402 protein-coding genes, 6 tRNA genes and 1 riboswitch (2 of these 409 running past the window's edge) are annotated in these 461373 nt (G+C 33.0%); of the genes, 206 read left to right on the forward strand and 202 right to left on the reverse strand.

Features of this window, described 5'->3' with window-relative positions; genetic code table 11:
- From C8C88_RS04600 to C8C88_RS04620, 5 genes are all read right to left on the reverse strand, one after another.
- Window positions 1-857 carry the 5' portion of a glycosyltransferase family 39 protein gene (locus tag C8C88_RS04600; RefSeq protein ID WP_121336989.1) on the reverse strand. Its footprint begins 676 nt before the window's first position, so the window shows 857 of its 1533 coding nt (coding positions 1-857); it begins with the start codon at window positions 855-857; its stop codon lies beyond the left edge, outside the window.
- Window positions 857-1234, reverse strand: coding sequence for a GtrA family protein (locus tag C8C88_RS04605; RefSeq protein WP_121336990.1), 378 nt, complete (start codon window positions 1232-1234; stop codon window positions 857-859). Before C8C88_RS04605 ends, C8C88_RS04600 begins: the two co-directional genes overlap by 1 nt.
- Window positions 1235-1945, reverse strand: coding sequence for a phosphatase PAP2 family protein (locus C8C88_RS04610; protein WP_121336991.1), 711 nt, complete (start codon window positions 1943-1945; stop codon window positions 1235-1237).
- A 243-nt stretch (window positions 1946-2188) separates the two neighbouring features.
- The gene (locus C8C88_RS04615) at window positions 2189-3733 is read right to left on the reverse strand and encodes a ribonuclease E/G (protein ID WP_121336992.1); all 1545 of its coding nucleotides are present in this window, start codon (window positions 3731-3733) and stop codon (window positions 2189-2191) included.
- 397 nt (window positions 3734-4130) lie between these two features.
- On the reverse strand, window positions 4131-4421 hold the full coding sequence (locus tag C8C88_RS04620) for an HU family DNA-binding protein (RefSeq protein WP_039112429.1): 291 nt from the start codon (window positions 4419-4421) through the stop codon (window positions 4131-4133).
- 132 nt (window positions 4422-4553) lie between these two features.
- Here C8C88_RS04620 and mutY point away from each other — a divergent pair, with 132 nt between their 5' ends.
- The 4 genes from mutY to gldD are packed head-to-tail and all read left to right on the forward strand — an operon-like array spanning window position 4554 to window position 7982.
- Window positions 4554-5603: an A/G-specific adenine glycosylase gene (gene mutY, locus C8C88_RS04625; RefSeq protein WP_121336993.1), complete on the forward strand. Its 1050-nt coding sequence runs from the start codon at window positions 4554-4556 to the stop codon at window positions 5601-5603.
- A gap of 50 nt (window positions 5604-5653) precedes the next feature.
- Window positions 5654-6094: a single-stranded DNA-binding protein gene (locus C8C88_RS04630; protein WP_121336994.1), complete on the forward strand. Its 441-nt coding sequence runs from the start codon at window positions 5654-5656 to the stop codon at window positions 6092-6094.
- A 22-nt stretch (window positions 6095-6116) separates the two neighbouring features.
- Entirely contained in the window at window positions 6117-7412 is a 1296-nt protein-coding gene (locus tag C8C88_RS04635; protein WP_121336995.1) for a gliding motility-associated protein GldE, read from the forward strand.
- A gap of 6 nt (window positions 7413-7418) precedes the next feature.
- Complete coding sequence (gldD, locus tag C8C88_RS04640; RefSeq protein WP_121336996.1) at window positions 7419-7982, forward strand: gliding motility lipoprotein GldD; 564 nt, start codon at window positions 7419-7421, stop codon at window positions 7980-7982.
- A 171-nt stretch (window positions 7983-8153) separates the two neighbouring features.
- On the opposite strand, the gene C8C88_RS04645 is transcribed toward gldD, so the two are convergent.
- On the reverse strand, window positions 8154-8531 hold the full coding sequence (locus tag C8C88_RS04645) for a heavy-metal-associated domain-containing protein (protein WP_121336997.1): 378 nt from the start codon (window positions 8529-8531) through the stop codon (window positions 8154-8156).
- A 105-nt stretch (window positions 8532-8636) separates the two neighbouring features.
- Between C8C88_RS04645 and C8C88_RS04650 the strand changes: the two genes are divergently transcribed.
- On the forward strand, window positions 8637-9503 hold the full coding sequence (locus C8C88_RS04650) for a DMT family transporter (protein ID WP_121336998.1): 867 nt from the start codon (window positions 8637-8639) through the stop codon (window positions 9501-9503).
- A 67-nt stretch (window positions 9504-9570) separates the two neighbouring features.
- Here C8C88_RS04650 and C8C88_RS04655 read toward each other — a convergent pair whose 3' ends face one another.
- Window positions 9571-11619 (reverse strand): pitrilysin family protein, encoded by a 2049-nt coding sequence (locus C8C88_RS04655; protein WP_233549311.1) that lies wholly within the window; start codon window positions 11617-11619, stop codon window positions 9571-9573.
- 15 nt (window positions 11620-11634) lie between these two features.
- Complete coding sequence (locus tag C8C88_RS04660) at window positions 11635-12960, reverse strand: pitrilysin family protein (RefSeq protein WP_121336999.1); 1326 nt, start codon at window positions 12958-12960, stop codon at window positions 11635-11637.
- Window positions 12961-13228: 268 nt separating this feature from the next.
- On the opposite strand from C8C88_RS04660, the gene rplU reads away from it, so the two are divergent.
- From rplU to C8C88_RS04675, 3 genes are all read left to right on the forward strand, one after another.
- Window positions 13229-13657: a 50S ribosomal protein L21 gene (gene rplU, locus C8C88_RS04665; protein WP_121337000.1), complete on the forward strand. Its 429-nt coding sequence runs from the start codon at window positions 13229-13231 to the stop codon at window positions 13655-13657.
- 24 nt (window positions 13658-13681) lie between these two features.
- Window positions 13682-13948: a 50S ribosomal protein L27 gene (gene rpmA, locus C8C88_RS04670; protein WP_026709571.1), complete on the forward strand. Its 267-nt coding sequence runs from the start codon at window positions 13682-13684 to the stop codon at window positions 13946-13948.
- A gap of 231 nt (window positions 13949-14179) precedes the next feature.
- A complete protein-coding gene (locus C8C88_RS04675) occupies window positions 14180-14569 on the forward strand; it encodes a group 1 truncated hemoglobin (protein WP_121337001.1) in 390 nt (129 codons plus the stop codon).
- A 100-nt stretch (window positions 14570-14669) separates the two neighbouring features.
- On the opposite strand, the gene ahcY is transcribed toward C8C88_RS04675, so the two are convergent.
- Window positions 14670-15986 (reverse strand): adenosylhomocysteinase, encoded by a 1317-nt coding sequence (ahcY, locus tag C8C88_RS04680; RefSeq protein ID WP_121337002.1) that lies wholly within the window; start codon window positions 15984-15986, stop codon window positions 14670-14672.
- A 265-nt stretch (window positions 15987-16251) separates the two neighbouring features.
- On the opposite strand from ahcY, the gene C8C88_RS04685 reads away from it, so the two are divergent.
- From C8C88_RS04685 to C8C88_RS04710, 6 genes are all read left to right on the forward strand, one after another.
- Window positions 16252-16887, forward strand: a complete 636-nt coding sequence (locus C8C88_RS04685; RefSeq protein ID WP_121337003.1) for a 4'-phosphopantetheinyl transferase superfamily protein — start codon at window positions 16252-16254, stop codon at window positions 16885-16887.
- Window positions 16888-16966: 79 nt separating this feature from the next.
- Entirely contained in the window at window positions 16967-17683 is a 717-nt protein-coding gene (locus C8C88_RS04690) for a geranylgeranylglyceryl/heptaprenylglyceryl phosphate synthase (RefSeq protein ID WP_121337004.1), read from the forward strand.
- A gap of 14 nt (window positions 17684-17697) precedes the next feature.
- The gene (pnuC, locus tag C8C88_RS04695) at window positions 17698-18333 is read left to right on the forward strand and encodes a nicotinamide riboside transporter PnuC (RefSeq protein WP_121337005.1); all 636 of its coding nucleotides are present in this window, start codon (window positions 17698-17700) and stop codon (window positions 18331-18333) included.
- Entirely contained in the window at window positions 18282-20408 is a 2127-nt protein-coding gene (locus tag C8C88_RS04700; RefSeq protein WP_121337006.1) for a DUF4301 family protein, read from the forward strand. Before pnuC ends, C8C88_RS04700 begins: the two co-directional genes overlap by 52 nt.
- Before the next feature lie 17 nt (window positions 20409-20425).
- Entirely contained in the window at window positions 20426-20827 is a 402-nt protein-coding gene (gene arfB, locus C8C88_RS04705) for an alternative ribosome rescue aminoacyl-tRNA hydrolase ArfB (RefSeq protein WP_121337007.1), read from the forward strand.
- Between the two features lie 49 nt (window positions 20828-20876).
- Window positions 20877-20970: riboswitch (TPP riboswitch) on the forward strand.
- 90 nt (window positions 20971-21060) lie between these two features.
- Window positions 21061-23217: a TonB-dependent receptor gene (locus tag C8C88_RS04710; protein WP_121337008.1), complete on the forward strand. Its 2157-nt coding sequence runs from the start codon at window positions 21061-21063 to the stop codon at window positions 23215-23217.
- 59 nt (window positions 23218-23276) lie between these two features.
- Here the strand turns inward: C8C88_RS04710 and C8C88_RS04715 are convergent, their stop codons facing one another.
- Entirely contained in the window at window positions 23277-23693 is a 417-nt protein-coding gene (locus tag C8C88_RS04715; protein ID WP_121337009.1) for a hypothetical protein, read from the reverse strand.
- Window positions 23694-23857: 164 nt separating this feature from the next.
- On the opposite strand from C8C88_RS04715, the gene greA reads away from it, so the two are divergent.
- Genes greA through C8C88_RS04730 form a run of 3 tightly spaced genes read left to right on the forward strand, consistent with a single transcriptional unit; the run spans window position 23858 to window position 25975 of the window.
- The gene (gene greA / locus C8C88_RS04720) at window positions 23858-24334 is read left to right on the forward strand and encodes a transcription elongation factor GreA (RefSeq protein WP_121337010.1); all 477 of its coding nucleotides are present in this window, start codon (window positions 23858-23860) and stop codon (window positions 24332-24334) included.
- A gap of 20 nt (window positions 24335-24354) precedes the next feature.
- Window positions 24355-24744 carry an HIT family protein gene (locus tag C8C88_RS04725; protein WP_121337011.1) on the forward strand — a complete coding sequence of 130 codons (390 nt, stop codon included), beginning with the start codon at window positions 24355-24357 and terminating at the stop codon, window positions 24742-24744.
- Window positions 24745-24802: 58 nt separating this feature from the next.
- The gene (locus C8C88_RS04730; RefSeq protein WP_121337012.1) at window positions 24803-25975 is read left to right on the forward strand and encodes a transglutaminase domain-containing protein; all 1173 of its coding nucleotides are present in this window, start codon (window positions 24803-24805) and stop codon (window positions 25973-25975) included.
- On the opposite strand, the gene C8C88_RS04735 is transcribed toward C8C88_RS04730, so the two are convergent.
- Window positions 25967-27121: a PAS domain-containing sensor histidine kinase gene (locus tag C8C88_RS04735; protein WP_121337013.1), complete on the reverse strand. Its 1155-nt coding sequence runs from the start codon at window positions 27119-27121 to the stop codon at window positions 25967-25969. The genes C8C88_RS04730 and C8C88_RS04735 overlap by 9 nt on opposite strands.
- Window positions 27122-27453: 332 nt before the next feature.
- Here C8C88_RS04735 and C8C88_RS04740 point away from each other — a divergent pair, with 332 nt between their 5' ends.
- From C8C88_RS04740 to C8C88_RS04750, 3 genes are all read left to right on the forward strand, one after another.
- Window positions 27454-27831, forward strand: a complete 378-nt coding sequence (locus C8C88_RS04740; RefSeq protein WP_121337014.1) for a DUF3127 domain-containing protein — start codon at window positions 27454-27456, stop codon at window positions 27829-27831.
- 204 nt (window positions 27832-28035) lie between these two features.
- On the forward strand, window positions 28036-28506 hold the full coding sequence (locus tag C8C88_RS04745) for an RDD family protein (RefSeq protein ID WP_121337015.1): 471 nt from the start codon (window positions 28036-28038) through the stop codon (window positions 28504-28506).
- 144 nt (window positions 28507-28650) lie between these two features.
- The gene (locus C8C88_RS04750) at window positions 28651-29997 is read left to right on the forward strand and encodes a deoxyguanosinetriphosphate triphosphohydrolase (protein WP_121337016.1); all 1347 of its coding nucleotides are present in this window, start codon (window positions 28651-28653) and stop codon (window positions 29995-29997) included.
- A 70-nt stretch (window positions 29998-30067) separates the two neighbouring features.
- Here the strand turns inward: C8C88_RS04750 and tyrS are convergent, their stop codons facing one another.
- Window positions 30068-31360: a tyrosine--tRNA ligase gene (tyrS, locus tag C8C88_RS04755; RefSeq protein WP_121337017.1), complete on the reverse strand. Its 1293-nt coding sequence runs from the start codon at window positions 31358-31360 to the stop codon at window positions 30068-30070.
- A 155-nt stretch (window positions 31361-31515) separates the two neighbouring features.
- On the opposite strand from tyrS, the gene C8C88_RS04760 reads away from it, so the two are divergent.
- Window positions 31516-32505, forward strand: coding sequence for an NAD-dependent epimerase/dehydratase family protein (locus tag C8C88_RS04760; protein ID WP_121337018.1), 990 nt, complete (start codon window positions 31516-31518; stop codon window positions 32503-32505).
- 109 nt (window positions 32506-32614) lie between these two features.
- Here the strand turns inward: C8C88_RS04760 and C8C88_RS04765 are convergent.
- A tRNA-Gln gene (locus C8C88_RS04765) sits at window positions 32615-32685 on the reverse strand.
- A gap of 235 nt (window positions 32686-32920) precedes the next feature.
- On the opposite strand from C8C88_RS04765, the gene C8C88_RS04775 reads away from it, so the two are divergent.
- Both C8C88_RS04775 and C8C88_RS04780 read left to right on the forward strand, forming a co-directional pair.
- Complete coding sequence (locus tag C8C88_RS04775; protein WP_121337020.1) at window positions 32921-36202, forward strand: DUF2723 domain-containing protein; 3282 nt, start codon at window positions 32921-32923, stop codon at window positions 36200-36202.
- Window positions 36203-36287: 85 nt separating this feature from the next.
- The gene (locus tag C8C88_RS04780; protein WP_121338568.1) at window positions 36288-36941 is read left to right on the forward strand and encodes a polysaccharide deacetylase family protein; all 654 of its coding nucleotides are present in this window, start codon (window positions 36288-36290) and stop codon (window positions 36939-36941) included.
- Between the two features lie 23 nt (window positions 36942-36964).
- Here C8C88_RS04780 and C8C88_RS04785 read toward each other — a convergent pair whose 3' ends face one another.
- Genes C8C88_RS04785 through C8C88_RS04795 form a run of 3 tightly spaced genes read right to left on the reverse strand, consistent with a single transcriptional unit; the run spans window position 36965 to window position 39520 of the window.
- Entirely contained in the window at window positions 36965-37432 is a 468-nt protein-coding gene (locus C8C88_RS04785; RefSeq protein ID WP_121337021.1) for a DUF4296 domain-containing protein, read from the reverse strand.
- A gap of 9 nt (window positions 37433-37441) precedes the next feature.
- Window positions 37442-38782, reverse strand: a complete 1341-nt coding sequence (locus C8C88_RS04790; RefSeq protein WP_121337022.1) for a dihydroorotase — start codon at window positions 38780-38782, stop codon at window positions 37442-37444.
- Window positions 38783-38794: 12 nt separating this feature from the next.
- Window positions 38795-39520, reverse strand: a complete 726-nt coding sequence (locus C8C88_RS04795; RefSeq protein ID WP_121338569.1) for a polyprenol monophosphomannose synthase — start codon at window positions 39518-39520, stop codon at window positions 38795-38797.
- Window positions 39521-39707: 187 nt separating this feature from the next.
- On the opposite strand from C8C88_RS04795, the gene C8C88_RS04800 reads away from it, so the two are divergent.
- Both C8C88_RS04800 and C8C88_RS04805 read left to right on the forward strand, forming a co-directional pair.
- The gene (locus tag C8C88_RS04800; RefSeq protein WP_121337023.1) at window positions 39708-40379 is read left to right on the forward strand and encodes a DUF4271 domain-containing protein; all 672 of its coding nucleotides are present in this window, start codon (window positions 39708-39710) and stop codon (window positions 40377-40379) included.
- A gap of 12 nt (window positions 40380-40391) precedes the next feature.
- On the forward strand, window positions 40392-41141 hold the full coding sequence (locus C8C88_RS04805; RefSeq protein ID WP_121337024.1) for a uroporphyrinogen-III synthase: 750 nt from the start codon (window positions 40392-40394) through the stop codon (window positions 41139-41141).
- 185 nt (window positions 41142-41326) lie between these two features.
- On the opposite strand, the gene C8C88_RS04810 is transcribed toward C8C88_RS04805, so the two are convergent.
- On the reverse strand, window positions 41327-42013 hold the full coding sequence (locus tag C8C88_RS04810; RefSeq protein ID WP_121337025.1) for a zinc metallopeptidase: 687 nt from the start codon (window positions 42011-42013) through the stop codon (window positions 41327-41329).
- Window positions 42014-42237: 224 nt separating this feature from the next.
- Window positions 42238-45135 (reverse strand): leucine--tRNA ligase, encoded by a 2898-nt coding sequence (leuS, locus tag C8C88_RS04815; RefSeq protein ID WP_121337026.1) that lies wholly within the window; start codon window positions 45133-45135, stop codon window positions 42238-42240.
- Window positions 45136-45350: 215 nt separating this feature from the next.
- Between leuS and C8C88_RS04820 the strand changes: the two genes are divergently transcribed.
- The 4 genes from C8C88_RS04820 to truB all read left to right on the forward strand — a co-directional run bounded on the left by C8C88_RS04820 (window position 45351) and on the right by truB (window position 48038).
- Entirely contained in the window at window positions 45351-46226 is an 876-nt protein-coding gene (locus C8C88_RS04820) for an ABC transporter permease (protein WP_121337027.1), read from the forward strand.
- 73 nt (window positions 46227-46299) lie between these two features.
- Window positions 46300-46542 carry a DUF3098 domain-containing protein gene (locus C8C88_RS04825; protein WP_121337028.1) on the forward strand — a complete coding sequence of 81 codons (243 nt, stop codon included), beginning with the start codon at window positions 46300-46302 and terminating at the stop codon, window positions 46540-46542.
- Window positions 46543-47343: an undecaprenyl-diphosphate phosphatase gene (locus C8C88_RS04830; protein ID WP_121337029.1), complete on the forward strand. Its 801-nt coding sequence runs from the start codon at window positions 46543-46545 to the stop codon at window positions 47341-47343. It begins immediately after the preceding gene.
- Window positions 47343-48038 (forward strand): tRNA pseudouridine(55) synthase TruB, encoded by a 696-nt coding sequence (truB, locus tag C8C88_RS04835; RefSeq protein WP_121337030.1) that lies wholly within the window; start codon window positions 47343-47345, stop codon window positions 48036-48038. The genes C8C88_RS04830 and truB overlap by 1 nt, the downstream gene beginning before the upstream one ends.
- Here the strand turns inward: truB and C8C88_RS04840 are convergent.
- Window positions 48028-48630 carry a thioredoxin family protein gene (locus tag C8C88_RS04840; protein WP_121337031.1) on the reverse strand — a complete coding sequence of 201 codons (603 nt, stop codon included), beginning with the start codon at window positions 48628-48630 and terminating at the stop codon, window positions 48028-48030. The two genes, truB and C8C88_RS04840, sit on opposite strands and share 11 nt — an antisense overlap.
- 211 nt (window positions 48631-48841) lie before the next feature.
- Here C8C88_RS04840 and pyrH point away from each other — a divergent pair, with 211 nt between their 5' ends.
- From pyrH to C8C88_RS04855, 3 genes are all read left to right on the forward strand, one after another.
- A complete protein-coding gene (pyrH, locus tag C8C88_RS04845) occupies window positions 48842-49549 on the forward strand; it encodes a UMP kinase (protein ID WP_121337032.1) in 708 nt (235 codons plus the stop codon).
- A 63-nt stretch (window positions 49550-49612) separates the two neighbouring features.
- Complete coding sequence (gene frr, locus C8C88_RS04850; RefSeq protein WP_121337033.1) at window positions 49613-50176, forward strand: ribosome recycling factor; 564 nt, start codon at window positions 49613-49615, stop codon at window positions 50174-50176.
- 115 nt (window positions 50177-50291) lie between these two features.
- On the forward strand, window positions 50292-52778 hold the full coding sequence (locus C8C88_RS04855) for a DUF5686 family protein (protein WP_121337034.1): 2487 nt from the start codon (window positions 50292-50294) through the stop codon (window positions 52776-52778).
- On the opposite strand, the gene C8C88_RS04860 is transcribed toward C8C88_RS04855, so the two are convergent.
- Window positions 52779-55049, reverse strand: a complete 2271-nt coding sequence (locus tag C8C88_RS04860) for a cation:proton antiporter (protein ID WP_121337035.1) — start codon at window positions 55047-55049, stop codon at window positions 52779-52781. It lies immediately after the preceding gene.
- Window positions 55050-55247: 198 nt separating this feature from the next.
- On the opposite strand from C8C88_RS04860, the gene C8C88_RS04865 reads away from it, so the two are divergent.
- From C8C88_RS04865 to rpoN, 3 genes are all read left to right on the forward strand, one after another.
- Window positions 55248-57662, forward strand: a complete 2415-nt coding sequence (locus tag C8C88_RS04865; protein WP_121337036.1) for an RND family transporter — start codon at window positions 55248-55250, stop codon at window positions 57660-57662.
- A 206-nt stretch (window positions 57663-57868) separates the two neighbouring features.
- Window positions 57869-59302 (forward strand): asparagine--tRNA ligase, encoded by a 1434-nt coding sequence (gene asnS, locus C8C88_RS04870; protein ID WP_121337037.1) that lies wholly within the window; start codon window positions 57869-57871, stop codon window positions 59300-59302.
- A gap of 78 nt (window positions 59303-59380) precedes the next feature.
- Window positions 59381-60847 carry an RNA polymerase factor sigma-54 gene (gene rpoN / locus C8C88_RS04875; RefSeq protein ID WP_121337038.1) on the forward strand — a complete coding sequence of 489 codons (1467 nt, stop codon included), beginning with the start codon at window positions 59381-59383 and terminating at the stop codon, window positions 60845-60847.
- 56 nt (window positions 60848-60903) lie between these two features.
- On the opposite strand, the gene C8C88_RS04880 is transcribed toward rpoN, so the two are convergent.
- On the reverse strand, window positions 60904-61512 hold the full coding sequence (locus tag C8C88_RS04880; RefSeq protein ID WP_121337039.1) for a thymidine kinase: 609 nt from the start codon (window positions 61510-61512) through the stop codon (window positions 60904-60906).
- 197 nt (window positions 61513-61709) lie between these two features.
- Here C8C88_RS04880 and C8C88_RS04885 point away from each other — a divergent pair, with 197 nt between their 5' ends.
- The 5 genes from C8C88_RS04885 (at window position 61710) to C8C88_RS04905 (ending at window position 66830) form a co-directional block, all read left to right on the forward strand.
- Window positions 61710-62606, forward strand: coding sequence for a hypothetical protein (locus C8C88_RS04885; RefSeq protein WP_121337040.1), 897 nt, complete (start codon window positions 61710-61712; stop codon window positions 62604-62606).
- 82 nt (window positions 62607-62688) lie between these two features.
- Window positions 62689-63402: a 16S rRNA (cytidine(1402)-2'-O)-methyltransferase gene (gene rsmI, locus C8C88_RS04890; protein ID WP_121337041.1), complete on the forward strand. Its 714-nt coding sequence runs from the start codon at window positions 62689-62691 to the stop codon at window positions 63400-63402.
- 8 nt (window positions 63403-63410) lie between these two features.
- Window positions 63411-63755 (forward strand): HopJ type III effector protein, encoded by a 345-nt coding sequence (locus tag C8C88_RS04895; RefSeq protein ID WP_121337042.1) that lies wholly within the window; start codon window positions 63411-63413, stop codon window positions 63753-63755.
- A gap of 108 nt (window positions 63756-63863) precedes the next feature.
- Entirely contained in the window at window positions 63864-65552 is a 1689-nt protein-coding gene (gene recJ, locus C8C88_RS04900; protein ID WP_121337043.1) for a single-stranded-DNA-specific exonuclease RecJ, read from the forward strand.
- A 9-nt stretch (window positions 65553-65561) separates the two neighbouring features.
- Window positions 65562-66830, forward strand: a complete 1269-nt coding sequence (locus C8C88_RS04905; protein ID WP_121337044.1) for an MFS transporter — start codon at window positions 65562-65564, stop codon at window positions 66828-66830.
- On the opposite strand, the gene C8C88_RS04910 is transcribed toward C8C88_RS04905, so the two are convergent.
- From C8C88_RS04910 to C8C88_RS04920, 4 genes are read right to left on the reverse strand one after another with little or no spacing between them, the layout of a single operon-like run.
- The gene (locus tag C8C88_RS04910; protein WP_121337045.1) at window positions 66831-67583 is read right to left on the reverse strand and encodes a UDP-2,3-diacylglucosamine diphosphatase; all 753 of its coding nucleotides are present in this window, start codon (window positions 67581-67583) and stop codon (window positions 66831-66833) included.
- A gap of 23 nt (window positions 67584-67606) precedes the next feature.
- On the reverse strand, window positions 67607-68059 hold the full coding sequence (locus tag C8C88_RS04915) for a 6-carboxytetrahydropterin synthase (protein WP_121337046.1): 453 nt from the start codon (window positions 68057-68059) through the stop codon (window positions 67607-67609).
- 34 nt (window positions 68060-68093) lie between these two features.
- Window positions 68094-68267 carry a hypothetical protein gene (locus C8C88_RS12920; protein ID WP_199711393.1) on the reverse strand — a complete coding sequence of 58 codons (174 nt, stop codon included), beginning with the start codon at window positions 68265-68267 and terminating at the stop codon, window positions 68094-68096.
- A gap of 7 nt (window positions 68268-68274) precedes the next feature.
- Window positions 68275-69042 (reverse strand): enoyl-CoA hydratase/isomerase family protein, encoded by a 768-nt coding sequence (locus C8C88_RS04920; protein ID WP_121337047.1) that lies wholly within the window; start codon window positions 69040-69042, stop codon window positions 68275-68277.
- Window positions 69043-69165: 123 nt separating this feature from the next.
- On the opposite strand from C8C88_RS04920, the gene C8C88_RS04925 reads away from it, so the two are divergent.
- Together C8C88_RS04925 and C8C88_RS04930 are read left to right on the forward strand one after the other, a co-directional pair.
- Window positions 69166-69242: transfer RNA gene (locus C8C88_RS04925), tRNA-Ala, on the forward strand.
- Window positions 69243-69612: 370 nt separating this feature from the next.
- Window positions 69613-69942 carry a carboxymuconolactone decarboxylase family protein gene (locus C8C88_RS04930; RefSeq protein WP_121337048.1) on the forward strand — a complete coding sequence of 110 codons (330 nt, stop codon included), beginning with the start codon at window positions 69613-69615 and terminating at the stop codon, window positions 69940-69942.
- 138 nt (window positions 69943-70080) lie between these two features.
- Here the strand turns inward: C8C88_RS04930 and C8C88_RS04935 are convergent, their stop codons facing one another.
- Window positions 70081-70956, reverse strand: a complete 876-nt coding sequence (locus C8C88_RS04935; protein WP_121338570.1) for an MBL fold metallo-hydrolase — start codon at window positions 70954-70956, stop codon at window positions 70081-70083.
- A 31-nt stretch (window positions 70957-70987) separates the two neighbouring features.
- On the opposite strand from C8C88_RS04935, the gene C8C88_RS04940 reads away from it, so the two are divergent.
- The gene (locus tag C8C88_RS04940) at window positions 70988-72058 is read left to right on the forward strand and encodes a helix-turn-helix domain-containing protein (protein ID WP_370453783.1); all 1071 of its coding nucleotides are present in this window, start codon (window positions 70988-70990) and stop codon (window positions 72056-72058) included.
- Window positions 72059-72104: 46 nt separating this feature from the next.
- On the opposite strand, the gene mtgA is transcribed toward C8C88_RS04940, so the two are convergent.
- The gene (mtgA, locus tag C8C88_RS04945; protein WP_121337049.1) at window positions 72105-72842 is read right to left on the reverse strand and encodes a monofunctional biosynthetic peptidoglycan transglycosylase; all 738 of its coding nucleotides are present in this window, start codon (window positions 72840-72842) and stop codon (window positions 72105-72107) included.
- Window positions 72842-73954 (reverse strand): FAD-binding oxidoreductase, encoded by a 1113-nt coding sequence (locus tag C8C88_RS04950; RefSeq protein ID WP_121337050.1) that lies wholly within the window; start codon window positions 73952-73954, stop codon window positions 72842-72844. The genes mtgA and C8C88_RS04950 overlap by 1 nt, the downstream gene beginning before the upstream one ends.
- A 191-nt stretch (window positions 73955-74145) precedes the next feature.
- Here C8C88_RS04950 and C8C88_RS04960 point away from each other — a divergent pair, with 191 nt between their 5' ends.
- Entirely contained in the window at window positions 74146-76047 is a 1902-nt protein-coding gene (locus C8C88_RS04960) for a S9 family peptidase (RefSeq protein ID WP_121337052.1), read from the forward strand.
- 54 nt (window positions 76048-76101) lie between these two features.
- On the opposite strand, the gene accC is transcribed toward C8C88_RS04960, so the two are convergent.
- The 6 genes from accC to pdxA form a co-directional block, all read right to left on the reverse strand.
- Window positions 76102-77448 carry an acetyl-CoA carboxylase biotin carboxylase subunit gene (gene accC, locus C8C88_RS04965; RefSeq protein ID WP_121338572.1) on the reverse strand — a complete coding sequence of 449 codons (1347 nt, stop codon included), beginning with the start codon at window positions 77446-77448 and terminating at the stop codon, window positions 76102-76104.
- Window positions 77449-77534: 86 nt separating this feature from the next.
- On the reverse strand, window positions 77535-78017 hold the full coding sequence (accB, locus tag C8C88_RS04970) for an acetyl-CoA carboxylase biotin carboxyl carrier protein (RefSeq protein WP_121337053.1): 483 nt from the start codon (window positions 78015-78017) through the stop codon (window positions 77535-77537).
- Window positions 78018-78039: 22 nt separating this feature from the next.
- Entirely contained in the window at window positions 78040-79038 is a 999-nt protein-coding gene (locus C8C88_RS04975) for a beta-ketoacyl-ACP synthase III (RefSeq protein ID WP_121337054.1), read from the reverse strand.
- 172 nt (window positions 79039-79210) lie between these two features.
- Entirely contained in the window at window positions 79211-79405 is a 195-nt protein-coding gene (gene rpmF, locus C8C88_RS04980) for a 50S ribosomal protein L32 (protein WP_007137315.1), read from the reverse strand.
- 9 nt (window positions 79406-79414) lie between these two features.
- On the reverse strand, window positions 79415-79957 hold the full coding sequence (locus C8C88_RS04985) for a DUF177 domain-containing protein (RefSeq protein WP_121337055.1): 543 nt from the start codon (window positions 79955-79957) through the stop codon (window positions 79415-79417).
- A gap of 84 nt (window positions 79958-80041) precedes the next feature.
- Entirely contained in the window at window positions 80042-81091 is a 1050-nt protein-coding gene (pdxA, locus tag C8C88_RS04990; RefSeq protein WP_121337056.1) for a 4-hydroxythreonine-4-phosphate dehydrogenase PdxA, read from the reverse strand.
- A gap of 58 nt (window positions 81092-81149) precedes the next feature.
- On the opposite strand from pdxA, the gene C8C88_RS04995 reads away from it, so the two are divergent.
- Complete coding sequence (locus C8C88_RS04995) at window positions 81150-81737, forward strand: riboflavin synthase (protein ID WP_121338573.1); 588 nt, start codon at window positions 81150-81152, stop codon at window positions 81735-81737.
- A 111-nt stretch (window positions 81738-81848) separates the two neighbouring features.
- Window positions 81849-81995, forward strand: coding sequence for a hypothetical protein (locus C8C88_RS12880; protein WP_158588985.1), 147 nt, complete (start codon window positions 81849-81851; stop codon window positions 81993-81995).
- Window positions 81996-82180: 185 nt separating this feature from the next.
- Here the strand turns inward: C8C88_RS12880 and C8C88_RS05000 are convergent, their stop codons facing one another.
- The 4 genes from C8C88_RS05000 to mce form a co-directional block, all read right to left on the reverse strand.
- Window positions 82181-83065 (reverse strand): alpha/beta hydrolase fold domain-containing protein, encoded by an 885-nt coding sequence (locus C8C88_RS05000; RefSeq protein ID WP_121337057.1) that lies wholly within the window; start codon window positions 83063-83065, stop codon window positions 82181-82183.
- A 104-nt stretch (window positions 83066-83169) separates the two neighbouring features.
- Window positions 83170-84123, reverse strand: coding sequence for a sugar phosphate isomerase/epimerase (locus tag C8C88_RS05005; protein ID WP_121337058.1), 954 nt, complete (start codon window positions 84121-84123; stop codon window positions 83170-83172).
- A 108-nt stretch (window positions 84124-84231) separates the two neighbouring features.
- Window positions 84232-84305 (reverse strand) — tRNA-Ile (locus C8C88_RS05010).
- Between the two features lie 141 nt (window positions 84306-84446).
- Window positions 84447-84851: a methylmalonyl-CoA epimerase gene (mce, locus tag C8C88_RS05015; RefSeq protein WP_121337059.1), complete on the reverse strand. Its 405-nt coding sequence runs from the start codon at window positions 84849-84851 to the stop codon at window positions 84447-84449.
- A 218-nt stretch (window positions 84852-85069) separates the two neighbouring features.
- On the opposite strand from mce, the gene C8C88_RS05020 reads away from it, so the two are divergent.
- Window positions 85070-86731, forward strand: a complete 1662-nt coding sequence (locus tag C8C88_RS05020) for an Ig-like domain-containing protein (RefSeq protein WP_121337060.1) — start codon at window positions 85070-85072, stop codon at window positions 86729-86731.
- Window positions 86732-86738: 7 nt separating this feature from the next.
- Here the strand turns inward: C8C88_RS05020 and C8C88_RS05025 are convergent, their stop codons facing one another.
- The 4 genes from C8C88_RS05025 to C8C88_RS05040 all read right to left on the reverse strand — a co-directional run bounded on the left by C8C88_RS05025 (window position 86739) and on the right by C8C88_RS05040 (window position 91070).
- Entirely contained in the window at window positions 86739-87509 is a 771-nt protein-coding gene (locus C8C88_RS05025) for an amidohydrolase (RefSeq protein ID WP_121337061.1), read from the reverse strand.
- A 104-nt stretch (window positions 87510-87613) separates the two neighbouring features.
- Window positions 87614-88375, reverse strand: a complete 762-nt coding sequence (locus C8C88_RS05030; RefSeq protein WP_121337062.1) for a succinate dehydrogenase/fumarate reductase iron-sulfur subunit — start codon at window positions 88373-88375, stop codon at window positions 87614-87616.
- A 7-nt stretch (window positions 88376-88382) separates the two neighbouring features.
- Entirely contained in the window at window positions 88383-90392 is a 2010-nt protein-coding gene (locus tag C8C88_RS05035; RefSeq protein WP_121337063.1) for a fumarate reductase/succinate dehydrogenase flavoprotein subunit, read from the reverse strand.
- Between the two features lie 12 nt (window positions 90393-90404).
- A complete protein-coding gene (locus C8C88_RS05040; RefSeq protein WP_121337064.1) occupies window positions 90405-91070 on the reverse strand; it encodes a succinate dehydrogenase cytochrome b subunit in 666 nt (221 codons plus the stop codon).
- Window positions 91071-91440: 370 nt separating this feature from the next.
- Here C8C88_RS05040 and C8C88_RS05045 point away from each other — a divergent pair, with 370 nt between their 5' ends.
- From C8C88_RS05045 to C8C88_RS05055, 3 genes are all read left to right on the forward strand, one after another.
- Entirely contained in the window at window positions 91441-92802 is a 1362-nt protein-coding gene (locus C8C88_RS05045; RefSeq protein WP_121337065.1) for a hydroxymethylglutaryl-CoA synthase family protein, read from the forward strand.
- Between the two features lie 150 nt (window positions 92803-92952).
- Entirely contained in the window at window positions 92953-94245 is a 1293-nt protein-coding gene (locus C8C88_RS05050; protein WP_121337066.1) for an aminopeptidase P family protein, read from the forward strand.
- A gap of 149 nt (window positions 94246-94394) precedes the next feature.
- On the forward strand, window positions 94395-95177 hold the full coding sequence (locus C8C88_RS05055; RefSeq protein WP_121337067.1) for an alpha/beta fold hydrolase: 783 nt from the start codon (window positions 94395-94397) through the stop codon (window positions 95175-95177).
- Here C8C88_RS05055 and C8C88_RS05060 read toward each other — a convergent pair.
- From C8C88_RS05060 to C8C88_RS05075, 4 genes are all read right to left on the reverse strand, one after another.
- Window positions 95174-97951: a PD-(D/E)XK nuclease family protein gene (locus C8C88_RS05060; RefSeq protein ID WP_121337068.1), complete on the reverse strand. Its 2778-nt coding sequence runs from the start codon at window positions 97949-97951 to the stop codon at window positions 95174-95176. The genes C8C88_RS05055 and C8C88_RS05060 overlap by 4 nt on opposite strands.
- Window positions 97952-98013: 62 nt before the next feature.
- Entirely contained in the window at window positions 98014-99447 is a 1434-nt protein-coding gene (locus C8C88_RS05065; RefSeq protein WP_121337069.1) for an OmpA family protein, read from the reverse strand.
- A 111-nt stretch (window positions 99448-99558) separates the two neighbouring features.
- Window positions 99559-100752, reverse strand: coding sequence for a glycine C-acetyltransferase (gene kbl, locus C8C88_RS05070; RefSeq protein ID WP_121337070.1), 1194 nt, complete (start codon window positions 100750-100752; stop codon window positions 99559-99561).
- A 45-nt stretch (window positions 100753-100797) separates the two neighbouring features.
- Entirely contained in the window at window positions 100798-104427 is a 3630-nt protein-coding gene (locus C8C88_RS05075) for a UvrD-helicase domain-containing protein (RefSeq protein WP_121337071.1), read from the reverse strand.
- Window positions 104428-104709: 282 nt separating this feature from the next.
- Here C8C88_RS05075 and rbfA point away from each other — a divergent pair, with 282 nt between their 5' ends.
- Both rbfA and C8C88_RS05085 read left to right on the forward strand, forming a co-directional pair.
- Window positions 104710-105102, forward strand: coding sequence for a 30S ribosome-binding factor RbfA (gene rbfA, locus C8C88_RS05080; protein ID WP_121337072.1), 393 nt, complete (start codon window positions 104710-104712; stop codon window positions 105100-105102).
- A gap of 2 nt (window positions 105103-105104) precedes the next feature.
- On the forward strand, window positions 105105-106304 hold the full coding sequence (locus tag C8C88_RS05085; RefSeq protein ID WP_121337073.1) for an FtsX-like permease family protein: 1200 nt from the start codon (window positions 105105-105107) through the stop codon (window positions 106302-106304).
- Window positions 106305-106355: 51 nt separating this feature from the next.
- Here the strand turns inward: C8C88_RS05085 and dusB are convergent, their stop codons facing one another.
- Window positions 106356-107348 (reverse strand): tRNA dihydrouridine synthase DusB, encoded by a 993-nt coding sequence (gene dusB / locus C8C88_RS05090; protein WP_121337074.1) that lies wholly within the window; start codon window positions 107346-107348, stop codon window positions 106356-106358.
- Window positions 107349-107646: 298 nt separating this feature from the next.
- Between dusB and lepA the strand changes: the two genes are divergently transcribed.
- Window positions 107647-109443, forward strand: coding sequence for a translation elongation factor 4 (gene lepA, locus C8C88_RS05095; RefSeq protein WP_121337075.1), 1797 nt, complete (start codon window positions 107647-107649; stop codon window positions 109441-109443).
- Window positions 109444-109522: 79 nt separating this feature from the next.
- Here the strand turns inward: lepA and C8C88_RS05100 are convergent, their stop codons facing one another.
- Window positions 109523-110455 carry a 1-phosphofructokinase family hexose kinase gene (locus tag C8C88_RS05100; RefSeq protein WP_121337076.1) on the reverse strand — a complete coding sequence of 311 codons (933 nt, stop codon included), beginning with the start codon at window positions 110453-110455 and terminating at the stop codon, window positions 109523-109525.
- A 138-nt stretch (window positions 110456-110593) separates the two neighbouring features.
- Here C8C88_RS05100 and thiL point away from each other — a divergent pair, with 138 nt between their 5' ends.
- Window positions 110594-111640, forward strand: a complete 1047-nt coding sequence (thiL, locus tag C8C88_RS05105) for a thiamine-phosphate kinase (protein ID WP_121337077.1) — start codon at window positions 110594-110596, stop codon at window positions 111638-111640.
- Window positions 111641-111703: 63 nt separating this feature from the next.
- On the opposite strand, the gene C8C88_RS05110 is transcribed toward thiL, so the two are convergent.
- From C8C88_RS05110 to C8C88_RS05130, 5 genes are all read right to left on the reverse strand, one after another.
- Window positions 111704-112399, reverse strand: coding sequence for a response regulator (locus C8C88_RS05110; RefSeq protein WP_121337078.1), 696 nt, complete (start codon window positions 112397-112399; stop codon window positions 111704-111706).
- Between the two features lie 5 nt (window positions 112400-112404).
- Complete coding sequence (locus C8C88_RS05115) at window positions 112405-114450, reverse strand: tetratricopeptide repeat-containing sensor histidine kinase (RefSeq protein ID WP_233549312.1); 2046 nt, start codon at window positions 114448-114450, stop codon at window positions 112405-112407.
- 112 nt (window positions 114451-114562) lie between these two features.
- Window positions 114563-114844 (reverse strand): 3-oxoacyl-ACP reductase, encoded by a 282-nt coding sequence (locus tag C8C88_RS05120; RefSeq protein ID WP_121337079.1) that lies wholly within the window; start codon window positions 114842-114844, stop codon window positions 114563-114565.
- A 177-nt stretch (window positions 114845-115021) separates the two neighbouring features.
- A complete protein-coding gene (locus C8C88_RS05125; protein ID WP_121337080.1) occupies window positions 115022-115834 on the reverse strand; it encodes a LytTR family DNA-binding domain-containing protein in 813 nt (270 codons plus the stop codon).
- 435 nt (window positions 115835-116269) lie between these two features.
- Entirely contained in the window at window positions 116270-117811 is a 1542-nt protein-coding gene (locus tag C8C88_RS05130) for a glycine--tRNA ligase (RefSeq protein ID WP_121337081.1), read from the reverse strand.
- A 97-nt stretch (window positions 117812-117908) separates the two neighbouring features.
- On the opposite strand from C8C88_RS05130, the gene C8C88_RS05135 reads away from it, so the two are divergent.
- Window positions 117909-118592, forward strand: coding sequence for a ComF family protein (locus C8C88_RS05135; RefSeq protein ID WP_121337082.1), 684 nt, complete (start codon window positions 117909-117911; stop codon window positions 118590-118592).
- A gap of 128 nt (window positions 118593-118720) precedes the next feature.
- A complete protein-coding gene (locus tag C8C88_RS05140) occupies window positions 118721-119329 on the forward strand; it encodes a superoxide dismutase (protein ID WP_121337083.1) in 609 nt (202 codons plus the stop codon).
- A 241-nt stretch (window positions 119330-119570) separates the two neighbouring features.
- On the opposite strand, the gene C8C88_RS05145 is transcribed toward C8C88_RS05140, so the two are convergent.
- The 4 genes from C8C88_RS05145 to purN form a co-directional block, all read right to left on the reverse strand.
- The gene (locus C8C88_RS05145; RefSeq protein ID WP_121337084.1) at window positions 119571-121469 is read right to left on the reverse strand and encodes an amidophosphoribosyltransferase; all 1899 of its coding nucleotides are present in this window, start codon (window positions 121467-121469) and stop codon (window positions 119571-119573) included.
- Window positions 121470-121594: 125 nt separating this feature from the next.
- Window positions 121595-122518, reverse strand: coding sequence for a PfkB family carbohydrate kinase (locus C8C88_RS05150; RefSeq protein ID WP_121337085.1), 924 nt, complete (start codon window positions 122516-122518; stop codon window positions 121595-121597).
- A 105-nt stretch (window positions 122519-122623) separates the two neighbouring features.
- The gene (gene rnhA, locus C8C88_RS05155) at window positions 122624-123103 is read right to left on the reverse strand and encodes a ribonuclease HI (protein WP_121337086.1); all 480 of its coding nucleotides are present in this window, start codon (window positions 123101-123103) and stop codon (window positions 122624-122626) included.
- 11 nt (window positions 123104-123114) lie between these two features.
- Window positions 123115-123684: a phosphoribosylglycinamide formyltransferase gene (purN, locus tag C8C88_RS05160; RefSeq protein ID WP_121337087.1), complete on the reverse strand. Its 570-nt coding sequence runs from the start codon at window positions 123682-123684 to the stop codon at window positions 123115-123117.
- Window positions 123685-123859: 175 nt separating this feature from the next.
- Here purN and C8C88_RS05165 point away from each other — a divergent pair, with 175 nt between their 5' ends.
- The 6 genes from C8C88_RS05165 (at window position 123860) to C8C88_RS05190 (ending at window position 129216) form a co-directional block, all read left to right on the forward strand.
- A complete protein-coding gene (locus C8C88_RS05165; RefSeq protein ID WP_007137004.1) occupies window positions 123860-124096 on the forward strand; it encodes an acyl carrier protein in 237 nt (78 codons plus the stop codon).
- 182 nt (window positions 124097-124278) lie between these two features.
- Window positions 124279-125532 carry a beta-ketoacyl-ACP synthase II gene (gene fabF / locus C8C88_RS05170; RefSeq protein WP_121337088.1) on the forward strand — a complete coding sequence of 418 codons (1254 nt, stop codon included), beginning with the start codon at window positions 124279-124281 and terminating at the stop codon, window positions 125530-125532.
- A gap of 7 nt (window positions 125533-125539) precedes the next feature.
- Window positions 125540-126280 carry a ribonuclease III gene (rnc, locus tag C8C88_RS05175; RefSeq protein ID WP_121337089.1) on the forward strand — a complete coding sequence of 247 codons (741 nt, stop codon included), beginning with the start codon at window positions 125540-125542 and terminating at the stop codon, window positions 126278-126280.
- A gap of 113 nt (window positions 126281-126393) precedes the next feature.
- Window positions 126394-126879, forward strand: coding sequence for an IPExxxVDY family protein (locus C8C88_RS05180; RefSeq protein WP_121337090.1), 486 nt, complete (start codon window positions 126394-126396; stop codon window positions 126877-126879).
- 5 nt (window positions 126880-126884) lie between these two features.
- Window positions 126885-128315 (forward strand): pyruvate kinase, encoded by a 1431-nt coding sequence (gene pyk / locus C8C88_RS05185; RefSeq protein WP_121337091.1) that lies wholly within the window; start codon window positions 126885-126887, stop codon window positions 128313-128315.
- A 139-nt stretch (window positions 128316-128454) separates the two neighbouring features.
- On the forward strand, window positions 128455-129216 hold the full coding sequence (locus C8C88_RS05190) for a Bax inhibitor-1/YccA family protein (RefSeq protein ID WP_121337092.1): 762 nt from the start codon (window positions 128455-128457) through the stop codon (window positions 129214-129216).
- A gap of 72 nt (window positions 129217-129288) precedes the next feature.
- Here C8C88_RS05190 and dinB read toward each other — a convergent pair whose 3' ends face one another.
- Window positions 129289-130371 carry a DNA polymerase IV gene (gene dinB / locus C8C88_RS05195; RefSeq protein ID WP_121337093.1) on the reverse strand — a complete coding sequence of 361 codons (1083 nt, stop codon included), beginning with the start codon at window positions 130369-130371 and terminating at the stop codon, window positions 129289-129291.
- A 69-nt stretch (window positions 130372-130440) separates the two neighbouring features.
- Here dinB and C8C88_RS05200 point away from each other — a divergent pair, with 69 nt between their 5' ends.
- A complete protein-coding gene (locus tag C8C88_RS05200; protein ID WP_121337094.1) occupies window positions 130441-130908 on the forward strand; it encodes a CYTH domain-containing protein in 468 nt (155 codons plus the stop codon).
- A 1-nt stretch (window position 130909) separates the two neighbouring features.
- On the opposite strand, the gene C8C88_RS05205 is transcribed toward C8C88_RS05200, so the two are convergent.
- The 8 genes from C8C88_RS05205 to uvrC all read right to left on the reverse strand — a co-directional run bounded on the left by C8C88_RS05205 (window position 130910) and on the right by uvrC (window position 143610).
- Window positions 130910-131392, reverse strand: a complete 483-nt coding sequence (locus C8C88_RS05205; RefSeq protein ID WP_121337095.1) for a septal ring lytic transglycosylase RlpA family protein — start codon at window positions 131390-131392, stop codon at window positions 130910-130912.
- 78 nt (window positions 131393-131470) lie between these two features.
- Window positions 131471-131893 carry a hypothetical protein gene (locus tag C8C88_RS05210; RefSeq protein WP_121337096.1) on the reverse strand — a complete coding sequence of 141 codons (423 nt, stop codon included), beginning with the start codon at window positions 131891-131893 and terminating at the stop codon, window positions 131471-131473.
- 101 nt (window positions 131894-131994) lie between these two features.
- Entirely contained in the window at window positions 131995-134772 is a 2778-nt protein-coding gene (locus tag C8C88_RS05215) for a TonB-dependent receptor (protein ID WP_121337097.1), read from the reverse strand.
- 370 nt (window positions 134773-135142) lie between these two features.
- Entirely contained in the window at window positions 135143-136786 is a 1644-nt protein-coding gene (gene pgi / locus C8C88_RS05220; RefSeq protein WP_121337098.1) for a glucose-6-phosphate isomerase, read from the reverse strand.
- A gap of 134 nt (window positions 136787-136920) precedes the next feature.
- Window positions 136921-138141 (reverse strand): peptidoglycan DD-metalloendopeptidase family protein, encoded by a 1221-nt coding sequence (locus C8C88_RS05225; RefSeq protein ID WP_121337099.1) that lies wholly within the window; start codon window positions 138139-138141, stop codon window positions 136921-136923.
- A 109-nt stretch (window positions 138142-138250) separates the two neighbouring features.
- Window positions 138251-139021: a DUF3108 domain-containing protein gene (locus C8C88_RS05230; RefSeq protein ID WP_121337100.1), complete on the reverse strand. Its 771-nt coding sequence runs from the start codon at window positions 139019-139021 to the stop codon at window positions 138251-138253.
- A 417-nt stretch (window positions 139022-139438) separates the two neighbouring features.
- Window positions 139439-141808 carry a patatin-like phospholipase family protein gene (locus C8C88_RS05235; RefSeq protein WP_233549313.1) on the reverse strand — a complete coding sequence of 790 codons (2370 nt, stop codon included), beginning with the start codon at window positions 141806-141808 and terminating at the stop codon, window positions 139439-139441.
- An 8-nt stretch (window positions 141809-141816) separates the two neighbouring features.
- Window positions 141817-143610, reverse strand: a complete 1794-nt coding sequence (uvrC, locus tag C8C88_RS05240; RefSeq protein WP_121338576.1) for an excinuclease ABC subunit UvrC — start codon at window positions 143608-143610, stop codon at window positions 141817-141819.
- Window positions 143611-143726: 116 nt separating this feature from the next.
- Here uvrC and C8C88_RS05245 point away from each other — a divergent pair, with 116 nt between their 5' ends.
- From C8C88_RS05245 to C8C88_RS05260, 4 genes are all read left to right on the forward strand, one after another.
- Window positions 143727-144752 (forward strand): succinylglutamate desuccinylase/aspartoacylase family protein, encoded by a 1026-nt coding sequence (locus tag C8C88_RS05245; protein WP_121337101.1) that lies wholly within the window; start codon window positions 143727-143729, stop codon window positions 144750-144752.
- Window positions 144753-144830: 78 nt separating this feature from the next.
- Window positions 144831-146093 carry a pyridoxal-dependent decarboxylase gene (locus tag C8C88_RS05250; RefSeq protein ID WP_121337102.1) on the forward strand — a complete coding sequence of 421 codons (1263 nt, stop codon included), beginning with the start codon at window positions 144831-144833 and terminating at the stop codon, window positions 146091-146093.
- A complete protein-coding gene (locus C8C88_RS05255) occupies window positions 146062-146625 on the forward strand; it encodes a 5-formyltetrahydrofolate cyclo-ligase (RefSeq protein ID WP_121337103.1) in 564 nt (187 codons plus the stop codon). Before C8C88_RS05250 ends, C8C88_RS05255 begins: the two co-directional genes overlap by 32 nt.
- A 181-nt stretch (window positions 146626-146806) precedes the next feature.
- Window positions 146807-148798, forward strand: coding sequence for a transglycosylase domain-containing protein (locus C8C88_RS05260; protein ID WP_121337104.1), 1992 nt, complete (start codon window positions 146807-146809; stop codon window positions 148796-148798).
- Window positions 148799-148841: 43 nt separating this feature from the next.
- On the opposite strand, the gene C8C88_RS05265 is transcribed toward C8C88_RS05260, so the two are convergent.
- The 3 genes from C8C88_RS05265 to C8C88_RS05275 form a co-directional block, all read right to left on the reverse strand.
- Window positions 148842-149879 carry an NADP(H)-dependent aldo-keto reductase gene (locus tag C8C88_RS05265; RefSeq protein ID WP_121337105.1) on the reverse strand — a complete coding sequence of 346 codons (1038 nt, stop codon included), beginning with the start codon at window positions 149877-149879 and terminating at the stop codon, window positions 148842-148844.
- A 277-nt stretch (window positions 149880-150156) separates the two neighbouring features.
- On the reverse strand, window positions 150157-151098 hold the full coding sequence (locus C8C88_RS05270) for an OmpA family protein (protein ID WP_121337106.1): 942 nt from the start codon (window positions 151096-151098) through the stop codon (window positions 150157-150159).
- A gap of 157 nt (window positions 151099-151255) precedes the next feature.
- Window positions 151256-152020 (reverse strand): exodeoxyribonuclease III, encoded by a 765-nt coding sequence (locus tag C8C88_RS05275; protein WP_121337107.1) that lies wholly within the window; start codon window positions 152018-152020, stop codon window positions 151256-151258.
- Window positions 152021-152224: 204 nt separating this feature from the next.
- Between C8C88_RS05275 and C8C88_RS05280 the strand changes: the two genes are divergently transcribed.
- Window positions 152225-154027, forward strand: coding sequence for a lysophospholipid acyltransferase family protein (locus C8C88_RS05280; protein WP_121338577.1), 1803 nt, complete (start codon window positions 152225-152227; stop codon window positions 154025-154027).
- A gap of 36 nt (window positions 154028-154063) precedes the next feature.
- Here the strand turns inward: C8C88_RS05280 and C8C88_RS05285 are convergent, their stop codons facing one another.
- Both C8C88_RS05285 and C8C88_RS05290 read right to left on the reverse strand, forming a co-directional pair.
- Entirely contained in the window at window positions 154064-154345 is a 282-nt protein-coding gene (locus C8C88_RS05285; protein ID WP_121337108.1) for a TM2 domain-containing protein, read from the reverse strand.
- A gap of 92 nt (window positions 154346-154437) precedes the next feature.
- On the reverse strand, window positions 154438-155382 hold the full coding sequence (locus C8C88_RS05290) for a 2-hydroxyacid dehydrogenase (protein WP_121338578.1): 945 nt from the start codon (window positions 155380-155382) through the stop codon (window positions 154438-154440).
- Between the two features lie 126 nt (window positions 155383-155508).
- Here C8C88_RS05290 and nhaA point away from each other — a divergent pair, with 126 nt between their 5' ends.
- Window positions 155509-156648: a Na+/H+ antiporter NhaA gene (nhaA, locus tag C8C88_RS05295; protein WP_121337109.1), complete on the forward strand. Its 1140-nt coding sequence runs from the start codon at window positions 155509-155511 to the stop codon at window positions 156646-156648.
- Window positions 156649-156708: 60 nt separating this feature from the next.
- Here nhaA and C8C88_RS05300 read toward each other — a convergent pair whose 3' ends face one another.
- The 9 genes from C8C88_RS05300 to C8C88_RS12925 all read right to left on the reverse strand — a co-directional run bounded on the left by C8C88_RS05300 (window position 156709) and on the right by C8C88_RS12925 (window position 164812).
- Window positions 156709-157092, reverse strand: coding sequence for a Dabb family protein (locus C8C88_RS05300; protein ID WP_121337110.1), 384 nt, complete (start codon window positions 157090-157092; stop codon window positions 156709-156711).
- A 194-nt stretch (window positions 157093-157286) separates the two neighbouring features.
- Window positions 157287-158063 carry a pyrroline-5-carboxylate reductase gene (proC, locus tag C8C88_RS05305; protein ID WP_121337111.1) on the reverse strand — a complete coding sequence of 259 codons (777 nt, stop codon included), beginning with the start codon at window positions 158061-158063 and terminating at the stop codon, window positions 157287-157289.
- Between the two features lie 10 nt (window positions 158064-158073).
- Complete coding sequence (mgtE, locus tag C8C88_RS05310) at window positions 158074-159423, reverse strand: magnesium transporter (protein ID WP_121337112.1); 1350 nt, start codon at window positions 159421-159423, stop codon at window positions 158074-158076.
- Window positions 159413-160192, reverse strand: a complete 780-nt coding sequence (gene rsmA / locus C8C88_RS05315; RefSeq protein ID WP_121337113.1) for a 16S rRNA (adenine(1518)-N(6)/adenine(1519)-N(6))-dimethyltransferase RsmA — start codon at window positions 160190-160192, stop codon at window positions 159413-159415. Before rsmA ends, mgtE begins: the two co-directional genes overlap by 11 nt.
- A gap of 81 nt (window positions 160193-160273) precedes the next feature.
- Window positions 160274-160585 (reverse strand): DUF4286 family protein, encoded by a 312-nt coding sequence (locus C8C88_RS05320; RefSeq protein WP_121337114.1) that lies wholly within the window; start codon window positions 160583-160585, stop codon window positions 160274-160276.
- 53 nt (window positions 160586-160638) lie between these two features.
- Window positions 160639-162417: a tetratricopeptide repeat protein gene (locus C8C88_RS05325; RefSeq protein WP_121337115.1), complete on the reverse strand. Its 1779-nt coding sequence runs from the start codon at window positions 162415-162417 to the stop codon at window positions 160639-160641.
- 121 nt (window positions 162418-162538) lie between these two features.
- Complete coding sequence (serS, locus tag C8C88_RS05330) at window positions 162539-163810, reverse strand: serine--tRNA ligase (RefSeq protein WP_121337116.1); 1272 nt, start codon at window positions 163808-163810, stop codon at window positions 162539-162541.
- Window positions 163811-164035: 225 nt separating this feature from the next.
- Window positions 164036-164575, reverse strand: coding sequence for a DUF4375 domain-containing protein (locus C8C88_RS05335; protein ID WP_121337117.1), 540 nt, complete (start codon window positions 164573-164575; stop codon window positions 164036-164038).
- Window positions 164576-164641: 66 nt separating this feature from the next.
- Window positions 164642-164812: a hypothetical protein gene (locus C8C88_RS12925; protein WP_199711394.1), complete on the reverse strand. Its 171-nt coding sequence runs from the start codon at window positions 164810-164812 to the stop codon at window positions 164642-164644.
- 271 nt (window positions 164813-165083) lie between these two features.
- Here C8C88_RS12925 and C8C88_RS05340 point away from each other — a divergent pair, with 271 nt between their 5' ends.
- From C8C88_RS05340 to C8C88_RS05355, 4 genes are all read left to right on the forward strand, one after another.
- A complete protein-coding gene (locus C8C88_RS05340) occupies window positions 165084-165587 on the forward strand; it encodes an outer membrane beta-barrel protein (RefSeq protein WP_121337118.1) in 504 nt (167 codons plus the stop codon).
- Window positions 165588-165798: 211 nt separating this feature from the next.
- Window positions 165799-167859 carry a methionine--tRNA ligase gene (metG, locus tag C8C88_RS05345; protein WP_121337119.1) on the forward strand — a complete coding sequence of 687 codons (2061 nt, stop codon included), beginning with the start codon at window positions 165799-165801 and terminating at the stop codon, window positions 167857-167859.
- A gap of 466 nt (window positions 167860-168325) precedes the next feature.
- Entirely contained in the window at window positions 168326-169012 is a 687-nt protein-coding gene (locus C8C88_RS05350; protein WP_121337120.1) for an HAD family hydrolase, read from the forward strand.
- Window positions 169012-169641: a chloramphenicol acetyltransferase gene (locus tag C8C88_RS05355; RefSeq protein ID WP_121337121.1), complete on the forward strand. Its 630-nt coding sequence runs from the start codon at window positions 169012-169014 to the stop codon at window positions 169639-169641. Before C8C88_RS05350 ends, C8C88_RS05355 begins: the two co-directional genes overlap by 1 nt.
- A gap of 53 nt (window positions 169642-169694) precedes the next feature.
- On the opposite strand, the gene C8C88_RS05360 is transcribed toward C8C88_RS05355, so the two are convergent.
- Window positions 169695-170027: a single-stranded DNA-binding protein gene (locus C8C88_RS05360; RefSeq protein ID WP_121337122.1), complete on the reverse strand. Its 333-nt coding sequence runs from the start codon at window positions 170025-170027 to the stop codon at window positions 169695-169697.
- Between the two features lie 209 nt (window positions 170028-170236).
- Here C8C88_RS05360 and C8C88_RS05365 point away from each other — a divergent pair, with 209 nt between their 5' ends.
- From C8C88_RS05365 to C8C88_RS05400, 8 genes are all read left to right on the forward strand, one after another.
- Window positions 170237-170584: a hypothetical protein gene (locus tag C8C88_RS05365; protein ID WP_121338579.1), complete on the forward strand. Its 348-nt coding sequence runs from the start codon at window positions 170237-170239 to the stop codon at window positions 170582-170584.
- Between the two features lie 24 nt (window positions 170585-170608).
- Window positions 170609-173002: a M28 family peptidase gene (locus C8C88_RS05370; RefSeq protein ID WP_121337123.1), complete on the forward strand. Its 2394-nt coding sequence runs from the start codon at window positions 170609-170611 to the stop codon at window positions 173000-173002.
- Between the two features lie 11 nt (window positions 173003-173013).
- On the forward strand, window positions 173014-173817 hold the full coding sequence (locus C8C88_RS05375; protein WP_121337124.1) for an NAD(P)H-binding protein: 804 nt from the start codon (window positions 173014-173016) through the stop codon (window positions 173815-173817).
- A 1-nt stretch (window position 173818) separates the two neighbouring features.
- Complete coding sequence (locus C8C88_RS05380) at window positions 173819-174760, forward strand: DMT family transporter (RefSeq protein WP_121338580.1); 942 nt, start codon at window positions 173819-173821, stop codon at window positions 174758-174760.
- Between the two features lie 118 nt (window positions 174761-174878).
- Window positions 174879-175544: an SCO family protein gene (locus C8C88_RS05385; RefSeq protein ID WP_121337125.1), complete on the forward strand. Its 666-nt coding sequence runs from the start codon at window positions 174879-174881 to the stop codon at window positions 175542-175544.
- Window positions 175545-175700: 156 nt separating this feature from the next.
- The gene (locus C8C88_RS05390; RefSeq protein WP_121337126.1) at window positions 175701-175937 is read left to right on the forward strand and encodes a FeoA family protein; all 237 of its coding nucleotides are present in this window, start codon (window positions 175701-175703) and stop codon (window positions 175935-175937) included.
- Window positions 175937-178039, forward strand: a complete 2103-nt coding sequence (gene feoB, locus C8C88_RS05395; RefSeq protein WP_121337127.1) for a ferrous iron transport protein B — start codon at window positions 175937-175939, stop codon at window positions 178037-178039. Before C8C88_RS05390 ends, feoB begins: the two co-directional genes overlap by 1 nt.
- Before the next feature lie 6 nt (window positions 178040-178045).
- Window positions 178046-178171: a FeoB-associated Cys-rich membrane protein gene (locus C8C88_RS05400; protein WP_121337128.1), complete on the forward strand. Its 126-nt coding sequence runs from the start codon at window positions 178046-178048 to the stop codon at window positions 178169-178171.
- Here the strand turns inward: C8C88_RS05400 and C8C88_RS05405 are convergent.
- Both C8C88_RS05405 and C8C88_RS05410 read right to left on the reverse strand, forming a co-directional pair.
- Entirely contained in the window at window positions 178168-178821 is a 654-nt protein-coding gene (locus tag C8C88_RS05405; RefSeq protein WP_121337129.1) for a metal-dependent transcriptional regulator, read from the reverse strand. The genes C8C88_RS05400 and C8C88_RS05405 overlap by 4 nt on opposite strands.
- Window positions 178822-178974: 153 nt before the next feature.
- Window positions 178975-180846, reverse strand: a complete 1872-nt coding sequence (locus tag C8C88_RS05410; protein WP_121337130.1) for an Nramp family divalent metal transporter — start codon at window positions 180844-180846, stop codon at window positions 178975-178977.
- 98 nt (window positions 180847-180944) lie between these two features.
- On the opposite strand from C8C88_RS05410, the gene C8C88_RS05415 reads away from it, so the two are divergent.
- From C8C88_RS05415 to C8C88_RS05465, 11 genes are all read left to right on the forward strand, one after another.
- Entirely contained in the window at window positions 180945-181700 is a 756-nt protein-coding gene (locus C8C88_RS05415; protein ID WP_121337131.1) for a transporter, read from the forward strand.
- Window positions 181701-181752: 52 nt separating this feature from the next.
- Window positions 181753-182904, forward strand: a complete 1152-nt coding sequence (locus tag C8C88_RS05420) for a lycopene cyclase family protein (RefSeq protein WP_121337132.1) — start codon at window positions 181753-181755, stop codon at window positions 182902-182904.
- 101 nt (window positions 182905-183005) lie between these two features.
- A complete protein-coding gene (locus tag C8C88_RS05425; protein WP_121337133.1) occupies window positions 183006-183416 on the forward strand; it encodes a BrxA/BrxB family bacilliredoxin in 411 nt (136 codons plus the stop codon).
- A 175-nt stretch (window positions 183417-183591) separates the two neighbouring features.
- Entirely contained in the window at window positions 183592-184950 is a 1359-nt protein-coding gene (locus tag C8C88_RS05430) for a rhodanese-related sulfurtransferase (RefSeq protein ID WP_121337134.1), read from the forward strand.
- Between the two features lie 6 nt (window positions 184951-184956).
- A complete protein-coding gene (locus C8C88_RS05435) occupies window positions 184957-186198 on the forward strand; it encodes a peptidase U32 family protein (protein ID WP_121337135.1) in 1242 nt (413 codons plus the stop codon).
- Window positions 186198-186428, forward strand: a complete 231-nt coding sequence (locus tag C8C88_RS05440) for a ferredoxin (RefSeq protein ID WP_121337136.1) — start codon at window positions 186198-186200, stop codon at window positions 186426-186428. Before C8C88_RS05435 ends, C8C88_RS05440 begins: the two co-directional genes overlap by 1 nt.
- A gap of 186 nt (window positions 186429-186614) precedes the next feature.
- Entirely contained in the window at window positions 186615-187916 is a 1302-nt protein-coding gene (locus tag C8C88_RS05445) for a regulatory iron-sulfur-containing complex subunit RicT (protein ID WP_121337137.1), read from the forward strand.
- Window positions 187900-188379: a gliding motility lipoprotein GldH gene (locus C8C88_RS05450; RefSeq protein ID WP_121337138.1), complete on the forward strand. Its 480-nt coding sequence runs from the start codon at window positions 187900-187902 to the stop codon at window positions 188377-188379. The genes C8C88_RS05445 and C8C88_RS05450 overlap by 17 nt, the downstream gene beginning before the upstream one ends.
- 9 nt (window positions 188380-188388) lie before the next feature.
- Window positions 188389-190704, forward strand: a complete 2316-nt coding sequence (locus C8C88_RS05455) for a penicillin-binding protein 1A (protein ID WP_121337139.1) — start codon at window positions 188389-188391, stop codon at window positions 190702-190704.
- A 135-nt stretch (window positions 190705-190839) separates the two neighbouring features.
- Window positions 190840-191541: a CoA transferase subunit A gene (locus C8C88_RS05460; RefSeq protein ID WP_121337140.1), complete on the forward strand. Its 702-nt coding sequence runs from the start codon at window positions 190840-190842 to the stop codon at window positions 191539-191541.
- Between the two features lie 169 nt (window positions 191542-191710).
- The gene (locus C8C88_RS05465) at window positions 191711-192370 is read left to right on the forward strand and encodes a CoA transferase subunit B (RefSeq protein ID WP_121338581.1); all 660 of its coding nucleotides are present in this window, start codon (window positions 191711-191713) and stop codon (window positions 192368-192370) included.
- Window positions 192371-192490: 120 nt separating this feature from the next.
- Here the strand turns inward: C8C88_RS05465 and C8C88_RS05470 are convergent, their stop codons facing one another.
- The 11 genes from C8C88_RS05470 to hemA all read right to left on the reverse strand — a co-directional run bounded on the left by C8C88_RS05470 (window position 192491) and on the right by hemA (window position 203557).
- Window positions 192491-194092 (reverse strand): fumarate hydratase, encoded by a 1602-nt coding sequence (locus C8C88_RS05470; protein ID WP_121337141.1) that lies wholly within the window; start codon window positions 194090-194092, stop codon window positions 192491-192493.
- Between the two features lie 137 nt (window positions 194093-194229).
- A complete protein-coding gene (locus C8C88_RS05475; protein ID WP_121337142.1) occupies window positions 194230-195669 on the reverse strand; it encodes a nucleoside recognition domain-containing protein in 1440 nt (479 codons plus the stop codon).
- 161 nt (window positions 195670-195830) lie between these two features.
- On the reverse strand, window positions 195831-196544 hold the full coding sequence (locus tag C8C88_RS05480; protein WP_121337143.1) for a 3'-5' exonuclease: 714 nt from the start codon (window positions 196542-196544) through the stop codon (window positions 195831-195833).
- Window positions 196545-196628: 84 nt separating this feature from the next.
- Window positions 196629-197099, reverse strand: a complete 471-nt coding sequence (locus C8C88_RS05485; RefSeq protein WP_121337144.1) for a methylated-DNA--[protein]-cysteine S-methyltransferase — start codon at window positions 197097-197099, stop codon at window positions 196629-196631.
- 160 nt (window positions 197100-197259) lie between these two features.
- Window positions 197260-198252, reverse strand: a complete 993-nt coding sequence (gene hemB / locus C8C88_RS05490) for a porphobilinogen synthase (RefSeq protein WP_121337145.1) — start codon at window positions 198250-198252, stop codon at window positions 197260-197262.
- A gap of 80 nt (window positions 198253-198332) precedes the next feature.
- Window positions 198333-199235, reverse strand: coding sequence for an oxygen-dependent coproporphyrinogen oxidase (hemF, locus tag C8C88_RS05495; RefSeq protein ID WP_121337146.1), 903 nt, complete (start codon window positions 199233-199235; stop codon window positions 198333-198335).
- Window positions 199235-199615 carry a hypothetical protein gene (locus C8C88_RS05500; RefSeq protein WP_121337147.1) on the reverse strand — a complete coding sequence of 127 codons (381 nt, stop codon included), beginning with the start codon at window positions 199613-199615 and terminating at the stop codon, window positions 199235-199237. Before C8C88_RS05500 ends, hemF begins: the two co-directional genes overlap by 1 nt.
- A gap of 12 nt (window positions 199616-199627) precedes the next feature.
- Window positions 199628-200653: a uroporphyrinogen decarboxylase gene (gene hemE, locus C8C88_RS05505; RefSeq protein ID WP_121337148.1), complete on the reverse strand. Its 1026-nt coding sequence runs from the start codon at window positions 200651-200653 to the stop codon at window positions 199628-199630.
- A 59-nt stretch (window positions 200654-200712) separates the two neighbouring features.
- Window positions 200713-201378: a uroporphyrinogen-III synthase gene (locus C8C88_RS05510; RefSeq protein ID WP_121337149.1), complete on the reverse strand. Its 666-nt coding sequence runs from the start codon at window positions 201376-201378 to the stop codon at window positions 200713-200715.
- Window positions 201378-202301, reverse strand: coding sequence for a hydroxymethylbilane synthase (gene hemC, locus C8C88_RS05515; RefSeq protein WP_199711395.1), 924 nt, complete (start codon window positions 202299-202301; stop codon window positions 201378-201380). The genes C8C88_RS05510 and hemC overlap by 1 nt, the downstream gene beginning before the upstream one ends.
- Window positions 202301-203557 (reverse strand): glutamyl-tRNA reductase, encoded by a 1257-nt coding sequence (gene hemA / locus C8C88_RS05520; protein WP_121337151.1) that lies wholly within the window; start codon window positions 203555-203557, stop codon window positions 202301-202303. Before hemA ends, hemC begins: the two co-directional genes overlap by 1 nt.
- A gap of 229 nt (window positions 203558-203786) precedes the next feature.
- Here hemA and C8C88_RS05525 point away from each other — a divergent pair, with 229 nt between their 5' ends.
- The 7 genes from C8C88_RS05525 to C8C88_RS05555 all read left to right on the forward strand — a co-directional run bounded on the left by C8C88_RS05525 (window position 203787) and on the right by C8C88_RS05555 (window position 210392).
- The gene (locus C8C88_RS05525; RefSeq protein ID WP_121337152.1) at window positions 203787-204659 is read left to right on the forward strand and encodes an AraC family transcriptional regulator; all 873 of its coding nucleotides are present in this window, start codon (window positions 203787-203789) and stop codon (window positions 204657-204659) included.
- Window positions 204660-204757: 98 nt separating this feature from the next.
- Complete coding sequence (hemH, locus tag C8C88_RS05530) at window positions 204758-205789, forward strand: ferrochelatase (RefSeq protein WP_121337153.1); 1032 nt, start codon at window positions 204758-204760, stop codon at window positions 205787-205789.
- Between the two features lies 1 nt (window position 205790).
- Window positions 205791-207146 carry an MATE family efflux transporter gene (locus C8C88_RS05535; RefSeq protein WP_121337154.1) on the forward strand — a complete coding sequence of 452 codons (1356 nt, stop codon included), beginning with the start codon at window positions 205791-205793 and terminating at the stop codon, window positions 207144-207146.
- Entirely contained in the window at window positions 207133-207687 is a 555-nt protein-coding gene (locus tag C8C88_RS05540; protein ID WP_121337155.1) for a CopD family protein, read from the forward strand. Before C8C88_RS05535 ends, C8C88_RS05540 begins: the two co-directional genes overlap by 14 nt.
- Before the next feature lie 59 nt (window positions 207688-207746).
- The gene (locus C8C88_RS05545) at window positions 207747-209162 is read left to right on the forward strand and encodes a PAS domain-containing sensor histidine kinase (protein ID WP_121337156.1); all 1416 of its coding nucleotides are present in this window, start codon (window positions 207747-207749) and stop codon (window positions 209160-209162) included.
- A 9-nt stretch (window positions 209163-209171) separates the two neighbouring features.
- Window positions 209172-209954 carry an enoyl-CoA hydratase/isomerase family protein gene (locus C8C88_RS05550; protein ID WP_121337157.1) on the forward strand — a complete coding sequence of 261 codons (783 nt, stop codon included), beginning with the start codon at window positions 209172-209174 and terminating at the stop codon, window positions 209952-209954.
- 42 nt (window positions 209955-209996) lie between these two features.
- Window positions 209997-210392, forward strand: coding sequence for a hypothetical protein (locus tag C8C88_RS05555; RefSeq protein WP_121337158.1), 396 nt, complete (start codon window positions 209997-209999; stop codon window positions 210390-210392).
- A 138-nt stretch (window positions 210393-210530) separates the two neighbouring features.
- On the opposite strand, the gene C8C88_RS05560 is transcribed toward C8C88_RS05555, so the two are convergent.
- The 3 genes from C8C88_RS05560 to C8C88_RS05570 form a co-directional block, all read right to left on the reverse strand.
- Entirely contained in the window at window positions 210531-211184 is a 654-nt protein-coding gene (locus C8C88_RS05560; protein ID WP_121338582.1) for an HD domain-containing protein, read from the reverse strand.
- Window positions 211185-211264: 80 nt separating this feature from the next.
- Window positions 211265-212251, reverse strand: coding sequence for an acyl-ACP desaturase (locus C8C88_RS05565; RefSeq protein WP_121337159.1), 987 nt, complete (start codon window positions 212249-212251; stop codon window positions 211265-211267).
- A gap of 12 nt (window positions 212252-212263) precedes the next feature.
- On the reverse strand, window positions 212264-212998 hold the full coding sequence (locus C8C88_RS05570; protein WP_121337160.1) for a 1-acyl-sn-glycerol-3-phosphate acyltransferase: 735 nt from the start codon (window positions 212996-212998) through the stop codon (window positions 212264-212266).
- Window positions 212999-213122: 124 nt separating this feature from the next.
- Between C8C88_RS05570 and rnpA the strand changes: the two genes are divergently transcribed.
- The 3 genes from rnpA (at window position 213123) to C8C88_RS05585 (ending at window position 216082) form a co-directional block, all read left to right on the forward strand.
- Window positions 213123-213536 (forward strand): ribonuclease P protein component, encoded by a 414-nt coding sequence (gene rnpA / locus C8C88_RS05575; protein WP_121337161.1) that lies wholly within the window; start codon window positions 213123-213125, stop codon window positions 213534-213536.
- A 102-nt stretch (window positions 213537-213638) separates the two neighbouring features.
- Window positions 213639-215276 (forward strand): S41 family peptidase, encoded by a 1638-nt coding sequence (locus C8C88_RS05580; RefSeq protein ID WP_121337162.1) that lies wholly within the window; start codon window positions 213639-213641, stop codon window positions 215274-215276.
- A complete protein-coding gene (locus C8C88_RS05585; protein WP_121337163.1) occupies window positions 215276-216082 on the forward strand; it encodes an OmpA family protein in 807 nt (268 codons plus the stop codon). The genes C8C88_RS05580 and C8C88_RS05585 overlap by 1 nt, the downstream gene beginning before the upstream one ends.
- Here the strand turns inward: C8C88_RS05585 and C8C88_RS05590 are convergent, their stop codons facing one another.
- The 10 genes from C8C88_RS05590 to C8C88_RS05635 all read right to left on the reverse strand — a co-directional run bounded on the left by C8C88_RS05590 (window position 216083) and on the right by C8C88_RS05635 (window position 238598).
- Window positions 216083-216529 (reverse strand): GNAT family N-acetyltransferase, encoded by a 447-nt coding sequence (locus C8C88_RS05590; protein WP_121337164.1) that lies wholly within the window; start codon window positions 216527-216529, stop codon window positions 216083-216085.
- A gap of 17 nt (window positions 216530-216546) precedes the next feature.
- On the reverse strand, window positions 216547-217521 hold the full coding sequence (locus tag C8C88_RS05595) for a DUF4837 family protein (RefSeq protein WP_121337165.1): 975 nt from the start codon (window positions 217519-217521) through the stop codon (window positions 216547-216549).
- A 48-nt stretch (window positions 217522-217569) separates the two neighbouring features.
- Entirely contained in the window at window positions 217570-219588 is a 2019-nt protein-coding gene (locus tag C8C88_RS05600; protein WP_121337166.1) for a LysM peptidoglycan-binding domain-containing protein, read from the reverse strand.
- Between the two features lie 359 nt (window positions 219589-219947).
- The gene (pgk, locus tag C8C88_RS05605; protein WP_121337167.1) at window positions 219948-221135 is read right to left on the reverse strand and encodes a phosphoglycerate kinase; all 1188 of its coding nucleotides are present in this window, start codon (window positions 221133-221135) and stop codon (window positions 219948-219950) included.
- Window positions 221136-221301: 166 nt separating this feature from the next.
- Window positions 221302-222285, reverse strand: a complete 984-nt coding sequence (locus tag C8C88_RS05610; RefSeq protein WP_233549314.1) for a type IX secretion system membrane protein PorP/SprF — start codon at window positions 222283-222285, stop codon at window positions 221302-221304.
- Between the two features lie 38 nt (window positions 222286-222323).
- On the reverse strand, window positions 222324-232343 hold the full coding sequence (locus C8C88_RS05615) for a T9SS type B sorting domain-containing protein (RefSeq protein WP_121337169.1): 10020 nt from the start codon (window positions 232341-232343) through the stop codon (window positions 222324-222326).
- A 190-nt stretch (window positions 232344-232533) separates the two neighbouring features.
- Window positions 232534-235212 (reverse strand): type IX secretion system membrane protein PorP/SprF, encoded by a 2679-nt coding sequence (locus tag C8C88_RS05620; protein ID WP_121337170.1) that lies wholly within the window; start codon window positions 235210-235212, stop codon window positions 232534-232536.
- Window position 235213: 1 nt separating this feature from the next.
- Window positions 235214-236680 (reverse strand): gliding motility-associated C-terminal domain-containing protein, encoded by a 1467-nt coding sequence (locus tag C8C88_RS05625; RefSeq protein WP_121337171.1) that lies wholly within the window; start codon window positions 236678-236680, stop codon window positions 235214-235216.
- 100 nt (window positions 236681-236780) lie between these two features.
- Window positions 236781-238073, reverse strand: coding sequence for a hypothetical protein (locus C8C88_RS05630; protein ID WP_121337172.1), 1293 nt, complete (start codon window positions 238071-238073; stop codon window positions 236781-236783).
- A gap of 81 nt (window positions 238074-238154) precedes the next feature.
- Complete coding sequence (locus C8C88_RS05635; RefSeq protein ID WP_121337173.1) at window positions 238155-238598, reverse strand: hypothetical protein; 444 nt, start codon at window positions 238596-238598, stop codon at window positions 238155-238157.
- Window positions 238599-239000: 402 nt separating this feature from the next.
- Between C8C88_RS05635 and C8C88_RS05640 the strand changes: the two genes are divergently transcribed.
- From C8C88_RS05640 to recA, 4 genes are all read left to right on the forward strand, one after another.
- Window positions 239001-240149 carry a DNA polymerase III subunit delta' gene (locus tag C8C88_RS05640; protein WP_121337174.1) on the forward strand — a complete coding sequence of 383 codons (1149 nt, stop codon included), beginning with the start codon at window positions 239001-239003 and terminating at the stop codon, window positions 240147-240149.
- 5 nt (window positions 240150-240154) lie between these two features.
- Window positions 240155-240538, forward strand: coding sequence for a DoxX family membrane protein (locus tag C8C88_RS05645; RefSeq protein WP_121337175.1), 384 nt, complete (start codon window positions 240155-240157; stop codon window positions 240536-240538).
- 36 nt (window positions 240539-240574) lie between these two features.
- Window positions 240575-241090 carry an acyl-CoA thioesterase gene (locus tag C8C88_RS05650; protein WP_121337176.1) on the forward strand — a complete coding sequence of 172 codons (516 nt, stop codon included), beginning with the start codon at window positions 240575-240577 and terminating at the stop codon, window positions 241088-241090.
- A gap of 194 nt (window positions 241091-241284) precedes the next feature.
- On the forward strand, window positions 241285-242292 hold the full coding sequence (recA, locus tag C8C88_RS05655) for a recombinase RecA (RefSeq protein ID WP_121338583.1): 1008 nt from the start codon (window positions 241285-241287) through the stop codon (window positions 242290-242292).
- A gap of 54 nt (window positions 242293-242346) precedes the next feature.
- Here recA and C8C88_RS05660 read toward each other — a convergent pair whose 3' ends face one another.
- A complete protein-coding gene (locus tag C8C88_RS05660) occupies window positions 242347-243093 on the reverse strand; it encodes a 1-acyl-sn-glycerol-3-phosphate acyltransferase (RefSeq protein WP_121337177.1) in 747 nt (248 codons plus the stop codon).
- A 469-nt stretch (window positions 243094-243562) separates the two neighbouring features.
- Between C8C88_RS05660 and C8C88_RS05665 the strand changes: the two genes are divergently transcribed.
- From C8C88_RS05665 to C8C88_RS05675, 3 genes are read left to right on the forward strand one after another with little or no spacing between them, the layout of a single operon-like run.
- Complete coding sequence (locus C8C88_RS05665; protein WP_121337178.1) at window positions 243563-245008, forward strand: circularly permuted type 2 ATP-grasp protein; 1446 nt, start codon at window positions 243563-243565, stop codon at window positions 245006-245008.
- A 52-nt stretch (window positions 245009-245060) separates the two neighbouring features.
- Window positions 245061-246014 (forward strand): alpha-E domain-containing protein, encoded by a 954-nt coding sequence (locus tag C8C88_RS05670; protein ID WP_121337179.1) that lies wholly within the window; start codon window positions 245061-245063, stop codon window positions 246012-246014.
- 5 nt (window positions 246015-246019) lie between these two features.
- Window positions 246020-246967 (forward strand): transglutaminase family protein, encoded by a 948-nt coding sequence (locus C8C88_RS05675; protein ID WP_121337180.1) that lies wholly within the window; start codon window positions 246020-246022, stop codon window positions 246965-246967.
- Between the two features lie 57 nt (window positions 246968-247024).
- Here C8C88_RS05675 and C8C88_RS05680 read toward each other — a convergent pair whose 3' ends face one another.
- The 18 genes from C8C88_RS05680 to C8C88_RS05770 form a co-directional block, all read right to left on the reverse strand.
- On the reverse strand, window positions 247025-248350 hold the full coding sequence (locus C8C88_RS05680) for a murein hydrolase activator EnvC (RefSeq protein ID WP_121337181.1): 1326 nt from the start codon (window positions 248348-248350) through the stop codon (window positions 247025-247027).
- A gap of 23 nt (window positions 248351-248373) precedes the next feature.
- On the reverse strand, window positions 248374-249144 hold the full coding sequence (locus C8C88_RS05685) for a DUF4292 domain-containing protein (RefSeq protein ID WP_121337182.1): 771 nt from the start codon (window positions 249142-249144) through the stop codon (window positions 248374-248376).
- A gap of 3 nt (window positions 249145-249147) precedes the next feature.
- Window positions 249148-250494, reverse strand: a complete 1347-nt coding sequence (locus tag C8C88_RS05690; RefSeq protein WP_121337183.1) for a lipopolysaccharide assembly protein LapB — start codon at window positions 250492-250494, stop codon at window positions 249148-249150.
- Window positions 250495-250510: 16 nt separating this feature from the next.
- A complete protein-coding gene (locus C8C88_RS05695) occupies window positions 250511-251521 on the reverse strand; it encodes a sugar phosphate nucleotidyltransferase (protein ID WP_121337184.1) in 1011 nt (336 codons plus the stop codon).
- Between the two features lie 89 nt (window positions 251522-251610).
- Window positions 251611-252045 carry a dUTP diphosphatase gene (gene dut, locus C8C88_RS05700; protein ID WP_121337185.1) on the reverse strand — a complete coding sequence of 145 codons (435 nt, stop codon included), beginning with the start codon at window positions 252043-252045 and terminating at the stop codon, window positions 251611-251613.
- A 58-nt stretch (window positions 252046-252103) separates the two neighbouring features.
- Window positions 252104-253570: a lipopolysaccharide biosynthesis protein gene (locus C8C88_RS05705; RefSeq protein WP_121337186.1), complete on the reverse strand. Its 1467-nt coding sequence runs from the start codon at window positions 253568-253570 to the stop codon at window positions 252104-252106.
- A 102-nt stretch (window positions 253571-253672) separates the two neighbouring features.
- Window positions 253673-254116, reverse strand: coding sequence for a GNAT family N-acetyltransferase (locus C8C88_RS05710; protein WP_121337187.1), 444 nt, complete (start codon window positions 254114-254116; stop codon window positions 253673-253675).
- Window positions 254117-254201: 85 nt separating this feature from the next.
- On the reverse strand, window positions 254202-255062 hold the full coding sequence (atpG, locus tag C8C88_RS05715) for an ATP synthase F1 subunit gamma (protein ID WP_121337188.1): 861 nt from the start codon (window positions 255060-255062) through the stop codon (window positions 254202-254204).
- Window positions 255063-255133: 71 nt separating this feature from the next.
- The gene (gene atpA, locus C8C88_RS05720; protein ID WP_121337189.1) at window positions 255134-256711 is read right to left on the reverse strand and encodes a F0F1 ATP synthase subunit alpha; all 1578 of its coding nucleotides are present in this window, start codon (window positions 256709-256711) and stop codon (window positions 255134-255136) included.
- 38 nt (window positions 256712-256749) lie between these two features.
- Complete coding sequence (atpH, locus tag C8C88_RS05725; protein WP_121337190.1) at window positions 256750-257283, reverse strand: ATP synthase F1 subunit delta; 534 nt, start codon at window positions 257281-257283, stop codon at window positions 256750-256752.
- 2 nt (window positions 257284-257285) lie between these two features.
- Window positions 257286-257786: a F0F1 ATP synthase subunit B gene (locus C8C88_RS05730; RefSeq protein ID WP_121337191.1), complete on the reverse strand. Its 501-nt coding sequence runs from the start codon at window positions 257784-257786 to the stop codon at window positions 257286-257288.
- A gap of 126 nt (window positions 257787-257912) precedes the next feature.
- Window positions 257913-258104 (reverse strand): ATP synthase F0 subunit C, encoded by a 192-nt coding sequence (atpE, locus tag C8C88_RS05735; protein ID WP_007136870.1) that lies wholly within the window; start codon window positions 258102-258104, stop codon window positions 257913-257915.
- A gap of 106 nt (window positions 258105-258210) precedes the next feature.
- Window positions 258211-259347, reverse strand: coding sequence for a F0F1 ATP synthase subunit A (gene atpB / locus C8C88_RS05740; protein ID WP_121338584.1), 1137 nt, complete (start codon window positions 259345-259347; stop codon window positions 258211-258213).
- A 579-nt stretch (window positions 259348-259926) separates the two neighbouring features.
- Window positions 259927-260154, reverse strand: coding sequence for an AtpZ/AtpI family protein (locus C8C88_RS05750; protein ID WP_121337193.1), 228 nt, complete (start codon window positions 260152-260154; stop codon window positions 259927-259929).
- A complete protein-coding gene (locus C8C88_RS05755) occupies window positions 260123-260530 on the reverse strand; it encodes a polymer-forming cytoskeletal protein (RefSeq protein WP_121337194.1) in 408 nt (135 codons plus the stop codon). Before C8C88_RS05755 ends, C8C88_RS05750 begins: the two co-directional genes overlap by 32 nt.
- Window positions 260531-260532: 2 nt before the next feature.
- Window positions 260533-263073, reverse strand: a complete 2541-nt coding sequence (locus C8C88_RS05760; protein WP_370453788.1) for a gliding motility protein — start codon at window positions 263071-263073, stop codon at window positions 260533-260535.
- 171 nt (window positions 263074-263244) lie between these two features.
- Complete coding sequence (locus C8C88_RS05765; protein WP_121337196.1) at window positions 263245-263940, reverse strand: ABC transporter ATP-binding protein; 696 nt, start codon at window positions 263938-263940, stop codon at window positions 263245-263247.
- Window positions 263941-263976: 36 nt separating this feature from the next.
- Complete coding sequence (locus C8C88_RS05770; RefSeq protein WP_233549315.1) at window positions 263977-265464, reverse strand: DUF5687 family protein; 1488 nt, start codon at window positions 265462-265464, stop codon at window positions 263977-263979.
- Between the two features lie 157 nt (window positions 265465-265621).
- On the opposite strand from C8C88_RS05770, the gene C8C88_RS05775 reads away from it, so the two are divergent.
- Window positions 265622-266674, forward strand: a complete 1053-nt coding sequence (locus tag C8C88_RS05775; RefSeq protein ID WP_121337197.1) for a ferredoxin--NADP reductase — start codon at window positions 265622-265624, stop codon at window positions 266672-266674.
- A 48-nt stretch (window positions 266675-266722) separates the two neighbouring features.
- Here C8C88_RS05775 and C8C88_RS05780 read toward each other — a convergent pair whose 3' ends face one another.
- Entirely contained in the window at window positions 266723-267757 is a 1035-nt protein-coding gene (locus C8C88_RS05780; protein ID WP_121337198.1) for a glycosyltransferase family 9 protein, read from the reverse strand.
- A 48-nt stretch (window positions 267758-267805) separates the two neighbouring features.
- Window positions 267806-268411 (reverse strand): DUF4254 domain-containing protein, encoded by a 606-nt coding sequence (locus tag C8C88_RS05785; protein ID WP_121337199.1) that lies wholly within the window; start codon window positions 268409-268411, stop codon window positions 267806-267808.
- A gap of 108 nt (window positions 268412-268519) precedes the next feature.
- Here C8C88_RS05785 and upp point away from each other — a divergent pair, with 108 nt between their 5' ends.
- Entirely contained in the window at window positions 268520-269173 is a 654-nt protein-coding gene (gene upp, locus C8C88_RS05790) for a uracil phosphoribosyltransferase (protein WP_121337200.1), read from the forward strand.
- Here the strand turns inward: upp and C8C88_RS05795 are convergent.
- Window positions 269168-270097, reverse strand: coding sequence for a DUF6427 family protein (locus C8C88_RS05795; protein WP_121337201.1), 930 nt, complete (start codon window positions 270095-270097; stop codon window positions 269168-269170). The two genes, upp and C8C88_RS05795, sit on opposite strands and share 6 nt — an antisense overlap.
- Before the next feature lie 148 nt (window positions 270098-270245).
- Between C8C88_RS05795 and C8C88_RS05800 the strand changes: the two genes are divergently transcribed.
- Window positions 270246-270476 carry a uracil phosphoribosyltransferase gene (locus tag C8C88_RS05800; RefSeq protein WP_121337202.1) on the forward strand — a complete coding sequence of 77 codons (231 nt, stop codon included), beginning with the start codon at window positions 270246-270248 and terminating at the stop codon, window positions 270474-270476.
- 29 nt (window positions 270477-270505) lie between these two features.
- On the opposite strand, the gene purD is transcribed toward C8C88_RS05800, so the two are convergent.
- Entirely contained in the window at window positions 270506-271780 is a 1275-nt protein-coding gene (gene purD, locus C8C88_RS05805; RefSeq protein WP_121337203.1) for a phosphoribosylamine--glycine ligase, read from the reverse strand.
- A 133-nt stretch (window positions 271781-271913) separates the two neighbouring features.
- On the opposite strand from purD, the gene C8C88_RS05810 reads away from it, so the two are divergent.
- A complete protein-coding gene (locus C8C88_RS05810; protein WP_121337204.1) occupies window positions 271914-273227 on the forward strand; it encodes a phenylacetate--CoA ligase family protein in 1314 nt (437 codons plus the stop codon).
- Here C8C88_RS05810 and C8C88_RS05815 read toward each other — a convergent pair.
- The 3 genes from C8C88_RS05815 to C8C88_RS05825 form a co-directional block, all read right to left on the reverse strand.
- On the reverse strand, window positions 273220-273990 hold the full coding sequence (locus C8C88_RS05815) for a glycosyltransferase family 2 protein (protein WP_121337205.1): 771 nt from the start codon (window positions 273988-273990) through the stop codon (window positions 273220-273222). The genes C8C88_RS05810 and C8C88_RS05815 overlap by 8 nt on opposite strands.
- Before the next feature lies 1 nt (window position 273991).
- Window positions 273992-274747: a sugar transferase gene (locus tag C8C88_RS05820; protein WP_370453789.1), complete on the reverse strand. Its 756-nt coding sequence runs from the start codon at window positions 274745-274747 to the stop codon at window positions 273992-273994.
- A gap of 66 nt (window positions 274748-274813) precedes the next feature.
- The gene (locus C8C88_RS05825) at window positions 274814-275797 is read right to left on the reverse strand and encodes a UDP-glucuronic acid decarboxylase family protein (protein WP_121337207.1); all 984 of its coding nucleotides are present in this window, start codon (window positions 275795-275797) and stop codon (window positions 274814-274816) included.
- A 204-nt stretch (window positions 275798-276001) separates the two neighbouring features.
- Between C8C88_RS05825 and C8C88_RS05830 the strand changes: the two genes are divergently transcribed.
- Window positions 276002-277078, forward strand: coding sequence for a glycosyltransferase (locus tag C8C88_RS05830; RefSeq protein ID WP_121337208.1), 1077 nt, complete (start codon window positions 276002-276004; stop codon window positions 277076-277078).
- On the opposite strand, the gene C8C88_RS05835 is transcribed toward C8C88_RS05830, so the two are convergent.
- The 8 genes from C8C88_RS05835 to C8C88_RS05870 form a co-directional block, all read right to left on the reverse strand.
- Window positions 277062-278351: an O-antigen ligase family protein gene (locus C8C88_RS05835; protein WP_121337209.1), complete on the reverse strand. Its 1290-nt coding sequence runs from the start codon at window positions 278349-278351 to the stop codon at window positions 277062-277064. The two genes, C8C88_RS05830 and C8C88_RS05835, sit on opposite strands and share 17 nt — an antisense overlap.
- Window positions 278326-279387 carry a hypothetical protein gene (locus C8C88_RS05840; protein WP_121337210.1) on the reverse strand — a complete coding sequence of 354 codons (1062 nt, stop codon included), beginning with the start codon at window positions 279385-279387 and terminating at the stop codon, window positions 278326-278328. Before C8C88_RS05840 ends, C8C88_RS05835 begins: the two co-directional genes overlap by 26 nt.
- Window positions 279388-279393: 6 nt before the next feature.
- Entirely contained in the window at window positions 279394-280482 is a 1089-nt protein-coding gene (locus C8C88_RS05845) for a glycosyltransferase (protein WP_121337211.1), read from the reverse strand.
- Between the two features lie 40 nt (window positions 280483-280522).
- Window positions 280523-281830, reverse strand: coding sequence for an MATE family efflux transporter (locus C8C88_RS05850; RefSeq protein WP_121337212.1), 1308 nt, complete (start codon window positions 281828-281830; stop codon window positions 280523-280525).
- An 82-nt stretch (window positions 281831-281912) separates the two neighbouring features.
- Window positions 281913-282896 carry a hypothetical protein gene (locus C8C88_RS05855; protein WP_121337213.1) on the reverse strand — a complete coding sequence of 328 codons (984 nt, stop codon included), beginning with the start codon at window positions 282894-282896 and terminating at the stop codon, window positions 281913-281915.
- Between the two features lie 9 nt (window positions 282897-282905).
- Window positions 282906-284585 (reverse strand): hypothetical protein, encoded by a 1680-nt coding sequence (locus C8C88_RS05860; protein ID WP_121337214.1) that lies wholly within the window; start codon window positions 284583-284585, stop codon window positions 282906-282908.
- Window positions 284586-284622: 37 nt separating this feature from the next.
- Complete coding sequence (locus C8C88_RS05865) at window positions 284623-286122, reverse strand: GH3 auxin-responsive promoter family protein (protein ID WP_121337215.1); 1500 nt, start codon at window positions 286120-286122, stop codon at window positions 284623-284625.
- A gap of 15 nt (window positions 286123-286137) precedes the next feature.
- The gene (locus tag C8C88_RS05870) at window positions 286138-286653 is read right to left on the reverse strand and encodes a peptidase (RefSeq protein WP_121337216.1); all 516 of its coding nucleotides are present in this window, start codon (window positions 286651-286653) and stop codon (window positions 286138-286140) included.
- A 215-nt stretch (window positions 286654-286868) separates the two neighbouring features.
- Between C8C88_RS05870 and tatA the strand changes: the two genes are divergently transcribed.
- Entirely contained in the window at window positions 286869-287042 is a 174-nt protein-coding gene (gene tatA / locus C8C88_RS05875) for a twin-arginine translocase TatA/TatE family subunit (RefSeq protein WP_035635989.1), read from the forward strand.
- A gap of 89 nt (window positions 287043-287131) precedes the next feature.
- Here the strand turns inward: tatA and C8C88_RS05880 are convergent, their stop codons facing one another.
- A complete protein-coding gene (locus C8C88_RS05880; RefSeq protein WP_121337217.1) occupies window positions 287132-289255 on the reverse strand; it encodes a Tex family protein in 2124 nt (707 codons plus the stop codon).
- Between the two features lie 88 nt (window positions 289256-289343).
- Between C8C88_RS05880 and C8C88_RS05885 the strand changes: the two genes are divergently transcribed.
- Window positions 289344-289619 carry a DUF1294 domain-containing protein gene (locus C8C88_RS05885; RefSeq protein WP_121337218.1) on the forward strand — a complete coding sequence of 92 codons (276 nt, stop codon included), beginning with the start codon at window positions 289344-289346 and terminating at the stop codon, window positions 289617-289619.
- Window position 289620: 1 nt separating this feature from the next.
- Here C8C88_RS05885 and rpiB read toward each other — a convergent pair whose 3' ends face one another.
- Together rpiB and C8C88_RS05895 are read right to left on the reverse strand one after the other, a co-directional pair.
- Entirely contained in the window at window positions 289621-290052 is a 432-nt protein-coding gene (gene rpiB, locus C8C88_RS05890; protein WP_121337219.1) for a ribose 5-phosphate isomerase B, read from the reverse strand.
- A gap of 707 nt (window positions 290053-290759) precedes the next feature.
- Window positions 290760-290993 carry a putative signal transducing protein gene (locus C8C88_RS05895; protein ID WP_121337220.1) on the reverse strand — a complete coding sequence of 78 codons (234 nt, stop codon included), beginning with the start codon at window positions 290991-290993 and terminating at the stop codon, window positions 290760-290762.
- A 107-nt stretch (window positions 290994-291100) separates the two neighbouring features.
- Between C8C88_RS05895 and rnr the strand changes: the two genes are divergently transcribed.
- From rnr to C8C88_RS05910, 3 genes are read left to right on the forward strand one after another with little or no spacing between them, the layout of a single operon-like run.
- On the forward strand, window positions 291101-293281 hold the full coding sequence (gene rnr / locus C8C88_RS05900) for a ribonuclease R (RefSeq protein WP_121337221.1): 2181 nt from the start codon (window positions 291101-291103) through the stop codon (window positions 293279-293281).
- 19 nt (window positions 293282-293300) lie between these two features.
- Window positions 293301-293966 carry a head GIN domain-containing protein gene (locus tag C8C88_RS05905; protein ID WP_121337222.1) on the forward strand — a complete coding sequence of 222 codons (666 nt, stop codon included), beginning with the start codon at window positions 293301-293303 and terminating at the stop codon, window positions 293964-293966.
- Window positions 293967-294009: 43 nt separating this feature from the next.
- Window positions 294010-294687: a LysE family translocator gene (locus C8C88_RS05910; RefSeq protein WP_121337223.1), complete on the forward strand. Its 678-nt coding sequence runs from the start codon at window positions 294010-294012 to the stop codon at window positions 294685-294687.
- 661 nt (window positions 294688-295348) lie between these two features.
- On the opposite strand, the gene C8C88_RS12885 is transcribed toward C8C88_RS05910, so the two are convergent.
- Together C8C88_RS12885 and folB are read right to left on the reverse strand one after the other, a co-directional pair.
- Window positions 295349-295419: transfer RNA gene (locus tag C8C88_RS12885), tRNA-Cys, on the reverse strand.
- A gap of 124 nt (window positions 295420-295543) precedes the next feature.
- On the reverse strand, window positions 295544-295903 hold the full coding sequence (gene folB, locus C8C88_RS05915) for a dihydroneopterin aldolase (RefSeq protein WP_121337224.1): 360 nt from the start codon (window positions 295901-295903) through the stop codon (window positions 295544-295546).
- 141 nt (window positions 295904-296044) lie between these two features.
- On the opposite strand from folB, the gene C8C88_RS05920 reads away from it, so the two are divergent.
- The 5 genes from C8C88_RS05920 (at window position 296045) to C8C88_RS05940 (ending at window position 300192) form a co-directional block, all read left to right on the forward strand.
- On the forward strand, window positions 296045-298141 hold the full coding sequence (locus C8C88_RS05920) for a glutamine--tRNA ligase/YqeY domain fusion protein (protein ID WP_121337225.1): 2097 nt from the start codon (window positions 296045-296047) through the stop codon (window positions 298139-298141).
- A gap of 291 nt (window positions 298142-298432) precedes the next feature.
- Window positions 298433-298762: a YtxH domain-containing protein gene (locus C8C88_RS05925; protein ID WP_121337226.1), complete on the forward strand. Its 330-nt coding sequence runs from the start codon at window positions 298433-298435 to the stop codon at window positions 298760-298762.
- Window positions 298763-298802: 40 nt separating this feature from the next.
- A complete protein-coding gene (locus C8C88_RS05930) occupies window positions 298803-299153 on the forward strand; it encodes a phage holin family protein (protein WP_121337227.1) in 351 nt (116 codons plus the stop codon).
- A 2-nt stretch (window positions 299154-299155) separates the two neighbouring features.
- Window positions 299156-299410 carry a DUF6327 family protein gene (locus C8C88_RS05935; RefSeq protein WP_121337228.1) on the forward strand — a complete coding sequence of 85 codons (255 nt, stop codon included), beginning with the start codon at window positions 299156-299158 and terminating at the stop codon, window positions 299408-299410.
- 143 nt (window positions 299411-299553) lie between these two features.
- Window positions 299554-300192 (forward strand): PorT family protein, encoded by a 639-nt coding sequence (locus C8C88_RS05940; protein ID WP_121337229.1) that lies wholly within the window; start codon window positions 299554-299556, stop codon window positions 300190-300192.
- Window positions 300193-300269: 77 nt separating this feature from the next.
- Here C8C88_RS05940 and gltX read toward each other — a convergent pair whose 3' ends face one another.
- Window positions 300270-301781 carry a glutamate--tRNA ligase gene (gene gltX / locus C8C88_RS05945; protein ID WP_121337230.1) on the reverse strand — a complete coding sequence of 504 codons (1512 nt, stop codon included), beginning with the start codon at window positions 301779-301781 and terminating at the stop codon, window positions 300270-300272.
- A 417-nt stretch (window positions 301782-302198) separates the two neighbouring features.
- Between gltX and C8C88_RS05950 the strand changes: the two genes are divergently transcribed.
- From C8C88_RS05950 to C8C88_RS05980, 7 genes are all read left to right on the forward strand, one after another.
- Window positions 302199-305225, forward strand: coding sequence for a hypothetical protein (locus C8C88_RS05950; protein ID WP_233549316.1), 3027 nt, complete (start codon window positions 302199-302201; stop codon window positions 305223-305225).
- Window positions 305222-305641, forward strand: coding sequence for an rRNA maturation RNase YbeY (ybeY, locus tag C8C88_RS05955; protein WP_121337232.1), 420 nt, complete (start codon window positions 305222-305224; stop codon window positions 305639-305641). Before C8C88_RS05950 ends, ybeY begins: the two co-directional genes overlap by 4 nt.
- A 147-nt stretch (window positions 305642-305788) precedes the next feature.
- Window positions 305789-307660 carry a tRNA uridine-5-carboxymethylaminomethyl(34) synthesis enzyme MnmG gene (mnmG, locus tag C8C88_RS05960; RefSeq protein ID WP_121337233.1) on the forward strand — a complete coding sequence of 624 codons (1872 nt, stop codon included), beginning with the start codon at window positions 305789-305791 and terminating at the stop codon, window positions 307658-307660.
- Window positions 307661-307746: 86 nt separating this feature from the next.
- On the forward strand, window positions 307747-308595 hold the full coding sequence (locus C8C88_RS05965; RefSeq protein WP_121337234.1) for a bifunctional 2-polyprenyl-6-hydroxyphenol methylase/3-demethylubiquinol 3-O-methyltransferase UbiG: 849 nt from the start codon (window positions 307747-307749) through the stop codon (window positions 308593-308595).
- Window positions 308596-308839: 244 nt separating this feature from the next.
- Window positions 308840-309403 (forward strand): OmpH family outer membrane protein, encoded by a 564-nt coding sequence (locus C8C88_RS05970; RefSeq protein ID WP_121337235.1) that lies wholly within the window; start codon window positions 308840-308842, stop codon window positions 309401-309403.
- A 119-nt stretch (window positions 309404-309522) separates the two neighbouring features.
- Window positions 309523-310272 carry a hypothetical protein gene (locus tag C8C88_RS05975; RefSeq protein ID WP_121337236.1) on the forward strand — a complete coding sequence of 250 codons (750 nt, stop codon included), beginning with the start codon at window positions 309523-309525 and terminating at the stop codon, window positions 310270-310272.
- A gap of 27 nt (window positions 310273-310299) precedes the next feature.
- A complete protein-coding gene (locus tag C8C88_RS05980) occupies window positions 310300-312570 on the forward strand; it encodes a helix-turn-helix domain-containing protein (protein WP_121337237.1) in 2271 nt (756 codons plus the stop codon).
- A gap of 42 nt (window positions 312571-312612) precedes the next feature.
- On the opposite strand, the gene C8C88_RS05985 is transcribed toward C8C88_RS05980, so the two are convergent.
- Window positions 312613-313548: an SPOR domain-containing protein gene (locus C8C88_RS05985; RefSeq protein WP_121337238.1), complete on the reverse strand. Its 936-nt coding sequence runs from the start codon at window positions 313546-313548 to the stop codon at window positions 312613-312615.
- Window positions 313549-313798: 250 nt separating this feature from the next.
- On the opposite strand from C8C88_RS05985, the gene dprA reads away from it, so the two are divergent.
- The gene (dprA, locus tag C8C88_RS05990) at window positions 313799-314899 is read left to right on the forward strand and encodes a DNA-processing protein DprA (RefSeq protein ID WP_121337239.1); all 1101 of its coding nucleotides are present in this window, start codon (window positions 313799-313801) and stop codon (window positions 314897-314899) included.
- A 472-nt stretch (window positions 314900-315371) separates the two neighbouring features.
- On the opposite strand, the gene trpS is transcribed toward dprA, so the two are convergent.
- The 6 genes from trpS to C8C88_RS06020 form a co-directional block, all read right to left on the reverse strand.
- The gene (gene trpS / locus C8C88_RS05995; RefSeq protein ID WP_121337240.1) at window positions 315372-316343 is read right to left on the reverse strand and encodes a tryptophan--tRNA ligase; all 972 of its coding nucleotides are present in this window, start codon (window positions 316341-316343) and stop codon (window positions 315372-315374) included.
- Between the two features lie 95 nt (window positions 316344-316438).
- Window positions 316439-317197 (reverse strand): polysaccharide deacetylase family protein, encoded by a 759-nt coding sequence (locus C8C88_RS06000; protein WP_121337241.1) that lies wholly within the window; start codon window positions 317195-317197, stop codon window positions 316439-316441.
- Between the two features lie 13 nt (window positions 317198-317210).
- Window positions 317211-318266, reverse strand: a complete 1056-nt coding sequence (locus tag C8C88_RS06005; protein WP_121337242.1) for a hypothetical protein — start codon at window positions 318264-318266, stop codon at window positions 317211-317213.
- A gap of 141 nt (window positions 318267-318407) precedes the next feature.
- Window positions 318408-320279, reverse strand: a complete 1872-nt coding sequence (locus tag C8C88_RS06010) for a M1 family metallopeptidase (RefSeq protein WP_121337243.1) — start codon at window positions 320277-320279, stop codon at window positions 318408-318410.
- A 63-nt stretch (window positions 320280-320342) separates the two neighbouring features.
- Window positions 320343-321965, reverse strand: coding sequence for a S8 family peptidase (locus C8C88_RS06015; RefSeq protein WP_121337244.1), 1623 nt, complete (start codon window positions 321963-321965; stop codon window positions 320343-320345).
- A gap of 65 nt (window positions 321966-322030) precedes the next feature.
- A complete protein-coding gene (locus C8C88_RS06020) occupies window positions 322031-322897 on the reverse strand; it encodes an MBL fold metallo-hydrolase (RefSeq protein WP_121337245.1) in 867 nt (288 codons plus the stop codon).
- A 175-nt stretch (window positions 322898-323072) separates the two neighbouring features.
- Between C8C88_RS06020 and C8C88_RS06025 the strand changes: the two genes are divergently transcribed.
- The 5 genes from C8C88_RS06025 (at window position 323073) to sufD (ending at window position 327598) form a co-directional block, all read left to right on the forward strand.
- The gene (locus tag C8C88_RS06025) at window positions 323073-323402 is read left to right on the forward strand and encodes an iron-sulfur cluster assembly accessory protein (RefSeq protein WP_121337246.1); all 330 of its coding nucleotides are present in this window, start codon (window positions 323073-323075) and stop codon (window positions 323400-323402) included.
- An 80-nt stretch (window positions 323403-323482) separates the two neighbouring features.
- Window positions 323483-324931 carry a Fe-S cluster assembly protein SufB gene (sufB, locus tag C8C88_RS06030; RefSeq protein WP_121337247.1) on the forward strand — a complete coding sequence of 483 codons (1449 nt, stop codon included), beginning with the start codon at window positions 323483-323485 and terminating at the stop codon, window positions 324929-324931.
- 83 nt (window positions 324932-325014) lie between these two features.
- Complete coding sequence (locus C8C88_RS06035; RefSeq protein WP_121337248.1) at window positions 325015-325404, forward strand: four helix bundle protein; 390 nt, start codon at window positions 325015-325017, stop codon at window positions 325402-325404.
- A 43-nt stretch (window positions 325405-325447) separates the two neighbouring features.
- The gene (gene sufC / locus C8C88_RS06040; RefSeq protein ID WP_121337249.1) at window positions 325448-326200 is read left to right on the forward strand and encodes a Fe-S cluster assembly ATPase SufC; all 753 of its coding nucleotides are present in this window, start codon (window positions 325448-325450) and stop codon (window positions 326198-326200) included.
- An 81-nt stretch (window positions 326201-326281) separates the two neighbouring features.
- Complete coding sequence (sufD, locus tag C8C88_RS06045; protein ID WP_121337250.1) at window positions 326282-327598, forward strand: Fe-S cluster assembly protein SufD; 1317 nt, start codon at window positions 326282-326284, stop codon at window positions 327596-327598.
- A 58-nt stretch (window positions 327599-327656) separates the two neighbouring features.
- Here the strand turns inward: sufD and C8C88_RS06050 are convergent, their stop codons facing one another.
- The gene (locus tag C8C88_RS06050) at window positions 327657-329003 is read right to left on the reverse strand and encodes a serine hydrolase (protein ID WP_121337251.1); all 1347 of its coding nucleotides are present in this window, start codon (window positions 329001-329003) and stop codon (window positions 327657-327659) included.
- A gap of 147 nt (window positions 329004-329150) precedes the next feature.
- Between C8C88_RS06050 and C8C88_RS06055 the strand changes: the two genes are divergently transcribed.
- The 7 genes from C8C88_RS06055 to C8C88_RS06085 all read left to right on the forward strand — a co-directional run bounded on the left by C8C88_RS06055 (window position 329151) and on the right by C8C88_RS06085 (window position 333763).
- The gene (locus C8C88_RS06055; protein ID WP_121337252.1) at window positions 329151-330365 is read left to right on the forward strand and encodes an aminotransferase class V-fold PLP-dependent enzyme; all 1215 of its coding nucleotides are present in this window, start codon (window positions 329151-329153) and stop codon (window positions 330363-330365) included.
- A gap of 13 nt (window positions 330366-330378) precedes the next feature.
- Window positions 330379-330804 carry a hypothetical protein gene (locus C8C88_RS06060; RefSeq protein ID WP_121337253.1) on the forward strand — a complete coding sequence of 142 codons (426 nt, stop codon included), beginning with the start codon at window positions 330379-330381 and terminating at the stop codon, window positions 330802-330804.
- 2 nt (window positions 330805-330806) lie between these two features.
- Entirely contained in the window at window positions 330807-331226 is a 420-nt protein-coding gene (locus C8C88_RS06065; protein WP_121337254.1) for a SufE family protein, read from the forward strand.
- Window positions 331227-331375: 149 nt separating this feature from the next.
- Entirely contained in the window at window positions 331376-331786 is a 411-nt protein-coding gene (locus C8C88_RS06070; protein WP_121337255.1) for a GxxExxY protein, read from the forward strand.
- 89 nt (window positions 331787-331875) lie between these two features.
- On the forward strand, window positions 331876-332199 hold the full coding sequence (locus C8C88_RS06075) for an SUF system Fe-S cluster assembly protein (protein WP_121338586.1): 324 nt from the start codon (window positions 331876-331878) through the stop codon (window positions 332197-332199).
- A 69-nt stretch (window positions 332200-332268) separates the two neighbouring features.
- On the forward strand, window positions 332269-332775 hold the full coding sequence (locus tag C8C88_RS06080) for a DUF2480 family protein (protein ID WP_121337256.1): 507 nt from the start codon (window positions 332269-332271) through the stop codon (window positions 332773-332775).
- Window positions 332776-332860: 85 nt separating this feature from the next.
- The gene (locus C8C88_RS06085; RefSeq protein ID WP_121337257.1) at window positions 332861-333763 is read left to right on the forward strand and encodes a DUF3078 domain-containing protein; all 903 of its coding nucleotides are present in this window, start codon (window positions 332861-332863) and stop codon (window positions 333761-333763) included.
- A 52-nt stretch (window positions 333764-333815) separates the two neighbouring features.
- On the opposite strand, the gene hflX is transcribed toward C8C88_RS06085, so the two are convergent.
- From hflX to C8C88_RS06115, 6 genes are all read right to left on the reverse strand, one after another.
- The gene (hflX, locus tag C8C88_RS06090; protein WP_121337258.1) at window positions 333816-335042 is read right to left on the reverse strand and encodes a GTPase HflX; all 1227 of its coding nucleotides are present in this window, start codon (window positions 335040-335042) and stop codon (window positions 333816-333818) included.
- Window positions 335043-335129: 87 nt separating this feature from the next.
- Window positions 335130-336485 (reverse strand): DUF5689 domain-containing protein, encoded by a 1356-nt coding sequence (locus tag C8C88_RS06095; RefSeq protein WP_121337259.1) that lies wholly within the window; start codon window positions 336483-336485, stop codon window positions 335130-335132.
- Window positions 336486-336502: 17 nt separating this feature from the next.
- A complete protein-coding gene (locus tag C8C88_RS06100) occupies window positions 336503-339340 on the reverse strand; it encodes a carboxypeptidase-like regulatory domain-containing protein (RefSeq protein ID WP_121337260.1) in 2838 nt (945 codons plus the stop codon).
- Window positions 339341-339628: 288 nt separating this feature from the next.
- On the reverse strand, window positions 339629-340843 hold the full coding sequence (locus C8C88_RS06105) for an MFS transporter (RefSeq protein WP_121338587.1): 1215 nt from the start codon (window positions 340841-340843) through the stop codon (window positions 339629-339631).
- 140 nt (window positions 340844-340983) lie between these two features.
- Window positions 340984-342024 (reverse strand): Gfo/Idh/MocA family oxidoreductase, encoded by a 1041-nt coding sequence (locus C8C88_RS06110; RefSeq protein ID WP_121337261.1) that lies wholly within the window; start codon window positions 342022-342024, stop codon window positions 340984-340986.
- A 146-nt stretch (window positions 342025-342170) separates the two neighbouring features.
- Entirely contained in the window at window positions 342171-343238 is a 1068-nt protein-coding gene (locus tag C8C88_RS06115) for an NADH:flavin oxidoreductase/NADH oxidase (protein ID WP_121337262.1), read from the reverse strand.
- Window positions 343239-343417: 179 nt separating this feature from the next.
- Here C8C88_RS06115 and rseP point away from each other — a divergent pair, with 179 nt between their 5' ends.
- The 6 genes from rseP to C8C88_RS06145 all read left to right on the forward strand — a co-directional run bounded on the left by rseP (window position 343418) and on the right by C8C88_RS06145 (window position 348683).
- Window positions 343418-344761 (forward strand): RIP metalloprotease RseP, encoded by a 1344-nt coding sequence (gene rseP / locus C8C88_RS06120; protein WP_121337263.1) that lies wholly within the window; start codon window positions 343418-343420, stop codon window positions 344759-344761.
- Window positions 344762-344845: 84 nt separating this feature from the next.
- Window positions 344846-344919 (forward strand) — tRNA-Asn (locus C8C88_RS06125).
- 177 nt (window positions 344920-345096) lie between these two features.
- Window positions 345097-346101 (forward strand): hypothetical protein, encoded by a 1005-nt coding sequence (locus C8C88_RS06130; RefSeq protein WP_121337264.1) that lies wholly within the window; start codon window positions 345097-345099, stop codon window positions 346099-346101.
- A 114-nt stretch (window positions 346102-346215) separates the two neighbouring features.
- Window positions 346216-346767: a sugar O-acetyltransferase gene (locus C8C88_RS06135; protein WP_121337265.1), complete on the forward strand. Its 552-nt coding sequence runs from the start codon at window positions 346216-346218 to the stop codon at window positions 346765-346767.
- A 215-nt stretch (window positions 346768-346982) separates the two neighbouring features.
- Window positions 346983-347615: a hypothetical protein gene (locus tag C8C88_RS06140; protein ID WP_121337266.1), complete on the forward strand. Its 633-nt coding sequence runs from the start codon at window positions 346983-346985 to the stop codon at window positions 347613-347615.
- Between the two features lie 189 nt (window positions 347616-347804).
- Window positions 347805-348683, forward strand: a complete 879-nt coding sequence (locus C8C88_RS06145) for an AraC family transcriptional regulator (RefSeq protein ID WP_121337267.1) — start codon at window positions 347805-347807, stop codon at window positions 348681-348683.
- A gap of 255 nt (window positions 348684-348938) precedes the next feature.
- Here C8C88_RS06145 and C8C88_RS06150 read toward each other — a convergent pair whose 3' ends face one another.
- Window positions 348939-349283: a helix-turn-helix domain-containing protein gene (locus C8C88_RS06150; protein ID WP_121337268.1), complete on the reverse strand. Its 345-nt coding sequence runs from the start codon at window positions 349281-349283 to the stop codon at window positions 348939-348941.
- Between the two features lie 99 nt (window positions 349284-349382).
- Here C8C88_RS06150 and C8C88_RS06155 point away from each other — a divergent pair, with 99 nt between their 5' ends.
- The 10 genes from C8C88_RS06155 to C8C88_RS06200 all read left to right on the forward strand — a co-directional run bounded on the left by C8C88_RS06155 (window position 349383) and on the right by C8C88_RS06200 (window position 358135).
- A complete protein-coding gene (locus tag C8C88_RS06155; protein ID WP_121337269.1) occupies window positions 349383-349904 on the forward strand; it encodes a DinB family protein in 522 nt (173 codons plus the stop codon).
- 5 nt (window positions 349905-349909) lie between these two features.
- Window positions 349910-351016 carry a hypothetical protein gene (locus tag C8C88_RS06160; protein WP_121337270.1) on the forward strand — a complete coding sequence of 369 codons (1107 nt, stop codon included), beginning with the start codon at window positions 349910-349912 and terminating at the stop codon, window positions 351014-351016.
- 86 nt (window positions 351017-351102) lie between these two features.
- Window positions 351103-351888, forward strand: a complete 786-nt coding sequence (locus C8C88_RS06165; protein WP_199711397.1) for an alpha/beta fold hydrolase — start codon at window positions 351103-351105, stop codon at window positions 351886-351888.
- 10 nt (window positions 351889-351898) lie between these two features.
- A complete protein-coding gene (locus C8C88_RS06170; protein WP_147403441.1) occupies window positions 351899-352597 on the forward strand; it encodes a hypothetical protein in 699 nt (232 codons plus the stop codon).
- A gap of 118 nt (window positions 352598-352715) precedes the next feature.
- A complete protein-coding gene (locus C8C88_RS06175) occupies window positions 352716-353102 on the forward strand; it encodes a Dabb family protein (RefSeq protein ID WP_121337273.1) in 387 nt (128 codons plus the stop codon).
- A gap of 200 nt (window positions 353103-353302) precedes the next feature.
- Window positions 353303-353590, forward strand: a complete 288-nt coding sequence (locus tag C8C88_RS06180) for a hypothetical protein (protein WP_121337274.1) — start codon at window positions 353303-353305, stop codon at window positions 353588-353590.
- Between the two features lie 101 nt (window positions 353591-353691).
- Window positions 353692-354984, forward strand: coding sequence for a multidrug effflux MFS transporter (locus tag C8C88_RS06185; protein WP_255415851.1), 1293 nt, complete (start codon window positions 353692-353694; stop codon window positions 354982-354984).
- A 114-nt stretch (window positions 354985-355098) separates the two neighbouring features.
- Complete coding sequence (locus tag C8C88_RS06190) at window positions 355099-356217, forward strand: acyltransferase (RefSeq protein ID WP_121337276.1); 1119 nt, start codon at window positions 355099-355101, stop codon at window positions 356215-356217.
- Window positions 356218-356434: 217 nt separating this feature from the next.
- The gene (locus tag C8C88_RS06195; RefSeq protein ID WP_121337277.1) at window positions 356435-357217 is read left to right on the forward strand and encodes a hypothetical protein; all 783 of its coding nucleotides are present in this window, start codon (window positions 356435-356437) and stop codon (window positions 357215-357217) included.
- 18 nt (window positions 357218-357235) lie between these two features.
- Window positions 357236-358135 (forward strand): AraC family transcriptional regulator, encoded by a 900-nt coding sequence (locus tag C8C88_RS06200; RefSeq protein ID WP_121337278.1) that lies wholly within the window; start codon window positions 357236-357238, stop codon window positions 358133-358135.
- Between the two features lie 67 nt (window positions 358136-358202).
- Here C8C88_RS06200 and C8C88_RS06205 read toward each other — a convergent pair whose 3' ends face one another.
- A complete protein-coding gene (locus tag C8C88_RS06205; protein ID WP_121337279.1) occupies window positions 358203-359975 on the reverse strand; it encodes an alpha-glucosidase in 1773 nt (590 codons plus the stop codon).
- 512 nt (window positions 359976-360487) lie between these two features.
- Between C8C88_RS06205 and C8C88_RS06210 the strand changes: the two genes are divergently transcribed.
- Window positions 360488-362821 (forward strand): glycoside hydrolase family 3 protein, encoded by a 2334-nt coding sequence (locus tag C8C88_RS06210; RefSeq protein ID WP_121337280.1) that lies wholly within the window; start codon window positions 360488-360490, stop codon window positions 362819-362821.
- 150 nt (window positions 362822-362971) lie between these two features.
- Here the strand turns inward: C8C88_RS06210 and C8C88_RS06215 are convergent, their stop codons facing one another.
- Window positions 362972-365620, reverse strand: a complete 2649-nt coding sequence (locus C8C88_RS06215; RefSeq protein ID WP_121337281.1) for a glucosidase — start codon at window positions 365618-365620, stop codon at window positions 362972-362974.
- Window positions 365621-366060: 440 nt separating this feature from the next.
- Here C8C88_RS06215 and C8C88_RS06220 point away from each other — a divergent pair, with 440 nt between their 5' ends.
- Entirely contained in the window at window positions 366061-366918 is an 858-nt protein-coding gene (locus tag C8C88_RS06220) for an ROK family protein (protein WP_121337282.1), read from the forward strand.
- 22 nt (window positions 366919-366940) lie between these two features.
- Here C8C88_RS06220 and C8C88_RS06225 read toward each other — a convergent pair whose 3' ends face one another.
- Complete coding sequence (locus C8C88_RS06225) at window positions 366941-367894, reverse strand: L-threonine 3-dehydrogenase (RefSeq protein ID WP_121337283.1); 954 nt, start codon at window positions 367892-367894, stop codon at window positions 366941-366943.
- A gap of 222 nt (window positions 367895-368116) precedes the next feature.
- Between C8C88_RS06225 and C8C88_RS06230 the strand changes: the two genes are divergently transcribed.
- The 3 genes from C8C88_RS06230 to C8C88_RS06240 all read left to right on the forward strand — a co-directional run bounded on the left by C8C88_RS06230 (window position 368117) and on the right by C8C88_RS06240 (window position 372984).
- Entirely contained in the window at window positions 368117-368734 is a 618-nt protein-coding gene (locus tag C8C88_RS06230) for a hypothetical protein (protein ID WP_121338588.1), read from the forward strand.
- The gene (mfd, locus tag C8C88_RS06235) at window positions 368727-372101 is read left to right on the forward strand and encodes a transcription-repair coupling factor (RefSeq protein WP_121337284.1); all 3375 of its coding nucleotides are present in this window, start codon (window positions 368727-368729) and stop codon (window positions 372099-372101) included. The genes C8C88_RS06230 and mfd overlap by 8 nt, the downstream gene beginning before the upstream one ends.
- A 115-nt stretch (window positions 372102-372216) precedes the next feature.
- Window positions 372217-372984 carry an SDR family NAD(P)-dependent oxidoreductase gene (locus C8C88_RS06240; protein WP_121337285.1) on the forward strand — a complete coding sequence of 256 codons (768 nt, stop codon included), beginning with the start codon at window positions 372217-372219 and terminating at the stop codon, window positions 372982-372984.
- A gap of 78 nt (window positions 372985-373062) precedes the next feature.
- On the opposite strand, the gene C8C88_RS06245 is transcribed toward C8C88_RS06240, so the two are convergent.
- The 3 genes from C8C88_RS06245 to C8C88_RS06255 all read right to left on the reverse strand — a co-directional run bounded on the left by C8C88_RS06245 (window position 373063) and on the right by C8C88_RS06255 (window position 375135).
- Window positions 373063-373719: an aspartate kinase gene (locus C8C88_RS06245; RefSeq protein WP_121337286.1), complete on the reverse strand. Its 657-nt coding sequence runs from the start codon at window positions 373717-373719 to the stop codon at window positions 373063-373065.
- 119 nt (window positions 373720-373838) lie between these two features.
- On the reverse strand, window positions 373839-374198 hold the full coding sequence (locus C8C88_RS06250; RefSeq protein WP_121337287.1) for a YraN family protein: 360 nt from the start codon (window positions 374196-374198) through the stop codon (window positions 373839-373841).
- A gap of 22 nt (window positions 374199-374220) precedes the next feature.
- Window positions 374221-375135: an LD-carboxypeptidase gene (locus tag C8C88_RS06255; RefSeq protein ID WP_370453790.1), complete on the reverse strand. Its 915-nt coding sequence runs from the start codon at window positions 375133-375135 to the stop codon at window positions 374221-374223.
- A 190-nt stretch (window positions 375136-375325) separates the two neighbouring features.
- Between C8C88_RS06255 and C8C88_RS06260 the strand changes: the two genes are divergently transcribed.
- Together C8C88_RS06260 and C8C88_RS06265 are read left to right on the forward strand one after the other, a co-directional pair.
- Entirely contained in the window at window positions 375326-376435 is a 1110-nt protein-coding gene (locus C8C88_RS06260; protein WP_121337288.1) for an endonuclease/exonuclease/phosphatase family protein, read from the forward strand.
- 165 nt (window positions 376436-376600) lie between these two features.
- Window positions 376601-378154: an aldehyde dehydrogenase family protein gene (locus tag C8C88_RS06265; protein WP_121337289.1), complete on the forward strand. Its 1554-nt coding sequence runs from the start codon at window positions 376601-376603 to the stop codon at window positions 378152-378154.
- A gap of 45 nt (window positions 378155-378199) precedes the next feature.
- On the opposite strand, the gene C8C88_RS06270 is transcribed toward C8C88_RS06265, so the two are convergent.
- The 4 genes from C8C88_RS06270 to C8C88_RS06285 all read right to left on the reverse strand — a co-directional run bounded on the left by C8C88_RS06270 (window position 378200) and on the right by C8C88_RS06285 (window position 381733).
- A complete protein-coding gene (locus tag C8C88_RS06270) occupies window positions 378200-378700 on the reverse strand; it encodes a DUF6646 family protein (protein ID WP_121337290.1) in 501 nt (166 codons plus the stop codon).
- Between the two features lie 47 nt (window positions 378701-378747).
- Window positions 378748-379473 carry a metallophosphoesterase gene (locus tag C8C88_RS06275; protein WP_121337291.1) on the reverse strand — a complete coding sequence of 242 codons (726 nt, stop codon included), beginning with the start codon at window positions 379471-379473 and terminating at the stop codon, window positions 378748-378750.
- Window positions 379474-379806: 333 nt separating this feature from the next.
- Complete coding sequence (locus C8C88_RS06280) at window positions 379807-380946, reverse strand: ATP-binding protein (protein ID WP_121337292.1); 1140 nt, start codon at window positions 380944-380946, stop codon at window positions 379807-379809.
- A gap of 28 nt (window positions 380947-380974) precedes the next feature.
- A complete protein-coding gene (locus C8C88_RS06285; protein ID WP_121337293.1) occupies window positions 380975-381733 on the reverse strand; it encodes an SDR family NAD(P)-dependent oxidoreductase in 759 nt (252 codons plus the stop codon).
- A gap of 210 nt (window positions 381734-381943) precedes the next feature.
- On the opposite strand from C8C88_RS06285, the gene C8C88_RS06290 reads away from it, so the two are divergent.
- Window positions 381944-382750 carry a DUF4382 domain-containing protein gene (locus C8C88_RS06290; RefSeq protein ID WP_121337294.1) on the forward strand — a complete coding sequence of 269 codons (807 nt, stop codon included), beginning with the start codon at window positions 381944-381946 and terminating at the stop codon, window positions 382748-382750.
- 66 nt (window positions 382751-382816) lie between these two features.
- On the opposite strand, the gene C8C88_RS06295 is transcribed toward C8C88_RS06290, so the two are convergent.
- Window positions 382817-383689: an aldo/keto reductase family oxidoreductase gene (locus tag C8C88_RS06295; protein ID WP_121337295.1), complete on the reverse strand. Its 873-nt coding sequence runs from the start codon at window positions 383687-383689 to the stop codon at window positions 382817-382819.
- A 213-nt stretch (window positions 383690-383902) separates the two neighbouring features.
- On the opposite strand from C8C88_RS06295, the gene C8C88_RS06300 reads away from it, so the two are divergent.
- The 8 genes from C8C88_RS06300 (at window position 383903) to C8C88_RS06335 (ending at window position 393038) form a co-directional block, all read left to right on the forward strand.
- Window positions 383903-384907, forward strand: coding sequence for a MoxR family ATPase (locus C8C88_RS06300; protein WP_121337296.1), 1005 nt, complete (start codon window positions 383903-383905; stop codon window positions 384905-384907).
- Between the two features lie 81 nt (window positions 384908-384988).
- A complete protein-coding gene (locus C8C88_RS06305) occupies window positions 384989-385852 on the forward strand; it encodes a DUF58 domain-containing protein (protein ID WP_121337297.1) in 864 nt (287 codons plus the stop codon).
- A gap of 31 nt (window positions 385853-385883) precedes the next feature.
- Window positions 385884-387515, forward strand: a complete 1632-nt coding sequence (locus C8C88_RS06310) for a hypothetical protein (RefSeq protein ID WP_121337298.1) — start codon at window positions 385884-385886, stop codon at window positions 387513-387515.
- Window positions 387515-388516, forward strand: coding sequence for a VWA domain-containing protein (locus C8C88_RS06315; protein ID WP_121337299.1), 1002 nt, complete (start codon window positions 387515-387517; stop codon window positions 388514-388516). Before C8C88_RS06310 ends, C8C88_RS06315 begins: the two co-directional genes overlap by 1 nt.
- Window positions 388517-388564: 48 nt before the next feature.
- The gene (locus tag C8C88_RS06320; RefSeq protein WP_121337300.1) at window positions 388565-389596 is read left to right on the forward strand and encodes a VWA domain-containing protein; all 1032 of its coding nucleotides are present in this window, start codon (window positions 388565-388567) and stop codon (window positions 389594-389596) included.
- Window positions 389597-389647: 51 nt separating this feature from the next.
- On the forward strand, window positions 389648-390412 hold the full coding sequence (locus C8C88_RS06325) for a tetratricopeptide repeat protein (RefSeq protein ID WP_121337301.1): 765 nt from the start codon (window positions 389648-389650) through the stop codon (window positions 390410-390412).
- 67 nt (window positions 390413-390479) lie between these two features.
- Window positions 390480-392237 (forward strand): BatD family protein, encoded by a 1758-nt coding sequence (locus tag C8C88_RS06330; RefSeq protein ID WP_121337302.1) that lies wholly within the window; start codon window positions 390480-390482, stop codon window positions 392235-392237.
- A gap of 57 nt (window positions 392238-392294) precedes the next feature.
- Window positions 392295-393038 carry a tetratricopeptide repeat protein gene (locus tag C8C88_RS06335; protein ID WP_121337303.1) on the forward strand — a complete coding sequence of 248 codons (744 nt, stop codon included), beginning with the start codon at window positions 392295-392297 and terminating at the stop codon, window positions 393036-393038.
- Between the two features lies 1 nt (window position 393039).
- Here the strand turns inward: C8C88_RS06335 and C8C88_RS06340 are convergent, their stop codons facing one another.
- The gene (locus C8C88_RS06340; protein WP_121337304.1) at window positions 393040-393543 is read right to left on the reverse strand and encodes a CvpA family protein; all 504 of its coding nucleotides are present in this window, start codon (window positions 393541-393543) and stop codon (window positions 393040-393042) included.
- A gap of 122 nt (window positions 393544-393665) precedes the next feature.
- Between C8C88_RS06340 and C8C88_RS06345 the strand changes: the two genes are divergently transcribed.
- The 3 genes from C8C88_RS06345 (at window position 393666) to C8C88_RS06355 (ending at window position 395668) form a co-directional block, all read left to right on the forward strand.
- Window positions 393666-394022 (forward strand): hypothetical protein, encoded by a 357-nt coding sequence (locus C8C88_RS06345; RefSeq protein ID WP_121337305.1) that lies wholly within the window; start codon window positions 393666-393668, stop codon window positions 394020-394022.
- 123 nt (window positions 394023-394145) lie between these two features.
- The gene (gene pheS / locus C8C88_RS06350) at window positions 394146-395165 is read left to right on the forward strand and encodes a phenylalanine--tRNA ligase subunit alpha (RefSeq protein WP_121338590.1); all 1020 of its coding nucleotides are present in this window, start codon (window positions 394146-394148) and stop codon (window positions 395163-395165) included.
- A gap of 95 nt (window positions 395166-395260) precedes the next feature.
- On the forward strand, window positions 395261-395668 hold the full coding sequence (locus C8C88_RS06355; RefSeq protein WP_121337306.1) for a hypothetical protein: 408 nt from the start codon (window positions 395261-395263) through the stop codon (window positions 395666-395668).
- 1 nt (window position 395669) lies between these two features.
- Here the strand turns inward: C8C88_RS06355 and C8C88_RS06360 are convergent, their stop codons facing one another.
- From C8C88_RS06360 to C8C88_RS06395, 8 genes are all read right to left on the reverse strand, one after another.
- A complete protein-coding gene (locus C8C88_RS06360; RefSeq protein WP_121337307.1) occupies window positions 395670-395888 on the reverse strand; it encodes a hypothetical protein in 219 nt (72 codons plus the stop codon).
- Between the two features lie 24 nt (window positions 395889-395912).
- Window positions 395913-396908, reverse strand: a complete 996-nt coding sequence (locus C8C88_RS06365) for an NAD(P)H-dependent glycerol-3-phosphate dehydrogenase (RefSeq protein ID WP_121337308.1) — start codon at window positions 396906-396908, stop codon at window positions 395913-395915.
- Between the two features lie 301 nt (window positions 396909-397209).
- Window positions 397210-398373, reverse strand: coding sequence for an iron-containing alcohol dehydrogenase (locus C8C88_RS06370; protein ID WP_121337309.1), 1164 nt, complete (start codon window positions 398371-398373; stop codon window positions 397210-397212).
- Between the two features lie 75 nt (window positions 398374-398448).
- Complete coding sequence (nadD, locus tag C8C88_RS06375) at window positions 398449-399060, reverse strand: nicotinate (nicotinamide) nucleotide adenylyltransferase (protein ID WP_121337310.1); 612 nt, start codon at window positions 399058-399060, stop codon at window positions 398449-398451.
- Between the two features lie 68 nt (window positions 399061-399128).
- Window positions 399129-399704 carry a guanylate kinase gene (gmk, locus tag C8C88_RS06380; RefSeq protein WP_121337311.1) on the reverse strand — a complete coding sequence of 192 codons (576 nt, stop codon included), beginning with the start codon at window positions 399702-399704 and terminating at the stop codon, window positions 399129-399131.
- Between the two features lie 26 nt (window positions 399705-399730).
- Complete coding sequence (locus C8C88_RS06385) at window positions 399731-400591, reverse strand: YicC/YloC family endoribonuclease (protein ID WP_121337312.1); 861 nt, start codon at window positions 400589-400591, stop codon at window positions 399731-399733.
- Window positions 400592-400670: 79 nt separating this feature from the next.
- The gene (locus C8C88_RS06390; RefSeq protein WP_121337313.1) at window positions 400671-401570 is read right to left on the reverse strand and encodes a DMT family transporter; all 900 of its coding nucleotides are present in this window, start codon (window positions 401568-401570) and stop codon (window positions 400671-400673) included.
- On the reverse strand, window positions 401563-401919 hold the full coding sequence (locus tag C8C88_RS06395; protein ID WP_121337314.1) for an arsenate reductase family protein: 357 nt from the start codon (window positions 401917-401919) through the stop codon (window positions 401563-401565). The genes C8C88_RS06390 and C8C88_RS06395 overlap by 8 nt, the downstream gene beginning before the upstream one ends.
- A gap of 82 nt (window positions 401920-402001) precedes the next feature.
- Between C8C88_RS06395 and C8C88_RS06400 the strand changes: the two genes are divergently transcribed.
- On the forward strand, window positions 402002-402457 hold the full coding sequence (locus C8C88_RS06400; RefSeq protein WP_121337315.1) for a DinB family protein: 456 nt from the start codon (window positions 402002-402004) through the stop codon (window positions 402455-402457).
- A 58-nt stretch (window positions 402458-402515) separates the two neighbouring features.
- Here the strand turns inward: C8C88_RS06400 and C8C88_RS06405 are convergent, their stop codons facing one another.
- Window positions 402516-403259, reverse strand: coding sequence for a DUF3298 and DUF4163 domain-containing protein (locus tag C8C88_RS06405; protein WP_121337316.1), 744 nt, complete (start codon window positions 403257-403259; stop codon window positions 402516-402518).
- A gap of 65 nt (window positions 403260-403324) precedes the next feature.
- On the reverse strand, window positions 403325-404128 hold the full coding sequence (locus tag C8C88_RS06410) for a glutamate dehydrogenase (protein WP_121337317.1): 804 nt from the start codon (window positions 404126-404128) through the stop codon (window positions 403325-403327).
- A gap of 278 nt (window positions 404129-404406) precedes the next feature.
- Between C8C88_RS06410 and gdhA the strand changes: the two genes are divergently transcribed.
- From gdhA to C8C88_RS06440, 6 genes are all read left to right on the forward strand, one after another.
- Window positions 404407-405750 (forward strand): NADP-specific glutamate dehydrogenase, encoded by a 1344-nt coding sequence (gdhA, locus tag C8C88_RS06415; protein ID WP_121337318.1) that lies wholly within the window; start codon window positions 404407-404409, stop codon window positions 405748-405750.
- 124 nt (window positions 405751-405874) lie between these two features.
- A complete protein-coding gene (locus tag C8C88_RS06420; RefSeq protein ID WP_121337319.1) occupies window positions 405875-408181 on the forward strand; it encodes a T9SS type A sorting domain-containing protein in 2307 nt (768 codons plus the stop codon).
- A 54-nt stretch (window positions 408182-408235) separates the two neighbouring features.
- Window positions 408236-408949 (forward strand): DNA repair protein RecO, encoded by a 714-nt coding sequence (recO, locus tag C8C88_RS06425; RefSeq protein WP_121337320.1) that lies wholly within the window; start codon window positions 408236-408238, stop codon window positions 408947-408949.
- Between the two features lie 130 nt (window positions 408950-409079).
- On the forward strand, window positions 409080-412538 hold the full coding sequence (gene ileS, locus C8C88_RS06430; RefSeq protein ID WP_121337321.1) for an isoleucine--tRNA ligase: 3459 nt from the start codon (window positions 409080-409082) through the stop codon (window positions 412536-412538).
- A gap of 7 nt (window positions 412539-412545) precedes the next feature.
- Window positions 412546-412926, forward strand: coding sequence for a TraR/DksA C4-type zinc finger protein (locus C8C88_RS06435; protein WP_121337322.1), 381 nt, complete (start codon window positions 412546-412548; stop codon window positions 412924-412926).
- 85 nt (window positions 412927-413011) lie between these two features.
- Window positions 413012-413614, forward strand: coding sequence for a lipoprotein signal peptidase (locus C8C88_RS06440; RefSeq protein WP_121337323.1), 603 nt, complete (start codon window positions 413012-413014; stop codon window positions 413612-413614).
- An 88-nt stretch (window positions 413615-413702) separates the two neighbouring features.
- Here the strand turns inward: C8C88_RS06440 and C8C88_RS06445 are convergent, their stop codons facing one another.
- From C8C88_RS06445 to radA, 4 genes are all read right to left on the reverse strand, one after another.
- Window positions 413703-414113 (reverse strand): hypothetical protein, encoded by a 411-nt coding sequence (locus C8C88_RS06445; RefSeq protein WP_121337324.1) that lies wholly within the window; start codon window positions 414111-414113, stop codon window positions 413703-413705.
- Window positions 414114-414184: 71 nt separating this feature from the next.
- On the reverse strand, window positions 414185-414595 hold the full coding sequence (locus tag C8C88_RS06450; RefSeq protein ID WP_121337325.1) for a hypothetical protein: 411 nt from the start codon (window positions 414593-414595) through the stop codon (window positions 414185-414187).
- Between the two features lie 193 nt (window positions 414596-414788).
- Window positions 414789-416432, reverse strand: coding sequence for a carboxylesterase/lipase family protein (locus C8C88_RS06455; protein WP_121337326.1), 1644 nt, complete (start codon window positions 416430-416432; stop codon window positions 414789-414791).
- Between the two features lie 24 nt (window positions 416433-416456).
- Entirely contained in the window at window positions 416457-417818 is a 1362-nt protein-coding gene (gene radA, locus C8C88_RS06460; RefSeq protein WP_121337327.1) for a DNA repair protein RadA, read from the reverse strand.
- Between the two features lie 241 nt (window positions 417819-418059).
- Between radA and C8C88_RS06465 the strand changes: the two genes are divergently transcribed.
- Together C8C88_RS06465 and C8C88_RS06470 are read left to right on the forward strand one after the other, a co-directional pair.
- A complete protein-coding gene (locus C8C88_RS06465; protein WP_121337328.1) occupies window positions 418060-418821 on the forward strand; it encodes a hypothetical protein in 762 nt (253 codons plus the stop codon).
- 74 nt (window positions 418822-418895) lie between these two features.
- Window positions 418896-419348: a hypothetical protein gene (locus C8C88_RS06470; RefSeq protein ID WP_121337329.1), complete on the forward strand. Its 453-nt coding sequence runs from the start codon at window positions 418896-418898 to the stop codon at window positions 419346-419348.
- 38 nt (window positions 419349-419386) lie between these two features.
- On the opposite strand, the gene panD is transcribed toward C8C88_RS06470, so the two are convergent.
- Both panD and panC read right to left on the reverse strand, forming a co-directional pair.
- Window positions 419387-419737 carry an aspartate 1-decarboxylase gene (gene panD / locus C8C88_RS06475; protein WP_121337330.1) on the reverse strand — a complete coding sequence of 117 codons (351 nt, stop codon included), beginning with the start codon at window positions 419735-419737 and terminating at the stop codon, window positions 419387-419389.
- Window positions 419738-419751: 14 nt separating this feature from the next.
- On the reverse strand, window positions 419752-420630 hold the full coding sequence (gene panC, locus C8C88_RS06480) for a pantoate--beta-alanine ligase (RefSeq protein ID WP_121337331.1): 879 nt from the start codon (window positions 420628-420630) through the stop codon (window positions 419752-419754).
- Window positions 420631-420708: 78 nt separating this feature from the next.
- Between panC and C8C88_RS06485 the strand changes: the two genes are divergently transcribed.
- The 7 genes from C8C88_RS06485 (at window position 420709) to C8C88_RS06515 (ending at window position 431904) form a co-directional block, all read left to right on the forward strand.
- Entirely contained in the window at window positions 420709-421515 is an 807-nt protein-coding gene (locus tag C8C88_RS06485; protein WP_121337332.1) for a glycogen/starch synthase, read from the forward strand.
- A gap of 20 nt (window positions 421516-421535) precedes the next feature.
- The gene (locus C8C88_RS06490) at window positions 421536-423125 is read left to right on the forward strand and encodes a DUF4270 domain-containing protein (protein ID WP_121337333.1); all 1590 of its coding nucleotides are present in this window, start codon (window positions 421536-421538) and stop codon (window positions 423123-423125) included.
- Window positions 423126-423134: 9 nt separating this feature from the next.
- Complete coding sequence (glmS, locus tag C8C88_RS06495) at window positions 423135-424982, forward strand: glutamine--fructose-6-phosphate transaminase (isomerizing) (RefSeq protein ID WP_121337334.1); 1848 nt, start codon at window positions 423135-423137, stop codon at window positions 424980-424982.
- Between the two features lie 305 nt (window positions 424983-425287).
- The gene (locus tag C8C88_RS06500) at window positions 425288-428122 is read left to right on the forward strand and encodes a TonB-dependent receptor domain-containing protein (protein ID WP_121337335.1); all 2835 of its coding nucleotides are present in this window, start codon (window positions 425288-425290) and stop codon (window positions 428120-428122) included.
- A 90-nt stretch (window positions 428123-428212) separates the two neighbouring features.
- Window positions 428213-429778, forward strand: a complete 1566-nt coding sequence (locus C8C88_RS06505) for a G-D-S-L family lipolytic protein (RefSeq protein ID WP_121337336.1) — start codon at window positions 428213-428215, stop codon at window positions 429776-429778.
- A 256-nt stretch (window positions 429779-430034) separates the two neighbouring features.
- Window positions 430035-431546, forward strand: a complete 1512-nt coding sequence (atpD, locus tag C8C88_RS06510) for a F0F1 ATP synthase subunit beta (RefSeq protein WP_121337337.1) — start codon at window positions 430035-430037, stop codon at window positions 431544-431546.
- A 76-nt stretch (window positions 431547-431622) separates the two neighbouring features.
- The gene (locus tag C8C88_RS06515; RefSeq protein ID WP_121337338.1) at window positions 431623-431904 is read left to right on the forward strand and encodes a F0F1 ATP synthase subunit epsilon; all 282 of its coding nucleotides are present in this window, start codon (window positions 431623-431625) and stop codon (window positions 431902-431904) included.
- A gap of 59 nt (window positions 431905-431963) precedes the next feature.
- Here the strand turns inward: C8C88_RS06515 and C8C88_RS06520 are convergent, their stop codons facing one another.
- From C8C88_RS06520 to C8C88_RS06540, 5 genes are all read right to left on the reverse strand, one after another.
- Window positions 431964-432428 carry a hypothetical protein gene (locus tag C8C88_RS06520; protein ID WP_121337339.1) on the reverse strand — a complete coding sequence of 155 codons (465 nt, stop codon included), beginning with the start codon at window positions 432426-432428 and terminating at the stop codon, window positions 431964-431966.
- A gap of 177 nt (window positions 432429-432605) precedes the next feature.
- Window positions 432606-434162: a phosphatase PAP2 family protein gene (locus C8C88_RS06525; protein WP_121337340.1), complete on the reverse strand. Its 1557-nt coding sequence runs from the start codon at window positions 434160-434162 to the stop codon at window positions 432606-432608.
- A complete protein-coding gene (locus tag C8C88_RS06530) occupies window positions 434152-435075 on the reverse strand; it encodes a hypothetical protein (protein WP_121337341.1) in 924 nt (307 codons plus the stop codon). The genes C8C88_RS06525 and C8C88_RS06530 overlap by 11 nt, the downstream gene beginning before the upstream one ends.
- Window positions 435076-435126: 51 nt before the next feature.
- Window positions 435127-436332, reverse strand: a complete 1206-nt coding sequence (locus C8C88_RS06535) for a hypothetical protein (RefSeq protein ID WP_147403442.1) — start codon at window positions 436330-436332, stop codon at window positions 435127-435129.
- A gap of 379 nt (window positions 436333-436711) precedes the next feature.
- Entirely contained in the window at window positions 436712-437251 is a 540-nt protein-coding gene (locus C8C88_RS06540; RefSeq protein WP_121337343.1) for a hypothetical protein, read from the reverse strand.
- 224 nt (window positions 437252-437475) lie between these two features.
- Here C8C88_RS06540 and C8C88_RS06545 point away from each other — a divergent pair, with 224 nt between their 5' ends.
- From C8C88_RS06545 to C8C88_RS06560, 4 genes are all read left to right on the forward strand, one after another.
- The gene (locus C8C88_RS06545) at window positions 437476-438627 is read left to right on the forward strand and encodes an 8-amino-7-oxononanoate synthase (protein WP_121337344.1); all 1152 of its coding nucleotides are present in this window, start codon (window positions 437476-437478) and stop codon (window positions 438625-438627) included.
- Between the two features lie 9 nt (window positions 438628-438636).
- Window positions 438637-439254 (forward strand): dethiobiotin synthase, encoded by a 618-nt coding sequence (bioD, locus tag C8C88_RS06550; protein ID WP_121337345.1) that lies wholly within the window; start codon window positions 438637-438639, stop codon window positions 439252-439254.
- An 82-nt stretch (window positions 439255-439336) separates the two neighbouring features.
- The gene (bioA, locus tag C8C88_RS06555; RefSeq protein ID WP_121337346.1) at window positions 439337-440608 is read left to right on the forward strand and encodes an adenosylmethionine--8-amino-7-oxononanoate transaminase; all 1272 of its coding nucleotides are present in this window, start codon (window positions 439337-439339) and stop codon (window positions 440606-440608) included.
- A 99-nt stretch (window positions 440609-440707) separates the two neighbouring features.
- Window positions 440708-441862, forward strand: coding sequence for a beta-ketoacyl synthase N-terminal-like domain-containing protein (locus C8C88_RS06560; RefSeq protein WP_121338591.1), 1155 nt, complete (start codon window positions 440708-440710; stop codon window positions 441860-441862).
- 5 nt (window positions 441863-441867) lie between these two features.
- Here the strand turns inward: C8C88_RS06560 and C8C88_RS06565 are convergent, their stop codons facing one another.
- Window positions 441868-442338 (reverse strand): regulatory protein RecX, encoded by a 471-nt coding sequence (locus tag C8C88_RS06565; RefSeq protein ID WP_121337347.1) that lies wholly within the window; start codon window positions 442336-442338, stop codon window positions 441868-441870.
- Window positions 442339-442631: 293 nt separating this feature from the next.
- On the opposite strand from C8C88_RS06565, the gene C8C88_RS06570 reads away from it, so the two are divergent.
- Together C8C88_RS06570 and C8C88_RS06575 are read left to right on the forward strand one after the other, a co-directional pair.
- Complete coding sequence (locus C8C88_RS06570) at window positions 442632-445187, forward strand: T9SS sorting signal type C domain-containing protein (RefSeq protein WP_121337348.1); 2556 nt, start codon at window positions 442632-442634, stop codon at window positions 445185-445187.
- A 170-nt stretch (window positions 445188-445357) separates the two neighbouring features.
- The gene (locus C8C88_RS06575; protein ID WP_121337349.1) at window positions 445358-449239 is read left to right on the forward strand and encodes a T9SS sorting signal type C domain-containing protein; all 3882 of its coding nucleotides are present in this window, start codon (window positions 445358-445360) and stop codon (window positions 449237-449239) included.
- A 61-nt stretch (window positions 449240-449300) separates the two neighbouring features.
- Here C8C88_RS06575 and bioB read toward each other — a convergent pair whose 3' ends face one another.
- The 3 genes from bioB to C8C88_RS06590 all read right to left on the reverse strand — a co-directional run bounded on the left by bioB (window position 449301) and on the right by C8C88_RS06590 (window position 451983).
- The gene (bioB, locus tag C8C88_RS06580; protein WP_121337350.1) at window positions 449301-450386 is read right to left on the reverse strand and encodes a biotin synthase BioB; all 1086 of its coding nucleotides are present in this window, start codon (window positions 450384-450386) and stop codon (window positions 449301-449303) included.
- Between the two features lie 103 nt (window positions 450387-450489).
- Entirely contained in the window at window positions 450490-450927 is a 438-nt protein-coding gene (locus C8C88_RS06585) for a hypothetical protein (RefSeq protein WP_121337351.1), read from the reverse strand.
- Window positions 450928-451032: 105 nt separating this feature from the next.
- Window positions 451033-451983 carry a bifunctional riboflavin kinase/FAD synthetase gene (locus tag C8C88_RS06590; protein WP_121338592.1) on the reverse strand — a complete coding sequence of 317 codons (951 nt, stop codon included), beginning with the start codon at window positions 451981-451983 and terminating at the stop codon, window positions 451033-451035.
- Window positions 451984-452199: 216 nt separating this feature from the next.
- Between C8C88_RS06590 and C8C88_RS06595 the strand changes: the two genes are divergently transcribed.
- Window positions 452200-454920, forward strand: a complete 2721-nt coding sequence (locus tag C8C88_RS06595) for a reprolysin-like metallopeptidase (RefSeq protein ID WP_121337352.1) — start codon at window positions 452200-452202, stop codon at window positions 454918-454920.
- A gap of 57 nt (window positions 454921-454977) precedes the next feature.
- On the opposite strand, the gene pth is transcribed toward C8C88_RS06595, so the two are convergent.
- From pth to C8C88_RS06610, 3 genes are all read right to left on the reverse strand, one after another.
- Window positions 454978-455652 carry an aminoacyl-tRNA hydrolase gene (gene pth, locus C8C88_RS06600; protein WP_121337353.1) on the reverse strand — a complete coding sequence of 225 codons (675 nt, stop codon included), beginning with the start codon at window positions 455650-455652 and terminating at the stop codon, window positions 454978-454980.
- A 340-nt stretch (window positions 455653-455992) separates the two neighbouring features.
- Window positions 455993-456604 (reverse strand): 50S ribosomal protein L25/general stress protein Ctc, encoded by a 612-nt coding sequence (locus tag C8C88_RS06605; protein WP_121337354.1) that lies wholly within the window; start codon window positions 456602-456604, stop codon window positions 455993-455995.
- Between the two features lie 89 nt (window positions 456605-456693).
- Window positions 456694-457635 (reverse strand): ribose-phosphate pyrophosphokinase, encoded by a 942-nt coding sequence (locus C8C88_RS06610; RefSeq protein ID WP_121337355.1) that lies wholly within the window; start codon window positions 457633-457635, stop codon window positions 456694-456696.
- A 290-nt stretch (window positions 457636-457925) separates the two neighbouring features.
- Between C8C88_RS06610 and C8C88_RS06615 the strand changes: the two genes are divergently transcribed.
- The 4 genes from C8C88_RS06615 to C8C88_RS06630 form a co-directional block, all read left to right on the forward strand.
- Window positions 457926-458005, forward strand: a tRNA-Leu gene (locus C8C88_RS06615).
- Window positions 458006-458237: 232 nt separating this feature from the next.
- Window positions 458238-459716, forward strand: coding sequence for a cryptochrome/deoxyribodipyrimidine photo-lyase family protein (locus C8C88_RS06620; protein WP_121337356.1), 1479 nt, complete (start codon window positions 458238-458240; stop codon window positions 459714-459716).
- Between the two features lies 1 nt (window position 459717).
- Window positions 459718-459858: a DUF2256 domain-containing protein gene (locus tag C8C88_RS06625; protein ID WP_121337357.1), complete on the forward strand. Its 141-nt coding sequence runs from the start codon at window positions 459718-459720 to the stop codon at window positions 459856-459858.
- Window positions 459855-461373: the 5' portion of a cryptochrome/photolyase family protein gene (locus C8C88_RS06630; RefSeq protein ID WP_121337358.1), read on the forward strand. It continues 29 nt past the right edge of the window; 1519 of the gene's 1548 nt are visible here — the first part of the coding sequence; it begins with the start codon at window positions 459855-459857; its stop codon lies off the right edge, out of view. Before C8C88_RS06625 ends, C8C88_RS06630 begins: the two co-directional genes overlap by 4 nt.

A 461373-nucleotide genomic window follows, 5' to 3' on the forward strand; every position in this document is an offset into this window, starting at 1 on the left:
GGAAGACTTAACAGAAGTAAAATCCTCTTTACAGGTACGGAAATAGTAATTCTGTTTTTCCAAACAGCAAGCAAAGCCATAACTATCAAAAAATAATTGATTGGATTATTATAAAAAATCCCGCCTAAAAATTCTCTTAAAAAACTATTAGGATTGACACCTCTGTTTATAGCAACTCTATTACTATGAAAAGTATATGTAATAAAATGATTCTCAATATTCCAAATCAATATAGGAGAAATAATTACTAATGAAATCAATACAGATAAATAAAGATATCCATTTGAAAGCAAACTTCTTTTATAAAGCAAAATATACAAACCAAAACCAAACCATAAAAAAACACCGTGTACTTTACTCATAATACACAAACCCGCAACAACACCAAACAACAGAATGTTATAATTGAGATTTTTATCTGACTCGATCGCTGAGACAATTTCGATTAACAAAGAAACACTAAGCATCCAAAAAAATAATTGTGGGGCATCTGGTAAGATAAACACACCTGCAATTATACTCGAATAAAACGAAGATGAAAACAATAGAGCCGCTAGTAAGCCTGCACTTTCATTCTTTATTTTTTTACAGATATGATAAATTAAATACGTATTGATAGCCGCTAAAAGAATAGGTCCAAGCCGGATGAAAAATTCAGTAGTGAAAAGTAAATTAAATGTAGTTAAACGAATAAGCAAGGCAACCATCGGGGGATGATCAAAATAATTCCATTGCAAATGTTGCGCATAAGTAACATAATAAACCTCATCATTGCCTAACCCTATTGTTGCAGCAATTAAACATCGCACTAAAGTTGCAATACTTATTAAAACCAGTATTTTGTGTTTTCCTAACATTATTTTTTAAAAGTGTACAAGGCATTAGCGCTAAAATTCCAAAAGAAAACCATAATGGTTACAATTGCTTTACAAACATAAAAATTAATTTTAGTGTTTTTTTGAAGCAAGTACAGCAAAGTAGTATTCAAGGCAAAACCTATAACAGAAATAATTAAAAAATTGAAAAACTGTGAGGCAAGATGGGTATCATTATTATGAAAAGTAAAGTATTTATTGAGAAAATAATTATTTACAACACCAAATAAAAATCCCAATCCATTTGAAAAATATTTATTTAAGCCAATTTTTTCTTTAAAAAGCCACGTAATAAAAAAATCAATTACAAGACCCGAAAAACCAACCATCCCAAATTTTATAAACCGAATTAAATCCATCTATCTATTACTTAAGGAAGAATTATTAAAAGCATTTGCCCAAGGGTTAGGCGCAAAAGAATTCTTTTTAACTATTTTAATAATTTTTAATCGAACAGCGTCATACCAAATTACCGATAAAGATCCGGATAAAATGCCTATAAACACACCTCCTAAAACATCAATTAAAAAATGATGTGCTAAATAAATTCTAGAATATCCCACTAAGATTCCAAAAACCAATGAAAAAATACAAACATATTTTCTGTTGGAATAAATTGAGAAAATAGTAGCCATTGCAAAAGCTGATGCAGAATGCCCTGATGGAAAACTTCTAAAGCCAACTCTACTATTTGCAAAAGTATCTAAATAGTATTTATAATGATGCATTTCAAAATACACGCTTGGTCGAGGAGCACTTATAAATAATTTGAATATTTGTGCAAAAACTCCAGAAACTAAATATGCTAACAGCAAAAGAAAGGCTAGTTTTCTATGTTTTTTTAAAAAAATAAGAATCATTAAACTAACGAAGATGATGAATATTCCGTCTCCAAAAAAAGTAATATTTTGAAAAAAAATATTTAAGGTTTTAGTATGAAAACGATTCAAAAAAATAAACCCTTCAGATTTTGAAAAAAAACATAAAAAAAATAAAATAACACCTATCAGCAACAGGCTAGTTTTATAAAACAGGCTGTTTTTGTGTGCAATATTCAAAATTGAATTCATTTTTGCAAAAATTAACTTTTCGCAAAAGTAACCGCTAATTGTATTTCTAATAATAATTAAAGATTAACAAACCAAAATCAAATCGTAAATCAAATATTAAGTCCTAAACAATACCTTAAAACAAATCAAATATTACAAAACATTTACTTGGAATAGATATATGGAAATAGCTCCTGATTGCTTCTAAAAATCTCGCAATACCGCATAAAAAAACCGCCAATCTCACGAAAGGCGGTTTTTAATTTATTCTGTAATAACATTTCCTTTTTTGTCAAAGAAATGATATTCTAAATACGTGTAAGCGTCACGAGGTATGATTTTCACCCATTTTTTATGTTCAAAGAACCACTTTGAACGTATTGATGGAAAACCTTTGGTAAGGTATGCTGCCACAAATGGATGTACATTTAGCACAACTTCTTTATGGGCTTTTAGAATTCTTTCTAGATCTGAAGCAATTTTATCAATGATTAAAATTGGCGCTTCAATTTCGCCATTTTCATTGTTTGGATCTTCTTCTCTAGTTTTGATATTCACTTCCGGTCTTACTCTTTGTCTTGTAATTTGAACTAATCCAAATTTACTCGGCGGTAAGATTTTGTGTTTCGCTTTGTCATCGCTCATTTCTTCTCGAAGGAAGTCGAACAAAACTTTACGATTTTCGGGATTAGACATATCAATAAAATCAACTACGATGATTCCACCCATATCGCGAAGACGCAATTGTCTTGCTATTTCGGCAGCTGCAATCATATTAACTTCCATGGCGGTGTCTTCCTGATTAGTAGCCTTATTGGAACGGTTTCCGCTGTTTACGTCAATGACGTGTAAAGCTTCAGTATGTTCTATAATAAGATAGGCTCCTTTACTCATGGAAACTGTTTTCCCAAATGAGGTCTTGATTTGTCTCTCAATGTTATATTTCTCAAAAATAGGCGTATCGTTTGATTGATAAAACTTAACAATAGATTGTTTTGAAGGTGCAATTTCTTGCAAATAATCCTTAGTTTGGTTGTACAACTCTTCGTCATCAATTTGAATCCCACTAAAGGTATCATTAAATACATCTCTTAATATTGAAGAAGCTCTGTTGAGCTCTCCTAATACCTTGGATGGATGATGAGCAGTTGGTAATTTTTTACACATTGCAGTCCATCTGCTAAGCAGGTTCTGCAAATCTTTTTCTAATTCGGCTGTATTTTTGCCTTCGGCTACTGTGCGAACAATAACACCAAATCCTTTTGGTTTGATGGATTGTACTAATCGTTTCAAGCGTTCTTTTTCTTTTTTGTCTTCTATTTTTTGAGAAATAGAAACGCGGTCAGAAAACGGAACCAAAACTATAAATCTTCCGGCAAGTGATAGCTCAGCGCTAATTCTTGGTCCTTTTGTAGATATAGGTTCTTTAACGACTTGTACTAAAACAGATTGATTGGCACTTAATACATCAGTAATGGTACCATCTTTGTCTATTTCTTTTTCAAACTGAAAGGTTTTTAGGGAGAAATCTTTTAATTTACCTGCGCTTACAAGTTTTATGAATTTCAGTTGAGAAGATAAATTAGGTCCTAAATCGTGATAATGTAAAAAAGCATCTTTTTCGAAGCCCACATTTACAAAAGCAGCATTAAGTCCAGCAACGGGTTTTCTTATTTTGGCAATAAAAATATCACCTACTTGAAAGTTGCTTTTTTCTTCTTCTTTGTGTAATTCAATTAGTTTTCCATCTTTTAATAAGGCAAAATCTACGAAATCAGAACTAGATCTAATGATTAATTCTTTATTCATTTGTAAATTTTTATCCGAACTTTTTGGCTTTTGGCTTTTGGCTTTTGGCTTTTGGCAAATATAACATTGCTAATAGCTAACGGCTAAGGCTAACAGCTAATTGTAAGGATGGATTAAACAATAATTATACAGGTATTGAACCCGGGGAAATTAATTGATTTTAGAATTAAGCGGCATTTTTCAGATACTCAAATCTTATATTGTGATTTTTAAATCCTGAATCAAAAAACTTCAATTTCAATGAACGTTTAAAAAGAAAAAAGTAGTTATAAACTACTTTTTCTTTTTGTGACGGTTAGCTCTCGCTCTTTTCTTACGTTTGTGCGTCGCTACCTTATGTCTTTTTCTTTTTTTACCACTTGGCATATCTTGTAGATTTTATGATTAATTAATATTTTTATTTTGCTTCGTTGTTAATTTTTACTCCTTCTACAAAAACTTTTGCAGGTTTGAAAGCAGGAATGTTGTGTGCAGGAATTTTGATAGTTGTATTTTTAGAAATATTTCTACCTGTTTTTTCAGCTCTAGTCTTAACGATAAAACTTCCAAAACCTCTTAAATATACATTGTCTCCAGTTTCTAATGAAGTTTTTACTTCATTCATAAAGGTCTCCACAGTTGCTTGAACATCTCCTTTTTCAAGACCTAATTTTTCTGAAATTTTCGCTACGATATCTGCTTTCGTCATTTTCTTTCCTATTTATAATGTTGTACTATTTTTTTGAGTTTGCAAATATATGAATTTAAAAAACAATAATTCAAGCTAATTCATTAAATTTTAATTACATAAACTTTTACTTTTGCAAGCAAATATTTAATCATGATTTTTTCTAAACTGTTGATAAATTGGTATTTACAAAATAAACGCGATTTACCTTGGCGAAATACCACTAATCCTTACCCAATTTGGCTCTCAGAAATCATGCTTCAACAAACGCGAGTTGCGCAAGGAATGCCTTATTTTCTATCTTTTACAACTGCTTTTCCAACGGTTTTTGATTTAGCTAATGCTAATGAAGAACAAGTATTGAAACTTTGGCAAGGCCTAGGCTATTATTCACGCGCCAGAAACCTGCATAAAACAGCACAATATGTAGCTCACGAATTATCAGGTGTTTTTCCTCGTACTTATAAGGACTTATTGAAATTAAAAGGTGTTGGCGAATATACCGCTGCCGCAATTGCATCTTTTTCTTATAATGAAGCCGTGCCAGTTGTTGACGGAAATGTATTTCGGGTTTTATCCCGTTACTTTGATATTGAAACTGATATTGCTCAGGCTTCCGCCAAAAAGGAATTCGCTGCTTTGGCTTTCGAATTGATGCCAAAAGAAAACCAAGACGAAGCTAATCCGGCTATTTTCAATCAAGCCATTATGGAATTTGGCGCTTTACAATGCGTTCCTAAAAGTCCGAATTGTAACATTTGTATTTTTAACGAAAGTTGTGCCGCTTTACAAAAAAAGAAAGTGGACCAATTGCCTGTAAAGTCCAAAAAGGTAAAAGTCAGAAATCGGTTTTTTAATTACCTAGTTGTTGCTGATGAATTAGAAAATACTATAATCCAAAAAAGAAGCGCCAAAGGAATCTGGCATAATCTATATGAGTTTCCATTAATTGAAACAGAGTCAGAAGAAGACTTTGATTCCATTTCAAAACGGATTCAAAATGATTTTTTTGCAGAAAATGCCATTCTAAATATAGGTGAACACAATCAAAAAAGCATCATCCACAAACTATCGCACCAGCATTTACATATTAAATTTTGGAAAGTAAATCTAGAAGGAGTTGTTAAAAATGGAATAGATGCCAGCACTTTAAAAACCTTCCCTTTCCCGATTGTGATTCATAATTTTATTGAAATGAATTAAATTAGTGTTTCTAAAAAAATGTATCTTTGACTTAAATACCACTATTTACAATGAATGGAACGTTAAATAAAGTTATGCTTATCGGTTATCTTGGTGACGATGTCAAAATGCATTATTTTGATGGCGGAAATTGTATTGGAAGATTTCAGTTAGCCACACACGAAGTTTATGTAAACAAAACCACTAACGAAAAAATAACTTCAACGGAGTGGCATAATCTTGTAGTGCGGAATAAAGCTGCTGAAATATGCGAAAAGCATCTGACAAAAGGAGATAAAATATACATTGAAGGCCGCATAAAATCTCGCCAGTGGCAAGGTGAAGATGGAACCACAAAACACACCAGCGAAATTCAAGTTACTGAATTTACTTTTTTGTCAACAAAGAAAGATTCCGAAAACAACAAAACGTTTCCTTCATCAGAATCCACAAAAAATACTAACTTTGAAGCACAAAATAACGGCTTACCTATCAACGACTTGCCGTTTTAATGTTTAACTAATCTCATTTAATTTGGACCCAGAGCCCAGTATAAATTTAGCTTACACTTTAGATACTACATTAGTATTAGGATTTACAGGAATATTTGCGCTACTCTTTTGTTCCGCATTAGTTTCTGGTGCAGAAATTGCCTTTTTTTCTTTATCTCAAAAAGACATTGACGAAACTGTTCAGGAAAATGCTTCAAAAGGAAAAATCATTGCAGATCTTTTGGAGAAACCTAAAAAACTTCTTGCCACACTTCTTGTAGCAAATAATTTTATAAACATTGGCGTTGTCATCTTGTTTTCATTTGTTGGAAAAGGAATTTTCTCAGAAATTACTTCACCCGTTTTAAAATTTATTTTAGAAGTTATCGTAGTTACTTTCTTGATTTTGTTGTTTGGAGAAGTATTACCAAAAGTATATGCCAGCCGAAACAATATAAAATTTGCCAAACAAATTGCCTATCCTATTGCCTTACTTGACAAAATACTTTCGCCGGTGAGTTTACCCATGCGATCAGCCACAATATTTTTACATAATAAATTAGGGAAGCAGAAAACCAATTTTTCCGTAGATCAATTATCTCAAGCTTTAGAACTTACTGATTCCGAAGAAACCAGCTCTGACGAACAAAAAATATTAGAAGGAATTGTCACTTTCGGAAACACCGACACGAAACAAGTGATGAGTCCTAGAATTGATATTTTTGCACTTGAAATTGAAGAATCTTTTAGCGATATCTGTCCAAAAATAATCGAAAAAGGATTTTCAAGAATTCCTGTTTACCGAGACAATATTGATCAGATAGAAGGCGTTTTGTTTGTAAAAGATTTACTGCCTCATATTAACACTAATGATTTTGACTGGAAACCATTAATTCGAGAACCGTTTTTTGTTCCTGAAAATAAAAAATTAGATAATTTGTTAAAAGATTTTCAGAATATGAAAAGCCATTTAGCAATTGTGGTAGATGAATATGGTGGAACTTCGGGATTAGTATCGCTTGAAGATGTAATTGAAGAAATTGTAGGAGATATTAGCGATGAATTTGATGATGAGAATATAAATTTTTCTAAAATTGACGACAAGAATTATCTTTTTGAAGGAAAAATAAATCTCAAGGATTTCTACAGAATCGTTGATGTTGACGAAGAGTTGTTCGAAATCAAAAAAGGAGAGGCTGAAACCTTAGCGGGATTCATTCTTGAAATTTTGGGCAACTTTCCTAAAAAAGATCAAAAAATCACTTTTGAAAACTGCTTGTTCACAATAGAAACAGTAGATAAAAAACGTATCCGACAAATTAAAGTAACCCTTGAATAGATTAAAATGTTAAAAAAAACACTCGCTATTACCCTCTTGTTCATAGTGTTAATTTCTGTTTTTAGTTGTAAAGACGATGTTTTACCTAAGCCATCAAGTCATTTGAGACTGGATTATCCAGAGGCTAAATATGTGCATTTTGAAAATAATTGCCCCTTTAGTTTCGAAATCAATTCAGATGCAATAATCAAAGGAGAGAAAGATTGTGGATTTGCCATTTCATATCCAAAGATGAAAGCAACTATATATTTGACCTACAAACCCGTTAATAACAACATAAATAATTTATTGCGAGACGCCCAAAAACTAACCTACGAGCACGTCATTAAAGCAGATGACATCTTAGAACAACCTTACTTAAATCCTGACAAAAAAGTGTATGGTATGTTTTATCAAGTAGACGGGAATGCAGCGACAAATTCACAGTTTTACGTAACTGACAGTATCAAACATTTTGTTATTGGTTCCGTATATTTCTATGCAAAACCCAATTTTGATTCTATTATGCCAGCAGCGAGTTATGTAAAAAATGACATGCAGCGTTTGATGGAAACTTTAAAGTGGAAATAATTTTATAAAAAGCAGAATAAAAAATCAAACCATATAAGACATTTAAGTGCAAATAAACCCAGTAAATATTGAATCCTGAGAGCTTATTGAACGACCTTCAATTTGCTATATGGATCAAAAAAAAGCATTCTCTTAACGAGAATGCTTTTTTTTGAAATTACAAAAGTCTTTTTACGACTTGATATTTGAAACTTTATATGTTTTACCATCTCCAGTAGCTTGAACAATTTTAGTTAAACTTTCTGGGCTTTGAACCGTTTTATCAAAAGTAACCGTAGCCAATTTTTTGTCAAAATCAACCGTAGCTTTTTGAACACCTTCAAGAACTGACAATTCTTGCTCTATTGTTTTGGCACAGCCTATAGCACAAGTCATTCCTTCAACTTTAAAACTAGCCGTTTGAATATTAGCTGCAGCAATTTCTTTTTTTACTTTTGGAGCTTCCGCTTCTGCTGAAACACTTTCTGAAGTTTCTGCTGTCTTTTCTTTACAACCCACAAACATAAGACCTGAAAAAACAACAGCTGCAATTGATTTAGTAAAATTCATTATATTTTTATTTTAATTGTTTTCATTTTAAAGAAAAACAAAAATAATTAAAAAACGATTGAAAATTCATAAAATAATTACAATTTTGAGCCAAATTAAAATCATATGTTTTCAAAACAATTGAAATGGGTTTACTTAGGGATTCTTTCTCTTGTTTGGGGAAGTTCATTTATATTAATTAAAAAAGGATTAATTGGACTAACCGCTTTGCAATTAGGTTCTTTACGAATCATATTTGCTGCGGTATTTTTATTGATTATTGGATTTAAAAGTCTTGAAAAAATCACTAAGTACCAATGGAAATTTATTGCAATGACATCCTTGTTCGGAACATTTATTCCAGCTTATCTTTTTGCAATTGCGCAAACTCAAATTGACAGCTCAGTAAGTTCTATTCTGAATTCCTTAACGCCATTAAATACATTAATAATTGGAAGTTTAGCTTTTGGTTTACAGTTCAAAAAAAATCAAATTTTTGGCGTGCTAATAGGTTTAGTTGGTTGCACTTTATTAATCCTGAATGGAGCAATTCATCATCCAGAACAAAATTATTATTATGCAATTTTAGTTTTAATTGCTTCTATTTGTTATGCCACAAATGTCAACCTCATTAAGAGACATCTTCATGATTTAGCGCCATTGAGTATTACTACAGGGAATTTTTTGGTTTTACTTTTCCCCGCCACAATCATATTATTTGCATCAGGTTTTTTTGATGTAGTTCATGTAGCTTCGGTTCAGAAATCGGTTTTATTTATCATGATTTTAGGAGTTGTAGGAACTGGAATTGCCAACATTCTTTTCTTTAAATTAATCCAAATGTCTTCACCAGTATTTGCAACTTCTGTAACGTATTTAATTCCAGTAGTTGCTTTTTTTTGGGGACTTTTAGACAATGAAATGATTTCGGCGGTACAATTCATAGGCGCATTTATAATTTTGATTGGAGTTTATTTATCTGCTAAGAAATAACACAAATATTATAAAACAACAAAGGCTGTCCAAAAAGACAGCCTTTGTTATTGAATGCTAAATTCGATTATTTAAAATCAGCATCCGATACACCTTCGTTGATTTTCACTTCAGACATTTTAATATCCAATTCAAAACCTACATTTTGGATTACATTAAAAGGAACTTTTACTCCTTTTACCACTCTGTAATCTCCAAAATTAGTTGTTTGCGTCATTGTTTGACCAGCTTGTTCCATAGTTTTCGCTTCTGCAACTTTAAGCCCTGAAACCACATCATAATAATAGGTTGTTTTACCATTTTTCACAGCAAAAGCATCACTTCCATTCACGGCTTCGATACCGCCTAGAATCAATCCTGTTTTCTTAGCAAGTTTTAATTCTTCAAAAGGTGTTGCACTTGCCTTCATTTCTGATAGATCTTCCCCTTCTATATTTCTGCGCTGTCCTTGTTGAAGCACATACGCTCCTTTTTCATCAACAACTTGTTTCATCAAGCTCATCGTCCCCATTGCTAATTCTGTTATTAGCTTTCCTTTCACATCAATTTTAGAAGTAAAACTAAGCGGAGAAGGCGCTTGAGGGATTGTAGTTGAACCAACCATTGCGATTGTTTTCACAGCAGTTACAGCTTTTTCACCACCAATAGCTTTGATGTAATTATCTAAAACTATTTTAGCGGTCATTCCTAATGGAACTTCTTTTTTCAAAATAGGTTTTGCTAATGGATTTGCATATTTATCAAAAAAGAACATTGGGATTTTTAGTCTCTCCAAGGCAGGAATCACTTCTGAACCTTTACCAGCAATTACAATTCGGGTACTGTCAATAGAAAAATACTTATTTGCCACACGAATTACATCATCAGCAGTTACGGCATTTATGGTTTGGATGTATTTTTCATAAAAATCTGCTGGAAGTCCTTCTGTCTCTATATTCAATGCATATCTGGCAACCGCTTGAGGTTTTTCAACCTGCATTACAAATCTACCAACATATCCCGCTTTTACATTATTTAATACTTCATCAGAGACTTTTTCGGTTCTTATTTTTTTAATTTCTTTGATAAATTCAACCACAGCACTATCCGTAACAACATTTCTAACTGCCGATGTCGCTTTGAATTTGGTCACATATTTACCACTTCCTATGACAGAATTAGCTCCATAAGTCCAAGCGTTTTTTTCACGCAAATTCATATTCAAATAACTATTAAAATCTCCTCCTAGAACTTGGTTTGCTATAACTGCTGGAAAAAAATCAGCATCTCCCATTCGGAGATTCAATGTGTTTACCAATGAAATTTCAGATTGCACTGCATTTGGAACATCTACAAAATTAATTTGCATGAAAGACACATTTTTTGGCGCTTCATAAGTTAATTTTGGAGTACTCTTTTTTTGCCAAACTCCAAATAATTTCTCCACTAATGGTTTTATTTTATTGTACTTAATATCACCAATGATAACCAAATACGCATTTTCAGGAACAAAATAATTACGATAATTTGTCTCAACATCTGCCAAAGTAACATTCTTGATTGTCTCTTCGGTCATATATTCTCCTGAAGGATGACTTTTACCAAAAGCTAATGCATCTACAACTCTATTCGCAATTGCAGGAACACTTTTCTCTTCTGATTTAAGCCCTTCAATAAGCTTAGCTTTTTCTTTATCAAACTCTTCTTGAGTAAAATTAGGATATAGCGCACCTTCTGCCATTAACTCTAAAATTCTTTGTGCATATTTTGAAAGAGAGCTTGCATAAGCACCTTGAGAACTAAAGTTGATACTCGCTCCAAGAAAATCGACTTCTTCATGGAAAGCATCTTTAACTATTTTTTTGCTTCCATTACCAATCAAGTTGCTGGTTAATTCATCAACTCCTTTTTTATTTCCCTCAACAAATGGAGCATTATCCAAAGTCAAATTATAAGAAACTCTGGGTAATTTATTATTTTCAACAATCATAACCTTTAACCCATTTGGCAAGACAAACGATTGTGGTTTTTTAATATTTACAACTGGAGATTTACCCGGTTTAGGTTGAGTTCGATCTTGTGCCTGCATAATTCCTGTAAGGATCAATAGAATGAATACTATATTTATTTTTTTCATGATTTGCGATATATCTTAGTTTTGAGCTTTCTCTTTTGATGGAATGTAGTCCAAAATCAATCTTTGATTTGCGTTCAAATATTTTTTTGCGACCTCTCTGATTTCTTCGCGTGTAATAGAATGATACAATTCAATTTCAGAATTAATCAGATTTACATCTTTATATAACAAATAATAGGTAGCTAAATTTTCGGCTATTCCTTCAACACTAGCGTTTGCATTCACAAAATTATTGTCAAACTTATTTTGTAACTTTTGGAAGTCTTTATCCGAAATCAAATCTGTTTGAATTTTTACAATTTCTTCATCAATTTCTTTCAATAGATCTTCGGTTGTGTATGTCCCCATTGGCAAACCATACACAATATACATTCCATAATCTTCTTGACTAAAACCAACAGCTCCTATTTGTAGTGCCATTTTTTTATCGTCAACAATTTTCTTGTATAATTTAGAACTTTTCCCATCGCTCAAATAAGACGAAATCATATCCAAAACTCTGGCATCTCTAGTTTTCATTGAAGGCGTTCTGTATGACGCAACAATCATTGGAATCTGAATATTAGGATCTTCGTATGTTGCTTTGATAGTTTCTGTTATTGGCTCTTCAGTAAAAACTTGCTTTGTTACCACTTCACCTTTTTTGATAGGCCCAAAATACTTGCGAATCCATTCTTTAGCCTGCCCTTTTTCAAAATCACCTGCAACTACTAAAACAGCATTGTTTGGCGTATAGAATTTTTTGTTGAAAGCCTGAAATTCTTCTAAAGTTGCAGCATCTAAATCTTTCATGGAACCTATAGTATTCCAACGGTACGGATGATTTTTAAACATGTTTTCTTTAACCACCGTTAGAATATTTCCGTATGGGCGATTATCAAAATTGGTTCTTTTTTCTTCTTTTACCACTTCGTTTTGAGTATCGACACCTATTTTATTAATCACAGGATGCATCAATCTTTCGGATTCCATCCAAAGTGCTAATTCTAAATTATTAGAAGGAAAGACTTCATAATAATAAGTTCTATCATCCGAAGTATTAGCATTATTAGTTCCTCCATTTGCGGTGACTATTTTCATCCATTCGCCACGCTTTATATTTTCGGTTCCTTCAAATAATAAATGTTCAAAAAAATGTGCAAAGCCAGTTCTATCTGGTTTTTCATCTTTTGAACCAACATGATACATTACCGAAGTTACTACAACTGGCGCCGAAGTATCATTGTGCAAAATAACATGCATACCGTTATCTAAATCATATTCTTCAAAAGCTACTTTTTGAGCTGAAGCAACTCCTCCAATCATAAGCGCTGCACTTAACATCATTATTGATTTTTTCATAAGGATTAATAAAATTTTATCTCCAATTTGTACTATCGGGTAAATTATTGTTACGCCAAAATTACCTTTTTTTAATTAGCAAATAAAAATGAAACGGTTTTTATATAAATTTTAACAATATTTTTCTGCAATTATTTTAATGAATTACTAATTATAGATTACTTGAAAAACAAGAAGATAAGAGCTGAAAATATTTTTTTGTTTAAGAATTGCATAGTAAATTTTTAATTGTATATTTGCAACCTTAAAATTAATAAAACAATTTCGTATGTATGCAATCGTAGAGATAGCAGGGCAACAATTTAAAGTAAGCAAAGACTTAAAGGTTTATGTTCACCGTTTAGCTAATGAAGAAGGTTCAAAAGTTTCTTTTGACAAAGTTCTTTTATTAGACGACAATGGAAATGTAACTTTAGGCGCCCCAGCTATAGAAGGAGCTTCAGTAGAAGCTAAAGTGTTACAACACTTAAAAGGAGACAAAGTTATCATTTTCAAAAAGAAAAGAAGAAAAGGATACAAAAAGAGAAATGGTCACAGACAATATCTTACTCAAATTGTAATTGAAGGTATTACTGCATCAGGAACAGCTAAAAAAGCAGCTCCAAAAAAAGCAGCAGTTGAAGCAACTACAGAAGAAGCAGTAGCTCCTAAAGTAAAAAAAGCTCCAAAAGCTAAAAAAGAAGATACACAAGAATAATAACAATATTAAAACCAATACGTCATGGCTCACAAGAAAGGTGTCGGTAGTTCTAAGAATGGTAGAGAATCAGAATCAAAACGTTTAGGCGTTAAGATTTTTGGTGGTCAAGCTGCTATTGCTGGGAACATCATCGTAAGACAAAGAGGTTCTAAACATAATCCAGGTGAAAACGTTTACATCAGTAAAGATCACACCCTACACGCAAGAGTAGATGGAGTTGTTAAGTTCCAAAAGAAAAGAGATAACAAATCATACGTTTCTATACTTCCATTCGAAGTTGAAGCATAATTGATTTTCTCAATTTATTTAAAAGCCCGTTTCTCACGAAACGGGCTTTTTTGTTTTCCTAAAAGCAAAAAAAACATACAGTTAAATAAATGTTATTTTTAAGTTTGTTAATACTATAAATTTGTATTTTTAATGGGTTAATATTCAAGTGTTTATAGATTTATCTTGAATAAATTGTCATTCTTGTTTTATATTCTGTTTAAATAATACTAACCCCCTAATAAATATATTATGAGTACAACAGACCAACACAATTCGCTTTATGATAGACTTGGCGGAACTAATGGAATTTCATCTATTGTAGATAATGTTTTTGAAGCACACATGACTAATCCTGTTGTTAAAGCACGGTTTCTCCCTTTAAAAGAAGACCCTGCACATTTTGCGGAAGTAAGACAAAACGTAATTGATTTTTTCGTGACTGGTAGCGGCGGACCTGAAGTATACAAAGGCAAAGACATGACAGCGGCTCATAAAGGAATGAACATAAGCGAAGCCGAATATATGAATGCTATCGACGATATACTTTTTGGACTTGAAAAAAATAATATTGACGAACAATCAAAAAATGATGTACTTGCGATACTTTACTCTCTAAAAGACCATATGATTAGAGTTTAATGAACTAAGCCGTCTCAAAGTCTTACGCAAGAACATTCCAAAACAAAAAACCCTCACATTGCTGCGAGGGTTTTTTCTTAATACTTAAACTAAGAATTAATTAGTATCTGTAATATTCTGGTTTGAATGGTCCTTGAACTTCAACACCAATGTAATCCGCTTGGTCAACACGTAAAGTTTCTAGTTCAACACCTAATTTAGCCAAGTGTAACATAGCTACTTTTTCATCTAAATGTTTTGGTAACATATACACTTCATTGTTATAAGCCGCACTGTTTTTCCACAATTCGATTTGAGCTAAAGTTTGGTTTGTAAATGAATTACTCATTACAAAACTTGGGTGACCTGTAGCACAACCAAGGTTTACTAAACGTCCTTCAGCCAAAATGATGATATCATTTCCAGCGATAGTATATTTATCAACTTGAGGTTTGATTTCGATTTTTGAAGCACCGTGGTTTTTGTTCAACCAAGCCATATCAATTTCGTTATCAAAATGTCCGATGTTACAAACAATAGTTTTGTCTTTCATTTTCTCAAAATGAGAACCCAAAACGATGTCTTTATTTCCTGTCGTTGTAATGATAATATCAGCAGTAGCAATAACTGTATCTAGTTTTTTTACTTCAAAACCGTCCATTGCTGCTTGTAGAGCACATATTGGATCAATTTCAGTAACTGTAACAATAGAACCAGCACCTCTAAAAGAAGCTGCAGTTCCTTTTCCTACATCACCATATCCACAAACAATTACTCTTTTTCCAGCTAACATAATATCAGTAGCACGACGAACTGCATCAACTGCAGATTCTTTACAACCGTATTTGTTATCAAATTTAGATTTAGTAACTGAGTCATTTACATTGATAGCAGGCATTGGCAATGTTCCCGCTTTTACTCTTTCGTATAATCTATGAACACCTGTTGTAGTTTCTTCAGATAATCCTTTGATTCCAGGAACTAATTCAGGGAAACGGTCAATAACCATATTAGTCAAATCTCCACCGTCATCAAGAATCATATTCAATGGTTTTCTATCTTCACCAAAGAATAATGTTTGCTCAATACACCAGTCAAAATCCACTTCATTCAACCCTTTCCAAGCATAAACTTGAATTCCAGCAGCAGCAATTGCAGCAGCAGCTTGATCTTGAGTAGAAAAAATGTTACAAGAACTCCAAGTCACTTCAGCACCAAGAGCGATTAAAGTTTCAATCAAAACCGCAGTCTGAATGGTCATATGCAAACATCCCGCAATACGAGCCCCAGCAAGTGGTTGTTCCTCTTTGTATTCCGCACGAAGCGCCATTAAACCTGGCATTTCAGCTTCTGCTAATTCAATTTCTTTTCTTCCCCAAGCCGCTAGAGAAATGTCTTTAACTTTGTAAGCCACAAAAGGCATAGTTGTAGTACTCATATTTTATTTTATAGTATATTTGTAATTACTTCGTCCGTTCGCCTTCAAGGCTAGGGTGTAAAATTTTTGCAAATTTACGCAATAACTTTAGAATTAAACTATTTTCTAAAAGAATTATGAATTGTTTAATTCGTTAGTCTTTTGGACATTAGATAAATAATTTTCTTTCTGGAGCTATTCCCGCCGTTCACTATATCTTTCGTGTCAAAACCTGACACAAAAGGATGCCGTTGCCGTCGGGGCTAAAAAATCAAAACGCTAAACGATGCCGCTTTATAAAGTCATACATTTTAACGCTAACACCCAAATCCTAATTTGGAAAATAACCGAAACCTTCCAGGAATTATTGGAACAAGTAATTTTAAATGATTCCAATAAAAAGAGGTTGGAGGGTATGAAATCCGAAATGCACCAACGCGCTTTCCTAAGTGTTCGTAAATTACTTCAACAAATAGAGCATACGGATTTAGACTTGTATTATGATGAATATGGAAAACCTCATCTTCACGGAGAAAAACACATTTCCATCACCCATTCTCACGAATTTTCGGCTATTATCATAAGTGACAAAACTGTAGGAATTGACATTGAATTACAACGAGAAAAAATCATTCGCATTGCAGACAAATTTATAAACCAAAATGAATTACAGCGTTTAAAAAGCAGCAATAGCGAGGATTATATCAAAAAACTAACAGTGAAATGGGGCGCTAAAGAAGCCATTTTCAAAATCAGAAATGAAAAAGGAATCAGCTTCAAAGACCATATCAAAGTCAATGCTTTTGAAATACAAGATGCTAAAGCAATAGCAGAACTACATTTCGACAACATAATTAAAGAATTCAAAATTTATTTTGAAGAAATTGAAGATTTTACCTTAGTTTACGCTTTTGAAAATTAAAAAAACAAAAAAAGCAAATTCGCAAATTTCCGCATTACATTAGTTTTAAATAATTTGCGAATTTGCGGTAAAATCAATTATGAGAAACATCTACAAAAACATACTACAATCAAAAGCTAATAACGAGAAACTACTCGCCATTCTCCTCGATCCCGACAAAATTGTTTGGAGTATGATGCCAAATCTAATTTCAAAAATCAATCAATCGCCAGCCACACATATTTTCATTGGCGGAAGCCTAGTTGAAAACAATATTTTAGACGAATTAATTATAGAAATAAAAAAGTACTGCCCATTACCAATTGTTTTATTTCCAGGAAATCCTTCTCAAATTTCAGATAAAGCTGATGCTATTTTATTCTTGTCATTAATTTCGGGGAGAAATTCGGACTTTTTAATTGAACATCAGGTAAAAGCAGCTCCAATTCTAAAACAAACACAATTAGAAATTATTTCAACTGGTTACATCCTCATTGAAAGCGGAAGCAAAACAGCTGTGGAACGTATTAGCAAAACAAAACCAATCAATCGAGATAACCTTAATTTAGTCTTGTCAACCGCACAAGCAGGTGAAATGTTAGGCAATAAATTAATTTATCTAGAGGCCGGAAGTGGAGCAAAACAAGCCGTTCCTTTAGAAATGATTGAAAAAGTTTCAGAAAACATAGAAATTCCTTTACTAATTGGAGGTGGAATTATAGATTTACAAGGAATTCAAAACGCTTACAAGGCCGGTGCTGATTTAGTTATTATTGGAACAGCATTTGAAAACGATTTGAATTTTTTTAATCCCTAAGCAAAAACAAAATAATGTTCGAATATTTATTTTCTCAATATAAAGACTACCCAACTTTTCATGTTGTTTTAGAAATAATTGCTGTAATTTTTGGGTTGCTAAGCGTTTGGTACGCTAAAAAAGATAACATTTTAGTATTCCCAACTGGAATTATAAGCACCTCAATCTACGTGTATTTGTTATGGCAATGGAGCTTATTAGGCGATATGATAATCAACGGATATTATTTTGTAATGAGTTTTTACGGCTGGTATCATTGGACAAGAAAAAAAGGAGACACGGTGGAATTTCCTATTTCGATAATTTCTAATTCCGAAAAACGAATTGCTGTATTTATTTTTATATTTACAGTTTCTGGAGTAGTTTTAGTATATCATTATTTTGATAAATTTACTACTTGGTATGCTTATGTAGACACCTTCATTACGGGAATTTTCTTTGTTGGAATGTGGCTTATGGCCAAAAGAAAAGTCGAAAATTGGATTTACTGGATCATTGGAGATGTAATTTCCATTCCTTTATATTTTTCAAAAGGCTTTACTTTTACAAGTTTTCAATACATAGTATTTACAATAGTTGCCATTTTTGGCTATTTAGAATGGAAGAAAATCTCAGACAGCTCGCTAAAAACGACGGAAATAGAATCATAAAAATTGCGTTATTTGGCCCTGAAAGTACAGGTAAAACTACCTTGTCTAAACAACTTGCTGAATACTACAATACCAAATGGGTTCCTGAATTTGCAAGAGAATATCTTCAGGAAAAATGGGACAATCATCAGCAAATTTGCGACATTGATGACATGCTTCCTATTGCTTATGGGCAAACCAAATTAGAAAACGACACCGTTTTACAGGCAAATAAATATCTTTTTTGCGACACCAATCTTATGGTGACCAAGGTTTTTTCAGAAGTATACTATAATTATTGCGATCCTGCACTTGATAGAGCTGCGCTGGAACACGAGTATGATTTATTTTTTCTTACCAACATTGATGTTCCTTGGGAAAAAGACGATTTGAGAGATAAAGCCGAAGGTAGAGAATCCGTTTTTGGAGTTTTTAAACAATCTTTAATAGACAATAAAAAGCCATTTATAACTCTTTCAGGAGATCAAAAAACACGATTAGAAAAAGCGACAACGATTATAAATGATTTGGCAAAAGCACAAGAAATGGGATTTTCTTCTGTTGATTTTGTTCAAATATATGAATATGGCATTCCTATAGAGAATGTTGAAAAACAACTATCCTATTTCAAAAATGGAATTTCAAAAATTGATTTAGTTAGTCCTGCATTCTTATCATCTGGTATTTTGAAATTATCTGAAAATGATTTCCAACAAAAAGCAGCTTTCTACGATGCGCATAAAGCAAATCTAAAATTAAAGAAATTTGTTCCTGCTTCAGGCGCAGCAACCAGAATGTTTAAATTTTTAAACACCTTTCTTAATGATTTCGACATAGAAAACGAGAGTATAAATGCGTATATCAACAGAAAAAAAGAAAGCAAACTATCTATATTTATTATTGGTTTAGAAAAATTTCCTTTTTTTGAGGCAGTTGACGCAAAATTGCGAGAGGTATTTCCTGACTTTGATTCATTAGAAAGAGACTATAAAAACTATTATTTTATCAAATTACTTTTAGGAGCAGATTTTTTCAACTTTGCAAATAAACCAAAAGCGATTCTTCCTTTTCACAAATACAAAACTCATATCGCAACAGCTTTAGAAGAACACTTGTATGAATGTGCTTATTATTCAAGTTCCAATAAAAAATCACATTTGCATTTTACCGTTTCTGAAGCACATCAAGATCAATTTGAAAACATTGTTGCAACTATAAAAGAGCCAATCGAAAAAAAACTGGATACAAGCATAAATGTTAGTTATTCTTACCAAAACAAAAATACCGATACGCTAGCGGTAAATCCAGACAACAGCCCTTTTAGAAATGAAAACGGCGAATTAGTATTCAGACCTGGCGGACATGGAGCTTTGATTAACAATTTAAACAATCTAGATGCAGATTTAATTTTCATAAAAAACATTGATAACGTTATTCAGAATAACATCAAAAGAATAACTCTTTATAAAAAAGCTTTAGGAGGAATTCTGATGGAATTACAACAGCAAATTTTTTCATATCTAAACGCTATTGACAGTACAGAAATTAAAGCCGAAAACATTGATGAAATAATCTTTTTTGTAACTAAAAAACTGAATGTAGTATTTGATTCTGACTTTGACACATTGCCTTTAGAAGATAAAATTTCTGAATTGAAAAAAACCTTAAACAAGCCAATAAGAGTTTGTGGTATGGTCAAAAATGAAGGAGAACCTGGAGGCGGACCTTTTTGGATAAAAAACAAGAAAGGAGCTGTTTCTCTCCAAATTGTTGAAAGTTCGCAAGTCAATTTAAAAAACAAAAAGCAAGCAAAAATAATGGATAGCGCCACCCACTTTAACCCTGTTGATTTAGTATGTGGTATAAAAAATTATAAAAACGAAAAATTTAATTTGAATGATTTTATAGATCACGAGAGTGGTTTCATAGTTGATAAAAATAGTGCCGGAAAAAACATAAAAGGATATGAATACCCTGGATTATGGAATGGCGCTATGGCGAATTGGCTCACTGTTTTTGTACAAGTTCCTTTAATTACTTTTAATCCGGTAAAAACAGTGAATGACTTATTAAAACCAGCGCATCAACCTCAATAATATTTTCAACACCATAAATGGACCCTCAAAAGATAATTTCAGAGCTACAATACAAAGCGGTACGAAGTAGCGGTGCTGGCGGACAGAACGTGAATAAAGTTTCTACGAAAGTGGTTTTGTCCTTTGATTTGGGAAATTCCAAAGTTTTGTCCCAAGAAGAAAAATTGCTGTTAGAAACCAAACTTTATTCGAGATTAACATCGGAAAAAATACTGATTTTGAATTGTGATGAAGACCGAAGTCAGCTCAAAAATAAAGCGATTGTTACCAAACGTTTTCTTGATATTATAACCGCAGCACTTGTAATTCCGAAAATTAGAAAAGCCACAAAAATTCCAAAATCTGTTATTAGAAAGAGAATTAAGGATAAAAAAAACGTTTCCGACATCAAAAAAAATAGACGAAAACCAGATTTTTAAATTTATTGCAATTCATAATTCATAATTCACAATTTATAATTAATTTTGTCTCGTCTCAAAGGGGTGCTCTAAATAACGAGCTGAGATTATACCCAACGAACCTGAACAGGTAATGCTGTTAAGGGAAAAAATGACAAAACTTAGAGTGCACGCTACATTTTTGTCATAGGAAACAATCATTTATTAATTTAACAAAAGAATAATTCCCCCTTTTATTCGTAATTTTTTTACGGATGAATACTTTATTTTACAAAAAAAGCCAAAAGCTATGCGCTAAGGCACAAAACAAAAGCACATTTATAACTGCTTGCTTCTTCCTTCTAATTTCGTTTGCTTCTTTTTCGCAAGAGAAACAACAAGACTCAACCAAAGTAAATCAACTTGATGAAGTACTGGTTTCGGCAGTTCGTGTGACCACAAAAACACCAGTCAGTTTTAGCAATTTGGACAAAAAGGAAATCAAATTCCGAAATTTAGGACAGGATATTCCAATCTTAATGAATTTTTTACCTTCGGTTGTTACGACTTCAGATGCTGGAAACGGTGTAGGTTACACAGGTATTCGAGTAAGAGGTAGTGATGCAACACGTGTAAATGTAACAATCAATGGAATCCCTTACAACGACTCTGAAAGCCACGGAACCTATTGGGTAAATATGCCTGATTTTGCTTCATCGGTTGAAAGCCTTCAATTGCAGCGCGGTGTAGGAACTTCAACTAATGGAGCAGGAGCTTTTGGTGCGAGTTTAAACATGTTAACTGATTCGTATTCGGGTAAAGCTTCTGGAGAAATCGCGAATTCTTTTGGTAGTTTTAATACCCAAAAACACACTGTGAAATTCAGTAGCGGTTTGATGAATGATCATTTTGAAATCGCAGGTCGATTATCAACATTAAAATCAGATGGTTATGTTGACAGAGGCGCATCGGATTTAAAATCATACTTTTTGCAAGGAACCTATGTTGGCAAAACAACTTTAATTAAGGCGTTGGCTTTTGGTGGAAAAGAAAAAACATATCAATCATGGTATGGAATTGATGGAGAAACTTTAGCAAACAATAGAACTTTCAATTTTGCTGGAATGTTTACGGACGAATTAGGAAATGCTCGTTTTTATGATAATGAAACGGACAATTACCAACAAGATCATTATCAGCTACATTGGAATGAAAAAGTATCCAAAAATTGGAATACTAATTTAGCTTTTCATTATACCAAAGGAAAAGGATATTACGAAGAATATGTAGAAAATCAAGATTTTGCTGACTACGGATTACTTCCTGTAGGCGGTGGAGTTGTTGCAACAGATTTAATTCGTCAAAAATGGTTGGATAATAATTTCTACGGAACAACATTTTCAGCAAATTATAAGGATGAAAAATTAGATCTAATCTTTGGCGGTGGTTATAACAAATACGAAGGAAGTCATTTTGGAAAAGTAATCTGGGCTAGATATGCTTCGCAAAGTGAATTAGGAGATCATTATTATGATAATTTTGGAAGTAAAACCGACGGCAACGTTTTTGCGAAAGCAAATTACCAAATATCAGAGAAATTGAGTTTGTTCGGAGATTTACAACTTAGAAATGTACATTATAAAGTTGACAGTCCAGAAACTGGTTCTGTAAATGACAACTTCAATTTTTTTAATCCAAAGGCCGGATTAAACTACACTATAAATAGCAAAAGTGCAGTATACTTGTCTTATGCCAGAGCAAATCGTGAGCCAAATAGAACGGATTATGAAGGCGGAAATGCTAAACCTGAAAAATTAAATGATTTTGAAATTGGTTGGAGATATGCAGCTGATAAAATAAAATTCAACTCAAATATCTATTACATGGCCTACAAAGACCAATTGATATTAACTGGAAAACTGGATGATGTAGGAAGTCCTATCCGTTCAAACAGCGAAAAAAGTTATCGATTAGGGCTTGAAGTAGATGCAACAATTGCAGTATCTGACCAAATCATCATTAGACCAAACTTTACTTTGAGTAGCAATAAAAATATTGATTTGAATGTAGCTGGAGAAGATTATGGAACAAAAGATATTTCATATTCTCCAGCTGTTATCGCAGGAAACATAATTGTTTACAAACCAACAGAGAACTTTCAAATTTCTCTTTTACAAAAGTATGTTGGAAAACAATATATGAATAACATTGAATTAGCAGATGCTAAATTGGCAAGTTATTTTGTAAATGATTGGAATGTGGCTTATGAAATCAAACCTAAATCTGTTTTCAAATCTATCATAATTACTGGATTAGTAAACAATGTTTTAGACAAAAAATACGTTTCAAACGGATACATGTGGGATGTTTATCCTTATTATTATCCACAAGCTGGAATCAATTTCTTAGCTGGTTTGACCTTGAAATTTTAAATTACTTAGATTATATATTCCCAAAAATCCTGGCTGTTAATTCGGTCAGGATTTTTTGTTTAATTATAAACATGCAACACATTCCCATTTACCTCAACAAGGTATTGCTTCAAGGGATATTGTTTACCTGCGCACAAACCTGTAAATAGACTATAAGAAGATTCATCACAACCACAAATTGCATTTATTCCATTTATTGTCATGGTAGAACAAGAACTCAAATTTTGATTCGGACAAGCGGCATCAAATGCATTATAACCACTACCTGTATTAAAAATAATTATTCCACGAGCACCTTGGGACGGATAATATATGGAATTACTAACATACAATAATTTAGAGTAAGCCGGTAGGCTCATATTAATATCTAATGCAACTGTATAATTAGGAATATAAGGATTCTTATTATTGAAATCATTGTTGCTACATGAAAAAAACAAAGAGAGAAAAAGACCTAAAAAAATGTATTTTTTCATTATTTAATAATTAATTAAAAGAATTAGCGAAACAAATTTAATTTATTTACATTTGAAATGTATATGATTAACATATATTTATAGACTATAAAAAATAATAGTATCTTTGTGGAAAGAAATCCCGTCCTGATGGGATTTTTTCTATTTATATAAACGATGAAGTTATGAGTAAAGTATCTTATTACACCGCAGAAGGTTTAAAAAAATTACGAGAAGAATTAGATTACCTAAAAAGCGTGATGCGCCCTAAGGCATCACAAGATATAGCAGAAGCAAGAGATAAAGGAGATTTGTCTGAAAATGCAGAATACGATGCCGCAAAAGAGGCTCAGGGAATGCTTGAAATGCGAATTGCAAAATTAGAAGAAGTACATTCGAATGCAAGATTAATTGACGAAACTAACTTGGATGTTTCCAAAGTGTTGGTTTTATCAAATGTAAAAATTAAGAATCAAACCAATGGAATGGAAATGAAATATACCTTGGTTGCAGAAAGTGAAGCCGACTTGAAAACAGGAAAAATTTCCGTAACCTCTCCTATCGGGAAAGGATTATTAGGAAAATCTGTGGGTGAAGTTGCCGAAATCACAGTTCCTAATGGTGTTTTAAAATTTGAAATTTTAGAGATTTCTAGAGATTAAAACCTAAAACAAGCATAGTCATGAGTTCTATTTTTACAAAAATTATAAAAGGAGAAATTCCTTGCTACAAAATTACAGAAGATGATAATTTTATAGCATTTTTAGATGTAAATCCAAATGCTAAAGGACATACTCTTTGCATTCCAAAGCAAGAAATCAATAAAATCTTTGATATCGAAGATGATTTATATATTGGGCTAATGCAGTTTTCCAAAAAAGTTGCAATTGCATTAGAAAAAACAGTTCCTTGTAAAAGAATCGGAATGGCTGTTATAGGCCTTGAAGTACCTCATGCCCATGTTCACCTTATTCCTTTGAACGAAATGGACGAAATGCGATTTCAGAATAAGGTTTCTATGACTAAAGAAGAATTTGAAGCTTTGGCAAAAAGCATTCAAAATAATTTATAATTAAATACATGTCTCGAAATTTCGGGACATTTGTTTTTTTAGGAAAATCTCAAACCAAATGAAAAGCAGTTTTTTATTTTTGTCTTTGTTATATACACTTTTAAGCTTTGGTCAAGTTAAAGTAGACTATACTTTGATTGATAAAAAAATTACTGCAATTCCTCAATCAGAAACGCAATCTGCCACAGATATTGCTCGTTATATTGATTCTAATTTTAAAACTGAAGACGATAAAATTCGAACTATTTTTTATTGGATTACATCAAATATTAGCTACGATATCGCTAATATGTATCAAGTTGATTTTGAGAACAACACTTCCAAAAGAATAACAAAAACATTAAAAACAAAAAAAGGAATTTGTGCAGACTATTCCATGCTATTTCATGAAATTGCTAGTTTAACAGGTATAAAATCCTTTGTAATTGAAGGATATACCAAACAAAATGGCAAAATAGATGTACTTTCACATGCTTGGTGTGCTGCTAAAATTAACAATGAATGGTATTTATTTGATCCAACTTGGGGCTCAGGGTATGTAAACAATAACAAGTACACCCGAAAAATCAATAATCTTTATTACAAAGTAGCGCCTTCGCAAATGATATCTTCGCACATACCATTTGATTACTTATGGCAATTTCTGAATTACCCTATAACAAATCAAGAATTTATAAACGGTAAAACCCAAATCAATAAATCAAAGAAAAAATTTGATTTTATAAGCGAAATTTCCAGATATGAATCTTTACCTAAAACGGATCAATTATTCGAATCTGCAACAAGAATTGAGGAAAATGGAATAAAAAATCAATTAATTTCACAAGCGTATGCCTACACAAAAACAGCTTGGAACAACGAACGCGAAAATGAAATTACGACTAAATACAATGCAATTGTAACCGAATTTAACGAAGCTATAAATGAGTTAAACGACTTTATTTATTATCGAAATAATAAATTCAAGCCCTTGCTACCCGATGAAGAAATTAAAGCAAAGATTCAAATTCCAAATGATAAATTTAAAAAATGTCAAGAGGCACTTTCGCTAATGACTTTTTCTGATCCAAAAAATGCTAATAACTTTAATGCTATGAAAAAATCAGTTGCTGATGGATTAGCTGAATCTGAAATGCATTTAAAGTTTGTAAACGATTATTTGAGTAAAAGCAAGTTGATACGCAAAACTATGTTTACTAAAGTTTCGTGGTTTGGAATCCCATTAAACTAATTCACTTTTTTTCAGACTTACTTGCATTGTTGTCCCTTTCCCTATTTCGGAATGCAGCACTTTTATCGTTCCTTTATGGTATTCTTCCACAATTCTTTTAGTTAAAGAAAGTCCTAATCCCCAACCTCTTTTTTTGGTTGTAAAACCTGGTTCAAAGACTGTTTTAAATTGTTTTTTTTGAATTCCTCCTCCAGTATCCGAAACATTTATTTTGACATAATCGTCTTCTTCAAAAATCTCCAAGGCAACTTTTCCTTTGCCTTTCATCGCATCGATTGCGTTTTTAACTAAATTTTCAATAGTCCAACTATGTAAAGTAGTATTGAGAGAAACCATAATGGTATCTTTTGGTGCTTTAAAAGAAAACTCAACTTGTTTTGAAAATCGAGATTGTAAATAATCATACGATTGAAATGTTTCTTGAATAATATCTTTACGTTCTAATTTAGGCTCAGAGCCAATTTTCGAAAATCGGTCCGTTATGGTTTGCAAACGCTCGATATCTTTTTCAATTTCAAAAGTCGTTGATTCCGCTACATGTTCCGCTTTCAAAAGTTCCACCCATCCAATCAGTGAAGATAATGGCGTCCCGATTTGATGCGCTGTTTCTTTAGCCATTCCTGCCCATAGCTTATTTTGGGTAGCCATTTTGGTACTTCTGTAAAAATTATAGACTAATCCTCCAAACAAAACAATGATTAGTAACAATGCAATGGGATAGTATTTGAGTTTATTCAATAATGCCGAATTTCCATAATAAAGCTTTTGAAATTTCCCTGGAGCATATTCAATTATTATCGGTTCATTTTCATTCTTCAAATTGGATAAAAATTCAGTTGCAGACTGTTTGTTGTTTACAATTGCTTCATCGATATTTACCGTATTAATAATTCTGTCTTTTTCGGTTAAAATAATAGGGATTGAAGTATTATTACTAAATATCTGAAGCGGAAGTTCAACATCAGTGTTAGATCCTGCATTAATTAATGTTTTTTGTGCATTAGCCCAAAGACTCATTTTTAAACGTTCTTCATTTTTGAAAATTTGAAAAAAAGTATAGGTATTCCAAAGAATTAATGAAATAATTAAAAAAGAAGCAAAAATGATAACCCAACGTGTTAAATTTCTTTGATCTGAAAAAGACATAAAATAAATTTTGATTATAAATATAACGAAATAATTATAAAAAGATTTTAGACTATTTTGAAATTCCTATTGATTTAACACCTAGTTCGATACCAAAAGCCTCGTTTTTGATAGGAATTATTTATGCAAATTAGGAAATACAGAAGCCTTGTCTACAACAGAAGAAGTTAGTATATTTGTAGAAGAAAATTTTATGCTAAAAAGCATTTAAGCTCAGATACTACTGAAAAAGCAACTTTCAGAGCCTAAATACCTAAGCAACAATACGTACTAGCGATATAGAAAGTACTTTTGACAAAGAAAAAATAAAACAAAAATAAAAAACAACAAAGATGGAAGTTACAGGGAAAATAAAAATGATTGACCAAACTAAAGAGGTTGGTTCAGCAGGATTCAAAAAAAGAGATGTTGTTGTTACAACAGACGAACAATATCCACAACATATTTTAGTACAATTTGTTCAAGACAAATGTGACTTATTAAATAATTTTCAAGTAGGAGAACCTGTTAAAATTGACATCAATTTAAGAGGTCGTGAATGGACTAATCCACAAGGTGAAACTGTTTATTTCAACACAATACAAGGATGGAGAATTGCAAAACTTCAAGCTGAAGCTCCTTCTGCTCAAACTCCTCCTATGCCAGCTGCTGAAGCTTTTGCTCCTGCAACAAACTTAAACGAAGACGAACCAGACGATTTGCCATTTTAATTGAAAAATGCATAAACCATACTAAAACCCGATAACTAAATCAGTTGTCGGGTTTTGTTTTTTAGTTGAAAAGGAAAGAAATCAAACTTCTATTTCGAACTATTTTTTATTGAAAATTTAAAATAAAAAACGAAATTAAATCACTATATTTGAGTTAGTTATATTAAATCCAATTGTTTTATTATTTATCTAAATCAATAAAAAATGGAAAATCTAAACTTCACTATCTCTACGGATTTATTAGCATCACCCGTCCAACGTTTTTTTAATTTAATCATTGACTTACTCATTATATATGCTATACTTCTTGGTATAGAAACAACAATAAAAATAATTTCAGACGTTACTAACAGTCGGTTTTTATCAGAGGAAATTGAAAATTTAGATCTTATCGATCAATGTGTAATAGGGATTATAATTGCTATTTTATATTATAGTCTAACTGAAATTTATTTTTCTAGATCATTAGCAAAATATTTTACAAAAACTGTTGTAACAATGAAAGACGGCTCAAAACCGGATAATAAAACCATTTTTATGCGTACTTTTTGCAGATTAATTCCAATCGATTTTTTAACTTTCTTAAAAATTCCAGCTCGAGGTTGGCATGATACTATTTCAGGAACTTATGTAGTAAAAAAACATCCTTTTGTAGAAAAAAAGGGATGGTTTTAATATTCTCAAATTAAGAAAAGACACCATTTTAAATAAAATCAGCTATCTATTTTGATGGCTGTTTTTATTTTACGCCAATTCATCTTTCTCTTTGTACATTTGTAAATCAGAAATAAGACAAAACCATTAATATAAAATCCAAGCATGAACTGGGAACAACTTTTATCATTAAAAAGACAAGGCGACAAAGGCAAGAGATTGCGTATAGAACAAGACGATACAAGATTAGGATTTGAAGTCGATTACGATAGAATCATTTTCTCGTCTGCTTTTAGAAGTTTACAAGATAAAACACAAGTTATTCCGCTTTCAAAAACTGATTTTGTTCACACCAGACTAACACATAGTTTAGAAGTTTCAGTAGTGGGTCGTTCATTAGGAAGATTAGTAGGTAAAAAAATAATCGAAAAATACCCGCATCTAAAAGAAGTTCATGGCTATCATATGAATGACTTTGGAGCCATTGTCGCTGCCGCTTCTTTGGCACATGACATTGGAAATCCTCCTTTTGGTCATTCGGGTGAAAAAGCAATAGGCGAATATTTTTCTATTGGAAACGGACAACAATTCAAAGACCAATTATCTCCAAAACAATGGCAAGATTTAGTCGATTTTGAAGGAAATGCAAATGGCTTCTCTGTGCTTACGGCTAGTCGCCCAGGAATTGAAGGTGGACTGCGCATATCGTATGCTACTTTGGGCGCTTTTATGAAATACCCAAAAGAAAGTTTGCCTAAAAAACCAACAAAAAATATTGCAGACAAAAAATATGGTTTTTTCCAAACCGACAAAGACTTCTTTCAAGATGTTGCTGCTGATATGGGGATGATTCCAAATAAATCAGGAAATGATATTGGTTTTGAAAGACATCCATTAGCTTATTTAGTCGAAGCTGCTGATGATATTTGTTATACCATTATTGATTTTGAAGACGGGATAAATTTAGGATTAGTACAAGAAGAATTTGCTTTGGAATACTTGATAAAACTAGTAAAAGACGCTATCGATACTGCTAAATACAAAACACTAACTACTAAAGAAGACCGCATTAGTTACTTAAGAGCATTGGCAATTGGAAGTTTGATTAATGATGCAGTAAAAGTATTTATCGAAAATGAAGCAGCCATTTTAAACGGTAATTTCCCTTATGCTTTAACCGATAAAAGCAAGTTTAAAGCCCAAATGGACGACATTATCAATATCAGTGTAAAAAATATTTATCAGAGCCGAGAAGTAATCGAAAAAGAGATTGTAGGATACCAAATTATTCAAACTTTACTGGATAAATTTATAACAGCTTTCAATAATAAATACAACGGAACGGCTTCAAATTATGATAAATTAATTTTGAAAATGTTGCCTGAAAAACATGATTTAGAAAAAGACAATGTGTACGAAAGATTGCTTCATATATGCCATTATGTTTCTATGCTAACAGATGGAAATGCATTGGAACTTTACGACACAATTAACGGCAGAAAAAAAACCTAATTAGATTACTAATTAGGTTTTTACTTCTATAATTTGTGTTTTATCTAAAAAACACCTTTTATTTAGAAAATTATTTTACTCGAATAACAAAATAATTTTTCTTTCCACTTTGTAATAAAACAAATTGATTGTTAATCAAATCTTTGGATGAAAGCACAAATTCTTCGGTAACTTTTTCTCTATTCACTGAAATAGAATTAGCGGTCAACGCTCTTCTCGCTTCTCCATTTGATTTAAAAAATCCTGTTTTTTCATTCAAAACAGTTACAATATCAAGTCCACTTTCGATTTCTGATTTTGCAATTTCAGCTTGAGGAACTCCGTCAAAAACTTCCAAGAAAGTAGCTTCATCTAATTGTTTCAAATCTTCAGCAGTTGCATTTCCAAAAAGAATTCCAGATGCTTTAATGGCGTTTTCTAAATCGGCAGCAGAATGTACCATTACAGTAATTTCTTCCGCTAAACGCTTTTGTAACAAACGTAAATGCGGTGCTTCTCTGTGTTTCTCCGTTAAATCCTGTATTTCTTCTTTGGATAAAAAAGTAAAAATCTTAATGTATTTCTCTGCATCAATATCAGAAGTATTCAACCAATATTGGTAAAATTTATACGGAGAAGTTCTAGCCGCATCCAACCAAATATTCCCTCCTTCGGATTTTCCAAACTTAGTTCCATCCGCTTTTGTAATCAATGGACAAGTCAATGCATAGGCCTTTCCGCTGGCTATTCTACGAACTAATTCAGTTCCCGTAGTTATATTTCCCCATTGGTCACTTCCACCCATTTGAAGCGTACATTTTTTCTCTCTATACAAATGCAAAAAGTCATATCCTTGAACCAATTGATAGGTAAACTCTGTGAATGACATTCCTTCGGCAGCTTCTGAAGACAATCGTTTCTTTACAGAATCTTTTGCCATCATATAATTGACGGTAATATGTTTACCAACATCACGAATAAAATCAAGAAAAGAAAAATTCTTCATCCAGTCGTAATTATTCACTAACTCAGCTGCATTAGCTGCATCCGATGTGAAATCTAGAAAACGAGATAATTGTTCTTTTATAGCTTCTTGATTGTGACGTAAAGTTGCTTCATCCAATAAATTTCTCTCATTCGATTTTCCAGACGGATCACCAATCATTCCTGTTGCTCCACCAACTAATGCTAATGGTTTGTGTCCAGATATTTGGAAATGCTTTAACAACATAACTCCAACTAAATGTCCTATATGCAATGAATCTGCAGTTGGGTCAATCCCCACATACGCCACACGCATTTGTTCCATCAAATGTTCTTCTGTGCCTGGCATAACATCGTGGAGCATTCCTCTCCAAGTCACTTCTTCAATAAAATTCTTCATTTTTCAATCAATTTACTTTCGTCAATTCAGCCTTTCAGGCTTCGTGTGGGCAAAGATAGTAATTCGAAAAGCAATGGCAATATCAATTTTAATGGCAATTTCAATTTGTAAACCAAAAATCGCAATTCGTAACTCGTAATTCGTAAATTCGCAAAATGGTTTTAGTAACAGGAGGAACAGGATTAGTTGGTGCTCATATATTGCTTCATTTGATTGAAAATGATGAAAATGTACGTGCCATTTATCGAAGTATATCTTCTATTGAAAAAACAAAATCTCTTTTTGCTTTATATCAAAAAGCTACTTTATTTGAAAAAATAGAATGGGTTCAGGCTGATATTATTGATGTTCCCTCATTAGAAAATGTTTTTGATGATATAGAATATGTATATCATTGTGCCGCATTAATTTCATTTGACCCAAAAGACGAAGATTTAATTCGCAAAACTAACATCGAAGGAACAGCTAATATTGTGAATTTTTGCATTGCTAAAGACATAAAAAAATTATGTTTTATAAGCTCTATCGCAGCCCTTGGTGATTTAGGACCACAAGAAAAAATGATTTCAGAAACCACAGAATGGAATCCAGAAAAACCACATAGTGATTATGCTATTTCAAAATATGGTGCTGAAATGGAAGTTTGGCGTGGACAACAAGAAGGGCTTAATGTAATTATTGTTAATCCTGGAGTTATACTTGGCCCTGGTTTTAGAGAACAAGGAAGCGGAAAACTTTTTACAGAAGTAGCTAAAGGACTTTCTTTTTATACTTTGGGAAAAACCGGCTTTGTTGCAGTAACTGACGTAGTTAGAATGGCTTTTGAATTAATGAAAAGTTCAATTACTAACGATCGTTTTACTCTTGTTGCCGAAAATATGGTCTTCAAAGAAGTATTAGACGCAATAGCCGATGGTTTAAAAGTAAAAAAAACTAGAATTCACGCAAAACCTATATTAACTGAAATTTATTGGAGAATAGATTGGTTTTTGGCTACTTTTTTATTCAAGAAAAGAAGTTTTACAAGAGCTAACGCAAAAGCTTCTTATTCGAAAAACTTATATTCGAATGAAAAAATAAAAGCTGTTTTAAATACGGAATTCACCCATATCAATACTTACATAAATACCATTTCTGGTTTATAATTTTACCTGTATACAGCTTCATTTTATAAAAAATCAATTCGTAAATTGTCTTTTTGATTAAAATATTTAGGCATAAAAAAAGCCTCTCAATTACTTGAGAGGCTTTATGTTGGTCTACAAGGACTCGAACCTTGAAAGACTGCACCAAAAACAGTTGTGTTACCATTACACCATAGACCAGCAGTGCTGTTAAGCGAGTGCAAATTTAATACAAAATTTAATTTCTCCAAATTTTTGGGGGCTTTTTATCAAAAAACTTTTTACTTGGGACTCCAGCCGTTTTTTCATCCTGACAAACAAACTAAAAACCAATCCATTACTGATGTATATTTGTTTTTTAGAATTTTTTGTTAATGCTCGTATCATTAGATAAAAAAACATTTTCTTTGTATCGTAAAAAAATAAAAATTACTACATGAATAAGGTGGAATTCAATTTCAATAAATGGAATACAATTACAGGTTGGTTTGCATTTGCAGTTGCATTAATAACATACACTCTTACTGTCGAGCCTACAATGAGTTTTTGGGATTGTGGCGAATACATTGCCACAGCAGCTAAACTAGAAGTAGGACACCCACCAGGAGCTCCTTTATTTCAAATGATTGGTGCTTTTTTCGCCATGTTTGCCTTAGATAAAGAACATATTGCTTTGATGGTTAATATGACTTCTGTCTTTTCTAGCGCCTTTACCATTTTATTTATGTTTTGGTCATCGACCATGATTCTAAAAAAATTGATTTCTCGTTTTTCAGAAATTGATACAAATAACGCTATCGTAATCCTTGGAAGTTCTTTAGTAGGAGCATTAGCCTATACTTTTTCTGATAGTTTCTGGTTCAATGCTGTTGAAGCCGAAGTATATGCAATGGCATCGCTACTTATTTCCTTACTTTTTTGGTTGGGACTTCGATGGGAACAAGACATGAATACTGCTCGAGGTGACAAATGGTTGTTAATCATTTCACTTGTTATAGGACTTTCATTTGGAGTTCACTTTATGGCGCTATTGACCATTCCTGCTATTGGTTTTCTATATTATTTTAAAAATTACAAAGAGGTTACCATCAAAAACTTCTTGATTGCTAATGTGGTTGTAATTGCTATTTTATTATTTATTTTTAAATTACTGTTACCACTAACAATGGCTTTCTTTGGTAAAACCGAAGTTTTCATGGTGAATGACTTAGGACTACCCTTCGATTCAGGAACTATTTTTGTAGCCTTATTATTCATTGCGTTCTTTTATTTCGGATTAAAATACACCAAACAAAAAGGGCTGGTTTTCTACAACACCATCATTCTTTGTATTTTATTTATCTTAATTGGTTTCTCTACTTGGATGATGTTACCTATTCGTGCCAATGCAAATACCGTAATTAATGAAAATAAACCTTCGGATGCTGCCGAAGTTTTAGCCTACTACAATAGAGAACAATACGGCGTGAATCCTTTATTTTACGGACCACAATACACAGAATCATTTGCTGGATTAGACAAAGACAATCCGTATTTAGACAAAGCGCCTAACTACGAAAGAGATTATAAAACGGGTAAATATGTAATCACTAATAACTTCAAAAAAGCGGAACAAAATGGTGATGACAGTCAAAAGACTATTTTACCAAGAATGTGGAGTCCTGATCATATTGAAAATTATATGAATTTCACAAACCCACCCGCTTTTAAACTAAATCCTGATTATCCTTATGAAAATGATTTGGCTAAATACGGTATTGATGCTAGCAAACTTACGGAAGAAGAATACAACAAATCGGTTGCTCAATTAAGAAATGAGGTTGAAAAAATTGTAACTGAATTTAGACAAGCTTACGCTCAAAAACAAATTGACAATGAAGGATATATCTCATTTCTTAAAAGTTATGGCGATTATTTAATTGTTGAAAAACCATCTACAATTGACAATTTCAGTTTCATGGTTGAATACCAATTTGGCTATATGTACTGGAGGTATTTAATGTGGAATTTTGTTGGACGTCAAAGTGATGTTCAAGGAAAATATGACAACTTAAATGGCAATTGGATAAGCGGAATCAAATTTATGGACAGCTTACATTTAGGCTCTCAAGATAATTTACCTTCGGATGTATTGAACAACAAAGGACGCAATACGTATTTCTTTTTACCTTTTATTTTAGGACTTATTGGATTAATGTATCATGCTAATAAAGATTTAAAAAGCTTTTATGTGCTATTAGCTTTATTCCTTTTTACAGGAATTGCTTTGAAAATATACTTAAACGAAAGGCCTTTTGAACCTCGCGAAAGAGATTATGCTTTAGTAGGTTCCTTTTATGTTTTTGCCATTTGGATAGGATTTGGTGTCTACGCATTATATGAAAGTGCCCGAAACTATTTAGCCCCAAAAATTGCTGGACCAGTACTTATTGGAGCCTGTTTATTAGCAGCCCCAGTATTGATGGCGTATCAAAACTGGGATGATCACGACCGTTCAAACAGATACACTGCTGTTGCATTAGCAAAATCTTATTTAACTTCTTGTGATCCAAATGCTATATTATTCACCATTGGTGACAACGATACATTCCCGCTTTGGTATGCGCAAGAAATAGAAAAAGTACGAACTGATGTTAAAATTGTAAATACTAGTCTTTTCATGACCGATTGGTACATAGACCAAATGAAAACTAAAACATACGAGTCAGAACCATTGCCTGTCTCTTTCAACCACGATGAGTATGTAGGTGACAAGTTAGACTATGTGGCTTATATTCAAAAAATTGAAAGCAGATGGGATATTAAGGATTTTATTAATTTTATTAAAAATCCTAAATCAACGGTGGAAATGCAAAATGGACAAACTATCCATTTTTATCCAACGAATAAAATCCGAATTACAATAAATAAGGATGACATCATTAAAAACAAGGTGGTATCTCCAAAATACTATGATTCAATTGTTCCTTATATTGACATTGATATAAAAGGAAGCGCTTTGTACAAAAACAGATTGATGATGTTAGATATCATAGCAAATAACAATTGGAAAAGACCAATTTATTTTAGCAATGGAGCTTTTGACGCTGAAGATTATTTATGGATGAAGGATTACCTTCAACTAGAAGGAATGGCGTACAAATTAGTTCCTATAAGAACTCCTCTTCCAAAAGATGGTAGTCCACTAGACATGGGTATGATTGATTCAGACAAACTATACAATAATGTTATGAAAATGGATTGGGGAAATAGCGAAAGCCTATCTATTTATCACGATCCTGAAACAAGAAAGAATAGTATTAATTACCGTTCTTACCTTGCCAGATTGATGAATCAACTTATTGTAGAAGGTAAAAAAGAAAAAGCTAAAAATATTATTGATCTCGCTATGGCTAAAATGCCACTAGAAAAATTTGATTATTATTCTTTAGTCGACCCTTTTGCAAAAGGATATTATGCTATTGGTGAAAAAGCAAAAGCGCAAGACTTACTAAAAAAATTAATCAAAAAATACCAAGAAAATCTTGATTACTACAGCAAACTAGACCCATCAGAACAAACTAGTATTGCAATTGAAATCATCACAGATTTAGAACGCTATAGAGGTTTATTACAAGTAGCGAAAGAAAGTGGCGACATGGCTTTTTACAACCAATGCAAAACGCCTTTCAACACCTACATCAACATCTTTGAACGTTTTGGTCGTGAAAAAGAATAATGAATTACAAAATGTAAAATTTAATAAATAAAAAATGTGGTACTCAAAAAGTACTGCATTTTTTATTTACTTTAATACAAACAAAATGAGCTTCTACTGGATAAAAACAAGGTCGTTTATAAAAAAACTATTCTTTGATTATGTTTGGGATGTTCCCAATAAACAACATAAAGTCTACCTCACTTTTGACGATGGCCCAACACCAGAGGTAACACAATGGGTTTTAGATGAATTGAAAAAATACAACGCTAAGGCAAGCTTTTTTTGTATTGGCAATAACATCCTGAAACACCCTGAACTGTTCAGAAAAGTAATGGAAGAAGGCCATGCAATAGGAAATCACACTTTTGATCATTTAAATGGCTGGAAAACAGAAACAGAAAAATATTTAGAGAATACCAAACTTTGTGAAGACACTATCCAGAATAACAATAACGGATTGAAATCAAAACTATTTCGTCCGCCTTACGGCAAAATAAAAGCAGCTCAAGCTAAAAAAATTCACCAATTAGGATATAAAATAATTATGTGGGATGTGCTTAGCGCAGATTTTGACCAAACCATTTCTCCCGAAAAATGTTTAGAGAATGTAATTTCGAATGTAAAATCAGGAAGTGTAATTGTATTCCATGATAGTATAAAAGCACAAAAAAATCTTTTGTACGCATTACCAAAGACCTTGGAATTTTTAAAAACAAATGGATTTGTATTTGATTCCTTGGAATGTATTGAAAACTAAATCAATTTTACTCTTATACAAAACTATTTTGACAGCCTTCTTCTTTGATTGATTTCTAATGAATCAGAAGTGCTTTTAGTAGGAATTGGCGTAACTTTTACAGCAGCATCCTTTTCTTTCTTCTTTGCTTTTCTTTTTTTCTTTTCTTCCGCTTTAATCAAAACATCAACACTAGCTTTTTCTTTATCTAATCGCTTAGATACTTGATCAAACATGGCTTTATATTCTTCATAGTTTGCCGCATAGTAAACACTACTTTTTGCAAATTGCAAACTGTCAATTTTATATTTCTTATAAATATATTGCTTTGGAGTTATTCGATTAGAATCTAAAACAGCAGCTGCTTGATATTTTATAGCCTCAAGTAAAGACAGGTCATACATGATATTGACCATTACCGATTTTTCAATAAGTTTATTGGGTTTTTTAACCACCTCTTCTTTACAACTTAGAAAAACAAGAATCCCTAAAAGCGCTATTATTTTTTTCATCTTCGTTTTTTATCTTTCAAATAACAATCGTTTTCCTGCTTTAATTTCTTTCACTTTAAATGCAGAATAAACCATTTGTCCGTTTACAAAAGTATGTGTAATTCTAGATTTAAAAGTAAATCCTTCAAATGGAGACCATCCACATTTTGATAAAATATTTTCTTTTTTCACACTCCATGGCAATCCTGGATTTACAATAGCTAAATCCGCATAATACCCCACTTTGATAAAACCACGTTTTTCAATTTTGAAAATCTTAGCTGGATTGTGACACATTTTCTCCACAATTTTTTCTACGCTTATTTTACCTTGGTGATGTGCTTCAAACATAGCTACAACAGCATGTTGCACGAGCGGTCCTCCCGAAGGCGCGTTAAGATAGGATTGGCTTTTTTCTTCCAATGTATGTGGCGCATGATCCGTGGCAATCACATCAATTCGGTCATCTAACAACGCTTCCCAAAGTGCTTTACGATCATCTGCAGTCTTAACTGCTGGGTTCCATTTTATAAAATTCCCTTTAGTAGCATAATCTTCATTAGTAAACCACAAATGATGAATACAAACTTCGGCAGTAATTTTCTTTTCTTCCAATGGAATTTTATTGGTAAATAAATCCATTTCTTTTGCTGTAGAAAGATGAAAAATATGCAAACGAGCGCCTGTTTTTTTAGCCAAAGCAATTGCTTTTGAAGAAGAAATATAGCAGGCTTCGGCACTTCGAATAAGGTGATGAACCGTTACTGGAACATCCTCGCCAAACTCTTCTTTGTATTTTTGCAAATTATTTTTAATAGTTGTTTCATCCTCACAATGCACTGCTATTAGCATCGGTGTACTTGAAAATATTCTTTCTAATGTAGCTTCATTATCAACTAGCATATTTCCGGTTGAAGAACCTAGAAATATTTTTATTCCCGCCACATTTTTTGGATTCGTTTTTAAAACTTCTTCCAAATTATCATTAGTTGCCCCCATCATAAACGAATAATTCGCATAAGAATTTCGGGATGCAATTTCATATTTTTCTTCTAAAATCTCCTGAGTAACTGCGTTAGGAACCGTATTAGGCTGTTCAATATATGAGGTGATTCCTCCTGCAACAGCTGCACGAGATTCTGATTCAATATCTCCTTTATGAGTAAGCCCTGGTTCTCTAAAATGAACCTGATCATCAATTGCGCCAGGAATCAAGTAATTCCCTTCGGCATCAATAATTTGACATTCTGAAGACTTTGCACTTATACTTTCTGAAATTTCAACAATTAAGTCATTTTCAATTAATATATCGCCTTCAAAAATCGCCCCTTCATTTACTATCTTGGCATTCTTAATTAAAACCCTATTCATCGTATCTTCTTCTTATAATGTGTTTATTAATTTTTTCAATCGAAGTGCAATAACTCCAAAAACAGCTTCAATAATAATGGAGTTGCTCATCTTGGACTGCCCTTTTGTTCTATCTGTAAATATAATAGGAACCTCAACTATTTCAAAATTTTTACAGAACGTTCTGTATTTCATTTCAATTTGAAAAGCATAGCCCACAAACTTAATTTTATTTAAATTGATGCTTTCTAACACTTGTCGTTTATAACAAACAAAGCCAGCAGTAGCATCATGAATTTTCATTCCGGTAATTATTCGCACATAAACGGATGCAAAATAAGACATCAAAACTCTGCTCAATGGCCAGTTAACTACATTTACTCCGGTCACATATCGTGAACCTATAGCTAAATCCGCATCTCCAAAATGACAGGCATTATATAACTTTTCTAAATCATTTGGATTGTGTGAAAAATCTGCGTCCATTTCAAAAATAAAATCATATTGATGTTGCATTGCCCATTTAAAACCATGAACATAAGCGGTTCCTAAACCTGATTTTTTAGTTCTTTTTTCTAAAAATAATCTACCTTCAAATTCTGATTGAAGCAAAACTACTTTATCAGCAGTATGATCTGGCGAATTATCGTCAATAATAAGAACATGAAAGGGTTTATGTTGCGAAAGCACTGCTCTAATGATGCTTTCTATGTTTTCAATTTCGTTATAGGTAGGAATTATAACAATACAATCGTTCATATTTTCGAGTAATTTCAACGCAAAAGTAAACTTTTTATGGCATTTGATTCCTACGAAAATAATATTTGTTTTTAAAAGGAATATGGTATCACCGTTCTTCATGTATATTTGTATTTTGAATCAGGGCGATTTCATAATAAATTTATAATAAAAAGAATAATATAAAAATTAGTAATTTTGTAAAGCTATGATTGATTACCTACTTCATCCGAGAATAACTGAAAACAAAGATTGGGCAACCTTTTTGTTTCTGTTGTCGTTTATCATTATTGCTTTCACTAAATCGGTTTTCGAAAATCGGTTTAATGATTTTATAAACCTGATTTTTTCGGATAAATATATCAAAGTATATAGGGATAGTAGCCACCTTAAAAGTGGTTTTACAATATCTTTATTTTTAGTACAAGTTATATCATTGGCATTTTTCATCCAACTTTCGTTACATATTTTTGGCTATGCCTCAAAAACAGATTGGATACTTTACATACAAATTACCACCTTTCTTATTTTCTTTATTTTATCGAAATTTTTGATTGAAAAAATCATTGCAACATCATTCAATATAGAAGAATTCGTAGAACAATTTAATCTTCAAAAGGTTACCTATAGAACTTATATTGGTCTTTTTCTACTCCCAATTGACATTATTTTGTTTTATTATGACAATTTTTCAAGAAGTATTCCAGTCATAATGATTGGCGTAGTATTAGTAATTAATGTACTTACCTATTTTATTTCAATAAAAAATTATCAAAATTTAATATTCAGTAAGTTGTTTTATTTTATTTTATATCTTTGCGCTTTTGAAATAGCCCCCTATTATTTTATATATTATTGGTTTACAAAAGGGATTGCTTAGAAACTGTTAGATATGAAAGTGAAAACAATTTTGGTGTCACAGCCCGAGCCTAAAGTGGAGAATTCTCCTTACTTTGAGCTCCAACAAAAACATAAAGTAAAAATTGATTTCAGACCTTTTATTCATGTAGAAGGGGTTAACGCGAAAGAAATTAGGCTACAAAAAATCGACCTTAATAATTATACGGCGATTATTTTAACAAGTAAAAATGCTGTTGATCACTTTTTTAGAGTTGCTGACGAAATGCGCTTTAAAGTTCCTGAAGGATTGAAATATTTTTGTCAATCAGAAGCGATTGCTTTTTACTTACAAAAATATGTAGTTTACAGAAAACGTAAAATATACGTTGGTCCGAAAGATTTTGCAGATTTATCTCCACTAATTAAAAAATACAAAGACGAAAAGTTCTTGCTTCCTGCTTCAGATCAACTGAATGCGGATGCTCCTATAACTCTAAATGCTTTAAAAGTAGACTGGACTCCAGCTGTTTTTTACAAAACAGTAATGAGTGACTTGTCTGATTTGGCTGATGTGTATTATGATGTATTAGCTTTCTTTAGTCCAACTGGAATAAAATCATTGTTTAAAAACTTTCCAGATTTCGAACAAAATAATACCAGAATTGCAGTTTTTGGAAGTACTACTCAAAAAGAAGCTTTGGAACACGGATTACGCATTGACATTATGGCGCCAACTCCTGGAACTCCATCAATGACAATGGCTTTAGAAAAATATATTATTGAAGCTAACAAAGGAAAATAAAATTAGTTTCCAAAATAAATAAAATCAAACCATCCAATCTGGATGGTTTTTTTATGCTTTAAAAAAGGCAAAAATCAATTCTCAAATAGCAGGAATTAGATAGTAACAAACATTTGATATAATTACTAAACAAAAAAATCCGTCTCGTTTAAACAAGACGGATGATTTATATTTTTGAGCGAAAATTAATTCCTTCTACCGCCCATATATATTGAAACATAATACAACAAGGTCGCAATAGAACCTAAAGCAGCAACCACATACGTTCTAGCTGCCCATTTCAATGAATCTTCTGCACCAGAATACTCAGCTCTATTCAACATATTTTCATTTTTTAACCAAGCTAATGCGCGATTACTCGCATCGTACTCAACTGGCAAAGTAATTATAGAAAACAAAGTTGTTGCGGCAAAAATAATAATTCCAATTAGCAACAATTGCGGAAAAGTTCTAATCATTAAGATTCCAGCAAGCAAAATCCATTGCATATAAGTTGATGCAACATTTACTATTGGAACTAATTGTGAGCGCATAGTCAACCATTGATATCCTACAGCATGTTGTACAGCATGTCCACATTCGTGAGCAGCTACTGCAGCAGCCGCAGCGTTTCTTTGATTGTAAACCGCCTCACTTAAGTTAACTGTTTTATCCACCGGATTATAATGATCTGTTAATTGCCCTGGTGTAGAAATTACCCTCACATCAAAAATTCCATTATCAGCTAGCATTTTCTCAGCGATTTCGGCACCGGACATTCCGTTTTGTAATTGCAATTTAGAATAATGTTCAAATTTGCTTTTTAGTCTTGAACTAACTAACCAGCTAAATAGCATAATTGCTCCAGCAAGAATCAAATAACTCATTCCCATATTTTTGTTTGTTTTTATGTTTAAAATAAAACATCAAATTTTGAACCAAATTTTAAGAATGTCAATTTGGCATCATTATAAAAAATGGCAATAGCAATGTCAATAACAATAGTGCTTACAATAAAAAAATCCAAACTCTAATTGAACATAGTCAATAGAATTTGGATTTTTTAAATTTACATTTTTCAATGACATTGTTATTAGCATTGAAATTGATGCTTTTTCTAGCCAACCAAGTTGATAATTTTCCCAGGAACAATAATCACTTTATTAGGCGTTTTGCCATCTAATTGTTTGATTGTTCTTTCGTCCTTCATTACAATTTCCTCGATTTGTTCCTTTGTTAAATCCAAAGGCAAAATTATAGTAAAACGCATTTTTCCATTGAAAGAAACTGGATATTCTTTACTACTTTCTACCAAATGTTGCGCATCGAAAATTGGAAAATCAACCGTTGCAATTGAACCTGTGTTTCCTAACAACGACCATAATTCTTCCGCAATATGTGGTGCATAAGGCGAAATTACAATCGCTAATGGTTCTAAAATCGCACGAGAATGACAGTTTTGAGTTGACAATTCATTCACGCAAATCATAAACTGAGAAACCGATGTATTGAAAGAGAAACTCTCAATATCCTCTGCTACTTTTTTAATAGTTTTATGCAATGATTTTAAGTTGTCTTTCGTTGGTTCATCATTAGTTACTATTAAACCATTATCATCAAAATACAAACGACACAATTTTTTCAAGAAACCAAAAACCCCCGAAATACCAGCAGTGTTCCAAGGTTTTGCTTGTTCCAATGGCCCCAAGAACATTTCATATAAACGAAGTGTATCCGCTCCGTACTCTGTACAAATATCATCCGGAGTTACCACATTGTATTTGGATTTCGACATTTTTTCGATTTCGCGACCTACAATATATTTTCCGCTTTCTTCGCAAATGAATTCTGCATCAGCGTAATCTTCTCTCCAATTTTTGAATCTTTCAATATCTAATTCATCAGAAGAATTCACCATTGAAACATCCACATGAATAGGCTGCACGTTTTTCCCTTCTATTTTATTTTTCGAAACATACGTATTTGTTCCCTCTACTCTATAAACAAATGCACTCATTCCCAAGATCATTCCCTGATTAATCAGTTTTTTGAAGGGCTCTTCGGTAGGCGCAAAACCTTTGTCTTTTAAAAACTTGTTCCAAAAACGAGAATACAATAAGTGACCTGTTGCATGTTCGCTTCCGCCAATGTATAAATCTACACTTTCCCAATATTTCAAAGCTTCTTGACTAGCAAATTCACCTTGATTATGGGCATCCATATAACGCATCCAATACCAAGAACTTCCTGCCCAACCTGGCATCGTGTTTAATTCTAATGGAAAAATAGTTTGGTTCTCGACTGCGCTCGAACTGACAACCTTGTTATTAACACTGTCCCAAGCCCAAACCAAAGCGTTTCCTAAAGGCGGTTGCCCATCTTCTGTTGGTAAATACTTTTCAACTTCAGGTAAAATTATTGGTAAATGTTGTGCATCAATCATTTGCGGCAAGCCATTTACATAATATACTGGAAACGGTTCTCCCCAATAGCGTTGACGAGAGAAAACGGCATCACGCAAACGGTAATTGATTTTTCCTTTTCCTTGGTTTATCTTTTCTAATTCGGCAATAACTTTCTTCGTTGCTTCTTTGTAATTCAGCCCATTTAAGAAATCTGAATTTGCAATTTCTACATTATCTTTAGAACCATAAGCTGCTTCCGAAATATCAACATTGGCAAAAATGTTTTTGATTTCTTGCATTGCCCCCGAAGTTTCGGGATTGCCTCTGAAGAAATTTGCAAAAGCATAATCTCTTTCGTCTCCACAAGGAACCGCCATTACTGCTCCTGTTCCATATCCTGCCAAAACATAATCTCCAATCCAAACCGGAATTGGTTCTTTAGTGAACGGATGCTCTGCATACGCTCCTGTAAACACACCTGAAATAGTTTTTACATCAGCCATACGCTCTCTTTCGGAACGTTTAGCTGTTTTTTCTATATAGGCTTCAACGGCTTGTTTTTGTTCTGGAGTTGTGATTTGAGCAACCAATTCGTGTTCTGGTGCCAATGTCATAAACGTAACTCCGAAGATTGTATCAGGTCTTGTAGTAAACACATCGATATATTGTTGCTCGCTTTCGACTTTTGACTTTTGACTTTCGACTTTAAAAGAAACCATTGCTCCAACAGATTTTCCAATCCAGTTTCGTTGGCTTTCTTTGATACTTTCACTCCAATCAATATCATTCAATCCCTGAAGCAAACGTTCCGCATAGGCAGAAATTCTCATACTCCATTGTGTCATTTTCTTACGAACAACGGTAAAACCACCACGTTCTGAAACCCCATTTACAATTTCGTCATTCGCTAGAACGGTTCCTAATCCAGGACACCAGTTTACCTCAGTCTCGGCTAAATAAGTCATTCTGTATTGTAGCAAGATTTTCTCCTGCTGTTCTTTTGCGAAAGCGTTCCATTCATTTGCTGAAAAGCTTTCAATATTATCATCACAAACGGCATTTACATTTGCATTTCCTTCTGTTGAAAAAATAGAAACTAAAGTCGAAATATCTTCTGCTTTGTCACTGTTTTTATTGTACCAAGAATTGAATAATTGAATAAAAATCCATTGTGTGTGTTTGTAATAATCTGGATTTGAAGTACGCACTTCTCTACCCCAATCAAATGAAAATCCAATTTTATCCAATTGTTTTCTATAACCGGCAATTTTATTTCCGTCTTTATCAAAACCTCCGTCAATATTTACCGAAGTTGTGTCTTCAGGACGTTGCCCCGTTTGAATAGCATATTGTTCCGCTGGGAGTCCAAAACTATCATAACCCATAGGATGCAAGACGTTAAAACCTTGATGTCTTTTATACCTTGAATACACATCAGAGGCAATATATCCCAACGGATGCCCTACGTGTAAGCCTGCTCCTGATGGATAAGGAAACATATCAAGTACGTAATATTTAGGTTTTATTGAATTATTTTCGGCTTTAAACGTTTGGTTTTCTAACCAATATTTCTGCCATTTGGCTTCTATTTCAATCGGATTGTATTTCATTATTGCTTTTTAAATTAAGTTATGCTAAAGCATACTCAAGTCATTTTTATAAAAATTCTAAAAGAGACATGGAGACAAAGCCGTAGAGACTTTCTCACGATGACCGTTTTCAGGTGCCAAATTTACGTTTATTGTACGAAAGTTAAAACTTTGAGGGTTATTAACTTTAAATAAAGAAATTCTTTATTATTTTTACCCCATAATTACAGTAAACTATGAGTTCTTCCTTTGATAAATTTCAAAAACGCAGGTTAATTTCCTCTTATTTTTCAGTTGTACTAAGTGTATTCTTGGTTTTATTTCTGTTGGGAATGTTGGGTCTTTTCATTATAAATTCTAAAAAATTAGCTGACGATTTCAAAGAGAATATTGCAATGACCGTATTCTTCAAAAACGAAGCTAATGATACTATTCTAAAAAGTTTTGGAACAGAATTAAAAAAAGCTCCTTTTTCAAAAACCTATGTATTTGTTTCCAAAGAAGCTGCTGCAAAGCAACATACTGATATTATTGGGGAAGATTTCGTTACGTTTTTAGGCGAAAATCCTTTACAAAACTCTTATGACATTCACTTAAAAGCGGATTATGTATTTAGAGACAGCATCTCAAAAATAGAAAGTCGCTTGCGCAGAAATCCTATGATTTCGGATATTGTTTATGACAAGCAATTAGTAAATTTAGTGAATGACAATATCAAAAAAGTAAGTATGTGGATCCTTATAGTAAGTGGATTTTTGACTGTGATTGCCGTTTTGTTAATCAACAGTTCACTTCGTTTATCCATTCATTCAAACCGATTTATCATTAAAACCATGCAAATGGTTGGTGCAACCAAATCATTTATCAGAAAACCATTTGTAATGCGAAGCATACGACTTGGAATGATTGGTTCTGGATTAGCGATTCTTGCCTTGATTGGAGTTTTGGGGTATCTTGAAAATAATTTCCCAAATCTTGGAATTCTAGACGATAAATTTTTAATTGGATTAGTATTAGTAACTGTTTTTGGAATTGGAATACTAATTACTTGGTTGAGTACATATTTTGCAACACAACGTTTCTTGAATTTAAGAACAGACGATTTATACTAATGTTTATTCGTTGATTTGGTTATTTGTTTATTCAAATTCTAGCCATTCAGCTTTCTAAATCTACATCATAAAAATGAAAAACAACGAACAAAAACAAGAATTCCTTTTCGAAAAAATAAATTACAAAATTCTCTTAATTGGGATTGGAGTAATTGCTTTAGGATTTATACTTATGTCTGGTGGTGGAAGCGAAGATCCAACTGTTTTCAATGAAGATATTTTTAATTTTAGAAGAATTCGCTTGGCACCAACTACCGTTCTTGTTGGTTTTGCCATTACCGTTTATGCCATTCTAAAAAATCCAAAAAAAGCATAAATGAATACTTTACAAGCCATTATTCTTGCCATTATTGAAGGAATTACAGAGTTTTTACCCGTTTCTTCAACTGGTCATATGATTATTGCCTCTTCTTTTTTTGGCATTGAGCATGATGAATTCACTAAACTTTTTACAATTGTTATCCAACTTGGAGCTATATTATCAGTAGTTGTTTTGTATTTCAAACGATTCTTTCAATCTTTTGATTTTTATTTCAAATTACTTGTTGCTTTTATTCCTGCAGTAGTTTTTGGATTACTTTTCAGCAAAAAAATAGATGCCTTGCTAGAAAGTCCGGTTACAGTTGCCATTTCTCTTTTGGCAGGAGGAATTATTTTATTAAAAGTTGATGATTGGTTTTCAGTTCCAGAAGTTGGCTCTCCAGTAAGCAAAAAAATCACTTATCTTCAAGCATTTAAAATTGGATTGTTCCAATGTTTAGCAATGGTACCTGGAGTTTCCCGAAGCGGAGCAAGTATTGTAGGCGGAATGTCACAAAAATTATCCCGTACTACAGCAGCTGAATTTTCTTTTTTTCTGGCGGTTCCAACAATGTTAGGTGCTACAGCAAAAAAATGTTATGATTATTACAAAGATGGTTTTGTATTAACCAATGACCAAATTAGTTTTTTAGTAATTGGAAATATCGTTGCATTTATAGTGGCACTTTTAGCCATAAAATCATTTATAGAATTTTTAAGTAAAAAAGGCTTTAAAATTTTTGGCTATTATAGAATTATAGCTGGAATTATTTTATTGTTAATTCACTTTTTCATTCACCCACTGACTATTATTTAATGACAGCCGAAGACTATTTAAACGGACAAATTTTATTAATAGATAAACCTTTGCATTGGACTTCATTTCAAGCGGTCAACAAAATGAAATGGGCTTTAAAAAGCAAATTAAATCTTCCAAAAAAATTCAAGATTGGTCATGCAGGAACTTTAGATCCATTAGCATCTGGACTGCTATTAGTTTGTACGGGTAAGTTTACCAAAAAAATTACAGAACTTCAAGGTCAACCTAAAGAGTATACTGGGACTTTCTTTATTGGAGCCACTACACCATCTTATGATTTAGAAACTGATATTGACCAAACCTTTCCAACTTCGCATATTGATGAAGCTTTAATACACGAAACGGTAAAGCAATTCTTAGGTGAAATAGATCAAAAACCACCTATTTTTTCGGCTATAAAAAAAGACGGCGTTCGTTTATACGAACATGCTCGTGCGGGAGAAACGGTAGAAATTGCAAGCAGAAAAACTACTATTCACGAATTTGAAATCACCAGAATTGCACTTCCTGAAATTGACTTCAGAGTGGTTTGCAGCAAAGGAACTTATATTCGTTCTCTAGCATATGATTTTGGAAAAGCCATGAATTCTGGTTCTCATTTAACGGTTTTGCGCCGAACAAAAATTGGAAATTATAACGTTAAAAATGCCTTAGATGTCACCTTGTTTGAAGATTCTATTGTTACAAACTAAGCATTAAATCCAGAATTTCATTCTGTGTACTCAATCCTTTGTCATGCAAATACCATAATTGCAATTCTGCTTTGGCTGTTTCGTCAATAACACCATGTTCTTTTTTGTAATTATTCATAAATTCAATCGCTCCTTTTGGTCTTGGACCCCAATGACCAAGAACATCACCAGTTGCTTTTTCAATTATAATCAGTTTAGGAATAGCTCTTGTGCCATTTGTTAAAAAATGATTCATCGTATCTTCATTTTCATCGCGTAAAGCTATTTTCATTTCTATTTTCTTATTGGATTCTTGCACCATTTTATTGAAAACAGGAAGCAATTGTGCTGCATCACCACACCAACCTTCGGCAAGAACTAACCAGATATACTCTTTTTTTAAAGCCTGAAGTTTTACCACATTTTCTGCTGAAATTTTCATAGTCTTATCCAAACGATTCAACCTTGTTTCGTTCAATATACTATAATGAGTTAGCTTTTCAGATTGTTCATTCCCTGTTGATTTACCTTCTAGCAACAAATCTGAAATTAATTTTCTGTATTCTGAATAAGAATGGCTATTGAATAATGCTTTTGCAATAGAAACTTTCATAGTTTTTGGTTTTTATTTATGGCTCAAAATTAGCTTTAATAAAAAACAGAAAAGGTGACTTTTATTACTTAACAAAAGTAAATTCGGAAAAAATAATCGCCTCTTTAATTTGAAAATGTTTTTTAAAAATAAAACCTAAATTATTTTAAAAACACTATTTAAAAAAAAACAGAATATCCCTATATTTGCACCCAAACAACTCAAGATACACATGAAATATAAAAGAATTCTTCTGAAATTAAGTGGTGAAGCTTTAATGGGCGACTTACAATATGGAATTGACCCAAAAAGATTAGCTGAATACGCTGATGAAATCAAACAAATTCATGCTAAAGGAGTAGAAATTGCCATTGTAATAGGTGGAGGAAATATTTTCAGAGGTGTTGCTGGTGCAAGTTCAGGAATGGACAGAGTACAAGGCGATTATATGGGAATGCTCGCTACCGTTATTAATGGAATGGCATTACAAGGTGCGCTTGAAGACAAAGGAATGAAAACGCGTTTGCAAACTGCCTTAAAAATGGAATCTATTGCTGAACCTTATATCAAAAGAAGAGCAGATCGTCATCTTGAAAAAGGACGAATTGTAATTTTCGGAGCAGGAACTGGAAATCCATACTTTACAACAGATACTGCAGCTGTTTTACGTGGTATAGAAATTAACGCTAATGTGATTTTGAAAGGAACTCGCGTTGATGGTGTTTACGATTCTGACCCAGAGAAAAATGCTTCGGCGGTAAAATTTGATTTTATTTCTTTTGAAGATGTATTGAAAAAAGGATTGAATGTAATGGACACGACTGCTTTCACATTGAGCCAAGAAAACAAACTTCCAATTGTGGTTTTTGACATGAATAAAGTAGGTAATTTATTAAAAATCTGCGAAGGAGAAAACATCGGAACCGTAGTAAATATATAGTTAATGATTATGGGTTTTTGATTTTTAAAAATAGCCAAAACCCAAAATGCAAAATCTAAAAAAATGACTGAAGAAATTGAATTTATATTAGATAGTACTAAAGAATCTATGGCAGGTTCTATTGCACATTTAGAAAAATCGTTTTTAAATATTCGTGCAGGAAAAGCATCTCCAGCAATGTTGGGAAGCGTTTTTGTTGATTATTATGGATCTGCAACACCACTTTCTCAAGTTTCAAAAATCAGCGTTCCTGATGCAAGAACGATTACTTTACAACCTTTTGAAAAAAATATGTTACAACCTATCGAAAAAGCAATCATGATTGCTAATATAGGTTTTAACCCAATGAATAATGGAGATGTGGTTATTATAAGTGTTCCGCCATTGACCGAAGAAAGAAGACGTGATCTTGCAAAACAAGCAAAATCTGAAGCCGAAGATGCAAAAGTAGGTATTAGAAATGCCCGTAAAGACGCCAATACCGAAATTAAAAAACTAGAAAAAGAAGGAACTTCAGAAGACATTTGTAAAAGTGCTGAAGATGAAGTGCAAAACTTGACAAACAGTTTTATAAAAAAAATTGATGAGCTTCTTGTAATAAAAGATGCTGAAATCATGAAAGTATAACTTCGAATGAAGCTATCTCAAAAATCCGTCTCGTGAAATAACCAGACGGATTTTTTTATTCTTATTTTTGCCTTACCAAAAACAATTACATCCGTTTTGTCTTAAAAGCATTTTTATGAAGCATTTCTGTATTATGTTACTCTTATTTACGGTTACACTTCAGGCGCAATTTCAGATAAACGGAATTGTAAAAGATTCTTCTACTAGCAAACCCTTACCATTTGCATCTATTAGCACTAATGACGGCACGAATACCGTTTCGGATGTGGATGGAAAATTTAGTATTTCAACTTCGATTAACACAAATAGCTTTACTGTTTCCTACATTGGATTTGAAAAGTCAGCAATCCAAATTGAAAAGAATAAAAAATATTATGCGGTGGTTCTTTCTCAAAACACCAATAATTTAAATGAAATATTCATTTCGAGAGAAAATCCAGCCCTAGCAATTATCCGAAAAACAATAGCTGCAAAGGACGGTAATAATCCTCAAAAAAAACTAAGCAGTTTTGAGTTCAAAACCTATAATAAACTAGTCGTAACGGCGAATCCCGATTCTATAAACGGCCGAATCGATTCTATTTTTATTGGAAAATCAATATCTAAAATCGATTCCTCTGATTATAAGTTTAAAGAAATTGTAAAACAACAACATTTGTTTCAAACAGAGAAAGTTTCGCAATTTCAATTTAAAAATTCAAAACTTAAAGAAACCATTTTGGCAACAAAAATGGCTGGTTTCAAGCAACCTGTTTATGAGATTATTTCTTTTAATCTGCAATCTTTTTCTATTTACGATTCCAGTTATGAGCTTTTTGAAACCAAGTACAACAGCCCTATTGCTAATGATGCGCTAAAAGATTACAACTATAAGCTATTAGATTCCGTTGTTGTTGATGGCCGAAACACCTATATGATTTATTTTAAAAACAAAAAGAAAAGTAAAGCAGCTGGACTAGAAGGCGTGCTGTATATAGATCAAAAAAATATGGCCATAGCCAAAGCTGTTATGCGCATAAAAGGGGTTCTGGATATTAGTGGAATTCATGAGTTTAAATACATTCCCGAAGAAGATCTTTGGTTTCCTTCTGACAAAACATTCAAAATTGTAAAAGGTAAAAATGACGATGATTTAAAAATTCTTGGTGGAACAATCCAATTTGACGGCGATGTAGAAAAAGATTTTAAAGCCCGAAAAAGAGAAGCTTCAGATTACACCTACTTACTTTCGCAAAGCAACATTTTTGATCTCAAGTACAATACTCCCGTACAAATAAAAAAAGCTTCGGTTTTTATAGAAATTAAAGACGACGCTATAAATAAACCAGAGAGTTTTTGGAACAAATACAGAAAAGACAGTTTAGACATTCGAAGCCAAAAAACCTATTTAGCCTTAGATAGTATTTCCATAAAAAATAGGATAGAGAGCAGAATCCTTTTTGGACGCAAAATAATCAATGGATATGTACCTATTGGACTGGTTGATTTAGATTTACGAAAAATAATTAGTTATAATAATTATGAAGGATTTCGCTTGGGAATCGGAGGTATCACTAACGAACATTTTTCGAAGAAATATAAAATTGATGGCTATTCAGCGTACGGAACCAAAGATGGCAAATTCAAATACAGTTTAGGAGCAGCAACTAGATTGGGTAAATTTTCAAATTCTTGGATTGGGATTTCCTATACAGATGATGTTCGTGAAATTGCCAGTACGGTATTTGCCATTGACAAAAGAGTTTTCAAAATATACGATCCAAGACCCATAAACATTAGTACTTTTTATAATTATGTAAGTTGGAAAACATACATTGAAACTAAAATTATTCCTAAAACAGAAAGTATTTGGGAGCTTTCAAAAACTGTTGTTGAACCAAAATTTAATTACACATTCAATCTCAACAACAAGTTGTATTCTGTCTACAATATGACAACCGCAATGGTTTCTTTGAAATGGAATCCTTTCAGCGATTATATGCAAACCCCAAACGGAAGAATTGAAGTCGAAAAACGATTTCCTAAATTCACTTTTCAGTTTACAAAATCGTTGCCTAAAATTGCTCAAAATGATTTTGATTTTGGCAAAATAGACTTTAGGACAGAGTATGAAAAAAAATATTTAAACGGTCAAAAAACAAGCTTGCTTTTTGAAGGCGGATACGCTTTTGGCGATCTTCCTTTGACGCATTTATACAATACTTCGCCAAATAACATCACGAAAGAAACTATAATTCAAAGAATCACTTTCTCCGGAAAAAACAGTTTTGAAACGATGTTTTTTAATGAATTCTTTTCAAGTGAGTATGCTTATTTTCAATTCAAACATGGTTTCAGCCGAGTAACTTTGTTCAAAAAAATAAAACCTTCGTTAGTACTGGTTTCTCGAATGGCTTGGGGAAATTTACAAAAGCCAGAACAACATATTGGACTAGATTACAAAACCCTCAACAAAGGTTATTTTGAATCTGGTGTTGAACTGAATCAAATTTACAAGGGATTAGGCCTAAGCGGATTTTATCGTTATGGTCCGAATCAACTGCTTAAATTTCAAAATAATATCGCCGTAAAAATAAGTTTTGTTCTAGATTTAGGTCTTTAACTACGGTTTAAATATCAATACAGAAGGAACTCTACTCAGCCAAATACTTCTTGAATCGACCAAAGTCTTCCAACTTTCTAGACTGATAATCATTAAATCCTGATTAGATAAAAATTCCTTTTTAACTATTCTATCCTGCATCAAGGAAATGTTTTTTGGATATTTTTTAAGTAAGGATTCTATTGAACTTTTAATAACAAAAGTCGAATTCACATGATTATTTACGTCCAAAACAACAACTTTAGAATCATTGTTATAAATTAATTTTTGAATGTAATCAATCAAAAATGCGTCTTCGGCATTAAAAATAGGAATGAATACTTGATTAACACCTTGCAAATCTTTATCGATTAAAATTCCTAAAGGCATTTTAGTTCTAGAAATAATTTGTCTTGTTCGCTCATCAAAAGGAGAGTTTTCAAACAGACCTTCTTTTCCCGTAAACTTATCAATCAAACGGTCTGGATTAATAATTCTAGTGGTAAAACCTATCACTTTCCCTAATATTGTCCCTTCAAAAATTGATTTACCTAGACCTACTAAAAGCAAATCATAATCACCTTCATTCGCAATTTCAGCAATCTCTGTTTCAATGTCAATGGTAGCTTTAAAAATAGTAGTGATTTCCTGATTTAGAAGTCGAGATTCTTCTACAATAGGAACAAAACTAGCTTTTTCTTTATCCTCCATATTAAAAGAATGCATTTCATCACTCAAGGACAAATGCATTGCCGTTATACTTGCCGTATCTTGTTGTTTTTTCACCAAACTATTCGCTAATCGCAACAACGACTTTCCTTTTTCGTTATTTCCAAAAGAAATTAAGATTCTGTATTTATCAATATTAGTTACAATTTCTGGAGTAATTGCGTCTTTATTTTTGAAGATATAATTGATTAAATCTAAGGCTGGACCAGTCATGAATGTGGTTACTAATGCCATAATAACCATCATGGTAAAGACTTCGGGAGTTAAAACTTTCAACTCTAAACCAATGTTCAAAACAATTAGTTCCATCAATCCTCTGGTGTTCATCAAAGCCCCAATAGTAAAACTATCACGCCAACTTTGCCCAACAAATTTTGCTGCCAAAGCACTTCCTAAAAATTTCCCAACCACCGCAACCAGAATAATAAATCCAGTTACTTTCCATAAATAAGGATCGTTAATAAGCCCTATTTCTGTTTTTAAACCTGTAAAAACAAAGAACAAAGGCAATAAAAGAATCAGCGAAACATCTTCAACTTTTTCAATAAATATAGTTCTGAATTTAGCTGCATCGGGCATAATAGCTCCGGTCATAAAAGCACCAAATAATGCATGTATCCCAATTACCTCCGTAGCATAAGACGAGATAATCAATGTAAGAAAAAAGATAGCCACAACTGGCTTAACAATTGTGTCTTTTGAACCATATAATTCCCCTATTCGTTTCAAAAAAGGTTTCACGACAAACAACATAGCGAGCACATAAACCAAGGCTAAACCTATAATATATAGCGAACTAACAAAAGTTCCTGCTTTTACAATTGCAATTACAACTGCTAATATGCACCAAGCCGTAATATCATCTGCAGCGGCACATGTTATTACAATAGCGCCTAATTTAGTTTTATGAATGCCTCGTTCTTGAACAATTCGTGCCAAAACTGGAAAAGCAGTAATACTCATAGCAATCCCCATGAACAAACTAAAGGAAAGAAATTTTACCCCATCAGGAGCAAACCTGTTATATACAAAATAAGCGAGCCCAATTCCTAATGCAAAAGGAATAACAATACTAGCATGACTGATAACAACGGCTTCATTAGCTTTGTTTTTCAATACTTTTAAATCCAGTTCCATTCCTATGACAAACATGAAAAGTATTAATCCAATCTGGCTTAAAAACTTTAAATTCCCTAGTGATTCTACAGGAAACAAAGCTGCTGAGAATTCAGGAAAATACATCCCTAACAAAGAAGGTCCAAGAACAATCCCGGCGATAATCTCACCTATTACTGATGGTTGTCCTATTTTTTTGAATAACCAACCAAAAAAACGAGCTACAAAAATTATCGTAATAATTTGCGCAAGCAAAATAGCCAACGGATCCTGAAAATTATGTTGCATGGAAGCCAAAAAGTCATTCCAAGAACCATTTTCAATTTCGGTTTTTGCAATGGTTTTAGCGGATTCCAGATATTTTCCTTTATTTATAATCCAATACGTTAAAGCAGCGAAACCACCCGTTACACCAATATAAAATAAACCGTTTTTATAATTCTTCATACTTATATTTAAGTCGTAATTATCCCATCTAAATATCGCAAAGATGAGAAAACCAAATATATGAATTATTATAGCACTAAAAATAGTAACCTAAATTTAATCTCGACGAAATTTTAACCTTTTAAAAAAGAAATCTACTCTTCAAAAGCTTAAAAATAACCAAGCTTTATATACCTTTACCGCCTGTAAATATAAAATATGGTCAAGTGGTTTAGTTTAGGATTCTGGGAATTAATTGCCCGAATCGTACTTAGAAATAGAATTTTAATGTTATCTATAATTGTTGGGATAACAGCTCTTTTGGCAATGCAATGGAAGAACATCCATTTCACCTTTACGGAGGCTAATATGTTGCCCGATGATAATATTGCTAATGTAGAATACAATGCTTTCCTAAATAAATTTGGCGAAGAGGGTAACTTGATTATCATTGGTGTAAAAGACAAAACTTTTTTTACGCCAAAAGCATATGCTGCTTGGAGCAAATTAATGAATGGCCTGAAAAAAGACAAAGCCATTGATTTAGTAATTTCTTTAAACGATTTAAAGAAGCTACAAAAAAATGATTCTCTTGAAAAATTTGAATTAGTTCCTTTTGTTGACCAAAGCAAAACAATTGATAAATCCTATTTAGAGAAAATAAAAAAGGAGCTCTTTAATGATTTGCCTTTTTACGAAGGATTACTTTTCAATAAAAGATCTGGGAGTATTCGTTCTGCTATTTACATGGATAAAAAAATTGTAAATACTAAAGCTCGAAAAGAATTCATCCTAGAAAAATTAGTTCCAGCAGTTGAAAAATTTGAAAAAGAAACCAATATTGACCTGCGCGTTTCTGGAATGCCCTATATCAGAACGCTAAACGCAAAAACCATTGTTGACGAAATAAGCATCTTCATTGGAGCTTCATTATTAGTAACTTCATTGTTGTTTTTCTTCTTTTTTAGAAGTTTTAGAGCCACCTTGATTTCGATGGTTATTGTAATTATTGGCGTAATGTGGTCCTTTGGATTCTTAGGTTTATTAAATTACGAAATCACTGTTTTAACCGCTTTGGTTCCTTCTTTGATTATTGTAATTGGGATTCCAAATTGCATTTTCCTAACTAATAAATACCATCAGGAATACAAAGTGCACCGAAACAAAGCCAAAGCGCTGCAACGCGTAACTACCAAAGTAGGAATGGCTACACTGATGACTAATGTAACTACAGCCATTGGTTTTGCAACATTTGTAGCGTCTAATAATGACTTATTGTTAGAATTTGGAGTGGTAACCGCCATTAATATCATAGCGTTATTCTTTTTATGCATCATTGTAATTCCTATTTTCCATAGTTATATTCCTGCACCAAAAGATCGTCATATTGAGCATTTAGACAGAGGTTCTGTAAAAAAATTCATGGATTGGATTTTACATACAGTAAAAACTAACCGTTTTTCTATTTACGTGGTGGCCGTTTCCTTGCTTGTTATCAGTATTATTGGGATTTACAAAATGCGAATTTCAGGAAGTTTGATTGAGGACATGCCTAAAAAAGAAGCCTTTTTCCAAGATATTGTTTTCTTCGAAAAAGAATTTGATGGGGTTATGCCGTTAGAAATTATGATTGACACCAAACGTAAAAAAGGCGTTATGAAATTGTCAACGCTGAGACGAATGGAAGAATTAGAAACTACTATTGACGAAATTCCAGAATTGTCAAAACCGATTTCAATTGTCAACTTGGTTAAGTATTCTAAACAAGCATATTATAACGGAAATCCGGATTATTACGAATTGCCAACATCACAAGAGCAAGCATTTATTTTGTCTTATGCCAAAAATGCTACAAAAGACACCAAAGGCAATCTGATGAAAAGCTATGTGGATTCAACGGGTCAATTTGCCCGAATTACCACTTTTATGCGAGATGAAAGCGGTGATAATATGCCTAAAATTGAAGCTGAAATTCGTAAAAAAGCGGATAAGCTTTTCCCTCCAGACCGTTTTCATGTAACAATTACTGGGAAAGCATTAGTGTTCCAGAAAGGAACTGGATATTTGCTGGATAATTTACTTTCTTCGTTGATTTTTGCCTTTTTCCTAACTGCGCTTTTAGTTGCTTTTATGTTCCGTTCGTTCAAAATGGTATTGGTTTCTATTATTCCAAATCTATTGCCGTTGTTGCTAACTGCAGGAATTATGGGCTTTTTAGACATTCCATTAAAACCATCAACGATATTAGTTTTCGGAATTGCTTTTGGACTTTCGGTGGATGATACCGTTCGATTCCTAGCGCAATATCGAGAAGAATTGAAGAAAAACCATTGGAAAATACGCAAATCTGTTTACGCTACTTTTAATGATGCTGGTTTGAGTATGTTTTATACTTCAATTGTATTATTCTTTGGGTTTTCGGTATTTATGTTGTCTAGTTTTGGCGGAACCATTGCGCTTGGCGGCTTAATATCTTTGACCTTGTTATTTGGAATGTTGTCCAATTTAATGTTATTACCTGCTTTGGTTTTGACTTTGAATAAAACATTGGCCAACGAGCAGGAATTCATTGAACCAAAAATTGACATCATCGAACACAGCGACGAAGAGATTGACGCGTTAGAAAAAGAATAAATTAATTTTTAGATTCTACGGTTTTTTAGCCCTGATTGCAGGTGATATCCTTTTAAGAGGCAATTTTTCATTGCCTCTTAAAAGATAAAACCGAAAAGCAGGAAATAGCTCCTGATTAGACCATTTGTCACAATGGCATTTCCAAACAAATCAATTATATTTGTATTTCGATAAAATACTATTTCTCAATATCAATTATATCTAAAATGAAACATACAAAAGTTAAAGACTTACTAAACAGCAGCACGATGCTTCATGAGGTAAATGCAAAAGGATGGGTGAGGACTTTTAGAAACAATCAATTTATTGCTTTGAATGATGGTTCTACCATCAATAATATACAATGTGTTGTCGATTTTGAGAACACTCCCGAAGAAACTTTGAAAAGAATCACAACTGGGGCTTCGGTTTCAGTAATTGGAACTTTGGTTGAAAGTAAAGGTGCGGGTCAAAAATATGAAATTCAGGTTTCTAAATTGGAAATTCTGGGCGACTCAGATCCAGAGAAATTTCCAATGCAACCTAAGAAACACTCGCTTGAATTCTTGCGTGAAAATGCACACTTGAGAGTTCGTACAAATGCTTTTGGGGCAATTATGCGTGTGCGTTCGGTATTGTCATTTGCAGTTCATAACTATTTTCAGGAAAAAGGATTTGTGTATGTTAATACGCCAATTATAACTGGTTCTGATGCTGAAGGCGCTGGTGAGATGTTCAAAATTACAGCTTTGCCTTTTGACAATACCCCAAGAAACGACGAAGGGAAAGTTGATTATAAAAAAGATTTTTTTGGTAAAGAAACCCATTTAACGGTTTCTGGACAATTAGAAGGAGAAACTTTTGCCATGGCTTTGGGACAAATTTATACGTTTGGACCAACGTTTAGAGCAGAGAACTCGAATACTTCTCGTCACTTGGCGGAATTCTGGATGATTGAACCTGAAGTGGCTTTCAATGATTTAGATGACAACATGGACTTGGCGGAAGATTTCATTCAATACGTAATCAAATATGTATTGGAAAAATGTCCCGAAGATTTGAAATTTCTAGAAGGACGTTTACTTGAAGAAGAAAAATCAAAACCACAAGCGGACAGAAGCGAAATGGCTTTGTTAGAAAAACTAAACTTTGTTTTGGAAAACAACTTCAAACGCGTTTCGTACACCGAAGCAATTGAAATTTTGAGAAATTGTACGCCAAATAAAAAGAAAAAATTCAATTATATCATTGACGAATGGGGTGCTGATTTACAATCAGAGCACGAACGCTTCCTTGTAGAAAAACACTTTAAATGTCCTGTGATTTTGTATGATTATCCAGCAAACATTAAAGCATTTTATATGCGTTTGAACGAAGACGGAAAAACAGTTCGCGCTATGGACATTCTTTTCCCTGGAATTGGAGAAATTGTAGGTGGTTCTCAAAGAGAAGAACGCTATGATGTTTTAGTCGAAAAGATGAAAGCTTTAGGAATTGATGAAGAAGAATTATGGTGGTATTTAGATACCCGCCGATTTGGTTCAGCGGTTCATTCTGGTTTCGGTCTTGGATTTGAAAGATTGGTATTGTTTGTAACTGGTATGACTAATATTCGTGACGTAATTCCTTTCCCTAGAACGCCAATGAACGCAGAATTCTAAAAATTTGTTTCCCGTTTAAAAGTTTCAAGTTCAACAACCTGAAGCTTTAAACATTAAACAAAAACAACAAAATATAAAATGCTAAAGCAATTTCTAAATCTAAAATTATCCCAAAAATTATCTCCTCAACAAATCCAGTTGATGAAGCTAATTCAATTGCCTACCCAAGCATTTGAACAACGTTTGTTAGAAGAAATGAACGAAAATCCAGCACTAGAAGCCGGAAAAGAAGAAGAGGAATACGAAAAAGATGAGTTCGACAACGAAGATTATGATGACTATGATGATGCCGAATCCGAAAGAATCGATGCTGAAGACATTAACATAGATGAATATTTAAGCAACGACGACACTCCGGAATATAAAACTCAAGCAAACAATTACAGTGATGACGATGATGATCACGATGCTCCTTTTGCAGCGCCTATAAGTTTTCATCAAGATTTAATCAATCAATTAAACACCTTCATTTTAAGTGATGAAGACCGCGAAATCGCAGAATTTCTCGTTGGTAGTATTGATGATATGGGGTACATCCGCAGAAGCATTCCTGATATGGTAGATGATATGGCGTTTACTCAAGGGATTTATACGGATGAAAAAACAGTGGATCGCATGCTACAAGTTATCCATGAACTGGAACCATCTGGAGTTGGTGCGCGCGATTTACAGGAATGTTTACTCTTGCAGTTAAAACACAAAACGCCTACGGAGTATGTTGCATTAGCAACTGATATCATCGAAAATCAGTTTGATGCTTTCACTAAAAAACATTACGACAAGCTTTTACAGAAATACAATGTTTCGAATGAGCAACTCAAAAAAGCCATTCATGAAATCGAAAAACTAAATCCAAAACCTGGAGGTTCCTTTACCGGAAACAATAAAGTTACCGAAAATGTAGTTCCTGATTTTGCTATTAGAATTGTAGACGGCGAATTAGAATTGACCTTAAACGGCCGAAATGCTCCTTCCTTACATGTCTCAAAAGACTATCAGGAAATGATGCAAACCTATAAAGATTCCCGTGATAAATCTGCTCAACAAAAAGATGCTGTACAATTTATCAAACAAAAACTGGATTCCGCAAAATGGTTTATTGATGCCATTCGTCAACGTCAGGAAACGCTTTTTGTAACTATGAATGCTATTATGCATTATCAGAAAGAATATTTTCTGGAAGGCGATGAAACTAAATTGAAACCGATGATTCTGAAAGACATTGCTGACATGGTAGGTCTTGATATTTCAACGATTTCACGCGTGGCCAATAGCAAATATGTAGAAACTCCTTATGGCACCAAATTAATCAAAGAATTCTTCTCAGAAGCCATGAAAAATGATCAGGGAGAAGATGTTTCCACTCTTGAAATTAAAAAAATTCTAAAAAATACCATCGAAGAAGAAGACAAACACAAACCGCTTCCAGATGATCAATTAGCTGAAATTCTTAAAGAAAAAGGCTATCCAATTGCCCGAAGAACAATTGCAAAATACAGAGAACAACTCGATATTCCTGTAGCAAGAATGAGAAAGAAAATGTAAAATGGAATTTTAATATATAAAAAGGGGAAATATGTTTTAAACAAATTTCCCCTTTTTTATTTCTTCTCTTGATCTTTCTTCTCCTCATCCTTCCGCATCGCGTGATAATAAGCAGCACGACTTAGTGGCTCGTATTCTTCGGTTTCCCCTAACATCACGAGTTTATCATTGTCCGTTTTTCGAAAACTATAATTGGCAAGATTTCCGGTACGAGTGCACACCGCATGCACTTTAGTAACATATTCGGCGGTTGCCATAAGTGCAGGCATTGGGCCAAAAGGATTTCCTTTAAAATCCATATCGAGTCCTGCAACAATTACACGAATCCCTTGGTTTGCTAAATCATTACAAACCGTAACAATTTCGTCGTCAAAAAACTGTGCTTCGTCAATACCAACCACATCACAGCCTTGCGCCAAAATTGCAATATTAGCTGCTGCAGGAACTGGCGTAGAACGAATTTCGTTAGCATCATGTGAAATAACCATTTCATCATGATAACGCGTATCGATGGCAGGCTTGAAAATTTCAACTTTCTGCTTGGCAAATTGTGCTCGTTTTAGTCGGCGAATAAGTTCTTCGGTTTTGCCCGAAAACATCGAACCGCAAATGACTTCAATCCAACCAAATTGTTCTTTATGATTTACTGTATTTTCGAGAAACATTTTGTATTTTTCAACTTTAAAAATGAATAGTTTTTATTACTTTGTAATCGTAATAAATCAACCTAAAAAATTTAATACTTTTACGTTTTTCAAAAGTAGATATTTTTTATTAAAGGTGACTTCTTCCTTGGGTTAAATAAAAAATAAAGAAGCTTTAAACATAAAGACACGCCTAATTCACTATAATTTCAAACGATATGAAAAAAAGATTGGAAGCCGATTTAATCAGCATTGCACACAGAATTTTACAATTAAAAAACAAATCTGACATCAATCAACTCTATCTAGAAACCCAAAAATTATATGAAAAATTAGCGGTACTACGATTTGTCGATGCTCAATTTGGCGATATAAAACCTACTATCGGTCAGGCCGAAATAGAAAAACAGATTGAAGAAGTTTTTGAAACAATTGAAAATTCCCCAATTGCAAGTGTCGTTATTGAAGAAATTATAGAAATTCCTGAAGCAACAACAGAAACTACCAATTCAGAAGTTGAAGCGGAAAAAGAAGAAATTATTATAGAAGAAATTGTTGAAGAACCTGTTGCTGAAGAAGAAATAGTAGCTGAGGAAGCGGCACCATCTGAAGATCTATCTTTCCACCCTTCTTTCGAATTAACTGAGGAAGAACCAGAAGAAGTAGAAGTAGAAGAAATAAAAAAACCAGAAGTTGTTCAAATTTCTTTTGAGGACTTATTAGGTGGAAATTATGATGAAGCACAATTTGTAAAAGTGCATCCAGTAGAAAACATTCCAACCGCAATTGCTATTGATTTTGAAGAAAAAGAACTAATTCCTATTCCAGAAATCAACATTGAAGAACCGGAAGAACCAAAAGCAATAACACTTAATGAGAAATTAGCTAAAGGAATTAATATTGATTTGAATGATAGAATTGCCTTTACAAAACAACTATTTGGCAATAGCAGCGAAGATTACAACCGCGTTTTGAATCAATTAATTACCTATGACAGCTTTGAAGAAACAAAAGATTTCATTGAAGATATGGTCAAACCAGATTACAACAACTGGGAAGGAAAAGAAGAATATGTACAACGTTTTATGGAAATTATAGAGAAAAAATTCTCTTAAACAACTGTACAATCACTAAATAAAATTCAAATAAACACAAATCCCGATAAACCGTCGGGATTTATGTTTCACACTTATAGCTATGTCAAAATTATATATTGTTCCTACTCCTATTGGCAATCTCGAAGACATGACTTTTCGCGCCATTCGTATTCTGAAAGAAGTCGATTTGATTTTGGCAGAAGACACGCGAACCAGCGGGAAATTGCTAAAACACTTTGAGATAAGCACACACATGTATAGCCACCACATGCACAACGAACATAAAACAGTCGAAAATTTAATTTCTCGATTGAAAGCGGGCGAAAATATAGCTTTGATTTCAGATGCAGGAACTCCTGCCATTTCGGATCCTGGTTTTTTGTTAACCCGTGCTTGTGTCGAAAATGGTGTGGAAGTTGAGTGTTTGCCTGGTGCAACAGCCTTTGTTCCTGCCTTAGTAAATAGTGGTTTACCCAATGATAAATTTGTTTTCGAAGGGTTTTTGCCTGACAAAAAAGGAAGACAAACTCGTTATTTGGCATTGGCCGAAGAAACCCGAACCATGATTTTATATGTTTCCCCACATAAATTAGTCAAAACCTTAATTGAATTTATTACTTATTTTGGCGAAGACAGACCTATTTGTGTTTCTAGAGAATTGTCAAAATTGCATGAAGAAAACGTACGCGGTAGTGTTCGAGAAGTATTAACTCATTTCGAAAAAACGGCACCTAGAGGAGAAATTGTAGTTGTTGTAGGAGGAAAAACGCTAACTAAAGAACCTAAAAAAAATAAATTTTCAGACGAAGAATAAAATAATATATGAGTACAACATCCTTTTTAGAAAAATTAAAAAGCACGCCAGAAGCGGTAACCTTTGCAGAAACTATTGCCGTAATTGAGGAAAATTACACTTTTACACCAACCGCTTTTCAAAACGGATTACAACATAATGATGCAGGTGAAAATTCAGGTTCTTGCAAATTATTTGCTTTTGCAAAAGTACTACAGCTAACAGAAACGGAAACATTAGCGTGTTTTGGGGCCTATTATTCTGAAGAAGTTTTGGGAGATCCTAGCGGAACAAATCATCAAAACATTCGCAATTTTATGAAAACAGGCTGGAGCGGAATTCAGTTTGAAGGCGAAGCTTTACAGTTGAAATAAAAGTTACTATTCGGTGTCAGGTCGAGCGCAGTCGAGACCAATTGATGTATCTCGACTGCGCTCGACTTGACAAAATCCTTACTGAAAATCCTATAATCCCAAGTCAATATGCGTTGGACAATCAAACCAAAACCTTCTGAAGAAAAAATAAAACAATTGGCGCAAGCCTTGAATGTGGAGGATTTTGTGGCAACTTTATTGGTTCAACGAGGGATTGAAACTTATGAAGACGCCAAACGTTTTTTCCGTCCTACGCTGAATGATTTAAACGATCCGTATCTGATGAAAGATATGGACAAAGCTGTCGAGCGAATTGAAACTGCCATTGCCAATCAAGAAAACATATTAGTTTTTGGAGATTACGATGTGGATGGAACAACTGCTGTATCACTAGTTTCATCGTATTTAAAAACCTACTATCCAAATGTTGCCACCTATATTCCTGACCGATATGATGAAGGCTACGGAATTTCATTTAAAGGAATTGACTTTGCTGATGACAATGGTTTTTCTTTAATTATTGCCTTGGATTGCGGCATTAAATCTATTGACCATATTGCTTATGCGAAAGAGCGAAATATTGATTTTATCATTTGTGACCACCACCGTCCAGGTGAATTTTTGCCAGAAGCTGTTGCTATTTTAGATCCCAAAAGAAACGATTGCAACTATCCCTATGACGAATTATGCGGATGCGGAATAGGTTTTAAATTAATTCAAGCTTTGGGCACAAATAGAAATCAGACTATTGATGATTTAATTCCCTATTTAGATTTGGTAGCAGCCGCAATTGCTGCAGATATCGTTCCAATGACAGGAGAAAACAGAGTGTTAGCCTATTTTGGATTACAAGTTATCAATTCAGAACCAAGACCTGGAATTAAAGCATTAATTTTTCAATTAAAAAAACAAACCCTAGATATAACTGATGTAGTTTTTATCATAGCTCCTAGAATAAATGCTGCAGGACGCATCAAACACGGGAATCATGCCGTTGAATTATTAACAGAATTTGACTTTGAGCAAGCCCAACAATTTGCTTCCGAAATTGAAGCATACAACTCCGAACGTAAAGATCTAGACAAGCAAATCACCAAAGAAGCGCTACAGCAAATTGAGGAAAATAAAGAGCAAAAACGATTTACTTCGGTGGTTTTTCAAGAAACTTGGCACAAAGGCGTCATTGGAATCGTAGCTTCAAGATTGATTGAAACCTACTATCGTCCAACCTTAGTTTTTACCAAAAGTGGGGATAAATATGCAGCTTCAGCTCGTTCCGTAAAAGGATTTGATATATATAATGCACTCGAAGCCTGCTCCGAATACTTAGAGCAATTTGGCGGTCACATGTATGCCGCAGGAATGACATTAAAAGAAGAAAATTACCAACTCTTCAAAGATGCTTTCGAAAAGGAAGTCGAAAAAACCATTCATCCTGATATGCTGACCCAAGAAATTTCAGTTGATGCTGAAATTAATTTTACTGATATTACCCCAAAACTAACCCGAATCTTAAAGCAATTTGAACCTTTTGGCCCACAAAATATGACTCCCGTTTTCTTGACAAAAAACATAAAAGATACTGGCTATGGAAAACCAATGGGACAAGAAGAAGAACATTTAAAACTTTTTGTCAAGCAAAATAATTCGGAAGGAATTCCCGCAATTGGTTTTGGATTAGGCAATAAATTTGATGTAACAACCCATCAAAAACCTTTTCAAGCTGTGTATTCTATTGATGAAAATGAATGGAAAGGACAACTGAGTTTACAATTGCGATTAAAAGACATTCAATAAACTGAAAATATGAAAAAGAACGACCCTTACGAAGCCTTACGATATAGAGAATTCAATATTTTTTTATTGTTGCGCTTTGCCATGGTTTTTGCTTGGTCTATGCAATTTATCGTCATAGAGTGGGAAGTTTACAGTTTGACAAAAAATCCACTTTCCCTTGGAATAATTGGCTTGATGGAAATAATTCCAGCCATTTCGATGGCATTATTTGCAGGACATATTGTAGATCAAAATGAAAAAAAAGGCCTGCTTTTAAAATGTATTTTAGGATTCTCCGTAATTAGTCTTGGCTTATTTTTATTAACATGGCCGCCTTTTATAGGGGATTTTTCTAAAAAAATAATTTTATATTCTATATACTTTCTTGTCTTTTTAGGCGGATTAGTAAGAGCATTTCTTGGGCCAACAATATTTTCTCTTTTATCTTTGATTGTCCCTAAAAAAGCTTACCCAAATGCCGCCACTTGGAGCAGTTCGGTTTGGCAAATAGGCTCTGTTTTGGGTCCTGCAATAGCTGGTTTTTCTATTAATTGGATTGGTGTTCACTGGTCTATGTGTATTGTGTTAGGGTTTTCTGTTTTTGCTTTAATGGCTTTATCACAAATAGCCGTTAAACCAATATTAAATCCAAAAATCGGGGAACCTATTATGGAAAGTTTGAAAGAAGGGGTGAAATTTGTCTTCCATAATAAAACAATTTTAGGTGCTTTGTCATTAGATATGATAGCCGTACTTTTTGGCGGAGCTGTTGCGTTACTCCCAGTTTTTGCTCAAGATATTTTAAAAGTGGGTCCTGAAGGATTTGGTGTATTAAGAGCCGCTCCTGCTGTTGGTGCCTTTTTGACAATGTTCATATCCGCTTATGTTCCTTTAAATAAAAATGCAGGAATGAAACTCTTGGGAGCTATTTTTGGTTTTGGAATTTGTATTATTGTATTTGGCGTTTCTTCTATTTTTTGGGTGTCTGTTATAGCCTTATTTTTAAGTGGAATTCTCGATGGAATTTCAGTGGTTATCCGACAAACTATTTTACAACTTAAAACTCCTGATCACATGCGAGGTCGTGTAGCGGCAGTAAACTCCATATTTGTTGGTTCTTCAAATGAGTTGGGCGCTTTTGAAAGTGGGCTAACCGCTAAATTAATGGGAACTGTAACTGCGGTAGTTTTTGGCGGAAGCATGACTCTTTTAACAGTACTAATAACTGGAATAAAATCGCCTACTTTTAGAAATTTAGATTTACAAAAAGAATTAGATGAACACCGAAATCAAGAATAATTAGTACTTTTTGATTTCGAAATTTTCACCGTCAAAAACACCATAAGTAAAATACGTAATCCAATCTCCAAGATTAACATATTCGGCATTTTCGCCTACAGGAATTTTCATAGGCAAATGTCTGTGACCAAAAACGAGGTAATTGTAATGCTTAGTTTCTAATTTTCTTTTGGAATAAAGAATAAGCCATTCGTTTTCTTCGCCAAGAAATTTCACGTCTTCATCACCAGAAATAAGCTTGTTTTTCACCGAAAGGTATTGTGCTAAACCAACTCCAATATCTGGATGAAGCCATCTGAAAAGCCATTTTGAAAACGGATTAGTAAACACTTTTTTCATTCGTTTATAACCCATATCGCCTGGTCCTTTTCCGTCACCGTGACCTATTAGGAAAGTTTTATCTCCAAAAGTAAATTCCTGATTATCATGATATACTGGAATGTTCAATTCCTTTTGGAAATAATCGTTCATCCATAAATCGTGGTTTCCTACGAAAAAATAAATAGGAATCCCGCTATCGCGAATTTCGGCTAGTTTGCCTAAAACTCTAATAAATCCTTTAGGAACAACTGTTTTATATTCGAACCAAAAATCAAACAAATCACCCAATAAAAAAATTGCTTCTGCGTCAACTTTAACCTCATCAAGCCAAGCCACAAATCGCTGTTCTCTAGGAAAACTTAATGCAGGAGTTGGTGCTCCAAAATGTTGGTCTGAAGCAAAATATATTTTTTTGTCGTTGAGTAATTGCATGCCGCTAAAGTAAGAATTTAGAGTTACAAATTATCGCTTGCAAACCATTCCGCAAAGGAAGAATCTGTTTCTTGTAATTTTAAAGAAAAAAGTTTGATTCCGTCAGGCAATCTTCCCATAATTCTGTTTGAAAAATCGACAACCATATTTTCGCTTGTTGGCTGATAATCAACTAAAATCACGTGATGCCCTCTGTCTTTTAACTCTTTTGCTAATTCTATATGAGGAGTAGTTTCATTAAAAACGGTAGCATGATCAAACTGATCTACAATTTCTTCTTTTACAATTTTTTTCAAATCAGTAAAATCGATAACCATACCAAATTTCACATCATTCCGATTTGTAATTGGGGTTCCTATTACAGTAACCGACAATTTATAACTATGTCCATGAACATTTTTACATTTTCCATCGTACCCATATAAGGCGTGTCCGGTCTCGAAACTAAATTGCTTTGTAATTCTGATATTGCTCATCGGAGTTTAATTTTGGTTGCAAATTTACAAATAATTAACCGTTTTCATCTCTTTTTTTGGCTCTGTTATACATCCAATACGCAAGACCTACAAGAATTACAAATGGAATAAAGGAACCAATTATTACACCAGTTTGATAATTGCTATCGATGGCGTTTTTGAGTTTTTCCTCAATATTTACTTGTTGTATTAAAGATATAATGCCCATTACTCCTTTATTTTTTAAATTGATTTAAAGCTTTTTTAGTAAAATCAGACAATACTAATCTCCCGGAAATTGCGGCACGTTCTTTTAATAATTCGTCCCAATGATCTGTTCCTTCCCAAAGAACTTTTTTAATTTCAAACAAGGCCTCAGGATTAAAACTTGCCAATCTGGAACTGAATTCAATCAAAGCTTCATCTAATAATTCTATGGTTTCAAATGTATTGGCATACAATCCTTTTTCTTTAGCCCAATCTGCTGTTTTCCATTCGTGAGCGGCCAAAGTCATTTCGGCCAAAGCAGTTTTTCCAATTTTTCTAGAAACAGCAGGCTCAATTACAAACGGACCAATTCCTATTGCTAATTCTGATAATTTTATTGATGCCTGTTTCGTTGCTAATGTATAATCACAAGCGGCAGCAATACCCACTCCTCCTCCTACGGCTTTGCCTTGAATGCGTCCAATAATTAGTTTAGGACATTTTCGCATAGCATTAATTAGGTTTGCAAATCCAGCAAAAAATGCTTCTCCCTCCTTTTGATTTGTAATAGCCATAAGCTCATCAAAAGAAGCTCCTGCACAAAAAACACCAGTTCCTTGACTTTTAATAACAAGAACTAAAACATCAGGGCGAGTACTTAAAGAGGTGATTTCGTTTGTAAGATTGTGCAATAATTGAGCAGGGAAAGCATTACTCGCCGGATGACTAAATTCCAGTGTAGCAATTTTGTTTTCAATTGAAGTAAGCAATAAACCAGCTTGATTTTCTGTTGGCATAAAACGAATTTTAATGTAAAGTTAAAACTATTACTGCTAGTTTCTTCTTTTTTTTAAATAAGTGATATGTTTTTTTCAAATTCTCTTTTTGAAACTTAATTGTACTATATTTGCTACCGAAACGGGGATGTAGCTCAGTTGGCTAGAGTGCTTGACTGGCAGTCAAGAGGTCGTGGGTTCGAGCCCCATCTTCTCCACCAGTAATACCAAGCCTTACAGTAATGTGAGGCTTTTTTTATGGAGGTTGAGTGTGCTTTTTGGGTGGCTTTTTGAAATTCCAAGTGTTAAAATGAAGCTCTACTTATGAGTGCTTAAACCTTTTTTTGGTTACTAATTCTTATAATCTTTACTGATTCTCTTTTATCATAATCTCATTAAGCATAAGTATCTAATAAAAAATGCCTTTTTGATAATTTACAAGTATTTTTATTCTATTTTTGAGAGGATAAATGAAGTAAAACTAGCTTTTACAATCTACTCATAATTGGGCGTATAGACAAAGTCTTTTGCACATATAAAAGTTAGAGACAATACAAATACCATCTTGATTGACAATTAAAAATATAAATAATGGATAAGGAAGAAAAAATATCAGCTGCACAAAAAATGTTAGGTGACTTTGCACCAAAACTTTTGGGCTATACTGACAATATACTATTTGGTGACTTATGGGAAGGCAAAGAGCTATCCAGGCGTGAAAGAAGTTTAATTACTGTTGCCGCTTTGGTCGCTGGAGAACATTCTGGGCAACTTAAATTTCACTTAAATTATGCAAAAGAACACGGATTGACCGAAGAAGAACTTAAAGAAGTCATTACTCATTTAGCTTTCTATACAGGCTGGCCTAAAGCTATGACTGCGATAATGATAGCAAAAGAGGCATTTGAAAATGAAAAATAATAGCAATCAAAGATTGTAATAGCCTTTGTCGTCTTTAGCAATATAGCGATATTCTCCACCAGTAATACCAAGCCTTACAGTAATGTGAGGCTTTTTTTTATGGAATCATACGGTAATTTTACTGTCGGATATTGATTTTTATTTAACCAAGCGTTTTAAAACATAAGGTTCTCCCGGTGCAAGAACAAATACTCGTTCTGGATTAACAACTTGTGCTTTTAATTTTTCAGGATCTGCATTGAATGGTGCAAAATCAGGAGCATCAACTGAACCCCAATGACTTAATAATAATGGAGTATTTGGATAAGCATTTGCAATTTTCAAAGCTCCTTCAAAAGTAAAATGCCATTCACTATCGGAAAAATCAAATAAAATAGCATCTGGAGTTTTCATTTGCAAATGTTCATTCATTAGACGAGAATCTCCTTGAGCCCAAATCGAACCGTCTGGAGTATCGATCCAAAAACCACAAGCATCTTCATTCTTAAAATGTCTTTTACTCATTCCAGGATAAGCATTTTGATACGCATGATCAGCAGGTGTTAATCTGACTTTTATATTCCCAAAACGAAATTTTCCTCCAATAATGTGCCCAAAAGAAGGAAACCCTTCATTTGTCATTAATGAATCAACATAAATAGTAGAGTGAAAAGCCTTAGTAACAGGCAATAAATCTTTATTAGTTGGCAAACTAAAATGATCATTATCTGCATGTGAAATTAATATTGCGTCCAAATGAGGTATTTCTTTAGGCGTTATTGGAAACTCGATCATGACAGGCATATCGAAACCTTCTAACACGGGATCAAACATCATAGTGGTTCCACGACTATTAATAAAAAAACCTCCCATTCCTAACCATCTAATAACCGTTTGATTCGTAGGTTTAAATGCTTCAGCACCAAAAAATTGTGTTGGCGGAGCTTTAGCTTGATATTTTTTAATTACAATATTATTTTCTCCTGTATTTTCTTGAGTAGTTTGAGCCTTTAGAGCAACAGTAAGTGTTAACATTATTAACCCTAGGAATACTTTTTTTAGGTGCATGATATCGCTATTTAATGATTGCAAATTATATAATACAAATTTCTATCTAACTGATCAATTAACACTTATACAAATTACAGATTCTCATACCATTATTACAGATTCTAGATTGGAAAGGATGATTATTGGAAATCTTGTTCTAATTTTGATTCATACAAACGGAAATATGTTAGAGCAAAAAAAACTATTAAGTGTTAATCAGTTCATTACAGAAAGAGGACAAGATACTTTACATCCATTAGTATCTGTAATCGATCAGGCTTTATCAGGGCCAGTAAAAGTAGCGCATTATACTTCAGCTATTTATATCATTTTTTTAAAAGATTTGAAATGCGAAGAATTGTCTTATGGGCGAAACAAATATGATTATCAAGATGACTCTTTATTATTTATTGCTCCTGGAAAAAGTTTTGGTTACGAAGCGAAAGATAAAATAGTACAACCAAATGGTTGGGCTTTGGCATTTGATCCTGAATTAATAAAAGGGACTTCGCTTGGGAAAAAAATCAAAGAATACTCTTTCTTTGCCTACGATGCTAATGAAGCACTACATTTATCTAAAGCTGAAAAGCAAGTTGTGCTTGAATGTTTTTCAAAAATTTTACACGAACTAAATCATGCTATTGACAAGTATAGCAAGGATTTAATAGTAAACAATATCGAATTATTTTTGAATTATTGCTCTCGTTTTTATGACCGTCAATTTATCACAAGGGAAAATTTAAACAAAGCTCAATTGGCTAAATTTGAATATCTAATTGATGATTATTTTGAAACAAAAAAATCAAAAGAATTAGGATTGCCATTAGTGAGTTATTTTGCTGAAAAACTGCATCTCTCTGCAAATTATTTTGGAGATTTAGTAAAAAAACACTCTGGTAAATCTGCGCAAGAATTTATACAAGATAAAACAATCGAGTTAGCTAAAGAAAAAATACTTGATTTAAATAAATCTATAAGTGATGTTTCTTATGAAATGGGCTTTAAATATCCGCAACATTTTACCCGATTATTTAAACAAAGAGTTGGTATTCCCCCAAATGAATATAGAGCATTGAATCATCAATAAACAATCACAATCTTGTTTTGAATTAGAGCGTTGTGATTGTATTGTTTTAATATTTAATCCTACCAATATGTCGCATAACGCGAACAATTCTAGCCTTTCTGTTGTTAATATAAGAAGAAGAACCTGTTGCTTTGTATTTACGCGGATTAGGTAAAATAGCCGCTATTCCAGCCGCTTGCATCATGGTTAAACTCGATGCATCTTTTCTGTACCAATATTGTGTGGCTGCCTGAGCACCATAAATACCGTCACCCATTTCAATACTGTTCAAATAGACTTCCATAATACGCTCTTTACCCCAGACAAGCTCTATCAAAACAGTAAAATAAGCTTCTAATCCTTTTCTGAAATAACTTCTTCCTTGCCAAAGAAAAACATTCTTAGCCGTTTGTTGTGATATGGTACTGCCGCCTTTGATGCGTCGGCCTCTTTCGTTATTTACATACGCTTTTTGCAAGGCATTAAAATCAAAACCGTGATGTGTCAAAAAAGTTCCATCTTCACTTGCTATCACCGCTTTTTGTAAATTGTTTGATATGTGTTCAATAGGCACCCAATCATGTCCAAAATAAATTTCCTTACCTGAAGTCTTGTTTTCAATGATACGAATGACCATTAATGGCGTGAATGGAACCGGAACAAACTTAAAAAAAACGACCAAAAAAATTGAGATTCCAAAGAACCACAGCATTACTTTGACTAAAAATCGTTTTAATTTGCCCATAAAATTCCCTTCTTTTTTTTCAGGTTGTTTTGTTTTTTTTGCTGTTATTTTTGTTGCCATTACAATAAATCTGCTAATTCCTGACCTATTAAACTTCCTATTGCTACTCCCATTCCTCCTAATCGCACCCCACAATAAACATTGTCAGATAGTTGTGAAACAATAGGATTCTTGCTATTTCCTAAACCCATAATTCCGCTCCAGCGGTGGGCTATTTGAAACTCTTGCTTAGGCAAAATTACTTCTTTTAACAATTGCTCCAGTTTTTTTTGTACTATTTCTGTCTGTCCAAAATCAGTTGTGGTTTCTGCATCAAAATCTAAATTTCTGCCCCCACCTAACAAAATTCTATCGCCAATATTTCTAAAATAATAATATCCCCTATCAATATGAAATGTCCCTTTTATATCTAAATTAGGAATAGGATCTGTAATCAAAACTTGCGCTCTTGCGGGTTTAACAGCACCTTTTGTAAGCGAATTAGCAAAACCATTGGTTGCGAAAAATAATTTTTTAGTCCCAAAAGAGAAATCACCCATAGCAACTTGAACTCCTTTATCCGTATCAAGATAAGAGGTTACCGTTTGCTGATTCAAAATCAAAATATTTGCTGCAATGGCTTGTTTTAACAGAGCCTGCATCATATTTCCAGTGTCAATTTGCCCCTCGAACGGATTAAAAATTAAATATTCTTTAATTCCGTTGAAACCAAATCGGTCTACTTCTTTTGCAAAAACATCTGCTTTAAATAACGGTTTTAGAATTTCGTTTATAAATGGCAACTTGTTTACACACTCATTGTAACAACTTTCATCGGCATTCAAAAACAATTCATATCCACCGTAAGGTTTAAAATCTATAGCCGAATCTCCTAAACGTTTTCTCAACAATTGCAATCCTTTCCAACGTTTTTGAACCAAACTTACCACCTCTTCTTCTGAATGCGATTTCAAGTCATCAATAATTTCAGAAATACTTCCAAAGCAAGCAAAACCAGCATTTTTTGTACTGGCTCCTTGAGGCAACATTCCTTTTTCTAAAACTAATATTTTACTGCTTGGGAATTTTTCGCGCAAGCGCAATGCCGCATGAAGACCTACAATACCACTGCCTACAATTGTATAATCAACATCCGTAAACCAATTTTTTAATTCCCAATAACTTAGTTGCATCTGAATATTTTCTATAAAAATAATATTTTTTTGGAGCTATTTCCAGCTGTACACTATATCTTTTCTTTTTTGCAAGAAAAAAGAAAAGGATGTCTCCCGAAGGTTCGGGACCCTCTGGGCTAAAACCACAATTGAAATCAAAAAACATCAAATAAAATAGTTATTTTTATACTCTAAAATACTCTTTCACTATGAAAAAAACACTCATTTTAACCTTAACACTCATAAGTTTGAATGCAATGGCACAAAACGTAATGACCCCAGAATTACTTTGGAAACTTGGCAGAATAAGCCCATTAGGAATTTCTAAAGATGAAAAACACATTGTTTATAAAGTAACAACCCCTTCAATAGAAGAAAACAAATCCGATTCAAAATTCTTTATTTTACCTATTAACGGAGGAAATCCTACGGAAGTAAAAGACACAAAAGCCATTTTGACGGATAAAAATATTTCTCCTGACGGAAAATATAGGGTGTATAATGAAGAGGTAAAAGTTGATAAAATTCATGGTAAAGATTTTTATCCAGAACTAACAAAATCCGATGTTCAAATCTATAATGGTTTAGATTATCGCCATTGGGACACATGGAATGACGGGAGATTCAACCATGTTTTTTATAAAGAAAACAAAGACGAAGCAACAGGAATTGACATTCTGAAAGGGGAGAATTTTGACAGCCCTCAAAAACCTTCTGGTGGAGACGAAGATTATATTTGGTCACCAGATAGCAAAAGCATTCTATATGTTTGCAAGAAAAAAGCTGGAACTCAGTATGCTATTTCTACAAATACAAATATTTACGAATACAATCTTGAAACTGGAAAAACCATCAATAGAACCGAAGGAAATGAAGGTTACGACACCGCGCCACAGTTTTCACCAACAGGGAATTTAACTTGGTTGCAAATGAAACGTGATGGATATGAAGCGGATAAAAATGACCTAATTGTTAGTTTTAAAGGCATGAATATCAACCTAACGGCAAACTGGGATGGGACTGTAGATCATTTCAAATGGAGTGCTGATGGTAAAAAAGTATATTTCATAGCACCAATCGATGGGACAAAACAACTCTTTGAAGTTAATTTTCCGGGCCTAACCAGAATTGCTATTCAAGTGCACCAAATTACAAATGGCGATTTTGATGTAAATGACATCGTTGGTTATTCGGGAGATACTATTATTATAACTAGAGCTGATATGAATCATGCTACTGAGATTTTTTCTTTCCATTTAAAGAAAAAAACTTGGAAACAATTATCAAATGTAAATACAGAAACCTACAATTCACTGGCATTAAGCAAAACCGAAAGACGCTATGTAACTACAACCGACGGCAAAAAAATGTTAGTTTGGGTTATTCTTCCTCCAAATTTTGATGCTTCAAAAAAATATCCAACCTTATTGTATTGTCAAGGTGGACCACAAAGTGCCTTGACTCAGTTTTATTCTTTCCGATGGAATTTTCAGTTAATGGCCGCTAACGGATATATTGTAGTAGCACCAAATCGTCGTGGAATGCAAGGACATGGCGTAGAATGGAACGAGCAAATTAGTAAAGATTGGGGTGGACAAGTTATGGATGATTACCTGTCTGCTATTGATGACGTTGCTAAAGAAAGTTATGTTGACAAAACCAGATTAGGATGTGTTGGCGCGAGTTATGGCGGCTATTCTGTGTTTTATCTAGCAGGAATTCACAACAACAGATTCAAGACTTTTATTGCTCATGACGGTGTTTACAATACCCAAAGTATGTTTGGCACTACCGAAGAAGTTTTCTTCAATAATTGGGACTTTGGAGGAGCATATTGGGAAAAAGATAATGCGGCGGCTCAAAAAGCATACACTACTTTCAATCCTATGAATGCGGTGGAGAAATGGAATACTCCAATCTTAATTATTCAAGGAGGAAAAGATTTTAGAGTACCGATAGGGCAAGGGCAAGAAGCTTTTCAAGCGGCACAATTGCGCGGAATAAAAAGTAGATTCCTTTATTTTCCAGAAGAGAATCACTGGGTTTTAAAACCTCAAAATGCTCAAGTTTGGCAAAGAGAATTTTACAAATGGCTGAAAGAAACCTTATAATTACCCATAAAAAAACCTCACTTTTCAGTGAGGTTTTTTGTATTCTAGAATTTTTTATTCTGGATCATTCATTTTAAAATCATCCATAAAAGCAGTTGTATAATCTCCTGCTATATAACGAGGATCATCCATCAACTGTCTGTGAAATGGAATAGTAGTTTTGACTCCTTCTATAACGAATTCATCTAAAGCTCTACGCATTTTGCTAATTGCTTCTTCACGAGATTGAGCAGTTGTTATCAACTTAGCAATCATAGAATCATAATTAGGTGGAATTGTATATCCAGAATACACGTGTGTATCTAAACGAACTCCGTGACCACCTGGCATATGAAGCGTAGTGATTTTTCCTGGTGAAGGACGGAAATCATTGTATGGATCTTCTGCATTAATACGACATTCGATTGCGTGCATTTGAGGTAAATAATTTTTACCTGAAATTGGCACACCAGCAGCAACTAAAATCTGCTCCCGAATTAAATCATAATCTATAACTTGTTCTGTAATTGGGTGCTCAACTTGGATACGAGTATTCATTTCCATGAAGTAGAAATTACGGTGTTTGTCCACCAAAAATTCTACAGTTCCTGCGCCTTCGTACTTAATATATTCAGCAGCTTTTACAGCAGCTTCTCCCATTTTAGCACGTAATTCATCAGTCATAAATGGCGAAGGTGTTTCTTCGGTCAATTTTTGGTGACGACGTTGTACAGAACAATCTCTTTCAGAAAGGTGACATGCTTTTCCGTAAGAATCTCCAACAACTTGAATTTCGATATGACGAGGTTCTTCAATTAATTTTTCAAGATACATTCCGTCATTTCCAAAAGCAGCAGCCGATTCTTGACGTGCACTTTCCCATGATTTCAATAATTCATCTTCTTTCCAAACGGCACGCATTCCTTTTCCACCACCACCAGCAGTTGCTTTTAGCATTACTGGAAAACCAAAATCTCTGGCTAATTGAAGTGCTTGCTCATAGGATTCTAAAATTCCTACTGAACCTGGAACACAAGGAACACCTGCTTCAATCATGGTTGCTTTAGCCGAAGCTTTATCTCCCATTCTGTCAATCATTTCAGGTGAAGCACCAATAAATTTGATTCCGTGTTCTTGACAAATTTTAGAAAACTTAGCGTTTTCAGAAAGAAATCCATATCCTGGATGAATTGCATCTGCATTTGTTATTTCAGCAGCAGCAATAATATTTGACATTTTCAAATAGGATAAATTACTTGGAGCCGGACCTATACAAACCGCCTCATCAGCAAACTTTACATGAAGACTTTCTGCATCGGCAGTTGAATAAACAGCCACAGTTTTAATCCCCATTTCCTTGCAGGTTCTGATTACACGAAGTGCAATTTCTCCCCTATTTGCAATTAATATTTTTTTAAACATCTTTTGAAATTTTAAATTATAAATAAATTTTAAATTAGTTGAATGACAATAAAATGCATCATTCAAAATTCATCATTCAAAATTTCTTATGATGGATCTACTAAGAATAAAGGTTGGTCAAATTCTACTGGAGACATATCGTCTACTAATATTTTGACAATTTTACCTGAAACTTCAGATTCAATTTCGTTGAATAATTTCATTGCTTCAATTACACAAAGAACATCACCTTTAGCGATAGTACTTCCTACCTCAACAAAAACAGATTTGTCCGGAGAAGGTTTTCTATAGAAAGTTCCAATAATTGGAGATTTTATTGTGATATATTTTGATTCTTCGGAGGCTGCTGGTGTTTCAGAACTAGTTGCTGCAGGAGCAATTTGTTGAGGAGCTACAGCTTGCTGAAGAACTGGTTGAGCTGGCATTTGTTGTACATACGTGGTCTCTGTAACATTGCCTTCTAACGTTGTTCTAATGGTGATTTTAACATCATCCATCTCCAATTTAACTTCAGCAACACCTGAGTTTGCTACAAATTTGATTAGGTTTTGAATTTCTTTTAAATCCATAATTATTTGTTTTTAGTTTAATTTATTTTTTATCGTAGGCCCATTTCAAGTAAATAGATCCCCATGTGAATCCACCTCCAAAAGCGGCTAATATAATAGTATCTCCTTTTTTAAACAAATGTTCAAAATCATTAAGAACTAATGGTAATGTTGCAGAAGTTGTATTTCCGTAACGCTCAATATTCATTAATACTTTTGACTCCTCTAGATTCATTCTATTTGCTGTTGCATCAATGATTCTTTTATTTGCTTGATGAGGAACTAACCAATCTACATCTTCATTAGTTAGACTATTTCTTTTTAAAATCTGCTCACTTGCATCAGCCATATTAGTCACTGCATATTTAAAAACAGTTTTCCCGTCTTGAATGATATTATGTCTGTTTTCTTTTACTGTTTCTAAAGATGTAGGAACTAAAGAACCACCTGCAGGAATTTTTAAAAAATCACGACCAATACCGTCACTTCTTAAATATTCGTCAATTAGTCCTAGTCCTTCATAGTTAGGCTCAAACAACGCAGCTCCAGCTCCATCACCAAAGATAATACAAGTTGATCTATCTGTATAGTCTACTATAGAAGACATTTTGTCCGCTCCAATAAGTAATACTTTTTTATATCTACCTGATTGTATGTATGCAGCAGCAGTTGACATTCCGTATAAAAAACTAGAACATGCTGCTTGCAAATCGTATGCAAAAGCATTTGTTGCGCCTATTTCGGTAGCTACGTAAACTCCCGTTGATGCTACTGGCATATCTGCTGTAGCGGTTGCCATTATTAACAAATCTATCTCTAAGGGATCAATATTTGCTTTAGCAATTAAATCTTGAGCGGCTTTTATAGCAAGGTATGAAGTTCCTTTGCTATCATCTTTAAGAATTCTTCTTTCTTTAATTCCTGTACGAGTGATAATCCATTCGTCATTGGTGTCTACCATAGTTTCAAGAACTTTGTTTGAAAGAACAAAGTCTGGAACATACGCTCCAACAGCGGTAATTGCGGCTGTAATTGTACTCATTATATTCGATTATTTCTATCAAATGCGAGCATTTGAAAAATTTTTAAAAGACTTGAAAATTACAAAAAAAAATCTAAACCTGTTGTTTTAGAACTTCTTATTTAACGAAAATTATAAACAACAAAAAAAACTCTCACATAGTGAGAGTTCTCATATTATTTACTAAAATGTATTAAGCAACAGCTACAGATTTATCTATAACAACTTGCCCTCTGTAGTACATTTTTCCTTCGTGCCAGTAAGCTCTGTGGTATAAATGTGCTTCTCCAGTAATTGGACAAGTAGCGATTTGCGCTACAGTAGCTTTATAATGTGTTCTTCTTTTATCTCTTCTTGTTTTCGAGATTTTTCTCTTAGGATGTGCCATTTTACTATATTATTTATCCGTTAATAGTTGCTTTAATTTGTCCCAACGCGGGTCAATATTTTCTTCTTCTTTCTTCTCTTCTTTTTTTTCTTTGACTGCTAGTTCTTTCAGTTTTGTAAGTGCTTCCGTTTTCAAACTTCCGTCCTTAACTCCTGGATGAACTCGTCTTAGAGGCACAGAAAGCACAATCATTTCATAAATATATTGTGCAATATCTATTTCAAATTCTCCATGTGGCAAAATGAGCAATTCTTCATTGTCATTATTAAAAGCTTCTCCAAATCTAACAATTAGATTCATTTTACCTTTTATAGGCAAATCAAAATCTTCACTTGTAAGATCACAAGGCACATTTACTGTTCCTTTGTGCTTGAATGCCAGCTCCAACATGGTGCTTTTTTTCTCTAAAACTAAATTTACTTTGATATCCGAATTTTGAAATTCGTTATAATCAAAGATTTCAAAGAACTTGTTATTTATTTGATATTCAAAATGATGTTTTCCTAGCTTTAATCCTATAAAAGGAATTAAATATTCTTTTGTCTTATTCATTTCAACAACAATTTGCCCGAAACTTCGGGAGTGCAAAGATATAAAATTATTATAAATCTAATAATGTTATTCACCTTTTTTTGTTTATAACTGTTTTTCTTTTGTTTTCAAGGGTTTAAGGCTGATTTCCGCATATTGACTTCTAGAATTATAAATGTCAATTGCCAGATAAACAGCTTCTTTAAACGAATTATAATCTGCAATTCCTTTTCCTGCTATATCGTAAGCCGTTCCATGATCTGGAGAAGTTCTAATTTTATTTAAACCTGCCGTATAATTCACTCCTTTCCCAAAGGACAAAGTCTTAAATGGAATCAGTCCTTGATCGTGATATGTAGCTATAATAGCATCATATTTATCATATTGATTGCTTCCAAAAAACCCATCGGCTGCGAATGGTCCAAATACCAAAGTTCCTTTTTCAAATATTTTTTTCAAAGTGGGTTTCAAAACAGCATCTTCTTCTCCTCCAATTACACCGCCATCTCCACAATGTGGATTCAATCCTAAAACTGCTATTCTAGGTTTATTTATACTAAAATCTTGAATCAAAGATTGTTTTACAGTCTCTATTTTTTTGATAATCAATTCTTCGGTAAGATGTGATGCCACTTCGCTTAACGGAATATGATCTGTTAGCAATCCTACTCGCAAATTGTCTTGCACCATCAACATAAGCGCATTCCCTTCTAACTCTTGCTCTAAGTAATCCGTATGCCCTGGAAATTTAAACGATTCGGATTGAATGTTATATTTATTTATTGGTGCTGTAACTAATACATCTATCAACCCTTCTTTAAGGGCTTTGGTTGCGGCAACAAAAGATTTAATAGCATATTCGCCTACTTTATCATCATTGGCACCCAAATTCAAATCAACCCCTTCTTTCCAAACATTCAAAACATTGATTTTTCCCAGTACAACTTGGTCCAATCTGTCTATGCCATGCAATGCAACAGTGGATTCAAAAGTCTTTTTGACAAAAGACATAATCTTTACATTAGCAAAAATAACCGGAGTGCATAACTCTAACATGCGAGAATCCTCAAATGTTTTTAGAACAACTTCGCTTCCAATACCGTTTAAATCTCCTATCGAAATTCCAACTATTATATTTTCTGCTTTTTTCATAATGACCTCACGTTATTTATTACTAATTTTGATGTGCAAATTTAGTAAAATAAAACAAGAAATGTTTACAGGAATAATAGAAACACTTGGCACCATCCAAGAAATAAAAAAAGACAAAGACAACATTCATATTACTATAGATTCCGCTATTACTAGCGAACTCAAAATTGATCAAAGCGTAGCTCATAATGGAATCTGCCTGACTGTAGTTGACATAAAAGACTCTCTTTACACCGTTACTGCAATAGGCGAAACGATAAAAAAGACAACAATTTCACATTGGGAAAAGGGCGACAGCGTAAATCTTGAAAGAGCCATGAAATTAGGCGACCGTCTTGACGGACATATTGTACAAGGACATGTGGATCAAACTGGGACTTGCATTGCAACCCATGAAACAAATGGAAGTTGGTCTTATACTTTTCAATATGACGACTCACTTAACAACATCACTATAGAAAAAGGTTCAATTACTGTAAATGGAGTAAGCCTCACCATAGTGGATTCAAAGAAAAATGAATTTGGTGTCGCTATAATTCCCTATACCTTTGAGCATACAAATTTTCACGACTTTAAAGTTGGAACAAAAATAAATTTAGAGTTTGACGTAATTGGCAAATATGTTTCCCGATTATATAGCAACAAATGATATTCTTAATTTATTAAAAAAACAAAAGCTGCAATTTAAATTGCAGCTTTTGTTTTTTGCTTATAACTATAAATGAAATAGCACCCCATTATTATTGCCAATACAAATAGTATGATTAGATTTTCGTCTATTGGCAAAGGTGGCGGTGGCGGTGGAGCCGCTTTCCTGCCTGTAGGACTACTCGAAGGAGAAGGAGGATTTCCTGCCCACACAAGTAAAGGACCTATAAGTAAGACAAAAAAAATAAAATTTTTATAATAAAAAGACCTCATATTTTTGAAACTAATAACTCAATTGCTTCTTAAAAATAACCTACTAATCATTTAATCACAACAACTAGCTGTAAAACAAATGCATAAATAAATATTATTTTTTACAAAAACAATAAAATTACTACAAAAATACGTTTTATATAACAAACCTAACTAACAAAAGGCACTATTTTATTTTGAAGGAATAATTATATGTGACTCTTCTTTTTTTCCAGCTAAAATATCATTCAAAAATTCTAATACATAATGTGGTTCCTTCTGAAAAAGATATCCTGAAAACTCATGTCCTCCACCATCAAAAGTAATCAGCTTAACCTCTTTATGCAAGGAAATCAAATGATTATAAACAGCATTTGACCCAAAAAGAATTAACCAACCAGATGCATTTGTTGAGCAAGATCGATGTGGTCCAACTGAATATGGAACTAATTTATCTTGATTTCCGTGCCCAAGCAACATTGGAATCGCATTCTCTGAAGTAATCAAATTAACATCCATAATAGCCCCTGAACCTCCAATAAAACCAGCATACTTAAAGCTTTCAGGCAAGTTGTTTTGATATAAATTCATAAGCTTATAGTCCCAAAATGAAGCGTGAAACCCTATTTCGGCTCCAGCACTAATTCCAGATATAAAAATTTTAGAGCTGTCAAGGTTATATTTGTCCGCATTCTTAATTAAATATGAAGTCGCTTGCCACATATCACTAACCCCAATTTGTATGGCTTTAATTTTCTCTGTTAAAGTTCCTCCGCATCCAAAATCTTTATCTTTCATATATAATGAATAGGAAATATTAGCGACAGCGAATCCATTCTGAGCAAGGTAGATGGCAAAATCTCTTTCAGTTGTTCTATTCCCTCCCGAAAACCCACCTCCAAAAGCAAAAATGACAAGCGGTGTTTTTTTATCTGCCTTTTTTTGAGGCAAGTACAAATCCAAATCTAATGCAATTGTATCATTTTGAAAATACGTCATCGTTTTGACTTCTTGTGCATCAACAAAATTCAGGGTCAGACAGATGAAAATTGATAATTGAAAAATGGTTTTTTTCATGAAGAAAATATTTTTTGTTTTTAAAAAATGAAACTCTTTGGACACAAAAAAGTTTCAAAACTAAATGCTTTGAAACCTTTCTGATGCTATGCTTTAAATTTCTATTATAACGACTTCAAATAATCAGCACTTTTTTTCAACGCAATTTCAGGAGACTGCACCATATCTTGTTCCACAAAGAAATGATCAACCCCGTTTTGTTTTGCCGCAGTAAGTATTTTAGGTAAATCAAACACCCCTTCTCCGCAAGAAGTCATATATGGGAAAAGACTAATCCATTGTGACGGATCACCTCCGTCACCTGCAAATCTTTTAGACTCTTTCATATCCTTTGCGTGTATCATTTTATACCTTCCTTTGTGTTTTTCGAATAATTGAACTGGATCAGCACCACCAGCCATAGTCCAATACACATCCATTTCAAAATAAACCAAACTAGGATCCGTTTGGTCAAAAATAATATCTAAAGGCATAACTCCATTTACCTTATTTAAACCATATCCGTGATTATGATATGCAAAACGAATTCCTTCTTTCTTAGCTGCATCACCAATTATATTGAATTTATCTGCAACTTTTTTATAATCATCCAAGGTTTTTCTTTCTTCATAAGGAATAGATGGAAGCACTACATATTTCGCCCCAATTAAGTTAGCCGTTTCAGCTAATGGCCCCATATTAGTTAACAATGTGTCTAAATCAGTATGCATCGAAGGAATAGTTATTCCGTTTGATTTTGCAGCTTTTAAAAAATCATTAGCAGACTTATTAAAGAAACCACTTCCTTTGAATCCTAATTGAGGAGTAACCGCATTCCAGGAAGCTTTTGCTTTATCAGTACTAAATTCATATGGTCCAAAACATTCTACTTCTTCATATCCCATTTTAGCTAAAAGAGTAAAAGCGGTTTCAAAATCATTCTCTAATAATTTAGGTACGGAAAACAAACCCAAACCTACTTTATCAATTAACGGGGTTTTAGTAAATAGGCCGTTAGCATTTACTAAAGATGCTACTGAAAACAGTGCCGTACTTTGAAGAAATTGACGTCTTTTCATAAATAATAATTTTTAGCTTCTAAGTTATTATTTATTTTGAAATAAAAAAAATTGCTTTACTCTTTTGCATAAAAAAAGCCTCTCAATTACTTGAAAGGCTTAAAATTGTGGTCCCACCTGGGCTCGAACCAGGGACCACCTGATTATGAGTCAGGTGCTCTAACCAACTGAGCTATAGGACCGGTTAAGAGTTTGCAATATTACTACTATTTTTTATTTGCCGCAACTATTTTTTAATTAGATTTTTTGATAATGGCCATTATTAACATTTCAAAAAACAAATGCTCTGATTATTAAGATTCTATTCCAATCTTTCCTTAAAATTATTGTTTTATTTCTTGACATAATTCTATCAGAACCCCATTTGTGGTTTTAGGATGTAAAAAAGCAACCAACTTATTATCTGCGCCTTTTTTAGGAATTTCATTCAAAACAACAAATCCTTCATTTTTTAATCGCGCTATTTCCGAAACAATATCTTCAACATCAAAAGCGACATGATGGATTCCTTCTCCTTTTTTTTCAATAAATTTAGCTATTGGACTTTCTGGATTTGTTGCCGCCAAAAGTTCAATTTTATTTGGCCCAGTTTGAAAAAAAGACGTCGTTACTCCCTCGCTTTCAACAGCTTCAAATTTATATGCGGCAACTCCTAATAATTTTTCAAATAATGCATTTGAAGTTTCTAAATCCTTAACCGCTATTCCTATGTGTTCAATTTTTTTCATTTTAATCAGCCGAGTTAAATACAAATATTTTTGTTTAAAATTAAACATTACAAACTAAATACATCTAAAGAACAAGCAAAATATTCTGAAATTATAAAATTAAAACACCTCTCATCAAACCTCTAGGAACACCCTTAAACTCCTCATAATATTTCAATAAAAGTTTCGATTACAATAAATATAATTGTTATTTTGTGGAATCTAATTTTTGATTCGTTATGTTGAAAAACAATTTTAAATATATCTATTTTTTATTATTGCTAGTTGTTGTTAGTTGCGCTAAAAGAGGCAGCATAACTGGCGGATTAAAAGACACTATTGCCCCAGTTTTAAAGGCAAGTTTTCCAAAAAATTTCAGCACAAACTTTAAAGAAAACGAAATTAAATTGACTTTTGATGAATACATCAAACTAAAAGATTTGAAGAAACAACTCATTATTTCACCACCAATGAAAAATGAGCCACTGATTTCGCCTTTGACTTCAAGTAAATATATTACGATAAAAATCAATGATACCTTAAAACCTAACACTACCTATAGTTTTAACTTTGGTCAAAGTGTCGCTGATAATAACGAAGGAAATACTTTAAACCAATTCAAATACATATTTTCAACAGGAAATAACATAGACTCTTTGGCCATTGGCGGAAAAATAAAAGATGCTTACAACAAGGAAGTTGAGTCTTTTGTTTCCGTAATGTTGTATGAGGTGAATGACACTTACAAAGATTCCATAGTATATAATGAAACTCCCAGATATGTAACCAATACATTAGACAGTTTAAAAACATTTAGATTAGAAAACATTAAAGCTGGAAAATACCTTCTGGTTGCCATGAAAGACTACAATAACAATAACAAATACAATCCTAAAAAAGACAAAATAGGCTTTCGCAAAGAATTCATCACCATCCCAAACGACACCATTTACGAACTAGAATTATTCAAAGAAACATTACCTTTCAAAGCATTCAAACCAAATCAGGTTTCTGGAAACAGATTAGTTATGCCTTATGAAGGGAATCTACATTCAGCAAATGAAAGACCAAAGATTGTCTTAAAAAACAAGGACGAAATCATCCCTACAATACTAACGCAATTACCAAAAAAAGATTCCTTACAGATATGGTACAAACCTATAAAAGCAGATTCTCTGAGTATAGAAGTCAACAAAGACAAATACACTGGAACGTTTAATTTTAAAATTAAAGATCAGAAAAAAGACAGCTTAAGTATTGTTGCTAAACCAAATGCGATATTAAATTTCAGAGATCGCTTTACTTTAGAAACTGCAACTCCATTAGTAAATTTTGACAAATCAAAAATAAAAATACTAACTAAAGATTCGGTTGATGTTCCGTTTACTACCGAATACGATGAGTTTAATCAAAAATTATATCTTGATTTCAAAAAAGAGCCTTCCGAAAAATACAATTTCACCTTATTACCTGGTGCTCTAACTGATTTTTATGAAAAATCAAACGATACTTTACGCTATAAGCTAGACACAAAAAGCACTACTGAGTACGGAAATCTTAATGTCACTTTGGAAAATGTCAAACATTTTCCAGTACTAGTTGAATTGACTAATGCAAAAGGAGAAGTAATAACATCTCAATATACTGAAAGCAATCCTGTAATCACTTTTAGTCTATTAGAGCCCGCTTTGTTTTCACTAAGAGCTATTTACGACGAAAATAAAAACAAAACATACGATCCTGGAAATTTTTTAGAAAAAAAATATGCCGAAGAAGTTATTTATTTTTCAAAAGAAATAGATGTTCGAGCAAATTGGGATGTGGAACAACCTTTTGACTTAAGCATTCCGTACATTCCAGAGAAAAAACCAAAAAAGAAAACGGAGAAAAAGAAACCCTAACTCAAGACTATAAATTCTTTATTTCAAAAGAATCTAAATCGTTTAGGAAACCTAATTTTTTTCTGGTTTCAAGCATTTTATCTTTGTTTAATTCTACTATAAAAACGGCTTCTGATTCCTGAGGTTCTAAAATAGAATTACCAAGATAATCAACAACTTGCGAATGTCCAATATATTCTAAATTATTACTGTCAAGACCAACTCTATTTACTCCAATTGTATAGCACATGTTTTCGACAGATCTGGCTTTTATTAAAATATCCCAAGCATTAATTCTTGGCTTTGGCCAATTGGCAACATATAATAGCAAATCATAATTTTCAGTATTTCGAGCAAAAACAGGAAAACGCAAATCATAACATACCAGCGGACAAATTTTCCAACCTAAATAATCTACAATTAATTTTTCTTTACCAGAAGTATAGACTTTGTCTTCTCCAGCAAGCGTAAACAAATGTCGTTTATCATAAAACTGCAACTCGCCATTTGGAAATATAAAAACCAATCTATTAAAGAAATTTTTGCCTTCTTTAATAATCAAACTTCCTGTTATGGCACATTTTTTGGCTTTCGCCAAAGATTGCAACCATTGCATTGTTTCCCCTTGCATTGTTTCGGCAACGGCAGAAGGATTCATTGTAAAACCAGTAGTAAACATTTCGGGAAGAACAATTAAATCTACTTGTTCCGTAAGGGCATGGATTTTTTTCTCGTAAAAATTACGATTGGATTTTGGGTTTTCCCAAACAATTGACGATTGAACTAATGCTACTTTCATTTTATAAAATTACAAATTTTCGGGCGATTTAATAAAACAAAAAACGCATTCAAATTAATGAATGCGTTTTTACTATTGCCTTTTGGCTAATGCCTAAAAAACTATTATTTCAAACTTGCAGATAAAAATTCTCTGTTCATACGAGCAATGTTCTCCAAAGAAATTCCTTTTGGGCATTCTACTTCACAAGCACCAGTATTGGTACAGTTACCAAAACCTTCTTCATCCATTTGACGAACCATATTCAAAACACGGTCTGTAGCTTCAATTCTACCTTGTGGCAACAAAGCATATTGAGATACTTTAGCCCCAACGAATAACATAGCTGAACCATTTTTACAAGTTGCTACACAAGCACCACAACCAATACATGCTGCTGCTTCAAAAGCTTTATCAGCATCTTGTTTATTAATTGGAGTTGCATTCGCATCGATAGTATTTCCAGAAGTATTCACAGAAACGAAACCTCCTGCTTGTTGAATTCTATCAAAAGATGTTCTGTCTACAATTAAATCTTTAATTACAGGAAAAGCTGCCGAACGCCAAGGCTCGATAACGATTGTATCTCCATCATTAAACATTCTCATGTGCAATTGACAAGTGGTGATTCCAGTATCAGGTCCATGTGCACGTCCGTTGATATACAATGAACACATTCCGCAAATCCCTTCACGACAGTCGTGGTCAAATGCGATAGGTTCTTTTCTTTCGTTTACTAATTGTTCATTCAATTGGTCTAACATTTCCAAAAATGAACTTGCCGTAGAGACATCGTTCAATTTGTATGTTTCCATTTTTCCTTTTTCTTTTGAGTTTTTTTGACGCCAAATTTGAAGGCTTATATTTATATTTTTTGCTGCGCTCATAATCCTATTATTTGTAATTTCTAGCTGCGATTTTAATAAACTCGTATTTCAATTCTTCTTTGTGAAGTTCCGATTTTGTAACATCGTATCCTTTGTTTTCCCAAGCTCCTACGAACGAGAAGTTTTCGTCATCACGAAGTGTTTCTCCTTCTGAATCTTGATATTCTTCACGGAAGTGACCTCCACAAGATTCTTTACGTTGCAAAGCATCCATAGCCATTAATTGTCCTAATTCGATGAAATCGGCAACACGAAGTGCTTTTTCTAATTCAGGATTCAATTCGTCTGAACTTCCAGGAACATAAACTTCTTTATAGAATTCTTCTTTTAAAGCAGCAATTTCGGCAATGGCTTCTGTCAAACCTTTTTCATTACGCCCCATTCCTACTTTATTCCACATAATATGACCTAAACGTTTGTGGAAATGATCCACAGTTTTAGTTCCATTGTTAGACAAGAATTTATTGATTTGCTCTTTTACATTATTTTCGGCAGCTACGAATTCTGGCAAATCTGTAGAGATTTTTCCAGTACGAATATCATCAGCTAAATAATTAGAAACGGTGTAAGGCAATACAAAATATCCATCGGCCAAACCTTGCATCAAGGCCGAAGCTCCTAAACGGTTCGCTCCGTGGTCAGAGAAGTTAGCTTCTCCTGCAACGAAACAACCTGGAATAGTCGATTGTAAGTTATAATCAACCCAAACTCCACCCATTGTATAGTGAACTGCAGGGTAAATTTTCATTGGAGTTTCATAAGGATTCTCATCCGTTATTTTTTGGTACATCGTAAACAAGTTACCGTATTTTTCTTCCAACCATTTTTTTCCTAAAGTAAGAATTTCTTCTTGAGAAGGATTGTGATTTCCTTTGGCGAAAGCCGTTTGTTTTCCTTTGGATTGAATCTCTGTAGAGAAATCAAGGTAAACGCCTTCGTTAGTGTCATTAGCCTCAATTCCGCGACCTTCGTCACAAACTTCTTTTCCTGCTCTTGAAGCCACATCGCGAGGAACTAAGTTACCAAATGCTGGATATTTTCTTTCTAAGTAATAATCTCTATCTTCTTCCGCAATTTGTGTTGGTTTCATTTTACCAGCACGAATCGCTTCTGCATCTTCTTTTTTCTTTGGAACCCAAATACGTCCTGAGTTTCTTAACGACTCAGACATTAATGTCAATTTAGATTGATTGGTACCGTGAACTGGAATACAAGTTGGGTGAATCTGTACGTAACAAGGATTTGCGAACAAAGCTCCTTGTTTGTGAATTTTCCAACCAGCAGTTACATTCGATCCCATTGCATTAGTAGAAAGAAAATAAACGTTTCCGTATCCTCCAGTAGCAATAATCACGGCGTGTGCTGAATGTCTTTCTAATTCACCTGTGATCAAATTACGAGCAATGATTCCACGAGCTTTTCCGTCTACTTTTACCAATTCCAACATTTCATGACGGTTGTACATATCGATTTTTCCTAAACCGATTTGTCTTGATAAAGAAGAATAAGCTCCTAATAATAATTGTTGTCCTGTTTGTCCAGCGGCATAAAAAGTACGTTGTACTTGTGTACCACCAAAAGAACGATTGTCCAACATTCCACCATAATCACGGGCAAAAGGAACTCCTTGGGCCACACATTGGTCGATGATATTTCCAGAAACTTCCGCTAAACGATGAACGTTTGCTTCACGTGCTCTGTAATCTCCACCTTTAATTGTATCATAAAACAAACGGAAAGTACTATCTCCGTCATTTTGATAATTTTTTGCAGCATTAATACCTCCTTGTGCTGCGATTGAGTGCGCACGACGTGGAGAATCTTGGTAACAAAATGCTTTTACATTATAACCCATTTCGGCAAAAGATGCTGCTGCCGAAGCACCAGCCAATCCAGTTCCTACTACGATAATATCTATTTTTGGTCGGTTGTTTGGAGCAACTAACTTTAAGTGATCTTTATAATCAGTCCATTTTTGTGAAATGTGACCTTCTGGTATTTTAGAATCTAGTTTCATTATAGATTGATGTTAATTATTAAAATGATGAAATAGTGCAATGAAAATAAATCCAAAAGGAACTATAATTGCAAAAGCATAACATATTTTATGCAACGACCTTCCGATTTTATTATCGAAACCAATTGATTGTAAAGAGGATGTAAATCCATGCCACAAGTGAACTGATAATAATAAAAACGCAACACTATACAATCCTGTACGAATAGGGCTTTCAAATTTAGCAACTAATTCTGTATAATATCTTGATTCTTCGATAGCATTTACCTCTACATATTTGTAAATCATTTCGTGAACCCAGAAATCATAAAAATGTAATCCTAAAAATGCTAAAACCACTAAGCCTGAAATAATCATATTTCTTGACGCCCATGATGCATTAGCAGCTCCATTGTATTTTGCATAAGCAATTGGTCTTGCACTTCTGTTTTTCAACTCTAAAACAAATCCCATAACAAAGTGAAAAACAACACCTACAATTAAAATAGGCTGCATAACAAATTGGATTAAAGGATTATACCCCATAAAATGAGACATTTCGTTGAAAGCATCAGCACTAAAAACCGAAACCATGTTAATAAAAAAATGTAATGATAGAAACATAATCAAAAAAAGTCCAGAAAGAGCCATTGCAACTTTTTTAGCAATGGATGACTTTAATAATGTAGATTTTGCCATAAGAATTTGAATAAAATTTATAAAAGTTATGCAAAAATAAATGAATTAGGAAGAAACTACAACCTTTTCGTGGCTATTTATAATCATTTTAAAGTGTTATAGCACATCATCAAACAAACCCTTAAAAAACAACGCATAACACATTAATTATCTGTATTTTAGTTAAACAAAAGTGAAGGTATTTTATCTTTTTGATTTGTGAATTTAATTGTTTTTATAGTTGTTTTTACTTCAAAATTATGTAATCCGTAATTTTAACTAATTATTTGTTTGTAATCCGTAAAAACATTAAAAACCATATTTTTTATCTGTCTAAAATAATTGGAATTTGAGTTGGTAATTTTAACTTTACCAGTTAAAAAATTAGTACATGAAAATCGGAATTGACGCAATCGCTTTTGACGTTGCCAAAATACATTTACCTATAAAAACTTTGGCGAAAGCCCGAAATATAGAACCTGATAAACTAGAAAAAGGTTTAGGTTTAATCAAAATGACTTTGCCAGACACACACCAAGATACTGTTGTTTTTGGGGCCAATGCATTAACAAAGCTTATCGTTGAAAATGATATTAATTTAAACGAAATCTCAAGAATATATGTTGGAACTGAAAGTGCTATTGACAGCTCCAAACCTATAGCATCTTACTTGATTAACTTAATAGAACAAAAATTCGGAGAAGACCTTTTATCGGAATGCGACGTTGTTGACTTCACATTTGCCTGTATAGGAGGTGTTGATGCCCTACAAAATTGCATTGATTTTGTAACTTTAAACCCTACCAAAAAAGCAATTGTCGTTACTACTGACTTTGCAAAATACGACTTAAATTCTACAGGAGAATATACGCAAGGTGCTGGAGCGTTAGCCATGCTTATTAGTACAAATCCAAGAATCATTGCTTTTGAAAACAATTGGGCAACAAGCACTAAAGGAGTTTTTGATTTTTTCAAACCTTATCGTACGATTTCTAAAAACGAATTAACAGGCGATGAAAATAATTTACCTTGGTTTGAAAATTTAGAAAGTGAAATAGAAATCCACAAAGACCAACCTGTATTTGACGGACAATATTCAAATCAATGCTACATGGATAGAACCAAAGCAGCCTATTTTTCATTCAAGAAAATTAAAAATACATCCGAAACTGTTTATAATTCATGGAGAAGCATCATCATGCATTTGCCGTATTCTTTCCAAGGCAGACGCATGTTATCAGAGATTTACGCTCTAGATGCGAGTTCGAAAATTATTTCTGGTGATGAATCTATTTCTGATTATCAAAACAAACTGAAGGAAGTAAGTAAATCCGATGATTACAGAAATTTTGTTAATCAAAAACTACAGCCTGCCGAAATTGCTTCTTCTTTAATTGGAAACTTATACACTGGTTCTATTTTTATGGGATTGCTTTCAACATTAGCTCATTTTTATAATACAAAAGCTGAAATTTCGGGAGAAAAATTTGGATTTTTAGCTTACGGAAGCGGTTCAAAATCAAAGGTTTTTGAAGGTACAATACAACCTGATTGGAGAACCGCAATTGCTACTGTAGATTTATTTGAGACCTTAGAAAAAAGTCATGAAATCGATTTTGAAACCTATGAAAAACTTCATAAGAAAGAACAAAAGAATAGTGTTCAACTTCCAAAAAACGAATGGGTTTTAGACCGAATAGAAAAAGAAAGTCCAAACTTAATTGGAGCTAGATATTACAAGTGGGTTGATTAAATTCATGCAACACTTCTCAATTAAGCACAAAATAGAAACAAAGCCAATTTGTTATATTTTGTGCTTTTTATTTAAAATTTACCCTATTCATAACAAAAAACAATTTAATCTTAGTATTTTTGAGTACTTATAAATACAACTCTAATTGTTATGAAATACCATCAAATTGACCGAAATTTATTTATAAAAAATCGTGATAAATTCATGGCTCAAATGAAGCCTAAAAGTGTTGCGGTTTTTAATTCTAATGACATATATCCTATTAGTGCGGACAGCACAATGCCTTTTGCACAACACCGTGATATTTTTTATTTAAGCGGAGTAGATCAAGAAGAAAGCATTTTATTGCTTTTCCCTGATGCACCATACGAACACCAAAGAGAAATGTTATTCCTAAAAGAAACTAGCGAACACATTGCCATTTGGGAAGGGGAAAAACTAACCAAAGAACGTGCTTTTGAAGTTTCAGGCATCAAAACAGTTTATTGGTTACAAGATTTTAAAAAAATTCTGTTTGAAATGATGACTCATTCAGATACTATTTATATCAATACAAATGAACATTACAGAGCTACAATAGAAACGGAAACACGTGAAGCTCGATTTGTAAAATGGTGGAAAGAAAATTATCCGGCACATTCAGTAGCCAAAAGTAATCCCATTTTACAACGCTTGCGTTCTGTAAAAGAAAGCGAAGAATTAGATTTAATCCAAAACGCCTGTAATATTACCGAAAAAGGTTTTAGAAGATTACTTTCTTTTGTAAAGCCAAATGTTACCGAATACGAAATCGAAGCAGAACTAGTTCACGAGTTTATTCGGAACCGTTCCAAAGGTTTTGCTTATACTCCAATTATTGCTTCTGGAAATAATGCAAACGTATTACACTATATAGAAAACAACCAACAATGCAAAGCAGGCGACTTAGTTTTACTTGATGTTGCCGCTGAATATGCAAATTATTCTAGTGATATGACTCGAATGATTCCTGTTTCAGGGAAATTTTCTGATAGACAAAAAGCGGTTTACAATGCTGTTCTACGCGTAAAAAATGAAGCTACAAAAATGTTGGTTCCAGGCACATTATGGAAACAATATCATTTTGAAGTAGGAAAAATTATGACTTCGGAATTATTAGGATTAGGACTTTTGGACAAAACCGACATACAAAATGAAAACCCAGAATGGCCAGCTTACAAAAAATACTTTATGCATGGAACCTCTCATCACATGGGATTAGACACTCATGATTATGGAATATTAACAGAACCGATGCAGGCTAATATGGTTTTCACCGTAGAACCTGGAATTTATATTCCTGCCGAAGGATTTGGAATTCGACTAGAAGATAATGTTGTGGTTCAGGAAAGCGGAGAACCGTTTAACCTAATGCGTAATATTCCAATTGAAGTTGACGAAATTGAGAATTTAATGAATTCTTAAATTACAGAAAAGAATCAAGATAAGGGAACAGACGGTTTGCAGAAATGTGAACCGTTTTTTTATTTACGATGTCAGTCCATAAGAAAAACTTAAATGACATATATGATTCAAAAAAATAAAAATCCTATTTTTGCTCCAAGTTTAAAACGATGAATCAAATTTTCTACAAAAACACCAAAATATCTTATTCCGACATTGGAAAAGGAACCACCATTGTTTTACTTCATGGATTTTTGGAAAACAAAAATATGTGGCAAAAATTTGTCACTGATTTAAGTCCAAAATACCGCGTTATAACAATCGACTTATTGGGTCATGGGGAATCCGAATGCCTAGGATATGTACATTCCATGGAAGATAATGCTGATGTTGTTCACGCTGTTTTATCAGAATTGCGTATTCGAAAAGCTATTTTTGTTGGGCATTCTATGGGTGGTTATGTAGCTTTGGCTTTCGCCGAATTATACCCTCAAAACACAAAAGGATTAGTTTTATTAAATTCAACCGCAAGAGCCGATAGCGAGGAACGAAAAGCAAATCGAGATCGCGCTATTAAAGCCGTAAAACAATCCTTTATAAATTTTGTCTCGCTATCCATTGCCAATTTATTCAGCGAATCTAATCGAGAAAGGCTTTTCTCAGAAATTGAAAAAGTAAAAAAAGAAGCTTTAAAAACACCGCTTCAAGGAATCGTTGCTTCACTTGAAGGAATGAAAATAAGAAAAGACCGAGAGGTTTTATTACACCTTACACCTTATCCTAAATTATTAATTTTAGGAGAAAAAGATCCCGTATTAAATTACGAAGAAACTAAAGAACAAATAGAGAACACAGCCGTAAAACTAGTCACTTTCCCAGACGGACACATGAGTCATATTGAGAATCAAGACCAATTATTGATCGTATTGTTGGCTTTTTTCAAAAGTATTTAAATCATTTTCTCTTCAAAAGGAATGCTTTCATCTAAAATTTCGCTCAATAAAAGAACCATTTGTTCTAAATAATTATTCAAAATTTCTTCATTTATAATTGAATTGACCTCTTTGTCTTCTTTAAAATTAAACGGAAGAAAACCTGCTTTTAAATTCTTGAAAGAAATAATTCCCGCTTCAATTGACTTTCCTTTAGCTTCATGCTCATACATAAACGCATAAGCCAGAACCTGAATGATTTTGTCGCTTTTAATATCTTCCGTTAATCCTTTCCAAGATTTCAAAGTGACACTTGCCTTTTCAACTTTACCCGTTTTGTAATCGATAATTCTAATAATTCCGTTACGCTCTTCAATTCTATCTACGTTTCCTTTTATCAATACTGGAAAAGGCAAATTAGGATGATTTAAAGTGCGTTCGAAAGTTTGTTCCAAAGCAATTATTTTTATTGCCTCATCATTTTTAATACTTTCTAATTCTACATTCAAGAAATTTAAAACATTTCGTTTTGCCACTTCAAAAGCCAAAAGATTTCTTCCTTTTTTGATTTCGCCTTCTTTGTAAACCAATTTGAACTGCTTCAAAACCTCAGCGTCAATTTGTTTGAAACAATTTAAAATATCATTTTCCGAAATAAATTTACCAATAAAAGGTTCGTATAAAGCTTTCAATGTTTCATGAATAATCGTTCCTAATGTATTCAAAGCAATGTTTTCCTCTACTTCTTCGACTTCACTAATGCGTAAAATCTTCTGGAAATAAAACTGAATCGGATTCCGAATATAACTCGTCAAGGCAGATGGAGAAAATCCTTTTTCGGCAATTTCTTTCAATCTTACCATCACACTTTCTGACTTAGGAATTACCATTGGCTGATAAGCCGTTTCAGGCAAAACCGCATTGTAAATTTCGTGTGTCAACGTATGATTTTTTTGCTTTTCGACCTCTAATTGAGTTATGAATCTGCTCTTTTCACCAGCATCAAGACCATCGCCCTCGGTATTATAAAGCAAGTAAATATTTTTAGCTCGTTGTAATAAATGGTAGAAATGATAGGTATAAATGGCGTCTTTTTCTTTGAATGTTGGCAAACCTAATTCACGTTTCACATCATATGGAATAAAAGAATTTTGTGATTTACCTGCCGGAAATTTTCCTTCATTCATTGAAGTAACAATAACAGTATCAAAATCCAATACGCGACTTTCTAATACTCCCATAATCTGCAAACCATTCAAAGGTTCCCCTTCAAAAGAAACTTCTGCCAAATCAATGACTTGTTTATAAATAGCATACAGCGTTTCGATTTTATCGATATGTTCGTGTTTTGAATAGTAATTAATCAGCTTATTAATCACTTTAAAAATAGCAAAAACAAAAGACTTGGTTATTTTCTCTTCTTCGTTATCATTGCTTAAATTATTCTTTATGGTTTGTAATAATCTAGAAATAGTCTCCAATACTGGTATTGAACCTTTTTCCCATTTTTGAAATAACAACAAAAATAAGTCTGATGGATTTGCATTCAATTCCATCAATTTATAATGCGCAATAAAGGTGTAATTATTTTGATTGATGGTATTTACAAGTGCGCTAGTTTTTGCATACGGCTCGACTAAAGGGTGCGTCAAAATATCCAAAACATCTTTATAATACAAAACGTAACTTTTGTTATTTCTAGACAATGCATTAGTGTGCATTTTGAATAATTTAGCTATCAAAATCTGAGCTGGATTATTTTTACTCGAATAACCCATAGTAATATTCAAAGCACCAACAGTTGATGGCAACGAATATAAAAGTGGAACCAAAAGATTTTCTTCACCAAGAACAACCGCTACCTTATCAAGCTTGCCTTCTATCCCGAGACTTCGGGATTCATGGATAACATTTTCAATAATACTCCCGGCAATTTTGGCTTGACCAATAGTTTTTGGAGTCCCAATAACTTGAATGTTTTTAGTTTGAGAAAAATCATTCACAATCCATTCAAAAGGATGTGATTTATAATGTTTCCAACTCTCTTTAAAACGGCGTACAAACAACCCCGCATCATGATATGGATCATTTAGAAAAGTTTGGTCTACATCCCAATATATTTTTGCTTGGTCTGAAGCAATGAGGTGCTGAATTATTTTTTCTTCAGCAGCATTTAGTGCATTAAATCCCGCAAAAAGAAATTGTTTATTTTGTATTGAATTCGAAAAATGGTTTAAATTATTTACCGCTTCACGATAAATTAACCCTTGGTATCCAATTCCTTTATTCAGTAAATGAGTATAAAGGGATTGATAATAATTAGGAAGTAATTTCCAAAAATCAACATACTTCTCTAATAATACCGTTTTATTTTCGACTTCGATTCCCCATTTTTTGATATCTTCTATGTCTTTCAAGTAGGAAAGAACATGAGAGGGCTCTAATAAATACCTGTCAATTTCATTGAAATCCTGCAAAAGTGTTTTGGCCCAATTAGCAAACAATTCAAATGATTGTTGATTTGCTTTATCAGTAACCGACAAATAGACTTCATAAAACTCAAACAACAACTCTATTGGATCAATCGTACGAATCCCTGCTATATTTTGGATAAAATCCTCTATACTTATAATTTCAGGAGAAAGTATATTTGTTGTCACTTGATTTTTTAGCGCTTCAATCAAAAATATTTTTGCTCGTTTGTTTGGTAAAACTACAATTGTATCCGAAAGATTTTCGGAATAGTTTTCAATTAGAACTGAGGCTATTTTATCTAAAAAAGAAGTGTTTGTCATTTTATAAAAATAAAAAAACGCCTCGATAAATCGAGGCGTTTTCTAAAATATTTTAAAGGAAATTATTTTTGTAATTTCACTTCAGTTCTTCTGTTTTCAGCTTTACCTTTAGCAGTTTTGTTAGATGCAACTGGAGAAGTTTCACCAAAACCAACAGCATTAATATTGCTTGGGTTGATACCTCTTTCAATTAAAGCATTTTTAACAACATTAGCTCTAGCTTCAGAAAGTTTTTGGTTGAACGCATCTGAACCATCGCTATCTGTGTGTCCTTCAATGCTAAATTTAGCATTTGGATAATTTTTAAGAATAGAAGCCATTGCGTCTAATCTAGCAGGAACATCAGCAGATTTGAAAGTAGATTTACCTGAGTTAAAGTAAACTGCTCTTGCTTGAATTTTAAGATTATCTAAAGCTTCAGTAGTAACTTCAGGACATCCTTTGTTGCTAGCTGGACCAGCTACAGTAGGACAAGCATCATCTTTATCAATAACTGAATCTCCATCAGTATCTGGCCAAGGACAACCTGCGTTATCTTTAGGACCTGCAACAGTAGGACATTTGTCGTCTTTATCAGCAATTCCGTCTCCGTCTGTATCAGGACAACCTTTTAATGATTTAGGACCAGCAACTTCTGGACAAGCATCATCTTTATCAGCAATTCCGTCTCCGTCAGTATCAGGACATCCGTTTAAAGCAGCTAAACCAGCAACTTCTGGACAAGCATCACTTGCATCAACAATTCCGTCACCGTCAGTATCAGGACATCCGTTGAATTGTTTTAAACCAGCAACTTCTGGACAAGCATCATCTTTGTCATAGATACCATCACCATCAGTATCTTTACCTCCAAATTTGAAGATAAGACCAAGTGTGTGTTGGAAATGAGAAGGAGAATCAATTACTCCATAATAATCTACTCTGTCTCCAAATGATTTTTTGTATTTAGTAGCAAGCTCTAAACCAACACCTTCAGTTAACCATAAAGTTAATCCAGCACCTGGGTTTACAGTTCCGTAGCTATCTTTTCCAAGAAATACATAACCTCCACCTAAAGTTAGGGATGGATCAATAATTTTAGATTTGATTAAATTCATGAAACTGTATTTTACAGTTGCATCAATTCCATAATACATCAAATCTCCTGGATTAGTTACGATATAACCTCTAGAATCATGACCTACAGCAGTTGGAGCAAAATATACAGCTTTGTTAATTTTGTTTACAGAACCAGAGATTCCAAAAGAAAAATTATCACCAACATATTTAGATACACTTAAATAAGATACAGAAGGAAGGACATTCCAATTGTCTTTAGTAGCGAATGGTTGAGAAAAATGACGATCTAGCCAATTATTTCCTCCACCAGCACTAGTTTTAGTGTCAACGGCATTAACTCCAAAAGAGATAGCCCATGGGTTGTTACTGTCTTGTGCGTGAGATGTTAATCCCATTACCATCATTACAGCAACTAAAAGTTTGTTAAGATGTTTCATACTTAATTTTTTTAATTACAATTTAGTTAATTATCCACAAAAGTAACATGTAAATTCATAACGACAAAATGAAATGATAAAAAAACTTACAAAAATCACCAATTTCAGGTATTAAATAACCCCTAAATCATGACCTACTTCAATAAATGCGCTTATTGCTTTGTCTAAATGTGCCTTAGAATGAGCCGCTGATAGTTGTACTCTAATTCTCGCTTTATTCTTAGGAACTACCGGAAAAAAGAAGCCAATCACATAAATCCCTTTTTTTAAGAGCTCATTTGCCATCGTTTGTGAGAGTTTTGCATCATACAGCATTACAGGAACTATTGCCGAATCTCCGTCAATGATATCAAAACCGGCTTTTTTCATTCCTTCTTTGAAATAATTTGTATTCCATTCCAGTTTATCTCGCAATGTGGTATCTCTTTCTAATATTTCAAAAACTTTTATAGAAGCTCCAACAATAGCGGGAGCCAAAGAATTAGAAAATAAATACGGTCTAGAACGCTGACGTAATATTTCTATAATTTCTTTTTTGGCGGTTGTATATCCTCCCATAGCTCCTCCGAGTGCCTTCCCTAATGTTCCGGTAATTATATCTACTCTTCCCATTACCCCTTTTGCTTCAAGCGTTCCTTTTCCTGTAGCACCAATGAATCCAGCAGCATGACATTCGTCAACCATAACCATAGCATCATATTTATCTGCCAAATCACAAATTTTATCTAAAGGAGCCACTACTCCGTCCATAGAGAAAACACCATCAGTCACAATTAATTTAAAACGAGCTCCTGCTTCACTTGCTTTAATGAGCTGTTGTTCCAAATCTTCCATATTGCTATTTTCATAACGATAGCGTGCCGCTTTGCACAAACGTACCCCATCTATAATGGAAGCGTGGTTCAAACTGTCTGAAATTATAGCGTCATTTTCACCTAATAAAGGTTCGAAAACACCTCCGTTAGCATCAAAAGCTGCAGCATAAAGAATAGTATCTTCTGTTCCATAAAACTCAGAAATTTTCTTTTCTAAGGTTTTATGAATATCTTGAGTTCCACAAATAAAACGTACCGAAGACATTCCAAACCCATGAGAATCTAATGCATCTTTAGCGGCCTGAATTACTTCTGGGTGTGATGACAATCCAAGATAATTATTGGCACAAAAATTCAAAACTTTCTCGCCGGTAGAAATCGTAATTTCCGCTCCTTGAGGTGAAGTGATAATTCTTTCTTTTTTGAAAATTCCGTTATCTTCAATAGTTTGCAATTCTGACTGTAAGTATTCTTTGATTTTTCCGTACATTTTAAAAGTTTATTAAAACCGTTATTTATTCTTTTTAATAATTGCTTACAAATTTACTATATCGATTTCTTTCCCTATGTATACCAATGCCTTTTTAACTACTTTGTATCCCATTTTCTCAATAGCATCTTGATAATTTTCCAATTGTTGTTGGTATTTAACATTATGCGTTCCAGTTTTGTAATCCAATAATAAAACTTCTTTGTTTTTAGTCAAAACCATTCGGTCAGGTTTTACGGTTTTACCTTCTTTTTGAATAATCGTTTGCTCATTCAAAACCTCATTACCTTCAGCAAAACAAATTGAAAGTTCTGGATGACTGACAATTTCTTGAATCGTTTTATAAACTAATTCTTTTTGGCTTAAGGTAATTAATCCGTTTTCAATAGCCTTTGTGATTGCCAAATCAACATCTCCTTTAGTTTTCACAAAAGATAAAATTTCGTGAATAACGTTCCCATATTCTATAGCTTCTTGTTGGAGTGTTCCCCACATTAAAGCTTCTCGTTGTGCAATTTTTATATTCTTTGGGTTTAAAATTTCAGAAACTAATGGAATCGTTTTAGACGTATCAATATGCTTTTTCTCAACAGACAGTTTCAATGGATTACCAAATTCATATTCGAATTTATTTTCATCGAAATCACCTTTATTAGCTAAATAATTAATAAAAAAGGCGCACATATTATTTTTTGGAACTTCTCCTTTATTAGACAAATTCATATTCGAAATAACATACAATTGCTCTTCGGCTCGTGTTAAAGCAACGTACAAAACATTTATATTGTCTAATAATTCTTCCTGCTTTTTCTGATTGTAAACTTCCGCTGCCGCTTCTCCAAAACCTTCCACAGCGCTACTATTATCTATTAAAACTTTTGGCAATCCAAAATCTTCTTCTTCGGCTTGAATCCATAATTTTGGTTTTGGATCTTTACTGTATTCATTTTCTGCAAAAGGCATTATTACTACCGGAAATTCCAATCCTTTAGAAGTATGAATGGTCATAATTCGCACAGCGTTTTTACCTTCTGGTGATGGGATACTGAATTTTTCTGAGTTTTTGTCCCAGAAATTCAAGAAATCCGAAATCCCCGCTTGATTGCGAATATCTCGTTCGAGAACGATATCCATAAAATACTGAACATAAGAATTCCCCTCCCCGACCCTCCCCGAATGGGATGGAGCCTTTACTTGCATATTGGAGTTTTGAAAATTTTCTTGGTTTACTAATTCACTTTTTATTTTATTTAAAACATAATTAATATTTGTTAAAACTTCATTATTTGTAAATCGAATTACTTTATATCCTAATTCATTTAAGATGATTGTTCGTTCATTATCTAATTGAATTTGCTCTTCGGTAAAATGATAATCACCATCAACTTCAATTATTAATTTTCTTGACAAACAGACAAAGTCAACTATAAAATCATTTATCAAATGCTGGTGCCTAAATTTGTAATCTAACGCTTTTGATCTCAACTCGGACCATACTATTTTTTCAGCATCTGTTGGAGTTTTTCGCATTCCCTGAGCTTTTTCTATCAACAAATGAGAATATTTCCCGCCAGTCATATATCCCAACTTTCGGGTTTCGTCTCCTCCTCCTTTGGAGGAGGCTGGGAGGAGGAATTTAGAAACTATAACCTCAACCGCTTCATACAAGGATTTTTTTCTGATGTTTTGAAAAGACAAACTCACGTTAAAACTCTCAAGCCAGGTCTCAAATTCCTTTTCATTTACATGTCCCATTCCTTGTGCAATAAAATCATTAATAGGCAATTTATCTTGTCTGTTTTGGGCTAAATAATATAGGAAGTTGGCTTTTGACTCTTTGTCAGAATTGTTTTTTAGATATTTTAATAAATGAATAATAAATCGAACTTCAGTGGCGTTTTTTATCATCAAAGTTTCTGATGACAAAAGTGGAATTCCTTGTTCTGTCAAATAATTAGCAACGGCAATTCCTTGACTACGTTTTCTAGTCAAAATAACAATATCCTTATATTCGAAACCTTGTTTTACTACTTTCTGAATGGTATTCAACGTTGCTAAAACATATAAATCCGTTTTATCCAAAGCTTCTTCTTCTCCCGAAGCTTCAGAATTATCGTCTGTTTTTTCGACTTTTGGAATGAAAGAAATATTAACATAACCTCCCGTTTTATCATTTGGTTTTTGATGACTGTGATTTTCATACAGATCTTTATAGTCCAAATGCTGGAATTCATTCGACAACAATTTAAAGAAATCATTGTTAAATTCGATTATTTGAGAATAGGAACGGTAATTTTTATCTAAATGCTCTAACTTTTTATCAGGATTACTGAATGGATTTTGGTCTTTACTCAACTCGATAAACTGTTCGGCTTTCCCACCACGCCAGCGGTAAATAGATTGTTTTGGATCGCCCACAATCATCAAAGTTCCTTTTACTCCAAAATCATCCTGACCAGAAAGCGCATTGTCAATCAGTGGAATCAGGTTTTGCCATTGCATTTCGGAAGTGTCCTGAAATTCATCAATAAAAAAATGTCGGTAGCGTTCCCCCAATCGTTCGTAAATAAAAGGCGCTGGCTGATTCTGGATTTCCCGATGGATAATCGCATTAAATTCTGAAATCGAAAGCACATTTTGTTCTTCCTGAATTTTGGCTAATTCGTTACTGACCGTATTTAATAGTGACAAAGGCGTAATGTTTTTCAAGAACGCTTTATAGAAAAATATCTTTTCGAAAGTTTTGTAAACTTTAGTTAGAAGTTGCAACAAATCAGGAATTATGCCTTCAATAATAGCGCTATCTTTGGCTGTTTTATTGATAGCAACATCATCAAATTTGCGAAAAGTTTTATTCTTTGGATTGAATTTACCTTGTTGAATACTCGTAATATGATTAGGAAAAGTACCTCGGGAAAAAGACTTTAGATCAATTCCATTTTTTTCGATTAACGCATAGGCCTCGTCTGCTAACTCAACTGTTTCTTTCTCTAAAACCTTGCAGATTTCGGCTAATTTATTTTTTATTTCAACAAATTCTGCAATGGATTTGTCTTGAAAATGTGTGATTTCATTTCGGTTATTTTCATTCAAAACTAAACGACCCGTTTCGAAAATTTCACGAGAAATATCCCAGGACTTATCATCGTCAGTTTTTTCCATAGTGAAATCAATGAGCAACTTAGTCAAGGTTTCGTCTTCTCCAGCTTGAACAATAATGGCATCTACCGCTTCAATCAACAAGTTTTCCGTATCCAAAGTAACTTCAAAAGTCATAGGTAAATTCAAATCATGTGCAAAAGCCCGAATCACTTTATGCGTGAATTTATCAATAGTCGAAATATCAAAAGCAGCATAATTATGAATAATATGCTTGATGATTTGCTGTGATTTGGTTTTGATTTGGATTATAGACAATTCCGTGTCAATGGATAAATCCCGCATCAAATCCTGCGCTTTCTCATTAGGTTCCTCTTTTGCAAATTCAGAAAGATTGCCTACGATTCGGCTTTTCATTTCATGAACCGCTTTGTTTGTAAACGTAATAGCGAGAATGTTGCGATAAGCATCATTTTTTGGCGCTACTAATATAATTTTCAAGTATTCTTTAACGAGTGCATAGGTTTTTCCGGAGCCTGCCGATGCGTCGTATATGGAGAATGAATGTCTTTGCATTTTGATATTTTTTTGGACAAAATAGATTTTAAACCATATAAGTCATTTAAGAAAAAAATTTAGAATATTCGGATTTCACAACTTATTGTAAATGATGTTAATTCCAGAAAACCCTAGCCCTGATGGAAACGGCATCCTTTTTATAAGATGATTTTTCATCACCTTATAAAAAGATATAGTGAACAGCAGGAAATAGCTTCTAAAAACACCCCTATTAATAGGTTACTTTTAAAATATGTCCCGAAACTTCGGGATAAAACTTAAAAGTAGTATTTTTGCAGCATGGAAACAAATAGACAGAAAAAAATAGGTGGGGTTATCCAAAAAGATTTGGTTGACATTCTACAAGGTGAAGTGAGAAAAAACGGACTTACAAATTTGATAATTTCGGTATCCAAGGTTGTTGTAACATCAGATTTATCTGTGGCAACTGTACATTTAAGCATTTTTCCTCAGGATAAAGCGAAGGAAACTCTAGCGGCAATTAAGACTAATACGACTCTAATCAAACATGATTTATCACAAAGAGTGCGTTTGCAATTACGAAAAGTACCAAATTTGGTTTTCTTTATTGATGACTCTTTGGACTATATTGAAAAAATTGATAATGCCTTGAAAAATCAAGAAAATCCTATTGAAAATAGAGATCTTCTAGAAAAACGTAGACATTCATAAACTTGAATTTCCCCCTTTACATAGCCAAACGCTATATTCTTAGCAATAGTAAAAACAATGCGATTAATATCATCAATCGGATTGCGAGCTTAGGAATTATTGTTGGAGCTTTGGCTTTGTTCGTCGTTTTATCCGTTTTTAGTGGATTGAAAAATTTTAGTCTTTCATTTACAAATGAAATTGATCCGGATTTAAAAGCGAGTTCCACTCTTGGAAAATCTTTTTTTATTTCTCCCTCACAAGAAAACCAAATCAAAGAAATTGACGGCATCGCCTCCTATTCTAAAATAATTGAGGAACGTGTTTTATTTACTTTTAACGGAAAACAGGAAGTTACGTACTTAAAAGGTGTTGACCCCAACTTTAGGAAAGTAAATGCTATTGAAAAAAAACTTTTTAACGGACAATGGATCAAACCTGATACCTATCAAGTAGTGGTTGGTTACGGAATTGCTCAGAAATTCTCGATGGGTTTGCTTGATTTCAATCATCAATTGGAAGTTTTAGTTCCAAAACCGGGAAAAGGAGCTATTGAAAATCCGGAACAAGCTTTCAATAAAACGGACATAATTCCTGTGGGTATTTATGCTATTAGTGAAGATTTAGATTCAAAATATGTTTTTGCCGATTTAGGTTTAGCCCAAGAATTATTAGAATACAAAACAAATCAGGTTTCTGGAGTTGAATTTAAGCTAAAAAAAGGAGCTGATGAAGCAGTAGTAAAAGACAAACTACAAGCTATTTTCAACAATAAATTGACCCTAAAAAATAGAGCACAACTCAACGAATCACTTTATAAAATGTTGAATACCGAGAATATTGCGGTGTATTTAATTTTTACTTTAGTCATTGTTGTGGCGCTTTTCAACTTGATTGGCGCACTAATTATGATGATTTTGGATAAAAAAGGAAATTTAAAAACTTTATTCAATCTAGGAACTGAAATCAAAGATTTGCGCAAAATATTCCTGCTTCAAGGCACTCTACTCAGTGTTATTGGTGGAATTATTGGTTTGGTTTTAGGAATTATCATTGTGCTATTGCAGCAGCAATTTCAATGGATTATGATTACACCTACACTGGCGTATCCTGTGGTTTTCTCTCTAGAAAACGTATTGATTGTTATGGGAACTATTGTCTCACTTGGTTTTATGGCATCTTTGATTGCAAGTAGTCGCGTGAGTAAGAAGTTGTTGGATTAAATCAAAAAATCGCGAATTCACGATTTTTGCTTTTCTTTTATACTATAAAATTTAAACCACTTCGTAACCTGCATACGCTTCTTCAATCTCATGCAAAGCGGCGAACAATTCATCAGGATGATCTAGCGTTACTAGTTTTTGTTTGTAGGTTTTAAAAGAATGAATTCCTTTAAAATAATTAGTATAATGTGGTCTTGTTTCAACAATTCCAAGTCTTTCACCTTTCCATTCCATTGCCCAAGTCAAGTGGTTACGAACAGCTTCAACTCTATCTATAACGGTAGGTTTTGCTAAATGTTCGCCAGTATTGAAGTAATGTTTTATTTCGTTAAAAATCCAAGGATAACCAATGGCTGCACGACCAATCATGATGCCGTCGATGCCATATTCGTTTTTGTATTGCAATGCTTTTTCTGGCGAATCGATATCCCCATTCCCGAAAATAGGCATCATGATTCTAGGATTGTTTTTGACACGAGCAATATGCGACCAGTCCGAATGGCCTTTGTACATTTGGGCACGAGTTCTAGCATGAATACTTAAAGCCGCAACACCAATATCTTGCAAACGCTCCGCAACCTCATCAATATTGATAGAATTATCATCCCAACCCAAACGCGTTTTCACCGTTACTGGTAAATGTGTGCTATCGATAACGGCTTTTGTCAAACGTATCATTAAATCAACATCTTTCAGCACTCCTGCTCCAGCGCCTTTGCAAACCACTTTCTTTACGGGGCAACCAAAATTAATGTCAATCAAATCAGGATTTACTGCAGAAACAATCTTTGAAGACATGGCCATAGCTTCTTCATCACCTCCAAAAATCTGGATTCCAACGGGGCGCTCGTAATCAAAAATATCTAATTTCATTCGGCTTTTAATAGCGTCACGAATTAATCCTTCGGAAGAAATAAATTCCGAGTACATCAAATCAGCACCATGTGATTTACACAACCTGCGAAAAGGCGGATCGCTTACATCTTCCATAGGTGCGAGAAGTAAAGGAAAATCAGGTAATTCTATGTTGCCAATCTTGACCATCTGCTTAATTTTTTGCAAAATTACACTTTTTAGACGAATGGAAGAAAGGCTAAAGAAGAAAGACTTCACATTAAAGCGATTAGTTTGCTAATTCTAGACTTTGAAACTGTTTATTTTAGCTTATATTTGCAGATTAAATCTCAATTATTGGGATTTGCGTTAGGGATGGAAGCGGCATCCTTTTGTGAAGCGAAGCGGAACAAAAGATATAGCGGACAGCCCGACCCGAAGGGAAACGCCCAAACATCGACATCCTGAAGTTTCGGGACGGTACGACATAAAATGATAGAAAACGAGAATGAAAAATATTAGAAATTTTTGCATTATTGCACACATTGACCACGGAAAAAGTACGCTTGCCGACCGACTTCTTGGTGCTACACAAACGGTAACCGCTCGTGAAGAGAAGGCGCAATTGCTTGACAACATGGACTTGGAGCGCGAACGTGGGATTACAATTAAGAGTCATGCGATTCAAATGGAGTATAAATATAAAGGGGAAGATTATATCTTGAACTTGATTGACACTCCGGGTCACGTGGATTTTTCTTATGAAGTTTCTCGCTCAATTGCTGCTTGCGAAGGCGCTCTTTTGATTGTAGATGCTGCACAAAGTATTCAGGCGCAAACTATTTCTAATTTATATTTGGCTCTTGAAAACGACTTGGAAATCATCCCTGTTTTGAATAAAGTAGATTTGCCAAGTGCCAATCCTGAGGAAGTAAGTGACGATATTATTGATTTATTAGGTTGTAAACTAGAAGATATTATTCATGCATCAGGTAAAACTGGTTTTGGCGTGGAGAATATTTTAGCAGCTATTATCGAAAAAATCCCTGCTCCAAAAGGAGTTAAAGACGAACCATTACAAGCCTTGATTTTTGATTCTCACTACAATCCGTTTCGTGGAATTGAAGTTATTTTCCGTGTAAAAAATGGAGAAATTAAAAAAGGCCAAAAAATAAAATTCATGGCTACCGGCAATGAATATTTTGCGGATGAAGTAGGAACTTTGAAATTAAATCAAGTTCCAAAGAATGTGATTTCGACGGGTGATGTTGGGTATTTGATTTCAGGAATTAAGGAGGCAAAAGAAGTAAAAGTAGGTGATACTATTACGGATGCGAAAACGCCTACAACGAATATGATTACTGGATTTGAGGATGTAAAACCAATGGTTTTTGCCGGAATTTACCCTGTAGACACTGAAGATTATGAAGATTTGCGTTCTTCTATGGAAAAACTGCAATTGAATGACGCTTCATTAGTATTTGTTCCAGAAAGTTCCGCTGCTTTAGGTTTTGGTTTCCGTTGCGGATTCTTAGGAATGTTGCATATGGAAATTATTCAAGAACGATTAGAACGTGAGTTTGATATGACTGTAATTACTACGGTTCCTAACGTTTCGTATTTGGCTTACACCAAAAAACATCCTGATACTCCTTTTGTAGTTAACAACCCTTCTGATTTACCTGAACCTTCGCGTTTAGACAGAGTTGAAGAACCTTATATTAAAGCAACAATCATTACCAAAGCAGATTTTGTTGGGAATGTAATGAGTTTGTGTATTGAAAAACGTGGATTAATCACGAATCAAACGTATTTGACAACAGAAAGAGTGGAGTTGAATTTTGACATGCCTTTGGCTGAAATTGTATTCGATTTTTACGATCGATTGAAAACAGTTTCTAAAGGATATGCTTCATTTGATTATTCTCCAATTGGAATGCGAACTTCAAAATTAGTGCGTTTGGATGTCTTGTTAAATGGACAAACCGTTGATGCCCTTTCTGCCTTAATTCACGAAGATAATGCGTATAATATAGGTAAGAAAATGACCGAAAAACTACGCGAATTAATTCCGAGACAACAATTTGACATTCCAATTCAAGCTGCAATTGGGGCTAAGATTATTGCTCGTGAAACTATAAAAGCCTTACGTAAAGACGTTACAGCCAAATGTTATGGTGGAGATATTTCTCGTAAACGTAAATTATTGGAAAAACAGAAAAAAGGTAAAAAACGTATGCGCCAAGTAGGAAACGTAGAGATTCCTCAAGAAGCATTTATGGCTGTTTTGAAATTAAACGATTAATTTTTCCGGAGAACAGAAAAAAGAGAATAGAATAAAGACAAAACCTGACAATATTAAATTTGTCAGGTTTTTTTATTTTTTATTTATCCATTAACCAACCGAATAATCGCTTCGCATCTTCCCCTTTAAATAATTGCGTTCCCTCATTCATAGTTGCTGCTGAACCACAAGCTACTCCCCAACGAATAACTTCTTTCAGGCTTTTATTTTGCGAAAGCGCCCAAACCATGCCTCCTACCATACTATCACCAGCACCAACAGTACTTCGTTTGACTACATTAGGAGCTGGAACAAATTCATAAGTATCTTTAGTAACTAAAACTGCTCCTTGAGGACCAAGGGAAACCACTACAATTTCTGCACCACCTTGAGCAATGATTTTCTTGGCAGCTTCGTTTACTTCACCTATTTCAAGGGTTTCTACACCTACTAACTTAGCTAATTCGCCAACATTGGGCTTTATCATATAAACTCCTTCTTGGAGCGCATGAGTCAACGCTTCACCATATGCATCAACTACTACTTTTATACCAGAAATTTTGGCTATTTTGGCTATTTGTTTGTAAAAATCAGGTGGTAAACCTTCATTTAAACTTCCGCTAATTACTAAATACTTACATTTTAATTTTTGGATTACCTGAATAATTTCGGCTTTTTCAGTTTCATTTATAGCTGCTCCCGTAAAACCAAACCTATATTGGAGATTTGTATTATCATCCACCGCAACAAAACTTTCTCTTGTCCAACTGCCAATCGCGATAGCTTCAAATGGTATTTTCTCGCTTTCGATGAGTTCCTTTAACTTTTCGCCCGTTGCTCCTCCAGAAGTAAAAACAGCTTTTGAAATACCTTCTAAACGCGCAATAGCTTTAGAAACATTGATTCCACCGCCGCCAGCATCAAAACGTGGTGTTTCGCAACGGATTTTTTGCTCAGGAACTAAACCTTTGAAATGAGAACTTTTATCTAAAGCAGGATTAACTGTAAGGGTAACAATATCGAATGATTCCATTGTATGAATATTTATATTATAAAGGTCTGAAAAATTAGTAAATATCCATCTGAATTCCCTGATAAAAACACTAAAAGTTTACGACCAAAAAAGATTGCAAGTTTGTACCTTTGCGATTCTAAACTTTGGAACTAAAAAATGATTGAAGATAAAAACCCACAACGCACGAGTATTTCACAATTAGGAGAATTTGGATTGATTGATCATTTGACAAAAAATTTCGAAATCACACAACCTTCTACTATAAAAGGAATTGGCGATGATGCCGCTGTACTTGATTTTAAGGATAAAAAAGTTGTGGTTTCAACTGATTTATTGATTGAAGGTGTCCATTTTGACTTGGCATACATGCCGTTAAAGCATTTGGGTTACAAAGCAGTCGTGGTGAATGTTTCTGACATTTGCGCTATGAATGCAAAACCAACGCAAATTACGGTTTCTGTTGCTGTTTCTAATCGGTTCCCACTTGAAGCCTTAGAAGAATTATTTGAAGGAATAACGCACGCTGCTAATGAATATAAAGTAGATGTTATTGGCGGAGACACTACTTCTTCACAAAAAGGATTAATCATCAGTATTACTGCAATTGGAGAAGCAAATGAAGACGAGATTGTCTACAGAAATGGTGCCAAACAAACGGATTTATTAGTTGTAACAGGAGATATTGGAGCTGCCTATATGGGATTACAAGTTTTAGAACGTGAGAAACAAGTTTTTCAGGTAAACCCAAATTCACAACCTGATTTAGATGCATACACTTATTTGATAGAACGCCAATTGAAGCCAGAAGCACGTAAAGATGTTCGTACTTTATTACATGCTTTAGAGATAAAACCAACATCTATGATTGATATTTCGGATGGATTATCATCAGAGATTATGCATTTGTGCAAACAATCAAAAGTAGGATGTAATTTATACGAAGACAAATTACCTATCGATCCTCAATTTATTAATGTTTGCGAAGAATTTAATATTGATAGTACAACAGTTGCCATCAATGGTGGAGAAGATTACGAATTGCTTTTCACAATAGCTATTGAGGATTTTGATAAAATAAAAGGAAATCCAAATTTTTCGATTATCGGTCATATGACTCACGAGAGCGAAGGCATACATTTAGTCACTAGAGCCAATACTAAAATTGCTTTAAAAGCTAGAGGTTGGGATGCGCTATCAGAATAACAATACTTTATAACAAAAAAAAACGACACTATTAAGTGTCGTTTTTTTTGTTATAAATATTAGCTAAAAAAGTAATCCTCTATTTTTAGCTTCTCGAACTAAGTCAATATCACTGCCTTCTTCTACTTTTAGCAATTCTTTCAGATTTATTTTTCTTCTCTCTATTGCACTTAAAGATATAGGAATGTACTGTGGCATCTCAATTGTCTTTGTTCCTTTGGATATATGAAATAATATTTGCTCGTCAAATTGATCGATTTCTATACCATCTTCTTCTGACAGACTCAACATTTTCTTAACGGATTCACTATAATAAAATTCATCTTTTAAAATTTTATCAAAAGCAAAAAGCAATTCATCAAAAGTTAAATCATTTTTTATAACCAATCCACTAGGGTTTATTGTCTTGATAATTGTTTTTATCTTCAACAATTCCGTATACATTGTTAGTAAGATAATTTTACATTTAGGCATGTACTCCATTATTAGCCTAGCTAAATCCTCCCCTGAAAAAAGATTTTTCTCTTCATAAGCAGGCATACTAATATCTAAAAAAGCGATATCAAAAGGTTCAATATCTGGATTAGTAATTATCTCGTAGGCTGATTGACAATCCTTAGCTTGTGTAATTGTAAACGCAAATTCACTAGGATTGTACCTTTTAATTGCATTTTTATAACCCTCAATAATAAAAGGATGGTCGTCAACAATTAATATATTGTTTTCAATTACCGATTTAGCAGACGAATCACTTATCATTTTTTCTAAGTTGTGGATTTATTTTTTTCTTCAATTGGAACTGTTAATGTAATTATTGTTCCATTATTTTTTTTTGATTGTATGTCAACGATTCCTTCACATTCGTTTGCTCTAAAGAGTATATTTTGCAATCCAATTCCTTTTTTTGCAGTCTTTACATTAAAACCAACACCGTCATCACTTACTATCAAAATTAGATTATCTTCTTCTTTTTTCAGCTCAACTTTAATGTTATTTGCGTTAGCATACTTATTTATGTTCTGTAATGCTTCTTGTATTATTCGATATAAGTTAATTTTAATGGAGTTACTTACTAATTCCCATTTTATAGTCGAATCAACAGTTACAGCTAATACTGATTTATAAGTCTTTTTTTGTTCCTCAAATAAATCGTTCACTATAGCCACGAAGTTATTAATTAATTCTGACTTTTCTCTATTCAAATCGTGTGAAATTTCACGAATATCTTGTTCGATATTTTTTAATTCTGACAAGTAGCTGTTTCTTTGATCAATTGCCGAATCATTGTTGATTGTATTCAATCCATCCAAGTTCATTCGCACCCCAAACATCCTTCCTAGCACACCATCGTGTAACTCCCGAGCCACTCGTTTTTTCTCTTTTATTCTATTAATTTCAATAGTATTTTGTTGAGAAATCATTAAGTTATAGATATCCTCATTCGCTTTTTGTTGTTGTTGTTTAAACATAAGCTCTCTATGTTTAGCTTTTTGTGTTTTGATAACAAATAACAGCATCCCAAGAATTGTAAGTATACTAAAGAAATAAAGGAGATTTCTATTTTGAGTTACTAGATCCGTATTCTCTCCTTTTATCTCATCTGTTTCATATTCTATACGAGTAAATTTATCTCCCATTTTACGCTCAGCCTTCTGGAGACTGTCGTTTATATGAATATATTCTTTAGTATATAAAGAAGCATTTTTGGGTTCTACAACAGCTAATTGTTTAAGTGGCCCTAAAACATTTCTATAGTTTTTAGAAACACGGGCATCTTCAAGAGCTTCTTTTGAATATTGAATTGCTTTGACAGTATCTTTTTTTGATGCAAAATATTCTGAAAGATGAATTTTATTTAAAATAATCCCTGCTGTCAATTGCAAACTATCTCTCAACTTTAAAGATTTATAAAAAAGTTCTGGAAGTCCTTTAGAGTCGTTAATTTTAAATTTGGAGTATGCTAAATTATCCAATAAAATGGCATATAAAGAGGGCTTATAATTTATTAAATCTTTTTGCGCCAATCCTTTTTGAAAATAAGGTATAGCTTCTTTTTGTTTATTTAAATTTTGATAAACATATCCAATATTATTCAAAGAAGTAGCTCTTGGTTGAAAATCTATTGGAATCATTTTATCATCTATACTAACTAATGCTTTCGTATGATATTCTAATGACTTGTCATACTCATCCAGTTCATTATAAATAGCCCCTAAAAGATTATAAGAATCATATACTATATCACTCGCTTTTTCTTCTTTTATAGCACGTAAAGCATTAAAAACCGCTATTTCACTACCCAAAAGATCACTTTCGTTGTATTGTAAATTAGCCTTACTTAAACGGGTTCTAGCCAAATTATAAGTGTCATCTAATTTAAGATACATTTTTTCCGCCTTGAAATAATACATAAACGCACTATCAGGAACACCTTGCGCACCATAATAATCTCCTAAATAAATATAAGCTTTGGCCATATTTATAGTGTCATTACTGCTTTTAGATTTCTCTAAAACTACTCCAACAGTTTTATTAAAACCCTGCCAATCGTTCATATTATAATAACGATTTGCAACTTTAAATAAATTCACTCTATTTAAAGAATCATTTGGCTGTTCAATTATAATAGCAAAAGCTTTTTGATTATATTGTTGCTTTTTTATGAGAGGTAATTTTATATCATTTGCTAAAGAAAAATACAAAGACAAACTGTCTTTTGTAGAAGAATTAGATGAAATTCCTTCTTTTTCCTTATTACAACCAAAAAAAAGTAATATGAGAAGTAGTGATATTATATGTATATGTTTCAATAGAATTTCTTTATTTTAATCAAAAATACTAAAATAAAATACTATTAATATAAAAAAGGCTACCAAAAAAATGATAGCCTTCTTATTATTTAAAGGAATTATATATTATTAATTAGTCAACTTTTCTATTTCCTCCTACACTACTTCCTCCTACCAAATCAACTTTTCTGTTTCCTCCTACACTGCTTCCTCCCACCAAATCAACTTTTCTGTTTCCTCCTACACTGCTTCCTCCTACTAAATCAACTTTTCTATTTCCTCCTACGCTACTTCCACCTACTAAGTCAATTGAAGAGTTATTATTAGAGCTTACGGTAACTGTTTCAGGGGCAGTAAATGATGTTAATATCATCATTAATGAAAATAATCCGAATGTTAAAATTGCTTTTTTCATAATATTGGGGTTTTATGTTTTTATGTTTCTATCTTACACTTAAGTGAATTGTTTCGAGCAAATCACATTGTAAAACTACATAGTGTTCCCAGATTTATATCAGAAAATAAGGCGTTTATGGTGGAATGATGCCGTTTGATAGTGAATGACTGTCAAATTCAGGTGAATGGACCTTTTTTAAATTTCTATGTAATTTCCGTTAGAAAACTCTGAAATCACAAGATCAACATTTGACTTATACGATTTAGAAAACGGTATTTTGACAGTAGTATTTTTAATGTAACATACCGCATTTCCAGTGTGTATTCTGGAAATATAATTGCGGTTTACTATATAGCTGTTATGAATTCTAATAAAAGGAGCAGAAAGAATACTCTCAAAATGTTTCAATGTTTTGAAAGCTGTAATCATTTCGCCATTATTCAAGTATATATCCGTTGAATTATTATCGGCTTGAAAATAGCAAACATCTTTAGCGTCGATATACCTATAGTCACCGTATGATTTTATGCAGAGAATAAGAGGTTTTTCTTCGCTTTTTGTTTCTACTTCCACAACGGAAATAGGCTTCTCATCAACAACAGCTACTCTAGAAATTGGCGCTTCCGGTTCTGTATTGGATTTATTTAACTTTAAAATTGACTTGACTAAATCAATTCGATTTAATGGCTTTAATAAATAATCTGCAACTTCATATCCTATTGACTCAAATGCTAATTCTTTTTTGCTAGTAGTAACAATAATTCTAGGCACTATTTTCAAATAGCGGTATAGCTCATTGATAAGCAGTAACGATAAATTACTTTTTTTATCCGCTGGATCAATTTCTAGGAAAACTAAATTTGGGGTATGTTCCAATATAAGGTTAAGGCCTTCTTCATAATTATGAGCTGTTGCCAAAAAAGTAAGCTCTGAAAAACTATCAGCTACTGCTTTTGTTTTCAAAACACTTTCTTGATCGTCGTCAATAATAATGTACGAATAATTCATCCGCGGCTTTTCCTATTTGGTTTATTACATCGCAAAATGCTATACTTGCAATTTTCATTGAGGAATTTTATGTGCTTTTTTAGAAAAACTACATACTCAACAAGCTAAAAATAAACATTTAACATTTTTTTCATGTGAGTTGTTAACACATTTCAAACTAATGTTAATACATTAAGATGAAGTACAAATAAATCCGACGAAATGCACAATTAGCACTCTTGAAAAACATACAAATATGCTGTTTTCTCATCAAAAAAATCATGTAAGTACCTGAATCCCTTCATGCTTTTACAATAAAAATAAACTCACAAATAGAAAAAAAATTAAAAACAAGACAGCAAGAAAACTAACCCTAAAAAGGTTATATTGAACCTATTTTAAACAAAAAAAAGCTTCTCAAATGAGAAGCTTTTTTTGTTATTTTAGAAAACATAATTACATTTTCATCAACCAATTTTTCATCGAAACTTCGTTTTCAATAATTGATTTCAAATCGGTGATTTTTACACGATCTTGTTTCATTGTATCTCTATGACGAATAGTTACCGTTTGGTCTTCTATAGTTTGGTGGTCAACCGTAATACAAAAAGGAGTTCCTAACGCATCTTGTCTTCTGTAACGTCTTCCTACCGCGTCTTTTTCATCATAAGCCACATTGAAATCCCATCTCAAATCATCAATAATTTGATTCGCGATTTCTGGCAATCCATCTTTTTTAACTAATGGCAAAATAGCAGCTTTTGTAGGTGCTAAAACTGCTGGTAATTTAAGAACTGTTCTTGTTGAACCATCTTCTAATGTTTCTTCTTTTAATGAAGTTGCAAAAACCGCCAAAAACATTCTGTCTAATCCTACTGAAGTTTCTACTACATAAGGAACATAATTCTGATTCAATTCGGCATCAAAATACTGTAATTTTCTACCTGAATATTGTTCGTGTGCCTTTAAGTCAAAATCTGTTCTAGAGTGAATTCCTTCTAATTCTTTGAAGCCAAAAGGAAAATTAAACTCAATATCAGCTGCTGCATTAGCATAATGAGCTAGTTTTTCGTGGTCATGAAAACGGTAATTTTCTTTTCCTAAACCTAGCGACAAATGCCATTTCAAGCGAGTTGTTTTCCAATGTTCATACCATTGCATTTCTTCGCCTGGACGTACAAAAAATTGCATTTCCATTTGTTCAAACTCACGCATACGGAAAATAAATTGTCTCGCTACGATTTCGTTTCTAAAAGCTTTTCCGGTTTGAGCAATTCCAAAAGGAATTTTCATTCTTCCTGATTTTTGTACATTCAAGAAATTTACAAAAATCCCTTGTGCCGTTTCCGGACGCAAATATAAATCCATTGCCGTATCAGCAGATGCTCCTAATTTTGTACCAAACATCAAATTGAATTGACGCACTTCGGTCCAGTTTCTAGATCCAGATTCTGGACAAGCAATTTCTAATTCTTCAATTAACGCTTTTACATCTTCTAAATCTTCGTTACCTAAAGAACGTGCCATTCTTTCCAGAATTTCTCTTTCTTTAGCTTTATATTCCATCACTCGGGCATTTGTAGTGACAAATTCCTGCTCATTGAAAGCATCTCCAAAACGAGCACGTGCTTTTTCGATTTCTTTGATTGCTTTTTGATTCAGCTTTTCGGCATAATCTTCAATCAAAACATCAGCTCTATATCTTCTTTTCGAATCTTTGTTATCAATTAATGGATCGTTGAAAGCATCCACGTGACCAGATGCTTTCCAAGTAGTTGGATGCATCAATATTGCCGCGTCAAGACCTACAATGTTATTGTTCATTTGAACCATTGCTTTCCACCAATATTCGCGTATGTTCTTTTTTAATTCTACACCGTTTTGTGCATAATCATAAACTGCACTTAAACCATCGTATATTTCGCTTGACGGAAAAATAAATCCGTATTCTTTTGCATGCGAAACTACATTCTTAAATAAATCTTCTTGTTTTGCCATAATGATGCAAAAATATAAAAAGTGTCCTTAAAAAAAAGAAAATAGTTGAAGTTTGAAGCATTCATTTCCTTATTTTTATAAATAAATCCTTGATTATATGTTCAAAAGCTTTATAAATCTATTTTTTCCTCCTGTTTGTTCAGGTTGTAGAGCCATGCTATTATCTAATGAAAATGTAATTTGTACTGTTTGCAGACATGAAATACCTCTAACTAATCATTATTTAAACAAAGAGAACGAAGCTTTCAAAAAGTTTTATGGAAAAGTTCCTATTGAACACGCTTCGGCCTTGCTTTATTTTCACAAAAAAGGGATTGTTCAAGAAATGATTCATAGCCTTAAATATCGTGGTCATCAAGAAATTGGAACTATTATTGGAGAATGGTATGCTGAAGATTTAAAAAATGCGGCTGTAATACAAAGTGTTGATGCTATTATTCCTGTTCCTCTTCATAAAAAAAGAATGAAAGAAAGGGGATACAATCAGGTTACAAATTTTGGGATTGCATTATCTGAAAATTTAAAAATTCCATACCAAGCGAATCTCCTTCAACGAAATGTATATTCAAAAACGCAGTCTAAGAAAAATCTCTTGGGAAGGACAGAAGGAATCGACGCTCTTTTTGATGTTTCTTTTACAGAAAATGACCATAATAAACATTTCCTTTTAATTGACGATGTCATAACAACGGGAGCAACATTAGAAGTCTGCACTAGAGCTTTACTTAAAATTCCCGGGGCTAGAGTCAGTATTGCATGCATGGCAATGGCGCAATCCTAAATGCATTATTATAAAAAATACTTGGTCCATTTACACATTTAATGAAATTATAACAAAATAGTGTTTCCTATTATAAAGTTAAATGTCTAATTTTGAATAAATTTTATAAATCACTAAAAAGATATATCATGGCTTTTGAATTACCACAATTACCTTATGCATACGATGCATTAGAACCTTATATTGATGCAAGAACGATGGAAATCCACCATACAAAACATCACAATGCTTACACAACCAATCTTAATGCTGCTATTGCAGGAACAGATATGGAAGGAAAGACTATTGAAAATATTTTAATCAATCTTGATATGAAAAACGCTGCTGTTAGAAACAATGGTGGAGGTTTTTACAATCACAACTTATTTTGGACTGTTATGTCACCAAATGGTGGTGGACTACCAACAGGAGATTTATTAGCAGCTATTGAAAGTGCTTTTGGTTCTTTTGAAGAATTCAAAGCTAAATTTGCTAAAGCTGGAGCAACTCAGTTTGGTTCAGGATGGGCTTGGTTATGTGTTCACAAAGGTGGTAAATTAGACGTATGTGGAACTCCAAATCAAGACAATACATTAATGCCAGGTGTAGGCTGTGGAGGAACTCCTATCTTAGGAATGGATGTTTGGGAACACGCTTATTACTTACATTATCAAAACAGAAGACCTGATTATATCGAAGCTTTTTTCAACTTAATCAACTGGACAGAAGTTAACAGAAGATTTGTTTTAGAAAAATAATCTTTCTTTATACAAAAAAGAGCCCATTTTATAAATGGGCTCTTTTTTTATGTTTTAAATTCAAATTTTTCAGTTTATTCCAATAAAAAAGATGGAATTTCTTCCACCTTTTTTGCCCCAAATCTACCATAAACTTAACCTACTAATGTTAATGGTAGACCAAAAGTATAATAGTCCTTGTTATAAAAAAAATTTCTTAGACAAACAACCTATTTTGTCGACTAATGGCGTTATTTGTTAACTAGTATGCTCTAGCGTCTTTACCTTCATAAAAATTCATAAATGCACGATTCACTACACGATTTCCTCCTGGTGTAGGATAATCTCCTGTAAAGTACCAATCTCCTAAGTTTTTTGGACAGGCAATATGCAAATCTTCAACTGTTTGGAAAATTATTTTAACCTCGGCATTAATTTCAGGTGAACTTAGCATTTCTGCAATTTTATTTGAAATCTCTTGTGGTTGAAAAGGTTCGTATATTGCCGTAACATAATTCACAACTTCATCATCTTTGAAGTTTTCTTGTGATTTACACTTTGCGTATACTTCGTCAACTATATGGTATAGATTTCTTTCTTTTAACAATTCTAATGCCGCTCTAAACGCAACCAATCCTTCTAATTTTGCCATGTCAATACCATAACAATCAGGATAGCGAATTTGAGGTGCCGAAGAAACAATTACAATTCGTTTTGGTTTCAAACGATCCATCATTTTGATGATACTCATTTTCAAGGTAGTTCCTCGCACGATACTATCATCAATAATAACTAAATTATCGGTTGGTTTTATCACTCCATAAGTAACATCATATACGTGAGCAACTAAATCATCACGACTACTATCCTCAGTTATAAAGGTTCTTAGTTTAGCATCTTTTATAGCTACTTTTTCTGTTCGTATTTTTACCTTAAGCAACTCTTGTAAAGTTTCTTTAGTTAAGGTATTTCTGTTTTCAAGTATATAGTTGTTTTTTCTTTGATTCAAGAAATCTTGAGCCGCTTCAACTAATCCGTAGAAAGATGTTTCTGCCGTATTTGGTATATAAGAAAACACTGTATTATCAGTATCTTGATCTATAGATTCTAAAACTGCAGGTAAAATTAATTTCCCTAAATTTTTTCTTTCTTGATAAATCTCCGCATCACTTCCTCTTGAAAAATAAATACGTTCAAAAGAACATGCTTTTTTAACCGTTGGTGGAAGAATTTCTTTCATCGAAACTGTTCCGTTTTTCTTGATTATTAAAGCATTTCCTGGTTCTATTTCTTGAACTTTTTCAAATGGAACATTAAAAACGGTTTGAATTACTGGTCTTTCAGAAGCTACTACTACAACTTCATCATCTTGATAAAAATATGCTGGACGTATTCCTGCTGGATCTCTAAATACAAAAGCATCTCCATGCCCTAGAAGTCCTGCCATAGCATACCCTCCATCAAGGTTTTTTGAGGCTCTTGTCAAGATTCTTGCAACATCTAATTTTTCAGCAATTACTGGTGAAGCTTCTCTTTTATTTAAACCTGCATTTTTACATTCTTGGTACAAGTCGGTTACCGCATTATCAAGGAAATGTCCAATTTTTTCCATAACTGTAACTGTATCCGCCATTTCTTTTGGATGCTGTCCTAATTCAACTAAACTTTGAAAAAGCTCTTTTACATTAGTCATGTTAAAGTTTCCAGCCAAAATCAAATTCCTGTGCATCCAGTTATTTTGACGCAAAAACGGGTGAACACTTTCAATACTATTTTTTCCAAAAGTTCCGTAACGAACATGTCCTAAAAACAACTCTCCTATATAAGGTATGTTTGCTTTTTGAAGTGCAACATCATCTGCATACTCTGGATTTGCAGCCATTTCCTCATTGATTCTCTCATTAATTTGAGCAAAAACATCTTGTATAGGCTGTGCATGATTAGAACGCACACGACTGATATAACGCTCTCCTGGTTCTACATCTAATTTTATACTTGCAAAACCTGCTCCATCTTGTCCTCGGTTGTGTTGCTTTTCCATAAGGAGATACATTTTTTGTATCCCGTAAAAAGCACTTCCATACTTTTCTTTGTAAAACTCAAGTGGTTTAAGTAATCGGACTAAGGCTATTCCACATTCGTGTTGTAAAGCATCGCTCATTGTGTTCTTGTATTGTAGGTTGTATTATGTGTTTTTTATAACAAATTCAGAATCTATTTTTAAAATTCAGAATCTGTGGGTGTCATTAAATAAAAAATGCCTCAAAAAATTGAGACATTACTTTATTATAATTCAACATCAAATTGGGTCAAAGATTTAAATTGTTGCAATCTTGACACTACTTCGCTTTTGTCTAAATCAATCATTCTATCAGTTCCAAATTTCTCCACACAAAAGGAAGCTAAATTAGAACCATATATTACTGCGTTTTTCATATTATCAAAAGATACATTTTCACTTTGGGCAATATATCCTGTAAATCCTCCTGCAAAAGTATCTCCTGCACCAGTTGGATCAAAAACATCTTCTAATGGCAAAGCTGGAGCAAAGAACACCTCTTTATCATGAAACAAAAGTGCTCCATGTTCTCCTTTTTTGATAACCACATATTTAGGTCCCATTTGATGAATTTTAGCAGCAGCTTTTACCAATGAGTATTCGCCCGAAAGTTGTCTTGCTTCTTCATCATTAATTGTAATTACATCTACTCGCTTCATTACGTCAAGTAATTCAGGTAAAGCACAATCCATCCAGAAGTTCATCGTATCTAAAACAATTAATTTTGGTTTAGACTCCATTTGATCAATCACACTGCTTTGTACTAATGGATGTAAATTTCCTAGCATTACTACATCAGCATTTTTAAAATCCTGAGGTACCTTTGGTTGAAAATCAGCCAAAACATTAAGCTCGGTTGCTAATGTATCTCTTGAATTCAAATCATTATGATATCTTCCGCTCCAAAAAAATGTTTTACCTCCTTTAACTACTTCAAGACCTGAAATATCAATGTTTCTAGAGGTTAATAAATCTAAATATTCTTGAGGAAAATCATCGCCAACTACAGAAACTATAGCAGATTTCAAATTAAAAAAAGAAGCTGAAAGACCTATGTAAGTACCTGCACCACCTAAAATTTTATCTGTTTTCCCAAAAGGGGTTTCAATTGCGTCGAAAGCTACGGTTCCAACAATCAATAATTTATTCATTTTTTGAATTTCGAATTAAGGCGCAAAGATAGTTCATAAGTTACGAAATTGCAAAGAGTATTAAGTGTAAAGTTTTCTTAATTTATAACGCTGTAAATTAACAATTTAGAATAATTTATTTTCTTCTTTTTCGTAAAAAGAATCTATAGAAAGTTGCTTTTGAACCGAAGCCATTACGGCTAATTCGTCACATCTTTCGTTTTGAGGATGATTGTTGTGTCCTTTAATCCATCTAAAATCAACTTGGTGTTTTCTATAAACAATAAGAAAGCGTTTCCACAAATCTGGATTTTTTTTGCCTACATAACCTTTTTTCTCCCAACCAAAAACCCATTTTTTTAAAACAGAATCAACCACATATTTAGAATCTGAAACTACCAAAACTTTTGTATTGGAATTTTTAAGCTTTTCAAGACCAACAATTACAGCTAATAATTCCATTCTATTATTAGTTGTATATCGGAAACCCTCATAAAATTCTTTTTTATAGGGTTTTCCTACCCATTCCATAACTACACCATATCCGCCAGGACCTGGATTGCCCTTCGCTGCACCATCAGTGTAAATATGTACGTCGTGTTCCAAAATAAAATAGGTTAAAGTTTATTAGTCAACCATTTTTCAATAATCAAAGGGAAATTCTCTTGCTCTAATTCGTGAATCTTAGCCGCTACATCTTCTGGAGTATCTGAATCTATTAAAGCTACTTTTTTCTGAAAAATAATATTTCCTTCATCATAATTTTCATTAACATAATGAATTGTAATCCCCGTTTCCTTTTCTTTATTTTCAACTATTGCTCTATGAATATGCATGCCATACATACCTTTTCCTCCATATAAAGGCAATAAGGCTGGATGAATATTTAGTATTTGATCTGGATAAGCTTCGATAATATCTTGAGGGAATTTTAATAAAAACCCAGCTAAAACAATCAAATCTGGTTTTATTTCATTAATTTTTTGAAGTACTTTTCCTTCAAAAAGGTCTGATTTAGAGAAAATTTCTGTTGGAATTTGATGATTTTTAGCTCTATCAATCACTTTAGCATTCGCATTATTTGTAAAAACACTAACTACTGATGCCATTTTAGTTGCAGCAAAGTGTTTTATAATATTTTCAGCATTAGTACCCGATCCTGAAGCAAAAACGACTATTTTTTTCATAACCTACCCTATTTTATTATGCAAAAAAAGGGATAAAAAATGAAAATAAATAACATTCGGAAGTCTTTGTTAAAATAAATTTCATAAATTAGTTCACACATTTATTAACTAAATAGTTGTTTTAAAATAAAGTTTTTTATTTTTGCCAACAAATTAAATTCTAAAATTAAAGATTATGTCAGACATTGCATCAAGAGTAAAAGCGATTATCGTAGACAAATTAGGTGTTGACGAAAACGAAGTTGTAACAGAAGCAAGCTTCACTAATGATTTAGGAGCTGACTCATTAGACACTGTAGAGCTTATCATGGAATTCGAAAAAGAATTTGACATTCAAATTCCAGACGATCAAGCAGAAAACATTGCTACTGTAGGTCAAGCAATCTCTTACATCGAGGAAGCTAAAAAATAATACATTTACACCCGACTGCACTATTGCATTCGGGTGTTATTATTTTTTAAAAAAATTGAATTGCTGATTGAATTTCAATCAAAAAAATATTTATAATGTAATGCCCATGGCTCTTTTGTAAGAATAATACAATAAAGAAAGCGTGGGTTTTATTTGTTTAAAGATAACAAAACACATAAGTTATGGAATTAAGACGAGTTGTTGTAACAGGTTTAGGTGCGCTTACTCCTATTGGAAATAACATCCAAGAATTTTGGAATGGTCTAATTAACGGAGTTAGTGGAGCCGCACCGATAACTTATTTCGATGCTTCAAAATTCAAAACTCAGTTTGCTTGCGAATTGAAAAACTTTAATGTCGAAGAATTTATTGACAGAAAAGAAGCAAGAAAAATGGACCGTTACGCACAATATGCTATGGTTTCATCAGAAGAAGCAATGAAAGATGCTAATTTTGATTTGGACAAATTAGATAAAGATCGTGCTGGTGTAATTTGGGGATCTGGTATTGGCGGATTAGAAACTTTCCAAATTGAAGTTCTTAATTTTGCTGCTGGAGACGGAACGCCAAAATTCAATCCTTTCTTTATCCCAAAAATGATTGGTGATATTGCTTGCGGACATATTTCGATAAAATATGGCTTTAGAGGTCCTAACTTCGGAACTGTTTCAGCTTGTGCTTCATCAACTAATGCTATTATAGACGCATTCAATTATATCCGATTAGGTCATGCCGATGTTATGGTAACAGGTGGTTCAGAAGCTGCTGTAACTATTGCCGGAATGGGTGGATTTAATGCTATGCATGCTTTATCAACTAGAAATGATGATCCAAAAACAGCTTCAAGACCAATGGACAAAGACAGAGATGGGTTTGTACTTGGAGAAGGAGCAGGAGCGTTAATCCTTGAAGAATACGAACATGCTGTTGCTCGTGGCGCAAAAATTTATTGTGAAGTTGGTGGTGGCGGAATGTCTGCTGATGCCTATCATATAACCGCTCCACATCCTGAAGGATTAGGTGCAAAAAATGTAATGCTAAACTGCTTAAGAGATGCTGGATTAAAACCAACAGATGTTGATGGTGTAAATATGCACGGAACTTCAACTCCTCTTGGAGATTTAGCAGAATCTAAAGCTATTCAACATGTATTTGGAGAACATGCTTATACAATGAACTTGAATTCAACAAAGTCAATGACAGGCCATTTACTTGGTGCTGCCGGTGCTGTTGAAACTATTTCATCTATCCTTTCTTTGAAATACGGAATTATTCCTCCTACAATAAATCATTTTACAGATGATGAAAACATAGATCCAAGATTAAACTTTACTTTCAATACTGCTCAAAAAAGAGACGTGAAAGTTTTAATGAGTAATACTTTTGGATTTGGTGGTCACAATGCTTGTGTATTGGTGAAAAAATTAGACCTATAAAATATCCATGCGTTTAATCAAAAAAATATTTTCGAAATCCCGTTCTCTTGAAGACGGGATTTTTTTTGATGCTATTGAACGAATTCTTGGTTTCTCCCCTAAAACTATTGACTTTTACAAAAAAGCATTTACACATCGCTCTTCAAATCGCCTTGATGAAAATGGAAATCCTATCAATTACGAACGGCTCGAGTTCCTTGGTGACGCCATGCTTAGTTCTGTGATTGCAGCTCATTTATTTAGCAAAGCACCGGCTGGAGACGAAGGTTATCTGACCAAAATGCGTTCAAAAATTGTCAGTAGAGAGCACCTTAATGAATTAGGGAAAGATTTAAATTTGGTACAATTCATAGAAAGCAAAGTACCGGTTCAACATTTTGGAGAAAACATACACGGAAATATTTTTGAATCATTAGTAGGTGCCATTTATTTGGATAGAGGTTATGAATTTTGCGAAAAATTTATTCAAAAAAGGGTAATAATCCCTTATGTAGACATTGCAAGATTAGAAGGAAAAGTAATTAGTTATAAAAGTTTAGTCATAGAATGGTGCCAAAAAGAAAAAAGGCAATTTCATTATGACATATTTGAGGACAATGCAATTGATGGACAAAGACTGTTTGGCGTAAAATTAAGTATTGACGAAAAAGTGATTGCAAAAGCACGAGCAACGTCAAAAAAGAAGGCTGAAGAGAAGGCATCGCAACGTGCCTATTTTGCATTTCAAGAAAAAATGGATAAGAAATAACATCGAATTCCTAAAACTATAACGTTTTCGTTCATAATTTAACAAAAACATAGCCGATAAGGATATTGATGCTTAAATAGAAATACTATATTTACACCTTATTTTTTCATGAAATGGCTATTCATAAATTGGATCTTGGCGAATTTGACGAAATAGATTATTATCTTATTGCTATTCATACTTCATTGGAAGACTATAGACTGGCATTTTTCATCAATCAAAAGCTTCCAATAAATTTAAGTAAAAGCAAGAATGAAATTCAAATCAGTATAAAAGAAGGAGAAACAAAATTTTCAAGATATTATTATTACGATACAGAAAAAACGCTTTCTTGGGATTTGATTCAAAATAAAAATGAAGTTATTCAACACAAAAAAGAAGTAAGCCAAAATTTATTTTCAAATATAGCACTGGAAGTTTCAACGAAAGTTTATTTGCTTCCCGAATTTAAAAAGGCGGATTATTTTTTAAAAATAGAAGACGACGAGACCAGTACAGTCTTAAATATAATAACAATATTAAATACCATAGATGGTATATCAACAGCTTACAGTGTTGATACAAATAAAATAAAATCTAAAAACAATTTAATTTTTTAATACAAATGCTTACAAACAAGAAAACCAAAATTGTAGCCACACTTGGGCCTGCATGTAGTTCTAGAGAGATCATCAAAGATATGATTGACGCAGGAGTAAATGTGTTTAGAATAAATTTTTCACATGCTGATTATGCTGATGTAAAAGAAAGAATAAACATTATACGAAGTCTTAACGAAGAGTTTGGTTACACTACTGCAATATTAGGCGATTTACAAGGTCCTAAACTTCGTGTAGGAGTTATGCAAGACGGTGTTGTTGTAAATGATGGCGATTTAATTACGTTTACAACTGCTGAAGATGTCCTTGGAACTGCTGAAAAAGTTTTCATGAAATACCAAAACTTTCCAAATGATGTAAATCCAGGAGAAAGAATTTTATTAGATGACGGAAAACTTATTTTCGAAATAGTTTCTACTGACAAGAAAACAGAAGTAGTAGCAAGAGTAATTCAAGGCGGTGAATTGAAATCTAAAAAAGGGGTTAACCTTCCAAATACTAAAATATCACTTCCTGCAATGACAGAAAAGGATATTGCTGATGCAATTTTTGCTATTGGACAACAAGTAGACTGGATTGCTTTATCTTTTGTAAAAACACCTAGAGACCTTCAAGACTTACAAGAATTAATAGCGGAACATTCAGAATATAAAATTCCAATCGTTGCTAAAATCGAAATGCCAGAAGCATTAGAGAACATTGATAAAATTGTTGCTTATTGTGATGCTTTAATGGTTGCTCGTGGAGATTTAGGAGTTGAACTTCCTGCTCACGAAGTGCCCTTAGTTCAAAAAGAATTAATCAGAAGAGCAAAAACAGCTAGAATTCCAGTAATTGTTGCTACTCAAATGATGGAAACAATGATTACTAGCTTGACACCAACACGTGCGGAAGTTAATGACGTTGCAAACTCAGTTATGGACGGTGCAGATGCAGTAATGCTTTCTGGAGAAACTGCAACAGGTAACTATCCCGTTCAAGTAATCCAAAAAATGACTCAAATTCTTGAAGCAGTTGAAGATTCTCCACTTATTCAAGTACCTCAAAATACACCACAAGTTAGAACGAATCGTTTTATCACTAAAACAATTTGTCATCATGCTGCAACAATGGCTAATGTAATTAAAGCTAAAGCTATTTGTACTTTAACTAATAGTGGTTATACTGCTTTCCAAATTTCGGCTTGGAGACCATCAGCACATATTTTAGTATTTACATCTAACAAAAGAATCCTTACACAACTTAATTTATTATGGGGTGTAAAATCATACTACTACGAAAAATCAGTAAGTACTGATGATACCGTTACAGATGTGAATGAAATTGCTAGACAAAAAGGATACGTGAAAAAAGGAGATTTCCTTATCAACTTAGCAGCAATGCCAATTACTGATAAAGGAATGGTAAACACCTTAAGAGTTTCTGAAATAGAATAGTCAAAAACTATCTGAAATAATCTAAAATCCGTCTCATAAATTAAATGAGGCGGATTTTTTAGTTTATAAAAATTTTAAGATTCTTTAAACATCCTTCTAAAAAATAAAATTTATATTTGAACAACAAAAAATCATACTTATGGCTTTCAATTCAAACAATCCGTTTTTAAATAATAAAACTTTTTCTTCAAAAAAAGACGTAGTACATCAGGCAACCATAATTGATTTCAATCAAGAAATGACGCTGGCTGGAACTATAAACAAGAGCTTAATCTTATTTTTACTACTTACAGCATCAGCTTCTATAATCTGGTGGATAACTTTTAATGGTATGAACCCAATAGTTCCTGCAATTGGCGGAGCAATAGTTGGACTTGTTTTAGTTTTAATATCTGCATTCAAACCACAATATTCGCCTTATTTAGCCCCTGGATACGCGCTATTTGAAGGTTTATTTATTGGTGGCGTTTCTGCTATTTTCGAAGCTAAATATCCAGGAATTGTAACACAGGCTGTAGGAGCAACTTTTGTAACTTTTGCGGTTTGTTTAGGACTTTATAAATATAGAATTGTAAAAGTGACGGAACAATTCAAATCTGTTGTCTTAGCTGCAACATTAGCAATTGCAACCTATTATTTAATATCATGGCTGTTTTCAATGTTTACAAGCTTTGTGCCCGTACATTATGGAAGTTCTTTAATGAGTATAGGAATTAGCGTATTTGTAATCGTAATTGCTGCTTTAAATTTGTTTTTAGATTTTGACAGAATAGAAAAAGGAGCCGAACAAAAAATGCCAAAATATATGGAATGGTATGGCGCAATGGGATTAATGATAACTTTAGTCTGGCTGTATGTCGAATTCCTACGATTACTTTCTAAATTATCTAGCAGAGACTAATTAAAAAAGAAACCCTTTCTATGTCAGAAAGGGTTTCTTTTTATACTACATTTTCACCTTTTATTTCTAAAATTAAAAGGCAAATTTAAGTTGAACCACAACCGTTTTCTTTTCTTCTGTATTTAAATTACTTAAAGATATTCCTAGTAATCGGACGGAATCCTTCATTCTTTCTTGATATAATAATTCTTTTACCGATTCTAAAATCAGTCCTTTATCTGAGATAAAATAAGGCAATGTCTTACTTCTGGTTTGTTGCGAAAAATCACTGTATTTAATTTTCAATGTAATTGTTTTTCCCGCAATGGAATGTTTTTTTAATCTTCTCTCTAATGTGTTTGCAATTTTTTCTAATTGCTCAATCATAAAAATTTCAGAAGTAAGATTGCTTTCAAATGTATGTTCTGCTGCAACTGACTTTGCGGTTCTTTCGGATTTTACTTCTCCGTTATGAATTCCACGCACTACATTATAATAGAAATTACCTGATTTTCCAAAATGTTTTTCCAAAAATTCTACTGATTTACTTTTTAATTCCAATCCGGTAAAAATTCCTAATTGGTACATTTTTTCAGTAGTTACTTTCCCAACTCCATAAAACTTCCGAATAGGTAATTCTTCCAAAAAAGAGATAACCTCATCTGGATTTACCGTTTTCTGACCATTAGGTTTATTAAAATCACTAGCAATTTTAGCAACAAATTTGTTAACAGATATTCCAGCAGAAGCAGTTAATCCAACTTCATTAAAAATACGCAATCTTATTTCTTGCGCCAATAAGGTTGCACTAGGATTCCCTTTTTTATTATTTGTAACATCTAAGTAAGCCTCATCCAGAGATAATGGTTCTACTAGATCTGTATATTCATGAAATATTTTTTGAATTTTTGCCGATATTTCTCTGTATCGTTCAAATCTTGGTCTAACAAAAATAAGCTCAGGGCAATTTTTTTTTGCCATAACTCCGCTAATTGCACTTCGAACACCAAATTTTCTAGCTTCATAACTAGCGGCCGCAACAACTCCACGGTTTTCAGAACCTCCCACAGCAATTGGCTTGCCCTTTAATTCGGGATTATCCATTTGTTCAACCGAAGCATAGAAAGCATCCATGTCAATGTGAATTATTTTTCTATTTGGATTTATTTCGGACATGACACAAATTTAAATAAAAACAATTAGATTAGAATTTATACCTTTAAAACATCTAATTAAAGCATTGAAATGATAGAAATAGAAAGAAAGTTTTTGGTTACATCAAACGCTTTTAAAACTGACGCTTTTAGTCAAAACAAGATTGCACAAGGCTATTTGAGTTCTGTGCCAGAACGTACGGTGAGAGTACGAATAAAAGGTGATAAAGGTTTTATAACTGTAAAAGGGATTTCAAGTGATTCAGGAATGTCTCGTTTTGAATGGGAAAAAGAAATTCCCATAGATGAAGCTGAAAATTTATTAAAGCTATGTGAAAAAGGTATTATAGATAAAATCCGTTTTAACGTTAAAATAGGAAATCATACTTTTGAAGTCGATGAATTCCATGGCGAAAACGAAGGTTTAATCATTGCCGAAATAGAACTTAATTCGGAAAACGAAGTGTTTGAAAGACCTAATTGGCTTGGTGAGGAAGTAACTAATGATAAACGGTATTACAATTCTTATTTAAGCAATCATCCGTTTAAAAATTGGTAAATTATTTTTCTAGCACCTCTATAGTTACCATCATTTGCCCACTGCCTTTGTTTTGAGCAATTTCCATAAAAGCACGCTTAGTAAGGTCAATTTCTCTTGATCTTACAAAAGGTCCTCTATCAATAACCTCAACGATTACGGACTTTCCATTAGCTTCATTTGTAACTTTTACTTTTGTTCCGAAAGGTAATTTTTTGTGGGCTGCAGTATATTTATTATTGTCAAATCTTTTTCCACTAGTGGTTCTTTTTCCATTAAATTTGTTTGCATAATAAGATGCATGAGCATTTTTTTTATACTTTTTAAAAGTCCCAGACACAACTTCTGTAGTATCGATTTGCAATTCTTTTTGCTCAACAACAGGTTTATTCTTTTTTACAGTATCTTTTTCTACGGCTATTTTTTGCTTGTTAGCAGTTGTAATTTGACTACTTACTAAGCCAAAAACAGCTACCAAAAAAAACCATGTTACTACTTTTTTCATGAATACTTTTTTAAGTTCAAATCTATTTTACAAAAACCATACCTAGATAAAAAAAGTCCTTTTCAGGACTTTCTGTTTTTAGAACCATAATGACCAGGGAAGTCTACTCAGGATGAGTAACAATCCTATACCATAAAATACGGCTATGCTTTTAAATTTAGATTCGCTTGAATCTGCTTTTTTATGTTTAGACCATCCTATTGTAATAAATACAATTGCTATTATGTTTATTAACGGATGCTCTAATGAAGTTAATCGTAAGGAAGCATCTTTCATTTGTCCTAAAGATGCAAACCCTAATTGTGATACAAAGTATAAAATAAGACCTACTAATAATTGTGTGTGTGTTCCTATTAATCCAAACAATGCTATTTTTCTATCTTTTGGTGTAAACTCTTTTTTGGAATTTTTTCCAATAAATGAATTAACTACTGCAATCACTAATAATAAAAGAGCTAAATATGCCCAACCAGAATGAAATTTTTGAATAAATTCGTACATATAATTTGTTTTTTGAAATTCAAATATAATAAAAAAACAGGATAAAAAAAACGGCATTCAATCAAATATGAATGCCGTTTTAGTAATATTATAATTTTAACTTAGAAGTTATAACGTAAGCTAAAGTTCCAAGTTCTTCCGAAACCAAAGAAAACACTGTTTGCTTTAGCAACTCCATTGTATGTTTTACCAGCTGATTCGTAAGTAGGTCCTGAACTTCCAGAAACAAAATCAGAAGCAAATATATTAGTTTTTGATTCAGCAATATACGTTTCATCTAAAACGTTGTTTACATTTAATCTGAAAACCACTGAGTTTGCTTTATCTCTACCAACAAGCATTTTATATGAAAAACCAGCATCCATTAAACCGTATGATGGCAATTCTAAAGACCCTTTATTTGTTGAAGAAGAAAAATTCGCAGGCGAAATAGACGCATATAATTTATCATTATAGTTGTAGTTTGCATCCAAAATAACTCTCGTAAAAACTTCATAAGAAGCTCCCAAAGAAGCTGTCAATTGAGCTGCATCTCCTACTTTTACTTTATCTAAATATAAAGTTGTAGATGTTCCTCCAGAAACTGGATTATTTGAAACATCGTATCTATTACTAATACTATTCCCTTTATATCTCCAATCTCCAATAGAGAACATTGCGTTTATTTTTAACTTATCTGTTGCTTTAGCTGTTGCTTCAAGCTCTACTCCTGAGTGAACCTCAGTAATCCCAGAATAATCATAATATCCACCTGGATTAAGAGCGTCAGTATCATTTGATCTTTGGTATCTATCTTTCCATTGTGTGTTGTAAATATTTAAGTTAGCATTAAATATTGCAGATCTAAATCCGTAACCAGCTTCAAATCCAAGGATTTTTTCATTTACTAAATTTCCATTTACTAATGATTTATTATTTGGATAAACAGCAGTAAAGAATGGTTGTTTAGAATAATATCCAGCATTTACAAAAACATTGTGATTTTCGTTGATGTTGTAGTTAGCACCTCCTTTTACATTTCCACCAATAATGTTTTTGAAACTAGTGTCTGAAAGTGGGTTTGAACTTAAATAAGTAAAACGATCGGTTTTCTTAAATCCTTGTTGCGAAACAGCTCCTTGAACAAAGGCCGTTAAATTATCTTTAGAATATTCTAATTGCGTAAAAGCACCGTACCAGTTTACTCCACCGTCATAATCATATCCTATTTTTTCTTTAACCGCTGAACTTGCAAAAGGATTTAAAGAAGGACTTACTGAATATGTTTCTGTAAGAACTCTGTTCGGCGAGTTAACATTTGTGTTATCAAGAAATGCATCTCCTCCCAATAAAGTATTCACATCTTGATAGTGAATTCCTTTGTAAGTTCTTGCATCAATACCAAAATCTAATGTTAGAGTTTGAGTTAATTTTTTATTCAAACTAACAATTCCTCCATACCAGTCATGAGAGTTGAAAGAAGAAATTCTTGAAATACCAGTAGTCGTTGTAGAAGAAGTTCCTGCACTTGACGTATTTTGATATTGTCCTGTTACACCTGTAGTAGTTCTAGTTCTAGCAACGCCATTAATCATAACTGTTTGCCCTGAATTATAGGCTTGTATTTTATCAAAATCAACTAATCCAGTTGCAGTTCTAAAAGCACTGTTTAAATAGTTTAAACTTCTAATACCTCCAGTTCCTGTAGAACCACCTCCACGACCCCAAGAACCGTAAACTACAGTTGAAAGTTTAGTCGTTTCGTTGATCTTCCAATCCCAGTTTAAAGAAGCAACTGGTTTGTGGTAAAAGTTTCTTTTCATGTTAAATTGCTCTCCATTCAAATAACCCCAATCAGAGTTATATCTTGTATTTGGCTCACCATTAGAACCATATTTAAGATAAGTATCAAGAGTAATATTAGTAGATCTTTGATTGTGCCATTGTGGCGCACCTGTAAAAGTAAATTGAAGATCATGTTTATCATTTGCTTTGTAACCTAAAGCTATAAAATAATTTTTACCTTCAAAATTTGTTCCGTCAACATAACCATCTCCAGTAGTTGAACTCAATAAGACTGATGCTGAAAGACCGTTTTTCAAAAGCCCCGTATTATAAGAAGCTTGCACTTTCAAATAATTAGCATTACCAAAACCAGAAGATACTGCTCCTCCTTCTTTCATGTCAGACGATTTTGTCAACACATTTATTGTTCCTCCTACAGAAGCAATTGCTAATTTAGAAGAACCAAGACCTCTTTGAACTTGCATCGCTGAAGTAACATCAGATAATCCAGCCCAGTTACTCCAGTAAACAGCACTGTTTTCCATGTCATTTACAGGAACCCCATTTATCATAACAGCAATGTTTTTTTGATCAAATCCACGAATGTTAATTCTTGAATCTCCAAAACCTCCACCAGATTTTGTAACATATACAGAAGGTGTATTTCTTAAAATTTCAGGAAATTCTTGAGTTCCTAATTTTTCTTGAATTTCTGCTGCTTTAATAGTTGACACAGCTACAGGTGTTTTTCTGTCCTTAGCGATATCCGCAACACCAGATGTTACTATAATTTCATTTAATTGATTAGAATTTTCATTTAAAACAATTGTTCCTAAATTAACAGTAGCTCCATTTGAAACTGAGAATTTAACTGTTTTTGTATCAAAACCTATAAAAGAGATAACTAATTCTCCAGATACAACCGAAGTATTAATAGAAAATTTACCGTCAAAATCTGAAGAAACTCCAGTTGTTGAACCTTTAACAGCAATATTTGTTCCAGGCAAAGTCATTTGCCCATCAGTAATAGTTCCAGTAATTTTTCCTTGAGAAAATACTGATGAAACTATCAAAAACATTAATCCAGTGAGTAACCAATTTTTCATTGTCTTCATTGTTGTTTAGTTAAATAATATTTGGTAAAATTATAACATTTTTGTGTTAAAAAGTTAACGTAATGTTAAGAAAAGTACATTTTAGATTCGTTTTTTTACAGAATTATGTTTTATGCAATTATTTTGTTAAAAAAAATATAATATATAATTTGATGTGTTTTTAATTATTCATTCTGTAAAAATAAATTAACATGACTATTAATAAAAATGGAATGCAGAAATGTATTACATTTTTTAAAAGTTAACTGTAAATAAAAAAAGCTCTGATTTATACAAATCAGAGCTTTTTTATATTATTAATGTACGTTACCTTATCATTAATTTCTTTCCAGAGGTTGTGAATTAAATTAGGAAGAGATAGTATTAAATTCTATTTATTTGTCAAAAAATGATTTAACAAAAATGAGGTAGAACTATCGTGGTTTTTAATTGTTTTAGTGTTTATTTCTTCTAAAATAGAATTTGCTAATTGCTTTCCTAATTCAACTCCCCACTGGTCAAAACTAAAAATATTCCAAATAATTCCTTGTACAAAAATCTTGTGTTCGTACATTGAAATCAAAGATCCTAATGATTTTGGAGTCAATTTTTGGATTAAAATAGTGTTGGTAGGTTTGTTTCCTTCAAAAACTTTGAAAGGCAACAGAGCAGCAGCTTTATCTTTTGGCAAACCTTGTTTATCAAATTCGGCTTGTACTTGCGCTCCTGTTTTTCCGTGCATCAAAGCCTCTGTTTGCGCAAAGAAATTAGACATCAATTTATCATGATGATTGTCATCTCCATATAATGGTTTTACAAATCCAATAAAGTCAGTAGGAATAATTTTAGTTCCTTGGTGAATTAACTGAAAAAAGGCGTGTTGCGCATTTGTTCCAGGCTCACCCCAAATAATAGTCCCTGTTTGATAGTCAACTGGTTTCCCGTCACGACCCACACTTTTACCATTACTTTCCATTGTACCTTGTTGCAGATACGGAGCTAATTTTTGTAAATACTGAGTGTATGGAATTAACGCTTCACTTTCTGCACCAAAAAAATTGTTGTACCAAACGCTTAATAAAGCAAGAATTACTGGAATGTTTTGATCAAAATCAGCTGTTTTAAAATGCTCATCCATTTCATTTGCACCGCTTAATAATGCATCGAAATTATCAAAACCAACTGCTAAACTTATTGAAAGTCCAACTGCACTCCACAATGAGAATCGTCCTCCAACCCAATCCCACATAGGAAATACGTTGTCAGGATTAATTCCAAATTCCGTTACTTTTTGAAGATTTGTAGAAACTGCCACAAAATGTTTTGCTACATCTGATTGTGTCGCTGATTTCAAAAACCATTCTCTAATAGTCTCAGAATTTGTTAGTGTTTCTTGAGTTGTAAATGTTTTAGAAACAATAACAAAAAGGGTTGTTTCTGGATTTAATTTTTTAATAATTTCATTTACATGATCTCCATCAACATTCGATACAAAATGAACATTTAAATGATTTTTATAAAACTGTAAGGCCTCAACTGCCATTACAGGTCCTAAATCTGAACCGCCAATACCAATATTGACAACATCTGTAAATGTTTTTCCTGTATAACCAGTTCTTAAACCAGATGTAATTTCATTTGTAAATGCTTTGATTTTATTTTTTACTTCATGAATTTCAGGAACTACATTTATTCCTTCAACATTTATAACAGAAGATTCTTTTGTTCTTAATGCGGTATGAAGTACTGCTCTATTTTCAGTTTGGTTGATAATTCCTCCATCAAAATACTCTTGTATAGCGCTTTTAAGTCCAACTTGATTGGCTAATTCGAGTAACAATGTTAGGGTTTCCTGATTGATTCTATTTTTAGAGAAATCAACTAAGAAATCATTCCATTTTAAATTGAATTTTTCTACTCTTGAAGCATCCGATTGAAACATATCGTGCATTGATGCTGCTTGTATTTCTTGGTAATGTTTTTGAAGCTTATTCCATGCTTCCGTACCAGTTGGGTTTATTGTATTTAAAGCCATCTATAATTGGATTGTGATATTATTCTATTTTTTTGCAAAAATACTGAAATTAGTTTGAATAGATAATCAGTTTGCACTTATATAACAATTAAAAAACATCAAATTTGTTAGTTTACGAATACACAACTTGAATACTACAAATTTGCCACACTATCCAATTCTCTTTTTAAAGGCTCAATTTGCTTTAAAAATCGTTTTTTACTTGATGAGTTCATAGGTTCTCCATTAGGTAATTTCAATTTTAAAGCATCTACTTGAACGCCATTTTTCCAAAAACGATAACATACATGAGGTCCTGTTGCTAAGCCCGTACTACCAACTCGACCTATGACTTGCCCTTGAATAACGTGCTGTCCTCGTCTTACCAAAATTCTAGACATATGTAAATATTGCGTAGAATAGGTTGAATTATGTTTCACTTTTACAAAATTTCCGTTTCCAGTTGTAAAACCTGTTTGCTCCACTACACCTGCAGCTGTCGTGGTAATAGGAGTACCGTAAGGTGCTGCATAATCAGTTCCTTTATGTGCTTTCCAAGTATGTTGCACTGGATGAAATCTATTTGACGTAAATCGAGAAGAAATTCTACTGAATTTGATAGGGGTTTTCAAAAAGAAATTTTTCAGGGTTTTACCGTCCTCATCATAATATTCTACTTTATCGGAAGAAGGATTTTGTGCAAAAGGAAAGGCATAAATAATCTTGCCTTTATACTCAAAAAAAGCAGCCTGAAGACTATCAACTCCATCATAAATGGTGTCGTTAATATATCGTTCCGTAAAAGTTAAAGCAAATCGGTCTCCTTTTTTTAACTTGAAGAAGTCAATAGACCACGCAAATATTTTAGAAATTCTACTCGCTAAAGCGCCCTCAACTCGAGCACTTTCTAAGGTTTCAGATAAGGAGCCTTTTAACAAACCTCCTATTGTTCTTTGTTTAATTTTAATAGGTCTTGTTTTTTTGTAGGCAGTAACTGTAGTATCTCGCAAATCAATTACATAATAATTTAAAGCGTTTGGCTGATAGATAAAAACCTGTAATTCATTTTTTTTATGTCTTGATCTAAGAAGTGTATAAGGTTTATCAAACCTCATTATTCGCACATCAAAAGTATCTTTTACTTTTTCAATGATGTCATAGACTTTCTTATTTCCAATGTTTTGCTTTTGGAGAATAGTACCAAAAGTATCTCCTTTTTTAATCGTGTCATGAACTACATTAAAATCAGCATATGTAAATCCAAACTCTACCTTTTTAGAGGCTGTTTTTGAAGTTTTGTCATCCAATGTTTCATCGGTTTTAGAACAAGATAGTATCGAAAATAATACTATTATAAGTGCAAAAACTTGTTTCAATCTTTATATTTTTTTTAATTAATTTACTTTTCCTCTTTCTTGTTCTCCGACTCGTGTTCATTGCTCAAAACTATATAGTCATGAATCATTCTTTTTTTAAGCTAAGTATTTACAGTTTTACTTTAAACGAATTTTTTAATCCTTTGAATGCGTCTAAATCTGCTTTTATAGAACCTACAGCAAGATTCGCTTTAATACGAAGAGGCAACTTATTATTATCATCTGAAATCCAAACAGTTAAACTTTCCTGCTCTTTAAAAACACGTCCAGATTGAACTAATGGTCTAAAAACCATTGCCGAAACGGTTCCAAATTTAGTTGTAATATCCTCACGTCCAATAAATTTTAACTTAAACTTTGTAGTTTCTTCGTCAAAAAACATATCAATAGCAATTGACTCACCAGGCTTTATTTTATCAATATTAGGAGAATTCCTTAAATAATAAAATGTTGACATTATGTCTTGTGTGTTTTTTGGAATCACAAAAGTTTTTTCCGTTTTGTGTTTGTAATCTTTAAACAAAACTTTATTTGATGCTTGATTAAAAAAGCCCTCTTGGTTTTTAGTATATCCGCCTTCATTTATTTTTCTGACAAACTGATATGGATTACCTGTTTCTTTGTCAATATAACTTTCATAAAGATCTTCTACTTTGAAAAAAAACCTGGACATTCCCGTGGTGTATCCTTTGCCAATAACATGAAAGACTTTTTTGTTATTTATGGTGGCATCTTGTACTTCTAATGTGGCATAGCCCGCATTTACAAAGCCGTAATGTATGCGAAACTTAAACCATTCCCCTACGGCATAAGCATCTTCCTTTTGAGAATCAAAACTTACAGTAGTTATAAATATTAGAAGTAGTGCTATTTTTTTCATCACTTTTTTGGACTATTTATTACCACAAATACAAATTTTGTTCCAAATGTATTAAAACAAAAAAACTCAGTCAAATAATGACTGAGTTTTTATGCTATTAACTAACCAAAAAACTATAAATTATGAAATTTATATCAATAATAAGAAGGAAACCACCCCTTCCTTTTTTGCGAGTGCAAAGGTAGTTAACAAATCCAGTTTTTTTGATGAAAAATATACTTTAACACAACATATGCAAAAATACCTTAGAAATGTCCTGTATTTTTTTACATTTCACAAAAAAAGTATAATTTTATCGATATACTCTCAATCATCTCATATACAACTCTTCTTTATTTGTTCTTTAAAAAACAACTGTCTTTCAAAAATGATTGTCGTTTAATTTCAACACAAACATTAAACTATACCACTATTTAATTAAAACCAAAAACCAACCCCAAACCATGTATATCCTTTTGGATTTTCAGGTGACCAAGAATGCTTAATTTCAATTGGTCCAATGGCAGTTTCTAAACCATATCCTACCGCATATCCAGAATATTTTGGAATTGAAATCCAATTAACCGTTCTAAAAAGATTGTTTTCTAAGTTGGCAAAGTTTGCCGAAAAATTCAAGTGATTCTTCTTATAAAACTCATAATCAAGAGTTGCAGCAGTCTTTATATAACTATTAGCAGCAACACTCAAGAAATCATATCCATAAAAATGTTTGAAATTATTTATTGTATTATATCCGTATCCTCCTAGCACAAAATTAAAAAACGAAACACTTTCTTGACCAATAGACATTCCAGCATCAGCTTGAAATCTTAGTGTGACTTTTTTTACAATTTGAGCTGCTAGCCCAACCTCAGTTTTAAAAATTGAAAATGGTTTGAATTTATTGGTATAATTAGAAGAGAATAGATACGATTGAATATCACTAGAAAAATACCAACCTTTCTTTGGAAAATACTTATTGTCAAACGAATCATATTTCATATAACCAAAAACACTCAAATAGCTGCTTTTGTCTATTATTGGATTTGTATTTGCTAGTGTTTCGGACTTTATTTTAAGAAGCTTTAATTCAGCTCCTGCGCCAATCAAAAATTTTTGCGCAAATAACGACTGGAAATAAGCTTGATTTGTAAAATCTAAAAAGTCCACATTTATAGTATTAACCCCTATATCTGATATACTCTGCGGGCTTAGTTCTTTAGTTACATTCCTGTTAAATTGATTAAACTGTGACTTAAACCCAAAACTCAGATTAAAACCATTGTCAACATAATAATCATAATTATACCTGAAATTGTCTCCTAAAACAACATCTAAAGATGCGATGTCGTTTTTGAATAAAGTCTTTTTGTGTGTTAGATTAACTAAAATACCACTTTTATACAAGCCATCATAGTGTAAACCAAATTTCAAATATGTTTTAGTTGGGTTTTCTATTAATGTTAAATTCAAATCTTCTTTGTTCTGCTTAGGATCAAAAGAATAATTTATAGCACTGAAGTTTTGTGTTGCATTAATATTATTTATGCCTTTTTGTAAATCCGTATAACTAACTTTCGAATCCTCTTTAAATCGTAATTTACCAACAATATAATCTTCGGTAAAATTGTTCAAATTGTTTATGTTTATCTTCTCAATTTGCAAAGTATCCGTAACTAATTTAAGTTTTGGTTTCTGATAAGCATCTTGTTTATTAGCTACTAATAATAGTTTTTCATATACTGAAAAAGCGGCTTCTTCCCCTTTTCGGATAATTTCCTTTCCCTTATCAAATGAAATAACACCATAGTTTTTAATATCCGGATTTATATAAATATCCGTTTCAACAATCTTATTTTTCATTTTTGCAATAGACTGAAGATTGGTAATTTGAACCAATATTTTGGTAGCATTTTTTAGCTCTTTCCTGTCCATTAAATCATCTTGAACATCAACACCTATAATAATATCCGCACCTAGTTTCCGAACTTCTTCAATAGGATAATTATTAGCAACTCCACCGTCAACTAGCAAAGCTCCGTCAATTTCTATAGGTGAAAACAAGGATGGAAAAGCGGCACTAGCTAACATAGCTTGCGCTAAATTTCCTTTATTCAGCAATACTTGTTCCCCTGTTTCAATATTAGTTCCAATACACAAAAAAGGAGTTGGCAGTTGATTAAAATCCTTAACATGCCTTACATTTCTAGTAATTCTACTTAGTAAATTAAAATTATACATCCCTTTAGAAAGTGCTTCTGGGATTCCTATTTTAAAATTATTAAATGGTAAAACTAAGGCGTATAATTCGTCATTTCTTTTTTCATAAAAATTCTTAGATGATCTTGGTATAAAATCATTTAATAATTCATCGAAATTAGTGGATTGAAAAATCGAATCAATCTGAGCAGCATTATATCCTGTGGCATACAATCCACCAATTACAGCTCCCATACTCGTTCCTCCAATATAATCAATCTTGATTCCGGCTTCTTCTATCACTTTCAAAACGCCAATATGTGCAAATCCCTTGGCTCCACCGCCGCTAAGAACCAACCCTATTTTAGGTCTTTTTTGCTCTTGCGAAAAGGATTTCTGAATAGTAAGACAGAATGAAAAAAGAAAAAAGAAAAAAGAAAAACAAGTTGCAGGCAATGTATTTTTCAAGCCCCAGATAGAAGTATAAGCCTTAGACAACATAAATTTTGTTTTTTCTTTTAAAAAAAGAGCACCCCAAGAAGCTTCTTCTTTTTTATAAAAAAAGATTTTTTGCAGAACACTCAAAACGGGCAGCTTGAATAGACTCATGGAAAAAACTAATTAGTAGTGTAAAAGTCGACAATTTTTTTGGCTTTTGACACACCTATTACGTCAGAAATTTCTTTTTCTGAAGCTAACTTCAATCTTTTAACACTTTTAAAGTGTTGAATTAATGCAAGCATCGTCTTTTCGCCAATGCCAGGGATTGATTCTACTGAAGAATTCAGCGCTGCTTTACTCCTCTTGTCACGGTGATGGGTTATCCCAAAACGGTGCGCTTCATTCCTTAATTGTTGAATTACTTTTAACGTTTCTGATTTTTTATCTAAATACAACGGAATCGAATCTCCCGGGTAAAATAATTCTTCTAATCTTTTAGCAATGCCAATTATGGCGATTTTTCCTCGCAATCCTAATTCATCTAGACTTTTTAATGCAGATGACAATTGTCCTTTTCCCCCATCAATTATAATAAGTTGCGGCAAAGGTTCGTTTTCATCCATTAATCTCTTGTATCTTCTATATACAACCTCAGTCATAGAAGCAAAATCATCTGGCCCTTCAACCGTTTTTATATTGAAATGGCGGTAGTCTTTTTTGCTTGGCTTACCATTTTTAAAAACCACACAAGCCGAAACAGGATTTGTTCCCTGAATGTTAGAGTTATCAAAACACTCAATATGGCGCGGTTCTACTGGCAAGCGCAAATCTTTTTTCATTTGTGCCATAATACGATTGGCATGCCTGTCAGGATCTACAATTTGCAATTGCTTCAATTGTTCAATTCTATAAAACTTAGCATTACGAATAGACAAATCCAGAATTTGTTTTTTATCACCCAATTGCGGAACCGTGATTTTTATATTTTCCCCCAAATCAACTGGAAATGGGACAATAATCTCCTTGGACAATAATTGGAAACGTTCACGGAGTTCAATTATAGCTAGTTCTAATAATTCTTCATCTGTTTCGTCTAATTTCTTTTTGATTTCCATCGTGTGGGAACGAATAATAGAACCGTGGGAAATTTGTAAAAAGTTGACATACGCAGCACTTTCATCCGAAACTATTGAAAACACGTCAATGTTGGTTATTTTTGGATTTACAATGGTTGAACGCGATTGGTAGTTCTCGAGAATTTCTATTTTTTCTTTTATTTTTTGGGCTTCTTCAAAATGCATTTCAGCAGCTAAATTTGTCATAACTCGCTTGAAATCTTTCATGCTTTCCTTAAAATTCCCTTTCAAGATTTCGCGAATAGCATCTACTTTTTTTTGATAACTTTCAATGGTTTCATATCCTTCACAAGGCCCTTTGCAATTGCCTATATGATACTCCAAACAGACTTTGAACTTGCCGCTATCAATATTGCTTTCGTTCAAATCATAGTTGCAGGTTCGGAGCGGATAGAGTTCTTTTATAAGTTCCAAAATAGTATTTACGGTTTTGAAACTGGTGTAAGGACCGAAATATTCTGAGCCGTCTTTAACCATTCTACGAGTAGAAAAAATCCTTGAAAAGGGTTCTTTCTTAATGCACAACCACGGATAACTTTTATCATCTCGCAACAGCACATTATACCTTGGTTGAAGCGTTTTAATTAAATTATTTTCTAACAAAAGGGCATCTGTTTCAGTAGGAACCACAATGTGTTTTATGGTTACAATTTTCTTAACCAGCACATTTGTTTTGGCCGTATCGTGGATTTTATTGAAATAAGAAGAAACTCTTTTCTTTAAATTTTTGGCTTTGCCCACATACAATATCTTGCCGTCCTTGTCGTAATATTGGTATACACCAGGATTATCAGGTAATGTTTGTATTTGTAGCGCAATAGTGGGGTTAGTCATTTTTTGAATACGAATTATGAATTCCAAATTTACGAATAACATCTTTGTAAATCAAAATCAAGCTCACACTTTTAATCCCAAATAATTATTTCTATATTTAGCTTTTTATATTAAATATGAGAAGTTTAAAACCAATAGTGATTTTTGGCGAAAGCATTTTACCCGGCGAAAACAAAACTGTCAACGTAGAAATAGCCCGATTACACACCACCACGAAGTTAGATATTCCAATTATTGTTAGACGGTCCAAAGTTGATGGTCCTGTGGTGCTTTTTTCGGCAGGAATTCACGGAGATGAAATCAACGGAATCGAAATTGTCAGACAAGTTATTAGCCAAAAAATTAATAAGCCCAAAAAAGGAACCATCATTTGTATTCCTATAATTAATATGTACGGCTTTGTCAATCGCTCTAGAGAATTTCCTGACGGACGTGATTTAAATCGTGTTTTTCCGGGAAGCAAAAAAGGCTCTTTGGCTAGTAGATTTGCCTTTCATATTCTTACTGAAGTAATGCCTATTGTGGATTATGCCGTTGATTTTCATTCTGGAGGTGCCAGCAGATTTAATGCTCCACAAATTCGACTTGCAGAAAATGATGCTGAACTAAAAATATTAGCCGATGTTTTTGACGCACCATTTACTTTATATTCTAAAAATATTGCAGGTTCTTTTAGAAATTCAAGTGCAAAATTGAGCGTTAAAATGCTGCTTTTTGAAGGTGGAAAATCATTAGACATCAATATCGATATTGCTAAAGAAGGGGTAAATGGAGTAAAACGAGTCTTAAAACATCTCGATATGTTAGATCCAAAACACCAAACCGAAAGACAGAAATCTTCTTCTATTTATATTGAAAAATCCAGTTGGGTACGTGCCAAATGTTCCGGAATGTTGCACGATAACAACACCATTGGAACCTTTGTGAAAAAAGGAACTCTTTTAGCAACAATTACCGATCCTTTTGGAAAATTTGAACGAAAAGTTAAAGCCCCAAATGACGGATATGTAATTAATGCCAACCATTCGCCCATTGTATATGAGGGTGATGCCATTTATCATTTGTCAAATTCTGTTATAAAAGAAATTAAAAAAGAACCGGAAATCCAATCTGCTATGATTGCAGCCTTGGAAAATTTCTAGGCCTAAATAAATTTTAACCGAACAATTATAATATTTCATCTCGAATCAATACCTTCGATTTACTAAACTATTTCACGCATGATATACTGGGAAAAAATAACGCAAAAAGAAAGACAAGAATACATCCAAAGAGCATTAGACGAAAATGTAAATTTCTCTAGTGATATTTCACTTGGATACCCAGCGTCAAAATTAGATGGAAAAGTATTCAATGAAGACGCCCCCTTTTTAAAAGACGCCCCTACCTTAAAAACCTATGTTGCAAATCCAAACCATATTGGTTGTCACACATTAGGAACTTCTGAAAAAGCTTTCAAAGGAACCCAAAAAATGGAGCGTGATGTGCTAAATGTTATTGCTGTTGACATCTTCAAAGCCGAACCGAATTCTTTTGATGGTTATATTTCGCCTGGAGGAACCGAAGCTAACATTCAAGCCATGTGGATGTATCGCAATTTTTTTATGTATCAAAAGGGCGCTAAATTAGACGAAATTGCTATTCTAGCTTCTGAAGATACACACTATTCTATTCCAAAAGGTGCCAATATTTTAATGCTGGACTGGATTAAAATTCCTGTTTCTTTTGAGAATAGAGAAATCGACAAAATTGCTTTGGAAGATAAAATTATTAGTGCCAAACAAAATGGAAAAAAATATTTTATCGCCATTTCAAATATGGGAACGACCATGTTTGGATCCGTTGATAATCCTGAAGATTATATCCAAGCTTTAGAAAAACACAATCTAGAATACAAACTTCATGTTGATGGGGCTTACGGTGGATTTGTTTATCCGTTCAGCAACGAAAAATCAGTTATTAATTTTAGTAATCCTAAAATAAGTTCTATCACCATTGACGCTCACAAAATGCTTCAAGCTCCATACGGAACTGGTATTTTTATTTGTAGAAAAGGATTAATAGAAAACGTTTTGACCAAAGAAGCCGAATATGTTGAGGGAATGGATCTTACCCTTTGCGGAAGCCGTTCCGGTTCAAATGCAGTTGCAGTTTGGATGATTTTATTTACCTACGGCCCATTTGGTTGGTTCGAAAAAGTAAGTATTCTGCAAATGCGAACTCGGTTTTTGTGTAATGAACTAGACAAACTTGGTGTGCGTTATTTTAGAGAACCATTTATGAATATTGTAACTATTCATGCCGAAAATATTGAAGAAAAAATCGCTTCGGAATTTGATTTAGTGCCTCAACAACACCATGGCGACAACAAATGGTATAAAATTGTACTCATGGATCATGTAGAAATCGAACATTTAACAACTTTTATTGATCATTTAAAAGCAAGTCTTCATGCTAAAAAAAGCATTACGGTTAACTTATAAAACATTGCGAAAGCAACTTTCCGAAGACCAATTAGAAGAAATGAGTCTGGCTATTGCCAATAAAATCTTGATTCTTCCTATTTGGGAGAAATCATACTTTCATATTTTTTTGCCTATTGAAGAACAAAACGAAGTAAATACAGAGTTTATTCTGCATCTTCTTTCTGGAAAAGACAAAGAAATTATTGTTTCGAAAAGTGATTTTGAGACTAGAGACATGACTCATTTCTTGTTAACAGATAATACCAAAATCAAAAAAAACGAATATAACATTCCCGAACCTGTCGATGGAATTGAAGTTTCTGTTAAAAAAATAGAAGTCGTTTTTGTTCCACTTTTAGTCTTCGATAAATTTGGAAATCGTGTAGGTTATGGAAAAGGGTTTTATGACAAATTCTTATCTGAGTGCAAACCTGGAACTATCAAAATTGGACTCTCCTTTTTTGAACCCGAAGAAGTTATTTCGGATGTGAATGAAAATGACATAAAATTAGATTATTGTGTAACTCCAAACGAGGTTTTTAAATTCTAACAATTACTGTTTCAACCCAAGTAAAACCTTGGTTTATCCCAAACATAATGCTTAAAATTTTTATAAAATCTGATACTGATATTCTTTTTTTTCCTTTCTTTACGGGTTCAAATTAAAGTCCTTAATAAACCCCAATTTATCAAAGGATTATTTTAAATCATTCACAAAACAATCATCATTCATGAGAACCGGAAAACAAAAAATAATTCTAGCAGCAAAAATACTTAGTGTTGTATTTATAAGCGCAATTGTTGGATTTTATTTTTTTCGCGATGAATTACTGCAACAAACTCTTGTAAAAGTTTCTAATAAAATGGAACAGGATTACAACAGTACTTTTTCGGTAAAAAAAGCTTCTTTTGATGGATTTGCAGGAGTGAATTTAACGGATGTAATTTTGGCACCAAAAGGAGCCGACACCCTTTTTAAAATTCAAAAAATGAAAACTAGTGTCAGTTTCTGGCATTTGTTAATTGGTGATGTGCAATTAGGAACTTTGGAAATCAAAAATGGATATGTACAACTTACCAAAAAAGGAAATGTCAAGAATTTTGCTGCTTTTTTGAAAAAAGATAATGCTGTAAAAACATCAACTGATAAAAGAGATTATGCTGAATTTGCGTACCGAATTATTTCGAAGTTATTAAATCTTGTTCCAACGGATATGAGCATCGAAAACTTAACCTTTAAGTTAGACGACAATGGTAAAAAAGCCAGAATTGATATCCGAAAATTAGTACTGGACGACAAAGAACTTGAAACTGCCATTGATGTAAAAACGAATACTTTTGCACAACGTTGGGAAATTAAAGGATTTGCAGATCCTAGAAATAAAACAGCCGATATCCGTTTTTTTAATAGAGATACGGGCGCAATTAAAGTCCCTTATTTTGACGAACGATTCAACTTAATTTCTAGTTTTGACTCCATCCGATTGAACATTGAAGATATTGATAGAGATGGGGACGAATTGCACATCGACGGTTATGCTGCAATTGCAAATTTAAAAGTAAATCATCCTAAAATTGCCAGTAAGGATGTTGTCATTAAAAACGCGCGTTTTGACTACCGCTTTTTGTTAGGCTCTGATTTTATTTCTGTGGATAGTACCTCAACTGTTGAATTCAACAAAATAAAATTTCACCCATATCTAGCTTACGAAACCGAGGAAGATACAATCTACAAACTCAAAATTAACATCCCGAAAATGAAAGCTCAAGATTTCATTACTTCACTTCCAGATGGTTTATTCACGAACTTTCAGGGGATGCAAGCCAGCGGTAATTTTGATTACAATTTGGATTTTATGTTCAATAAAAACAAACCAAATACAATTGTTTTTGACAGTAAATTAAATAAAGAAAATCTTCGAATTACTAAATTTGGACAAGCCAATTTGAATAAATTAAACGGAGAATTTGTATATCGTGCCATCATAAAGAACGTGCTACAACGACCTATTTTAGTTGGTGCTGGAAATCCGGATTATACTCCTTTGAACCAAATTTCACCTTATTTAAAAAAATGTGTATTAACTACTGAAGACCCTTCTTTTTTCAGACATCGTGGATTTATTACCGAAGCTTTCAAACAATCCATTATTAAAAATATAAAAACCAAGAAATTCTCTCGTGGAGGAAGCACCATCAGTATGCAACTGATAAAAAACGTATTCCTTACTCGTGAAAAAACAATTTCGCGAAAAATGGAAGAGATTTTATTGGTTTATATTTTAGAAAATAACCGAATTGCAAGCAAGGAACGCATGCTTGAAGTTTATTTTAATATTATCGAATGGGGACCAAACGTATATGGAATTGGGGAAGCGAGTCGTTTTTACTTCCAAAAAAGCCCTTCGGATTTAACTTTGAATGAATGCTTATTCTTAGCAACTATAATTCCGAGTCCAAAGAAATTTATGTATCAATTTGACGGCCAAGGAAACTTAAAAGGATTTGCTCAAAAAAACCAACGCTATCTTAGTAACTTAATGTTGAAACGTGGTATTTTAACTTCTGAAGACACACTTGGACAACATGGTGTTTATGTTTCTGGAAATGCCCGTTCGTTTTTGAATATCGTTAAAGCCCAAGATTCGACAGCGACGGCAGTTGATTCAACAGCTGTTGATGAATTTGATTTTGAATTTTTAAAAACCCCTGAAGAAGAATAATTCTTTTTCAGGAGTTCTTATTATAAATTCGCTTGTATTTAATTTAAGGAGCAGGATCCGGAATTACAGCATGAACCGCATCTATTTCTTTTAGAATTTCTTCAGATAGAGATACTTTAATCGTATCTATATTTTCTTTTAATTGCTGAACTGTTGTTGCGCCAATAATTGTACTAGTCACAAATGGTTGTTGTTCTATGAAAGCTAATGCTAATTCTGTTAAACTCAAACCGTTTTTATTTGCAACTTCCTGATACAATCGAGTAGCTTCTGTACATTGCTCGCTATTGTATCTTGAAAATTGTGGAAACAATTTAATTCTAGCATTAGGATGGCTTTCTCCCGTTAGGAATTTACCTGACAATACCCCAAAAGCCATTGGTGAATAGGCAAATAATCCAACATTCTCTCTCATACAAACCTCAGCAGAACCTACTTCAAACTGTCTGTTTAATAATGAATAAGGGTTTTGAACTGTTTTTATTCTTGGTAAATTGAAGTTTTTGCTTTCTTCTAGGAAACGCATAATTCCCCAAGGCGTTTCGTTTGAAAGTCCAATATAATTGATTTTCCCTTCTTTGATAAAACCATCTAAAGTTTCTAAAACGCTATGAATATTATCCTCCCAAGCATCATCCTGAACTTTGAAACCACGTTGGCCAAAAAAATTAGCCTTGCGTTCTGGCCAATGCAATTGATATAAATCTATATAATCTGTTTGTAGTCTTTGTAAACTTTGATCCAATGCAAATTTAATACTGGCTGGCGAAAAATCATTTTTCTCTCGCATGTAAGTAAAGTTAGGATTTGGACCTGCGATTTTTGAAGCCAAAACAATTTCTTCTCTTTTACCTGTTTTTTTAAACCAAGTTCCTATTATTTTCTCTGTACTTCCGTAGGTTTCCTGACGCGCTGGCACAGAATACATTTCGGCAGTATCAAAAAAATTAACGCCATGTTCCAAAGCATAATCCATTTGGGCATGTCCATCGGCTTCGGTGTTTTGTTGACCAAAAGTCATCGTGCCAAGGCAAATTTTACTGACTTTTATATCCGTATTCGGTAAAGTAGTGTATTTCATATCTGAGAAAATTATTTTTTGTTTTTTGGAAACAAAGATAAAATTTGTTTATTGTTTTGGTTTCTGGTTAACATAAAATTGAGAAACGTTTATAGGATGTAAAAAATAACCGCAAATTAGCAAATTAATAGCCTTCAATCGAAAGATACAATTAGCGAATTTGCGGTTAAAAAAAGGTTCTTTACCAATCCATTAAGGAATTAAGTTTCATCAAGAATCAACGTTTATTAGTATTTGATTTTCTTAATATCAAAACTATAGCTTAGCTATTTTAACCTTAATTAATCTCGTTCAACATTTTAGAGATTTCGTCTAATCTAGGTGTAAGTATAATTTCTATTCTACGGTTTTTTGCTTTTCCTTCGGGAGTTGCGTTACTTGCTAATGGAGAGAATTCACCTCTTCCGGCAGCTGTTAGATTTTGTTTATTTATTTTTTTGTTTTCGCTCAAAATAGCAACAATTGCAGTGGCTCTTTTAGTTGATAAATCCCAGTTGTCAGCAATTGGACCCGAAGCAGTGAAAGCATCATCATCAGTATGTCCTTCAATAAGCACTGAAATATCTGGATTATCACCCAGCACTTTTCCTACCTCAATAACGGCTTTTTTACCTTCTGGACCAACAGCCCAACTACCAGAATTAAATAGTAATTTGTTTTCCATAGAAACATAAACTTTACCATTTTTTTGTTCAACCGTTAAGCCTTTGCCTTCAAAACTGTTCAAGGCTTTTGATAATGTTTCTTTCAATTTTTGCATGCTAGCTTCTTTAGCAGCAATTAAATCTTCTAGTTCTTTTAAACGTTGTGCGCTTTTATTTAAACGTTCTTGTTCTAACGCTAATGCTTGTGCTTTATCATCTAATTCATCTAACAATTCGCGATTTTTTTTCATGTTGCTTTGCAAAGCGTCATTACTGTTTTTCTCTAAAGCGGTGTATGAATCTTGCAACACATTAAACTTATTTAGTGAGGCTTCATAATCCGATTTAAGTTTAGCATAATCTGAATTTGCTTTTTCCAAAGCTGATTTCAGTGCGCTACTGTCTAATTCTAATTGATTTTTTGCTTTTAGCAATTCGGCATTTTGATCCGAAATATTTCTGTTTTCTTTTTTTAAATCAGCAAACTTGCTTTCTAAATCATTGTAGATTTTCTTAGAAACACAAGAGGTGGAAAGTGCTAGTATCAGTAATCCAATGGAAACTCTTTTTATCATTTTGGGTTGTTTTTTATGGTATTATTTATCTCTTTTAACTAAAAATATCTTGTTTTATTGCGATGCCCTAGCCCTGATAGAAGTGAAAATCCTTTTTTGTTTTTTCTTTAAAAACAAAAAGATTGAAACGGATAGCAGGAAACAGCTCCTTATTTTATTATTCTATTTCTACCAAAATCGGACAATGGTCTGAATGTTTTGCTTCGGGCAGAATAACGGCTCTTTTGATTTTGTCTTTAAGCGGTTCGCTCACCAAACAATAATCGATTCGCCATCCTTTATTATTGGCTCTGGCACCAGGAGCACGCTGACTCCACCAAGTGTAATTATGTGGTTCTTTGTTCAGAAAACGGAAACTATCTATGAAGCCATTTTCCAGAAAACTGTTCAGCCAAGCTCTTTCTTCAGGCAAAAATCCAGATACTTTTTTATTACGTATCGGGTCATGGATGTCAATTGCTTCATGGCAAATGTTGTAATCGCCACAGATAACCAGATTTGGGATTTCTTTTTTCAAATCGGAAATATAGTTTTGAAAATCGTCCATATACATGAATTTATGATCCAATCGCTCGATATTTGTCCCTGACGGCAAATACAAACTCATTACAGAAATATCCTCAAAGTCAACTCTAAGGTTTCTTCCTTCAAAATCCATATGTGAAATTCCAGTTCCAAAAACAATGTTTTTAGGTTCTATCTTAGAAATAATTGCTACGCCACTATATCCTTTTTTTGTTGCGGGAAACCAATAATGATACGGATAACCAGCTAATTCAAAATCTAATGTTGGCACTTGCTCTTCCATGGCTTTGATTTCCTGAAGGCAAATAACATCTGGATTAGCTTGTTGCAACCATTCTATAAATCCCTTTGAAATAGCGGATCTAACTCCGTTTACGTTGTATGAAATAATTCTCATTTAAAATATTTTAGGCATTTTTTCGAAAAATAAAATGTTCTGGATTGCTACTTGAAGCTCCCCTTTTTATTGAATCAAAAGAATGATATTGTTTTTGTGTGGGTTCCCAAATGTAATAAAAAAGTATAAGTTTGATTCAGAAAAAGAAAGAAAATGGAGTTTTTTGCTATCTTTGTTTCTTGCTCAAAAAAAACAAAAAAACACATGGGTTTAGTAACCGCTAAAGAAGTTGCAAAAGCAATAAACGCAGATAAGTACGGAGTATTAGGTACTTTTTCTGGCTGGTTGCTTATGAAGGTGCTAAAAATTTCTACCTTAAATAAAGTTTATGATAGAAACAAACATCTACAAGATGTTGATTTCTTGAATGGGATATTAGATGATTTACAAATAAAATTCGAAATCCCAGAAGAGGATTTAAAACGTTTGCCAAAAGAAGGCGCTTATATCACCATATCTAATCATCCGTTGGGAGGAATTGACGGTGTTTTATTATTGAAATTAATGCTTGAAAGAGAACCTAATTTCAAGATTATTGCTAATTTTCTTTTGCATCGAATTGAGCCTCTAAAAAAATACATTATGCCTGTGAATCCTTTTGAAAATCATAAGGATGCTAAATCAAGCGTAGTGGGAATTAAAGAAACACTTCGCCATTTGAGTGATGGAAAACCATTAGGAATGTTTCCTGCCGGAGAAGTTTCTACCTATAAAGATGGTAAATTAATGGTAGACAAACCTTGGGAAGAAGGTGCTATTAAGGTAATTCGTAAAGCGCAAGTTCCTGTTGTTCCCATTTATTTTCATGCCAAAAATAGCCGATTGTTTTATTTGCTTTCGAAAATTGGTGGCACATTACGTACCGCAAAACTTCCTTCAGAAGTGTTCAGCCAAAAACACCGCGTAATTAAAGTGCGTATTGGTAAAGCTATTTCGGTAACGGAACAAAACGAACATGCTACGCTCGAAGAATACTCAGAGTTTTTGAGAAGGAAAACTTATATGCTTGCAAATCCTTTTGAAAAGGAAAGCAAATTATTGACTCCTCCGAATTTAAAGATTCCGAAAAGCCCTAAAAAAATTGTTACTCCCGCAAATGGAGAAAAAATAATTGCCGAAGTTGATGCTTTAAGAAGTACAGATTGTCGTCTGTTACAGAGTAAAAACTATGAGGTTTTCTTTGCTGAAGCAGCTCAAATACCAAATATTCTTCACGAACTAGGTAGACTTAGAGAAATTACTTTTAGAGAAGTTGGCGAAGGAACAAATGAACCTATTGATTTAGATAAATTTGACCAATATTACCACCACATGTTTTTATGGGATGATGATGCCAAGAAAATTGCCGGTGCATACCGAATGGGATTGGGTTCAGAAATTTATCCAAAATATGGAATGGATGGTTTTTATCTAAACGATTTGTTTCGATTTGAGCCTGAATTACACGATATGATGCACAAATCTATTGAAATGGGACGCGCATTTATCATTAAAGAATACCAGCAAAAACCAATGCCTCTTTTTCTACTTTGGAAAGGAATTATTCATACCACATTACGTTATCCAGAACATAAATTCCTGCTTGGCGGCGTAAGTATCAGCAATCAATTTTCAGATTTTTCGAAATCGCTAATGATTGAATTTATGAAATCAAATTATTACGATCCCTATATTGCACAATACATTCATCCGAAGAAAGCGTATAAAGTAAAACTGAAAGATGCGGATAAAGATTTCATTTTTGACGAAGCCGAATCAGATTTAAATAAATTTGACAAAATAATTGATGAGCTGGAACCAGGAAGTTTACGCTTACCCGTTTTAATTAAAAAGTACATCAAACAAAATGCAAGAGTAGTCGCCTTTAATGTTGACCCTTTATTCAACAACGCTATTGACGGATTGATGTATATCAGAATTGCAGATATTCCAGAAAGTACGATGAAACCCGTTATGGAAGAATTTCAGGCTGAACTGGAACGAAAACTAACTGAAAAAGAAGATTAATAAAAAAATCCCGATTGAATCGGGATTTTTTATGCTTTAAAACCAAGCTTTCTTTCCAACTTGATAGGTTTGATAAAACTCTTCGTCTGATTTTATTAAATATATAATTCCTTCTATAACGCCTAATAAACCTGTAACTGTTCCACAAGTGCAGATACTAATTACCAACCATATTATTCCTTCGGTGGTATATCCTAAAAGGAATTTATGAATTCCAAATGGTCCTAAAAGTATAGCAAGAAGTCCTGCAGAAATTTTTTTATTATCCTCATAAACAGGGCGAGGATTGTTCCATTCTTCGTGTTTTGAATTTTCCATAGATTAATTATTATGTGATTGTAATTCAACACTTAAAAATACTAAAAAATAGATTACATTTTAAAATCTAATTTGATTTTTAGTGTTTTACTTTATAAATACAATGCCTTAATTTTATCTACAATGACCTGAGCCAATCGTTCGTGACTTTCAAATGTCCATCCTGCAATGTGTGGCGTGAGAATTACGTTCTTAGCTTGCAACAAATATTGAAAGGCTTCTGGTGTGTTTTTATCCTGAAATAAAGTTTCAAAAGACAATTTTTCATATTCTAAAACATCTAATCCTGCTCCAAGAATTTTACCTGATTGCATTGCAGCAACTAAATCTGCTGTAACAATGTTCTTACCGCGTGAAGTATTAATAATCCAAAACGGTTTGGCAAAATTATTGATGAAAGCTGCATTTACCATTTTATCCGTTTCTGGAGTCCATGGAATATGCAAGCTCAAGACATCTGCCTTTTGTTGTAATTCCTGTAACGAAACTTGCTTAGCATTTGCATCACCCTCATTTTCCTGAATGTCATAACACACTACTTCAACATCAAATCCTCGGAGTTTTTTAGCAAATGATTTTCCCATGTTACCATAACCAATAATTCCAACAGTTTTTCCATCAAGTTCATGCCCTCGATTGCTTTCTCGGTTCCAATGCCCTGATCTAATTTCGCTATCGGCTTGATTTAATTTATTAAAAAGCGACAAAATCATTCCTAATGTATGTTCAGCAACTGCATTTCGGTTTCCTTCAGGCGCAGCAATAAGCGTAATGTTTTTTGATGAAGCATAATCACAATCAATGCTTTCTAAACCAGCACCTACTCGAGCTATAAATTGCAAATTAATAGCCTTGTCCAAAAAGGTTTTATCAATTTTGAAACGGCTTCGAATAACAATTCCGTGATAGTCCTGAATTTTAGCTTCAATTTCTTCTTTGGAAGATTTGAAATCCTGAAAATTACTGAAACCAGCTTGTTGCAATTGATCCCAAAGTACGGGATGATTGCTATCGATATGAAGGATTTTTATGCCCATAAAATAGCTTGTTTTTTGATACATCAAATTAACAAAAAAAATACGGTTTATTGTTTTAAGAAAAAAATTAGCAAGAAATGCCTAAATTAGCGTCACCTTTATTGTTTACAACAAATCAATTCCAAAATGAAATTAACAAGAACGTTTAAAGCCTTTTTTGAAAGCGAAAAAGCAGGTGGAGTTATTTTGCTTCTTGCTACTATCTTTTCTCTTAGTCTTGCTAATTCATCTATACAAACGGAATACATTAGTTTTTGGAACATTCAATTGGGCCATCATTCCATAACACATTGGATTAATGACGGATTGATGACAATTTTTTTCCTTTTAATTGGTTTGGAATTAGAGCGCGAAATTTATGATGGTGAATTATCCAATATCAAAAATGCTGCGTTACCTATTTTTGGAGCTTTAGGAGGAATGTTGATTCCGGCTGGAATTTTTTTAGCACTGAATTTTGGAACCATTACGCAAAACGGCGCAGGAATTCCGATGGCTACTGATATTGCATTTGCTATTGGTATTTTATCGCTTTTAGGAAATCGGGTGCCAGCTTCGCTCAAAATATTTTTGACTGCACTGGCTGTAATTGATGATTTAGGAGCGCTAATTGTGATTGCTGTTTTCTATACAGATACGATTTCATTTTTAAATTTATTTATTGCTTTTGCAATTATGGGAGTTTTGTTTCTGCTAAACAGAAGAAAAGTACACCATCTAGCACCTTATTTAATTGGCGGAATTGGGATGTGGTATTTCATGCTTAATTCTGGCGTACATGCCACCATAACTGGAGTTTTGTTAGCGTTTGTGATTCCTTTTGGTGACGGAGGTAAAAAAACATCTTCGTATAGACTACAGCATTTTCTACACAAACCAGTGGCATTTTTTATTTTGCCCTTATTTGCAATTTCAAATACTTGCATTGCAATAGATTCAAATTGGAGTGAAGGACTCAATAATACGAATACAATTGGCATATTAGCAGGTCTTGTAGTTGGAAAACCATTGGGAATTTGGCTTTTTTCGTTCCTAAGTGTTGGTTTAGGAATTTGTGCTTTACCAAAAGATTTAAAATGGAAAGATATTTTGGGAGCAGGAATGTTAGGTGGAATTGGCTTTACTATGTCTTTTTTTATTACACTGCTCGCATTTAAAAATGATGGAGAAGATGTAATTACTTACTCTAAAATTGCCATTCTGATTGCTTCTTTTATCGCAGGAACTATTGGTTTCCTTTGGTTGAAGTTTTATCCAAAAAAATAAAACCAAATAAACATTACCTTATTTAGGCTAAAATATTTATTTGGTTTTAAAGGCCTTGTTTTATAAACTGGTCCAATAATCAAGTACTGTTATTTTATCTGGCTTTGGATTCAAAAGAGCCCCAAACGCTTTGTGGTCTGGATGAATCAAATACGCATCTCTATCAGCTTCGCTATAAAATGTCAAGAAAAAACAATGTGTTAAACCATTATTCAAATTTTCAGGACTATTATTCGTTCCCCATTCAAAGGATTTTATCAATGGTATTTTAGCGGGCAAATTTCCAAAAGCAGTTACAATCTTGCTAATATCTGCTGGATTAGTGCCTTCTTTCCATCCAAACATAACTACATGCCTAAGCACTTGTTTTGGTTTGTCTTGTTGGGCATTTATCGTATTGAAAGTTGCCATTAAAAATAGAAGTACAAATAGTAGTTTTTTCATTTTATGTTTTTTCCAAATATACTATTTATTTAAATTGGATTTACAGCACTTTTTTTTGCGTGAGGGATAGTAGTTAGCTACCGAAGTAGCGCATATATCCCGACAGTTCGGGACGACTACAATACCAAAAAGGGTCTTCTCAGCGTAATGTTGAGAAGACCCTTTTTGGTGTTTTGGTCACGCCCAAATGGTGTTTATCCTTTGATTTGTTTTAAAGAAGTTTTGATTCCTTTGATTAATGACGAACTGAATCCGTGTAATTCCATTTCGTTCAATCCTGCAATAGTACAACCTTGCGGTGTAGTTACGCGGTCAATTAATTGTTCTGGATGTCCTTTTTCTTCTAATAACATTTCGGCTGCTCCTTTTACGGTTTGGGCTGAAATGGCTAAAGCTGTTTGCCAGTCAAATCCTATTTCAATTCCTGCTTGCATGGAAGCACGAATGTAACGAAGTGCAAAAGCGGTTCCGCTAGCCGCCAAAACTGTAGCTGCGTCCATTAATTTTTCGTCAATAATAGGCGCTGTTCCTAAAGTCTGAAAAAGAGCTACAGTATCTTGTGCTTTGTCTTTGTCTTTTTCATGAAAAGCGATACAGGTTGCTGATGCACCAAATTGTGCTGCAATATTTGGCATGATTCGAACTGCACTATTAGAAGCTCCAATCTTGTTTTGTAAATTTTCAATAGACAATCCACTCACTGCCGAAGCAATTACTTTATTAGAAATTACAGGAAGTATTTCGGCTAAAACAGTATCTACTTGATACGGTTTGATAGTCAATATTATAACATCTGCTTCTTGAATTTGATGTTTATTATCTGTAGAAACAGTAATGCATAATTTTTCAAGATATAAAATACTAGCTGTGTTTCGTCTGGTTACGGTTACTTGATTGTCTTGTGAAAATTTTGATATTCCTAATGCTATAGAAACACCTAAGTTTCCTCCTCCAATAATATGTACTTTCATGCTGTTTTTTTTAAACTCCTAAAATCAATTTTGCAATTGTAAAATACAAGATGATGCCAAAAACATCATTTGTTGTTGTTATAAATGGTCCCGTTGCAATGGCAGGATCTATCTTTTTCTTGTGCAAAAATAAAGGCACTAACGTTCCTAATGTTGCTGCAAATAAAATAACCACTATAATAGAAATAGAAATAGCTAATCCTACTTGAAATTGCCCATACATGATGGTATGGTACGCCAATACTAACAAGGAAATTATGGTTCCTGAAATCATGGCGACTGTAATTTCTTTGCTAAAATATTCTTTGCTAAAACCTTTCAAAGTACCATTTGCTAATCCTTGAACAATAATTGCCGAAGCTTGAACGCCAATATTTCCTGCAGTCGCTGAAAGCAAAGGCATAAAAATAATCAAGGTATAAAATTGTTGTGATGTAGCTTCATTCCCTTTCAAAACATAAGACGCAACTAGCTCAATTAACATTCCCATAATTAGCCATGGTAATCTCGCTTTGGTATGTTCGTAAACACTATCATCCGCTTCTACGTCTTGGGTGATACCCGCAGCCATCTGGTAATCTTTATCCGCTTCTTCTTTGATTACATCCACGATATCATCAATAGTGATTCGGCCTACCAAACGTCCTAATTCATCAACCACTGGAATGGCTTCTAAATCGTATTTCTGCATGATTCTCGCTACCTCAATATCTTCAGTATCTACATTAACTGAATTTAATTTCCGAATGTAAACGTCATTTATAGGTGTTCTTGAAGATGTAGTCAATAAATCTTTGAGAGACAAACGTCCTTTCAATCTGTCTTCATCATCAACCACATAAATAGAATGTACTCTAGAAATATTTACTGCTTGAATGCGCATTTCTTTTACACAAGTAAGTACGTTCCAGTTCTCATTAACTTTAACTAACTCTTTATGCATAATTCCTCCAGCAGTATCTTCAGCGTAACGCAATAAATCAACAATGTCTTTTGCGTGCTCAACATCTTGTAACTCAGAGATTACTTCGGCTTTGATTTCTTGAGAAAGTTCCGCAATAATATCTGCGGCATCATTTGTTTCAAGCTCATCTAATTCCTCCGCAATTTCTTTTGGAGAAAGTCTTTTTAATATATTTTCCCGCAAATCATCTTCTAATTCTAGAAGAATTTCTGCTGTTTTATCACTGTCTAATACTTTAAAAATGTAGGTCGCCTCTTCAAAATCAAGTTCGTCTAGAACCTCAGCAATATCAGCATGGTGCATGTCATTCAATAAAACTTCCAATTGATGGTCGTTTTTACTTTGAATGAGTTGCTCTAATTCGCGGATTAGTTCTTTGCTGATTTTAAACTCCATCGGCTTCTATTTTTTGGGTAAGTTCTATAAACTGTTCTACACTAAGTTGTTCTGGGCGAAGATCAAAAACTTTGTCTTCTCTCAAATTATCAGACAAATTTAAGGTTTTTAAACTGTTACGCAAGGTTTTTCTACGTTGCTGAAAAGCAGTTTTTACCACTGTGAAAAATAATTTTTCACCACAAGGCAAACTAAAATCTTCTTTTCTGCGCAAACGCAATACTCCTGATTTTACTTTTGGTGGTGGGTTAAAAACATGTTCGTCAACCGTAAACAAATATTCCGCATCATAAAAAGCCTGGGCTAAAACCGAAAGAATTCCATAGGTTTTGCTTCCTTTTTTCTCACAGATGCGTTCTGCAACTTCTTTTTGAAACATTCCTGCAAATTCTGGAATTTGATTCCGAAATTCTAATGTTCTAAAAACAATTTGAGTTGAAATATTATATGGAAAATTCCCTATTATCGCGAATTGCTTGCCTTCAAAAATCTCATTTATATTGTATTTCAGGAAATCTTTTGAGATAATTTTATCCTTCAATTTTGGATAATTACTATCTAAATATTCCACAGATTCCGTGTCAATTTCTATCACGTAGGTATTGATCGGTTTTTCTAATAAATATTTTGTCAAAACACCCATTCCTGGACCTATTTCTAAAACATCCTCATAGCCTTCTAGATTCAAGGTATCCGCAATGGCTTGAGCGATACTTTCGTCTTTCAGGAAATGTTGTCCGAGGTGTTTTTTGGCTTTTACTTTTTCCATATTGTCATTGCGAGGCACGAAGCAATCTCGCTTATTTTTAAGTTTATTTTGCCACGAAGGCACAAAGACGCAAAATGTTTTCTAATGTTCTGAAATCAATTCTAACTCTGTTATAAAAGTCAACATTCTGTCCCCAAAAAGTTTTGTTCCTTCTTCACGCAAAGCCGGTGCATCTTCTTGATAATATTTCTCCAAAGTTTCTTTACTGTCCGTAGTGTATTGAACAGAATAGGTTACTCCTCCCATTTCTTCTTCAACTAATACTCTAACCATTCTGGCAGAAGAGAATTTTCCTGTTGCCAAAACCTCTGGAATGTGTTTGTGTTGCATCCAAATCATCCATTGATCGTGAACACTTTCGTGTATGTTTGTAGTAACGTTATATAGTATCATTTTTCACTGTTTAATCGTTGATTTGTTTAATTGGTTAACCTATTAAACCTAATTTACAAATTTGTATCTCCTCGTAATTCTCTAAATTTTCTCCTTGCTTCAACAAAGTAAATACTGTCTTGGTGGCTAAAAATTATTTTTTCGTACAATGTCTTTGCTTTTTCAGGCATTTGCAATTGTTTATTGTAAATTTCGGCAGCATAATATAAAGCTTCATCAATGTAGATTCCATCATTATGCTGATCAATTATAGTTTGATATTGGCTTAAAGCCAAGGTATAATCACCTAATTTTTCATATGTTTTACCTAACCTCAACAAGGTTACCGCTTCTATTTCCTGTCCTTTAAACGTTTTCAAAATAGTCTGAAATTGCAATACCGCTTCCTGATTCCTATTTTGATACAAAAGATAATCTCCTTTAGCAAATGCCGCCAAGGCTGTTTGCGTTGAATCAGCAACCGTATTGTCATTTATCAAAAGAAAATATTCTAAAGCATCATTCGCAATTAGTTGCGTATTCGCTGATTTCAATTCCTTAAATTGTTTCAAAGCCCAAGCGAAATCTGTTTTGAAATAGCTCGTTTTTGCTGCCTTCAAACTTGCTTCATGCGCCACAACATCATTCTTCAAATCCAATTCTATTTGTGAATAATACAACAATGCTTGATTGAATTTTTCTTCATAAAGCAAAATATCTGCCAATTCCATTTTGGCTTGAGCCACTTCATACGTATTCAATGATAACGCAAGTGCTTTCTTCACCACCGCTTTTCCTTCTTCTGGATTTTTTAAATTAAAAGTTAAAAAATGTGCCTGAATCAGTTGCAAAGGTAAGGTAAAAGGATTTATTTCATATTCTTGTAACAAATGGTTTAGTTCTGCGTTAATCGTTACAAAATCTTTCGGCTGCGCAACTTTGATTTTCATCTTTATCAAATAGGCATTTGCTTGAATTAGCAACTCTAAATCTTTTGTGTTTTCCAAAACAAAACCTAAAATTTCCTTAGCAGCCTCACCGTTTTCTTCTTCAATAGCAAGTTGTCCTAAATTCACAATATTCGATAACGATTCGGGATTGCGTTTGTAAATTGCTTTTTCCTGAATAAACGCTTTTTCAAACTCTTTATGTTGCACATAAAACCAACTCAAATAATGGTTCCAAAACAGGTCTTGGTTCTTCTGAGTTCTAATAATTAATGCTTTGCGTAAGCTGTTATCAAAACTAGCATCTCCTTCGTCAGCCATAAACCGCGCGAGTTGATTTTGAATTTGTATCGAATTTTGAGGATTAGCAAACGCTTCATCTAAAAAAGTAGAAATCATCATTTCAACATTCCCTAACTGACCATAAAGCAATCCTATTTGATAATTAAAATTAAAATTAGGCTGTAATTCAACTGCTTTTTGATAGGATTTCAAGGCATAGTCCAGAAGTACTTTACGCTCAAATGAATTGGAAATACTATAAACTTCATTTGGATTTTTTTGGATTCTGTCAAAAGCTTTTTCGTAATATATCTTGGCTTTATCCTCCTTTTTTTGCAACTGAAAATTATATCCCAATTCGACCAAAAGATTCCCTTGTTTGTATTTATCAAATCGGGCTTGAATGGCTTTTTCTGCAACATCATAGCGTTGCAATTGTTGGTAACAATCAATAGTTCTTAAAAAATATTGGGAGTTTTGAGGTATATCTTGAAGCAATTCTTCGTAACTGATTAGGGCTTTTTCGAAATCGCCTTTGTCATAATAATACTGCGCTAATTGCTCGTTTTGCGAAAAACAAACCAATGAAAAAAACAGGGAGATATGTAGAAAGAGTTTTTTCATTGTTAATTTTTTTACTAAATAACACTTAATCAAAAGTCATTTAACCGCAAATTCGCAAATTTTATTTTTATTGAATTATAAAATAATTTGCGAATTTGTGGTAAGTGAAAATTGACCAAATTTAGTTTATAATATCAAATCCGCAAAACGGACGCAATACCTCAGGAACTACAATTCCTTCTGGCGTTTGGTAATTTTCTAAAATTCCAGCTAAAACTCTTGGCAAAGCCAATGAACTTCCGTTTAAAGTGTGTGCCAATTGATTTTTTCCGTCTTTATCTTTGAAACGTAATTTCAAACGATTCGCTTGGAAAGTCTCAAAATTAGAAACAGAACTGATTTCTAACCAACGTTCTTGTGCCGTAGAAAACACTTCAAAATCATAGGTCAATGCTGATGTGAAACCCATATCCCCTCCACAAAGACGCAAAATTCTATAAGGTAATTTCAATTCTTGAAGAATGCCTTTTACATGTTCTACCATTCCGTCTAAAGCTTCATAAGACTTATCAGGATGCTCTACGCGTACAATTTCGACTTTGTCAAATTGATGCAAACGGTTTAATCCACGAACGTGAGCGCCATAAGAACCAGCTTCACGACGGAAACAAGGTGTGTAAGCCGTACATAAAACTGGCAATTCATTTTCGTTCAGAATTACATCTCTAAATAAATTAGTTACTGGAACTTCAGCCGTAGGGATTAAATATAAATTATCTGTAGCGTCATGGTACATTTGTCCTTCTTTATCTGGCAATTGCCCTGTTCCAAAACCTGAAGCTTCATTTACTAAATGAGGCACTTGCATTTCTTTGTAACCCGCTGCTGTATTTTTATCTAAGAAATAATTAATCAAGGCACGTTGTAATTTAGCACCTTTCCCTTTATAAACTGGAAATCCTGCCCCTGTAATTTTTACTCCTAATTCAAAATCAATGATATCGTATTTTTTTACTAGTTCCCAATGTGGTAATGCTCCTTCGTGCAGAACCGGAATATCACCTTCTTGAAAAACATTTAAGTTTTCCTCAGGAGTTTTTCCAACAGGAACAATATCCGCTGGAAGATTCGGAATAGTATATAGTTTTTGTGTTAGCTCATTTGCAAAAATTTCTGCTTTCTCTGCTAAGTCTTTGCTTTTTTCTTTTAGTAGAATTGTTTTTTCTTTTAAAATAGTAGCTTTTGATTTTTCACCACTTTTCATCAAGTCACCAATATCTTTGGATAATTTATTAGATTCGGCTAAAACACCATCAAGCTCTACTTGAGTAGCGCGACGTTTTTCGTCGAGTTGTACCACTTCTTCAACAATAGTTTTGGCATCCATATTTCTTTTTGCCAAAGCTTTGATTACTTTTTCTTGATTTTCTCTAATAAATGCGATTTGTAACATATCCTGATTTTTAAAACTCTTTGTTTGTTTTCAATAACGGAAGCAAATTTAAGGAAATGTTTGATAGAAATGGGACAAAAAATTAGTCAATAGTCCAAAGTCACAATGTCACAAAGTCAAGCTCTAAGAAATAACCTTATTTAGTATCCCTTTATTTAAATATAATATTATGTTGAAAAGACAATGGAATGCAATAGAAAACGCCTTTAAGACTTTTGACTTAGTTTAGGCTCTTTTAATCTCGTGACCAACGAATTCTTCTAAAGTGGCAAACATTTCATCAACAGAAAGCACTTCGAAATCAGGATGGGATTTAAGAAAATTAGCGTTCAAAGTAATTAGATTTTCTTCTATTTCGAAAAAAGTGTCATTGTTAAGCAAATCTCTAATCGGATTTACACCTTCTAACTTGCCTTTTAGGAATTTATTGAGTTTTACGCTGCTCATTAATTTTACTTTTTTACTTTGCTGTTGAAATAATTCTAAATGCTTTTCAGCTCCAATGAGTGCCAAACCTTCTTCAATCAATTCATTTAATTCGGTATTCCAGCCTGATTTATATACAAATTGAGCAAAATTACCCTCGGCACATTGAGAAAAGTAATAATCTAAATAATAACTCATTAAGGCATCTTCGTGAATCAAATCGTCATTCACACCTTCCTCACGCATTAGGTTAATTACCGAAATATTCGAGTGAATCACGTCTTGAAGATTTTCACTGTTGAAGGCCGTTTCCGAAACTATTATTCTACCGAATTCCATATGGTTTGTGTTTATATTTTTGGCAAATTTCCGTTAAATAAAAACAGAAATGAAATACAATTTAATTTAAATGCTATCCGATTCGTTACTGTTCTCTTTCTGATTCATTTTTGTAACTAGAGCTTTCAATCGTAAGGCTTTTTCTTTTTTCTCCTCTTGAAGTTTTGCTTTTTTCCGATTTAGCAATTTGGTATGCAAAGCCTTATTTTTAGTGTTTTTTTCGGGTCCTTTTGCCATAATATTAAAGCTTCTTTAGTTCTGTTTGCAAATATAAATAACAGGTTGCTTACGAACACATATTTAAAGAAATGTTTAAAATTAATATAACAACATTTAAGGAAAAATCATTTCCCAAAGATACCAGTAGTTTTAAATAAGAGATCCAAAGCTTTAATAGTTTCGAATTATTAAAATAAAAGAAAAATACTGTTAAAATAATTATTCAATACTATTCTTTAATTAAATTTGTTAGTTTTGTCTTACAAATAAATTTTAAAATTTAAATAAAATGAAAAAAATCATTCTTTTAGCAACAGTTTGCTTTATGTCAATTGGTGCATTTGCGCAAGCCCCTTTAGAAAATGGTGCGTTACAATTAAATGCTGGCCTTGGATCTTCAGGATGGGGAACTCCTATTTATGTTGGTCTTGATTATGGTGTTGGAAATAATTTTACCGTTGGTGGTGAATTATCATATCAATCAAAAAGTGCAACTTATGCATCAACAAAATATAAATCAACAGCAATTGGAATTGGAGCTAATGGTAACTACCATTTTAATGCCCTTTTAGATATTCCTAGTAAATGGGACTTATATGCAGGTCTTGGAATTAATTATTACGTGTGGAAATATGACAATGAGTTGTATAAAACTAGTGACAATTCAAATATTGGACTTGGAGCACAAATTGGCGGTAGATACTTTTTTAGTGATAAATTTGGAGTAAATTTAGAAGTTGGTGGCGGTAGTGCAACATCTGGTGCTAAAATAGGAGTAACCTATAAATTATAGTCTATTTATTTATTTCTAATAAAGAATTTAAAAAAAGGGTTGTCTGAAAATCAGATAACCCTTTTTGTTTTTAGGTATTTTTAAATAATATTTTAAATCAAAATTAAAAAAAAGTATAGTATCTAAAGGCAATCATCTATTTTTGCAAATTATTCTGAATTTTTTTAATCTCATTTTAGGATAAATTTTTTCAGGACATAAATCTAATTATATGATACAGAATCCAAAAAGATATACGATTACAGCGGCATTGCCTTATACAAACGGACCGATTCACATTGGGCATTTGGCGGGTGTTTACGTGCCTTCTGATATTTATTCTCGTTATTTACGTTTGCAAGGAAGAGACGTTTTGTTTGTTTGCGGAAGCGATGAACATGGTGTTGCGATTTCGATGAAAGCCAAAAAAGAAGGCATTACACCGCAACAAGTAATCGATAAATACGATGGAATTATTCGTAAATCATTCTCGGATTTTGGAATTTCGTTTGATAATTATTCCAGAACTTCTGCTAAAATTCACCATGATACGGCTTCGGAATTTTTCAGAACTTTATACGATAAAGGTGATTTTATTGAAGAAGTGACCGAACAATTGTATGATGCAAAAGCGGATCAGTTTTTGGCAGACCGCTTTGTTGTTGGGACTTGCCCGAAATGTGGCAACGAAGAAGCTTACGGTGACCAATGCGAAAAATGTGGTTCTACCTTAAACGCTACCGATTTGATTAATCCAAAATCGACAATTACAGGAGAAACGCCTATTTTGAAATCTACGAAACACTGGTTTTTGCCTTTGGATCGTTATGAAGATTTCTTGAAAGAATGGATTCTTGTTGGACATAAAAATGACTGGAAACCCAATGTTTACGGACAAGTGAAATCTTGGATTGACGGCGGATTAGAGCCTCGTGCGGTAACTCGTGACTTGGATTGGGGAATTGATGTTCCAGTTGAAGGTGCCGAAGGAAAAAAATTATACGTGTGGTTTGACGCACCAATTGGCTATATTTCTTCTACCAAAGAATGGGCTGCGAGAGAAGGAAAAGACTGGGAGCCGTACTGGAAAGATAAAGATACAAAACTGGTTCACTTCATCGGGAAAGACAATATTGTTTTTCATTGTATCATTTTCCCTGCAATGTTAAAAGCGGAAGGAAGTTATATTTTGCCGGATAATGTTCCTGCAAATGAGTTTTTGAATTTGGAAGGAAACAAACTTTCTACGTCAAAAAACTGGGCAGTTTGGTTGCACGAATATTTAGAAGAATTTCCGAATCAGCAAGATGTTTTGCGTTATTCTTTGACGTCGAATGCGCCTGAAACTAAGGACAATGATTTTACCTGGAAAGATTTTCAAGCTAGAAATAACAATGAATTAGTAGCGATTTTTGGAAATTTCATCAATCGTGTGGTGGTTTTAACCAACAAATATTACGAAGGAATTGTTCCAAGTCCAAACGCACTTTCTGATGTAGATGAAGCAACTTTAACAGAATTAAAAGCCTATCCAGCCGTGATTTCGAGTTCGATAGAACGTTACCGATTCCGTGAAGCTTTAGGCGAATTGATGAATGTTGCACGATTGGGAAATAAATATTTGGCTGACGAAGAGCCTTGGAAAATGATCAAAACAGATCCTGCTCGTGTACAAACCCAAATGTATGTGGCTTTGCAAATTGCCGCAGCTTTGAGTTCACTTTGCGAACCTTTCTTACCATTTACTGCTACAAAATTATCAAGAATTTTAAAAATTGGAGATAAAATAGATTGGAAAACGGTTGCTGAAAATTCGGATTTGATTCCTGCGGGACACCAAATTGGTGAAGCCGAATTGCTTTTCGCCAAAATTGAAGATGAAGAAATTCAAAAACAAATAGATAAATTAGAAGCTACAAAAACAGCTAATATCGCAGAAAACAAAGTGGCAGAACCACAAAAAGAATTGATTCAGTTTGATGATTTTGCTAAAATGGACATTCGCGTTGGAACGATTCTAGAAGCCGAAAAAATGCCAAAAGCCAACAAGCTTTTGATTTTAAAAGTCGATACAGGTATTGATGTTCGAACTATAGTTTCGGGAATTGCTGAAAGTTTTTCGCCAGAAGATATTGTAGGAAAACGTGTGACTGTTTTAGTGAATTTGGCTTCAAGAAACCTTCGTGGAGTGGAAAGTCAAGGAATGATTTTGATGGCAACAAATGCCGAAGGAAAACTGGTTTTTGTAAATCCTGATGCGGATGCTGTGGCGAATGGCGAAACGATAAATTAAATTCAACCGCAAATCCGCGAATTTTAATTAAACATAAAAAAGAATAATTTGCGAATTTGTGGTAAAAATAAATATAAAAGTAATTGCTTTCGATGCGGATGGTGTGGCGAATGGTGAAACGATAAATTAAATTCAACCGCAAATTCACGAATTTTAATTCAACATAAAAAAGAACAATTTGCGAATTTTTGGTAAAAATGAATATAAAAGTAATTGCTTTCGATCCGGATGGTGTGGCGAATGACGAATCGATAAATTAAATTCAACCGCAAATCCGCGAATTTTAATTCAACATAAAAAAGAATAATTTGCGAATTTGTGGTAAAAATAAATATAAAAGTAATTGCTTTCGATGCGGATGGTGTGGTGAATGACGAAACGATAAATTAAATTCAACCGCAAATTCACGAATTTTAATTCAACATAAAAAAGAACAATTTGCGAATTTTTGGTAAAAATAAATAAAATGAATATAAAAGTAATTGCTTTCGATGCAGATGACACCCTTTGGGTTAACGAAACCTACTTTGATGAAACCGAGAAAAAATTCTGTGGTTTGATGGAAGACTATTTATCCCATCAAGGAATTTCGAAAGAGCTTTTTAAAATCGAAATCGACAATCTAGGATTATATGGATACGGTATAAAAGGCTACATTCTCTCGATGATTGAAGCTGCAATGCGAATTTCAAATAATACTATTCCGATAGAAATCATTGAAAAAATCATTCAATACGGGAAAGAATTACTCGAGAAACCTATTGTTTTATTAGATGGTGTAGAAGAAACACTGGAAGCATTAAAAGGTAAATACAAATTAGTGGTTGCCACAAAAGGGGATTTACTTGACCAACGAAGAAAACTACACAATTCAGGTTTAGGACATTATTTTCATCATATTGAAGTCATGTCAGACAAGCAAGAAGTAGATTATTCTGATTTAATTAAACGTTTAGAAATCCATCCATCAGAATTTTTCATGATTGGAAATTCACTTAAATCAGATGTTTTACCAGTTTTAGCCATTGGCGGACACGCAGTTCATATCCCGTTTCACACCACTTGGGCACATGAAAAAATTGAACATACGGTGGAACATGATAATTTCAGCAGTTATGAAAAAATCACGGAAGTTTTAGAAAAACTGAAATAATGAAAACTTTTTTAGACATAGAAAATTGGAACCGAAAAGAACACTTTAAGTTTTTCAAACAAATGGAAGAGCCTTTTTTTGGTGTAACCGTTGAAATTGATTGTACCAAAGCTTATGCAACGTCCAAAGAGCTAAAAACTTCTTTTTTTATTTATTATTTACATAAAACTTTAGTTGCAGTAAATGCAATTGAACCTTTTAGATATAGAATTTTAGAAGATCAAATTGTTATTAACGACAGAATAGATGGTTCTGCAACAATCGGTAGAGCAGACAATACTTTTGGCTTTTCATTGATAGAATACCACCCAGACTATAGCATTTTTGAGCAAATTGCTACTACCGAAATTGAACGCATTCAAAACACTACAGGACTTTTTACTAGAGCCTTTGAAGAGGATAATGTCATTCATTTTTCGGCCATTCCTTGGGTAAATTTTACTTCTCTTTCTCACGCTAGAAGCTATACTTTTCCGGATAGTTGTCCAAAAATTTCTTTTGGAAAAATGAGAATTTCGGAAAATGGGAAAAAAACTATGCCTATGTCTATACATGTACATCATGGATTAATGGATGGTTTTCATGTAGGGCAAATGGTAGATTATTTTCAAGAGCAAATGAACAAATAAAAAAAAGCACTCCTAAACAGAGTGCTTTTTTTAAAAAATAATCAAAATTAGTTCTACTTCCCTAATAAAAGAATATCATTGGCAACGACTTCTGTAATGTATCGTTTTTCCCCATTTTTATCTTCGTAGCTTCTATGTGTTAGTTTGCCTTCAATTGCAATTTCTTTGCCTTTGGTCACATATTTTTCGATGATTTCAGCAGTTTTACCCCAAGCTACGACTTTGTGCCATTCGGTTTGTTCTACCTTTTCTCCTTTTTCATTTTTATACGTATCGTTTGTAGCGATTGTCAAATTAGCAACTTTTTTTCCTCCATCGAGATTTTTGATTTCTGGATCGTTCCCAACATGTCCTATTAATTGTACTTTGTTTCTCATTGCATTCATGGCGTGTAAATTTTAAATGTTAGTGTATATATCGTGTTGAATCATTGTTTTAAATCAACAAGGCAAAGATGCGATGACTTGCAATTATTATTCGGTTACTAACTGTTTACTTTCGGTTGTAACTATTTGTAAGCGTTTGTAAATGGAAAATTTTATTTATATTTGATTGACTTTAAGTTTTTTATTTAATAAAAATCCTTTAAACCATGCTGAAATCCTGTTTAGAATGTGGAGAAAAAATTGTTGGTCGAGAGGACAAAAAGTTTTGTAGCGACGGCTGTCGTAATGCTTACAATAATAAAATAAATAAAGACAGTACAAACTTCATGCGTAACATAAATAATAAATTACGCAAAAATTACCGCATTTTATCAGAACTGAATGTTGAAGGAAAATCCAAAACTACTCGTGCCAAATTATTAAGCAAGGGTTTTGACTTTGAATTTTTTACCAATATTTTGAATACCAAATCTGGAAATACTTATTATTTTTTATATGACCAAGGTTACCTACCCTTGGAGAATGACATCTTTATGCTTGTTAAAAAAGATATTTAATAAATACCACACCCCAAAAATACCATGAAAAAAGATTACTCATCCCTTCTATCAGTAGCATTTATCCTAGGATTCCTGGGCTTGCTATTTTCGACAATTATGCCATTGTGGACCTCTTCTGAGAGTGATTCACTTTCAGAATTTTCTACAAACAGAGCTTTAGCACAAGTGGACGCTATTTCGAAAAAACCTCATTTTGTGGGTTCCAAAAACCACGAAGAAGTTGCCAATTATCTTGTGAAAGAACTTCAAAAATTAGGCTTGGAAACTTCCCTTCAAGAAGGATATACTTTAAGTGACTGGGGAAATCTAGTGAAATCTAAAAATATTTTAGCCCGAATAAAAGGAACTAACAACTCCAAAGCGCTATTGTTACTTTCACATTATGACAGCGCACCACATTCCTATTCGCATGGCGCAAGTGATGCAGGCTCAGGCGTAGCAACAATTCTGGAAGGCGTTCGTACTTTTTTATACAATAAAACGCCACACAAAAACGATGTGATAATCTTATTTTCTGATGCAGAAGAATTAGGTTTAAATGGAGCCGCTCTTTTTGTAACGCAACACCTATGGGCAAAAGAAATAGGCTTAGTTTTAAACTTTGAAGCCAGAGGCACTTCCGGACCAAGTTATATGTTAATGGAAACTAACAAAGGAAATGCAGGTTTAGTAAAAGAATTTTCTGCTGCAAAAACACCCTGCCCTGCTTCAAATTCCCTGATGTATAGCATTTATAAAATGTTACCAAACGATACTGATTTAACCGTTTTTAGAGAACAAGGAAATATTCAAGGGTTCAACTTTGCTTTCATCGACGATCATTATAATTATCATACGGCTCAAGATGACATCCACCATTTAAACAAAAATACCTTAGCGCATCAAGGAACATATTTGATGCCGCTACTAAATTATTTTTCGAATACGGATTTGAATAGCACTCAAACTTCAGATGATGACGTCTATTTTACAATTCCATATAGTTTTATTCACTATCCTTTTAGTTGGGTTATGCCTATGACTATAATTGCTTTTATACTCTTGATTGTTTTTATTTTCTTCGGAATTGGAAAACGATTAATTTCAATTCAAGAAGTGGGAAAAGGATTTATTCCATTATTAGGTGCTGTAATTACATCTGGGTTAGTCACTTTTTTTGGATGGAAAGCACTACTACAAATCTATCCACAATACAATGATTTATTAAATGGATTTACGTACAATGGTCACGCCTATATTGCCGCTTTTGTATTGTTAAGCATTGCCATTTGTTTCCTTTTTTACAACCGATTTTCGGCTAAGAAAATAACTATGAATCATTATATTGCGCCATTATTGATTTGGATTATCATCAATGGGGTTCTTGCAAATGTTTTAAAAGGAGCAGGATTTTTGATTATTCCAGTGTATTTTGGACTATTTTCTTTTGGGGTATTTATCCTAACACAAAAATCAAAATGGATGCTAAATCTCTTTTTTAGTATTCCAGCCTTGCTTATTATTGCGCCATTTATTCAAATGTTTCCAATAGGTTTAGGACTTAAAGTTTTATTTGGAAGTGCTATTCTTACGGTATTAACTTTTGGCTTATTATTGCCTCTTTTTGGTGCTTACGCCAAAAAAGGAGCTTGGTTCTTTGTGTTTTTTATAGCTTCGATTGCTTTTTTTGCGAAAGCACATTACACCTCTGGTTATGAATTTGGGAAAGCAAAATCAAACAGTTTATTATACATTTATAACGCTGATACTAATGCCGCTAATTGGGTAACTTACGACACCAATCTGGATTCATGGACCAAATCTTATTTGGGTGAAAACCCTAAAAAAGAAAATTTCATGAAAGAAACACCTTTGTTTAGCAAATACAATTCTGTTTTCACTTATGCTGCCGAAGCTCCTAAAACAGCCGTTCAAAAACCAACAATTGAATTTCTTCAAGATCAAATTGTGGGAAATCAACGGCATTTAAAAATCCGAATATCTCCTAATCGAAAAGTAAATCGATATGATATTTTTGCCAATGAAAATATGATTCTTCAAAATTTCATAGCCAATGGTACAAAAGCCTTGGGGCAAAAAGGTTCTAAATACAACCGAAATGGCAAGAAAATATTGAGTTATTATGTAGTTGGGAACGAGCCTTTGGAGATGCAATTTAGCATGAATTCCAAATCTGTTTTTGATATGGAATTACTGGAAAGCTCTTTTGATTTAATTACAAATCCTTTGTTTAAAATGAAAAAAAGAGAAAATTGGATGATGCCAACACCTTTCGTTTTGAATGACGCAGTGGTAATTAAACAGCGTATAAAACCAAGTCCGGTAGTGCCCGCAAAAACTTTAAATAATGGCATTGTAAGTGCTGTTGTGAAAGATAGTGCTTCGGTGGTAAGGGATAGTTTGAAATTGCAATAACAAAAATATAAATGACACAAATTAGTATTCTTGGTTGCGGTTGGTTAGGTTTGCCTTTGGCGAAAGCCTTATTAGAAAAAGGATTTTTAATTAACGGTTCTACAACATCTGAAGAGAAAATTTTGACGTTGAAAAACAAAGGAATCAATCCATTTTTGATTCGGCTTGACAGCCAAAATGTAGTAGGTGAAATGGACCGTTTTCTTAAAGGAAGCACTACTTTAATTATTGATATTCCACCGAAATTAAGAGGAAATTCCACGGAAGACTTTGTTGGAAAAATTCAAAATTTAATCCCACACCTAGAAAATTCAACACTTAAAAATGTGCTTTTTATTAGCTCCACTTCTGTTTATGGTGAAAACAACACCATCATAACCGAAGAAACAACTACTAATCCTGATACCGAAGGCGGGAGACAATTAGTAAAAGCGGAAGCACTTTTGCAAAAAAACAGTCATTTTAAAACCACTATTTTACGTTTTGGTGGCTTAATTGGCGAAGACCGAAATCCTGTGAAATTTTTATCCGGTAGAGAAAATATTGAAAACCCTGAAGCACCAATTAACTTGATTCATCAGGAAGATTGCATTGGTATTATTTTGAAAATTTTAGAAACAGATTCTTGGAATGAAACTTTCAATGCAGTAACTCCTTTTCACCCTTCCCGAGAGCAATATTATACCCAAAAAGCAACCGATTTAAATTTAGTACCGCCAAAATTTAATACCAAAAACGCTTCCAAAGGAAAAACAGTTTTGAGTTACAAAATAGAATCCGTATTAAAGTATACTTTTGCAAAAACAAATTTGTAGATTGAGAACTAAAATTAAAAACGCCTTTCTATCTAAAGTCAACACTATTGGACTTCCAATTTTAGCGTTGTGCTGGGTAAGTTTTTTTTGGGGTACCACTTGGATTGCTTCAAAAGAAGGGGTGAAACATATGCCTGCTTTGCAATTAGCCGCAATTAGACAATTCATTGGAGGTGGAATTTATCTTTGTTTTTTTATGTTCAAAAAAACACCTTGGCCAAAAGGGAAGCAATGGAAATCCATCCTTATTCTAAGTGTTTTGAATTTTGTTTTAAGTAACGGCTTAAGTACTTGGGGCGTAAAATATATCAGTAGTGGTTTAGGCGCAATTATTGGCGCTCTTGTTCCTTTGTGGGTAGTAATTATTAGTCTTTTTTCGGGAGAGCGATTGGCCCGATTAGCGATTTTTGGATTAATTGTTAGTTTTGGTGGAGTATGCGTAATTTTTTACGATCACTTAAGTGATTTTTTGCTGCCTGATTTTAGATTTGGAATTTTTATTTCAATAATATCTACTTTGACATGGGCATTTGGTTCGTTATATACTAAAAAAAAGGCCGCCAGTTTCAATCCTTATTTTAGTTTAGGATTACAAATGTTTCTATCTAGTATTTTACTATTTGCTTTTACTGGCGCCACTGGAACCTCTGTGAGTTTAAGTTCAATTCCGATGATTTCATGGCTTTCCATTGCTTATTTAGTGTTTTTTGGTTCTGTCCTGACTTTCATAGCATTTATCTATGCGTTGCAACATCTACCTGCTGCAATAAACAGTATTTATGCCTATATCAATCCAATTATTGCCGTGATTTTAGGCTCTTTTATTTTTGGAGAACCACTCACAATTGCCTTAGCCATTGGAGGCGGAGTAACCTTATTTGGTTTGTATTTGGTTAATTTTTCCATGAGAAAAAACCGAAATAAAATTAATCCCAATCTGTAAAAGCCTTTTTGCTTTGGCTTCACTAAAGTTAAAATTAGAATAAATCAGAAAGACATCCTTTTTTGAAACTGTCATTTTGTATTTTTGCAGCCATAAACACAACTCGAATAACAGACAGATGAAAGCATTTTTTTATAAATACCGAAAATTCTTTGGCGTGCTATTGGTATTTTCAATCATTACAATATCTTTATTCTACTCTGCTTTAAAACCAAAAAAAACGCTTCCTATATTCAATCCTTCTGATGTAAATCCTGAATTAGTAGACAGCACCGTACAGTATATAAGCAAATACCATACAATCGCTGATTTTTCATTTGTCAATCAAAACGGAAAAACAATTACCCAAAAAGACTATGAAGGCAAAGTTTATGTCGCGGATTTTTTCTTCACTACCTGCGGTTCTATTTGCCCAAAAATGACAACTAATTTAGTTGAAGTCCAAAAAGCCATTATCAATAATCCAAAAGTAATGTTGCTTTCGCACACCGTTTTTCCAGAAACGGATAGTGTTCCTGTGTTAAAAGCCTATGCGATAAAAAATGGGGTTATTGACAGTAAATGGAATCTAGTTACAGGTGATAAAAAAGAGATTTATACTATGGCTAGAAAGTCCTATTTAGCCGTTAAATTAGGAAGACCTGAACAATTATATGATATGGTTCACACCGAAAATTTTGTTTTGGTAGACCAAAAAAAACGTGTTCGCGGTTTTTATGATGGCACCAAAAAAGAAGATATTCAAAAATTGATTTCCGACATCGATTATCTATGTACTGAATAAACTGATTTATAGTAATTTGATTTAATTAATAAAACAGTATCTCCTAAAGAATTACTCTAGTTAATTTACTATTAAAAGTTAGAAAAAATGATAATTATCATTCGTTTTAGCTTTAAAATATGTATTTTTGCAATCTTAATTCAATCTAAATAAGGTTTGCAAACAACCCTAAATACGCTCAAAAAAGGCGAGAAAGCCATTATAAAAGACTTTGACATTGACACAGTTCCTTTAAAATTATTGGAAATGGGTTGCTTGCCAGGTAATATGGTAGAATTACTTCAAATAGCCCCTTTTGGAGATCCTTTATATTTGAATATTAATGGCTCACATGTAGCTATTCGTGTTGAAACTGCAAAAGAAATCGAAGTTGAAATAATCAAAAACAACTAATGCTTAGCAATCACAATATCAATGTAGCTTTAATAGGGAATCCAAATGTAGGGAAGACATCTGTATTCAACCAACTGACTGGTTTAAACCAACAAGTGGGAAATTATCCTGGAATTACTGTTGAAAAAAAGATTGGGTTTTGCAAATTACCTAACAATTACAAAGCTAACATTCTGGATTTACCCGGAACGTATAGTCTAAATGCCAGTTCAATTGATGAAAATGTTGTCATTGAATTGTTATTGAATAAAAACGACAAATTATATCCTGACGTTGCTCTTGTTGTAACCGATGTAGAAAATTTGAAACGAAATTTACTGCTTTTTACACAAATAAAAGATTTAGAAATTCCAACTATATTAGTCATTAACATGGCTGATAGAATGAAGTACAAAGGGATTACGCTAAACATTCCTTATCTTGAAGAACATCTAAAAACAAAAATTGCCCTAATAAGTTCTCGAAAAGGTTTTGGAATCGAAGAACTGAAAAAATTAATTGTTAGTTATAAAACAATACCTAGCGAGCCTTGCTTGAATGCTTCAAGTATTGATCCAGAATATTTCAATAATCTTCGTAAAACATTTCCGAACCAGCTCTTGTATAAATTATGGTTGGTGATCACTCAGGATGTTAATTTTCTAAACTTAGACCGTAACGAAATTCGAAATTCTTTTACAAGACCTCATTCTGATTTAAAGCGTTTACAACAAAAAGAAACCATCAAAAGATACCAATTTATCAATGATGTTTTGAAAGAAGGTTTAAAAATTGACACCTCAGTTGCTAGAGATTTTCGTTCTAAACTAGATCGCGTATTGACACATAAAGTGTGGGGATATGTCATTTTCTTTATCATATTATTTGGTATTTTTCAATCCATATTTGAATGGTCCAAAATTCCAATGGATTTTATCGATACCACTTTTGCTTCTTTGAGCGCTTTAGCTGGTGAAAAACTACCTGCAGGTGTTTTGACAAATTTAATTTCGCAGGGAATTATTCCAGGAATAGGAGGAATTTTAATTTTTATTCCACAAATTGCCTTTCTGTTTCTGTTTATTTCAGTGCTGGAAGAAAGTGGTTATATGAGTCGTGTCGTTTTTTTGATGGACAAGATTATGAGGAAATTTGGTTTATCCGGCAAAAGTATTGTACCCCTAATTTCAGGAACTGCTTGTGCCATTCCAGCTATTATGGCCACACGAAACATTGAAAACTGGAAAGAAAGACTCATTACAATATTAGTAACTCCATTTACAACTTGTTCTGCAAGGCTACCCGTTTACGCAATAATTATTGCATTAGTTATTCCAGATAATCGCATTTTTGGAATCATCAATATGCAAGGATTGACCTTAATGTTGTTGTATTTATTAGGTTTTGGAATGGCGATATTCTCCGCTTATATTTTGAATAAAATTTTAAAAATAAAAGGCAAAACCTATTTTATTGTTGAAATGCCAAATTACAAATTGCCTATGTTCAAAAACGTAGCTATTAATGTAATTGAGAAAACCAAAGCATTTATTTTTGGCGCAGGAAAAATAATCTTAGCGATTTCAATCGTTTTGTGGTTCTTGGCATCCTATGGCCCTGGTGAAAAATTCAAAAATGCAGAACAAATTATTGTTGAAAAACACGCCACAAATCCTATTCCTGCTTCGCAATTACAAAACGAAATTGCCTCTCAAAAATTAGAGAATTCATACATTGGTTTAATGGGTAAAACTATTGAACCTGTCATTTCGCCTTTGGGTTACGATTGGAAAATTGGTATTGCCATTATCAGTTCCTTTGCTGCCAGAGAAGTTTTTGTAGGAACACTTGCAACCATTTACAGCGTAGGAGATAGTGACAATGAAAATACAATTAAGAATAAAATGCAGGCAGAAATAAATCCAGAAACGGGCCAAAAAATATTCAATTTTGCCTCAGGAATATCCTTGCTTTTGTTTTATGCATTTGCCATGCAATGCGCCAGTACACTTGCCATAACAAGAAAAGAAACCAATACTTGGAAATGGCCATTAGGGCAACTCATTTTTATGAGTGGTTTAGCATATGCTGTGGCTTTAATAGCATATCAAATTCTAAAATAGAACATTATGATTCAGGAAATTTTAGCTTTTGCAGCGCTTGTAATTGCTCTTGCTTTTTTGATTCGAAAATTCTTTTTTAAAAAGAAAAAATCGAATAAAAATTGTGGCGGAGATGATTGTGGATGTAACTAAATCATTTTCACAAAAAGATTACTTGCAATTTTATTAGAAATCGTTAATTCGTTTCCATTTACCTTTATTTTTAAAGATAAATCGAAGGTTTCTTTTGCGACAATTTGAATTTTTGAACCCAAAGCAATTTCTTGCTTATCTAGATATTTTAAAAATTCCGAAGAAGTATCTTTTACTCCTACACACATTCCCGTTTGATTCTCTGAAAGTTCAGAAAGCAATTGTTTTTCAATTTTAATAATTTGCCCATTCGCATCGGGAATTGGATCACCGTGCGGATCTTCGGTTGGATTTCCTAAAAAATCATCTAATCTGTTGATGAGTTGTTCAGATTTGATATGTTCTAATTGTTCCGCAATATCATGCACCTCATCCCAAGAAAAATCTAATTTCTCTACTAAGAAAACTTCCCACAAACGGTGTTTTCGCACAATCATTTTAGCACTTAACTTTCCTTTTTCCGTAAGGGAAACTCCTTGGTATTTTTTATAATTTACTAAATGTTTTTCCGCAAGCTTTTTGAGCATATCTGTCACTGAAGATGCTTTGGTTTCCATCATTTCTGCAATTGCATTAGTGCTCACTTCGGTGTCCAAAAGTGTTGTAAGATGGTAAATCGTTTTAAGATAATTTTCTTCTGAAAAAGTCATTCTTTTTGAGTTTGCGGATTAGTGATTGTGATGGCGGATTTTCTAGCCCCGATAGCAGTGAAAATCCTTTTATTTTTTTTCTTCAAAAAATAAAAGATTGCAACGTATAGCGGGAAGAAGCTCCTCCTTATGCTTCTATTTATGAGAACTTATTTAGTTTTTTACAATTAATAAGGGTATCGAAATTTTATGACGTAATTTATCAACGGTAGTTCCAAAAAGCAAATCTTTCATCCCAGTATGACCATGAGTTCCCATGACTAAAATATCAAAATCTCCTTTATTTACAATTTTTGGAATGACTTTGTTGGGCTTCCCAAAACCGAGTTGTATTTTGACATTAAAGCCTTTTTCGCGGAACATTTCTTTGTATTCCAACAAGAGTTTTTCGTCAATTGTGGTTTCATGATCGTCCACATGTTTACCATACATCATGGCGCCTACGGTTTCTACAACATGAATCAAAGTGTATTTTGCTTCCATTCCGCCTAGGTTAAAAGCGCTGTTTATTGCCGCTTCATCAGCAAAAGAAAAATCTACAGAAATAGCAATATTTTTTTTGGCATGTGACGCTGCTTCGGAAAATTTCAAAACCATATGGTGCGGAGAATGATTTTGTATGTCCAATTTTGCTTTTACAATAAACGGTTTGAATACTATATAAAGTAATAGAAAAAGGAATCCTAAAGCTAGTGGCACTACCGTTAACCATAAAACTATAGGGTGATTTGACGTTTCAAGCCAACCTTTTATTTCTGCAAAAACCAATCTTGCATTAAGTGTAACAATAATAATAGCAATTATCCAAGCGGCAACCTGAGTGAGTTTACTGATATGATATCCTTTCATTTTTGACTTATCGCTCACAAAATGAATTAAAGGAATAATTGCAAATCCTAGTTGCAAACTCAAAATTACCTGACTCAAAATCAATAATTTTCCTGTTATGCTTTCGCCATAAATAAGAATCACAATCACTGCTGGCACAATAGCAATCAATCGAGTTATTATTCGTCTAACCCAAGGTTGAATTCGTAGATTCAGATATCCTTCCATTACAATTTGCCCAGCTAAAGTACCTGTAATTGTGGAGCTTTGTCCAGCTGCAATCAAAGCAACTGCAAATAAAATAGGTGCCCATTGTGTTCCCAAAAGGGGTTGCAAAAATTGATGTGCATCTTGAATTTCAGCTACTTCAAACATACCGTTTTTATAAAATGTGGCTGCCGCCAAAATTAAAATAGCAGCATTTACAAAAAAAGCCATATTTAAAGCTATAGTCGAATCTATAAAATTATATTTTAATGCTTGTTTGATTCCCTCATCGGTTCTGGGGAATTTTCGGGTTTGCACCAAAGAAGAATGTAAGTATAAATTGTGAGGCATTACTGTAGCACCTATAATTCCTATGGCAATATAAAGCGCAGCTTCATTTGGCATCGATGGAATCAATCCATAAATTACTTTATTAAGTTCTGGTTCTGCAAAAATCATTTCAAAAATAAAAGAGAACCCAATAATCGCTACCAACACAATTATAAAGGCTTCCATTTTTCGAATGCCTTTATTAATTAGAAAAAGTAATAAAAAAGTATCCAAAACCGTAATCAGCACGCCTTCTATCAACGGAATATCAAACAATAAATTAATTCCAATTGCCATTCCTAAAACCTCTGCCAAATCACAGGCGGCAATAGCAATTTCTGCCAGAAAATAAAGAATGTAATTGATAAACGGAGAGTAAGTTTCGCGGGAAGCTTGAGCTAAATCACGCTGAGTGACAATTCCTAACCTAGCGCTTAAACTTTGTAAAAGCAAAGCCATTATATTGCTCATTAATAAAACCCAAAGCAAAGCATACCCAAACTGACTTCCACCTGCAATATCTGTAGCCCAGTTTCCTGGATCCATATAACCAACACTTACTAAATAGGCAGGTCCAAAAAAGGCTAATATTTTCCTGAAAACAGATTTTTTATTTTGTGTAGATACCGACTGATTTACTTCTTCTAAAGATTTACTCATGATTGAAATTCAATTACTAAAGCAAATATATGTAAAAAACTTTTATTTGAGTAATTATTTTTTTAGTTTTGTCTAAATTTTATTTTAATTCATCCTAAATGAAAAATATTTTAGCCCCAGTTTGCTTTTCATTAGTTTTGGCGAATTACTCATTCTCGCAAAATTTACCGGCAATTCAAACAGACAGACCTGATCAAACAGAATGTCCTTTTATAACCCCAACTAATTATATTCAACTCGAGAATGGATTTATATATGAAAAGTCAGTAGAACACTCCAAAAAAATCATTGCTCCTACCGTATTAACTAAATTTGGGATTAATGATTCATTTGAGCTCCGATTAATTACTGAATTCAATATAGAATCCAATGATTCCAAAACCATTTCAGGAATTATCCCAATTGCAATAGGATTTAAAACCAAACTATTAGAAGAAAAAGGAATTATTCCAACAACATCTTTTATAGGTCATTTACACTTTCCGAAAATAGCTTCCCCAACATATAAAGCAAATTTTTATGCTCCTGCATTTCGATTTACTATGCAACACACTTTAAGCAACAAACAAACATTAAGTTATAATCTAGGTGCTGAATGGGATGGCGAAACTGCAAAAACAACATTAATTTATACCTTAACAACAGGGTATTCATTTACAGAAAAAATGAGTGCCTACATTGAATTGTACGGCTTTATACCACAAACAGAAACTCCGGATCACCGGTTTGATGCCGGGATTGTTTATTTACTAAATCCAAATCATCAGTTAGACATTTCATCAGGAATCTGGCAAACTCAAAAGTCTTTAACATATTTTATTTCGTTTGGTTATTCATTCCGATTCAAAATCTAATCTAATTTTATTTATAAATTAGTTACTTTTGGGAAGCATTTTTTAACCAAATATGAAACAATACGATTACATTTTCACGGGTGCCGGTTTATCCGCTTTGATGACCGTATATAAAATGGCGCAATCCGGTCAATTCAAGGATAAAACCATTTTGCTATTGGATGAAAATGCAAAAAAAACCAATGACAGAACTTGGTGTTTTTGGACCAAGAAAAAAGGAATCTGGAAGAACATTATTTCTAAAACTTGGGACTCCGCCTTATTTGCTAATCAAGATTTTGAACGCGATTTAGATTTAAATCCCTATCAATACCATATGGTTAAAGGCTTGGATTTTTATACTCAAGTTTTTGATGTGATTTCAAAAGAAAAAAACATCCATTTTTTAAATCAAAAGGTAACGGATATTGAGGAATCGGAAACCATAATTATGGTACAAACCGAAACCGAATCGTTCTCTTGTAGCAAACTTTTCAATAGTATTTATACTAAAAGCAAGATGGATAATCAAACCGATTATCCTGTATTGCAACAGCATTTTATAGGCTGGTTTGTCAAAAGTGAACAAGCCGTTTTCAATCCAGAACAGGCAACTTTTATGGATTTTTCGGTAGCCCAAAAAGGAAATACGCGCTTTATGTACGTTTTACCAACAGCTACAACCGAAGCATTATTAGAATACACCTTGTTTTCGCATACGCTTTTAACCAAAGAAGAATACGAAACCGAAATTGAAAACTATATCCAAAAACTCGGAATTTCACACTATGAAATCGTCGAAAAAGAGCATGGAAGCATCCCAATGACTTGCTATCCTTTTTGGAAACAAAACACTAAAAACGTAATCAATATAGGCAGTGCTGGCGGATGGACCAAAGCAAGTACAGGCTATACATTCAAAAATTCTGATAAAAAATCGAGCGAATTAGTGGCTTTTCTTCAAAGAGAAACCAACTTTACAAAATTCCATAAACGAAATAAATTTTGGTTTTATGATTTGTTGTTGTTAGACATTCTGGACCGAAAAAATGAATTAGGTTCTTCTATATTTTCTTCGATGTTCAAAAAAGGAAACCCAACTTTGATATTCAAATTTCTGGATGAAGAAACCTCTCTATTTGAAGACATTCAGGTAATTTTGAAATGTCCAAAAGGGCCTTTTATCCAAGCATTGTTTCGTGCTATTTTCAAATTCAAGAATTAACAATCAAACTATAACAAAACTTTATAATTCAACTTCTTTTCTTGAGCGTAAACTTTGTAACTTTGCAACTTGAAATTATTATTTATTTAAAATAAAAAAATATGTATCCAGAAGAAATGGTAAAACCAATGCAAGCTGAATTAACAGCAGCGGGTTTTCAAGATTTACATAGTGCTGAAGCAGTTAATCAAGCAATAACTGCAGAAGGTACAACATTAGTAGTGGTAAATTCAGTTTGTGGTTGTGCAGCAAGAAACGCACGTCCAGGAGCAAAATTGAGCTTAGAAGGTGCTAAAAAACCAGATCATTTAATCACTGTTTTTGCAGGTGTTGATAAGGAAGCTGTTGATGCAGCAAGACAACATATGTTCCCTTTTCCTCCATCATCGCCAAGTATGGCTTTGTTCAAAAACGGAGAATTAGTTCATATGTTAGAGCGTCACCACATTGAAGGTCGCCCAGCTGAATTAATCGCTGAGAACTTACAAGATGCTTTCAACGAATACTGCTAGTTTTTAAACACTAGATATTCTTTAAAAAGATTTTTACCGCAAATTCACAAATTACTTTTATCAATTTGTGAATTTGCGGTTTATTTTTTTTTTAATCTGCGGTAAAATCCTAAATTTGCACTGAATTCTTCCATTTAGAACTCACAACATATTTTCTCACTTAAACGTTTATAGCATGCAACTGTATAACACCTTAAGCGCAGAAGAAAGAGCTGAACTGATTGATCAGGCCGGTAAACAACGCCTTACGTTGTCTTTCTATGCGTATGCCAAAATTCAAGATCCTAAAAAATTTCGCGACGATTTATTTATCGAATGGAACAAGCTCGACGCTCTTGGTCGAACCTATGTTGCCAAAGAAGGAATTAATGCTCAAATGAGTGTTCCTGCAGAAAATTTTGAAACTTTCCGCGAAACTTTAGAAGCATATGATTTCATGAAAAACATTCGTTTGAATGTGGCGGTGGAGCACGATGATCATTCGTTTTTGAAACTAACTGTAAAAGTTCGTGATAAAATTGTAGCCGATGGATTGAACGACGAAACTTTTGATGTAACTAATATTGGTGTGCATTTAAAAGCGCAAGAATTCAATGAAATTCTGGACAATCCAGATACAATTGTAGTTGATTTTAGAAATCATTACGAGAGCGAAATTGGTCATTTCAAAGGAGCTATTACACCTGATGTGGAAACTTTCCGGGAATCTTTACCAATCATCAACGAACAATTGAAAGATTTCAAAGAAGATAAAAACTTGGTTATGTATTGTACTGGTGGAATTCGTTGTGAAAAAGCTTCTGCGTATTTCAAACATCAAGGTTTTAAAAATGTGTTCCAATTAGAAGGTGGAATTATTAATTATGCCAAACAAATCAAAGAAGAAAATCTTGAAAGTAAATTCATAGGAAAGAACTTTGTTTTTGACCATCGTCTAGGCGAAAGAATTACCGACGATATTGTATCACAATGTCATCAATGCGGAAAACCTTGCGACAATCATACTAATTGTGAAAACGTCGGTTGCCATTTATTATTCATCCAATGCGACGATTGTAAAGCAGCGATGGAAAACTGTTGCTCTACCGAATGTTTAGACATTATACACTTGCCACTCGTAGAACAAGTAAAATTACGAAGAGGAATCCAGGTAGGAAACAAAGTCTTTCGCAAAGGAAAATCAGATAAATTAGCCTTCAAACATTCTGGCGAACTATCCGATAAATCATTGGCTTTAGCCGAAAAATCAACAGCTATTCGCCAAAAAATAAAAGTAAAAAAAGTACTTCTTGGTAAAGCAGAACACTATTATGCAAAAGCACAAGTAGCGCTATTTACTATCGAAAACCAAGAATTAAACCTTGGTGATAAAATATTGATTTCAGGACCAACAACTGGAAATCAAGAATTAGTTTTAGAAAAAATGTTAGTCAACGGAACGGAAGGAGTTCAAGCAAAAATGGGTGATAAAGTAACTTTTACTTTGCCTTTCCGCATCCGATTATCAGATAAATTATATAAAATTACAAACTAATTTATCATGACATTGACGAACAAAATAGAGCTTATGGCTCCCGCTGGGAACTTTGAGTCTTTACAAGCTGGGTTAGATAATGGCGCTGATTCTGTTTACTTTGGTGTAGAACAATTGAACATGCGCGCTCGTGCTACCGTGAATTTCACTATGGATGATTTGCCCGAAATTGCAAAACGTTGTGAGGCTAAAAATGTGCGAAGCTACCTAACATTAAATACCATTATTTACGATCATGACTTATCGGTTGTAAAAACATTATTGAATAAAGCAAAAGAAGCAAATATTACTGCGGTTATTGCTTCGGACCAAGCGGTTATTGCTATGGCGAGAAGCATTGGGATGGAGGTTCACATTTCTACTCAGTTAAATGTTACGAATATTGAAACCATAAAATTCTATAGTTTATTTGCAGATACGATGGTTTTGAGCCGTGAATTGAGTTTGCGTCAAGTAAAAAAAATCACGGAACAAATCGAAAAAGAACAAATTAAAGGCCCAAACGGAAATTTAGTAGAAATCGAAATTTTTGGACACGGTGCATTGTGTATGGCCGTATCAGGAAAATGTTATTTGAGTTTACACTCCAATAATTCTTCTGCAAATCGTGGTGCTTGCAAACAAAATTGTCGAAAAAAATATACCGTTATTGACCAAGAAACTGGCTTTGAAATCGAAGTTGATAATGAATATTTAATGTCGCCAAAGGATTTATGCACTTTAGACTTTCTAGACCAAGTAATTGATTCTGGTATTCAAGTCTTGAAAATCGAAGGTCGTGGTCGTGCTCCTGAATACGTTGCCACAGTCATCAAAACTTATCGTGAAGCCATTGATAGTTATTACGACGGAAGCTTTTCGAAAGAGAAAGTAACGCTTTGGATGGAAGCGTTGAATACCGTTTACAATCGTGGTTTTTGGTCTGGTTATTATCTGGGGCAAGAATTAGGCGAATGGAGCGATGTTTCTGGCTCAATGGCTACACAGAAAAAAGTCTATGTAGGTAAAGGCACCCATTATTTTCCGAAAGCAACTATTGGTCAATTCAAAATTGAAGCTTACGACATCAAACTTGGCGATAAAATTCTGGTAACAGGACCAAGTACTGGCGCAAAAGAAATGATTATTGAGGAAATGTATGTCAATGATAAAGTAGCTGACAAAGCTACCAAAGGAGATGATTGCACTTTCAAACTGCCTTTCAGAATCCGAATGTCTGACAAATTATATAAAATTGTGGAAGCCTAATGGTTATTGTTACGTTACAAAGAGACAAATGCATTGGCTGTAATTATTGCGTCGAAATGGCTCCAGTTCAGTTTCAAATGTCCAAGAAAGACGGAAAATCGGTTTTGATTCATTCCCAAAATGCCAAAGGTTTTTTTACCTTAAAATCACACGATCACAGTATTGTTGAAAGTTGTGAATTAGCCGTAAAAGCCTGTCCAGTCAAAATAATTACACTAAAAGAAACCTAAAATTCACAGCCAAAAAGAGTTTAAATTCAACCCATTACAGCATCTTTTGTAATGGGTTTTTTTAGTATAAATTTATGATTTATTGCTCTTTTGAACGGTTGTAACTTAAAACTAAAAAATACTATCTTTACACATTAATCGTTTTAAGAACTTAAGTTGCTTTTTTGCAACACTACATATAAAATTATGGCATGTACAAGTTGTTCAACTTCTGATGGTGGTTCACCTAAGGGTTGCAAAAATAATGGGACTTGCGGCACCGATAGCTGCAACAAATTAACGGTTTTCGACTGGCTCTCCAATATGAGTTTACCTAATGGCGAAGCCGCTTTTGACTGTGTGGAAGTTCGTTTCAAAAATGGAAGAAAAGAGTTTTATCGCAATACAGAAAAACTAACTTTAAGCATGGGAGATATTGTAGCCACGGTTGCTTCTCCTGGGCATGATATAGGAATTGTTACTTTGACGGGTGAGCTTGTTCGCATCCAAATGAAGAAAAAAGGGGTCAATCCAAACAGTAATGAAGTTCCAAAAATTTATAGAAAAGCATCTCAAAAAGACATCGATATTTGGTCTGTAGCTCGTGATCGTGAAGAACCAATGAAAGTTCGCGCACGTGAATTGGCCATAGCCCAAAAACTAGAAATGAAAATTTCAGATATTGAATTTCAAGGCGACGGTTCTAAAGCGACTTTTTACTATACGGCAAATGACAGAGTCGATTTTAGATTATTAATTAAAGATTTTGCCAAAGAATTCAGTACTCGAGTAGAAATGAAACAAGTAGGCTTTCGCCAAGAAGCTGCTCGTTTAGGAGGAATTGGTTCTTGCGGAAGAGAATTATGTTGTTCGACTTGGTTAACAGATTTTAGAAGCGTAAATACTTCTGCGGCGCGTTACCAACAATTGTCTTTGAATCCTCAAAAACTTGCTGGACAATGCGGCAAACTGAAGTGTTGTTTGAACTATGAATTAGACACTTACATGGATGCGTTGAAGCATTTTCCAGATTTTGACACCAAACTTATTACCGAAAAAGGAGATGCTATTTGTCAAAAACAAGATATTTTCAAAGGACTGATGTGGTTTGCTTACACCAATAATTTTGCTAATTGGCATGTATTAAAAATAGACCAGGTTCAAGAAATTATTGCTGAAAACAAACTAAAAAATAAAGTTTCGGCACTAGAAGATTATGCAATTGAAATTGTTGCAGAACCAGAGAAAAACTTTAATAATGCGATGGGACAAGAAAGTTTAACGCGTTTTGATCAGCCAAAAGCGAAGAAAAAACCAAATAAAAAACGCAGACCTTCAGGAGAAAATGCTGCCGTTGAAAACAACAACAGACCAGCAAATCCAAACCAAAACAACAACAATAATAGACCAAACAATAATAACAATAAACGTCCGAATCCTGCAAATAATAAAAAACCTGCAGAACCAAGAAAACCAATAATTATTACTAAAAATGTCGATAAAAAATAGTGCTTTATTGCTTTTAGTTGCAACACTTTTTTTTTCTTGTGATAAAAAAAGAGTTTTTGATGAATACAAATCTGTTGGGAGTGCTTGGCACAAAGACAGTATTGTAACTTTCAATTTACCAGAATTAGACTCGACAAAACGATACAATTTATTTGTAACTTTGAGAGACAACAACAATTATCCATTTAATAATTTGTTCTTAATTGTAGCTTTAGAAATGCCAAATGGTTTTACTAAAGTTGACACATTAGAATACCAAATGGCTAATCCAGATGGTTCATTACTTGGTGATGGATTCACTGATATTAAAGAAAGTAAATTGTTTTACAAAGAAAATGTACGTTTCAGAGGAAAGTATAAAGTATATGTAAAACAAGCGGTAAGAGAAACTGGAAAAGTTCCGGGAGTAGAACTTCTAGAAGGAATTACAGATGTAGGTTTTAGAATAGAAAAAAAAGAATAGAATTGCATTATGGCTATCAGAAAAAACAACAATCAGCTTAATAATACTGAAAAAGACATCAAATATTATTCAAAGAAATTTTGGAAAGTTTTCTTGTATACCATGGGAGGACTTGCTTTATTCTTCCTATTTGCTTCTTGGGGACTTTTTGGTTCAATGCCTTCCTTCGAAGATTTAGAAAATCCAGATTCCAATTTAGCCACAGAAATCATCTCGGCTGACGGAGTAGTTATTGGAAAGTATTTTGAAAAAAACAGGTCTCAATTAAAATACTCTGACTTACCAAAAAACTTGGTTCAAGCATTAGTAGCTACCGAAGATGCTCGCTTTTATGAACATTCAGGAATTGATGGAAGAGGAACAATGAGAGCCCTTTTGAGTTTAGGAACTAGCGGTGGGGCGAGTACGTTAACCCAGCAATTAGCCAAACAATTATTCCATGGTGAAGGGTCTAAATTTTTACCTTTTAGAATTGTACAAAAAGCCAAAGAATGGATTATTGCTATTCGATTAGAAAGACAATACACTAAAAATGAAATCATTGCAATGTATTGCAACGTCTATGATTTTGGGAACAACTCTGTAGGAGTAAGCTCTGCAGCAAAAACCTACTTTTCAAAAGAACCAAAAGATTTAACCATTGACGAATCAGCGATATTAGTTGGAATGTTCAAAAATTCAGGTTTATATAATCCTGTTAGAAATCCTGAAGGCGTTACCAATAGAAGAAACGTAGTGCTTTTACAAATGGAAAAAGCAGGCATTATTAATGAATCTCAAAAATTAAAATTACAACGTTTACCTATCAAATTGAATTTCAAATTAGAAAGTCATAAAGACGGAACGGCAACTTATTTTAGAGAATATTTACGTGATTACATGAAAAAATGGGTAGAAGAAAACAAAAAACCCGACGGATCAGATTACGATATTTATAAAGACGGATTGAAAATCTACACCACTATTGATTCCAGAATGCAACTACATGCTGAAGAAGCAGTTGAAGCACATATGGCAAACCTTCAGGAGGAATTTTTCAATCAAGCAAAAGACAATAAAAACGCGCCTTTTGTTAATATTTCTGAGGCGGAAACCCAACGAATTATTGATAAAGCCATGAGAGCATCTTCTCGTTGGAACATAATGGAATCTATGGACAAAAGCGAGGACGAAATTATAGCTTCGTTCAAACAAAAAACAAAAATGACTGTATTCACCTGGAAAGGAGAAAGAGATACAATCATGACACCATTAGATTCAATCCGTTATTATAAACACTTTCTTCAATCTGGGCTTATGGCAATGGAACCTCAAACCGGTAACATCAAAGCTTGGGTAGGTGGAATCAATTACAAATATTTTCAATACGATCACGTTGGGCAAGGCGCTAGACAAGTAGGTTCTACTTTTAAACCTTTCGTTTATGCAACAGCAATCGAACAATTGAATATGTCTCCTTGCGATTCTATACTTGATGGTCCGTTTATGATTAGAAAAGGTCGTCATCATGTAACCGAAGATTGGGAGCCTAGAAACTCTGACAATAAATACAGAGGAATGGTTACGCTAAAAAAAGGTCTTGCCAATTCTATCAATACAATTTCAGCAAAATTAATAGACAAAACAGGTCCAGAAGCCGTTGTGGAATTAACGCATAAACTTGGCGTTACTTCTGAAATTCCTGTTCAACCTTCTATAGCGCTTGGAGCCGTGGAAATTACTGTAGAAGATATGGTAGCGGCATACAGCACATTTGCTAATCAAGGAGTCTATGTAAAACCACAATTTCTAACTAAAATTGAAGATAAAAGTGGTGTAGTTATCTATGAACCTATTCCAGAATCACATGATGTTTTAAATAAAGACATCGCCTTTGCAGTTATTAAATTACTTGAAGGAGTTACTGAAGGAGGATCTGGAGAACGTTTAAGAACCCAAGGTGGCGGGAATGGTGACAACCGTTGGACTGGCTATCCGTATATGTTCACCAACCCAATTGCAGGAAAAACAGGTACTACTCAAAACCAATCTGACGGATGGTTTATGGGTATGGTTCCTAATTTAGTTACTGGAGTTTGGGTAGGATGCGAAGATCGTTCGGCACGTTTCAAAAGCCTAACTTATGGTCAAGGAGCTACGGCTGCCCTTCCTATTTGGGGTTATTTTATGAAAAAATGCTATGATGACCCAGATCTTCATGTATCAAAAGAACCTTTCGAAAGACCTGCTAATCTTTCTATAAAAGTAGATTGTTACACCGCACCTAAAGTCGTTAAAGACTCCACTGCGGTAGAAGAACAGAGCACTGAAGAGTTTGGATTGTAGTTTTTAAATCTGGAGCTTTTTCCTGCTATTCGCTATATCCACGCCAAAAAAAGCGTGGGATGCCGCTACTATCAGGGCTAGGGCAATTGGATTCAAAATAAAATTTATCATTTCAATAAATTATAAATTACTAGTATGATAAACAAAAAAGTAAACTCAGTCCATGAAGCCCTTCGAGGCATTGAAAACGGAATGACAATCATGCTTGGTGGTTTTGGATTATGTGGTATTCCTGAAAATTCCATTGCCGAATTGGTAAAAAAACAAACCAAAAATCTAACTTGTATTTCAAATAATGCAGGCGTTGACGATTTTGGATTGGGATTGCTTTTACAGCAAAAACAAATCAAAAAAATGATTTCTTCCTATGTAGGAGAAAATGCTGAATTTGAACGCCAAATGCTTTCCGGCGAACTCGAAGTAGACCTTATTCCTCAAGGAACACTGGCAGAACGTTGTCGCGCTGCACAAACTGGAATCCCCGCTTTTTTTACACCAGCAGGCTTCGGAACCGAAGTTGCCATTGGTAAAGAAACACGAGAATTTAACGGAAAAATGCACGTAATGGAATTGGCCTTCAAAGCTGATTTTGCCATTGTAAAAGCTTGGAAAGGCGACACCGCAGGAAACTTAATCTTTAAAGGAACTGCCCGCAACTTCAATCCTTGTATGGCAGGTGCCGCAAAAATAACCATCGCCGAAGTTGAAGAACTAGTTGAGGCTGGAACTTTAGATCCCAATCAAATTCACACTCCTGGCATATTTGTACAACGTATTTTTCAAGGCGAGAAATACGAAAAAAGGATTGAAAAAAGAACGGTTAGGAAAAGAGAATAGAATAAAGAAAATAGACCAAAACTTTCCTTTATTCTTTCAACTAAAACTTAAATGAACTCATATTCCTTATATGGTTGAAAAAACTCATGTACCCTTAAATTTTTTAATCTCGTTCATAAAAATGTTTAGTGTTTAGTTGAAAAACTTATATGGTTCAAAAAATAAAATTATGGCTTTAACAAAAGAAGACATCGCAAAACGAATAGCCCAAGAATTAAAAGATGGTTTTTTTGTAAACCTAGGCATCGGTATTCCAACCTTAGTAGCAAACTATATTCCAAAAGGAATTAATGTGGAATTTCAAAGTGAAAATGGTGTTCTCGGCATGGGACCTTTTCCCTTTGAAGGCGAAGAAGACGCTGATTTAATCAATGCCGGAAAACAAACTATTACAACATTAGCCGGAGCTTCTTTTTTTGATTCTGCTTTGAGTTTCGGAATGATTCGGGGACAACATGTGGATTTAACCATTCTTGGCGCCATGGAAGTTGCTGAAAATGGAGATATTGCCAACTGGAAAATTCCTGGAAAAATGGTCAAAGGAATGGGCGGCGCAATGGATCTAGTTGCTTCTGCTGAAAACATTATCGTAGCCATGATGCATGTCAACAAAGCTGGCGAATCTAAAATTCTGAAAAAATGTACTTTGCCATTGACCGGAGTTGCTTGCGTAAAAAAAGTAGTCACCGAATTTGCCGTTCTCGAAGTAACACCAAAAGGTTTTAAACTCTTAGAACGCGCACCAGGGATTTCTGTAGAACACATCATCGCCTCCACCGAAGCGGAATTAATTATTGATGGTGAAATTCCAGAAATGGTGATAGATTAAAAAAATTAACCGCAAATCCGCAAATTTTGAATCTCAAAAACTTTGAAATAATTTGCGGATTTACGGTAAAATTTTCTTTGTGAACTTTGCAAAAAAACTTTGCGACTTTACGGTTAGTTTCTACAAATTCTCAAAGAAATCATTTCCTTTATCATCTGTGATAATAAAAGCAGGAAAATCTTTCACAGTAATTTTACGAACCGCTTCCATTCCTAATTCTTCAAAATCAACAACCTCAACTGAAATAATATTTTCTTTTGCTAAAATTGCTGCAGGACCACCTATAGAACCTAAATAGAAACCACCATAAGTTTTACAAGCATTCATAACTTCTTTCGTACGATTTCCTTTGGCAAGCATAACCATACTTCCTCCATTTTTTTGGAACTCATCTACATACACATCCATACGACCAGCAGTAGTTGGGCCAAAACTTCCTGAAGCCATTCCTTCTGGTGTTTTAGCTGGACCAGCATAGTATACAGGATGATTCTTGAAGTATTCCGGCATTGGCTTACCAGCATCCAATAATTCTTTAATTTTGGCGTGAGCAATATCACGGGCTACTATCAAAGTTCCGTTTAATTTCAAACGTGTTTTGATTGGGTATTGTGATAATTTTTTAAGAATATCAGCCATTGGTTGGTTCAAATCAATTTCAACGGCTTCTTCTAAATGTGGTGGAGTTGCAGGTAATAAACGTTTTGGATTTACTTCTAATTGCTCTACAAAAATTCCATCTTTAGTAATTTTACCTTTAATATTTCTATCAGCTGAACAAGAAACACCTAATCCAACTGGACAAGAGGCAGCGTGACGAGGCAAACGAATTACGCGAACATCATGGGTAAAATATTTTCCTCCAAATTGCGCTCCAATATGACTTTCTTGACAAATTAATTGTATTCTTTTTTCCCACTCTAAATCACGAAAAGCTTGACCCGCCATGTTTCCTGAAGTAGGTAAATTATCAAAATATCCAGCAGATGCTTTTTTTACCGCAGCTAAATTTGCTTCGGCTGATGTTCCTCCAATTACAAAAGCCAAATGATATGGTGGACAAGCGGAAGTTCCTAAATCCATGATTTTAGCACGAACAAAAGCATCCATTGATTTTTCATTCAACAACGATTTTGTTTGTTGGTATAAATAAGTTTTGTTAGCAGAACCTCCACCTTTTGCTAAAAACAAAAATTCATATGACGCGCCTTTTTTAGCATAAATATCAATTTGAGCTGGAAGATTAGAACCTGAGTTTTTTTCCTCAAACATACTAATCGGAACAATTTGCGAATACCTTAAATTACGTTCTTGATAGGTATTGAAAATCCCTTTTGACAACCATTCTGCATCATCCACTCCAGTATATACATTCTCCCCTTTTTTGGCCATAACAATTGCTGTTCCTGTATCTTGGCAAGATGGTAATTCCCCTTCAATAGCTACAGCGGCATTTTGCAATAAATTATACGCCACAAAACGATCGTTATCCGTTGCTTCTGGATCATCTAAAATCGCTTTTAGTTTTTCTAAATGTGATGTACGCAACATAAAAGAAACATCTTTCATCGCTTCTTGCGAAAGCAATTCTAATCCTTTTGGATCAACGGTTAAGATTTCTCTATCACCTAGTTTTTCTAATTTTACGTAATCGGATGAAATTTTTCGATATTGAGTATCGTCTTTTAAAATAGGATAGGGATCCTGATATATAAAGTCCATATTTAATAATTAATTTTAGAAATGTAAATATAAGAATTGTTCCAGGAATCAAATGTGATTTATATCAACTTATGGCTTAAAATTGTTTAGAATTAAACCATAAAATACCATTTAAAATATAATTCCTTTTCTCTGTTTTAAAAAAACCAGCTTGCTACCAAAATAGCTGTAACTACACAAATCACATCAACTACAAGCATCGTTCCTAAAGCGTAACGCGTATTTTTTATATTAACAGAACCAAAGTAAACCGCTATCACATAAAAAGTGCTTTCGGCACTACATTGAAAAATACTACTTAATCTTCCCGTCAAGGAATCGGCACCAAAAGTATTCATCGAATCAATTAAAAATCCTCGTGAGCCTGCAGAACTAAAAGGTCTAAGCAATGCTACTGGTAGAGCATCTGTGATTTCTTTGCTTACTCCCATATTTGAAAATCCAAAAGCTATCCATTCACTAATAATTTCAAACAAACCACTGTTTCTGAATAAAGAAATAGCCACTAACATTCCCAAAACATACGGAAAAATAGTAACTCCTGTTTTAATTCCATTATTGGCACCAACCACAAAAGTTTCATAAACAGTTGTATTTGCTTCTGTAAATTTCTTTTCTTTAACAAAGGAAAGGATCAAAGTAAATGCAATAATTCCAACTAGAATTAAAGCGGAAAGATTTGACGTGAAATAATTTTTACCAATTAAATCTAAATGGTTTACATATAGCAATAAACCAACTATAGCTGCTATTAATGTCATTAAACCGATGACCAAAGAGGCGCTTTTAAAATTAATTTTTTGTTTAATTCCAACAATTAAAAATGCTGCAATTGTACCGATAAAAGAAGTTATGATACACGGCAACATCACATCAGCGGGATTACTGGCATTAGCCGCTGCACGATAACCAATGATAGAAGTTGCAATTAATGTAAGTCCTGAAGCATGTAGACACATGAACATAATTTGAGCATCACTGGCCTTATCTTTTTCGGGGTTTATTTCTTGTAAACTTTCCATGGCTTTTAAACCAAATGGAGTCGCAGCAGAATCCAATCCCAAGAAATTGGCCGCAAAGTTTAATGTCATATAGGAAATGGAAGGGTGATTTTTTGGAATACTTGGAAATACTTTCACGAACACGGGACTCAAAACTTTTGCTAGTTTTTGTGTAGCTCCAGAAATGATTAAAAGTTCCATCAATCCGCAGAAAAATGCCAAATAAGCAATAAGTGGCAAAATTAAATCTACCAATGTATTTTTACACGTAGGCAATAATCCATCTGATTTTTGAACCCCGCTATATATTTTAACTACTTTATTTTTAAACACATAAGTAGTATCGGCATTAATGGTATCTCGGTTGATAATCATCGTTTGATCTGGCGCTTTCTTGATGCTATCTTTTATAAAAGCAGGAACTTGCTCGATGTATTTTTCAGTTAATAAAATAGGATCGTCTTTTTTACCATTTAAAATATAATCGATCGTATAACTATTCCCAGAAAACAAACTGATGACTACAAATACTATTGAAGAAATAAAAATAGTCAGCCAAAATCTACTCAATACCATAATTTATAATTTTTGTAAATGTAATAAATCAATGTTAATTGCAATGTCAATGTCAATACCAATAAAAGAATCTTCAAGTAGGAAAAATCGCTTCTTCATTTCCAAAAGGCAATTAAACTCAAAATTCTGTCACTGTATTTTCATATTGTGATTGTCTTTATTTACACATGAATAATCTCATCCTCAATCAATAAATCTTCTCTACGCAAGCGAAGGAAAATCTGTGCAACCGCAATCGTATCTTTTTCGCAATACGTCACAATACGGTCAATGTCTTTTTCTACATAAAAAACATGTCCGACTTGACTGCCATCAATATCTCCTTTTGGAGAAGGGATTCCAAGAATTTTACACATCAATTTTAAGGAAGTGAAATGCTTGTAATCGCCAAATTTCCATAATTCCAACGTATCCAAATGCGGGATTTCCCATGGCTTTTTGCCAAATAAATTCAGTTTATTCGGAATTGCAATGTTATTGATAATCATGCGTCGGGCTAGGAATGGAATATCAAATTCCTTTGCATTATGTCCACACAAAACATGTTGGGGCTGATTAAAGTGATTGTTTAGCAAATTATTAAAATCATGTAGAATCTTCTTTTCTTCTCCAAAAAAAGAGGTTACTCTAAAATTTCGGATGTCGCCTTTGATGGTAAAATAACCCACCGAAATACAAACAATTTTACCAAATTCAGCCCAAATTCCTGCTCTATCGTAAAAATCCTCAGGTGTGTATTCGTCTTTGCGTTGGTATTGGGTTTTGTGATCCCAAAGATTTTTCATCTCTTCATCCAAAGCGTTATAATCTTCGGCTTCTGGAACAGTTTCTATATCTAGAAACAGAATATTATTGAGGTTTATTTTTTCTATCATGTGTTTTGTGTTTTACTCCAAATGAAACGAATTTACAAAAATTCAAAAGGCAACATCTTCTTTTGAAAGTAATTGTTTACAAATTCAAAACAAACTTTGCTGCGTACTAGGAGTTTCATGTTCCAATAACCATTTTTTGCGCCATAATCCACCTGCATAACCCGTTAGCGAACCATCTGTACCGATGACTCTGTGACAGGGAACAACAATCCAAAGCGGATTTTTACCATTGGCAGAAGCTACTGCGCGAATGGCTTTTACATCGCCTAATTTCTTGGACAAATCCATATAACTACACGTTTTCCCAAAAGGGATTTCGAGTAATCCTTTCCAGACTTTTTGCTGAAATTCAGTACCTTTTGGATTGAGTTTAAAATCGAAACTTGTTCGTTTTCCTTCAAAATAGTCGTTGAGTTGAGTAACGGCTTCTTGTAAAACAAATGGAATATCCGCCGAAACTACGCCTTCATCTGAAACGGAGATTACTGCAATTCCGTTTTCGTCACCTGTGATTTGTGTTATTCCTAAAGGGGTTTTAATGTAGGTTGTTTCCATTTTATAAAAGTAAAAAAAATTAAGCTCAAAGAAAGTAATGGATATAAAAAAACCACTTGCTTCCACAAATGGTTTTATATTTTTAGCCCTGATAGTAGCGGCATCCTTTACCTTCTTTCTTTAAGAAGGTAAAGATACAGCGGATAGCAGGATAAGCTCCTTATTTTTGTAATAGTATTGCAGCTTCTTTGGCAAAATATGTCGAAATCAAACTCGCACCGGCACGTTTGATGCACATTAATTGCTCCATCATAATCTTGTCATTATCCAACCAACCTCTTTCGGCAGCAGCTTTAATCATAGCATATTCACCCGAAACATGAAAAACGGTTACGGGTACATTTACGGCATTTTTGACTTCGCGTACAATATCAAGATAGGCGATTCCAGGTTTTACCATTACCATATCAGCGCCCTCTTCAACATCCCAAAGTACCTCTTTGATGGCTTCAATGCGGTTTGCATAATCCATTTGGTAGGTTTTCTTATCTTTTGGAATTTCAGCATTGTCGACTGGTGCACTATCCAAAGCATCACGAAACGGCCCGTAAAATGCCGAAGCATATTTAGCCGAATAGCTCATGATTCCAACATGATGAAAACCGGCAGCATCTAAGCCTTGACGCAAACGCAATACGCGTCCGTCCATCATATCTGAAGGCGCTACAAAATCAGCTCCTGCCTGAGCATGAGAAACGGCCATTTTTACCAAAGCATCATTTGTTGCATCGTTTGCAACATCTCCTTTTTCAATGATTCCGTCATGACCATAAATAGAATATGGGTCTAAAGCCACATCTGGCATTACAATCATTTCAGGACATGCGGTTTTGATGGCGCGAATGGCGTTTTGCATTAAACCATTTGGATTCCAAGCTTCTTTTCCTGTATTGTCTTTTAAATCTTCACTGACTTTTACATATATATTTACCGCACGAATGCCTAAATCAAATAATTCTTTGACTTCTTTGACGGTTAAATCAATCGAGCGACGAAATATTCCCGGCATAGAAGGAATTTCCACTTGCAGGTTTTCGCCTTCTGCAATAAACATAGGAAACATAAAATCCGATGGACTTAAACTGGTTTCACGAACCAAACTTCTTATGGATTCGTTAACGCGTAATCTTCTACCTCTTTGTAATGGAAACATATATTTTCGTTTAAAGTTTCAGGTTTAAAAGTTTAAAGTTAAACCTATTTAAAATTTAAAATTTAGAATTTAAAATAAACCTAAAGCCAATCCCTTGGATTCTCTAATACTTTCAATAATTTCTCTTCTTCGCTTCCAGAAACTGGATGATGGTCGTAATGCCATTGCACACGTGGTGGTAATGACATTAAAATAGATTCAATTCTACCGTTAGTTTTTAGTCCGAAAAGTGTGCCTTTATCATGAACCAAATTAAACTCCACATAACGACCACGACGGATTTCCTGCCACGTTCTTTGTTCTGGAGTATAAGGTAAATTTTTTCTTTTTTCGACAATTGGAACATAAGCTTGAAGGAAACTATTTCCAACTTCGGTTACAAAGTTGAACCAATTTTCCATTGACATATCTTCATTTGCTTTGCAATAATCAAAAAACAATCCTCCAATTCCTCGTGCTTCGTTGCGGTGTGCATTCCAGAAATACCCATCGCATTGTTTTTTATATTTTGGATAAAAATCCAAATTGTGTTTGTCACAAGCTGTTTTACAGGTTTGATGAAAATGAACAGCGTCTTCTTCAAACAAATAATAAGGTGTCAAATCTTGTCCGCCACCAAACCACTGCTGGATTACATTTCCGTTGTCATCGTACATTTCGAAATAACGCCAATTAGCGTGAACTGTAGGTGTCATTGGATTTTTTGGATGCAAAACCAAACTCAAGCCACAGGCAAAAAAATCAGCTTCGCCTACATTGAATAATTTTTGCATAGAATCAGGCAATTTTCCGTGGACTGCCGAAATATTAACTCCGCCTTTTTCAAAAACTTTTCCGTTTTCAATTACTCGCGTTCTTCCGCCTCCTCCTTCTGGTCTTTCCCAAAGGTCTTCCCTAAATTTGGCTTGACCGTCAGACGCTTCTAATCCTGCACAGATTTGGTCTTGAAGGTTTTGTATGTATTGGTAAAATTTATTTTTCATTATAAATTTGCTTTTACAGCAGCTAACTTATTAAATATTTCGAATGAAAAAGTCTTGCTTTCCAACTGAATATAATTGTAAATAGCAATTGCTTTTTCAGAAAAATCAGATGGATTCTCTTTAGAACTTTTAACTAAAAAATCTGCAAATTGCTCCAACTGATTCCAATCCAAATGACAACGCATTAAAAGGGTAATTAAATCTTTTTCAGTAGCGTTGATTAAACTTTCAACACTTAATCCAAAGTCTTTCAACTCATTGTCTATTAAACTTGTATCTTCTAAATTCCAAAACTTAGGAACGAAAGTCAGTGAATGCAACACCTTTAGAATGTTGTCTATTCGGATGCTTTCCTGATCTCGTAACCCTTTGTTTAGCATTTTTAAATCTAATTATTGATTGTATTCTTTCACCGCATCAATAAATGCTTTCGCGTGATCCACAGGAATATTTGGTAAAATTCCGTGACCTAAATTTACGATGTATTTGTCTTTTCCGAATTCGTCAATCATTTCGTGAACCATTTTCTTAATTACCGGAATCGGAGAAAGCAAACGACTTGGATCAAAATTTCCTTGTAACGTTATGTTTCCACCAGACAAGTATCTTGCGTTTCTTGGAGAACAAGTCCAATCAACTCCTAAAGCAGAAGCTTTACTTTTTCCCATTTCGCCAAGCGCAAACCAACATCCTTTTCCGAAAACAATTACTGGAGCATCATCTGCCAAAGCTTCTACGATTTGGTTGATGTATTTCCAAGAGAATTCTTGATAATCAACTGGAGAAAGCATTCCGCCCCAAGAATCAAAAATCTGAACGGCATCAACTCCTGCTTTTACTTTTTCTTTCAAATATAAAATAGTAGTATCGGTGATTTTTTGCAATAAAACATGTGCTGCTTCTGGATGTGTAAAACAAAATCCTTTGGCCAAATCAAAACTTTTAGATCCTTTACCTTCTACTGCATAACAGAAAATTGTCCATGGTGAACCAGCGAAACCAATTAATGGTACTTCGTCATTCAACATTTCTTTAGTCAATTTCACAGCATCCATTACATAACCCAAAGTTTCCTGAATGTTAGGAACAATCACTTTTTCGACATCCTGAATGGTACGAATCGGATTAGGTAAAAATGGACCAAAACTTTCTTTCATCAACACCTCAATTCCCATAGCTTGTGGTACTACCAAAATATCCGAGAACAAAATTGCCGCATCTGGTGCAATTCTACGAATAGGTTGAACCGTGATTTCAGCAGCTAATTCTGGCGTTTGACAACGAGTGAAAAAATCATATTTATCACGCAAAGCGATGAATTCAGGTAAGTATCTCCCCGCTTGACGCATCATCCAAACCGGTGGACGTTGAACAGTTTCTCCTTTTAATGCGCGTAAAAATAAATCGTTTTTTATCATAATTTTGAACTATTGGCTATTAGCTGATTTGTTGCCTAAAGCGAAGGCTATATTTGGTTTTATTTAAATTCTTCGATTACATCTTCAATCACATCTTCAATGCTTGGCTGATTTGCAATTACAATGTTTTTTGTTATTTTTCCTAATGCTTCAGCAGTGGTTTCCCCAATACAAAAACAGGTTTCTTTTTTAATCTTATTTTCCTTTAGATAACTTTCAACTCCTGATGGGCTAAAAAACAAAATAGCATCTACTGTCTCTTTTATTTTATGAGGAGTTAAAGACGTTTTATAAACCTGGATTTCATTGAATTTTATTCCGGCTTCCGCCAAAGCTTTTGGCAATGTATCTTTTCTCAAATTTCCGCTGAAAAACGTATAACTTTCATTCGCATAAATCAAAGTAATGATTTCAGCTAAATCCGAAGCATATCCAGTATAAGCCACTACATTAAATCCAGCTTCTGACAATAGTATTTTAGTTTTTAAGCCAACGCAAAAAACATTTTTGGATTTTAATTCCTCCTGTTTTGGGTTTTTTAAAAAACTTCGAACTGCATTCTGACTGGTAAAAATCAGATTATCATTGAGCTCCGTTAATTCAAAATTTTCGGTTTCGGTTTTGATAAAATCCGCTTCGATTACCTGAAAATGGGCTTTTACTAATTCTTGTTTCTGATTTGCAGAAAGAATTTTGGTAGCTAAAATTTGAATTGAATTTCGCATTATTTTTTTAGCGTTTCCTTAATTGTTTTCATCAAAACCGCTCCTCCATTTTCTAAAATTTCTTTCGCTGATTCGAATCCTAGTTTTTTCCATTGTTCGATAGGAACAATTTTATCAACTTCTATTTTTTCTTTTCCATCTATAGAGAACAAAACACCTCTAAACTCGATGGTGTCGTCTTTTTCATTGTATTTTGCTAAAGCTCCAATCGGGGCTGTACAACCACCTTCTAATGTTTTCAAAAATTGTCTTTCGATATGCGTACAAATTTCTGTTTCAATATGATTCAATTGTGACACAGCCTCTTTGGTAAAATCATCATTTGCCATAGCAACAACAAGCATTGCTCCTTGTGCTGGTGCTGGAATCATCCAATCTAAATTAATAAAATTTGTTGGTTTCAAATTGATTCTTTCTAATCCTGCCGCTGCAAAAACAGCTCCGCTCCAATCGCTTTCTTGCAATTTTTGCATGCGTGTATTTACATTTCCACGCAAATCAACTACAGTATGATTGGGATATTTGTTCCACCATTGTGCTTGGCGTCTCAAACTTCCGGTAGCAATAGTTCCAGTTCCATTAAGAAAATCAAGGTTTCCTTTGTGAACTAAAATATCCAATGTATTGGCTCTTTCTAAAACTGCTGCCTGAACAATCCCAATTGGTAATGCCGTAGGAACATCCTTCATGGAATGCACAGCAATATCAACCTGACCATTGATCATGGCAATATCTAATGTTTTTGTAAAAATTCCAGTAATTCCTAATTCGTAAAGAGGTTTGTCAAGAATGATATCGCCCTCAGATTTTACGGCTACAATTTCTGTTTTATATCCTAAATCATTTAATTTTTTGGCTACGGTATGGGCTTGCCAAAGCGCGAGTTCGCTATCGCGAGTTCCTATGCGTATTATTTTTGTCATTATTTTGCAGTCGCTTCAATATGGAACACTTTTTCAATCCATTCGATACTTTCATCGACCATGGTTGTCTCCTCTTTAAGATGATTTGCGAAGTGTGTAGTTATTTTTTGGATGATTCTATTGCTGATGATTTCGGCTTGTTCTTCATTGAAATCGGCAATTTTTTTGCTTTGAAAATTCAGCTCAGAATCTTTAATCGCATTTAATTTTTTCTTTAAAGCATGAATTGTTGGTGCAAATTTTCTGGCTTTTGTCCAAACAACAAATTCTTCTTTAATTTCTTCAATGATTGCTTCAGCAGCAGGAATGTGAGCTTTCCTATTTTCTAATGTTTCATCCGTCATTTCAGATAAATGATCCATATGAATCAAGGTAACGCCTTCTAAATCTTTCACGTTTTCATTGACATTTTTTGGAATAGATAAATCCAAAATCAACATTGGTTTTTTCAAATTCAAAATTGCTTTATCGATAGTCGGGTTTTGTGCTCCAGTAGCCACCACAACTACATCTGCTTTTTGCAATTCTAGATGCAATTCTGAATAATCTTTTACAATCAAATTTAGCTTTCCCGCTAATTTTTCTGCTTTATCTTTGGTTCTATTGATTAAAGTGATGTGATCATTTTTAGTATGTTTTACTAAATTTTCACAGGTATTTCTACCGATTTTTCCAGTTCCAAAAAGTAGAATGTTTTTGTTTCCAATGTTCTCTACATTCTTCATGATGTACTGCACCGATGCGAAAGATACTGAGGTAGCACCTGAACTGATTTCGGTTTCGTTTTTTATTTTTTTGCTTGCTTGAATCGTTGAATTAATCAATCGATCTAAATAGGTATTGATTAAACCTAAAGATCTAGACTCTGCAAAACTGGTTTTTATTTGGGAAATGATTTCAAAATCACCAAGAATTTGACTGTCTAATCCTGTTCCTACTCGAAACAAATGATTTATTGCTTCTTGGTTTTTATATACGAAACCTACTTTTTGAAACGCTTCAACACTACCTTGACTGTTCTCGCAAATTAATTTTATTAATTGAAATGGATGCTCTGCAAAACCATATATTTCTGTACGGTTGCAAGTAGATGTTACGATTAAACTTTCTATGCCTTCTTGTTTTGCTTGTTCTAACAAACGTGTTTTGGCCAAAGTGTCTAAACTAAATTCACCTCTGATCTCGGCATCCGCTTTTTTATAGCTTAACCCAACGGAGTAAAAATAGAGATGCTTTGCTGCGATGTTATTTTTCATAGATACACTTTTCCTAAAAAGTGAAACAAAATTATCATTATACTTTTGATAAAAGTAACGCTTAAAGGACTATTTGTATCGCTAGATGCTTTTTTGAATCTATTTCGCTATTTTAATCTAAAAATTTCTATTTTTGTACTAAAATAAGGTGATTTATGTCGTTCTATTTAGAGTAATTCTAAATAATGTTTGCAGTTAATTGTTCTTTTTTTATTAAAAAAACATCGCTATGGGTTCTCAGGAAATTATAAAAATCGAAAATGATTTTACGCTGATTCGTTTTCAAAACGATAGCGAAACACCTTTTCATGCCCAACATGAAGTAAGCAGTGGCTTGATTCAGTTTCATTTTGGAATCAAAGGAAAGGCTAAGTTTATTTTCAATCAAGGCAATTATGCATTAGAATTGAAGGAAGAAAAATCCTTGCTTTTGTATAATCCGCAGAAAGAATTGCCTTTGAATCTTGAAGTTGCGCCTAATTCATGGGTAATTTCAGTGATTGTTTCTATCAAAAAATTTCATGCTCTTTTTTCAACAGAAGCAGATTATATTCCGTTTTTGAGTGCAGATAATAAAGATAAAAAATATTATAACGAAGGAAACATCAGTCCATCAATGGCGATTGTCTTGAGCCAGTTGTTTCATTACACCCTAAATCCTTCTATTAAAAATCTATACTATAAAGGAAAAGGATACGAACTCTTGAGCTTGTATTTCAATAGAACCGAGGATCCAAACGCAGAACAATGTCCGTTTTTGATTGATGAAGAAAATGTTTTGAAAATAAAAAAAGCAAAAGAAATCATCATTGCAAATATGGCCGAGCCGCCAGGATTACAAGAACTAGCAGATCAAGTAGGCTTAAATTTGAAAAAACTAAAAATGGGTTTCAAACAAATTTATGGCGATACAGTTTATGGGTTTCTTTTTGACTACAAAATGGATTTTGCCCGAAAATTATTAGACAGCGGCTCCTATAACGTAAACGAAGTAGGACTGAAAATCGGGTACAGCACCGGAAGTCATTTTATTGCTGCGTTCAAAAAGAAATTTGCAACAACCCCAAAAAAATATTTGATGTCAATAAATCCAAACATGTAATTGCATCATTTTTTTAGATAAAACAATAGGTAAAAAATAGTTAATCATCATTTAATAAAAAGTAAGTTTATTTACTTTTATCCAAAAATAAAAACAAAATGAAAGGCGTATTATTAGTCAATTTAGGTTCTCCAGAAAGTCCAACTCCAAAAGATGTAAAACCATATTTAGATGAATTTTTAATGGACAAATACGTCATTGACGTTCCGTTTTTATTAAGAGCATTATTGGTTCGAGGAATAATACTTCAAACAAGACCTAAAAAATCTGCAGCAGCTTATGCTAAAATATGGTGGGACGAAGGTTCGCCTCTTGTGGTTATTTCAAAAAGAATGCATGAAAAAGTAAAACAACAAGTTGAAATTCCTGTTGCATTAGCCATGCGCTACGGAAACCCTTCCTTATTATCAGGATTACAAGAATTACATGATAAAGGTGTAAACGAAGTAATGCTTTTTCCATTGTATCCACAACATGCTATGGCTTCAACCACAACAATTTTGGAACTAGCAGAAGACTTGCGTAAAAAACATTTTCCAGAAATGAAGTTTACAATTGTTCCTGCTTTTTACAACAAACCAGATTACATAAAAAACCTAGCCGATTCCATAAAAAGTCATTTAGAAAATTTTGAATATGACCATTTATTGTTTTCGTATCACGGAATCCCAGAGCGTCATATTCGTAAAACAGATATAACTAAATCACATTGCAAAATTGATGGTTCTTGTTGCAACAAACCATCACCTGCACACGAATTTTGTTACCGTCATCAATGTTATGAAACTACGAAACAAGTAGTCAAATTATTAGGAATTCCAGAAGGAAAATACAGTCAAACCTTTCAATCTCGCTTAGCTGGTGATAAATGGTTAACACCTTACACTGATGTTGAAGTTAACAAAATGCCAGAAAAAGGGATTAAAAATCTCGCTGTTGTAACTCCTGCTTTTGTATCTGATTGTTTAGAAACTTTAGAGGAAATTGCCATGGAAGCCAATCATGAATTTAAAGAACATGGAGGCGAAAATTTTATGGCTATTCCTTGTTTAAATGACAGCGACGATTGGTGTAAAACAGTTAGTAACTGGATAACTGAATGGGCCACCGTTGAAAAAGTAATCGTTTAAAATGACCGTCACCGCCGAAGAATTAGGCTCACAAAATATTAAAACCCTCTTGATAAAACAAGCGGTTCCTTCTTCTATTGGCATTTTATTCATGTCGGTTAACATATTAATTGATACCATTTTTGTCGGGCAATGGATTGGTTCTTTGGCCATTGCAGCAGTAACCGTAGTGCTTCCTATTACCTTCTTGATTTCGTCATTAGGAATGGCTATTGGTGTGGGCGGAGGTTCTGTACTTTCGAGAGCCTTAGGCGCGAATCATAAAGAAAAAGCACTATACACATTTGGCAATCAAATTGTCATGACTTTGTTATTGTCTGCTTTATTTTCTCTTTTTGGAATTATTTTTAGCGATCAAATGCTTTTGTTATTTGGCGCTAAAGGCGCCATTATGGAACCTGCTAAAGAATTCTTTTTCCCTATTATTTTGAGCGTTCCTTTTTTGGCATTATGCATGATGGGAAATAATATTATCCGAGCAGAGGGGAAAGCAAAATTCGCAATGATTGCTATGATTATTCCCGCTTTTGTCAATATTGCTTTAGACGTTCTTTTTATAAAAATATTGCATTTAGGGATGTTTGGTTCTGCAATGGCAACGGCTATTTCTTATTTTATGTGTTTTGTTTTTGTATTGTGGTTTTTTCTCTTTAAAAGCGAATTAGCTTTAAAAGCACGACATTTTAAACTTAAAATTACCATTATAAAAGAGATAACGCAACTAAGTTTTGTTACTTTTTCAAGACAAGGTGTTGTGAGTATTTTGGCCATCATTCTCAATCATACTTTATACACTTATGGCGGAGAACATTCCGTTGCAGTTTACGGAATCATAAGCCGAATGCTAATGTTTGCTTTGTTTCCCATTCTAGGAATTACGCAAGGGTTTCTTCCAATTGCGGGTTTTAATTATGGCGCTCAAAATTATGAAAGAGTCAAAGAAAGCATTCTTATTTCAATAAAATATGCCGCCATTTTAGCGACGGCTATTTTCATAATTATTCTGCTTTTCGCAAAACCAATTGTAGCCGTTTTTACAACTGATCCAAAAGTAATTGCAGAAACTCCTGAAGCACTACTTTGGGTCTTTGCAGCTTCCCCAATAATAGCGATTCAATTGATTGGAGCTGCTTATTTTCAAGCTGCCGGAAAAGCAAAAAAGGCCTTATTTTTGACTTTGAGTAAACAAGGTTTTTTCTTAATCCCATTAGTACTTATACTGCCCGATTTTTTAGGTATTTTTGGTGTATGGGTTGCCTTTCCTATTGCCGATGTTTTATCAACTGTAATTACTGGCTATTTTTTAAAAAAAGAAATGAATATCAATTTAATTCAACCAGAAGATGGACTCTTATAATTATTTAAAATCACTTCACCTCATCTTTGTAATCACATGGTTTGCGGGACTATTTTATATTGTACGCTTGTTTGTATATCAAATTGAAGCGGCTCAAAAACCGTCGCCAGAAAAAGAAATACTACAAAAACAATACAAAATAATGACCTATCGTTTATGGTATATTATCACTTGGCCTTCCGCAATTTTAGCTAGTATTTTTGCCTTTTGGATGTTGTTTTTTACTGATTTAGGAGCCGCTTGGCTTCAAATGCCTTGGATGCATGTAAAACTTGGCTTTGTATTTGTGTTGTATTTATATCATTTAAAATGCCATCAAATATATAAGCAACTACAAAATGACGAAATAAAATATACAACAAATTATATGCGCTTGTGGAATGAAGGTGCTACAATTATTCTTTTTGCAGTAGTATTTTTAGTGATCTTAAAAAATGAATTCAATTGGATTTATGGCGTAATTGGAATCGTTTTGTTTTCTGTTTTGATTATGCTAGGCTTTAAATTTTACAAACAAATTAGAGAAAAAAATCAATCATAACTATGTTCAAAAGCTTTAAAATATCGATGCTTTCATTGCGAATTAGGATTTTCCTTTCGATGATTGTATTGATTATTACTGCTTCTATTTTGCTCGCCTCAATTTCTATTGTTCAATTTAAGAATGAAGCAAAAGAATACCATCAAGAACGTTTAGAACGTAAAGAAAATGCGGTAAAAGAACACATCAACTATGTACTTTCAACTACAACTTACCCGCTGACATCTGCTAATTTGGGGCTTATATTTAAGGATAAAATTCATGAATTGGCACAAATTCATTCCATTGAAATAAACATTTACAGTCTGGATGGAAAATTATTAAAATCCTCAAAAGAATCTTTCTCCGTTGATAAAGTTTCGCCTCCTGTTCCAAAATACATTCTGAAATTAGTCCGTTCCTCGATTGAAAAAAGATACGTTGATATCAAAACCATTGACGGAGTTAAAAATCGTTCTTCTTACAGTCAAATAAAAGATGATAAATTCAAACCTCTAGGCATTTTAAATCTGCCTTATCTTGAGGATGATGGGTTCTATGAAAAAGAATTAAATAATTTCCTGATTCGTTTAGGCCAAGTTTATTCGTTTATGCTGCTGGTGGCTTTTGCTTTAGCTTATTTTCTTTCCACCTATATCACAAAGTCTTTAAAAACGATTTCGGATAAATTGAGTGAAACTAGTTTGAATCAAAAAAACGAGAAAATAAGGGTTGAAGCCAGTAGCAAAGAAATAAATTTATTGATAAAAGCGTACAATGCGATGGTTGATGAATTAGAGATTAGCGCTGTAAAACTGGCACAAGGTGAACGAGAAGAAGCGTGGCGAGAAATGGCAAAACAAGTGGCGCATGAAATAAAAAACCCTCTTACACCCATGCGATTGACCGTACAAAGTTTCCAGAGAAAATTTGATCCTTCTGATGCTGATGTAAAACAAAAAATGAAGGATTACTCCGATACTCTAATTCAACAAATTGACACTATGAATGCGGTTGCTTCGGCTTTTTCTAATTTTGCATCAATGCCAGCACAACAAAATGAAACCCTAAATGTGGTTGAAGTAGTCGAACTGGCTATGGATATTTTTAACGAAGATTACATCACTTTTGAAAAAGATGCGGCAGAAATAATTTCGAAAATTGACCGAACTCAACTTATCCGAATTATTACAAATTTGGTTAAAAACGCCATTCAATCTATTCCTGAACAACAAGAAAAAAAAGCAATTTCTGTAAGGGTCAAAAAAGAGTCAAAGAACGTTTTGATTATTGTTAAGGACAATGGAATCGGAATCGAACCAAAAGATATAAACCGAATTTTTGAACCAAAATTTACCACTAAAAGTAGCGGGATGGGATTAGGTCTTGGTATTATAAAAAACATCATTGAAAATTACAAAGGAACAATTACCTTTGATACAGAATACGAAAAAGGAACTACTTTTACCGTTTCGCTCCCAATAATTAATTCCTAAACGAGAACCATGAATTACGAGAACATTTTAATTGAAATTGAAAATAATATCGCAACAGTTACCGTAAATCGCCCAACCAAACTCAATGCGCTGAATAAAGAAACCATTGACGATTTACATAAAGCTTTCAAAAATTTAGGTAAAAACAAAGAAGTCAAAGTTATCGTTTTGACCGGTAGTGGTGAAAAAGCATTTGTGGCAGGAGCTGATATTGCTGAATTTTCTAATTTTTCAATAGAAAAAGGAACCGAGTTAGCCGCTGAAGGACAAGAAAAATTATTTGATTTTATTGAGAATTTAAAAACCCCAGTTATTGCAGCTGTAAATGGTTTTGCATTAGGAGGTGGTTTAGAATTAGCTATGGCTTGTCATTTTAGAGTTGCTTCGGATAATGCTAAAATGGGATTGCCTGAAGTATCACTTGGACTTATTCCTGGATATGGCGGCACGCAACGCTTACCGCAATTAGTAGGCAAAGGTCGCGCTATGGAAATGATTATGACTGCTGGAATGATTTCTGCGGATGAAGCCTACAGAGCTGGTTTAGTAAATCATGTTGTTCCTCAAGCAGAACTTTTGGATTTCTGCTATGGAATTGCCCAACGAATAATGAAGAATTCACCTGCCGCAATTGGCAAAGCTATTAAAGCCGTGAATGCAAACTTCAAAGAAGGGAAAAACGGCTACGAAACAGAAATAAAAGCTTTTGGTAAATGTTTTGGAACCAATGATTTCAAAGAAGGAACTGCTGCTTTTTTAGAAAAAAGAAAACCTTCTTTTACGGGAAAATAATCCTTTATAAATAATAAAATATTTCAATACTAAATTATAATTATGTCCTTTCAACCTGTATTTACCCAATTCTGGGAACACGTAAAAGAAAGTATCCAGAATGGAACATTTGCAAAATTAACTTTGGCAAAAACCATTGGTGATACGGAATTAAAAAACATCTATGTACGTCCTGTTTTGTTGGAAGATGATTTTAAACTTTCGTTGATAGCACGTTACAAAACGGAAGAAGTTGAAAGTTTTCATACGCTAGACGAAGCTTTTTTTGTATTGGCTCCGTATATGAATAATCCTTTTTTAACGGCACTTTTGTTCACAACAGAAAATGATCTAACTTTCAAACTCAACAAAAAAAGAGTTGGAAGCATTATAGAACAAGCTCCTACTTTCAAAAATGCTTCGGATGTAATTATTGAAATGAAAGAAAAAGGAATTTAAAATTAGTGGTCAGTGAACAGAATTTAGTGATCAGTTCATGGTTTGTGTGTAAAACAAGACTGAAATCGATTTTTTTGAAGTAAAGCGGTACAATTTAAACGTCAACAAACTGAATACTAAAAACTGAACACTGCTTACTTACTTTTCCCCTTCCCATTCGGAATAGAATTGCGCTAAAAAGCCTTCCATATAACGATGTCTTTGAATAGCAATTTCTTTACCAGATTCGGTATTCATTTTGTCTTTTAGCAACAAAAGTTTTTCGTAAAAATGATTAATTGTTGGCGCTTCACTCTTTTTATATTCTTCTTTTGTCATTCTGGTATTTGGGGATATTGCAGGATTGTGCATTGCCCTATTCTTAAAACCTCCATAGTTAAACGCCCTAGCAATTCCTATGGCACCTATCGCGTCTAACCTATCTGCATCTTGAACAATATCTAATTCTATTGAAGAAAATTTTTGGTCGAAATTCCCGCCTTTGAACGAGATATTTTCAATAATATTAATGACATGAGTAATACTATTTTGATCTACATTTTCAGATTCTAAAAAAAGACGTGCTTTTTTAGGACCAATAGTTTCATCTCCATCATGAAATTTACTATCCGCAATATCATGAAGCAAAGCTCCAAGTTGTACCACTTTGATGTCACAGGTTTCATTTTGAGCAATCAACAACGCATTTTTGTATACTCTTTCTATATGAAACCAATCGTGTCCTCCTTCGGCATTTTCTAAATTTTGCTTAACAAAAAGGATTGTCTTACTAATTAAATCTGGTTTGTTCATTTTTGATGGATATAAAAAATGTTGAATTTTAAAGTTAATTGCTTCAAAATTCAACATTAATAATTTAAAATTCAGAATAATTAAATCTTAGCAGGCTCTACCCATTTGAAAATATAAGATTCTTCTGGAATAATTAAACGCTCTGAAATTTTAGCCATTCTAGCAGGCAAACGCATCAAATAATCACGTGCTTTTTCTGCTTCATCAGTCAAACCAGCAATTTTATCAATTTCCCATTTGTCAATTAATTTTTGCATAATATCAACATAATCAGTAGCCGTATAAACCCCTATTCTTTGTGCCGAATCTGAAAACTGTTCAAAAGCAGTACCTATTTTTTGTCCTGATTCTCTCAAGAAATGTGCTGGCATAACAATTTTTTGTTTCATCATGTATTGAAAAGCAAGCATCATTTCGCTAGGGTCAACCTGAAAAATTCTGTTTACAAATTCACTATAAGCATGATGGTGGCGCATTTCGTCTCCAGCAATCATTTTACACATTTTTGCTAATTTATTATCCCCGTGTTTTTTTGCCAATTGAGAAACTCTATTGTGTGAAACATAGGTTGCTAATTCTTGGAAACTAGTGTAAACAAAGTTCTTATATGGATCTCTTCCTGTACCAATATCAAACCCATCATTGATAAGATGTTGTGTTGTCATTTCAACTTCGCGCATGTTTACTCTACCTGACAAATACAAATACTTGTTAAGCAAATCACCATGACGGTTTTCTTCACCAGTCCATTGACGAATCCATTTTGACCAACCGTTTCGCTCTAAATTATCTATACCTTCCACTTCCATCAACCATGATTCGTATGTTGGCAAAGCTTCTTCTGTAATGGTGTCACCTACCATAGCAACCCAAAAATCATAGGGTAAATCTTTAGCAATTTCTCTCAATTCTTTTACTTCCTCAAAAAAAGTATCACTTTCTGAATTAGGTAAAAAATCTGATGGTTGCCATATTTTTTCTACTGGGATTAGATACTGATCGACAAAACTGTCAACGTTTTTTTCCAAAAACTGCATTACTTCTAATCGAATGTTTTTTATAGACATTATGTATAAATATTAAAATTTAATTCCTTTTACTACTTCGCTTTCCGTTTTCTCCATTAATTCAGCAAAACTAAATTCGCTTACTGCTAATGGTTTATGAATGGTAAAGGTAAGATGATTTCCTAAACCAAGAGGAAAAAAACCATATTTTACCATTTTCCAAGAATTATTTATGGTGATTGGAACCACATAAGCAGATGGGGCGTACTTACATAATATTTTCAAACCGCTTTGGGCAAATTCTTTTGGCTTCCCCGTTTTACTTCGTGTTCCTTCAGGGAAAATAACTGCCGAACGCGTATTTTTTTCAATATATTCAGACAATCCTTTGATTACTGGAATGGCTTGTTTTGGGTCTTTTCTATCAATAAGTACTGATCCTCCATGTCGCAAATTGTAGGAAACACTTGGAATTCCTTTTCCTAATTCTATTTTACTTACAAACTTGCAATGAAATCGTCTCAAATACCAAATCATAGCTACAATATCATACAAACTTTGATGGTTTGATACAAATATCAATGGAACGCCTTTTGGAATATCTTCTGTATTTTCAAATTTATAGGTAGTCCCTAATAAATTCGTACATCTCAACAAAAAAAAGTTTAGATAATCCACACTTTTTTTATGTGCTTGGTATCCAAAAACATTGAAGCAAATCCACTGAATTGGATGAAAAACAACCAAAGTAAGACCAAAACACAAATAATAAATTACCGATATGGGATACGAAATTAGTTTCTGCATGCTTTAAAATAAACCACAAAAGTAAGAAATATATTTGTAGCTATATTTAAATCACAAACAATAAGTAGGTTTAGGGTTTAATTGTACCTTTGTGGACTAAAATATTTGCCTTTTTTACAAAAAAATGAATTTTACTTACACAAAAAATGAAAAGCTGAAAAGCAAAACCACGATTGGATTATTGTTTTCTGAAGGGAAATCAGTGTCAAAATATCCTTTACGTTTGGTTTATCATGCAGGTGCTTTGGGTGATAATGAAAAAATGAAAATTGGTGTTTCGGTTTCAAAAAAATACTTCAAGAAAGCGGTTGACCGAAATTATTTTAAACGGGTTCTTAGAGAAACCTATCGATTAAACAAGCATTTGCTGAAAGACAATCTAGATCAGCCGTATGCTTTTATGTTTTTTTACCAAACTAAAGACCGATTGTCATACGAAGAAATCAATACTAAAACGATTCAATTATTCGAGAAATTTTTAACACAAATCAATCCTGTTATTCTCGAAAACAAAGACAATTCTTCAGATTCTAAATAATTTTTTTAGATTATAAACTCCAAAATAAGTGTTTGTATTTAACATTTATTATTGGCTATTTATTGTTATTTTAGTACTCTAAACTAAGATATACCGCAATCCATGACTTCCCTTTTCAAAAAAAAATATATAATTCCTATTGTAGCTTCTGCTTTTTTATATGTGGGTGTTAGTTTCAAAGATGATTTTTTTGAAATAGCTAAGCAAATAGAAATTTTTACGACCTTATTTAAAGAAGTAAACAGAAACTATGTCGACGAAACTAATCCGGGCGAATTAATGGATAAAGCCATCAAAGGAATGTTAGCCAGCCTTGACCCTTATACCGTATATTTTAACGAGCAAGATGTTGTCAAATTTAAGATAAACAATACTGGAGAATACAATGGAATTGGCGCATTAATAACCCGAAAAGAAGACAAATTAATCATTAAGGAACCATATAAAAATTTTCCTGCCGATAAAGCGGGTCTTAAAGCTGGTGATGAAATTATTCAAGTTGGTGATATTATTTTATCTGATTTCAAAGACGATGCTTCTCAATTATTCAAAGGTGTGAAAAACACTAAAATTGATGTTAAATACATTCGTCAAGGAAAAACCTATTCTACTCCAGTTATTCTTGATGAAATTGAAATCAAATCCGTTCCGTTTTTTGCAAAAATAGATGACAAAACGGGCTATATAGTTTTATCGCATTTTAGCAAAAAAGCATCATTAGAAACCAAAGAAGCTTTAGAGCAGTTAAAAAGAGAAGGTGCTGAGCGAATCATTTTAGACTTAAGAGATAATCCTGGTGGACTCCTAAACGAAGCGGTTAATATTTGCAATTTGTTTGTGCCAAAAAACGAAATTATCGTAACCACAAAATCAAAAAATGACAAACACAACAACACTTATAAAACGACCAGAGAACCTATAGATATCCAAATTCCATTAGTAATTATTGTCAATGGGAAAAGCGCTTCTGCTTCTGAAATTGTGTCTGGAGCTTTGCAAGATTTAGATCGAGCGGTTGTTATTGGAAGTAGAAGTTATGGAAAAGGATTGGTTCAAAAACCAGTTGATTTGACTTACGGAACCCAATTAAAAGTAACTATTTCTCGCTATTACACTCCTTCAGGCAGATGTATTCAGGCACTTGATTACAGCCATAAAGACAAAAATGGAATGGCAATAAAAACGGAAGAGAAAAATTACAATGCTTTCAAAACCCGAAAAGGAAGAACCGTATATGACGGCGGTGGTATTCAACCCGATATTGAACTCGAAGAATCTAAATCAAGCCCGATTGCAAATGCTTTAGTTAGAAATGATGGTATTTTTAATTATGTAACTTCATATTATTATAAAAATCCAACTCTTGGAAATCAAATTCCGAGTTTTTCTGATGCGGATTATGCCGATTTTAAACAGTTTTTAAAAACCCAAAAATTCTCCTTTGACACCGAAACTGAAATTGCATTGAAAAACACTTTGGCTGCAGCCAAAAAAGAAAAAATTGACGAAACTATTACAACAGAATACCAACAATTATTAACGGCACTTCAAAAAAGTGAAACCAATTTATTAGATAAAAACCAAAAAGAAATTAAAGGTTTAATTCTAGACGAAATCATCAAACGCTACCAATATCAAGAAGGATTGTATCAATATTACATTAAAAACAATTCAGAAATCAAAAAAGCTACCAGCGTTTTAAATTCTGAATTGGAGTATAAAGCTATTTTAAAAATGTGATGAAAAACTATTTTAAGATAATAGCCTTCTTGTTTTTCAGTGTAGTATCCCCACAAAAAAAACTTGCTCAAACGGTCTATTTTGAATTTGATAAATACACCTTAACATACGAACAGTCAAAGATTATAACAGATTTTATACAAAAAATAGACAGTTCAAAAATAGAATCTATTGAAATTTATGGCTATTGCGATGATCGTGGTAAAAACGATTACAATTATACATTGTCCAAAAACCGAGTTGAAACGGTTGAAAAAATCATTACTTCAAACGGATTCAACAAGAATAAAATTATAATTATTGAAGGCAGAGGTAGGATAATTTTAAAGAAAGACACCGTACAAAACTTGAATAAAGTTCGATCTGAAAATAGACGTGTCGACTTAATCCTTCTAAATAAAAACACTTTAGGAAAAAACTGCTACAATTCATTTGAAAATAATATTGCAGTGGGGAATAGTATTTTTTTGGAAAACATCTTGTTTGAAATTGGAAGTAGTAAACTAAGTTTAAAATCCAAAAACGAATTAGATAAAATTGCAAAAGAGCTACAAAAACACCAAACAATTGAATTTGAAATTAGAGGTCATGTTTGTTGCACCCCAAACTATTATACGGATGGAATTGACAAGGAAACTAAAGAAAGGAAACTTTCATTAAATAGAGCCAAAGCCGTTTATCGATACCTTCTTTTAAAAAATATAAACAAATCCAGAATGTCCTATAAAGGTTATGGCAACAAATCCCCTTTAGGAAAAGGAGAAGCATTAGATAGGAGAGTAGAATTTTTTATTTCGAAAATATAATTATTCTCTCGTCATTTCAATATGTGGAATGTCATCTTCTAGATACATTTCGCTGGTTTGAACAAATCCATGAGTTTCATAGAATTTTTTTAGATACAATTGCGCTCCAATAGTGATTTTGCTTTCGCCAAAATGCTGCTTAATAGCTGCAATAGACTCCCGCATTAAATCGTGTCCCCATTTTCTATCTCGGTAATTAGCATCCACAGTTACCCTACCGATGGAGGCATTTTCAAAACTGATTCCTGGCTTGAAAAGTCTTGTATAGGCAACTATTTTGCCTTCAAACTCACCAAAAAGATGAAGCGCCAGTTTGTCTTTACCGTCTAAATCTAGATAAACACAGTTCTGTTCTAAAACAAAAATTTCACTTCTCAATTTTAGTAAATCGTATAATTCATGTACCGAAAGAGCCTCAAAGGTCTTTATTTTCCATTCTAATGTCATGCTTTTTTCTATCTAAATTATCTTCTTTTAACGTGAAGAGACTTAATAATTGCTTCTAATTCCTGCATCAAATCCCTTTTGTCTTTTGAGGGAGAATAACAAAATCCTTCTAGCACTAATAATCGGCTGTATGCTTTATCCACTATTACATAATTAATAAATGGCCCAGACATAAAATCATTTTTCAGCTCCCAGGTTCCTCTTGTTTCGTAAGCCTCTTTTCCATCTAATTTTATTTTTAGAAGATAAGGTGCATATCCTTCCTCAGTAATCATTGGAGTATTAGCTTCTGTTCCGTGAATATATTCCCCTATAGAATCTCTCATCTTTACTATTGAAGCAATTAAACTTGGGTCTTTTTTTAAATAATCCAAAGGCAATTGATAGATTAACAAACTCGTATTCCCACTTATAATTTCTTTTTTCATCCAAATAAACTTGCTCTTATGAAGCATGTACTCATAGCCAGAGGGAACATTTAAGGAAATATGAAATTTGTTTGCAATTATCTTTGGGTTGAGCAACGATTGTTTTATAATACGTTGGGTTTCTGCTATTTCAGCATCGTGTATAATTTGAATTATTTTTGGGGTATTTTTTTCAAGAATAGCAATAATTTCGGCACCCGTTTTTCCTGAAATATGAAACACATTTTGTGGAGATGCATATTCGTTTTTATGGATTTCAAATTTATTGATTGCGTCCTTTTTTACTATAATAATGGCTCTGCTATCTGTAGCAAATCCTTCTAAAAGTTTAATTGGATATTGGTTTATAGTAAATAAAGGTTCTTCTTGAGGTAAGCCAACAACTGGCGCAGCAAACTTATTTCTGATACTATCTCCTATTTCTCCATTCCATAATTGATCATCAACAATAACTGAAATGGTATTTATTTTTCCAGTAGTTTGTCGAGGTGAGACATCATTTTTCTTTGTGCATGAAAAAAGCACTAAGGAAAATAGAAGGCATAAAAAATGGGTTTTATTCATTATAATTCAATTATAAAATAAAACCCAAATTTATAGAAGTTTATTGTATTATCCGCTTATTTTAAGCTTCATTCCGGGTTTAAGTTCTTCCCCGCTAATATCATTCCATTTTTTTAAGTCTGAAATGGTCACGCCAGGATATTTTTTAGAAATACTATATAAAGAATCTCCTTTTTTAACATAGTATTCTGCTCCCTCTTTTTTAGATATTCCAGAAAAATCACCTTTCTTCTTGAAAGTATCTGCAGTAGCTTTATTAGTATTGATTACTAGTTCATTTTTTGCAACAATCAAAGTGCTTCCTAACGCAATTGAATTATCATTTAAATTATTCCATTGTTTTAATTCCGCCAAACTAGTTCCAAATTTTTTAGCAATGTTTCCAAGATTATCTCCTTTTAGAACTACATATTGAATGTCTTTTCGGTCTTGTTCTGGAGCAACCTCAACTTTATTTTCTGTACCTTTTTTAGCAACTTGAATAGGCGCACCTAATTGAATATTGTTATTGGATAGATTGTTCCATTCTTGGATTTCGGCTACAGTAACATTATATTTTTTAGCAATAGTACTTAAATTATCTCCTTTTTGAACCACATAAATAGAATCTTTCAGGATTGACTTTTTATCTTTTTCATCTGCTTGAGCCACACGCTGATTGTCATTAGCTGTTGTTGAAGCTGCAACATCTGATTTAATATCTTTAGTATTAGATGCTGATGCATTTTCGTCATTGATGATTTTTAAATTTTTACCATACGCAACTGAATTGCCTTTCAGGTTATTCCATTTTTTCAAATCTATAACGCTTACATCATATTTATTTGCAATAGTAGTAAGATTGTCGCCTCGTTTTACCCTATAGTATTTTGTTTTAGAAAGTACAACAGATTTGATATTTGGCATCGTATCTTTTGAAGCAATTGCTTTTACAACCTGAAATGGCCTTTCTCTTTGGTCTAACTCATGTTGTGCATAAGCATAAATCTGATCTTCATTTGAAGTAAAAACAGCAATTTTATCTTGTGGTAATCTCAAATAATGACTTTGGTCTTTATAAAACGGAATTACATTTAGTTTATAAGATGGATTCAAAACTTGCAATTGAGCTACCGGAATATCTAATAAATCAGAAATCTGTTTAAAAGACATTTGCTTTTTAATCATTATGGTATCCGTAGCAAAATGTTTAACTAAAGCTCTGTCTGGTTTGATTCCGTGTTCTTTATGGTATTCATAAATATACATGGTTGCTAAAAAAGCAGGTACGTAGCCTTGCGTTTCTTGAGGAAGATTTTTTCTAATATTCCAATAATTTTGCTGTCCTCCAGAACGTCTTATTGCTTTAGCAACATTTCCAGGTCCTGAATTGTACGAGGCTAATACTAAATCCCAATCGCCAAATATCTTGTACATATTGGTCATGTATTGCGCTGCGGCATCGCTGGCTTTTAATGGATCGCTTCGTTCATCAACATAAGAATCAATTTTTAATCCATACTGTTTTCCGGTTTGATACATAAATTGCCAAAGTCCTGTTGCGCCAACTCTAGAAACAGCTCTTGGATTTAAAGCAGATTCTACAACGGCTAAATATTTTATTTCTAAAGGAACATTTTGTTTGGCAAGTGATTCTTCAAATAGTGGGAAATAATATTCAGAAATAGCCATTAATCGTTCAAATGATTTTTTTCTATTTTTCAAAAATGATTTGATGATGTTTTCTAACCCTTGGTTGTATTCAATATTGAAAGGAGATTTAGCATCCATTTCTTGAAGCCTAGCTTTTAATAATTCCGTAGGCAATTCATAATCTACTTTCTCGTCAATATTGATGGTTTTAATATCATTTTCCAAATCGCTAAACAAATCTAAATTTGTCAATTCCTTCATCCACAAACTATCAACACAAGAAGCCATGTCGTCTTTTATGAAAGTCATCTTAATGGAGTCTAGATAGGATGTTTTTGACTCTACTTTTGAATTCCATTTTTCAGTGATTCCTTGCGAAAACATAGTGATGGAAAAAAGTAGAAAAAACGATATGGTGGTATTTTTTATATTCATATTTATAGGATCAACAGACTAAAATTCAAATGATTATAAATTCATTTTTACAAACTTAATAGGTTATAACTAAAAAACCCTTTAAATATTGTTAAAAAATCAAAATTAGCCTCTTTTTTGATGAAATTTGGCTAATTCTACACTAAAATTAGCCTTAAAAACACATAACTGTAATAATTTCAGCTATAAATTTGTTTCACAGAATTTATTTTTTTCCCTTATAAAAGAGAAAACCTTAGAGATAAAATAAAATATCTCTAAGGTCTTTATTTTTTTAAATCTGCTATAAATACAGACCAAAAATTTTCATTCGAGAGTCATTTTCAGACACTGAATAAAGTTATATTTAACTCAGAGGATTAATCTAAAATTGCTGCAATTCCTGGCAACACTCTACCTTCTAACATTTCTAACATAGCACCTCCACCAGTCGAAACGTAACTCATTTTGTCTTCAAAGCCAAATTGTTTTACAGCTGCAACTGAATCTCCTCCGCCTACAAGTGAGAAAGCACCATTTTGAGTAGCTTCAGCGATATAATCTCCAAGAGCAATTGTTCCTTTTGCAAAACTTTCCATTTCAAAAACTCCTAAAGGACCATTCCAAAGAATTGTTTTAGACTCTAAAATTACTTTTTTGAAGTTTTCCAATGATTTTGGACCAGCATCTAAACCTTGCCATCCGTCAGGAATTTCTCTTACATCAACAACTTTTGTATTTGCTGAATTTGAAAAATCATCAGCAGCAATTACATCAACTGGGATGTGAATTTGAACTCCTTTTTCTTTTGCTAATCTTAAAATTTCAAGTGCTAATTCTTGTTTGTCATCTTCACAAATAGAATCTCCTATTTTTCCTCCTAAAGCTTTAACAAAAGTATATGTCATTCCACCACCGATAATCATGTGGTCTACTTTATCTAAAATGTTTTCGATAACCGTGATTTTAGAAGAAACTTTTGATCCACCAAGAACTGCAGTTACTGGTTTTTCGCTGTTTTTCAAAACCTTGTTTAAGCTTTCAATTTCTTTAGCTAACAAAGCTCCAAAACATTTATCTTCTGGAAAAAACTGTGCTATAATTGTAGTAGAAGCATGTGCTCTGTGAGCTGTTCCAAAGGCATCATTTACATAAATATCTCCTAATGAAGCTAGTTCTTTTGCAAAAGCAACATCTCCTGCTTCTTCTTCAGCATGAAAACGTAAATTTTCTAATAATAAAACTTGTCCAGCTTGTAATTTGTCTGAAGCACTTTTTGCTGGCTCTCCAATACAATTTGAAGCAAATTGAACCTCAACTCCAAGAATTTCTGAAGCTGTTTTTAAAATATGTTTTAATGAATATTTTTCTTCCGCACCTTTTGGTCGACCTAAATGCGACATTAAGATTACGCTTCCGCCATCTGCAAGAATTTTATCAATAGTTGGCTTTGCCGCTTCGATACGAGTTGCATCAGTTACGTTAAAATTTTCATCCAATGGTACGTTAAAATCAACGCGGATTATTGCTTTTTTATTTTTAAAATCAATGTCATTTACAGTCTTCATTATTTTTGTTTTTTAGTTTATTTTGAAAGAATAACAAATATAATACTTTTAAATTACTAATAAATTCGAAAATTATAGAAAAATATAGCTTTTGTCAACGAAATCGTTGTAATTTAATAGATAATACTTTTTTTAAATAAAAAGGAACCTAAATAAATAGGAACACTTAATCATGGACTGGACTTTGCGTACAAGGACAATTACTAATTCCTTGTAGAAAATCAATTCCTATTGTAACCACGTGTGTCCCTGAATTAAATACCGCCAATTGGTTAAGCGTAACCTGATAGGAATACCCAAAATAAAAATTAGATTTCTTGAAACCAAACATAGGCCCCACGTTTAAAGGTTTAAAAAATTGATCGTTTAAGAAACGATAGGAAAACCCAGCCCAATAGTAATCTTCATACTTATTAAAATGTCGGTATTTAATGTTTAAATCCGTGCTAGAACGTTTATCACTGGCAAACAATTGATAATATACAGAAGGTTCAATTTCAACATTTCTGTTGTTTGGGCTTTTAAAAACATAACCAGAATAAATCTGATAATTCAAAAGTAAATTAGGCTCTACACCCATATACTTATCAATGTTTTTAGTTAAAATATTACTTGCGTTAAAACTGAAATAAAACGATTTATTTCGGTACAATATCCCTGCATCAAAGTTATTGTTTGAATTGAATCTGTTGTCTGTTATAGATGGATCTAAGACAGGTATTTCATAGGTTGTATTGAATTTACTTATGTCAATTTTAAAATTATTAATGTTGTAAGAAAGTCCAAAAGACAAATATTGCTTGGTATAATAATCTAAAATAATATGGTGTGCAAAAGAGAATTTAGCGCCTGTTTGTCTGGTATTTCCATTGCTATCATTATAGAAGGACACTCCAATTCCTGAACGATCTGCTATTCTGAAATCCGCATAAACCGATTGATTTTCGGGAGCATCTTTTATACCTACCCATTGTGTCAATCCGTTAGCTCTTATTTTAAGATTGTCACCAATTCCTGCAAATGTTGGCGATATCACAAAATGATTATCCGCTAAATATTGCGTAAAAACAGGTAAATTCAACTCCTGACCAAAACTATAGGTTGTGGCCAAGAGAAGGAATGACAATACTATTTTTTTTATTTTAATCATTTTCGTTTGCTTGAAAATAGCCGTTTTTAATTTACTCATTATCTGTAAAGCGTAAAATGACCTACAAATTCTCGATCATCTTTCGGGTCATTAAGCTTCAATACGTACCAATAATCTCCTGAAGGAAGTTCGGCACCATTGTATTTACCATCCCAATATTGACCTAATCGGTACTTGGCTATCTCTCGGCCGTATCTGTCAAAAATAGAAAACTGTAAATCTTTATAATTTATTGTACATCCAGGCGCCCAACCATCGCTAACTCCATCTCCATTTGGTGTAAAATAATTTGGAATACAAATATCTATATACTCAAAATATCTTGTAGCTGTAGCTGTACAACCATTACTATCCGTAACCGTAACAGTATAATCACCTGATTTGTATATAATAAAGCTATTTGTAGTCACATTAGGCTCTCCGTTAAGAGAATATTCATATACACCACTTCCTCCATTGGCGATAGCTACAATCTCATTTAATCCTCCATCGTTTAAAACTAAAGTTAAAGGATCAATCTGAATAATATCAAAATCTGTTGTTCTTTTAATACATCCATTAGCATGTTGCACCTCAACAAAATGAGTACCCGGTGCTATATTTGCAAACACATTACTTGCTTGATATGGTGGTAATCCGTCGAGTGAATATTGCACTTTTGTAGGGTCAACACTTGGGTCTATTGTTACTGTAACTATATTATTCGGCGCATTGTTCACGCAGTCATAATTTACCGTAGCAACTGGATTAATTTTAACCGATTCAGGCGTGTCAACTACCCATTGAACAACACAACCATTAGCATCTTTAACATACACGGAGTGTGTTCCTCCTGCCAATCCTGTGAAATTATATGGCAATGATACAACAGGACTAAAAGGACCATTTATATTATCCAAACTTATGCTATACGGCATAACACCTCCTGAAATATTAATACTAAACGCCGCATTATTATCTCCAAAACAAATTTCAGGAACTATAGATCCTGGAACTGTTGAAGCAATTATAGGCGCTGGTTCCGAAATAAGAATGTCTTTGATATACTCATAACATCCTTTTTCATCTTGAACAATTATATCATAAGTACCCGGTGCTAAATTATCAAAGGTTCCTGTGTCAAAAAATTGATCCAACTGAGGTGAAATGGCATATTTAATAATTCTTGTCCCACTAGTTCCTGTTATGATAATTTGTCCATTATTTGAACCTGCACAAGTGACATCTTTTACAATAAGTGGTGAAACTTCTAACTTTGCCAAAGGTTGAGTTATTGTAATCGGAGCCGAAATAGTTTGACAATCAGCACCACTATCCACTTGTACTTTGTAAACACCCGCAACTAGTTGTGTGAACACACCCGGGCTTACTTGTACCGGTGATGGTGAAATAGGCAATCCCGCAGCATCTAACAAAGTATAAACATAACTTCCTAAACCTCCTTGAGCCGTTGCAACAATTACTCCAGTAGCATCCCCATTACAATTTATAATTGCATTAGTAAGATCTAGATTAATCACTAATGGAGGTAATGGATCAATTTTAATATCATTAGATACCGTTGCAATACAATTATTTGCATCTTTAACAAAATAATGATAGGTTCCTGGTCCTACAGGAATTGATACTGATGGATTGAATGTTGTTGAACCAAAAGTAATACCGTCTGAGCTATAAGTATATGGAGGGGTTCCGCCAGTTGCACTCAAAGTAAGTACTGTAGTAGGCACACAGGTTTGAGGTGTTGTAACTACTAAACTCGCTTTTACTTCTGTAGGTTCGTTTATTAGTATTGATGATGAAGTAACACTACAATTATAACCATCGGTGACTGTAACAGTATAGGTTCCCGCTCCTAATCCACTAAAAACAGTCAATGATTGAGGGCCTGATGTATAAGCTACTGGGGAAATTTTATTTAAAGTATAGGAATAATTACTTCCTTGACCACCCACAACATTTGAAACTGTTATAGACGCATTTGTATCACCAAAACAAGATAATAAAGTACTACTTGGCGTAGCCGTGAAACTTATTGGAGTATTAACAAGCGTAATTGGAATAGAAGTTACTATACATCCTTTCAAATCTTTTACATTAACAAAATATGTTCCCGCGCCTAAGTTCGTAAAAGTTCCGTTAGAAGAATATGCAACTGTTGCACTCCCTGTTAATTCATATTGATAGGTTCCCCAACCGCCAGTTGCAGTTGTGGTAATTGTTCCTCGATCATTTGCACAACTAACTTTGGTGGTTTCTGAAGCAGAAACAGTTAAAAGGTTTAAAGGTTCTGCTATGGTTACAGTTGCTGAACTTGTACAACCCGTTGTATCATCCACTACTTCTAACAAATACGTATTTGGTGCCTGATTTGTTAAATTAATTGTTGGATTACTGAAGTTCGCAGCTATTGAAACTCCATTTATGGAATAACTATAGGTTGAAGCAAAATTAGATACGGTAAACTGCATTGCTCCGTCAGCACTGCCCTTGCAAGAAACGTCTTTCATTAACTGTCCAACAACTGCAATTTTCGACACATCGTTAATAGGATATGCTTCTTGATAGGTACATCCATTGGCATCTTTCACCTGAAACAAATAGGTTCCCGGTGCTAATCCTGTAAATATTCCACTCGAAGCACCTGAAACATTCGTAACAGCAGTTGCTGGAGAGATTATTTGATACGTTAATGGTGTTACTCCACCTTTTCCAGCAGGAACTGTTACTCTTACAGTAGTCATTGGCGCAGAGCAAGTAATGGCCGGCGCTGCAAAATCTAAATCTCTTGGAGCGTCTAAAGCTAAAACAGGAACGCTAATTGGAGTAACAATTTTACAGCCGTTCACATCTTTGATGTAAGCCGTTACTGTACCCGCAGTATTTGTTGTATACGTATTTACGGAGGTGTAATTTATTCCTCCATTAAAACTATAGGTATAAGGAGCTGTTCCTCCACTTCCATTTACAGTTACAGTTGCTGGCTGTGAGGCATTACCCGCGCCACAAGATAGACTTTGTGTCACTGACCCTGATCCCCCTACAAGTGAAGGTTCAGAAATACTAACAGGTGTAGCTACTGAAAGACATTCTTTGCTATCTTTTACAACAACTGTATAAGTTCCTGAAGCATTCAATCCAGTAAATACGTTTGATGATTGGAATGCCCCTCCATTATCAATACTATACTGATAAGGAGCAATTCCATCTGCGGCAGTAACAACAAGGCGACCATTTGAATCTCCATTACAACTTACATTAGTTTGTTGTAACGTATACGTTGGTATAGTTTGTGGCGTTACAATCACCGCATCAGAAATGGAAGAGCAACCTTGATTATCGGTTACTCTAAAAATATAGCTTCCTGATGTATTTGTTGAATGTATATTTGAAGATGTTGGAGACCAACTTACTCCTCCATTTGTTGAAAATTCATAGGTATATGGCAAAGTACCTCCACTTGCCGTTAATGTTATTACTGCATTTGGCGAAGTACTACAATCTAAATCTTTAGTTAGAACTGAATTAACTAAAACTTTTTTGTAAAGTGTTATGGTTTTCGTGTCAAAACAGCCGTTTACATCTTTTACCGTTATCTCATAAGTTCCAGAATTAAGGTTTGAAAGCGTGTACGGAAGCCCTGAAATATTTTGGAAAGCACCCGCAACACCATCTTTTTTGACACTAATAGTGTAAGGAGCGATACCTGCTGTCGTTGCAGCAACAACAATTTCAAAAGCACCTTCTATAGCACATTTGTCAGTAACTGCCAATGAAATAATAGGAGATGGATCCAAAGCTAAAGAGATTGGAAATGGTTTAATACAACCATAAGCATCTTTGGCATAAACGATATAATTGCCATTGTCTTTCATAAATGTATTTGAAACATTCCAATTTACATCAGAAGCCGTAGGTGGAACATCATCAGATGCATTACCTATTATTCCTGTATCTGGCAAAATCTGATATTTATAAGGGATTGGAACAGAAACTTGTGGAGGTACCGCTAATGGATCTTCTCTAGAAAATGTAGTTCCTCCTGTTGCTATGGCAACTATTTGTCCCGCAGCAGAATTACAATTGTCATTTTTTACTACTGATGCTGTAACACTTAAATCCATTGCGGATTCATATATGTCAAACGGAAGTGTAGCACTACTACAGCCATCATTAGTCCCGCCATGTTCTGTAATAACCACATAATATGAACCTGGGGAAAGCCCCCCAATTAATGGTAAATTGTAAGGCAACGATCCTACAGGTAGTAAAAGACCTTTATTTGATGGAACTATAGGTGAATTTGTTTGGGAATTATAAACGACATAATCTATCGCTGTTGGCGGAGTATATACAATAGGAGCCGAAGGGCCTTTATCTAATCTTATAGAAACCGTACCGTCCCCAGCTCCTTTACAAGTAACATCTGTTATTACCCTTAAAGTAACCAAACTCGTAATTGTTATAGTAGGAGTTGTGGCTTGTTTAATGTACGAACATCCTGTTTCAAAATCATACACTATAAAAGAATACATCACCCCTTGAATAAGACCCGTAAAGGTAGCTGAGTTAAGAGCATCTTCTGCTTTATAAGGAGGCTGAACCACTCCTGAAATAAAAGTTGGCACGCCAGGATATAAACCCGTTACAGGATCTTTTTGGTAAATTGCAAAGTAAAATGGGCCACTACCAAGCAATGGTCCCGAAGCTGTAACAGTAACCGTACCTCCACTAGCACAACTTGCTGTTGATTGAATACTAATTATCAAATCATCCGGTGGAGATGTAACTTGCATATTCTTTTTTAAAGTACAACCATTAGCATCAACGATATTGACAGTATAAGTACCAAAATTCAATCCTAAAAAAGTATGATTTGTCCCAGTTGCATTTGTTACTGTTTGCGTTGGGTCTCCAAAATTATTAGTTAAAATATAAGTATATGGAGCTGTTCCTCCTAATCCTGAGCCAACATTTACTGTGATAGATCCTAAAGTTGTTGCGGGAGGTGGGCCTGAACATTCTATATCAGTTGGCACAAGAGTGTAATTTAACGCATTTGGTTGGACGATGGTAACTACTTCTGAATCTTTACATCCTTTGCTGTCTTTTACAGTCACTGTATATGTTCCCGCAATTAATCCTGAAAAAACATTAGATGCTTGAAATGTTAACCCATCTATACTATATGTAAACGGTCCAACTCCTTTGCTGGCGTCAATATTTACTTTTATTGATCCACTTGCTTCACCATTACAATAGATATCTTGGATTTTATCAATTGACGTGATAACTGGATTTACAATTGGATTCGTTTTAATTATATTACTTTCTTTTTTACATCCATTTGTATCAGTAATTTCAAATTGAAATGTATTTGCTGCTGAAGTAGTATAAGTAAACGAAGTCCCGCCAAAAGCAATTGGAGAACCACTATAAGTACCCGACCCAATTTTTACTCGATATCCAAAAGGCGCTTTCCCTCCAACAACAGTAATGTTCATACTAGCATTAGTTGGTGCTGGAAGACAGGTATTGTCTTTAGTCAAAACAGCCGTTACGGTCATTTCTGGATATACAACTGTAGGCAAAAGTGTGGGAGCTGTACAACCATTTTTATCTTTAATGGTAATTATATAGGAACCTGGTGCAACTGTAAAAGCAGTGCTTGTTTGGAAAGTAGTTCCATTAATACTATATGTCAAAGGAGCTAATCCTTTACCTACGGCAGTAATTGTAAAATTACCTCCTGAGCCTGCACATTGATTGGTTACACTAGCGGTAACCGTTGGTAAATTATCTATAGCTACTGGTACGGTAACTATTGCAACACATCCATTTGCGTCTTTTACATAAACGTCCCATGAAAGATTTGTGGCGTTATTTGTATCAACAACAACCAAATTACTACTTGAATAAACTGGTGTCGCCGTACTTCCTGCTACTAACGCTCCATAAGTATAATTCATCGTTCCACCTGTAGCAGTTACCGTAATTTGAGAATTATCATTTTTACAATTTACATTAGTTGCAACAGCAGAAGTCACTACTAAACTTGTAGGCTCTGTTATCGTTACAGAGGCATTCGCAGTACAACCTGTACCTTCATCTGTTATCAATATAGCGTAAGTTCCTGCTAATTTATTAGCTAAGTTGATTGTTGTTGCTGATTGTCCTGTAACAGCAGTAGCTCCATTAATACTATAACTATAAGTTCCTGAAGATCCCGAAACAGTAAATGTAGCAACTCCTGTGTTTCCACCTTTACATAACACATCCCCAATTACATTGCCCGAAACTGCAATATTCGTAACTGGATTGACAGGATAGGATTCTGTATAATAACAACCATTAGCATCTGTAACTTTAAAGATGTAAGTTCCTGGAGATAATCCTGCAAAAATACCCGTAGTATTTGAAGTTGCGGAGGCCAAAGGAAAAGTAATTTCATAAGTTAATGTTCCAACACCTGTTCCTGCGGTTGGTTTAACTGTAACAGTACTTGTTGTTGCATTGCATGTAACAGCAGAGTTAGTAATAGTACCCGAAGTTGGTGAATTCAATTTTAATAGCTTAACTGAACCTCCAACGGTACATCCATTGGCATCTCTAACTGAATAAGAAATAATTTGGTCTGTTCCGTTATCATTTACGGACAAGGTATTTGTACTTGTATAGTCACTACCTTTAAAACTATATTCATAGGGTGAAGTTCCTCCTAGTATTGTTCCTCCTGATCCTACTACTGTTATCGTTGCTGATTGTTTTGTGTTTGTTGTGCTACAACTAAAAGGGGTTACAGTATGGGTCTCCGTTAAAATTGTAGGCTGAACTATTGTTATAGATTGTGGTGCTGTTGTACAAACTGAGGTGCCAAATGTATATTCAACTACCACATTATAAGTTCCTGCAATCAACCCTGTAAACACGTTTGAAGAATTGAATGTTACCCCATTATCAATACTATATCTAAGACTATTACCGTTTGCATTGCTCACATTTACGGTTATTGTTCCTGTATTTCCTCCTGAACATAAAACGTTTGTTTTAGTAATTGGATTAAAAACGGGAGCGGGTGTTGGAACTACTTTAATTGTGGTAAATGCAACACAATTATTTGAATCGACAACCTGAATAGTATAATCTCCTCCTGGAGCCGCAACGGTTATTTGTGGTACATATTGAAAATCAGTGGTGCTATTTACAAAATAATAATACGGTGGTGTACCTCCTGTAGGATATACTGTAATCTCACCATCCGTACAAGTCAGTGGCTTAGTAAGTGCTGCTGTTGCCGTCAATAACGACGGTTGAATTATAATTACATTATCTGTGTATGTACAACCATCTTCTGTGGAAACATTAACGGTATATGTCCCTGGATTCAAGTTTGAGAACGTATAATCACTTTCTAGAATAGGACCTGCACTATTTACAATCCCAGCACTATTAGATATGCTAAAATAATACTGTGGTTGCACATTATTTGCTACTAATTTTATGGTTCCTTTATCACTATAGCAAATCGGTTGCGTCAAGATTGTGTCAACTGTTAAATCTCTTTTTTGAATACTAATATCTGGAACTGTGAATACACATGGCAAGGAAGAAGGATCAATCCCTTTTTGTCTAACATATACGGTATATGTACCCGGAGTGTTTATGACAAATGTTTTACCGTCTTGAAAAGGACCCGATGGATTTAAACTGAATTCATATCCGTCAGGAACATTTCCTACCGTTATTTCTCCTGGAACGGTACAAATAATATCTTTTTTAGTTGCCGTTGGATTTAATAAATTTTGATAAACATTAAAATAAAATCTATTGAAACAACCTCCTGGATAATTCAAAGTTATTCTATATTGACCGGCAGCAGTAGCATTAAAATCTGGTCCTGTACCAACTTGCGTCCATGTACACGATAAACTTTCATTAGCACAATTTTGATTTGTAACTGCAGCACAACTCGCTTCATTTAATTTTTCCCAAACAATGGTTGATCCATCCGAAATATTTGTCTGAATAAATCGGGTTGCATTTGCTCCACACAAAAATATATTTGGCAATTCTTTCCCGTCATCAGGGCAAGTCAAAACAGTATCCGAAAAAGGAATTACTGGATTACTTATAGCTGAGCCAAAAGGAGTTACAATTATTGTTTCCATTAGTGACTGGCAGGGTGCTGAAGCGGTATCAAAAACATAATACGTTCCTGTTTGAGTAACCGTAAGTGTTTGATTTGTTCCTATTACTGGAAGACCTGTTGGGCTTTTTGACCAAGAATAACTACTATATCCACTCGCAGCCGTTAATTGAACATTAGTTCCACATAAAATCTCATTTTTTGTAAGGCAATCATCAATTTTGACAAAGAAATTAGTTGCTTGAGGTGTGCCAATATTACAACTGTTTGGAACAAAACTAATCTCCGTAAATTGATTTGTATTAATTGTACCGCTATACGTTGCAGAAGCTTGATTTTTTATTTCGTTCGAACAAGCATCTGTTAAATCACTACAGTTTGCAACTACTTGAACTTTTAGCTTAATTATGTTATTTATATCTCCTATTTCTACTAATTCTTTTGGAATATTAAATAGAATTGTTTTTGTAGCAGAGTTATATGAATAGGTTACCCCTGCAGGTACTGATAGTATATCCGAAGGATAATTGAATATTATATTGTCAGGTAATACATCTTTTATAACCAGGTTTGTTGCATTATCATTTCCAATATTTTTAAACCCAATTTCATAGTATAAATTCTGCCCAATGACAACATATTGATTATTGATATCTACACCTGAAGAATTCTTTACGACTTTGGTAAGGGCAATTTCAGGCTCAATAACATCGACTGCAAAAGCACTAAAATAAGCAAAGAATGGATCCGCTTGACCTTTTGCTACCTGCAGTGTTATTTTGGCAGAAGTAACATTATTACCAACTACAGATTGATTTGGATTTGGAATATTAAAAATCCCTGCATCAAAGCCTAATGTATTACTACCGTTAGGATTTCTTTGTGTAAAATAGCCTGTTAAACTATTTATTGTACTATTAAAAAAGCGGTTAGAAGGTCTTTCGGCTGTAGTTATGGCTTTTCCATTAATTTCTGTTTTACTACCAACTTCTGTTTTATCTCCTTCTAATCCAGCAAATGCATATTCAACATTCACCAGGCCTGATGGAGGCGTTATAAAACCTGAAATTGTTATACTCAGGGTTTTATCATCATAAATACTACTAAATCCATCAAATGATGTAATTGATTTACTTGGTAAATTTGGATCTTCATAAACTATAAAAAGATTCCATCCTGCCGAAAGTCCCGTAGAATTATTAGTGCCTTCGTTTGAAATCACATTCGCCACAGTGTAGGTGCCTTGTGGAGTTGACAAACCAGATATTAAAGCCGTAACATCCGCATAACAAACATAAGGTGTATTCTTAGGTTCTCCAGTAAGCGCATTAATCGGTGAAGCAATCGCATCATAAATTACAGATCCTGTTATATCATTATAAGTTCCCGATGGAAGTTTTAGCTTAATTTTATTTATAGTAGTTCTACTGCCACTTTGAAGAATGGCTCCCCAGTATAATCCAGCATATATGATTTTAGAACAAGCTGCATTTGGAACTGCTAAATCAGCGCTACTAGAATTAAAAGTAGTGGCATCCCCATCAATATCAATGTATTTCATTGATATATCTTCGTTGGTAATGTTATTAACGTTTAGAGGATTGTTATCCTTACCTAAAATATTGTTACCAATTAAGAGCATATTCCCTTTTAACTCTTGGTTAAATCTAGGAGGAGTAAATGGTTCAAAGGTTTGAGAATATGATTCTAAATTAAATAAGGCGATTAAAACAACTAATATTGTTTTAATAAAAGAGGGCGTATTTATTACAGACCAAATTCTAGTTTCTTTTACATTAGTCTTTCCGATTGAAAATCCAAATATAAATGAAGCTAAAAGAAGCTTTGCAAAGGCGGTACTGTTATTAAACACAAACGATACAGCCAATAGTAGGTAGTTTTTCTGTTTCATTGGAATCAAATTATTAATTCTATCAAAAATAATTTTAAAGTTTTAGTACTTTCAAATTAACTCTCAGGGGGCACATCTGAGTTATTTCGAATAGTACAAAACTGGATTTAATCACTCTAAATTACTGAAAATAAATTAGATGCATTATTAAAAAATGTTAATGTCGTTTTATCACTAATTGTTAGTTTAATTAATTTTCAATTTTTACAATTGTCATTTTTCCATTATAAGGTTTGTTTCCTTTCGTTTTCAATGCTTTTTTAGCATCTTCTATATTTTCAAATTTAGCATCATAAATAAAATACCTGCTTGAATTCGCATCATAAAAGAAATCAATATTAGATTGTCCAGAAGCTACTGTTTTGGTCAAAAATACGTCTCTTTTTGCAACATCACTATGCACTGCTACAATTATATAGTAGCCATTATCAACATTTTTAATGCTTTTTAAAATTTGCATATTCGATTGTTCATCTCCATAATCAAAATCCTCCGGTTTTAATGGCGTTGCACTATAAGGTGTTGTTTCTTTTATTCGTTTAAGTGCGGCAACATCTTGTAAATGTCTTTGCTCGTCATTAACAAAAACAGCGCGTTTAATTCTTCGTTTTTTCTCAATTTCGGTCTCAACTTTAATTTTTTCTAATGAAGTTAATAAAGTACTATTCGTTTGCTGTGCTTTATTTTGTTCTGCTTTTAAATCATTAATTGTTTTTAAATAGCTTTGAGTTAAAGCGTCATTTTTATCAGATACTTTTTTGAGTCTTTCATTATATAAATTTGAAAGTTTTTCAATGGATTGTTTCTGTGTATTATTAACTTCTGCTAATTGTAGTTTTAAAGATTCTAATTCACTGTTTTCCGCCGAAGTGCTTTTAAATGCTTTTGGTTCTTTAAAGATTCCTTTATCATTTAAATCATTTTCCTCTCTTAATTCTTTCAAATCGTTTTCTTTATTCGCTACTGAAGTATTCAATCTAGCTAACAATTCTCTTTGGTTTTTATTATATGTTTCTATGTTTTGCGCTAAATTATCCATCGCTTTTGCAGTTTCATCTTTTGAGGCATTCGCCAATGCTTCAGCTGCAAGTTTGGCTTTTGCAATTGAATCAGCTTTTGCTTTGGCGTCGGCAGCTAATTTTTCCTGAGCAAGTGCATCAGCTTTTGCTTTAGCATCGGCTACAAGTTTTTCTTGAGCAAGCGCATCGGCTTTCGCTTTGGAATCGGCAGCAAGTTTTTCTTGAGCAAGCGCATCGGCTTTTGCTTTGGCGTCGGCAGCAAGTTTGGCTTTTGCAATTGAATCATTTTTCGCTTTGGCATCTGCTACAAGTTTTTCCTGAGCAAGGGCATCTGCTTTTGCTTTGGCGTCGGCAGCTAATTTTTCCTGAGCAAGTGCATCAGCTTTTGCTTTAGCATCGGCTACAAGTTTTTCTTGAGCAATTGCATCAGCTTTTGCTTTTGCATCTGCAGCTAATTTTGCTTGAGCAAGTGCATCAGCTTTTGCTTTAGCATCGGCAGCAAGTTTGGCTTTGGCAAGAGCATCGGCTTTCGCTTTGGCATCAGCAGCTAATTTTTCCTGAGCAAGAGCATCTGCTTTTGCTTTTGCATCGGCAGCTAATTTTTCCTGAGCAATGGCATCTGCTTTAGTTTTAGCATCAGTAACCAATTTAGCTTTGGCAAGAGCATCGGCTTTTGCTTTAGTATCAGCAGCTAATTTTTCCTGAGCAAGGGCATCAGCTTTTGCTTTGGCGTCAGCAACCAATTTGGATTGAGCAAGAACATCGGATTTCGCTTTTGTGTCAGCAGCCAATTTGGCTTGAGCTAGGGCATCTGCTTTTGCTTTAGCATCGATTACTGGTTTTGTTGGGGTTGGAGTACTTACATTTGGCTTTTTATAAACCGTTCTTGATTCATCTGCAGGCGGAATTAACGAACCTTCATCATCTTCATCTCGGTAATAATTATTGCTTTTAAATTTATACGCAAAGACAACTTCGTGAGAAGAACCGAAGCTGGATAAATTACCCGTACCCTTTTCAAAATTATATTCTACCGAAATTTTTGGTGTAATATTTAACCCAATTCCTCCTGACATTCCATATAAAGTATTGTAACCTGCTTGTGCCCAAATTCCTTTTGGGACACTAAACATAACTAATCCTGAAATAATGGTTTTATCTTTTCTTAATTCTGTTTTTAACAATCCTGAAAATTTACTTCCATCCAAAAAACCATAGGTTTCTAAATATCCTGTATGCATTATATATGCTTCAATGCTTTTTTGAGGGTCGTCTTCTACAATTTTAGAAGTTTTAAGATTGTATAATACTAAATTGTTTACTGATAATCCAAAATCAAGAAATTCAGTTCCATAATTTATTCCGGGATTTATAGCAATTAATGAGTTGGACGGAATGTTATCTAAAGCAGGATCTGGGTAGTTTGTGAGTACTTTACCTTTGTTTAGACCGCTTTTATAAAATCCTACATTAATTCCAAAAGTCAGGTTTTTATCACCCTGAATTTCAACATTATGAGCAAAATTCGCCACTGCCCCAAAAGTAGTTAACACACCATAATTTTGTTGAAATAAACCAATTCCAATTCCTTGATTGTCTCTAAATCTTCCTGAATAACTAAACAAATAAGTTTGTGGCGCATTATCAAATTGAACCCATTGTCTCTTGTTATAAAAACTAACATAAGAACTTTGTTCTCTAACAAAACTAAAAGTTGGGTTTATGATATACCTGTTAAATTTTAAAGAGTTTCTAACGGGTAATGAAAACGAGACAACTCCATCCTCCTGGGAATACAATACCGATAGGGTACTTAAAAAAAGGACTATAATTAGTGCATACTTTTTCATATTACTTAACTATAGTTATAGAACCTTTTTTTACTTTCTTATCTTGAGTCGTAATTATATAATAATAAACAGGATTTATGTTTTTAAAATCTAATGCTGCTTCTGGCCAATTGTTTAAATATCCATTTGTTTTTAATACAATTTCTCCGTTTGAGTCCATTACTAGAACCTCAGCATTATTCCCTACAGCATATTCTTGAGGGATTACCCATGTATCATTTATGCCGTCGTTGTTTGGACTAATCAAATTAGGAATTGTGGTAACATTTGAATCTACAACTGGATTAACCACAAAAGGAATTTCGTCCTGGATAATACAGCCGGAATTTTGTGTTACAATAACTTTATAAGTCCCTTCAATAGTTACATCGTAAGTATTTGATGTAGCACCTGATATTAGTACGTCATTTTGATACCATTCATAAGTAGGATTAATGGCATTTGAAGTAGCCACAACTGTTTTTGTTTCACCCGAAACAAGTGTACTTGTACTGGCAATATTTATAGAACTTTCAATTTGGTATGCCTCTAAATTAATTACCGAATTAGATTGGCAATTGCCATAATCTATAGAAACAGAATAAGTTCCTGACTGATTTGTTTGATAGGTATTTTCTGTTGCGCCTTCAATTTTTACATTTTCTTTGTACCATTGATAGGTATTTCCTGATGCTGAAGTAAGCGTAGTAGCTACTCCTCCAGAACAAAATGGGTTTCCAAGACTTGAGGTTATCGGCAAGACCGTTCCTGAAACTTGTGTTACTATAACACTATTTGATTTCGAATTCGAATCCGTACAGGAAGCATAATCAATCTCAACATAATAGGTTCCTGCTGAATTTACAATTATTGAAGATCCTGTTTGTCCCGAAATAACGTTAGCATCTTTATACCATTTGTACTTTATATTGGGATAGTTTGAAGGAGATGAGTTTGGAATAGATGGAGTTGGATTATCTATAGCTAGCGTTATGGTTCCACCTGAACACAAATAAGCCGCTGGATTTTTATTATTTATAAAATAAACATCTTCATAAGGCTTATAATATGCCGGAAAATAAGGAATTGTTGCACTACTATTATTGGGGTCTTTAATAGAAAAATCCCCGCTGATGTAGCCTGTAGAACTCTTGATTCTTAATTTGTAAACTTCTGACCCTATTAATGTTTCAGGTACTGCAAAAGTTATTGTTTTTTTTGATACCGAAAGGTCTAAAGTTGCTAAAGTTGTGGTTGTAGTTGGGTTCGTAAAACTGCCTAAGTTATCCGAAAGTAGTACCTCAAAAGTTGTTAATGCAGGAAAACCTGAATAATTAAAAGTTGCATCAAATTGATTGTAACTTCCCGCACAAATTTTACTAAAAACAAGGGTTTGTGGCGTTATAACTTGCGCATGAATAGCTGTGGTTAAAGATAAAACCAGAGTCAGAAAACAAAAAAAATATTTATCTACAATGGAAATTCTCATTCACTAAAAATATTTATTTAGCCGAAATTATAAATAAATATTCTTTTTTTAAAATTTCTTGGCCTTTGTTAAACAGTTATCATACTAACATTACTTTTATTTAATCATCATTTGATGCTGTAATTTTACCAATACGTAATCTGTAATCTGGTCTTTTCTCGTTTTGAAAATCAATAAATGTCTCTTTATTTTCTCCTTGAGAATATACATTGAAAAAAGCAGCATTACCATACCAGCTTTCTAAATCTTCGTTATTAGAATCGTTTTCAACAAAGATATTTCCTTTACATAAGTTAAAGTACATTTCTTGTAATTTTACTTTTTTAAGATTATCATCGTTTACAGCAATTTTAGTATCCAAAAGTATAGCAGGGTTGAAACCAGAAATCACAGTTCTTTTAAAATCAACAGATGCATTTTCAGCAACATAAACTGCTTCTCTAACTAATCCTGATTCAATTTCAGCTTTGATATTTTCACTATTATTAACTAAAGTTAAATTAGTTGCTGTTACCAATGTGTGTTTTTTAGAAAAATCAGCTTCTTCTTTTTTATCGTAAGAAAGAACATTTAAACATCTAGAACCTGTACTACTTGATAAATAAGAAGAACGTATCGCTAATGAATTATCTATACGGCATTGTACTCCATAATTGAATTTGTAATCGTCATTACTTGATTTATAAGAAATCAATTTATTTAAGTTTACATCTCCACCAAAAATTTCGAAAGAATCTCCAGCAGAATAACTTACCATTATATTTTCTAGAGTTGTTTTACTTCCAACTCCTCCTAATAACAAACCGTTGAAATTACCTAATCCTTTAATTTTTGCTCCTGCGAATTCAATTCTTACAAATTTTAAAATTCCTGAATTGCTATTGCTATTAGTACCTCCATATGAAGTTAAAGCAACATCAGTGTCAAAATTCACAGAAGAAACATTGCCAAATTTATTAGTTGGTGCATCTCCAAGAATGATTACTCCTCCCCAATCTCCAGCTTTTTTAACGCTTCTGTTAGATGTAAAAACAATAGGGTCAGTTTCTAGACCATTTGCAATTATAGTTGCACCTCTTGTTACAATAAGTGATGCTTTAGAATCAAAGTCTCCAATAATAACTGTTCCGGGTTCAATAGTCAATGTTGCATTATTTGTTACATATACATTACCTTGTAATACGTAAACATTTTTTTTATACAACTTTGTGTCTACAGAAATAGAACCTGTCAAAATTTGATTGGCTTCGTTATACTCTACTTTGTTAGGTTTAAATTCAGTCCAGTTATTTAACCAACTATTAAATCCTATTATTCCTTTTTCTTGTTGTGCATTTACGTCACAAACTACTAGAAGAAGAACTATCCCTATTATTTGTGTTAAATTTTTCATGATCAAAAGTTATAAATTTTAGTACTAAGTACTTTTTCTATTGTTAAAAAATCAAAGCGAAGACTGAACTTCTTTTACAAATTACATGTCTTTAAACTCATGTAATGATTTCAATATATTTTCATAGAATAAAATAGCTGCTATCAAATCATCTTTGTCAGAATACGGCAAAATCTTTTTCTGAAAATCAGCAGTTGTTTCAAGATAACTTGTTGTAGCCTCTTCTTGAGTTTCCAATATTTTTCTGTAATCTGAATTATTAGGAATTCCTAAATCAGACATGGTTACACCAGGTTTAGTTGCCAAAGCTACATAAGGCAATGTTTTAGCAAGAACACTCATTCGTTCAATACACAATACCAACAACTCTCCTTTTTGCATCCCAACCAATTCTTTTTGATCGTGATATTTTTTAATTATTGCTGTGGTACTAATAATGCTTTTAGGTGCATTTTTATTTTGAGCAAAAGAAAACCCAGTTGCTAACAAAAAAAGAATACTGATAAAAATGACTCTTGCTTTCATGACTTAAGCTTTTAATTATATACACAAATTTACAAAATAAAATTTAATTAACAATTCGTTGTTGATAATTATTTTAGCTAAAAGTATTACAAATTGAGAAAAAACATGCAAAACACCGAATAAATGTGCATTTCATCCGATATTTTACTCAAAACAAAAAATACATTTGTAGGAATATTCAACTCTTGATTTTACCAAAAAACAAATTGAAATTTTCATATCAAGAAATCAAACACTCTTTTTTCAAAAAAGACAAATCCAAATTGTATGCTTCAATTTAAATTTTAAGTAAAAAAAGCAAAAAGAAAATCTCTAGAATAAATTTATTGATTTGACAATTAGAATTGGAAAACTTTGCTTTCGAAAATTTTTGACTAAACCATTTTCTTATATCTTTGCTTCATGCAGTTTTCAGAAATTATAGGTCAGGATTACATCAAAAGTCATTTAACTAAAAGTGCCGATTTAGGTAGAATCCCTCATGCACAATTATTTGTAGGTCCAGAAGGTAGCGGAACCCTAGCTATGGCTATTGCCTATGCACAATATATATTGTGTACTAATATAAATGGAGAAAACTCAGGACCTAATGAATCTTGTAATATTAAATTTCAAAAAATTTCACATCCTGACTTACATTTCGTATACCCTACTGTAAGTACCGAGGAAGTAAAGACAAAACCAAAAAGCATTGATTTCATAACGGATTGGAGAACATTTGTAACTCAAAATCCATACGGAAGTTTATTTGATTGGTATTCCTTATTAGGTGTCCAAAATAAACAAGGCGAAATAAGAGTTGATGATGCACAGGAAATCTTGAAATCATTATCCTTAAAATCATATGAAGGTGGCTATAAGTTTATGATTGTTTGGATGGCCGACAAATTAAACACTGCCGCATCTAATAAATTATTAAAACTATTAGAAGAACCACCCGAAAAAACAGTCTTTATTTTAATATCTGAACATGAAGAAGATATTATTCAAACCATTCGTTCTCGATGTCAAATCATTAATTTTAATGGATTAAGCGAAGCAAGTATTGCAAACGCTCTAATAGATAGGGAGCAAATGGATCCAAAGCTAGCTTCTAAAATTGCACATCAAGCACAAGGAAATTTCAACAAAGCATTGCATTTATCGCATGATGACACTGATGAATCTCCATTTGATTTATGGTTTGTAACATGGGTGCGAGCAGCATTTAAGGCAAAAGGTAATGCAGCGGCTATTCAAGATTTAATTCAATGGAGCGAACAAATAGCTGGCTTGGGAAGAGAAACTCAGAAAAAATTTCTACAGTTTTGCATCGAAATGTTCCGACAAGCTTTACTATTGAATTATGAAACCAAAGATTTAGTTTACATGGAACCAAAGGTCGAAAAATTCAAACTCGAAAATTTTGCTCCTTTTGTAAATGGAAATAATATAAATGATATTTATAAAGAACTATCTGATGCTATGTATCATATAGAACGCAACGGAAATGCAAAAATTATTTTAACGGATTTATCCATAAGACTTACTCGTTTAATACATAAAAAATAAGAACTATGAACAATGTTGCCTCAATTCTAATTTTAGTTTTTTTAGCAATTACATTTTTACAATCTGGTTATGACAAACTTTTTTATTGGAAAGACAATTTAGAATGGCTGAAAGGTCATTTTGCTAAAACCCAATTAAAAAACCAAGTGCCGTTAGCCTTATTACATGTTTTAATATTAGAACTTGTTTCAGGTATTTTATGTGTAGTTGGAGCAATTGAATTATTATTAAATAGTGGTAGACTATTTGGCTATTATGGGGCTGTGTTTTCTTGCATCACACTGCTCATGCTTTTATTTGGACAACGTTTAGCTAAGGATTATGATGGAGCAAGAACAATCGTGCTTTATTTTATTCCAGCGGTAATGGCCGTATATTGGTTGAATTAACAAAATTGAATTTTATAAAATAGTAATTACATATAAATGACTCCAAAACACCCCTCAGAATCTCTAGCAATATTAACCGATTTAGTTTTACCTAGTGAAACAAATCCCTTGAACAATCTTTTTGGAGGTGAATTATTAGCCAGAATGGATCGCGCAGCAAGTATTGCAGCTCGAAGACATTCCCGAAGAATTGTTGTGACTGCGTCTGTAAATCATGTCGCTTTTAATAGAGCCATTCCTTTAGGAAGCGTTGTAACTATTGAAGCAAAAGTGTCAAGAGCTTTCAAAAGTTCTATGGAAATTTTTATAGATGTTTGGACAGAAGACAGAGAATCAGGAAATAGAACCAAAGCTAATGAAGCCATTTATACTTTTGTAGCGGTTGATGATACCGGAAGACCTGTAGAAATAGCTCCGATAATTCCAGAAACTGATTTAGAAAAACTACGTTATGAAGCGGCACTTAGACGTAAGCAACTAAGTCTTCTTCTGGCAGGAAAAATAAAACCACACGAAGCTACAGAGTTAAAAGCCCTATTTATAGAAGACTAAAAAGCACGATTTTATTTTGGTAGAAAAGAAAATTATTTTTTAGTTTTCCATCCAAAAAAATGCTTCAAAAAGAAGTCCCGTAACTTAAAAAAAAGAAGTATTTTTACGAAATATCCATTCGAAAACAGATGGAATATTTTATGTAAATATTTCATTCAAAATAAAAAAAGAGATACAAATAAATGAAAGAAAAGATGAGTTCAGAGAAAGAAGCTAAATTAAAAGCGCTACAACTTACGCTTGACAAACTAGATAAAACCTACGGAAAAGGTACGGTAATGAAAATGGGGGACAAAGCCATCGAAGAAGTAGAAACTATTTCTTCCGGTTCTTTAGGAATTGACCTAGCCCTTGGAGTTGGTGGATATCCAAAAGGAAGAATTATAGAAATATATGGTCCTGAATCATCTGGTAAAACAACCTTAACACTTCATGCCATTGCTGAAGCTCAAAAAGCAGGCGGAATAGCGGCTTTTATAGATGCTGAGCATGCTTTTGACCGAAATTATGCAGAAAAACTAGGTGTTGATATTGAAAATTTAATCATTTCTCAACCCGATAATGGAGAACAAGCATTAGAAATTGCGGAGAATTTAATTCGTTCTGGTGCCATTGATATTGTTGTTATTGACTCTGTTGCAGCATTGACTCCAAAAAGTGAAATTGAAGGTGAAATGGGAGATTCTAAAATGGGTCTTCACGCACGATTAATGTCACAAGCGTTACGTAAATTGACAGGAACTATCAGCAAAACGCATTGTACCGTTTTCTTTATTAATCAATTAAGAGAGAAAATTGGAGTAATGTTTGGTAACCCAGAAACAACAACTGGTGGTAATGCATTAAAATTTTATGCTTCGGTACGTTTAGATATTCGTCGTTCATCACAAATAAAAGATGGTGACAACGTAATTGGAAACAGAACGAAAGTAAAAGTGGTAAAAAACAAAGTTGCTCCTCCTTTCAAAGTAGCTGAATTTGATATTATGTACGGTGAAGGAGTTTCTAAAACTGGAGAGATTTTAGACTTAGCTGTTGAATTTGAAATTATCAAAAAAGCAGGTTCTTGGTTTAGCTATGGCGAGACAAAACTTGGACAAGGAAGAGATGCTGTTAAGTCTTTAATAAAAGACAATCCAGAATTAGCAGATGAGCTAGAAGTAAAAATCAAAGCACATATTAAAGAATTGGCAAATGCCTAATAAATTAAAAAGAGTTCATCCTGGTGAACTCTTTTTTTATACCTTAATTTTACTTTAAATTTCTTTTTCAAAATCGATCAATTGTTTATGAATTATATCATAAACTTCTTCTCTAATTTCTTTCCTATCTACTCCTTTTTTACCCAAAGTCTGAACGAGCGAATGGATTTTTACTCTCATAATTCCTGGGCTACCACTAAAAAAAGTATACGAAAATCTTTTTTTATTATCGCCAAAGGTAATTGGAAGAATTGGAATTTGATGTTCTATTGCTAATCTAAAAGCACCATCTTTAAATGTATCTAAAACTATTTTCTCATCATTAGGAACACCTCCTTCAGGAAAAATGCAAACACTCAGCCCGCGCTTAATTCTCTTTTCTGCACTATTGAAAACTTCCATTCGGCTTTTAGAACAACTTCTATCCACTAAAATGCAAGTTCTTTTGTAGAAAAATCCAAACAATGGAATTTTTGATAATTCTTTTTTACCTACAAAAACAAATGGGTTTTTAATAACAGCCAGCATCAACATAATATCAGCCATTGAAGTATGATTAGCAACAATCATATAACTTTTATTGGAATCTAATTCTTCGGATTTTTCAACTTTATAATAAAACCCCATTCCGAAAAGAATAAATTTTGCCCATAATCGAGCCATCTTAAAGAAATAAGGATACCCTTTTTCTGTCCATATAGAAATGACCAAAAATGGCAACATAATAAGTATAGGAATAGCCATTAGCACATAAAACCATATGCGCCAAAACAACCAAAAACCAATTTTAATTATTCTCATAACATCAAAAATAAGAAATCAAGTGTGACTTTAAACAAAAGAATTAAAAATAGAATTATTTAAAGCATATTCTAAGTTCTTTTATAGTAGTTCATAAAACAGATAAAAGCATAAAATATTTTAATCCTTGCTTAAGAAAACATCTTTGTGGGTTTTTAATATTAATAATTACATTTAATAAGCACCCCCGTGTTTTTTATACTTATATTTATAATTTACGATATTATTTGAACACGAACCCCTTATTTTTTTAGGGTTAATGCCGTTTTATTGATTTTTTGAATGCGAAATTGAAAAAAACTAGCTAAAAAAATAAAAGAATTATTAAAAAATAATTACCAAAAAAAGAATATTGCATTAATTATCAAATAATCATAAAAACGTCATTTTTGTCTAAAAAAAAGTAATAATTTAGCTAAAAATGATCGTTTTTTGAACTACAAATAATCAAAAGTTTAATTTTTTAATAATGAAAAAAAATATGAAATTGACACCTAAATTAAACATTAATGGATGGGACGAAATGTTTTCAAATGAAGGAGTACGTGATTCGTACCGCCAAGTATTAGCAAAGTTACAAACTTCAGATCATGAATATCTGAGCGATAAACAAAAACAAGCAGCCGATTTTTTCATGAATCAGGGGATTACATTTACTGTTTATAGCGATGATAATCAGGGAATAGAACGAATTTTTCCGTTTGATATTATTCCCAGAATTATTACAAAAAACGAATGGACCGAAGTCGAATCAGGAATAAAACAAAGATTAGCGGCGCTAAATTTATTTTTAGAAGATGTTTATAATAATCAAAATATTATAAAAGACGGAATAATCCCCGCTTCTTTAATTGCTTCTTGTCCGCATTATATTCAAGAGGTTCATGGTATAAAAGTGCCTCATAATATTCACGTACACATTGCTGGTATTGACTTAATTCGTGGTGCAAAAGGAGAATTCTATGTCTTGGAAGATAATTTAAGATGCCCTAGTGGCGTAAGTTACATGCTTGAAAACAGAGAGATTACAAAACGTATTTTTCCAAAAATGCTGTCTTCTAATCATGTTCGTATGGTGAGTAATTATCCTATGATTTTTCATAACATTCTTGTTTCATTGTCTCCAAGAAATATTTCAAATCCAAATGTAGTTTTGTTAACTCCTGGTATTTATAATTCTGCTTATTACGAACATACATTTTTAGCAAGACAAATGGGAATCCCATTGGTTGAAGGTAGAGACCTTGTTGTTAACAACAATAAAGTATATATGAAAACCACATCAGGCCTTCATCAAGTTGATGTAATTTATAGAAGATTAGATGATGAATATCTTGACCCTTTAGTTTTTAAACCAGACAGTACATTAGGAATTCCAGGTCTAATTAGCGCTTACAGACAAGGAAATGTAGCCTTAGTAAATGCGGTTGGAAATGGGGTTGCGGACGACAAAGCAGTATATGCTTATGTTCCGGATATGATAAAATATTATCTAAACGAAGAGCCAATTCTTAAAAACGTTCCTACTTACCAAATGGAAAATATCGATGAGCGCGAATTAGTTTTTGCAGATATGGGAAACATGGTTATAAAAGAAACCAATCAAAGTGGTGGTTACGGAATGATAATGGGAAATAAAGCAACTGATGAGGAACTAGAAAATGCAAAAATTGCCATTTGTAATAACCCTAGAAATTTTATTGCACAGCCTATAATTCAGTTGAGTACGGTTCCTTGTTTAATTGATGGCGAATTAAAACTCCGACATGTGGATTTAAGGCCCTATGCTTTATGTGGTCCAAAAGGAGTTGAAATAGTACCCGGAGGATTAACTAGAGTTGCGCTTACCGAAGGATCCTTAGTGGTGAATTCTTCACAAGGAGGAGGAAGTAAAGACACTTGGATTATACAATAACTAAAAAAACGAAAAACTACTTTTCCTTATTTTTAAATAAACGATACAGAAAATGAAAGTAAATATGCTAAGTCGAGTGGCAGATGGAATGTTTTGGTTAGACCGATACATGGAGAGAACAGATGGAATGATGTTAACGCTGAATACCTTTTACATCCTGTCTTTTGACAAAGAAATAGAGAATTATCAAGGTTTCAAACCATTATTAGAATACTATACTGATCTGCCTAAAGAAAAAATAAAAGAGATTCAACACGATACTACATTTATTCTTAAATATATTATTTGTGATAGTCAAAACCATAATTCAGTAAAAAACTTAGTGAATAAAGCGCGCGAAAATGCAAGAGGTTCTCAAGATAAAATAACCAAAGAACTTTGGGAACACATCAATTCATTATATCATTATATCAATTCTCCTGAATTACCAAAAAAACTAGAAACCTCAAGTGCTTTGAAGATTGTAACGAAACTCAACAAAGATTTCTTGCTCTATAACGGAATTCTTCAAGTAACTATGCCAAGAGGTTCTGGTTGGTGCTTTTCAGGTATTGGAAAACATATTGAAAGATGCTTGCAAACTATTTCTTTAACACAAGCCTATTACGCGCCAATTAATTACAACCTTGAAGGCGATGAGGATTTATTATATTGGAGAAGATTATTGTTGTCTTTATCTGGTTACGAAATGTATCTAAAAAGCTATAGCAATATTCCTCACAATCGTAAAGTTGTTCAACAAGTTATTTTTAATAAAGATTTTGCTCATTCTGTAATATATACTTTAGAATTAATCAGCGATCATTTAACTTATTTATTCCGAGACAATACACTAAGTGAAGCTCGAACATTGAACAATCAATTTGGAAGACTTAAAAGCTATGTTGAATATACGGATTATCATAATCTAAGCAATCACCAACTAGAAGAAGTTCTGAACAATACGAAAGCACAATTAAATCAATTTTCAACTGATTTTTCTAAATTATTCTTTTCATATACATAATATAAATGGCACTTTTTAAAATAATCCACATTACAAAATACCAATATAATTGGCCTATAAAAGAAAGCATCAACGAGATTCGTTTGTTTCCACATAACTTTGACAATCAAGATGTGTTACAACATCAGCTTTTGATAACTAATAGTCCTGAGATATACATTTCTGAAGATTGTTTTGGGAATCGTGTAGGGAACTTCAACACCTTAGAAACACATTCCGAAATGGTAATCGAATCACGAATGTTAGTTCGTGTAAATCATTCGTTGAAAATTCCAGAAATAGAAAGCACTACTATAGAGGATTTAACAGAAGAAAAAGAAAAAAGCATTAACCTGCTAAGACTTTGTTATCCAGAAGTTATTGAAAAACAAAACGAAATCAATGCTATTTTAGATAAAATAGACTTTAAAAACAAATCTATTATAGAAATTGCACAACGGTGTAATGAATATGTTTTTTCTAATTTTACTTACACAAAAGGAATCACCAATATTGAAACAACTGTTGATGAGATTTTAGAAATCAAAAAGGGCGTTTGTCAAGATTTTGCACATGTTCTATTGCAACTGCTTCGCACTGCAGGAATCCCTTCACGCTATGTAAGCGGATATATCTGTCCTAACGAAAGCGGTCTTCGTGGTGAAGGCGCTACGCATGCTTGGGTTGAAATTTACTCCCCAAAACAAGGTTGGCTTGGTTTAGATCCTACAAATAATATTTGGACGATGGAAAACCATGTAAAACTATCCGTTGGAAGAAATTTCACCGATTGTACTCCTGTAAAAGGAACATTCAAAGGACTTGCTAAACAAACACTTTCAGTATCCGTATCAATCGGCTATGAAGATGGAAGGCAGTTTGAAGAAATAAACAATGTTCTTTTAGAAGTCGTTTCAACTCAACTACAAGAACAATTAGATTATATCGAAAACATGCAGCAACAGCAGCAATAATAAAACAAAAAAGAGCACTGAAATAGTGCTCTTTTTTGTTTCTAAATAATATCCCTCTTACATTGACAACCAACTTGCAGGATTGTTATAAGTAGTATTTTGAAGAATTAAAAACTTAATTATTGTTTTCCCAGTTTCTCCATTGGTTCTTACTTTTCCAATATTTTGCTTTCGGTTAACATGCTCTCCTTTGCTTACACTTACTGAACTTAGGTTTTGATATACCGTAAAGAAATCTCCGTGTTGAATCATTACTGCTTTATTTACAGGCGATAAAACGATTACACTAGAAACAACTCCATCAAAAACAGCTCTTGCATTAGCACCTTGATCTGTAGTGATTTCGACACCGCTGTTGTGAATCATCAATGATTTGTATACTGGATGTGCTTGGTCGCCATATCCTAAAGAAATAAAACCTCTTTCCACAGGAAATGGTAATCTTCCTCTATTTGCTCTAAAATTATCCGCTACGATTTTAGCTTCAGGTGTTAGTTCAATTTTTGTTGAAGATACAGGTGCAGCTGCGGCTTCACGCTCCATTTTTTTAGATTCCGCTTTTGTTTCTGCCTTCGTAGTTGTTTTAGATTCTGCTTTTAAATTTGCATTAGCCAATGCTTTTGCTTTTGCTTTTTCTAAAGCTGCTCTTCTGTTTGATTCTGCAATTGCTTCTCTAATTAACCTGTTAATTTGTTTGTCAATAGACCTTGCTTCTTGTTGTTTTTTCTTGATGTCAGCAGCAATTTTATTTTTATCCTTCTTGATAGAATTTACTAATTTTTGTTGCTCTTGTTTTTCTTTTTCTAAAGCTAATCTCTCTTTTTCATTCTCAGCAATCAACTTCTTCTTAGCCGTTTTTTGAACATCAAGTTTGTCATTATATTGAACAAGATCTTTAGATTTTACTTTTATTTCTTCTCCTTGAATTTTTCGATAACTAGTATATTGTTTCATATACTGCGCTCTTTTATAGGCTTGCAAAAAGTTTTCTGAAGACAAAATAAACATTGCTCTACTTTCTTCCGAACGGCTTTTATATGACTTAACAATCATCTTAGCATAATCTTCTTTGAGCACAACTAATTCTCTTTTAAGTTTATTGATTTGCAGTTGATTAATATACATATCATTACTCAAAAGCTTGGCTTGCTTTTCGGTAGTATTAATTAGTTTTTCTTTAAGCTTTATCTTATTGCTTTGGATAACAATTACATTTACAGCTGTTTTTTCTTTTTTCTTAACAGACTGTAATAGCTTTTCGTTTTCTCTAATTTCTTGTTGAATCTGAGCTTTTCGTTGCTCTAATTTTTCTTGTTGCGTTTCTTGGCTCCATATAAATGAAGTCATAAAAATAAAAATTAGGCTTAGGAGAAATTTTGGCATATTAAAAATATCTTTTTGCAAATTTACTTAATTATAATTCTTTTGTACCCATTTGGAACACTATATGGAAAAGAAAGTTCTTCGTTAAGGGTGATTGTATTGTAATTTAAATTGATTTCGGTTTTCCCTTTTTTCTGGAACGTATTTATTGATACATTCGATGGTATTACAGTACCGTTATATTCTCGACTGTCTGAATATCCTACTTGAATCATTCGATCTTCAGCGGCTTGTGTTATTTCTTGTTTTTGAATCAAAAAAGTAGTTGCATCTAAAAAGAATGATTTTTTAATATTTCCATTCGAAAAATCATCTAATCTATATACTTGTTCGGCGAACGTTTCGTTGTATTTTCCAGTATTCAAATCATCAAAAGCTTCGCCTAAAAGCATGTTTTGAATTTTATTGTAATCTAAATCTGCGCCAAGCCATTTGCTCAATCCGCTGAAATCGCCTTCAAAATAACTTCCATTAATCTTCTCGTAATAGTTCACCGCATTAGGTGTAATTAATGCTTTGGCCATTGTTATTCCTAAAAAACGAATGCTGATTAAAATTTGCTCGTCTTTTTTAATTTTTATCTCGGCCGTAACATTTTGAGTCTGTTTTTCATCTGCATATCGAGCATTTGCTTTTATATATAATGTAGAAAATTTATTTTTATTGTTGTAGTGATTTTCTATTATAGTATTTACCGGCAAATGTGTTGCGTCAATACTTGATGCTACAACCGCTGATTTTGACTTACATGAAACTACAAAAATAAGTAGTAGTAAAAGGGCAATTTTATTCATCTATTATTTTTGTTTTATTAATTGATTCGCTTTAGAGAAATAGATCTCTTTTTTCTTGAAATCTCCCAAACCATTGTAGGCTTCTCCTAATTGAATATTAAAATTAATTTCTAAAGTGAGATCTTCCACTAAATAATCCAATCCCATTTCCAATACTTCTTTGGCTTTTTTGAATTGTCCCAATTGATTGTTTGACAAACCCAAATAATAATAGAATTGAGGTTGTGTTGGGAAGGTCTCCATCATTTCTGTTGCTTTTTTAGACACCAATTCAAATTGTCCTATTTCGGTGTAAGCTTGAAGCAAAAGTAAATTGGTTTCAATATCATCTGATGTGCTATTTTTTAACGACTGCTCGTAGTATTTAATAGCTATTCCCCATTGCTTTTTATTGTGATAAAATTTTCCAATTTCCTTAGTAACATTAACTTCTTTATCATTATCAAAATACCTTATTGCTTTTTCTAAATCTGTTGTGTATTGCGGATTTACATTGACAAAGATTAAAAACTCATTGAGTATTCTGTGCTTTATTTTTGAATCAATTTTGTTACTTGCTAGAACAATATTCATTGCTTGTATGGCCTTGACCGCATCGTTTTTGTCCAAATAACTTTTAAATAAACTTACTTGTGCCCATTCAGAAGTTGGAATTGCTAATTCTAATTTTTTAGCTATTTCTAGTACTTTATCCGAATCATTGTTTTTTGAATACAAGAAAATTAAATTAATATAATTCGATTCTTCCTTTGGATTTTTATTGATTTGGCTAATTAGATTGGCTATTTCCTCGTCTTGATATTTACCTCCGGATAAAATCTGTATTTTATATAGTTCTCTTTCTTCTGTATTTCCAAATTTATCATTCAGTTCGTTAATCAATAAAAGTGCTTTATCATATTGATTTGTAACCATATATAAGGAAATCAAATCGTCTTTATAGCCTTGATCTAAAGGAATCAATTTATTAATCACCGCTATTGCTTGAGTATAATTTTTAGTTTGATAACTTACATCGTACATTCCTTCCCAAAACCACTTATTATTAGGATCTAACTGTGTGGCATGTTCGAAAGAATTATAGGCATTTTGATAATTTTTTAAAGCCAAATAATTTTTACCCAATTCAAAATAAACCGTTGCATTATTAGGCTCAATCATCAAACATTTTTCTAAAGCAATAATAGCCTTGTCGTAATTCTCAATCCCTTTTTGCAGCAATGATTCATAAAAAGAATCTTGAAACTCATTGTTAACTATAGTAATTTCTTCTGGTTCTGTTTGCGCCACAAGCGAAACTGGAATGCAAAACATCCCAAAGAAGATTAGTACTAAAGTCTGTTTTCTCATTGCTGTATGCTCTCTTTTATTCCAATACCGAATAATCTCCTATGCTTATACTGGTGAAATTTCCATCAAAATTAGCGTGATTTCCAATCATTGCATTGTCTAAATTCGCGTTTTTTATATGGGAATGTGTTTGTACCAAACTGTTTTTGATAGTACTATCAACTACATGACAACCTTTACCTAACGACACATTTGGACCCACAGTTGCATTAATTAAAACCACATCTTCAGCAATATAACACGGTGGAATAATTGTTGCGTTTTCTAATTTTACTCCGCCGTCTACTAAATTATGTCCGTCTTGTTGCAAAAAGCCCAACATTCTTGAATTTGTTTCAACAGTTACATTTTTATTTCCACAATCCATCCATTCAGCAACTTCTCCTGGTACAAAAACCATACCTTTTGCCATCATTTGCTTGATTCCGTCATTTATTTGGTATTCACCACCATGAATAATATTGTTGTCCAACACGAGTTGCAGTTCGTTTTTCAAAACAGCAACGTCTTTGAAATAATAGATTCCAATAACTGCAAGATCTGAGACAAATTCTTTTGGTTTTTCAACCAATTCAATGATTTGATTTGATTCGTTTAAATTTACTACACCAAAAGCTTCTGGTTGATCTACTTTTTTCACCCAAATCACGCTATCGGCATTTTGATCCAAATCGAAATTAGCACGAATCAAAGTATCGGCATAAGCAATAACAGCTGGGCCACTCAAAGAATCCTTAGCACACATAATGGCATGCCCGGTTCCAAGTGCTTCGTTTTGATAATAAATAGTTCCTCTGGCTCCTAACTTTTCAGCAATTGCAATTAAATCGGCTTCAACTTGAGTGCCAAAATCTTTGTGAATGATAAAAGCAATTTCTTCAATATCTTGATTTAAAACTCCCGCAATATCTTCTACTAAACGATGTACAATTGGTTTTCCTGCAATTGGAATTAATGGTTTAGGAATAGTTAATGTGTGAGGTCTTAATCTGGAACCACGTCCAGCCATTGGTACTATTATTTTCATTTGTTTTTTATTAAAAGATTAAATGATTGAAAGATTTAAAAATTATCGAGAATCTTTTAATCTTTGAATTATTAAATTATTGAATGTTTTTACTTCACTCCTGTACTCCCAAAACCACCTTCGCCTCTTGATGTTTCAGACAATTCTTCTACTTCAATCCAGTCAGCGCGTTCGTGTTTAGCAATAATTAATTGAGCAATACGCTCTCCGTTTTCGATAACAAAAACATCATTTGATAAATTTACTAAAATCACCCCAATTTCTCCACGATAATCTGCATCAACTGTTCCTGGCGAATTCAAGACTGTAATTCCTTTTTTGGCAGCTAATCCGCTTCTAGGTCTTACTTGAGCTTCGTAACCAATAGGCAACTCTATAAAAAGGCCTGTTTTTACAATAATCCTTCCTAATGGTTGCAAGGTTATAGATTCTGATAAATTGGCTCTTAAATCCATTCCTGCTGAAGCTATGGTTTCATAGTTTGGTAGGTCATGCTGTGATTTGTTGATTATTTTTATAGTCATGTTTTTATTTTAAAAAATCAAAAGATTAAAACGAATAGCAGTAAAAAATCCTAAAATATTATTGTTTTTTTCGTTTTGCAATACTTAATATTGTTGCTTTTTCGTTGTGGTATATAAAATACATAAAGAGCAACAACAATGGAATTCCAACGAAATAATTCTCTCGGAATCCATAAAATGAAATTACCGAAAATCCAATTGATATTCCCAAATAAGCCCCAATTTTTTCCATATCATACGGTATCGGATAATGTTTGTTTCCTAAAACATACGAAATAAACATCATGCTTCCATAAGCTGAAATTGTGGCAATAGCAGAACCGTAATAACTGTATTTTGGGATTAAAAAATAATTCAAAACCAATGTTACTATTGCTCCAACAATTGAAATATAAGCGCCAATTATAGTTTTATCGGTAAGTTTATACCAAACCGAAAGATTGTTATAAATCCCTAAGAAAAAATTAGCCAAAATAATCAACGGAACCACTTTCATTGCTTCCCAATAGGATTTATTATCAAGTAGTAATAGTTTTAAAACATCCGCAAAAACAATTACACCAAGTAATATTAAGGATCCTAAAATCACGAAATACTTAGTAATAACCGCATAGGTTTGCGGTGCGTTTTCTTTATTTGAATGACTAAAAAAGAACGGTTCAATACCTAAACGGAAAGCTGTTGCAAATAAAACCATAAACAATCCAAGCTTATAACAGGCAGAATAAGCTCCTACTTCAGATTTTGCAATGTTTTCAGGAAGCAAGTATCCTAATAAAATTTTATCAAAATGCTCATTTACTGCAAATGCAATTCCTGCAACGAGAATAGGCAAACTGTATTTCATCATTTTTTTCCAAAGTACGCGATCAAAATTTCGTTTTAGAAAAAGATAATTTGGAGAAAGAACTACAAAAGTCAGCAAACTTGCCAATAAATTGGAAATGAAAATATATCCTATTTCGAAATTTTCAACGTATAAATTTCCAATAAATGAATTCGGACTTGAATCTGCAATTTTAGGCAATGCCAATAAAAAGAAAAGATTTAGAATTAAATTTACAGCTACATTTCCAATTTTAATTGCAGCATACATCATCGGTCTTTGATTGGCACGCAATTTAGAAAACGGCACTATCACTAATGCATCCAAAACTAAAATCCAGATGGAATAGGTTATGTACTGCACATCAACATTAGCCATAGCAGCCAATGTACTTCTGAAAATTAAGGCGCCAAAAAGAAAGAAAATAGAAGACCAAAATATAGATATTGTAGTCGTTGCAATGACATTTTTCTTATCCGTTTCAGAATTATAAAACCGAAAGAAAGCAGTTTCCATTCCGTAGGATAAAATTACGTTGAAAAAAACCATCCATGACAATACAATGGAAACCTCACCATATTCGGCGGTTGGCAATATTCCTGTGTACAACCTTACGAGTAAGAAACTCAACATACGGGGTAAAACGGTTGCTAACCCGTAAATCGCAGTCTGTTTGAAAAGATTTTTATATAATCCCAAGGTGGTCTTGTTTATTAATATTTATAAAAACAAAAATAACGAATTCGTTGGTTTAATTCTGTTTTTAAAATTAGAATCACCCCAAATTTGTTAACAGCTTTTTTAAGATAAGCCAGACTCGTCCAAAGTCTTTATAAAATGAAATCCTCTAGGAGCATATCCTTGATTGTAATAAAAACGATGTGCGGTAAAATTTCCTGTATAAGCATCCAGAACAATCATAGTACAGCCACTTTCTTGCGCTTTTGTATGGATATAATCTGTCATCATTTTTGCAATTCCTTTGCCACGATGCTCTGGGTGTACAATAAAATTATCTATCTCAAAATACTTTCCACACCATAATTTAATCCCAGACCATAAACCAGAAAGACCCACACAAACATCGCCATCAAACACAGCAATTTGTTTGTAATTGTGAGGGACCATTTCCTCAAGATATGACTGGTATTTTTCAGCAGTAAATTTTGGATATAAATGCTTAATAATTTCTAATTGAGAAAGCATTTCAGGTAATGTAATTAATTCTTTGATTTCCAATTTCATCCTGATTTAAATATTATGATATAAAATTAGTTAAAAAAAAAGGTATGCTAACGCATACCTTTTAAATATATTATTCAGATAAAATCTATCCGTTCAATGCTTCTGCACCACCAACAATCTCAAGGATTTCATTAGTAATAGCTGCTTGACGTGCTTTATTGTAAGTCAATTTTAATTGATCTCTCAACTCAGTAGCATTATCAGTTGCTTTGTGCATAGCTGTCATACGAGCTCCGTGCTCAGATGCAAATGAATCTCTTATCCCTTTATACAATTGTGTTTTTAATGATTTTGGAATCAAAGTCAATACAATTTCTTCTTTTGAAGGCTCGAAAATATAATCACCAGCTGAAGCTGATTTTTCTGATTTAATAGGAGCTAAAGGCAAAAATTGTTCTGTTTGTACAATTTGAGTAGCTGCATTTTTAAACTGATTGTAAATCAATTCTATTTTGTCATACTCGCCAGAAACAAATTTTTGAGTTAATACGTCTGCAATAGCAGCCACATTGTCAAAAGTAAGATTGTCAAAAACAGCGCTTTGATTATCAACTACCGTAAGGGTTTTGCTAAGAATATCGTTTCCTTTTTTACCTATGGCAAAAACATCAACTTGTTTTCCAGCATAATATTCAGAACGTGTTTTAGCTTCCTTAATTACATTTGAATTAAAAGCTCCACATAAACCTCTATTAGAAGTGATTGCAACAATTAAAACTTTTTTCACTTCACGTTGTGTAGTAAAATCTCCTCCTACATCTCCGTCTAGAGTTGCGGAAAGGTTTTGTAATAATTCCGTTAATTTTTCGGCATAAGGTCGCATAGCTGTGATTGCATCTTGTGCTTTCTTTAGCTTTGCTGCAGAAACCATTTTCATTGCCGATGTAATTTGCATCGTAGATGAAATGGAAGTAATTCTATTACGGATTTCCTTTAAATTTGCCATTTTCTTTATAGTGAAGAGTGAGTCGTGAAAAGTGAATAGTCAAAACTACTCCCTTTTCACTTTTCACTAAATTAGTTATATTTTGCTGAAACTTCTTTTGCTACAGTCTCGATTACATCTGTAATTTCGTCTGTTAATTTCCCTGCTTTCAAAGCATCAAGAGTTGCTCTGTGTTTGTTGTTCAAGAATTCTAAGAAATCTTTCTCAAATTCTTTTACTTTATTCACAGGAACATTTCTCAACAAGTTTTTTGAACCAGCATAGATAATTGCAACTTGGTCTTCAACTGTATAAGGATCGTTCAAACCTTGTTTCAAGATTTCAACATTTCTTTTTCCTTTTTCAATTACGTTTAATGTAACAGCATCAAGATCAGAACCAAATTTAGCAAACGCTTCCAATTCACGGAATTGTGCTTGATCTAGTTTCAAAGTACCTGCTACTTTTTTCATTGATTTAATTTGTGCATTACCTCCCACACGAGATACAGAAATACCTACGTTAATTGCAGGACGTACTCCAGAGTTGAACAAATCTCCATCTAAGAAAATTTGACCATCTGTAATAGAGATTACGTTAGTTGGGATATATGCAGAAACGTCACCAGCTTGAGTTTCGATAATTGGTAAAGCTGTTAATGAACCACCACCTTTAACAATTCCTTTGATAGAATCTGGTAAATCATTCATGTTTTTAGCAATTCCATCATCAGCAATTACTTTACAAGCACGCTCTAATAAACGAGAGTGTAAGTAGAAAACGTCTCCAGGATAAGCTTCACGTCCCGGTGGTCTTCTTAATAAAAGAGAAACCTCACGGTAAGCAACTGCTTGTTTAGATAAATCATCATATACAATCAAAGCAGGACGACCTGAATCTCTGAAGTATTCACCAATAGCAGCACCTGCGAAAGGAGCATAAACTTGCATTGGAGATGGATCAGAAGCATTAGCAGCAACAATAATAGTGTAAGCCATTGCTCCTTTTTCTTCTAACATTTTTGCGATTCCAGCTACTGTTGAAGCTTTTTGCCCAATAGCAACATAGATACAATATACAGGTTGACCTGCATCGTAAAATTCTTTTTGATTTAAGATAGTGTCAATACAAACAGTTGATTTACCTGTTTGACGGTCACCAATAACCAACTCACGTTGTCCACGACCAACTGGGATCATAGCATCTACTGCTTTTACTCCTGTTTGTAATGGTTCAGTAACTGGTTGACGGAAGATAACTCCAGGAGCTTTTCTTTCTAAAGGCATTTCGAATAATTCACCACCGATTGGTCCTTTTCCATCAATTGGAAAACCAAGTGTGTTAACTACACGTCCTACCATTTCTTCTCCTACTTTAAGAGAAGCAATACGTTGTGTTCTTTTTGCAGTTGAACCTTCTTTGATTCCTGTTGAAGCACCTAAAAGTACCACCCCAACATTATCTTCTTCAAGATTCAATACAATAGCCTCAAGACCATTGTCGAATTCTACTAATTCTCCGTATTGAACATTAGAAAGCCCGTAAACACGAGCAATACCATCTCCAACATTAAGTACTGTTCCTACTTCTTCTAGTGTAGCACCAGATTCAAAACCTTCTACTTGCTTTCTTAATATTGCTGAAATTTCAGCAGGTTTGATTTCCGCCATCTTAATTTATAATTTAGACACTTATATGTGTAATAAAACTAATTACTTAACTCTCTTTTTAATACTTGTAATCTGTTAGCAACCGAAGCATTGTACTGCTTGTCGCCTATTCTTAAAATAAATCCTCCAATAATTGAAGCATCTACGATATTTTCAATAGTGATTTTTTTATCTGAAAGTGTTGCAATTTTAGCTAAAACTTTAGCTTCTAATGCAGCATCCATAGGAATAGCTGTAGTAACTTTAGCTACTTCAACACCATTCATAATGTCAGATAATTTACTGTATTCTAATGCAATTGCTTCTAGAATTTCGAATCTTTTGTTTTCAAATAACAAATGAAATAACCCTTGAGTTACACCATTTATTCCTTTAAAAACTTCTAAAAGTGCTTTTTCTTTAACCTCAACTGTTGTAGTTGGATTTTGAATAAAAGTACTCAACTCTAAGTTTCCACTGATTGTTGAAGCAATCAATTTCATATCGTTATTCACAACTTCAGCAATCCCTTTCGAGTTTGATAAATCTAAAATTGCTTTTGCATAACGAATTGCTGCTCTTGTACTTGCCATAATTAGTTCAGTTTTACGTCACCTAACATTTTCTCTACTAATTTAGTTTGAGATTCTTTATTAGATAATTCGTCTTTCAATACTTTTTCTGCAATACTCAATGACAAAGTTGAAACTTGTAATTTCAATTCAGCCATAGCCGCATTTTTTTCGCTTTCAATTGCTGCTTTCGCTTGCTCGATCATTTTTTGACCTTGAGCTTGCGCTTCATTTTTAGCATCAGCAACCATTTTTTCTTTCATTTCACGAGCATCTTTAAGCATGTTGTCACGCTCTAATCTTGCTTCTTGTAAAATACGTTGGTTATCTGCTTGAAGGTTTTGCATTTCTTTTCTAGCGTTTTCAGCTGATTCTAATGCATTTTTAATTCCTTCTTCTCTATCATTAACTGCATCAAGAATTGGTTTCCAAGCGAATTTTTTTAATAAGAATATTAATCCAACAAATATTACTACTTGCCAAATAAACAAACCAAACGAAAAATCATTTATTAACTTATCCATTATATATAATTATAAATTTTAAATTATGAATCTTTTTAAATTGCTATAAAATAACAATTTGTAATGTTTTAATTTTAAAAACAATAGTTGCAACCAACCGTTGCAACTATCGTCTTTGTGTTTTAATTAAGATGCGAATAACGCAGCGAAACCAATACCTTCAATAAGTGCAGCTGCAATAAGCATAGCTGTTTGGATTTTTCCTGAAGCTTCTGGTTGACGAGCAATAGCGTCCATTGCTGAACCACCAATTCTACCAATACCTAAACCTGCTCCGATTACAATTAATCCTGCTCCTACAATAGTTGGAATTTGCATAATATATATATTAAAAATTAAACATTCTTATTAATAGTCTAAAGTTGTAAAGTCTAATGTCATAAAGTCAAGCTGACTTTTAAACTTTCGACGTTTGACTTTCGACTTAATGGTGAGCTTCGTCATGATGATGCTCTTCATTTCCTGCACCAAAATAAAGGGCAGATAACATGGTGAAAATATATGCTTGTAAAAAAGCCACTAATATTTCAAGGATAGAAAGCGCAAACGCCAATCCAAAAGATAATGTGCTTCCAATCCAGCTTTTAAAGATAAACATTAAACCAATGATACTCATTAAAACTACGTGACCTGCTAAAATGTTAGCGTACAAACGTATCATTAATGAAAATGGCTTGATGATTGTTCCTAATAATTCAATTGGTGCCAAGATAAATTTCATTGGTGTTGGCACTCCTGGCATCCAGAAAATGTGTCCCCAATAATTTTTATTAGCGGAAAAAGTAGTGATTAAATATGTCAATAAAGCTAATGAAGCTGTTATTGCAATATTACCAGTTACATTAAATCCTAGTGGAGTTAATCCTAATATATTCAAGAAGAAAACAAAGAAAAATATAGTTAATAAATAACTCATGTATTTTTTATAATTCTTTTCTCCAATGTTTGGGATAGCAATTTCGTCTCTTACATATAATACAAGAGGTTCGAAGAAACGTCCTGCTCCAGAAGCAATTCCATTATTTTTAGCATATGATTTTGCTAATCCTCTAAATAAGAAAAACATTAAAAATGCAATTCCTAAAATCCCAACTACACTCTTAGTAATAGATAAATCAAGTGGTGTAACGTTAGTTGGATGTCCATGCTCTCCTTCGGTTAAAGTTCCGTTAGCATCTGTTTTGTATATTTTTTCATGGTGCAATACGTAGTAATTTCCATTGCTTTCCGCAACTTCTTCACCATGGTGGAATTTTGAAGAAGAAAAAACTTGTAAACCATTATCCCAAAGAATAATAGGTAGTGAAAAACCATAATGTTCACCAGTTTCTTCATTTGCAGAAATAGTAAAATCATGCGCATCTAAAAGGTGATGATTAATAAACTCTTTGATTTTAGATTTTACATCCGTTGGTTCAGCATGAGCTTCTTGTGATGCCTCGTGAGCTACTTCGGTTTCTACTTTTACAGAATCCTGTACCGGATTTGCAAAACTAATTAAAGGAAGACACGCTACTAAAGTCGCTATTATAAATCTAAGTGGTTTGTTTGAAATCACCATAACAGTTAAATATCTTAATTTATTACGTTTCTGAAATTTGGTGCAAAGGTACATTTTTTATTAATATTCAAAAGAATATAAAAAATTATTTTTCATGTTTTAAAAGTGATTTAAACACTTTTATTGCTTTTTACCTAATATCCGTATCGTTAGCATTGTCTCTATTGTCAAAAAGAGAATAAACGTCACAAAAAAATTCTTTTTATCCAATGCGTTGATTTCATTAGAAACCTTTAACAATGGTCTTAGAATAATAAAACATAGAATCATTTTGATGCTTGTTGCTAATAAAAATGAAATTCCGACATTGTCAAAACTTCGTTGTTTTATTTTTAATAAAACCAACATAATTACAACAGAAAAACTAAAAAATAACAGATAGAGTGTTTCTAATGAATAGTAAAAATCTGTGTCTTCAAATTTAAAGACCAAAAAAATCGTTTTGTGAATTAAATATGATCCAACTACAAGTAATAGTAAGCTTAAAAGAGGTTTGTATTGCTTTAGATTCATTGTGTTTACTTTTTGCTAAAAAAACAAAAGAATATTGCTTGCTTTTTAGGCTCTTGAAATAGGAAATTATTGTGATTTATTGATTTCGTTTACTTGCCTAATAACGTTATACAAGGCTAGTACAACACCTATCATTATTAGGATTTTATTATAATACACTTTAGGACTTGGATGTTTTTCATCCAGCCAGTCTCCTAAATAGGAAAAGAGAAAGATGATTGCCCCCATTTGAATAGGAATATTAATCAGGGCTAGCCATTTATTAAATTGTTTTTTGTTGGGTTTCTGATCCATCGTTTGGTATTAGATTTTTTACGTTGGTTTTCATAATACAAGAAGCGCTAAAATCAGCTCCTGGTTCTACGGATAATCTTCCAACAATAACCTCTCCGTGAATGCTAGCTTTGGATTTTACATTCAGCACTTCTAAAACTTGGATTTTGCCGTTGAACTTTCCTTCAATATCCGCATTTTTACAAACAATATCTCCTGTGATACTTCCTGCAGGACCAATTACAATTTTTCCATCAGATTGAAAATCGCCTATTAATTCGCCGTCTAATCTGAAATCTGCGTGCGAAATAATATTCCCTTTTATAATGGTTCCTTCAACTATTCTATTGGTTTTCCCTAAAAGTTCGGTGTATGATTTTGGCTTTTTATCAAACATAACTATTGGTTTTTTGATGCTAAATAAGTATCCAGATTTTTCTTGATTTGAATTATTTTGTAGTTTTCTTTTGAAACCACAATTGCAGGCTCAACAATTTTGAAATTTTTATTTTCTTTCAAAAGCAACGCAACATCATTTGCATATTCTTCTGACTGCATTCCATGAATCGTTATAAAGTTTTCTTTATCGGTATAAATATCATACGAATAAGACAACTTTTGAATGTTTTCATCCGTGATGAATTTTTTGATTTTATCTTCAATGGCTTTTGTAGATTTATCTTCTCTAGCGCCAACTTTATATAAAATTTTCCAGCTCTTAGTGTCTGTTTTATTAAAATTCATTTGCTCTAAAAACGGAATCTGAGTATTTAAAATTTCCTGTGCATTTTTACCTTCTTCTCGATTTGGATAATTATCGGCTATTTCTTGTAAGGCGTTTTTATAAGCAGTCAATCCGTATAACTTACCAATAGTATTTGCTTTGAGCAATTCGATTTTAGAAACAATTTCATCTCCCGAAAATTGATTTATTAATACAGTAGATTTCTCTAAAACAGTTGTAAATTTTTCGTCTTGATATAATTTATAAACAGCATTGTAGGCTGCTTCTGGAGATTCAATAGCGGAACTATTACTCACATTCGAATTATTTATAATCTGTGCATAGCGTGAATCTGGGAATTGTGCAGAAATCTTTTTCTTCATTTCCGCTGCTTTATTTGCATCCGTGATTTGATACATTTTATACAAATTATACATGGAAGGAAGAATCATTTTTTCTTCAGGATTGTTTTTTAATAACTGCTCTAGTTTAGCAATGGCTAACGGATATTCCTTGTATTTTTCTTTATAAATAATTCCCAATTGATAATATGCAAAATTACGTTCTTTGGCAATATTCTCAATTGTTGCTTGTTCTGTTGGGATTTGTTTTAGATAAAAACTAACCTCATATTTTTCTATTGGTTTATCCGGAGTAACTTTGTTTTCAGCAACCTCATTGTTATTTATAGTGTCATTTAGTTTTATAGAATTCGAATTTCCCGAAATTCTCCAATTTCCTGACAAAGTTCGGTCGCCCCAAATTTTCTTAAATTCTAATTTTCCAAACGCTACTGTAGTAGGGTTATAAAAATAGAAAACACTAGCATTTTCTTTTACAGAAGCATCTTTAATCGTTGGAGAAGTCGCTATAGCTTTTTTGGGATTGCTATAATCTACATTTGAATTCGGTTCAAAAGAAGATGTTGGCTTACTATTTCTATCAATATTGGCTTGGGTTTGTTTTTGCTTTTCTTCTAAAACTCTTTTGGCATCATCACTCGCTTTCTGTTTTACAATATAATTGTCAAAATATGTAATTCTATCTGCTTGAGACAATCCAACCAAATTCAAAATACTATCATTTATCTTAGCAATACCTTCATATTTTATAACCTCATCTAAATTTTTTCTGGTTTTTTGAATGTAAATGTATTCTCTAGTTTTAGCATCTAATTTTACTAAGGTACTGTCGTAATATTTTGCCGCAGTTGAATAATCCGTATTTTTAAAATACATGTTTCCAAGATTTCTATAATTTGAGGCATTCAAATACAAATCTTTAGAAGCTGTTTTCAGAGAAGCATTATAAAATTTCTTAGCTAATTTTTGATCTTTATTTGTGTCATAAAAAACCCCCATTTCATAAAATATAACATCTAAAAGCGGTCTGTTTTCTCGGTCTGCAACCAGTTTGTTATAGGTGTTTATAAACGCTTCTTTGTCGTCTTTTTGATAATCAAATAATTGTGCTTTTTTCGCATAGGCCTGAACCATATATTTTCTTTCGGCTTTTCGATTCATGTCAATAACCGATTGGTAGAAATAGGCTGCGCTATCCTTTTTGTCTGATTCTTGATACAACTGCCCCAAAATAAATCTATATCTCGCTTTTTCGGCATTTATTTTGGTATAGTCAACCGCTTTTTTTAATTTAGCTATAGCACTGTCTTTTTCTTCTAAATTCAAAAATGCTTCTGATAACAACGCATTTGCGTCTGCAAAAATTTGTTTTTTGAGTTGTTTATCTTTTAAAAGTTTATTGATGTTTTTAACCACCAAAGCATCATTTCCTAAACGCATATTGGTTTTTTCACGCCAAATTTTTGCGGTATAAATATTACTGCTGTTGGGATATTTATATAAAATATAATTGAATGCATCTAAAGCGGGAATAAATCTTTGGTCATAATAACGTGCTTGCCCAAGTAGCAAATACGCTTCATCTATCTGGGTATTTTTTTCGCTTCCACCAATGTTCATGGAATGTTTTTGGATTGCCTTTGTAGCTTTAGTTTCGGCTAATTCAAAATCGGTGTTTTTTGTTTTTCCATCAGGAGTAAAATCCTCCTTGATTTGCATTCTTTCAATTGGCAAACGTTTCCAAAAATTATCAACGCTATTCGCCTTTATGCTTTCAATTCCTTTGCCTAATGCAATTTGACCATTATACAAAATGTTATATTCTGTACTTAAAGCGTGGGAATTTCTAGCCAAAAAAGTGTTTTTCTTAGTAGAACAAGCTATCAAGAAAAAAAGGAAAATTAAAATATATGAGTATTTAAATGTATTGATTTTCAATGGGAAACGGTTTTATCCTTTAACTTCTAAAAAAAGGTTTTAGTATAATCACTTGTAAAAATACGTTTCTTTTTGAAATATAGAAATTTAAACCGCAAAAAACGCTTCTAGCTCCTGTAATGTCTCTTCAGATGTTTGAATATCTTTCACGATTTCACCTTTATTTAATACCACAATTCTATCACAAACATCGACTGTATGTTGTAAGTCATGACTGGAAACTAAAATGGTACTGTTGGGATTTTCGGCGAGTTCTTTGATGATTTTTTTCAATCGATTTACTGTTGTCGGATCCAAATTTGCAAAGGGCTCATCTAGAATTATCACTTCAGGATTGCCAATAAGTGTAGCAATAATTCCCACTTTCTTTTGATTTCCTTTGGATAAATCCCGTAAATATTTTTTGTTTTTAAGGATTTCACCGTTGAAAAATTCTTCATATTTCGCTAATAAAGCATCGACATCGGCTTTGTTTTGATTGCGTAAATCGCCAATGAAATAAAAATATTCTTCGGGTGTTAAGTAACCAATTAAAAAGCTTTCATCTAAAAAAGAAGCGGTGAATGGTTTCCAGTTTTCACTGCTATTTACTCGAACTTCGTTGTTGATAATATACCCCGTAGATGGCTGAATTAAATCCAAAAGCAAACTAAAAAATGTGGTTTTTCCAGCACCATTATTTCCTACTAATCCAAAACTTTGTCCTTTGGGAATTTCTAGATTTTCGATTTTTAGAACTGTTGTTCCGTTATATTTTTTTGAAAGTTCGTTTACTCGTATCATTTTAGAAAAGTTTATTCGGTTGTTCGTTGATTTGGTTTAATTTTCTTGTTGTTTAAAGCCTTCAATAGTAGCATATTTTCTTTTTCGAAAGCCTTCGGCAATTTTGTCTATTAGAAAACTTCTCATTCCTATCCCTATGATTCCAAGTGATGACAAAACTATTAAAGCTATTTCTGAATTTAAAATAGTAGAAACGCCGTAAAAAACTATTGCAGGAACTATCATTAAAGGCAATCCAACAATCCATTGGGTTGCGCCCGCTCCTTGATAATTCATAAAAGGACTTTTTTCTAAATCAATTTTCTTTTTGTTGTAAGAACCTGCAAATAATAAAATAGGGATATTTACTCCCAAATTATAGGTAGCACAAGCTAAATTAATTGCTAGAATTCTCCAACCAAAATAAAGATAAGGCGTACTCAAAATGGCTAAAATAACAATCGAAACCGACATTAATCCTGCTTTTGAAGTCAAATATTGTTTCATGGGAATATTTTGTGACATCATCATTCCGTAATAATTGCTGTCCCAAGAAGGAATAAATTGTCCAAAATTGAGCATAAAAATTCCTGTCATCAAGATTCCCACCACTACAAAAAAGGACGGTGTATCTTTATAATGTGGATTCGTGTAAATCATTAATCCGTAAGCCAAAAAAAGAAACGACATCCAAACCGTAGTTCGTGGTCGTTTGTTTCTCCAAATTAATTTTAAATCCAATTGTAAAAAAGGAGCAATTTCACCAAAGCGTTTTGTCCAACCTAAATCAGTTGTAGTTGCTACTTGCTGCGTTTTTGATTGTAAGCTGTTATCCAAATAAAAATTATGTTTTAAATAACTGAAATTCAAAAAGTAAATTCCTGCCAAAATCAAAATTGGAATAATTACTAATAAAGGTTGTTCTATCAATGTGTTTAAAACCGTTCCAATCGCGGTGCTGATTTTAAAAATATTGAAATATTCTACTGCCGCTAAAGCCAAACCGAAAACCACAAAAACAAGAAAGGTTTTAATATTTTCAGCAAACTTCTTCTTTATTAAAAAATTGGTGTAATTAACAATCAAAGTCAAAATATACATCGTCAACATCCAAACTAATATGTTGATAATATTATAATTAGCATTCAAAATACACGTTGTCCCAAAAGGGATAATAACCAATAATGAAAAAATATTATAAACCGAAGTCAGGCTTTTGAGTAATACAAAATGAATAACTTTCTCTTTCTTTATAGGCAAAACCAGCAATGGTTTAATATTCATAACTGGCAAACTTTGCATAAAAAATCGCAAAATAAAATCAATAACCATCCAGAAAATCACAAAATTATTTACAATCAATATTGGTTTCTGGTTGGGGAAATTTTGCTCTAAAATAGGATACAAAGCAATTCCTAAAAGCAAAAAAGCAAGTAAAAAATAAACCGCCACAAACCCCATTACTATTTTTAGACCTATGCTTTTTCCTAAACTTGCCGAACGAAAAAAGGCCTTAAACTCAAGATTAATAAAATGTTTGAACATAATACGATTTTAATGTTTTTTTATTAGTAGTTAAATGTAAGAAAATGTTACGCTTTTTTTAACTTATATTCTGGGTAAGTTACATCTAATTAAAAAAATTGGCAATTATAATCTCCATTTATTTGTCGTTTCCTACTTTTGTAAAAAAATAAATCACATGCCGTCTTTTTTAAAACTTATTATAAAAGAAGTAAAACGCGAAACCAAAGATGCGGTTTCCGTACTTTTTAATGTTCCTGAGGAATTAAAACCAAACTATACTTTTGTTGCGGGTCAATATATTAATCTTAGACTTACCTTAGACAATCAAGAGATTCGTCGTGCGTATTCGCTTTGTTCTGCTCCCGAAAGTGGGGAATTAAGAATCGCTGTAAAAGCAGTAAAAAATGGACTTTTTTCACAGTTTGCCAATACAAAACTAAAAGCAGGTGATGTGCTTGAAGTAGGGAAACCGGAAGGAAAATTTACTTTCGAACCACAAATTGATCGTCAAAAAAACTATGTTGCTTTTGTAGCTGGTAGCGGAATCACGCCTGTGCTTTCTATCTTAAAATCGGTTTTAAAAAGCGAACCTAAAAGTTCTTTTGTATTAGTTTATGGTAATAAATCCCCTGAGGAAACTATCTTTCACCAAGAGTTGCACGATTTGCAATTGCAATATGTAGGACGTCTTTTTGTGCATTATGTTTTCAGTCAAGCCAAAGCAGAAAATGCATTATTTGGACGAATTGATAAATCAGTAGTGAATTTTGTTTTAAACAACAAACACAAAGAATTAGAATTTGATAAGTTCTATTTATGTGGTCCTGAGGAAATGATTAATACTGTTTCTGGTGTTCTAAAAGAAAAGAATATCAAAGAATCAGCGATAAAATTTGAGCTGTTTTCTTCTTCTGCGAAAGAGCATAAAATTGAAAAATCATTAGAAGGACATACTAAAATTACCATCTTTGTTGATGATGAGGAAACGACTTTTGAAATGTCTCAAAAGCAAACTATTCTTGACGCTGCATTGAAACAAGGTATTGATGCTCCGTATTCTTGTCAAGGCGGAATTTGTAGTAGTTGTTTAGCCCGAATTACTTCTGGAACAGCCGAAATGACTAAAAATTCTATTCTTTCTGATAAAGAAATTGCTAAAGGATTAATCCTGACTTGTCAAGCACATCCGACCTCAGAAAATCTTTCAATAGATTTTGATGACGTATAAACGATAATTATTTCTATAAATGAAACTTCTCTGAAAAGGGAAGTTTTTTTATTTTAATGACGTGGTGATTTTTTCAACAATAGTTTCAGGAGTAATCGTTCTCATGGCATTTTCATAGCCTTCCACTTTTTTATTTCCATAAACGGATGTGGGTAATTTTGGAAACAAATTTCTATCTGAAACCAATGCGTTTTCTAAAGGTTGATTGAAAGGTGAAAATCCCGCAAAAGGATGAGTTGCGCCCCAAAGCGTAATCACTTTTACACCTAACATGGCTGCAATATGTGCATTTCCAGAATCCATAGAAAGCATTACATCAAGGTTACTGATGAGTTGTAATTCTTGCTGAAATTTCAGTTTACCAGCCACTGTAATTACATTTTGTTTATTGGCTGAAAGCGAATTCAAGATTTCTATTTCTTTTTTTCCTCCGCCAAAAAGCAAGATTTTATAGAATTTTCCTAAATTTCGAGATTCTGATAATTGGTTGATGACTTCCTGCATCAAATCCAAAGGATACACTTTGGAATCGTATTGTGCAAATGGAGCAATCCCAATTAGTGTTTTATTTTCTTCGCCAATTACCGCTAGAATTTCCGGACTTAAAACTGCTTTTTCAGGAAAAACTGTCCCGACACTTCGGGATGATAAATCAACCGTAAAACCGAGTTGTTCAAAAACTCTTACGTGCCTTTCAAACATAGTTGGTAATGGTTTGAAAGTTTTATTTTCGGCTTGAGTCAAGGCTTTTTTCTCCGCTCTCCCTTTATCAACTGCAGCCACTTTTTTGCCATATAAACTAAAAAAAGTACGGACAACTTTAGACCGCAATACATTGTGCAAATCTGCGAAAGCATCGATATGAAGTACTTTTAAATCTTGGAACAAACGTAACAATCCTATAAATCCTTTGTGCCGTTCTTTTTCATCGAAAGCAAAAAAAGAAATATTAGGAATTTCTTCGAAAAAAGGTTTGAAAAAAGGACGAGAAACTAACGTAATTTTTACTTCTGGATACTGCTTTACAAAGGCGCGTAAAACAGGAACCGTCATGGCGACATCTCCCATTGCGGAAAGTCTCATGACGGCTATATGCTTTATTTTATTTGACAATTTTGAGGTTGTCAAAAATTATTTTTTGGCTTGATACAGAACTGGGTTCAAATCATCATCATTGTACATTTTCATTTGTTTGTACACTTTCATGAATTTATCGCCGTTTTCAATGTCCGTCAATAAATCATCAATAGCAGTTGATAAATCTGTTCTTTGCTCCAATAAAATGTTTAATTTTTCTTGACATTTATCTCTATGTTCTTGAGTAGCTTCAGCACGAGTAGCTTCTTCTTGCATATGATAAATTTTCAATGCTAAAATCGACAATCTGTCAAAAGCCCAAGCTGGACTTTCTGAATTGATTTTGGCATTTTCTTTTACATTTACATGACTGTATTTTTGAAGAAAATAACTATCAATATATTCCACCATATCAGTACGTTCCTGATTAGAGGCGTCAATTCTTCTTTTTAGAGTTAAGGCAGCAACTGGATCAATTTTTGGATCCCTAATGATGTCCTCAAAATGCCATTGAACGGTATCAATCCAGTTTTTTAAGTACAATAAATGTTCAAATTTATCTTTTGGAAAAGGATTGTTAATAGGCTGATCTACATTATCAAACTGATGATAATCTTTAATACTTTGTTCGAAAACAGAATAAGCTAATTTTGAAAACATATCTTTATATATTAAAAGACAAAGATACTTTTTATACTTTTATAGTATGAAAAAAAGTTTTAAAGTTTTATTTCAAAATTCAAAGTCTTAAATCTAACATCTTCATTTATGCAAATCCATCATCTTTCGGAAAATAATAGTGTTCTCAATCATTTTTTGGCAGAAATACGAGATGTTTCCATCCATAATGATAGTATGCGTTTTCGTAGAAATATAGAGCGTATTGGCGAAATAATGGCTTATGAATTAAGCAAAAATCTTCATTATGACGAAGTTGATATTAAAACTCCGCTTGGCATAAAAAAAACATCTAAAATAAAAGACCAATTGGTTTTATGCACCATTTTAAGAGCTGGTTTAACCCTGCACCAAGGTTTTTTGAACTATTTTGATGCTGCCGAAAATGGATTTATTTCTGCTTACAGATACCATCCCAATCATGATGATGCCTTTGAAATTAAAGTCGAATACCAAGCCGTTGCTGATATTAATGGGAAAAATATGTTGCTTCTTGATCCTATGTTAGCCACAGGACAATCTATAGTTGCGGTTTATAATAGATTAATGGAAAGAGGTACGCCAAAAGAAATTCATATTGCCGTAGTTATTGCTGCCCCGGAAGGAATTGATTATCTTGAAAAACATTTACCCAACACTTGCCATCTATGGATTGCTGCCTCAGATGAGAAACTCAATGAACACAGTTATATTGTTCCAGGATTAGGAGATGCGGGGGATTTAGCTTTTGGAGAAAAATTATAATTGCGAGAAAAACGCAAATAAACTACATAAAATAAAGATTCCTAAAACTAATTCTTGCTTTAATTTTTGTTGCGCCAGTTCGATATGAGCGGTTGCCATAATAGATAATGGAGCAAAAGTAAAAATCAACAAATCATTGCTTTTATTAGATGAAATTAAGAAAATAACAACTCCAATAAAAAAGCACGCAATTATTTTCTTGAATGACGTATGCAACAATAACGGTCTATTTGAAAGAGTCGCAAACATTGAAACTACAAAAAACAAAGCTATTGACACAAAGATTGACAAAGCACCATTTTGATAGTTATTAACGAAATAATCTATTTTGAAATTTACCGTTACACTTTTGGTTATATAATTAACGACATCAATTCCAAAAAATATTGAAAAAAGCATAAAGATAATTGTTGCCGTAAAAAGTGCTATAAAAGGAAGAATCCAGTTCCTGTAATCTCTTGATACATGAAAAATAATTGAGATAAATACAAGCACAATATACAGAATACTCCAAAAATGAAATAATGCAGCCACAAAAATCCATAATGAGGCATCAAATATTTTTTCCTTAGATGCTTTTAGTGATTGCAAAGAAATCAATCGGCGGAGTGCTAATAAAATAAAAAAATTAGCCAGAATTAAATTTAAATTATCTAATACCGAAGGAAAGAAAATAAGAAATAAAAAGTAGAAAAAAATGGTGTAGCTACTGTCTTTACTCAGTCCGTTTTTCTTAACAACAAAATTAGTAATGAATACCGAAGCTAATAAAAAAGTAATTAATCCTACCCTATGAAAAATCATCACGCCCATATTCATCCAAGATAAATCTTGAAATTGGTAGATTAAAAAGAAAACTAGTATTAAAAATACAACCAAAATGTAATTTAATGGTGTAGATTTTTTAAAAACACTTGTTATCATAAGGATATTTTATACTTTTGTGACTGTAAATATAATACTTGTTTAAAAAGGAAACCAAGAAGTTTAAAAAAGATTAGTCAATACTTAAATCTTTTACTTTATAATCATTTCCAAAACAATATAAATAACAACATAATTTTATAGCATTATGAAAGCATTTTTTGAAGGAATACAATATTTATTTGTAAACATCTTATTCGCACCACTAGATTTTTTAAGATCTTTAGAGCTTAGCTCTTGGTTTGGAGCTAATACAATCAACTGGATATTCATGATTATATGTGCATCTGCGATGGTATATTGGATCAAACAATTAAGAATTTTTGACGAAGCAGGAACAGAAAATCAAGATACTACCGCTCATTCTTTTTTAAAATAATTTAAAAAAGAATGAGCGATACTTGGAAACTATTTTAAATCGTTTCCAATATCTTTTCTAAAATACATCTTATCAAAATTTAGTTTATCTATGTTTTGGTAAGATTTTTTTATGGCCTCTTCAAAATTGTCCCCATATGAAGTAACGGTCAAAACCCTACCTCCATTAGAAAGCACTTGTCCGTTTTCTAGTTTTGTACCTGCGTGAAAAACAATTGAATCCGAAATATTTTCTAATCCAGAAATTACTTTTCCTTTTTCAAAATCTTCTGGATATCCTCCTGAAACAACCATAATTGTTGTTGCGCTTCTTTCGTCTACTTCCAATGTTATTTCAGCTAATTTTTCATTGGCTACAGCCAAAAATAATTCTACCAAATCCGTTTTTAATCTTGGAACAACTACTTCTGTTTCTGGATCGCCCATACGAACGTTATATTCAATTACAATTGGTTCGTTTTTCACATTTATCAAACCAATAAAAACAAAACCTTTATAAGGAATTCCATCTTTTTGAAAACCTTCGATCGTTGGTTTTACAATACGTGTTTCGATTTTTTCCATCAAAACAGCATCAACATAAGGAACTGGGGAAACTGCTCCCATTCCACCTGTATTCAATCCGGTGTCGCCTTCGCCAATACGTTTGTAATCTTTAGCTGTTGGCAGGATTTTATAGCTTTTACCATCTGTAAGTACAAAACAGCTTAACTCAATTCCGTCCAAAAATTCTTCAATTACCACTTTTGAACTTGCATCACCAAATTTTTGATGAACAAGCATATTTCTTAATTCTTCTTTGGCTTCAGCCAAATCGTGAATAATCAAAACGCCTTTTCCTGCTGCTAATCCGTCTGCTTTTAAAACATACGGAGGTTGTAATGTTTCTAAGAAATCACATCCTTTTTCAACCGTTTCGGCCGTAAAACTATCGTAAGCAGCTGTTGGGATTTTATGTCTGATTAAAAATTCTTTAGCAAATTCTTTACTTCCTTCTAATTGTGCTCCAATTTTTGATGGTCCAATAACTGGAATATGACTCAATTCAGCATCATTTAAAAAGAAATCGTAAATTCCTTTTACCAAAGGATCTTCTGGACCAACTACAATCATCTCCACTTTTTCCTGAAGAACAAATGCTTTTATAGTGTCAAAATCAGTTGGGCTAATGTTAATATTATTGGCTATTGCAGCAGTACCCGCATTTCCTGGTGCTACAAAAAGTTTGTCACAAAGCGGACTTTGAATCATTTTCCATGCAAATGCATGCTCTCTTCCGCCCGAACCCAATAGTAAAATAGTCATGATGTGTTTTATTTTAGTTGTGGTGCAAAAATAATTGCTTTTGAACGTAAAAAATAATTAATTTTCAAAAAGTTGTTCGTTATTCCGCTTTAGTGGTAGGTAAATATTATTTTTGATAAAATATACGCTCAAAATGCTTCCATTTTTCGACATCTCTTTAAAACTAAATGGTTTTCCAATTAAGGAAGCCAAAACCGAATTGAAGCAAATCGTCGATTTATCCGAAAAAGAATATCAGGTTTTTCTTGAAAAACAGAAGACGAAAATTGTCACATTTCATTTGCAAAATAATCCTTTTTACCAAAAATTAGTAGCGCCTATTTCTTTAAAAAAATGGGAAAATTTACCTGTTTTAAAAAAGAAAAATCTTCAAAAACCTCTCATAGAAAGGCTTTCGAAAGGCTATAATTTAAAGAATAGTTACATCAATAAAACTTCAGGTTCCAGTGGTGATCCTTTTATTTTTGCCAAAGATAATTATAGTCATGCATTAACTTGGGCTTCAAATAGCTATCGTTTTGCTTGGTATGGAATAGATTTTAATTCCTCTTATCAAGCACGTTTTTATGGAATTCCGATGGATTTTATTGGAAATAAAAAAGAACGTTTCAAGGATTTTTTAGGTTCTCGATTTCGGTTTACAATTTTTGATTTGTCAGATGAAATTCTAGAGCGTTTTCTAAAACATTTTCAAAGAAAAAAATTCGATTATATCAACGGATATACTAGTTCAATTGTGTTATTTGCTAAATTTTTGCAGAAAAAAAACATCATTTTAAAAGATATTTGCCCGAGTTTAAAAGTATGTATGGTCACTTCTGAAATGCTTTTTGAAGAAGATAAAATACTTTTAGAAAAACAATTTGGCATTCCTATCGTCAATGAATATGGGGCTTCGGAACTGGATTTAATTGCTTTTGAAAATCCTCAAGGAGAATGGCAAGTCAATTCAGAAACCTTGTTTGTCGAAATTTTAGACAAAAACAATCAAGCTGTTCCAAACGGTACTGAAGGCAGGATTGTTATTACTTCCTTATTCAATAAAGCACATCCATTCATTCGATATGATATAGGTGATATTGGAATTTTGGACGAAAAAAGCACCTTACAAAAACCCATTCTAAAGAAATTAATAGGTAGAACTAATGATGTTGCGATTTTGCCCAGCGGAAAAAAATCGCCTGGACTTACATTTTATTATGTAACCAAAAGCATTATTGAAGATGATGGAAACGTTAAAGAATTTGTGATAAAACAAACCAAAATAGATACTTTTGAAGTTGAATATGTAAGTGAAAATGAATTAGATTTGGTACAAATACAAAAAATAGAACAAGCGATTGCTCTGTATTTAGAACCCAATTTGATATTTACTTTTTATAGAAAAAACTCTTTGGAAAGAAGCAATCGAGGAAAATTAAAACAATTTAAATCAATGATTAAATAGTTTTAATATACCTTGGTTTTAGTACTAATTGAGTGAATAAAAAACCAATCATACACACTATAGAAAGGGCTAAATTATATTTATGAAACAATCTATAAACGGAGAAATTGTGTTTGATCAAATCAACTTTTGAGGCTGATATGGAGTTTTGTCTAATTCTATAATAGGCTAAACTTTCTGGAATGGGATTCGCACTTTTAATTTTCTTAAAAATAGTAAGCCAATGCATCCAATCCTGTCTTTTACGAATGGAAGAAATAGCAATTTTTCCAAAATAATTTACATCGTAGATTCCGGTAAGATTGCCAACATAATTACAAAAAAACAACTGTTTATAAGTAAGTAACTTAGGGCATTCAACCGTTTTATGTAACGATTTCCCTTCTTCATCAATGCAATCATAAAAGGAGAATGTAAATGGTAAATTCTGCTTTGTAAGAAACTCAACTTGTTTGTCCAGCTTATTTGGTTTCCATAAATCATCTGCGTCTAAAAACGCAATATAACGTCCTTTTGCGTGATTCAAAGCGTAATTTCTAGCTATGCCCGTTCCTGAATTCTGTTCGAGTTGAAAAAATTGAATTCTTTTTTCATTTAGGGCAATTTCTTTTACAATGACAACTGTATTATCCGTTGATTTATCATCAACCAAAATTATTTCCCAATTGTTATAGGTTTGGTTTTGGACAGACAAAATAGTTTGTGCAATAAATTTTTCAGCATTAAAAGCGGGTATAATTATGGACACTAATGGTTTTTCCATTTTAATATGCTTTTTCTTCTCCTTTTAAAATATTGACAACTGTTTGGTAAATAATTTTTAAATCAAGTAAAAATGACCAGTTTTCGATATAAAAAACATCAAATTTTACTCTATTAATCATGTCTTGATCCTTTTCTATTTTACCTCGATATCCGCTTACTTGCGCTAATCCAGTAATTCCTGGTTTAACACAATGCCGAACCATATATTTTTTTATTCGATTTCCATACTCAATATTTTGAGCCCAAAGATGCGGACGTGGTCCCACAACTGACATATCTCCCAATAAAACATTTAGAAACTGTGGCATTTCATCGATACTTGTTTTTCGCATAAATTTCCCCACTTTAGTCACTCGAGGATCATCCTTTGAAATTTCTTCCTCAGATGTTTTATTGATTCTCATCGATCTTAATTTGTAACAAAAAAATTCGTTTTCACCAATTCCAGGTCTCCCTTGTTTAAAAAAAACAGGCCCATTCGATTCTAATTTTATTAAGACTGCAAGAATTGGAATTAGCCAAGATAATATTCCAATTATAACAATCAATGAAAAAACAATATCAAATGTTCTTTTAAAAATCTTTATTGCTGGATTGTGAAGTATTGTCTTTTGTGATGGAAATGTAGTGTAAAATTCCACTCCTAAATTCTTTGAAAAAATCTCTTTCGGGTCAGAAATAAATTTTAAGGTTTGAGTTTCAACAACACCATTGTCAACGACAAGGTTTTTGAAATCCACAAATTCACCTTTCATGATCTGATTTGACTTTTTGTCTGAAAAATATTTTGGAACATTTAACTCCATTAGACGGAAACCTCTTTATTTAATGTAATTAGAAAAATCTTTATGCTCTTCTTTTGAAAGCTCTTCTTTTGATAATGATTTGAAATAATCATACGTGATTTTCATTCCTTCTGCACGACCAACTTTTGCCTCCCATCCGAGCAAGTTTTTAGCTTTAGTAATGTCCGGTTGTCGCTGCAAAGGATCATTTATAGGCAATGGGTGGTAAACTACTTTCTGATTAGTTCCTGTCAGTTTTATAATTTCATCTGCAAAATCTTTGATTGTTATTTCGTCTGGATTCCCGATATTGACCGGGTAAACATAATCCGAATGCAACAGCCTGAAAATCCCCTCAACTTGATCGTCTACATAACAAAAAGAACGGGTTTGCATTCCATCACCAAAAATAGTCAAATCTTCCCCGCGAATTGCTTGACCAATAAATGCAGGAATAACTCTACCATCATTTAAACGCATTCTTGGTCCGTAGGTGTTAAAAATTCTGACAATTCTAGTCTCAACACCATGAAAGGTATGGTAGGCCATTGTTATTGATTCCTGAAAACGTTTTGCTTCATCATAAACGCCTCTTGGGCCTATAGTGTTTACATTCCCATAATACTCTTCTGTTTGTGGATGAACCAATGGGTCTCCATAAACTTCAGAAGTCGACGCTATAAGAATTCTAGCTTTTTTCACTCTTGCTAATCCTAAAAGATTGTGTGTTCCTAACGATCCTACCTTTAAAGTTTGAATAGGAATTTTCAAATAATCAATTGGACTTGCTGGTGAAGCAAAATGCAATATGTAATCTAATTTACCCGGGACATGAACAAATTTTGTGATATCATGATGATAGAACTCAAAATTTTCAAGTTTGAATAGGTGTTCGATGTTTTTTAAATCTCCTGTTATAAGATTATCCATTCCTATTACAAAATAGCCTTCTTTAATAAAACGGTCACAAAGATGTGAGCCTAAAAATCCAGCAGCCCCAGTGATAAGTATTCTTTTCATAAGTCATTTTTACGTTTGCAAGATATAAATTATCGCGTAAACTATTGGGCTCCTTGGGCTAGTTTCTATAAATTTAACGCTACTAAATCAATTCAAATAAACAATGCGTTTATAATGAATTCCTTTTTTGTCAATTATAGGTTTCGATGCGGCAGATTTCCTAATTGTTTTTATATATTTTTGTGGTACTTAAACTCATTTATTTTGAAAGTTGTCCATGTTGTTGAAGCTTTAGCTGGTGGAGTTCATACGTATTTCAATGATTTATCCTTTTTTTTTGGAGATCATGAAATAAATGAGACTATTGAAACCACTATTATTTATAGTGGCAATCGAAAGGAAATTGATTCTGAAAAAATAAAAGAGGAATTTTCAAATGGAGTTGCGCTACTTGAACTCCCTATGGTTAGGAATTTCTCTCCCATTCAAGATATAAAATCAACAATAGCCTTAATTGCAATACTTCGAAAACTTAAGCCTGATGTTGTTCATCTTCATTCTTCCAAAGCTGGAGTTTTAGGCAGATTATCTTGTGTGTTTTTATTCAAGAAAAAGAAGATTTTTTACACCCCTCATGGCTATTCTTTTCTTCGAAAGGACATCACTCTTTGGAGTAGAAAAATGTATTGGTTTATTGAAAAAAGTACTCAGAAACTCTTTGGAGGCAAAACAATTGCTTGCGGCGATACCGAATATAAAATTGCTAAAACACTGGGTGAATCCTATTTAGTAAGAAACGGAATTGATGTTGCGTATGTCAATAATGTAAGCAAAGAAAAAACGAATAAAACACTAACTCTTGGAATTTTAGGACGAATTACTTTTGCAAGAAATCCTAAGCTTTTCAATGAAATTGCCTTAAAGTTTCCCGATTTTAATTTTGTTTGGATTGGAGATGGCGAATTAAAACACCTGATAAGCGCCCCAAATATTGTTGTAACCGGATGGTTTAAACAAAGAAACGATGCATTAAAAGAACTTTCAAAAATTGATATATACATTCACACATCGCTTTGGGAGGGTTTGCCAATTGCCATATTAGAAGCAATGGCAATGAAAAAACCAGTTCTGGCAACTAATTTAATAGGAAATAAAGATGTTGTTGTTCCTGCCGAAACAGGGTTTCTTTTTAATACAATTGAGGAACTCGATGCGTATTTAGAAATCCTAAAAGAAGAAAAAACAAGAAAGATATTTGGAGAAAAAGCATTAGAAAGATGTTCTACTTTATTCGATAAAAACAAGAATTTTAAAAACCTGATTTCTATTTATCAGCAATAATTCTCTCTTGTAACCAATAACTTCCGAAAATTGAAAACCACAATCCGCTAAATGCAATTCCGTCAAAACGAAGCAAAAAATCATCAGTAAGATTTGAAGTAAAAAAAATAAAAAAGAAAGCAATAATAAGTGGATTTTTCAAATCAATACCTAAATATCCAATCGTAAAAATATATAACAGAACCACTAAAGGACCTAGGATTCCAAATTTTAATAAGAAATCCAAAAACTGATTGTGAGTTGGGAATTCATATTTTGCCAAAAAATGCTGGTTCGTTTGTTTGTAATATTTAATTAACGCTGGTTTTCCATCCGAAGCTCCTACCCCAAAAGGAAGGTTTTTTAACGAAAGTTCCCAAGCCGATTTCCATATGGATACTCGAGTAACTAAGGAATTAAACACTTTTGCTTCAGGGTTTTCAATCGCATCAAGTTTGCCAACTTTATCCATATAGGCAAAGGTTACCGAAGAATATTTTTGAATCATATACGGATTCTTTTGGACAAAAAATAAAGAGATGCTACCCAATAAAATCAATCCTAAAGCGAATATTGAAACGCTCTTTTTGAAACTATATTTTTTAAAAACTTCAAAAAAGAAGATTAAAATAAAACCCACCAAAGCGTTAAATAAAGCCATTCGGGTATTTACAAAAAGCACAAAGAAAAAGGAAAGTAGCAAAATGAAGATACTCGCTGCTTTAATCAAGTTGCTTTTTCTTTGTTGAAAAAAACGAAAAACAAAATAAATAACACAAATTGTTACAAATGCCAAATGCATGTTTAGCGCAGGCGCATGAATACCAATACTATTAGAAAAAGCATATCCTATTTCCCATAAATCAATTCCTTGCCAGTATTTATGTATTAGTTCTGGTGCTATAAAAACAAACCGAACAAAGAAAAAAAGAATCAAAATAGTAGTAAAAATCGAATAGATTCGAAGGAATTTAAAAAAATTAATTCGCTGAAAATTACCTAAAATAAACAAGGGGAAAACTAGTAAGGAAACGCTTTTTTCGAGCGATTTTATTCCCATTAAATACAAATCATTATTCCAAAAAAACAGTATTTCTAAAAGCAATGGTGACGCAATAATTGTCCCTAATAGCAAGGAAGTTCTGGTGAATTTTAATTTTTTTAAAAACAGTAAATTAAATGCCGCAAAAAGAATAATTAAGCCCGTACACGGTTTTCTAAAAATCATTGCAATTGCAATGAAAACCAGAAAAGTATTCCATATTTTATTAAAATTCTTTTCTGAAATACTCATAGTATAAAGCATAATAGATTAAAGGAAAAATTCCTATTTTATGTCGGGTTGCGGTTCCTAAATCCGGTTCAAATATTCCTTGAACTATGAAATAGGAAAACAAAATAAGCAAAGTCCAAAGCAAATATCGGTATTGTTTTCTATCGGCTAAACATATAGAAAACCGCACAAAAAGAATATAGAAAAGTAAAATTTGCCAAATTATAAAAACAATAATTTGTGGTGAAAAAATATGTTTAAATCCTTCCAACGGAATATTAACTGCAAAAAATCCATAAACAATACCCACCGTTTCCCCGTACCAAGTATCGGTTTTAATAGGCGAAACAATAATTGAATTTGCATCTTTCGAATTCATTCGTTCCATATTTACTAAATCGCGAGAACCTTCTGACAGATGTTTTCCTTTGATGACACCAACGCTTAGTGAGATAAAAATAGCTAGTAACAATCCATAAAAAATAGAGGAAAGCGCTTTGTTTTTAAAATCAACTAAGGTTATACCATACATTCCTATCGCTATTATGGGAATTAACAAAAAATAGGGTCGGAAAAACAGCCCAAAAAAGGCTATTATTATCAAGGACAATGTCACTTTATATTTTGAAGGTATTTTATCGGAATAAAAAACAAAAGGCAAAATCGATACGTAAATAAATGTGATAAACTCTTTTGAAGGCATCGAAATAAAAATGGCAATCATAAAAAAACCACTATATACTAAAAAGTTTTTTACGTTTATTTTATGGAAATTAGTTGGTATACCTATTTTGTACAAAACATAAATTATGATTGGATATTGAATCAATGCTACTATTGCATAGGGTAAGTATTTTAATCCGGTTATTGTATAAAAAAAGGAGGAAAATGGATAACTCCCAGAAATTCCTTCCTCGCTGAATTTATGCAAAACGATTGTTTGTGCATCATAAAAAAATTTCTCCGGCAAGACAAAAGAAGCCAATATTGCAACTACTAAATTTGCAATAAATAACCCTAAAAAAATTGCCGTTTCCTTCTTTACTAAAAGTTGCATTTTGTATTAAAATAATGATTTATAAAGTGCAATATGTTTTTCTATCATGTGCTGAATGTCATTTTTCTTGGCTCTTTCTTTACAAGATGAAGCAATTTCCATATAATATTCCGGATCATTAATCAACTTCATTACCTGAACAGCGAGTTCTTTTGCGTTTTCTTTTTCAAAAAGAATCCCTGCATTTTGAACAACATCCGAAACCCCAGAAACATCCGATGCAATTAATGGTTTTCCTGCCGCCATTGCTTCTAAAGCAACCAAAGGAAACCCTTCGTGAAAAGTACTTAAAATAGAAATATCTGCTGTTTTCAATAATTCAGGCACATCCATTCGAAGGCCTAAAAATAAAACTCTATCTGACAAGTTCAGCTTTTGAACTAGATTTTCACAATTTTTTTTCAATTCGCCATCGCCAACTAATACCAACTTAACATTTTGTGGCAAAAACTGCAATGATTTGATTGTTGTTTCCTGATCTTTTGGAAAACAAAATCTTGATACTTGAATCAATAGAATATCTTCCGAACTGAATAAATTAGAAATTTCACTTTTAGAATAGGGTTTAGCTTGATAAAATTTTTCTAAATCTATGCCGTTTTCAATCACCTCAAACTTAGATTTTGACTCTCCAGTATAGTTGTATATAATTTGGAAAACTTCCTCTTTAACACAAATTATTTTATCATAAAACCGATATATAAATTTATCAATTCCCTTAATAAAATAATTTTTCATCCTCGGATTACTGGTAGTGTGCTCTGTCAATAGTAGCTTAATTTTCGAAAAAGAAATAATTTTCGCAAGAACTACCCAATATTGCGAAGGGAACAAATGAACCTGAACAATATTGTATTTTCTCAAAAAAGGAATAATTTTTAGGCAATTTATCGGATTATAAATTGAACCAGAACCTAATGAATGTATTTTGCAGCATCCCGTTTCTTTTAAGGTTTTTAAAAAAGGGTGTTCTTTGCCGTTCAAAACGAGAAGATCCATTTCAATTCCGTTTTTTCTATACAAAGGCAAACTGTCCAAAAGTAATTTTTCTGCTCCACCAGAACCCATATTGCCTATTATTTGTAGTATTTTCATTTGTGTAATTATTAATAAACAACATCTGGGATTCGAGAACTTAATTCAAAAAAACTTTCACTTTATCTTTGTAATAAATTATTCCAGACGCAAGAACATTCCAAAAAAAGGAACTTACAACAAAAGCTATTGCCGCTCCAGACATTCCAAATTCAGGTATTAAAAACCTATTTAAAACAAAATTTATAATTACCGAAGCCAGAAGAATTCCCTGAAAAATATGCTGTCTTCCAGTCATATTTAAATAAACAGATGCCGATCCAAAAGCAGAACAAATGCCCTGTCCTATTATCAAAATTAGTAACGCTTGTTGTGCCGCCACATAATCATTCCCAAAAAAGCGTAAAATTTTTTCCGAAAAAATAACAATAAATACAACCAATGGAAATGTCAAAATAAAAATTAAACGAGAACTGTTTTTTAACATTCTATTCAATTCTATGTTGCTATGGATTGAAAAGCATTCCGCTATTTTTGTAGAAATAGTGATGTTAACAGTAACAATGACTATTGAAAGAACGGTCATTAATTTGACTGCCAATGAATAAAAAGCAACCGTTGCATCGCCTTTATATTTTTTTAAAAACATAACATCAAGACTCATCAGCAGGAACAGCGCCATTCCGCTTATTGCAATAGGATAAGACTTGTTGATTATTTCTTTGTATGCAATAGGCTCTGAATTTGGACCCGATGCTTTTCTAAAATAATTGAACACTAAAACCGTAGTAAAAGCTGAAAGTATAAGGAACCCTAACAGAAAAACATCAACTAAATAGGTCTCATTGTGAAGATAAAACAATGCAATTGCGCCAAAGATTAAAGGGAAATATTTAATAATATTTCTAAATAATTCGGCAATGTATAAATGATTTAAAGCTCTAAAAACCTCCGTATTTAATGTTGTTAAAGCTGAAAAAAACAAAATAATAGCCGATTTCAAAAGAATTAAATATACCGCTTCATCCGAAAAAAAAGAGTTGATAAAATTCTTGTCTATACTTAGAACAATCAATACTAAAATTATGGACATTGAAAACAGTATAAAAACCATTTTTATATAGATTTGTTTCAGTGCGCTTAAAGCATTATCCCCTTTAAATTTCCCTCTAAAATATAAAATGGACTGATCGCAGCCCAACAAACAAATACTGCCTGCTACCAATAAAAAAGAACGCACAAAATCATATTGTCCAACTATTTTGGGACTAAAATTTTTGGTGAAAAACAAAGTAAATCCAAACAAAACTAGCACTCCTATAACTCTTAAGATTAATGTGATTAAACTTTGTAAGATATAAGGGTTGTTTTTAATTTTTTGAAGATAACTACTAAATATTTTCAACATATTAATTTCTAATAATTTATTTATTTTCCTTCAATATGAGAATACTATATTTTGTAATCCTATTTAAATCAAGGTAATACATTTATTGTAATTGAGACTTAGCCAATTGCTTTCTGTAAAAAGAAATGAAAAACTGAATAAAAATAAACAAGAATATAAAAACTATTGGCAAAACAAACTTTAGCTTGCCTTGGATAGATTTAGTGTTCTTAATATTCATTACAACAGCACTTTCTCTTATTGTTTTATCAGAATTGAATAATTGTAATTTTAATTTTCCAATGTCTTTAATCAACGAATCCTTAGTTCTAATAATATCATTTAGTTGCGTATTTTCATTATAATAAATGAGTTTATCGCTTTTTTGATGGTTGCCATTTGAACTCGAAAAAGCATTTAATATTCCGTCTATTTGCACTATTATCCCTTCTTTGGATTGTAGTTCTTGTTGAAGATTACGTATCGAAATTTTTTGGATTTTACTAAAATAAGCATTCTCGTTCAAATAATTCAATATGGGCTGAATAGTGTTTTTTTCGTTTGTAAATGAATTTGTGGAAACAACAATATTGTGAAAATTGTAATTTTTGCTTGTTGTATTTTCTTTTACAACCGATTTTAAATCCCCATTTTGAGCCATTAATTGTAAAACCTCAAAATTCAACTTACTGGAATTAATAAATTCATAAACATCAACAATGGGTTCAATTGAAATTTTATTGATTTCCTCTGGATTTTTTATGCCAATTGATTTAAGAAAAACAAGGTCTCTTTCTGCAATTTTTGAAGCTAATAAATCAATTTTTGAATATAAATAATCTGTTGATTTAAAGTTAGGTTCAACTATAATTTGGTGCTCGTAGTTTTTTTGTGTTTGATCTAAATATACTCCTAATCCAATCCCAATAATTAACAAAATCGAAATAATAATCCTATTTCTAATAAAAAACTGAATCGCTTGAAATAGCCAAGTTTTAATTCCATTAAAAAAACTTCCAATTTTTTTTGAAATCTGAAACAAATCAATTTCTTGATTTTCTAAATTATTAGTTTCTTTTTTAGTCATTCTGCTGTTTTATTTAACGTTGAATATTTGTTCCAATATCTTGATCGTAATCAAATAAGTTGGCTTTACTCCTGTTGTTCCTAATCCTCCTGAAGCAAGCGTACTTCCTGTTTCTAATGGATTATCTGACGCATAATAAGCATATCTTACTTTTACGTCTTGCGGAACACTTTTTCTAATTTTAGAGGCAGATTGAATCGCTTTTTGATAATAGGAACCTTCCATTTCTAAACCGATTACACCCCAAGTTGATTCATGGAAAAACTTTAATAAATCCCTATTTTGTAATGATGTTCCTAATACGGTAACCATTGGTCCGGCATAAACCGCAATATCATTTCCTTCAAACATATCAAGGGTTAGCTCATTTTGGAAGAAGTAATTATCTGCTGTTCCCTCATTAATGTGTGCATTTGGAATCATAATATCGCCTTTACCTCCTTCTAAAATTCCAGCTTTTCCCATGATAGAAACTGATTTCACATTCAAAAGGGTGTCTTTTTTATACGGTTTCAATAACTCATCAATTGTTTCATAAGCCTGCTCTCCAAAAGCATAATCCATAACAATTAACACTGGTTTTTCGTCGCCTAAATTTGCGGTGGGAAATGCAGTTTTAGACCAATCAATTTTAGCTGTATCAAAAATTTGCACATCTATATTTGTTCCCGAAGTATCTAGTAATGATATCATTCCTTGATTCAAAGCAACTGATTCTACTTTGCTTCTGACTTCATTTGCTCCTGATTTGCTTAATTCTTCGTAAATAAAGAAATCAGACTTGTCTTTGAATGTTGATTTTAATATTGGCGTAGCAAAAATAGAATTCATCACACTATGCATATTTGCGCTAATGACATGAATAGGTCGTCCTAAAAGTTGGTTTTGTTTTAAAACTTCTTTGATATTAGTTGCCCAAATCTCTCCATGAATATGATGTCCCAAACGTTCTCTCAAAATTGGGCTAAAGGTTATGGTTCTTTTATTGTTCTCAACCGCTTCTTCAATTGCTAATTTTCCTAACCAAAAAATAACGTGTAAAAAACGATCTGGAAAAGTGGTAGATCCAAAGGCGTCATATATGTCTAAAATTTCTTCGAATGTTCTTCCAAGTATGTTTGCTGTATGCGATATTGCCTTTTCTTTCTCTATCTGCGAAAGTTTTTTGGTTTGAGATACTGCTTGCTCTAATTTGTTCCAATCTCGTGACACTTCGCCTCCTTCATCTAATAAAACTCTATTTCTAATTTTATGAGATTCAATAAAAATGAATGTCAAATGCGTCAAAATATCATAAATATCGGAACGACCACGCGTAATTTCAACATTCATTTGTTCCTCGTCAATTCGGTAACAATTTCTTCTTCTTTTTGGAGGAACAATTGCTTGAAAATGAGATTTAGAATACCCTTCATCCGATGTCAAATTGATAAATTTACATTCTTCAATTCCAATAGGAAGTCGCTCAATAACATATAAAAGCCCGTTCAATTCCACTTTTTCTTCGGCAATACTTCCATATATTTCTGGACGTAACGCTAATAATGCTTCTCGTAATGTGTCACCAGAAACTCCCATAGGTTTATAGAAACCTCTATTGAACAAATGACGCATTGTGATGTACATTTTTTCAATAGCTGCGGATGAATCTTGTGCTCTAGATCTGGATATATTTTTAGTTTCTTTCATTTTTTTGGGTAACACTACAATTACAAATGTATCATTTTTATTGCTCGTTTAATTGATCAACAATCTTTCTGTCGTTAGAAAGTCTTGGTATTTTATTCTGTCCGCCTAGCTTTCCAATTGATTTCATATAATCCTGAAAACCGTTTTTAGCAACTTTAGTAATAACTACTTTTCGAAGTACGTGTCCTACAATCAAATCATCGTAATACACATTTTGTTTTCGCATGGCATTGTCTATCGCTTCCGCAAAAAGATTAAAGTTTTCTGGTTCTCCCGAAGCATCGGTGTCAAATTCTATAAACCACTCATGATAAGGCAATCCTTCCGAAGGATTTATTTGTGGAGCCACCGTAAATTCATTCACTCGAATAGTAGTTCCTTCCATAGCTTCTTTCAACGCATTTTCTACTTCTTTACCAATGACATGTTCTCCAAAAGCCGAAATATAATGTTTGATTCTTCCCGATACAATTACTCTATAAGGCTTTAATGAGGTAAACTGAATAGTATCACCAATATTGTATCCCCAAAGTCCTGCATTAGTAGAAATAATCAACACATAATTAATTCCTAATTCGACTTCGCCTATGGTGTAGCGTCTTGGATTTTCGGTATAAAATTCATCACTTTTTATAAATTCATAGAAAATACCTGAATTCAAAAGCAGCAACATTCCTTTTTCTTTTTGAGAATCTTGATATGCAAAAAAACCTTCCGAAGCGGGGAACAATTCAATACTGTCAACTTTTCTACCAATTAAATTTTCAAATTTGGCACGATAAGGCTCGTAATTTACACCTCCATAAATAAACAAATTGAAGTTTTTGAAAATTTCGCCAACAGGCTTTCCTCCTTTTTGTTGCAGTTTTTCAAAATACATTTGTACCCAAGACGGAATTCCTGAAATCACCGTCATGTTTTTATCAAATGTTTCTTCAACAATGGCATTAACCTTAGTCTCCCAGTCTTCAATACAATTGGTTTCCCAAGATGGCATTCGGTTTTTTTGTAAATACTTTGGAACAAAATGCGCTACAATACCTGATAATCTACCTAGTTTAACACCGTTTTTCTCTTCAAGAATTGGGCTTCCTTGTAAAAAAATCATTTTTCCATCAACAAAATCGGCCTTACCTGTTTCATGAATATAGTGCAGAATTGCATTTCGAGCTGCCTCAATATGAAAAGGCATGGATTCCTTAGTCAACGGAATGTATTTTGCACCCGAAGTTGTTCCCGAAGTTTTGGCAAAATACAATGGTTTCCCTTTCCATAAAACATTTGGTTCTCCTTTTACAACACGATCAACATAGGGTTTTAATTCTTCGTAATCCCGAATGGGAACTTGTTTTGAAAAGTCTTCAAATGATTTAATTGTATCGAAATGATGGTCAATACCAAACTGGGTTTTCTTAGCTTCTTGAATTAGCTCTAAAAAAACTTTGTTTTGGGTTTTGATTGGTTCATTAACCCAAGCTTGTGTTTTGTTGTAAATTTTTTTGGCAAAAAATTTTGCAGCAGTTGATTTTATTGACATTTCTTACTTGAGATTTTAATTTTTGGACTTTTGGCTCTTCTCTTTTTGAGAGGCTGGAAGTTGCTTTTTTTCTTCTTGAGTTACTTGTTTTCTCAATTCTAATTCTTCTTTTGATGCTGATAAATCCATTTTAGAAGGAACTTCATCAGCTGCCGAAAGTATGGAATCCTTATTGAATTTTGCAAACTCTAACTCGCCGGTCAACACTTTTTGAATGGATTTAATATAGGCTTCATTTTTCTTTAAAGCTCGGGTTAACGAGTCTGATTTTAAAGCTAGTTCTGTAGCATCTCTTTTTAATTTTGAAGAAGAATAACCCGGAATAAACTCTCGTAAAGGAGTAAATGCAATTATAAAAGTAGTTACAAATGTTATTATAATAGCTCCTAAACTAGCGACTACAAAAACATTCATTAAAGTAAGTTTCAATGAAAAAGTTTCTTCAAAAGTATCTTCGTTAAGTATTATTAAACGCCTTTTATTGAATAAATTTTCTTTGAGCTTTTGCCGTTTTAGTCGTTTATCAACCATACTTTTTGATTATTGAACAAATATAACAATTATTGTTGTTGATTGTATTCCCTTGTGTTTTGTGCGGCTATACTTAACATAAATTTATTTTTAATAAATTTTTAACGCTTTTAAAGCCAAATAAATGTCTTAAAATTAGTTACCGTTAATTAATTCTATATACCTTTGCTTTCAGTTTTTATTAAAAATTTGCTTCGGCAATAAATTATTCAATCATGGGAAGATTAGGTGTTACAGAAATCCTTGTTATATTGGCAGTTGTTTTATTACTTTTTGGAGGTAAAAAAATTCCAGAATTAATGAAAGGTTTAGGAAGCGGAATTAAAGAATTCAAAAACGCAGCCAAAGACGACCAGCCAGCTGACAAAAAAGAAGAAACTAAAGAATAAATTCTTTTAGAAATTCAAAAAATAAAAAAATTCCAAATCCAAGATTATTCTTCGGGATTTGGAATTTTTTATGGAATAAATTGAGACTTTTATACAATCATTGTCAATTGAATTCTTTTTCTATCTTCATCAACTTCTGTGACTTTTACCTGAACATGTTGGTGTAATTTTACTACTTCATTCACATCGCTTACAAAACCTGCTTTGAGTTGTGAAATATGAACTAAGCCACTTTCCTTGATTCCAAGATCCACAAAACAACCAAAATTAGTAATGTTATTGACAATTCCCGGCAAAACCATTCCTGTTTTCAAATCTTTTATGGTTTTTACATTTGGATCAAATTCAAATACTTTTGCTGATTTTCTAGGATCTAATCCTGGTTTTTCGAGTTCTTTGATAATATCTTTTAAACCCAGTAAACCTATTTCTGGTGTTATATAATTTTCAGGTTTTATTAAAGCTGTTTTTTCTTTATTGGCAATCAAATCATTCACTGAAAGTTTCAAATCTTTTGCCATTTTTTCAACAATTCCATATGCTTCAGGATGTACCGCAGAATTATCTAATGGGTTTTTTGCATTCGAAATCCGAATAAAAGCAACGCCTTGCTGATAGGCTTTTTCACCTAAACGTGGCACTTTTTTTAATTGTTTTCTGTCTTCAAAAGGACCGTTTTCGGAACGATAATTTACAATATTTTCGGCTAGCTTCTCTCCTATTCCGCTCACATAACTCAATAAATGTTTACTCGCCGTATTGATGTTTATCCCAACTGAATTCACACAACGAATTACCGTATTGTCTAATTCTTCTTTCAATTTTGTTTGGTCAACATCATGTTGATACTGGCCTACGCCAATAGCTTTTGGGTCGATTTTTACTAATTCAGCCAAAGGATCTGACAATCGACGTCCAATTGAAACCGAGCCACGAACCGTAACATCAAAATTAGGAAATTCATCACGCGCAATTTTGGATGCAGAATACACCGAAGCTCCTGCTTCTGAAACAATAAATACCTGAACCGGTTTGTCAAAAGCAATTTTCTTAATGAAAAATTCAGTTTCTCTTGAGGCAGTTCCGTTTCCTATGGAAATAGCGTCAATTTTATAGGAATTTACCATAGAACGAATTTTTTTCATCGCCATGACTTCCTCTTTTTGAGGTGCGTGTGGATAAATGGTTTCGTTGTATAACAAATCCCCTTTTTCGTCTAAACAAACGACTTTACATCCCGAACGAAATCCAGGATCAATAGCTAAAATTCGTTTTTCGCCCAAAGGTGGTGCCAATAACAACTGCCCTAAATTATTTGCAAAAACCTGAATAGAATTAGCATCTGCTTTTGCTTTTGCCTCTTGCAATGTTTCATTAGAAATTGCAGGATTTAACAATCGTTTGTAACTGTCTTCAATAGCTAATTGAACGTGTGGCGTAGTGTTATTTTGACTTTTTAAGATTAATTCATCAATAATATCATACGCTTCGTCAATATCAACTTCAACTTTAAACTTAATAAAACCTTCATTTTCTGCACGAAGCATCGCTAACAATCGATGGGATGGTGCTTTAGTTAACGGTTCAGACCAATCAAAATATTGATTGAATTTTTGCGCTCCTTCTTCGTCTTTTTTTGTTTTTACAACTTTGGTGGTAATTATTGCTTTACGTTCGTACAATCTTCTGAGTTGTTTTCTAACATAAATATTTTCATTAATCCATTCGGCAATAATATCTCTTGCGCCTTGTAAAGCCGCGTCTTCATTGATTACATTTTCATTCAAATATTTAGTTGAAATAAAATCAACATCATCATTATTTTGCGCCATAATGATTTTTGCCAAAGGCTCTAAACCATTTTCTCGAGCAACATCAGCTTTGGTTTTTTTCTTCTTTTTAAATGGCAGATAGAAATCCTCTAATTCTTGTAAATCAAAACTTTGTTGTATTTTTTTATCTAATTCTGGTGTAAGCGCATTTTGTTCGTCAATAGATTTTAAAATCGCTTCTTTACGTTTTACAATTATTTCATATTCTTTTTGCAGTTTGGCAATTTGTTCAATTACTACTTCATCAAGATTTCCAGTTGTGTCTTTTCGATATCTTGAAATAAATGGAATCGTACAATCTTCTTGTAATAATTGCACTGTATTTTGAATGTTTATAGCCGCTGTAGAAACTGTTTTTGATATAAATTGTATGTTGGTCATTTCGAAAAAGAATTTTAAATAAGAATAAATAGATTTTGAAAAATCATCCTGCTAAAATAATATCTTTGAAGTTCAATTTATCGCCCAAATGATATTATTATACTATTTTTTACTACTAAATTTTTTAGGTTTTTTAGGAATTGGTTATGATAAACAACTAGCTAGAAAAAGACGAAGAAGAATTTCTGAAAAAACATTACTAAGCTTTGTTATGATGGGTGGAACAATTGGTTCGGGATTAGCTATGTTTGTCTTTAAACACAAAACTTCAAAAGAAAGTTATCTTTTGAAGTTTTATGGAATTTGTATAATACAAGTTGTACTTGTTTTTGGTCTGTTTTATTATAAAATAATACCGCTATAAATTATTTACAAGCAATTTTATTTACTCTATTTTGGTGTCTTCCACCTTCAAATTCAGTTTCTAAAAATGTTTCAACAATTTCTACTGCTTGAGGAATTGAAGTATAACGTGCTGGAATACTAATAATATTAGCATTGTTATGAAGTCTTGTTAAATAAGCTATTTCTTTTGTCCAACAAAGACCAGCTCTAACTTTTGGATGTTTATTTACCGTCATTGCAATTCCATTTCCGCTTCCGCAAATTACGATTCCAAAATCAGCTTTCCCTTCAGAAACATCGTTAGCTACAGGATGACCAAAATCTGGATAATCAACACTATCTTCTGAATCAGTTCCATAATTAGTTACTTCATGTCCTTTTGCTTTAAGCATTTCAACAATCGCTTTTTTATACTCTGGACCAGCGTGATCATTCCCAATAGATATTTTCATTTTCTAAATATTAAATTTTGTAGTGCAAATTTAATCAAAGATTTTGAGTTATATTTAATCCATTTGCTTGTTTCTTTTATTGAATACACATTATTAATTATATTTCTTTGACCATTGAAATTATAACTATCAGATTATTAAAAATATAGGTTTTTAAGGAAATTCGGTTTTTATATAATTATCTGGAAATCAATAGGTAATTTCTATTAATTTGTTAAAAAAGTATAATGTTAATATCGAAATGCAATTGCTTGATATTCAGTTAACTTTAAATTAACACGAAATGTTGATAAGTTCGGATAGAATTTTAGAAGTTTTTTTAGAATATTCTACAAAAAAGAGTAATCCAAAACCCATATTAGAAATCCAAATTTAGTTTGTTGAATTTTTAGAATAGTTATCAAGATTAAAAAATGGCTTATTAACATATTTTAAAAAAATACTTATCTACAAAAAGATTCCTTTTTCTATTATTAACAGTTGTTAACTAAAATACAAAATACCTTTAAAACTAAATCTTTAGCTTAAAAAAAGAATGTTAATAACTAAAAATAACATGATATAAGTTCATTTCAATACTTTTTAAAATAAATTTATAGTAGCTATTAACACACTATAATAACCATTAAAAAAGATTTTAAATTTCCTTTTTCTTTTTGTTGTATTTAATATATGTTGACAACTTTAAATTTTTAAAAAGAAAAAAATTAAACGATATTCAATTTGTTATTCAAATTGTCTAGTATTTCTTGAACTGCTTCAAAATCGTTTTGATGAACTTTTAATTTGATTCCGCCTAAAGCTGTTGAATAAAAAGGAGCAACTGATAAAGTTATTTCGTTTTCGAAAAAATAAGGAATACCTTCTTGTTGTAAAATGTGTTTAAGTACCACAATTTCATGAGAGTGATTAAATATAGCTATTGTTTTAAACTCCTCCATTTTGATTTTTTTATAAATGTACGAAAGTTATATTTTTAATAAATCTATTCTTTAAAATTAGAATTCTAACATCTTCTTTGTAATTTTAGACTTTTAAGAAAAGAAATATGGGGAAAAGATTGAGAAAGCCAATTAAAAAAGAGAAAGACTTCTCAGATAAGATTTTAAAAATATTATCACAAAATGCTAATAAAGCATTCAATTATAAGCAAATAGGAGCAAAGCTAGATCTTGATGACACTCAAAGTCGCAATCAAATTATTAAAGATTTGAAAATTTTAGCTGCTTCCAAAAAAATTATTGAATCAGAACCTGGTAAATATTTAGTAAAAGCAGTAAGTCAGGATTATTACGAAGGAAAAATTGATATGACAGGTCGAAAAACCGCTTATTTTATCTGTCCTGATTTTGAAGAAGATGTTTTTATTCCAACAAATAATTTGAATCACGCCTTAGATAAAGATACTGTAAAAGTTTATGTTTATAATAGAAGAAAAGGTAAAAGACCTGAAGGTGAAGTAATTGAAGTTGTTGAAAGAAATAAAACTGATTTTGTTGGAGTTATAGATATTCAAAAGAATTTTGCTTTTGTATCAACAGCCAATCCAAAAATGTACACGGATATTTTTATTCCAAAAGATAAAATAGGAGAGGCTGAACAAGGAGATGTTGTATTAGTTCATATTGAAGATTGGCCCAAACGAGCAGATAGTCCATTTGGAGCAGTACTAAAAGTTTTAGGAAAACCAGGAGAACATGATACTGAAATTCATGCTATTTTAGCCGAATATGGTTTACCTGCTGAATTTCCTATTGAAGTTGAAACTTATGCACAAAAAATAGATACCACTATTCATGAAACTGAAATTGCGAAACGTCGAGATATGCGAGATACCTTGACTTTTACAATAGATCCAAAAGATGCAAAAGACTTTGATGATGCCTTATCATTTAAAAAATTAGAAAATGGAAATTATGAAATAGGGGTACATATTGCGGATGTTTCATTTTATCTTGAAGAAGGAACTATCCTTGATGATGAAGCCTATCAAAGAGCAACTTCTGTTTATTTAGTAGATAGAGTAGTACCTATGTTACCTGAAGTTTTGTCTAATTTTGCCTGTTCACTTCGACCACAAGAGGAAAAATATACGTTTTCGGCAGTTTTTGAAATTAATGAAAAATCACAAGTTGTTAACCAATGGTTTGGACGTACTGTAATATTTTCAGATCAACGCTTTTCATATGAAGAAGCACAAGTTATAATTGAAACTAAATCTTCAACTATCCCAGCAGAAATTTCATTAACAGGAAAAGAATATAAAGCTTCAGATGAAATTACAGCAGCTACTCTTAAAATGGATGAATTAGCTAAGATTTTACGAAGAAAAAGAATGAATGAAGGTGCTATTTCTTTTGATAAAGTTGAAGTTAAATTTAATTTAGATCAAGAAGGAGAACCAGAAGGTGTTTATTTCAAAATATCAAAAGATGCCAATCATTTAATTGAAGAATTTATGCTTTTGGCTAATAGAAAAGTAGCTGAATATATTGGAAAACAAAAGAAAACCTTTGTTTATCGAATTCATGATGAACCAAATGAAGATAAATTAATAGCCATGCAGACGGTTATAGCTAAATTTGGTTATAAAATAGATTTCAGAAATAAAGGAGATATTTCAAAATCGTTAAACAATTTATTAGCTGAAGTAGTCGGTAAAAAAGAACAAAATTTAATCGATACACTTACTATTCGAAGTATGAGTAAAGCTAAATATTCAACGGATAATATTGGACATTATGGCTTAGCTTTTGAATATTATACTCATTTTACTTCACCAATTCGTCGTTATCCAGATGTTATGGTGCATCGATTATTGCAATATTATCTTGATGGAGGAAAATCAGTTGATGAAGAAACTTATGAAACTAAATGTTTACATTCATCAACAATGGAAGGTTTAGCTACAAATGCTGAACGAGATTCTATAAAATACATGCAAGTTAAATACATGCAAAATCATCAAGATCAAGAGTTTTTGGGTGTAATTTCTGGTGTAACAGAATGGGGAATTTATGTAGAAATCATTGAAAACAAATGCGAAGGAATGTGCAGAATTCGTGACATTAAAGAAGATTATTATACTTTTGATGAAAAACAATATGCACTTGTAGGAGCTACTTCTGATAAAATATTACAATTAGGTGATGAAATTTACGTTAAAGTAAAAAATGCAGATTTAGTTAAAAAACAATTGGATTTTCATTTTTTAAGAAGAAATGAATAATGAATTAAAATTTTAAAAAATGAAAAAATTAATAGCAGTAGCAATACTTTTTATTGCTTACAATTCTAATGCACAAGTAACTAAAAATTTAGGTGATTTTGATACTGTAAAAGTATTTGATCAATTGAATGTGAAGTTAATTTCTAGTTCAGAAAATAAAATTGTTATTACTGGAAATAGAGAAAATGAAGTGGAAGTTTTAAATAAAAACGGCGAATTAAAACTTAGAATGCCTTTTCCAAAATTATTATCAGGAAATGATATTACTATTAAATTGTATTTTAAACAATTAGAAAGTATTAGCGCAAGCGAAGGAAGTTTTGTTTCAAGTGATTATATTTTTAAACAAACTTCATTAGATTTGAATGCTAAAGAAGGAGCTCAAATAACAGTTAAATTAGATGTTCAAAAAGCTGGTGTTAAACTGAATTCAGGTGGAATAATTGAATTATCAGGTAAAGCTTTAAATCAAGATGTTGTTATTACTTCAGGAGGAATTTTGAAAGCTGCTGATTTAAGTACTTCTCAAACTTCAATAAGTGTAGCCGCTGGAGGAAATGCAGAAGTTAATGCATCTACTTTAGTTGATGCAAAAGTTAAAGCAGGAGGGACTATTCACATTTATGGTAAACCAAAACAAATCAATAAACAAACGATTATTGGCGGAACTATAACAGAAGAATAGTATAAGAAAGTAAAAATTTTATTCTAAATAAATTTATATTTTAATGATTAATGATATTATAACAGGGATACCATGGGGAATTTTCCTAAGTTTCATGATAGGACCTGTATTTTTTATATTGCTTGAAACGAGTATTACAAAAGGATTTAGAGCTGCTTTAGTTTTTGATTTAGGAGTAGTTTTAGGAGATATTTTCTTTATAGCTATAGCATATTTAGGAAGTTATCGATTAATTCAAAGTTTAAAGGATAAGCCAGCACTTTTTATGTTTGGTGGAATGTTAATGTTGGTTTATGGAATAATTTCCTTTGTAAAATTAAAAAAAGAAGGAAAAATTAAATATGCATTAATTGATAAAGAAATCATTAAAAAAAATTATTTAAGCCTTTTTATAAAAGGTTTTTTATTGAATGTAATTAATATAGGGGTTCTAGGTTTTTGGTTGGCAATTATTATTTCTGTAGGACCAAAATTAGAGATGCAAACCTCAAGAATGATTACTTTTTTTATCTCTGTAATTGTATCCTATTTACTAATTGATTGCATAAAAATTGTATTAGCAAAGCAATTAAAAACAAAGTTAACACCTTCAAATATTCTTAAAGTTAAAAAGGGAATCAGTATTGTTTTAATCATTTTTGGTATTGTTTTGATAACACAAGGTTGGTTTCCAAAAGAAAAAGAAATGGTTAAAAATGCTTTAGAGAAGATTGATAAATAAGTTAGTATTTTACTAATAAAAAGGCTGATTATAAAACATTTATAATCAGCTTTTTTGTTTAAATTAACTTACATTTCTTATATGGTTTATATTAGAATTTGCTTTGAAATTTTATTCATTTAGTCTCAATTTGACCCACATTTTAATTCATTTTAAAACAACTTACATTTCTTATATGGTTTAAATTTTATTTATTTAGTCTCAATTCGAACCGCACTTTAACTCATTTTAAAACAACTTACATCTCTTATATGGTTTAAATTTTATTTATTTAGTCTCAATTCGAACCGTATTTTAATTAATTTTTCTTAAAAATTATAACAAAAAAAACCTCCAAGTTTCCTTGAAGGTTTTAGAGGCATCTCCCGAAGCTTCGGGACTGATTCGAACCGTATTTTAACTCATTTTTCTTAAAAATTATAACAAAAAAAAACCTCCAAGTTTCCTTGAAGGTTTTAGAGGCATCTCCCGAAGCTTCGGGACTGATTCGAACCGTATTTAATTAATTTTTCTTAAAATTATAACAAAAAAAACCTCCAAGTTTCCTTGAAGGTTTTAGAGGCATCTCCCGAAGCTTCGGGACTGATTCGAACCGTATTTTAACTCATTTTTCTTAAAAATTATAACAAAAAAAACCTCCAAGTTTCCTTGAAGGTTTTAGAGGCATCGTCCGGATTCGAACCGGAGTAGGAGCTTTTGCAGAGCCCAGCCTAGCCGCTCGGCCACGACGCCGTTATTGAACGGATGGCAAAAGTAACTAAAAAGTTTAAAGTTTAAAAGTTTAATACCTAAAATTCCTAAAAAAATTAAAGAATTGAACTATTAACTTTTCTTTTTCCGTTTTTTTTATAAAAAATTAGTTTCTATATTCTTCCATTTCAATAGTAACTGCTTCAACATCACCACCTATTGGCGGATTTAATTTAGAAACACCCACTATAATTCTTGAAATAGAAGGAATTTCATCAAAAATTCTAACTATAATTCTATGAGCAACATGTTCTAATAATTGTGCTCTTATTTCCATTTCTTCTACCACAATTTTGTTTAAAAGCACATAATCTACTGTATCTTCAAGGTTATCAGAGATAGAAGATTTTCTTAGATCTGTTTTTACTTCTAAATCTACGCTATAATCTGATCCAATTTTTCCTTCTTCAATTAAACAACCGTGGTAGGAAAAGGTGCGTATATTTTTAAGTTTTATGATTCCCATTTTTTTGATGTTTTGTTATCTCGTTTATCACAGTAAAAGTACAAAATGTTTTGTTTTTTTAGACCTAAACTCAAATAAAGGATACTCTGATTCAATGATTCCACAACAAATTTGATAACTTTGCAATTCAAATTTAAAAAAATGGCAGCAGAAGATAAATCACTTCATTTTATCGAACAAATTATAGAAGACAGTTTAGCAAGTGGTTTACCCCAGGATAAGTTGCGTTTTCGTTTTCCACCAGAACCTAATGGATATTTACACATTGGCCATGCCAAATCCATATGTTTAAATTTTGGCTTAGGATTAAAGTATAATGCGCCTGTAAACTTACGTTTTGACGACACTAATCCCGCTAAAGAAGAGCAGGAATATGTAGATGCTATTAAAGAAGATTTAAAATGGCTAGGCTTTAATTGGAGCGAAGAATTATATTCATCTGACTATTTTCAACAGTTGTATGAATGGGCTGTTTTAATGATTAAAAATGGAAAAGCGTATGTTGACAGTCAATCTTCTGAAGATATGGCGCAACAAAAAGGGACGCCTACACAACCCGGAGTTGATGGTCCTTATAGAAACCGTTCTGTAGAAGAAAATTTAGCCTTGTTTGAAGGAATGAAAAATGGTGATTTCCCTGAAGGAACACATGTTTTACGTGCTAAAATAGATATGGCTTCTACTAATATGTTGATGCGTGATCCATTGATGTACAGAATTTTACACCGTCATCATCATAGAACAGGAAATGAATGGAATATTTATCCTATGTATGATTATGCTCATGGAGAAAGTGATTACATAGAACAAATTTCTCATTCTATCTGTACTTTAGAATTTGTTATGCACAGAGAATTGTATGATTGGTTTTTAGATCAGATTTATGATGATAAAAAGATAAGACCACATCAATATGAGTTTGCTCGTTTAAACTTGAATTATACTGTAATGAGTAAACGAAAACTCTTGCAATTAGTTCAAGAAAATTTTGTTGATGGTTGGGATGATCCAAGAATGCCAACTATTTCTGGATTAAGAAGAAGAGGGTATACCGCAGCTTCTATCCGTAAATTTTGCGATATTATAGGTGTTGCTAAACGTGAAAATGTAATCGATGTTTCCCTTTTAGAATTTTGTCTTCGTGAAGATTTGAATAAAAAGGCTGCTCGTGTAATGGCCGTTTTAGATCCAGTGAAATTAGTTATTACAAATTATCCTGAAGGTAAAGACGAATGGCTTGATGCCGAAAATAATCAGGAAGATGAAAGCGCAGGATATAGAAAAGTTCCTTTTTCTCGTGAATTATACATAGAAAGAGAAGACTTTTTAGAAGTTGCTCCAGCCAAGTTTTTCCGTTTAAGCATTGGTAACGAAGTACGTCTTAAAAATGGTTATATCATTAAAGGAGAAAGTGTTACTAAAGATGCTGAAGGTAATATTACCGAAATTCAAGTAACCTATGATGAAGATTCTCGAAGTGGAAGTGGGAGCGAAGCAAGTCAACGAAAAGTTGCAGGAACCTTGCATTGGGTTTCCGTTTCTCATGCTATTGAAGCTGAAGTTCGCTTGTATGATAGGTTGTTTATTGATGAAGCTCCAGACAGTCATAAAGAGAAAAACTTCTTAGAGTTTATGAATGTTAATTCTTTATCAGTTGTAAAAGGATTTGTTGAACCTAGTTTGAATGAGGTTCAAGTTGGTGATAATTTCCAGTTCCAAAGATTGGGTTATTTCAATGTCGATAAGGATTCTAAAGAAGGAAATTTAGTTTTTAATAAAACCGTTGGTCTTAAGGATGCTTGGGAAGAAAAAGGTAAAAAAGAACAAAATCTATTGATGAATACTCAAAAAGAAATCAATAAATATGTTAAAGAAAAAGACCAAAAAGCAGCAGATTTAATTCTTGATTCTATTATTGAAAACATTAAAAGCATAGACAATTATACTTTAATAAACCAAACGATTGTTAAGAATATTAAAAACGATAATAATTCTTTATTGTTTGCCAATTTGATTTTAGAACATTCTGATAAAGTTAATCCTTCGGATATTGAAAAAGAATCTTTAACAAAATTATATACTATGTCTTTAAAAAGTCAGTTGGATAAAGTTAGAATTTCTACAGTTCAAAATATTAAACATGACACTTTAAACTTTGAAGATTTCAAAGGACAGCTTTTTGATTTGAAAAGCGTTGAGAAAAATGAAAAGCTTCAAAATTTATTGAGCGATTTATAACATCAATTTTTTATATTGAAAACCCACTATTCAGTGGGTTTTTTTATTATTTAAACTTTTTATCATTTATTATTTTTACATAGATTTTTACAATTAAAAACGGCTTTTTTAGCGTGTTTTTAAGGTGTTTTTTTGTTTTTTATGAGTGCTAGTATAAAAAACAAAAATTCATTTAACAGCGTCTTTTATTTTAGTTTTTGTGCAGATTTGGATTACTTTAACGACTTGTTAACGTGACAATATTAATAAAATTTGTAACTTTAAGCTATTATTAATTCAAATATTAAAATCATGGCAAATAACACAGGAAATACTTTGTTGGCACTTTTGACGGGTGCTGCAATTGGAGCAGGAGTTGGAATTTTGTTTGCTCCAGATAAAGGTTCAAATACAAGAGGAAAAATCAAAGGAAGTTATGATGATGCCAAAGATGAACTGAAGCATAAATTAGATGAAGTTTCAGATCAACTTAAAAAAAAGTTTTCAAGTACAAAATATAACTTAGAAGATTCCTATGAAGATTTAGTTTCAAATATGAGTTATAAAACCGAAGACGTAATTACTTTTTTAGAATCAAAATTGGCTGAATTAAAAAAACAAAACGCCAAACTTCACAAATAAATTAGATTGCAATATTAAATTGAAACCTAAAATTTAAATTATGGCTTTTGAAGAATTAAAAGAACGTACCGAAAATATCCAAGATCACGCCAAAAATTATATTGAGAGTAATTTAGCGTATTATAAATTAAGGAGTTTTAAAGTAGCAATGAAATCAACAACCATGATTTTGAAGTTTATTTTGATTCTTTTATGTGTTTGCATGATTTTATTATTTTGTTCAATAGCGGCTGCTTTTGCAATTGGAAATTATTTTGAAAATAATGCTTTAGGATTTTTAATTGTTGGAGGATTTTATTTGGTGTTGACAGGTCTTTTGTTTTTAATAAAAGACAAAATAGTAGAGGGACCTATTTTAGAGAAATTTTCTGAAATCTTTTTTAATGACTAACCATGGAAACTAAAAAATATTCATCCTACGCTGAAATTGAAAGTGAACTTGAGATTTTGAAATTGGAAAAAGAAATCCATTTTCAAAAAATGATATATAATTTTGAAAAAACGAAAGAATGTCTTGAGCCTAAAAATTTAATTACAGGTTTTCTGGGCTCTTACAAGACAAAATTTTCTGGTTCTTATGTTAAAATTATTCAGGCTTTAATTCCATATTTTATCAATTGGATTACAAATAGAAAAAGAGGCAATTAAGCCTCTTTTTTATTGAAAGATATTATTTTCAATTCTTAATTTCTCTTCAAAAATCTAACTTCTTCTTTTTTATAATTTAGGACAAATAAATTAACGTTATTTTCTAAAAAAACCTTTAGGTTTACTCTCGTTAATTTAATCGTATGAAAAAGATATTTTTAGGCTTTATTTTTATTATCTCAACTACAGCTTTTGCTCAGTATGGCTATAGAGATTCTAATAGAATTGGTATTTTCTTTGGAGCCAATCAATGTACTTTAAACACTAATAATTTTGAAACCAAACCTGGAATGGGATGGAATGCAGGATTATCTATGCGAGGAAATTTTTATAATAATTGGGATATGGTCTATGCAATTGAGTTTAGTGAAAATAACTTTATGGTTGCTACAAAAGACCTAGTTTCAATTAATGAAGATGTAAACTATAAGATGCCTTCTGCGCAAATATCTTTACAATTGAGTTATGTGTGTATTGAAAATCATTTAAGCATAGAATTTGGCCCAATAGTTCAATTAAATGGCAAACTAAAAACAGAAAGTGAGAATGAAAATAACAGCATTACAGGAACTACAGTATTAACAAAAGATATAGAAGACATTTCTAAGTTCAATTGTTATCCTGCTGCCGGAATTACTTTTGGAGTGAAACATGTTCGTTTAAATATTTCATATCAATACGGTTTGATGAATACACTCGGTAATCTAAACAATAAATATCCAAACGCTAATTTCAAAGGAAATACAAGCATGCTTAATGGAAATTTGATTATTTATTTATAAGAAATTCAAAATAAAAAGCACCAATTTCACAACATTCAATGAAGTGAAATTGGTGCTTTTTTAGTGTTTTTTAAAAACTATAAAGTAGCTATTGCTTTTTGAATTCGCGTAATTGTTTCTTCTTTTCCAATAACCTCTACTATATCAAATAGGTGAGGACCTTTAAGCGCTCCAACTAAACTCAAACGGAATGGCTGCATTATTTTCCCCATTCCAATTTCGTTTTTAGTCATCCAATCTTTTACAATGGTTTCTATATTTAGAGTTGAAAAATCAGTAATTTCTTCAAGTACTGAAATTAATTCTTGCATTAATACTGGAGTTTCTTCCTTCCAGTTTTTGCTGGCTTTTTCATCATAGGTTGTTGGAGCCACAAAAAAGAAATCACTCATTTCCCAAAATTCAGAGACAAAATGAGCACGTTCTTTAATTAAAGAAACAATTCTCGTTAGTTCAACCAATGAAAAATCACGATTTAGATTTTTTGATTCTACAATAGGAGCGAAGGCTTTTGCCAAAACAACATCATCTTGTTTTATCAAATATTGATGATTGAACCATTTGTTTTTTTCAGGGTCAAATTTAGCTCCTGCTTTATGAACTCTATTTAAATCAAAAGCTTTTACTAATTCTTCTAATGAAAATAATTCTTTTTCGGTTCCATCATTCCACCCTAATAAGGCTAAGAAATTGACAACAGCTTCTGGGAAGTATCCTTTTTCTCTATATCCTGACGAAACTCCTTCGGCTGTTTTCCAATCTAACGGAAATACAGGGAATCCCATTTTATCTCCATCACGTTTGGACAATTTTCCATTTCCAATAGGTTTCATAATCAATGGTAAATGAGCAAATTCTGGAGCTACCCAATTAAATGCTCTATACAATAAAACGTGTAAAGGCATAGATGGCAACCATTCTTCACCACGGATAACATGTGAAGTTCCCATTAAATGATCATCTACAATATTTGCCAAATGATACGTTGGCATTCCGTCAGCCTTGAATAATACTTTGTCATCAAGAAGATTAGTTTCAAATTTTACATCTCCACGAATAATGTCATGTAAATGCAAAGTTTCATTAACTGGAGTTTTAAATCGGATGACAAAATCTTCACCATTAGCGATTCTCTTAGCCGTTTCTTCAGCTGAAATTACTAATGAGGTATCTAGTTTTTCTCGATTGTTGTGGTTATAAATAAATGTTTTTCCTTGTTCTTCCTGCAGTTTTCTTTCCTTATCCAAAGCTTCTGCCGTATCAAAAGCATAATAGGCATTACCTGAATTGATTAATTCATCAGCATATTGTTTGTACAAATCTTTTCTTTCGCTTTGACGGTAAGGACCAAATTTTTCATTTTTCCCAATAGTTTCATCTGGAGCTATTCCTAACCATTCTAAAGCTTCCATAATATATTCTTCCGCTCCAGGAACATAACGATTTTGATCCGTATCTTCAATTCGCAAAAAGAAAGTACCGCCGTTTTTCTTTGCAAATAAATAATTGAAAAGGGCAGTACGAACACCACCAATATGTAAAGGTCCAGTTGGACTTGGTGCAAAACGCACACGAACTTGCTTTGACATTTTTATAAATTTTGGGCAAAGATACAATTTCAATCACTCAATCAAAGAATTTGAAAATGAGATATTATTGCATTAACAACTTTGGTTCTTAATTTAACATTTCTTTATTCATATTAATTATTACTTTTATTGGTTGTTAATAATTAATTGTAAACCTTGAATACTCAAAACATCATATATCAAAAGATTGAGTCTTTTATCAAAAAATTCTATAGGAATGAATTGATAAGAGGAATTATTCTTTTTGTTGGTTTTGGGCTTTTATACTTTCTGTTTACCTTATTTATTGAATATTTTCTTTGGCTTAATATATTGGGAAGAACTTTTTTGTTTTGGATTTTTGTAGCCGTTGAAATCTCATTGTTGTTTCGTTTTATCTTATTTCCAATATTTAAATTGTTTCGACTTCAAAAAGGGATGGACTATCAGGAAGCTTCTCTAATTATTGGAAACCATTTTTCGGAAGTGAAAGATAAGCTTACAAATTTTATTCAATTGTCAGAAAACAAAGAACAATCTGAATTATTAGTTGCGTCGATTGAACAAAAAGCTCTTGCGTTGCAACCGATTCCTTTTGGAAACGTCATCAATTTCAATAAAAATAAAAAGTATTTACCATTAGCAGTTATCCCCATTTTGTTTTTTTTGTTCTTTTATTTGTCGGGAAATACTAAAATTATTTCTCAAAGTTTTAATCGGGTAGTGCATTTCAATGCTGCTTTTTTACCACCAGCTCCTTTTCAATTTGTGGTCTTGAATTCAAATTTGCAAACGGAACAGAATAAAGACTTTGTTGTTCGGGTGAAAACTATTGGTAACATTGTACCTGAGAATGCAATGATTTTTTTGGGTGATGAAAGCTATTATATGGAAGCTGTAAAAGCGGGTGAGTTTGAATTCAAGATTGTCAAACCTTCTGAAAACATTTCTTTTCATATTGAAGCGAATGAAGTTGTTTCACCTGATTTAGAATTGAAAGTAGTTACCGTTCCTGCTATTTCAAATTTTGAAATGCAACTTGATTTTCCTTCCTATTTAAATAAAAAATCAGAATTAATAAAAGGTTCAGGTAATGCCATTATTCCGGTAGGGACTCGTGTCACCTGGAAAATTAATGCAGCCGCAACTCAAAACATTGATTGGAAAGCGGATAAATCTTATTTTGCATTTATTAAAACAGAAAACTACTTTGTTTTAGCAAAAAATATACTTCAAAATACAGATTATCAAATTCTTACCTCAAATGATAAGGTTAAAAATTACGAAAAATTAAATTATCAGCTTTCGGTTGTTAAAGATCAGTTCCCAATGATTAATGTGCTTGCTGTTCCTGATAGTTTGAAGGCAGAAAAAAACTATGTCACAGGTCAAATCTCTGATGATTATGGATTGTCTAAGCTTCAGGTTGTTTACTACGAAAGAGCAAATCCTTCAAAAGTTAAACGTGGAACAATTGCATGTAAGAAAGATACTTTTGATCAATTTGTTTTTGCATTTCCTAGTAATCTTCCTGTTGTTGCTGGTGTTTCGTATGAGTATTATTTTGAGATTTTTGACAATGATGCTATTCATCATTTTAAAAGTACGAAGTCTAGCGTTTTCTCTAATCGGATTTCTACTGAAGAGGAAAAAGCAGATCAGCTTTTGCAGCAGCAAAATGATAATATTAATAGCTTAGAAAAATCACTTCAATCTCAAGACAAGCAATTATCTGAAATGGATAAGTTGCAAAACATGGGAAAAGAAAAAGACAGTTTTGAATTTAAAGAACAACAAAAAGTAAATGATTTTATCAAACGTCAAAAGCAACAAGACGAAATGATGCAACAGTTTGCAAAAAAAATGAAAGACAATTTAGATAAATTCAACACGGATAAAAAAGAAGAATCTAAAGAAGATTTGCAAAGACGGCTCAATAAGGTTGATAAAGATTTGGATAAAAACAAGAAACTTTTGGACGAATTACAAAAGTTGAATGATAAAATTAATAGCGAAGATTTGCTAAAAAAATTAGACAACTTCAAACAGAATAGTAAAAATCAAACCAGAACATTAGAACAGTTGGTTGAATTGACTAAGAAGTTTTATGTAGAAAAAAAGGCGGAACAAATCATCGATAAATTGGATAAACTGTCCAAGAAGCAAAATGATTTGGCAGACAAAGAGAAAGATAATAATGTTAAAAATCAAGATGAAATTAACACCTCTTTTGATAAAATTCAAGAAGATTTAAAAACTTTGGAACATGAAAATAAAGAGCTTAAATCGCCTTTGGATTTACCTAACGATGAATCAAAAGAAAAAAGTATTGATGACGATTTAAAGAAAGCAACGGATGAATTGAATAAGTCTAATACAGATAAAGCAAAGCCAAAACAAAAAAGTGCTTCCAAGAAAATGAAAGAAATTGCTATAAAAATGCAAGAAAACATGGAGTCTTCTGAAATGGAACAAATGGAAGAAGATGTTAAGATGTTGCGTCAGATATTGGATAATTTATTAGCGTTTTCTTTATCTCAAGAAGATGTTATGGATCAGTTTAAAAACTTAAAATCTGGGTCGCCTTCATTTAATAAGAACATAAAAATTCAGCAAAATTTAAAGTTACAATTCAAACATGTTGACGATAGTTTATTTGCTTTGTCATTAAGAAATGCTAAAATTGAAGAATCAATCACAAAAGAAATTGGAAATATTCAATACAACATGGACAAGTCTTTAGAAACTTTAACTGATTCTCAAATTTCAAAAGGACTGTCTCATCAACAATATGCAGTTTCTTCTGCAAATAAATTAGCGGATGTTTTGAGTGATATTCTTTCTAACATGCAAATGTCTTTGTCTGGAATGGGAATGGGTAAGCCTAAGCCGGGTCAAGGACAAGGAATGCAACTCCCAGATATTATTAAAAAACAAGATGGTTTGGCTCAAAAAATGAAAGATGGATTAAAGAAAGGAGATGGTTCGGAACAAGGCGATTCCAATAAGAAAGGTAAAAAAGAAGGAGATTCTGGTTCGAATGGAACAGAAGGTGAGGGCGAAGCGGAGGCAATTATGCAAATTTACAAACAACAAAAGCAGTTGCGTGATGCATTAGAAATGGAGTTGAACAAGCAGGGTTTGAGTAGGGATGGTCAAAGTGCTTTAGATCAAATGAAGCAAATTGAAAAGCAACTTTTGAATAAAGGTTTTAAAAATGAAACGCTTCAAAAAATATTGAATTTGCAACAAGAATTGCTTAAACTTAAAACTGCTATTCAGCAACAGGGAGAAGAAAACAAACGGCAATCTGAAACGAATAAAAAAGAGTTTAACAATGCATCTAATGCGTTGCCGCCCTCAATATTAGATTATTTGAATAGCATTGAAATATTAAATAGACAATCCTTACCTTTGCGCTCCAATTTTAACTTTAAAGTTCAAGAATATTTTAATAAAAAATGATCAATTTTAATTACGAAACTGAATTTACTTTAGAAAACGTGCAAGCTTTTGAAGATTGGTTGTCTAGAGTTATTGTGTCAGAAAACAAGAAGGAAGGGGAGATAAATTATATTTTCTGCGATGATGAATACCTGCATAAAATAAACTTGGAATATCTTAATCACGATACGTTGACGGATATTATCAGCTTTGATTATTCTATGGGGAATGAATTGAACGGTGATATTTTTGTTTCTATCGAAAGGGTTAAGGATAATGCAGCTGATTTTAATGTTCTTTTCGATGACGAATTAAAGCGCGTTGTTGTACATGGTATTTTACATTATTGTGGATATAAAGATAAAAGTGAAGTAGACGAAGCATTAATGCGTTCTAAAGAAGATGAAAAGATTGCCATGTTTCACGTGGAACAATAAAATGTTTAAACTTCTTAATTTACGTTTCGCGTGGAACATCAATGCTGTTTTTTGCTACATATGTTTTAATGTTTCACGTGGAACAAAAAAATAAAATTTCAAAACATCAATCCTAAGAACAATCAAGGGATTAAATTATAAAACAAAATGTTTCTAAACGAATATGATGTAATTGTTGTTGGTGCGGGTCACGCAGGTTGTGAAGCTGCTGCTGCTGCTGCAAATTTAGGGTCAACAACTTTATTGGTTACAATGAGCTTGCAAAACATAGCGCAAATGTCTTGTAATCCCGCTATGGGCGGAATTGCAAAAGGACAAATTGTGCGCGAAATTGATGCGCTTGGAGGTTATTCAGGAATCGTTTCTGACAGAACGGCGATTCAATTTAAGATGTTGAATAAATCAAAAGGCCCTGCTATGTGGTCGCCAAGAGTTCAAAGCGACCGTATGCGTTTTTCGGAAGAATGGCGCATGATGTTAGAAGGAACGCCTAATCTTGATTTTTACCAAGAAATGGTGAAAGGCTTGATTATTGACAACGGAAAGATTAAAGGAATCCGAACTTCGTTAGGGGTAGAGATTCGATCTAAATCAGTTGTGCTGACTAATGGAACTTTTCTGAATGGTTTGATTCATATTGGAGAAAAACAATTTGGAGGAGGAAGAGCTGGTGAAAGTGCCGCTTATGGAATTACAGAAGATTTGGTTCAAGCAGGTTTTGAGTCTGGACGAATGAAAACAGGAACGCCTCCAAGAGTAGATGGTCGTTCTTTGGATTATTCTAAAATGAATGAAGAAAAAGGAGATGCTAAGCCAGATAAGTTTTCTTATTCGGATGTGACTTCGCCATTGACAAATCAGCGTTCTTGTTATATGACTTATACTTCTCTTGATGTTCATAATATTTTAAGAGAAGGTTTTGATCGTTCTCCAATGTTTAATGGAAGAATAAAAAGTCTTGGACCAAGATATTGTCCTTCGATAGAAGATAAAATTAATCGTTTTGCTGATAAGGAAAGACATCAATTATTTGTTGAGCCTGAAGGTTGGCATACTTGTGAGGTTTATGTAAATGGTTTTTCAACTTCTTTGCCAGAGGATATTCAATTTAAAGCATTGCGTTCTGTTGTAGGATTTGAAAATGTAAAATTCTTCCGCCCGGGTTATGCAATTGAATACGATTATTTTCCACCAACACAATTAAAACACACTTTGGAAACGAAGCTTGTGGAAGGATTATATTTTGCTGGACAGATAAACGGAACGACTGGATATGAAGAAGCGGCTTCTCAAGGATTAATGGCGGGGATAAATGCGCATCTAAAAGTTCACGAGAAAGCGCCGTTAATTTTAAAAAGAGACGAAGCGTATATTGGAGTTTTAATTGATGACTTGATTACAAAAGGAACAGAAGAGCCTTATAGAATGTTTACTTCACGTGCAGAATATAGAACGTTACTTCGTCAAGACAATGCCGATTTTAGATTAACTCCAATGTCTTATGAAATTGGTTTAGCATCTGAAGCGCGTTTGCGTAGAATGGAACACAAATTAAAAGAATCTGAAAAAATGGTAGCTTTCTTTAAAGAAACAAGTGTTTCTGTAGCGGAAGCAAATCCTATTTTAGAATCGAAAGATACGGCGTTGATTTCGCAAGGTGATAAAATGTTTAAAGTGTTTTCTCGTCCACAGATTGATTTAGAAGATATCATGAAGTTTGAAAAAGTAATTGCTTATGTTGATGAAAATGATTTAGATCAAGAAATTTTAGAACAGGCCGAGATTCAAGTGAAATATTCTGGATATATTGAGAAAGAAAGAAATAATGCCGATAAGCTTACGAGGTTAGAAGAAGTTAAAATTCCAGAAAACTTTGATTATAACAAAATCAAATCAATGTCAATTGAAGCTAAACAAAAACTGTCTAAGATTCGTCCAGTAACCATTTCGCAAGCGTCTAGAATAAGTGGAGTTTCTCCCAGTGATATTTCGGTTTTGCTAATTTATATGGGACGTTAATATAAAATATTAATTTGTTCCACGTGAAACTACTTTGTTAAGGCTTGTTATTATTGGGGAATTTAAAAAAAGAATAAAATAAATAAATGGATATTTCAAACCAAAAGCATTTTTTAACTGTTACTGATTATTCTGTTTCAAAAGAAATTTTCGACCTGTATCATAACGAAGAGTTGGATATGCTAATCACATCGCCACAACCGGGTTTAGATGTTTTAGGTAAATACTACGAAAGCGTTGATTACATTTCTCACACAGATAGCAAGCGTTCGCTGTTTGAAAAAATGTATCATTTTGTAAAAAGTATAGCGCTAAAAAACAAATTAAATTTAATCAATTCACAACAACCTAATAAAGGTAGTATTTTGGACATTGGTGCAGGAACAGGAGAATTTCTTTCTGTGGCCAGACAAGATGGCTGGAAAACAATAGGAGTGGAGCCTAGCGATAAGGCAAAAGCAATTGCAAAAAACAAAGGTGTTTCATTTGTAGAACAAACAAGCGAATTAGAAAGCCATTCTTTTGATGTTATTTCGATGTGGCACGTTTTAGAACATGTTCCTGATTTAAAACAACAAATAAAAGAATTGAAGCGATTGTTAAAACCAAACGGAACTTTAATTATTGCCGTTCCTAATTTTAAATCTTTCGATGCAAAACATTACGGAAAATTTTGGGCGGCTTATGATGTGCCAATTCATTTTTGGCATTTTTCCAAAACAGCTATAAAAAAACTTTTTCAGAAAGAAGAAATGCAATTGGTGAAAATTCTGCCAATGAAATTTGATTCCTTTTATGTGTCTTTGCTTTCGGAAAAATATAAAACCGGGAAAATGAATTTTGTAAAAGCATTTTTCATCGGATTGCAGTCAAATTTAAGAGCAAAGAAGAATTTTGAATATTCTTCACACATTTACATCCTTAAAAACAACTAAAAACGATTTTTAATGGATTTAAGAGGTGTTTTTGGGTTAAATGGTGGCGTAAGTTGTCTTTTCTGAGAAAGTCAATTAAACAAAATCTATTTAATTCAAATCCGATAGTATAAAATTATCATTAAAAAAACTATAATAATAAAAATTGATATAGGAAAAAAGGCGCATTTTTTAAACTTTATGTTGGTGCTACTTATTTTTTTATATTTTTGTCTTCAAACTTAAAAAACAGAAATTCATCAAAATGAAAAAAGCATTAGTAATTATCGCAGTTTCAATTTCACTTGTTGCTTGTAATAAACCCGCAGAAGTTAAGGAAGTAAAAACAGCTTACGTAGACACTTCTGAGTTAATGAAACAATATACAGAAGCAAAAGACCTTGAAGCTAAATACAAAGCTCAAGCAGAAGAAAAAGGAAGACAATTAGAAGCTGAGATTGCTCGTTTCAAACAAGATGCTGCTAGTTTTCAAAGTCAAGCACAAGCCAATGGTCAAGCATGGGCGCAACAAAAAGGTGCTGAATTACAAAAAAGAGAGCAACAATTAGGGTATGCGCAACAAGCATTAACTCAACAATTGCAACAAGAAAGCGGAAAAGAAATGGATTCTTTAGTAAGTGGAGTGAAAAAATTCATAAAAACCTACGGTAAAGAAAAAGGATACTCTTACATCTATGGTACAGGTGATGCTGCATCAATTTTGTACGCTGAAGATAAATATGATATAACAAAAGATATCATCAAAGAATTAAATGATAAATATAAAGCAGCTGCTCCAAAAGAAGAAAAAGCAGAAGCAAAAAAATAATTTCTATATTAATTCAAAAAATGCCTTTATCTGATTTAGATTAAAGGCATTTTTTTTGTTAAAAAATGATTCTTTTGTCTTTTTAAAAACTACATTAGGACTGCCTTTATAAATTAAAAATGAATAAATTAAGTCAAATTACGATTGCTTTTTGGATAATGAAAATTTGCGCAACTACTCTTGGAGAAACTGCAGGTGATTTACTATCTATGACATTAAATGTTGGTTATATTTTTAGTTCCGTTATTTTGCTGGTGTTCTTTTTTGTAACGCTTTCTATCCAATTATTGTCAAAAGAATTCAATCCTATTAAATATTGGGCAGTTATACTTGCTACAAGTACCGCAGGAACTACAATTTCTGATTTTTTAGACAGATCGTTAGGTTTAGGATATGCTTTAGGTTCTATAATCTTACTTTCGCTTTTACTACTAACTTTATTGTTTTGGTATTTAAGCGAAAAGTCATTGTCTGTAACGTCAATAAAATCTTTAAAAGGTGAGGTTTTTTATTGGATAGCAATTCTGTTTTCGAATACTTTGGGAACCGCATTAGGTGATTTTTTAGCAGATGATTCAGGATTAGGATTTTTTGGTGGCGCATTACTAATTGCAAGTTTATTATTGCTGATTGTTTTGTGCTCCTATTATACCAAAATATCTAAAATTGTTTTGTTCTGGATTGCGTTTATATTAACACGACCTTTTGGCGCTACTTTCGGGGATTTGCTTACTAAATCTTCTGAAAAAGGAGGACTAAATCTAGGTACGATTGGTTCTTCTTTAGTACTTTTTTTAATTCTTGTTTTTCTAATTTTTAAAGCCAATAACAAAAATAAAATAGATAAAGAAGTATCCAATTCTATTTAAATATCATCGCTTTTATATATACGCCCAATGCAAAACATTTCTGAAGCCGCAGCCTACACTTTACGATTTATCAATCAAACCCAGCGTTCTGTTTTCCTTACGGGAAAGGCAGGGACGGGAAAGACAACTCTTTTGAGGGAAATTATTCAAACAACTCATAAGAACACAGTTGTGGTGGCCCCAACAGGAATTGCGGCTTTAAATGCAGGTGGAGTGACAATTCATTCCATGTTTCAATTGCCTTTTGGCGGATTTATTCCAGATAATTCTTCTCCTCATTTTTCTGAAACTACTAAGTTTGAAACCAAAGCTACTTTGCGCAGACATTTCAAAATGGGTGGTTTGAAGAAATCGGTAATTAAAAATATGGAGTTGTTAATCATTGATGAAGTAAGTATGCTTCGTGCTGATTTGCTTGACGCTATGGATTTTATGATGCAAACTGTCCGAAAAAACAGCAATCCTTTTGGTGGAGTTCAGGTCTTGTATATTGGTGATTTATTACAATTACCACCAGTAATTCGTGATGAAGAATGGAAAACATTGCGAACGTATTACAAAGGAAAATTCTTTTTTCATTCGCATGTAGTGCAACAAAACCCGCCCTTATACATTGAATTATCAAAGATTTTTCGGCAGACGGATGATGCTTTTATTTCGGTTTTAAATAATTTGCGCAACAATCAAATTACAGCCGAAGACATTCAGGCTTTAAACCAATATGTAAAACCTGATTTTGATTTAAAAGCGAATAAAGGGTACATTACTTTAACAACTCATAATGCCAAAGCTGATTCTATGAACGCTCAAGCATTAGAGGATTTAGAAGAAAAATTAGTAACCTATAAACCTGAAATAACAGGAGATTTTCCAGATAAAATATTTCCGGTTGACGAGGAATTGCAGTTAAAAATTGGCGCCCAAATTATGTTTGTTAAAAACGATTTGTCTTTTGATAAGAATTATTTTAACGGAAAAATGGGCGTAATCAAATCACTGTCCAGTCACGAAATTCTTGTTCATTTTCCAGAAGAAAATAAAACTATTGAAGTCGAAAAATACGAATGGCAAAACATCCGCTATAAAGTTGATGAAAAAACCAAAGAAATTGAAGAAGAGGTTTTGGGAACATTTGTTCATTATCCGATAAAATTAGCTTGGGCAATAACGGTGCATAAAAGCCAAGGTTTGACATTTGACAAAGCAGCGCTCGATGTTTCGCAAGTTTTTCTTCCAGGGCAAGCCTATGTAGCATTGTCGCGTTTGCGGTCTTTAAATGGGCTTATTTTACTTTCTCCGTTAAGAATGAATGGTATTTCTAACGATCAGGATGTGATGGATTATTCTTTGAACAAAGCATCTGAAACTTTTTTAGAAAATGCGCTGCATTATGAAACTAAAAATTTTATTCATAATTACTTAATTAACAGTTTCGATTGGGATGAATTAGCTCAGGAATGGCGAAATCATCGATTCAGTTATACAGAAAATTCAGAAGCGTCTGCCAAGTCAAAAAATAGTAATTGGGCTAAAAAGCAGAGCATCGCAATTGAATCCCTTTTGGAACCATCTAAAAAATTCATTTTACAATTAAATAAACTATTTGCTAAAGAAACCGTAGACTTAAATCATGTTTTAGAAAGAATTGAGGCTGCTTTTAATTATTTTCTTTCTCCAATGGATCAATTGGTTTATGAAATTCTGTGGAAGATAGAAGAAGTTAAACGCACCAAAAAAGCAAAAGCTTTTTACGATGAATTAATTGTTTTGGAAGACCTACAAACTAAAGCTGTTTTGCGCTTGATGAAAGCAAAATTATTAATAGAAACAGTCGTTTCGGGCGAAACCATTTCAAAGGAAAAATTGACTTCTCCCGAAATAAAAAATTATATTTTTAAGAAAACTTCAGGTATTCAAGAAGAATTCAAAAATATAAATATCACCTTGATTGATGACCAGAAAGACGTGGAACGGTATACTTCAAAAAAGACTACGAAAAATAAAGAACCAAAAAAATCAACAGTTCAAGAAACTTATGAATTGTGGGTTGAAAAAAACGCTATTCAAGATATTGCGAGAATTAGGGTGTTAACGATTCAAACTATTTACTCGCATTTTGTAAAACTGATTCAAACGAAAGCTGTTGCAATTTCGGATGTTTTACCAGAGGATAAAGTACAAGAATTAGCGGATGCTTTTATGGGCTACAAGGAAGAATCTTTGAATGCTTTAATGGAAAATCATGGACATAAATTCTCTTGGGAAGAAGCGAGAATGTATAAAGCAAGTTTGAATTAAATAGACATAAAAAAACCTATTCGTTTAGAATAGGTTTTTATTTTATAAAGATTCAATTAAAATCCAAGCTTCGGGATTGTGTGTTTTTTGAATTTCAACTTTTGCTTTTTCAGCTTCAGCATAGGAGGCGTAACTTCCGTATAAAACAGGAAATAATCCGTGTTTATTTGGAGCAATTCGTCTTGCTTTAAAACCCATATGTGTCAAGTCTTCAAATATTTTTTGTGCATTTTCTTCTTTTCTAAATGCGCCAGCCATAATGTGATATGGTAGCTTTCCTTCTTTTACAGAAAGTGTTACAGCAGGCAATGGACTTTCGATAAAAAAAGTAGCTTCTTGTATTTTATTTTGAACTTGTTTTTGAACGGATGTTTCAACAATAACAGTTTCTGTTCTGATTTGATTTTGGTAAATTGGATAACAAATGCTTCCTGTTATTCCCAATCCTAAAACAAAAATAGCCGCATATTTTAAATACGAACTTGTTGTTCTTGCTTCTGGGACTAAAGTAATGGTTTCTTTCTCTTCAATTCCTTCAATTTGTTTTTCAAATTGCTCTCTTTTTACAAGAGGAGAAACAAAAGGAGTTAAACCAAATGAACTTGATAAATAGTTTGTTTGGTCGTAAGGAGTGAAAATTAAATTTTTATCTGCGTTCAAACAAAAATCACCTACGTTTTTCACAGAGAATAAACCGTTTTCTTGCAATGCTTTTTTCCAATTAAAAATCTCAAACTGAATAGCACTAACAGCGTACTCATAAGATGTTTTTTCTGCTTGAGCAATATGATTTGCTAGTAAGCCATCATTGTTTTTCAAATAGGCATTGAAAGAAATTATTTTCTTTGGCGGGAAAAACGAATTCGAACTTTCGTTTAATTGTGCGGATTGGATTTCAGTTAAAAAAGCTCCAAAACCAGGAACGGTTACACATTGATAACGGTATAAAAGCTGCGCGATGTAAAGTTCAATTTTCATAGTAACAAAGTTATACAACCAAAATAGTTATCAAAATTTTATTCACAATTTTTATTAACAATCTACTTTAAATTTTATAACTGTCAATTTCAAACAGTTATTAATTTTTTGTTCCAAATAGTTTAGAAAAATAATTTTAAATAGTTTGAAAAAGTAATAAAAAACTTATATTTAAAACATAAATAGAATCGTTTTTCTAATTTTAATCAATTCAAAAAAGGATTCAGAATAAAAAAATACAATTTTAAATATGGGAGATCAAGATTTGTTTCATTTGTTGGCTTTGCAAAGAGTAGAGGGTGTTGGTGATATTATAGCCAAAAAATTGATAACTCATTTTGGAGATGCCGAATCAGTTTTCAAGGCAAAAGCAGCGCAACTCAGCGGTATTGATGGTGTAGGTTCTGTATTATTGAAAAACTTAAAAGACAAATCTGTTTTTGAAAAGGCGAATAAGGAATTGGAATTTATTAAGTCAAAAGATATTAATGTAACTTACTTTCATGACAAACAGTATCCTGAACGATTAAAACATTGTATTGATGGTCCAATTTTGCTTTTTAGTTCAGGCAATATTAATTTAGAAAATAAAAAGATTATAAGTATTGTAGGGACACGGCAAATTACGTCCTACGGAATTGAATTTTGTAGAAAACTGATGGAAGAATTGGCGCCACTTGATCCAATAATTGTAAGTGGCTTTGCTTATGGAGTTGATATTGTTGCGCATCAGTTTGCGATGGAAAACAACTTGCAAACTATTGGAGTTGTTGCACACGGTTTGAACCAAATTTACCCAAAGACGCATAAGAAATACGTTGCTAAAGTAGAGCAAAATGGTGGTTTTATGACTGAATTTTGGAGTTCATCAAATCCAGACAAAGAAAATTTTGTTCGTAGAAATCGGATTGTAGCAGGAATGTCTGAAGCAACTATTGTTATTGAATCTGCCGATAGAGGCGGTTCTTTGATTACGGCTAATATAGCTAGTGATTACAATCGGGATGTTTTTGCAGTTCCAGGACGCGTTACGGATAAATACAGTCAAGGGTGTAACAATTTGATAAAAACTCAGAAAGCAAATGTGCTAACTAGTGCTGCAGATCTAATTTATATTCTGAATTGGGATTTAGATAAAGAAATTAAACCAATTCAAAAACAGCTATTTGTTACTTTGGATAATGACGAACAAAAGGTATACGATTATCTCTTGAAAACGGGCAAAGAAGTTATGGATAGTATCGCTTTACACTGTGATTTTCCTATTTATAGAATCTCAGGATTGCTGTTGAATATGGAGCTCAAAGGTTTAATACGACCGTTGCCAGGGAAATTGTTTGAGGCGATTTAATAATCAGTATTTAATAATCTTGCTTTATTTTTAACCATATATGCTATATAAGTTGTCATGAATTTCCGTCAACTAGCTTATAATTAAAATCTTACATAACTTATAGGGTTAATTTTTTTACTCTTTCAATAAATTCAACTTTAATTTTTAAACCATATAAGCTATATAAGTTGTCATGAAGTTCCGTCAACTAGCTTATAATTAAAATTTTATATAACTTATAGGGTTAATTTTTTTACTCTTTCAATAAATTCAACTTTAATTTTTAAACCATATAAGCTATATAAGTTGTCATGAAGTTTCGTCAACTAGCTTATAATTAAAATTTTATATAACTTATAGGGTTAATTTTTTTACTCTTTCAATAAATTCAACCTTAATTTTTAAACCATATAAGCTATATAAGTTGTAATGAATTTTCGTCAACTAGCTTATAATTAAAATCTTACATAACTTATATGGTTAATTTTTTTTATTCAAATCCTAATTTTTCTCTTACTCTACCTAAAACGCCATTAGCTACAAACGCCGCTTTTTCAGCACCAACTTTCAATAAAGTATCTACTTCAGGGAGGTTGTTCATGTAGTAATTGTATTTTTCTCTTTCGGTTTTGAACTTTTCAATGATTAATTCGAACAGAGCTTGTTTGGCGTGACCATAACCATAATTTCCACCAAGATAGTTGGCTTTCATAGCCTCAATTTGTTCTGGAGTTGCCAGTAAAGAGTATATTGCAAACGCATTACACGTATCAGGATTTTTTGGATCCTCAAGAGGCGTGCTGTCTGTTTCAATGCTCATTACTTGTTTGCGTAAGGCTTTATCGTCTAAGAAAATATTGATAATATTATTAGCAGATTTACTCATTTTTCCACCATTTGTACCTGGAATCAACATACTGTCTTCTTGAATTTTAGCTTCAGGAAGGACAAAAGTTTCTCCCATTTGATGGTTGAAACGAGAAGCGACATCGCGAGTAATTTCTAAGTGTTGTAATTGATCTTTTCCAACAGGAACAAATTCAGCATCGTAAAGTAAAATATCAGCAGCCATCAACATTGGATAGGAAAACAAACCTGCATTTACATCTTCTAATCTATCGGCTTTATCTTTGAAAGAATGTGCTAATGTCAAGCGTTGAAAAGGGAAAAAACAACTCAAATACCAAGACAATTCGGCTGTTTGTGGCACATCAGATTGTCTGTAAAAAACAACTTTATTAACGTCTAGACCACAAGCTAACCAAGCAGCTGCAGTACTATAAGTGTTCGTTCTTAAGGTTTCGCCGTTTTTTATTTGGGTTATCGAATGTAAATCGGCAATGAAAAGAAAAGATTCATTTTTTGGATTATTTGATAATGCTATTGCTGGAATAATTGCGCCAAGTAAGTTTCCTAAATGTGGTGTTCCTGTACTCTGAACGCCTGTAAGTATTTTTGCCATTGTAATTTTTTCTGAAACGCAAAGTTCGTAAAGTTTAAAGCGACTTTAGTAAAGTTTGCAATTTTTTTTATCAGAATTAAATAGAAAAAATAAAATTATTTATTAAAAGTAGACTTTATCGCTTTAAGCAGAGTTTGACTTGACCAACTGCTTGGAACAATCATACGACGAACTGTAAATTGAGGTTCAAGAGAATCTTTTTTTGTAGAAAGAATAAAAGCGAGCTTATAATTCTGTTTTTTTAGTTCTGCGATTGCTGCTGAATTCCAAGAGCCAAATGGGTACGCAAAATACTGTACGGGTTTTCCGGTTATGGCTTCTAATTTTTTTTGTGGTTTTATGAGTTGAATATCCCAGTCTTTTTTGGTGTATTTAGTAACGGGATGGTGATCCCATGTATGCGAAGCGATAACATGTCCGGTATTAGAGAGTGTTTTAATTTGTTCTTTGGTCATATATCCTGGACGATTTACAGCAACAGTCATGATAAAAAACACTCCTTTAAAACCGTATTTATTCATTTCGGTCGCGGCCAAATTGTAGTGTTCTTCGCGAGTATCGTCAAATGTAATCAGAATTGGTTTTGACGGCAAAGGCTTGTTGTTGATTAAATAGTTATACAATTGATCGGGCGAAATGGTTTTAAATCCATTATCCGATAAGGCTTTCATTTGTTCTGCAAAAGCTTTTGGAGTGACAGTATACGCTTTAATGGCTTCGCTTGCATTTGGTTTTATGGCTCGAATATTATGATAACATAAAACGGGAATTTCTTTTTTTATTTGATCTGAATGATTGAAACTTGTTAGAAACAACATCAATAAAATGGCGAATAAAATGGCTATTTTTTTCATAAGGCATGTAAGATTATTGATATTGTATGTAAATAGGTTTAGGAGTAAATTTCAATAACTCTTCAGGCGTGAACAAACCGTTGCGATTTGTTTTAGTATCATTTTTATAAAATAATTTAAAGCCTGTAAACTGAACAGGTTCTCTATAAATATAGGCTTTGTAGGTTGATTTTTTTAAAATTTTATCGCCAAAACCATCCATATTTATAACAACCTGTACTTCGGGAACTATTTTTATTTTTTTATAATTAGTCAGCATTCTTTGGGTAAAACGATGTACCACAAGAACTTTTGGCGGAAGCTTATTTTCGCGTACTATTTTTGTCAAAAAGTCAATAGCATCGTTGATATCATCTGCAGAAAAGGTTCCTATTTTGGTTCCGGGAGTTTCGCCATTTTTCATCGAAAATTCAGGATCAATTCCTAAATGAACATTTGGCATCATAAGATATTTTTGTAACGTTGGCACTTCTTCATTGATGGTGCTTTGTCCTACTTGAATGTCTAAAAAAACTAAAGCGTTTATTGATTTTGCCCAACTAAGAACCGTGTCAATTTGATGAAATGACATTCGTAAGCGATGTTTGTTGTTTTTTCCGTGTGAACTTTGGGCGGTAATAGCAATATAATGCAAGGCTGGAATGGTTTTTACAGAAGCATCTGCTGATTGCCATTTAGCAACTTCGTTTTGTAGTTTTTGTAGCATTTCTTTTTTAGGGAGTTCGCCTAAAATACCCATTCTTTTGGAATATAAATTCCCGTAGAAAGCAATAATTCTATTGTAAGGCAAAATGCTTCCTGGTAATGGATATACTGTTTTTACTGGCCATCTTCCACTGGTGTCATTGTTGCTTAAAGCAAAAATTCTTTTATTATAATCTGCGGTATCAATGGAAAGTGTTGATTTTTTTAAGACTGTATCTGACGAAACTAAATCTTCTTTTTTATTTTCTTCTGCTTTTTTATCCGTTGTCATAGTAGCAGTTCTTGCTTTGTCACAACTATTTGTAAAGCATAAAAAAAGTATAGCAATAATAGAAATGGGTACTATGTAAAATTGCTTTTTCATTGACAGGGTCCATTTTATTTGTCTAGTAAAGATAAGTGATTTTGCGAACTTTTTTAAGTCTTTGTAAAACAGATTTCTTTAGAAAAAGGGCATAAAAAAAGCCTAATTTTAGAATTAGGCTTTTTGATTAAAAAGGTATTATTATTTTACTTCGAAGGTATTATTATCTGGTTTTACGTCTGCCATTAATCCGCTAGGATCGATTGTGATTTTTTTGATAGCTGTTTTTGGCTTTGAAATATTAAATTCATACGTTGGATATGCCCAAGCCCAATCATTTAAAACAGTTCTTTTGACTGCTGGATTTGGATTTGCTTTTTCAAAACTCATCATTCGCAATGGAATGTAAAAGCTTTCAGAAGTTCCGTCATTATAATCAATTAGCAAATCAATTGGCATTGGCATTCTGCCTATTCTTTCTAGAGTAACGGTAGTTTTGTCCGCATTTTCTTTTACAGCAGTGATTCCATAATCAATTGTATTTGTAGTTTCGGTCCAATCTGTTAAATACCAGTCTAATTCAGCGCCAGAAACACGTTCAGCAGTTCTTTTGATATCGTTCGGTGTAGGATGTTTGAATTGAAAATCAGCATAGTATTTTTTAAGCGTTTTCATCAAGTTTTCTTTTCCAATCAGATATATTAATTGCGTCAAGAAAATTTCTCCTTTGCTATAGGAAGTTATACTGTACACTCTGTTTTCATCAAAACGATCTGCATGTGTGGTTTGAGGTAATTCTTTTCCGGAATTTGCCATTGATAAATAGCCTTTATAAGCTCCTGCAAATGGGTTTTCTTCTTTCTTTTCGGCAATTTCATTCATAGAATAATCTTCTAAGAAAGAAGTAAATCCTTCATCCATCCATCCGTGTTTGGATTCGTTTGAAGCTAAAATATGTTGAAACCAAGAATGTCCCATTTCATGTGCAACGAGACCTACAAGACCGTCAAAATTTCCGCCTCCTAAAATAAGGGTACACATAGCGTATTCCATTCCGCCATCGCCAGCTTGAATTACAGAGTATTGTTTGTAAGGATAATTACCAACAGTCTGGTTAAAAAGCGCCATCAATTGAACTGTTTTTGGCTCAAGATTTTTCCAGTTTTGAATGTATTTTGGGTCGTTTTTGTATAGAAAATGCAAATCAACATTATTAGGCCCTTTTACCACATCATGAATGTAATTTTTATCAGCTGCCCAAGTAAAATCATGCACCATTGGCGCAATAAAATGCCAAGTTAAGGTTTTTGATTTCTTTGGAGTTTTTACTACAATTCCTTCATCTTGATACCCGTGACCAATTTCGTTTTTGTTTTGCAAATATCCAGAACCGCCCAAAGTATAAGCAGCATCAATAGTTATATTGACATCAAAATCTCCCCAAACTCCATGAAATTCTCTTGCAATGTATGGATCTGCATGCCAGCCTTCAAAGTCGAATTCAGCTATTTTAGGATACCATTGTGCCATTGATAATTCCACTCCTTCTGAATTGTTTCTTCCAGAACGACGAATTTGTAAAGGAACTTGACCATTAAAATCTAAAGTAAAAGTGGTTTTTGAGTTCGGTAAAATGGGTTTTGCCAAAGTTACTTCAAGAATAGTCCCAACTTCTTTTGCATTAGCAGGAATACCATCTTGTTTGAAATTTGAAACTCGCAAATAGCCAATTTCATTAGGTTTTAAAGTTTTTATTCGGCTTTCTTTAATCTCTTTACCGTCAACTTTTATTTTATTGACCATTCTACCATCTGGATCTTTGATGCTTTGAATTCGGGCATCCATTTCGCTTCCTGGTTGAAAAGCATTATTGAATAAATGATAATATACTTTTTTTAGGGTATCAGAGGAATTATTAGTGTAAACTAATTGCTGGCTTCCTTTGTATTGATAGTTTTTTACATCAATGGAAACATCCATTTTGTAATCCACATGTTGTTGCCAATAGGTGTTTTGGGCAGAAACTGTTCCAAAACTTAAAGAAAATAAAGAGAATAGAAGAAGGTTTTTCATGCTTGGATAAAAATAAAAATGGAAGGGCAAGTTGCCCTTCCATGGTTTATAAATAGTTGAATGTTATTTTTTAGACATTTTTTCTGCCATTAATAAAGCATTGTATGCATTAACAATTTTTCCTGATTTAGATAAGTTAGTAAAAGGACGAGTATCATTTGCTTTTCCTCCAACAATAACATCTGTAGTAATTGCTACTCCAGAATCCATCAAAATATGTTTTACTTGTTGCGCAGATAATTCTGGATAATAAGAACGAATTAATGCCGCAACTCCAGCAGTGTTAGGAGAAGCCATTGATGTTCCTTGTAAATATTTATAAGAATCATTTGGCGTTGTAGCATAAATTTTCACTCCTGGAGCAAAAACATCTACATTGTTTTTACCGATATTTGAAAAACGAGCAACAACTTTGTCTCCGTATTCAAAATTTAAGGCGCCAATGGTGATTACATTATCTGCAAATTCTGTAACCTTGTCGTCAGAATCATTTGGGAAATTGTCATAAGAATCAATATCTTTTGCGTCGTTTCCTGCAGCATGAACGATTAATACATCTTTTTGTTCCGCGTATTTTATGGCATCATAAACCCATTGTTTATGAGGAGAAAAACTTTTTCCAAAACTTCCATTAATTACTTTTGCACCATTATCAACGGCATAGCGAATTCCAAGGGCAATATCTTTATCATATTCATCGCCATCTGGTACAGCACGAACAGTCAAAATTTCAACCTGATTTGCAATTCCATCACCACCTATATTGTTGTTTCTAACCTGAGCTACAATACCTGCAACATGCGTTCCATGAAGAATCCCGCTCTTGTCTGGTCCCATAACATTGTTGTTTCCATAAGTAGTATCAGTAATGTCTTCTGGATTATCGCCTAGAATTTCTCTATAGTTCGTTTTTAAATTTTCGCCACTTATTAAAGAATTAAATCCGTCTAGTTGTTTTTGAATGGCATCTTTTAATTCAACAATTGTCAAACCAAACGAAAACATTTTTTCCATTGAAGCCTTACTTTTTTGTAATTCAGGTTCTTCAGAAGCGATAGCTTTTACTTCGTCTAAAGTATAAACTGATTTGCCAAAATGTTTTACCAATGTTGCATCGCTTTCGTTTAGAGTTGTTAGCATTTGTTCTAAACGTGTTTTTCCAGATGCTGCGTCAGCTATTTTTTTATCATTTAACTCTTTTGCTGCTTGATACGTTGTTTCATTAACAAGATTTTTGTCTTTGATAATTCGCTCGTATTCATAATTTTCTTTGGTTATGTTTCCAAGAAAATTCCAACCATGAATATCATCTACATAGCCATTTTTATCATCATCAATCCCGTTTCCAGGAATTTCTTTTTTATTTGTCCAAACAACAGATTTTAAATCTTCATGTTCAATATCAACACCAGAATCTACAATTCCAACAATTACAGGCACTCCTTTTTTATTTTTTAATAATTCAGCATATGCTTTATCAACGCTCATTCCTGGAATAGTATCTTTAATAATATCCAAATGGCTCCAGCGTTTTAGATCGTTTTCACTTATTGGCGCTACTTTTTTAATGTTTAATGGTGCAGTAATAGCTACTGATGCAGTTGATGAAACTTGCTTTGAAGCACCACATCCCGCTAAAACTAAAAGAGCAAATGCAGAAAAGTAAATTGGTTTAATACAATTCATGTTTAATTATTTAAAGTTAAAAAAAGTGTCTAAAATAGGCATTTTTGTTATAAAAAAACAAATTATTAACACGAACTTAAGATTTCATCACAAGTAAATCGATCTTTAAGTCGAACGCCTCTTTCGGTTTTTTCAACGGTAATGATTTCGTTATGCGCATCATGTTCTAAAAACAAGTAATAATTATTTTCAGCAGCAGCGTTCATAAATTTTGTTTTTTCGGTCATAGTTAATAATGGCCTTGTGTCATATCCCATTACATAAGGAATAGGAATATGTCCAGCTGTAGCGACTAAATCTGCACAGAAAACAATGGTTTTGTCTTGGTATTTGATATGTGGAATCATTTGCTTTTCAGTATGGCCATCAGCAAAGAAAATTCCAAAACCCAATTCTGATTCTGAAAGAAAATCGCCCTCGGGTCTTTTTATAAAATTCAGTTGTCCACTTTCCTGCATAGGCAAAATATTTTCGGAAAGGAAAGATGCTTTTTCCCTAACATTTGGTTTGGTTGCCCATTCCCAGTGATTGTCATTACTCCAGAATTTAGCATTTTTGAAAGCAGGTTCGTAACCCGTTTTATCTTTATTCCACTGTACACTTCCGCCACAATGGTCAAAATGCAAATGCGTCATAAACACATCTGTAACATCATCCCGATGAAAACCATATTTAGCTAAGGATTTATCGATAGAATGGGTTCCCCAAAGCGAATAATAACCAAAAAACTTTTCAGATTGTTTGTTTCCCATACCCGTATCGATCAAAATCAAACGGTTGCCATCTTCAATCAATAAGCATCGGGCGGCAATGTCAATTAAATTGTTTTCGTCAGCAGGATTTGTTTTGTTCCAAATTGTTTTTGGCACTACACCAAACATAGCGCCACCATCTAATTTAAAATTGCCAGTTTCTATAGGATATAGTTTCATTTTCTGTAGTATAAAATTAAAAATAGTACTGCAATTTAGGCAAATTCATTCGGTTTTTAAGATAGACAAATAGAGTTTTTCTATTTTAAGATTAGTTATATAAATGTTATCAATTGTGGAAAAAGATTTTTATGTACTATCTTTGTCGTTAATTTAGACAAAATCAATATAAGCTATGATAAAGGTTTCTGATACTGCCAAAAAGAAAATCATCGATTTGATGAAAGATGATGGTTTTGACGCTACCGTTGATTACGTTAGAGTAGGCGTAAAAAGTGGTGGATGCTCAGGATTGTCTTATGATTTGAAATTCGACAAAACCAAGGGAGAAGACGATAAAATTTTTATAGATAATGACATCACTATTGCAGTAGAAAAAAAATCGTTTCTATATTTAGCTGGAACAATCTTAGAGTTTTCAGGCGGATTAAACGGAAAAGGATTTGTTTTCAATAATCCTAACGCAAGTAGAACTTGTGGTTGTGGGGAATCATTTTCACTATAGTCGAAAATCAAAAGTTATAAAGTCGCAAGACTAAAAATGACTTTTGACATTAGACTTTTAAACTTTAAGACTAAAAAAATATGTCAAAATATACCGAAGACGACTTAAAAATTGAACTCGAAACTAAAGAATACGAGTACGGATTTTATACTGATATAGAATCGGACACGTTTCCTATTGGTTTAAACGAAGATATCGTTCGCGCTATTTCTCTTAGAAAAGAAGAACCACAATGGATGACGGATTGGCGCATTGAGGCTTTTCGTGCTTGGGAGCAAATGACCGAACCAGAATGGGCAAATGTTCATTATCAAAAACCAGATTTCCAAGCAATTTCTTATTATTCAGCCCCAAAAAGCAAAGCTAAATACAATAGTCTTGATGAGGTAGATCCAGAATTGTTGGAAACTTTCAAAAAATTAGGAATTTCTCTTGACGAACAAAAAATGTTATCTGGAGTAGCTATGGATATTGTGGTTGACTCGGTTTCGGTAGCAACAACATTCAAGAAAACCTTAGGTGAAAAAGGAATTATATTCATGAGTATTTCTGAAGCAATTCGAGAACATCCTGAATTAGTTCAGAAGTATTTAGGAACAGTTGTCCCTCAAAAAGACAACTTTTATGCAGCCCTAAACTCAGCTGTTTTCTCTGACGGTTCGTTCTGTTATATTCCAAAAGGTGTTCGTTGTCCAATGGAATTATCAACCTATTTCCGTATCAATCAAGCAGGTACAGGTCAATTCGAAAGAACATTGGTTATTGCTGACGAAGGAAGTTACGTTTCTTATTTAGAAGGATGTACCGCTCCAAGTCGAGATGAAAATCAATTGCATGCCGCTGTGGTAGAATTAATTGCCATGGACGATGCCGAAATTAAATATTCAACAGTACAAAACTGGTATCCTGGAAATAAAGAAGGTAAAGGTGGGGTTTTCAATTTTGTGACCAAAAGAGGTTTGTGTGAGAAAAATGCAAAAATTTCATGGACACAAGTAGAAACCGGATCTGCTGTAACTTGGAAATATCCATCTTGTGTGCTTAAAGGAGATAATTCAGTAGGAGAATTTTATTCGATTGCTGTTACTAATAATTTCCAACAAGCAGATACAGGAACGAAGATGATTCACCTGGGTAAAAACACCAAATCAACTATTATCTCCAAAGGAATTTCTGCAGGAAAATCACAAAACAGTTACCGTGGTTTGGTACAAATTAGTGCTAGAGCTGATAACGCAAGAAACTTTTCACAATGTGATTCCTTGTTAATGGGTAACAATTGTGGTGCACATACTTTTCCTTACATCGAAAGCAAAAACCCAACGGCTAAAATTGAACATGAAGCTACGACAAGTAAAATTGGCGAAGACCAAGTTTTTTATTGCAACCAACGTGGAATTCCAACCGAAAAGGCAATTGCCTTAATCGTAAACGGTTTCAGTAAAGATGTATTGAATAAGTTACCAATGGAATTTGCAGTTGAAGCACAGAAATTACTGGAAATTTCGTTAGAAGGATCAGTAGGATAGAGGTTTGTTTAAAGTTTAAGGTTTAAGTTGTATAACCAGAATCGATTAGTAACTTTAAACAAAGAAAATTTTAAACTAAAAATATGGCAACAATTACTCGATTTGAAGATTTAGAAATTTGGCAGGAAGCCAGAAGATTAGCTAAGGAAATTCACATCATTAGTATTGAAACCGAATTGAAAAATGATTTTAGATTTAGAGATCAAATAAAAGCATCATCCGGTTCTGTAATGGATAACATCGCAGAGGGTTTTGAAAGAAATGGAAATTTAGAATTCAGACAATTTTTGTCAATCGCTAAAGGTTCAGCTGGAGAATCCCGATCACAATTATACAGAGTTTTAGATTTTAATTATATTAATGAAGAAAAATTTACTGCTTTAAGAATTGATTACGAGAATTTAAGCGGAAAAATAAACAATTTTATATCATATTTAAACAAAAAAGATTTTAAAGGCACCAAGTTTCAGTAAACACTAGAACTTTAAACTTTAAACTTTAAACAAAAGAAACAAGATGTTAAGTATAAAAAATTTACATGCCTCAATTGGGGATAAAGAAATATTAAAAGGAATTAACCTTGAAGTAAAAGCAGGAGAAATCCACGCGATAATGGGACCAAACGGTGCTGGAAAAAGTACCCTTTCGGCAATTATTGCAGGAAATGAAAATTACGAAGTAACTGAAGGCGAAATCCTTTTGGAAAACGAAGATATTTCAGAATTAGCTCCAGAAGAAAGAGCGCATAAAGGGGTTTTTCTTTCGTTTCAATATCCAGTTGAGATTCCAGGAGTTTCAGTAACGAACTTCATGAGAACTGCGATTAACGAAACGCGAAAAGCAAACGGTTTAGAAGAAATGCCAGCAAACCAAATGCTGAAAGTGATTCGTGAGAAATCAGAATTACTAGAAATCGACAGAAAATTTTTGTCTCGTTCTCTTAACGAAGGTTTTTCAGGTGGAGAGAAAAAACGTAATGAGATTTTTCAAATGGCAATGCTAGAACCAAAATTAGCTATTCTCGACGAAACCGATTCTGGTCTTGATATTGATGCACTTCGAATTGTGGCTAATGGTGTAAATAAATTGAAAAGTGATAAAAACGCTATTATCGTTATCACGCACTACCAACGTTTGTTAGACTATATCGTTCCTGATTTTGTTCACGTATTATACAATGGAAAAATTGTAAAATCAGGCACAAAAGAATTGGCTTACGAGCTTGAAGAAAAAGGATACGATTGGATTAAACAAGAACAAGAAGCTTAAAATTTGTTTAAAGTCTAAAATTTAAAGTTGTCTCAAGTTAACTTTAAGTTTTTAAACCTTAAACTTTAAACAAGAAAGAATATGGAATTGAAAGAAAAATTACTATCGTCTTTTATGGCTTTTGAAGAGCGTATTGATGTTCATTCAGAACTTCATGATGTGAGAACTTCGGCTATAAAAAACTTTGAAAATAAAGGGTTTCCAACTAAAAAAGACGAAGCTTGGAAATATACATCTCTAAATGCCATTTTAAAAAATGACTTTAGTGTATTCCCAAAAAACGAAACAACAATCGAATTCAGAGACGTAAAAAAATACTTTTTACACGAAATCGATACGTATAAAGTAGTCTTTATTGACGGTGTATTTAGTTCCCATTTGTCTTCAACTACTCACGACGGAGTAGATGTTTGCTTGATGTCATCAGCATTGAACAAACCAAAATACAAAATGGTTATTGATACTTATTTTAATAAAATTGCAAGTAAGGATGAAACGCTAACTTCTTTAAATACGGCTTTCGCCAATGAAGGAGCGTATATCAACATTCCTAAAAGCAAAGTGGCTGATAAGCCTATTGAGATCATGTATTTCTCTACTGGAACTGAAGCCGCACTTTTGGTACAACCTAGAAATTTGGTAATCGTTGGAGAGAATTCTCATGTTCAAATTATCGAAAGACATCAATGTTTAAATGACAATGCTGTTTTGACAAACTCTGTTACGGAGATTTTTGCTCAAAAACGCGCTATTGTTGATTTTTATAAAATTCAAAACGATAGTCTGGAAGCTAATTTAATTGACAATACTTACGTTTCTCAAAAACAAGAAAGTCACGTGTCTGTTCACACTTTCTCTTTTGGAGGAAATTTGACCAGAAACAACTTGAATTTCTATCATTTTGGAGAACGCTTGACGAGTACTTTAAACGGAATCACAATCATTGGCGAAAAGCAGCACGTAGATCATTATACATTAGTGAATCATGCAACGCCAAATTGCGAAAGTTTCCAAGATTATAAAGGAATCTATTCAGATCGTTCTACAGGTGTTTTCAACGGAAAAGTTTATGTGGAGAAAGAAGCACAAAAAACAAATGCCTTCCAAAAAAGCAATAACATTTTATTAAGCGATAAAGCAACGATAAATGCAAAACCACAATTAGAAATTTTTGCAGATGATGTAAAATGTTCTCACGGTTGTACGGTTGGACAATTAGACGAAACAGCAATGTTCTACATGCAGCAACGCGGAATTCCTAAGAAAGAAGCCAAAGCATTATTGATGTATGCGTTCTCGAATGCCGTAATTGAAAGCATCAAAATACCAGAACTCAAAAAACGAATTACCGCTATTATCGCTAATAAATTAGGTGTGAAATTGGGATTTGATTTGTAATATTAGTAATAGTTATAATTTTAAAAACCCGACAGACTTTAAAATCTGTCGGGTTTTTTTATTTCTTCAAACTCCCTATAATTCCACTCAATAATCCATTAAAATCAAACTCAGGATCTTCTTTCAAGCCCATCCGCACTACCACTAAATCCTGTGATGGAAAAACGGCAACCATTTGTCCTTGATATCCGCTGCAATAAAACATATCTTTTGGAACATCTGGAAACTTTCCGCCTGCGTTCAGCCAAAATTGAGCCCCATATTGACCGTTTGAGGTATTGGTTGGAGTTGCAGTATATTTCACCCAGTTTTCATTCAGGATTTGTTCGCCATTCCAATTGCCTTTGTGTAGGTACAATAATCCAAATTTTGACCAATCTCTTGTGGTTGCCCAACCGTAAGACGAACCCACATAATTTCCTGCCATATCCGTTTCAATAAGCATGGAATTCATCCCGATTTTATCAATTAGATTGGTGTACCAAAAATCCAAATATTCCTGATGTGTTTTGAACTGCTTACGCAAAATGCCAGATAATAAGTTGGTTGTTCCTGAAGAATAATACCAATGCGTGTTAGGTTTGTAGGCTGCTGGTTTTTCTAACTGTGAACGTGACATGTCTTCGGCTTGAAAAAGCATTTGCGTCGCATCACAAATTGTACTGTAGTTTTCAACCCATTCTAAACCAGAATTCATGTGTAATAAATCATTTGTAGTGATGAATTTGCGTTGGTCATTTGCCCATTCTGGCATTGGAGCGGGTTTATAAATATCAAACTTTCCTTGTTTTTCCAGAACTCCAAATACGGCGCTGGTAATACTTTTGGTCATTGACCAACCTAGTATTTTACTGTTTTTAGTGAAACCGGTATCGTATTTCTCAGCAATAATCTTGTCTTTGTAAATTACTAAAACGGAACGTGTTCTTTTCTTTTTTGCTCCTTTTGTATCAAAAGCATTGGCTACAGCCGCATTTAATTTGGCATAATCAATATTGGCAAAAACGGAGTCTTTAGGGTCATTATTCCCATACGGAAAAGGAAGATTATTGTTTAATTTATTTCTTTTTGGAACCAAATACGGTTTCGAAACATCAAAATCATCGTTAATTAAAGTCACCCCCAAACCATCGCGGTAAATTGCTTTTCGTTCTTTCAAACCATAAACAGATGCAGTTGCGAATTTTCCGTTTTCATCAATTTTATTCGTGGCCAAATCAATCATGTCGATGTCATTGTCGCCATTTTCTATTAATTCCTGAGAACGATGATCAATAAAATGTCCCGAAGCCATGCTTTTGGACGAAAATCCAGAAATTAAATCCAACTTGGGATAGGTGGTAAATCCAAAATAAAAAACCGTAATAAGAGATGCAAAACCAATAAGTTGGAGTAATTTTTTCATTTTTAAAGAATTGAAATTGATGCAATTTAACGAAAAAAAGATGATTTTTTTGTGAAGCGTTGTTCCTTTAATTTTATTAACAAGTGTTTGCTAAAAATTAATTTCAATTTTACTACTTTTGTATTTAGAAAAATTCTAAATAAAGCAATGTTAGACATTCAAAAAATAAGAGCTGATTTTCCAATTCTTTCACAAAAAGTGAACGGAAAGCCATTAGTGTATTTCGATAATGGAGCCACCTCGCAAAAACCACAAGTAGTGATTGATGCGATTTCAAAATATTATACAGAAATTAATGCCAATATTCACCGAGGGGTACATACCTTGAGTCAATTAGCAACGGATGCATACGAAGTTTCTCGTGGCAAAATTCAAAAACATATCAATGCTAAATTTGCGCATGAAGTATTGTTCACTTATGGAACTACACATGGTGTAAATTTAGTTGCCAATGGATTTGCAGCAATTTTAAAACCAGGCGATGAGGTTATCGTTTCGGCACTAGAACACCACAGTAATATTGTGCCATGGCAAATGTTATGTGAGAGAACAGGGGCTGTCCTAAAAGTGATTCCGATGAATCAAGAGGGAGAATTAATAATGAGCGAATTCGATAAATTACTTTCGAATAAAACTAAAATCGTTACTGTAAATCATATTTCAAATGCGTTGGGAACGATAAACCCAATCAAATATATGATTGACAAAGCACACGAGTTTGGTGCAGCGGTTTTTATTGATGGTGCTCAAGCTGTTCCGCATTTGAAACCGAATGTTCAGGAATTAGACTGTGATTTTTATGCTTTTTCAGGACATAAAATGTGTGGACCTACAGGAACTGGAATTTTATATGGAAAAGAAGCGTGGCTGAATAAATTACCACCTTATCAAGGGGGTGGTGAAATGATCAAGGAAGTAACTTTCGAGAAAACAACTTATGCTGATTTGCCTCATAAATTTGAAGCAGGAACACCTAATATAGCAGGAGGAATTGTTTTAGGAATAGCAGTTGATTATATGAATGAAATTGGTTTTGAAAACATTCAAAAACAGGAATTAGCTTTGCTAGAACATGCTACAAAACGTTTATTGGAAATTGAAGGACTGAAAATTTTTGGCACAGCCAAAGCAAAAACATCGGTGATTTCATTTAATATTGATGGAATTCATCCGTTTGATATTGGTACTATTATTGATAAATTAGGAATAGCGGTACGAACGGGACATCATTGTGCGCAACCAATTATGAATTTCTTTGAAATTCCAGGTACAATTCGCGCTTCGTTTGCCTTTTATAATACCAAAGAAGAAATTGACATCATGGTAGAGGCTATTAAAAAGGCTCAAATGATGCTGTCTTAAAAGCAAATAAATTATGAAAATAGCCATTACAATATTTTTGAGTATGTTTATAATGGGTAGTTGTGCTTGTCAAAAAAACACGGATATGAATACAGCCGTAATTGAATACAGTGCGCAATCAAGAGGAATATATCAAAAAGTTTTGGTTGAAAATCAAAAAGTTTTTGTTTCAAAAAATAGAGAAGAGAAAGCAGTTGAAATCAAAATATCAGATGCTGATTGGAAAGTATTGACAACAGAGTTTGAGAAGCTGAATTTAGAGGCTATTCCAAATTTGAAAGCACCTACAGAAAAACGATTTTATGACGGTGCGGCTATTGCCAATTTTAGAATTACATATAAAGGAAAAACCTTTGAAACCAAAGGGTTTGACCATGGATTTCCTCCATTAGAAATAAAAAAAATAGTAGTTAGATTAGTTTCATTTACCCAAAAATAAGTATGACCATAAAAGAAATACAAGAAGAGATTATTGACGAATTTTCGATGTTTGACGATTGGATGCAACGTTATGAATACATTATCGATTTAGGAAAAAGTCTTCCGTTGATTAAAGAAGAAGCGAAGACTGATGAAAATTTAATCAAAGGTTGCCAATCAAAAGTATGGCTTCAAGGGGAATATACAGATGACAAAATCGTTTTTACAGCAGATAGTGACGCGATTTTAACCAAAGGGATTATTGCGATATTGATTCGTGTTTTTTCCAATCAAAAAGCTTCTGATATTCTGAATGCTGATATGGATTTTATTGACGAGATTGGTTTAAAAGAACATTTATCACCAACGCGTGCTAATGGATTAGTCTCTATGATTAAAAATATTAAAATGTATGCTTTGGCATTCAACACAAAAAAATAATTTTGATAAAAACTTTTTTTCAACCATATAAGATATATAAGGTTTTGATTTAATAAAAAGTAATTTAGAAAAATATAAGATTGTTTTTTTTGAAAAAGTAAGAATTAACTTTGTTTTTATACTTTTGAATAAATTTATATTTTCAAAATATGATTACAAGGACATATCTAAAAGATTTAGTTTATCAAGTTAACGGATGTGCTATTGAAGTTCATAAGCATTTAGGTCCAGGTCTTTTAGAAAGTGTATATCATAAATGTCTCATAAAAGAGCTTAGTTTTAAAGGGCTTAATTTTCAATCAGAAATGATTGTGCCAATAAATTATAAAGATTTTGTAGTTGAATCAGATTTAAGATGTGATTTGTTTATTGAAGAAAGTCTCGTTCTTGAATTGAAAACAGTAGAAAAAGTATTGCCCATTCACGAAGCACAATTAATGACTTATATGAAACTTTTGAAAGTACCGATGGGTTTAATTATAAATTTCAATGTGAAACATATTTTTAATGAAGGTCAAAAAACATATGTTAATGAATTATATAGAAAGTTGGACGATTAATTATAAAATATAAATGAACTTATATAACTTATATGGTTCAAAAATAAAAACAAAAGACCATGTTCAATAGATGGTATAAAACTAAAATTATGACAGAAGAAATAAACACCACAGAATTAGGAGAAGCTATTGTACAAAAACTAAAAACAATATATGACCCTGAGATTCCAGTAGATATATATGAACTAGGATTGATTTATGATGTTATGGTTAATACGGATTATGAAGTAAAAATCCTGATGACCTTAACTTCTCCAAATTGCCCAGTTGCTGAAAGTTTACCTAGAGAAGTTGAAGAAAAAGTAAAATCGATTGAGCATGTAAAAGATGCTGATGTTGAAATCACCTTTGATCCGCCATGGAGTAAAGATTTAATGAGCGAAGAAGCAAAATTAGAATTGGGAATGCTTTAATAAGATACTCAAAGTTTAAAGTTTGAGGTAAGGAAACTTTGAACTTTAAATTATTTTAAACTTTTCAGAATGGAAGAAATAATCAATAAAGTAGCCAATAGTGTTTTGGAAGTTTTTGATCTTGAAGACTATTATCCGGAGGGAGTTAGGGCACAAATCGATATTTCACAATGGCTTTTGGATGGCTATGTTTTAAAGGAAAACGACTTTAGAGAGAAATTAAAAAATCATAATTGGTCGCAATATAAAGATCAATATGTGGCGGTTTCTTGTGGAACAGATGCCATTATTCCTGCATGGGCATCCATTTTAGTTACAATTCAATTAGTGCCTTATGCTAAAAAAATTGTCAATGGTTATAGGGAAGATTTGGACGCATCGCTTTATGAAGAGGTACTTTCAAAAATTGACTATTCTGTTTACAAAGACAAGCCAATTATCCTTAAAGGGTGTTCTAAAAAACCAGTGCCAATGCGTGCTTATATTTTAGCGGCCCAATATTTGCAGCCTTTTGCCAGAAGTATAATGTATGGCGAAGCATGTTCTGCAGTTCCTTTATATAAATCTAAAAAATAAGTAAATATTTTTAGATTTATATAAAGGATAATCCTACACCATTTTTGTTTTCATTATATTTGATTAGCAATTTAAAACCAAGAAAATGAAAAGTATTTTACTAGCGGCTATGTTAATAGCAACCGCTACATTAGCTCAGGCCCAAAATTTGGAGAAAGAGATTAAATCAATACCAGACATAACAAATGGGTGGAAAAAAAAGGGAAATGTTTCGTTTCTTTTTAATCAATCTAATTTCAATAATTGGATTGCTGGAGGCGAAAACAACATGTCAGGTAATTTAGGAATCAATTATGACTTTAATTACAAAAAAGACGATTTGAGTTGGGATAATAAAGTTCTTGCTTCTTATGGTTTATTACAGACAAAAAACGCCGATTTTGAAAAGAAAACGGACGACCGATTAGAATTAAACTCCATTTTAGGTAAAAAAGCATTTGGTGAATGGCATTATTCTTTTTTTCTAAATTTTAGAACACAATTTACAAAAGGATATTTATACGGGAAAGACCTAAACGGCGCAGAAATAAGAACGGAGAACACTGAATTTCTTTCGCCGGGTTATTTGACTTTTGGGCCCGGGATATTTTGGAAAAAAACAGACGCTTTTAAGGTCAATTTCGCACCATTGACTTCTAAATTTACTTTTGTAAATAAAGAGTACACTTCAAAAATCGGATATGTTGATGGAAGTTATTTTGGGATTGACGCGAATAAAGGCATGCGTTATGAATTGGGATTTTATACTTCAGTTTATTATAAGTTTAATATCATGGCCAATGTATCGGCTGAGAATACCCTAAATCTATATTCTAATTATCTGAATGAAATACAAAATGTTGATCTTGATTATTCGTTAGCGATTGTCATGCGAATTAACCGTTATTTATCCACTAATTTGAATTTTCAAGCCATTTATGATGACAACGCTTTTAAAGGATTTCAAACCAGAGAGGTTTTTGGATTAGGCGTTAATTTTGGTTTCTAATGAATAGTCTTAATTTTAAAAAGGCCTTTTGAGATACTCAAAAGGCCTTTTTTTATTCTTCTTTTTCAACAGCATCTTTATAATCAGGGTATAAAAATTTGTTATAAGGAAAACGAGTAATATGAATTTGTCGGACGGCTTCATAAACGCGTTCTCTGAATTCTTCGAAATTTTCTTTTTGAGTAGCTGATATAAATAACGCATTTTGCTCACCAACACGATTCATCCAAGTTGATTTCCATTCTTCCAGTGTGTAATGTCTGGTTGTTTTCTCCGTCATTAAATCATCTTCATCGATTGTCAAATGCTTGTATGCATCAATTTTATTGAAAACCATAATTGTTGGTTTATCGCTAGCTTTGATATCTAATAAAGTTTGGTTAACGGATGCGATATGATCTTCAAAATCTGGATGCGAAATATCAACAACATGCAATAATAAATCTGCTTCGCGAACTTCATCAAGGGTGCTTTTGAAAGAATCAACTAATTGTGTAGGGAGTTTTCTGATGAAACCAACCGTGTCAGAAAGTAAAAAAGGAAGGTTTTTAATAACCACTTTTCTAACAGTTGTATCCAAAGTTGCAAAAAGTTTATTTTCTACAAAAACATCACTTTTACCTACAGCATTCATCAAAGTTGATTTCCCAACATTAGTGTAACCTACTAAAGCTACACGAACCATAGCGCCACGATTACTGCGTTGCACGCCCATTTGTTTGTCAATAGTTTTTATTTTTTCCTTTAATAACGAAATCCTATCACGAACGATACGTCTGTCTGTTTCAATTTCTGTTTCCCCAGGTCCACGCATCCCGATTCCTCCTTTTTGACGTTCTAAGTGCGTCCATAAACCAGATAATCTAGGTAATAAATAAATACATTGCGCTAGTTCAACTTGGGTTCTAGCATAGGAAGTCTCGGCTCTTTGTGCAAAAATATCAAGAATAAGATTCGTTCTATCTAGAATTTTACAATCAATAATTTTAGATATATTTTTTTGTTGTGAGGGTGTTAATTCATCATCAAATACCAAGGTTGAAATGTCATTTTCTTTTACAAAAAGATTCATTTCATCTATTTTTCCAGTACCTAAAAAAGTCTTAGGATTAGGTTTGTCCATTTTTTGCCAAAAACGTTTCACTACTTGACCACCAGCCGTAAAAGTCAAAAACTCTAATTCGTCAAGATATTCGTTGAGTTTCTCTTCGCTTTGGTTTTGAGTTACGATGCCAACAATAGCTGTTTTTTCGAAATTTATTACTTCTTTTTCTAACATATCTTTGAATAAGCCACAAATTTAATGATTTGCAAGCGACTTATGGAGTTATGGCTTTAGAAAAAATACAATGAAGACAGGCGTTCGTTATTTATTTTCATAAATCTGTACGTCATCTACTTGAAAAGCGCCGTCTAGAGCTAAATTTTTGCCGGATCCAGTATATTTGAAAGCAATGTTGATTTGGCCTTTATACGAAGATAAATCGATACTCCCGGAGCCTATAAACTGATGCCAAGGAGTGGCTTGTTTGGGAAAATTTGCGGTAAGCGGAACCCAAGTTGCTTTAGTTACATTTAGTCCGTCAAAATCAGTTGAAATATATACTTGTAAGGAATTTAAAGGGGAATCTATATCTAAGTTATGTTGCGCAGTTCTGAAAGTTAGGACTTCATTCGTGTGTTCATCCATATCTATTTTTGGAGAAATTAACCAAGCAATATTAGACTTGACTTTTGTGCCGCTGATATTAAATTCAGCATATCCATTTCCAGAATAAACGATGCCTTTCCAAAAAAGAGAACCACTTTGTACAATATTTGACCAACCCGGAATATTTAAATTTGTTTTGTCAACAACTGATTCAAAATCTTCAGAAAAGAAAGGCTTGGTTTTACTTCCTGACATTACAACATCTTTTTCAGAGCGAACTAACAACTGATAATCGGTGCCATATTTAGTCAAGATGCCTCTCACTTTTCCATTTCCGTTAGGGACTAAATTTTTTGCAAAATCAGAAAAACTGCTGGTTCTGAAGATAACTTGATTGCCAGATTTATCAATTAAATTCCAATTTGTAGCGCCTCCTACATCATTAGTTTCTTCATAGTAATGCCTGCCATTAGCAGCTTCCATAAACTGAACTTCGGATAATTCTACCAAAGTATTTAAATTTGAATCATTGAGTAAATCTGCAATTGAAATAGGGGTAACTAAAAGATCTTCACTAATTGTTGTACAAGAAGCATTTAATACTTTTTTGTAGTCATTTTGCGAAAGCCTCCCTACTGAGCCTTCATTGTATGCGTTTACATAAATACTACCTATTCGCAAACTACCATATGAAATATCAGTGTATTGGTCTTTAAGTTTGATATAGACTTTGTTGCCAATTCTGTAATCAATATATAAATTACTAGCATCAACAGGAACGCTAAAACCAATAGCAGGAGTTGTGCTTGTTGCCAAAGTTTGAAAAGAAATTGTTTTGAAAAAATTCCCAGATTCATCGCTAGAAACTACATAAGCTTCTATAATGTCATCAAATGAATAGTGTGAAACTATAGCATTTGCGTTTGTTTTCACTTCCAAAACTGTTCTATTGGTTGTTAAATCAGGTTGGGTACAACTTAGTTTTGGAACCGATAATTCCTCTTTTACACAACTATTAAAAAAGAGTGCAATCGTGAATAAAAACATTGATTTATAAGGGCTAGTTTCCATAAATAAGTTTTTTAAATTTATAAATTGATATAAAGATTGACAAAATAGGTTCTTCCGTATCCATAAAAATATTTGTTTCCAAAAGAAGGTGTGCCACTCAAAACATCTTGATTTAGTTGTCTGAAATTGGCATTTCGAGCTTGTTCATAACCGCCAGTTTTATAGTTAGCGTCCAACAAATTAGTAACGCTCACAAAAACCCCGACGTTTTTACCATAGATTCTCCATGATTTTCCACAACTGAGATTTAGGAGTGAAATAGGATCAATTTTTTCTTGTTTTAATAAAACAGCAGCACGTTCTTCTGTTGCTTCTGGAAACGAAAAACTACTTGCTGGGTTTTTATAAAAGTTCGTTGTTCTTGAAATAGGAGAAACATCAATGTAACTATCTGCTAGATAATTAATATTGGCAGCAATCCACCAATATTTTGGATCACGGTATTCAAATCCAAGGCTATAGGCCTGTTGAGGCATTCCCGCTTGTTTGTAGTTTTTTAAATGAGCCTCTCCAAAGTCAAAAACAGGATTGCTGTTTTCTAAGGAAGCAGCCGCATCATTTATGATAGAAACGTTTGGATTACTATCGATAGTAAATTTTCCAAAGGCAGAAGATAAAGTCGTTTTTAAAGTAGAATTGATTTGGTACTCAAAACTAAATTCGGCGCCATAATTTTTCTTGTTTAAATGGGTTAATGTTTGGCTTACAAAAGCATCTGTATTTGAATAACCGGCTCCATCATCAAAAATCCCTTCGGCATAGAAAAAAGAAGTTTGAGTAGCATTTTTTATCAATGTGTAATAAGCCGTAATTCTGGCTTTTAGTTTTGGAGATCTATAGATGTAACTAGCATCAAGACTGCTGATGTTTTCGCTTTCTAGTCCGTCAACAATGACATTGTTTAATCTTGAATTGGTAAAAGTATTTTTCAGCGCAGGAGCTTTGGTCAAATGCGCACCATTTAAAATAAAGAGTTTTTTACCGGATAGTTTAAAAGTAATTCCGCCTTTAAAACCAAAATTTTCGAATTCAATTTTCTTGCTTTCGCCAAAGGAATTGGTTTCATAAATTCCGTTTTTGTATAATCCTTTTCTCTGATAGGTTGTGTTAGAAAAGTATTGTGCCAAATAAAAATCAACGGTATTGTATGAGAATTTAAATTGAATAAAAGCATCCAGATTTTGCGCCAAATACTTATAATTATACCCGTAAATGTCTCCAACTACAACTTGCCGGTTGGGATGATTCAAATCAGATTGCGCTTGATTTCCTTTGTAAAAAACATCAATATCATCAAAATACAATCCGCCTAATAAGTCGGAAAGTTTTTGGTAATTATGGGATAGTAATTTCTTAAAAGAGGCACCGGCTGTCAAAGTTGTATTTTCGGTCAGTTGCGTATTCAAAGTTGTGGTTGCGGCTACTGTTTTATCATCCACCCGATCATCATATAAAACATATTTACTTTTAGCTGGTTCGTAGCCAGTAATAGTTCCATTTGAATCCGAAATTTCTTTTTGATTAGCAAGGCAAATGGCATCCCAATTGATTTGCGGATTGGCTAAAAACTGTTCTTCGCTTTTTGTAGCATTATCATAATCAGGAATAAATGCCCCTGAATATTCCCCGCTGTCCTTCCCGTAAAGAGAACTGTAATAACTAGGCATTTTCCTGTAATAGGTTGGATCTGGGCTGTTAGCATGTTGGTAATCTAAGTTGCTATTGGCTATTTTTCCAAATTGATATAGTACACTAGAATTTAGATTGGTTTGGTCATTTATTTTGAAATAATGATTCAACATCAAAATGGGTTCTACAATGGTTTTTGTTCTGGAATTTCTCTTTTGTCCATCCTGAAAACCCCAATAGGAATTGTATTTTTCAGAAGTCAATTGAGTTACTTCGGCTGTATTGGGTGAATTTTTTCCACGGGAGTTTGGAGTATAAAATCCAGTAAAGTTTAACGAATGTTTGTTGCTTAATTTTTTTTCTACACTTATAAAAAAGGAATTTGCATCATAATTAGTTCCTTCGAAATAGCCTTCTTGTGCGAAACGTTTACCGCCTGAAACGGCGATTGCCCAGCCACTTTTATTCATGCCAGAAGCATAAGTTCCCATCATTCGGTAGCTGTAATTAGTATTTGTTCCTGAAAATGAAATTCGGGAGCCCGCTCTATATGTTGAGGCTCTAGTATTGATTTCTTGTGTCCCTAAAATACCTCCAAAAGCATAATCAGAAACTGCGGTTCCAATTGAAAATTCTTGATTTCTAAGCACATCGTTTAGTCCGCCCCAATCTCCCCATTGCGGTCTTCCATCATAAATTTTATTCATCGTTACGCCGTTAATCATCATTGTGGAATGTTCGCTGTCTAATCCGCGTATTCTGAAGCGTGCCTGTCCCCAATTGAAAGCAGCTGCTTGTTGGAACGCATCTTTTGAGGATTGTAAAAGGCCAGAAGTGGTTTCAGAACCGCTGTTGTCATCACTCAAATCGCTATCATATAAAGCTATCAAACCAGACTGCTGTTCAGAATTCTGATCTTCTTCTAATGGGATTATTCCTAAATTTAGACTTTGGCCAGAAACAATCTGTATCGGAATTAGTTTGTCTCTGTACCCTTGATTATGAATGAGAATTAATTGTGCGCTTTGCTTCGTGGTTTCAAAACTAAATTTACCCTCAGATGAGGTTATTTGAGTTTCGTTAGTATTTTGGATACTTACCACAACAAATTGTAACGGTTTCTGTGATTTGGAATCAATAATTGTCCCAGTTAAACTAGCAACGTCTTGTGAAAAAACTAGTATGGTTTGTGTCAAAAATAAAAGCAACACTATTTTATTTTTCATAAGACAAGTTTTAGAGATGGAACAATCAATATCATTCAAGGATTTTAAATCTTCGAAATGCGGAAATGCTCAAAAAATAAAATTTGTTTTTGGAAATAAAGTATCATGAATCAATCTCAAATCAGTGGTGTTTTTGAGAATTGATAAATCGTTGTTTGATTTAGAGTATAAAAGTAATTAAAAATTATAAGAATTTACTTTCAAAGTAAAAATAATTTTAAATCATATAAATTAAAAAACCCGTCATCTTATAAAGTTGACGGGTTTGTATAATAAATAAATCAAAAACTATTCTTGAATAGCGGTGATTTTAGAAACCATTATTGCAATAAGAAATCCAAAAATCCCGATGAATGCAAATGAAAATCGTAGGCTAGAAATTTCGGCAATATAACCAATTATAGGCGGCCCCATTAAAAAACCAAAAAAACTTACGCTCGAAACTGCTGTTAAAGCTTCGCCTGTTGGAATTTCTGGATGCTTTCCAGCAATGCTATAAAGAGTTGGAATGATAGTTGAAACACCTAATCCTACAAACATAAAAGCAATAGTTGATGGAATTATATAAGGGAAAAATACCGCAGTAAACAAACCTGTCGAAATCATACAACCACTGATTTGCATTACTTTTTTACGTCCAAATTTATGGGTTAAACCATCTCCTAGAAAACGCCCTCCAGCCATCATAATCATAAATGAAGTATATCCTAAAATCACTAATGGTCCAGGTGCTTTTATGACATCTTTAAAATAAACGCCACTCCAGTCAAACATAACGCCCTCACTTGCCATACAACAAAAACCAATTATCCCTAACCAAATTAAGGTTGTATCCCTTTTTTTGGCACCTTTTTTCTTTTCTAGTTGTGCTTTTTCTTTTGCCTTAATCAAAAACTTTAAATTAAGCACGACTAATACAACTACAATCGCAGCAACAATCAAAAAATGAACATATGGAGTTAATTTTAAGGCTAACATTCCTAATCCTACCAAAGCTCCAGTAAATCCTGCTAAACTCCACATTCCGTGAAACGAGGACATAATCGTTCTTTTAAAAAGACCTTCGGTATAAACGCCTTGCGTGTTTACAGATATGTTAGATAGATTTCCAAATATTCCAAATACAAATAAACCAAGCGCTAGTTGCCAAGAGTTTTGGGCTAATCCTAAATTAGTCAAACTAAAAGCATACATTATAATTGAAAAAAGGAGAATACGGTGACTTCCAAAACGAGTGACTAGTTTTCCTGAAAAGGGCATCATGATTAACTGTCCTAAAGGAACTGCAAAAAGGATGGTTCCAAGGCTTCCTTCACTAAGATCTAAACTGGTTTTAATATCGGGAATTCGGCTGGCCCATGTTGCAAAACATAAACCCATTCCAAAATAAAACATTGAAACTGCCCATCGTAAGCGGGTCAAATAAGAAGCCTTAACGTCTTGATACGTTTTTTTGTATTTTCCTTTAGCTTTAAATCTGCCTAAAAAGTTCAAATCTATCAAATGAATTGTATTTAAAATTTTAACATAGCAAAAGTACAAAAAGCATCTATTCATCACTTATAAACAGTGCTTTGAGCTAAAAATACATCGTTATTGTTTGTGAAAACGATGTATTTTCTTTCGATTTCATTGGTAATAAATTATAGATTTATCACTGTTTTTTGTTCGCTACTTTGTTGAGCCGCTTCAATAATTTGCATGACATGAACACCTTCCTGAGCTGTCACGGGTTCTGTTTTATTATGAATAATAGATTGATAAACCCCGTCAAAAAAGTCATAATAATTTCCTTGAAGAGTAGGTAAGTTGGCTTTATAAATGTCGTTATTAATTTCGGTATGAAGCAGTCCTTGATGGATTTCAGATTCAGTTCCCCACGAATCTAAATTTGGTTTTTTCCCTAATTTCAAATCATCTTCTTGCACATCACCACGTGGCTTAAGAAAAGAACCTTTTTCGCCATGAACAATAAAAGAAGGAATAGGCTCTCTAACAAAAAATCCCGCTTTCAATCGCACTCTAAAATCAGTATAATAAAGCAAAATATCAATATAATCATCTACTAAAGAATGTGCTCTGGTAATACGAATGTCAGCAAAAACTGCTTTTGGGAAACCAAATAAAAACAGGGCTTGATCAATAAGATGAGGTCCTAAATCTTTCAAAATTCCTGCTCCAGAACTAGCTACTTCTTTGTGTTGCTTTGGACTTAAATTCGGATTGTAACGATCAAAATGAAATTCGGCTTCTATAATTTTACCAAGAAGGTTGTCAGTTACTACTTTTTTTACGGTTTTAAAATCGCTATCCCATCTTCGGTTTTGAAAAACAGCTAGTTTTAAACCTTTTTCCGCAGCTAACTTTGCCAATTCTTGTGCTTGAGCTACTGTTGTGGTGAATGCTTTTTCAACAAGAGTATGTTTTCCGGCCAGCAAGGCTTTTTTTGCATATTCATAATGTGTTTCCACAGGAGTATTAACGACTACCAAATCAATATCGTCTTCAAGTAAATCCTCAATTGAAGCGTAACTTTTAACGGAAGGATAATCCGCTTGTATTAATTTTTTGCTTCTTTCCCAAGAACCTTTTAGTTCAAAACCAGGATGAAAGTTTAAAAAAGGGGCGTGAAATACTTTTCCTGACATTCCGTAGGATAGAAGTGCTGTTTTTATTTGTTGCATTTTTATTTATTTTTATATCTAAATCTAATTTAAACATTAAAACTTAAGTGACCTTATATGTTTCAAAAGGCTAATCATATTAAGGCATATAAGAATTGTCTAATTACTTAATTTGTAAAAAAATGTGTGATTTGTGTTTGTTTCAATTATATTTTTGCTCTTTCATATTGTTTTGGCCACGAAATAGTTGCGCTAAGTTCTTTGGCAAAATTCAAGGCTAAATTTGGATTTCTCAAGGATTCTCTGGCAAATAAAACTAAATCTGCTTTGCCGCTGCTGATGATTTCTTCTGCTTGAATAGCTTCGGTGATTAAACCTACTGCACCAGTTAAAATTCCAGTTTCTTTTTTGATTTTTTCTGCAAAAGGAACTTGGTAATTTGGCCCTAATGAAATTTGTTGATGCGAAACTAATCCGCCCGAAGAAACATCTATTAAATCAACTCCTTTTTCTTTTAGAATTTTTGAAAGTTGAACGGATTCATCAATATTCCAGCCACCATCCGCCCAATCTGTTGCTGATATTCTTACAAATAAAGGAAGATTTTTTGGCCATTCTGATTGTACGGCTTCTAGGACTTCTAACAGCAAACGAATTCGGTTTTCAAAAGGTCCGCCATATTCATCCGTTCTGAAATTAGATAATGGAGAAAGAAATTGGTGAAGCAAATAACCATGTGCTGCATGAATTTCTAAGACCTGAAAACCTGCCTTAAGCGCTCTTTTGGTAGCTGATTTGAAATCGGAAATCACTTTTTGAATGCCCGTTTTGTCTAAAGCTACAGGTTTTTTTTCATCCGAATGATACGCAATAGCACTTGGCGCAACGGTTTCCCAGCCACCTTGATTTTCGTCTAATTTTTTATTTCCAATCCAAGGAGCTGAAACGCTAGCTTTTCGACCGGCATGCGCCAATTGAATTCCGGGAATTGAATTTTGACTAATAATAAATTGGTTTATAGTTAGTAATTTTTCAATTTGGTTATCATTCCAAAGACCCAAATCTTCTGGCGAAATTCGCCCTTCGGGAGCAACAGCTGTAGCTTCTTGAATGATTAATCCTGCGCCGCCACTTGCACGACTACCAAGATGAACTAAATGCCAATCATTAGCAAAACCATCTTTGGCAGAATATTGGCACATTGGAGATATGGTGATTCTGTTTTTTAGGACAATGCTTTTTATTGGTAAGGAAGAAAATAATTGTGAAGACATAAAATAGGTTTTTAGTAATCGGATTGGAATAAACAGTAAAGTTACAAGACGCAATCTAAAATGAAAATTAAATTGAAGAATTATTAACAAACATTTATTATCATACAAAATGCTAAACCTTTGCAACTAAAATAGAAAACCTTACTTTTGTCGATCAAATTAAGAACCAAAACAAAAAAATGGATATTGTTATCAAGCTTTCACAATTTTTATTGAGTTTATCATTACTGATTATTCTTCATGAGTTAGGACATTTCATTCCTGCTAAATTATTCAAAACTAGAGTTGAAAAATTCTATTTGTTTTTTGATGTAAAATATTCTCTTCTAAAAAAGAAAATTGGCGAAACTGAATACGGTATCGGTTGGTTGCCACTTGGTGGTTACGTGAAAATTTCCGGAATGATTGATGAAAGCATGGACAAGGAACAAATGGCATTGCCTCCACAACCTTGGGAATTTCGTTCTAAACCAGCTTGGCAACGTTTGATTATTATGTTAGGTGGGGTTACGGTGAATTTTATTTTGGCATTTATTATTTATATCGGAATGGCTTTTGCTTATGGCGATATGTTTATTGCTAATGTTGATTTGAAAGATGGACTTTTGATTGATAATCCAGCGATGCAAAAAGCAGGTTTTCAAACAGGAGATAAAATTATTTCTATTGATGGCGAAAAAGTAATCAAGTTTGATAATGATATGAACATGAAAATCATCATGGCTAAGCAAGTCTTGATTGAAAGAAATGGGGTAGAACAAGCTGTAAAAATGCCTGTTGATTTTGTAGATCAATTATCTAAACTTGAAAAAGGACCTTTGGTTTCTATTAGAATGCCGTTTGTGATTGGCACCATTCCAGAAGAATCTCTAAATAAAGCATTACAGCCAAAAGATATTATCGTTGCTTTAAATGGGCAAAAAACTAAATATTTTGACGAAGCTAAAACTATTTTAGCCAATAGTAAAAACAAAACGATTTCAGCAACGGTTTTAAGAGATCAAAAAGAAATTCAAGTTCCTGTTGTGGTGAATAAAGAAGGGAAGTTAGTTGTTCAACAAGGAGGATACAGTATAGAATCTTTAGAAAAACTAGGGTATTATAAAGTTAGCAAACAAGAATTTGGGTTTTTTGAATCCATTCCTGTAGGAATAGAAAAGGGGAAAGACCAATTAGTAGGATATGGAAAGCAATTAAAAATGATTTTCAATCCTGAGACTAAAGCCTATAAACAAGTAGGTGGTTTTGCAGCAATTTTTAATATTTTTCCTAATACTTGGAGCTGGGAAGTTTTCTGGAATATCACGGCTTTATTGTCAATTATGCTTGGTGTAATGAACTTATTGCCAATTCCTGCTCTTGATGGAGGTCATGTAATGTTTTTATTATATGAAATTATCAGTGGTAAGAAACCAAGTGATAAATTCCTAGAGAATGCACAAATGGTTGGTTTCGTATTACTTATCACGCTCTTATTATTTGCAAACGGAAATGATATTTATAAGGCAATTGTTGGGAAGTAAATTTTTTTGAAATTTTACTAAAAATTATTTGCGAAAAACAAATTAAGCCCTATATTTGCACCGCTTTAAAAGTGAAATACACTTTCCTCCTTAGCTCAGTTGGTTAGAGCATCTGACTGTTAATCAGAGGGTCCTTGGTTCGAGCCCAAGAGGGGGAGCAAACAACTAAAAAGGTTTCAAGATTTATTTCTTGAAACCTTTTTTATTTAGCAAAATTTAAGCAAGGTTATATTTCTTCTTTATAACTTTGAAAAATATATCAATTAACATATTTCGTTTATTAAGTCACAGCTCAAAGAAAATTAAGACTTTTTAATTAAAAATTATTTTTTATAATGAAAAAAACAATATTGCTTATTTTATTAATTAGTTTGGTTTCTTGTTCAAGTGAAAATAATCCTATCGACCCAACAAGTCCTACTAATCCAACAAGCCCTACTAGCCCAACAAATCCTATTCAAGTTATTAAAAAACCTGCAGTAATAAATATAACTGACAAAAACTTAACGGCAAAAGGCGTTACAAGTAAGACTACCGCTATAAGAAAAAGGTTAGTGAAAACAATAACATATACATCTTCAACAGTATTTGACAAAAAGTATCAAACTAAGTTAAGCGAAGCGGAATACCTTGCATTACCATCAGATAATTTATATGATCCAACCGAGGAATCACTAAATGTAAATACTAAAATATATGATGAAAGAACTTACACCTATAATTCAAGTAACAACCTTGAAAAAATCACAATAAACAACATTGCATATCCCGATTATAATGGCACTCTTGCTTATTCTCCTATTGTTTTTGAATATTTTGAATCAGGGGCAAAAGTTCAAATAACGAAATATCAAGATAAAGGAGCTGTTTTACGCTATGAGTATAATAGTATTGGGCAAATAATTAACGCAAAAGATTTAGACGGAACGCTCCGATATACATTTGAATACGATGAAAATAATAATGTTATTAGCAAATATTTATATATGAGTTCAGGAGTTTCGGGAGTCAAACCTCAGATGCACTATACTTATGTTTATTATCCGAATAGCACTTATGTTAAAAATTGGATTGAAGTTAATCCAGATGGAACCGAAAATAAAACTTCATCAGTAACGTATAATTATGATAAAAATATTGCTGGTGTATATAACAATGAACCAGTATATAAAGTTTTGATGGATAATGAACAAGGGTTATCTTATCTACATATTACTTCCAATACTGCTGGATGGAAACCTAAATACTTTTACGATTCAGACGGTTATTTAATTAAATACGACAGTGCAGGACAAAGTAATGCAAATGAAGTAACACTATTTATTTACGAAAATTATTGATTTCAGGTATAAATATGGGGACTTGCTTAAGTCGAAAATGATACGAGTAAGAGATTAAATTTTTTTGTTTTCAATTCTTAAATTAGTATTTAAAAAATTTCAAGCTTTTTTTATATGGATATTTTTAAAAGAATGTTAGCCGGTGGAATTATTCCAAATGATGATCCTGAAATGGGGAATGTTTGGGAGATTGTTTCGCAAACAATTGAATGGTCAGCACAGTTGAACACATCAACAAGTATTCATCAAATACGCGAGGTTTTGTCAAAAATTATTGGAAAACAAATCAGTGAAAACACAACTGTTTTTGTTCCATTTTACACCAATTTTGGAAGACACATTCAGCTAGGTAAAAATGTTTTTATAAACCACGGATGTTCTTTTTTGGACTTGGGAGGCATTACAATTGAAGATGATGTGTTAATTGGTCCTAAAGTAAATTTAATTACAGAAAATCACCCAATAGACCCTAGAAAGAGAAAAAATCTTGACTTAAAATCTATCGTTATAAAAAAGAATGTTTGGATTGGAGCTAATGCAACTATTTTGCCAGGCGTAACTATTGGTGAAAATTCTATAGTGGCAGCAGGAGCGGTTGTAAATAAGGATGTTCCAAGTAATGTAATTGTTGGGGGAGTACCTGCTAAAATAATCAAGTCAATATAAGCTCAAAAGAAATTTTATTATTGCCTATAATTACTTCTTACCCCATAAAAAAACCTTTACAGCAATGTAGAGGTTTTTTTATGGGCTTCTACGAAAACTTATTGGTAATGATTACTACTTGAATTTTTAATAATTTTTTTTGCCATTGCGTACAATTGACACAATAATTATATATTTGCATTTCTTTCAAAAAAATAACATTTAAATTTCACTTAATGAATAAAACTTTACTTATTATTATTTCATTTCTTTTTAGTTCCCTCGCTCATGCTCAATATGCCAATTTTGAAGCAAGTACCGGTGGATTCTCGTTTATTCCCGCTTTTACCTCAAACAGTCCTCATTTAATAATTAATGCAGGAACAAATGAAAGTAAACGACTTTCGTTTCACACATTATCAACGGTTCGATTAAGTAATTTCACTCCTAGAGGAGTTGTTCTTATTTCACGATACAAATTAATTGACAAAAAACTAAAAGTAAATATTGGAGTGCATTTACCAGCAATCCAAATTAATGATGATGATCATGTAGATACTTTCTTTGCACAAGAATTAATTGCAAGTTATGAATTGTCAAAAAAAGTTTCGGTTGGTGCTTTTTATTTGCATGGCAAAGGAAAAAACAACGATTTTGAAGCTAATTTTCTTTCTTTTAATACAAATGTTGTTCAGGGCAATTTTAGTTTCTTATCTCAGTTGTATGGTCTTGATATGGATGAAACCTATGGAGTTTCTGAAACCATTACGTATAAAATAAATAAGAATATTGATGTTAGAGGATTTGCTAATAAAACAATTTCTGACGGGAAATTCAACTGGACATTGGGTGCTAGATACAATTTATAAATAAAAAGCATTACCAAAAGTAAAAAGCCTTTACAGCATTGTTGAGGCTTTTGTTTTCAAATAAATATACTACATTAATTAGTAAGAATAGCTTCTTATTTCTCAACTGCTACTCTGTTAGTTTCAACTGAATTATTATTTATATTTGTTTGATTTTTGCAATTTTAAAAAAATAAAGATCAATTAGATATGGCAGAAAATAAACAAAACCCAACTGCTTCAAGCATAATTTCGAACGATTCTTTAGGACAGTTTAATGTCTTTCGACTAGAGCCTTTTCTTAAGCAAAATAACAAACCAACAGCTTTTCGAACAAGAGATTATTTTAAAATTACTTTGGTTAAAGGAAGTGGTGTTTTTCATTATGCTGACAAAAGTGTGGCTATTGATAAACAAGCCATTACTTTTTCTAATCCACAAATTCCCTATTGTTGGGAACAACGAGATAAAATAATAAATGGGTTTTTCTGTATTTTTACAGCTGATTTTTTCAATCAATTTGGTAGTATCAATCAATATGAAATTTTTAAAGCAAATGGGAAACATATTTTTGAATTAACTCCAGATAATTTTGATGTTGCTTCCTCCATCTATGAAAAAATGTTTGATGAAATAGAGAATGACTATGTTTACAAATATGATGTTTTGCGAAACATGGTTTTTGAACTTATTCATTTGGCTATGAAATTAGAGCCTTCTAAAAACTTTGAAAATATTAAAATGGATTCTTCTAGTCGAATTTCTTCCTTGTTTTTAGAACTTTTAGAACGCCAATTTCCAATAGATGAAAGGAATCAAAAAATAAACTTGCGTTTTGCATCTGAGTTTGCAAATCAATTATCCATTCATGTCAATCATTTGAATAGAGCGGTTAAAGCAACAATGCAAAAAACAACAACGCAACTAATTTCACAACGATTAATTCAAGAGGCTAAATCGTTATTGAAAAACAGTAATTGGAACGTCTCTGAAATAGCGTATTCATTAGGTTTTGAAGAAACGCCCAACTTTAATGATTTTTTCAAGAAGAATGTGGGACAAACTCCCCTTAAATATAGAAATGTTTGATTTTTGCATTTTTTAGTTTGCATTTCACTTTTCTTATAACATCCTTTTTTTTGGGAATACCATAAAAAAGAATGTGGAATAGATAAAACTATTTACAACCATAAAATTATGGAATTAAGGCGGCATGAAAACACTTAAAATTGCTTCAGAATTGTCATTGTAATACTTCGGTTTTTACCTTATTTACAAGCCTTATGATGTAGTTGGTTCGTGTAAAGAAACAAGAAGGTTTGATGTTTTAATCGTTCCAGTTTTCTACTTAATCATTTCCGAAACAATTTTTTTAGCTTCATTTGAATTGCCCCAGCTTGCAATTTCATATAGCACAGGCATCAAACTTTTCCCGGAATTAGATAATGTATATTCTACTCTTTGAGAGCTTTCTGTAAACGCTGTTCTTTCAATTAATCCAAGCGCTTCTAACTCTTTTAATTCATTAGAGAGTACCTTGTTAGAAATGGCAGGCATTAATTGGTTTAGTTTTCCAAAACGCAAAGAACTATCACCAATACAATTCAATATTATTGGTTTCCATTTTCCACCAAAAATAGACATTGCTCTAGTTACTGGGCAATCATGAGGGTTTTCTATATATCTCATATAATTTGTGGTAACCTACGGGTTACTGGTATTTAATTTGTTGGTTACAAATATACACTAATGGTTGTAAATTTGTAAAAAATTATAAAACCAATAATTATGAAAAAGATTGTATTACTTCTGACATTAATTTTATCTGTGGGTAATTTGACCGCACAAACAGCAACAGATGATATCGTTAAAGACTGGGAAAGAGCTAAAGCATATACTAAAGAATATTTGGATGCCATGCCTGAAAGTGGATATGCATTTAAACCAACAAAAGAAATGCGTTCTTTTTCGGGTCAAGTTTTACACTTAAGTGATGCAATATATGGTTTTGTAGGTTCAGCTACGGATGAAAAACCGCCTGTAAGTTTTGGAGATTTAGAAAAATCTGGTGACGAAAACAAAGCGAGTGTTACTAGTAAAGTAATGGCTGCTTATGATTTTGCCATCAATGCCATTAAAAAATATCCTAATAGTAAACTTGGAGAACGCATTAAACTTTTTGGTCAATTTGACCTAAGCAGAGAGCAGGTTTTAAACAAGTGTTTTGAACATCAAACCCATCATAGAGCGCAAACAACGGTTTATTTGAGATTAGTGGGCGCTACACCTTCAACCGAAAAATTGTTTTAATAGTTATGAAAACCAATAAAACAATTTGGCTAGTAATCGTTTTACTAGCTTGCCTAAATGTATTTTCTCAAACAAATAATAGTAATAAAGAAACTATTACGAGCTTATTTGTAAACCCAAATTTAGGAAAAGATGATGCTGAAGGAACTAAAGAGAAACCTCTTAAATCATTACCTGAAGCAGCAAAGCGTGTAAACAAAATGGTTGGTAGTGGTTCAATCGTGTTGTGCTTATCAGCAGGAACTTATGGATTATCAGAAACCGCCTCTTTTAATCCAGTTGAATGGGAATTTTCTAAAAAGGATCGTTTGATTATTCGTGCTGAAATTTTGCCTGATAGCACTATTTGGAATCCAAGTAAAATGCCAATTATTGTTTCAACAATGCCTTTTACTTTAGAAACAAATGAAAAAAAGGAGGTGACTGGAGGTTCTAATTATGGCATTCTAATTGAAACAAGCCATGTAACAATTCAAGGGTTGCGTATATTAGGGGAGCCTGTTCATGAAAAGCCGTCCGAAGGAGTATTAGTTCGAAATTATCCTATTGTATGGGATGGCAAGAATTTAAGTGATTTGCGAATAACACAATGTTTATTTTTAGGAAATAAATTTGCTTTACCGAATCACTTAGGAATTTTAGCAAGTGGTAAAGAACTCGAGGTTGATCATTGTGTTTTTTATGGTGTTAAAGATGCTGTTGTTATGTGGAATACACTGGCAGATCAATGTACAATGCACCATAATTTAATTTTAAATAGTTATGGAGCCGTCGTATGGACTTGGTCTACAATGGAGGATTTTAAATTTTATAATAATGTAATTAGTGGTGCCAATGTATTGTGGGTTCTAGAAAAAGAAGCTAAAAATGCCTATACGATTCAAAATTCTATGTTAGTCGGATATAATCAATTAGTGAATAAAGGTGGTGGTCCACAAGATTTTGGAATCCCAGCCGACCCAAAGAAGCTGAAGTATAATTCGGATTTTAAGATTAAAAAAGTCGGAAGTTTATCTGTTGAAGAAGAGCAAACCAGTCGTTATTACTTACAATTGAAGCCTGGAACATTAGGAACTTCTTACGGATCAGGATTATTTTATAAAGTAAATTAGAGAATATGAAAAAATTAATAGTAGCAATTTTAGTATATGTGATTTTCTGCTCAAGTGTGTTTGCTCAAAAACCATTGCGCCATTTCATGCAAAATAAGGACATAGCAACACAGAAAATCGCCTATGGAAATAATCCACAAGCAGGACATTATGTGCAAGCAAAGGACGCGAAAATTTATTATGAAGTGTACGGCAAAGGGCAACCCGTTGTAGTGTTACATGGTGGATTGTTTGGATCAACTATTGAAATGGGAAGAATAATAGACAGTCTTTCCGTTAACTTTCAGGTGATAGCAATTTCTACTCGTGGACATGGAAAATCTGAAATAGGTACTGAACCAGTAACATTGGAACAAAGAGCAAGTGATGTCTTGACAGTAATCAATGAAGTAACTAAAGAAAAAGTGATGCTTCTTGGGTTTAGTGATGGAGGTTATACGGCATATAAATTTGGCTCGATGTATCCTGAAAAAGTAAAGAAAATGATTGTAATAGGGGCGGGGGTTTTGTATCCAAGGTTGAGAGATTTTAATATTAACTTCAATCAAGCAATGGAATTGGATGCTGATTATTGGGCACAACAGCGAGCCTTAATGCCTGAGCCAAATCGATTAAAAGAGGTGTTTCAGCAGATAGCAACTTGCTATGGACAGCTGACCGTTGGAGCTGAATTATTAGGCGCTATCCAATGTCCTGTTTTAGTAATGGCCGGCGATCGAGATGAGAGCAATTCGGTTCAAAACGTACTAAATGCAGCATTGTTAATTCCCAATCATCAGTTAGCGATTATTCCTAATGCTGGTCATCCTGCTTTCATTATTAATTTTAATGTAACTTGGGCTGGTATAGCTCCTTTTATAAATGAAAAGTAAACCTATTTATATGCAAAAAGTACTTTTATTGAGTTTCTTTATTTTTCAAATCACGGGGTTATTTGCTCAAAAATTTACATGGGAGGATAAGGAACTTGAAGCCGTAAATACAAAAGTAGAAATCGTTAATATGGATGGAGTCCAAGTCTTAAAAGTAGAGAGAGACTTAATTGCTTCTCCTTTTGACGAGAAAAATATTGAAGCTTCAGTTGATGGTGCTACGTACGTAAAATTGACAAACACTACTATTGAGAACGGAACGATTGAAGTCAAAGTATTAAGTCGAATAATGGAAAATTCTCCTTTTCCTGCTGCCCGGGGATTTATCGGTCTAGCGTATCGGGTAGATCAAGAGAACAAGAATTTTCAAGCAATTTACCTTCGTCCAAGTAACGGAAGGGCTGAGGATCAACTTAGACGCAATCATACAGTTCAATATTTTTCCTATCCAGGTAATACGTTTAGTCGACTCCGAAGAGAAGCAAATGGTTTGTATGAAACGTATGCTGATATTGGCTTAAACGAGTGGATTACGATGCGCATAGAATTTGAAGACGAAAAGGCTACTTTATACATTAACAATCAAAAAGCACCATCATTTTTAGTTCAAAAAATGCTTGGAAATTCTAAAAAAGGAAGTATTGCACTTTGGGTTGAAATAGGGACGATAGGTTATTTTAAAGATTTTAAAGTCCTTAAAAAACAATAGTTGCTGTTTGCTATTCTTCAAATTCTGTTGGTATTGTTTCTGGTTAAGAATAAAAAATACTCTTTTTATCTTTTTTAGTATTAAATTTCGATATTTACATATTAAAATAAATGAATAGATGAAACGAAGAAGATTTATTACAGCATCTGCTTTATTTGGATTTGCAGGTTTAAGTTTTGGTATGAATTCAAAGAAAAAATATTTATTGCATCATGTATTTTTTTGGTTGAAAAACCCAGATTCTGAAGTTGATAAACAAGAATTGATTTCGGGTTTAAAAACTTTAGGAGCAATTCCTGTGATTCGTCAGATTCATTTGGGGACTTTGGCTTCTACAGAAAAGCGTGAAGTAGTGGATACTTCTTGGCAAGTTTCGGAACTGTTATATTTTGATAATGAAGTTGATCAAAAAACATATCAAAATCATCCGATTCATCTGGAGTTTGTAAAAAACTATTCTCATTTATGGGAAAAAGTTCGTGTTTATGATGCTGTAGATATTTAAATTTTAGAGATATATTATAAAAATATAAAGCCTTCTTTTTAGAAGTCTTTTATTGTGAGTTAAATCCGTTTTCTTAATTTCAGAAAGAGTTCGGAGAATTTATTTAATGCATAAATTCATGAAGTTGTTATGGCTTAAAAACTAAATTATAAAATGGCTATCTTTAAAGTTAATATTTTTAGTTTAAAAAGAAACAATTTATGGATTATAAATCAAAAATTTCGAACAGCATCAGTTGGGTATTTGGCGGAATATTTTCTGCAATTGGTGTCGTAAATGTATTTTGGGGGAATGATCCTGAATTTGGTGTTTTTATATTTTTAATTTCTTTAATTTATTATCGCCCAACAACTATTCTTCTCAAACGATTTATAGGTTATTCCATCCCAAGATTTATTAAAATAGGGTTAGGGATATTTATACTTTGGGCTAGTTTAGGAGTTGGTGAATTATTTGATAAAATAGATTTGATGGTACAGTCTTTCTAGTTTTTAAATAAAAAGCAGTTTCGATTGAATTATTCTAAAATTTAGAAATATTTGATTTTTGTAATTGTCTGTTTGATTTTTGTTTTTAAATCATCAAATTCTTGTCGATTTTTGTCTTTATTTGTAAAACTAAGTATGCCAAAATGAGTAAGAATAAAGAACAGAAAAAATCACATCTAATACTTATATTAGGATTACTAACTGCCATTGGTCCATTATCTATTGATATGTACTTGCCGGCTTTTCCTGATATAGCGAGAGGGTTGCATACTTCTGTTTCTTCTGTGATGTTGTCTTTGTCGTCGTTTTTTATAGGAATATCTGTAGGGCAACTTATCTATGGGCCATTATTAGAACGTTTTGGACGAAAAAAACCTTTGTATTTTGGCTTACTACTTTATGCTTTGTCATCAGCAGCATGTGCAACTGCAGTAACTGTAGATACATTAATTATTTTTAGACTTTTTCAGGCGTTAGGTGGTTGTGTGGGAATGGTTGCGGCGCGAGCAATGGTTCGGGATTTGTTTGACGTAAAAGATAATGCCAAAGTGTTTTCTACTTTGATGTTAGTGGTTGCGATTTCACCAATTATTGCGCCAACATTAGGGGGGTATATCACTTCATTATTTGGTTGGAGATACATTTTCGGGGTGCTTATCGTAGTTATATTTTTTATAATTGCTGGAATTTACTTCTTATTGCCTGAAAGCAGAAAGCCAGATGCTAGTTTTTCTTTAAAGCCTAGCTCAATTATAAAAAGTTACGCTTCTATTATTAAGAACCCACAATTTGGAGTTTATACTTTTACAGGAGCAGTTGCTTATTCCGGTTTATACGCTTACATAAGTGGTTCGCCTTATGTTTTTATGATATTATTTAAAGTAAGTGAAAATTATTATTCCTGGATATTTGCCATTATTGCTGCAGGATTGATTGGTTCAAGTCAGTTCAATAATTTTATGTTGCGAAGGTTTTCATCTGAAAACATTATCAAGATAGTTTTATACATCCAAAATGGAGTAGGTATTGTTTTGGCTGCAACATCCATATTTGGGTTAAATAATTTATATGTTACGGTAATTCTGATATTTATGTTTTTATGTTGCCAAGGATTTATATTTCCTAATGCATCGGCACTTTCGATGGCTCCATTTAGTCAGAATGCTGGTAGTGCCTCGGCGCTTATGGGTTTTATTCAAATGAGTATTGGAGCTGTTATGTCAGCTATGGTGAGCCTTTTGCAAAATGAAACTTCTTTACCCATGACGGGTATAATGGCAGCTTGTTCCATTTCAGCGTCCATATTATTTTCTTTTGGTAGAAAAATAATTGTGAAAAAAGCAAGTAGAACTTTGGTAGAGGAAGAAGATATCGAAATGATTAACACGCTTTAATTCATTATGTCTTAATTTCCACTTCAAATTTTTGAGTTGTCGATAAAGTGACTATATTGTTCCACTTTATAATTCTAGCATGTATAATAATTAGACAAAAGCAAATAAAAACATATGAATACCACACTTTCAGCATCAAAACCACATTACCCTATTTTAGACGGATTACGCGGTGTAGCAGCCTTAATGGTTGTTGCCTTTCATATTTTTGAAGCACATGCTACAAGTCACTTGGATCAAGTTATAAATCACGGATATCTTGCGGTAGATTTTTTCTTTTTACTATCAGGTTTTGTTATAGGTTATGCTTATGATGATCGATGGGAGAAAATGAACGTTGGAGATTTTTTTAAACGTCGATTAATCCGACTTCAACCTATGGTAATTATAGGAATGATTATAGGAGGTTTGTGTTTTTATTTTCAAGACTCTGTTTTGTGGCCTACTATTCATGAAGTTCCTATATGGAAAATGTTACTTGTTATGGTTATTGGATTCACCTTAATTCCAGTTCCTACATCAATGGATATCCGTGGTTGGGCAGAGATGCATCCGCTTAATGGTCCTGGTTGGTCTTTGTTTTATGAATATATTGCTAATATTTTGTATGCGCTTTTTGTTAGAAAATTTTCAAAAAAAGCACTTTCTATACTCGTTTTTCTTTCGGGTTTAGCGCTAATCCATCTTGCATTAACAAGTCCTAACGGAGATCTTATTGGAGGTTGGTCACTTGATCCAGAACAATTGCATATTGGTTTTGCACGTGTAATGTATCCGTTTTTTGCAGGAGTTTTACTTTTTCGTATGGGGAAACTAATTCAAGTGAAGAATGCTTTTTTACTTTGCAGTTTGTTAATTATTGTAGTTTTTTCAATGCCAAGAATTGGTGGAAGCGAGCATTTATGGATGAATGGTATTTATGATTCAGTAACAGTTATCTTGTTTTTTCCTTTAATAGTCTTTTTAGCAGCGAGTGGAGAAATTAAAGGCACAATGGCAATGCGTGTATGTAAGTTCTTTGGAGATATTTCGTATCCAATATATATTACTCATTTCCCAATAATATACATCTATACAGGCTGGGTTGCTGATAAAAAAATTCCATTTAGTGAGGCATTCCCAATAAGTGTTTTAGCCTACGTTTCTTGTATTGTTCTTGCTTATGCTTGCTTGAAATTATACGATGAGCCAGTAAGACTTTGGTTAAACAAAAAAGTATCTAAAAGGGCATAATTGTTTGTTTGAAAAATTAAATTTTAGTCTTTTTTTAAATAATAGAATTGTAAAAAAAACAACTACACTGCTCTTTTTTAGTCTGGTCTTTATGGTTTCATATTAGAATTAAAAAGGTTTAATTGTTTGAAAAACATAATTTTTGCTTTGAAATTTGTTATTTAGGCTTTGAAAAAAGCAATTATTTTGCTCCTTGTTAATTTTAAATAAATAATGTATGAAAAATGTGTGTCAGAATCTGTCTTTGAAAATAGTTGTTTTATTTCTGTTTTTAAATTCATTCGTATTCACATATGCCCAAACAGCAGATAGTCCGAAAACTGAATATCATTTTTCAGGAAATATAAGCGCTACTAATAACGGTATTTCTGTTATCCCCACATTTTCATTAGGTAAGCCGGCAGCAATATTTAATATGTCTATTGGTAACCAAAAGTTAAGTTTTGAACCTGAATTTAAAGCCTCTTTAGAAGGGAAGCCATGGTCTTTGGTTTTGTGGTGGCGTTATAAATTTTTGAATGATGATAAATTTAAATTTAATATTGGAGCTCACCCTGCTATTTCTTTCAAGACAGTTACAGCTGATGTTGGTGGTGTTCAAAGAGATATTATAAAGGGGAATAGATATCTTGCAGGTGAATTATCTTTTAGCTATTTCTTATCAAAAAACACTAGTATTGGTTCTTATTATTTATATTCACATGGGATTGAATATGGTACAACAAGAAACACACATTTTCTAACACTAAACAGTAGTTTTTCTAACATTAATTTGTCTGATGAATTCGCACTACGATTTTCTCCTCAGATTTACTACTTAAAAATGGATACCAAAGACGGAGTTTTCTTTTCTTCTACATTGACTTTAACCAAAAAAAAATCACCGATTTCAGTTTCTGCCTTGGTTAATAAAATTATTAAGACTGATATCAATACTAAAAACTTTGTTTGGAACGCAACGATAGCCTATTCCTTTAATAATAAATTCGTTAAAAAATAAATTTAGTATCTTTATAAGATGGATAAGGTTGAAACAATAGAAGCGTTTTACAAGAAAAAATTCGATTGGATGCCGGAAAATTTTAAAAATGAAATTGGGCATTTCAATGTTTTTAATCTAGAACCTTTTTTTGGTGAAAAACCACAACCAGTTCCGTATAAAAGACGTGATTTTTTTAAAATCATGTTGGTGAAAGGCAATAGCAATGTTCACTTTGCAGACAAGATCGTGGAAATTAAAAGCCAAGCATTGTCTTTTTCTAATCCAAAGATTCCTTATAAATGGGAGCATCTTGATAATACGAGAGCGGGTTCTTTTTGCATCTTTAATCAACATTTCTTTCATCAATACGGAAATCTAGATCAATATTCGGTTTTTCAACCTAAGGGCAATCCTATTTTTGAGTTGACGGATGAACAAGTAGAAAAAGTCGAAGCGATTTATAAGCGTATGTTTGACGAAATCAATTCAGAGTATATTTATAAATACGATGTGTTGCGAAATCTTGTTTTTGAATTGCTGCATTTTGCCATGAAAATGGAGCCAACTGCAACTATTGAAAACCAACAATTGAATGCTTCCCAAAGAATCACAACCCTGTTTCTGGAAATTTTAGAGCGTCAATTCCCTATTGATGATGCACATCAAAGAATATCGCTTCGGACAGCTTCAGATTTTGCAAACCAGTTAAATGTACATGTCAATCATTTGAATAGGGCCGTAAAAGAAATTGCTCGAAAAACCACCTCGCAAATTATTGCAGAACGAGTTTTGCAAGAATCAAAAGTTTTATTGAAGCACAGCAATTGGACCGTTTCAGAAATTGCCTATTCCTTAGGGTTTAGTGAAGTGACCTATTTTAATAATTTCTTCAAAAAGCATTTGTTGCTAAGTCCTTTAAAATATAGAAAACTCTAATTCTATAAAATAAAATGCCCCAAAAAGCAGATGCTATTTGGGGCATTTCTAAAAAATTCAATTCGTATTACAATTGATAAATTACCGATTCGTAAGGTCTTAATTCACCGTTTTTTGAAGCTTTAGTATAGTTGTTAATTAATACTTTAGATTTTTTGATGTTTATGCCTGTTTTTGCAGTTGCATTTTTAGAAGAAAAATTAAGTAAAACTAATACTTTTTTTCCTTCTAATTCTCTAGTGTAAGCATATACATTTGGATTTTCTTTATCTAAAAGCGTGTATTTTCCATATATTAATACTGGATTTGTCTTACGAAGCTTGGTCATTTTTCGGAAGTAATTCAATACTGAATTTGGATCTTTTTCCTGTGCTTCAGCATTTATGGCTGTGTGGTTGTCGTTTACTTTTAACCAAGGTTCAGTAGTGCTAAAACCACCGTTTTTAGAACTGTTCCATTGAAAAGGAGTTCTTCCGTTATCACGTGCTCCTCCAGTTTTTTGATCTTCAATAAATTGTTTTAAATCACCACCAGCAATTTTTATTTTTTCGTATTCGGCAATAGTTTCAATATCGCGGTAGTCTTCAATTTTGTTAAATTTAGCATTTACCATCCCAATTTCATCTCCATTATAATAATAAGGAGTTCCTTTCATAGAAAGCAAGAATGTTGTCAACATTTTAGAAGAAACTGCTCTAAATTCAGGAGCATCATTCCCCCAGCGAGAAGTCATTCTTGGTTGATCGTGATTCCCTAAATAGATTGTTCCCCAACCTTTTTTGTTGTATACTGCATCCCAATCAGAATAGATTTTTTTGAAATCAACTAAGCTCCAATTTGGACTCATTTTCTTGAAATAACCAGGAATGTATCCTAAGTTGGTTCCTTCAAAATGATACCCCATATTTAGTTCTTTACGATCTTCATCTACAAAGTTTAAAGCTGTTGAGGTCAACATTCCAGCTCCTTCGGCTAAGGACATTACATCATATTTGCTCAATACTTCACGGTTCATTTCTTGAAGGTAATCGTGCAAATGTGGACCACTAGCCATATATACATCCCAGCGTCCGTGGTAGTTTTTATCCAATTCTTCTTGAGTAATTACGGGGAAATTAGTGTCTTTAGAGATAAATGGAATTACATCCATTCTAAACCCGTCAATTCCTTTTTTGAACCACCAATTCATCATACTGTAAATTTCCTGACGTAATTTTGGATTCTCCCAATTCAAATCAGGTTGCTTATAGCTGAAATAATGTAAATAATAAGAATCAGTTTGTTTGTCATATCTCCAACCGCTTCCGTCAGCTTCAAAAGCACCTGGTCTGAATGCTGGTTTTCCTTTTTCTGCTGGCCACCAATGGTAATAGTCTCTATATGGATTATCCCGTGATTTACGACTTTCTTGAAACCATTTATGCTCATCACTACTGTGATTAACCACTAAATCCATCACTAATTTTAAACCTCTTTCGTGCATTCCTTTTAGTAATGCATCAAAATCTTCCATGGTTCCAAACTCTTTCATGATGGTTTGATAATCCGAGATATCATATCCATTATCTGCATTTGGAGAACCATAAATTGGATTTAACCATACTACATCCACGCCTAAACTTTTGATGTAATCTAGTTTTTGAATGATTCCTTTTAAATCTCCAACACCATCTCCGTCAGTATCTTTGAAACTTCTAGGATAGATTTGGTAAACTACTGCTTCTTTCCACCATTTACGGTCTGTTGTTCCTTTTTTTTCTTGAGCTGCCGATTGATTTACGGATACTATGACAAGACACAAAAGTAAAATTGTAGTTAACTTGGAAAATACTACTTTCATTATTTTTTAATTTTATGGGTTAAATATTTAAGTGCAATCAAAATTGATTTGTCAAATAATTTTTAGGATTGTTTTTTCTAAAAATTCTCAGATAGTAAAATTAGAGGGTTTAGCTCTTAAAGATTTTCATTGTAAAAAAAAAGTAGACTAATATTTTTTTAAATAATTAAAAATCAATTAATTATATTTAATTTGTGTTTAAAAAATGTAGTAGATTTATAACCCAAAAATTAATTTAAAATAGTTATCAGCAAGAAAAATGAAGTAAAAAAAGCTTGGTTTTTTATTTTTAGCTTTTAATATAAGCTTCAGTAATAAAACAGTTTTTTAAGATAGATAAAAATTAATTTTTTTTCATTCATTGTGTTATACAGACACATTATTTTATATATTTGAAATCGTTTTCGTTAAATTGAAGAAAATCAGATGTTTTCAAATGAAAGTATTAAACGTTTTTCAAACGGATTCAATTAAGTTAAGCTATTTCTAATACCAATTAATAAAACCAAAATATGAAAAAAACAGTAGTATTAAATGCGTTAATTTTAATGCTTGGTGCGCAGACTTACGCACAAAAAAAGTGGGTAGAAACTCCAAAAGGATCTTATAATCTTGTTCAAAACAATGGTGGACAAACCTTAGGATATTCACCAAAATCAGGAGTGAAAATCATTCAAGTTGATGGTTTAGCCTTTAAAGATTTAAATAAGAATGGAGCATTAGACACCTATGAAGACTGGAGAAAACCAGTGGCAGAACGTGCTAAAGATTTAGCTGCAAAAATGACCGTAGAACAAATTGCTGGATTGATGTTGTATAGCCGTCACCAAGCTGTACCAGCTTCTGAGGCTGGAATGTTTGCTGGAACGTATAATGGAAAACCTTTTTCTCAAAGCGGAGTTAAAGCATCGGATTTGTCTGATCAACAAATTGCTTTTTTGACCAATGATAATTTACGTCACGTGTTAATGACTTCTGTTCAAAGCCCAGTTATTGCGGCAGAATGGAATAATAATATACAAGCATTAGTTGAAGGTATTGGAGTTGGAATTCCTGCAAATAACAGTTCTGATCCACGAAATGGTGCTAATAAAGATTCTGAATATAATGCAGGATCAGGTGGTTCTATATCGCAATGGCCAGAGGAATTAGGATTAGCGGCTACTTTTGACCCAACTATTACGGAACAATTTGGATCAATCGCTGGTAAGGAATACCGTGCTTTGGGAATCGCGACGGCATTATCGCCACAAATTGATTTGGCTACAGAGCCAAGATGGAATCGTTTTGTAGGTACTTTTGGAGAAGATCCAAAACTAGCAACTGATATGGCAAGAGCTTATGTAGACGGATTTCAGACTTCTCCAAAAGCTATTGATGTTTATGATGGATGGGGGAACTTGAGCGTTAATGCAATGGTAAAACACTGGCCAAGTGGAGGTCCTGAAGAAGGAGGTCGTGATGCGCATTTTGCTTACGGAAAATTTGCTGTTTATCCAGGAAATAATTTTGAAACTCATTTAAAAACATTTACAGAAGGTGCTTTTAAATTGAATGGTAAAACTAAAAAAGCATCAGCTGTGATGCCTTATTATACGATTTCTTATAATCAAGATACTAAAAACGGAGAAAATGTTGGGAATGGATTTAGTAAATACATTGTTACTGATTTATTGAGAAATAAATATGGTTATGATGGAGTAGTTTGTACGGATTGGTTGATTACAGCTAATGAAGGACCAACTCCAGATGTGTTTTCTGGTAAATCTTGGGGAGTTGAAAAGTTGACTGTTGCTGAAAGACATTACAAAGTTTTGATGGCGGGAGTAGATCAATTTGGAGGTAATAATGATATTAATCCTGTCCTTGAAGCTTACCAAATGGGAGTAAAAGAACATGGGGATATTTTTATGCGCAAGCGTTTTGAGCAATCAGCTGTTCGTTTACTTTTGAATATTTTTAGAGTTGGATTATTTGAAAATTCATATTTAGATTCTGCTGAAACAAAAGCAATTGTAGGTAAACCTGAGTTCATGAAAGCGGGTTATGAAGCACAATTAAAATCGGTTGTGTTGATTAAAAATCAAAATAAAACATTGCCAATACAAAAAGGAAAGACCGTTTATATACCAAAAAGAGTTACTCCTGCAGGAATCAACTTTTTTGGGCAACCTTCTCCTGAAAAAATTGAGTATCCAGTTAATTTAGAATTAATTAAAAAACATTATACGGTAACGGATGACCCTAATAAAGCTGATTTTGCAATTGTATTTATTAAAAGCCCAATAAGTGGAGGATATAGTAGAGCAGACAGAGAAGCTGGAGGAAATGGATATGTGCCAATTAGTTTGCAATTAAAAGAGTATACAGCAGTTGATGCACGAGCGCAAAGTATAGCAGCTGGAGATCCTGTGGTAGACCCAACAATTACAAACAGATCGTATTTGAATAAAACATCTAAATCAAATTCATACCCAGATTTAAATACGATTCTTGAAACTAAAAAAGCAATGAATGGTAAACCGGTTATTGTGTCAGTGAATATTTCAAATCCAATGGTTTTTGGAGAGTTCGAAAAAGATGTTGATGCAATAGTAGGTGAATTTGGAGTTCAAGTAGAAGCAATGATGGATATTATATCTGGTAAAACAGAACCTTCAGGATTGTTGCCTTTACAAATGCCTTTAAATATGTCTACTGTTGAAAAACAAATGGAAGACGTTCCTCATGATATGATTCCATATAAAGATGCTAATGGAAATGTATATGATTTTGGTTTTGGATTAAACTGGAAAGGTGTAATTAAAGATGCTAGAACTGAAAAATATAGTGTTAAAAAACAGTAAGAATAATAAATTATTAAAAAAGACCATCAGCAATGATGGTCTTTTTTTTTGGTTTAAAACGATTTGTTTGCTAGAATTGCTACTAATCAATAAAATTATCTTTCTGAAATCACCGTTGTTATCTGTGATTTCAGAAAGATATTAAAGAAACTATTCTGGTTTTACATATAATTGCCTAATAATTTCTGATATAAGACCTGTCCAACCCGTTTGGTGATTGGCACCTAAACCTTTTCCAGTATCACCATCAAAGTATTCAAAAAACAAGTGGTTTTTGTTGAAAATTGGATCTTTTTGAAATTTTTCATATTCACCATACATCGGAATTTTTTTGTTAGCATCAGGAATGAAAAGTGACAATAATCGTTTAGAAACGCCCTCGGCAGCTTGTTTTATACTCATCATTTCCCCTGAATTAGTTGGGAATTCAACTTCGTATTCATTGCCATAATAACTAGAGAATTTCTCCAAAGAATCTAAAATCAAATAGTTCATTGGAAACCAAATAGGACCTCTCCAGTTCGAATTTCCACCAAACATATCACCTGTTGCTTCGGCTGGGGTATAATCAACCTGAACAGTTCCGCCTTCGTAATTAAATTTATAAGGATGGTCTTTATGGTATTTAGATAGAGAACGAATTCCAAAATCAGATAAAAATTCTGTTTCATCAAACATGCGTTTCATGATCATTTTCATTCGGTGTCCTCTAAGAATTGCAAGTAAACGACTTTCGCCTTTACCAGGATTATCCCAACTAGAGATTAAGCTAGCAAGGTCTGGACGATTATTTAAAACCCATTCTACACGACGCTTGAAATCGGGTAATTTCTCTAATAATTCAGGAGTTAAAATTTCAACCGCAAATAAAGGGATTAAACCTACCATAGAACGAACTTTTAGAAGTTCAGCATCACCATTTTCTTTATGAAGCATATCATAATAAAACTGATCATCTTCGTCCCAAAGATTTAGTTTGTCACCACCAATTGCCTGCATGGCTCCAGCAATGTGCAAGAAGTGTTCAAAGAACTTAGAAGCCATATCCTGATAAACAGGATTTTCAAGAGCAATTTCGCAAGCAATACGCAACATGTTTAAGCTATACATAGCCATCCATCCTGTTCCATCAGCTTGTTCTAAATGTCCTCCAGTAGGCAAAGATGCAGAGCGATCAAATACACCAATGTTGTCCATTCCAAGGAACCCACCTCCAAAAATATTATTTCCGCCTTCGTCTTTTAGATTTACCCACCAAGTAAAATTCAATAGCAGTTTATGGAAGATACGTTCTAGGAAAACAACATCTCCTTTTCCGCCATTCATTTCTTTATCAATTTCGTATACTTTCCAAGTTGCCCATGCGTGAACTGGCGGATTTACATCCGAAAATGACCATTCATAAGCAGGGATTTGACCATTTGGATGCATGTAGTATTCCCTTAGAATTACTGACAATTGTCTTTTTGCAAAATCAGGGTCTAAACGAGCTAGTGGTAAGGTATGAAAAGCTAAATCCCATGCTGCAAACCAGGGGTATTCCCATTTGTCAGGCATGGATAGAATATTAGCAGTATATAAGTGTTTCCAGGTACTATTTCTTCCGTTTTTTCTGTTTTCATCAGGTTTTGGCATGGATGGATCTCCTTTTATCCATTCAAATACATTGTAATAATACCATTGTTTTGTCCAAAGCATACCAGCATATGCTTGACGTTGAACAGATTTTAATTTTTCGTCTTCAATGCCTTTTTGAAGGGTCTCATAAAATTCATCTGCTTCAATGCCGCGTTTTTTGAAAATTTCGTCAAAATCAACAAAGGCATCGGTAGGCGTTGTATTGGTAAAACGTAGGCGAAACACCTTTTTTCCATTTGCAGGAATTACTGCGCTGTATTTTACCGATGCTTTTGTGCCAATGTGGTTTGGATTTACAGCATCTTTACGTTTGTTTACGATGTAATCGTTAATACCATCTTTTGTATATTGTGTAAGATTTGGAGAATCATATAATCGCTCAAAATTGGTTTCATTATCGCAGAACAAAAACTCATCTGCATGTTCAGCATATAGTTTATAACGTCCTACCAATCGATGATTTACTTCAATCATGGAGTTTCCAATTCCAGTTAGTATAGGTTTATGTTTGTAATTGTCATATCCCCAACACCAAGTATTTCTAAACCAAATAGTCGGTAAAACAGTTATTGGAGCGGCAAGTTTTGATCTGTTTTCAACAGTAACTTTAATTAAAAGGTCTTGTTCATCAGCTTTGGCATATTCGATAGAAATATCAAAATAAGCATCTTTATCAAAAATTCCAGTATCTAATAATTCATATTCTGGCTCAAGTCTAGAACGTTTTTTACTTTCCTCTACCAGTTTTGCATAAGGAAAAGCACCCTGAGGATACTTGTAAAGCATTTTTTGGTAGGAATGAGTAGGAGTTGAATCTTGGTAAAAATAGATTTCTTTTACATCTTCACCATGATTAGATTCGCTTCCTGTTAAACCAAAAAAACGTTCTTTTAAGATGTGATCTTTGTGGTTCCAAAAAGCAAAACCAAAACAAATATGTTGTTTGTTATCAGAGATACCACCAATTCCTTCTTCACCCCAACGATACGCTTTTGAACGAGCCATATCGTGAGTAATATTATTCCAGGCATCTCCGCTTTGAGAATAATCTTCTCTAACAGTTCCCCATTGTCTTTCTGTTAAATAAGGACCCCATTTTTTCCAACCTTTATTATCCTTCCTTAATTTTAGTCTTGATCTCTCTGCATTGTTTTCTGACATACCCCTATTTTCAATATTAATTCTAAATCGCAATTTATATAAATATGAAACAATATCAGCTAATTATTCTTTAAAAATCCAATGATATAATTGAAAATTATTTATTTTTTCCCTTTTTCATTTTCATTATATGAATTGAGCAATTTCTAAAATATGATTTTTTTTCGACTTTATTTTGAACGTTAAGTTTGGTTTAAAGCAATAAATCGAACAAGATAATAAGTGTTTTTTGTTCAAAATAGATTAGGTTTGAAATGTAAATAATTAATTTAGTGTTTGTTGTTTGAAATGATATGTAATGGCAACATGAAACAGTAAAAAAGGATTTTCATAGTGCTTAATGCAAATTAAGAATCCGTATTTACATCTAGAGAATACACAAATATTGAATGTGAAAAACAGGGTTTTATTTGCTAATTTGACATCAAAAAAATAGAAATATGGGCAATGTATTGTTAGGAATTGACATAGGAGGGACTAATATAAAGATTGGGAGAGTAGAAAACAGCGAAATTGTAGCGCAAACTTTTATAGGAGTCAATGCAAATGAAACGGAACAAGAAATTCTTTCTGCTCTTTTTGAAGCAATTGACAAAGTCATAACCTCAAATGTTAAAGCTATAGGAATTGGCGTTCCTGCAGTAGTAAATCCAATATCAGGGATTGTTTATGATGTGCAAAATCTACCAGCTTGGAAAGAAGTTGCCTTGAAAGAAATAGTAGAAAAGCGCTATAAGATTCCAGTTTATATAAACAATGACGCCAATTGTTTTGCCTTGGGAGAAAAAATATTCGGGAAAGGTAAAGACTTTAAAAATTTTATAGGGCTTTCCATAGGGACTGGTATTGGTATGGGAATCATAATAAATAACAGTCTTTATAACGGTGTTCTTTGCGGTGCTGGCGAAGTAGGAATGATTCCTTACAAAGAGGGAATTATGGAAGATTATTCGAGCGGTTTTTTCTTTACGAATACCTATAAATTAAGCGCAATGGAATTGAGTTTAAAAGCTGCTGAAGGCGATAAGAAAGCTTTAGAATGTTTTGCTGAATTTGGTTCGCATTTAGGGGAATGTATCAAGGCAATTTTATACATGTTTGCACCCGAAGCTATTATTTTAGGAGGCTCAATAAGTAAGTCGTATCCCTTTTTTAAAGAGGCATTAGAAACCTCCTTGCGGTCATTTGCCTACCAAAAGCAAATCCAAAATTTAAAAATTGAAACGTCAAATCGAGATAATATTGCAATACTTGGAGCGGCTTCACTCTGCCTTCAAGATACGCTGTCTTCTTTATAATTTATGTTTAGAAAGTTGAATTTTATAAGTGATTCTCCTTGCTTAAATGCTCCAGCATATCTTTAGTCATTGATTCTAAATCAAATTTATGTTTCCAGTTCCAGTCTTTTCTGGCTTCGGAATCATCAATGCTAGAAGGCCAGCTATCGGCTATTTTTTGACGAAAATCAGGATTGTAAGTAATAGTAAAATCAGGAATGTGTTTCTTGATTTCGGCAGCAATTTCCGTTGGTGTAAAACTCATTGCGGCAAGATTATAGGAAGAATGAATTTTTATTTGTTCGGTTGGAGCCTGCATAATATGAATTGTTGCCGCTATAGCATCTTCCATATACATCATTGGCATTTTGGTTTCTGAAGATAAAAAGCATTCATACGTTTTGTCCGTAAGTGCTTTGTGAAAAATATCTACAGCATAATCCGTAGTTCCGCCACCGGGTGGAGTTGACCAGCTTATTAAACCTGGATACCGAATGCTTCGTACATCTACTCCAAAAACATTGTGGTAGTATTCGCACCATCTTTCGCCGGCTTGTTTGCTGATTCCATAAACCGTTGATGGTTCCATTATGGTGTATTGTGGCGTATTTTCTTTTGGAGTTGTAGGGCCAAAAACGGCAATACTAGAAGGCCAGAATATTTTTTTTATTTTTTTGGCTTTAGCCAAATTCAAAACGTGAAACAACGAATTCATATTTAAATCCCAAGCAAAAGCAGGATTTTTTTCGGCTGTCGCAGATAGTAAAGCAGCCATTAAATAGACTTCGTCAATCTGGTGTATTTCGACCAAATGTTCAATTTGATTAAAGTCTAAAGCATTTACCACTTCAAAAGGGCCAGAGTTTACCACATCATTATTTAACTTTCGAATATCCGAAGCAATTACATTTTCTGTTCCGTATAGTTTTCGAAGTTGGTGTGTGAGTTCTGTTCCAATTTGCCCGCAAGCGCCTATAATCAATACTTTAGTACTCATGTCGTCTGTTTTATAGAACAAAGATAACGTTTTCGTTAAATATCACAATTTAAGAAAAAAAGTTATAAATATCACAAAACAGCAATTGAAATGATGAAAAAAGTCTTAATTTATATTTTTTAAAACATAAAAACAGCCACCAAAATAGTAGATTGTTAATCTGTAGTCGTAATTCGTTATTGTAAATTTACTTTGTAACTTTGTACTTTAATGAAAATTCAAATGGCAAATAAAATAACGGTCTTCTTTTTTATGATATTCATTTTGTTTTCGTGTCAAAACGATAACCAAAAGCGTATTGCTGAAAACAAAAAAGAGATCAAGAAAAGAGAACTCATTTTTTCGAATATTGATAAAGGGTGGGTTTTTTATGATGCTCCTATCAATACAACTTCCGAAGCCAGTGTGTCGAGTTGGAATGAACTGCGTTTGTTTTTAGCTGAATTATCTCAAAAACCCAAAAAAACTATTGGGGCTTTTCAAAAAAAATCAACTGAAATCTCTAAAAAAGCAATGGTTTTAAGAGAAAGTGTTCCTTATCAGTTCAGTAAACCTCAAATTAAAAGCCGAATTTCAACTCTAATTACTAAAGTTCGATTGTTGGATTTATTCATTCATTTAGATAATATTCCAGATAAAAAAGTAGTGTTGCTAATTTCACAAATCAATATAGAATTGGTCTCTTTGCAACGACAAATGGATAAGATTGTGGAAAAAAGCAAAATCCCTGTTGAAATGGGTGAGTCTGAAATGTTGAAAATGCTGGATACAACGAGAGCCATTCCAAGTACGCCAATCCCGAACAAATCTTTTGACCCAAACACCCCTCGCGTTGAGTAAAATAGCCTTATACAACACCTACGATAATTCGCCAAAAACAGCGCAAATCGTAGCCCGTTTGCAAGAAAACAATTCAGTAAAAATGCATCTTGATGGATTGTTAGCTTCGTCGCTTTCGTTTGTAATTCGGTCTGTATTTAAGAAAGCAGAGCTTCCATTTTTGATTGTTTTAAACAACAAGGAAGAAGCTGCCTATTACTTGAATGATTTGGAACAAATGATTGGTGATCAAGATGTTTTGTTTTATCCAGGCTCTTTCCGTCGTCCTTATCAAATAGAAGAAACTGATAATGCGAATGTTTTGCTTCGTGCAGAAGTTTTAAACCGAATTAATTCGCGCAAAAAGCCAGCGGTTATTGTTACCTATCCAGAAGCATTATTTGAAAAAGTGGTAACCCGAAAGGAATTGGATAAAAACACGCTGAAGGTTGCTGTGGAGGACAAAATTTCTATTGATTTTATCAATGAAGTATTATTCGAATATGAATTCAAAAGAGTTGATTTCATTACAGAACCTGGAGAATTTTCGGTTCGTGGAGGAATCGTAGATGTATTTTCGTTTTCGAATGACAATCCATACCGAATCGAGTTTTTTGGTAACGAAGTCGAAAGCATTCGAAGCTTTGATGTAGCGACTCAATTGTCTTTGGAAAAACAAAAGAAAATAACAATAATCCCAAATGTAGAGAACAAAGTTTTTCAAGAAAATCGAGAAAGTTTCTTGGATTATATTTCGGAGAAAACGGTAATTTTTATTCAAAATACAGAAGATTTTTTATCACAATTAGACAAACAATTTGGCAAAGCCGAAGAAGCTTTCGAGAAATTATCGAAAGAAATAAAACGTTCTACGCCAGAACAATTGTTCTTGAATCAAACAGAATTTATAAAGCGCGCGCTGGATTTTTCGATTGTAGAATTGGGTTCAAAAGCCGTTTTTAGAACGACCAAAAAGTTTGAATACCACATTCAGCCGCAACCTTCGTTCAACAAACAATTTGATTTGTTATTGAATAATCTGAATGAAAATCATTTTAACGGATACAAGAATTATTTGTTTTGTTCCAATGAAGCACAAGCCAAACGATTTCACGATATATTCGAAACCTTGGACGAAGCAAATTCTGAAAATATTCGCAAGCAATATCATACCGTTGTTTTGCCTTTGTACCAAGGATTTATTGATGAGGAAAACCAAATAACCTGTTACACTGACCATCAAATTTTTGAACGCTACCATAAATTCAGCATTAAAAACGGCTATTCGAAAAAGCAGAATATTACATTAAAAGAACTGACAACATTATCTGTTGGGGATTATGTGACGCATATCGATCACGGAATTGGGAAGTTTGGAGGTTTACAAAAAATACAAGTTGAAGGCAAAACGCAGGAAGCCATAAAGCTTGTTTATGCCGATAATGATATTGTGTATGTGAGTATTCATTCGCTGCATAAAATTTCAAAATACAACGGAAAAGACGGAACACCACCTAAAATTTATAAATTAGGTTCAAATGCCTGGAAGATTCTTAAACAAAAAACCAAGGCACGCGTCAAACATATTGCATTCAATTTGATTCAATTGTATGCTAAAAGAAGGCTCGAAAAAGGATTCCAGTTTGCGCCTGACAGTTATTTGCAAAACGAACTAGAGAGTTCTTTTATTTATGAAGATACGCCAGACCAAACTAAGTCAACAGCAGAAGTAAAAGCCGATATGGAAAGTGATCGCCCAATGGATCGTTTGGTTTGTGGTGATGTAGGTTTTGGGAAAACGGAGGTGGCTATTCGAGCTGCTTTCAAAGCGGTTGATAATAGCAAACAAGTTGCGGTTTTGGTGCCAACTACAATTTTGGCGTACCAACATTACCGTACTTTTTCGGAACGATTGAAAGATATGCCAGTTTCTGTTGGCTATTTGAACCGATTCAGAACAGCCAAACAAAAAGCGGAAACGTTGAAATTATTAGCCGAGGGAAAACTCGATATCGTCATTGGAACGCATCAATTGGTCAACAAAAATGTGGTTTTCAAAGACCTTGGATTGTTGATTGTAGACGAGGAACAAAAATTTGGTGTCAACGTAAAAGACAAACTCAAAACCATCGCTGCCAATGTTGATACATTGACATTAACGGCAACGCCAATTCCGAGAACTTTGCAGTTTTCGTTAATGGCAGCGCGAGATTTATCCGTAATTACAACGCCTCCGCCTAATAGATACCCTATTGAAACAAATGTAGTAGGGTTTAGTGAAGAGTTGATTCGGGATTCAATTTCGTATGAAATTCAGCGTAACGGGCAGGTTTTCTTTATCAATAACCGAATAGAAAATATCAAAGAAATAGCAGGAATGATTCAGCGTTTGGTTCCAAATGCCAGAGTAGGAATAGGGCACGGGCAAATGGAAGGCGCCAAACTTGAAGAATTGATGTTGGCATTTATGAACGGAGAGTTTGATGTTTTGGTTGCTACAACTATTATTGAAAGCGGATTAGATGTTCCAAATGCGAATACTATTTTTATCAATAATGCGAATAATTTTGGCTTGTCTGATTTGCATCAAATGCGTGGACGAGTAGGGCGTAGTAACAAAAAAGCGTTTTGTTATTTTATTTGTCCACCGTATTCAGCAATGACGGATGACGCCAGAAAACGAATACAAGCTTTGGAACAATTTTCAGAACTTGGAAGCGGATTTAATATTGCAATGAAAGATTTAGAGATTCGTGGAGCTGGAGATTTATTGGGTGGAGAACAAAGTGGTTTTATCAATGAAATCGGATTTGACACCTATCAAAAAATCATGAATGAAGCCATTGAAGAGCTTAAAGAAAATGAATTTAAGGAATTATATCCTGAGGAAAATAATTTGGAAACCAAAGAATATGTGAAAGATTTACAAATCGACACAGATTTTGAATTGTTATTTTCTGACGAATATATCAACAATGTTTCGGAGCGATTAAGTTTGTACAATGAATTAGGCGCTTTGAAAAACGAAGAAGAATTGATCCTTTTCCAAAATAAATTAATTGACCGTTTTGGGCCTTTGCCACCAAGAGCCAATGCTTTGATGAACAGTATTCGAATCAAATGGATTGCTACCCGAATAGGAATCGAGAAACTAGTGATGAAACAAGGCAAGATGATTGGATATTTTGTGTCAGATCAACAATCGGATTATTACCAATCCAATCGTTTTCATCAAGTGTTGCTGTTTGTACAAAAACACAGTTCTATTTGTAAAATGAAAGAAAAACAAACGCCGGCAGGTTTACGACTTTTGCTAACTTTTGACAATGTAAAAAATACCAGAACCGCTTTGGAACTGATGGAATTGTTGGGAGGAGTTGAAAAATAATTTTACTATTTAGTATTTTTTGAAAAGTTGCAATTTCTAAACGATTCAAATTCTCGATTGATAGTTATAATTGGTTAATTTTACTTCTGCATTAATTAAAAAACAAACATTTAAGATGGAAATACATAAAAATAAAATAGCATTAGTAACTGGTGGCAGTCGAGGATTAGGAAAAGATATGGCCTTAAATCTTGCCAAAAAAGGACTTGATGTAATAGTAACTTACAACAATAAAAACGAAGAAGCTGAAGCTGTTGTAGCTGAAATTCAAAAATTAGGACAGAAAGCAGTAGCCATTCAACTGAATGTTTCTGAAGTGAGCAGTTTTGATTTGTTTTTTCAAAAGGTTTCAACGGCATTGAAAAGCACTTTTGATGCTGAAAATTTTGACTTTTTAGTTAATAATGCAGGCGTTGGTGTTCACGAAAGTTTTTTGACAACTACCGAATCCCAATTGGATGACATGGTCAATATTCATTTTAAAGGTGCTTTTTTTCTAACTCAAAAAGCATTACAAATAATGAATGACGGTGGTGGAATCGTAAATATTTCTTCTGGATTAACTCGATTTTCATTTCCGGGTTATGCTGCTTATGCGAGTATGAAAGGCGCAATGGAAACCTTGACTAAATACCAAGCTAAAGAATTGGGTGCAAGAAAAATTAGAGTGAATATTGTAGCTCCAGGAGCAATTGAAACCGATTTTGGTGGAGGTGCGGTGCGTGACAATGAGCAATTGAATCAATTTATCGCTTCGGTAACAGCATTAGGACGAGTAGGCTTGCCAGAAGATATTGGAAGTGTGATTGCTTTTTTATGTACTGAAGATGCTAAATGGGTGAATGCGCAACGTATAGAGGTTTCAGGAGGGATGAATCTATAATTTATTATAATATATTAATAAAAAAGCTTCCAATCTTCAAAAGTCTGGAAGCTTTACCTTATTTGTAAATAGGAATCGTTAGTTTTTCAAATCTTTAATTACTTTGAAAGCCACATCCACTTCATTTTCACTTACTAAAATAGTAAACTCATTTGAAGTTGAAATTACCTCATTTATGATAATTCCTTCCCAAGCCAAACGTTGGAAAATGAAATAGTAAATTCCAGGAACCACAATGTTTTCTTTAGGTAACTTTACAGTAATTGAAGCTAGATTTTCTAATTTTTGAATTAGTTTTTCATTAGCAAAATGCTTGTCAACTAAATGATTAACACTGTTGCTTACTACAATATTAGTTTCATTTACGCCTCTTGATGAGGTGTAAAAAATATCAGAAAAAGTATTGATGTCCGTAATTAATTCCGCTTGTTTGTTTAAAACCGTATCTGAAGCTGCAAAAGTGTAATCCGTCAATTCAGAACGAACAGTAATCTCACCAATGTTTTTAATTACTTTGTTGATTTTGTGATTGAGTTTAAAATCCAATTCTTCAGTTAGTCTTTTAAGTGACATCACTACAGCCCCTTGTTTAACTTCTTTGCCAAATTCACTTTCTAATTCGGTCATTATATTTCTAGATAATGAAGTTAAATTGATGATACCCAGGGACAAGGCATTCAATAAAAAAGGTTTTGTTTTAATGTAATTTTCTACAATTGAAGAAACAGTTTTCATAGTTGTAAGAGTTTAGTTTTTTGGGTAAATAGTTGTGTTTGGTAAACAGTTGTGTTAAAAACCGTGGCAAATATAATTAAAAAAACAATTTGTTACAAATATAACAATAAATTTTTTTGTTAAAAATGAAAAAATGCATCTATAAGGTGCTCAATAACAAAGGTTTTGTCGTTTTTATGGATGGCAATGATGTCAAAACGGACATTAAGGTCTAGATTTCTTTTATTTACAAAGGCATCAACGGCTTTTACAAGAAGTTGAATTTTTTTTGGATTCACAAAATCTTGCGGTAATCCAAATTCTAATGAAGATCTAGTTTTAACTTCTACAACAGCCAGAGTATCTTCTTTTTGTGCAAGTATATCAATCTCTGCTTTTTGGAAAGTCCAATTGGTTTCTAAAATGGTATAGCCTTTATCTTGAAGGAATTTCACAGCCTTTTGTTCTCCTAATTTTCCAAGTTCATTGTGTTCGGCCATAAGATTTTGTTTTTATCAACTTTTAGTCAAATACAACAGAACTAGAGGTTTTATCCACATCAATTTTGACTGTATTTCCTAAAATTAATGCTCTATTGTCTTGAATGTGACCAGCTGGAAAATTGTAAATAACCGGAATATCATATTTTTTAGTAACGTCGTCTATGATTTCAACTGCATTTTTCCCCCAAGGAATGTCGTTGTCTTTCATTTTTGTCATAGAACCCACAATAATTCCTTTGACGGCATCAAGACAACCGTTGCGTTTTAAATTCATCATCATACGATCAATATGATAGAGATATTCATCTAAATCTTCAATGAATAAAATTTTATCTGTACAATTAATTGCGGATTGAGATCCCAAAACACTGTATAAAATGGATAAATTTCCTCCTACCAATTCACCAGTAGCTTTCCCGGGTCTATTCATTTGGTTTCCAGAAATTGTATAGAATAAAGGTTCGCCAAAAATAGAAATGCGTAAGGATTCTATAGCTTCAGCAGATGCTTTAGGAATACTGATTGGCATAATTGCATGAATCGATTTAAAACCCATAGTGTTCAAATGGTTGTGTAAAACCGTTACATCACTAAATCCTATTATCCATTTTGGGTTTTGTTTGAATGTACTAAAATCAAGTAAATCAATCATTCGAACAGTGCCATAACCACCACGAACACACCAAATAGCTTTTACGTTAGGATTGTCCATTTGCTCTTGAAAATCAGAAGCACGTTGTTCGTCAGTTCCCGCCAGTTGATTGTCATCTAGACCAATACTTTTTCCAATGATAACTTCGAGTCCCCAACTGTGTAATAAGTCAATAGCTGGTTTTAGGTTGTCATCTATGTTTTTTCGGGCAGTTGCCACAATAGCAATAGTATCTCCTTTTTGTAAAGTAGGCGGTGTAATCATTACGGTATTTGCTTGCATATTGAAGGATTGTAAAATAAAAATAAGAAATAGGATTTTATAGGAAACTAAATGGCGCATTATAAAAGTGATTTAGAGATCATTTCAGTTTCTTTTTTTGGAATTGAAAAACAAATATAATCAAATTGTAAATATTTTGAAGCCGCTTGTTATAAATGTAGTATTTTTATTATATAAATAATTTAAATTTATGAGAATAATTTCGCTTTTGACAATCTTGTTTCTAATGCCAAAATTAAATGCACAACAAAAGAACTATAGAATACATACGGTAGCATTTTACAATTTCGAGAATTTTTTTGATACTATAAATGATCCCAATACGAATGATGATGAATGGACTCCAAAAGGAGCACAGCACTGGACTTCTTCAAAATACCAAATCAAACTTCAAAATTTGTCACGCGTTTTATCAGAAATAGGTTCTGCTGAAAATATAGAATCACCAACTTTTATTGGCGGTTGTGAAATCGAAAACAGAAATGTTTTGGAGAATTTAATCAAACAGCCTAAAATGGTACGGGCTGATTATGGAATTATACATTTTGATTCGCCTGACAAACGCGGAATTGATGTGGCTTTATTGTATAGAAAAAAGCATTTTAAGCCCACTAGCTATGTAAACGTTCCATTATATGTTTATAAAAAAGAAACCAAAATCAAAGAGAATTCAAAAGTTGAATCAGACGAAAAAACAGATGATATTTTACAAACGAGTACTAAAAATCATCGTGTTTATACACGCGATCAGCTTTTAGTAACGGGTTTTTTAGATGGTGAAGAAATAAATATTATTGTCAATCATTGGCCTTCACGATCAGGAGGAGAAAAAAAATCCAGCCCATTTAGAGAAGCTGCGGGTGCTTTAAACTTAAAGATAATTGACTCTTTGCAACATATAAATCCTAATGCAAAAGTTATTACTATGGGGGATTTGAATGATGGGCCTTATAACAAAAGCGTAAAGTTTGCATTAGGTGCAAAATCATCAAAAGCGGATGTGAAGCCTTTTGGAATTTATAATCCGTTTGATGAAATGGCAAAAAAAGGGCAAGGAAGTATTGCACATCGAGATGCTTGGGATATTTTTGACCAAATAATGGTTTCAGAAACCTTACTCAAAAATGATTTTTCTTCTTTCCGGTATTGGAAAGCTGGAATCTATAACAAATCCTTTTTAATACAAACCAGCGGGCAATATAAGGGGTATCCGCTGCGGCATTCTGCAACCGAAGTTGGCTTTAGTGATCATTTTCCCGTTTATATTTATTTGATTAAAGAAAAAACTAAGAATGAATAGCATCTTTCCTTAAAGAATTGTTCTATAATTAAAGTAAATTTGGAGTGTTTCTGTTTTAGAAAACAATTATATCCATTTGTAAAATATAGGATACAATGTTTAGTATTTCACGCTAAAACAATATATTTGTAAAATAATATAACAATTTTTAATAAAAAAGTTAGAATGGTAACAATTGCAAATCAATTTGGGATGAAAGAAGCTTTAGAACAATTAGGTGTAAAAGCTATAAATGAAGGGACTTCAACTGGAATAAATAATTTTTCATCAGGAGAAATTCTAGAAAGTTATTCGCCAGTTGATGGAAAATTAATTGCATCAGTAAAAGTTTCAAGTGCGGCTGATTATGAAAAAGTTATGCAAACTGCAACCGAAGCTTTCAAAACATTTAGACTAATGCCGGCACCACAACGTGGAGAAATTGTGCGTCAGTTTGGAGATAAATTACGTAAAAATAAAGAAGTTTTAGGTAAATTAGTTTCTTATGAAATGGGTAAATCATTGCAAGAAGGCTATGGTGAAGTTCAGGAAATGATTGATATCTGTGATTTTGCGGTTGGTCTTTCCAGACAATTACATGGATTAACTATGCATTCAGAACGTCCAGGACACCGCATGTACGAACAATACCATTCAATGGGAGTTGTCGGAATTATTTCGGCATTTAATTTTCCTGTGGCAGTTTGGTCTTGGAACACCGCTTTAGCTTGGATATGTGGCGATGTTTGCGTTTGGAAGCCGTCCGAAAAAACACCACTTTGCGGGATTGCTTGTCAAAATATAATTGCCCAAGTTATTAAGGAAAACAATCTTCCAGAAGGGATTTCTTGTTTGATTAATGGAGATTACAAAATAGGCGAATTAATGACTGCTGATAGACGTATTCCTTTGGTTTCAGCAACTGGTTCTACCCGAATGGGGAAAATTGTAGCACAAGCTGTTGCGGGTCGTTTGGGTAAATCATTATTAGAATTAGGGGGAAACAATGCGATAATTGTAACGCCAGATGCTGATATTAAGATGACTGTAATTGGGGCTGTTTTTGGCGCAGTAGGAACTGCTGGACAGCGCTGCACCTCAACACGTCGTTTAATTATTCATGAAAGTATTTATGATAAAGTTAAAGATGCTGTGGTAGCTGCATACAAACAATTGCGAATAGGAAATCCATTAGACGAAAACAATCATGTTGGTCCGCTAATAGACACTCATGCGGTTGAAATGTATGCGCACGCATTAACAAAAGTAGTTGCCGAAGGAGGAAAAATCCTGGTGGAAGGCGGCGTACTTTCTGGTGAAGGATATGAAAGTGGTTGCTATGTAAAACCAGCAATTGCTGAAGCAAAAAACTCTTTCGAAATTGTACAACATGAAACTTTTGCACCTGTTTTATATTTAATAAAATATTCTGGCGAAGTCACAAATGCAATCGAACTTCAAAACGGAGTTGCTCAAGGATTATCTTCTGCAATTATGACTAATAATTTGCGTGAAGCGGAATTGTTTTTATCGGTTACGGGTTCAGATTGTGGAATTGCCAATGTAAATATTGGAACATCTGGAGCGGAAATTGGAGGAGCTTTTGGAGGAGAAAAAGAAACTGGCGGTGGACGGGAATCAGGTTCTGATGCTTGGAAAATATACATGCGTCGTCAAACCAATACTATAAATTATACGACTAGCTTGCCATTGGCACAAGGAATAAAATTTGATTTGTAATTCAAGAAATAATTCTAAATAAAAAAGAGTATTGTTCAAGTACTTTTATAAGTTAAATGAAGCACCAATATTGAACACAAACTGGTTGTTTAAATGATCAAAACCAGTAATGTTATTATCGTATTTTGCTATTGGCACACCAGCTTCGGTAAAGATGCCAAAACCTTCTGTGAAGAAATAACGAAAGCCAAGATGCGCTCCGAAATTTCGCAATCCTAAATCAAGTCCTGGATAAATATCCATTTTTTCATCTAGTTTAAATACATTGCCTAAATTAGCATTGAACCTTACTTTTGCATCGAATCGATCACCAAATTCTGGTTTGTTGTTTAAAGCATCGGAATTAACAGTTAATAAATAAGAAGCTACAAATCCATATGACATGTTTTCGCCAAGGCCAAAATCCGATGAAAGACGAATTCCAGATCCTCCATTTTGAATGTTTGCTCCAACATCAAATTTGACATCTCCTTTTCCTTTAAAAGCTACTTGGGCATGTGTTAAACTGAAGGCGAATAATAGCGATAGTGTAATAATTTTTTTCATAATCTTGGGGGTTAAAATTTATCCCGCAAAACTAATAAAATTATACGCTAATTCCTACCTTTTTCATTTGGATATAAAAAATCTAAAGGTTCACTTTGCCAAAATTCTTTCGTGTCAACATCCATAATTGTAAGCGGTCCTTTAAAGGCAGCTCCAGTATCTACATTCCAAACATTAGCCATAACAACAGGCTTGGTTTCACCAATTCTAGTAACGGGAGTATGACCTATATATACTTCATCATATAAGGTAAGTCTTTTGGGATACATTGGATGATTTCGTTTCATGGTTTTGTCCAATGCTAAAGCGGTTTCCCATAATGTTCGGTCCCAATAGAAAAGTTTTGGAAAATATTCAAAATCGATGCCGTTCATATTGGTAAAACCAGCATGAATAAACAAACGGTTTTTATCGTCTAAATAATGGTCTTTAAGTGATTGAAGAAATTCAATATGTCTTTGTTTTATTTCTAAACTAACCGTTTCATATGCTAAAACAGTTGCTTCACCTCCATGTTTGTACCATAAAACATTATCCTTGTTGTCGTTAAGCCAATGAAGTAATAATTCATCGTGATTTCCTCTGATAAAGTGACAATTATTTGTAGAATTCAATGCTATTAAATAATCGATAACCTGAGGAGATTGACTCCAGCCATCTACATAATCGCCTAGAAAAATTAAGATATCTTCTGTAGTGACTTTTGCGCGTTCCATAATTTGGTGTATGGCTCTTAATCCTCCATGTATGTCGCCTATGACGAATGTTCTCATTTGGTTAGTATCAATTTGTTTTCACACAAAAATAAGTGAAAAGTAGTTCTGTTTTTATATTTTTTTGAAGTTCTGATTGTTAAGTGTGTTTCATAAATAATATCCCGAAGGATTAGACTATTTGCTAGATGTGATTATTTCTTTTTTATGAATCAAGCTCAATTAATTTTATCAGAAAAATCATGGTTTTTGGTGATTGTTTCCTGTGTTTTTTTAGAATAATTTTATACAAACTTTAAAGCAATTTATCATGAGTGCAGTTTTGACATTGTTGTTTTTACTAATTGATTGGATATGTAATTTGCTGAATGCAATTTTATTTGGTTAACATGATTATTGTACATCATACTTCATTTTTCTCAAAATCCGTAACGCTTCTTTAAACGAAAGATATACTTGTGTAAAAGGTTTCAAAAGGAGTTTGGCATCAATCAGTTTTTGTTTAGCATCTTCAAAACCGTTTAAGTAACAAATCATAAAAGTAGAAGGTAGATTTTCTAAATCTTTATACTCTCGGTCAGATAGCACAATTCCTTTTTGAAGTTTGCTGAGTAAAATTATATTTGAATTGTAAATGTGAAACAGTAATTTTTTATTGAATTCAGGTGGTTGAAACAGTATTTGCCTTTCAATTTTATAATAACCATTATCATGAAAATGAATGGTTTGCTGTTCCAGAGGATAATAGCTGGTTTTGTCATTTAATCCTAAAGGGACGTATTCAATTATGGTAAAAGTGTCTTCATCATACGTAATTTCTACCACGTCTTGTGCGGAATAAAAAAGCTTAATTTGTTCATTTATCAACTCAATATCGACTCTTGATAAATAGGTTTTGTCACGAGATTTTTTAGAAATTCCTGCCCAACATATTACAAACAATTCCTTGAAGACTTTATATTTAGGCTCCATGTTTTTATGCCTAAAATTCAAAAAATCAATTACGTTATCAAGGGTATATTGAATGCTGTTGCGCGAATTATTTTCAATACCAATAACCGTTTCAGTGTTTTGATAATTTTTTTCAATTTCTCCTTCAACTGGCATGGTATTGCTGCCTCGCCTTATAAAAATGCTGTTTGCTGGAATAGTGTGAATTCCTTTTTTGAAGAAAGAAGTTTTGCTTTTTGGTTTAATCGTAACAAGCCCTATTACTTTGTCCTTTGGTAAATTTGGGAAAGGGACATTTTCGTATTGGATTTTAGGCGGATTTTCAAGAAATGCGTTTACTAAATTTTGAATGCGACTATCGTCAAAAAAATCATCCCCTACAATTTCATTATCATAATCTTCAACACCCACAACTATGTAGGAATTATTGGTGGGATTAGAGTTTGATAAGGCACAAATGTGTTTTAAAAATTTAGCTTTTCCTTCCCTTGAATGCAAGTTCAACTGACGCTTTTTGTCATAAAAACTACTCTCGTCATTGTGCGCGAGAAGGTTTTTTATAAGAAGGCGTTTGTTAATCATTAGATTGGTTTCAAGGTTTTATGAATAACTAGCTTTTAACACGATTTACAATTGTAGCAGAGGCTTGCGCTGTTGGGTACACAATTAAATCGGCAATGTTTACATGATAAGCTCTTGACACTACAAAATGAATAATATCAGCAATATCTTCTGCTTGTAAAGCATCTAGACCACTGTAAACTGTTGAGGCTCTTTCTGAATCACCTTTGAAACGCACTTCACTAAATTCAGTTTCAACCATTCCTGGATGAATTGCACCAACTCTTATTCCGTAAGGATTTAAGTCCATTCGCATGCTATTGTTTAGTGCATCAACGGCATGTTTTGAAGCACAATATACATTGCCGTTTGGATATACTTCTTTGCCAGCGATGGAACCAATATTAATAATATGTCCAGATTTTTGTTCAATCATTTTAGGGATTATGGCTTTCGATACGTATAAAAGTCCTTTTACATTGATATCAATCATGGCATCCCAATCGTCTAAATCTCCATTTTGGATGGAATCTAAACCATGGGCATTCCCCGCATTATTAATTAAAATGTCAATTTTTGAAAAAGCTTCGGGTAAAGAATTGATAGTTTCAAAGACGGCTTTTTTGTCTCGAACATCAAATACTAAGGTGTGAACTTCGGTGCATTCCGAAAGCTCTTTTTTAAGTTGAAGTAATCGTTCTTCTCGTCTTCCGCAAATGATAATTTTATAACCGTTTTTAGCTAATAGGATTGCAGTTGCTTTGCCAATTCCGCTAGTTGCGCCAGTAATTAGGGCTGTTTTATTCATGATTTATTTCTCTGAGATTTTCTTTTTTGAACATTTTTTCAAATAAAATTTAACATACTGAAAGTGTCGTTTGGTATAAAAATTGCAAATTATTACAAAGGGATAATAAGATTTGTTTTTTTGTTAATTGATATGTTAAATTACTTTTTAAAGGCACTAAGCAAGTCTTATTTTTCGTTATGAAATTACTAATTTAAAAAATAACAAGGTATGAAAAAAGTAAAATTTTATTTAGCAGCGTTTTTTGTAATAGCATTCTTAGGTTTGTTTTTTGCAAGTTGCAGTGATAATGGAGATGGATCTCAAACGTCGAGAATTTCTGTTAGAATGACTGATGCGCCTGGTGATTATGATGAGGTAAACGTGGATGTGTTAGATGTAATGATTAAAAGTAATTCTAATGCGGATGATCAAGGCTGGATAAGTATAGGAAATGTTACACCTGGAATATATAATTTACTTGATTTAACAGGCGGTGTAAATGTAATGTTAGCGGATAATAATGTGCCTTCTGGTGATTTAGGACAAATCAGATTAGTTTTAGGGGATAGAAATACCGTAGTTAAAGATGGGGTTACCTATCCTTTGAATACACCTAGTGCACAACAATCTGGATTGAAATTACAAGTTAATCAAACACTTTTAGAAGGTGCTACTTATGAATTTTTGTTAGATTTTGATGTTGAACATTCTGTTGTGGTTCAGGCTGGTGGTTCAGGAATTTATAATTTGCATCCAGTAATTAGAGTAACAACAAATGCTACTTCAGGAGTTATTAAAGGTGAGATAAGTCCAAATTTAGTTGGGTTTCAAGTTTTAGCGTCTGTTCAAGTTGGAACAACTACAGTTTCAGCCTATGCAAATGAACAAGGTTTGTTCCAATTAAATGGAGTTCCTGCAGGAACATATACGGTTACTTTAACACCAGATGTAGCTTCGGGTAAAACTGTAAAAACAGTTGACGGAGTTGTAGTAGTCAATGGAGTTATAACTGATATGGGTAACATTGCTTTATAGAGAAAATTATAATTGCATAAAAAAACAGCTAGTAATAGCTGTTTTTTTATGCAATTTATTTAATAATTAAGGAACATCATTCCCCATACTTTCGGTCCAAATGGCAAACCAATCTTCTTTGTCTAATTTTAATTCGGTTGCTTTCATCAAAGATTGGATTCGGGCAACATTTACAGTTCCTGCAATAGGAATTATTTTTGCTGGATGTTGCAAAATCCAAGAAAGTAAAAGTGTATCAGAACCCAATTCATATTTTGAAACCAAAGTCGCCAATAGCTTTTTCAAACGTCTTGTTTGCTGATTGTCTTCTCTAAAAACACTTCCCAAAGGATTCCATGACATTGGACGTATGTTGTGAACCTGCATATAATCTAGACTTCCATCAAGCATCGGCTCATAATTTGTAGCCGAAAAAGAAATTTGATTATAACTTACTTCTGTTTTCTGGCTAATCAATGCTGTTTGAGAAGCCGTGAAATTAGAAAGTCCAAAATCAATAATTTTCCCTTCTGATTTTAGTTTCAGCACTGCTTCTGCAATTTCATCCGCCTGCATTAATGGGCTTGGTCTGTGTAATAAGAGAACATCTAAATAATCCGTCTGTAAGTTTTTTAATGAATTTTCAACAGACCAAATGATGTACTCTTTTGAATAATCATAATGTTTGATTTTGTTACTTCTATTTTCCGTTACCATTTGGATGCCGCACTTAGAAATTAACTGCATTTTATTTCTGTCAATTTTGCTTCCGGTTAGCGCTTTTCCAAAATCAGATTCAGTTGTATAGGAACCGTAAATATCAGCATGGTCAAATGTTGTGATTTTGTTTTCCAAACAAAGATGAATCATGTTTATTATTTCTTTAGTACTGAGATTTTTATCCCAAATACCCCAATTCATAGCCCCAGCAATAATAGGAGATAAAGTTGTTTTACTCATGGTTTTTATATTTTATTCAAATTGGTATTTTGTCTATTTCAAAGTCTATTTTTCAAAGTTCTTAAAAATAGGTAAATTCTATCATAATTCGTCCTTAAAATTAGGGATTTCCCCGAAGTTTTAACCATTTTTTAACATCTTTCTTCTAAAAAAAAATTCAATTTGCACTACCAAAAGCAAGGCATTAAATACTTAGGTTTTAAAAATATTAATATGGAAGAAAATACAACGACTTTAGACATTAGAGCGATTAATGAAAAAATAGAGAGAGAAAGTGCTTTTATAGACCTTCTTACAATGGAAATGAACAAAGTTATTGTGGGTCAAAAACACATGGTAGAGCGTTTGTTAATTGGGCTTTTGGGACAAGGGCATATTTTATTAGAAGGTGTTCCTGGATTAGCTAAAACATTAGCAATTAATACGTTGTCACAAGCAGTTCATGGTTCTTTTAGTAGAATTCAGTTTACTCCAGATTTATTGCCTGCGGATGTAGTTGGTACGATGATTTACAATATTAAACAGAACGAATTTTCGATTAAGAAAGGGCCTATTTTTGCCAATTTCGTTCTTGCAGATGAGATCAATCGTGCGCCTGCAAAAGTTCAATCAGCATTGTTAGAAGCCATGCAGGAAAAACAAGTAACTATTGGCGATACTACATTTAAATTAGACAGACCTTTTTTAGTTTTAGCAACTCAAAACCCAATCGAGCAAGAAGGAACCTACCAACTTCCTGAAGCACAAGTTGACCGTTTTATGTTGAAAACCGTTATTGATTATCCAAAAATGGATGAAGAGCGATTGGTTATTCGTCAAAACCTAAAAGGAAGTTATGATAAAGTAAACCAAGTAGTTTCGGTAGACCAAATTTTGCGTGCGCAAGAAGCGGTTCGTGAAGTTTACATGGATGAAAAAATAGAGAAATATATTCTTGATATTATTTTTGCAACCCGTTTTCCAGAGAAATATAAATTAGCGGATTTGAAACCATTAATTAGTTTTGGAGCATCGCCACGTGGAAGTATTAATTTAGCTAATGCGGCTAAATGCTATGCTTTTATTAAACGTCGTGGTTATGTAATTCCTGAGGATGTACGTGCTGTTGTTCATGATGTTTTACGTCATAGAATTGGAGTGACTTATGAAGCGGAAGCAGAAAACATCACTTCGGTAGACATTATAAATAAAATCGTAAACGAGATTGAAGTACCGTAAAAGTGAATAGTAAAAAGTGAATAGTAATTAGCCTTTTTTGGGTTGCTACTCACCACTCACTTCTCACTAATTACTATAAAAATGGATACAAAAGAGCTTTTAAAAAAGGTACGAAAAATAGAAATCAAAACCCGAAGATTGAGTGATCATATCTTTTCGGGAGAATATCACACTTCGTTTAAAGGACGTGGGATGACATTCAGTGAAGTGCGTCAGTACCAATATGGAGATGATATTCGTGCGATTGATTGGAATGTGACGGCTCGTTACAACGAAGCACATGTTAAGGTTTTTGAAGAAGAACGTGAATTGACCATGATGTTGATGGTTGATATTTCTGGTTCAGAAAGTTTTGGTTCAAAAAACCAATTCAAAAAAGATATTGTTACAGAAATTGCTGCTACCATGGCTTTTTCTGCTACGCAAAATAATGATAAAATAGGATTGATTTTATTTTCTGATGAGATTGAACTTTATATTCCCCCAAAAAAAGGAAGATCTCATGTATTGCGCATCATTCGAGAACTTATAGAATTTGAACCTAAGAGCCATAAAACAGATCTTGCACAAGCTTTAAAATTTTTGTCTGGAACCCAGAAAAAGAAAGCTATTGTTTTTGTTATTTCGGATTTCATGTCGCAAGATTATGAGCAAACCCTAAAAATTGCTTCTAAAAAGCATGATATCACAGGCATTCGAGTGTATGATATTCGGGAAGAAAAAATGCCAAATTTAGGAATGGTCTCTATGCTTGACGCGGAGTCTGGTGAAATTCAATTGGTTGATACGAGTTCAAAATCTGTCCGAATGAATTATGAGAAATACTATCATGATAAAGTGAATTATTTCAAAGAAACGTTCAGTAAATCAGGTTCGGGAGTCGTAAACACAAGAGTTGACGAAAGTTATGTGACAAAATTATTAGGCTATTTTAAATCTAGATAAGACAAACCTGCCCGGTTTAAATAATAATTAAATGAAAATTAAATTTTACCTACTAGTTCTGCTATTTTCTTCAGCTGTTTTTGCACAACAAAAACAAGTAGTGACAAGTATTGATACGATTAAAAATAAAATTGGTGCCGAGTTCAAATTAACATTGAAAACTACGGTTGATACTTCGGCTAAGGTAGTTTTTCCGAAACTTAAAAACATAGGAGCGCTTGAAGTAATTAGGTCTTATCCAATTGATACTGTCAAGAAAAATGATCGCTATGAGCTAATCAAAAAATATGGATTAACCCAATTTGATTCTGGTAGATACACTATTCCAAGCATCAAAATTTTAATTAATAAGAAACCTTTTTTATCAGATTCTCTTTTGGTTGATGTGGCCAATGTAAAAGTGGATACGCTACAGCAAAAAATGTATGATATTAAGGATATAGTTCCTGTAGAAAACACCACTGGGAATTGGTGGAAATACCTTTTGGCATTAGTAATAATCTTAGGCATTGTTGCCTTAGTTTATATATACATTAAGAAGCATCAAAAGAAGAAAATTGAGGAAGAAATTTTCAAAACGCCTATAGAAAAAGCAACGAGTTTGCTTAATAACTTAGAAAAAAAGGAGCTTTGGCAAAAAGGAGAAATCAAAGCATATTATAGTGAATTGACAGATATTGCGAGAAATTATATTGAAGAAGCTATTGAAATCCCAGCAATGGAAAGTACTACTTCGGAACTTATTTTAGGACTTCGCGCAGCTTCGGTCAAAAAGAAAATGACACTTTCGCAAGAAACAATTGAAAATCTAGAACGTGTTTTAAAACAAGCCGATTTAGTGAAATTTGCTAAGTCAAAACCATTAGATTTTGAAATTACCGAGGATAGAAATAAAATTCAAAAGGCAATTCTGACTTTGGATAAATCCATCCCTGTAGAAGTTCCTGTAGAAGAAGATGTTTTATTAAACGAAGTACAAAGACAAAATCAAATCCGAATTCAATTAAAGAAACAAAGACAAAAACGCATTGTTATAGCACTGTCTTTATTTTTGTTTTTATTGGTTGCAACCACGACATTTTTTATAATTACGAAGGGTTTTGATTATTTAAAAGATAACATTATCGGTCATCCTACAAAAGAATTATTAGAAGGAGAATGGGTAAAAAGTGAATATGGAAACCCAGGTATTTTAATTGAAACACCGAAAGTGCTTAAACGAATGGATGCTCAAAAAACATTGCCTAAACAAACTATGGCTTTGATTAAAGAAATGCAACTTTTTCAATATGGTAGCATGGTAGACAATTTTTATATTGTTGTTTCGACTAACAAATTTAAAAACCCAGTAGAATTAGATTTATCTAAAGCTCTAGAAGGAAGTTTGAAATTGATTGAATCTCAAGGAGGACAAAACATCATTGTAAAACAAGAAGATTTTCAAACAGAAGGTGGAGTTGAAGGAATTAAAGGGTATGGAACAATGGATATTTTAGATCCAATAAGCAAATCAAGCCAAAAAGCATATTATGAGATTTTATATTTCAAGCAAGAGCAAGGCTTACAGCAAATAATGATTTTGCATGCAGAAGGAGATAAATATGGAAACGAAATAGCAGATCGAATTTTGAATTCGGTTGAATTAAAACAAGCAGGTAAATAATGGAAAAAATAACGTTTTTAAATCCAGAATTTTTTTGGTTGTTTCTTTTGATTCCAGTCGTTGTGGTCTGGTTATTTTTAAAAAGGAATCACCAATCCGCGACCTTAAAAATTAGTTCTGTTGAAGGATTCAAAGGTTCAAATACCTTGTTAGTAAGACTAAAACCTTTCCTGGGAGTGCTTCGATTATTGGCGTTAAGCTCCCTTATTGTGGCTATGGCAAGACCTAGAACAGTTGATATCAGTAACAAAACAAAAACCACCAAAGGAATTGATATTGTAATGGCAATTGATGTTTCTGGAAGTATGTTAGCCAAGGATTTGAAACCCAATAGAATGGAAGCGCTTAAAAGAGTTGCGGCTGATTTTGTTGACCAAAGACCAAATGACAGAATAGGACTTGTCGTATATGCATCCGAAGCTTATACAAAAACACCGGTTACAAGTGATAAAGCAATCATATCAGAAGCTATAAAAAGCATAAAATATGACAATGTTTTGCAAGATGGAACCGGAATAGGAATGGGATTAGCTACGGCGGTTAACCGTTTGAAAGATAGTAAAGCAAAAAGCAAAGTGATTATTTTATTAACCGATGGTGTAAATAATGCTGGTTTTATTGAGCCTGAAACGGCTTCAGATATTGCTAAACAATACGGAATTAAAGTCTATACAATCGGAATTGGAACGAACGGAATGGCTATGTTTCCTTATGCAGTTGCGCCAAACGGACAATTTTTGTTTCAGATGATGAAGGTTGAAATTGATGAACAATTGATGAAAAGTATCGCTAGAAAAACAGACGGGAAATATTTCCGCGCAACTAGTAATGATAAATTAGCTGAAATCTATGCGGCAATAAATAAACTAGAAACTACAGAAATTCAAGAATTGAAGTTCTATGATTATGACGAAAAATTCAGGCCTTTTGTTTGGTTTGCAGGTTTTTTGGTGTTATTAGAAATTGGATTGCGAAATACAGTTTACAAAAGCTTTATATAAAAACATTGCTATTGGCTATTGGCTAATGGCTTATTACTTTTTTAGAGAATGGAATTAGACGAAAAAAAATATTTATACCTGCTGTTTATACTACCCATTGTAGTGTTGTTTTTTCTATACAATTTATATTGGAAAAGAAAAAAACAACGTGAATTTGGAGATTTAGATTTGGTTAAAAAACTAAGCCCAGAAAGCTCTTTTTTTAAACCAATTTTGAAATTAGGAGTATTGCTTTTGGCATTGACAGGATTGATTTTAGGATTAGTAAATCCAAAAATTGGAACTAAAATGGAAACTGTAAAACGAGAAGGAATTGATATCGTTTTTGCCATTGACGTTTCTAAAAGTATGCTTGCCGAAGATGTCGCGCCAAATCGTTTAGAGAAGAGCAAACAAATTGTTTCTCAAATCATAAATCAATTAGGAAGTGACAGAATAGGAATTGTTGCTTATGCTGGAAATTCCTTTCCGGTTTTGCCTATTACAACGGATTATAGCGTTGCTAAAATGTTTTTGCAAAGTATGAATACGGATATGGTTTCGTCAGTGGGAACATCATTAGACGAAGCAATCAAGCTTTCAGCAACGTATTTTGACGATAAAAAAACGAGTAAGTTATTGATTATGATTTCTGATGGAGAAGATCATTCAGAAGGTGCAGAAGCCGCCGCTGAAGAAGCTAATAAGTTAGGAATTAAAATTATCACTATTGGAGTTGGAACTGAAAAAGGAGGAATGATTCCGTTGAAACAGAATGGAGTTGTTCAAGGTTTCAAAAGAGATAGTAATAATGAAATTGTTATTACGAAACGGAATCAAGAGAGTCTGATCGCAATTGCAAAAGCTACAAAAGGGGGATATGTAAAAGGTACAAATACTAAAGATGTTGTTGAGTATGTAAAAAATGCATTGAATAATATTGAGAAAACAGAATTTGAAGCAACGCAAATGGCCGATTTTCAATCCCAATTTCAATGGTTTTTAGGCATTGCTTTTATATTATTAGTGTTAGATGTTTTCCTTTTGGAAAGAAAAACAAAATGGGTTCGAAAGTTGAATTTATTTAACGATAAAGAATAGTTATTTCCTGGAGGATTGAAATCTTCTGGGGATATAAATTAAAAAATTATAATGAAAAAATTATTTCTATATGTTTTATTAGCCGTTTCTTTAGCCATTTCGGCTCAAGAAAAAGATGCTTCATTGCCAAAAGCTAATGAGGATTTTAGCTCAAAAAACTATGCCGATGCCGAAGCTAATTATAGAATTTCACAGTCAAAGTTTCCAAACAGAACGGTAGCTCCTTATAATCTAGGTAACGCTATTTACAGACAAAATCAATTTTCAGAGTCAAAGTTCGCTTACGCAAAAGCATTGAAAAATATAAAATCAAGATCTCAAAAACATAAAGCCTTGCATAATTTGGGAAATGTTTTTATGAACGAGAAAGATTATACACAAGCTGTAGAAGCTTATAAAGATGCTTTGCGTAATGATCCAACAGATGAAGAAACAAGGTATAATTATGCTTTGGCTAAAAAAATGCTAAAAGAAAATCCGCCTAAAGACGATAAAAATAAAGATAAAAACAAGGATAAGAATAAAGATAAAAAGGACGACAAGAAAGACGGCGATAAAGACAAGAATAAAGATAAAGGCGACAAAGACAAAGATAAAAACGACGATAAAGGAGATAAAGATAAGTCGGATAAAAATGGTAAGAACGATGATAAATCAAATCAAGATGGGAAGCCAAAACCAAATCCTGGAGGAATTTCTCAAGATCGATTACAAAATTTATTAGACGCCGTAAACAATGAAGAAAAGAAAGTGCAGAATAAAGTAAATGCACAAAAAATGAAAGGGAAACCAGCCAGAACAGAGAAAGACTGGTAATAGAATTTGAAATTTATACAAGATAATTTCAAATGGTAAAACAATAAAAAACAGATTAAAACAGGTAATGAAAAGATATTTAATCCTATTACTATTAAGTTTTCAGGGACTTTGGGCTCAAGTACAATTTGAGGCGAAAGTAAGCAAAACTACGCTTGGACTAAACGAGAGATTGCGTATTGATTTTGTTATGAATGTTGATGGAGATAATTTTGTACAGCCTTCTTTTGAAGGGTTCAGAATTATTGCAGGACCAAGTCAGCAAGTGAGTCAATCATGGATAAATGGGAAAAGTTCTTTTGAAAAAATTTATTCTTATTTTTTGTTGCCAAACCAAAAAGGAACTTTGGTTATTAGATCGGCAGCAATTGAATTTAATGGACAAATTTATAAAACAGCACCAATAAAAATCAATGTTACTGCGGCAATTCAGCAGCCATATGACCCGAACGATCCTAATGCGCCTCAAATATCTGCGGATGATAATATTTATCTGGTTGCTGATATTTCAAAGACGAATCCATACATCAACGAACCGATAACGGTAGTTTATAAATTGTATTTTAGTTACAACATTGGAATTACAAATTGGAGAGAGCTCAATAAACCAAAATACAATGATTTTTGGAGTCAGAACATAGATATTAAGCAATTAGTTGCGGAAGAAGGAATGTTTAGGGGGCAAAAATACCGTTATGTAGTATTAAGAAAAACGGTTTTATATCCTCAAAAATCAGGTAAATTATCTATTGAACCTTTGGCGTTAGATATTGATGTTCAATTGCCAACAAACCGAAGAGATGTTTTTGGTAGGGTTGTAGTAACTGAAGGAAACAAAAGAGTCTCGGCAGGAACTAAAACAATAGCAGTTAAAGCACTTCCAGAGGCTGGGAAACCAGCAGATTTTTCGGGTGCAGTAGGGAATTTTGATTTCAAAGTAACTCCGACTAAAACTAATTTGAAAAACGGTGAAAGTTTAGATCTAGTTGTTAGTGTGACGGGAAAAGGGAATATGAAATTGTTTAATTTGCCAAAACCAGTAGTTCCAAATGCCTTGGAAATGTATGATCCGGTGCATAATGAACAAGTTAATACTGGATTGTCTGGAATGACTGGAAAAATATCGGATAGTTATACGATTATCCCACAATACAAAGGGAAATATCCAGTTAAACCGATGCAGTTTTCGTATTTTGATTTGGGTTCAGGAACATACAAAACAATTAGTTCTCCTGAAATAATGATCAATGTACTTGATGGACCTTCGGCAGCTGACACCACAAATGTTGTGGCAAGTGGAGCTAAAAATAAAATTTTGCCAACAGAACAATTCAAATATATAAAGTTGAAAAGTACGCTTTTGGCAATGCAAAAAGACGATTTTTTAGGTTCTAATTTGTTTTATGGATTACTGCTTTTTCCATTCTTAATGCTGCCTTTAATCGTGGTGTTCAAAAAGAAAAAAGAATCTTTTGATAGCGATGTTACTGGAAACAGAATTAGAATGAACAATAAATTGGCTAAAAAATATTTGTCAGAAGCCAAAAAACAAATCAACAACAAAGAACCGTTTTATGTGGCTTTAGAAAAAGCAATGCATAACTTCTTGAAGGCTAAATTACATATTGAAACCTCAGAAATGAGTAAAGATAATATTCAAGAACTCTTGTTGTCTAGAAACGCAAATCCAGCAGCAGTAAATGATTTTATTGCATTAACTGAAAACTGTGAATTTGCCAGATACGCACCAGCATCAAGCACCTCTATTCAGCAGGATTTTGACAAAGCGGTATTGATTATCTCTGAATTAGAGAAACAGATATAAATTATAAAATTGACACACGCTAAGCGAATGAGCAAAGCAATTGATCATTAAAACAAAATGAAAAACATAGTTTATTTAGTAGTATTAATCACTCAGGTATTCTTTGCTCAAACGGGCTTTGAAGAAGGGAATAAATGGTATCAAAAAGGAGATTATAAGCAAGCAATTCAATCGTATGAAAGCGTTTTGAAAACCAATAAACATTCGGCTGAATTGTATTTCAATTTAGGAAATTGCTATTATAAACTTAATAAAGTAGCGCCATCCATTTATAATTACGAAAAAGCTTTAGTGCTTGAACCAAACGATAAAGAGACAATAAACAACTTGAAGTTTGCTCAAAAATTAACTATTGATGAGGTTAAAGAAGTCCAAAAAGTAGGTTTTGCAAAACTCCTTAGAGATTTCACCGCTATATACCATTACAATACTTGGGCGTGGATTGCGGTTGTGTTATCTATGGTATTTTTGTTGTTTTTTATAGGATATTATTTTTCGCATTTAGCACTCTTAAAAAGAATTTTTTTCTTCGGAATGTTTGTTTTAATCTCGTTGATTTCAATAAGTATTTCGTCAGCTGTTTTTGAAAAAAGCCATTATGAAAACGAAAGACCAGCCATTGTTTTTGCTGAAATGGCAGAAGTAAAAGCAGAACCTCAAAAGGCAGCTTCGGCTATTTTTATCCTTCACGAAGGAACTAAAGTTTATGTGCAACAATCGTTAACAAAATGGAAAAAAATTCAATTGACAGATGGAACGGACGGTTGGATTGAAAGCAATACTATTAAAGAAGTTAAATAATTTATTTTTTCTTTATGTTATCGTACCATTTTTCTATCGAAGGAAAAAGAAAACCAGCTGTTTTTTGGATAGGATTATAAAATATCGATTTATCTAGTGTTTCTTTTTTAGCTAAAAAATGGTTGTAATTTATTTTTCCAAAAACATTAAAAACAATACCTAAAACCAAAACGGTTTTTAGCATTCGGAAAAAACCACCGCCAAGTTTATTTGGCAATCCTAGATAAGCAAAATCAGCTATTTTGGTTAGAAATTTTCCTAAAAATGAAATACCAACAACTACAACTACAAAAGTTAGTATAAAAGCAATTACTTGGATAGTATAAGGATTCCAATGTAAAAATCCAGATAAAATGCCTTTCATAAAAGACGAAAATTTCACGGCAAAATAAATTCCTGCTAATAGTGAAACTAAGGAAGCTAATTCAACAAAAAGTCCGTTTCTGATTCCTTTATAAATAGCGTATCCTAATAATCCTCCTAAAACAATATCCAAAAAACTCATACTAATTAATTTAAAAATAAAAGTGCAAATATAAAAGAATTGTTCGGTATCAATTGCCAATTTTCAAGTTCTTATCTTTGCTAAAATTATTTCGGTTTTAAATCGCAATCAAAAAAATAAATATGTCTAGAGACACACAACTAAAAGAACGCTGGGAACAGCTTGTAAATATACTTTCCAATCAATTTTCGCAAGGAGAAGATTTAGATTTAGATGCCATCATTTATTTAATTGGCGTTCAGGAATTAGGAAAAGTGCATCGCGAATATAAAAAAGACGAAAAATTGAACTTAATGCACATCGCCATTTGTAGATTGCTTGAGCCATACGGATTCTATGAATTCGAATTTTTTGACGAAGAAGGCTGGCCACATTATAAAGTAAAAGAGGAATTACCGCCTTTAAAGGCAGGAGAACAATCGGTTTTGATGAAAGAAGCCATCGTGAATTATTTCCTGGAAAGAGAACTTATAGATTAGGATTTAAAAAGCGGTTCTTTCTCTAAACAAAATAATCTCACAATAGAGCACGGAAACTTTAAACTTTAAACCCTAAACTTGAAACAAATTTTGTAATTTTGCACTCTCAATTATTGGATGAAAATGATAGATAAGATAAAAGAATATATTGGCGAAGCACAAAGTTTCACTACTCAAAACGCTACAGAACTAGAAGCATTTAGAATTAAATTTCTAGGTAGCAAAGGACTTTTAAAAGAGCTTTTTGCTGAATTTAAAAATGTTCCAAACGAGCAAAAAAAAGAATTTGGTCAAGTAATCAATTTGCTTAAAACTTCAGCTGAAGATAAAGTAAAATCAATACAAGAAGCTTTAGAAAGTAAAGAAGAAAGTAAAGGATTTTATGGTGATTTGACACGGTCTTCAGAGCCAATAACCATAGGTTCGCGTCATCCAATTTCATTGGTTAAAAACCAAATTATAGATATCTTTTCAAACATTGGTTTCAATGTTTCTGAAGGTCCAGAAATTGAGGACGATTGGCATAATTTCACTGCATTAAACCTGCCAGAATACCATCCGGCACGTGATATGCAAGATACTTTTTTTATTCAGACAAATCCTGATATTTTATTGCGTACACACACCTCATCCGTGCAAGTGCGTTATATGGAAAACAACAAACCGCCCATCAGAACCATTTCTCCAGGACGTGTTTTCCGTAATGAAGCCGTTTCATCTCGCTCACATTGTATCTTTCATCAAGTGGAAGGATTGTATGTTGACAAAGATGTTTCTTTTGCTGATTTGAAACAAACACTATTGTATTTTACGAAAGAAATGTTCGGGAAATCAAAAATCCGTTTGCGTCCCTCTTATTTTCCATTTACAGAACCAAGTGCCGAAATTGACATTTATTGGGGATTGAAAACCGAAACCGATTACCGTATTACCAAAGGAACGGGTTGGTTAGAAATAGGTGGATGCGGAATGGTAGATCCTAATGTATTGAAAAACTGCGGTATCAACCCAGAAGAATTCAATGGTTTCGCGTTCGGAATGGGAGTAGAACGTATCGCAATGTTGCTATATCAAATTGGAGATATTCGTATGTTTTACGAAAATGATGTTCGTTTCTTAGAGCAATTCAAATCAATAATATAGTCAAAAGTTATAAAGTCTTAAAGTCGAAAGAAATACCTGTTTTAGATTTTCGCTCGACTTTAAGACTTTAAGATTTTTGATATTACGACTAACTTATGAAAAAAGATATTGTCATCCCCGAAGTAAAAAACGTATTCCTTGCAGCCGTTCAGGAATGGAGCGATGATTTCATGGAAAAAGTTTGGTACGCTTATCTAGTAAACGACAGTGATTTTAAGCTAGATGGAGTAATGGTGGTTTCAAAAGCTTTTGGAACAATTGATGGCGAAATGAAAAAAACATCTCTTTTGCGTCATGCTTTTGTTGAAGTTCCCGCTGTTTCAGTAGTGAAAATCGAAATGATTGAAAAAAGTGTTTTGGCATTAAATAATGAATTCATGGTCACTTTCTTCATCGGAGATACGTTGTACGACAAGAAATTCATTTTTAAGGCAGATTCCATCAACGAAAATAATGTTGAAGAAGTACCTATTTTATTTGTAGACGGGGTTATTGTAACGTAATCTATTTAGTATTTTCTTTTTTATTTTTGGACTTCCAGGTGAAATACCCCAAAACAAAAATTCCTATAGCAATATAAGCTAGCGCACGAAAATAAAACTCGGGTTTTGATATTTGTTCCGCAAAGGGCACTTGTTTTATATCAAACAAAATCATAAAAACGGTCATAAATACACCCCAAGTTCCACCGTTTTTAATTTGGTATTTCCATCTTTCGCTCATACTGTTTTTTTAACTATTTAGAATCTAATCCAGCTGATCGGTTAGTTTTTTGAAAACAGTTTTAGCATTTTTCCCTTCGTATAGAATGCTGTAAACAGCATCAATAATAGGTGTTTTAGCACCATAATCTTGATTTAATTTATAAGCGCTTTTGGTTGCATAATAGCCTTCAGCTACCATACTCATTTCCATCATGGCTGATTTTACGGTATACCCTTTACCAATCATGTTGCCAAACATTCTGTTTCTTGAAAACACGGAATATCCTGTTACTAATAAATCGCCTAAATAAGCCGAATCATTGATATTACGTTTCATTTTATGGACTTTTCGGATGAATTTTTTCATCTCCCGAATACCATTACTCATAAGCACAGCCTGAAAGTTATCGCCATAACCTAGTCCGTGAGCCATTCCAGCTGCAATTGCATAAATATTTTTTAGCATTGCTGCGTATTCAGTACCAATAATATCATCCGTAATTTTCGTTTTGATATAATTACTTGATAATTGTTTTGCTACAACAGCCGCTTTTTCAGGATCTCCACAAGCAATTGTTAGGTAGGATAAGCGTTCTAAAGCAACTTCTTCAGCATGGCAAGGACCAGTAATCACACCAATATTGTCGTATGGAATATCATATTTAAAATGAAAATGTTCCCCAACAATTAAACTCGTTTCTGGGACAATTCCTTTGATTGCTGAAAATATAATTTTGTCTTTTAAGGGAACAGTTAATTTTTCTAATTCGGCATCCAAAAAAGCAGAAGGAATAGCAAAGATGACATAATCTGCACAAGCTATTGCTTCGTTTATATCATTAGTGAGTCTGAGTTTATTAGTGTCAAATTCTACTGAGCTAAGATAATTTGGATTGTGTTTGTAATTTTTAATATGTTCAACAGCAGCTTCATTACGCATATACCATGATATCTCAGGAAGATTTACACATAACATTTTTGCTATAGCTGTAGCCCAACTTCCGCCACCAATTACTGCAAATTTTAAATTTTCGGCCATTTTATTATTAAATTTAATCAAAAGTACTTAAAAATTCAGTAATAATGCAAATAAAATTAATTGTGGAAAAGCCTTTATTCACGAGGGTTTACAATTGAGATTGGGGTAAAACAGCGAACTATTTTCATTTTTTCATTTTTCTATACAATAAAAGCTTTGGTTTAACGTTATAACCTATTATAAATTAAGTTTTTAAGAAAAAATGCAGGTTGAATTAGTTAGTTTTGTTTTAGTATTTTGAAAAGGCGTTCCTAAATTATTTTATAAGAACGCCTTTTTTTATTTATTCAGTTGAAATTTACTAATAGCTTTTTTCGACAATTGATTTTACTTTATCTAAGGTTATATTTTGTTTTTCACCCAAAGCTTTCCAGCCTCTTTCCTCAAATCTTTTTACTATAAAATCAGCTGTTTTTGCAAAGTCTTCTGTGCATTTAGACAATTCCGTTATCATTCCCATTGTATGATAAAATTCAAGGGTTTTGTTGATTGCTTCATTAGCTATTTCATCCTCAGTTCCAGCCAAATTAAAAATGCGTTTTCCGTATTGTGCTAATTTTGCTTTTTTGGTTTCAAACATGACTTTGTATAGGTTTGGACCAATGATTGCCAAAGTTCGTGCATGATCAATTTCATACAAAGCAGTTAATTCATGCCCAATCATGTGCGTTGCCCAATCCGAAGGAACTCCTTTTTGGATTAACCCATTTAAAGCCATTGTACAACTCCACATAAAATTTGAAGCCAAGGTATAATCAGTAGGATTTTCAACCACTTGAGGACCTACTTGAATCAAGGTTTGTAAAATACTTTCGGCAATACGATCTTGAAGATAACCATCATGTGGATAGGTTAAATATTGCTCAAGAACATGAACATAAGCATCAATAACACCATTTTGCAGTTGTCTTTTAGGCAAAGAAGTGATGACGGTGGGGTCGCAAATAGAGAATTTTGGAAACATAGCTGAACCACCAAAATCTAGTTTCTCCTGAGTTGCTTCAATGGTAATTACTGCACCTGAATTCATTTCGCTTCCTGTTGCAGGCAAAGTCAAAACGGTTCCAAAAGGAATTACTTTAGCGCCTTCTTTAAAAAGGATTCTTTTTTTGAGTATGTCTACTGGATTTTCTTCAAAAGGTACTGCTGCCGAGATAAATTTCACTCCGTCAATAACGCTTCCGCCACCAACAGCAAGTATGAAATCGATTTTTTGTTCGCGAATAATTTCCACCGCTTTCATTAAAGTTTCAAAGTGTGGATTCGCTTCAATTCCTCCAAATTCGATTATTTCAAAACCTTCTAAACTTTTGCGAACTTGCTCATGAACGCCATTTTTAAAAATACTTCCGCCTCCATAAGCCAGAAGGATTTTTGCATTAGCTGGAACAAGTGTGGCTAATTTTTCTATTTGTCCTTTTCCAAAAACTAATTTTGTAGGATTGTATAATTCAAAGTTAAGCATGATGTGATTTTTTAGCAAAGTTATGCATTCACATCTTGGTGCATCGATAAACCAATGTTAATAATTCTAAAAAAATTACTTTTTGTAAAAATTATTATGATCGATAAATTCCCAAACTTTAAGAGGAAGTAAAGGTTGTACGTTCTTTCCTTTTTTGATGTTTGACCGAATAAAAGTAGAAGATATTTCGACTACAGGAGCATCAATCATATGAATTTTTGGATGGTCTTTAAACAATATATTTTCTGTTTCTGCTGAAATTGTTTCGTCTGTTTTGCCTTTGGCTTCGAGCCTTGGATATACATAAATTTCATGATGTGCCAGAATTGCTTCGTAGTTTTTCCATTTGTGAAGCGACCTCAAATTATCTTCGCCCATAATCAAAGAAAAATCATAATCAGGAAATTTTTCCTGAAGATGAACTAAGGTATTTACAGTATAATTAGGCTGCGATAATTTGAATTCAATATCCGAAGGTCTTATTTTAGGGAAATCTTCAGTAGCGAGATGAACCATTTGCAAACGGTGGTAATCATCGAGCAAAGTGCTTTTTTTCTTCAAAGGATTGTGCGGAGTAACAACCATCCAGACTTGGTCTAAACCGGCATATTCTGCCATATGATTGGCAATGATGAGATGGCCAATATGTATGGGGTTGAATGTTCCGAAATAAAGACCTATTTTCATAGATTAAATTTAACGATTTAAAAATTAAATTATTTAAAGATTACATAAATGGAAGAATCTTTCATTTTTTAATCTTTTACAAAATTCTTTACTAATTGATAGGCTTCTTCAAGAGCAATTTCTAAATCGTAGTTTTTGATAATTACATCAAATTGAGGCGCCGTTGCTAGTTCTACAGAAGCTTTGGCAATACGCATATTGATTTTATCTTCACTTTCGGTAGAGCGTTCTTTCAGTCTTCTTTTTAATTCGTCAACACTTGGTGGTTTCACAAAAACAGCCAAAGTTTCTTCTGGGAATTTATGTTTAATTCTAAGTCCACCAGCAACATCAATATCAAAAATCACATTTTTACCCTTGGCCCAAATGCGTTCTACTTCACTTTTTAAAGTCCCATAGAAATTATCGCGATACACTTCTTCCCATTCTACGAAATCTTCGTTTTTGATATGACTTTTAAAGTCGGAAAGCGACATGAAATAATAATCTTTTCCGTTTACTTCTTCACCACGAGCTTCACGCGTAGCTGCCGAAATTGAAAACTCTAAATTCAAGTCTTCTTTTCCTAATAAATGTCTAACTATGGTTGTTTTTCCTGAACCTGATGGTGCCGAAAAAACTATTAATTTTCCTTTTTTACTCATTTTGTTTTTTATTCAGAGCCTACAATCTACAATACATTAAGGACTTGTTCCTTGATTTTTTCCAATTCGTCTTTCATTTGAACGACTAATTTTTGCATCTGTGCATGATTCGATTTAGAACCCATTGTGTTGATTTCACGTCCCATTTCTTGAGTAATGAAACCTAATTTTCTTCCGTTAGCTTCGTTTCCTTTTATAGTTTCTAGAAAATAATCCAAGTGATTCGTCAAGCGAACTTTCTCTTCCGTAATATCTAATTTTTCTAGATAATAAATCAATTCTTGTTCAAAACGGTTCTCGTCAACATTTACTTTAAGTTCAGCTATAGCAGTTTGTAAACGATCTTTAATAGCTTGAACACGCTCTGGATCAAGTTCTAAAGCTTCGGTCATGTATTGACGAATATTGCTAATTCTCAATTGAAATTCTTTCTCAAGAGATTCTCCTTCGTCTTTACGAAAGTTCAAGATGTTTTGAACCGCTTCTTCTATAACGGTTTGAATTTGAATCCAGTCATTTTCATCAATTTCATCACGTTCAATTTTCATAGTATCCGGCATACGAATAGCCATTTTCATTAGTTCCGTTTCATCAGCATCAGCATAAACATTTCTCAATTGTTCCATATATCCTTTTACAATTGGCACATTTACTTTAGTTGAAGTTTGCTCAGCAGTACTTTCGATAAAAATAGAAAAATCTACTTTCCCTCTTTCTAATTTTAAAGCAATTTGGTTGCGAAGACCTAATTCCATTTCGCGGTACAGAGAAGGCATTCTTACATTCAAATCCAGCCCTTTGCTATTTAGGGATTTTACTTCTACTGTTATTTTTTTGGTTGGTAATTGCAAAGTCGCTTTTCCAAAACCAGTCATTGATTGTATCATATAATTTTCTAAAAGTGTCCAAAGATAAGAAAAAAGTTTTCAGTGCTCTTTTTTCAGAATTCAGTTGTAAACGGTGCGATTAATTTTTTTTCATGGTTACTAAATACACACCGATAAATATTAATGCTGCCGAACCAATTTTGACTAAACTCAACTCGTCTTTTCCTAAGCTTATTGCAAAAACGGTTGCAAACAAAGGCTGTAAGTAAATAAAAACAGCCACTGTGGTTGGTTTTAATTCTTTCATCGAAAGCAAATTTAGTAAGTAAGTCAAGAAAGTTGAGATAACCACTACAAAGGCTATTTTACAGCAAATCGCTATTGGAACTAAAGTCCAATTCACGGCATCAAATTGGCTCCAGCCAAATGGCAAAACCATAATGAAACCAAATAAATAAATCCATTTTACAAAGGTAAATGCATTGTATTTATCCATTAATTTTTTCACTATAATAAGGTAAAAACCATAGGAAATAGCATTGACCAAAACCAAAAAATTCCCTAATCCTGCATTAGTTGCGCTTCCGATTGATTTTCCGTAAAGAATAAGGAAAGCGGTTCCGATTAGACCTAAAATTAGCCCAAAAACCATTCTTTTGCGCATGCGTTCTTTTATAATTAATGCAGAAAGAACGAGTACAATCATAGGTGTTGAAACCATAATTACCGCTGCACTTATTGGCGAAGTTAAGCTCAATCCTTTAAAAAAAGTAAGCATATTAAAAGCCACTCCAAAGAAAGCTGCAGCAATTATTCTAGGGAAATCTTGAACTGCAATTTTTTCAGTAAAAGTCTTATGACTTAATTTCATAAAAAGCCAAACCACCCAAAACAAAAGCATTGATCCGCCTGCACGCAAGAGTATAAAGCCATAAGCGTCAATGTATTTTGGCATTACGTCTTTGGCAATAGTAAAAGTAATTCCGTAAATTATGGAGACAAAAGTAGCAGCAATTAATGCGAGATTTCTTTTAGACATTGCCCAAAGCAAGCATTACTTGATGCATATTTTGTTGGCTGTTGCCAATATAAATTTTGTCGTTTATGATAAAAACCGGACGACTTAAGAAGGTATAATGTTCTAAAATGTATTTTTTGAAATCGTCTTCCGTTAGGGATTTATTTTTCAAATCCATTGATTTATACAACTGTGCTTTTTTGCTAAACAGTGCTTCGTAACTACCTGAAAGATCTCGCATTTGCTCTAATTCAGAAACGGTAATAGGATCTTGTTTGATATCGTGAAAAACCAGATTGTGATTTTTTGGTAATGATTTTATAATTTTTCGGCAAGTATCGCAGGAAGCGAGATAGTATATTTTGTTCATAATAAATAGCAATTTCTTTGTACAAAGAAAATCCATTTGATGCTTAAAATGATTATTTTTATCAAAAAAATAAAAATAACAGATGAATCAAACATTCGATATCACTAGAACGAGCAGAAAAATGATAGCTCCTTTTTTAGAAAACTATACTTTAGAACAACTTAATGCTATTCCAGATGGTTTTAGCAATAATTTGATTTGGAATATTGCGCATATTGTCGTGACACAACAATTGTTAGTATATAAATTATCTGGTTTGCCTACTAAGGTTTCGGATGAAATGATTGAAAAATTCAGAAAGGGAACTAAGCCAGAACATATTGTTACGCAGGCTGAAGTTGACGAAATTAAGTCTTTGTTGTTTGCAACTATCGATCAAACGGAAGTAGATTTTGAAAATAAAATCTTCAAAAATTTTGACGAATACCCAACTTCTACGGGCTTTGTTTTAAAAAGCGCCAAAGATGCGATGATTTTCAATAATTTTCACGAAGGACTTCATTTAGGAATTTTGATGAGTATTCGTAAGTTTGTTTAGGAGAATTTCATGTTTTTTCCTTTTAAAAAGACCTGTTTTATGTTTGAAACAGGTCTTTTTATTTTATAGCTAAGAATTCATTTACTACGGTGTACGGGAAAAATAATTCTTTTGGACCATCAGCATAAGAGGCTGCTTCGTATTGATTGTAGTGCAAAAGCAATCCTTTGTCAGTGTAAAAAATGTTTTGTGGCAATTCAAATTTATCTTCTTCAAATTGAAATCCAGTTGCATTAATTGATCCCTTTTCTGGAATGTTATATTTGGCTCTGAATTTTTTCTCGGCGAAAGCCTTAAATGCATTTTTGTTTTTGAAAAGCTTGTCATTGGAAATATTTTTTCCAGTATCGGGATCGAAAAGTAAAGATTGCAAACCTTCATAACCGTGTGCGCCACCCGTAAAGGTATAATGATCAATTCGTATGTTCAAAACACTATCGGATTGATAAATTACATCTCCGTTGATTTCGCCTTCCCAGCCAAAAGTATCATTTGGGAACTCTTTTTGTATGTTTTCATAGCTTTGAATAAATGAAGCTAATAATTCATTGTAATTCGTTGAGCGAAATGGTTTTTTGTCTAAATAGATGATTTCTTTTAAAACAATAAACACTTTTTTATTAATGCTGTCGGCTACAATGGGAACATCTTTTGCAAAAGGAATTTTCACCTTAATTTCAGGACAGTTTTCAGTACAAGGCAAAGTAGTTTTCTTTGTAAAGGAGCGTTTTTCGAAAGCCAATTCAGAGGAGCAACCTATAAGTAGAAAGACTAATCCGGATAAAATAATAATCTGTTTCATCGCTATGAAAATGTTAATTATGTACAAAGGTATTAACTTGTGTCTTGCTTTTATCAATAAAACGATTATTGTAAGTAATAAATGTAGCCAAGATTAAACCAAACCAGCCAGTCATTTGCTTTGTTTTCTTTATAGATTTCAGGATTTGGATTAAGTCCATCAACCCAATTGGAGAAAAAATATTGAAAACGTAAATCAATCATTGCATCTTGTAACGGGCTTAGTTTATAACGTGTTCCAATACTTGAAACAATTGACCAAACGCTACCACTTTCAGTAGAATATCCATGCGGACGACCATCAGAAGGAACTAAATATTTAGGGAAGGTGGTTTCGGGAGTTCCTAAAGGTCCAAGTGTTGACGAAGCTTTAGTATTGTAGTAGCTAAATTGACCGCCAAGACTTATAAAAGGCCCCCAACTTTCAATAGTTGCTGTAAAGTCACGAATGCTTAAAGGGAAAAACTCTAATTGCATTCCAACATTCGTTAAGGAGGTATGTCCTCTCATAGTTCTCAATTGCTCTACTCCTAAAGAACCATTGTTTTTATTAACCCATTTTCCAAAATGCTGCAAATCAGTTTGATTGTATGAAAGTTCGCTTCTTAATTTAAAGTGATCGTTAAAATAAGTCCCTGGATTGTAGCAGTCACAATCTGCTTTGTATGAAAAATTAAAATAATGAATAAGCCCAATTCCTTCTCCTGTATTACCCGCATTTGTTATTAAATCACTGCGCTGTCCGTAATCAGATTGAAAAGCAACTGGCCCAACTATAACTCCTACTTCATGAGATAAACCAAATTGTGCATTTATTTTATTTGGTAAACCAATTAAAATAAAAAAAATAAGGGGTATATGTTTGAGCATTTGGAGGTTAAATTTTCTAAGATTGACAAATATATAAAAAGAACAATCATTTATAGAACGAAAGGTATAAATAAAATATAAGTAGCTAAATACCCCTTTGTTTAATAAAACTATAACGATTTCGTAAAAAAAAATATAATAAATGCAATGTTATCTAAAATAGATTAATAATAAGATAAATCTTCCGATAAAATGAAAAAAAACACCTCAATATTTTTATAACATGTATCTTTGTATTTGTTAAAGAAAACGTTTTCTTAATTAATTTATTACTGTCTATGTTACTAAAAATAAATGATTTTATGGCTCAAGTTGAAGCCAAAAATCCAAATGAACCTGAATTTATTCAAGCAGTTAGGGAATTTGCAGAGACTGTGATTCCGTTTATTGCAACGAAGAAAAAGTATGATGGAAAAAATTTACTTCTAAGAATAGCTGAACCGGAACGTTCGATTATATTTCGTGTTCCATGGGTAGATGATAATGGAGAAATTAGAGTTAATAGAGGATTTAGAATTCAAATGAATTCGGCAATTGGTCCATATAAAGGAGGAATCCGTTTTCATCACACGGTTAATTTATCCGTTTTGAAGTTTTTAGCTTTTGAACAAGTATTCAAAAATAGTTTAACAACTTTGCCAATGGGTGGAGGTAAAGGAGGTTCAGATTTTGATCCTGAAGGAAAATCGGATTCTGAAGTAATGCGATTCTGTCAATCTTTCATGACGGAATTATGCAGACATATTGGACCTCAATTAGACGTTCCTGCTGGAGATATTGGTGTTGGTGCTAGAGAAATAGGATATTTATTTGGTCAATACAAAAGAATCAGAAATGAATTTACAGGAGTTTTAACTGGAAAAGGGTTGGCTTATGGAGGTTCATTGATTAGACCAGAAGCTACAGGTTATGGCGTTGTTTATTTTACAGAGCAAATGCTACAAACTATTGGTCAAGATATTAAAGGAAAAACAGTTTCTATTTCTGGATTTGGTAATGTTGCCTGGGGAGTTGCTTTAAAAGTAAATGATTTAGGTGGAAAAATAGTAACTATTTCTGGACCAGATGGATATATTTACGATGAAGAAGGAATTTCTGGTGATAAAATCGAATTCATGCTAGAAATGAGAGCTAGAGGGGACAATAGAGCCGAAGCTTATTTAGAGAAATATCCTAAAGCTGTTTTCCACAAAGGAAGAAGCGTATGGGAAGTAAAAGTAGATATTGCAATTCCTTGTGCAACTCAAAACGAACTTAATGAGGAAGACGCGAAACACCTTATTGATAATGGTGTTATTTGTGTGACTGAAGCAGCTAATATGCCATGTACATTAGAAGCAATTAAATTGTTCTTAAAAGCAAAAGTTCTTTTTGCTCCTGGAAAAGCAGCAAACGCTGGAGGTGTTGCAGCATCAGGATTAGAAATGACACAAAATTCTATTCGTTTAAATTGGACAAGTGAAGAAGTAGATTCAAGATTAAAAGACATTATGGTAGGAATACACAATCAGTGTAAAAAATATGGTGCTGATGACGATGGATATGTGAACTACGTAAAAGGAGCTAATATTGCAGGATTTGTAAAAGTGGCTGACGCTATGCTTGCTCAAGGAGTGGTATAGTTTTTTTTAAAATAAATTCGAAAATGCCTTCGCTGAAGTTTCAGTTAGAAGGCATTTTTTTTGTGTAACAAAATTCTAATACTTTCGTTTGCGTTATATTTGTAAACCAATATTTCTACAAATAATGAAAAAGAGTCTTTTCTGTTTTCTACTGTTACTTTTTATCCAAATGGGTTTTGCCCAAAGTAATTTGTTGTGGAAAGGATATTTCTCTTATAATGAAATTAAAGATTTGACAGAATCACCAACTACCGTTTTTGCTGCCTCTGAAAACGCTCTTTTTTCTAAAAACACAACTACAAATTTAATTAAAACGACGAATACTATTGATGGACTTTCGGGTCAGACTATTTCTTCTTTGTATTACAGTTCCTCCGTTAATAAAACCATAGTTGGATATGAAAATGGCTTACTTATAGTAATCAACGAAGCGGATGGAAGCATGCTTAAAGTAGTTGATATCATCAATAAAGAGCTTCCGCCAAATCTAAAAAAGATAAATTATTTCATGGAATTCGAAGGGATAATTTATGTTTCTTGTGATTTTGGAATAGTGCAGTTCAATCTGAATACTATGCAATTTGGAGACACGTATTTTATTGGAGATAATGGCGCTGAAATACGAATAAATCAAACGGCTATTTTTGATGGATTTATTTATGCAGCAACAACTAACGGAATTAGAAGAGGTCGAATAACCAATCAAAATTTAATTGATTTTAATCAATGGGAAACAATCGCTATTGGAAGTTGGTCAAATATTGAGGTTTTTTCAGAACAACTTCTTGCGGTTAATACTTCTGGATTTATATTTAAGTACAATGCCAATTCAAATTCTTTTGTTGGATTGATGGGACTTTCTCAAGAAGTTTTGGATATGAGAGTAAAAGAAAATAATTTGATTGTAACTACTTCAAATGCTGTTTTTGTTTACAATAGTCAAATGGCACTAGTGCGTAAAATAAATAGCAGCGGAGTAACGGAGAGCACTCTTTTTTTTACTTGTGCAACGCAAATTGGAGATGTTCTTTTTATTGGAACAAAAGAAAATGGTTTGTTTTCAACAACAATTTCGTCAACAACACCTTTTGAAAAAACAACCCCAATAGGGCCTTTAAGAAATAATGTTTTCTCAATTCAAGCCTCTTCATCAGCGCTTTGGGCTGTATTTGGAGGGTATTCGGGTGATTATAATCCGTATACGTATTCAGGCAATGTAGGGCCTACATTTTATGGAATAAGCAAATATGCTGCTTCGGGCTGGTTGAATATTCCTTATGAACAAGTTTTAGGTGCAAGATCAATTTCTCGAATTACGGTCAATCCTAATAATGAAAATGAAATATATGCAAGTTCCTTTTTTTCAGGATTGTTAAAAATACAAAATGATGTTCCAACTGTTTTGTACAATCAAGACAATAGCGGACTAGAATCAATATCATTTCTTGGTCCAAATTACAAAGATGTTCGTATAAATGGAGCTGTTTTTGACAAATCTGGAAATCTTTGGATGAATAATAGCCTTGTTCAAAATGGGCTAAAAGAATTGAAATCAAATGGGCAATGGCAAAGTTATTCTTTGGATGGTGTTTTAGATAAAAGTATAAATACCAGTATGGGAAGGATGATTATTGATAAAAATAATACCAAATGGTGGTGTACGAACACGGATGGAATTATTGCTTTTAACGAAAATGGAAACGTTTTCAAAAAGATAACTTCAGGATCTAATTCAGGGAATTTGCCTTTTACAGACGCAAGAGCGTTAGCAATTGATAATAGAAATCAACTTTGGATTGGAACCACAAAAGGCTTGCGAATTTTATCTGATGTGAATGATTTTCAAACAGAAGATCAATTGACTACCGCGCCCATTATTATTCTAGAAGATAATTTGGCGCAGGAACTATTATACGAACAATTTATTACGGATATTGTTGTTGATGGAGCGAATAATAAATGGATTGGAACTGCTGATTCTGGATTGTTTTTAGTTTCGCCAAACGGGCAAGAAACCAAGTATCATTTTACGGTAAATAATTCGCCTTTGCCAAGTAATATTATAAATGATATTGATATAAATAGTGCTACTGGAGAGGTTTTTATTGCTACCACCAAAGGGATGATTTCTTTCAAAGGAACAGCCACAATTGCCAGTGAAGACTTGAGTAATGTTTATGTTTATCCCAATCCGGTTCGGCCTGAATTTGAAGGGACGGTAAAAATTGCAGGCTTATTAAACAAAGCCAATATTAAAATCACCGATATCGAGGGGAATTTGGTTTATGAAACCACTTCTGAAGGAGGAACAATTGAATGGGACACTACAGCTTTTGGCAAATATAAAGTTGCTTCTGGGGTGTATATGATTTTTATTTCGGCACAAGACGGAGTGGAAACCAAAGTAAAAAAAGTAATGATAATCAGATAATTTAGAGGAATGAATTTTTCAATCTTTAAATTTTTCAATCTTTAAATTAAAATTGTGCTCGTAAAAACTAAAGCTATCGTAATATCTTCGTTGAAATTTCAAGAAAAAAGCTTGATTGTAAAATGCTTTACACAATCGCATGGTTTGAAATCTTACTTTGTTCGCGATGCGTTTTCTTCGAGAAAATCAAATCAAAAAATCGCGTATTTTCAGCCCTTGAGTATTCTTGAAATCGAAGCGATTCACAAAAACAAAGGCACTTTGGAGAGTTTTAAAGAAATCAAAATAGCCGAACCTTTTCATTCCATTCACACGGATATTGTAAAGAGTACAATTGTGATGTTTATTTCTGAAATTTTGCATCATTCGATTCATGAAGAAGAAAAAAATGAGTCACTTTTTACGTTTATTGAAACAGCGATGCATTGGCTGGATAATCATGACGAAATCACTAATTTTCATTTAATTCTACTTTTAGAAATTACAAAATATTTAGGGTTTTACCCCGATATTTCGGATATGGATATGCCTTTCTTCGAAATGACGGAAGGGATTTTTACTCCATTTCATGCGATTAGTTCACTCACCGAACATGAAACCAATTTGTTCAGGAAACTGATTGATTTGAAATTTGAAAACGATCAAAAAACCTTTCATGTGATAGAAAGGCAAATTCTTTTAAAGGTATTAATTGATTATTACAGTTTTCATCTGGATGGATTCAAAAAACCAAAATCTTTAGACGTTTTAAAGGAAGTTTTCGCTTAAGATTCCAAAAAGTTAATTTTTATGTATTAATTGCGTAAAAAAATTACTCGTTTTTCTCTTTTTTCTTGCATCTTTTCTCTCATTTACTCAAAAATCCTTACTTTCGCACCTCGATTAAGAAAAGGATAAAATGAGTACAAAATTTACTGAATACAAAGGACTTGACTTACCAGCTACGGCATCAGAAGTTCTTGATTTTTGGAAGAAAGAAAACATATTTGAGAAAAGTGTAACCACTCGCGAAGGCAATCAGCCTTTCGTGTTTTTTGAAGGTCCGCCTTCGGCAAATGGATTGCCAGGAATACACCACGTAATGGCGCGCGCTATTAAAGATATTTTTTGTAGATATAAAACACAAAAAGGGTTCCAAGTGAAGCGTAAAGCGGGCTGGGATACTCACGGATTGCCTGTTGAGCTAGGTACCGAAAAAGAATTAGGAATTACTAAAGAAGATATTGGGAAAAGCATTTCCATTGAAGAGTATAACGAAGCCTGTAAAAAAACAGTGATGCGTTACACGGATGTGTGGAATGATTTAACTGAAAAAATGGGCTATTGGGTTGATATGGAAGATCCATATGTTACCTATAAACCTAAATATATGGAAACGGTTTGGTGGCTTTTGAAACAAATCTATAATAAAGATTTGATGTACAAAGGATATACTATTCAGCCTTATTCTCCAAAAGCAGGAACAGGTTTAAGTTCTCACGAAGTAAACCAACCAGGAAGTTATCGTGATGTAACGGATACAACCGTTGTGGCTCAATTCCTTACCCCGACCCTCTCCAAAGGAGAGGGAGACGAGACTGAAAATACAATAATAAAAGCATTCGAACTCAACTCCCTCTCCTTTGGAGAGGGTCGGGGTGAGGACTTTTATTTCTTAGCTTGGACGACAACACCTTGGACTTTGCCAAGTAATACAGCTTTGACCGTTGGGCCAAAAATTGATTATGTTTTGGTTAAAACGTTCAATCAATACACTTTCCTTCCGTCAAACGTGATTTTGGCGAAAAACTTAGTTGGAAAACAATTCGCAAAAGGATTTTTCCCAAGCTCAGAAGCTGCAGATTTTGAAAATTTCAAAGCAGGAGACAAGAAAATTCCATACCAAATCCTAGCAGAATGCAAAGGAGCGGATTTAGTTGGGATTCGTTACGAACAATTATTACCGTTTGCTTTACCATACCAAAATCAAGAGAATGCATTCAGAGTAATTTCTGGAGATTTTGTTACTACAGAAGATGGAACAGGAATTGTACATACTGCTCCAACTTTTGGTGCAGATGATGCAAAAGTAGCTAAAGAAGCTACTCCTGAAGTACCGCCAATGTTAGTTTTAGATGAAAATGGCACGCCAGTTCCGTTAGTAGATTTACAAGGAAAATTCACTTCGCACATGGGTGAATATGCTGGTAAATATGTCAAAAATGAATATTATAACGAAGGCGAAGCGCCAGAACGTTCTATAGATGTGGAACTTGCCATTCGATTAAAAGAAGAAAATAAAGCTTTCAAAGTAGAGAAATACGTGCACAGTTATCCGCATTGTTGGAGAACAGACAAGCCTATTTTATACTATCCGCTAGATTCTTGGTTTATAAAAATCACAGAAGTTAGAGATAGAATGTTTGATTTGAACGAATCAATTAACTGGAAGCCAAAAGCAACTGGTGAAGGTCGTTTTGGGAATTGGTTGAAAAATGCCAACGACTGGAATTTATCTCGTTCAAGATATTGGGGAATTCCATTACCAATTTGGAGAACTGAAGACAAACAAGAAGAAATTCTGATAGGTTCAGTTGAAGAATTATACAACGAAATTGAAAAATCTATAGCGGCAGGATTTCAAACTACGAATCCTTTTAAAGGGTTTGAAATTGGAAACATGGATGAAAGCAATTATGATTTAATTGATTTACATAAAAATGTTGTCGATGAAATTACTTTAGTTTCTGCTTCAGGTAAGCCAATGAAACGCGAGGCTGATTTGATTGACGTTTGGTTTGACTCTGGTTCAATGCCTTATGCACAATGGCATTATCCTTTTGAAAACAAAGATAAAATTGACGGAAACAAAGATTTTCCAGCTGATTTTATTGCCGAAGGAGTCGATCAAACCCGTGGTTGGTTTTATACTTTACATGCTATTGGAACTTTAGTTTTTGATAAGATTGCCTACAAAAATGTGGTTTCTAACGGATTAGTTTTGGACAAAAACGGACAAAAAATGTCCAAACGTTTAGGTAATGCGGCAGATCCATTTGAAACATTGGCAGAATATGGACCGGATGCTACGCGTTGGTACATGATTTCAAATGCAAATCCTTGGGATAATTTAAAATTTGATTTAGAAGGAATCGCTGAGGTCCGCAGAAAATTCTTTGGAACTTTATACAATACGTATTCGTTCTTTAGTTTATATGCTAATATTGATGGTTTCAAATACGATGAGGCAGAAATTCCTTTGAGTGAAAGACCAGAAATCGACCAATGGATTATTTCAGAATTGAATACTTTGATAAAAGATGTTGATAGCTACTATGCCGATTATGAGCCTACAAAAGCAGCTCGTGCTATTTCAGATTTTGTACAAGAAAATTTAAGTAATTGGTACGTTCGTTTGTGTCGTCGTCGTTTCTGGAAGGGTGATTATGCACAAGATAAAATTGCTGCTTATCAAACATTATATACGTGTTTATTAAGCATAAGTAAATTGAGTGCTCCTATTGCTCCATTTTTTATGGATAAACTTTACAGAGACTTAACACAGGCAACACAGACTGAGAAATTTGATAGTGTACATTTGGCCGAGTTTCCAAAATACGTTGAAAACTTTGTTGATAAATCTTTGGAGAGTAAAATGCAGAAAGCGCAAACTATTTCATCACTAGTTTTATCACTGCGTAAAAAGGAAATGATTAAGGTACGTCAACCCTTGCAAAAGGTAATGATTCCAGTACTTGACGAGAATCAAAGGGCAGAAATCGAAGCGGTTTCTGACTTGATAAAAGCGGAGGTAAATGTTAAGGAAATAGTACTTTTGGATGATGCTTCAGGTGTTTTAGTGAAACAGATAAAACCAAATTTCAAAGCACTTGGACCTCGTTTCGGAAAAGATATGGGTCTGATTTCCAAAGAGATACAATCTTTATCTAAAGATCAGATTAATAAGTTAGATAAGGAAGGTAGCTTAGTCATTGTTATTGCTGGAAATGATGTAACTTTAACATTAGAAGATGTTGAAATAACATCACAAGATATTGAAGGATGGTTAGTGGCAAATTCTAACGGAATTACGGTAGCTCTTGATATTACTATCAGTCCTGAATTGAAGCAAGAAGGAATTGCAAGAGAGTTAGTAAATAGAATTCAGAATATCCGTAAGGACTCAGGATTTGAAGTTACAGATAAAATAAAGGTGTATTTACAAAATAATGCTATATTGCAAGAAGCTGTAAATGCAAATGAAGATTATATTAAATCAGAAACACTTACAGAAATATTAGTTTTTGAAGAGAATATAGCAGATAGTTTAGAAATAGAATTTGACGAAATAAAAACAAGAATAGCAATCACTAAATAATTTAGTTATGGTAGATGAAATGACAAGATACTCTGATGCAGATTTAGCAGAGTTCAAAGAGATAATCCTTAAAAAAATTCAAAAAGCACAAGCAGATTTAGATTTAATCAAAAGTGCTTATATGAATGATTTGAATAATGGGACGGACGACACTTCACCTACTTTTAAAGCTTTTGAAGAAGGAAGCGAAACGATGTCGAAAGAAGCTAATTCACAATTAGCAATCCGTCAAGAGAAATTCATTCGTGATTTGAAGAATGCACTTTTCCGTGTTGAGAATAAAACCTACGGAATTTGCAAAGTAACAGGTAAATTAATCGGCAAAGAAAGATTAAAAATCGTTCCTCATGCTACAATGAGTATTGAAGCTAAAAATTTACAACGATAATCAACTTTGTTATCTAATAATTAACGCTCCGTTGGGAGCGTTTTTTTTGATTTAATTGCTATTTTTGCCCATTAAATTTTATAAAATGTCATTACGAAAAGCGTATCTCCTTATTTTTATTATATTAATTGTTGATCAAGCATCCAAAATCTATATAAAAACAAATTTTATTTTAGGTGAAGAAGTTGAGGTCTTCAAATGGTTTAAGATTCTTTTTATTGAAAATGAAGGAATGGCTTGGGGGACAAAAATCCCTGGAGTTTATGGAAAATTATTTCTTACTCTTTTTAGATTAGCGGCAGTTTCTGGTATTGGATATTGGTTGTGGGATTCTGTTGAAAGAAAACACAGTTCGAACTACTTAATTGTATCTATTGCATTAATTTTTGCAGGAGCTTTTGGTAATATAATTGACTCTGTTTTCTACGGAGTTATCTTCGATGATAGCCACCAACAATTAGCCACATTATTTGCTGAAAAGCCTTATGGAACATGGTTTCATGGTCAGGTGGTCGATTTGTTTTATTTCCCTTTTGTTAAAGACTATCCTATGCCTGATTGGGTTCCTTTTATAGGAGGAAGACCTTTTACCTTTTTTAATGCTATTTTTAACGTAGCGGACATGTCTATTTCGACAGGAGTTGGGATATTAATTTTCTTCAATAAAAAGGCGTTTCACAAACATTAATTCAATCAAATTATAACCTATAAAAAAGACCTATTTCAGTTTTGAATAGGTCTTTTTTATTTTGTGCTGTAATGGATTGAATAAAAAGTTATTGATTGTAAAAACTTTTTACTTTCGAAGCAATTTGATTTATTGTCATCTTATCCGAAGTTTCAACTGCTTTTAATTTTCCAGGAGCAATTAAATTACCGTCTTGAATTATTCGCTCTAATCTTGTTTTGGTTTCTCCAGGTCCAAAAAAATACAATTCATCAGATTTTTTTACATAGTCAAGAACTTTTTTTATAAAAAAATCAAGTTCCTCTTTTTCTCTTGCATCAAATTTACTTTCGCTGTTACTATGATGACTACCAGAAAAAGTTCCTTTATTTCCTTCCTTATTGTGATATACGCTGTTTTCTACTTCAGAATCTATTTCGGAAATTTTTTCTTTACCACCGTCAAGGGAAACAATTATTGCTTTTGAGGTGTCTATCCAAATGCCAGTTTGTTTTTTCATGTCTTTATTTTTTAAAAGTTAAAGTGAAATATTTTCAAACATTTTATGATATGGGGAGGATTGTAACTTATTTAATTGTAGTCTAGTAGGAGCATTCCCAGTTGACTTACTAAAACGTGTTCTGATTTATTTTTTCCTGAAAAAGAGGTTGCAATTGCGTTTGCTGTTTTTAGTATTAAGTCATTTACTTCTTTTGTAAATAAGCTTTTGTGTTCATTTCTGAAGCTTTTAAAATCAGAAAATACAAGTTCAGAATTCCATTTATTTGCTTCGAGCCAATCAAAAACAATTTCGATTTGGTAGGCTGTATCGTCTCCAAATTCATTAAAAGTATTTTCTAATAGTAGCCATTCGTTTTTGACAATTTCTTTAAGTTGCTCAATTTCTACTTTTTGAACAATTTTATCTACGGCTGCAATGCAATAAAATACTCTTCCTAAATGTTCGTAGAAACGAATCATTGTTTGGTGTGAAGGTTTCATTTTTTTAAACTTTAGCTAAAAAGATAACACATAAATTTACAACAAAATAATCAATCTTGTTTCTGAATTCCTGTTTTTTCTTTGAAGAATTCTAAATTTAATGAAATGTAATTATTTGGTTTTCAGTTTTAAAGAAATAAAAAAGAGGATGTCACATTAGCGGCATCCTCTTTTTTTTAACTGTTCTTAAAAATTATTTTTTCGAATATTCTTTTTCTAAAAATAAGTAACGAGCATCATTTTCTGCTTTTTTTGATTTTGATACTAAATCAATAATCATGACTTCGGGTTTTTCTTCCTCTTTTGCCATTTGCCAAACAGGAAGTTTTTCGCCATTAGGATTTCCTGTTTTAATGAAGTTAGCAAAGTAGTTCATCATTGTTTCCGAAACGCTATAATCAGCTTCTGTCCAAGCATAGTCTTTATTTCCTTCTAAATTACCCATAGCATATTCTATTTCGGCAGAGTGAACAGCTCCTTTTGGAATTGGAGTTTTCGGGGTATTTGAATTTTTTTTGATAACGCCTCCTGCAAGTCCTGCTTCTAAACTTTTGTCTCGCATTTCTGGTCTAGGATGTGCGTAATAGTACCGATATACAGGCTGAGTGCTGTTTTTTCGATGCAAATCAAACCACTTCCAAGTGCTATAAGCAATAAATCGGTCTCCTGCTAAATCAGTTGCAGATTGCTCTGTTACTTCAGGGGTTCCTACCGGATATAATTTAAGCACTTCGTCTGCTTTATTGCCATATAATTCCTTTACTTTTTGAATATAGATCTCGTTAGTTATGTCTTTTCCGGCGGTCAAAGCACGGTAAGTCATTTCTTCGGAATTCCATCCTAATAATAAAGGCACCATTGCTTGCTGTTTCGCTTCAAAAGTTTCAGGTAATGTTTTTGTTAAAAAATAGCCGTCAATTGTAGTTTTGAAAACTCCTAAACTTGTTCCTAGAGATTTTTGATACAATTCTAAAGTTGACATGGAACGAAGGTCTTTTAAAGATGGAGCTCCAATTTTTTGAGCAAATTCAAGACCTGTTTTTTCGGCTTGAGCCAAAGGAACTGGTGCTAAAGTAGGAAAAATGGAACCTCCGCTTTCGCCAATAGCTCCTGTAATAAGTCCTTTTGATAATGGAGAAGCCATTTGGGCACTTACAGCTATTGAACCTGCAGATTCACCTGCTATAGTTACGCGTTTTGGGTCGCCGCCAAATTTTGAAATATTAGCTTGTACCCATTTCAAAGCAGCGTTTTGATCTAATAGACCATAATTACCAGAGGCATGATTAGGGGATTCTTTTGTTAATTCTGGATGAGAGAAAAATCCCCAAATCCCAAGACGGTAGTTGACGGTTAAGGTTACAATGCCTTTTTTTGCCATATTTTCGCCATCATAACGGCTTTCTGAACCATCACCAGCTGCAAAACCTCCACCATAGAAATAAATTAAAACAGGAAGTTTTTCATCAGCAGATTTAGCTGGAGACCAAACGTTTAAATACAAACAATCTTCACTCATGCCGTCACTTCTGAACCCCATATCACCAAAAACATTAGATTGAATTGCTCTTGGTCCAAATTTTTTGGTTTGTTTTACGCCATTCCAATTCGTAACGGGTTGTGGAGCTTTCCATCGTAAATCACCCACAGGAGGTTGTGCAAAAGGAATGCCTTTAAAACTTTGAATGTTTGTTTTTATGTCGAATTCACCTTCGACAATTCCACTTGAAATGGTTATTTGAACGGGAAATGCATTTTGATTTTCGGCATGTTGCGCTTTCGAAAAGAAAGGAATTATCAGTAGTAGAATTTGAAGACTTAATCTTTTTAGATTCATAATATATTGGTTATTAGTTAATGGTTATTCAAACAATTCTCTTGCAACATCTTCAATTTTTGCTACTAATCTGATTTTGATTCCTGTATTTTTTAAAGATATTTTATTGTATTTCGAAACAAAAATAGTCGAGAAGCCTAGTTTTTCGGCTTCTTGAATGCGTTGATCTACTCGATTTACGGGACGAATTTCGCCAGAAAGCCCAACTTCGCCAGCAAAACAAAAATCTTTATTTACAGGAATATCTTCATTCGAGGATAAAATTGCAGCAACAACGGCTAAATCAATCGCAGGATCATCTACGGAAATTCCTCCAGTTATGTTAAGGAAAACATCTTTGGCGCCAAGCCTAAAACCAGCACGTTTTTCTAAAACTGCCAGAATCATATTCAGTCTTTTAGCATTGTAACCCGTTGTGCTTCGTTGCGGTGTTCCGTAAACGGCAGTACTTACGAGCGATTGGATTTCAAGCATTAAAGGACGCATTCCTTCCAGTGTGGAAGCAATAGCTGTTCCTGATAATTCTTCGTCTTTGTGTGAAATCAGTATTTCGGAAGGGTTTGAAACTTCGCGCAATCCATTACCCAGCATTTCGTAAATTCCAATTTCGGCTGTAGAGCCAAAGCGGTTTTTTAGCGAACGCAAAATACGATAAACATGATTTCTGTCGCCTTCAAATTGTAAAACCGTATCCACCATGTGTTCCAAAATTTTTGGTCCAGCAATGGTTCCATCTTTAGTAATGTGACCAATAAGAATTACTGGAATATTGGTTTCTTTAGCAAATTTTATCAGTTCAGCGGTCGTTTCTCGTATTTGAGAAATGCTTCCAGGAGTCGATTCAATGTAATCGGTATGAAGCGTTTGGATAGAGTCAATAATGACTATTTCGGGTTCAATAGCTTCAATTTGTTTGAAAATATTTTGAGTTTTGGTTTCGGTAAGAATATAACAATTGTCTCCACTAGGCGTGATTCTTTCGGCACGCATTTTTATCTGCTTTTGACTTTCTTCACCCGAAACGTATAAGGTTTTATACGGAAGCTTTAATGAAATTTGGAGCAAGAGAGTGCTTTTTCCTATGCCAGGTTCTCCGCCTAGTAGGATAAGCGATCCTGGAACTATTCCGCCACCAAGTACGCGATTGAGTTCGGCATCAGTAGTGTCAAGCCTGATTTCCTGAGTAGAATCAATTTCATTTATTTTCAAAGGTTTTGGGGCCTTAGAAACTATTGTTGATTCACTTTTCCAAGAAGGTTTTTCTTGTTTTTGAATAATTTCTTCGGCAATGGTGTTCCATTCTTTACACGAATTACATTGTCCTTGCCATTTGGCATATTGTGCCCCGCAATTCTGGCAGAAGAAAGAAGTTTTTATTTTTGACATTATTTTTAACTTAATTGAAATCCAAATTTAAGTTAAAGTAGGTTCAAAAAAAAGGATTGTCGTTTTTATAGTTAGTGAGAATATGTTAGTTGTGAAATATAAGTTACTTCTTATAATTTTAAAAACAGGTGTTTTTCTTACATTTGATATTGTAAAACTAATTTTGTTCAAAACAACTTACGACTGTTAAAAAAAATTCTATTATGAATATTATTATAGCTTTCAAAAATATTTAATGTCAATGATTAAAAAGCGTAGTGTTTTAAATACGAAAGTACTTTCAATTGGTTTTGGGTTAATTATAGTGCTAATAATTTCATTCTCCTTTATTGAAAATTCTAAGCAAAAAGAAATTACTAAAACTTTTCTGTACTATAGTTTTCCTGTTTTTAAATCAAATGCCACTTATTTTTTAATAAGCGATAGTATTGCTTTGATTCGTTATAAAAATTATTTATTGTATGAGTTTAAAGATTTGCAAAATTTTGAAAACGATACTGCAACTGTAAAAGAAGAGGTGAGATACAGGTATTTTTTATTCAAAAAAAATGAAAAACATGGGTTTTATTATGATTTTTTAAATGCAAAAATAAGTAAAGAAGTTAGTACAGATTCAATATTAAGTAACAGAGCTTTTTGTGGTCAATCACTTTTTACTTCATCAAAAATGAAGTTATTATCTTCTAAAAAAAGCAAATATTCTTTCAGTTTAATTGAAAAATATAAGTGCAAGACAAAAATTGATGTTACTTATCCAGACACAATGATAGTTTACTACACAAACAAAATGAAAGGCTTAGAGTTGACTTTGTCAAAAGAACTAGACTTTATAAAAAAAATGAAAGTTGTAAAGATAAGAGCGATTTATAATTCTCAATTTATAAATGGGAATCCAAATAAATTCCCTAATTACGAGTACAAATTTGAGTTAAAAGAAGATAAAGTTTCAAATCTTGAAAAATACAGACTTTTTGTTGAGAAGGAAATTAAAGCAAAATACTAATAATTTAGTTTTAATTATTTTATCAATTTAAACGATGCGGCCAACAAACGAATTTGTAATTAAAATCAAAACAAATGAAAAAAACAATATTAGTCATTGTTCTATTTGTAACAATCTGTTTAGGATGTTATTACAAATCGGTTCAAAGAAATAAAAAATTAATTTTTGATTTTGCTTATGAAATGGTTAACGTTTCAATTCCTATTAATAACGTTGTTTCAAAACATATAGAATGTGATAAAATAGGAAAAGCAATTTCTGTAATTCTTATTTCTAATTTTAGAAAAGAATATAATAAAAATCCTAAAAAAATTTATGTTTATACTTATTGTGAAGGGTTGTTAAATGGTACTGGTAAAGAAATTGAAAGTCCAAATAAATCTCAAATCTATTTTGTAGAATTTAATGATAGCTTAATTATACCAGTATTGTTAAACAATGAAGCTAAAATTGTCGCTTTTTCTTATGGGTTAAAAAAAGGAAAAGAAAATTATTTATTGAGGATTGATGGAATTAAAGAGTATTAAAAGCAAGAGGCTGAATAACTTAGCCTCTTGCATTTTTTTTAAGTCAAAGAATTATCATTCTCGTTTGGAAAAATAATCCAAGGTTTAAATGTTTTTGCTTCTTCAAAATCTAAAGTAGCATAAGAAATAATGATGATAATATCGTCTTTTTGGACTTTTCGAGCGGCAGGACCATTTAGGGTTATAGTTCCAGAATTTTTTTCGCCTTTGATGGCATAGGTTTCAAAACGTTCTCCATTATTGATGTTTACAATGGATACTTTTTCGCCTTCAATAATATTGGAAGCGTCTAGTAATGTTTCGTCAATAGTAATACTTCCGATGTAATTAAGATCGGCTCCTGTTACTTTTACTCTGTGAATTTTTGATTTTACGACTTGGATTTGCATGCTACAAAAGTAAATTAATTTAGTGAAATGGTATCAATCAAACGGATGTTATTGATAAATACAGCTATAAAAGCACGGTATTTCTTGTTTTTATTTTTCTTAAAACAAGGCAGTAGCGTTGCTTCGTCAGCGATTACAAAATATTCTAAAGAGAAAGAAGGGTTTTTTTCAAATGATTTTCGAACCCATTCCGTTACCCATTGCGCACTATTTGTTTTGAATTTTTCTTTTGCCGCCGTTAACGTTTGGTAAATTATAGCTGCTTCTGAACGTTCTTGAATTGATAAGCGCTCGTTTCGGGAACTCATAGCAAGATTATTTGCTTCTCTAAAAATGGGACAACCAATAATAGTTACGTTTAGGTTGTTTTTCGAAACCATTTTCTTGACAATTTGTAATTGCTGAAAATCTTTTTCGCCAAAATAAGCGTTTGTTGGTTCAATAATTTCAAAAAGACGTTTGACAATGGTGCCAACTCCGTTAAAATGTCCAGGTCTGAATTTGCCTTCCATTTGGTTTTCTAATCCGTCAAAGTCAAAAGATTGAGAAACAGTTTGGCCTTCATAAATGTCTTCAACTGTTGGGGCATACAAGATGATTTCTGGATTTAAAGCAGTCATTTTCTTGATGTCTTCTTCTATCGTTCGAGGATATTTTGCAAGGTCTTCAGGATTGTTAAATTGAGTAGGATTTACAAAAATACTTACTACTGTATAGTCATTTTCTTGCAATGATTTTTTCATCAAAGCGAGATGTCCTTGATGAAGAGCGCCCATAGTCGGAACAAACCCAATGGTAGAATCTCCAATTTTAATAGATTTCAAAAAGGTGATCAAAGGAGCTTTTCCGTAGAAAATGTGCATGGTGGTATTATTAAAATTAAATGCAAACATAATATTTTAGTTAATAACTGCATAAAATTTTGTAATTTTGCATGGTTTTTATTGCCAATAAATTAAGTAAATTACAATATGAAAGATAAGAGGATATTATATGTATCATCTGAAGTGGTTCCTTATCTCGCTGAAAATGAGGTTTCTTTAATGTCTTACGACGTGCCGAAAATGATAAATGATCAGGGAGGACAGATAAGAATTTTCATGCCCAGATATGGAAATATTAACGAGAGAAGACACCAATTACATGAAGTAATTAGACTTTCAGGGATGAATTTGGTAGTGAATGATTTAGATATGCCATTGATTATCAAGGTAGCTTCTATTCCTAAGGAAAGAATTCAGGTTTATTTTATTGACAATGATGAGTATTTTAAGCGTAAAGCTACATTTGCAGATGAAGAAGGCGTAATGTATCCTGACAATGATGAGCGTGCTATTTTCTTTGCAAAAGGAGTTGTAGAAACCGTTAAAAAATTAAATTGGGTTCCAGATATTATCCATGTTCATGGATGGATGGCTGCGATGTTGCCAATTTATATGAAACATTTCTATAAAAATGAGGCTTTATTTTCAGAAACAAAAATAGTTACATCAGTTTATAGTCAATCTTTTGAAGGAACATTAGATGTCGAAATGATTAATAAAGTTAAATTTGATGATGTTCCCTATGATGCTATTTCAGATTTAGAGAACCCAGATTATGAGAATATAATTAAAGCAACCGTTAAACATTCTGATGCCGTAATTATAGCTTCAGATAATCTGTCGCCAAGTTTAACAAAATTTATAGAATCTTCAGGAAAACCTTTTTTACCTTTCACACCGAAAGATAAATTCGCTGAGGCGTATACTAATTTCTACAAAACCGAAGTTCTATAAATTAAACTTTTATAATAAACATGTACAATTCTTCTTTTTTTAAGAAAATGCTATTACTAGCAGGAGTTATTTTTTTATACTCTTGTGATAAAGAATACAATGCAATTGGAGGCGATTTAATAGGTGATAACCATTTTGATCTTTTAGAATATACTTCAAATGTGATTGCTTACAACCAAAAAATTGGCCCCGTTCAATCTAATAATTTAGCGGTTAATGCACTTGGTACATATGACAATCCAGCTTTTGGTAAAACTACTGCAAATTTTGCAACACAAGTTACTTTAGCAACTGTTGATCCAACCATTGGTGAAGAGGCGGTTATTGACAGTGTATATTTAACTGTTCCCTATTTCAGTACTTTAAAAACTACAAATACAGATGGTAGCCATGTTTATGAACTTGACTCTATTTATGGTGAAAGTAAAGCTAAAATAAAATTGAGTGTTTATGAATCTGGATATTTTATGAGAGATTTGGACCCAATTGGAGGGTTTCAAGAAAGCCAAAGGTATTATACAGATCAAAATGCTGATTTTGATAATCTTAAAATTGGAAATCGTTTAAATGATTTAGCAAGTACTGCTAAAGAACAGAATGACGGATTCTTTTTTGATCCAAAAGAAATCGTTGAAACAACAACAGATGCTGCGGGTAAAGTAACAACAACAAGATCTGTTCCTGCAATGCGTTTAAAATTGAGTACTGCTTTTTTTACAAATAAAATTATAAATGCGTCATCTAGTAAATTAGTTACAAATGATGTTTTTAAAGAATATTTTAGAGGGTTGTATTTTAAAGTAGAAGATGCTGATGGAAGCACCGGAAGTATGGCGATGCTTAATTTTAAATCAGGAAAAATAACTATAAAATACAAAGCTAAAACGGCTATAACAACTGATGCTGAAGATGTAAAAGAACAGAAGTCTCTAGTTATTAATTTGTCGGGTAATACGGTAAACTTGTTGCAACAAAGTAATACGAATGTGGATTATGCAAATGCTACAAATCCGGCAAATATTAATACTACAGTTGGTGACGAAAAATTATACTTAAAAGGAGGAGAAGGCTCTATGTCAGTGATAGAACTTTTTAGCACGCCTGGTGAGTTAGAAACAATGCGAAGTAATAACTGGTTAATTAATGAAGCTAATCTTGTTTTTCATATTGATGATACAAAAATGGCGGGTAGTTATGAGCCAAATCGAATTTATTTATACGATTTGAATAATGACCGTCCAGTAGTTGATTATTATAATGATGCAACAACAAGCACGGATTCTAAAAAAGCAAAATCAGTATTCGACGGTATTATTAATAAAGAAGCTGTAACTAACGGTAGAGGTAAAACGTATAAAATTAGAATCACTAATCAGATTCGAAATCTGATTAAAAATGCAGATTCAACAAATGTTAAGTTAGGTCTTGTGGTAACAGAAGATATTGCAACAAACGTTTGGGATAAATTAAAAACAGCAAATGCTTATAGTTCTTATTTGCCAAAAGCATCAGTAATGAATCCATTAGGAACCATACTTTATGGTGGTAATGCGACTATTCCTGAAGATAAAAGGCTAAAACTTGAAATTTATTACACAAAACCTAATTAACCTAAATTTATGTGTGGAATAGTTGGATATATCGGTTATAGAGAAGCATATCCCATTGTTATTAAAGGTCTAAAAAGACTTGAATACAGAGGGTATGATAGTGCAGGCGTCATGTTATATGATGGAGAAAATCTTAAGCTTTGTAAAACTAAGGGTAAGGTTTCTGACCTTGAATTAAAAGCGGTTAAGGAAATTACGATGAATGGAACTATAGGAATTGGGCATACCCGTTGGGCTACCCATGGAGTTCCAAATGACGTAAACTCTCATCCGCATCTTTCTAATTCAGGAGATTTAGCTATAATCCACAACGGAATTATTGAAAATTATGCTCCATTAAAAGAAGAGCTTATTAAAAGAGGATATGTTTTCCATTCTGATACGGATTCTGAGGTTTTAGTAAATCTTATAGAAGAAATACAGATTAAAGAAAATTTAAAATTAGGTAAGGCTGTTCAAATAGCCTTAAATCAAGTTGTAGGTGCTTATGCGATTGCGGTTTTTGATAAAAAAACCCCAAACGAAATTGTAGCTGCCCGATTAGGAAGTCCATTAGCAATTGGTGTTGGTGAAGGGGAATATTTTATAGCATCTGATGCTTCGCCATTTATCGAATACACTTCAAATGCTATCTATCTTGAAGATGGAGAAATGGCAAATATTAGGTTGCATAAACCTATGAAAATAAGAAAAATTAAGGATGACTCTCAAGTTGACCCTTACATTCAAGAGCTCCAAATGAACTTGGAACAAATTGAAAAAGGAGGATACGATCATTTCATGTTGAAAGAGATTTATGAGCAACCTAATGTAATTAAAGATACCTATAGAGGAAGACTTCATGCTAATGAAGGTCTAATTCAAATGGCAGGTGTTGAAGATAATATTGAAAAATTTCTTCATGCTGACAGAATAATAATTGTAGCTTGTGGTACTTCATGGCATGCAGGTTTAGTAGCGGAATATATTTTTGAAGAATTTGCTAGAATCCCTGTTGAAGTTGAATATGCTTCGGAGTTCAGATATAGAAATCCAATTATAAACAGTAAAGATGTTGTAATCGCTATTTCACAATCAGGTGAAACTGCTGATACTATGGCTGCCATTAAGCTTGCAAAAGAACATGGTGCTTTTGTATTTGGTGTATGTAATGTGGTTGGGTCTTCTATTTCAAGAGAGTCACATGCTGGAGCTTATACTCATGCTGGACCAGAAATAGGGGTTGCTTCAACAAAAGCTTTTACAACTCAAATTACGGTTTTGACTATGATTGCTTTGCGTTTAGCTAAAGCAAAAGGAAGTTTGTCTAATTCGGACTTTCATATGTATTTACAGGAGCTTGAAATAATTCCTGAAAAAGTAAAAGAAGCTTTAGAGACTAATGATAGAGCTAAAGAAATTGCTGCTACTTTCAAAGATGCACCAAATTGTTTGTATCTAGGAAGAGGATATAATTTTCCAGTAGCATTAGAAGGAGCGCTTAAATTAAAAGAAATATCATATATACATGCTGAAGGATATCCTGCTGCTGAGATGAAACATGGTCCAATAGCATTAATTGATGATCAAATGCCTGTAGTGGTTATAGCGCCAAAACAAGGTCATTATGACAAAATTGTAAGTAATATTCAAGAAATAAAATCCAGAAGTGGAAGAATTATTGCTGTGGTTACTAAAGGAGATACTCAAGTTAGAGATCTAGCTGATTATGTTATTGAAATACCAGAAACATCAGATGCTTTGTCACCATTAATAACAACAATTCCGTTGCAGTTATTATCATACCATATTGCTGTGATGAGAGGTTGTAATGTTGATCAACCAAGAAACTTAGCAAAATCAGTTACAGTTGAATAAATAATTGTTTCTAATTATATAAATTAAAAAAGCGAGATTTAGGTCTCGCTTTTTTTGTTATAAAAATTTTATAAAAACGGTATTTTGTTGTGATTAATTCAAATTTTTAAAGTATTTAGTATGTGCGCATACTATTTTTTTGTAGATGTAACGAATTTATTGTCAAAAGTTTAAAAAATAAAAATATTGATTAATTAGAAATAGCGTAATTATGTTATTAATTATTAAATTATTTGATATTTTTTTTGCTAATAGCAAATAAATATTTGTACTTTGGTCGCATTAACCAACAAAATTTAACCCCAATGAGAGTATATTTACTTTTTTTGTCATTATTTTTTTGCAGCATCTCTTTTGCTCAGAATTCAGTTTCAGGTTCAGTTACGGACAACAACAACCAACCTATTCCGGGAGCCAATATCAAAATTATAGGAGATAACTTCGGCACGATTACGGAAAATGATGGAAAATTTGTTTTAAATTCATCAAAAAAACTCCCTTATGTGATTGAAGTTTCGGCTTTAGGGTATGGATCAAAGAAAGTTACTGTTTCGTCTTACAATCAGAAAGTTACTGTTAAGTTAGCTGATCAGGAGACAAAATTAAATGAAATTGTTGTGTCCGCTTCAAGAACACCAGAGCGTGTTTTAGAATCGCCAGTTACAATTGAAAGAATGAATATTGCTGATATTAAAAAGACAGCGTCCCCAACTTTTTATGATGGTTTAGAAAACTTGAAAGAAGTTCAAATGAACACAAGTAGTTTGTCTTTCAAATCGATAAATACTCGTGGTTTTGCGACTGTAGCAAACACACGTTTTATGCAATTAGTTGATGGAATGGACAATTCTTCTCCATTGTTGAATTTTGTGTTAGGAAATATGATTGGTATTTCTGAAATCGATGTTCAAAGCGTTGAGTTGCTTCCTGGAGCATCTTCTGCTTTATATGGTGCAAATGCTTTTAATGGTATTCTATTTATGAATAGTAAAAGCCCATTCACAAGTCAAGGAATTACTGCTTACGCAAAATATGGACAAACAAGTCAACAAGCTGCAGGTTCTAATGATTTTGTAGATTATGGAATAAGAATGGCACATGCTTTTAGTCCAAAATTAGCAGCGAAAGCTAATTTTACATATATGCGAGGTACTGATTGGTACGCAACTAATTATGATGATAAGACGCATGTAGGTAGAGATAGAAACCATGTAAATTATGATGGGATAAATGTTTATGGTGATGAGGTGTCAACTAATATTAAAGGTGTGGGTCAGTCATTAGCAGCATTAGGGTTAATACCTTCTTCTGCTGTGAATTTATTGCCTGATTATAATGTAAGTAGAACGGGTTATAAAGAAATTGATTTAACAGATAATAAAGCGAGTAATACTAAAATTGATTTTTCCCTTCATTACAGGCCTTTTGGAGATGAAAAATTAGAAGTGATTTGGCAAAGTAAATTTGGTTTTGGTAACGCAGTATATCAAGGAGCAAATAGATATTACCTGAACAACTTTTTTATGCAACAACATAAATTGGAATTTAAAGGGAAAAACTTTTTTGTTAGAGGATATACAACTACTGAAGACGGGGGAGAATCTTACGATATGCTTTTTACAGGAATAAATGTAAATAGAAAATGGAAAGATGATAAAACTTGGTTTGGTCAATATGCTGGTGCTTATATTCAATCAACATTAGCAGGTATGACCCCTGAAAATGCACATATTATAGCAAGAAACACGGCTGATACAGGTAGATTAATTCCAGGAACTCCAGGATTTAAAGCTGCTTTTGATCAAGTAATTGCTGATCCAAGTGTACTTTCTGGATCTAAGTTGGTTGATAATTCTAGAATATATCATTCAGACGCAAATTATAATTTTAAAGACCTTATAAAATTTGCAGAGATTCAAGTTGGAGGATCATACAGATTATATGAATTGAATTCACACGGTAGAATCTATACCGATGCTAATGGACCTATAAATTATAATGAATACGGTGCGTATACACAGTTAACTAAGAGATTTTTAGAGGATAGATTGAAATTTACTGGATCTGTTCGTTATGATAAATCAAAGAATTTTGATGGTAATTTTTCTCCAAGAGTATCTTTGGTGTATTCAGGTGGTGAAACTAAAAAACACAATTTCAGAGCATCTTTTCAAACAGGATTTAGAAACCCATCAACACAAGATCAATATATAGGATTTAATGTAGGAAGCGCCATATTGCTTGGTTCTGCTCCAGATAACTTAGCAAGATATACAGAAACATTGCCTGTTTCTACAGCGATTGGACAAGCTTTTGCAGGTGGAACTTCGGTTGTTATGACAGGATTAAATGCGTATAATAATTCGTATACTGCATCATCAGTGGGTGCGTTTAGTGCGCTTGCTGCTAGTGACCCAATTGCGGGTTCGGCTTTGTTAAGAAAAACTACAGTGGATTATGTTAAACCAGAACAAGTAAAAGCGTTTGAGCTTGGATACCGTTCTTTTATAAATGACGTTTCTGTTGATGTTAATGGATATTATAATGTATATAATGATTTCATTGGAAATTTAAATGTTATAGCTCCTTTATATGGAACTGCGCAAAATTCTCCTAATCCTCTTGGAGGACCTTCAGATGCAGGTGCTCAATCTTTACACGCTCTTCAAAATGGAAATTATAGAGTGTACCAATTGTATACCAATACAGATGTTGAAATTAAATCATTTGGTTTTGGAGTTGGTCTTTCTAAAAAAATATTTGGAGATTTTGAATTCGGAGTTAATTACAACTATGCAGAATTTAAATTTGATCAAGCTAAAGATCCAAGTTTTGAAGCAGGATTTAATACTCCAAAACATAGAGCTAAAGCATCATTTGGAAATGAAAAATTATTTAAAAATTTCGGATTTAATGTTAGCGGAAGATGGAATAGCGAATATTTATGGCAATCTTCAATGGTTGACGGTATGATTGATTCTGCAACAGTAATTGATGCTCAAATCAATTATAATATGCCAAAACTTAAATCAACTTTGAAAATAGGCGCTTCAAACATTGGAGGTAAAGAATATTCTCAAGTATTAGGTGCAGGTTTAATTGGACAACAATATTTTGCTTCATGGACTATTAATCCGTAATTGAAAAAACAAAACAAAAAGTTTTTGCTTTCTAGTTCTTCTTTATTATAAGAAGACAATTGAGAGAAATAATTTAAAAAATAAAGTATTATGATAAAAAATTTCAAATGGCTACTACTAGTTTCTTTAAGTTTTGTAGCGTGTAATAGTAGCGATGATAGTTCTGTAATTGAGGAGCCTGCATCATCAGGTTCAGCTAATTTAGCAAAATATGTTGCTTTAGGAGATTCGTTTGCAGCTGGATATAGTGACGGAGCTCTTTTCAAAAAAGGACAAGAAGGTTCTTATGTAAATATTCTTGCGCAACAGTTTGTTGAAGCAGGAGGAGGGACTTTCAAAACGCCATATACTTCAGATAATCTAGGAGGTCTTTTGTTAGGAGGTAATGTAATTGCTGGAACTCGTTTATATTTTAATGGGACAGCTCCTGTTCCAGTTAGCGGAATTCCAACTACTGAGGCGTCAACAATTTTAACAGGGCCGTTTAATAATTTAGGAGTTCCTGGTGCTAAAAGTTATCATTTAGTTGCTCCTGGATACGGGAATGTCGCTGGTGTTGCGATTGGAGCCGCAAATCCATATTTTGCTCGATTTGCTTCAGCGCCAAACACAACTGTTTTGGCAGACGCTTTAACACAACAACCTACTTTCTTTTCTTTGTGGATAGGCGGGAATGATGTTTTAGGATATGCAACTTCAGGAGGAATAGGGGTTAACCAAACTGGAAATTTCAATCCAGCTACTTATGGGGCTAATGATATTACTGATCCTGATGTTTTTGCAAGTGTTTACTCTGGTCTAGTGACAAATTTAACATCAAATGGTGCTAAAGGAGTAGTTGCGAATTTACCATATGTAAGTACTTTGCCATATTTCACTACTGTTCCTTACAATCCGCTATCGGTAAAAGTACTTGGTAGTGGAAATGAATTAGTGGGTCAAGGAACCATAGCTGCTTTAAATACACAACTATACGGTCCTTTACATAATGCTTTAGCTTATTTAGGTCAAGGAAGTAGAATCGCTCTTTTATCGCCTACTGCAGCAAATCCAATGTTAATTAAAGACGAATCCTTAACTAATCTTTCTTCTTCTTTGACTCAAGTGTTGATTGGAGGCGGACTTGATGCGCCTACAGCAGGGTTATTAGGAGCTGTTTTTGGGCAAGTTAGACAAACAACAGCTACTGATTTAGTTTTATTGCCTACTCAATCTGTTATAGGAACTGCTCCTACAGATGTAACTTCAGGTTTAGGATTTGCACCACCTTATCCTTTAAATAAATTTGGAATTACTTTCCCATTACAAGATAAGCACGTTTTAATTCCTACTGAAATTGCCGAAGTTAAAACAGCTACAGACGCTTATAATGTGACTATCAAAGCTCTTGCTGATGCTAAAGGTTTGGCTTTTGTAGATACTAAAGCAATAATGACTCAATTGTCTACTACAGGAGTAGTAAGTAACAGCTTTACCTTAACAACTACTTATGTAACTGGAGGGGCTTTTTCTCTTGATGGTGTGCATCCAAGCCCAAGAGGATATGGATTAATTGCAAATGCATTTATTACAGCTATTAATACAAAATACACAGCAACTTTAAAAAAGGTAGACCTAGGTCTTTATCCAATTTTATATCCTGCTTCGTTACAATAGAAAAGTATATTTACCCAAAAAAAACCACCCATTTTAGTATGCGGTGGTTTTTTTATTTTGGGCAAATAATGTCATCTTAATCTGTTTCAATCCCGTTTATAAACAATCCAACAAATTCATGCAATTTTTTATAAAAAAAATTATTGATTTTATATTTTAAAAATTATCTTTGCACTCTGAAAAAAGCATTTAATCGAGATGTTTCGGTTGGTTGCATTTCATAAACCTAAATAGCTATTTAATAAATACATAAGTAATGTCTAAAGTAATAGGAAAAGTTGCCCAAATCATTGGCCCAGTAGTTGACGTTGTTTTCAACGGTAAAGATGTTGAACTTCCAAAAATTTATGATTCATTAGAAATCACAAGAAAAGACGGAACTTTATTAGTTCTAGAAGTACAATCTCACATTGGTGAAAATACCGTTCGTACCATTTCGATGGACTCAACAGATGGTTTGAGTAGAGGTTATGAAGTAGTTGGAACAGGTGCTCCAATCCAAATGCCAATCGGTGCAGATGTTTACGGTCGTTTATTCAACGTAATTGGAGATGCAATTGATGGTTTAGGAAACTTGCCAAAAGCAGGAGAAAATGGAATGTCTATTCACAGACCAGCTCCAAAATTTGAAGATTTATCAACTTCTTCTGAAGTTTTATTTACAGGTATTAAAGTAATCGATTTGATTGAGCCTTACGCAAAAGGAGGAAAAATTGGATTGTTTGGTGGTGCAGGTGTTGGTAAAACAGTATTGATTCAAGAGTTGATTAACAATATTGCAAAAGGTCACGGTGGACTTTCAGTATTCGCAGGAGTAGGAGAAAGAACACGTGAAGGAAATGACTTGCTTCGTGAGATGTTAGAGTCTGGAATTATAAAATATGGTGAGGAATTCATGCACTCTATGGAAAATGGAGGATGGGATTTGTCTAAAGTAGATATGCCAGGAATGAGAGAGTCTAAAGCTACTTTCGTTTTCGGTCAAATGAATGAGCCTCCAGGAGCTCGTGCTCGTGTGGCACTTTCTGGATTATCTATTGCGGAATATTTCCGTGATGGTGCTGGTTCTGATCAAGGAAAAGATGTATTGTTCTTCGTTGATAATATCTTCCGTTTTACACAAGCAGGTTCTGAGGTATCGGCACTTTTAGGTCGTATGCCATCTGCGGTAGGTTACCAACCAACATTGGCAACTGAGATGGGAGCGATGCAAGAGCGTATTACTTCTACAAACAAAGGATCTATCACATCTGTACAAGCGGTTTATGTTCCTGCGGATGACTTAACTGACCCGGCTCCAGCTACAACATTTGCTCACTTAGATGCTACAACAGTATTGTCTCGTAAAATTGCTGAGCTTGGAATTTATCCAGCGGTTGATCCATTAGATTCAACTTCTAGAATTTTGACTCCTCATATTTTAGGTGATGAGCACTACGATTGTGCACAAAGAGTGAAAGAAATTCTACAAAAATACAAACAATTACAAGATATCATCGCGATTCTTGGTATGGAGGAATTATCAGAAGATGATAAATTAGCTGTATCTAGAGCACGTCGTGTTCAACGTTTCTTATCACAACCTTTCCACGTTGCTGAGCAATTTACAGGATTAAAAGGGGTTTTAGTTGATATTAAAGATACTATCAAAGGATTTAATATGATCATTGATGGTGAATTAGATCACTTACCAGAAGCTGCATTCAACCTTAAAGGAACAATTGAAGATGCTATCGAAGCTGGAGAAAAAATGTTGGCGGAAGCTTAAAAAATAGTTTAAGGTTTAAAGTTTAAGGTTCACTCATAACTTTAAACTTTAAACTTCAAACCTTAACTACAAAAATATGTTATTAGAAATAGTATCACCAGAAGCAAAATTATTTTCAGGAGAAATAACTTCAATATCACTTCCAGGTGTTGATGGTGAATTTCAGATTTTAAATAATCACGCGCCAATTGTTTCATTATTAAAAAAAGGAACTGTAAAAATTGCAGCACCTAGTTTTGATATTTCAAAAGAAACAGTTAACAAGTTTACAAGAGTTAACGATCAGCTATATACTTTATCAGTTGATTCAGGAACAATTGAAATGAAAGACAATAAAGTAATTCTTTTAGCTGACTAAATAGAATTTCTCTAATAAATAAAAAGCCTAACAATATTTGTTAGGCTTTTTTTATGTGTTTATGCTATTTGTTTTTCATTTAGTTTCGTATAAAACTCTTTGTTATATTTTCCTGCAATTATTAGGGCTCCAGCAATTAATACCAGATTTTTGATGATATATTGTCCAACTAAAGTAGGACAAAAAGGAAAGCCTTCAAAACAAACTGTTTTTAAAATAAAGACAGGAAAAAAAGTCGCTGCCATATGTAGTAATAACAGCATAATAGTAATGGGAATAAATCGTTTTATAAGTAAACCTAGTCCTATTATTATTTCACATCCACCCAGAATAGGGATAAATAAAGCTGGATTGAACCAATAGACTGTTTCCTCCACAAGTTCTCCTGCTGGACTCATTCCGAATATCTTCAGAGCTCCAAACCAGATGTAAACAATGGCTAATGCAATTCGCATTATAGTTATACTGTGTTTTTCTATCTTCTCACTGAATTTAAAATAGAAGGTGTTGAATGTGCGTGTCATAATATTTAGGTTTTGGTTTTTACTTGTGTTTATAAGGTATGTTTTAAATAAAATTTGATTAAAAACCTAACAGGTTTCCAGTCCCTGTTAGGTTGTAATTGATAATAATTATTCATTATTTAAAACAAACCACTGAAATAAATTATTTTAATATACTATCAATTGTAATAGATATGATTATTCTGCTCCATCAATAGTTGCTCTTGTTACAGCAAATCCACCAACAGTTTCTCCTAATATAAGTCCCTTTTCACAATCACTTCTATAGTGTATCGCACCAAACATTCTAGAATCTGAGGCCTGTCTTGCCATCAATTGATAGCTCTGTGCTTTGGCAGGAATGATATGTGATAAAACGATACAGGCAGCACCGCTAAATGTTGAGTGGCCTGACACATAGGAAGGAAAATTAGGAAGCCCCGTTGTCGTTTTTATTGAAGAATCCATTTGGCTTGGTCTTGGATTAAAGTAAAAATACTTCGCATCCCAACAGCTTATCGCTGCATCCATCATAGCTACATTTAGTAAAGCCATATTTCTAGCCCATCGTACTTCACTGTAATTTTGTTCAACAAATGATTCTGCTGCAATGGCATTCCAGTGCCCTGGAGGAGTATAGGTTCCCACTCCGTCTGCCCAGAAGGTCACAATTTTTTGACGCTCTTTAGTTACATTTTCACTGTAATTTTTTATTTCAGCTAATTCCTTTGCAAACTGCTCTGATTTTGTTGAAGGTGGTGGAACGGGACGACTTGCTACAACCATTTCTGGAGTCATCAAAAATGATTTTACTTTTCCAAATAAAGGAAGCATAGGAGGTCTTACCGGTAATTCTAGTGATTTCCATGGCGTTTCTCCTGTCAAAGCAGTTAGTGTTTCTAATTGTGCCCAAATTTCTGGTGTTCCAATTGCTGCTCCAGTACCATCTCCAGCAGCACGAGCAATGAATTTTCCAGCAATTTTTCTTCCTAAAATAATTCCAGCTTCCACATCACTTCGCACATTTGCGCCACTGATGATTCGATACAGTTTTTCTTCATCTGCTTTTTCATCGATATAAGCGATTTCTGTTGGGAATAGTAATTTTAATAATTCAACAGTAACGCCTGATAAAACGCCGTCTTCTGATGGATAAGAAGGAAGAGTGCTTTTTGGAATTAAAACTTGTACATTTGAATCTACTGTAAATGGAGCAGCTCTATTGTAAAGTTTTTTGTAATGCCAAGTTGCTACTAATGCATCATATTGAGCAGCACTTACATAAGCGTACGCTCTAGCTGCATATGGAGGATTTGAAAAAGGAAATTGTGGATTAGCAAAAGGATTTGCAGATGAAGGAGCGGGATAAGTTCCATCTTCATTTTGATAAGGAGGACGGTTGTGTCTTGCTACTAAGGTTCTCATAATTTCATTCCAACGTAGAACACCACCAGCACTCCAGTATTTTATGATTCTCTTTTGATCCTCAGTTATATTGGTTTGATAGCTTTTAATTTCATTAATTTCTCTAGTAAAAGCTGAACTGTTAGTTGCTATAGGTGTGTCTAAAGCGAACTCATCTGGTGCTGTCAACAAGAAAGTTTTCCATGTTCCAGCTAGCTCATCGACATTAGTTGGGTTTAAGGCATGGAATTCCTCATTTCTTTCTGTAATGTCGTCACTACAAGAAAAAGTGAAACAAAGAAATAAGATTAGGAGAGTTGTATATGCAGTTTGTTGTATTTTATTTTTCATCTTGTTTTTTCTCTTTTTTAAAATTAATCACATAAAAGATACCTCCGTAATAGGTATTTGATTTTCCAACGTTTTTTCCTTCAACAACATAGTTGAAACCGCCAACAAGAGATAATTCAGGCATTTTTTTGAAGGTGTATTTTGAGTTAACTCCGTATTTCAAAGCATTCATAGTATTGCTTGGAAATGGCATATTATTTTTCGTTATATCAAATCCTCCTGATTGTGTAACCCAATTGTCTATTACGAATTCAGCAATTAATCTATTTGAACGATAACCAGCTCTAAAATTAACCGAAATAGCATCTGGCATATCTACTTTGTTAGTGTAATGAATCTCATCTGTTAGATACGCATTTCTGTCAATAGTAATATTGGCTCTTTTTATATAAGCACCTGAAAAAGTTGTAAAAAAGTGCCCTCTTTGATAATCCCCCATTAATCTCAATGAGGTTGTTTTGCTCTGTAAACCGAGACTTAAAGGCAAATAATCAGCACTGTAATTAGAAGTTGGCACAGAATAACTTCCTAATGCGTATAAAGAATACGTTGATTGTCCAATGGTTTTTTCCAATGGCATATATTTTATAGTTAAAGAAAGATCTTGAATTCCTTTTTGACCTTTCATAGTGCCTGCAGAAGCATTAGTTTCAACATAAGGAATGCTAAATAGAACATTTAATTTGTCTGAAACTCCGTAGTTCCCCATAATACCTACAGATTTTGTGGAAACAGTTCCTAGGTTTAGATTTTCTCTTTTAAAATCGCCTTCCCAGTATTCCTTCCAGCTACTGTATTGATAAACGGCTCCAAAACAAAAATTGTTTTTACTCATCATGATTGCGTCAATATCGGTTTGAGCACTCATGAATAAAGGAATTAGTAAGAGGCAACTGATGTAAATTTTTTTCATTTTAATAAAAGGGTTGTAATTAATAGTTGTTTATAATTGGTTTTTTGGAGTTTAATGAGGCATTTCTACAGTCAATTTTTTAGCCAAGTTAAAGCGGTATGAATATCCTACGTTAATTGAATAATCCGCAAAAGCAGCATCGCCTTGTACATGTACATATTTGCTAGGATCAGTAATTACTGAATTTTGTAGATTTTGATCTGCAATATCAGCAGCACTTTGAATACGGTTTTTAACAACATTATATGGAATAAATAAGCTAAAACCGTGTTTACCTATGCGATATGATAAACCATATTCAACAGCAATAACATATCCTGGACGGCGATAAGCAACTTGACCACCAAATGCATCATAAGCAGGAATTCCTTCAAATCGACCCGCTAATGAAACAGTGAAAGATTCTTTTTTATCAACGGCAGCCATAAATCCAGCACGTCCAAAATATTGATCTGGAGCGGCGTAAATATTATATCCTGTTAATCCTGCTTTTGGTACTGATTTGAATGTGCCGTTTGATTCGGTTGGGTTAAATAAATAATATCCGTTAGCAAAACCGTATAGACGACCAGTCAATTGTCTAAAGGCTTGTAACTCTACTGAAAATCCTACTCCGCCATCACCAGGTTGGATAGCTTGGTCCATCACCACACTTTTAACGGTTCCATCAGTTTGTGGCGCATTATCTCTTTCATCATGACTACCCGTATTTAATTTTACGCCAAGACCAACCATAAGATTTCCTTTGGTTGCTGTTTTTGGATCAAAAACCCAATAGTTCGCACTCAATCTTACGTCAGCTATTCCGTTAGCATAGACGCTATATCGGTAGGTGTTTTTTACCGGTGAAGTTTGTTTTAGTACTTGAGAACGCTCATTATTTACATAAGGCAATGTAGCGTTTAACTGAATGCGATCCGTTAGTCCATAAGAGATGTTTAAATCTACCGCATGTGAATATATGTTAACAGCATTTCCTCTTTCTTTGCCATTTTCGTCAAATCCTCCTCCAGTTGTTTGGCGTTGTAATTGTTCTTCAGTACCTACAAAATGTCTCCAAGAATGGAAATAACGATAATTTGCTCCAACTTGAAATTCGCCTTCATTTAAAGCGTATGAATTAGAAGAGTTCATGTTTTGTCCTCCCATTTGGCGAACAGCTACACAACCTTGAGCGTTGATTTTTTCTGTAAAAAGAGTTGTTGAAATAAATAGTATAAAAGTAATTGCACTATATAAAAAAGATAGTTGTTTCATAACTTGGTTTGGTTTTATAAAAGGGTAATACATCTTTCCTTGGGGGAAAAAGGCAGCCGTTTGAAAAAATCATAATTATCATAATATGATCTAATCGTAATGAGTTGTTCTTATTGGAATTACCAAAAGAACAGTCAATAGTTAATAATTGGAATTTGATAATCGGGGTTAAATTATTCGGAATAGGTAAAGAATAATTTACGCTGTAGCTTTAAAAACTTCAAATAAGATTGATTTTAGGACCCATTTAACCCTTTTAAAACAGTTTTCAATAATGAATAAATGAATTCAAAAACAGAAAATTCTAAAAAGTTAAATTAACCACGTTCGTTATGTCCTAAGACAACGAATCCAAAGTTTAAATCAACAGAAAATAGAATTAAATGAAATCTGGCGGAGAATACGATAAAGAATGGTATCCCGCATGTATTGCCTCTTTTGTAGTTGTATTAAAGGCAATGGTTTCGTATACTTTTTTTGGTGAAAAGCATACATTATTAGCCTCGTGGGCTACATAATCTTTGATAAAAGATTTTAATAATTTTTTTACAGGGCTATCTTTTGAAGAGCTATTGTTGAATAATTGGTTGTCAACAATATCATTTAAACTTTTGCCAATTTCATTTTGATGTGAATTGGGAAGATAGTATAAACTTAATACGTTGTTTTGAATTCTTTTCTTAAAAACGTGATAGGTTTTGTTGTTGATAGAAACATTTTCATTTACATATTGAAAATCCGTATCTTCAATAAAAGAGTATAATGAGGCATTCAGATGAATGACCTTGAATTTAGAATTGTCATTTTTTTCCATAGACGCTACCCACGATTGCTCTTCTTGTTGAGCAAACATCAGGTAATATCCAAGCACATTGTAAAACAATGTAACTAATAGAAATAAAGATGCAATTCTTTTCATAAGGCCAAAAATAGAAAACTAAAATAGAAAACAAAATTTTTTTAAGTTTTTTTTAGTCTTTTTTTAACAATGTGTAATTAAATCTTAAAATCGGTAACGTTTTCGGAAATTTAATGTTAATTTAAAAAACAATACGATGTGTGAATAGCCTTACTTTCATAATTTTTTTAAGTGATGAAAGCTAAAATTACAGAAACCAAAAAAGATGCTTATTTTTGTAACGTATGAAAAAATTCCCGAAAAACCTTTCTGATAAACTAGAGTTAAGAATCGCAAATAACGCCTTGCGGCAATTGCCTTTGAGTATTGATTTAGTGGATTTTGCTTCTAATGATTATCTTGGATTGTCAAACTCTGACTTCGTTTTTGATACTACACATCAGTTTTTATTGGATAGAAACATAAAAAAAAATGGGGCTACTGGCTCCCGATTACTTTCTGGAAATCATAAATTATATACAGAAACAGAAGATTTTATTGCAAAATTCCATCAGTCAGAAACTGCTTTAATCTTCAATTCGGGCTATGATGCGAATGTAGGTTTCTTTAGTTCCGTTCCTCAGAAAGGAGATTTGATTTTGTATGATGAATTGTGCCACGCTTCCATTCGTGACGGAATCAAATTATCTAACGCGAAAGCATATAAATTTCAACACAACGATTTTGAAGATTTAGAACATTTAATTTTGAGAAATCAAGATACAATTATTTATATCGTTACAGAATCAGTCTTTTCAATGGATGGAGATACGCCAAACCTAGAAGAATTAGTACGGGTTTCAGACCAATACAATTGTTATTTGGTTATTGACGAAGCACATGCATTGGGAGTTTTTGGTTCTCCCGAAACTTCGGGAGGAGAAGGATTAGTCCAAATGTTAGGTTTGCAAGATCATGTTTTTGCCCGCATTATGACTTTTGGAAAAGGATTAGGATGTCATGGGGCAGCAGTTTTAGGCTCTCCGGAATTGAAAGCCTATTTAGTTAATTTTGCCCGAAGTTTTATTTATACAACAGGACTTTCTCCACATTCGGTTGCAACAATTTTAGTTGCGTATCAATTTTTAAATGGAAATCCAGAGGCTATTCAAGCATTAAAAAACAACATTTCTCATTTCAATAAAATGAAAAATAGTCTTAGCTTGAAACCAATTTTTGTCCGAAGTAAATCTGCTATTCAATCCGCTATAATTCCGGGGAATGAACATGTCAAATCAATTGCCAATCAGTTTCAAGAAAAAGGATTTGATGTCAAAGCTATTTTATCTCCAACTGTTCCCGAAGGACAGGAACGTTTGCGGTTTTGTTTGCATAGTTTTAATTCGCCCGAAGAAATTTCAGAAGTCTTGACTTTGTTAAGTAACTTTGTATTTTAAAACAGAATAATGAAACTATTCATAACAGGAATTTCAACAGATGTAGGCAAAACAATTGCTTCTGCTATTATTACGGAATCATTAGAGGCAGATTATTGGAAACCCATTCAAGCAGGGGATTTAGAGCATTCTGACAGTCATAAAATCAAATCATTTTTGTCAAATAGTAAATCAGTAATTCACCCAAATAGTTATGCACTTCAAACGCCAGCAAGTCCACATCTTGCAGCAGAAATAGATAAAATCACGATTGATTTGAATAAAATTGTTGCGCCTAAAACTCAGAATCATCTGGTTATTGAAGGTGCGGGTGGTGTTTTTGTTCCTTTAAACGATAAAGACTGCGTTATAGATTTGATTCAACCTGATTATAAAGTTATAGTTGTTTCTAGGCATTATTTAGGGAGCATAAATCATACTTTGCTAACTATTGAAGCCTTGCGAAATCGGAAAATAAATATTGCTGGAATTATTTTTTCTGGAGAAGAAAATAAAGCTACCGAAACAATAATTCTGAGTAAAACAGGTTTAAAATCCATAGGTAGAATAGAACAAGAACCCTATTTTGACCAAAATGTAATTCGGGAATACGCTGATTTGTTTCGACAGAAATTATTAGATCTATAAATAAAGAAACGAGAATAAAGAAACAAGATTTGATTTAAATTTTTCTTGCTTCTTGTTTTTTGCTTCTTTTTATCTTTACAAAATGAACTTAACAGAAAGAGACCGTCAACACCTTTGGCATCCCTATACGCAACACAAAACTGCAGCACTTCCTATTGCAATTAAAAAAGGGAAAGGAGCTTTGCTTTGGGATGAAAATGACAAGGAATTTATAGATGCGATCGCTTCGTGGTGGGTGAATCCTTATGGACATTCTAACACGGTTATAGCAGATGCAATTTATAAGCAACTAACAACTTTAGAACATGTTCTTTTTGGTGGTTTTACACATGAACCAGCTATTTTGGTTGCCGAAAAACTGATTGAAATTCTACCCAAAAATCAACAAAAAATATTTTTTTCAGATAATGGTTCTACTGCGGTTGAAGTAGCTATAAAAGTCGCATTACAATATTTTTTCAATAAAGGAGAAAAAAGGACTACTATTATTGCTTTCGAAAATGCTTTTCACGGGGACACCTTTGCAGCTATGGCAGCAAGCGGAATTTCATTTTACACGCAAGCTTTTCAAGGAATGTTCATTGATGTGGTTAGGATTCCAGTTCCTGTAAAAGGGCAGGAAAAAGAAAGTTTTGAGGCTTTAAAAAAAGCAATAAAAAGCAATAATGTTGCAGGTTTTATTTTTGAACCTTTAGTACAAGGAGCGGCTGGAATGGTGATGTTTGAACCTGAATCATTAGAGGAATTAATCCGAATTTGTAAAGAAAATAATGTGCTAACTATTGCCGATGAGGTAATGACTGGTTTTGGAAAAACAGGAAAGACGTTTGCGATGGATTATTTGGTTGAAAAACCAGATATGATGTGTTTGTCAAAAGCGTTGACTGGAGGGACAATCCCAATGGCAATTACTACTTTTACTTCGGATATATTCGATGCTTTTTATAATGATGATATTAATAAAGCTTTGTTTCATGGGCATACTTTTACAGCAAATCCAACAGGTTGTGCAGCTGCTTTAGCGAGTTTGGAGCTTTTGCAAACAGATGAAATGCAAGCGAATATTATTCGGGTAAATCAAAGGCATTTGGATTTTCAAGAACGAATTAAACAACATCCCAAAGTAACTACAACCCGTGTGTTGGGTGTGATTTTTGCTTTGGAAATAAAAACAGAAAGTTCGGCTAGTTATTATGGCAGCTTGAGAAACAAATTGTATGATTTTTTTATTGAAAACGGAGTAATTCTAAGGCCTGTGGGTAATATTGTTTATATTTTACCACCTTACATTATCACTGATGAACAATTACAAAGAATATATCAAGTAGTAGAAAATGCACTGGAAATAGTTTAAATTTTATAACAACATGATGTAATTTTCGTTTATAATTTTTTCAATGACTTACGAACTTTGAAAAAAACTTTGCGACCTTTGCAATTAAATAGTACTACTTTGCCACAGACAATATCCATTACTGCAATTGCTTCAATTTCGCCTTTAGGGAATGAAATTGAAACGATTTGGGAAAATTATAATACTGACAAAACCTGTTTTGAGGAACGGTTTTTAGATCAAAAAAACACTTTGGTTGCTTCTTTGGATTCAGATTCAAAACAAATAGTTGATGCTTTGCAGCAATCAGATATCAAATATAAATTTCTGGATAAGTCGGTTTTATATGCCATGGCAGCTTCTCGAAAAGCAATACAAAATGCGGGTTGGACTTCAAATGATGTTTTCGGAATTAATATAGGATCTTCCCGTGGAGCTACTGATTTGTTTGAAAAACATTACAAAGATTATTTAGAAACAGGGAAAGCGCAAACTTTGGCTTCGCCTACAACCACTTTAGGGAATATTTCTTCTTGGGTGGCTCATGATTTACAAAGTTGTGGTCCTGAAATCTCTCATTCTATAACTTGTTCTACGGCTTTGCATTCGTTGTTAAATGGAGTGGCTTGGCTTCGAGCGGGAATGGCTGATAAATTTTTGGTTGGCGGTAGCGAAGCTCCTTTAACTGATTTTACAATTGCCCAAATGCGAGCGCTGAAAATTTATTCGAACAGTCAAGAAACCTATCCAAATCGAGCTTTAGATTTTGAAAAAAAACAAAACACAATGATTCTTGGTGAAGGAGCTTCGGTTTGTTGTTTGGAAATTGGCAAAAAAGAAAATGCGTTGGCTTACATAGAAGGAATTGGTTATGCAACGGAAATTTTAGAGCATAATATTTCTATTTCGGCAGAAGCAACTTGCTTTCAAAAATCGATGAAAATGGCTTTGCAAAATACCGATATAACAGAAGTTGACGCTATTGTTATGCATGCTCCCGGAACCATAAAAGGGGATATTACAGAGTATAAAGCTATTGAGAAAGTTTTTGGCGAAAGCCTTCCTTTATTAACAACTAATAAATGGAAAATTGGTCACACTTTTGGCGCTTCTGGAATTTTGAGTTTAGAATTGGCAGTTTTGATGATGCATCACAATACTTTTATAGAAGTTCCTTTTGCTAGAGCACAAAAACAAACAAAACCGATCAAAAAAGTATTGGTTAATGCAGTCGGTTTTGGTGGTAATGCAGTGAGCGTTTTAGTCTCTTTATAGTGAATTTAGAACTGTTCTAGTTCTTTGATTTTTTCATAAACTAGATTGCTTTCAAAGCCTTTTCGCAGTAAAAAATCAGAACATTTTTTTCGTTTTTTTTGAATGTTAGATTCTCTAATAGAATCCCAATTTCTTTGAGCTAATGTGTCAAATGTTGTTGCATATTCTTCAGGGGTAATTTCTGCAAGCCCTAAGTTGATATTGTATTGTGAGATATTACGAAATTTTAATTCGTTGATAATCCTAATTTTTCCCCAAAACTTTATTCGGTGTTTTCCACGGGCAAAACTGCAAGCAAAACGTGTTTCATTGAGAAAATTATGTTCGATAAGATGAACGATTATTTCGTCAATTTCGTTTGAATTCAGTTTCAAGGATTTCAATTTTGAAATTACCTCGTCATGGCAACGTTCCTGATAAGCACAATAATGTTCTATTTTTTGGAGCGCTTCTTTTAAAGTTGGAATAGTTGGCATTTGTTGTTTTTTGAAAATGGATTTAAAGGACTTAATTCCTGATTAAGGACAATTTGTTATTTATAAGGAAAGGAGTATTTTGTAGTAAATGTTTTCTTTATTCAGAAGTTGAAATTTTTAGTAAAAAATACATTTTCAAGGGGCTTAAAATAGTTCTGTGTCCGATAAAAATGCATATGAACGATTTTATTGTGTTATTAAAGTTACTTTTTTAAAATTTGATCTAAATATAGGATTTTTCTTTTATTAGAAAAAAATTTTAGATTCTATTTCAAATCTTTTAAATACTTTTTATGAAAATATTTTTACCCAAATCTACTATTTTCGCAGTTCTATTTTTGTTGTTTGCACAAGCAGTTGCTTATTCTCAAACACTTGGAGATTATAGGTCAAATTCAACAAATGGAAATTGGACTACTTTATCAAGCTGGCAATATTATAATGGGACTTCGTGGGTTACCCCATCCGGGACGTCACCGCAGGGTTATCCGGGACAATTTACAGGAACGAGTTCAGTTCTAATTAAGTTTGGAGATGTTATAACTGTAGGAACAGCTGATTTAACAACAATGCAGATGGGTGCCTTAACAATTAGTGGTACCTTAATTTTAGATGGAGGATCAGGTGGAGGAACTTTCGTGTTAAATACACCTAGACTTATAATCACTGAAGGTCTTAGTCCGTTAGCTCATATTGTTTTTACAAATAAAGTTACTTTAGTTTTACCAGCTAATGTGTCAATTCAGGCTGGAGCAGGTGCGTTACCTACACCAGGTAATGGTTTGTGTAATAACAATATAGAAATTCAGATTGGAGGGAAAGTTTTAGCCTATTGTACTGGTACAGGGAGTCCTGCTGCTGAATATACTTTTACGGATATAATAAATAATGGAGGATATAACATTGTAAAAGCTTCGGTATTATTAACCTCTGACTGTAAATCAAGTTCTTTTACCCTAACAGGAAGTGCAACTCCTACCACAGGAGCTACTTATAACTGGTATTCTGTTCCTAGCGGAGGAGCGCCAATTGCCACAGGTTCTACTTATACATCTTCAATAACTGCAACAACAACATTTTATGTTGAGGCATCATATGCATCACCCACATCATATATAACACCTAGAACTTCGGTAGTTGTAACGATTAGCCCTACTTTGAGTCCTACTTGGAGCGGCTCAGCATGGTCAAATGGAATTCCAGCAATAAATAAAGCCGTATTAATAAATGGAGATTATAATGCAGCTACTTCTGGAAATTTTGAAGCTTGTAGCTTGACTATTAATAATGGCGCAACACTTACTATTCCTGACACCAAATTTGTGACAATACAAAATGATTTAACAGTAAATTCTGGAGGTATTTTAGACATTGCTAATCAAGGTTCACTTGTCATGATAAATGATTCGGGTGTTGTAACTAATAATGGAACAATCAAAGTAAATAAGACAACTACTGCTTATGAAAAATTTGATTATACGTATTGGTCAAGCCCTTTTCAAAGTATATCTATTCCAGCAATATTTTCGGGATGGAGAACAGATTATGCTTTTGATTTTCACCCTGAAAATTTTATTGATTCAAATGCGGATGGGTTTGATGACGATCAAAATGATTGGGCTAACATCAGTTCTATGAGTAATCCTGGTAAAGGTTTTATTGTGCGTATGCCAGATGCTGGACCTTTTACCGGGACTTCAGTGGTTTTTACGGGAAATGCACTTAATAATGGAGTGGTTTCGCCTTCAATTCTATTGACTACAGATTCGGATAATGCTAATGATTGGAATTTAGTTGGGAATCCGTATCCATCAGCTATTTCAGCAGATAGTTTTATTACTCAAAATAGTGCTTCAATTTCAGGAACACTTTATTTTTGGACACATAAACAAGATATTTCTATCAGTAATCCAGGACCTGGAATGTATAACTACACACAGGACGACTATGCTATGTATAATTTAAGCGGAGGAGTGGGTACAGGCACAGGAAATATAGAAGGAGGAGTTGCACAAGTAGATACTAAACCATTAGGCTATATAGCTTCTGGGCAAGGTTTTTTTGTTGAGGCAAATGTTGCTGGAAATTTGAAATTTAATAATTCAATGCGTTCAGGTGCAACAATTACAAATGCTAATACACAGTTTTATAAAGTAGCAACTAGTAAAGAGAAATCAACAGTAAAAAATCGTCTTTGGTTGAATATGGAAAATACCGATGGTATGTTTAGCCAACAATTAGTGGGTTATTTTGCTGCTGCTACGAATGCTTATGATTCTGGATATGATGGTTTAGTATCTGATGCTGGAAATTACATTAGTTTTTACTCTTTTATAAATGAAGACATCTACAAAATTCAAGGCAGAGCTGCTTTTAATAAAGAAGATCAAGTTCGTTTGGGTTATTTTAGTTCTGTGTCAGGGACTTTTAATATAAATATAGATTCTAAAGAAGGGGTTTTTAATACAGATGAAACGCCTGTTTATCTTGAAGATAAGTTGTTACATATTATTCATGATTTAAAGAAAGGGGCCTATAGTTTTTCTACTCAAATGGGTAGTTTTGATGATCGTTTTGTTTTGCGTTATACGAATAAGGAAAATGAAATTTCAGATAAATCTGAAAATGAAATTACGGTCTATAAAGATAAAAATGAATTAGTTATTGATTCTAAACTTCAAAATATTTCTAGAGTTACCGTTTTTGATTTGTATGGAAAAAAGCTGTTTGATAAAGAATTGTCAAACAGTAAAGAATTGCATATTTCAAATGGGATATTAAAAAACCAAGTATTAGTGTTAAATATAAAATTAGCTAATGGTCAATTGGTTTCCAAAAAAGTCATATAGAGCTGAATTGGAATAGTTTTAAAACCCACCTTGGAAACAAGGTGGGTTTTTCATTTATAAGGCATTTAAAAATCACTAATTATTGGTATTGTAAGAATAATCTTTATTTTATATTTTTATAATCGATGGGTAGATAGCCTAGCTATGTCGATAATGTAAAAATATTGATTATGAAATTACTTTTCTACTTGAACTTGAGGATTACCTTCTTTCTCTTGTTGTTTCTTTTTTATATGCCTTTTAGCTATTCACAGCAAGGAAAAATTGACACTACATTTAATACCTATGATGATGGTCTTCTTGGAGATGGTTTTGATAATACGGTGCGGACACTTTGTTTACAGCCCGATGGGAAATTAATTGTTGGTGGAGATTATCTAAATTTTAACGGAGCGCTTACTACTTATTTGAGCAGATTGTATCCTGATGGATCAAAAGACACAACATTTGATTTAGGCTCAGGATTTAATGGTAAAGTATATGCTTCTATAATTCAACCCGACGGGAAAATACTATTGGGAGGTTCCTTTACTACTTATAACGGATCGAATGCAAGTAGGCTCATTCGGTTGAACGCTGATGGTTCTATTGATGCCTCATTTAACACAGCTATTGGAGTTAATACAGGTATAGTTTATGATTTAGCTTTACAAGCAGATGGAAATATTATTGTAGTAGGCAGTTTTTCAAAATACAATGGTGTAAATGCAAATAAAATAGCTAGAATTTTACCCAATGGCAATTTAGATGCCACTTTTATAACTGGGTTGGGTGCTAGTGCTACTATAGAAGAAGTTCAAATCCAATTGGATGGAAAGCTAATTTTAGCGGGTTCATTTGACTCGTTTAATGGGACTTTAAACACTTCCAAAATAGTTCGATTAGATACTACGGGTAATGTAGATACTACTTTTATATCTGGAACTGGATTTGACGCAACTAGTACTGCACTTGAATTGCAATCTGATGGAAAAATTTTAGTTGGTGGTACTTTTACAACATACAATGGTACTTCCGCAAACCGAATCGTACGCTTAAATACTGATGGTTCTGTTGATGCTGGTTTTGTTTCTGGCTCTGGGTTTAATAATGGTGGCGTTACGGTTATAAAAACAAATGCGCTTGGAGAAATTATGGTTGGAGGATCTTTTACGGGTACCTACAACGGAATTGATGTAAACCGATTAGTATTATTGAATCCAAACGGGATTTTAAGTCCAAATTTTGATATTGGGACAGGACCAGCAACCGCAACAATTTATGATTTGGCTCTAGATATAGATGGATCCTGGTATATTGGCGGTTCGTTTTCTGTTTTTGATTCTCAAAATCAAGGCAGATTGGCTAAAATTGATGCCTCTGGTGTTCTGGACGTAGGCTATTTAACTGCAGGTGTTGGTTTCGATAATTCAGTTTTAAAAGTACTTTCATTATCCGATACTAAAACAATGGCTTTTGGAAGTTTTATAAAGTTTAATGGAGCGAGTTCATTAAGAATTGCAAGATTATTAGTTGACGGAACATTAGATGCGACATTCAATACATTAGGTTCTGGGGCAGATGGAATAATTAGAAATGCAATTATTCAGTCAGATAATAAAATGGTCTTGGTAGGAAGTTTTAAGAATTATAACGGAGTTTCGGCAAATAGAATAATAAGAATTTTGGAAGATGGTTCCATTGATCCGAGTTTTATTGTTGGAACAGGGGCCAATAATCAGATTTATGCAATAGCATTACAGCCAGATGGCAAAATAATAATTGGAGGAAATTTTACAAATTATAACGGTACTCTGGTTAATAGAATCACACGGTTGTTGCCTGATGGAACGATTGATGCAAGTTTTAATGTCGGATTAGGAGCTGATGCAATTGTAGAAACCGTTTTGTTGCAGTCAGATGGTAAAATTGTAGTTGGTGGCAGGTTTGTGACTTTCAATGGAAATTCTTATAATCATTTGGTTCGTTTGAACACAGATGGCTCTATTGATGCTGGTTTTTCTATAGGAACTGGATTTGATAAATATGTTTATACAATAGCAAAACAAGCAGATGATAAATTGATTCTTGGTGGAACATTTTCAAATTATAATGGGGTTTCAGCAAAAAGAATAGTCAGATTAAATACGGATGGAAGTTTAGATGTTTCATTTGCAATAGGAACTGGATTTAGCAACGGAGAACTTAGAACAATTCTAATTCAGCCCGATGGTCGAATTTTGGCTGGAGGTACTTTTTCGGGAACGTATAATGGGACAATCGTAAAACGGATGCTCAGATTGCTTCCGACGGGAGGTTATGATAATAGTTTTTTAGTAAATTTAAACGGCACATTATTTTCGAGTTGCTTTACGCCGAGTTACGATGTTATAATTGGAGGAAATTTTAATTCGGTTTCGGGAATAACAAAACATCGTGTGGCTAGGATAAAATTATGTACTAATAGTTCTAGTCTTAATGGAACTTTGTGGACTAATGGCCCTCCTTCTGGCGGAAAAGAATTGATTTTTCACGATGATTATGTCATTCCAAATTCGGTTAATGTCTGTAGTTGTTCTATTGATGCTGGTAAAAAAGTAGTGGTTTCAAATGGCAAAACTTTAGGGCTGACATTTAATTATATAGGCTTAGGAACTTTAATTTTAGAAGATGGTGCTAGTTTGTATCAATCTGATGATGAAAGTATTAATACTGGAATTGTTGAGGTGAAAAGAAAATCAACTCCAATCTTTAAGTTCGATTATACGTATTGGTCATCTCCAGTGATAAATCAAAAACTATTTGATGTGTCTCCAAATACATTGTCAGACAAGTTTTTTTCTTTTGATACTGCTATTGAGGATTGGATTACCGAATCTCCTTCGAATAATATGATTAACGGAAAAGGCTATATTATTAGAGGGCCTCAAGATTACTCCACAACTATTGCTGCTTTATACGAAGCTGTTTTTAAGGGTGTTCCAAATAATGGGATTGTCTCGATTCCGATTGGTGCAACAGATACTTCGAATTTAATAGGGAATCCGTATCCTTCTGCTATAGATGCAGATTTGTTCTTAAATAAAAATGCAGGAATTATAGACGGAACCATTTATTTTTGGACGCATAACACGCCAATTACTAATAATATTTATACCTCAAATGACTATGCAATGTATAATCTTTTGGGAGGGGTTGGTACAAGTGCAGCTATAAATTCGGGAGTGAATAATAGTAAACCAAATGGTAAAATCGCTTCAGGCCAATCTTTTTTTGTTACGAGTATTAATGGTGGCGGAACGGCTACTTTTAATGATAGTATGCGTGTTGTAGAGCAAAATGCGTTTTTCTATAAATCAAATTCGAATGAGAAAATAAAATATTCTAATGGAATAGAAAAGCATCGAATATGGTTGAATTTGTCCAATACTCAAGGAGCTTTCAAGCAAATATTAGTTGGTTACGCAACTGCTGCGACGAATCAAATTGATCGTTCGTTTGATGGAGAGACTTTTGATGGGAATGAGTTTTTAGATTTTTATAGTATCAATCAAGGAGTTAATTTAGCCATTCAAGGAAGAGCTTTGCCTTTTGAAGAAAATGATGAAATTCCTATAGGATATACTACAGAAGTTGAAGGGACTTTTAATATAAATATCGATGAAATTGACGGGCTATTAGCCAATCAGTCGGTTTATATAGAGGACAAAACAACAAATCTAATTTATGATTTGAAAAAAGGAGGATATTCCTTTTATACCCCAAAAGGAGTTTTTAATGACCGTTTTGTTTTGCGATATACAAATAAGAATTTAAGTACGAATGATTTTAATCCAAATGGAAATCTAGTTCTAATTTCTTGTAAAAATCAACAAATAAAAATCAGTTCTCTTAGCCAAATAATTGAAAAGGTGTCAATTTATGATTTATTAGGAAGGAAAATATATCAAAAAAAGCATATAGATACTACTGAAACAACAATTTATGATTTGGATTTAAGTCCGCAGGTTTTAATTATAGAAATGCAATTACAGAGCGGTAAAAGTATTGCTGAAAAAATTCTATTTCAGTAAAATTGAGGCATAAAAAAACCATCTTTTTACAGATGGTTTTATATATAAAATTAAAATGAGTTTATTTTCCTTTAACAGAAGCCTCGAGATTTCTTTCAATAGCGTGCCCTGGTCTTGACCATTTTGGTTTTTCGCCCAAAGCTTCAAATTTAGAATCAGCAGCTTCAACAGTTTGAGGTTGCACTACTTTAGTGAAAGGTTTTTGAGGAATTAAACCTAGCATTTCAAACATTTTCATGTCTTCGTTTACATCTGGATTTGGAGTTGTCAATAATTTGCTACCTGCAAAAATAGAATTAGCTCCTGCAAAAAAGCACATGGCTTGACCTTCACGACTCATGTCCATTCTTCCAGCTGAAAGACGGACTTGAGTTTCAGGCATAATAATTCTAGTAGTAGCAACCATTCGAATCATTTCCCAAATTTCTACTGGTTTTTGTTCTTCTAGTGGTGTTCCTTCAACGGCTACCAAAGCATTAATCGGAACGGATTCTGGTTGTGGGTTTAAAGTGGAAAGGGCTACAAGCATACCAGCTCTATCTTCAACACTTTCTCCCATTCCTATAATTCCACCACTACAAACAGTAACATTTGTTTTACGAACATTTTCGATAGTTTGTAAACGATCTTCAAATCCACGAGTAGATATAACTTCTTTATAATATTCCTCAGACGTGTCTAAATTATGATTGTATGCGTATAAACCAGCTTCGGCTAAACGTTGCGCTTGATTTTCAGTAATCATTCCAAGAGTACAGCACACTTCCATGTCCATTTTGTTTATGGTACGAACCATTTCAAGAACTTGGTCAAATTCAGGACCGTCTTTAACATTTCGCCATGCAGCTCCCATGCAAACTCGAGAAGAACCCCCAGATTTTGCATTCAAAGCTTGTGCTTTTACTTGACTTACGGACATTAAGTCATTTCCTTCAATATCCGTGTTGTAACGAGCGGCTTGTGGGCAATATCCACAATCCTCTGAGCAACCACCTGTTTTTATAGACAACAATGTTGAAACTTGAACTACGTTAGGATCATGATTCTCTCTATGGATAGTAGCTGCTTCATAAAGCAAGTCCATCATAGGTTTGTTATATATTGCAATGATTTCTTCTTTAGTCCAATTGTGTTTTGTGATACTCATCGATACGATTTTTAATGCCCCAAAAGTAATCAAATTGTTTCAAACAAGCAATGTACAGCCTTCTAAAATGGATTTAGAAAAGAATTTAAAATGGGATTAATTTTTAATCTGCTACATATTTGTTGTTTGTGTATAACATAAGAAGCAGGGTTACAATTACCGAAGAGGCAATTCCTTCAAACAATAGGGAAATGCAATAGGTATTAACGGTAGGATTTCCTCCAAAAAGGAATGTTTTAGATAGCGATTGAATATACGTATCTCCACCTCGCATATAACTGTAGAACAAAAGTCCAATAATACTCAAGAAAACTCCAACTAGTGAAGTGACGAAGGCAGAAATAGCATTAGAAACAAAGTTTTTCTTTCCTTCGTTAAGGTTCATTTTAATAGTTTGGTTCACACCATAAAAAACAAAAACCACGTTTAATAAACGTAAGGCTGTTATGTTTCCCAATCCTAAAAGAATCATCAGTAAAAAATAAAGACCAATTCCTAAAAAGATGATGAATCCGTTGCGAAATTCTTTTGGTAGTTTCATGAGATTAGATTTAAAAGTTAAAAATAATACTTCACTGATAAACAATGGAATAGAAACTAAAATTACAAAAAAATAGTAACACTTTTCGAATTTAGTAAAAGATTTTTATTTCCTTAAAAAGTTGTCAAGAAAGGATTTTGCTTCATTCCGGTCTATTTCTAGTTGGTTTTTTAAGAATGATACGGATTCAAATTTTTGTTCCGAACGAATTCGGTGTAAAACAGAAACAGTTATGTTTTGATGGTATAAATCTTGGTCAAAATCGAAAAAATTAATTTCAATTGAATGGTTTTCACCATCAACAGTAGGGTTGAATCCTATGTTCATCATCCCAAAAACGCGTTCGCCATCTATAATACTATAAACAATATAAACACCATTTTGAGGAATCAGCTTGTAATTTTCTTCTATTTTGAGATTAGCCGTTGGAAAGCCAATAGTTCTGCCAAGTTGTTTTCCTTTGACAATAGTACCAGATAAAAAATAATGATATCCTAAGTATTTATTGGCCAAAGCAATATCGCCTTGTTCTAAAGCATTTCTAATTTTTGTAGAGCTAACAGAAATAGCATTGATTTCCTGAGCTGATATTTCTTCAACTTCAAAGCCATATTGTTTTCCAAAATCTATTAAATCATCAATATTTGCGGTGCGATTTTTGCCAAATCGATGGTCGTGACCAATGATTATTTTATGGATATTGAATTTATTTACAAGAACTGTTTTTACAAATTCCTCAGCCGTCAATTGAGAAAAACTTTCGTCGAAAGGATGTATAACTAGATTTTCAATGCCTGATTGTTCTAATAAATCTATTTTTTCAGAAATGGTATTCAATAGTTTTATATCAGAATGTTCCTGAAGAACCATTCTTGGATGCGGAAAAAAAGTAAGTACTAAGCTTTCGTATTTTCCGTTTTCGGTCCCGACGCTTCGGGATTGAGTGATTTTTTCCAGAATTTTTTTATGACCAATATGTACGCCGTCAAAAGTGCCTAGCGTAAGAATTGTCTTTTTTGAGCAAATAAAATCCGTAATAGAATGAAAAATTTTCAAAGCAAATGTTTTATAATACTGCAAATTTATACTATCTATTTCAAATCTAAAGTAATGATGAATTGATTTTCGGTAGATTTCAGCGTATCCTTTAAAAAATGAACAAAAAAACAACTAAAAGTTAGATTGAATTCTATTTAACATTGTAAAATAGCATGCTTTGATACTTAATTGAATTAAATGGTTTAATTTTGAGTATCAAATTATTTCCAAATCATGAATAGAATATTATTTTTTGCGCTACTTGTATTTTCATTTTCGACGGTTAATGCTCAAAATGCATCGCTATGGAAAAGAATTAATCAAGGCGGAATATCACTTTCGGATCGGGTGAATGCTAAACCAGATTTAGCAGGGCAATTAGTATTTGAATTGGATGAAATGGCGATGAGTCAATCTTTACAGTTAGCTAATGGGAAAACAGCAAAAGAGAGTCAAGTTCAAATTGCAATTCCAAACGCTAAAGGTATTCTTGAAACATTTTTGGTTTGGGAATCATCGAATTTTGCCCCTGAATTACAAACAAAATTTCCTGAAATTAGAGCTTACGCTGGAACTGGAATAACAGATCGTAATGCAACCATACATTTTAGTTTTTCGCCAAAAGGAATTCAAACTATGATTTTGAGAGGAGATAGTGAGTCTGAATTTATAGAGCGTTATGCTAAAAGCAAGTCGGTTTATGTGCTTTTTAATTCTAAATCCAGAAAAAAAGGGAATCTTTCTTTCGCTTGTAAAACGGAAGATGTTGCTCTTAATAAACAATTGTATAAAAAAACAAGTAAAATAATTTCCAATACAGCTGTTTTTAAAACAGTGCGATTGGCTTTGTCATGTACAGGAGAGTATACTGCTTTTCATGGAGGCACTGTGAATGGTGCATTGACAGCGATGAATGCAACGATGACAAGGGTAAATGGAATTTTTAATAAGGATTTAGCAATTCATTTGAATCTTGTTGCTACTAATGCAGATATAATTTTTACAGATGCTGCTACTGATCCATATTCAGATGAAGCTGTGGGATTAGCTACTGTTACAGGTTGTACTGGTGATTGTCCAGGAACTTGGAATAAAGAAGTGCAGAGTACGATAACAACTGTAATAGGAGAAGCGAATTATGATATAGGGCATTTATTTGCGGCTACTGGCGGAGGTGGTGATGCTGGTTGTATAGGTTGTATTTGTGATGCATTAACAGCTACAAATTCAACACCATCCTATCAACTTGGAAAAGGGAGTGCTTATACTTCGCCTTCAGATGGTATTTCCGAAGGAGATACTTTTGATATTGATTTTGTTGCTCATGAAATGGGGCATCAATTGGGTGCAAATCACACCTATTCCTACGATATTGAAGGAACAGGAGTAAGCGTTGAGCCAGGAAGTGGATCTTCTATTATGGGGTATGCTGGAATAACAGATTATAATGTTCAAAGTAATTCAGACGATTATTTTACCTATGTAAGCATTAAGCAAATACAAGATAATCTTGCAACAAAAAGTATTCTTGCTAGTACATCATTAACAGGACAAACGCCAACAGTTAATGCTGGTTTAGATTATACCATTCCAAAAGGGACGGCATTTGTTTTAACAGGAACTGGATCTGATCCTAATGGAAATACTCTTACGTATTGTTGGGAGCAAAATGATACTGCGCTAACAGAATCTGGTGCAAATAGTATTGCTTTTCCAACAAAAGTTGACGGACCACTTTTTCGGTCATTGAAGCCAACGAGTTCTCCTGTTCGGTACATGCCAGCTCTAAATAGTGTTTTGATCAATAAATTATCTACAACTTGGGAATCTGTTTCTGATGTAGCACGAACACTTCATTTTACTCTGACCGCCAGAGACAATGCTGCTCAGGGTTTTGCACAAACGAATACCGATACTAAGATTGTAACAGTGAGTGGTACAATAGGTCCGTTTGCAGTAACTTCTCAAAATGTGGCAGATTCTAGTTGGCCTTTAGGAAGTAGTCAAACTATTACTTGGAGTGTTAATGGTACGAATACCTTGCCAGGTTCTAGCAATGTGAATATCAAATTATCCACGGATGGAGGGTTAACTTTCCCAACATCTTTAGCTACTAATACTCCCAATGATGGCAGTGAAACAATTACGGCTCCAGGTGTAGCAAAAGAAAATTGTAGAATTTTAATTGAACCAACAGCTAATATATATTATGCTATAAATAGTGAGCCTTTTGCCATAGGATATGCTGTTACATCAACTTGTAACACGTACAATTTTGCAGCTCCATTTGCTATAGTTGATTCTCAGTCATACACCGCAAAAACAATTACAGTACCGGCTTCTGCGGGAGTAATTTCGGATGTGAATGTAGCAGTAGATTTTACACATACTTATTTGTCTGATGTACAAATTGAGGTAATTAACCCACAAGGTACAACGGTAAAATTATTCGAAAGAAGTTGCAACCAATCTGGTAGTTTAATATTGAATTATGATGATTTAGGAGTTGCGTTAGCTTGTGGAGCGACTACTGCGCAAACGGTATCTCCATTTGAGCCTTTGAATGTATTTAACGGCCTTAATCCTCAAGGGAATTGGCAATTTAGAGTTAGAGATGCTTATGTTAGCGATACAGGAACTTTGAATTCAGCAGCTATAACTATTTGTACTAAATCATACACTACGCTGGCAGCGCCGAGTTTCGATATCGGTAATTTTGTTGTGTATCCAAATCCAAATAAAGGTAATTTTAACATCCAATTTACGAGTACGGCTATGTCTGGAGTGAAAGTATTGGTGCATGATTTATTAGGCAGAAAAATCTACGAAAACAAATTTTCGAATGGAGTAAATTTCAATGAAAATATTCAGTTGAAAAATGTGCGAACAGGGATTTATCTTCTTACAGTTATTGATGGCGATAGAAAAGAAGTTAAAAAACTAGTTATTGAATAGGCTTGTATAAAATAAAAATTATAGTATTAAAAAAGGGAAGCAATTGCGCTTCCCTTTTTATTTTCCATTGTAGGATGTCATGGTGTTCTCTAATCCAGCTGTTCCAAAGGATTTGATGATTTCGGAAGCTAATTCTAGTCGTTCAGGAAGTGCTGTTTTTTCTGTGTCATCCCAATCGCCTAAAACATAGTCTATTTGTTTTCCTTTTTTGAATTCGTCGCTGATTCCAAATCTAAAACGAGTGTATTGTTGTGTGTTCAGAATCAAATTAATGTTTTTGAGTCCGTTATGTCCTCCGTCGCTTCCTTTAGGCTTGATGCGGATGGTTCCAAAAGAAAGATTTAAATCGTCAGTAATAACCATAATGTTTTCAAGCGGAATCTTTGCTGCCGTCATCCAGTATTGAACTGCTTTACCGCTGAGGTTCATGTAGGTATTTGGTTTTAAAAGCAAAAAGGTTCTTCCTTTAAACTTGTATTCAGCGAGAGATCCTAGCTTTACGGTTTCGAAAGTAAGGCCTTCTTTTTTGGCTAAAAAATCTAAAATTTTAAAACCTATATTGTGTCGTGTATTTACGTATTCGGCGCCAATGTTGCCTAGTCCAACAATTAAAAATTTAGTACTCACGCTTTTCATATTGTTTTTTTGGTGTTCGTGAACTTCCGGTTTTATATAATCTGTTTTGTCTGCTGTTTTTGTAGATAGAAACCGTTTTGTTATCCATTTTATCATGTTGCAAAAATAAACTAATAGCAATTATTAGAGCGAAACCGTTTCGTTTTTTTTGAAATTTTTAAACCATAAAAGAAATTTAAGTTCATTTAAGACTGGAAAAGTTGGAATTGCAGGATGGTTTTGGAAAATCGTTATGAAAAACTAAAATCATTCTAGTTAGCCCTGATGGTAGTGGCATCCTTTTATGCTGATCCCGACATTTCGGGATGGCATGAAAGATAGAACGGACAGCGGGAGGAGTGTTGTTATGAAAACAAATAGTGTGCTTCTAAAAAAGTATAAAGCAAAAAAAAGCACCAGTTGTGTAACTGATGCTTTCTTGAATGATTGAAAAAAATTATTTTTTCTTTCCTTTTGCAGGAGCTTTTGCTGCTTTTGCTGCTTCTTGAGCTGCTTTCATAGCTGCACGAGAAATTCTTACTTGACAAACAACAGTGTTGTCTGGGTGCATTAATTTGTATTTGTCAGAAACAAGTTTCGTAACGTACAATTTGTTACCCATTTCAAGTGGAGTAATGTCAGCTTCAACAAAATCAGGAAGATTTGCTGGTAAAGCTTTTACTTTTAATTTACGAGTGTTCAAACGTAAAACACCACCTGCAAGAACACCTTTAGATGTTCCAACGATTTGTACAGGAACTTCCATAGTGATTTCTTTGTCATCAAATAATTGAAAGAAGTCAATATGTAAAATCTTGTCAGATACAGGGTGAACCTGGATATCTTGTAAAATGGCATTGAATGATTTTCCGTTTCCAAGATCAATCACAACTGTGTGTGCGTTTGGAGTGTAAACCAAGTTTTTGAAAGCCATAACTTCTGCTGAGAAATGAACTGCCTGATTTCCTCCGTATAATACGCAAGGAACCAATCCAGCATTACGTAAGGCTTTAGTTGCTACTTTACCCACGCTTTCTCTTTCTGATCCTTTAATTGTAATCGATTTCATTGTAAAAAAATATAGTTATTAATAATATTACTTGTTTGGCCTTTAGCTTTTGGCTCTCGGCATGATTTTATAACTTTAAGACTTGAGTCTTACATTATAAATTTTCCACTAATGGAATTGTTGTGGTGCACCATGTGCATAACTTCAGCAAAAAGAGGCGCACAACTCAACACTCTTATTTTGTTCGATTTTTTCTTCAACGGAATAGAATCTGTAACTATCAATTCTAATAATTGAGATTTTTCTATTTTTTCGTAAGCTTCACCTGATAAGATGGCGTGAGTACAAATTGCTCTTACGCTCAAAGCTCCTTTTTCCATCATTAAATCAGCTGCTTTTGCTAATGTTCCTCCAGTATCGATCATGTCGTCTACTAAAATTACATTTCTGCCTTTTACTTCACCAATCAATTCCATGGTGTCAATGACATTAGCTGCTTTTCTTTGTTTGTAACAGATAACTACATCTGATTCCAAAAATTTAGAATATGCATACGCTCTTTTTGAACCTCCCATGTCTGGAGAAGCAATGGTTAAATTGTCCAAACCTAAACTTTCTACATAAGGTAAAAAGATGGTAGATGCAAAAAGATGATCTACTGGTTTTTCGAAGAAACCTTGTATTTGATCTGCGTGAAGATCCATAGTCATGACTCTGGTTGCTCCAGCAGCATCTAATAAATTAGCTACTAATTTAGCTCCTATTGGAACTCTTGGTTTGTCTTTTCTATCTTGTCTTGCCCAACCAAAATAAGGAATTACTGCAGTGATGTGTCTTGCTGAAGCACGTTTTGCTGCATCAATCATCAATAATAATTCCATTAAATTATCTGCTGTCGGGAAGGTTGAACAAACAATAAAAACACGTAATCCTCTAATAGACTCTTCGTAAGAAGGTTGAAATTCACCATCACTATATTTAGAAGTGGTGATTTTTCCTAATGGGATTCCGTACGCTTCTGCGATCTGTTCGGCTAGATATACACTTTGTGAACACGCAAAAATTTTAGCTTCTGGTTCTAGGTGTGACATTTAATTTGTTGTTTTTATTCCGTTACGCTTTATGTAATTCGTCTTTGTTGTTTTTTTAAAGTCGAAAATTGTATACGCCTCGGGTGTAGTTAGTTAGTTGTGTGCTGTTTTAACGAGGTGCAAATTTATAAAATTTATTCAACTCTGAAAGGAAAAATTTAAGTATTTTTAGTGGGACATTTAATATTATTTTTTACATTTGCACCGTGTTAAAGGAATCGATGGTTGATTTATAAACAATCTCCTCTTTTATTGCGTTGAAATAACTGCTGTTATTTCATGTCTGCTAAGCCCGGATGGCGGAATTGGTAGACGCGCTGGTCTCAAACACCTGTGGGAAACCGTGCCGGTTCGACTCCGGCTCCGGGTACAAAAACCTCTTCGAAAGAAGGGGTTTTTTTGTTTATACTATTTTTAATTTCATTTTTCGTTCATTACTAAACTTTTGAAGCTGCTCAATACGCCGATTTGTATATAATTTATAAATAATTTCGACCTAACTCCACTACATTTTTAGATTATTCTAATTTAAAAACATGTATATTTGTTTAATGTTTTGATTTGAAAATTAAACAAAATAAATAACGCTACATTTTTTATAATTGACTAATAAAGCTATAAATATTGTTTGGTTCAAAAGAGATTTGCGATTAACGGATCACGAAGCTTTATTTGCTGCTCAGCAACAAGATATTCCTATTCTGTTGTTGTATTGTTTTGAGCCTTCAATAATGGCTTATGCAGACTCAGATGATAGGCACTGGCGATTTGTGTATGAATCTTTGCAGGAGCTACAAAAAAGTCTGAATAAAGTTTCCGTTACATTACATATTTTTCATCAAGAAGTAGATTTTTTGTTTGAGGAATTATCAAAAAAATACTCCATTCAAAACGTTTATTCTCATCAAGAAATAGGTAATGCGCTAACATTTGGTAGGGATTTAAAAATTAAAAAAAGTTTCATAGAAAAAAAAATTACTTGGAATGAATTTCAAACGAATGGCATAGTAAGGAAACTCAAAAGCCGAGATAAATGGGATGAGTTGTGGAACCAAACCATGAACAGTGTTCCAAAATCATTCGACCCCCAACAAGGAATTTTCGCGGAATTAAACGCCCCATTTTTTACATCTTTAAAAGGAAAAGATTTGCCAGAAGCAATCACAACAAGGAATAAAAATTTCCAACAAGGTGGTGAATATTGGGCATGGCGCTACTTAGATAGTTTTATAAAGGAACGCTATGTGAATTATAGTAAACATATTTCAAAACCTAATTTAAGCAGAAAAGGATGCAGCCGTTTATCTCCTTATTTAACCTATGGAAATATCAGCATGCGAATGGTTTTTCAATATACAATGCAACATTATGCAAATGCATCAAATAAAAAAGCACTGTCTAATTTTATTTCGAGATTGCATTGGCATTGCCACTTTATTCAAAAATTTGAAAGTGAATGCCGAATGGAATTTGAAAATGTGAATCGAGCATTTGATGTGCTTTCAAAACCAAAAAACGAGTTTTATATTCAAGCATGGCAGGAAGGAAAAACAGGTGTTCCAATTGTAGATGCCTGTATGCGATGTTTAGTAGAAACTGGTTATATCAACTTTAGAATGCGTGCCATGATTGTTTCTTTTTTTGTTTTTAACCTCTGGCAAGATTGGCGAGAATTGCATTTTTTAGCACGACAGTTTTTAGATTACGAACCCGGTATTCATTATCCACAATTGCAAATGCAAGCGGGTGTTACAGGAATAAATACAATCAGAATTTATAATCCAATTAAAAATTCTGAAGATCATGATGCGGAAGGGATTTTTATAAAAAAATGGCTGCCAGAACTAACAAATATTCCTGCTCATTTGATTCATGAACCTTGGAAATTAAGTTGGATGGAGCAACAGTTATATGCCTGTGAAATTGGGAAAGATTACCCATTTCCGATAGTAGATATTGAAGAAACTAGAAAATACGCAAGCACAATTATTTGGGGTTTCAGAAAAAAAGATACAGTGAAACAAGAAGGTAAGAGGATTCTAAAAGCACATGTTAACCCTAAAAGAAAAGCAGTAAAATAGCATGCGAGCAGTAAAAAAACAAGATTTACCAACTAAAATTTGTACGGTTTGCCAACGCCCTTTTTCGTGGAGAAAAAAATGGGAAAAAGTTTGGGAAGAAGTTAAATATTGTAGTGATCGGTGTAGAAAAGAGAAAAAATGAAAAAAAATAAGAGTAAAACACTGCGACTCATTCTTGGTGATCAACTAAATTATAATCATTCATGGTTTGAAACCGTTGATGATTCGATTACGTATGTCATGATGGAAATACGGACGGAGACCGATTATGCAACGCATCATATTCAAAAAATAGTTGGTTTTTTTGCTGCAATGCGTCAATTTCAAAATTGGCTACAGCTTAAAAAACATCGTGTCATTTATCTAAAATTAACGGATACTACTAATTTACAATCTTTTGAAAAAAATATAGAAATAATCATCAATTCTGAAAACTTTGAACGTTTTGAATATCAATTACCAGATGAGTATCGGGTTGATATGATATTGAAAAATTTCTCCGCGCGTTTACTTATTTCTAACACTGTTGTTGATACAGAACATTTTTTTAGCACTCGAAATGAGTTAGCTGATTTTTTTGAAGGGAAGAAATCATTTTTGATGGAAAGTTTTTATCGTGCAATGCGAAAAAAACACCACATATTAATGGAAGGGGATAGCCCAATAACAGGGCAATGGAATTATGATGATGACAACAGAAAAAAACTTCCCAAAAATCATAAACCTACACCACCTTTGGTTTTTAATTCAGATGTAACGGATATAGCTAACGAAATTGCTCAAACCAATATAAAAACAATTGGTACAATTGATGCAGAAAATTTTATTTGGCCCATAAATAGAGAACAATCGTTGGAACTGGTCTCGTTTTTTGTAGCAGAATGTTTGCCATTATTTGGTTCCTATCAAGACGCTATGGCTCCACAGGAATGGTCAATCTATCATTCAAGAGTGTCCTTTTCTTTAAACACAAAAATGATTTCTCCTTTGGAAGTTATTAGTATGGCAATAGAAGCTTGGCAAAAAAAACCGGATGTAATTCAATACAACCAATTAGAAGGTTTTGTACGTCAAATTATAGGATGGAGAGAATACATGCGAGGTATTTATTGGCTAAAAATGCCAGAATACAGTAGCTTGAATTATTTTAATCATCAGGAAAAATTACCAGACTGGTTTTGGACTGGCAAAACTAAGATGCATTGTTTGAAGGATACAATCAATCAATCTTTAACATTTGCTTATGCGCACCATATTCAACGCTTAATGATTACAGGAAACTTTGCTCTATTGGCAGGAATTCATCCTGACGAAGTGGATGCTTGGTATTTAGGAATTTATATCGATGCACTAGATTGGGTAGAAGTGACGAATACTAGAGGAATGAGCCAGTTTGCAGACGGTGGAATCGTGGGTACGAAACCATATGTAAGTTCTGCTGCTTATATTGATAAAATGAGTCATTATTGTGGCAGTTGTTTTTATAATAAAGCAAAAAAAGTGGGTGATAAAGCCTGTCCATTTAATAGTTTATATTGGAATTTTTATGACAAACAGGAAGACAAATTAGCTAAAAATCCACGAATCGGAATGATGTATTCCGTTTGGCGCAAAATGAAACCAGAGGATAAAGAAGCGCTTTTACAACAAGCCGATT

The organism is Flavobacterium sp. 123, assembly GCF_003634825.1.
In the GTDB taxonomy this organism is placed as follows: Bacteria; Bacteroidota; Bacteroidia; order Flavobacteriales; family Flavobacteriaceae; genus Flavobacterium.

Excerpts from the sequence above, each read along its gene's own strand:
- C8C88_RS05465 (WP_121338581.1), top strand. The coding sequence starts at position 191,711 with ATGGCTTTAACAAAAGAAGACATCGCAAAACGAATAGCCCAAGAATTA.
- C8C88_RS05230 (WP_121337100.1), bottom strand. The coding sequence starts at position 139,021 with ATGAAAAAAATAGCACTACTTCTAATATTTATAACTACTGTAAGTTTT.
- dusB (WP_121337074.1), bottom strand. The coding sequence starts at position 107,348 with ATGGTCAAGATTGGCAACATAGAATTACCTGATTTTCCTTTACTTCTC.
- C8C88_RS05925 (WP_121337226.1), top strand. The coding sequence starts at position 298,433 with ATGGCAAATAACACAGGAAATACTTTGTTGGCACTTTTGACGGGTGCT.
- asnS (WP_121337037.1), top strand. The coding sequence starts at position 57,869 with ATGAAACATACAAAAGTTAAAGACTTACTAAACAGCAGCACGATGCTT.
- recA (WP_121338583.1), top strand. The coding sequence starts at position 241,285 with ATGAGTTCAGAGAAAGAAGCTAAATTAAAAGCGCTACAACTTACGCTT.
- C8C88_RS05060 (WP_121337068.1), bottom strand. The coding sequence starts at position 97,951 with ATGACAAACACTTCTTTTTTAGATAAAATAGCCTCAGTTCTAATTGAA.
- C8C88_RS05820 (WP_370453789.1), bottom strand. The coding sequence starts at position 274,747 with ATGAAAGGTGAATTTGTGGATTTCAAAAACCTTGTCGTTGACAATGGT.
- C8C88_RS06370 (WP_121337309.1), bottom strand. The coding sequence starts at position 398,373 with ATGCTTAACTTTGAATTATACAATCCTACAAAATTAGTTTTTGGAAAA.
- C8C88_RS04645 (WP_121336997.1), bottom strand. The coding sequence starts at position 8,531 with ATGAATTTTACTAAATCAATTGCAGCTGTTGTTTTTTCAGGTCTTATG.
- C8C88_RS05245 (WP_121337101.1), top strand. The coding sequence starts at position 143,727 with ATGAGAAGTTTAAAACCAATAGTGATTTTTGGCGAAAGCATTTTACCC.
- C8C88_RS05540 (WP_121337155.1), top strand. The coding sequence starts at position 207,133 with ATGGACTCTTATAATTATTTAAAATCACTTCACCTCATCTTTGTAATC.
- C8C88_RS04745 (WP_121337015.1), top strand. The coding sequence starts at position 28,036 with ATGGAAAATCTAAACTTCACTATCTCTACGGATTTATTAGCATCACCC.
- C8C88_RS06265 (WP_121337289.1), top strand. The coding sequence starts at position 376,601 with ATGGTAACAATTGCAAATCAATTTGGGATGAAAGAAGCTTTAGAACAA.
- rnpA (WP_121337161.1), top strand. The coding sequence starts at position 213,123 with ATGAATTTTACTTACACAAAAAATGAAAAGCTGAAAAGCAAAACCACG.
- C8C88_RS05180 (WP_121337090.1), top strand. The coding sequence starts at position 126,394 with ATGGCTATTCATAAATTGGATCTTGGCGAATTTGACGAAATAGATTAT.
- C8C88_RS06000 (WP_121337241.1), bottom strand. The coding sequence starts at position 317,197 with ATGAAAAAAATAGCCATTTTATTCGCCATTTTATTGATGTTGTTTCTA.
- C8C88_RS05695 (WP_121337184.1), bottom strand. The coding sequence starts at position 251,521 with ATGAAAATAATAGTACCAATGGCTGGACGTGGTTCCAGATTAAGACCT.
- C8C88_RS05625 (WP_121337171.1), bottom strand. The coding sequence starts at position 236,680 with ATGAGAATTTCCATTGTAGATAAATATTTTTTTTGTTTTCTGACTCTG.
- atpH (WP_121337190.1), bottom strand. The coding sequence starts at position 257,283 with ATGGCAAGTACAAGAGCAGCAATTCGTTATGCAAAAGCAATTTTAGAT.
- atpA (WP_121337189.1), bottom strand. The coding sequence starts at position 256,711 with ATGGCGGAAATCAAACCTGCTGAAATTTCAGCAATATTAAGAAAGCAA.
- C8C88_RS05635 (WP_121337173.1), bottom strand. The coding sequence starts at position 238,598 with ATGAAAGCAAGAGTCATTTTTATCAGTATTCTTTTTTTGTTAGCAACT.
- C8C88_RS04865 (WP_121337036.1), top strand. The coding sequence starts at position 55,248 with ATGGTCAAGTGGTTTAGTTTAGGATTCTGGGAATTAATTGCCCGAATC.
- mgtE (WP_121337112.1), bottom strand. The coding sequence starts at position 159,423 with ATGGAGTTTAAAATCAGCAAAGAACTAATCCGCGAATTAGAGCAACTC.
- C8C88_RS05385 (WP_121337125.1), top strand. The coding sequence starts at position 174,879 with ATGAAAGCATTTTTTTATAAATACCGAAAATTCTTTGGCGTGCTATTG.
- C8C88_RS04810 (WP_121337025.1), bottom strand. The coding sequence starts at position 42,013 with ATGGGAATGAGTTATTTGATTCTTGCTGGAGCAATTATGCTATTTAGC.
- C8C88_RS05000 (WP_121337057.1), bottom strand. The coding sequence starts at position 83,065 with ATGAAAAAAACCATTTTTCAATTATCAATTTTCATCTGTCTGACCCTG.
- fabF (WP_121337088.1), top strand. The coding sequence starts at position 124,279 with ATGGAATTAAGACGAGTTGTTGTAACAGGTTTAGGTGCGCTTACTCCT.
- C8C88_RS05190 (WP_121337092.1), top strand. The coding sequence starts at position 128,455 with ATGGCTTTCAATTCAAACAATCCGTTTTTAAATAATAAAACTTTTTCT.
- C8C88_RS04620 (WP_039112429.1), bottom strand. The coding sequence starts at position 4,421 with ATGACGAAAGCAGATATCGTAGCGAAAATTTCAGAAAAATTAGGTCTT.
- truB (WP_121337030.1), top strand. The coding sequence starts at position 47,343 with ATGACAGCCGAAGACTATTTAAACGGACAAATTTTATTAATAGATAAA.
- C8C88_RS06250 (WP_121337287.1), bottom strand. The coding sequence starts at position 374,198 with ATGGCCGAACACAATGAACTTGGAAAATTAGGAGAACAAAAGGCTGTG.
- bioB (WP_121337350.1), bottom strand. The coding sequence starts at position 450,386 with ATGAGTATCACAAAACACAATTGGACTAAAGAAGAAATCATTGCAATA.
- C8C88_RS06195 (WP_121337277.1), top strand. The coding sequence starts at position 356,435 with ATGAAAAATGTGTGTCAGAATCTGTCTTTGAAAATAGTTGTTTTATTT.
- C8C88_RS05255 (WP_121337103.1), top strand. The coding sequence starts at position 146,062 with ATGCTAAAAAAAGCATTACGGTTAACTTATAAAACATTGCGAAAGCAA.
- tatA (WP_035635989.1), top strand. The coding sequence starts at position 286,869 with ATGGGAAGATTAGGTGTTACAGAAATCCTTGTTATATTGGCAGTTGTT.
- C8C88_RS04760 (WP_121337018.1), top strand. The coding sequence starts at position 31,516 with ATGGTTTTAGTAACAGGAGGAACAGGATTAGTTGGTGCTCATATATTG.
- C8C88_RS12920 (WP_199711393.1), bottom strand. The coding sequence starts at position 68,267 with ATGGGCATTATATCTTTAATACAACAAGTAAATATTGAGGAAAAACTC.
- C8C88_RS04885 (WP_121337040.1), top strand. The coding sequence starts at position 61,710 with ATGAAAAAAAGATTGGAAGCCGATTTAATCAGCATTGCACACAGAATT.
- C8C88_RS06240 (WP_121337285.1), top strand. The coding sequence starts at position 372,217 with ATGGAAATACATAAAAATAAAATAGCATTAGTAACTGGTGGCAGTCGA.
- C8C88_RS04940 (WP_370453783.1), top strand. The coding sequence starts at position 70,988 with ATGATATCGCTATTTAATGATTGCAAATTATATAATACAAATTTCTAT.
- C8C88_RS04715 (WP_121337009.1), bottom strand. The coding sequence starts at position 23,693 with ATGAAAAAATACATTTTTTTAGGTCTTTTTCTCTCTTTGTTTTTTTCA.
- C8C88_RS05585 (WP_121337163.1), top strand. The coding sequence starts at position 215,276 with ATGAAAAACTATTTTAAGATAATAGCCTTCTTGTTTTTCAGTGTAGTA.
- C8C88_RS06485 (WP_121337332.1), top strand. The coding sequence starts at position 420,709 with ATGAAAGATAAGAGGATATTATATGTATCATCTGAAGTGGTTCCTTAT.
- C8C88_RS06230 (WP_121338588.1), top strand. The coding sequence starts at position 368,117 with ATGGCAAATAAAATAACGGTCTTCTTTTTTATGATATTCATTTTGTTT.
- proC (WP_121337111.1), bottom strand. The coding sequence starts at position 158,063 with ATGAAAGTACATATTATTGGAGGAGGAAACTTAGGTGTTTCTATAGCA.
- C8C88_RS05905 (WP_121337222.1), top strand. The coding sequence starts at position 293,301 with ATGAAAAAATTAATAGCAGTAGCAATACTTTTTATTGCTTACAATTCT.
- C8C88_RS06365 (WP_121337308.1), bottom strand. The coding sequence starts at position 396,908 with ATGGCCGAAAATTTAAAATTTGCAGTAATTGGTGGCGGAAGTTGGGCT.
- C8C88_RS05860 (WP_121337214.1), bottom strand. The coding sequence starts at position 284,585 with ATGAAAGAAACTAAAAATATATCCAGATCTAGAGCACAAGATTCATCC.
- gltX (WP_121337230.1), bottom strand. The coding sequence starts at position 301,781 with ATGTCAAAGCAAGTTCGTGTGCGTTTTGCACCAAGTCCAACTGGACCT.
- C8C88_RS06440 (WP_121337323.1), top strand. The coding sequence starts at position 413,012 with ATGTCATTACGAAAAGCGTATCTCCTTATTTTTATTATATTAATTGTT.
- C8C88_RS06295 (WP_121337295.1), bottom strand. The coding sequence starts at position 383,689 with ATGAGTAAAACAACTTTATCTCCTATTATTGCTGGGGCTATGAATTGG.
- kbl (WP_121337070.1), bottom strand. The coding sequence starts at position 100,752 with ATGTACGGAAAAATCAAAGAATACTTACAGTCAGAATTGCAAACTATT.
- serS (WP_121337116.1), bottom strand. The coding sequence starts at position 163,810 with ATGTTACAAATCGCATTTATTAGAGAAAATCAAGAAAAAGTAATCAAA.
- trpS (WP_121337240.1), bottom strand. The coding sequence starts at position 316,343 with ATGGCAAAAATACTTACAGGCGTTCAGAGTACAGGAACACCACATTTA.
- C8C88_RS05810 (WP_121337204.1), top strand. The coding sequence starts at position 271,914 with ATGCTTCCATTTTTCGACATCTCTTTAAAACTAAATGGTTTTCCAATT.
- C8C88_RS05005 (WP_121337058.1), bottom strand. The coding sequence starts at position 84,123 with ATGAAAAGACGTCAATTTCTTCAAAGTACGGCACTGTTTTCAGTAGCA.
- C8C88_RS04615 (WP_121336992.1), bottom strand. The coding sequence starts at position 3,733 with ATGAATAAAGAATTAATCATTAGATCTAGTTCTGATTTCGTAGATTTT.
- C8C88_RS05110 (WP_121337078.1), bottom strand. The coding sequence starts at position 112,399 with ATGATAAGTGATTCGTCTGCTAAATCGGTAATTGAAAACAATATATTA.
- gldD (WP_121336996.1), top strand. The coding sequence starts at position 7,419 with ATGTTAAAAAAAACACTCGCTATTACCCTCTTGTTCATAGTGTTAATT.
- C8C88_RS05665 (WP_121337178.1), top strand. The coding sequence starts at position 243,563 with ATGAAAAAAAATATGAAATTGACACCTAAATTAAACATTAATGGATGG.
- C8C88_RS05205 (WP_121337095.1), bottom strand. The coding sequence starts at position 131,392 with ATGAAAAAAGTAGTAACATGGTTTTTTTTGGTAGCTGTTTTTGGCTTA.
- C8C88_RS05360 (WP_121337122.1), bottom strand. The coding sequence starts at position 170,027 with ATGAATGCAATGAGAAACAAAGTACAATTAATAGGACATGTTGGGAAC.
- C8C88_RS04725 (WP_121337011.1), top strand. The coding sequence starts at position 24,355 with ATGAGTTCTATTTTTACAAAAATTATAAAAGGAGAAATTCCTTGCTAC.
- rnr (WP_121337221.1), top strand. The coding sequence starts at position 291,101 with ATGGGGAAAAGATTGAGAAAGCCAATTAAAAAAGAGAAAGACTTCTCA.
- C8C88_RS04985 (WP_121337055.1), bottom strand. The coding sequence starts at position 79,957 with ATGAATAAGACAAAAGAATATTTAATTCCTTTTATAGGATTAAAGCTA.
- leuS (WP_121337026.1), bottom strand. The coding sequence starts at position 45,135 with ATGAAATACAATCCGATTGAAATAGAAGCCAAATGGCAGAAATATTGG.
- C8C88_RS06595 (WP_121337352.1), top strand. The coding sequence starts at position 452,200 with ATGAATAGAATATTATTTTTTGCGCTACTTGTATTTTCATTTTCGACG.
- C8C88_RS05845 (WP_121337211.1), bottom strand. The coding sequence starts at position 280,482 with ATGAAAATACTACAAATAATAGGCAATATGGGTTCTGGTGGAGCAGAA.
- C8C88_RS04795 (WP_121338569.1), bottom strand. The coding sequence starts at position 39,520 with ATGAACGATTGTATTGTTATAATTCCTACCTATAACGAAATTGAAAAC.
- C8C88_RS05480 (WP_121337143.1), bottom strand. The coding sequence starts at position 196,544 with ATGATAGAAAAAATAAACCTCAATAATATTCTGTTTCTAGATATAGAA.
- C8C88_RS05800 (WP_121337202.1), top strand. The coding sequence starts at position 270,246 with ATGAAAGCATTTTTTGAAGGAATACAATATTTATTTGTAAACATCTTA.
- C8C88_RS05630 (WP_121337172.1), bottom strand. The coding sequence starts at position 238,073 with ATGAAAAATTTAACACAAATAATAGGGATAGTTCTTCTTCTAGTAGTT.
- C8C88_RS06395 (WP_121337314.1), bottom strand. The coding sequence starts at position 401,919 with ATGAACAAAATATACTATCTCGCTTCCTGCGATACTTGCCGAAAAATT.
- C8C88_RS06270 (WP_121337290.1), bottom strand. The coding sequence starts at position 378,700 with ATGAAAAAAATTATTACACTATCGCTATTATTCGCCTTCAGTTTAACA.
- C8C88_RS06335 (WP_121337303.1), top strand. The coding sequence starts at position 392,295 with ATGAAAAACATAGTTTATTTAGTAGTATTAATCACTCAGGTATTCTTT.
- C8C88_RS05020 (WP_121337060.1), top strand. The coding sequence starts at position 85,070 with ATGTTGAAAAACAATTTTAAATATATCTATTTTTTATTATTGCTAGTT.
- hemB (WP_121337145.1), bottom strand. The coding sequence starts at position 198,252 with ATGTTTCCATTACAAAGAGGTAGAAGATTACGCGTTAACGAATCCATA.
- C8C88_RS04920 (WP_121337047.1), bottom strand. The coding sequence starts at position 69,042 with ATGCCAACAGAAAATCAAGCTGGTTTATTGCTTACTTCAATTGAAAAC.
- C8C88_RS05965 (WP_121337234.1), top strand. The coding sequence starts at position 307,747 with ATGGATATTTCAAACCAAAAGCATTTTTTAACTGTTACTGATTATTCT.
- C8C88_RS06065 (WP_121337254.1), top strand. The coding sequence starts at position 330,807 with ATGACCATAAAAGAAATACAAGAAGAGATTATTGACGAATTTTCGATG.
- lepA (WP_121337075.1), top strand. The coding sequence starts at position 107,647 with ATGAAAAATATTAGAAATTTTTGCATTATTGCACACATTGACCACGGA.
- C8C88_RS06075 (WP_121338586.1), top strand. The coding sequence starts at position 331,876 with ATGACAGAAGAAATAAACACCACAGAATTAGGAGAAGCTATTGTACAA.
- C8C88_RS06490 (WP_121337333.1), top strand. The coding sequence starts at position 421,536 with ATGTACAATTCTTCTTTTTTTAAGAAAATGCTATTACTAGCAGGAGTT.
- C8C88_RS05350 (WP_121337120.1), top strand. The coding sequence starts at position 168,326 with ATGAATATAAAAGTAATTGCTTTCGATGCAGATGACACCCTTTGGGTT.
- C8C88_RS05165 (WP_007137004.1), top strand. The coding sequence starts at position 123,860 with ATGTCAGACATTGCATCAAGAGTAAAAGCGATTATCGTAGACAAATTA.
- C8C88_RS05135 (WP_121337082.1), top strand. The coding sequence starts at position 117,909 with ATGTTCAAAAGCTTTATAAATCTATTTTTTCCTCCTGTTTGTTCAGGT.
- C8C88_RS04825 (WP_121337028.1), top strand. The coding sequence starts at position 46,300 with ATGAAAAACAACGAACAAAAACAAGAATTCCTTTTCGAAAAAATAAAT.
- C8C88_RS05260 (WP_121337104.1), top strand. The coding sequence starts at position 146,807 with ATGAGAACCGGAAAACAAAAAATAATTCTAGCAGCAAAAATACTTAGT.
- C8C88_RS05870 (WP_121337216.1), bottom strand. The coding sequence starts at position 286,653 with ATGGTTGATAAACGACTAAAACGGCAAAAGCTCAAAGAAAATTTATTC.
- C8C88_RS04895 (WP_121337042.1), top strand. The coding sequence starts at position 63,411 with ATGAGTACAACATCCTTTTTAGAAAAATTAAAAAGCACGCCAGAAGCG.
- tyrS (WP_121337017.1), bottom strand. The coding sequence starts at position 31,360 with ATGAAGAATTTTATTGAAGAAGTGACTTGGAGAGGAATGCTCCACGAT.
- C8C88_RS05815 (WP_121337205.1), bottom strand. The coding sequence starts at position 273,990 with ATGGAAAAACCATTAGTGTCCATAATTATACCCGCTTTTAATGCTGAA.
- C8C88_RS06285 (WP_121337293.1), bottom strand. The coding sequence starts at position 381,733 with ATGAATAAAACAGCCCTAATTACTGGCGCAACTAGCGGAATTGGCAAA.
- C8C88_RS06345 (WP_121337305.1), top strand. The coding sequence starts at position 393,666 with ATGTCTAGAGACACACAACTAAAAGAACGCTGGGAACAGCTTGTAAAT.
- atpD (WP_121337337.1), top strand. The coding sequence starts at position 430,035 with ATGTCTAAAGTAATAGGAAAAGTTGCCCAAATCATTGGCCCAGTAGTT.
- C8C88_RS06390 (WP_121337313.1), bottom strand. The coding sequence starts at position 401,570 with ATGTCTAAAAGAAATCTCGCATTAATTGCTGCTACTTTTGTCTCCATA.
- C8C88_RS06210 (WP_121337280.1), top strand. The coding sequence starts at position 360,488 with ATGAAAAAAACAGTAGTATTAAATGCGTTAATTTTAATGCTTGGTGCG.
- C8C88_RS06525 (WP_121337340.1), bottom strand. The coding sequence starts at position 434,162 with ATGAAAAATAAAATACAACAAACTGCATATACAACTCTCCTAATCTTA.
- C8C88_RS06410 (WP_121337317.1), bottom strand. The coding sequence starts at position 404,128 with ATGCTCAAACATATACCCCTTATTTTTTTTATTTTAATTGGTTTACCA.
- C8C88_RS06170 (WP_147403441.1), top strand. The coding sequence starts at position 351,899 with ATGCAAAAAGTACTTTTATTGAGTTTCTTTATTTTTCAAATCACGGGG.
- atpG (WP_121337188.1), bottom strand. The coding sequence starts at position 255,062 with ATGGCAAATTTAAAGGAAATCCGTAATAGAATTACTTCCATTTCATCT.
- mnmG (WP_121337233.1), top strand. The coding sequence starts at position 305,789 with ATGTTTCTAAACGAATATGATGTAATTGTTGTTGGTGCGGGTCACGCA.
- C8C88_RS04675 (WP_121337001.1), top strand. The coding sequence starts at position 14,180 with ATGAGTACAACAGACCAACACAATTCGCTTTATGATAGACTTGGCGGA.
- C8C88_RS06020 (WP_121337245.1), bottom strand. The coding sequence starts at position 322,897 with ATGAAACTATATCCTATAGAAACTGGCAATTTTAAATTAGATGGTGGC.
- C8C88_RS05200 (WP_121337094.1), top strand. The coding sequence starts at position 130,441 with ATGATAGAAATAGAAAGAAAGTTTTTGGTTACATCAAACGCTTTTAAA.
- C8C88_RS06180 (WP_121337274.1), top strand. The coding sequence starts at position 353,303 with ATGGATTATAAATCAAAAATTTCGAACAGCATCAGTTGGGTATTTGGC.
- C8C88_RS06155 (WP_121337269.1), top strand. The coding sequence starts at position 349,383 with ATGAAAAAGATTGTATTACTTCTGACATTAATTTTATCTGTGGGTAAT.
- C8C88_RS06515 (WP_121337338.1), top strand. The coding sequence starts at position 431,623 with ATGTTATTAGAAATAGTATCACCAGAAGCAAAATTATTTTCAGGAGAA.
- C8C88_RS05410 (WP_121337130.1), bottom strand. The coding sequence starts at position 180,846 with ATGAGTAAATCTTTAGAAGAAGTAAATCAGTCGGTATCTACACAAAAT.
- pgk (WP_121337167.1), bottom strand. The coding sequence starts at position 221,135 with ATGAAGACTGTAAATGACATTGATTTTAAAAATAAAAAAGCAATAATC.
- C8C88_RS06165 (WP_199711397.1), top strand. The coding sequence starts at position 351,103 with ATGCAAAATAAGGACATAGCAACACAGAAAATCGCCTATGGAAATAAT.
- C8C88_RS05660 (WP_121337177.1), bottom strand. The coding sequence starts at position 243,093 with ATGAGAATAATTAAAATTGGTTTTTGGTTGTTTTGGCGCATATGGTTT.
- C8C88_RS06310 (WP_121337298.1), top strand. The coding sequence starts at position 385,884 with ATGAAAATTAAATTTTACCTACTAGTTCTGCTATTTTCTTCAGCTGTT.
- C8C88_RS05580 (WP_121337162.1), top strand. The coding sequence starts at position 213,639 with ATGACTTCCCTTTTCAAAAAAAAATATATAATTCCTATTGTAGCTTCT.
- C8C88_RS05400 (WP_121337128.1), top strand. The coding sequence starts at position 178,046 with ATGATTCAGGAAATTTTAGCTTTTGCAGCGCTTGTAATTGCTCTTGCT.
- C8C88_RS05930 (WP_121337227.1), top strand. The coding sequence starts at position 298,803 with ATGGCTTTTGAAGAATTAAAAGAACGTACCGAAAATATCCAAGATCAC.
- C8C88_RS04975 (WP_121337054.1), bottom strand. The coding sequence starts at position 79,038 with ATGAGTACAATTACAGCCGCAATTACCGCTGTTGGAGCGTATGTTCCA.
- C8C88_RS05485 (WP_121337144.1), bottom strand. The coding sequence starts at position 197,099 with ATGGAAACAACCTACATTAAAACCCCTTTAGGAATAACACAAATCACA.
- folB (WP_121337224.1), bottom strand. The coding sequence starts at position 295,903 with ATGGGAATCATAAAACTTAAAAATATACGCACCTTTTCCTACCACGGT.
- C8C88_RS06050 (WP_121337251.1), bottom strand. The coding sequence starts at position 329,003 with ATGAAAAAATTACTCCAACTTATTGGTTTTGCATCTCTTATTACGGTT.
- C8C88_RS04935 (WP_121338570.1), bottom strand. The coding sequence starts at position 70,956 with ATGTTAACACTTACTGTTGCTCTAAAGGCTCAAACTACTCAAGAAAAT.
- C8C88_RS05460 (WP_121337140.1), top strand. The coding sequence starts at position 190,840 with ATGATAAACAAAAAAGTAAACTCAGTCCATGAAGCCCTTCGAGGCATT.
- hemF (WP_121337146.1), bottom strand. The coding sequence starts at position 199,235 with ATGAAAAATAAATTTTACCAATACATACAAAACCTTCAAGACCAAATC.
- ybeY (WP_121337232.1), top strand. The coding sequence starts at position 305,222 with ATGATCAATTTTAATTACGAAACTGAATTTACTTTAGAAAACGTGCAA.
- C8C88_RS06200 (WP_121337278.1), top strand. The coding sequence starts at position 357,236 with ATGGATAAGGTTGAAACAATAGAAGCGTTTTACAAGAAAAAATTCGAT.
- C8C88_RS05675 (WP_121337180.1), top strand. The coding sequence starts at position 246,020 with ATGGCACTTTTTAAAATAATCCACATTACAAAATACCAATATAATTGG.
- C8C88_RS06055 (WP_121337252.1), top strand. The coding sequence starts at position 329,151 with ATGTTAGACATTCAAAAAATAAGAGCTGATTTTCCAATTCTTTCACAA.
- pgi (WP_121337098.1), bottom strand. The coding sequence starts at position 136,786 with ATGGCTTTAAATACAATAAACCCAACTGGTACGGAAGCATGGAATAAG.
- C8C88_RS06385 (WP_121337312.1), bottom strand. The coding sequence starts at position 400,591 with ATGATACAATCAATGACTGGTTTTGGAAAAGCGACTTTGCAATTACCA.
- C8C88_RS06175 (WP_121337273.1), top strand. The coding sequence starts at position 352,716 with ATGAAACGAAGAAGATTTATTACAGCATCTGCTTTATTTGGATTTGCA.
- C8C88_RS05145 (WP_121337084.1), bottom strand. The coding sequence starts at position 121,469 with ATGAGCGATGCTTTACAACACGAATGTGGAATAGCCTTAGTCCGATTA.
- C8C88_RS05730 (WP_121337191.1), bottom strand. The coding sequence starts at position 257,786 with ATGGATAAGTTAATAAATGATTTTTCGTTTGGTTTGTTTATTTGGCAA.
- C8C88_RS06140 (WP_121337266.1), top strand. The coding sequence starts at position 346,983 with ATGAATAAAACTTTACTTATTATTATTTCATTTCTTTTTAGTTCCCTC.
- C8C88_RS06505 (WP_121337336.1), top strand. The coding sequence starts at position 428,213 with ATGATAAAAAATTTCAAATGGCTACTACTAGTTTCTTTAAGTTTTGTA.
- C8C88_RS04710 (WP_121337008.1), top strand. The coding sequence starts at position 21,061 with ATGAATACTTTATTTTACAAAAAAAGCCAAAAGCTATGCGCTAAGGCA.
- C8C88_RS05265 (WP_121337105.1), bottom strand. The coding sequence starts at position 149,879 with ATGAAATACACTACTTTACCGAATACGGATATAAAAGTCAGTAAAATT.
- C8C88_RS05425 (WP_121337133.1), top strand. The coding sequence starts at position 183,006 with ATGTATCCAGAAGAAATGGTAAAACCAATGCAAGCTGAATTAACAGCA.
- C8C88_RS05770 (WP_233549315.1), bottom strand. The coding sequence starts at position 265,464 with ATGTTCAAACATTTTATTAATCTTGAGTTTAAGGCCTTTTTTCGTTCG.
- C8C88_RS06095 (WP_121337259.1), bottom strand. The coding sequence starts at position 336,485 with ATGGAAACTAGCCCTTATAAATCAATGTTTTTATTCACGATTGCACTC.
- C8C88_RS05405 (WP_121337129.1), bottom strand. The coding sequence starts at position 178,821 with ATGACTTTTTCAGAAGAAAATTATCTTAAAACGATTTACCATCTTACA.
- C8C88_RS05910 (WP_121337223.1), top strand. The coding sequence starts at position 294,010 with ATGATTAATGATATTATAACAGGGATACCATGGGGAATTTTCCTAAGT.
- C8C88_RS05595 (WP_121337165.1), bottom strand. The coding sequence starts at position 217,521 with ATGAATAAAACCCATTTTTTATGCCTTCTATTTTCCTTAGTGCTTTTT.
- C8C88_RS06420 (WP_121337319.1), top strand. The coding sequence starts at position 405,875 with ATGAAAAAGAGTCTTTTCTGTTTTCTACTGTTACTTTTTATCCAAATG.
- C8C88_RS05340 (WP_121337118.1), top strand. The coding sequence starts at position 165,084 with ATGAAAAAAATCATTCTTTTAGCAACAGTTTGCTTTATGTCAATTGGT.
- C8C88_RS05045 (WP_121337065.1), top strand. The coding sequence starts at position 91,441 with ATGAAAATCGGAATTGACGCAATCGCTTTTGACGTTGCCAAAATACAT.
- C8C88_RS05570 (WP_121337160.1), bottom strand. The coding sequence starts at position 212,998 with ATGCAGAAACTAATTTCGTATCCCATATCGGTAATTTATTATTTGTGT.
- rsmI (WP_121337041.1), top strand. The coding sequence starts at position 62,689 with ATGTCAAAATTATATATTGTTCCTACTCCTATTGGCAATCTCGAAGAC.
- nhaA (WP_121337109.1), top strand. The coding sequence starts at position 155,509 with ATGAAATTAACAAGAACGTTTAAAGCCTTTTTTGAAAGCGAAAAAGCA.
- purD (WP_121337203.1), bottom strand. The coding sequence starts at position 271,780 with ATGACTATTTTACTATTGGGTTCGGGCGGAAGAGAGCATGCATTTGCA.
- pyk (WP_121337091.1), top strand. The coding sequence starts at position 126,885 with ATGCTTACAAACAAGAAAACCAAAATTGTAGCCACACTTGGGCCTGCA.
- C8C88_RS04785 (WP_121337021.1), bottom strand. The coding sequence starts at position 37,432 with ATGAAAAAAATAATAGCGCTTTTAGGGATTCTTGTTTTTCTAAGTTGT.
- C8C88_RS04830 (WP_121337029.1), top strand. The coding sequence starts at position 46,543 with ATGAATACTTTACAAGCCATTATTCTTGCCATTATTGAAGGAATTACA.
- C8C88_RS05560 (WP_121338582.1), bottom strand. The coding sequence starts at position 211,184 with ATGAACAAACCAGATTTAATTAGTAAGACAATCCTTTTTGTTAAGCAA.
- C8C88_RS05300 (WP_121337110.1), bottom strand. The coding sequence starts at position 157,092 with ATGAAAAAACTACTATTTGTACTTCTATTTTTAATGGCAACTTTCAAT.
- C8C88_RS05545 (WP_121337156.1), top strand. The coding sequence starts at position 207,747 with ATGATTGTATTGATTATTACTGCTTCTATTTTGCTCGCCTCAATTTCT.
- C8C88_RS04805 (WP_121337024.1), top strand. The coding sequence starts at position 40,392 with ATGAAAGTGAAAACAATTTTGGTGTCACAGCCCGAGCCTAAAGTGGAG.
- C8C88_RS06245 (WP_121337286.1), bottom strand. The coding sequence starts at position 373,719 with ATGAAAACTGTTTCTTCAATTGTAGAAAATTACATTAAAACAAAACCT.
- C8C88_RS04790 (WP_121337022.1), bottom strand. The coding sequence starts at position 38,782 with ATGAATAGGGTTTTAATTAAGAATGCCAAGATAGTAAATGAAGGGGCG.
- C8C88_RS05440 (WP_121337136.1), top strand. The coding sequence starts at position 186,198 with ATGGTTATTGTTACGTTACAAAGAGACAAATGCATTGGCTGTAATTAT.
- C8C88_RS06035 (WP_121337248.1), top strand. The coding sequence starts at position 325,015 with ATGGCAACAATTACTCGATTTGAAGATTTAGAAATTTGGCAGGAAGCC.
- C8C88_RS04690 (WP_121337004.1), top strand. The coding sequence starts at position 16,967 with ATGAGAAACATCTACAAAAACATACTACAATCAAAAGCTAATAACGAG.
- atpE (WP_007136870.1), bottom strand. The coding sequence starts at position 258,104 with ATGCAAATTCCAACTATTGTAGGAGCAGGATTAATTGTAATCGGAGCA.
- C8C88_RS04960 (WP_121337052.1), top strand. The coding sequence starts at position 74,146 with ATGAAAAAAACACTCATTTTAACCTTAACACTCATAAGTTTGAATGCA.
- C8C88_RS06160 (WP_121337270.1), top strand. The coding sequence starts at position 349,910 with ATGAAAACCAATAAAACAATTTGGCTAGTAATCGTTTTACTAGCTTGC.
- C8C88_RS06605 (WP_121337354.1), bottom strand. The coding sequence starts at position 456,604 with ATGAAATCGATTACAATTAAAGGATCAGAAAGAGAAAGCGTGGGTAAA.
- C8C88_RS05055 (WP_121337067.1), top strand. The coding sequence starts at position 94,395 with ATGAATCAAATTTTCTACAAAAACACCAAAATATCTTATTCCGACATT.
- hemA (WP_121337151.1), bottom strand. The coding sequence starts at position 203,557 with ATGAAAAATAACATCGCAGCAAAGCATCTCTATTTTTACTCCGTTGGG.
- C8C88_RS12880 (WP_158588985.1), top strand. The coding sequence starts at position 81,849 with ATGATTAGATTTTCGTCTATTGGCAAAGGTGGCGGTGGCGGTGGAGCC.
- C8C88_RS05270 (WP_121337106.1), bottom strand. The coding sequence starts at position 151,098 with ATGATAAAAAGAGTTTCCATTGGATTACTGATACTAGCACTTTCCACC.
- C8C88_RS04780 (WP_121338568.1), top strand. The coding sequence starts at position 36,288 with ATGAGCTTCTACTGGATAAAAACAAGGTCGTTTATAAAAAAACTATTC.
- C8C88_RS05885 (WP_121337218.1), top strand. The coding sequence starts at position 289,344 with ATGATATTATTATACTATTTTTTACTACTAAATTTTTTAGGTTTTTTA.
- feoB (WP_121337127.1), top strand. The coding sequence starts at position 175,937 with ATGCTTAGCAATCACAATATCAATGTAGCTTTAATAGGGAATCCAAAT.
- hflX (WP_121337258.1), bottom strand. The coding sequence starts at position 335,042 with ATGTTAGAAAAAGAAGTAATAAATTTCGAAAAAACAGCTATTGTTGGC.
- radA (WP_121337327.1), bottom strand. The coding sequence starts at position 417,818 with ATGTCAAAAATAAAAACTTCTTTCTTCTGCCAGAATTGCGGGGCACAA.
- mtgA (WP_121337049.1), bottom strand. The coding sequence starts at position 72,842 with ATGGCAACAAAAATAACAGCAAAAAAAACAAAACAACCTGAAAAAAAA.
- C8C88_RS06290 (WP_121337294.1), top strand. The coding sequence starts at position 381,944 with ATGAAAAAAGTAAAATTTTATTTAGCAGCGTTTTTTGTAATAGCATTC.
- C8C88_RS05030 (WP_121337062.1), bottom strand. The coding sequence starts at position 88,375 with ATGAGCGCAGCAAAAAATATAAATATAAGCCTTCAAATTTGGCGTCAA.
- rpmA (WP_026709571.1), top strand. The coding sequence starts at position 13,682 with ATGGCTCACAAGAAAGGTGTCGGTAGTTCTAAGAATGGTAGAGAATCA.
- C8C88_RS05455 (WP_121337139.1), top strand. The coding sequence starts at position 188,389 with ATGGCTATCAGAAAAAACAACAATCAGCTTAATAATACTGAAAAAGAC.
- C8C88_RS04860 (WP_121337035.1), bottom strand. The coding sequence starts at position 55,049 with ATGAAGAATTATAAAAACGGTTTATTTTATATTGGTGTAACGGGTGGT.
- C8C88_RS04650 (WP_121336998.1), top strand. The coding sequence starts at position 8,637 with ATGTTTTCAAAACAATTGAAATGGGTTTACTTAGGGATTCTTTCTCTT.
- C8C88_RS05430 (WP_121337134.1), top strand. The coding sequence starts at position 183,592 with ATGCAACTGTATAACACCTTAAGCGCAGAAGAAAGAGCTGAACTGATT.
- uvrC (WP_121338576.1), bottom strand. The coding sequence starts at position 143,610 with ATGACTAACCCCACTATTGCGCTACAAATACAAACATTACCTGATAAT.
- C8C88_RS04800 (WP_121337023.1), top strand. The coding sequence starts at position 39,708 with ATGATTGATTACCTACTTCATCCGAGAATAACTGAAAACAAAGATTGG.
- C8C88_RS05065 (WP_121337069.1), bottom strand. The coding sequence starts at position 99,447 with ATGAAACATCTTAACAAACTTTTAGTTGCTGTAATGATGGTAATGGGA.
- C8C88_RS05445 (WP_121337137.1), top strand. The coding sequence starts at position 186,615 with ATGGCATGTACAAGTTGTTCAACTTCTGATGGTGGTTCACCTAAGGGT.
- C8C88_RS06455 (WP_121337326.1), bottom strand. The coding sequence starts at position 416,432 with ATGAATCTAAAAAGATTAAGTCTTCAAATTCTACTACTGATAATTCCT.
- C8C88_RS05970 (WP_121337235.1), top strand. The coding sequence starts at position 308,840 with ATGAAAAAAGCATTAGTAATTATCGCAGTTTCAATTTCACTTGTTGCT.
- C8C88_RS05950 (WP_233549316.1), top strand. The coding sequence starts at position 302,199 with ATGGACTATCAGGAAGCTTCTCTAATTATTGGAAACCATTTTTCGGAA.
- C8C88_RS05775 (WP_121337197.1), top strand. The coding sequence starts at position 265,622 with ATGCCGTCTTTTTTAAAACTTATTATAAAAGAAGTAAAACGCGAAACC.
- C8C88_RS05450 (WP_121337138.1), top strand. The coding sequence starts at position 187,900 with ATGTCGATAAAAAATAGTGCTTTATTGCTTTTAGTTGCAACACTTTTT.
- bioD (WP_121337345.1), top strand. The coding sequence starts at position 438,637 with ATGAAACTATTCATAACAGGAATTTCAACAGATGTAGGCAAAACAATT.
- bioA (WP_121337346.1), top strand. The coding sequence starts at position 439,337 with ATGAACTTAACAGAAAGAGACCGTCAACACCTTTGGCATCCCTATACG.
- C8C88_RS05935 (WP_121337228.1), top strand. The coding sequence starts at position 299,156 with ATGGAAACTAAAAAATATTCATCCTACGCTGAAATTGAAAGTGAACTT.
- C8C88_RS04750 (WP_121337016.1), top strand. The coding sequence starts at position 28,651 with ATGAACTGGGAACAACTTTTATCATTAAAAAGACAAGGCGACAAAGGC.
- C8C88_RS04700 (WP_121337006.1), top strand. The coding sequence starts at position 18,282 with ATGGAAGAAAATCTCAGACAGCTCGCTAAAAACGACGGAAATAGAATC.
- C8C88_RS06330 (WP_121337302.1), top strand. The coding sequence starts at position 390,480 with ATGAAAAGATATTTAATCCTATTACTATTAAGTTTTCAGGGACTTTGG.
- arfB (WP_121337007.1), top strand. The coding sequence starts at position 20,426 with ATGGACCCTCAAAAGATAATTTCAGAGCTACAATACAAAGCGGTACGA.
- C8C88_RS04775 (WP_121337020.1), top strand. The coding sequence starts at position 32,921 with ATGAATAAGGTGGAATTCAATTTCAATAAATGGAATACAATTACAGGT.
- C8C88_RS06545 (WP_121337344.1), top strand. The coding sequence starts at position 437,476 with ATGAAAAAATTCCCGAAAAACCTTTCTGATAAACTAGAGTTAAGAATC.
- gmk (WP_121337311.1), bottom strand. The coding sequence starts at position 399,704 with ATGAGTAAAAAAGGAAAATTAATAGTTTTTTCGGCACCATCAGGTTCA.
- C8C88_RS05420 (WP_121337132.1), top strand. The coding sequence starts at position 181,753 with ATGAAACAATACGATTACATTTTCACGGGTGCCGGTTTATCCGCTTTG.
- rpmF (WP_007137315.1), bottom strand. The coding sequence starts at position 79,405 with ATGGCACATCCTAAGAGAAAAATCTCGAAAACAAGAAGAGATAAAAGA.
- C8C88_RS06400 (WP_121337315.1), top strand. The coding sequence starts at position 402,002 with ATGAATCAAACATTCGATATCACTAGAACGAGCAGAAAAATGATAGCT.
- panC (WP_121337331.1), bottom strand. The coding sequence starts at position 420,630 with ATGTTTGCATTTAATTTTAATAATACCACCATGCACATTTTCTACGGA.
- C8C88_RS05680 (WP_121337181.1), bottom strand. The coding sequence starts at position 248,350 with ATGCCAAAATTTCTCCTAAGCCTAATTTTTATTTTTATGACTTCATTT.
- C8C88_RS05280 (WP_121338577.1), top strand. The coding sequence starts at position 152,225 with ATGGGTTTAGTAACCGCTAAAGAAGTTGCAAAAGCAATAAACGCAGAT.
- C8C88_RS05670 (WP_121337179.1), top strand. The coding sequence starts at position 245,061 with ATGAAAGTAAATATGCTAAGTCGAGTGGCAGATGGAATGTTTTGGTTA.
- C8C88_RS05355 (WP_121337121.1), top strand. The coding sequence starts at position 169,012 with ATGAAAACTTTTTTAGACATAGAAAATTGGAACCGAAAAGAACACTTT.
- rsmA (WP_121337113.1), bottom strand. The coding sequence starts at position 160,192 with ATGGAAAAAGTAAAAGCCAAAAAACACCTCGGACAACATTTCCTGAAA.
- C8C88_RS05320 (WP_121337114.1), bottom strand. The coding sequence starts at position 160,585 with ATGATACTATATAACGTTACTACAAACATACACGAAAGTGTTCACGAT.
- C8C88_RS06610 (WP_121337355.1), bottom strand. The coding sequence starts at position 457,635 with ATGTCACACCTAGAACCAGAAGCTAAAATTTTTGCGTGTTCACAAAGT.
- C8C88_RS05825 (WP_121337207.1), bottom strand. The coding sequence starts at position 275,797 with ATGAAAAGAATACTTATCACTGGGGCTGCTGGATTTTTAGGCTCACAT.
- upp (WP_121337200.1), top strand. The coding sequence starts at position 268,520 with ATGCAAATCCATCATCTTTCGGAAAATAATAGTGTTCTCAATCATTTT.
- C8C88_RS12925 (WP_199711394.1), bottom strand. The coding sequence starts at position 164,812 with ATGGCAAAAGGACCCGAAAAAAACACTAAAAATAAGGCTTTGCATACC.
- C8C88_RS06135 (WP_121337265.1), top strand. The coding sequence starts at position 346,216 with ATGGATATTTTTAAAAGAATGTTAGCCGGTGGAATTATTCCAAATGAT.
- C8C88_RS06320 (WP_121337300.1), top strand. The coding sequence starts at position 388,565 with ATGGAATTAGACGAAAAAAAATATTTATACCTGCTGTTTATACTACCC.
- purN (WP_121337087.1), bottom strand. The coding sequence starts at position 123,684 with ATGAAAAAAATAGTCGTTTTTGCTTCAGGATCGGGTACTAATGCTGAA.
- sufD (WP_121337250.1), top strand. The coding sequence starts at position 326,282 with ATGGAATTGAAAGAAAAATTACTATCGTCTTTTATGGCTTTTGAAGAG.
- C8C88_RS05880 (WP_121337217.1), bottom strand. The coding sequence starts at position 289,255 with ATGACCAACATACAATTTATATCAAAAACAGTTTCTACAGCGGCTATA.
- C8C88_RS05285 (WP_121337108.1), bottom strand. The coding sequence starts at position 154,345 with ATGGAAAATTCAAAACACGAAGAATGGAACAATCCTCGCCCTGTTTAT.
- C8C88_RS05550 (WP_121337157.1), top strand. The coding sequence starts at position 209,172 with ATGAATTACGAGAACATTTTAATTGAAATTGAAAATAATATCGCAACA.
- C8C88_RS06300 (WP_121337296.1), top strand. The coding sequence starts at position 383,903 with ATGGAAGAAAATACAACGACTTTAGACATTAGAGCGATTAATGAAAAA.
- C8C88_RS05940 (WP_121337229.1), top strand. The coding sequence starts at position 299,554 with ATGAAAAAGATATTTTTAGGCTTTATTTTTATTATCTCAACTACAGCT.
- C8C88_RS05895 (WP_121337220.1), bottom strand. The coding sequence starts at position 290,993 with ATGGAGGAGTTTAAAACAATAGCTATATTTAATCACTCTCATGAAATT.
- C8C88_RS06520 (WP_121337339.1), bottom strand. The coding sequence starts at position 432,428 with ATGACACGCACATTCAACACCTTCTATTTTAAATTCAGTGAGAAGATA.
- C8C88_RS05415 (WP_121337131.1), top strand. The coding sequence starts at position 180,945 with ATGAAAAATATTTTAGCCCCAGTTTGCTTTTCATTAGTTTTGGCGAAT.
- C8C88_RS06465 (WP_121337328.1), top strand. The coding sequence starts at position 418,060 with ATGATTAAAAAGCGTAGTGTTTTAAATACGAAAGTACTTTCAATTGGT.
- C8C88_RS05335 (WP_121337117.1), bottom strand. The coding sequence starts at position 164,575 with ATGGAATTCGGTAGAATAATAGTTTCGGAAACGGCCTTCAACAGTGAA.
- C8C88_RS05780 (WP_121337198.1), bottom strand. The coding sequence starts at position 267,757 with ATGAGACTTTCCGCAATGGGAGATGTCGCCATGACGGTTCCTGTTTTA.
- metG (WP_121337119.1), top strand. The coding sequence starts at position 165,799 with ATGATACAGAATCCAAAAAGATATACGATTACAGCGGCATTGCCTTAT.
- rpiB (WP_121337219.1), bottom strand. The coding sequence starts at position 290,052 with ATGAAAATATCTATTGGGAATGATCACGCTGGTCCAGAGTATAAAAAA.
- C8C88_RS06535 (WP_147403442.1), bottom strand. The coding sequence starts at position 436,332 with ATGAAACAACTATCTTTTTTATATAGTGCAATTACTTTTATACTATTT.
- C8C88_RS04655 (WP_233549311.1), bottom strand. The coding sequence starts at position 11,619 with ATGAAAAAAATAAATATAGTATTCATTCTATTGATCCTTACAGGAATT.
- C8C88_RS04995 (WP_121338573.1), top strand. The coding sequence starts at position 81,150 with ATGTTTACAGGAATAATAGAAACACTTGGCACCATCCAAGAAATAAAA.
- C8C88_RS04855 (WP_121337034.1), top strand. The coding sequence starts at position 50,292 with ATGAAGCATTTCTGTATTATGTTACTCTTATTTACGGTTACACTTCAG.
- C8C88_RS06260 (WP_121337288.1), top strand. The coding sequence starts at position 375,326 with ATGAGAATAATTTCGCTTTTGACAATCTTGTTTCTAATGCCAAAATTA.
- C8C88_RS05040 (WP_121337064.1), bottom strand. The coding sequence starts at position 91,070 with ATGGCAAAATCTACATTATTAAAGTCATCCATTGCTAAAAAAGTTGCA.
- C8C88_RS05600 (WP_121337166.1), bottom strand. The coding sequence starts at position 219,588 with ATGAATATAAAAAATACCACCATATCGTTTTTTCTACTTTTTTCCATC.
- hemH (WP_121337153.1), top strand. The coding sequence starts at position 204,758 with ATGAAAGGCGTATTATTAGTCAATTTAGGTTCTCCAGAAAGTCCAACT.
- C8C88_RS05690 (WP_121337183.1), bottom strand. The coding sequence starts at position 250,494 with ATGAGAAAACAGACTTTAGTACTAATCTTCTTTGGGATGTTTTGCATT.
- C8C88_RS05435 (WP_121337135.1), top strand. The coding sequence starts at position 184,957 with ATGACATTGACGAACAAAATAGAGCTTATGGCTCCCGCTGGGAACTTT.
- C8C88_RS05640 (WP_121337174.1), top strand. The coding sequence starts at position 239,001 with ATGCAGTTTTCAGAAATTATAGGTCAGGATTACATCAAAAGTCATTTA.
- C8C88_RS04735 (WP_121337013.1), bottom strand. The coding sequence starts at position 27,121 with ATGTCTTTTTCAGATCAAAGAAATTTAACACGTTGGGTTATCATTTTT.
- C8C88_RS06150 (WP_121337268.1), bottom strand. The coding sequence starts at position 349,283 with ATGAGATATATAGAAAACCCTCATGATTGCCCAGTAACTAGAGCAATG.
- C8C88_RS06145 (WP_121337267.1), top strand. The coding sequence starts at position 347,805 with ATGGCAGAAAATAAACAAAACCCAACTGCTTCAAGCATAATTTCGAAC.
- C8C88_RS06360 (WP_121337307.1), bottom strand. The coding sequence starts at position 395,888 with ATGAGCGAAAGATGGAAATACCAAATTAAAAACGGTGGAACTTGGGGT.
- C8C88_RS04910 (WP_121337045.1), bottom strand. The coding sequence starts at position 67,583 with ATGCAATTACTCAACGACAAAAAAATATATTTTGCTTCAGACCAACAT.
- dprA (WP_121337239.1), top strand. The coding sequence starts at position 313,799 with ATGGGAGATCAAGATTTGTTTCATTTGTTGGCTTTGCAAAGAGTAGAG.
- C8C88_RS06585 (WP_121337351.1), bottom strand. The coding sequence starts at position 450,927 with ATGAAACTACCAAAAGAATTTCGCAACGGATTCATCATCTTTTTAGGA.
- sufC (WP_121337249.1), top strand. The coding sequence starts at position 325,448 with ATGTTAAGTATAAAAAATTTACATGCCTCAATTGGGGATAAAGAAATA.
- C8C88_RS04660 (WP_121336999.1), bottom strand. The coding sequence starts at position 12,960 with ATGAAAAAATCAATAATGATGTTAAGTGCAGCGCTTATGATTGGAGGA.
- C8C88_RS05840 (WP_121337210.1), bottom strand. The coding sequence starts at position 279,387 with ATGCAACTTTTAGTAAAGAAGGAAACGGCAATTTTTTTAGGGTTATTT.
- C8C88_RS05795 (WP_121337201.1), bottom strand. The coding sequence starts at position 270,097 with ATGATAACAAGTGTTTTTAAAAAATCTACACCATTAAATTACATTTTG.
- C8C88_RS05835 (WP_121337209.1), bottom strand. The coding sequence starts at position 278,351 with ATGAGTATTTCAGAAAAGAATTTTAATAAAATATGGAATACTTTTCTG.
- C8C88_RS04820 (WP_121337027.1), top strand. The coding sequence starts at position 45,351 with ATGAGTTCTTCCTTTGATAAATTTCAAAAACGCAGGTTAATTTCCTCT.
- C8C88_RS06305 (WP_121337297.1), top strand. The coding sequence starts at position 384,989 with ATGGATACAAAAGAGCTTTTAAAAAAGGTACGAAAAATAGAAATCAAA.
- C8C88_RS04880 (WP_121337039.1), bottom strand. The coding sequence starts at position 61,512 with ATGTTTCTCGAAAATACAGTAAATCATAAAGAACAATTTGGTTGGATT.
- C8C88_RS06405 (WP_121337316.1), bottom strand. The coding sequence starts at position 403,259 with ATGAAACAGATTATTATTTTATCCGGATTAGTCTTTCTACTTATAGGT.
- C8C88_RS04730 (WP_121337012.1), top strand. The coding sequence starts at position 24,803 with ATGAAAAGCAGTTTTTTATTTTTGTCTTTGTTATATACACTTTTAAGC.
- C8C88_RS05710 (WP_121337187.1), bottom strand. The coding sequence starts at position 254,116 with ATGAAATTGGAAATCAAAGAATTAATTACATTACCTGAAATGCTTTCT.
- ahcY (WP_121337002.1), bottom strand. The coding sequence starts at position 15,986 with ATGAGTACTACAACTATGCCTTTTGTGGCTTACAAAGTTAAAGACATT.
- sufB (WP_121337247.1), top strand. The coding sequence starts at position 323,483 with ATGTCAAAATATACCGAAGACGACTTAAAAATTGAACTCGAAACTAAA.
- C8C88_RS04840 (WP_121337031.1), bottom strand. The coding sequence starts at position 48,630 with ATGAAAGTTTCTATTGCAAAAGCATTATTCAATAGCCATTCTTATTCA.
- C8C88_RS06530 (WP_121337341.1), bottom strand. The coding sequence starts at position 435,075 with ATGAAAAAAATTTACATCAGTTGCCTCTTACTAATTCCTTTATTCATG.
- C8C88_RS05645 (WP_121337175.1), top strand. The coding sequence starts at position 240,155 with ATGAACAATGTTGCCTCAATTCTAATTTTAGTTTTTTTAGCAATTACA.
- C8C88_RS05590 (WP_121337164.1), bottom strand. The coding sequence starts at position 216,529 with ATGACATTAGAATGGAAAATAAAGACCTTTGAGGCTCTTTCGGTACAT.
- pyrH (WP_121337032.1), top strand. The coding sequence starts at position 48,842 with ATGAAATATAAAAGAATTCTTCTGAAATTAAGTGGTGAAGCTTTAATG.
- C8C88_RS06570 (WP_121337348.1), top strand. The coding sequence starts at position 442,632 with ATGAAAATATTTTTACCCAAATCTACTATTTTCGCAGTTCTATTTTTG.
- C8C88_RS05275 (WP_121337107.1), bottom strand. The coding sequence starts at position 152,020 with ATGAGAATTATTTCATACAACGTAAACGGAGTTAGATCCGCTATTTCA.
- mce (WP_121337059.1), bottom strand. The coding sequence starts at position 84,851 with ATGAAAAAAATTGAACACATAGGAATAGCGGTTAAGGATTTAGAAACT.
- C8C88_RS05215 (WP_121337097.1), bottom strand. The coding sequence starts at position 134,772 with ATGAAGACAATGAAAAATTGGTTACTCACTGGATTAATGTTTTTGATA.
- C8C88_RS06540 (WP_121337343.1), bottom strand. The coding sequence starts at position 437,251 with ATGAAAAGAATTGCATCTTTATTTCTATTAGTTACATTGTTTTACAAT.
- C8C88_RS06355 (WP_121337306.1), top strand. The coding sequence starts at position 395,261 with ATGAAAAAAGATATTGTCATCCCCGAAGTAAAAAACGTATTCCTTGCA.
- accB (WP_121337053.1), bottom strand. The coding sequence starts at position 78,017 with ATGGATTTAAAAGAAATTCAAAACCTAATCAAATTTGTAGCAAACTCA.
- C8C88_RS05850 (WP_121337212.1), bottom strand. The coding sequence starts at position 281,830 with ATGTTGAAAATATTTAGTAGTTATCTTCAAAAAATTAAAAACAACCCT.
- C8C88_RS04630 (WP_121336994.1), top strand. The coding sequence starts at position 5,654 with ATGAATGGAACGTTAAATAAAGTTATGCTTATCGGTTATCTTGGTGAC.
- nadD (WP_121337310.1), bottom strand. The coding sequence starts at position 399,060 with ATGAAAATAGGTCTTTATTTCGGAACATTCAACCCCATACATATTGGC.
- C8C88_RS06340 (WP_121337304.1), bottom strand. The coding sequence starts at position 393,543 with ATGAGTTTTTTGGATATTGTTTTAGGAGGATTATTAGGATACGCTATT.
- C8C88_RS06190 (WP_121337276.1), top strand. The coding sequence starts at position 355,099 with ATGAATACCACACTTTCAGCATCAAAACCACATTACCCTATTTTAGAC.
- C8C88_RS04685 (WP_121337003.1), top strand. The coding sequence starts at position 16,252 with ATGCCGCTTTATAAAGTCATACATTTTAACGCTAACACCCAAATCCTA.
- C8C88_RS05755 (WP_121337194.1), bottom strand. The coding sequence starts at position 260,530 with ATGTTTGATAAAAAGCCAAAATCATACACCGAACTTTTAGGGAAAACC.
- C8C88_RS06205 (WP_121337279.1), bottom strand. The coding sequence starts at position 359,975 with ATGAAAGTAGTATTTTCCAAGTTAACTACAATTTTACTTTTGTGTCTT.
- C8C88_RS05035 (WP_121337063.1), bottom strand. The coding sequence starts at position 90,392 with ATGAAACTAGATTCTAAAATACCAGAAGGTCACATTTCACAAAAATGG.
- pheS (WP_121338590.1), top strand. The coding sequence starts at position 394,146 with ATGATAGATAAGATAAAAGAATATATTGGCGAAGCACAAAGTTTCACT.
- pnuC (WP_121337005.1), top strand. The coding sequence starts at position 17,698 with ATGTTCGAATATTTATTTTCTCAATATAAAGACTACCCAACTTTTCAT.
- C8C88_RS05130 (WP_121337081.1), bottom strand. The coding sequence starts at position 117,811 with ATGGCAAAACAAGAAGATTTATTTAAGAATGTAGTTTCGCATGCAAAA.
- C8C88_RS06005 (WP_121337242.1), bottom strand. The coding sequence starts at position 318,266 with ATGAAAAAGCAATTTTACATAGTACCCATTTCTATTATTGCTATACTT.
- C8C88_RS06450 (WP_121337325.1), bottom strand. The coding sequence starts at position 414,595 with ATGAAACCTTCACACCAAACAATGATTCGTTTCTACGAACATTTAGGA.
- C8C88_RS05980 (WP_121337237.1), top strand. The coding sequence starts at position 310,300 with ATGCAAAACATTTCTGAAGCCGCAGCCTACACTTTACGATTTATCAAT.
- gdhA (WP_121337318.1), top strand. The coding sequence starts at position 404,407 with ATGTTACTAAAAATAAATGATTTTATGGCTCAAGTTGAAGCCAAAAAT.
- C8C88_RS05565 (WP_121337159.1), bottom strand. The coding sequence starts at position 212,251 with ATGTCTATAAAAAACATTCGATTAGAAGTAATGCAGTTTTTGGAAAAA.
- C8C88_RS05500 (WP_121337147.1), bottom strand. The coding sequence starts at position 199,615 with ATGCTAAACAAAGGGTTACGAGATCAGGAAAGCATCCGAATAGACAAC.
- mutY (WP_121336993.1), top strand. The coding sequence starts at position 4,554 with ATGATTTTTTCTAAACTGTTGATAAATTGGTATTTACAAAATAAACGC.
- C8C88_RS05510 (WP_121337149.1), bottom strand. The coding sequence starts at position 201,378 with ATGCGAAATTCAATTCAAATTTTAGCTACCAAAATTCTTTCTGCAAAT.
- glmS (WP_121337334.1), top strand. The coding sequence starts at position 423,135 with ATGTGTGGAATAGTTGGATATATCGGTTATAGAGAAGCATATCCCATT.
- C8C88_RS05765 (WP_121337196.1), bottom strand. The coding sequence starts at position 263,940 with ATGATACGAGTAAACGAACTTTCAAAAAAATATAACGGAACAACAGTT.
- C8C88_RS05235 (WP_233549313.1), bottom strand. The coding sequence starts at position 141,808 with ATGAGTCTATTCAAGCTGCCCGTTTTGAGTGTTCTGCAAAAAATCTTT.
- C8C88_RS05785 (WP_121337199.1), bottom strand. The coding sequence starts at position 268,411 with ATGTTTTCAAAATTAGCTTATTCTGTTTTCGAACAAAGTATTAAAGAT.
- C8C88_RS05555 (WP_121337158.1), top strand. The coding sequence starts at position 209,997 with ATGTCCTTTCAACCTGTATTTACCCAATTCTGGGAACACGTAAAAGAA.
- hemE (WP_121337148.1), bottom strand. The coding sequence starts at position 200,653 with ATGATAAAAAACGATTTATTTTTACGCGCATTAAAAGGAGAAACTGTT.
- dut (WP_121337185.1), bottom strand. The coding sequence starts at position 252,045 with ATGACTATAAAAATAATCAACAAATCACAGCATGACCTACCAAACTAT.
- C8C88_RS05290 (WP_121338578.1), bottom strand. The coding sequence starts at position 155,382 with ATGGGCATAAAAATCCTTCATATCGATAGCAATCATCCCGTACTTTGG.
- C8C88_RS04740 (WP_121337014.1), top strand. The coding sequence starts at position 27,454 with ATGGAAGTTACAGGGAAAATAAAAATGATTGACCAAACTAAAGAGGTT.
- C8C88_RS05865 (WP_121337215.1), bottom strand. The coding sequence starts at position 286,122 with ATGTCAATAAAATCAACTGCTGCAAAATTTTTTGCCAAAAAAATTTAC.
- C8C88_RS05150 (WP_121337085.1), bottom strand. The coding sequence starts at position 122,518 with ATGAATAAATTATTGATTGTTGGAACCGTAGCTTTCGACGCAATTGAA.
- C8C88_RS06225 (WP_121337283.1), bottom strand. The coding sequence starts at position 367,894 with ATGAGTACTAAAGTATTGATTATAGGCGCTTGCGGGCAAATTGGAACA.
- C8C88_RS05125 (WP_121337080.1), bottom strand. The coding sequence starts at position 115,834 with ATGAATTATTCGTACATTATTATTGACGACGATCAAGAAAGTGTTTTG.
- C8C88_RS05620 (WP_121337170.1), bottom strand. The coding sequence starts at position 235,212 with ATGAAAAAGTATGCACTAATTATAGTCCTTTTTTTAAGTACCCTATCG.
- C8C88_RS06130 (WP_121337264.1), top strand. The coding sequence starts at position 345,097 with ATGAAAAAAACAATATTGCTTATTTTATTAATTAGTTTGGTTTCTTGT.
- C8C88_RS06085 (WP_121337257.1), top strand. The coding sequence starts at position 332,861 with ATGAAAAGTATTTTACTAGCGGCTATGTTAATAGCAACCGCTACATTA.
- C8C88_RS06255 (WP_370453790.1), bottom strand. The coding sequence starts at position 375,135 with ATGCAAGCAAATACCGTAATGATTACACCGCCTACTTTACAAAAAGGA.
- C8C88_RS05855 (WP_121337213.1), bottom strand. The coding sequence starts at position 282,896 with ATGACTAAAAAAGAAACTAATAATTTAGAAAATCAAGAAATTGATTTG.
- C8C88_RS06100 (WP_121337260.1), bottom strand. The coding sequence starts at position 339,340 with ATGAAAAATAAAATAGTGTTGCTTTTATTTTTGACACAAACCATACTA.
- C8C88_RS06275 (WP_121337291.1), bottom strand. The coding sequence starts at position 379,473 with ATGAGAACATTCGTCATAGGCGACATACATGGAGGATTAAGAGCCATA.
- C8C88_RS04930 (WP_121337048.1), top strand. The coding sequence starts at position 69,613 with ATGGATAAGGAAGAAAAAATATCAGCTGCACAAAAAATGTTAGGTGAC.
- rbfA (WP_121337072.1), top strand. The coding sequence starts at position 104,710 with ATGGAAACAAATAGACAGAAAAAAATAGGTGGGGTTATCCAAAAAGAT.
- C8C88_RS06575 (WP_121337349.1), top strand. The coding sequence starts at position 445,358 with ATGAAATTACTTTTCTACTTGAACTTGAGGATTACCTTCTTTCTCTTG.
- C8C88_RS04915 (WP_121337046.1), bottom strand. The coding sequence starts at position 68,059 with ATGAGCAATATCAGAATTACAAAGCAATTTAGTTTCGAGACCGGACAC.
- C8C88_RS05250 (WP_121337102.1), top strand. The coding sequence starts at position 144,831 with ATGATATACTGGGAAAAAATAACGCAAAAAGAAAGACAAGAATACATC.
- C8C88_RS06445 (WP_121337324.1), bottom strand. The coding sequence starts at position 414,113 with ATGAAAAAACAAACTGGCATTTGGATAGACACCTCAAAAGCAATAATT.
- C8C88_RS05375 (WP_121337124.1), top strand. The coding sequence starts at position 173,014 with ATGACACAAATTAGTATTCTTGGTTGCGGTTGGTTAGGTTTGCCTTTG.
- C8C88_RS05325 (WP_121337115.1), bottom strand. The coding sequence starts at position 162,417 with ATGAAAAAACTCTTTCTACATATCTCCCTGTTTTTTTCATTGGTTTGT.
- C8C88_RS06435 (WP_121337322.1), top strand. The coding sequence starts at position 412,546 with ATGGTAGATGAAATGACAAGATACTCTGATGCAGATTTAGCAGAGTTC.
- C8C88_RS05120 (WP_121337079.1), bottom strand. The coding sequence starts at position 114,844 with ATGAAAAAAGCAATTTTAACATTCGGATTATTTTCATTAATGATGATA.
- rnc (WP_121337089.1), top strand. The coding sequence starts at position 125,540 with ATGCGTTTAATCAAAAAAATATTTTCGAAATCCCGTTCTCTTGAAGAC.
- C8C88_RS05685 (WP_121337182.1), bottom strand. The coding sequence starts at position 249,144 with ATGAATAAAATTGCCCTTTTACTACTACTTATTTTTGTAGTTTCATGT.
- C8C88_RS06080 (WP_121337256.1), top strand. The coding sequence starts at position 332,269 with ATGGAAGAAATAATCAATAAAGTAGCCAATAGTGTTTTGGAAGTTTTT.
- C8C88_RS06325 (WP_121337301.1), top strand. The coding sequence starts at position 389,648 with ATGAAAAAATTATTTCTATATGTTTTATTAGCCGTTTCTTTAGCCATT.
- C8C88_RS04905 (WP_121337044.1), top strand. The coding sequence starts at position 65,562 with ATGAAAAAGAACGACCCTTACGAAGCCTTACGATATAGAGAATTCAAT.
- C8C88_RS05470 (WP_121337141.1), bottom strand. The coding sequence starts at position 194,092 with ATGGACTTTATATATCAGGATCCCTATCCTATTTTAAAAGACGATACT.
- C8C88_RS05535 (WP_121337154.1), top strand. The coding sequence starts at position 205,791 with ATGACCGTCACCGCCGAAGAATTAGGCTCACAAAATATTAAAACCCTC.
- C8C88_RS06015 (WP_121337244.1), bottom strand. The coding sequence starts at position 321,965 with ATGAATTGTATTAAACCAATTTACTTTTCTGCATTTGCTCTTTTAGTT.
- ileS (WP_121337321.1), top strand. The coding sequence starts at position 409,080 with ATGAGTACAAAATTTACTGAATACAAAGGACTTGACTTACCAGCTACG.
- C8C88_RS06625 (WP_121337357.1), top strand. The coding sequence starts at position 459,718 with ATGCGAGCAGTAAAAAAACAAGATTTACCAACTAAAATTTGTACGGTT.
- C8C88_RS06215 (WP_121337281.1), bottom strand. The coding sequence starts at position 365,620 with ATGTCAGAAAACAATGCAGAGAGATCAAGACTAAAATTAAGGAAGGAT.
- hemC (WP_199711395.1), bottom strand. The coding sequence starts at position 202,301 with ATGACAAAAATAATACGCATAGGAACTCGCGATAGCGAACTCGCGCTT.
- C8C88_RS05525 (WP_121337152.1), top strand. The coding sequence starts at position 203,787 with ATGGGTTCTCAGGAAATTATAAAAATCGAAAATGATTTTACGCTGATT.
- pth (WP_121337353.1), bottom strand. The coding sequence starts at position 455,652 with ATGATAAAATGGATAACAAAACGGTTTCTATCTACAAAAACAGCAGAC.
- C8C88_RS05975 (WP_121337236.1), top strand. The coding sequence starts at position 309,523 with ATGAATAAATTAAGTCAAATTACGATTGCTTTTTGGATAATGAAAATT.
- C8C88_RS05920 (WP_121337225.1), top strand. The coding sequence starts at position 296,045 with ATGGCAGCAGAAGATAAATCACTTCATTTTATCGAACAAATTATAGAA.
- C8C88_RS05210 (WP_121337096.1), bottom strand. The coding sequence starts at position 131,893 with ATGTACGAATTTATTCAAAAATTTCATTCTGGTTGGGCATATTTAGCT.
- rpoN (WP_121337038.1), top strand. The coding sequence starts at position 59,381 with ATGCTAAAGCAATTTCTAAATCTAAAATTATCCCAAAAATTATCTCCT.
- C8C88_RS06060 (WP_121337253.1), top strand. The coding sequence starts at position 330,379 with ATGAAAATAGCCATTACAATATTTTTGAGTATGTTTATAATGGGTAGT.
- C8C88_RS06115 (WP_121337262.1), bottom strand. The coding sequence starts at position 343,238 with ATGTCTTCACAATTATTTTCTTCCTTACCAATAAAAAGCATTGTCCTA.
- rplU (WP_121337000.1), top strand. The coding sequence starts at position 13,229 with ATGTATGCAATCGTAGAGATAGCAGGGCAACAATTTAAAGTAAGCAAA.
- accC (WP_121338572.1), bottom strand. The coding sequence starts at position 77,448 with ATGTTTAAAAAAATATTAATTGCAAATAGGGGAGAAATTGCACTTCGT.
- greA (WP_121337010.1), top strand. The coding sequence starts at position 23,858 with ATGAGTAAAGTATCTTATTACACCGCAGAAGGTTTAAAAAAATTACGA.
- thiL (WP_121337077.1), top strand. The coding sequence starts at position 110,594 with ATGATTGAAGATAAAAACCCACAACGCACGAGTATTTCACAATTAGGA.
- C8C88_RS04605 (WP_121336990.1), bottom strand. The coding sequence starts at position 1,234 with ATGGATTTAATTCGGTTTATAAAATTTGGGATGGTTGGTTTTTCGGGT.
- C8C88_RS05370 (WP_121337123.1), top strand. The coding sequence starts at position 170,609 with ATGAAAAAAGATTACTCATCCCTTCTATCAGTAGCATTTATCCTAGGA.
- C8C88_RS06070 (WP_121337255.1), top strand. The coding sequence starts at position 331,376 with ATGATTACAAGGACATATCTAAAAGATTTAGTTTATCAAGTTAACGGA.
- C8C88_RS05610 (WP_233549314.1), bottom strand. The coding sequence starts at position 222,285 with ATGATTAAAATAAAAAAAATAGTATTGTCATTCCTTCTCTTGGCCACA.
- rseP (WP_121337263.1), top strand. The coding sequence starts at position 343,418 with ATGGATATTGTTATCAAGCTTTCACAATTTTTATTGAGTTTATCATTA.
- C8C88_RS05075 (WP_121337071.1), bottom strand. The coding sequence starts at position 104,427 with ATGCAAAGACATTCATTCTCCATATACGACGCATCGGCAGGCTCCGGA.
- recJ (WP_121337043.1), top strand. The coding sequence starts at position 63,864 with ATGCGTTGGACAATCAAACCAAAACCTTCTGAAGAAAAAATAAAACAA.
- C8C88_RS06010 (WP_121337243.1), bottom strand. The coding sequence starts at position 320,279 with ATGAAAAACCTTCTTCTATTCTCTTTATTTTCTTTAAGTTTTGGAACA.
- atpB (WP_121338584.1), bottom strand. The coding sequence starts at position 259,347 with ATGGTGATTTCAAACAAACCACTTAGATTTATAATAGCGACTTTAGTA.
- frr (WP_121337033.1), top strand. The coding sequence starts at position 49,613 with ATGACTGAAGAAATTGAATTTATATTAGATAGTACTAAAGAATCTATG.
- C8C88_RS05025 (WP_121337061.1), bottom strand. The coding sequence starts at position 87,509 with ATGAAAGTAGCATTAGTTCAATCGTCAATTGTTTGGGAAAACCCAAAA.
- C8C88_RS05050 (WP_121337066.1), top strand. The coding sequence starts at position 92,953 with ATGAAATACCATCAAATTGACCGAAATTTATTTATAAAAAATCGTGAT.
- C8C88_RS06470 (WP_121337329.1), top strand. The coding sequence starts at position 418,896 with ATGAAAAAAACAATATTAGTCATTGTTCTATTTGTAACAATCTGTTTA.
- C8C88_RS05650 (WP_121337176.1), top strand. The coding sequence starts at position 240,575 with ATGACTCCAAAACACCCCTCAGAATCTCTAGCAATATTAACCGATTTA.
- C8C88_RS04950 (WP_121337050.1), bottom strand. The coding sequence starts at position 73,954 with ATGCAACTAAGTTATTGGGAATTAAAAAATTGGTTTACGGATGTTGAT.
- C8C88_RS06025 (WP_121337246.1), top strand. The coding sequence starts at position 323,073 with ATGATAAAGGTTTCTGATACTGCCAAAAAGAAAATCATCGATTTGATG.
- C8C88_RS06500 (WP_121337335.1), top strand. The coding sequence starts at position 425,288 with ATGAGAGTATATTTACTTTTTTTGTCATTATTTTTTTGCAGCATCTCT.
- C8C88_RS04610 (WP_121336991.1), bottom strand. The coding sequence starts at position 1,945 with ATGAATTCAATTTTGAATATTGCACACAAAAACAGCCTGTTTTATAAA.
- C8C88_RS05615 (WP_121337169.1), bottom strand. The coding sequence starts at position 232,343 with ATGAAACAGAAAAACTACCTACTATTGGCTGTATCGTTTGTGTTTAAT.
- C8C88_RS05475 (WP_121337142.1), bottom strand. The coding sequence starts at position 195,669 with ATGGTATTGAGTAGATTTTGGCTGACTATTTTTATTTCTTCAATAGTA.
- dinB (WP_121337093.1), bottom strand. The coding sequence starts at position 130,371 with ATGTCCGAAATAAATCCAAATAGAAAAATAATTCACATTGACATGGAT.
- C8C88_RS05140 (WP_121337083.1), top strand. The coding sequence starts at position 118,721 with ATGGCTTTTGAATTACCACAATTACCTTATGCATACGATGCATTAGAA.
- C8C88_RS06220 (WP_121337282.1), top strand. The coding sequence starts at position 366,061 with ATGGGCAATGTATTGTTAGGAATTGACATAGGAGGGACTAATATAAAG.
- C8C88_RS06110 (WP_121337261.1), bottom strand. The coding sequence starts at position 342,024 with ATGCAACAAATAAAAACAGCACTTCTATCCTACGGAATGTCAGGAAAA.
- C8C88_RS06315 (WP_121337299.1), top strand. The coding sequence starts at position 387,515 with ATGGAAAAAATAACGTTTTTAAATCCAGAATTTTTTTGGTTGTTTCTT.
- C8C88_RS05100 (WP_121337076.1), bottom strand. The coding sequence starts at position 110,455 with ATGGAATCATTCGATATTGTTACCCTTACAGTTAATCCTGCTTTAGAT.
- C8C88_RS05750 (WP_121337193.1), bottom strand. The coding sequence starts at position 260,154 with ATGGATCAGAAACCCAACAAAAAACAATTTAATAAATGGCTAGCCCTG.
- C8C88_RS06280 (WP_121337292.1), bottom strand. The coding sequence starts at position 380,946 with ATGATTAACAAACGCCTTCTTATAAAAAACCTTCTCGCGCACAATGAC.
- panD (WP_121337330.1), bottom strand. The coding sequence starts at position 419,737 with ATGCAAATCCAAGTCGTAAAATCAAAAATTCACAGAGTAAAAGTAACA.
- C8C88_RS06565 (WP_121337347.1), bottom strand. The coding sequence starts at position 442,338 with ATGCCAACTATTCCAACTTTAAAAGAAGCGCTCCAAAAAATAGAACAT.
- C8C88_RS05985 (WP_121337238.1), bottom strand. The coding sequence starts at position 313,548 with ATGAAAATTGAACTTTACATCGCGCAGCTTTTATACCGTTATCAATGT.